The organism is Flavobacterium sp. ACN6, assembly GCF_002304005.1.
Lineage (GTDB): Bacteria > Bacteroidota > Bacteroidia > Flavobacteriales > Flavobacteriaceae > Flavobacterium.
In genome coordinates this window covers 1-343,670 of record NZ_MRCQ01000006.1, presented here as the reverse complement: position 1 = coordinate 343,670, position 343,670 = coordinate 1, and the positions used below count along the sequence as shown (strand labels likewise).

General features: G+C 33.1%; 302 protein-coding genes and 6 pseudogenes. 166 read left to right on the top strand and 142 right to left on the bottom strand.

Going from position 1 to position 343,670, the window contains the following annotated elements:
- Positions 1 to 336 precede the first annotated feature (336 nt).
- A complete protein-coding gene (locus BSF42_RS11990) occupies positions 337 to 1,245 on the bottom strand; it encodes a LamG domain-containing protein (RefSeq protein WP_095953318.1) in 909 nt (302 codons plus the stop codon).
- Positions 1,246 to 1,517: 272 nt separating this feature from the next.
- Here BSF42_RS11990 and BSF42_RS11980 point away from each other — a divergent pair, with 272 nt between their 5' ends.
- On the top strand, positions 1,518 to 1,712 hold the full coding sequence (locus BSF42_RS11980; protein ID WP_095953316.1) for a hypothetical protein: 195 nt from the start codon (positions 1,518 to 1,520) through the stop codon (positions 1,710 to 1,712).
- Between the two features lie 111 nt (positions 1,713 to 1,823).
- On the opposite strand, the gene BSF42_RS11975 is transcribed toward BSF42_RS11980, so the two are convergent.
- The 3 genes from BSF42_RS11975 to BSF42_RS11965 all read right to left on the bottom strand — a co-directional run bounded on the left by BSF42_RS11975 (position 1,824) and on the right by BSF42_RS11965 (position 6,315).
- On the bottom strand, positions 1,824 to 2,741 hold the full coding sequence (locus BSF42_RS11975; protein WP_095953315.1) for a LamG-like jellyroll fold domain-containing protein: 918 nt from the start codon (positions 2,739 to 2,741) through the stop codon (positions 1,824 to 1,826).
- A 325-nt stretch (positions 2,742 to 3,066) separates the two neighbouring features.
- Positions 3,067 to 4,107 (bottom strand): PLP-dependent cysteine synthase family protein, encoded by a 1,041-nt coding sequence (locus BSF42_RS11970; RefSeq protein WP_095953340.1) that lies wholly within the window; start codon positions 4,105 to 4,107, stop codon positions 3,067 to 3,069.
- A gap of 72 nt (positions 4,108 to 4,179) precedes the next feature.
- Entirely contained in the window at positions 4,180 to 6,315 is a 2,136-nt protein-coding gene (locus tag BSF42_RS11965; protein WP_095953314.1) for a S9 family peptidase, read from the bottom strand.
- Positions 6,316 to 6,384: 69 nt separating this feature from the next.
- On the opposite strand from BSF42_RS11965, the gene BSF42_RS11960 reads away from it, so the two are divergent.
- A complete protein-coding gene (locus BSF42_RS11960) occupies positions 6,385 to 6,705 on the top strand; it encodes a YbaB/EbfC family nucleoid-associated protein (RefSeq protein WP_095953313.1) in 321 nt (106 codons plus the stop codon).
- 182 nt (positions 6,706 to 6,887) lie between these two features.
- On the opposite strand, the gene BSF42_RS11955 is transcribed toward BSF42_RS11960, so the two are convergent.
- Entirely contained in the window at positions 6,888 to 7,907 is a 1,020-nt protein-coding gene (locus tag BSF42_RS11955) for a low specificity L-threonine aldolase (protein WP_095953312.1), read from the bottom strand.
- 152 nt (positions 7,908 to 8,059) lie between these two features.
- On the opposite strand from BSF42_RS11955, the gene prfB reads away from it, so the two are divergent.
- The 8 genes from prfB to hemN all read left to right on the top strand — a co-directional run bounded on the left by prfB (position 8,060) and on the right by hemN (position 15,914).
- Positions 8,060 to 9,158 (top strand): peptide chain release factor 2 gene (gene prfB, locus BSF42_RS11950; RefSeq protein ID WP_141248452.1). Its coding sequence is split into 2 segments (ribosomal slippage): positions 8,060 to 8,122 and positions 8,124 to 9,158, totalling 1,098 coding nucleotides; the frame shifts between segments, so codons are not numbered across the junction.
- A 79-nt stretch (positions 9,159 to 9,237) separates the two neighbouring features.
- Positions 9,238 to 9,684, top strand: coding sequence for a peptide-methionine (R)-S-oxide reductase MsrB (gene msrB, locus BSF42_RS11945; RefSeq protein ID WP_095953310.1), 447 nt, complete (start codon positions 9,238 to 9,240; stop codon positions 9,682 to 9,684).
- Positions 9,685 to 10,015: 331 nt separating this feature from the next.
- Positions 10,016 to 11,014 carry a UDP-3-O-(3-hydroxymyristoyl)glucosamine N-acyltransferase gene (gene lpxD, locus BSF42_RS11940; RefSeq protein ID WP_095953309.1) on the top strand — a complete coding sequence of 333 codons (999 nt, stop codon included), beginning with the start codon at positions 10,016 to 10,018 and terminating at the stop codon, positions 11,012 to 11,014.
- A 204-nt stretch (positions 11,015 to 11,218) separates the two neighbouring features.
- On the top strand, positions 11,219 to 12,847 hold the full coding sequence (locus tag BSF42_RS11935) for an acyl-CoA carboxylase subunit beta (protein ID WP_095953308.1): 1,629 nt from the start codon (positions 11,219 to 11,221) through the stop codon (positions 12,845 to 12,847).
- 121 nt (positions 12,848 to 12,968) lie between these two features.
- Positions 12,969 to 13,391 (top strand): DoxX family protein, encoded by a 423-nt coding sequence (locus BSF42_RS11930; protein WP_095953307.1) that lies wholly within the window; start codon positions 12,969 to 12,971, stop codon positions 13,389 to 13,391.
- A 108-nt stretch (positions 13,392 to 13,499) separates the two neighbouring features.
- Positions 13,500 to 13,847, top strand: a complete 348-nt coding sequence (locus tag BSF42_RS11925) for a hypothetical protein (protein WP_095953306.1) — start codon at positions 13,500 to 13,502, stop codon at positions 13,845 to 13,847.
- Between the two features lie 106 nt (positions 13,848 to 13,953).
- Positions 13,954 to 14,430: a hypothetical protein gene (locus BSF42_RS11920; RefSeq protein ID WP_095953305.1), complete on the top strand. Its 477-nt coding sequence runs from the start codon at positions 13,954 to 13,956 to the stop codon at positions 14,428 to 14,430.
- A gap of 119 nt (positions 14,431 to 14,549) precedes the next feature.
- Positions 14,550 to 15,914: an oxygen-independent coproporphyrinogen III oxidase gene (gene hemN / locus BSF42_RS11915; RefSeq protein WP_095953304.1), complete on the top strand. Its 1,365-nt coding sequence runs from the start codon at positions 14,550 to 14,552 to the stop codon at positions 15,912 to 15,914.
- A gap of 18 nt (positions 15,915 to 15,932) precedes the next feature.
- On the opposite strand, the gene BSF42_RS11910 is transcribed toward hemN, so the two are convergent.
- From BSF42_RS11910 to BSF42_RS11875, 8 genes are all read right to left on the bottom strand, one after another.
- Positions 15,933 to 16,634: a sulfite exporter TauE/SafE family protein gene (locus BSF42_RS11910; protein ID WP_095953303.1), complete on the bottom strand. Its 702-nt coding sequence runs from the start codon at positions 16,632 to 16,634 to the stop codon at positions 15,933 to 15,935.
- 15 nt (positions 16,635 to 16,649) lie between these two features.
- The gene (locus tag BSF42_RS11905) at positions 16,650 to 17,099 is read right to left on the bottom strand and encodes a FixH family protein (RefSeq protein ID WP_095953302.1); all 450 of its coding nucleotides are present in this window, start codon (positions 17,097 to 17,099) and stop codon (positions 16,650 to 16,652) included.
- Positions 17,100 to 17,111: 12 nt separating this feature from the next.
- On the bottom strand, positions 17,112 to 18,530 hold the full coding sequence (ccoG, locus tag BSF42_RS11900) for a cytochrome c oxidase accessory protein CcoG (RefSeq protein WP_095953301.1): 1,419 nt from the start codon (positions 18,528 to 18,530) through the stop codon (positions 17,112 to 17,114).
- 11 nt (positions 18,531 to 18,541) lie between these two features.
- Positions 18,542 to 19,477 carry a cbb3-type cytochrome c oxidase N-terminal domain-containing protein gene (locus BSF42_RS11895; RefSeq protein WP_095953300.1) on the bottom strand — a complete coding sequence of 312 codons (936 nt, stop codon included), beginning with the start codon at positions 19,475 to 19,477 and terminating at the stop codon, positions 18,542 to 18,544.
- Between the two features lie 2 nt (positions 19,478 to 19,479).
- Positions 19,480 to 19,674 (bottom strand): cytochrome c oxidase subunit IV, encoded by a 195-nt coding sequence (locus BSF42_RS11890; RefSeq protein WP_057118631.1) that lies wholly within the window; start codon positions 19,672 to 19,674, stop codon positions 19,480 to 19,482.
- A 7-nt stretch (positions 19,675 to 19,681) separates the two neighbouring features.
- Positions 19,682 to 21,868, bottom strand: a complete 2,187-nt coding sequence (gene ccoN / locus BSF42_RS11885; protein ID WP_095953299.1) for a cytochrome-c oxidase, cbb3-type subunit I — start codon at positions 21,866 to 21,868, stop codon at positions 19,682 to 19,684.
- A 2-nt stretch (positions 21,869 to 21,870) separates the two neighbouring features.
- The gene (ccoS, locus tag BSF42_RS11880; protein ID WP_095953298.1) at positions 21,871 to 22,062 is read right to left on the bottom strand and encodes a cbb3-type cytochrome oxidase assembly protein CcoS; all 192 of its coding nucleotides are present in this window, start codon (positions 22,060 to 22,062) and stop codon (positions 21,871 to 21,873) included.
- Between the two features lie 113 nt (positions 22,063 to 22,175).
- A complete protein-coding gene (locus BSF42_RS11875; RefSeq protein WP_095953297.1) occupies positions 22,176 to 24,563 on the bottom strand; it encodes a heavy metal translocating P-type ATPase metal-binding domain-containing protein in 2,388 nt (795 codons plus the stop codon).
- A gap of 198 nt (positions 24,564 to 24,761) precedes the next feature.
- Between BSF42_RS11875 and BSF42_RS11870 the strand changes: the two genes are divergently transcribed.
- Positions 24,762 to 25,445, top strand: a complete 684-nt coding sequence (locus BSF42_RS11870) for a Crp/Fnr family transcriptional regulator (protein WP_095953296.1) — start codon at positions 24,762 to 24,764, stop codon at positions 25,443 to 25,445.
- On the opposite strand, the gene mazG is transcribed toward BSF42_RS11870, so the two are convergent.
- From mazG to def, 3 genes are all read right to left on the bottom strand, one after another.
- The gene (gene mazG / locus BSF42_RS11865) at positions 25,442 to 26,212 is read right to left on the bottom strand and encodes a nucleoside triphosphate pyrophosphohydrolase (protein ID WP_095953295.1); all 771 of its coding nucleotides are present in this window, start codon (positions 26,210 to 26,212) and stop codon (positions 25,442 to 25,444) included. The two genes, BSF42_RS11870 and mazG, sit on opposite strands and share 4 nt — an antisense overlap.
- A gap of 99 nt (positions 26,213 to 26,311) precedes the next feature.
- Positions 26,312 to 26,800, bottom strand: a complete 489-nt coding sequence (locus BSF42_RS11860) for a DUF5606 domain-containing protein (RefSeq protein ID WP_095953294.1) — start codon at positions 26,798 to 26,800, stop codon at positions 26,312 to 26,314.
- Between the two features lie 58 nt (positions 26,801 to 26,858).
- Positions 26,859 to 27,449, bottom strand: a complete 591-nt coding sequence (gene def, locus BSF42_RS11855) for a peptide deformylase (protein ID WP_095953293.1) — start codon at positions 27,447 to 27,449, stop codon at positions 26,859 to 26,861.
- Between the two features lie 201 nt (positions 27,450 to 27,650).
- Here def and BSF42_RS11850 point away from each other — a divergent pair, with 201 nt between their 5' ends.
- Positions 27,651 to 29,873: an FUSC family membrane protein gene (locus BSF42_RS11850; protein WP_095953292.1), complete on the top strand. Its 2,223-nt coding sequence runs from the start codon at positions 27,651 to 27,653 to the stop codon at positions 29,871 to 29,873.
- A gap of 43 nt (positions 29,874 to 29,916) precedes the next feature.
- Here the strand turns inward: BSF42_RS11850 and BSF42_RS11845 are convergent, their stop codons facing one another.
- Together BSF42_RS11845 and ruvX are read right to left on the bottom strand one after the other, a co-directional pair.
- Positions 29,917 to 31,410, bottom strand: coding sequence for a malate:quinone oxidoreductase (locus tag BSF42_RS11845; protein WP_095953291.1), 1,494 nt, complete (start codon positions 31,408 to 31,410; stop codon positions 29,917 to 29,919).
- Between the two features lie 126 nt (positions 31,411 to 31,536).
- Positions 31,537 to 31,950, bottom strand: a complete 414-nt coding sequence (ruvX, locus tag BSF42_RS11840) for a Holliday junction resolvase RuvX (protein ID WP_095953290.1) — start codon at positions 31,948 to 31,950, stop codon at positions 31,537 to 31,539.
- Positions 31,951 to 32,188: 238 nt separating this feature from the next.
- Here ruvX and BSF42_RS11835 point away from each other — a divergent pair, with 238 nt between their 5' ends.
- Positions 32,189 to 34,057, top strand: coding sequence for an LTA synthase family protein (locus tag BSF42_RS11835; protein WP_095953289.1), 1,869 nt, complete (start codon positions 32,189 to 32,191; stop codon positions 34,055 to 34,057).
- 72 nt (positions 34,058 to 34,129) lie between these two features.
- Here the strand turns inward: BSF42_RS11835 and BSF42_RS11830 are convergent, their stop codons facing one another.
- Positions 34,130 to 34,759 (bottom strand): PAS domain-containing protein, encoded by a 630-nt coding sequence (locus BSF42_RS11830; RefSeq protein ID WP_095953288.1) that lies wholly within the window; start codon positions 34,757 to 34,759, stop codon positions 34,130 to 34,132.
- A 273-nt stretch (positions 34,760 to 35,032) separates the two neighbouring features.
- Between BSF42_RS11830 and BSF42_RS11825 the strand changes: the two genes are divergently transcribed.
- A complete protein-coding gene (locus BSF42_RS11825; protein WP_057118644.1) occupies positions 35,033 to 35,848 on the top strand; it encodes a 2,3,4,5-tetrahydropyridine-2,6-dicarboxylate N-succinyltransferase in 816 nt (271 codons plus the stop codon).
- A 65-nt stretch (positions 35,849 to 35,913) separates the two neighbouring features.
- Here the strand turns inward: BSF42_RS11825 and BSF42_RS11820 are convergent, their stop codons facing one another.
- The gene (locus BSF42_RS11820; RefSeq protein ID WP_095953287.1) at positions 35,914 to 36,666 is read right to left on the bottom strand and encodes a glycosyltransferase family 2 protein; all 753 of its coding nucleotides are present in this window, start codon (positions 36,664 to 36,666) and stop codon (positions 35,914 to 35,916) included.
- Positions 36,667 to 36,793: 127 nt separating this feature from the next.
- Here BSF42_RS11820 and BSF42_RS11815 point away from each other — a divergent pair, with 127 nt between their 5' ends.
- Positions 36,794 to 37,858 carry a glycosyltransferase family 9 protein gene (locus BSF42_RS11815; protein ID WP_095953286.1) on the top strand — a complete coding sequence of 355 codons (1,065 nt, stop codon included), beginning with the start codon at positions 36,794 to 36,796 and terminating at the stop codon, positions 37,856 to 37,858.
- Positions 37,859 to 37,875: 17 nt separating this feature from the next.
- Positions 37,876 to 38,649 carry a glycosyltransferase family 2 protein gene (locus BSF42_RS11810; protein ID WP_095953285.1) on the top strand — a complete coding sequence of 258 codons (774 nt, stop codon included), beginning with the start codon at positions 37,876 to 37,878 and terminating at the stop codon, positions 38,647 to 38,649.
- On the opposite strand, the gene BSF42_RS11805 is transcribed toward BSF42_RS11810, so the two are convergent.
- Both BSF42_RS11805 and BSF42_RS11800 read right to left on the bottom strand, forming a co-directional pair.
- Positions 38,630 to 39,394, bottom strand: coding sequence for a lipopolysaccharide kinase InaA family protein (locus tag BSF42_RS11805; RefSeq protein WP_095953284.1), 765 nt, complete (start codon positions 39,392 to 39,394; stop codon positions 38,630 to 38,632). The genes BSF42_RS11810 and BSF42_RS11805 overlap by 20 nt on opposite strands.
- Before the next feature lie 157 nt (positions 39,395 to 39,551).
- Entirely contained in the window at positions 39,552 to 40,325 is a 774-nt protein-coding gene (locus BSF42_RS11800; protein ID WP_095953283.1) for a DUF5672 family protein, read from the bottom strand.
- A 179-nt stretch (positions 40,326 to 40,504) separates the two neighbouring features.
- On the opposite strand from BSF42_RS11800, the gene BSF42_RS11795 reads away from it, so the two are divergent.
- Positions 40,505 to 41,065 (top strand): L-threonylcarbamoyladenylate synthase, encoded by a 561-nt coding sequence (locus tag BSF42_RS11795; protein ID WP_095953282.1) that lies wholly within the window; start codon positions 40,505 to 40,507, stop codon positions 41,063 to 41,065.
- A gap of 101 nt (positions 41,066 to 41,166) precedes the next feature.
- On the opposite strand, the gene BSF42_RS11790 is transcribed toward BSF42_RS11795, so the two are convergent.
- Entirely contained in the window at positions 41,167 to 42,291 is a 1,125-nt protein-coding gene (locus BSF42_RS11790; protein WP_095953281.1) for a cysteine desulfurase family protein, read from the bottom strand.
- 87 nt (positions 42,292 to 42,378) lie between these two features.
- Here BSF42_RS11790 and BSF42_RS11785 point away from each other — a divergent pair, with 87 nt between their 5' ends.
- Positions 42,379 to 43,368, top strand: coding sequence for a hypothetical protein (locus tag BSF42_RS11785; RefSeq protein ID WP_095953280.1), 990 nt, complete (start codon positions 42,379 to 42,381; stop codon positions 43,366 to 43,368).
- Positions 43,369 to 43,515: 147 nt separating this feature from the next.
- On the opposite strand, the gene BSF42_RS11780 is transcribed toward BSF42_RS11785, so the two are convergent.
- Together BSF42_RS11780 and BSF42_RS22430 are read right to left on the bottom strand one after the other, a co-directional pair.
- The gene (locus BSF42_RS11780) at positions 43,516 to 44,067 is read right to left on the bottom strand and encodes a Smr/MutS family protein (RefSeq protein ID WP_095953279.1); all 552 of its coding nucleotides are present in this window, start codon (positions 44,065 to 44,067) and stop codon (positions 43,516 to 43,518) included.
- A 1-nt stretch (position 44,068) separates the two neighbouring features.
- A complete protein-coding gene (locus BSF42_RS22430; RefSeq protein WP_172426676.1) occupies positions 44,069 to 44,242 on the bottom strand; it encodes a hypothetical protein in 174 nt (57 codons plus the stop codon).
- A 124-nt stretch (positions 44,243 to 44,366) separates the two neighbouring features.
- Between BSF42_RS22430 and BSF42_RS11775 the strand changes: the two genes are divergently transcribed.
- The gene (locus BSF42_RS11775; RefSeq protein ID WP_253251037.1) at positions 44,367 to 44,633 is read left to right on the top strand and encodes a DUF2752 domain-containing protein; all 267 of its coding nucleotides are present in this window, start codon (positions 44,367 to 44,369) and stop codon (positions 44,631 to 44,633) included.
- A 164-nt stretch (positions 44,634 to 44,797) separates the two neighbouring features.
- Here the strand turns inward: BSF42_RS11775 and BSF42_RS11770 are convergent, their stop codons facing one another.
- Positions 44,798 to 45,499: a DUF1003 domain-containing protein gene (locus BSF42_RS11770; RefSeq protein ID WP_095953278.1), complete on the bottom strand. Its 702-nt coding sequence runs from the start codon at positions 45,497 to 45,499 to the stop codon at positions 44,798 to 44,800.
- 190 nt (positions 45,500 to 45,689) lie between these two features.
- Between BSF42_RS11770 and epsC the strand changes: the two genes are divergently transcribed.
- The 3 genes from epsC to BSF42_RS11755 all read left to right on the top strand — a co-directional run bounded on the left by epsC (position 45,690) and on the right by BSF42_RS11755 (position 48,497).
- Positions 45,690 to 46,481, top strand: coding sequence for a serine O-acetyltransferase EpsC (gene epsC / locus BSF42_RS11765; protein WP_095953338.1), 792 nt, complete (start codon positions 45,690 to 45,692; stop codon positions 46,479 to 46,481).
- Positions 46,481 to 47,368, top strand: coding sequence for a cysteine synthase CysM (gene cysM, locus BSF42_RS11760; protein ID WP_095953277.1), 888 nt, complete (start codon positions 46,481 to 46,483; stop codon positions 47,366 to 47,368). Before epsC ends, cysM begins: the two co-directional genes overlap by 1 nt.
- Positions 47,369 to 47,510: 142 nt before the next feature.
- The gene (locus BSF42_RS11755) at positions 47,511 to 48,497 is read left to right on the top strand and encodes an aldo/keto reductase (protein ID WP_095953276.1); all 987 of its coding nucleotides are present in this window, start codon (positions 47,511 to 47,513) and stop codon (positions 48,495 to 48,497) included.
- A 50-nt stretch (positions 48,498 to 48,547) separates the two neighbouring features.
- Here the strand turns inward: BSF42_RS11755 and BSF42_RS11750 are convergent, their stop codons facing one another.
- Entirely contained in the window at positions 48,548 to 49,423 is an 876-nt protein-coding gene (locus BSF42_RS11750) for a sensor histidine kinase KdpD (RefSeq protein WP_253251035.1), read from the bottom strand.
- 331 nt (positions 49,424 to 49,754) lie between these two features.
- On the opposite strand from BSF42_RS11750, the gene rlmD reads away from it, so the two are divergent.
- From rlmD to BSF42_RS11735, 3 genes are read left to right on the top strand one after another with little or no spacing between them, the layout of a single operon-like run.
- A complete protein-coding gene (gene rlmD / locus BSF42_RS11745; protein WP_095953275.1) occupies positions 49,755 to 51,167 on the top strand; it encodes a 23S rRNA (uracil(1939)-C(5))-methyltransferase RlmD in 1,413 nt (470 codons plus the stop codon).
- Positions 51,168 to 51,176: 9 nt separating this feature from the next.
- Entirely contained in the window at positions 51,177 to 51,710 is a 534-nt protein-coding gene (locus tag BSF42_RS11740; RefSeq protein WP_095953274.1) for a DUF6452 family protein, read from the top strand.
- Positions 51,682 to 52,494 (top strand): DUF6048 family protein, encoded by an 813-nt coding sequence (locus tag BSF42_RS11735; RefSeq protein ID WP_095953273.1) that lies wholly within the window; start codon positions 51,682 to 51,684, stop codon positions 52,492 to 52,494. The genes BSF42_RS11740 and BSF42_RS11735 overlap by 29 nt, the downstream gene beginning before the upstream one ends.
- Positions 52,495 to 52,666: 172 nt before the next feature.
- Here BSF42_RS11735 and BSF42_RS11730 read toward each other — a convergent pair whose 3' ends face one another.
- Together BSF42_RS11730 and BSF42_RS11725 are read right to left on the bottom strand one after the other, a co-directional pair.
- Complete coding sequence (locus BSF42_RS11730; protein ID WP_095953272.1) at positions 52,667 to 52,903, bottom strand: hypothetical protein; 237 nt, start codon at positions 52,901 to 52,903, stop codon at positions 52,667 to 52,669.
- Between the two features lie 174 nt (positions 52,904 to 53,077).
- A complete protein-coding gene (locus tag BSF42_RS11725; protein WP_095953271.1) occupies positions 53,078 to 54,241 on the bottom strand; it encodes a class I SAM-dependent RNA methyltransferase in 1,164 nt (387 codons plus the stop codon).
- A gap of 151 nt (positions 54,242 to 54,392) precedes the next feature.
- Between BSF42_RS11725 and BSF42_RS11720 the strand changes: the two genes are divergently transcribed.
- Both BSF42_RS11720 and BSF42_RS11715 read left to right on the top strand, forming a co-directional pair.
- Positions 54,393 to 55,157: a bifunctional 2-polyprenyl-6-hydroxyphenol methylase/3-demethylubiquinol 3-O-methyltransferase UbiG gene (locus tag BSF42_RS11720; protein WP_095953270.1), complete on the top strand. Its 765-nt coding sequence runs from the start codon at positions 54,393 to 54,395 to the stop codon at positions 55,155 to 55,157.
- A 94-nt stretch (positions 55,158 to 55,251) separates the two neighbouring features.
- Positions 55,252 to 55,920 (top strand): ZIP family metal transporter, encoded by a 669-nt coding sequence (locus tag BSF42_RS11715; RefSeq protein WP_095953269.1) that lies wholly within the window; start codon positions 55,252 to 55,254, stop codon positions 55,918 to 55,920.
- Between the two features lie 170 nt (positions 55,921 to 56,090).
- Here BSF42_RS11715 and BSF42_RS11710 read toward each other — a convergent pair whose 3' ends face one another.
- Complete coding sequence (locus BSF42_RS11710; protein ID WP_095953268.1) at positions 56,091 to 58,475, bottom strand: outer membrane beta-barrel family protein; 2,385 nt, start codon at positions 58,473 to 58,475, stop codon at positions 56,091 to 56,093.
- A gap of 155 nt (positions 58,476 to 58,630) precedes the next feature.
- Positions 58,631 to 59,773, bottom strand: a complete 1,143-nt coding sequence (locus BSF42_RS11705) for an AraC family transcriptional regulator (RefSeq protein WP_095953267.1) — start codon at positions 59,771 to 59,773, stop codon at positions 58,631 to 58,633.
- Between the two features lie 177 nt (positions 59,774 to 59,950).
- On the opposite strand from BSF42_RS11705, the gene murQ reads away from it, so the two are divergent.
- The 12 genes and pseudogenes from murQ to BSF42_RS11640 all read left to right on the top strand — a co-directional run.
- On the top strand, positions 59,951 to 60,763 hold the full coding sequence (gene murQ, locus BSF42_RS11700; protein WP_095953336.1) for an N-acetylmuramic acid 6-phosphate etherase: 813 nt from the start codon (positions 59,951 to 59,953) through the stop codon (positions 60,761 to 60,763).
- A 189-nt stretch (positions 60,764 to 60,952) separates the two neighbouring features.
- Positions 60,953 to 61,174, top strand: coding sequence for a DUF6095 family protein (locus BSF42_RS11695; RefSeq protein ID WP_095953266.1), 222 nt, complete (start codon positions 60,953 to 60,955; stop codon positions 61,172 to 61,174).
- A 27-nt stretch (positions 61,175 to 61,201) separates the two neighbouring features.
- The gene (locus BSF42_RS11690; protein WP_095953265.1) at positions 61,202 to 61,432 is read left to right on the top strand and encodes a hypothetical protein; all 231 of its coding nucleotides are present in this window, start codon (positions 61,202 to 61,204) and stop codon (positions 61,430 to 61,432) included.
- Positions 61,417 to 61,731: a type II toxin-antitoxin system RelE/ParE family toxin gene (locus tag BSF42_RS11685; RefSeq protein ID WP_095953264.1), complete on the top strand. Its 315-nt coding sequence runs from the start codon at positions 61,417 to 61,419 to the stop codon at positions 61,729 to 61,731. Before BSF42_RS11690 ends, BSF42_RS11685 begins: the two co-directional genes overlap by 16 nt.
- The gene (locus BSF42_RS11680; protein WP_095953263.1) at positions 61,719 to 62,291 is read left to right on the top strand and encodes a pentapeptide repeat-containing protein; all 573 of its coding nucleotides are present in this window, start codon (positions 61,719 to 61,721) and stop codon (positions 62,289 to 62,291) included. Before BSF42_RS11685 ends, BSF42_RS11680 begins: the two co-directional genes overlap by 13 nt.
- Before the next feature lie 200 nt (positions 62,292 to 62,491).
- A complete protein-coding gene (locus BSF42_RS11675) occupies positions 62,492 to 63,067 on the top strand; it encodes a DUF1572 family protein (RefSeq protein WP_095953262.1) in 576 nt (191 codons plus the stop codon).
- A gap of 133 nt (positions 63,068 to 63,200) precedes the next feature.
- A complete protein-coding gene (locus BSF42_RS11670) occupies positions 63,201 to 63,572 on the top strand; it encodes a DNA topoisomerase IV (RefSeq protein ID WP_095953261.1) in 372 nt (123 codons plus the stop codon).
- A gap of 160 nt (positions 63,573 to 63,732) precedes the next feature.
- A complete protein-coding gene (locus tag BSF42_RS11665; RefSeq protein WP_095953260.1) occupies positions 63,733 to 65,652 on the top strand; it encodes a DUF294 nucleotidyltransferase-like domain-containing protein in 1,920 nt (639 codons plus the stop codon).
- Positions 65,653 to 65,654: 2 nt separating this feature from the next.
- Positions 65,655 to 66,284, top strand: a complete 630-nt coding sequence (locus BSF42_RS11660) for a PolC-type DNA polymerase III (protein WP_095953259.1) — start codon at positions 65,655 to 65,657, stop codon at positions 66,282 to 66,284.
- 164 nt (positions 66,285 to 66,448) lie between these two features.
- On the top strand, positions 66,449 to 67,927 hold the full coding sequence (locus BSF42_RS11655; protein ID WP_095953258.1) for a hypothetical protein: 1,479 nt from the start codon (positions 66,449 to 66,451) through the stop codon (positions 67,925 to 67,927).
- A 66-nt stretch (positions 67,928 to 67,993) separates the two neighbouring features.
- On the top strand, positions 67,994 to 69,778 hold the full coding sequence (locus BSF42_RS11650) for a cytochrome-c peroxidase (protein WP_095953257.1): 1,785 nt from the start codon (positions 67,994 to 67,996) through the stop codon (positions 69,776 to 69,778).
- An 859-nt stretch (positions 69,779 to 70,637) separates the two neighbouring features.
- Positions 70,638 to 71,288 (top strand): annotated as a pseudogene (locus BSF42_RS11640) (AAA family ATPase); the annotation flags it as partial.
- Between the two features lie 64 nt (positions 71,289 to 71,352).
- Here BSF42_RS11640 and BSF42_RS11635 read toward each other — a convergent pair.
- From BSF42_RS11635 to ychF, 10 genes are all read right to left on the bottom strand, one after another.
- Positions 71,353 to 74,070, bottom strand: coding sequence for a DNA gyrase/topoisomerase IV subunit A (locus BSF42_RS11635; protein ID WP_095953256.1), 2,718 nt, complete (start codon positions 74,068 to 74,070; stop codon positions 71,353 to 71,355).
- A gap of 22 nt (positions 74,071 to 74,092) precedes the next feature.
- Entirely contained in the window at positions 74,093 to 75,196 is a 1,104-nt protein-coding gene (locus tag BSF42_RS11630) for a YhcG family protein (protein WP_095953255.1), read from the bottom strand.
- A gap of 21 nt (positions 75,197 to 75,217) precedes the next feature.
- Entirely contained in the window at positions 75,218 to 77,086 is a 1,869-nt protein-coding gene (locus BSF42_RS11625; RefSeq protein ID WP_095953254.1) for a DNA topoisomerase IV subunit B, read from the bottom strand.
- A 161-nt stretch (positions 77,087 to 77,247) separates the two neighbouring features.
- Complete coding sequence (gene pncB, locus BSF42_RS11620; RefSeq protein WP_095953253.1) at positions 77,248 to 78,423, bottom strand: nicotinate phosphoribosyltransferase; 1,176 nt, start codon at positions 78,421 to 78,423, stop codon at positions 77,248 to 77,250.
- Positions 78,424 to 78,474: 51 nt separating this feature from the next.
- The gene (locus BSF42_RS11615) at positions 78,475 to 79,398 is read right to left on the bottom strand and encodes a transglutaminase domain-containing protein (RefSeq protein WP_253251033.1); all 924 of its coding nucleotides are present in this window, start codon (positions 79,396 to 79,398) and stop codon (positions 78,475 to 78,477) included.
- Positions 79,399 to 79,450: 52 nt separating this feature from the next.
- Complete coding sequence (locus tag BSF42_RS11610; RefSeq protein ID WP_095953335.1) at positions 79,451 to 79,975, bottom strand: NADPH-dependent FMN reductase; 525 nt, start codon at positions 79,973 to 79,975, stop codon at positions 79,451 to 79,453.
- A 107-nt stretch (positions 79,976 to 80,082) separates the two neighbouring features.
- Entirely contained in the window at positions 80,083 to 81,012 is a 930-nt protein-coding gene (locus tag BSF42_RS11605; RefSeq protein ID WP_095953334.1) for a YihY/virulence factor BrkB family protein, read from the bottom strand.
- A gap of 90 nt (positions 81,013 to 81,102) precedes the next feature.
- A complete protein-coding gene (locus tag BSF42_RS11600) occupies positions 81,103 to 81,783 on the bottom strand; it encodes a hypothetical protein (protein ID WP_141248451.1) in 681 nt (226 codons plus the stop codon).
- Between the two features lie 7 nt (positions 81,784 to 81,790).
- The gene (locus tag BSF42_RS11595; RefSeq protein WP_095953250.1) at positions 81,791 to 82,468 is read right to left on the bottom strand and encodes a TIGR02117 family protein; all 678 of its coding nucleotides are present in this window, start codon (positions 82,466 to 82,468) and stop codon (positions 81,791 to 81,793) included.
- A 242-nt stretch (positions 82,469 to 82,710) separates the two neighbouring features.
- On the bottom strand, positions 82,711 to 83,805 hold the full coding sequence (gene ychF, locus BSF42_RS11590; RefSeq protein WP_053473683.1) for a redox-regulated ATPase YchF: 1,095 nt from the start codon (positions 83,803 to 83,805) through the stop codon (positions 82,711 to 82,713).
- Between the two features lie 258 nt (positions 83,806 to 84,063).
- Between ychF and BSF42_RS11585 the strand changes: the two genes are divergently transcribed.
- Positions 84,064 to 86,697, top strand: coding sequence for a TonB-dependent receptor (locus tag BSF42_RS11585; RefSeq protein ID WP_095953333.1), 2,634 nt, complete (start codon positions 84,064 to 84,066; stop codon positions 86,695 to 86,697).
- A gap of 105 nt (positions 86,698 to 86,802) precedes the next feature.
- Here BSF42_RS11585 and BSF42_RS11580 read toward each other — a convergent pair whose 3' ends face one another.
- Together BSF42_RS11580 and BSF42_RS11575 are read right to left on the bottom strand one after the other, a co-directional pair.
- Positions 86,803 to 87,963 (bottom strand): hypothetical protein, encoded by a 1,161-nt coding sequence (locus BSF42_RS11580; protein ID WP_095953249.1) that lies wholly within the window; start codon positions 87,961 to 87,963, stop codon positions 86,803 to 86,805.
- 173 nt (positions 87,964 to 88,136) lie between these two features.
- Positions 88,137 to 88,487 (bottom strand): 4Fe-4S dicluster domain-containing protein, encoded by a 351-nt coding sequence (locus tag BSF42_RS11575; protein WP_095953248.1) that lies wholly within the window; start codon positions 88,485 to 88,487, stop codon positions 88,137 to 88,139.
- Between the two features lie 143 nt (positions 88,488 to 88,630).
- Here BSF42_RS11575 and BSF42_RS11570 point away from each other — a divergent pair, with 143 nt between their 5' ends.
- From BSF42_RS11570 to BSF42_RS11540, 6 genes are all read left to right on the top strand, one after another.
- Positions 88,631 to 89,704: an acyl-CoA reductase gene (locus BSF42_RS11570; protein ID WP_095953247.1), complete on the top strand. Its 1,074-nt coding sequence runs from the start codon at positions 88,631 to 88,633 to the stop codon at positions 89,702 to 89,704.
- A gap of 93 nt (positions 89,705 to 89,797) precedes the next feature.
- Positions 89,798 to 90,868 (top strand): 3-phosphoserine/phosphohydroxythreonine transaminase, encoded by a 1,071-nt coding sequence (gene serC / locus BSF42_RS11565; RefSeq protein ID WP_095953246.1) that lies wholly within the window; start codon positions 89,798 to 89,800, stop codon positions 90,866 to 90,868.
- 139 nt (positions 90,869 to 91,007) lie between these two features.
- On the top strand, positions 91,008 to 91,958 hold the full coding sequence (locus BSF42_RS11560; RefSeq protein WP_095953245.1) for a D-2-hydroxyacid dehydrogenase: 951 nt from the start codon (positions 91,008 to 91,010) through the stop codon (positions 91,956 to 91,958).
- A 578-nt stretch (positions 91,959 to 92,536) separates the two neighbouring features.
- Positions 92,537 to 93,100, top strand: a complete 564-nt coding sequence (locus BSF42_RS11550; protein ID WP_095953243.1) for a DUF937 domain-containing protein — start codon at positions 92,537 to 92,539, stop codon at positions 93,098 to 93,100.
- A 257-nt stretch (positions 93,101 to 93,357) separates the two neighbouring features.
- Positions 93,358 to 93,792, top strand: a complete 435-nt coding sequence (locus BSF42_RS11545; protein ID WP_095953242.1) for a DUF6146 family protein — start codon at positions 93,358 to 93,360, stop codon at positions 93,790 to 93,792.
- A 33-nt stretch (positions 93,793 to 93,825) separates the two neighbouring features.
- Positions 93,826 to 94,140, top strand: a complete 315-nt coding sequence (locus BSF42_RS11540) for a DUF6787 family protein (RefSeq protein ID WP_095953241.1) — start codon at positions 93,826 to 93,828, stop codon at positions 94,138 to 94,140.
- 5 nt (positions 94,141 to 94,145) lie between these two features.
- On the opposite strand, the gene BSF42_RS11535 is transcribed toward BSF42_RS11540, so the two are convergent.
- Positions 94,146 to 94,442, bottom strand: a complete 297-nt coding sequence (locus BSF42_RS11535) for a hypothetical protein (RefSeq protein WP_095953332.1) — start codon at positions 94,440 to 94,442, stop codon at positions 94,146 to 94,148.
- 271 nt (positions 94,443 to 94,713) lie between these two features.
- Here BSF42_RS11535 and BSF42_RS22800 point away from each other — a divergent pair.
- The 4 genes and pseudogenes from BSF42_RS22800 to BSF42_RS11520 form a co-directional block, all read left to right on the top strand.
- Positions 94,714 to 94,926: pseudogene (locus BSF42_RS22800) on the top strand (ATP-binding cassette domain-containing protein); the annotation flags it as partial.
- Positions 94,927 to 95,142: 216 nt separating this feature from the next.
- Positions 95,143 to 95,592, top strand: a pseudogene (locus BSF42_RS22795) (ABC transporter ATP-binding protein); the annotation flags it as partial.
- Positions 95,593 to 95,724: 132 nt separating this feature from the next.
- On the top strand, positions 95,725 to 96,489 hold the full coding sequence (locus BSF42_RS11525; protein ID WP_095953239.1) for a TIGR02757 family protein: 765 nt from the start codon (positions 95,725 to 95,727) through the stop codon (positions 96,487 to 96,489).
- Positions 96,490 to 96,690: 201 nt separating this feature from the next.
- Entirely contained in the window at positions 96,691 to 98,043 is a 1,353-nt protein-coding gene (locus tag BSF42_RS11520) for a DEAD/DEAH box helicase (RefSeq protein WP_095953238.1), read from the top strand.
- 119 nt (positions 98,044 to 98,162) lie between these two features.
- On the opposite strand, the gene BSF42_RS11515 is transcribed toward BSF42_RS11520, so the two are convergent.
- Positions 98,163 to 99,275, bottom strand: a complete 1,113-nt coding sequence (locus tag BSF42_RS11515; RefSeq protein WP_095953237.1) for a lactonase family protein — start codon at positions 99,273 to 99,275, stop codon at positions 98,163 to 98,165.
- Between the two features lie 267 nt (positions 99,276 to 99,542).
- On the opposite strand from BSF42_RS11515, the gene BSF42_RS11510 reads away from it, so the two are divergent.
- The 5 genes from BSF42_RS11510 to BSF42_RS11490 all read left to right on the top strand — a co-directional run bounded on the left by BSF42_RS11510 (position 99,543) and on the right by BSF42_RS11490 (position 104,518).
- Complete coding sequence (locus BSF42_RS11510; RefSeq protein WP_095953236.1) at positions 99,543 to 101,471, top strand: BatA and WFA domain-containing protein; 1,929 nt, start codon at positions 99,543 to 99,545, stop codon at positions 101,469 to 101,471.
- A 68-nt stretch (positions 101,472 to 101,539) separates the two neighbouring features.
- Complete coding sequence (locus tag BSF42_RS11505) at positions 101,540 to 102,790, top strand: dihydroorotase family protein (RefSeq protein ID WP_095953235.1); 1,251 nt, start codon at positions 101,540 to 101,542, stop codon at positions 102,788 to 102,790.
- A gap of 4 nt (positions 102,791 to 102,794) precedes the next feature.
- Positions 102,795 to 103,121 carry a hypothetical protein gene (locus tag BSF42_RS11500; RefSeq protein ID WP_095953234.1) on the top strand — a complete coding sequence of 109 codons (327 nt, stop codon included), beginning with the start codon at positions 102,795 to 102,797 and terminating at the stop codon, positions 103,119 to 103,121.
- 140 nt (positions 103,122 to 103,261) lie between these two features.
- A complete protein-coding gene (locus tag BSF42_RS11495) occupies positions 103,262 to 103,906 on the top strand; it encodes an alpha/beta hydrolase (RefSeq protein WP_095953233.1) in 645 nt (214 codons plus the stop codon).
- Between the two features lie 48 nt (positions 103,907 to 103,954).
- Positions 103,955 to 104,518, top strand: coding sequence for a cysteine hydrolase family protein (locus tag BSF42_RS11490; protein ID WP_095953232.1), 564 nt, complete (start codon positions 103,955 to 103,957; stop codon positions 104,516 to 104,518).
- Between the two features lie 56 nt (positions 104,519 to 104,574).
- On the opposite strand, the gene BSF42_RS11485 is transcribed toward BSF42_RS11490, so the two are convergent.
- Genes BSF42_RS11485 through BSF42_RS11475 form a run of 3 tightly spaced genes read right to left on the bottom strand, consistent with a single transcriptional unit; the run spans position 104,575 to position 106,325 of the window.
- The gene (locus BSF42_RS11485) at positions 104,575 to 105,000 is read right to left on the bottom strand and encodes a hypothetical protein (RefSeq protein ID WP_253251032.1); all 426 of its coding nucleotides are present in this window, start codon (positions 104,998 to 105,000) and stop codon (positions 104,575 to 104,577) included.
- Between the two features lie 45 nt (positions 105,001 to 105,045).
- Positions 105,046 to 105,549 carry a hypothetical protein gene (locus BSF42_RS11480; RefSeq protein ID WP_095953231.1) on the bottom strand — a complete coding sequence of 168 codons (504 nt, stop codon included), beginning with the start codon at positions 105,547 to 105,549 and terminating at the stop codon, positions 105,046 to 105,048.
- 11 nt (positions 105,550 to 105,560) lie between these two features.
- On the bottom strand, positions 105,561 to 106,325 hold the full coding sequence (locus BSF42_RS11475) for an MBL fold metallo-hydrolase (protein WP_095953230.1): 765 nt from the start codon (positions 106,323 to 106,325) through the stop codon (positions 105,561 to 105,563).
- A gap of 90 nt (positions 106,326 to 106,415) precedes the next feature.
- Here BSF42_RS11475 and BSF42_RS11470 point away from each other — a divergent pair, with 90 nt between their 5' ends.
- The gene (locus tag BSF42_RS11470; protein WP_095953229.1) at positions 106,416 to 107,876 is read left to right on the top strand and encodes a TonB-dependent receptor; all 1,461 of its coding nucleotides are present in this window, start codon (positions 106,416 to 106,418) and stop codon (positions 107,874 to 107,876) included.
- 544 nt (positions 107,877 to 108,420) lie between these two features.
- On the opposite strand, the gene bcp is transcribed toward BSF42_RS11470, so the two are convergent.
- On the bottom strand, positions 108,421 to 108,873 hold the full coding sequence (bcp, locus tag BSF42_RS11465) for a thioredoxin-dependent thiol peroxidase (RefSeq protein WP_095953228.1): 453 nt from the start codon (positions 108,871 to 108,873) through the stop codon (positions 108,421 to 108,423).
- Between the two features lie 315 nt (positions 108,874 to 109,188).
- On the opposite strand from bcp, the gene nth reads away from it, so the two are divergent.
- Positions 109,189 to 109,872: an endonuclease III gene (gene nth / locus BSF42_RS11460; RefSeq protein ID WP_095953227.1), complete on the top strand. Its 684-nt coding sequence runs from the start codon at positions 109,189 to 109,191 to the stop codon at positions 109,870 to 109,872.
- Positions 109,873 to 109,917: 45 nt separating this feature from the next.
- Here the strand turns inward: nth and BSF42_RS11455 are convergent, their stop codons facing one another.
- From BSF42_RS11455 to BSF42_RS11450, 3 genes are all read right to left on the bottom strand, one after another.
- Positions 109,918 to 110,982, bottom strand: coding sequence for a tetratricopeptide repeat protein (locus BSF42_RS11455; protein ID WP_095953226.1), 1,065 nt, complete (start codon positions 110,980 to 110,982; stop codon positions 109,918 to 109,920).
- 586 nt (positions 110,983 to 111,568) lie between these two features.
- Positions 111,569 to 111,712 (bottom strand): hypothetical protein, encoded by a 144-nt coding sequence (locus BSF42_RS22425; protein ID WP_172426675.1) that lies wholly within the window; start codon positions 111,710 to 111,712, stop codon positions 111,569 to 111,571.
- 49 nt (positions 111,713 to 111,761) lie between these two features.
- Positions 111,762 to 112,346, bottom strand: a complete 585-nt coding sequence (locus BSF42_RS11450) for an RNA polymerase sigma factor (protein WP_095953225.1) — start codon at positions 112,344 to 112,346, stop codon at positions 111,762 to 111,764.
- Between the two features lie 543 nt (positions 112,347 to 112,889).
- On the opposite strand from BSF42_RS11450, the gene uvrA reads away from it, so the two are divergent.
- Positions 112,890 to 115,685 carry an excinuclease ABC subunit UvrA gene (gene uvrA / locus BSF42_RS11445; protein ID WP_095953224.1) on the top strand — a complete coding sequence of 932 codons (2,796 nt, stop codon included), beginning with the start codon at positions 112,890 to 112,892 and terminating at the stop codon, positions 115,683 to 115,685.
- A gap of 80 nt (positions 115,686 to 115,765) precedes the next feature.
- On the opposite strand, the gene BSF42_RS11440 is transcribed toward uvrA, so the two are convergent.
- From BSF42_RS11440 to BSF42_RS11415, 6 genes are all read right to left on the bottom strand, one after another.
- Positions 115,766 to 116,068, bottom strand: a complete 303-nt coding sequence (locus BSF42_RS11440; protein WP_172426674.1) for a hypothetical protein — start codon at positions 116,066 to 116,068, stop codon at positions 115,766 to 115,768.
- A gap of 224 nt (positions 116,069 to 116,292) precedes the next feature.
- On the bottom strand, positions 116,293 to 117,948 hold the full coding sequence (locus tag BSF42_RS11435) for a mechanosensitive ion channel family protein (protein WP_095953223.1): 1,656 nt from the start codon (positions 117,946 to 117,948) through the stop codon (positions 116,293 to 116,295).
- Positions 117,949 to 118,043: 95 nt separating this feature from the next.
- The gene (locus BSF42_RS11430; RefSeq protein WP_095953222.1) at positions 118,044 to 119,513 is read right to left on the bottom strand and encodes an oligosaccharide flippase family protein; all 1,470 of its coding nucleotides are present in this window, start codon (positions 119,511 to 119,513) and stop codon (positions 118,044 to 118,046) included.
- 45 nt (positions 119,514 to 119,558) lie between these two features.
- Complete coding sequence (locus tag BSF42_RS11425; RefSeq protein ID WP_095953221.1) at positions 119,559 to 120,848, bottom strand: glycosyltransferase family 4 protein; 1,290 nt, start codon at positions 120,846 to 120,848, stop codon at positions 119,559 to 119,561.
- Between the two features lie 63 nt (positions 120,849 to 120,911).
- Positions 120,912 to 123,365: a YfhO family protein gene (locus tag BSF42_RS11420; RefSeq protein ID WP_095953220.1), complete on the bottom strand. Its 2,454-nt coding sequence runs from the start codon at positions 123,363 to 123,365 to the stop codon at positions 120,912 to 120,914.
- Positions 123,366 to 123,414: 49 nt separating this feature from the next.
- Positions 123,415 to 123,696, bottom strand: coding sequence for a DUF4834 family protein (locus BSF42_RS11415; RefSeq protein WP_095953329.1), 282 nt, complete (start codon positions 123,694 to 123,696; stop codon positions 123,415 to 123,417).
- 123 nt (positions 123,697 to 123,819) lie between these two features.
- On the opposite strand from BSF42_RS11415, the gene BSF42_RS11410 reads away from it, so the two are divergent.
- Both BSF42_RS11410 and BSF42_RS11405 read left to right on the top strand, forming a co-directional pair.
- Positions 123,820 to 124,785, top strand: a complete 966-nt coding sequence (locus BSF42_RS11410) for a transporter (RefSeq protein ID WP_095953219.1) — start codon at positions 123,820 to 123,822, stop codon at positions 124,783 to 124,785.
- A gap of 35 nt (positions 124,786 to 124,820) precedes the next feature.
- Entirely contained in the window at positions 124,821 to 125,939 is a 1,119-nt protein-coding gene (locus tag BSF42_RS11405; protein WP_095953218.1) for a GTP cyclohydrolase, read from the top strand.
- Between the two features lie 210 nt (positions 125,940 to 126,149).
- On the opposite strand, the gene BSF42_RS11400 is transcribed toward BSF42_RS11405, so the two are convergent.
- Together BSF42_RS11400 and BSF42_RS11395 are read right to left on the bottom strand one after the other, a co-directional pair.
- Entirely contained in the window at positions 126,150 to 126,635 is a 486-nt protein-coding gene (locus BSF42_RS11400; RefSeq protein ID WP_095953217.1) for a hypothetical protein, read from the bottom strand.
- Between the two features lie 121 nt (positions 126,636 to 126,756).
- A complete protein-coding gene (locus tag BSF42_RS11395) occupies positions 126,757 to 128,019 on the bottom strand; it encodes a pyridoxal phosphate-dependent aminotransferase family protein (protein WP_095953216.1) in 1,263 nt (420 codons plus the stop codon).
- A gap of 300 nt (positions 128,020 to 128,319) precedes the next feature.
- Between BSF42_RS11395 and nirK the strand changes: the two genes are divergently transcribed.
- From nirK to BSF42_RS11380, 3 genes and pseudogenes are all read left to right on the top strand, one after another.
- Positions 128,320 to 129,735 carry a copper-containing nitrite reductase gene (gene nirK, locus BSF42_RS11390; protein WP_371615635.1) on the top strand — a complete coding sequence of 472 codons (1,416 nt, stop codon included), beginning with the start codon at positions 128,320 to 128,322 and terminating at the stop codon, positions 129,733 to 129,735.
- A gap of 15 nt (positions 129,736 to 129,750) precedes the next feature.
- Positions 129,751 to 130,527, top strand: coding sequence for a formylglycine-generating enzyme family protein (locus BSF42_RS11385; protein WP_095953214.1), 777 nt, complete (start codon positions 129,751 to 129,753; stop codon positions 130,525 to 130,527).
- 14 nt (positions 130,528 to 130,541) lie between these two features.
- Positions 130,542 to 131,143, top strand: a pseudogene (locus BSF42_RS11380) (SCO family protein).
- A gap of 438 nt (positions 131,144 to 131,581) precedes the next feature.
- Here the strand turns inward: BSF42_RS11380 and ric are convergent.
- The 3 genes from ric to BSF42_RS11365 all read right to left on the bottom strand — a co-directional run bounded on the left by ric (position 131,582) and on the right by BSF42_RS11365 (position 133,432).
- Positions 131,582 to 132,313, bottom strand: coding sequence for an iron-sulfur cluster repair di-iron protein (ric, locus tag BSF42_RS11375; protein WP_095953213.1), 732 nt, complete (start codon positions 132,311 to 132,313; stop codon positions 131,582 to 131,584).
- 122 nt (positions 132,314 to 132,435) lie between these two features.
- Entirely contained in the window at positions 132,436 to 132,960 is a 525-nt protein-coding gene (azu, locus tag BSF42_RS11370) for an azurin (RefSeq protein ID WP_095953212.1), read from the bottom strand.
- 22 nt (positions 132,961 to 132,982) lie between these two features.
- Positions 132,983 to 133,432 carry an Rrf2 family transcriptional regulator gene (locus tag BSF42_RS11365; RefSeq protein ID WP_095953328.1) on the bottom strand — a complete coding sequence of 150 codons (450 nt, stop codon included), beginning with the start codon at positions 133,430 to 133,432 and terminating at the stop codon, positions 132,983 to 132,985.
- 201 nt (positions 133,433 to 133,633) lie between these two features.
- On the opposite strand from BSF42_RS11365, the gene BSF42_RS11360 reads away from it, so the two are divergent.
- Together BSF42_RS11360 and BSF42_RS11355 are read left to right on the top strand one after the other, a co-directional pair.
- A complete protein-coding gene (locus tag BSF42_RS11360; RefSeq protein ID WP_095953211.1) occupies positions 133,634 to 134,413 on the top strand; it encodes an NYN domain-containing protein in 780 nt (259 codons plus the stop codon).
- Between the two features lie 36 nt (positions 134,414 to 134,449).
- Entirely contained in the window at positions 134,450 to 135,964 is a 1,515-nt protein-coding gene (locus BSF42_RS11355; protein WP_095953210.1) for an FMN-binding glutamate synthase family protein, read from the top strand.
- Positions 135,965 to 136,021: 57 nt separating this feature from the next.
- Here the strand turns inward: BSF42_RS11355 and BSF42_RS11350 are convergent, their stop codons facing one another.
- The 4 genes from BSF42_RS11350 to BSF42_RS11335 all read right to left on the bottom strand — a co-directional run bounded on the left by BSF42_RS11350 (position 136,022) and on the right by BSF42_RS11335 (position 139,496).
- Positions 136,022 to 136,453 carry a hypothetical protein gene (locus BSF42_RS11350; RefSeq protein ID WP_095953209.1) on the bottom strand — a complete coding sequence of 144 codons (432 nt, stop codon included), beginning with the start codon at positions 136,451 to 136,453 and terminating at the stop codon, positions 136,022 to 136,024.
- A 255-nt stretch (positions 136,454 to 136,708) separates the two neighbouring features.
- Complete coding sequence (locus BSF42_RS11345; RefSeq protein ID WP_253251030.1) at positions 136,709 to 137,110, bottom strand: hypothetical protein; 402 nt, start codon at positions 137,108 to 137,110, stop codon at positions 136,709 to 136,711.
- 7 nt (positions 137,111 to 137,117) lie between these two features.
- The gene (locus BSF42_RS11340; RefSeq protein WP_095953207.1) at positions 137,118 to 138,296 is read right to left on the bottom strand and encodes a glycoside hydrolase family 88 protein; all 1,179 of its coding nucleotides are present in this window, start codon (positions 138,294 to 138,296) and stop codon (positions 137,118 to 137,120) included.
- 597 nt (positions 138,297 to 138,893) lie between these two features.
- Positions 138,894 to 139,496: a transposase gene (locus BSF42_RS11335; protein ID WP_095953206.1), complete on the bottom strand. Its 603-nt coding sequence runs from the start codon at positions 139,494 to 139,496 to the stop codon at positions 138,894 to 138,896.
- A 173-nt stretch (positions 139,497 to 139,669) separates the two neighbouring features.
- On the opposite strand from BSF42_RS11335, the gene BSF42_RS11330 reads away from it, so the two are divergent.
- A complete protein-coding gene (locus tag BSF42_RS11330; protein ID WP_216360279.1) occupies positions 139,670 to 140,044 on the top strand; it encodes a DUF2809 domain-containing protein in 375 nt (124 codons plus the stop codon).
- Between the two features lie 35 nt (positions 140,045 to 140,079).
- Here the strand turns inward: BSF42_RS11330 and BSF42_RS11325 are convergent, their stop codons facing one another.
- The gene (locus tag BSF42_RS11325; protein WP_095953205.1) at positions 140,080 to 141,858 is read right to left on the bottom strand and encodes an ABC transporter ATP-binding protein; all 1,779 of its coding nucleotides are present in this window, start codon (positions 141,856 to 141,858) and stop codon (positions 140,080 to 140,082) included.
- A gap of 75 nt (positions 141,859 to 141,933) precedes the next feature.
- On the opposite strand from BSF42_RS11325, the gene BSF42_RS11320 reads away from it, so the two are divergent.
- The 3 genes from BSF42_RS11320 (at position 141,934) to BSF42_RS11310 (ending at position 145,620) form a co-directional block, all read left to right on the top strand.
- Positions 141,934 to 142,512, top strand: a complete 579-nt coding sequence (locus BSF42_RS11320; protein ID WP_095953204.1) for a non-canonical purine NTP diphosphatase — start codon at positions 141,934 to 141,936, stop codon at positions 142,510 to 142,512.
- A 204-nt stretch (positions 142,513 to 142,716) separates the two neighbouring features.
- On the top strand, positions 142,717 to 144,639 hold the full coding sequence (locus tag BSF42_RS11315; protein WP_095953203.1) for a DEAD/DEAH box helicase: 1,923 nt from the start codon (positions 142,717 to 142,719) through the stop codon (positions 144,637 to 144,639).
- A 207-nt stretch (positions 144,640 to 144,846) separates the two neighbouring features.
- Complete coding sequence (locus tag BSF42_RS11310) at positions 144,847 to 145,620, top strand: carboxypeptidase-like regulatory domain-containing protein (protein WP_095953202.1); 774 nt, start codon at positions 144,847 to 144,849, stop codon at positions 145,618 to 145,620.
- 303 nt (positions 145,621 to 145,923) lie between these two features.
- Here BSF42_RS11310 and BSF42_RS11300 read toward each other — a convergent pair whose 3' ends face one another.
- Positions 145,924 to 147,384 (bottom strand): aminoacyl-histidine dipeptidase, encoded by a 1,461-nt coding sequence (locus BSF42_RS11300; protein ID WP_095953200.1) that lies wholly within the window; start codon positions 147,382 to 147,384, stop codon positions 145,924 to 145,926.
- 383 nt (positions 147,385 to 147,767) lie between these two features.
- Between BSF42_RS11300 and BSF42_RS11295 the strand changes: the two genes are divergently transcribed.
- From BSF42_RS11295 to BSF42_RS11285, 3 genes are read left to right on the top strand one after another with little or no spacing between them, the layout of a single operon-like run.
- The gene (locus tag BSF42_RS11295; protein WP_095953199.1) at positions 147,768 to 148,829 is read left to right on the top strand and encodes a DUF3810 domain-containing protein; all 1,062 of its coding nucleotides are present in this window, start codon (positions 147,768 to 147,770) and stop codon (positions 148,827 to 148,829) included.
- Positions 148,830 to 148,870: 41 nt separating this feature from the next.
- Entirely contained in the window at positions 148,871 to 149,365 is a 495-nt protein-coding gene (locus BSF42_RS11290; protein WP_095953198.1) for an RNA polymerase sigma factor, read from the top strand.
- Positions 149,366 to 149,373: 8 nt separating this feature from the next.
- Positions 149,374 to 150,006, top strand: coding sequence for a hypothetical protein (locus BSF42_RS11285; protein WP_095953197.1), 633 nt, complete (start codon positions 149,374 to 149,376; stop codon positions 150,004 to 150,006).
- Between the two features lie 106 nt (positions 150,007 to 150,112).
- On the opposite strand, the gene BSF42_RS11280 is transcribed toward BSF42_RS11285, so the two are convergent.
- Both BSF42_RS11280 and BSF42_RS11275 read right to left on the bottom strand, forming a co-directional pair.
- Entirely contained in the window at positions 150,113 to 150,922 is an 810-nt protein-coding gene (locus tag BSF42_RS11280) for a 1-acyl-sn-glycerol-3-phosphate acyltransferase (RefSeq protein ID WP_095953196.1), read from the bottom strand.
- A 124-nt stretch (positions 150,923 to 151,046) separates the two neighbouring features.
- Positions 151,047 to 151,697, bottom strand: a complete 651-nt coding sequence (locus BSF42_RS11275) for a CoA pyrophosphatase (RefSeq protein WP_095953195.1) — start codon at positions 151,695 to 151,697, stop codon at positions 151,047 to 151,049.
- A gap of 92 nt (positions 151,698 to 151,789) precedes the next feature.
- On the opposite strand from BSF42_RS11275, the gene BSF42_RS11270 reads away from it, so the two are divergent.
- Complete coding sequence (locus BSF42_RS11270; protein ID WP_095953194.1) at positions 151,790 to 152,230, top strand: DUF4268 domain-containing protein; 441 nt, start codon at positions 151,790 to 151,792, stop codon at positions 152,228 to 152,230.
- A gap of 55 nt (positions 152,231 to 152,285) precedes the next feature.
- Here the strand turns inward: BSF42_RS11270 and BSF42_RS11265 are convergent, their stop codons facing one another.
- Genes BSF42_RS11265 through mnmA form a run of 5 tightly spaced genes read right to left on the bottom strand, consistent with a single transcriptional unit; the run spans position 152,286 to position 156,987 of the window.
- Entirely contained in the window at positions 152,286 to 152,744 is a 459-nt protein-coding gene (locus BSF42_RS11265; protein ID WP_095953193.1) for a hypothetical protein, read from the bottom strand.
- Positions 152,745 to 152,750: 6 nt separating this feature from the next.
- Entirely contained in the window at positions 152,751 to 153,161 is a 411-nt protein-coding gene (locus BSF42_RS11260; protein WP_095953326.1) for a hypothetical protein, read from the bottom strand.
- 19 nt (positions 153,162 to 153,180) lie between these two features.
- Complete coding sequence (locus BSF42_RS11255) at positions 153,181 to 154,125, bottom strand: nitronate monooxygenase family protein (RefSeq protein ID WP_095953192.1); 945 nt, start codon at positions 154,123 to 154,125, stop codon at positions 153,181 to 153,183.
- A 9-nt stretch (positions 154,126 to 154,134) separates the two neighbouring features.
- Complete coding sequence (locus tag BSF42_RS11250; protein WP_095953191.1) at positions 154,135 to 155,742, bottom strand: S8 family serine peptidase; 1,608 nt, start codon at positions 155,740 to 155,742, stop codon at positions 154,135 to 154,137.
- 42 nt (positions 155,743 to 155,784) lie between these two features.
- Positions 155,785 to 156,987, bottom strand: a complete 1,203-nt coding sequence (gene mnmA / locus BSF42_RS11245) for a tRNA 2-thiouridine(34) synthase MnmA (RefSeq protein WP_305775235.1) — start codon at positions 156,985 to 156,987, stop codon at positions 155,785 to 155,787.
- A gap of 126 nt (positions 156,988 to 157,113) precedes the next feature.
- On the opposite strand from mnmA, the gene BSF42_RS11240 reads away from it, so the two are divergent.
- Positions 157,114 to 158,991: a PEP/pyruvate-binding domain-containing protein gene (locus BSF42_RS11240; protein ID WP_095953189.1), complete on the top strand. Its 1,878-nt coding sequence runs from the start codon at positions 157,114 to 157,116 to the stop codon at positions 158,989 to 158,991.
- Here BSF42_RS11240 and BSF42_RS11235 read toward each other — a convergent pair.
- Both BSF42_RS11235 and BSF42_RS11230 read right to left on the bottom strand, forming a co-directional pair.
- Positions 158,988 to 159,545 (bottom strand): DUF4956 domain-containing protein, encoded by a 558-nt coding sequence (locus BSF42_RS11235; protein ID WP_095953188.1) that lies wholly within the window; start codon positions 159,543 to 159,545, stop codon positions 158,988 to 158,990. The genes BSF42_RS11240 and BSF42_RS11235 overlap by 4 nt on opposite strands.
- 89 nt (positions 159,546 to 159,634) lie before the next feature.
- On the bottom strand, positions 159,635 to 160,345 hold the full coding sequence (locus BSF42_RS11230; protein ID WP_095953187.1) for a toxin-antitoxin system YwqK family antitoxin: 711 nt from the start codon (positions 160,343 to 160,345) through the stop codon (positions 159,635 to 159,637).
- Between the two features lie 312 nt (positions 160,346 to 160,657).
- Here BSF42_RS11230 and BSF42_RS11225 point away from each other — a divergent pair, with 312 nt between their 5' ends.
- Positions 160,658 to 161,635, top strand: a complete 978-nt coding sequence (locus BSF42_RS11225; RefSeq protein WP_095953186.1) for a fasciclin domain-containing protein — start codon at positions 160,658 to 160,660, stop codon at positions 161,633 to 161,635.
- A gap of 67 nt (positions 161,636 to 161,702) precedes the next feature.
- Here the strand turns inward: BSF42_RS11225 and yidC are convergent, their stop codons facing one another.
- From yidC to BSF42_RS11160, 12 genes are all read right to left on the bottom strand, one after another.
- Positions 161,703 to 163,616 carry a membrane protein insertase YidC gene (gene yidC, locus BSF42_RS11220; protein ID WP_095953185.1) on the bottom strand — a complete coding sequence of 638 codons (1,914 nt, stop codon included), beginning with the start codon at positions 163,614 to 163,616 and terminating at the stop codon, positions 161,703 to 161,705.
- A gap of 78 nt (positions 163,617 to 163,694) precedes the next feature.
- A complete protein-coding gene (locus BSF42_RS11215) occupies positions 163,695 to 165,308 on the bottom strand; it encodes a CTP synthase (RefSeq protein WP_095953184.1) in 1,614 nt (537 codons plus the stop codon).
- A 211-nt stretch (positions 165,309 to 165,519) separates the two neighbouring features.
- A complete protein-coding gene (locus BSF42_RS11210) occupies positions 165,520 to 166,776 on the bottom strand; it encodes a cysteine peptidase family C39 domain-containing protein (RefSeq protein WP_095953183.1) in 1,257 nt (418 codons plus the stop codon).
- 34 nt (positions 166,777 to 166,810) lie between these two features.
- Positions 166,811 to 167,395 (bottom strand): DUF1311 domain-containing protein, encoded by a 585-nt coding sequence (locus tag BSF42_RS11205; protein ID WP_095953182.1) that lies wholly within the window; start codon positions 167,393 to 167,395, stop codon positions 166,811 to 166,813.
- 70 nt (positions 167,396 to 167,465) lie between these two features.
- Complete coding sequence (locus tag BSF42_RS11200; protein WP_095953181.1) at positions 167,466 to 168,656, bottom strand: glycoside hydrolase family protein; 1,191 nt, start codon at positions 168,654 to 168,656, stop codon at positions 167,466 to 167,468.
- Positions 168,657 to 168,737: 81 nt separating this feature from the next.
- Positions 168,738 to 169,838 (bottom strand): DUF6734 family protein, encoded by a 1,101-nt coding sequence (locus BSF42_RS11195; protein ID WP_371615682.1) that lies wholly within the window; start codon positions 169,836 to 169,838, stop codon positions 168,738 to 168,740.
- A gap of 31 nt (positions 169,839 to 169,869) precedes the next feature.
- Positions 169,870 to 170,319, bottom strand: a complete 450-nt coding sequence (locus tag BSF42_RS11185; RefSeq protein ID WP_095953178.1) for a DUF6734 family protein — start codon at positions 170,317 to 170,319, stop codon at positions 169,870 to 169,872.
- Positions 170,320 to 170,422: 103 nt separating this feature from the next.
- Complete coding sequence (locus BSF42_RS11180) at positions 170,423 to 170,653, bottom strand: DUF3820 family protein (protein WP_095953177.1); 231 nt, start codon at positions 170,651 to 170,653, stop codon at positions 170,423 to 170,425.
- Positions 170,654 to 171,042: 389 nt separating this feature from the next.
- A complete protein-coding gene (nagB, locus tag BSF42_RS11175; RefSeq protein ID WP_095953176.1) occupies positions 171,043 to 172,971 on the bottom strand; it encodes a glucosamine-6-phosphate deaminase in 1,929 nt (642 codons plus the stop codon).
- A 24-nt stretch (positions 172,972 to 172,995) separates the two neighbouring features.
- Positions 172,996 to 174,375 (bottom strand): sugar MFS transporter, encoded by a 1,380-nt coding sequence (locus tag BSF42_RS11170; RefSeq protein WP_095953175.1) that lies wholly within the window; start codon positions 174,373 to 174,375, stop codon positions 172,996 to 172,998.
- Between the two features lie 166 nt (positions 174,376 to 174,541).
- On the bottom strand, positions 174,542 to 175,423 hold the full coding sequence (locus BSF42_RS11165) for a sugar phosphate nucleotidyltransferase (protein WP_095953174.1): 882 nt from the start codon (positions 175,421 to 175,423) through the stop codon (positions 174,542 to 174,544).
- Between the two features lies 1 nt (position 175,424).
- Positions 175,425 to 176,522, bottom strand: a complete 1,098-nt coding sequence (locus BSF42_RS11160; RefSeq protein ID WP_095953173.1) for a mevalonate kinase — start codon at positions 176,520 to 176,522, stop codon at positions 175,425 to 175,427.
- Between the two features lie 233 nt (positions 176,523 to 176,755).
- Here BSF42_RS11160 and BSF42_RS11155 point away from each other — a divergent pair, with 233 nt between their 5' ends.
- The gene (locus BSF42_RS11155; protein WP_095953325.1) at positions 176,756 to 177,796 is read left to right on the top strand and encodes a LacI family DNA-binding transcriptional regulator; all 1,041 of its coding nucleotides are present in this window, start codon (positions 176,756 to 176,758) and stop codon (positions 177,794 to 177,796) included.
- Positions 177,797 to 177,798: 2 nt separating this feature from the next.
- Here the strand turns inward: BSF42_RS11155 and BSF42_RS11150 are convergent, their stop codons facing one another.
- The gene (locus BSF42_RS11150; protein WP_095953172.1) at positions 177,799 to 178,449 is read right to left on the bottom strand and encodes a sugar-binding protein; all 651 of its coding nucleotides are present in this window, start codon (positions 178,447 to 178,449) and stop codon (positions 177,799 to 177,801) included.
- 640 nt (positions 178,450 to 179,089) lie between these two features.
- On the opposite strand from BSF42_RS11150, the gene BSF42_RS11145 reads away from it, so the two are divergent.
- From BSF42_RS11145 to BSF42_RS11130, 4 genes are all read left to right on the top strand, one after another.
- Positions 179,090 to 182,152 carry a TonB-dependent receptor gene (locus BSF42_RS11145; protein WP_095953171.1) on the top strand — a complete coding sequence of 1,021 codons (3,063 nt, stop codon included), beginning with the start codon at positions 179,090 to 179,092 and terminating at the stop codon, positions 182,150 to 182,152.
- Between the two features lie 10 nt (positions 182,153 to 182,162).
- Positions 182,163 to 183,860, top strand: coding sequence for a RagB/SusD family nutrient uptake outer membrane protein (locus BSF42_RS11140; protein ID WP_095953170.1), 1,698 nt, complete (start codon positions 182,163 to 182,165; stop codon positions 183,858 to 183,860).
- A 91-nt stretch (positions 183,861 to 183,951) separates the two neighbouring features.
- Positions 183,952 to 185,274 carry a DUF3472 domain-containing protein gene (locus BSF42_RS11135; protein ID WP_095953169.1) on the top strand — a complete coding sequence of 441 codons (1,323 nt, stop codon included), beginning with the start codon at positions 183,952 to 183,954 and terminating at the stop codon, positions 185,272 to 185,274.
- Positions 185,275 to 185,391: 117 nt separating this feature from the next.
- Positions 185,392 to 186,729, top strand: a complete 1,338-nt coding sequence (locus BSF42_RS11130) for a Gfo/Idh/MocA family protein (RefSeq protein ID WP_253251036.1) — start codon at positions 185,392 to 185,394, stop codon at positions 186,727 to 186,729.
- A gap of 74 nt (positions 186,730 to 186,803) precedes the next feature.
- Here the strand turns inward: BSF42_RS11130 and BSF42_RS11125 are convergent, their stop codons facing one another.
- The 5 genes from BSF42_RS11125 to guaA all read right to left on the bottom strand — a co-directional run bounded on the left by BSF42_RS11125 (position 186,804) and on the right by guaA (position 194,276).
- Entirely contained in the window at positions 186,804 to 188,042 is a 1,239-nt protein-coding gene (locus BSF42_RS11125; protein WP_095953167.1) for a hypothetical protein, read from the bottom strand.
- Positions 188,043 to 188,208: 166 nt separating this feature from the next.
- Positions 188,209 to 188,610 (bottom strand): OsmC family protein, encoded by a 402-nt coding sequence (locus tag BSF42_RS11120; RefSeq protein WP_095953166.1) that lies wholly within the window; start codon positions 188,608 to 188,610, stop codon positions 188,209 to 188,211.
- A complete protein-coding gene (locus tag BSF42_RS11115; protein ID WP_095953324.1) occupies positions 188,610 to 190,673 on the bottom strand; it encodes a LysM peptidoglycan-binding domain-containing protein in 2,064 nt (687 codons plus the stop codon). Before BSF42_RS11115 ends, BSF42_RS11120 begins: the two co-directional genes overlap by 1 nt.
- Positions 190,674 to 190,769: 96 nt before the next feature.
- Positions 190,770 to 192,683, bottom strand: a complete 1,914-nt coding sequence (locus BSF42_RS11110) for a LysM peptidoglycan-binding domain-containing protein (protein ID WP_095953165.1) — start codon at positions 192,681 to 192,683, stop codon at positions 190,770 to 190,772.
- A 63-nt stretch (positions 192,684 to 192,746) separates the two neighbouring features.
- Entirely contained in the window at positions 192,747 to 194,276 is a 1,530-nt protein-coding gene (gene guaA, locus BSF42_RS11105; RefSeq protein ID WP_095953164.1) for a glutamine-hydrolyzing GMP synthase, read from the bottom strand.
- A 27-nt stretch (positions 194,277 to 194,303) separates the two neighbouring features.
- Here guaA and BSF42_RS11100 point away from each other — a divergent pair, with 27 nt between their 5' ends.
- The 3 genes from BSF42_RS11100 (at position 194,304) to BSF42_RS11090 (ending at position 198,085) form a co-directional block, all read left to right on the top strand.
- A complete protein-coding gene (locus BSF42_RS11100; protein ID WP_141248449.1) occupies positions 194,304 to 194,630 on the top strand; it encodes a hypothetical protein in 327 nt (108 codons plus the stop codon).
- Between the two features lie 423 nt (positions 194,631 to 195,053).
- Positions 195,054 to 196,790: a thiamine pyrophosphate-dependent enzyme gene (locus BSF42_RS11095; protein WP_095953162.1), complete on the top strand. Its 1,737-nt coding sequence runs from the start codon at positions 195,054 to 195,056 to the stop codon at positions 196,788 to 196,790.
- A gap of 32 nt (positions 196,791 to 196,822) precedes the next feature.
- Positions 196,823 to 198,085, top strand: coding sequence for an MFS transporter (locus tag BSF42_RS11090; RefSeq protein ID WP_095953161.1), 1,263 nt, complete (start codon positions 196,823 to 196,825; stop codon positions 198,083 to 198,085).
- Positions 198,086 to 198,127: 42 nt separating this feature from the next.
- Here BSF42_RS11090 and BSF42_RS11085 read toward each other — a convergent pair whose 3' ends face one another.
- Positions 198,128 to 198,841 carry a hypothetical protein gene (locus BSF42_RS11085; protein ID WP_095953160.1) on the bottom strand — a complete coding sequence of 238 codons (714 nt, stop codon included), beginning with the start codon at positions 198,839 to 198,841 and terminating at the stop codon, positions 198,128 to 198,130.
- A 315-nt stretch (positions 198,842 to 199,156) separates the two neighbouring features.
- On the opposite strand from BSF42_RS11085, the gene BSF42_RS11080 reads away from it, so the two are divergent.
- From BSF42_RS11080 to BSF42_RS11010, 15 genes and pseudogenes are all read left to right on the top strand, one after another.
- Positions 199,157 to 200,089, top strand: a complete 933-nt coding sequence (locus BSF42_RS11080; protein WP_095953159.1) for a DnaJ C-terminal domain-containing protein — start codon at positions 199,157 to 199,159, stop codon at positions 200,087 to 200,089.
- Positions 200,079 to 200,384, top strand: a complete 306-nt coding sequence (locus BSF42_RS11075; RefSeq protein ID WP_095953158.1) for a chaperone modulator CbpM — start codon at positions 200,079 to 200,081, stop codon at positions 200,382 to 200,384. Before BSF42_RS11080 ends, BSF42_RS11075 begins: the two co-directional genes overlap by 11 nt.
- Positions 200,385 to 200,533: 149 nt before the next feature.
- Positions 200,534 to 200,917: a RidA family protein gene (locus BSF42_RS11070; RefSeq protein WP_095953157.1), complete on the top strand. Its 384-nt coding sequence runs from the start codon at positions 200,534 to 200,536 to the stop codon at positions 200,915 to 200,917.
- A 154-nt stretch (positions 200,918 to 201,071) separates the two neighbouring features.
- Complete coding sequence (locus tag BSF42_RS11065; protein WP_095953156.1) at positions 201,072 to 202,313, top strand: voltage-gated chloride channel family protein; 1,242 nt, start codon at positions 201,072 to 201,074, stop codon at positions 202,311 to 202,313.
- Between the two features lie 222 nt (positions 202,314 to 202,535).
- Positions 202,536 to 203,540: a bifunctional oligoribonuclease/PAP phosphatase NrnA gene (locus BSF42_RS11060; RefSeq protein ID WP_095953155.1), complete on the top strand. Its 1,005-nt coding sequence runs from the start codon at positions 202,536 to 202,538 to the stop codon at positions 203,538 to 203,540.
- A gap of 7 nt (positions 203,541 to 203,547) precedes the next feature.
- Positions 203,548 to 204,204 carry a gliding motility-associated peptidyl-prolyl isomerase GldI gene (gene gldI / locus BSF42_RS11055; protein ID WP_095953154.1) on the top strand — a complete coding sequence of 219 codons (657 nt, stop codon included), beginning with the start codon at positions 203,548 to 203,550 and terminating at the stop codon, positions 204,202 to 204,204.
- Positions 204,205 to 204,220: 16 nt separating this feature from the next.
- A complete protein-coding gene (locus tag BSF42_RS11050) occupies positions 204,221 to 205,291 on the top strand; it encodes a peptidylprolyl isomerase (protein WP_095953153.1) in 1,071 nt (356 codons plus the stop codon).
- 33 nt (positions 205,292 to 205,324) lie between these two features.
- A complete protein-coding gene (locus tag BSF42_RS11045; protein ID WP_095953152.1) occupies positions 205,325 to 206,473 on the top strand; it encodes a peptidylprolyl isomerase in 1,149 nt (382 codons plus the stop codon).
- Positions 206,474 to 206,692: 219 nt separating this feature from the next.
- On the top strand, positions 206,693 to 207,592 hold the full coding sequence (locus BSF42_RS11040) for a DMT family transporter (protein ID WP_095953151.1): 900 nt from the start codon (positions 206,693 to 206,695) through the stop codon (positions 207,590 to 207,592).
- 88 nt (positions 207,593 to 207,680) lie between these two features.
- Positions 207,681 to 208,037 carry a DoxX family membrane protein gene (locus BSF42_RS11035; RefSeq protein WP_095953150.1) on the top strand — a complete coding sequence of 119 codons (357 nt, stop codon included), beginning with the start codon at positions 207,681 to 207,683 and terminating at the stop codon, positions 208,035 to 208,037.
- A 25-nt stretch (positions 208,038 to 208,062) separates the two neighbouring features.
- Positions 208,063 to 208,770 carry an aquaporin Z gene (gene aqpZ, locus BSF42_RS11030; RefSeq protein WP_095953149.1) on the top strand — a complete coding sequence of 236 codons (708 nt, stop codon included), beginning with the start codon at positions 208,063 to 208,065 and terminating at the stop codon, positions 208,768 to 208,770.
- Positions 208,771 to 208,794: 24 nt separating this feature from the next.
- A complete protein-coding gene (locus BSF42_RS11025) occupies positions 208,795 to 209,034 on the top strand; it encodes a GlsB/YeaQ/YmgE family stress response membrane protein (protein WP_095953148.1) in 240 nt (79 codons plus the stop codon).
- A gap of 121 nt (positions 209,035 to 209,155) precedes the next feature.
- Positions 209,156 to 209,992 (top strand): annotated as a pseudogene (locus BSF42_RS11020) (sterol desaturase family protein).
- 112 nt (positions 209,993 to 210,104) lie between these two features.
- Positions 210,105 to 210,383: a DUF2805 domain-containing protein gene (locus BSF42_RS11015; protein ID WP_095953147.1), complete on the top strand. Its 279-nt coding sequence runs from the start codon at positions 210,105 to 210,107 to the stop codon at positions 210,381 to 210,383.
- 112 nt (positions 210,384 to 210,495) lie between these two features.
- Complete coding sequence (locus tag BSF42_RS11010) at positions 210,496 to 212,352, top strand: peptidase M61 (protein WP_095953146.1); 1,857 nt, start codon at positions 210,496 to 210,498, stop codon at positions 212,350 to 212,352.
- 289 nt (positions 212,353 to 212,641) lie between these two features.
- On the opposite strand, the gene BSF42_RS11005 is transcribed toward BSF42_RS11010, so the two are convergent.
- The 3 genes from BSF42_RS11005 to BSF42_RS10995 form a co-directional block, all read right to left on the bottom strand.
- Positions 212,642 to 213,085 (bottom strand): hypothetical protein, encoded by a 444-nt coding sequence (locus tag BSF42_RS11005; RefSeq protein WP_095953145.1) that lies wholly within the window; start codon positions 213,083 to 213,085, stop codon positions 212,642 to 212,644.
- Between the two features lie 301 nt (positions 213,086 to 213,386).
- Positions 213,387 to 215,720, bottom strand: coding sequence for a GH92 family glycosyl hydrolase (locus BSF42_RS11000; protein ID WP_095953144.1), 2,334 nt, complete (start codon positions 215,718 to 215,720; stop codon positions 213,387 to 213,389).
- Between the two features lie 14 nt (positions 215,721 to 215,734).
- Positions 215,735 to 218,020: a GH92 family glycosyl hydrolase gene (locus BSF42_RS10995; protein WP_095953143.1), complete on the bottom strand. Its 2,286-nt coding sequence runs from the start codon at positions 218,018 to 218,020 to the stop codon at positions 215,735 to 215,737.
- A 126-nt stretch (positions 218,021 to 218,146) separates the two neighbouring features.
- On the opposite strand from BSF42_RS10995, the gene BSF42_RS10990 reads away from it, so the two are divergent.
- Positions 218,147 to 218,770: a M949_RS01915 family surface polysaccharide biosynthesis protein gene (locus BSF42_RS10990; RefSeq protein WP_095953142.1), complete on the top strand. Its 624-nt coding sequence runs from the start codon at positions 218,147 to 218,149 to the stop codon at positions 218,768 to 218,770.
- Between the two features lie 29 nt (positions 218,771 to 218,799).
- Here BSF42_RS10990 and BSF42_RS10985 read toward each other — a convergent pair whose 3' ends face one another.
- The 3 genes from BSF42_RS10985 to BSF42_RS10975 form a co-directional block, all read right to left on the bottom strand.
- Positions 218,800 to 219,156 (bottom strand): hypothetical protein, encoded by a 357-nt coding sequence (locus BSF42_RS10985; RefSeq protein WP_095953141.1) that lies wholly within the window; start codon positions 219,154 to 219,156, stop codon positions 218,800 to 218,802.
- A gap of 87 nt (positions 219,157 to 219,243) precedes the next feature.
- A complete protein-coding gene (locus BSF42_RS10980; RefSeq protein ID WP_095953140.1) occupies positions 219,244 to 220,422 on the bottom strand; it encodes an AIR synthase related protein in 1,179 nt (392 codons plus the stop codon).
- Between the two features lie 551 nt (positions 220,423 to 220,973).
- On the bottom strand, positions 220,974 to 223,163 hold the full coding sequence (locus BSF42_RS10975; protein ID WP_095953139.1) for a glutamine synthetase III: 2,190 nt from the start codon (positions 223,161 to 223,163) through the stop codon (positions 220,974 to 220,976).
- Between the two features lie 428 nt (positions 223,164 to 223,591).
- On the opposite strand from BSF42_RS10975, the gene BSF42_RS10970 reads away from it, so the two are divergent.
- A complete protein-coding gene (locus tag BSF42_RS10970) occupies positions 223,592 to 224,608 on the top strand; it encodes a glutamine synthetase beta-grasp domain-containing protein (protein ID WP_095953323.1) in 1,017 nt (338 codons plus the stop codon).
- 337 nt (positions 224,609 to 224,945) lie between these two features.
- Positions 224,946 to 225,914 carry a TerC family protein gene (locus BSF42_RS10965; RefSeq protein WP_095953138.1) on the top strand — a complete coding sequence of 323 codons (969 nt, stop codon included), beginning with the start codon at positions 224,946 to 224,948 and terminating at the stop codon, positions 225,912 to 225,914.
- A gap of 83 nt (positions 225,915 to 225,997) precedes the next feature.
- Here the strand turns inward: BSF42_RS10965 and BSF42_RS10960 are convergent, their stop codons facing one another.
- The 3 genes from BSF42_RS10960 to BSF42_RS10950 form a co-directional block, all read right to left on the bottom strand.
- Positions 225,998 to 226,522 carry a hypothetical protein gene (locus tag BSF42_RS10960; RefSeq protein WP_095953137.1) on the bottom strand — a complete coding sequence of 175 codons (525 nt, stop codon included), beginning with the start codon at positions 226,520 to 226,522 and terminating at the stop codon, positions 225,998 to 226,000.
- Positions 226,523 to 226,611: 89 nt separating this feature from the next.
- Positions 226,612 to 227,481: an alpha/beta hydrolase family protein gene (locus BSF42_RS10955; protein ID WP_095953322.1), complete on the bottom strand. Its 870-nt coding sequence runs from the start codon at positions 227,479 to 227,481 to the stop codon at positions 226,612 to 226,614.
- A gap of 311 nt (positions 227,482 to 227,792) precedes the next feature.
- Positions 227,793 to 228,665: an AraC family transcriptional regulator gene (locus BSF42_RS10950; protein WP_057118937.1), complete on the bottom strand. Its 873-nt coding sequence runs from the start codon at positions 228,663 to 228,665 to the stop codon at positions 227,793 to 227,795.
- 449 nt (positions 228,666 to 229,114) lie between these two features.
- Here BSF42_RS10950 and BSF42_RS10945 point away from each other — a divergent pair, with 449 nt between their 5' ends.
- From BSF42_RS10945 to BSF42_RS10925, 5 genes are all read left to right on the top strand, one after another.
- On the top strand, positions 229,115 to 229,480 hold the full coding sequence (locus BSF42_RS10945; RefSeq protein WP_095953136.1) for a DUF3244 domain-containing protein: 366 nt from the start codon (positions 229,115 to 229,117) through the stop codon (positions 229,478 to 229,480).
- 553 nt (positions 229,481 to 230,033) lie between these two features.
- On the top strand, positions 230,034 to 230,438 hold the full coding sequence (locus BSF42_RS10940; RefSeq protein WP_095953135.1) for a T9SS type A sorting domain-containing protein: 405 nt from the start codon (positions 230,034 to 230,036) through the stop codon (positions 230,436 to 230,438).
- A 574-nt stretch (positions 230,439 to 231,012) separates the two neighbouring features.
- Positions 231,013 to 231,414: a T9SS type A sorting domain-containing protein gene (locus BSF42_RS10935; RefSeq protein ID WP_095953134.1), complete on the top strand. Its 402-nt coding sequence runs from the start codon at positions 231,013 to 231,015 to the stop codon at positions 231,412 to 231,414.
- Positions 231,415 to 231,788: 374 nt separating this feature from the next.
- A complete protein-coding gene (locus tag BSF42_RS10930) occupies positions 231,789 to 232,175 on the top strand; it encodes a secretion protein (RefSeq protein WP_095953133.1) in 387 nt (128 codons plus the stop codon).
- 270 nt (positions 232,176 to 232,445) lie between these two features.
- A complete protein-coding gene (locus BSF42_RS10925) occupies positions 232,446 to 232,937 on the top strand; it encodes a GNAT family N-acetyltransferase (protein WP_095953132.1) in 492 nt (163 codons plus the stop codon).
- A 698-nt stretch (positions 232,938 to 233,635) separates the two neighbouring features.
- On the opposite strand, the gene BSF42_RS10920 is transcribed toward BSF42_RS10925, so the two are convergent.
- Positions 233,636 to 234,043 carry a helix-turn-helix domain-containing protein gene (locus BSF42_RS10920; protein ID WP_095953131.1) on the bottom strand — a complete coding sequence of 136 codons (408 nt, stop codon included), beginning with the start codon at positions 234,041 to 234,043 and terminating at the stop codon, positions 233,636 to 233,638.
- Between the two features lie 192 nt (positions 234,044 to 234,235).
- Between BSF42_RS10920 and BSF42_RS10915 the strand changes: the two genes are divergently transcribed.
- The 3 genes from BSF42_RS10915 to BSF42_RS10905 all read left to right on the top strand — a co-directional run bounded on the left by BSF42_RS10915 (position 234,236) and on the right by BSF42_RS10905 (position 236,355).
- Positions 234,236 to 234,556, top strand: a complete 321-nt coding sequence (locus BSF42_RS10915) for a hypothetical protein (protein WP_095953130.1) — start codon at positions 234,236 to 234,238, stop codon at positions 234,554 to 234,556.
- Positions 234,557 to 234,808: 252 nt separating this feature from the next.
- On the top strand, positions 234,809 to 235,186 hold the full coding sequence (locus BSF42_RS10910; RefSeq protein WP_095953129.1) for a hypothetical protein: 378 nt from the start codon (positions 234,809 to 234,811) through the stop codon (positions 235,184 to 235,186).
- Positions 235,186 to 236,355, top strand: a complete 1,170-nt coding sequence (locus BSF42_RS10905; protein WP_095953128.1) for a hypothetical protein — start codon at positions 235,186 to 235,188, stop codon at positions 236,353 to 236,355. The genes BSF42_RS10910 and BSF42_RS10905 overlap by 1 nt, the downstream gene beginning before the upstream one ends.
- 145 nt (positions 236,356 to 236,500) lie before the next feature.
- Here BSF42_RS10905 and BSF42_RS10900 read toward each other — a convergent pair whose 3' ends face one another.
- The gene (locus BSF42_RS10900; RefSeq protein WP_095953127.1) at positions 236,501 to 239,941 is read right to left on the bottom strand and encodes a methylmalonyl-CoA mutase family protein; all 3,441 of its coding nucleotides are present in this window, start codon (positions 239,939 to 239,941) and stop codon (positions 236,501 to 236,503) included.
- Between the two features lie 292 nt (positions 239,942 to 240,233).
- On the opposite strand from BSF42_RS10900, the gene BSF42_RS10895 reads away from it, so the two are divergent.
- From BSF42_RS10895 to purU, 5 genes are all read left to right on the top strand, one after another.
- On the top strand, positions 240,234 to 241,781 hold the full coding sequence (locus BSF42_RS10895) for a L,D-transpeptidase family protein (RefSeq protein WP_095953126.1): 1,548 nt from the start codon (positions 240,234 to 240,236) through the stop codon (positions 241,779 to 241,781).
- A 193-nt stretch (positions 241,782 to 241,974) separates the two neighbouring features.
- On the top strand, positions 241,975 to 242,328 hold the full coding sequence (locus BSF42_RS10890; RefSeq protein WP_095953125.1) for a hypothetical protein: 354 nt from the start codon (positions 241,975 to 241,977) through the stop codon (positions 242,326 to 242,328).
- Positions 242,329 to 242,442: 114 nt separating this feature from the next.
- Positions 242,443 to 243,315, top strand: a complete 873-nt coding sequence (locus BSF42_RS10885; RefSeq protein ID WP_095953124.1) for a hypothetical protein — start codon at positions 242,443 to 242,445, stop codon at positions 243,313 to 243,315.
- Positions 243,316 to 243,543: 228 nt separating this feature from the next.
- The gene (locus tag BSF42_RS10880; RefSeq protein WP_095953123.1) at positions 243,544 to 244,263 is read left to right on the top strand and encodes a DUF4197 domain-containing protein; all 720 of its coding nucleotides are present in this window, start codon (positions 243,544 to 243,546) and stop codon (positions 244,261 to 244,263) included.
- A gap of 133 nt (positions 244,264 to 244,396) precedes the next feature.
- On the top strand, positions 244,397 to 245,251 hold the full coding sequence (gene purU, locus BSF42_RS10875; RefSeq protein ID WP_095953122.1) for a formyltetrahydrofolate deformylase: 855 nt from the start codon (positions 244,397 to 244,399) through the stop codon (positions 245,249 to 245,251).
- Between the two features lie 462 nt (positions 245,252 to 245,713).
- Here the strand turns inward: purU and BSF42_RS10870 are convergent, their stop codons facing one another.
- On the bottom strand, positions 245,714 to 247,207 hold the full coding sequence (locus BSF42_RS10870) for a catalase (RefSeq protein WP_095953121.1): 1,494 nt from the start codon (positions 247,205 to 247,207) through the stop codon (positions 245,714 to 245,716).
- A 649-nt stretch (positions 247,208 to 247,856) separates the two neighbouring features.
- Between BSF42_RS10870 and BSF42_RS10865 the strand changes: the two genes are divergently transcribed.
- Both BSF42_RS10865 and BSF42_RS10860 read left to right on the top strand, forming a co-directional pair.
- On the top strand, positions 247,857 to 248,864 hold the full coding sequence (locus BSF42_RS10865; protein WP_095953120.1) for an aldo/keto reductase: 1,008 nt from the start codon (positions 247,857 to 247,859) through the stop codon (positions 248,862 to 248,864).
- A gap of 75 nt (positions 248,865 to 248,939) precedes the next feature.
- Positions 248,940 to 249,860 carry an AraC family transcriptional regulator gene (locus BSF42_RS10860; RefSeq protein ID WP_095953119.1) on the top strand — a complete coding sequence of 307 codons (921 nt, stop codon included), beginning with the start codon at positions 248,940 to 248,942 and terminating at the stop codon, positions 249,858 to 249,860.
- A 576-nt stretch (positions 249,861 to 250,436) separates the two neighbouring features.
- On the opposite strand, the gene BSF42_RS10855 is transcribed toward BSF42_RS10860, so the two are convergent.
- Entirely contained in the window at positions 250,437 to 251,243 is an 807-nt protein-coding gene (locus tag BSF42_RS10855) for an ABC transporter substrate-binding protein (RefSeq protein ID WP_095953118.1), read from the bottom strand.
- A gap of 64 nt (positions 251,244 to 251,307) precedes the next feature.
- Positions 251,308 to 252,141 carry an orotidine-5'-phosphate decarboxylase gene (pyrF, locus tag BSF42_RS10850; protein ID WP_095953117.1) on the bottom strand — a complete coding sequence of 278 codons (834 nt, stop codon included), beginning with the start codon at positions 252,139 to 252,141 and terminating at the stop codon, positions 251,308 to 251,310.
- A 203-nt stretch (positions 252,142 to 252,344) separates the two neighbouring features.
- Here pyrF and BSF42_RS10845 point away from each other — a divergent pair, with 203 nt between their 5' ends.
- The 11 genes from BSF42_RS10845 (at position 252,345) to BSF42_RS10800 (ending at position 259,010) form a co-directional block, all read left to right on the top strand.
- Entirely contained in the window at positions 252,345 to 252,818 is a 474-nt protein-coding gene (locus tag BSF42_RS10845) for a Dps family protein (protein WP_095953116.1), read from the top strand.
- Between the two features lie 105 nt (positions 252,819 to 252,923).
- On the top strand, positions 252,924 to 253,109 hold the full coding sequence (locus BSF42_RS10840; RefSeq protein WP_071636919.1) for a CsbD family protein: 186 nt from the start codon (positions 252,924 to 252,926) through the stop codon (positions 253,107 to 253,109).
- Positions 253,110 to 253,266: 157 nt separating this feature from the next.
- Positions 253,267 to 253,818 (top strand): AraC family transcriptional regulator, encoded by a 552-nt coding sequence (locus BSF42_RS10835; protein WP_095953115.1) that lies wholly within the window; start codon positions 253,267 to 253,269, stop codon positions 253,816 to 253,818.
- A 24-nt stretch (positions 253,819 to 253,842) separates the two neighbouring features.
- Positions 253,843 to 254,292: a response regulator gene (locus BSF42_RS10830; protein ID WP_095953114.1), complete on the top strand. Its 450-nt coding sequence runs from the start codon at positions 253,843 to 253,845 to the stop codon at positions 254,290 to 254,292.
- Between the two features lie 10 nt (positions 254,293 to 254,302).
- Positions 254,303 to 256,087 carry a CHASE3 domain-containing protein gene (locus tag BSF42_RS10825; RefSeq protein ID WP_095953113.1) on the top strand — a complete coding sequence of 595 codons (1,785 nt, stop codon included), beginning with the start codon at positions 254,303 to 254,305 and terminating at the stop codon, positions 256,085 to 256,087.
- A 314-nt stretch (positions 256,088 to 256,401) separates the two neighbouring features.
- The gene (locus tag BSF42_RS10820) at positions 256,402 to 256,971 is read left to right on the top strand and encodes a DUF4142 domain-containing protein (protein ID WP_095953112.1); all 570 of its coding nucleotides are present in this window, start codon (positions 256,402 to 256,404) and stop codon (positions 256,969 to 256,971) included.
- A gap of 37 nt (positions 256,972 to 257,008) precedes the next feature.
- On the top strand, positions 257,009 to 257,659 hold the full coding sequence (locus BSF42_RS10815) for a porin family protein (RefSeq protein WP_095953111.1): 651 nt from the start codon (positions 257,009 to 257,011) through the stop codon (positions 257,657 to 257,659).
- 37 nt (positions 257,660 to 257,696) lie between these two features.
- The gene (locus BSF42_RS22325) at positions 257,697 to 257,849 is read left to right on the top strand and encodes a lmo0937 family membrane protein (protein WP_109192514.1); all 153 of its coding nucleotides are present in this window, start codon (positions 257,697 to 257,699) and stop codon (positions 257,847 to 257,849) included.
- 53 nt (positions 257,850 to 257,902) lie between these two features.
- Complete coding sequence (locus BSF42_RS10810) at positions 257,903 to 258,187, top strand: YtxH domain-containing protein (RefSeq protein ID WP_095953110.1); 285 nt, start codon at positions 257,903 to 257,905, stop codon at positions 258,185 to 258,187.
- Positions 258,188 to 258,235: 48 nt separating this feature from the next.
- Complete coding sequence (locus tag BSF42_RS10805; protein ID WP_095953109.1) at positions 258,236 to 258,595, top strand: hypothetical protein; 360 nt, start codon at positions 258,236 to 258,238, stop codon at positions 258,593 to 258,595.
- Between the two features lie 34 nt (positions 258,596 to 258,629).
- A complete protein-coding gene (locus BSF42_RS10800) occupies positions 258,630 to 259,010 on the top strand; it encodes a hypothetical protein (RefSeq protein WP_095953108.1) in 381 nt (126 codons plus the stop codon).
- A 397-nt stretch (positions 259,011 to 259,407) separates the two neighbouring features.
- Here the strand turns inward: BSF42_RS10800 and BSF42_RS10795 are convergent, their stop codons facing one another.
- Positions 259,408 to 260,739, bottom strand: a complete 1,332-nt coding sequence (locus BSF42_RS10795; RefSeq protein WP_095953107.1) for a DUF5723 family protein — start codon at positions 260,737 to 260,739, stop codon at positions 259,408 to 259,410.
- Positions 260,740 to 261,406: 667 nt separating this feature from the next.
- Positions 261,407 to 262,483: a peptide chain release factor 1 gene (prfA, locus tag BSF42_RS10790; RefSeq protein WP_095953106.1), complete on the bottom strand. Its 1,077-nt coding sequence runs from the start codon at positions 262,481 to 262,483 to the stop codon at positions 261,407 to 261,409.
- 334 nt (positions 262,484 to 262,817) lie between these two features.
- Here prfA and BSF42_RS10785 point away from each other — a divergent pair, with 334 nt between their 5' ends.
- From BSF42_RS10785 to BSF42_RS10765, 5 genes are read left to right on the top strand one after another with little or no spacing between them, the layout of a single operon-like run.
- Complete coding sequence (locus BSF42_RS10785) at positions 262,818 to 265,181, top strand: sensor histidine kinase (RefSeq protein ID WP_095953105.1); 2,364 nt, start codon at positions 262,818 to 262,820, stop codon at positions 265,179 to 265,181.
- Between the two features lie 3 nt (positions 265,182 to 265,184).
- Positions 265,185 to 265,829 (top strand): response regulator, encoded by a 645-nt coding sequence (locus tag BSF42_RS10780; protein WP_095953104.1) that lies wholly within the window; start codon positions 265,185 to 265,187, stop codon positions 265,827 to 265,829.
- A gap of 1 nt (position 265,830) precedes the next feature.
- Positions 265,831 to 266,439 carry an HNH endonuclease gene (locus tag BSF42_RS10775; protein ID WP_095953103.1) on the top strand — a complete coding sequence of 203 codons (609 nt, stop codon included), beginning with the start codon at positions 265,831 to 265,833 and terminating at the stop codon, positions 266,437 to 266,439.
- Positions 266,432 to 268,003 (top strand): Eco57I restriction-modification methylase domain-containing protein, encoded by a 1,572-nt coding sequence (locus tag BSF42_RS10770; protein ID WP_095953102.1) that lies wholly within the window; start codon positions 266,432 to 266,434, stop codon positions 268,001 to 268,003. The genes BSF42_RS10775 and BSF42_RS10770 overlap by 8 nt, the downstream gene beginning before the upstream one ends.
- 41 nt (positions 268,004 to 268,044) lie before the next feature.
- On the top strand, positions 268,045 to 268,653 hold the full coding sequence (locus tag BSF42_RS10765) for an HNH endonuclease (RefSeq protein WP_095953101.1): 609 nt from the start codon (positions 268,045 to 268,047) through the stop codon (positions 268,651 to 268,653).
- A gap of 31 nt (positions 268,654 to 268,684) precedes the next feature.
- Here the strand turns inward: BSF42_RS10765 and BSF42_RS10760 are convergent, their stop codons facing one another.
- Positions 268,685 to 269,020 (bottom strand): hypothetical protein, encoded by a 336-nt coding sequence (locus BSF42_RS10760; protein ID WP_095953100.1) that lies wholly within the window; start codon positions 269,018 to 269,020, stop codon positions 268,685 to 268,687.
- Positions 269,021 to 269,137: 117 nt separating this feature from the next.
- On the opposite strand from BSF42_RS10760, the gene BSF42_RS10755 reads away from it, so the two are divergent.
- The 6 genes from BSF42_RS10755 to BSF42_RS10725 all read left to right on the top strand — a co-directional run bounded on the left by BSF42_RS10755 (position 269,138) and on the right by BSF42_RS10725 (position 273,572).
- A complete protein-coding gene (locus BSF42_RS10755; protein ID WP_095953099.1) occupies positions 269,138 to 269,374 on the top strand; it encodes a helix-turn-helix domain-containing protein in 237 nt (78 codons plus the stop codon).
- Positions 269,375 to 270,013: 639 nt separating this feature from the next.
- The gene (locus BSF42_RS10745; RefSeq protein WP_095953097.1) at positions 270,014 to 270,280 is read left to right on the top strand and encodes a hypothetical protein; all 267 of its coding nucleotides are present in this window, start codon (positions 270,014 to 270,016) and stop codon (positions 270,278 to 270,280) included.
- Between the two features lie 183 nt (positions 270,281 to 270,463).
- Entirely contained in the window at positions 270,464 to 271,072 is a 609-nt protein-coding gene (locus BSF42_RS10740) for a hypothetical protein (protein ID WP_141248448.1), read from the top strand.
- A 90-nt stretch (positions 271,073 to 271,162) separates the two neighbouring features.
- Positions 271,163 to 271,402, top strand: coding sequence for a hypothetical protein (locus tag BSF42_RS10735; RefSeq protein WP_095953095.1), 240 nt, complete (start codon positions 271,163 to 271,165; stop codon positions 271,400 to 271,402).
- Between the two features lie 14 nt (positions 271,403 to 271,416).
- Positions 271,417 to 271,689, top strand: coding sequence for a hypothetical protein (locus BSF42_RS10730; protein WP_095953094.1), 273 nt, complete (start codon positions 271,417 to 271,419; stop codon positions 271,687 to 271,689).
- A gap of 176 nt (positions 271,690 to 271,865) precedes the next feature.
- Entirely contained in the window at positions 271,866 to 273,572 is a 1,707-nt protein-coding gene (locus BSF42_RS10725; RefSeq protein ID WP_095953093.1) for a T9SS type A sorting domain-containing protein, read from the top strand.
- Positions 273,573 to 273,709: 137 nt separating this feature from the next.
- On the opposite strand, the gene BSF42_RS10720 is transcribed toward BSF42_RS10725, so the two are convergent.
- A complete protein-coding gene (locus BSF42_RS10720) occupies positions 273,710 to 274,087 on the bottom strand; it encodes a GreA/GreB family elongation factor (RefSeq protein WP_095953092.1) in 378 nt (125 codons plus the stop codon).
- Between the two features lie 841 nt (positions 274,088 to 274,928).
- Between BSF42_RS10720 and BSF42_RS10710 the strand changes: the two genes are divergently transcribed.
- From BSF42_RS10710 to BSF42_RS10690, 5 genes are all read left to right on the top strand, one after another.
- Complete coding sequence (locus tag BSF42_RS10710; RefSeq protein WP_095953090.1) at positions 274,929 to 275,327, top strand: DUF3997 domain-containing protein; 399 nt, start codon at positions 274,929 to 274,931, stop codon at positions 275,325 to 275,327.
- Positions 275,328 to 275,445: 118 nt separating this feature from the next.
- Positions 275,446 to 277,749, top strand: coding sequence for a type IA DNA topoisomerase (locus tag BSF42_RS10705; RefSeq protein ID WP_095953089.1), 2,304 nt, complete (start codon positions 275,446 to 275,448; stop codon positions 277,747 to 277,749).
- A 302-nt stretch (positions 277,750 to 278,051) separates the two neighbouring features.
- The gene (locus tag BSF42_RS10700) at positions 278,052 to 278,528 is read left to right on the top strand and encodes a DUF6265 family protein (RefSeq protein ID WP_095953088.1); all 477 of its coding nucleotides are present in this window, start codon (positions 278,052 to 278,054) and stop codon (positions 278,526 to 278,528) included.
- A gap of 92 nt (positions 278,529 to 278,620) precedes the next feature.
- Entirely contained in the window at positions 278,621 to 279,037 is a 417-nt protein-coding gene (locus BSF42_RS10695; RefSeq protein ID WP_141248447.1) for a hypothetical protein, read from the top strand.
- 51 nt (positions 279,038 to 279,088) lie between these two features.
- Positions 279,089 to 279,592 (top strand): DUF6265 family protein, encoded by a 504-nt coding sequence (locus tag BSF42_RS10690; RefSeq protein ID WP_095953086.1) that lies wholly within the window; start codon positions 279,089 to 279,091, stop codon positions 279,590 to 279,592.
- Positions 279,593 to 279,704: 112 nt separating this feature from the next.
- Here the strand turns inward: BSF42_RS10690 and BSF42_RS10685 are convergent, their stop codons facing one another.
- Positions 279,705 to 280,865 carry an MFS transporter gene (locus BSF42_RS10685; protein ID WP_095953085.1) on the bottom strand — a complete coding sequence of 387 codons (1,161 nt, stop codon included), beginning with the start codon at positions 280,863 to 280,865 and terminating at the stop codon, positions 279,705 to 279,707.
- Between the two features lie 212 nt (positions 280,866 to 281,077).
- Between BSF42_RS10685 and BSF42_RS10680 the strand changes: the two genes are divergently transcribed.
- From BSF42_RS10680 to BSF42_RS10665, 4 genes are all read left to right on the top strand, one after another.
- Positions 281,078 to 283,507, top strand: a complete 2,430-nt coding sequence (locus BSF42_RS10680) for a TonB-dependent receptor (RefSeq protein ID WP_095953084.1) — start codon at positions 281,078 to 281,080, stop codon at positions 283,505 to 283,507.
- A 148-nt stretch (positions 283,508 to 283,655) separates the two neighbouring features.
- On the top strand, positions 283,656 to 284,381 hold the full coding sequence (locus BSF42_RS10675) for a DUF4198 domain-containing protein (protein WP_095953083.1): 726 nt from the start codon (positions 283,656 to 283,658) through the stop codon (positions 284,379 to 284,381).
- A 131-nt stretch (positions 284,382 to 284,512) separates the two neighbouring features.
- On the top strand, positions 284,513 to 285,829 hold the full coding sequence (locus BSF42_RS10670) for an APC family permease (RefSeq protein WP_095953082.1): 1,317 nt from the start codon (positions 284,513 to 284,515) through the stop codon (positions 285,827 to 285,829).
- Positions 285,830 to 285,999: 170 nt separating this feature from the next.
- Positions 286,000 to 286,245, top strand: a complete 246-nt coding sequence (locus BSF42_RS10665; protein WP_253251028.1) for a hypothetical protein — start codon at positions 286,000 to 286,002, stop codon at positions 286,243 to 286,245.
- A 140-nt stretch (positions 286,246 to 286,385) separates the two neighbouring features.
- On the opposite strand, the gene BSF42_RS10660 is transcribed toward BSF42_RS10665, so the two are convergent.
- Positions 286,386 to 289,019 carry a valine--tRNA ligase gene (locus tag BSF42_RS10660; RefSeq protein ID WP_095953080.1) on the bottom strand — a complete coding sequence of 878 codons (2,634 nt, stop codon included), beginning with the start codon at positions 289,017 to 289,019 and terminating at the stop codon, positions 286,386 to 286,388.
- Between the two features lie 262 nt (positions 289,020 to 289,281).
- On the opposite strand from BSF42_RS10660, the gene BSF42_RS10655 reads away from it, so the two are divergent.
- Positions 289,282 to 289,662, top strand: coding sequence for a DUF1573 domain-containing protein (locus BSF42_RS10655; protein ID WP_095953079.1), 381 nt, complete (start codon positions 289,282 to 289,284; stop codon positions 289,660 to 289,662).
- 113 nt (positions 289,663 to 289,775) lie between these two features.
- Here BSF42_RS10655 and BSF42_RS10650 read toward each other — a convergent pair whose 3' ends face one another.
- The 5 genes from BSF42_RS10650 to BSF42_RS10630 all read right to left on the bottom strand — a co-directional run bounded on the left by BSF42_RS10650 (position 289,776) and on the right by BSF42_RS10630 (position 297,536).
- Positions 289,776 to 290,258 carry a hypothetical protein gene (locus BSF42_RS10650; protein ID WP_095953078.1) on the bottom strand — a complete coding sequence of 161 codons (483 nt, stop codon included), beginning with the start codon at positions 290,256 to 290,258 and terminating at the stop codon, positions 289,776 to 289,778.
- 71 nt (positions 290,259 to 290,329) lie between these two features.
- Entirely contained in the window at positions 290,330 to 292,459 is a 2,130-nt protein-coding gene (locus BSF42_RS10645) for an OmpA family protein (protein WP_172426673.1), read from the bottom strand.
- A gap of 10 nt (positions 292,460 to 292,469) precedes the next feature.
- On the bottom strand, positions 292,470 to 293,396 hold the full coding sequence (locus BSF42_RS10640) for a type IX secretion system membrane protein PorP/SprF (RefSeq protein ID WP_095953076.1): 927 nt from the start codon (positions 293,394 to 293,396) through the stop codon (positions 292,470 to 292,472).
- A gap of 32 nt (positions 293,397 to 293,428) precedes the next feature.
- Entirely contained in the window at positions 293,429 to 296,065 is a 2,637-nt protein-coding gene (locus tag BSF42_RS10635; RefSeq protein WP_095953075.1) for a gliding motility-associated C-terminal domain-containing protein, read from the bottom strand.
- Positions 296,066 to 296,210: 145 nt separating this feature from the next.
- Entirely contained in the window at positions 296,211 to 297,536 is a 1,326-nt protein-coding gene (locus BSF42_RS10630; protein WP_095953074.1) for a PDZ domain-containing protein, read from the bottom strand.
- 123 nt (positions 297,537 to 297,659) lie between these two features.
- On the opposite strand from BSF42_RS10630, the gene BSF42_RS10625 reads away from it, so the two are divergent.
- From BSF42_RS10625 to lgt, 6 genes are all read left to right on the top strand, one after another.
- Positions 297,660 to 298,856, top strand: coding sequence for a pyridoxal phosphate-dependent aminotransferase (locus tag BSF42_RS10625; RefSeq protein WP_095953073.1), 1,197 nt, complete (start codon positions 297,660 to 297,662; stop codon positions 298,854 to 298,856).
- Positions 298,857 to 299,059: 203 nt separating this feature from the next.
- The gene (gene folE, locus BSF42_RS10620; RefSeq protein ID WP_095953072.1) at positions 299,060 to 299,731 is read left to right on the top strand and encodes a GTP cyclohydrolase I FolE; all 672 of its coding nucleotides are present in this window, start codon (positions 299,060 to 299,062) and stop codon (positions 299,729 to 299,731) included.
- 95 nt (positions 299,732 to 299,826) lie between these two features.
- Positions 299,827 to 300,192, top strand: coding sequence for a four helix bundle protein (locus BSF42_RS10615; RefSeq protein ID WP_095953071.1), 366 nt, complete (start codon positions 299,827 to 299,829; stop codon positions 300,190 to 300,192).
- Between the two features lie 78 nt (positions 300,193 to 300,270).
- Positions 300,271 to 301,749 (top strand): cysteine--tRNA ligase, encoded by a 1,479-nt coding sequence (gene cysS / locus BSF42_RS10610; protein WP_095953070.1) that lies wholly within the window; start codon positions 300,271 to 300,273, stop codon positions 301,747 to 301,749.
- A 99-nt stretch (positions 301,750 to 301,848) separates the two neighbouring features.
- Entirely contained in the window at positions 301,849 to 302,097 is a 249-nt protein-coding gene (gene yidD, locus BSF42_RS10605; protein ID WP_095953069.1) for a membrane protein insertion efficiency factor YidD, read from the top strand.
- A gap of 59 nt (positions 302,098 to 302,156) precedes the next feature.
- On the top strand, positions 302,157 to 303,089 hold the full coding sequence (gene lgt / locus BSF42_RS10600) for a prolipoprotein diacylglyceryl transferase (RefSeq protein ID WP_095953068.1): 933 nt from the start codon (positions 302,157 to 302,159) through the stop codon (positions 303,087 to 303,089).
- Between the two features lie 55 nt (positions 303,090 to 303,144).
- Here lgt and BSF42_RS10595 read toward each other — a convergent pair whose 3' ends face one another.
- The 11 genes from BSF42_RS10595 to BSF42_RS10545 all read right to left on the bottom strand — a co-directional run bounded on the left by BSF42_RS10595 (position 303,145) and on the right by BSF42_RS10545 (position 322,694).
- Positions 303,145 to 303,759: an acyloxyacyl hydrolase gene (locus BSF42_RS10595; RefSeq protein WP_095953067.1), complete on the bottom strand. Its 615-nt coding sequence runs from the start codon at positions 303,757 to 303,759 to the stop codon at positions 303,145 to 303,147.
- Between the two features lie 83 nt (positions 303,760 to 303,842).
- Positions 303,843 to 306,833: a protein translocase subunit SecDF gene (gene secDF / locus BSF42_RS10590; RefSeq protein ID WP_095953066.1), complete on the bottom strand. Its 2,991-nt coding sequence runs from the start codon at positions 306,831 to 306,833 to the stop codon at positions 303,843 to 303,845.
- Between the two features lie 225 nt (positions 306,834 to 307,058).
- The gene (gene mdh, locus BSF42_RS10585) at positions 307,059 to 307,994 is read right to left on the bottom strand and encodes a malate dehydrogenase (protein WP_095953065.1); all 936 of its coding nucleotides are present in this window, start codon (positions 307,992 to 307,994) and stop codon (positions 307,059 to 307,061) included.
- A 113-nt stretch (positions 307,995 to 308,107) separates the two neighbouring features.
- Positions 308,108 to 310,048, bottom strand: a complete 1,941-nt coding sequence (gene gyrB, locus BSF42_RS10580; RefSeq protein WP_095953064.1) for a DNA topoisomerase (ATP-hydrolyzing) subunit B — start codon at positions 310,046 to 310,048, stop codon at positions 308,108 to 308,110.
- 475 nt (positions 310,049 to 310,523) lie between these two features.
- Entirely contained in the window at positions 310,524 to 312,140 is a 1,617-nt protein-coding gene (asnB, locus tag BSF42_RS10575; RefSeq protein ID WP_095953063.1) for an asparagine synthase B, read from the bottom strand.
- Between the two features lie 308 nt (positions 312,141 to 312,448).
- The gene (gene asnB, locus BSF42_RS10570) at positions 312,449 to 314,125 is read right to left on the bottom strand and encodes an asparagine synthase B (protein WP_095953062.1); all 1,677 of its coding nucleotides are present in this window, start codon (positions 314,123 to 314,125) and stop codon (positions 312,449 to 312,451) included.
- Positions 314,126 to 314,623: 498 nt separating this feature from the next.
- Positions 314,624 to 316,192, bottom strand: coding sequence for a hypothetical protein (locus BSF42_RS10565; RefSeq protein ID WP_095953061.1), 1,569 nt, complete (start codon positions 316,190 to 316,192; stop codon positions 314,624 to 314,626).
- A gap of 21 nt (positions 316,193 to 316,213) precedes the next feature.
- A complete protein-coding gene (locus BSF42_RS10560) occupies positions 316,214 to 316,663 on the bottom strand; it encodes a hypothetical protein (protein WP_095953060.1) in 450 nt (149 codons plus the stop codon).
- A 174-nt stretch (positions 316,664 to 316,837) separates the two neighbouring features.
- Entirely contained in the window at positions 316,838 to 318,589 is a 1,752-nt protein-coding gene (locus tag BSF42_RS10555; protein ID WP_095953059.1) for a TonB-dependent receptor, read from the bottom strand.
- A 135-nt stretch (positions 318,590 to 318,724) separates the two neighbouring features.
- Positions 318,725 to 319,588: a PhzF family phenazine biosynthesis protein gene (locus BSF42_RS10550; protein WP_095953058.1), complete on the bottom strand. Its 864-nt coding sequence runs from the start codon at positions 319,586 to 319,588 to the stop codon at positions 318,725 to 318,727.
- A 91-nt stretch (positions 319,589 to 319,679) separates the two neighbouring features.
- Entirely contained in the window at positions 319,680 to 322,694 is a 3,015-nt protein-coding gene (locus BSF42_RS10545) for a tetratricopeptide repeat protein (RefSeq protein WP_095953057.1), read from the bottom strand.
- Positions 322,695 to 323,026: 332 nt separating this feature from the next.
- On the opposite strand from BSF42_RS10545, the gene BSF42_RS10535 reads away from it, so the two are divergent.
- From BSF42_RS10535 to BSF42_RS10525, 3 genes are read left to right on the top strand one after another with little or no spacing between them, the layout of a single operon-like run.
- Positions 323,027 to 323,710, top strand: a complete 684-nt coding sequence (locus BSF42_RS10535; RefSeq protein WP_095953321.1) for a cell division ATP-binding protein FtsE — start codon at positions 323,027 to 323,029, stop codon at positions 323,708 to 323,710.
- Complete coding sequence (locus tag BSF42_RS10530) at positions 323,710 to 324,597, top strand: glycosyltransferase family A protein (RefSeq protein ID WP_095953055.1); 888 nt, start codon at positions 323,710 to 323,712, stop codon at positions 324,595 to 324,597. The genes BSF42_RS10535 and BSF42_RS10530 overlap by 1 nt, the downstream gene beginning before the upstream one ends.
- Positions 324,598 to 325,527 (top strand): glycosyltransferase family 2 protein, encoded by a 930-nt coding sequence (locus tag BSF42_RS10525; RefSeq protein WP_095953054.1) that lies wholly within the window; start codon positions 324,598 to 324,600, stop codon positions 325,525 to 325,527.
- Here the strand turns inward: BSF42_RS10525 and BSF42_RS10520 are convergent.
- Together BSF42_RS10520 and BSF42_RS10515 are read right to left on the bottom strand one after the other, a co-directional pair.
- On the bottom strand, positions 325,510 to 325,917 hold the full coding sequence (locus BSF42_RS10520) for an FdtA/QdtA family cupin domain-containing protein (RefSeq protein ID WP_095953320.1): 408 nt from the start codon (positions 325,915 to 325,917) through the stop codon (positions 325,510 to 325,512). The two genes, BSF42_RS10525 and BSF42_RS10520, sit on opposite strands and share 18 nt — an antisense overlap.
- Positions 325,914 to 327,002, bottom strand: a complete 1,089-nt coding sequence (locus BSF42_RS10515; RefSeq protein WP_095953053.1) for a glycosyltransferase — start codon at positions 327,000 to 327,002, stop codon at positions 325,914 to 325,916. Before BSF42_RS10515 ends, BSF42_RS10520 begins: the two co-directional genes overlap by 4 nt.
- Before the next feature lie 579 nt (positions 327,003 to 327,581).
- Here BSF42_RS10515 and BSF42_RS10510 point away from each other — a divergent pair.
- Positions 327,582 to 328,718: a glycosyltransferase gene (locus BSF42_RS10510; protein WP_095953052.1), complete on the top strand. Its 1,137-nt coding sequence runs from the start codon at positions 327,582 to 327,584 to the stop codon at positions 328,716 to 328,718.
- On the opposite strand, the gene BSF42_RS10505 is transcribed toward BSF42_RS10510, so the two are convergent.
- The 7 genes from BSF42_RS10505 to BSF42_RS10475 all read right to left on the bottom strand — a co-directional run bounded on the left by BSF42_RS10505 (position 328,715) and on the right by BSF42_RS10475 (position 334,862).
- The gene (locus tag BSF42_RS10505; RefSeq protein ID WP_253251027.1) at positions 328,715 to 329,989 is read right to left on the bottom strand and encodes an O-antigen translocase; all 1,275 of its coding nucleotides are present in this window, start codon (positions 329,987 to 329,989) and stop codon (positions 328,715 to 328,717) included. The two genes, BSF42_RS10510 and BSF42_RS10505, sit on opposite strands and share 4 nt — an antisense overlap.
- Position 329,990: 1 nt before the next feature.
- Positions 329,991 to 331,133, bottom strand: a complete 1,143-nt coding sequence (locus BSF42_RS10500; protein WP_095953051.1) for a DegT/DnrJ/EryC1/StrS aminotransferase family protein — start codon at positions 331,131 to 331,133, stop codon at positions 329,991 to 329,993.
- Complete coding sequence (locus BSF42_RS10495) at positions 331,130 to 332,077, bottom strand: FemAB family protein (RefSeq protein WP_095953050.1); 948 nt, start codon at positions 332,075 to 332,077, stop codon at positions 331,130 to 331,132. The genes BSF42_RS10500 and BSF42_RS10495 overlap by 4 nt, the downstream gene beginning before the upstream one ends.
- 6 nt (positions 332,078 to 332,083) lie before the next feature.
- Positions 332,084 to 332,686: a trimeric intracellular cation channel family protein gene (locus BSF42_RS10490; RefSeq protein WP_095953049.1), complete on the bottom strand. Its 603-nt coding sequence runs from the start codon at positions 332,684 to 332,686 to the stop codon at positions 332,084 to 332,086.
- A gap of 51 nt (positions 332,687 to 332,737) precedes the next feature.
- Entirely contained in the window at positions 332,738 to 333,148 is a 411-nt protein-coding gene (locus BSF42_RS10485; protein WP_095953048.1) for a PH domain-containing protein, read from the bottom strand.
- Positions 333,149 to 333,160: 12 nt separating this feature from the next.
- Positions 333,161 to 334,012, bottom strand: coding sequence for a hypothetical protein (locus BSF42_RS10480; protein WP_095953047.1), 852 nt, complete (start codon positions 334,010 to 334,012; stop codon positions 333,161 to 333,163).
- Between the two features lie 106 nt (positions 334,013 to 334,118).
- The gene (locus tag BSF42_RS10475; protein ID WP_095953046.1) at positions 334,119 to 334,862 is read right to left on the bottom strand and encodes an RDD family protein; all 744 of its coding nucleotides are present in this window, start codon (positions 334,860 to 334,862) and stop codon (positions 334,119 to 334,121) included.
- 20 nt (positions 334,863 to 334,882) lie between these two features.
- Between BSF42_RS10475 and BSF42_RS10470 the strand changes: the two genes are divergently transcribed.
- The 8 genes and pseudogenes from BSF42_RS10470 to BSF42_RS10430 all read left to right on the top strand — a co-directional run bounded on the left by BSF42_RS10470 (position 334,883) and on the right by BSF42_RS10430 (position 343,553).
- Positions 334,883 to 335,863, top strand: a complete 981-nt coding sequence (locus BSF42_RS10470; protein WP_095953045.1) for a stage II sporulation protein M — start codon at positions 334,883 to 334,885, stop codon at positions 335,861 to 335,863.
- A gap of 9 nt (positions 335,864 to 335,872) precedes the next feature.
- On the top strand, positions 335,873 to 336,649 hold the full coding sequence (locus BSF42_RS10465; protein ID WP_095953044.1) for a DUF4129 domain-containing protein: 777 nt from the start codon (positions 335,873 to 335,875) through the stop codon (positions 336,647 to 336,649).
- On the top strand, positions 336,642 to 337,847 hold the full coding sequence (locus BSF42_RS10460) for a DUF4350 domain-containing protein (RefSeq protein ID WP_095953043.1): 1,206 nt from the start codon (positions 336,642 to 336,644) through the stop codon (positions 337,845 to 337,847). The genes BSF42_RS10465 and BSF42_RS10460 overlap by 8 nt, the downstream gene beginning before the upstream one ends.
- A 77-nt stretch (positions 337,848 to 337,924) precedes the next feature.
- Positions 337,925 to 338,938 (top strand): MoxR family ATPase, encoded by a 1,014-nt coding sequence (locus BSF42_RS10455; protein ID WP_095953042.1) that lies wholly within the window; start codon positions 337,925 to 337,927, stop codon positions 338,936 to 338,938.
- A gap of 92 nt (positions 338,939 to 339,030) precedes the next feature.
- Entirely contained in the window at positions 339,031 to 340,362 is a 1,332-nt protein-coding gene (locus BSF42_RS10450; protein ID WP_095953041.1) for a DUF58 domain-containing protein, read from the top strand.
- A gap of 167 nt (positions 340,363 to 340,529) precedes the next feature.
- Positions 340,530 to 341,609, top strand: a complete 1,080-nt coding sequence (locus BSF42_RS10445) for a phosphoglyceromutase (RefSeq protein ID WP_095953040.1) — start codon at positions 340,530 to 340,532, stop codon at positions 341,607 to 341,609.
- Between the two features lie 48 nt (positions 341,610 to 341,657).
- Positions 341,658 to 342,593, top strand: a pseudogene (locus BSF42_RS22685) (DUF2167 domain-containing protein).
- Positions 342,594 to 342,764: 171 nt separating this feature from the next.
- Positions 342,765 to 343,553 carry an RNA methyltransferase gene (locus BSF42_RS10430; RefSeq protein WP_095953037.1) on the top strand — a complete coding sequence of 263 codons (789 nt, stop codon included), beginning with the start codon at positions 342,765 to 342,767 and terminating at the stop codon, positions 343,551 to 343,553.
- Positions 343,554 to 343,670: the final 117 nt, after the last annotated feature.

The following is a 343,670-nucleotide window of genomic DNA, read 5'->3' as shown; positions in this document are numbered from 1 at the left end:
CTATTTCTTGAACAATTTGAAGTTTTAAAGACATACTGTAATCTTTCTGTGTACGCTTAACATAGCGCAATTCTTGATCTTTTTCCATAATGATACTTTTTGTGTATCGCTATTTCAGGACAAGACAAAATTTTAGCATCCTAGATTCAAATAAAAATTTATATTTGCTAATCTCAGAAATAAATTAATTTAAATATAAAGTTATGCAGGCCTCAAAAATCACAAGATTTGCTGTAATATTACTAGTAGTTCTTTTTATAGTAATCAGCGTAATCAGCTAAAAAACAGAAAGCCTTCTAAATTAGAAGGCTTTCTGATTATATAAAATTAAATCAATTATTTTTTTGGAGTTCCATTAGTAACTTTAATCAAGTACGTTCCTTCAGGTAAATCACTAATATTAGATCCATTCGAGTCCATTATTTTTTTTCCTTGCGAGAAAACCTCAATGTTTTTTCCGCCTTTATTTATGTCATTGGAAGAAGCAACAATAATTGGAGGAGTTGTTGTTTTTACGGATGCTGGTATTGTTTTCTTAACTGCATTAGAAACTGGTGCCGATTCTGTCGGAGCATCAACAGCAGGAGCCGCTTTAGAACTGTTATAAGCTTCCCTAACCTGTTCATCTGTCATAGCAACGGTATACAATCTAAGATCATCAATATCAGCATTGATACTTGTAGAAGTATTTAGTTTTCCGATATTCAAAATATAACCTTTTGCCGAACGCTGAATTCCTTCTACGGATTTTAATAATTCGCCATTACGATATATTTTGGATATATTTCCGTCATAAGTAATGCTATAAAAATACCAGGTTTCCTTTACCAATGGTACAGAAACCACAACATTATTGGTATCTCCCCAGCCTACCAAACTTAAGTCCGAACTTCCTGAAACTGCTGGCTGTTGAATTAACCCAAAATATTGTCCATTTGCAGCAGTACCATAACCTAAAATATAATTGGCGGCGTTTACAGCATTAAATTTTACCCAAATAGATATTGTTTTTGGTTTATTTTCTTGCGGAAGATCTCCCACTACGGCTTGATAAGCTTTATTAGTAAGCCTTAAAGCCTTTTTAGGTGTTCCCATTCTGTCATTTACAAAAACAGGAGCTCCCAGAAAGGAAATTGTATTATCTGCACTATTTAAATTTCCGTTGAAATTAAATTCTTGAACCGGATTTTGTGCATTAGTATTTAAAAAACTTACCAACAGTAGCGTGAGTAATATTTTTTTCATAGGTATAAAATTTATCAGAATGTTTTTGGTTTTGGGGAAAATCTTAATTGAAACATCTTGTAATAAGCTTTCTTTACAATTCAGGTTTTCGAATATTTTTTTTATAAATTTTGTTAAAACTATGATTTTAATTCAGTATCACCAAACAATTCCTACACATAAATATAGAATTCTCACAAAATTAAAAACATACATTTTACTGTTTAATATTTTAAAGGTTTTACATTAAAAATTATATTTGTACATCGTAGAAATAACTTTAATTACAAAACATGCACACAACTAATAACAAAACCATAACAATATTGATGCTTTTATTTTTAGCTTTAAATATAACGAGCTGTGGTACACATACACACTCTTCTGGAGCAGTATCTGGTAAAAAAGTACCACCTGGGCAAGCAAAGAAAATTTCGGGAAGCAAAAGTGCAAAACCGTATGCTCCTGGCCAGCAGAAAAAGAGATAAAAACAAAAGCCTTTTTAATTAAAAGGCTTCTTTTTTACTATTTCAAAAAAAAAACTCTATTGCTCGCGCAACATAAAACTAACTACATCAAAAAACTAAATAAAAAATCTATTATTTGGAGGTTATCTTTTTGGCTGGAGCACTTGTAACTTTCAGTAAATAAGTTCCTTCTGGCAGATTACTGATATCCATTGCATTGGTTCCAACTATTTTTTGACCTTGGGAGTAAATCTCTATATTTTTGGCAGTTCCGTTAACGTCACTTGATGTTATAATCGTTGCATTATTGGGTTTTGAAACAGTTTTTCCTTTAGTAGCTGCGGTTTTAGAAGTTTTCATTTCAATTGTCGGCGCTGTGGCAAGAGAAATAACTGGTTTTCCGCTTTCGTAAAGATCATTAACCTGCTCTGGAGTCAATGCAATATCATAAATCTTTAAATCGTCTATATCAGCGTTAATTCCGATTGTGGTGTTGATTTCTCCCAATCTAAAAATATTGCCATTAGTAGATCGTGTCATTCCTTCTAAAAATTTCAGTAACTTACCGTCACGATATATTCTGGAAGTTGCACCTTCATATGTAATTGTATAATTGTACCAAACATATTTTTCAAGTGGAATCGACACTATAACATCATTAGAAACTCCCCAGGCAGCTAAACTTAAGTCAGCGTTAGAAGAAGACGTTCCTTGGTGTAATAAACCACAGTATTGCGCATTATAAGCGTTTCCATAGCCCCAGATATAATTAGCATTTGAGATATCGTTGAATTTAACCCATAAACTCACTGTTCTGGCACTCTTACCTTGTGGCAGATTGTCTATTACAGCCTCTAAAGCTTTATTATTTAATCGTTGGGCTCCTTTCAAATCTCCTGCTCTATCAGCAACGAAATTATCAATTCCCATAAATGAAGTTGTGTTGGAAGTATTATTTAAAGTACTATTAAAGTTAAATTCCTGAATTGGCGTTTGCGCATTAACATTCAAATAACTTACAAACATTAATGTGAGTAGTACTTTTTTCATAATAATAGATTTTAGGGATTAAATAACTTGTGTCATTTTAACCCTGCTAAACTAGATTATTACAAATTGGAGCAAAAATATTTCCGACAACTTACATAAATACTCGTTAAAATAACAAATTATGATCATTTTTGTCGTTAAACAACATTTTTAAACTTATAATGATATTCTTAAAATACTATTCTAAATTTAGTCAACTTATTAATTTCTTACGTATAAATACGCTATTTTACTAAATATTCAAATTTGAAACCTAAATGAAATGGCATAAAAAAACTCCATTCGTAAAACGAATGGAGTTTGATATTTATAAAAGTAATTTTATTTACTTTACGAATTCAATTTTTTGAACTTCTTCTTCATTAACACTGTCAAAGAAGCCTTGTTCGTTCATCCAGTCATCGCTAAACACTTTACTCATGTATCGTGAACCGTGATCAGGGAAAATCGCAATAATATTGCTTTCTTTTGTAAACTCACCTTCTTCTGCATATTGTTTAATAGCCTGCATTACTGCTCCAGAAGTATATCCAACAAATAAACCTTCTTTACGAGTGATCTCTCTAGCAGAGTGAGCACTTTCTTCGTCGGTTACTTTCATGAATTTATCAATAATATCAAAGTCTGTTGCTGACGGAATCAAGTTTTTACCCAAACCTTCAATACGGTAAGGATAAATTTCTTTCGTATCAAATTCTTTTGTTTCGTGGTATTTTTTTAATACCGAACCAAAAGCATCAACTCCCAGTATTCTAATATTTGGATTTTTTTCTTTTAAGAATTTTGCAGTTCCTGAGATAGTTCCTCCTGTTCCGCTGCAAGCAACTAAGTGCGTGATCTGCCCTTTGGTTTGTTCCCAGATTTCTGGACCTGTAGTGTTGTAGTGGGCATCAATATTCAACTGATTAAAATATTGATTAATATAGACTGACCCTTTTGTTTCTTCGTGCAGACGTTTTGCTACATTATAATATGATCTTTCATCATCTGCAGAAACGTGAGCGGGACAGACATACACTTTGGCGCCTAAACTTCTCAGCATGTCAATTTTATCTTTGGATGATTTTGAGCTTACGGCTAATATACAATTGTAACCTTTAATAATGCTCACCATGGCTAAACTAAATCCTGTGTTACCAGAAGTTGTTTCGATAATGGTATCTCCCGGAGAAAGAATTCCTTTCTTCTCGGCTTCTTCAATAATATATAATGCTATTCTATCTTTTGAGGAATGACCTGGGTTGAAAGCTTCTACCTTTGCGTAGAAATTCCCTTCTAACTCTTCGGTGATTTTATTTAGCTTAATAAGGGGGGTATTACCTATTAACTCTAAAACATTATTATAAGCGGTTATTTCTTCTTTCATAAAAAAATAGTTAATCAAAGGCATTTTTCAAATTAACCTTGATAGGTTGCAAATTTAACAAAAAATTTCTAATTAGCTTTTAATTTTTTCTAAATCTAGTAAAAAACTAAATTCTTTTGCTAAGTCTTTTAAAGCTTCAAAACGTCCCGAAGCTCCGCCATGCCCTGCATCCATGTTGGTATCTAAGAACAAAAGTTTATTATTTGTTTTCAAATCTCTCAATTTCGCAACCCATTTAGCTGGCTCCCAATACTGTACCTGCGAATCATGCAAGCCGGTCGAAACATACATATTAGGATATTCTTGCGCTTTTACATTATCGTAAGGCGAATACGACAACATATAATCGTAATATTTTTTGTTATTTGGGTTCCCCCATTCGTCATACTCTCCAGTTGTAAGCGGTATACTATCATCCAGCATCGTGGTAATTACGTCTACAAAAGGCACCTGAGCGATGACGCCGTTATATAATTCTGGAGCTTCATTTACAATTACTCCCATTAAAAGTCCGCCGGCAGATCCTCCTTCTGCATATAAATGTTCAGGAGAAGTATACTTTTGATCTATTACAAATTTAGAGCAATCGATGAAATCTGTAAAGGTATTTTTCTTTTTTAACAGTTTTCCATCCTCATACCATTGTCTTCCTAAGTCCTCACCTCCTCTAATATGCGCAATTGCATAAACAAATCCGCGGTCTAAGAGCGACAATCTTGTTGACGAAAAATAAGTATCCATCGTAATTCCGTAAGAACCATAAGCATAAAGCAACAATGGATTTTTACCATTTTTCTCTAATCCCTTTTTGTAAACCATAGAAATAGGCACTTTTACACCATCTCTAGCCGTTGCCCATACTCTTTCTTCTACATAATTATTTTTATCAAACTTTCCGCCTAAAACCTCCTGCTCTTTTAAAATCTCTTTTGTTTTAGTCTTCATATTAAAATCAATTATAGAAGACGGCGTTGCCAGTGATTGATAACTGTAACGTAATATATCGGTATCAAAATCAACATTCGTTGTTGTGTACGCATTATAGGTTTCACTGCCGAAAGGAAGATAATAATCTGGTTCTCCGTTCCAAGGCATGATTCGGATATGACTTAATCCATTAGAACGCTCTTCTACAACTAAATAATTTTTAAAAATTTCAATATCTTCTAACAAAACATCTTCTCTGTGCGGAATTAAATCTACCCAGTTTTTCTTTCCTGTTTTGTCTTCAGGCGTTTTCATCAACTTAAAATTGGTCGCCTTATCTTTATTTGTCAAAATATAAAACGAATCCTCGTAATGTGAAATACTATATTCTAAACCGCGCACGCGTGGCTGAAAAACAGTGAATTCTCCGTCTGGAGTATTAGAGTTAAGAATTCTATATTCTGTCGTTAAAGTACTTCCAGAGCCGATAACAATATATTTTCTTGACTTTTCTTTACTGATAGAAACATTAAAAGTATCATCGACTTCATCAAAAACCAAAACATCTTTTTCAGAATCTGTATTTAATTTATGTTTAAAAACTTTATCTGCTCTCAGCGTTACTTGATCTTGTCTCACATAAAAAATAGTATTATTATCATTAGCCCAAACCGAAGCTCCTGTAACACTTTCTATTTTATCAGCTAGAATTTCTTCTGTTTCTAAGTTTTTAACTTGAATGGTGTAAATTCTTCTTCCGACAATATCCACTCCAAAACTGGCAAATTTATTATCTGGACTAATACTTAATCCGCCCAATTTAAAGTAGGTATGTCCTTTTGCCATTTCATTACAATTGAACAAAATTTCTTCCTGTGCAGACATGCTTCCTTTCTTTCTAGCAAAAATTGGATAATCCTGCCCTGTTTCAAAACGGGTAATATAATAGTAACCATTGTAGAAATAAGGAACAGAAGAATCATCTTCCTTAATTCTTGCTTTCATTTCTTCAAAGAGATTATCTTTTAAAGTCTGAGTGTGAGAGGTCATACTCTCATAATAAGAATTCTCTTGATTTAAGTAATCAATTACCTCCTGATTTTCGCGGTCATTAAGCCAGAAGTAGTTGTCAATCCTAGACTCTTTATGTTTTTTTAATGTTTTTGGAATTATGTTGGCCTTTGGAGCCGATATATCATTTTGCATTGACTGAGCATTAATTTTTAAATATGAAGACGCAAAAATAGTACAAACACAACAGAACAGAATTAATATTTTCATAAAATATTCTATTGATTTAACACAGCAATATACTAATTTTGTCTGAAATAATTTAAAAAATCAACAAAAATGGATTTAATGGGAATGATGGGCAAACTTAAAGAAACCCAGCAAAAAATTGAAGATACAAAAAAGCGTCTAGATACTGTTTTGATTGATGAACAAAGTGCTGACGGATTATTAAAAATTACAATTACAGCTAGCAGAAAGATCAAATCAATCTCTATTGACGATTCTTTACTAGAAGATAAAGAACAACTTGAAGATTATTTGATTGTTACACTAAACAAAGCAATCGAAAACGCTACAAATGTTAACGAAAGAGAATTAGATGCTGTTGCCAGAATGGATATGCCGTCTATTCCTGGAATGGATAATTTGTTTAAATAAAGGTACAAAGGTTCATAGTTGCATAGGCTCAAAGTTTTTTATACTTTGTCCTTCCATGTAATAAAAAAAGACGCATTATGCGTCTTTTTTTTAAACCTTGTCCCTCTGAACCTTTGTAACTTTGTAACTATTCTTTTTAAAACCTTTGTCCCTCTGAACCTTTGCAACTTTGCACCTCCTCCCTAAAACTTCGAAAGCGTTTCCAACACATAAGTATGCATTACTTCTCTGTAATCTAGATGCGTTACAATTCGGAGTTTGTTGTGCCCCATAGAACTTATGGAGATATTTTTTTGTTTTAATTTCTCAATTAACAACTGATCGCTGTAACCTTCGGCAAGCGAAAAAATTAAAATATTAGTTTCTACAGGTTCTATTGCCGAAACCCAAGGTTTGGTACTCAAAATTTTTGCAATTTCTTTTGCTCGGCGGTGGTCCTCTGCCAATCTTTCAATATTATGCGCTAAAGCGTATAATCCTGCAGCAGCTAAATAACCAACCTGACGCATTCCGCCCCCAAGTATCTTTCTGATTCTCAACGCCCTGTGAATATCAGCCTTACTTCCTAATAACACCGAACCTATAGGGGCGCCCAATCCTTTAGATAAACAAACTGAAATAGTATCGAAAATAGCTCCAAATTCCTTCGGATTTTGTCTTTTGGCTACTAATGCATTCCAGATTCTGGCGCCATCCATATGAAATTTCAAATTATTGGCGTCGCAGACTTTTTTTATTTCTCTTAAATCTTCTAATTCATAACAAGCACCACCGCCTTTGTTGGTTGTATTTTCAACACAAACCAAACTTGTTAACGGACTATGATAAAACTCAGGATCGTTTATCGCTGCAGCAACTTGTGATGCTGTAATCATACCGCGATTACCATCTAATAAACAGCAGGAAACACCGCTGTTAAACGAAACTCCCCCTCCTTCATAATGATAAACGTGAGCATATTTATCGGCTATTAACTGCTCGCCCGGCTGTGTATGCAGTTTAATTGCGGTTTGATTTGCCATAGTTCCAGACGGAAAAAAAAGTCCAGCTTCCATACCAAAAAACTCTGCTGTTCTATTTTCCAATTCAATCACCGTAGGGTCCTGTTTGTATACATCATCGCCAACATGAGCGTTAAACATATACTGCAGCATTTCATAAGTAGGCTTTGTTATGGTATCGCTGATTAAATTTATTTCCATATTCTAAAAACTATATCTTATTTTTGTATGCAAAATTACGTATTACAAATAGTTATTCTGAGCAAGTTTCAGTAAATTTTAACTTGCTAGTTTCTATAGACCAAATTAACGTAATAATTCTAAAAAACATATAAAAACCTATTAATTAATTTATGACAACAGCCGAACAAGTAAAAGGTATTGTGGAGCGCCTTGGTGCGTTGAGGAGGTATCTTTGACGTTGATGCCAAGCTAATCGAAATTGCAAACGAAGAAGAAAAAACGTTTGCACCAGATTTCTGGAACAATGCCAAAGAAGCAGAAATTATTGTAAAAAATCTTCGAAACAAGAAAAAATGGATTGAAGATTACAACAAAGCTATCGAACTTACCGATGAATTACAGCTTGCGTATGATTTTTACAAAGAAGGTGAACTTTCTGTAGAAGAATTGGATGAACAATACAGCAATACTCAAACGCATATTGAAAACATCGAATTTAAAAACATGCTTTCTGATGAGGGCGACAGTTTAAGTGCTGTAGTTCAAATTACTGCAGGAGCCGGCGGAACGGAAAGTTGTGACTGGGCAGGAATGCTGATGCGTATGTATATGATGTGGGGAGAAAGTTATGGCTATAAAATAAAAGAACTTAACTTTCAGGAAGGCGATGTTGCGGGTATTAAAACCGTAACTTTAGAATTTGAAGGCGATTATTCTTTTGGTTATTTAAAAGGGGAAAATGGTGTACACCGTTTGGTTCGTATTTCACCTTTTGACAGTAACGCCAAACGTCACACCTCGTTTGTTTCTGTTTATGTTTATCCGCTTGTAGATGATAGTATCGAAATTGATATTAATCCTGCCGATATCGAAATTACAACGTCTCGTTCGAGTGGTGCCGGTGGACAAAACGTAAACAAGGTTGAAACTAAAGTTCAGTTAGTGCATAAGCCAACAGGAATTCAGATTCAATGTTCTGAAACGAGATCACAGCAAGACAACAGACAGCGTGCGATGCAGATGCTTCGTTCTCAATTGTACGAAATCGAGCTAAAGAAACAACAAGCACAACGTGCCGATATTGAAGCTGGAAAAATGAAAATTGAATGGGGTTCGCAAATCCGTAATTACGTAATGCAGCCTTATAAATTAGTAAAAGACGTTCGTACAGGTTACGAAACCAGTGACGTTGACGGCGTAATGAACGGAAATATAGATGCGTTTCTTAAAGCCTATCTGATGATGATGGGACAGAAGGAGGAAGAATAAAGTTTTCAGTCGCAGTCTCAGTTTTCAGCAAACTGGGACCGAGACTGAAAACCGAGACTGAAAACTAAAAAATAAAGTTATGATAAAATGGGCAGATGTAATTCATTTTACAAATAAAGGAAATCCGACTCCTGATAAAAGAGTGGAGAAAACGGAGGAAGAATGGAAACAAATCCTGACTCCGGAAGAATTTCAGGTAACGCGTTTAAAAGGAACCGAAAGATCTTTTAGTTCTGAATTGTGCAGTTTGTTTGATCCTGGAATTTACGAATGTAAATGCTGTGGAACTGTTCTTTTTGATGCGAGTGAAAAATTCGAATCAGGTACGGGATGGCCTTCTTTTACACAGCCTGTAAAAGAAAATGCTGTTGGTTACCATGCCGATAAATCGCACGGAATGATTCGCGTTGAGGTTACCTGCAATGTATGCGACGCGCATTTAGGACATATTTTCCCCGACGGTCCGCCTCCAAGCGGATTACGATACTGTATTAATGCTGTTTCATTATCAAAAATCAAAGAATAAATTATCAAAGCGATTCCTTTACAAAAAGCGAATCGCTTTTTTTTAATAATCACGAAATGAATTCATTAACAAAACAAATGTAAGTCATCACTTAACAATTAAATTAATTATTTTCCAGCTCTTTTTTTAATAAATTAAGAGGCGAAATTGAGCTGTAACACTTTCAAACATTAAAAAACTGTTAGTAAATTAATATTTAAAGTGTTAATTTTTAAATTTTAAGCCTTATATTTTAAATTTTTATTAAGGAACGCGAAAAATTAATTAGGTAATTAAAATCTAATTCATTTTATTTGGCAAAAATTAACCCTAAGTCGATTAAAATTTGTCAATGAAATCCTATTCAATTCAAGAAATCAATGAAGTAATTAATGGCGTAATTTACGGCACTACTTCACAGAGCATTACCGCAACAGAGCAATTAGAAAAAGCTACAACTTCAGAAATTTCTTTTATAGGAAATAAAAAATACGAAAAGTACTGGTCAACATCTAATGCTTCAATTGCTGTAGTAAATGAAGACATTTCGATTGAGCCAGGCGAAAACCGTGCTTTTATTAAGGTAAAAAATGCCGATTTGGCTATGTCGCAAATTCTTGCTCTTTTTGCCCCTCCTACTCCAATCTTTCATACCAATATTCACAAAACGGCTACTATAGACGAAACTGCTATAATTGGCGAAGGTGCAAAAATTGGCGCTGGCTGCTATATTGGACCAAAAGTTGAAATTGGTGCCAATGCAACGATTTATCCAAATGTGACTATTCTGGACGAATGTACTATTGGCAAAAATACTATTATTTGGTCTGGGACCGTTGTTCGTGAGCGTTGCCATATTGGAAGCGATTGTATCATTCATCCAAATGCAACTATTGGTGCAGATGGTTTTGGATTTCGCCCTTGTTCTGAAAAAGGTTTAGTAAAAATTCCACAAATTGGAAATGTAATTATTGGAAACGGAGTCGAAATTGGAGCCAATTCTTGCGTTGACCGCGGAAAATTCAGTTCAACAGTTTTAGGAGATGGCTGTAAAATTGATAATTTAGTACAAATTGGCCATAACAGTAAACTTGGAAAGTTCTGTATTATGGCTGGAAACAGTGGTTTGGCAGGTTCTGTAACTTTAGGAAATGGCGTTATTATTGGGGGAAGTGCTTCTATAAAAGACCATACGACGATTGGCGACGGAGCTATAGTTGGTGCTGGATCTGGTGTTATTGGTGATGTTCCGGCAGGCAAAACAATGCTGGGTTATCCAGCTGTTGAAGCTCGTGATGCTTTAAAACAATGGGCAACACTAAAAAGAATGGCTTGCGCTGCTAAAAAATAATTCAAATCTAATTGATATAAAAAAACATCCGCTGATAACGGATGTTTTTTCATTTTATAGACTTTACATTAAAGTAAATCTCTTTATTAACAGAATAGATAAGAATGAAGTTTAGAAGCGACTTCTTAATTCACAAAGCAACTGGTTTATTTCAATTGATTTTGTAAATTAGCCAACACTATATTACAAAATCAATACGATATCATGGATTTAAACTTCAATAAAAACGAAGATCACAATAAACTGCTCCTTTCTGAATTAAAACAAAAATTTGCCAAAGTAAAATTGGGCGGAGGCGAAAAAAGAATTGAAAAATTACATTCTGAAGGTAAAATGACAGCTCGTGAGCGAATTGCTTACTTATTGGATGATAATGCTAAAAGTATTGAAATTGGTGGTTTTGCCGGCGAAGGAATGTATCCTGAACACGGCGGATGCCCTTCTGGAGGTGTTGTAGTAAAAATTGGCTACATTAAAGGGAAACAATGTATTGTAGTTGCAAATGATGCCACGGTTAAAGCTGGCGCCTGGTTTCCGATAACAGGAAAGAAGAATCTACGAGCGCAGGAAATTGCAATGGAAAACAGACTTCCAATTATTTATCTTGTAGACAGCGCAGGAGTCTATCTTCCGATGCAGGATGAAATTTTTCCAGATAAAGAACATTTCGGAAGAATATTTAGAAACAATGCTCAAATGAGCAGTATGGGAATTACCCAGATTGCTGCCGTTATGGGAAGCTGTGTTGCCGGCGGTGCTTATCTTCCAATTATGAGCGATGAAGCTTTGATTGTAGATAAAACCGGAAGTATTTTTCTTGCTGGAAGTTATTTGGTAAAAGCTGCAATTGGCGAAACTATTGATAATGAAACCTTAGGCGGTGCTACAACGCATTGTGAAATTTCTGGTGTAACCGATTATAAAGCTAAAGACGACAAAGATGCTTTAGACAAAATTAAAAATATAGTAGATAAAATTGGTGATTATGACAAAGCTGGCTTCAGCCGAATAAAAGCAGAAAAACCTGCTTTAGATCCAAACGATATTTACGGAATCCTTCCAAAAGCCAGATCGGAACAATATGATATGATGGAAATTATCAAACGCTTGGTTGATAATTCAGAATTTGAAGCTTATAAAGATGGTTACGGACAATCTCTTATTACCGGTTACGCCAGAATCGACGGCTGGGCTGTTGGAATTGTAGCGAATCAGCGAAAGGTCGTAAAAACCAAAAAAGGCGAAATGCAGTTTGGCGGTGTTATTTATTCTGACAGTGCAGATAAAGCAACTCGTTTTATTGCCAATTGCAATCAAAAGAAAATTCCGTTAGTTTTTCTGCAAGACGTTACAGGTTTTATGGTTGGTTCCAAATCAGAACACGGAGGAATTATCAAAGACGGTGCAAAAATGGTAAATGCGGTAAGTAATTCTGTTGTGCCTAAATTCACAGTTATTGTCGGAAATTCATACGGAGCAGGAAATTATGCAATGTGCGGAAAAGCTTATGATCCTCGATTAATATTTGCCTGGCCAAGTGCAGAACTTGCCGTTATGGGCGGCACACAGGCTGCAAAAGTATTAGCACAAATTGAAGCTTCTTCGCTTAAAGCGAAAGGAGAAATAGTAGACGAAGAAAAAGAAGCTCAATTATTTAATAAAATAAAAGCACGCTACGACGAGCAGACTTCTCCTTACTACGCGGCTTCCAGACTTTGGACAGATGCTATAATTGATCCTTTAGAAACTCGTAATTGGATTTCCTTAGGAATAGAAGCAGCAAACCATTCTCCTATCCAAAAGCCATTTAATTTAGGCGTAATTCAGGTATAACATTTAAGTATTCTCAAAACACACAGTTAAAAAAGGCAAAAAACTCAATTTCAGACTGTTAAAATTAAATATATTACTAAAATTTAGTAACTTAGTATATAATTTTTAATCACACAGCATCATGGAAAATGTAAAAAGTTTGAATAAGTGGGCCAATTCGCACACTTATTTACCGGTTGATTTAGTACGTATTGTTTTGGGTGGATTCTTATTTATGAAAGGTGTCTCATTTGTCACCAATATTCAATACCTGCATGAGTTAATTTCTCCAATAGATAGATTTGGCGGAGGTATGTTTATGCTGCATTACATTGCTCCAGCTCACATGATTGGCGGCATAATGATTATTTTCGGACTACTAACCCGTTGGGCAATTGCAGCTCAATTACCTATATTGTTTGGCGCTGTTCTCATAAATTTCATGGGGAAAATGCATTCCGAAAGTTTAATTCTAGCTCTTGTAGTTTTACTAATCTGCATCTTTTTCTTGTTTTATGGAAGTGGCAAACATTCTGCAGATTACTATTTTAAGATGCAGCAATAACTTCATAAATCCTCAGCTTTTTATAAAAATGGGCTGAGGATAGTTTTTGAGTGTTAATTAATTCTATAAAATTTCTTTAATTGTGTTTTATGACTTAAATTCGCCGACATGAATTGGATTCGTAAAACCGTTATTTTTATTGCACTTTTGATTGCAGGTTTGTTTGCTTATCAGGCAGACACAGCTTCTGTGCATATAACTGAAACGGAAAAATCAGATTCAAATTTCTGCAAAGACATAGCAGATTCGTCTGCATTTATTCAGCCTCAGGGAAGTTATCAGTTTGCAGCGAACATCAAAACAAATCCTTCTGGAATTATCAAATGTTTTGATTCTCTCTTACCTCTTATCCCTCAGCATCAAACCGTTACAAACACTACCGTTTATACTAAACTATTTACAACTCAAAGTAAAAAAGTCTTAGTCATACTCTATGCTTTCCATTTTTTCTGGTAAATAAATATTTGATTTTCATTTGAAGATTCATTCTTCAACTACCTCTAGACCGTTTTCAAATTGAAAACTGTTTTGCATATCATTTATTTATTTCATTAAAAATATTATGGAAACTACTACAACAATAATGGGTATTGTGATTTTAATTATTGTCGCAATTCCAGTATACTTCTCTGCTCGCTCAAGCGCAGCAAGCAAATCAAGAATTTTGAACATTAAAAAGAGATTCAATCCGACAAATCCAGAAAGCTTTGATTTGACTGAATCAATCAATAATAAAACATTAACGCTGGATCAGAAAAACAACAAATTCATACTAATGAATTTCAATCCAAACCAACAGGAATCTACTTTTGTCGATTTAAATACAGTTACTTCCTGCAAATTGATTCCGACAACAGATGCGCATTCTGATACCATCATTAAAATTGATTTTGAATTTCAAGATAAAGAAACATCTAAAAAAATAATAATCCCATTCTATGATTTTGACGATGACCGCATCAAACAGATAAGCGTCTACCAAGATCATCAGTTTGCAAAAAAATGGCATAAAATCATCCAAGATTCTATTTCACGTTAGTTATTTAATTCACTAAAGAGGCTCAAAATTGAGCCTCTTTTTTTTGTTGGTTATATGATATTTGTCATTTTCTGTCTCTCAATGATGTTTTAATTTTGATGTAAACTAAATCCGTCATTATGAAAATCTCTTTGACTCAAAAATACAATGTCCCAGGTCCAAGATATACTAGCTATCCAACAGTTCCTTACTGGAATGAAGCTGATTTTACAGCAGAAAAATGGATAACTTCTTTACAAAAATCATTTTCAGAAAGTAATTCAAAAAACGGAATTAGTTTATACATCCACCTTCCCTTCTGCGAAAGCATGTGTACTTTTTGCGGATGCAATAAACGTATAACAAAAAATCATTCTGTTGAAGAAATCTACATTAAAGCACTTTTAAAAGAATGGAGTTTATATTGCAGGGTACTTCCAGAAAAACCAATTATAAAAGAAATACATTTAGGCGGAGGAACGCCGACATTCTTTTCCAAAGAAAATCTCGAAAGTCTTATCAACGGAATTTTTAGTTATGCAGTAAAAGCAGAAAATCATGAATTTAGTTTTGAAGGACACCCTAATAACACCACTTATGAACAGCTTAAAAAACTGTATGATTTAGGCTTTCGCCGAGTGAGTTTTGGCGTTCAGGATTATGCTGCTAAAGTTCAAAAAGCCATCAATAGAATTCAGCCCTTTCATAATGTTGCCAAAGTAACATTTTGGGCAAAAGAAATTGGATATACTTCTATTGGCCATGATATTATCTTTGGTCTTCCCTTTCAAACTGTTGAAGATGTAATTGATACAGTTGAAAAGACAAATTCTTTAAAACCAGACCGTTTAGCATTTTATAGTTACGCTCACGTACCTTGGATAAAAGGAAATGGACAACGTGGCTTTAATGATGAAAATCTTCCAAAAGATGCGGAAAAAAGAGAACTTTACGAAACTGGCAAAAAGCTGCTGACTAAAAACGGTTACCATGAAATTGGTATGGATCATTTTGCATTAGAAAGCGATACTTTGTATAAAGCAGCTCATAATGGAAATTTACACCGAAACTTTATGGGTTACGGCGCTTCTAAAACACAGGCGATGATTGGCCTAGGAGTTTCCTCAATTAGTGACAGCTGGTACAGTTTTGCTCAAAACACTAAAAATCTGGAAGACTATTATCAATTATTAGAATGGGATAAATTACCCGTTGTAAAAGGTCATATTCTAAATGACGAGGATCTAATTATTAGAAAACACATTCTAAATTTAACTTGTGAATTAGAAACTTCCTGGAAAAATGATTCTCTTTATTTTAAAGAACTTCCGAGTGTATTAGAAGATTTAGAAGAGATCGCAAAAGATCAATTAATCGTTATTGAAGAAGGAAAACTTAAAATTACCGAAGAAGGAAGACCTTTTGTACGTAATATTTGCATGGCTTTTGACTTGCATCTAAAAAGAAAGTCACCGGAAACCAATTTGTTTTCGATGACTGTATAGCTTTTTATATTCTATTTGTTAGTGGCAGTTTGGAGTCTGCTGTACAAACAAACTCATACTTGAAGGTGAAATATAAGGGATTCCCAATCCTAGACCTCTAAGGATAAATAAAACTCCAATTACAATTGCTACATATGGAATTGCTTTTTGAATCTTATTTCTAAAAGGTAATTTTAATAAGGTGTTGACATATACCACAATCGTCATCAAAGGTATAGTTCCAATTCCGAATAAGAGCATGTAAAAAACTCCATAAGAAGCACTCTGCATAGCAATTGCACCAAACAGCGCCACGTAAACCATTCCGCATGGTAAAAATCCATTTAGAAGACCAATTGTAAAAAGAGATTTGTAACTCTTATTTCTAAATTGAGCGCCAAGATTAGTTTTGATTTTTGAAATGATTTTATAAACGGGTTTTGAAAAGTTATATTCTGCAAATTTTTTCTCTGGAATCAAGACCACAATAATCATAATTACACCGATTATTATGGACATTTTTTGCTGCAATCCAGCTAGAAAAAAACCTCTTCCCAATAATCCAAAAATCAGTCCAATTGAAGCATAAGCTGTCAACCTTCCAAAATGATAAGTCATAATCTGCGTTACCTTTTTCGCTTCATTTTGCCTGTCTACCGGTAACATCATTGCGATTGGTCCGCACATTCCAACACAATGCAGACTACTTATTAGGCCGAGAAAGAAAGCTGAGAATAACATTTTTTTGAGATTAAATTAATTCACGTAGATAACTTCTTTAGTTAAATATTTTTTGCCTTCGTACTGCCATTCCATATTGACATCCCAACGGCCTTTTATCAATTTTTTCTGTGGAATCATTAATGCTGAATTGGTTAAAGCAATTTGCGTATTAAAATCAAATTTTTTATTTGAAGGTCTGTACAACAGTATATTTCCTTTTACTTTATCACTTTCAAATCCAGCAGGAAAAGTTACAGCCACACCATTATCGGTGTATTTGATTGAAGGTTTATGCTGCAAATCATGTGCATTTTGAATTCGAGCCATTTCTTCTTGAAAATGCGTGTCGTGTTTGTAATATTCTTCCACAACCAAATCATTATCGTATTTAGAATTTGATTGTACTTCAAAAACAAAATATAAAATAAACGTCATGAACAATCCAAATGCTATGACAATTCCGGTACCCCAATTAATTTTCATGGTATAAATATTTTAATTAAAACTGCGTGGTCCTAAGAAATTTGTAGTTGTTGTTTCCAGGAGTTCAGAACCGTTATAAACTCCAATTTTTACTTTTGTTTTATCACTTTCTAATAAAACTTCTTTTATTTCTATAAATAATGTTCCTTGAGAAATTGCTTCTTTTGCAATTTTAAAATGCTGTTTTCCAACATTTTTAATTTCTCCTTTCTGATCTATTAATTCGAAATGAATGTTGCTGTAATCTTTCATGGTTTTGTTTACAATTTTATATGTGTAAACATTACTAATTTGATCACCGTCATGTTGAAAAAGCTGTCCCGGCAAACGCAGAATAACAGCTTGAACATTAGTTCTTAAAAATAACATTCCAACAAAAACACTCAATAAAATAAACAGAACTGCAGTGTAACCTTTCATTCTTGCCGTAAATTTAAAAGGTTCTTTTTTAGCAATTTCATCTTCAGAAGCATAACGAATAAGACCTTTTGGCAATCCTACCGATTCCATTATATGATCACATTCATCGATACAAGCAGTGCAGTTTGTGCATTCTAACTGTGTTCCATTTCTAATGTCAATTCCCATTGGGCAGACATGAACACATTGAAGACAGTCAATACAATCTCCTTTTCCTGTTAAAGCCCTGTCTTCTTTTTTACTAAACTTTGCACGTCCTTTTTCTTTTTCTCCACGAACAAAATCGTATGCAACATTTATCGATTTATTATCCAAAAGAACACCTTGCAATCTCCCGTACGGACAGGCAATTATACAAACCTGCTCTCGAAACCAGACAAAAACAAAATAAAAAACTCCAGTAAAAATTAGAAGTGCAACAAAATTACTTGCCTGCTGAATTGGTCCCTGCTCAATCATCAAAAACAAAGTATCACTTCCCACTAAATAAGCAAGAAAAACATTAGCTATAAGGAAAGAGATTAAAAAGAAAACGGTCCACTTTATAAGTCTTTTTCTAATTTTTTCTCCATTCCATTCCTGTCTTGCCAAACGTGATTGCGAACCACGGTCTCCATCTATCCAATATTCAATACGACGGAAAACCATTTCAAGGAAAATAGTCTGCGGGCAGATCCAGCCGCAAAATATTCGTCCAAAAACAACTGTAAATAAGAGTATGAATACAACGCCGATTAGCATTGAAATAACGAAGAGGTAAAAATCCTGAGGCCAAAAAGGGAATCCAAAAATATTAAAACGACGTTCGAGAATGTTGAACATCATAAACTGGTTCCCATTTATTTTGATAAACGGATTTATGATTAAAATTGCCAGCAAAATATAGCTGACAATTTTTCTGTAATTGTAAAATTTACCAGACGGTTTCTTCGGAAAAACAAATTTCCGTTTACCACCTTCATCTATAGTTCCGATAGTATCTCTAAAAGCTTCGTCTGGTAAATTTGACATGGTATTTTATTTTATTTTTTAACTTCTGTGGTATCTTTTTGTGTATTTGAAGCATCTGTTTTCGCGGCGCTTTCATCTACCCAAACTTCTCCTTCTGCTTCTTTCGGGTCTTTTGGATTCGATCCTTGCAGGGATAAAATGTAACTTGCTACTTTCTGAATCTCTTTTGGTTTTAAGGTTCCTTTCCAGGAAATCATTCCTTTTCCATCACGACCTCCATTTGTAATGGTGTGGAATAGGTTTTTAATTCCACCTCCTAAAATCCAATGATTATCTGTTAAGTTTGGACCAATCTGTCCTCCACCATCGGCTCTGTGACACGCCGCGCAATTCATAGTAAAGATTTCTTTTCCTGCTGCTAAACTTGGTTCATCAGTAAGTAAAACAACTGTTTTTTCGTCCATCAAATCTGGAGCTGTTTTTAAATATTCTTCAACATCAATTTTTGCCTGAGCCATTTCTTTTTTCAACTCCATCTCTTGGTTATCAGCTCCTAAGACTTCATAACGCACTACATAGATTACACCAAAAATGATACAGATGTAGAATAAATATACCCACCACGGCGGTAAATTATTATCAAGCTCTTTAATGCCGTCATAATCATGATCCATTAATAAATCGCCTTCTTTTTCGATTGGTGAAGTTTTCGTCAATTTTTGCATTAGGTTTTTAAACCATGTACTTTCTTTGAAACTTAAACTTTCTTCATGTTCTAATTTTGCCTTTTCTTCTGGTGACAATAATTGGTACATTACTTTATTTACGGCACTCAATGTAATTTCGATTGCAATCAAAATAAATAAAAAGACACACAAAAAGAGTGATACCATTGGGTATTTTATAAAAGCAGGTCTATCGCCCGAATCTATAAAATATTCCATTAAGGCAAATACGATGAAGAAAATCAACGGTACTCTAACATATACTGGGAAAAACTTTTTCATTTTTATCTGTCTTTTGTAATTACAACTAGTCCTTCATCTAAAGGTATACTACTCATTTCCTGAATTTTATCTTTTCTGTAAGAAAACACCCAAAAGCCTAATCCTACGAAAAAGAAGAAGAAAATCAAGAGAGAAAGAATCGGGTAAATTTCTATACCCGATATTGTTTCCATATTGTGTTTTATTTGTTCAAACATAATGCTGTTATTTAGAAGTTTCTTTTACTTTAATATCAGTACCAAGTCTTTGTATGTAAGCGATCAAAGCAACGATTTCTCTTTCATTCATAGGAATGAATTTTTCTCCTTTTGCAACAGCTTTTTTCTTGCTTTCTTCATAACTTTTTACAAAGTCAGGATCGTTTTCTAAGCTTTTTTCTATTTTTACAGCCTGCTCTCTTAAAGTTTTTTGTGCATTTGTAACTTCTTCAGGAGTATATGGCACACCTAATGAAATCATTGCCTGCATTTTCTTTTGTGTTAATGAAATATCCATCGGTTTATTATCAAATAACCATTTGTATCCCGGCATAATAGATCCTGCAGAGATACTCTGCGGATTCCAGAAGTGGTTAAAATGCCAATTATCATTGTACTTACCACCTACTCTTAATAAATCTGGACCTGTACGTTTTGATCCCCATAAGAATGGATGATCATACACAAATTCTCCAGCTTTAGATTGTACGCCATAACGCTCAACCTCACTTCTAAATGGACGAACTGATTGTGAGTGACAACCCACGCAACCTTCTCTAATATATAAATCACGTCCTTCAAGTTCTAACGGTGTATAAGGTTTTACACTTGAAATTGTTGGAATATTAGATTTTACCATAATAGTTGGTACAATTTGTATAATACCTCCAATTAAAATAGCGACTGTAGCCAAAATGGTTAATTGAATAGGTTTTCTTTCTAACCAAGAGTGGAATTTTTCACCTCTTACTCGACTGCTGCTGATTCTTTGTAAAGCAGGTGCTTGAGCCAATTCATCTTCTACTGGAGATCCCGCTCTAACTGTCATTATTATATTATAAACCAATGTCAGCATACCTATTAAGTACAAAGTACCACCGATAGCTCTCATCCAATACATTGGCATAATAGCTGTTACTGTTTCAAGGAAGTTACCATACGTTAAAGTCCCGTCTGGATTAAATTGTTTCCACATAGAGGCTTGCTGAAAACCAGCAACATATAAAGGAATTGTATAAACAATAATACCTAAAGTACCAATCCAGAAATGGAAGTTTGCTAATTTTTTAGAAAATAAATTTGATTTTGTCATTCGAGGGATTAACCAATAAATGATACCAAACGACATGAAACCATTCCAAGCTAAAGCACCAACGTGTACGTGAGCAACGATCCAGTCTGTATAGTGCGCGATAGCATTTACGTTTTTCAAAGAAAGCATCGGACCTTCAAAAGTTGCCATTCCGTAACCTGTAATCGCTACTACGAAGAATTTTAAAACTGGTTCTTCACGAACTTTATCCCATGCGCCTCTTAAAGTTAAAAGACCATTAATCATACCACCCCAAGATGGAGCAATTAACATTACTGAAAATGCAACTCCTAAATTCTGTGCCCAGTTTGGCAATGCAGAATATAATAAGTGGTGTGGTCCTGCCCAGATGTAAATAAAGATCAAAGACCAAAAATGTATAATAGAAAGTCTATATGAATAAACTGGTCTGTTTGCCACTTTAGGAATGAAGTAATACATTAAACCTAAGAATGGAGTTGTAAGGAAAAATGCTACCGCATTATGTCCATACCACCATTGCACAAGTGCATCCTGAACTCCGGCATAAACAGAATAACTTTTAAAAGCAGAAACTGGAATTTCAATGTTATTAAAAATATGAAGTACTGCGACTGTTACAAATGTGGCAAGATAAAACCAGATTGCAACATACAAGTGACGCTCTCTACGACGCAGCATTGTACCAATCATATTGATTCCCATTACAACCCATATTAATGCAATTGCAATATCGATAGGCCATTCTAACTCTGCATATTCTTTAGAAGAAGTGTAACCTAACGGAAGTGTAATGGCCGCCGCGACAATAATTAACTGCCAGCCCCAGAAATGAAGATTACTTAAAAAATCACTAAACATTCTGGCTTTTAGTAATCTTTGCAGTGAATAATAAAGTCCTGCAAAAAAAGCATTACCTACAAAGGCAAAAATTACTGCATTGGTGTGTAATGGTCTTAATCGGCCGTAACTCAGCCATGAAATCCCATCTGTCATGTTGGGAAAAAGGTACATTACCGCCAAGGTAAGTCCCACTAACATACCCACAACTCCAAATAGGATTGTGGCGTAAATGAATTTTTTTACAATTTTGTTGTCGTAATAAAACTGTTCCATTTCCATAATTATACTTGTTTTTCTTCGATTGGTGAATTATTATTTGGGGAAATAATTTTGGTCTCATCGTCAAAAAGAATTCTGACTGAGGGTGTATAATCGTCGTCATACTGCCCAGACTTGACAGCAATAATGAAAGCAATAAAGAAGCAAACTGCCACGAAAATACTTACTGAAATTAATAGATAAATAACACTCATACCGTAAATTTATGTTAACAAAATTACAAGGTCAGCGGCGTTTAAAATATGATAATTATCATAGTAAAGAAGAATGTTAAAAATAAAAAAAAAATCTTTTCAATTATTTAAAATCAATATAAATTTCTCTTGCTGAAGTAGTTAGACATTAAAGTAACAAAACTGACGATAGTAATTGTACTCAACGGCATAATGATCGCAGCAACAATTGGAAGAAGATTACCAGTAACCGCAAATGCAAGTCCAACCACGTTGTAGAGCAATGACAAAGCAAAGCTCATCTTGATTACCAAAATTGCTTTATGAGAGAGTTTTAAAAAGTAATTCAAACGAGAAAACTCAGAAGCATCTAAAATTGCATCACATGCAGGTGAAAAGACATTCACATTCTCTGAAATGGAAATTCCAACATTACTTTGCGCTAATGCTCCGGCATCATTTAGACCATCTCCAACCATCATGACGTTATGCCCTTTTTCTTGAAGTTTCTTAATGAATTCAAGCTTTTGTTCTGGCTTTTGATTGAATATTAGTTCCGTATTTTTTGGCAGAATAACTTCTAAATTTGCTCTTTCACCATCATTATCTCCCGAAAGCACTTTGATTTGATATTCGTTACTTAAAGTAGAAAAAAGGTTCTCTAAACCTTCTCGATATTGATTTTGGAACACAAATTTTCCGAAATAAATTCCATCAATTTTAATATGCAAAGCCGTTTTTTCAATTTCTGAACTATCTATAACTATATCATTTACAAATTGTCCCGAACCTATTTTAATTTCTTTGCCAGCAGCATTTGCCAAAATTCCTTTTCCGGTAATCTCTTGAAAGTTATCAATATTAATTCGTTTTGTTTCTGGCAGAAAATCGTAAAGCATACGGCTCAAAGGATGATTTGAAGCACGAAGTACATTCTTAATTAGTATAATATCTGAATCAGAAATACTACTTCCTTCATATACTATATTCGATTTTTTATTGGTTGTAATCGTTCCCGTTTTATCAAAAACAATTGTATCAACTTTGGCAAGCTGTTCTATTACTACGGCATTTTTGAGATAGAATTTCTTTTTACCTAAAATTCTCAAAATATTTCCAAACGTAAATGGAGCTGTAAGCGCCAATGCACAAGGGCAAGCCACAATTAAAACTGCTGTAAAAACATTAAAAGCAGTATTTGCATCTATAAATATCCAATAACCAAAACCAGCAAATGCAATCAGCAGTAAAATTGGGGTGAAATACCGGCTTATTGCATCTGTTATGGTTTTGTGTTTTTGATCTACTTTTTTCTGAAAGATTTCGTTACTCCACAATTGCGTCAAGTAACTTTGAGAAACAGAATGCAATACTTCCATTTCAATCACTTTACCAATTTGCTTACCTCCTGCAAACACTTTATCGCCAGATTTTTTAGTAATCGGCACTGCTTCGCCTGTTACGAAACTATAATCTATTTCGGCGCTTTCGCTGATTAAAATTCCATCTACGGGAATAAGTTCTTGATTTCTAATTAATAATCGATCGCCTTTTAAAACATCATAAATGGCAACATTTTCTTCTGAGGAATCTTTATTGATTTTGGTAACCGCAATTGGAAAATAGGATTTAAAATCTCTTTCGAAACTTAAAAAACTATAGGTTTTAATTTGAAACATTTTACCAAGAAGCATAAAAAATACTAAACTGGCTAAACTATCAAAAAATCCAGGTCCGTGATCCATCAACATATCATAAGAACTACGGATAAACATTACAATAATTCCCAAAGCAATTGGAATGTCGATATTGAGCATTCTGGTTCTAATACTGTGATATGCCGAAACATAATAACCACTTGCAGAATATAAAAAACTTGGAAGAGCTAAAATAAAAATCAGCAGTCTGAAAAACGGTTTATAACTATCTAACCAAAATTCTTTCATTTCGAAATATTCTGGAAATGAAAGCAGCATAATATTTCCAAAACAAAAAAATGCTACACCAAGTTTATAAGTTAAACTTCTGTCTATCTTGTTTTTTGTTGTTTCGTAATTTTCTAAACTTATATAAGGCTCGTAACCAATTGAGCATAAAAGATTAACTATTGCTTTTAATGAAACAGTTTCTGGATTAAATGTAATTCGGACTTTCTTTTCATGAAAATTAACTTGTGAAGTACTTATTCCTGACTGAAGTCGATTTAGGTTTTCTAAAATCCAAATACATGAACTGCAGTGAATATGAGGAATATTTAAAGAAACAATAGCGGTATTTCCTTCTTGAAATTCTAAAATTTTTGAAAGTATTGATTCATTTTCTAAAAAATCATATTTGCCTGCAATGTCTTGTGGAGTGGCACCAGGCGATTTTTCGAAGTCGTAATAAGAGGTTAAGTCATTAGTGCTGAAAATTTCGTAAACGGTTTTACAGCCCGTGCAACAAAACTTCTTATCATCAAAATCGATTTCTTCATTTTTTTCAATGGATAAACCACAATGAAAACAACTTTGCTCCTTCATAAATTTGTTTTTATGCCGCAAATTTCAGATTAACTATCAATTATTTAGATGACAAATATCATGTATTTTGAAATTGAGTTCTAATTTAATAAAATAAAAGAGCCAAATTACCCTCTACTATTTTTTCTGAATATTTTACCCTATATTGATACCTTAAAACCTTAAATATCCTTAATTTTGCAGCAAACAAATATTGTCATGAACAAATGTGATCAATGCATTGTACGTCAGCTAAGCTCATTAAAAGCTCTTAATAAAGAGGAAGTTATAAAATTAGCGAATAGCAAAACCACTTACAAAATTAAAAAAGGTGAAGCTCTTTTTGAAGAAGGCGAAGTAACTAATGGTGTGTTTTGTGTAAAAGATGGCGTTGGTAAACTCTCCAAATTAAGTGCAAACGGAAAAGACCAAATCGTAAAACTGGTAAAATCCGGCGAACTTCTTGGGCAGCGTTCTATGATTAGTAATGAGCCGGCAAATTTAACTGCCAAAGCCATCGCTGACATGGAGGTTTGTTTTATTCCTAAAGCTGAAATAATCAATTTCTTTAATAGCAACAATCAGTTTTCTTTAAATATGATGCAGTCTGTGTGCGAGGATTTAAAAGAATCTGAAAATGAAAAAATTGCTTTGGTTCAAAAAACCGTTAAGCAGCGATTAGCAGAAACTTTACTTCATCTTCATGATGCTTTTGGCGAAGACACTGATAAAACCCTTAAAGTTCAACTAACTAGAGAAGAACTGGCAGGAATTATTGGTACAGCAACAGAAAGCTGTATTCGTTTATTATCTGATTTTAATAAATTAGAATTGATCGGATTAGTTGGAAAAAAGATTATGCTTAAAGATGTACGAGCTTTAAAAAAATTAGCTGATAATTAGAGCTTTTTAGCTTCATTCCAAAAAACATCCATTTCTGTAAGCGTCATATCCATTAAAGGTTTTCCTAGTTCACCTGCTTTGCTTTCCAGATATTGGAAGCGTTTGATAAACTTTTTATTAGTTCTTTCTAAGGCATCTTCTGGATTTACATTTAAAAATCGAGCGTAATTAATCATAGAGAATAAAACATCTCCAAATTCGTCTTCGATTTTGTCCTGATTTCCAGCTTGTACTTCGTCTTGCAGTTCTTGTAATTCCTCTTGTACTTTATCCCAGACTTGATGCGGTTCTTCCCAATCAAATCCTACGCCTTTCACTTTATCTTGAATTCTGCTGGCCTTAACCAAAGCAGGAAGACTTCTTGGAACGCCTTCTAAAACCGATTTTTTACCTTCTTTGAGTTTTAATTTTTCCCAATTTTGTTTTACTTCTTCTTCATTTTCCACTTTTACATCTCCGTAGATATGAGGATGACGGTGAATTAGCTTTTCGCAGATTTCATTGCAGACATCTGCAATATCAAAATCGTTTGTTTCGCTTCCTATTTTAGCATAAAAAACAATATGTAAAAGCAAGTCTCCAAGTTCTTTTTTAACTTCATTTAAATCGTTATCGAGAATAGCATCACCAAGTTCGTAGGTTTCTTCAATTGTTAAATGTCTCAATGTCTGCAGGGTTTGTTTTTTATCCCACGGGCATTGCTCACGAAGTTCATCCATGATATTTAATAATCTTTCAAACGCTTTTAACTGGTTTTCTCTATTCATTTTGAAGTTCTTTTAAATTAACTCGGTCTTGTAAAATTAAAAAATCCTGTCAAGAAAACTATCTTAACAGGATATTATATATTTAAAAAAGAATATTTATTATTCTTCTTCTTTTTTAGCTTTAGCTTTTTTAGCTGCTGGAGCTTTTTTAGGCTTTTCTGCAGCAACTGGAGCTTCTTCTTTAGCTTCTTCAACTGCAGGAGCTAAATCTGTAACTAATCCTTTTGATTGAAGTGTATTGTACCAGTTTAATACTTTTTTGATATCTGAAGGGTAAACTCTTTCTTCGTCGTAATCCGGAAGAATTTGTTTAAAATATGCAGCTAAAGTAGCATTATCCTCTTTGTGAGAAATCGCTTGTCCTTTATTTTCTTTAACGGCAATTTGCTGCATTACTTCAGTTAATGGTTTTTCACCTTCATAAGTATAAATCGAAATTTCAGACAATAAACTTACATTGCTTTTTAGATTTACAGTAATCTTCTTCCCATCAATTAATGATTCCGCCACAAAACCTGTACGAGTTTGTACTTTCAATTCGTATAGACCTGGTTTACCTGAAATGGCTAAAATTTTCGTTAAATTCATTTTTATTAAAATTAGTATTAAGAATTTGATTTATTTTTTGTTTCTAACTATAGAAAACTTATCTCCCTTTTTTGGCTGCAAAAAACTTCATTCTATATTCCTGAAACGTTTTTCCCTCAGTAATATTTTTAAGTTTCTTTTGAATTAAACGTTTTTTAAGAGATGAAATTTTATCCGTAAACAAAATTCCTTCAATATGATCATATTCGTGTTGAATAACTCTTGCAATTAAACCATCGAATACTTCTGTTTTCATTACAAAATCTTCTTCGCAATATTCTATTGTCACTGTTGGTTTTCTGTATACGTCTTCGCGCACATCTGGAATACTTAAACAGCCTTCATTAAAACCCCACTCTTCACCTTCTTCCTTAACGATTTTAGCATTGATAAAAGTCTTTTTAAAACCTTTCAAATCTTTTTGTTCAGCTGAAGGAAGATCCTCATCATCACTAAAAGGCGATGTATCAATAACAAACAAACGAATTGGTAATCCAACCTGCGGTGCAGCAAGTCCAACTCCATACGCATTATACATAGTCTCGTACATATTTGCGATCGTTTCTTTTAGATTTGGATATTCTGGTGTAACGTCCTGCCCTACTTTTCTCAAAACAGGATCACCGTATCCTACAATTGGTAAAATCATTTGTTTTTATTTATGTTTTTTATGTGCTGTAAAACAGAACTAAAATTCTAATATTTCAGCTGGCAAAAATAGTAAAAAATAGTCAATGAATAATTCGAATACTATTTTATATCATATTTTTTCCAAATCGTTAAAAATCTCAGCTATAATTGTGCCAAATTCATTCGTACAATTCTTACCTTTGCTAGTAAACCTCTTTTTATGTTTGATAAAATTTCGAAATTTACTAACAGTACTTCTTTTTTTAATGCTTCCAAAGTAACCATTGCTTCTGTTGTTCCTGTTTTAGTTTTAAATTTTTTAGGTCATTTTGAAATTGGTTTTACAATTGCATTGGGAGCTTTTTATACGTATCCCAGCGATATTACAAGTTCATTGAGCCATAAAATTAAAGGACTTATTGCAGCATCTTTTATCGTTTCAGGTGTTAATCTTTTGGTTAATCTCGTTTATCCTTATCCGTTTCTGTTTTATATCTTTTTAGGTTTTCTATTGTTTCTTTGTTCTATGATTTCGGTCTATGGACAGCGTGCGACTTTAATTTCTTTCTCAGCCTTATTATCCATTTCACTTTCGTTTGGACATCTGCACGAGGGCTGGGCGGCATTTGAATATTCTGGTTTTATTTTTATTGGTGGAATTCTTTATTTAATTGTTTCTCTAGTTTTTCATTTTGTACAGCCTTATAAATATGTAGAACTGCAGATTGCCGAAGGCATAAAACTTACTGCAAAATATTTAAAATTAAGAGGCGATTTATGGAGTCCGGAAGCAAATAGAAGAGCAATTATCGAAAAACAACTGGCCGTTCAGGTTGAGCTGAATCTTATTCATGAAGATTTAAGGAAAATGCTGATTGGAAATCAGAATGCGTCGGGAATTACGAGTCAGAACCGTAAAATGCTTTTGGTTTTTATTACTTTGGTTGAAATTCAAGAATTAGCACTTTATACTTCTTTTGACCACAGCAAACTTCACATAAAATTTGCTAGACATCCAGATGTTTTAAGAACGTATCAAAATGTGGCTTACAAACTGGCTTCGACTTTAAAAAAGCTTTCAAAAAATGTCAATCACATTAGTACCTATGTGGACAAACATGATTTGAAAAACGAACTTGACGCACTTGAATTTGCCATTTTTGACTACGAAAAAACATTAGGAAAAGAAGAAGCTGCAGAAGGTGTTTTGATGCTGACCAATATGCTGAAATATGCAAAAAATCAGGTTGGAAAAATCAAAATTATTCAACGTGCCTTTTCGCTGGCAATGCAGTCTTATAAATTAAAAGACAAAGATAAAGAACTTGAAAAGTTCTTGACACCGCAATATTATCCATTGCGAACTTTAATTGAAAATTTAAGTTATTCTTCTTCTATTTTTAGGCATTCGCTAAGGCTGACAATTACGATTTTGATTGGTTTTTTCCTGGGACAAATTCTTCCTTTTCAAAATGTTTACTGGATTCTGCTTACTATCGTCGTAATCATGCGACCTGGTTATGGCTTAACCAAAGAACGTTCTTACAACAGGATGTTCGGAACCGTTTTGGGCGGTATTTTAGCTTTTGGAATTGTATCTATTATTCAAAATCACGTTGCACTGAGTATTTTCTCTATAATTTGTATGCTTTTGGGAATATCATTTACTCAAATCAATTACAAAATAAGCGCAACATTTGTGACCATGTATGTGGTTTTTATCTACGGAATTTTAACTCCAGACATAAACGAAGTGATTCAATACCGAATTTTAGATTCACTTGCAGGGGCAGTTTTAGCTTTTATTGCCAACCAATTTTTATGGCCGGCATGGGAATTTATAAATACACCTATTCATATTGAAAACGCTATTCGCGCCAACCGAAATTATCTTAAAGAGATTGCTGATTTTTATAATAAAAAGGGAGAAGTTCCAACTTCTTATAGATTAGCCCGAAAAAATGCTTTTGTTGAGATAGGGAACTTAATGACCTCTTTCCAAAGAATGATGCAGGAACCAAAATCAAAACAGAAAACAATGCCTTTGGTAAACAAATTGGTGGTTTTAAATCACTCTTTGTTGTCTGCATTGGCATCGTTATCAACTTACATTCAGTCTCATCAAACGACTTCTGCTTCTGAGTCTTTCAATTATATCATTAAAACTATTTTGGCCAATCTTGATCATTCTATTTCTATTTTAAGAAATGAAGTTATTCTAAAAGATACTTTTTTTGAAAAAGAAGATGTGACTTTACAATTTGAAGAATTAAAACGAAGAAATTTTACGCGATTAGCCGAAGATGATGATCTTGACAAAGAAACGCGCCAAGCCAAAATGCAGGAAGCCTCGATGGTAATTGAACAATTAATTTGGATGAGTAATCTGGCTGAAAAAATTCTTAAAAACACAACCGACCTAAAAGCAACAAATCCAGATTAATTCATCTGGATTTGTTTTTTTATTCTATTATAAGTAAAGAAGTTTATTTTATTTTTAAAACTTCTGCTGTATGTTGTCTAAGTTCCGCTAAAAGCTCCGGCTTATCATTTAAAGTCTGTCCGTAAGAAGGAATCATCGTTTTCATTTTAGCTTCCCATTCTGGTGTTTTAATTTGATTTCCAAAACATCTGCCAATCAAATCAATCATAATCGCTACCGCTGTAGAAGCACCTGGAGAAGCACCTAATAAAACTGCTAAAGTTCCATCGTGTGTATTAATTACCTCAGTTCCAAATTCTAAAACACCACCTTCTTTTTCATCTTTTTTAATAACCTGAACACGTTGCCCCGCTTTTTCTAATTTCCAATCTTTAGAACGTGCCGTTGGTAAATATTCACGTAAAGCTTGCATTCTGTCTTTTGGAGACTGACGAACCTGCTCTATCAAATATTTTGTAAGCGGTATATTATGATATCCTGCTGCCAGCATCGGAATTAAGTTATTACCCTTAATAGATAAAGGAAGGTCTAAATAAGAACCGTTTTTTAAGAAACGAGTCGAAAACCCAGCAAATGGTCCAAAAAGAAGCGCTTTTTCGCCATCAATTACACGAGTATCAATATGCGGAACAGACATTGGAGGAGCTCCAACACTTGCTTTTCCGTAAACTTTTGCCTGATGTTTTGCAATTACATCCGGATTAGTACATTTCAGCCATTGTCCGCTTACTGGAAAACCTCCGTACCCATTTCCTTCTGGTACGTTTGCTTTTTCTAATAAAGGCAAAGAACCTCCACCAGCCCCAATAAATACGAATTTAGTATACGCTTTACGTATTTTTCCTGTAGACAAATCTTTAATTTTTATTCTCCAAGATTTATCTTCACGCTGTCTAAGTTTTTTAACCTCGTGATTGAAAAATAAAGAAACACCATCTAGTTTTTCTAAATAATTGAACATACTTCTGGTTAGAGCACCAAAATTTACATCGGTACCAATTTCCATATGTGTCGCTGCTAATTTTTCATCAGCATTACGTCCTTCCATTACCAGCGGCATCCATTTCTGAAGCTGCTCAAAATCGGTACTGAAAGTCATTTCAGAAAAAATAGGATTACTTTGAAGAGCTTCAAATCTCTTTTTTAAATAATTTACGTTTTTATCACCCCACACAAAACTCATATGAGGCACGCTTTTAATAAAATTATCAGGAGAAGGCACTTTGTTTTCCTGCACTAAGTAAGACCAAAACTGGCGCGAAATCTCAAATGATTCTGCAATACTTATTGCTTTTTTAGGATCGATACTGCCATCTGCCTTTTCTGGAGTATAATTTAGTTCACAAAAAGCAGAATGTCCAGTTCCTGCATTATTCCAAGCATCAGAGCTTTCTGCTGCAGCAACATCTAATCTTTCGTAAATTTCAATTTTTATATCCGGTTGTAATTCTTTCAAAATTACTCCAAGAGTGGCACTCATTATTCCAGCGCCAATGAGTACTACATCACTATTTGAACGTATGGTTTCGTCAGGCATAACAGTATTTTTATTTAAAGTGCAAAGGTACTTTTTTAATTGCAAAAAAAAACTAATTTTTACATGATAAAAGTTAGGATTTTCTAAAAACCATTAAATTATAAACAAAAATTACGACGAACAACGTTATTTTTTTGAGGAAAGATAATCTTGAAGCAGAATTGTAGCAGAAATTTCGTCTATCAAACCTTTATTCTGACGCTGCTTTTTACTCAAACCACTGTCGATCATGGTTTGAAATGCCATTTTTGAAGTAAAACGCTCATCTACCCGAATTACTTTTATATCAGGAAATACGTTCGAAAAATGCGTTGCAAAACCATTAATCACAGAAGCACTTTCTGAGGGCTGGCCGTTCATTTGCTTTGGTTCTCCAATCAAAACCGCTTCTACTTTTTCTTTTGCGAAATAATCTTTCAAAAAATCGACCAAAGTATGAGTCGGAATTGTTGTTAACCCGGAAGCGATAATCTGCATTTCATCTGTAACAGCGATTCCTGTGCGTTTTTGTCCGTAATCTATAGAGAGGATTCTTGGCATGTTTTATTTATTTAAATGCAAAAATAATTAAACATATTGTAAGCATTTACAAACTTGGGTAATAAAAACAATAAATCTTGTCACCTTGTCTTCTTTATTTTATTTTTCAAATAAGTCTTATCTTATTATAAACATACCTTTTTGAGTATCTTTTTTAAGAAAAACAAAAGTTCTTTTGCCTGAAATTCTCTTACAGTTTTAAAAATCATTTACAACTTAATCAGATATAAAATTTCAGATGAATAACTATAAAAAAAGCATTGTTTTATTCTTAAAAAGATTTCTTTTACTTGTTCTAATTTATCAATTCAGCAGGCTTTTATTTTATTTTATAAATAAGAATTTATTTGATCCACTGACATTCAAAACCCTAGTTGGCGGACTTCTGTTTGATTTTGCTGCAATAAGTTATGTCAATATAATTTTCGCTATTGCTCATTTAATTCCTGGTAATTTTAAATATAAAAACAACTATCAAGTTATTTTAAAAATAACTTTTTACAGCATTAACCTTATCTTTATCGCTACCAATTTCATTGATATAATTTATTATCGTTTTACAGGCAGAAGAAGTACCTTTAATATGATTACAGCAAAAGGAATGGAACATGAAGCCATTGGTCTAATTCCTTCGTTTTTAAAAGAGTTCTGGTATATTGGAATAATTTTCTTAATTATAAGCGTCTTATTCTGGAAATTAGTACCCGATCTTGAGAAAAATTCAATGCCGCAATATTTAATCAAGAGAGATTACTTAGTAAAGTCTTTCTTTTTAATCCTTTCACTAATTACCTTATTAATTATAGCACGCGGAGGCTTTCAAAAAAAACCAATAAAAATTGTTGACGGAATAAACTACGGAGCTTTGACTAATACTTCTTTGGTTTTGAATACTCCCTTTACAATCCTAAAAACTATTACAAAAAAAGAAGATATTGATGAAGTTAATTATTATAATTCAAAGGAATTAAAATCAATTTATGATCCTTGCATTTTATTGCAGCCAGAAAAACCTGCTGTCAAGAAAAATGTCGTTATTTTGATTTTAGAAAGTTTTGGTAATGAAAACATCGGACACGGACAAACGCCTTTTTTAGATTCGCTGATTACAAAATCCTATTATTTTAAAAATGGTTTTGCAAATGGAAAAGTTTCTATAGATGCCGTTCCTTCTATACTTTCAAGTATTCCCAGTTTAATGAATAACTCTTTTATTTCCTCCAGCTATTCTTTAAATAAAATAAATGGTCTGCCACAAATATTGAAGAAAGAAGGATATAATACTTCGTTTTTTCATGGTGCTTTTAATGGAAGCCAAAATTTTGAGCAATATGCCAAAGTTGCTGGATTCGATAATTATTTTGGAAAAGACCAATACACCGGAAAAAATGCTTTTGATGGAAAATGGGGCATTTTCGACGAAGAGTTTTTAAAATTTTACGCTTCTAAATTAAGTTCTTTTAAACAGCCTTTTTTCAGTTCTTTGTTTACGATATCATCACATAATCCTTATATAATACCGGAAAAATATAAAGGAAAATTTCCAAAAGGAACTACAGTCATTCAGGAGAGCATCGCTTATACTGATTTTGCATTACGAGAATTTTTTAAAACTGCAAAAAAAGAAGATTGGTATTCCAGCACTCTTTTTGTAATTTCTGCAGATCATACTTCATCGGGAGGAGACAGAGACATTGATCAGACCAATATTGGAAAATTTAGAATTCCTATTTTATTCTTCGATCCATCCAATCCAGAACTGATTGGAAGCAGCGAAAAGAACTTTCAACAAATTGATATTATGCCCAGTATTTTAGATTATCTCAATATAAAAACCAAAATGGTTAGTTTTGGAAAAAGCTACAAGGCTCCAGAAAACTTTGTAGTATATTATCTGCAAGGAACCTATCATTATATTCAAGATGATTATTACTTAGCTTTTGCTAATAATAAAACTATTGGATTATACAATTGGAAAAAAGATATTTTATTGAAAAACAATTTAATACAACAAGAGAAATCAAGAGTAACTGAATACGAAAAATTCTTAAAAGCTTACATACAATCTTTTAACGAAAGAATCATTAATAACAAACTTACGCCTTAATTCAAAAAAAATCCGCCTCGAAAATTCAAGACGGATTCTATCCAAATATTCAAACCTAAAAAATAACTCCAATTATCTACCGAACAATCGACCAAAAAAGCCTCTCTGTTCTTCCTGTTCTCCATCCTCTTCTTCAACATAATTAGCAAATTTTGATTGTGCTTTCTCATGTTCGTAAATCAACTCCTTAATATATTCAACATAACTTCTCTTCTTTTCTTCCAAAAATCCGATCAAGTATTTTTCGCTGAATTCAACTCCGCTCGCTGCTTCGATTTGTAATAGTTTTTTATACAATGGCTCAATATGCATAGCAATTACTTCCTGAGGTACTGATTGTCTTCGTCCAAAATAATTTACAATTACATCATTTTCATCACGGGCAATTTCAAAATCGGTAATCACCCAATAGTATCTTCCCGATTTAGCTAGATTTTTTACAATCGCATGAAAGTTTTTACCGTTTTTAAGATTCTCCCAAAGCACTTTAAAAATAACTTTTGGCATATCTGGGTGACGTATAATATTATGGGGTTGTCCCATTAATTCGTAATCTTCGTAACCACAAACATCTACAAATACTTCATTGGCATATTCGATAATACCAAAAGCATTTGTTTTGCTCATAATAACTTGCGTTTTATCCCAAGTTACCTCTTTGTCAATAATTACTCTGTTCTGAAGTTGATTTTCTTGATTCATATTTTACTGCTTATATGATTAATTTTATTGAATGGAATGTTTTTTCAATGGTGCGAAATTAGAGAGAAGAAAAAATAGAAAATCTGACTTTTGTCATATTATGACATAAAAAAAACTTCTAGAGGTAGTTAGAAAAGAAATTATAAATAGCAAATTCAAAATTCTAAAAGACTTTACAAATAAGAAACAAAAAGTTAAACCTGTAACATTTTCAAGTCGTTTTGCTTTTTTGCATTTATACAAATACGTTATCTTTGCCAAAAATTTAAACGTATGAATTCTTTACAGACTATAATTGAACAAGCTTGGGAAAACAGAGCTTTACTACAAGAAACTACAACAACTGATGCTATTAGAGAAGTTATCGAATTGGTTGACGCTGGAAAATTGCGTGTTGCAGAACCAGTTGGAGACAAATGGCAGGTAAACGAATGGGTTAAGAAAGCTGTTGTTATGTATTTCCCAATTCAGAAAATGGAAACATGGGAATCTGGTATTTTTGAATATCACGATAAAATGTTACTAAAAAGAGATTATGCTGCAAAAGGAATTCGTGTAGTACCAAATGCTGTTGCTCGCTATGGAGCTTACATTTCAAGCGGCGTTATCTTAATGCCTAGTTATGTAAACATTGGTGCTTATGTTGACGAAGGAACTATGGTTGATACTTGGGCAACTGTTGGAAGCTGTGCACAAATTGGTAAAAACGTTCACTTAAGCGGTGGTGTTGGTATTGGTGGTGTTCTTGAACCATTACAAGCTGCTCCAGTAATTATCGAAGACGGTGCTTTTATCGGTTCTCGTTGTATTGTTGTTGAGGGTGTTCACGTTGGTAAAGAAGCAGTTCTTGGCGCTAACGTATGTTTGACTGCATCTACAAAAATTATTGACGTTACGGGTGATGAGCCAGTAGAAATGAAAGGTTTTGTTCCTGCTCGTTCTGTTGTTATTCCTGGAAGTTACACTAAAAAATTCGCTGCCGGAGAATTTCAAGTTCCTTGCGCTTTAATTATTGGTACTCGTAAGCCATCTACAGATTTAAAAACATCTTTAAACAATGCGTTACGTGAATATGATGTAGCGGTATAGATTTTAAAAAATCCAATATATAAAATTCCAAATTCCAATCTTATCAATTGGAATTTGGAATTTTTTTATTTGGAATTTTTCTGTTGCAGTTTTAAAAGCTTTGCATATTTCATATAAGAGAAAAATGCCTGAATCATTGCTATTGATAATCCGTCGATTCCATTAAAAATACCTTTCTTAAAAAAATAGCAGCGAATAAAAGCTACCGTTCCGTTTAAAACTGGTTTAAAAGCATTTATTCTTTTTCCCTGATCAAATAATTGTTGTGCATGCCAGCCAGAATACTGGTTTTTCTTAGCTATAATCTGGTCTAAAGAATCCCAGCCATAATGCAGAATATGCACAGCAACCTTTTTCTCGTTTTGTGTAATAATTTTTTGATGGACTTTAGAATCTGAAGGATGTGCAGTTTGTTTATTAAAGAAACGAACTTTATGATCTGGATACCATCCTGAAAAGTCGATTAATTTGTCTGCCAAAAAGTTTTTAACCCTAAAACTAAAGGCATCATTATTCCCTTCCAGATATTTTCCTTTTAGTATAAATTCTTCAGCATCTTTATCCAGAAACTCATCTGCGTCTAAATTTAAAATCCAGTCGTTTTTACAATACGGAAGACCATGCGTACGCTGCGGTCCGTCTCCTAAAAAGCTTTGCTGAATAACTATTGCGCCTTTTTCTTTGGCAATTTCAACTGTACGATCCTTGCTGAAAGAGTCTACTATAATTACTTCGTCACATACTTTTAACAAAGCATCGATACATTTTCCTATGTTTTTTTCTTCATTGAAAGTAATAACAAGACCACTAATTTCCATTACAAAATTTAATTTATGAGCCACAAAAATATAACATTTTTATTTTAGTTTATTCTTAATCTTACGATACGGTTGCACACTTCATAAAATAGTTTGTAATTTAGCCCATAAATTGAATTTTAAATAGATGAGAATATTAGTCATTCAGCAAAAAAGAATTGGAGACGTTTTAACCAGTACAATAATCTGCAACAACTTAAAAACTAAGTTCCCTGATTCGGTGATCGATTATATGTGCTATCCTAATTCGGTAGATGTACTAAAAGAAAATCCAAATATTGACAATATTATTCCGATGACCAGTAAGGTCAGAAAATCTATCCCTGCATTATTTAAATTTATTTTTGAGATTCGCAGCAAAAAATATGATGCTGTAGTAGATGTTTACAGTAAGCTCGGAACTAATTTAATTACTTTTTTTTCTGGGGCAAAATACAAAGTTTCTTATCGTAAATGGTATACAAAAATATTTTACAATTATACTTACGAACGTTTTGATGCCATAGAATCGGAACATGGATTAGCTATTGAAAATAGATTATTATTGCTTAAACCTTTTATTTCTGAAAAAATAACAGATGTAAAACCAAAGATATTTTTAAAAGAATCTGAAATTGAAGAAGCCAAAAAACTTCTGCAAAGCCATAACGTAGACAGCGAAAAGCCGTTAATTATGTTCGGGATTTTAGGAAGCGAAGTTTACAAAACTTATCCTTTGGAAGGAATGGCAAAAATTATTGATTTTACAGTGGCTAAAACTAATGCAACCATAATTTTTAACTACGTTCCGTTTCAAAAAGATTTAGCTCTGGAAGTTTATAATTACTGCACTGAAGAAACAAAAAAGAATATTGTTTTCGATTTATATTGTACCGAACTACGTCCGTTTTTGGCTGTTCTTTCGCAATGTGAAATGCTGATTGGAAATGAAGGTGGCGCTGTAAATATGGCAAAAGCACTTGAAATTCCGACTTTCTCTATCTTTACTCCTTCTGTTAGAAAAGAAACTTGGCAATTGTTTGAAAACGAAGCTAAAAATGCTTCCATTCATCTAAAAGATTTAAAACCTGAGATCTACGAACAGCATACAGAGCAATATATTAAAGAACATACTTTTGAATTCTACGCTGAGTATCCTTTACCCTTAATGCTGGAAAAATTAGAAGCTTATTTTCAAGAATACAAAAATTGAAAAAGTAAAAGCATCAGATGAATAGTTTTGAAAAACAAAAGTTATCGGTTTTAATTATTACTCTTAACGAGGAACGTTATATAAAATCTTTACTTGAAGATGTTGACTTTGCTGATGAAATAATTGTAGTTGATTCTTTTAGTTCAGATGCTACAGCCGAAATAGTAAAGTCCTTTACAAATGTCCTATTCATTGAAAACCAATTTAAAGATTACACTTCGCAAAGAAATTTTGCTTTAGATCAGGCAAAAAACGAATGGATATTATTTATTGATGCTGATGAAAAGTTGACTCCTCAACTTAAAGAGGAAATTATTTCGACTATAAACAATAAAAATTCTGTAAGTGCTTATTTGATGTATAGAACTTTTATGTTCAAAAACAGCAAATTACATTTTAGCGGCTGGCAGACTGATAAAATATTCAGGCTTTTTAAAAAAGCCGATTGCAGCTACACTGAAGACAGAATGGTTCATGAAAAACTAATCGTGAACGGCGAAATTGGTGTTTTAAAAAATAAACTAATTCACTTTTCTTATACATCTTATGAAGATTATAAACTAAAGATGAAAAAGTATGGCATTCTAAAAGCCAGCGAAAAAAAAATAAAAGGACAGAAACCATCTGATTTTTTAATGGTTTTCCATCCTATTTATACTTTTTTATATCAATACCTAATCAGACTTGGATTTTTAGATGGCATCAAAGGCATTATAATATGCTATTTAAATGCTTATAGTATTTATATACGTTACAAAGAGCTCAAAAGAATTACTTCTTCCAAAATTTAAGTTTCTTTTTTAAGCGTTTTTTTCTGTAAAACTGCTCTTGAAAATCGGCTGTGTATTTCCATAAAGTATCAAAAATCTTTTGCTCCGATTCTTCATAAAATTTAGCATATTCATTACTCATTACTGCTACCATTTCTTTTAACGGAGTCAAACGACGAAGATTATGCATACGCTGTTCAAAAGTCAATTTTGAATGAAATTCCATTCTGTTCAAATCAACGAGAAAAAAATCATAAGTTCCTTCGCTATTCTTTTTAATTAAAGTATTTCCAGGCGAATGATCTATAAATTCAATTCCTTTTTCGTGCAGTTCAAAACTGAATTTGGTAAATTGTCTTAAAATATTTTCGCGATCCGGATAATCCGGAATTTCTACAAGTTCTCTATAAGTCAAATCAGCATTTAAGTGTTCGCTGACATAATAACTGTCTTTTAATCCAATGATATTAAAATTTTCGAGAAATGCAATTGGTTCTGGTGTTCCAATTCCTTTTTCTAACAATATAGTTGCGTATTCGAATGAACGTCTTGCTTTTGATTTCCTAAAATATCTATAAGCAACTTTATTAATTAAGTTCGGAATTTTAAATGATTTGATGTTGATCGCTTTACCGTTTAAATCAAATAATTTTATCTTATTACGATCTCCATTTCCAAAGAGTTCGCCACTAGAACTAAACATTTTGATTTTTTCAAATATTAACTCTGTACTATTTGCGAAAATTGGATTTATTTTAAAATTCATCTACTATATTTTAACAACAAAAATACGCATAGAATTTAATACTTCAAATTAATATTTCTGTTTCTTAAATTAATACATTTTGCTCAATTCACTCAAGTCAAAAAAACTTCTTGAATCTCAAACATCTAATATAAATTAGCGCAATAAACTTATAAATTTAGTATTGATCCAATATTGGTTTCCAAAACTCAATTACTTTTGGTTTATTTATTGCGTGACAGCCAAAAGGAAGTTCGTTATTTGTTAATTTCATAGCCAGTTCCGGCTTTCTGTCAATAGCAAAATAAACCGCTTCTTTATAATCTGGAATCTTAAAATTAGGATCAAATTCTATTGCTTTCAAAGACCAAAAAACATCTTCTGTAGCATAAATTTTCTTTTCTTTTTCAGTTAAGAAATCAGAAATAAATTGTTTTTGTTCTTTTGAAATTGCATAATGCGAAGCCACTTTACGAAGTGATAAACCTCCGTTACCCACTTTAAAGAAAATCTGCTGGCGCTCTCTTTTCTTTTTGGACCAAAATAAACTCGAAATTTTATGACCCAAAGAATCTGGAGAAGTTGCGATCCATGGTGCTCCAATATAATCGTAGCCTTTATTGCACCATTTTATTAAATCATCTTTAAAAACAAAAGCATCTAATTGATAGATCAAAATGTATTCTGAATCTAAAAAACTTTCATAAAACACAGATGATAATAATAATTCATTATAACCGTCTATAGTAGCAAAATACGATTTCGGAAAACTTTTAAAAGTTAAATCGCTGGAGATCTCTGAAAGATAAGAATGATTTAACCCTTCTGGATGTACAATTACAATTTCATAATCTTTTAGGACTTTGCAGCATTGCACAAATGATTTTTCTTCAAGTTCTCCAAAATATTCCTTATAAACTGGAATAACAATTTTTACTGTATTTTTAGACATGTGGTATTTTAAGATTAATCTTGTTTTTAAGATTTAGGCGAAAATTTCCTTCGAAAATCTGAACTTCAGGACAAAAATAATCTTATAAATTACAAAAACTAATTATTGTAAATTAAATTTAAACTTTTTACCAATTAGAAAGATTATTTTTGTGCTTCAATTACTTATTACTTTTTACAATGAACGAAGAAATAATCAACGCTTACGAAGTTATTAAAGAAGGCGGTATCATTCTTTATCCAACAGATACTGTTTGGGGTATTGGCTGTGATGCAACTAATCCTGAAGCGGTTGCTAAAATCTACAAACTCAAAAAACGTGCAGAGACGCAAAGCATGATTGTTTTGATGAATGGCGAAAAGATGATGTACAATGTGTTTAAAAACATTCCAGAAGTTGCCTGGCAGATCTGGGATTTATCAGACAAGCCAACAACTTTAATCCTTGATGATGCGAGAAATGTTGCCCAAAATATTATTGCCGCCGACAAATCGCTTGGAGTTCGATTGGTAAAAGAACCTTTCTGCTTCAAATTGATGGAAAGAATGAAAAAACCTTTGGTTTCAACTTCGGCAAATATCTCTGGACAACCGACACCTATTGCTTTTAAAGATATAAGCCCAGAAATTATAAATGGAGTGGATTATGTCGTCAAATTAAACCAAGATAAAATCAACGGAAAATCGTCTACAATAATCAAATTAACGAACGATTCTCAGGTAAAAGTAATTCGTAAATAAATGGCTTCGACTTCGCTCAGCCTGACAATTCCTTAATGTCATTCTGAGTGAAGCCGAGGAATATTTTCATAAAAAACTTAGAATCTCAGCCTCTTAGAACCTTAGATTGTCTCTAAACTCTCAATCAGCCAGTCGATATCTTCTTTTGTGTTGTAATGACTAAAGGAAATTCGGAGATTGGGTAATTTCAAATCTTCTTCTGAAAGCATTTCTTTTAAAACGTGTGAAGGTTTTATACTTCCAGATTGACAGGCGCTTCCTCTTGAAACCGCAATTCCTTTCATATCTAAACTAAAAAGCAGCATCGAAGTTTTATCTGATGAAAAAGGCAGAATGATATTGATGATATTATAAAAACCCTCTTTTTTGCCGTTAATTCTAAAATCTGGGAAATGAATTTCAAGCTGCGAAATAAGATATTTTTTCAGGTCTAAAATGTAAGCTCTTTCTTCCTCCAATTTTTCATACGAAATTGACAAAGCTTTTGCCATTCCGGCGATTTGATGTACAGCTTCTGTTCCTGCGCGAAGCCCTTTTTCCTGTTCGCCTCCAAAAAGCAATGGCTGTAATCCCGAATTTTTTCGGATAAAAGCAAAACCAATTCCTTTTGGTCCGTGAAATTTATGTGCACTGGCCAAAATAAAGTCAACTGAAGTCTTTTGCAGGTCGATTTCCGTTTTGCCAATAGACTGAACCGTATCAGAATGAAATAAGGTATTATACTGCTTACAAATAACACTTACTCTGTCTAAATCTAAAATAGTTCCAGTTTCGTTATTAACGTGCATCAAACTTACCAATGTCTTTTTTTCATCAGATAATAAATTTGATAAATGTGTTAAATCTATACTGCCGTCAGGATTTATATTTACATAATCAATTTGAATATTGTATTCTTCCTGAAGTGCCAATACGGGATACAAAACAGCATGATGTTCAATTTTAGAAGTAATAATTCGCTCGATCTTTAAATCTTCAACAGCAGATCTCAGAATCCAGTTATCAGCTTCTGTGCCGCCAGAAGTAAAAATGATTTCCTGAGCGGTACAATTTAAATGTTTAGCAATACTTTTTCTGGAAAGTTCCAAAATCGTTTTGCCATTTCGTCCAAAACTATGAGTAGACGACGGATTGCCAAAATCCTCAGCCATTATTTTTGTCATTTCCTGAATTACTTCGGGACGTATTGCTGTTGTTGAGGCATTATCTAGATATACTTTTTTCATCGGCACAAAGTTAAGAAATATCAATTGTCAAATCTTAAATATCATTTGCCATTTTTTTCACTATTTTTGACCCAAATAAATTTTACGATGAAAAAATATGCAGCTCTTTTATTATTCGCCTTTTTATTGAATGGATGCGATGATGGAGATTTAATAGTAGAAACAATAGATTTTGAAAGCGTTACTGATTCTCAAGCCTGTGATCCATTAACGAATACATTAATTTACAAATTAAAAGCGCAAGAAGCCCTTTTACTGCAATTGCCACAAGATAAAATAATTAATGATAATGGATATTACGAATATCCAATTGATGCAAAAGGTAACGGACTATATCGTGTAGTTTACAGAGCCTATGATGGAACAGTTACCGCAGCCAATATTTGCGGGGCAATTCCGCCAAGTACTCCAAAGGTAATGGAAGAATGGATTGCTACTGACGGAATAATCACAATTCAAAGTACCCAAATTGACAAAAAAAATGCCAACGATGACGGTACAAGAATTACAGGTTATGAGCATAGTATTATAATTAATAATGTGACATTTGCAAAACCATCTGGAGATCAAACTCAGGCTAAATATGTTTTCGGAACTTATAACACTACTGTAACTCCAGCTACTCTGACTTTTAGAACCAATACAAGTGGCTTGGCTTATTCTTGTTCCAACGTAAAAAGGATATTTAATTACAATACTTCCTTTTATTTGTCAATTGAAGATATTGATCCGGCCTTACTTGTAAATACAGTTACACCTTCTAACGAGCCAAGAAGAAGTGCAATAACCACTACAATGAACAAGGTTTTTTATAAAACAGCAAAAGCAGAAACAGGGATATTTACAGAAGATAATATCTGTACTCCAACATCATCATCTCCAGTTGTAGAGCAAACTTGGACTGGGCAAATTGGTGCAGGAGATAAAGGAATTATTGAGGTAACAACAACATTAGTTGGAACTACTTACACACACACTATTGTTCTTAAAAGTGTAGCTTTAGAAAGAGGCAACAGCAGTTTTCAACTAGGAAGCAGTTTTCTTCTTGGAAAAATTGAAGTTAATACCGCTAATTAAAACTATAGATTATTCAGTATAATCTTAAAAAAATAATTCTTACAAAAAACGTCTGTTTTTCGAAACTGATTTTAAACTAAATCAGATAGAAATACAGACGTTTTTTTATGCCTTAAAATAAGATATTCTAAGCGTTTAAAACCAACCTTATTTATTGTTTTGTCTAAAATAAACTTCGGTTGCACCAAGACCATATTTTTGATAATTGGCATCTTGAAAATCAATTCCGTCGTAACGGCCTAATAAAAAATCCAATTCGGCTTTTAAAATTCCTTCACCAACACCATGAATAAAAACAATTTTCGGAATGCGGTTTCGAATCGCAAATTCGATATGTCTTTTTGCTGTTTCGGTCTGCAGTGTCAAAATATCATAGTTTGACATACCGCGTTTATTTGGAACCAATTTTTCGATGTGTAAATCAAATTCTGGAACGCCGACATCGCGCTTTTCTTTCTTTTCTTTGACAAAACTTCTTGGTTTTGGCTCTGTTTTTTCCTTTGAAACTTGTTCTAAATCTATTCTTTTAATAGAATTCATTAAATTACTGGAATCCTGAATTTTAAGCAATTCATTGACAAAAAATGTCATCATAAATCCATCCTCAGTTTCAATTAAAACTTCATTGTTTTTAACTGAAACTACTGTTCCGTTTATGGCTTCGTCAAGTACAGAAACCTTGTCTCCTTTTACCAGCATCCTACTCTTCTTTATCGTTATTTTTACTTGGTGTTTTTGCGCTCAGCTGCATCATTCCAAACATGAAAACTACAATGGCAATTATCATGATATAGATATTTTTTTCTTCTGAAACCTGCTCATAGAACGCAACCGAAATCGCAAGAATCATTATTATAATTTTAAAAGCTTTCATCAAATCAAAGTTTAAGATTTCAAAAGTATAAAACTTTCAAGTAGTACTTCTATTCTACTTCAAACGTTTGTCATATTTTTTTAGTAAAATTGCAAAAAGATCTGCTGTGAGTTTAGAAAAATATATGATCCCCTGCCTGTTCAAAACCATCTTCGGATTTGAGTGTCTGGGCTGTGGTTTTCAGCGCTCTCTATTCTTACTTTTTCAGGGCGAGTTTTTAGCCGCTTTTAAAATGTATCCAGCGATATTTACCTGCCTCTTACTTTTCGTTTTTATAGCATTTCATTTTTTAGACAAATCTAAAAATTACAAAAAATTAGTTTGGAAAATGGCTGTTGTAAACCTTATTTTTATGCTTGGAGGTTATTACTTCAAACACTTTTATTTTTAGATTTTAGTCCCGAAGCCTCGGGATAGATTTTAGTCCCGAAGCCTCGGGATAGATTTTAGTCCCGAAGCCTCGGGATAGATTTTAGATTTTCTAAAAATCGCTCCGCTCTTTTTTGGAATTTGGAATTTATCCCGAGACTTCGGGATTGGAATTTTAACTAACTTTCACTTCTTAATCTGATCCAAAATATCGTTCATCATCTCGATTTGCACTTTCTGAATTTCGATTAATTCTTGCTGCTGATGCATAATCAAGTGATCAATTTTATCGTGAATCATTCTAATTTCCAATTCCGATTTTAGATTAATCATATAATCTTTTTTAGCTCGATTTCTGTCTTTTTCTTCCTGACGATTTTGGCTCATCATAATTACCGGCGCCTGCAAGGCTGCAACGCAGGAAAGAATTAAATTTAAAAGAATAAACGGATACGGATCAAAACCTTTATTCAAAAAAAGAAAAACATTTGAAGCAATCCAGATCGAAATAAACACAACAAATGAAATAATAAAAGTCCAGCTTCCTCCAAAATCGGCTACTTTATCGGCAATTCTCTGTCCAAAATTTCTATTTTCTTCTTCATCTTCCACAATGCTGACAATCGATTTATCTTGTTTCAATGACGAAATTACATTCTTTTCCATTGCCGAAAGCGCTCCAATTTCTGTAGAAAGATAATTTGAAATATACTTCTGGCGGTACACATTTAATTCATTTACAGCAATACAGTCTTCATCATTAAAGTTAGGAAACTCTTGTTTGATTAAACCCAAAATAGGATCATGAATTGATTTTCCGCTTATTTTCTCATTTTCAGAAAAAGAAAGCCCCGAAATTGCACTCTTAAATGTTTGATTATTTTTCATTTTTTTATGTTTTGAAGGCTAATTTACGCAATAAACTTCTTAAGAATTGCATAAATAAGAACGTTCTGGCTGTGGTTTTTTATCACAAATAGAGCATTCTACAGAAAATTTCTTTAGTTAAATCGTGACTTTATTTCCAAAAAACGCCTTACTTTTAACGTTCCAAAATTATTCATTCATTTTTACCATTGTGACAAAAGACACTATCATACAAAACATAAAGGCTCTAAAGAGCCATTCGCACATAAACTACGGCATTAAAACCAAAACAGAAGACTTTACAGAAAAGCTTTTTTATACCCTTTTTGATTCTAATGCGGCATTAGATGAAAGCATTGATGAACTCGAAAAATGTTTTAAAGAAATCGCTGTTTTAGCCTGCAAAAAACCAGAAAATTTATGCGAATCGATTTGGGATAAGTTTCTAGAAAAACTGCCGAGTGTTTTAGAAAAACTAAATCAAGATGCCGCGTATATTTTAGAAAATGATCCCGCTTCAAACAGTATTGACGAAGTTTATTTGGCCTATCCTGGTTTTTATGCCATTGCTATTTACAGATTAAGCCACGAGCTGTATTCATTAGATCTATTATTATTTTCTCGTTTAATGAGCGAATATGCACATAGAATTACAGGAACAGATATTCATGCCGGAGCGGATATTGCTTCGCCATTTTTTATCGACCATGCAACTGGAATTGTAATTGGAGAAACAACGGTAATTAAAAAACACGTTAAAATTTATCAAGGTGTTACGCTGGGCGCACTTAGCGTAAGCAAAGAAATGAAAAACGCTAAGAGACATCCTACCGTTGAAGCAAATGTCTGTATTTATGCCAATGCCACAATTTTGGGCGGAGGCACAATAATAGGCAAAAACAGTGTTATTGGAGGAAATTCATGGGTGACAAAATCGATCCCTGAAGATTCGATAGTATTAAACACCACTACAACAGAAGTTAAAATAAAAGAAAAAAGATAATGGGTCCACAGAAATTATTAAACCTAATTGGGAATACTCCTTTGATGGAAACCGTCAATTTGGTTCAAAATAAAAATGTAAAGCTTTTACTGAAACTGGAAGGTAACAATCCCGGCGGAAGCGTAAAAGACAGAGCAGCATATAATATGATCGCAGCCGCTTTAGAGAGAGGCGAGATCAAAAAAGGAGATAAATTAATTGAAGCAACCAGCGGTAATACTGGAATTGCCCTTGCAATGATTGCCCAGTTATTTGGTATAGAAATAGAATTGGTTTTACCAGAAGATTCTACAAAAGAACGTACACAAACTATGCGTGCTTATGGCGCCACAGTTATTTTAACGCCTGCCAGCGAAGGAATTATTGGTTCACGTGATTATGCAGATAAAAAAGTAGAACAAGGTGGTTATTTGATGTTAAATCAGTTTGCGAATGACGACAACTGGAAAGCACATTACAAAACAACCGGCCCTGAAATATGGAACGACACCGAAGGAACTGTAACGCATTTTGTTTCGGCTATGGGAACTACGGGAACTATTATTGGTACTTCGACTTATTTAAAAGAAAAAAATCCAAACGTTCAGATTATCGGTGCGCAGCCAAGCGACGGTTCTCAAATTCCCGGAATTCGTAAATGGCCGGAAGAATATCTTCCTAAAATTTTTGATGCTTCGAAAGTGGACACCGTTGTTGACGTAAGTGAAGAAGAAGCACGCGAAATGACAAAAAGACTAGCTCTTGAAGAAGGCGTATTCGCTGGAATGAGCAGCGGCGGTTCTGTTGCGGTTGCCCTCAAAATTGCCGAACAATTAGAATCTGGAGTTGTGGTTGCCATTATCTGCGATAGAGGCGATCGTTATTTATCTTCGGATTTATTTGATTAAAAATAAGGTTCAAAGTTGCAAAGCTTCAAAGGTGCAAAGGTTTTACAGAAGTCCAAAAACTTTGTGCCTTTGAACCTTTGAGCTTCAAAAAAAACCTTTGCCACTTTGCACCTCTGAGCCTTTGAACCTTTAAAAAAAAGAAATGAACTACAGAAAACTAGGAAAAACAAACTTTACTATCTCTGAAATCTCACTTGGCACTTGGCAGGTTGGAGGGAAATGGGGATCGGGTTTTGATGATAAAACTGCCGATGAACTTTTGAATACCGCTATTGACAATGGCGTTAATTTTATTGATACTGCCGATGTTTATGAAAATGGTTTAAGCGAAACTGCTGTCGGCAGAGTAGTTCGATCCCGATCGGAACGAATTTATGTTGCTACAAAATGCGGACGTCAGATAAATCCGCATGTAAATGAAGGGTATACCCCAAAAGTGCTTCAGAAATTTGTGGAAGACAGTTTAAAAAGAACTGGACTAGAAACATTAGACCTTATTCAGCTGCACTGCCCGCCGACAGAAGTATATTATCGTCCTGAAATCTTTGAACTTTTTGACCGATTAAAAGAACAAGGAAAAATACTTAATCTGGGCGTAAGTGTAGAAAAAGTCGAAGAAGCCTTAAAAGCAATAGAATATTCTAATGTAACGACTGTTCAGATTATTTTCAATTTGTTTCGCCAGCGTCCATCTGAATTATTTTTCTCTGAAGCTAAAAAGAAAGATATTGGAATTATAGCAAGAGTTCCATTGGCAAGCGGACTTTTAACGGGTACATTTAGCGAAAAAACAACTTTTGATCCTCAGGATCATCGTAACTTTAATCGTAACGGAGAAGCATTTGATAAAGGAGAAACATTCTCTGGAATTGATTATGAATTGGGCTTACAAGCGGTTGAAGCATTAAAAGCCTTATTTCCAGAAACACCAAACCTTGCTCCTATTGCTTTGCAGTGGATTTTAAGTTTTAATGAAATCAGCTGTATTATTCCTGGTGCATCAAAAGTCGATCATGTTGTATCGAATTTATCGGTTTATGATACTCCTAAATTAACTTCGGAACAAATTTCAGAAATGAATAAAATATATAATGAATACATTAAACCGTCTGTTCACCAGCTTTGGTAATATTTCACTCAAAAAAAGGTTATTAAGATTTACATTCTTAATAACCTTTTTTATATATCAAACTCAATTCTAAATTCGGCTCCTTTATTTTTACCTTCGCTAGTAGCACTCAATCGGCCTTTGTTTCGTTCTATGATTTTTTTGCATAAATACAACCCTATTCCTGTAGAACCTTCGCTGGCAGTTCCAAGTCTGCTCATTTTGGTAAACTTTTTAAATAGTTCTTCAATCTGATTTTTATCGAAGCCTATTCCAGAATCTTGAACGGTTAAAATTAATTTTGAATCTTCAGAAAAAATTCTGACCTTGATTTCACTGTCAAAATAAGAAAACTTAACCGCATTGCTGATCAAGTTAACCAAAACCTGAATCAGAAGACCTTCGTCAATTTTTAGTTTTGCTTCAACACATTCTAAAACCAAATTCAATTTTATATTTTTATCGAATAAACGCTGTTCTACCTGCTGATTTATAAAAGGAAAAATATTAGGAAATAAAACTGTTTTTATCTCTGGATTAACTTTTACGACTTCATCCTGCTCTTTTAACAGTTTAATAAAATTTTCTATATATCGAAACTGTAGATCAGTTGATTCACAGATTAATTCTGCCAGATTTTTTACGGAGTCTGAAGGATTTTCGCTTATAATTAATTTGGCCAAACCCTGCGGATTTCCAGCAAAATTTTTCAAATCATGCGAAAGCATATATACTAAATCCTGTTTCTCATTAATAAAGTTTTCAGCTTCATAAATAGACTCTTGTATATTACACATAAGCAATCCTGCTTCATCTGAATATTCTGTTGGTAAAACAGATAATTTTCTGGTACTGCGATAATCATCTAAAGCTTTTGAAGCAGTTGCAATAGGTTTTATAAGCTTATTTAAAACCCAAAGTGTTATCGCCGTGGCAAGCAAAGTCATTATTAACGAAAAAACCAGTATTGAGGTTGGCGAAATACTGTATTCAAAGTATAAAACAAAAAATAATATTCCGATTAAAGGAATGTGAATCCCAATAAAAGCAACAAATAAAAATTTAAATGCATAACTTTTTTTCAGAAAGCTGATTTGGGAGAGCTTGTGGTACAACTTCATAAAAAGCAACAATATTGTAGGTTAATTCTAGTTTTAATGGGCAAATTTGGGTAAACAAAATTAACTTTTAAAGCTTAGCAAACTAATTTTTTGAAGAATTTCTAAAATATTTTTAAAATAAAATTTGTAAAAGTTTTCAAAGGCTTATTTTTGCGCTATGGGAAGAAAAAATACAGACAAAGTTGTCTTTCATCAAATTCAAGTTCTTGATGCTGGTGCAAAAGGAGTTTCAGTTGCCAAAGCACCGGACGGAAAAGTAATCTTTATTCCGAATGTGGTACCTGGAGATGTGGTTGACGTGCAGACATTTAAAAAAAGAAAAGCTTATTACGAAGGTAAAGCTGTAAAATTTCATGAATTATCTGATTACAGAGTAGAGCCGGTATGCGAACATTTTGGAGTTTGCGGAGGTTGCAAATGGCAGAATATGAAATACAGCCAGCAGCTTGCATTCAAACAAAATGAAGTTAAAAATCACTTACAAAGAATAGGAAAAATTGAACTTCCGGAATTTGAAACCATTTTAGGTTCTGAAAAACAGTTTTTCTATAGAAATAAAATGGAATTTTCTTTTTCTAACAGCAGATGGCTTACAGAAAAAGAAATTGAAAGCACAGAGGATTTAGGGAATAGAAATGCTCTGGGATTTCATATTCCTAAAATGTGGGACAAAATTCTGGACATCAATAAATGTCACTTACAAGAAGATCCTTCGAATGCAATTCGTAACGAAATCCGTGCCTTTGCAAACGAACATAATTTAGCTTTTTTTAATCCGAGAGAACATTCCGGATTATTGAGAACTGTAATGATCCGTACTGTTTCGACTGGAGAAATCATGGTTTTAATTCAGTTTTTTGAAGAAGACAAAATAAACAGAGAATTAATCTTAGATCACTTATACGAGAAATTCCCTCAAATTACTTCATTGCAATACGTTGTAAACGGAAAAGCAAATGATACCATTTACGACCAAGATGTTGTTCTTTATAAAGGAAGAAATTATATTCTGGAAGAAATGGAAGGATTGAAATTTAGCATTAATGCAAAATCTTTCTATCAAACCAATTCAGACCAAGCTTACGAATTGTATAAAATCACCCGCGATTTTGCAGATCTAACTGGAAACGAAGTCGTATATGATTTATATACAGGAACAGGTACAATTGCTCAATTCGTTTCTAAAAAAGCAAAAAAAGTAATTGGAGTAGAAAGTGTTCCAGAAGCAATTATTGATGCAAAAGCAAATGCAGAACGCAATAATATTACCAATTGCGAGTTTTTTGTTGGAGACATGAAAGTTGTATTTAATGAAGCTTTTATAGCGCAGCATGGCAAACCTGATGTAATTATCACAGATCCGCCTCGCGACGGAATGCATAAAGATGTAGTAGAACAAATCTTGAAAATCGCTCCTAAAAGAGTCGTTTATGTAAGCTGTAATTCTGCAACTCAGGCTCGTGATTTGGCTTTAATGGATGAAAAATACAAAGTTACACGTGTTAGACCTGTAGATATGTTTCCGCAGACGCATCATGTTGAAAATGTTGTACTTTTAGAACTTCGATAGAAAATATACATGAAAAAAATAATCTCTATTTTGCTTCTCTTTACTTTTGGCTTGTCAAGCTGTGAGAAAGATGATATCTGTGATGGAAGTACTCCAACTACACCAAGATTGGTAATTACATTTTACGATAGCGCCAACCCTACAAGAACTAAAAATGTCAGCAATTTAAAAGTAATTGGTGAAGGCATGGACGAGGGAATTGTTTTCAACGAAAATGCTGCAGAAGATGATGAAACAAGATATTTGACCAACGGTTCAACAGTATCAATTCCTCTAAAAGTTAATGACAGTACGGTTACTTATAAATTTATTTATAACGCAGCCAGCACAAATCTAAATACGGATGTGCTAACCATTAACTATACTGGCCAAAATGTATATGTATCTAGAGCCTGTGGTTTTAAAACTATTTTTGATTTAAAACCTGGCAGCGAATTTCTACGCACAGATCCAGATGGAGATAGTGTTTGGATGACTGATGTACAATTAAAAAACCCTAATATTGAATCTGAAGATGAAACACACATTGAAGTTTATTTCTAGTTTTTGTTTATTGTTTTCAGTGCTTTTAGGACAGGCTCAAGAAATTCCTGAGACTACAGTAAAAAAGGAAACCACAACGGCAAAACCTAAAACGGTAGCTGCCAAACCACAAATTCAGGAAGTTAAAAAAGACAGCGTTATAAAAACAGATCGTTACGGTCTTCGTGTTGGTGTTGATTTATACAAACTTACTCGCGGTCTTTATGATAAAGATTATAAAGGTGTGGAATTTGTCGGCGACTGGAGATTAACAAAAAAATATTATCTGGCGGCAGAATTGGGTTATGAAAATAAAACAACAGATGACGACCGATTAAATTCGTCGGCTTCTGGAACATATATTAAAGCAGGTTTTGATTATAATTTTTATGAAAACTGGCTCGACATGGAAAACTTAATCACAATTGGTCTTCGTGGTGGTTTTAGCTCTTTCAGCCAAGATCTAAACAGCTATAAAATTTATAATCCTAATCCGTATTGGGGAGAATTGCCTGCTGTAGATGTAAATCAAAAATACAGCGGACTTTCTGCTAGCTGGCTTGAGGTTGCTTTGGGATTAAAAGCGGAGGTTTTTGACAATATTTTTGTTGGTTTTGGCGTACAGCTAAAACTTCTGGCAACTAATAAAAAACCCAGCGGTTTTGACAATCTTTATATTCCAGGTTTCAATAGAACATATGACGGAAGTTTTGGTGTTGGTTTTAATTATACTGTTTCTTATTTCATTCCAATTTACAAGAAAAAAATAAAAATACCACAGATCCAAGAGATTGAGAAAAAATAAGGTACTTAGAGTTTAAGGTACTGAGGCACTAAGGTGCTGAGGTGCTGAGATTGAAAAAGCCGCCAATTTAAGAATTGGCGGCTTTTTTATTTCAGTCAAAAACTTAAAATCTCAAAGTATCAAAACCTTAGAGCCTCAGTACCTTAGTATCTTAGAACCTTCGTTCTTTAACCTACCCTATTTCCTTAATTCCTTTTACAAAAATCCATTTCATAAAAAGTTTCTCTCCGTCTTTGGTTTTTACCGCCTGAAATTTTGGGCCAATAATCGTAGCCACCACAAAAGCAGTCAGCGGAATCCAAAATCCAGTTAATCCTGTATATGCAGCAACTATAAATCGTACTAAAATAAATAGAATTGCGAAAGTTCCTAATTGATATAAAAAAGCTCTTACTTGTAGTTTTGACATTTTTTTCTTTTTTGAGGTACAAAGTTACAAAGGCTCAAAGGTGCAAAGGTTGTTCGCCTCTTTAATTTTGTTGTATTTGTTCCATATTTTTAATATTCTTATCGAGTGAAAGTTTTAAGTTGGAAAGATGCAAAGTAATTCCCTTTGCCTCTTTGTACCTCTGATCCTTTGCACCTATTCAGAGACCTGAAATTTCGTTCTCTTACTTCCTTCGTACATTTCGTATTTCACCAAACGCGCTTCTAAACTAGCGTTGAAAAGTTTAATTTTTCTTGAAGGTTTTAGTCCAACGAATTTTAAAGCTTCTAGATTTGCTGTAATAAACCAAGCATTTGTTCCTGGATAGTTTTTCTTTAGTGTATCTCCAATACTGGTGTAGAATTTCTCCATCTGAATATCCAAACGCTCATCATACGGCGGGTTGAACACAATATGAAGTTTTCCTTCTGTTTCTTTTTCCGTATCAAAAAAGTTATCCTCACGGATTGTTACATAATCCTCCAGATTTGCATTTCTAATATTGTCTTTTGCTTTGCTTACTGCACTTGGCGCTTTATCGTAACCTTTAATAGTATAATGAAACTCTTTTGTTTTTTTCATCAAACTATTTATAATTTCATCGAACAAATCATTGTCCCAATCTTTCCATTTTTCAAAAGCAAATTCTTTTCTGTTGATATTTGCTGGAATATTGCAGGCAATCATTGCCGCTTCTGCCAAAAAAGTTCCAGAACCACACATCGGGTCCAAAAAGTGACTTTGACCTTCCCAGCCTGACAACAATAAAATTCCCGCTGCCAAAACCTCGTTAATAGGCGCAATATTCGTAGCAGTTCTGTAACCACGCTGATGCAGTGAGTTTCCAGAAGTATCTAAAGCAACCGAAACCTGATCTTTATCAATATGAACGTTAATACGTAAATCTGGATATTGTTTATCAATACTTGGGCGTTGTCCTGTTCTCTCTCTAAACTGATCTACAATGGCATCTTTACATTTTTGAGAAACAAACTCAGAATGATTGAAATACGTAGAATGCACTGTTGCATCAATTACAAAAGTCTGGTTAGCATTTAAAAATTTCGACCAGTTTACACCCGAAATTCCTTTATACAATGCCTGCTCATTATTAGCTCTAAAAGAGTAAATTGGTTTTAAGACTTTAAGAGCCGTACGCAAAGACAAATTGGCTTTATACATAAAACCTTTATCTCCCTTAAAACTTACCATTCTCACTCCCTTTTCAACATCCTGAGCTCCAAGTGCGCGTAATTCTTGTTCTAATATTTCTTCAAAGCCAAAAAAACACTTGGCGATCATTTTAAAATTTTCTTCCATCTTATCTATTGATTTAAAAAAAACTAAAATTTAAAAAAGATGCATTACAGCGCATCTCTAGATAATGCAACAATGTATCGTTGCTAAATAGTTATTTTTCGGCAAAAATACACTAAATTTGCCGGACTTTGAATTAATTGAAATAGAATAAATGTCTGAAAAGCATAACGCATCAAACCCAAATCAAGAAGATGACAACCAAAATTGGTATACTTCGTGGTTTGACACTCCTTATTATCACATACTTTATAAGGACCGCAATTATCGTGAAGCTCAGGTTTTCATGGACAATTTAACGCACTATCTTAATTTGCCGGAAAAAGCAAAAGTGCTTGATTTGGCTTGCGGAAAAGGCCGTCATTCTATTTATTTAAATCAGCTGGGGTACGATGTTCTTGGTGCAGATTTATCTGAAAACAGCATTGCAGAAGCCAGCAAAAACAGCAATGAAACACTTCATTTTAAAGTGCATGACATGCGCGAACCCTTTGAAGAAAAGTTCGATGCTATTTTTAATTTGTTTACAAGCTTTGGTTATTTTGAAAATGACGATGACAATCTCACTACGCTGAAGGCAGTTAAAGAAAGTTTATCTGAATATGGTTTTGCCGTAATCGACTTTATGAACGTAACTCAGGTTATTGAAACTTTAGTTCCTGAAGAAACTAAAACGGTAGACGAAATTGATTTCCACATCAAACGATATGTTGAAGACGGACATATTTTTAAAGAAATTGATTTTGAAGACCAAGGACGAAAATATCATTTTACCGAAAAAGTAAAAGCGCTAAGCTTAAAAGATTTTCAGGATTTAATGGACGAAGCTGGTATTTACCTTTTAGATATTTTTGGAGATTATAAACTCAAAAAATTCCACAAAACCGAAAGCGAAAGATTAATCATGATTTTTAAGTAAGTTTATTCGTTTTAACTGTTAATTTGTTTAATCACTTAATCAAATTGACAAAAAAACCGATTAAACGATTAAATAAAAAACCGATTAAACATAAATGAATTATCTACTACCCTTATTTTCTGTACTTTTAGGATATAGCGTGGCTTTGTTTATTAAACCAAATAACAAAAGCAATCTAAAACTGCTGCTTGCTTTCAGCGGTTCATTTTTGTTGTCATTAACCGTAATGCATTTGCTGCCGGAGGTTTACAAATCTCACAATCATAATATTGGTATATTTATAATGGTCGGGATTTTATTCCAGATTGTTTTGGAATTTTTCTCCAAAGGAGCAGAACACGGCCACGTTCACGGACACGCAAAAATGTCTCAAATTCCGTGGTTGTTATTTATAAGTCTTTGTATTCATGCCTTTTTAGAAGGTTTTCCGGTAAGTCATCATCACGATTTAGCTCTTGGAATTGCCATTCATCATTTGCCGATTGCGGTAATTTTAACGACATTTTTCATCAATGCCGATTTAAACAAAAAAGCCATTTTTGCTTTTATGCTGACTTTTGCCATTATGACACCGCTTGGAACTGTCGCATCTGAATATTTACCATTTCTAAACGATTATTACACCGAAATTACAGCAATTGTAATTGGTATTTTATTCCATATTTCGTCAACAATTATATTTGAAAGCAGCGAAGGACATAAATTTAATATTGCCAAAGTTTCCATGATTGTTCTAGGAATTTTACTGGCATTCTTTTTATAGATTTCCTAACAGGTTTTAAAAACCTGTTAGGTATAAATTGATAAGTCTTATAATCTGTTGAATTGAAAAAAACCTGTTAAGTATAAATAGATATAATTTGTTGTATTAAAAAATACCTAACAGGTTGAAAAAACCTGTTAGGATAGTACATTAAATTTCAATTATCTAATTTAATTACCTGTTCTCTTTTTCTCTTCCTGATTTCCAAAAGCACGCTCTTTTACATTTATCTTTTTGTTTCCGAAATTATAAACTACAGATAAACGTACAAACCTGTTGCTCTCTTTTTGATCATACACCTGTTTTACGCCATTTACAACCGAAGTAAAATCTTTTAAATAAGATGTATTAAAAATATCATTTGCTAAAAACGCAACCTGCATCGTTTTATTAAACAAATCCTGTTTAAAACCAATATCAAAACTAGAGGTATACCCTACTTCATACAAACCACTTTTAAAAGGCGAACTATAACTAAAATCAATTTGCAGTTTTGTTGTTTTTCCTACTATAAAAGTATTGTTTGTAGAAAAATCAATTTGTAAACTATTTGACGGCGATGCATTTATATCTTTTATAAACTCTGTTTTTGCTCCCAAAAAGTACAACGAATTTTCACTTGACCACCATTCTGCAAAACTTGCCGAATAACTTTCACCGATTCCATAATTTACGTTTTTAAAATAGTTTTCGCGCGTTACAATCTGAGTATTCGTTTCTGGGTTTGCAGTAAACAAAACGCCATAACTGTTGGTAACCACATTTACAAAAACACTTGTTCTCAATATTTCTTTATAAGAATGTGCAAACTCAAAATTATCGCTGAATGAAGGCCTTAAAAACGGATTTCCTTCTGAATAACTATTGCTGTTAATGTAAATTCTAAACGGATTTAATAAATCAAAACGAGGTCTGTTGATTCTTTTTCCATAATTCAAACTAAAAGTGTTATTTTCATTTTTCTTGTACGAAGCATAAAACGTTGGAAATAATTTCAAATAATTATTTTCTGTTTCCTGATTCATGGTTTCAGAAAATCCGTTTGTCTGTGTGTTTTCCAATCTTAATCCCATTTGGAAATTCCATTTTGAACCGAATTTTTTATCTCCTTTAATATAAACCGCCTGATTGTTTTCGGTGTATTTGAATCGGTTTGACTGCGCAGAATCTAATTCAGGAGTTTCTGTAATAGTATTGTAATACAGCACATCGCTTATACTATTTGTAAAACTCATTTTTGCACCATACGATAAGTTTAAAGCTTGAAACGGATGTTCTATATCGGCCTTAAAACTCCAGTTATCAATATCCTGATTCGAAATATTCCTCCCCGACTGATTTACATCTACAAATACCATTTCTGGCGTATAATTATTGGCAGTAAAATTTCTATCGAATTTCGAGTTGTAATCAAAATAATCCACATCAACTGATAATTTTCTGTTTAAAGAATCCAATTTGGTTACCAAATGTGCATTGTAGGTTTGATTTTTAGATCCCTTATCTGTAAAACTATTATTCAGCGTAACATTATCCAATTTGTTTTGAATCGTATAATTATCAATTCGAATATCCGATTTAAAATCAGGGTTATTTCTGTCATTTAAATATTGAAAACCAATTGAAGTACGCTCAGAAAGATCATAATCTAAAGCCAGTTTTCCAGAAAGGTTTTCCGTTTTTACTTTCGTTACGCTTTTCATATGCGAAAGTCCGTCAGGAAAATACATTTTCAAATCATCAGTAGCATTCAAATAACCTGTTTTTGCATTTACGCTGGCAGAAAATCTAAATTTATTCTTGTTGTAAAAAAAGTTATCCCTTAAAGTGTAAATTCCGAATTTATTTTGATCGTAAGAAACTGTCGTTGCATTTTTCCAAGAATCACGTACCCCTTTTTTCATAATAATATTTATCAATCCGCCAGTTCCTTCTGCATCATATTTTGCCGGCGGATTACTAATGATTTCAATATTCTTAATATCGGCTGCCGAAATAGATTTCAAAAAGTTGTTCAGTTCCTCGCCTGCCAATTCAATTATTCTTCCGTCAATCATAACGCGGGAAGTCCCTTTTCCTAATATCGTGATCATATCGTTTTTTACCACAACGCCCGGCGCTGTATTAATAGCACTTAAAGCATCTCCGCCAACTGTAGTCACATTGTTTTCTAAATTGTAAACCAAACGATCTGTTTTCTGTTCGACTGTTTTCTTTTTAGATTGAATAACAACTTCTACTAAATTGGTTGTGCTTTCTTTCAAAACAATTATTCCTAAATCTGTATCCTTTTCAATTGTAATATCTTTTTCATAATCATCAAATCCTAACAGGCTTATTCCAATCTTATAAGAGCCTTTTTTGAGGTTAATTTCAAAAGTGCCATTTTGTTTTGTTGTGGTTCCGTTAATGATTTTTCCTTCAGAATTTGATATCGAGATATCTGCCCATTCTAATGGAGTTGTTTCGCTGGCAATTTTCCCTTTTAATTGAAATGATTGTGCTAAACAAAATAAAGGCAGTACTAAAAAGATAAGAAGGTTTAATTTTTTCATGATTTCTAATTTTAAAACTTGTTCGATTAATTTGAAGCAAAGTTGCCTTAGAAATTTTCAGATATCGACCGACAAAAAAAAGTCGAACCAATTTCTGCAGTAGAAATCAGTTCGACTTTATAGGGTATGAAGTACGACTTTTTACAAACCTTTTATTATGAAGCGTTTCGGTAGGCGGTCGGCGTTAAATTCGTATATTTTTTGAAAGAAGTATTAAAGGACGATTTGGAGTTAAAACCAACTTCATATAAAATTTCCAGAACAGTAAGCTGGCTTTTGGACTCATCTTTTAAAATATTCATTGCTTTTTGAATGCGGTATTCATTCACAAAATCAAAAAAATGCTGATCCATTTTATGATTAATCAAAACAGATAAATCCCGAACCGGAATATCAATTTGGTTGGCCAGTTCTTGAATCGTAAGTGATGGATCTAGAAAAGGTTCTTTCTCTGCCATATATTGTTTCAATGTCGAAATTTGAGCGTCGACAACTTCATCTTGATGTTCTTTTACTTCAATTGTATTTTCATTCTTTTTCGGCAGAATATCTTTGGTTAATTTCAATTTGGAATTAACACCTCTAAAAAGTTCTGGATGTTTTAACGCCTTCATTATAAACCAACACGTTATAAACAAAGCTATACTTCCAACGAGTACATTTGCCCATAAGAAAACTTCTCGAAAACCGCTGTAACGGATTATGTTTTTTAACGCTACTATAAAATGTGCCGCAAGAAATACACAAGTAATCTGAAAAAGCCATTTATAGGTAGAAGTGCTTGCATTGGCATAATTTTCCATATAGATTTCTCGATATTTCTTCAAAATCAAGAAAACACTCACGATATAAAATGCGTATTGAAATTCGATCAAAATCTGAATAAAATAAATTTCCGCCATTTGATTAAGCGATGGTAAAAAAGTCTCTAAATCTGTATCGTTTAAATAAATTCTTGGTAGAAAAGATAAATTGACCACCACAAAAGGAATTGCATGCACTAAATGTTTCCATTTTAATCTAAAATCTGAATAACAAACGGCTAAAACAAAAAGATAAAACAAGGGCATACCAAACAAACAAGCTGTAGCTCTAAAAATCTCTAGATTTAATTCTATCCGCGTACTGGTATCAATAAAAAAACCGCTGAGATCAATAGCAGAGAAAATAAAAAACCAAGCAAATAATCGGTTAGCTAATTTATTTTCCGTTTTTACGGTTAACAAAAAAAATGCTAATAATAAAGAAACGAAAACTGATATTCGAGCTATTCCTTGTAATAAATCTAATTTGTCCATTTATCTTTTAATATTAAACAAATATAATATTTTAGTTCATTTAATGAAGATGTAAGAAAGCATTCGCAACATCATAAATAAAACATAAAAAGATCTTTAATTCTTTGTGACTTTGCTCACATAATTTCGCGATTGATAGAAAAAAGATTAATTTTGACCAGTCTAAATAACGATAAAATGACATTTACGAAAACTACTGAGCAAGCATCAAAGTATGAACATTTAGAAAAAATGTCTGTTCATGAATTGTTATCCAATATTAATCAAGAAGACAAAACTGTTCCTTACGCAGTCGAAAAAGCGCTGCCGCAAATAGAAGCTTTGATTCCGCAAATCGTCGCTAAATTAAAATTAGGAGGCAGATTATTTTATATCGGAGCAGGAACTTCTGGTCGACTTGGTGTTGTTGATGCTTCTGAGTGTCCGCCAACGTTTGGCGTTCCTTTTGATTTGGTAAATGGCATAATTGCCGGCGGTGATACAGCTATAAGACGTGCTGTAGAAAACGCTGAAGACAGCACTACAAACGCTTGGATTGATCTTCAAAATCATAATATCGATTCTAATGATGTCGTTATTGGAATTGCTGCTTCTGGTACAACTCCTTATGTTATAAGCGGTTTAGAAGCTTGTAATCAAAATAATATTATTACGGGCTGTATTACTTGTAATGAAGGAAGTCCTCTGGCATTGACGGCTCAATTTCCTATTGAAGTAGTTGTTGGACCAGAATTTATTACCGGAAGTTCGAGAATGAAAGCCGGAACTGCACAAAAATTGGTTTTGAATATGATTTCTACCGCAGCGATGATTCAGCTTGGAAAAGTTAGAGGCAACAAAATGGTAGATATGCAGTTAAGTAATATAAAACTGGTTGATCGCGGCGTTAAAATGATTATGGACGAAATTCCCGTTTCATACGAAGAAGGTTCAGAATTACTAAAAAAATATGGCAGCGTGAGAAATGCTGTTGATAATTATAATAGGTAAAAAGGTTTTCTTTAATTTAATCGCAAAGCACGCAAAGTTTTTTGTTTGTAATGCTTTGTATAAAACACAAAGTCCGCTAAGCTTTATCAAAAAAACTTTCCGTCTCGAGGCTTCGGGATTGCGTAAATCTTAGGGCACTTTGCGGTTAAATGTAAGTCCAACAACCTGAAACAAAAAATTATAAAAATAATGTCTACAAATAAAGAATTACTGAGAAAAGGAGTAAAATATCTAACAGGCGCTCTGCCTTTGATGTTTTTGGGGCCATCGTTGATTTATAATGCTTTTATGAATCAGCATACCGATTGGCACTATCTTGTTCTGGGAATTGGAATTGTGGCTTGTTTGTGCTCTATGTTTTTGATCTTTTTAGGATTGAAAATCATTATGAAAGGTTTATTTAATGACTAATTTGTATCTTTACTAAAATTCTTTATTATGGATATACAAGCAGAAATAAACTGGATTCATCAAGAAATTGATAAGGTAAAAGACCCCTCTTTTGTTGAAAAACTAAAACATCTTTTACAATCAATAAATAATACCGCAATTGACTCCGATACAGCTTATAATTTGGATATTGAAAATGCCTTAGATAGTATCAAAAAAGGTGATTTTTATACTGAAGATGAAGCTAAAGAAATTGCGAAAAAATGGGGAAGAAAATAATTTGGTCAAAGGATGCTTTGTGCCATTTAGAAGATATTCACTTTTATATTTTCTTTGAAAGTAAATCAATTACAATTGCTGATAAAGTAGTTAATACCATTTTTGACAGTACTGAAATTCTTAAAACACAGCCCGAAATTTACAAGATTGACAAACAAAAAGTCAATAATGATGGTAACTTTAGGGTTTATTCTGTTTATGAATATAGCATTTCTTACCAAATAACTATCGATTCAATTTATATTCTGCGGGTACGTCATAATGCTCGAAAATCAAAAAAACATTCATGGAAAGTTTAATTCACATTCAGAAAACATTCGAAAAAGTTGTTTACATCGACAAAAAAATAAACAATCGAGAGTTTGAAGATTGTGTTTTTAAAAATTGTGATTTTTCAAACAGCAACTTTGCGTATAATACCTTTTTAGACTGCGAATTTATTGACTGCAATCTTTCTATGACCAGTTTAGCCGGAACGAGTTTAAAAAATGTCACTTTTAAAAACTGTAAACTTCTCGGAATCGCTTTTAACGAATGTGATGACTTTTTGTTCCAAGTTTATTTTGAAGAATGTACTTTGGATTATGCTTTATTTTCGAATAAAAAAATGCCAAAAACAAAATTCATCAATTCTTCTGTGCGTGAAGTAACTTTTATAGGAACCAATTTAACGAGTTCAGTTTTTGATAATTGTAATCTTGATGGCGCCATTTTTAACGAAACGCAGCTGGCTTCAGTCGATTTTAGAACAGCCTATAATTATAAAATTGATCCTGAATTTAATCCGATGCGAAAAGCGCAATTTTCTAATGATGGAATTATAGGATTATTGGATAAATATGATATTAAGATTGTATGATAATTATACTTCTAATGATATCGCCTCTATGAGGCTTAAAAACTAATTCAATTTTTTTTTCTATAAAGATGTTCTCCTAATGGAGTTTACATTAGATTTAAAAAAATTCAAGCGCTATAAGAGCGCTTATATTTATAGAAAATTGATTTTTGTTAAGTAAGAGCTCCTTCGGAGCGGTATAACAACATAACTTTATAATCATGAAATCTGATCAGCATTATTTAGAAAGTGTCAAAAAGCAATTTTTATATTATAAAATGCTTGGACAAAAATCTATCGATCAATTACAGCCAGAACAACTTTTTGCAGCGGTAAATGAAGATACAAACAGTATTGCCACAATTGTAAAACACATTTCTGGCAATATGCTTTCGCGCTGGACTGACTTTTTAACTTCTGATGGAGAAAAAGACCGGCGAAACCGCGATGCTGAATTTGAGAATGATTTACAGTCAAAAGAAGAAGTTCTGGAAGTTTGGAACAAAGGCTGGAATTGTCTCGAAAATGCTTTGGAAGGCTTAAAGCCAGAACAGCTTTCAGACATTATTTATATTCGAAATGAAGGCCATACTGTTATAGAGGCAATAAACCGTCAATTGGCGCATTATCCGTATCATGTGGGGCAAATTGTTTTTTACGCCAAACAATTGAAAAACAGTGAATGGGAAAGTTTATCGATTCCGAAAAATAAATCGGGAAATTACAATGCTGAAAAGTTTGCCAAAGAAAAAGAAATTAAGAACTTTACGGATGATGAATTAAAGAGATTGAAATAACCCATCGACTGCGCTCACGATGACACAAAGTATATCACTAGCCCTGATGGAAGCGGCATCCTTTTGTGCTGGGGTTCAGCACAAAAGATAGAGCGGACAGCAGGATTAGCTTCTAACAAAACAACTTATTTAAATGAAAAAATTTATATTCTTATTTCCTTTTCTGGCTTTGGTTTCGTGCTATAATACAGAACACAATTGTAAAGATTTCAAAACTGGAAAATTCAAATTTGAGTTTGAAGTTAACGGCGTAAAAAAAACAACTTATTTTGAACGTAAAGACGATATCGAAATCGAAACTTTTGACGGGAAAACTGATACTGCGACAATACGCTGGGTAAGTGACTGTGAATATGTACTGCAAAAAAAACATCCGAAAAATATGGCAGAGGAAAAAGCGATCAGTATGAAGATTTTGAACACTTCTAAAGATTCGTACACTTTTGAATTCGGAATGGTTGGTTCTGAAGAAAAACAACGAGGCAAGGTTTACAAAGTTGACTAATATATTAAAGTTCCGTTTCGGGACTTTTTTTATGGCGCACAAAATGCAAAACCTCTGTCCCTCTGCGTCTTTGTACCTTTGCTCCTTAATAAAAAAATAAAAACGTGTTTCTTTTACATTTCTATTTAAAATAGTATTTTTAGAACTCTAATCTAACCCAATGAAAAATACCATTTCGCAAAGAGTTGCCGACTTTTTAAAAAGTTATCCGCCGTTTAATTTTTTACACCAGAAAGACTTAGAAAAACTCTCTGAACAGATTTCTATTATTTATAAAGATAAAGATGCTGTAATTTTTGCTGAAAATGACAAAACACATGATTCTTTTTATGTGGTTCATAAAGGTGCAGTTGCTTTGAAAAAAAGTACTAAAAATACAGTTTTAGATATGTGTGATGAAGGTGATATTTTTGGCCTTCGCCCGCTTTTGGCACAGGAAAATTATATTATGGAAGCTGTGGCTCATGAAGAAAGTATTTTATACGCCATTCCAATTGCGGTTTTCAAACCTTATGCGCTTGAGAATAGAAATGTCGGTAATTTTTTGATTGAAAGTTACGCTTCCAACACACGAAATCCGTACTCTGATATTCATAAAGACAAATTATATGGTGATGATCTGCTCAATGAAAATCTAAATTCAAGCAATCATTCTTTTGATTTAGCGCCAATTAAATATTCCAAAAAAATTGTAACCTGCAGTCCGTCAACTACGGTAAAGGATATTGCTAAAATCATGGGGAAAAAGAAAGTTGGTGCAATTTTGATTGTGGACGAAATGCTTCCAATTGGTATTTTAACTGATAAGGATCTTCGAAATAAAATTGTTACGGGAGATTTTCCGATAACAACGACTGCCGAAACGATAATGACAAAACCAGTTATTACGTATTCCAAAAAAATGACGGTTACAGAGGCGCAGATGGCAATGATGAAGAGCAATATCAGTCATTTGTGTTTAACGAAAGATGGTACAGTCAATACCAAAGCGGTCGGTATTTTATCGAAACATGACGTTATGGTGGCGCTTGGAAATAATCCAGCGGTTTTGATCAAAGCGTTGAAACGTACCAAAAAAATTAAGGAAATAAAACCTATCCGCAACCAAATAATGCAATTACTTCAAGGTTATCTGGATCAAAATATTCCAATGACTTTGATTACCAAAATCATAACCGAACTTAATGAGGCTTGTACCACTCGTGTAATCGAAATTTGTATCGAAAAAATGAGCAGTCCGCCGCCGGTAAAATTTGCCTGGCTGGCACTGGGAAGTCAGGGTCGCGGCGAACAAATGCTGCATACCGATCAGGATAATGCCATTGTGTACGAAAATGTAAATGAAGTTTTTAGGGATGAAACTAAAATCTATTTCCAAAAATTTGCCAGTCTTGTTAATAAAGGTCTTTTTGAAATTGGCTACGATTACTGCCCTGCAGAAATGATGGCGTCAAACCCGAAATGGTGTATGAGTCTGGATGAATGGAAAAGTCAAGTCCACCATTGGATCACCAATCCTGGTAAAAATGAAGTTTTGTTATCGTTTATTTTCTTTGATTACAGCATGACGTACGGCGATGCCGAAATTGTAAATCAATTGTCTGATTCTATTTTTGAAAATGTAAAAGCCAATCCTATTTTTTATATGCATTTGGTAAGTGGTGCTTTGCAAAGCCCTTCGCCTACTGGTTTCTTTAGACAATTTTTGGTTGAACAAGACGGTGCAAACAAAGATAATTTTGATATTAAGAGACGAGCTTTAATGCCATTGACAGATGCCGCACGTGTTTTAATTTTATCTCATTCTGTAAAATCAATCAGCAATACAGCCGAACGTTTTGAAAAATTGGCTGAATTAGAACCAAATAATAGCGAATTGTATTTGTCATGTTCGTATTCGTTTAAAGCTTTGTTGAAATTTAGAACTAAACAAGGATTATTGCATCATGATTCTGGCCAATTTATCGAATTGGAATCTTTAACTAAAATGGAAAAAATTAAACTGAAACGTACTTTTAAAACCATAAAAGAACTTCAGGAACTTATTTCGGTACGTTTTAATATTTCAAATCTGGTATAGCAATGAGTTTATTTAATTTTTGGAAGAAAGAAGAAAACAATCTCTTTGATGAAAATATCACCATTGAAGAAACTCGCTTTGTTGTTTTAGATACTGAAACAACTGGTTTTGACTATGAAAATGACCGAATGTTATGCATTGGTGCGTTGGTGCTTCAAAATGGAATTATTTCTGTTCAAGACAGTTTTGAGATTTATCTTGAACAGGATCATTATGATAAATCGACCGCTCAGATTCATGGTATTTTAAGGGATTTACTAGTTAGACGTCCAACTGAATTAGAAGCTTTACAGCAGTTTTTAGATTTTTTGGGAGATTCAATTATCATTGCACATCACACCATTTTTGATGTTACGATGATTAACAAAGCCTTGGAAAGAAATGGGCTTCCGCATTTGACTAATAAAACGTTAGATACCGCATACTTGTATAAAAAGACTTTAATTCAATCGCATTTATTTGAACGTAAAGATCATTATACTTTAGACGATCTTGCCGATAAATTTGATATTTCTAAAAAAGACCGTCACACTGCTTTGGGAGACGCATATATTACTGCCATTGCTTTTCTTAAAATTGTAAAAAAACTGAGAGAGAAAAAGGCGGTTAACTTAAATCAGCTTTTTAAATGAATTTAAGATTTTTTTAGGAGTCTTAAATTTACATTCAAATCCTATTTTTTACGATTTAATAATATAAGACTTATAAAAATTAGCAATAAGAAAAAATAGCCTTAACCTATATTTTGTTTTTGTGAGATAGCTTTGTTCTGATCAAAAAAAACAAAAAAACAATTATGAAAGCTAACTTTTTAAAATCTATTACCTTGCTTGGACTTGCGGGTTTTTCTGCAATCAGTTGTCAGGATGATGACAAAAAATCTTCTAACGATGTAAATACCAGCATCGATTTTACTTCACATTCAAAAGTACCTGCTTTTGTTTATCCAATGACTGGATTCGAAAACCTAAAAATCAGCACTTTAATTGCAAGTTCAGACGTACTTCCAGAATCTCCTACATTCGTTTATGGTGCACAGCCAGATGGTGCCGGATTAATGAAAGACCCAAATGGAGACGGATATATCATGATTACGAATCACGAAATTCTTCAATCGGTTTCTAGAGTTTATTTAGACAAAACTTTCAAACCTGTAAAAGGAGATTATTTAGTTGATGGTGTTGGAGGCTTAACTCGTTTGTGTTCAGCAACTTTGGCTACACCAGAAATTCACGGATTTGGTCCAATCTTTTTAACTGCTGGAGAAAGCGGTCAGGAAAGTATGGTTCACGGAATTAATCCGTTAGGATTATCTTCAGATAAAGGCAGAACTGACAGAGTTTTACCCGCTTTAGGAAAAGCAAGTATGGAAAACGCTGTGCCGCTTCCAAAAGAAGCTTATCCAGGAAAAACGGTTATCCTTATTGGAGAAGATCAATCGTATGCAACTTCTCACGTAAGTGCTGGACAATTAATTATGTACATGAGTACGGTTGGCGATTTATCAAACGGAAAATTATATGCTTTAAAAAGAACAGACGGAAATCAGGTTGAAACGTCTATGACATTAAACAATTCATATCCTGTTCAATTTGTTGAAATTCCGAATGCTAAAAACTTAACTGGAGCGGTAATCAATACCACTGTAAATGATTTAAAAGCAATTCGTTTTTCGAGAGTTGAAGATGTAGATTACAGAAAAGGAAGCGCAAGCAACAATAGAGAGGTTTATTTTACTGCAACAGGTCAGGCAACTAATAATGCTCCAGTTGATGGATACACGATGTGGGGAAGAGTTTATAAATTGAAAATGGATGCTGCAGATCCGCTTAAAGGAACTTTAGAATTAGCTGTTGAAGGCGACAGTACTCCTGGAACTGGAATCATTAATCCTGATAACTTATGTGTAACAGAAAACTTCGTATACATTCAGGAAGATGGTGATAGTTATTATGCTGATGCTAAACATGACTCTTACATCTGGCAGTACAATATTGCTTCAAAACAAAATAAAGCGTGGTTAAACATGAACCACAAAAGAACTGATGTTGCTTGGAATACTTTATACAACCAATCTGGTGAAATGAGATTTGGAAGCTGGGAATTTGGTGCAATGGAAGATATATCTGATATCATTGGTGTTCCAGATACTTTTACCGTAAATATTCACCCTCACACTTGGCAGAGCGATGCATTTAAAAATGCTGACGGTTCTGGAACTCAAACTAACAAAGAAGGCGGACAAACTGTAATTATCAGAAACGTACAACGATAATAATTTGTTCCAACTATAAAGCAACCCTTATTTTTCGATAAGGGTTGTTTCTATTACAATACTATTATGAAATTTAAATACCTTACATTTCTATTTTTAACAATTTGTTTGTTTTTTTCATGCAAAGAAAGTGATACTTCAAAAGCAACAATCAAACAAGATTTATTGATTGATTTAACGAAATTAAATAACGAAATTGTTGATTTTCAAAAACTGGTAACCAATAATTCTTCCCAAAAAGAAATAGTCGAACAATTCAAAAAATCGCGTTTGGTTTATAAAAAAGTCGAATGGGCAATTGAATATTTTATTCCAGAAACAGCCCGATTTATGAATGGTCCTGCTTTAGACGAAATGGAATTAGAAGAAAACAGATCTTTTGAACCACACGGTTTTCAGGTGATGGAAGAAATGATTTATCCACAATATAATCCAGAAAGCAAAGAAGATTTAATGCGGGAACTAAATATTTTTAAGTCGAATATTGAACAGCTGAAAAGGACTTTTGAAGTTATTACAATCAGCGATGATTATGTTTTAGATGCAATTCAGCAAAATGTATTTAGAGTTATAGCTTTAGGAATTACAGGCTTTGACAGCCCTATTTTGCAGTCTTCAATTCCAGAAACTGGACAAAGTTTGGTTGTGATTCCAACATCACTTGAAAAAATCAATGCCAGTAATAAATCATTAGAAGTATTAAAAAAATTAACTTCTAAAGCACAAAAATACTGTCAAGAAAATAGCAATTTCAATGCTTTTAACCGTGCTGTTTTTATCACCGAATATCTGAATCCGATTTCGAAAAACTTAAAAGCTTTTCAAAAAGAAGAGCATATTAAGAATGTAAAAAAAAGCAGTCCACTAAAACCAACTATTGAAACTTTATTCGACCAAGATGCTTTTGATGTAAACGCTTTTGTACTTTCAGAAGAGTATAATTATACAAAAGAAAAAGCCCTTTTGGGAGAAAAATTGTTTTACGACAAAAGCCTTTCTAAAAACAATGACCGCAGCTGTGCGACTTGTCATAATCCAGAAAAAGCTTTTACAGACGGCTTAAAAACAAACGTTTCGTTAACTGGTTCTAACTTAGCCCGAAACACTCCTACTCTAACTTACGCTTCACTGCAAAATGCACAATTTTGGGATATGCGTCAATTAGATTTAGAAAAACAAAGTGTCGATGTGATCCAGAATAAAGATGAAATGCATGGTTCTATGGAAAATATTCATGCTAAAATTTTATTAGATCAGGATTATATAAAACTATTTAAAAAGGCTTATCCTAAAACCTCTAAAGCTGAAGCATGGCAGATTCAAAATGCTATTGCCAGTTATGTACGCTCTTTAAATTCTTTTGATTCCAGATTTGATGACTATATGCGTGGAAATAAAAATGCCTTAAACAATCAGGAAATTGAAGGAATGAATCTTTTTATGGGAAAAGCAAAATGTGCTACTTGTCATTTTACACCTTTATTTAACGGAACGGTTCCGCCAAGTTATTCTAAAACGGAACATGAAGTTATTGGAACTCCAAATGAAGCTTCTGGAAAATCATTGAGTCCAGATCAAGGTCGTTATTTATACAATAAAATGCCGCAATTAGTAGGTGCTTTTAAAACACCAACTGTTAGAAATGCTGCAGTTACTGCGCCCTATATGCACAACGGGGTTTTTAAAACTCTAGAAGAAGTGGTTTCTTTCTATAACAAAGGCGGTGGTCAAGGTTTAGGTTATGAAGTAGAAAATCAGACTTTACCTTTTGACAAACTGAACTTAACAGTGAAAGAAGAACAAAATCTTGTTGCTTTTATGAAAACACTTACGGATAAAAAATACCAATAAAAAACCAGTAATAACTTCCAATTGCAAAAACGCCAGAAAGTATTTTTTTTTCTGGCGTTTGTTATTTCTTAGTCTATAATTAATCGATACGGAAATACGTTTGATGATCTATTTTTAAGATGTTTCATAAAGCTGTCACACAAATATTCCCATTCTGAATTTGATAAATGTTGTTTTTCTTCCTGATTTGTTTTTATGAATATATCTACAGTACGGCTAAAACCAGCTTTTACCGAAATTTCTTTTCGCGTTCCCTTTTCAATTTTAATATCGGTTATTGAACTTTTAAAATGATTAAATCCAAAAGCTTTAATGTCTGCAAAAGTTACAATTCTGCCACGAGTCAGCAAGGCATTTCTATAGGCCAGAATTCTGTCTTTATTGTTTTGTTTGTTTAAACCTCCTACTGTATTGGTCATTAGAGTTGCTTCTTTACTTATAAAAGATAAATCTTTGCATTCTAAAACAGTTCCAGCTTTTATATCATTGCCTTCTTCTGCACATGTTGACCAATAGTTTATCTTAAATGTATTATCAGTATTTTGATTGAATTTGGGTTTAATCATTACATAAGGATCATTATTTTTTAAGAAGCTGCTTTCTTTCGCCTGCTGTTCTACAGAAGCCAAAAGCTGGTTAATCTGCGCTAATGCACTGTTCATAAAGTCTTTTCCAAGACCAGAGAATGAGGAGGTTTCATCTTTTAATAAATCAAGTATATTTTGCAGTAATTCTGAGGCACTTCTCGAGTCAAACCTAGAAACGCCGCCCATTCTCAAAACTGCATTTCCTTCTTCCACAACTCCTTCTTTAAACTGTTTTATTTCGTAGTGGTTATTTAAAGGATCAACAACAGAATCTATGTCCTGGAGCGCCTCCAGGGTATGTCGGGTATGAGTCTGGCGGCTTACTAGTAAATAAAATTCGCCAAAAACCATATTCAATAGTTTTATTTGATGAAATTGAAAAAGCACATCCATCTGTTTTTGATGTTTTCCTGCAGATTATGGATGAAGGAAAACTGCATGACCGATTAGGTAAAGAAGGTGACTTCTCAAATGCCATAATTCTTTTTACCTCGAATATTGGAGCAGATCATATTGTCAGCACTTTCACTAATGGAGAAATTCCAACTTCAACTTCCTTAATGGAGATTATGGCAAATTATTTTAGACCTGAGTTTTTAGGACGTTTGACAGAAATTGTACCTTTTGCGCCTATCAGTAAAGAAAATGCTCTAAAAATATTCGAGATTCACCTTAAAAAAGAGTTTACTGATTTATTGAAAAATATCAATATTATAGTCGATATTCCGATGGAATCTAAAGTTTATCTTGCAGAAAATGGATACAATGCTAAATACGGGGCAAGACCAATAAAAAGTATTATTAGAAGCCATTTAAGAAGACCATTAGCTAAAAAAATAATTTCAGGTGAAGTAAAAGATGGCGATACTATTTCGGTTAGTATTGAAAATAATGAAGTAAAATGGACTAAAAAGAAGTTCTAAATTAAACTAGATTCAATCAAAAATAAAAAACGCTAAGAAAATCTATTCTTAGCGTTTATATTTTTTAATCTAAAACGAGTCCTATTTGTCCGTCGTCATCTAATTCTGTTTCTACCGGATCATCATCTGATAATCCTGGTTTCTCAGGAATTTCTTCAACTGGTTCTTCATAAGGCAATGGATCTAATAAATTAACTTGTTTTAATTTATCTGTAGTTAATTGATTTCCTAAAGCTTTAAAACCTTTTACGGCTATGAAGTCTTCTACATCAATATGTAAATCTTCTTTTTGAACACCTTTTACTTTCGCAAATACCAATTGTGCAACCGGACGATAATCTGTCGATACAATTTCTAATTGAGAATTTGGATGGTCTGTTATAAAGCTTTCTTCTTTCCCTTCATTTTCAACAAGGAAACGTTTTAAGAAATAACGCTCTTTTTCTCCATCAAAATAAATAGCGGAAATCGGTTTTTTAGGCTTCCATTTTTCCAAAACAATCATATCTTCCTCAAAATGAGTTGATAATTCTGGAATAATTACTTTCAATTTACCAGTCTGACTTATTACTAAGATTTTATCACTTGGTTTAAACTCTCCTAGCAATTCTCCCCTTCCGTCAACATTCAAACGTTTTACGGTATCATCAAACCAAACTTTTCTTGGCAGCAAAGTTGAAATTCCTTTTTCTTTTAATTCGATTTTCTTGATTGGGTATTTGGTTACCAAATTACCTTTAGAAGCACGGCCTTTAATTGCCAGCTTAGCAAAATCAATATCGAATTTTAGTTTTTTGATTGTTCCTATTTGACGTAATAAAATCGTAACAACCTCAGCTTCTCCATTGGGGTTATGCGAAAAATAAACCACTTGCGAGCCATTTGTTCCGTTTGTCAAATCGTAAGCTTTATCACGCGTTACTCCCGAAACATTAAAACGTTTGATATAAGAAGGTCCTGATTTACCATCACGATACATCATATTATAAATCGTGCGTTTATCGCTCTTATCAAAAACGGCCACATGTATAATATCTTTTCCAATAAACGTTTTAGAATCGACTTTTGTAATCATCATCGTTCCATCGCGTAAAAACACAATTACATCGTCAATGTCAGAACAATCAGCTACGTATTCGTCTTTCTTTAAGCTCGTTCCTACGAAACCTTCGTCACGATTTACAAAAAGTTTTGTATTACGTAAAACTACTTTTGTAGCCTCAACGTTATCAAAAACACGAAGCTCTGTCTGGCGTTCGCGTCCTTTTCCGTATTTCTCTTTTAATTTGGTAAAATAAGCAATTGCAAAATCGGTTAAGTGCTCCAGATTATGCTCTACTTCTTTCATTTCGTCTTCTAACCTTGCAATCAAATCATCGGCTTTATCAGAATCGAAACGCGTAATACGAATCATCGGGATTTGAGTCAAACGCTGTAAATCGTCGTCATTGATTTCTCTAACGAATGATTTTTTGAAAGGCTCAAAACGGTCGTATAAATATTTGTAAAGTGATTCTCTGTCTCCATACAATTTGAAATCAATATACATTTCTTCACGAATGAATATTTTTTCTAAAGTAGAGAAATGCCACTTATTTTTTAATTCTTCTAATTGAATTTCTAATTCCTGACGAAGTAAATCAACTGTTCTGTGAGTCGAAATTTTCAACATTTCAGAAACTCCAATAAACAACGGTTTATTATCTTCAATAACACATCCTAAAGGTGCAACAGAAGTTTCGCAAGCCGTAAAAGCAAACAAGGCATCAATTGTTTTGTCTGGAGAAACACCTGGGAAAAGATGAATTAAAATCTCAACATCGGCCGCAGTATTATCTTCAATTTTCTTGATTTTGATTTTACCTTTATCATTGGCTTTCAAAATACTGTCAATTAAACTTGATGTATTGGTAGAAAACGGAATCTGCGTAATCACCAATGTATTTTTATCTAATTGCGAAATTTTAGCACGCACACGCACACGTCCGCCGCGAAGTCCGTCATGATAATTCGACACATCGGCGATACCTTGCGTCATGAAATCAGGGTATAATGTGAAAGGTTTTCCTTTTAAAATCTTGATCGAAGCATCAATTAATTCATTGAAATTATGAGGAAGTACTTTAGTTGAAAGTCCAACTGCAATACCTTCTGCCCCTTGCGCTAAAAGCAATGGAAATTTTACTGGAAGGTTGTTTGGTTCTGCACGACGACCGTCATAGGAAACACCCCAATCTGTAATTTTTGGAGAATACAAAACCTCTAAAGCAAATTTAGATAAACGCGCCTCAATATAACGCGAAGCTGCAGCTCCGTCACCCGTTAAAATATTTCCCCAGTTTCCCTGACAGTCAATTAGTAAATCTTTCTGGCCAATCTGCACCATAGCATCTCCAATACTCGCATCTCCGTGTGGGTGATACTGCATCGTGTGACCAACAACATTGGCAACTTTATTATAACGACCATCATCCAGCTCTTTTAAAGAGTGCATAATACGACGCTGAACCGGTTTAAATCCGTCCTCGATAGCAGGAACTGCACGTTCCAGAATTACATACGAAGCATAATCCAAAAACCAGTCTTTGTACATGCCCGTTACTTTGGTAATAACGTCCTCTCCTTCTTCTTCCTGATTTTCGTAAAAATGCTGTCCTTCGAAATTCTTTGCATCTACATTTATAATTTCATCTGAATCATCTTGATTTTCATCAAATTGATTTTCATCTGAATTATTCTCGTCGTCGTTTGGAATTATGTTATCGTCTTCTTCGTCTTTCATTTAATTATCTCTAATTATAATTTTATTTGTTTTCGAGCAGTTCTTTTAAAGCTTCAACGCTTGGTAAAACGGTTTTATATTTACTGGCAAATATTTGCTCGTTGTTTTCTGGTAAAGTATATTTTACTACGGCTTCGCTTTTAGTTTGGCAAAGTACAATTCCGATAGTTTTATTTTCATCTTCCAAACGCATTTCTCTGTCATAATAATTCACATACATTTGCATTTGACCTAAATCCTGATGTTTTAATTCGCCAATTTTCAAATCAATAAGAACAAAACATCGTAAGATTCTATTGTAAAAAACTAAGTCAATTCTAAAGTGTTTATCATCAAAAGTAATTCTTTCCTGTCTTGCTACAAAAGTAAAACCATGACCTAATTCTAATAAGAAATGTTCTAGTTTACTAATGATTTCTTCTTCTAACTGAGATTCTGAATATTGATGCAATTCTGGTAATCCTAAAAATTCAAGAATATAAGGATCTTTAATAATGTCTTTCGGTTTCTCGATAATCTGGCCTTTCTCTGAAAGCTTTAAGATTCCTTCTTTATCTCTGCTTAAAGCCAATCGTGTATAAAGTGCCTTATCATATTGACGTTTTAATTCCCGAACACTCCAATTATGTTTTTCAGATTCAATTTTATAGAAACGTCTTTCTTTTTCATCTTCAATTCGCATTAAAAAGACATAATGAGTAAATGTCAATTTAAAAAAGGAAGACAAAGTTTGATAATCTACTTTATTAAATTCCGCAGTCACTGACTGTTTTTTTTGAGATTTGAATTCCGCTGACCCTGTGTGCGCTTTTTGAATTTGTAAAATCCGAGTCAGTGACTCGGAAATTGAGAAAGTCAAATAAAACTTTCTCATATTACTTAAATTATCAACTGAAAATCCTTTACCAAACTCTTTTGTCAACTGCTGAGAAAGACTTTGTAAAAGCTGTTTTCCATATTCAGCTCTATCTTTTCCATTTTGTTCTTCTTCAACAATTATTCTTCCTATTTCAAAATAAGTAATTGTCATGGTTGAATTTACGGTACGTAAAACCTGTTGTCGGGCATTTTGCAATAGCTCGGCAACTTGTTGGAAAATAACTTTATTTTGAAGACCGTCTGACACTATTTATTGTTCTAAAAATTCTTAAACCTCCTCCAATTCATCAATCTCCACTTTCAAATTCTTGATAATAAACTCTTGTCTATCCGGTGTGTTTTTCCCCATGTAGAAAGATAATAATTGCTCAATAGAAGTGCTTTTATCCATCATAACCGGATCAAGGCGAATAGTTTCTCCAATAAAGTTCTTGAACTCATCTGGCGAAATCTCTCCCAAACCTTTAAATCGGGTGATTTCTGGTTTTGGTTTTAATTTTTCGATGGCATCTTTTCTTTCTTCTTCAGAATAACAATAAATCGTTTCTTTCTTGTTCCTAACCCTGAAAAGCGGTGTCTGCAAAATATACAAATGCCCTTCTTTGATTAATTCAGGGAAAAACTGCAAAAAGAAAGTAATCAAAAGCAAACGAATGTGCATTCCGTCGACATCGGCATCGGTTGCGATTACGATATTGTTGTAACGCAGTTTTTCCAATCCGTCTTCAATATCTAATGCGGCTTGCAGTAAATTAAATTCCTCATTTTCATACACGATTTTTTTAGTCATTCCGTATGAATTCAAAGGCTTACCACGCAAACTGAAAACAGCCTGAGTATTTACGTCACGCGACTTGGTAATTGATCCAGAAGCCGAATCTCCCTCGGTAATAAAAAGCGTACTTTCTAAGTTTCTTGGGTTTTTTGTATCTGGAAGATGCGCTCTGCAGTCTCTTAATTTTTTATTGTGAAGATTGGCTTTTTTAGCACGATCTGTCGCCAGTTTTCTAATTCCCGATAATTCTTTACGCTCGCGTTCTGCCTGCAAAATTTTACGCAATAAAGCCTCAGCGGTTGCTGGATTTTTGTGCAGGTAATTATCTAGCTTGGTTTTAATAAAATCGTTTACAAAAGTACGAACAGAAACCGCTGGCGTTCCGTCATCAGAACCCATATCTGTAGAACCTAATTTTGTTTTGGTCTGAGACTCAAAAACTGGTTCCATAACTTTAATACTTATCGCACTCACAATCGATTTACGAACATCTGATGCTTCGAAATTCTTATTGTAAAACTCACGAATCGTTTTAACAACCGCTTCACGATAGGCCGCTAAGTGCGTTCCTCCCTGCGTTGTATTTTGACCGTTGACAAAAGAGTGATATTCTTCGCTGTACTGCGTTTTACTGTGCGTTAACGCAACCTCGATATCATGTTCTTTTAAGTGGATAATTGGATATTCTAAATCTTCTTCGCTTATTGTTTCTTCTAATAAATCACGAAGTCCGTTTTCTGAAAGGTATTTTTCGCCGTTGAAAAGAATAGTCAAACCATTGTTTAGGTAACAATAGTTTTTGACCATTTTAATAACATATTCTAAACGAAATTTATAATTTTTGAAAATTGTTTCATCTGGCGTAAAAGTTACTTTTGTTCCTTTACGTTTTGTAGTATCAATTACATCTTCTTCTGAAACTAAATTTCCCGCAGAAAACTCTGCTGCTTTTTGTTTATCATCACGAACAGATTCTACTCTGAAATAATTCGAAAGCGCATTTACCGCTTTTGTTCCGACACCATTCAAACCAACTGACTTCTGGAAAGCTTTAGAATCGTATTTTCCACCCGTATTCATTTTCGAAACTACATCGACTACTTTCCCTAACGGAATTCCACGTCCGTAATCACGAACCGAAACCGTTTTATCTTTAATAGTTACCTCAATAGTTTTTCCAGAGCCCATTACGAACTCATCGATACAGTTGTCTAAAACCTCTTTTAATAGAATGTAAATACCATCATCAGGAGAAGAACCGTCTCCTAATTTTCCGATGTACATTCCTGGACGCATACGGATATGCTCTTTCCAATCGAGTGATCGAATATTATCTTCGGTATATTGATTTTGCTCTAGCATAAGGTGAATTGGATTTTTGGCTAATGTACCATTTATCGGTAAAAAATGAAAGCGTATTTTTTTTTTGTTATGAATAATAACAGTTTAAATTCTATTTAAATTGATTTTAAAATAAAACGAGCGGTAAAATTATAAAAAAACTGCTTTTTCATCAAAAAATACTATTTGATTGCGAGTACTTGTTTTGCCAAAGCAATCATTTCTGGAGTTCCTGTATTTTTGTTTTTTTCGTCAGAAAGTTTTACAACGCCCTGCCAATGCAGATTATCGGGTTTTGTATCGGTTAATTTAATAACCATATTCATTGCTGGAAGCCCTACATCGTTGGTGAAATTTGTACCAATTCCGAAAGACATTTTTATTTTATCCTGACAAAAATCAACTATCGTTTTTACTTTATCATAATTGAGCGAATCAGAAAAAACAATGGCTTTTGATTTTGGATCGATTCCCATTTTTACGTAATGCGAAATTACCTTTTTCGCAAACTCAATTGGGTCACCGCTGTCATGTCGAACGCCGTCAAAAAGTTTGGAATATTTTTTATCAAATTGATTGAAAAAGATTTCTGTAGTGTAAGTATCGGTTAAGGCAATTCCGAGATCTCCGCCATACACTTGGGTCCAGTGTTCTAAACTTATGGAATTTGCCATTTTAAATCCGTACTGCGCCGCATGAAACATAAACCATTCATGTGCATGCGTACCCAAAGGTCTTCTGTTATTAACCATTGCAAAATGCAAATTACTAGTTCCTATAAAACTTTCCCCGCCGTAGGTTTTCAAAGTTTCATTTACCAATTCGTGTACCTCATAAGAATGACGGCGTCTTGTACCGAATTCTAAAACAGAAACTCCTAATTTATTGTAATTATCAATTTTATCTTTGGTCAGATTTTTTACATCTTCATCATTTAAACGAATTAAGTGATTTGATTTATAAAAAAGTTCCGAAATCAGGGCCATTAATGGCACTTCCCACAAAATGGTTCTGTACCAAAATCCCTCCACTATAACTTTAATTTCTGAACCTTCCTGACTAATATATACTTCGGACGGATCAAAACTATACCCTTGCAGAAAATCTAAATAAGTCGGATCAAGATAAGGACAATAGTGTGCTAGATAATTTTTCTCTTCTTTTGTTAAACGAAGATCAGCCAAAGCGTCTACTGAATTTCTAAGTAATGCTGCAAAACCAGCTGGAAAGATATGTTTGCCGCGGTTTATAAATCCGTAACGAACTTTCGCCTTTGGAAAAAGCTTTATTACGGCATGCTGCATTGTAAATTTGTAGAAATCATTGTCTAAAATAGATTTCAAAAAGGTTGTCTCCATAGCATTATAATTCGATCATTACATGCTAAGATACGGCAATTAAATCTATTTTTAAATTATTTTGAATGAGACAACACTATTTGTATCCACAAAAATAGTTATGTACTCTCCTACATTATTATCTGCCAGAATTTGAAATTCTAAACCGCCACGTTTCTCTTTTGGATTTTGAACTTTAACGGGCTGATTTTTTTTATTGAGATAAAAAACCTGATTGGATTTTGAAACATTTTTGATTTCAAAATCAATTTTATCGCCTCTTTTTATTTCAATGATTCCAGAATCTGGACTTTTGATTTTATAATCTTTCTCGATTGTTGTATTGTAAATTAATGGTCCGTTTAAGAAATCTTCCTTGCTTAATTTATTTCCCAAAAAGGAACCTGAATCTGGAAAGTGTTTAGCAAAAAAATATTCAGGATCTGTATCGAAATAAATGGGTGCAAAATCATTAACCATTCTGCCTTTACTGCTGTCATAATACCCCTGCCCCCAAGTAACATCGATTAAACGCCATTTTTTATCAATTAAAACCATATTCCATGCATGGTTAGAGGAAGTATTTTTACGTCCGATATCTCGTAAGGAAGTTTTAGAATCCCCTCTAACTATTTCTGATTTTAATCCTACCAATCCAGCAAGATGCTGATACAAAGCTGTAAAACCTTCACAAACTGCTTTTTTAGAATTAAAAGCTTTCTGAATCAGGTCATCATTTAGCTGTTTTATTTTTCGCTGTTTTTCGGCTTCCGAAGAATAACTGAAACCTCGCATCTTAGGCGGATTTAAAAATGCATTGTAATCGTATTTTATATTGAGTGCAATCCAGCTGAACACAGCACGTGCGCGTTCGGAATCAGAGTCAAAATCTTTCTCGATTTTATTCGCTAATTTTTCGGTCGTACTAAAGTTTTTAGGATATTTTGCAACAATTTGATCTACTTCGCTAAACTTTTGAGCAAAAGTAAAATTCATAAAAAAGAGATGCAGGAAAAGAAATATAAAAGCAGTTTGGGGTATTCTCATTTTAGAAACAATCTTTAATAATATCTTTTAGTTCTTTGTCTAATTCAGCATTTGAAATTTGATTTTTCTCTAAATCAAAATTTGCATTAAAAGCTGGCAGCGAAAACGAAGCTTTAATTTCGGCTCCATATCTTGGTAAAGCATTGCGCGCAATCTCTAAAACAGACGCTCCTCCTCTTGTTCCCGGCGAAGTCGCCATTAACAGCATTGGCTTTTTCTGAAAAACTTCTTTATTAATTCTAGAACTCCAGTCGAATATATTTTTGAAAGCTGTTGAATAATTGTTATTATTTTCGGCCAAAGAAACTACCAATACATCTGCACTGCCTAATTTATCAAGAAACGCTTTTGCTAGTTCGTGCTGACCGATTTCTTTCTCAGTATCAACACTAAATAAAGGCATTTCAAAATCATTTAAGTCTAAAACCTCAACAGCTGCATTTTCGAATAAACTTGACGCGTAAGTCGCTAAACGTTTATTGATCGAATGCTGGCTGTTACTTCCTCCAAAGGCTACTATTTTCATATTGTGGTATTTTATTGGTTTTTTAACCATTTAAGCTATATAAGAACATAAACTACGTTATCAAAATTCGTTCCGTTCTGATAAGATTAAATTATCTTACATTACTTCTATGGTTTATGCTCATTATTATCGATTTCGTAAATCTCCTTTTGAATCTCAACTGAGTATTCATTAGGATAAATTTTGCCTCCGTAAGATTTTGCATATACTTTAGTAAATTCTGCTCCAAAATACAGAATAATTGCCGAATAATACACCCAAACCAAAATAATTATCACAGATCCCGCAGCACCGTAAACTGAGGCCACAGTAGAACTTCCGAGATAAAAACCGATTGCAAATTTACCAATCATAAAAAGCACGGCTGTAACGCCAGATCCTATAAAAGCATCTTTCCATCTAATTTTTCCGTCTGGAAGCGTTCTAAAAATTATGGCAAAAAGAAGGGTAATACTAGCCAGAACAATTACAACATTGACGATGTAAAATAAATAAACGGTACTCTCTGGAAAATATATTTTTAAGCGCGAGCTCACTAAATCTAAAGTAGTATTAACCAAAAGACTCACCAGCATTAAAAAACCTACAGAAGCAATCATTGAAAAAGACATTAAACGATTCTGGATAAATTTCTTAACGCCTTTATCTGGTTTGGCACGCAATCCCCAAATAAAATTAATTGAACTTTGTATTTCGGCAAAAACTCCCGACGCTCCTATTAAAAGCATTACGATTCCAAATACGGTTGCAAACATATTATCTCCAGACAATTGCACATTTTTTATAGCTTCCTGAATTTGACCCGCAGCACTATTACCAACCATTCCGTTTATTTGTCCGTACAATTGACCTGTTACCGCATCTTCTCCAAAAAAGAATCCGCAGATAGTAATGATTATAATTAACAAAGGAGGCAATGCAAATATCGTATAATAAGATAATGCTGCACTAAGTTTAATCGCATTGTCCTCGTTGAATTCTAAGAAAGTATTCTTTAATAGAAACCATGTTTTTGAGAAGATATTTTTGATTTTCATTTGCTGTTTTTTTGAGATAGTCTCAAATTTACGCATAAATCAAAATCTTAAATTCTTGTTTTTTAACCGAATCTTATATTTTTTCCATGTTTATTTTGTAACCTTTTTATATTCCCGATCGTATCCTAAATCTTTAATTTTAAATATCTTTTTGAACTCGTTTCTTGCTGGTTTTATCAGATAAGAAACAGAATCGAGATTTTTTGCTTTTATTTTGGTTACAGAATCAAGCTTTTTTAAATCTTTGATATCATACAGATCTTTAAACTTCAACACATTTTTATCAATGGAAACAAATTGAATATTCCAAAATATAGAATCTTTTCTACTCAAAATTAATTGTCCGTCGATGCGTTTTGCTTTTTCATAAAATGAAAACCTAAATAAAGTATCAATGTGTTTTTGAATTAACTGTACCGAATCTCCTTTATACAGCATATCATATTTATCCTTCGTGTCTTTTGATATTAATTTTCCGTCAACAATATCACATGCAGCTTTTAATGAATCTAATGTGAGCTTATGAATTGTGAATTTTATAAAGTATTCTCGTAAAATTCTATCTTCTTCAATTCTAATATAAGTCGAATCATTACTTACATAAAATCCTCTGAATTTATTTGGAAAACGATCTATTTCAGAATCATTTTCAGGCTGTGGATTTTCAAAATAAAAACTTGCGCATCCTTGTACACATTCTACGTTCGCTTCTGCTTTTTTACAAGAAATACTGAATACAATTATCGCTATAATTAAAATTGTCTTTTTCATAACAAGATTATTTATAATGACAAAAAATCCCTTTATCATAAACTGTCCATAAACTTGCTTTTTGGTTTGCCGCTTTTAAGGCGCTGTTTGCCCAGGTATTGCAGGTATAAAAAAGACTGTAACTACCTTTTGCTTCATAAAAAGCATCTTTTTTTCCGTAGCTGTGACCTTCAATCCATTGTGGGTGAACGGAATCGCTGAAACTTTCTGAAATATAATTGACTAATTTTTGATAGTTTTCTTTTGAAATCCAAATAAGCTTACAATCCTCACCTTCTTTTAATTGTTTAAAGAATGTAGTATGCATCGCTGATGAACTTACTCCGAACGCAGCCTTTAAAGCTGTGCTGGCTTTTAAATCTGACCATTCTGGCGTATCAAGATAAAAGCCTTTGTCGCCCCAGCCGAAAGCTATAAAATTCATTAGCGAATCTTTGGATTGGGTTTGACTGAATTGAATTTCATTTCGCCAGTCTTTAATCTCATTTTTAACAGGAACGACTATATCGGTGTGAACGCCATTCGAAAGAATGTAGATTGGAATCGTCTTTTGCTCTTTTGCAAAATTGATGTTTGAATTAACAGTGATTTTTGAAATCAAAAAAACAGATACTACATAAAGAGCAAGAAAACCGAAGATTCCGAAAAATGTCCAGCCTAGAAATTTGAAAGTTTTTTTCAGCATTTTAATTGGTTGATTTTAGATTAGTAATTGGTTATTTTTCTGTAACCAATTTTTGAGCCAAACTTTTTTCTTATTACAAATACCACATGTTTTTTTGTCATTTCGACTGAAAGGAGAAATAACAAAAAATACTTGGAAAATTTAAAGAAATCCCCTTTTTAACATAAAAAAAAACTGCTGAATTACTCCAGCAGTTTAAATCTATTATCTTGTTTCTTTCTTCTATCTTCTCAGAGAAAAAACTAAACGTTGAAACGGAAATGCATTACATCACCATCTTTTACAACATATTCTTTTCCTTCTACTTTAAATTTTCCTGCTTCTTTTGCTTTTGCCTCAGAACCGTATTGAACGTAATCTTCGTATGAAATAACTTCTGCACGGATAAATCCTTTTTCGAAATCTGTATGAATAACTCCAGCCGCTTGTGGCGCAGTTGCTCCAATATTGATCGTCCACGCACGAACTTCTTTTACACCTGCGGTAAAATACGTTTGTTGTTTTAATAATTTATAAGCAGCACGAATTAAAACAGACGCTCCCGGCTCAGTTAATCCCATATCTTCAAGGAAAACCTGACGCTCTTCGTAGCTTTCTAATTCTGTAATATCTGCCTCTGCTCCTACTGAAAGTATAATTACTTCAGCATCTTCATCTTTTACTAATTCACGAACTTGATCAACATATTTATTTCCGTTTACTGCAGAATTTTCATCAACATTACAAACATATAAAACTGGTTTTGCCGTAATTAATTGAAAAGATTCCATTAAAACTTCTTCATCATTACCTTGAGGAGTAATCGTACGAGCCGATTTCGCCTGCAATAATGCTTCTCTAATTCTATCTAAAAGCGCTTTTTCAGTCTGCGCTTCTTTATTTCCCGTTTTAGCAGCACGATTTACTTTTTCCAAACGTTTTTCAACAGTTTCTAAATCTTTTAGCTGTAACTCGATATCAATCGTTTCTTTATCACGAATTGGGTTTACATTTCCGTCAACGTGAACAATATTGTCATTATCAAAACAACGTAAAACGTGAATAATAGCATTACACTCTCTAATGTTTCCTAAAAACTGGTTTCCAAGACCTTCCCCTTTACTTGCTCCTTTTACTAAACCTGCAATATCTACAATATCTACAGTAGCCATTTGAACGCGTTCTGGTTTTACCAATTCTTCCAATTTGTTGATTCTTGGATCTGGAACGTTTACAACACCAATATTAGGTTCGATTGTACAAAATGGAAAGTTGGCACTTTGCGCTTTTGCATTAGATAAACAATTAAATAATGTTGATTTTCCAACATTTGGTAATCCTACAATTCCTGCTTTCATCTGTTTGTTTCTATATTACTATACACTAAACCTTGTAATTTAATGTATTATGATTTACTGTTTCTGCCAAAATGATATTTTTTGGCTTTAAAATTTTGCAAATATAAGATTTAATAGCTCTTGCGCGAACTAAAATTGTCCATTAATATAATTTTAAAGCTATTCTTGAAAATTTTTAAACATTTTATTAAAATTTTGTTAAAATGCATTACTTTTATAAAACTAATCAATAAAAAACAAATCAATAAACCAATTACCATGAAAAAGATTGCATTATTTTTATTTCTGCTGAATTCAGCATTCCTCTTTGCGCAAAAAGAGGTCTCGGGTGTTGTAAAAGACAAATCTGGCGCACCGCTTCCTCGTGTAAATATTGTTGAAAAAGGAACATCGAATGGAGTTTCTACTGATTTTGAAGGTAGTTTTAAAATAAATGTAAAAGAAGGAGCAACATTAATTTTTAGTTATGTTGGATTCTCAACGGTTGAAAGAACAGCTTCTAACGGCAAAATAGAAGTGGTTTTAGGAGAAAGCGACGGTCAGGTTTTAAATGATGTTGTAGTCGTGGGATCTAGAAATGCAAAAAGAACGGTTGTAAATTCGGCTGTTCCTATTGATGTAATTAACGTAAAAGATGTTACAACACAAAGTGGAAAAATTGAAATTAATCAGTTACTGCAATATGTAGCGCCTTCTTTTAATGCCAATAAACAATCTGGTTCTGATGGTGCCGATCACGTTGATCCTGCTTCTTTAAGAGGTATGGGACCAGATCAGACTTTGGTTTTGATTAACGGAAAAAGAAGACATCAATCTTCGTTAATAAATTTATTTGGAACACGTGGCCGCGGTAATACTGGAACCGATTTGAATGCTATTCCTGCCGCTTCTATTAAAAGAATTGAAATTCTTCGTGACGGTGCTTCCGCACAATATGGATCTGATGCCATTGCGGGAGTTATTAATATTGTAACCAATGACAATGTAGACGAATTAACAGGATCTATAACGTATGGTGTGTTTAACACACACGCAAAAGGTGATTTTCTTGAAGGAACTCCAAATACAAAAGGCTATCGATTGGATAAAAATGGAAATGGAAATTCATACGGAAAAGATCAGGATTTTGACGGAGGCTCTGTAAGAGTTGCTGCAAACTACGGGACTAAAATTGGAAGCAAAGGTGGTTACGTAAATATTACAGGAGAATTTTTAAACAAAAACAAAACGCTAAGACCTTCATATGATTTTAGAAAAGGTTTTGGCGATGCTGAAATGCAAGGCGTAAATTTATTTGCAAATCTTGCGATTCCAATTTCAGACAAAACAGAATTTTATGCTTTTGGAGGAAGTAATTTTAGAGATACAGATGCTTATGCTTTTACCCGAAATGATGGCGAAAGAGTTGTAGAATCTGTTTACCCAGGCGGTTATACGCCAAGAATTACTTCTAAAATTAATGATAATTCAGTTGCTGCGGGAATTAGAACAGAAACTTCTGGCGGATGGAAATTTGACTTGAGTAATACTTTTGGTAAAAATAAATTTCAATACGATATTAAAGGAACTATAAATGCTTCTCTTGAAGAAAATTCTCCACTTGAGTTTGATGCAGGAGGGCACAGCTTACTTCAAAACACAACCAATTTTGACATTTCAAAAAACTATGGAGATGTTTTAAGCGGTTTAAACATTGCTTTTGGAACGGAATTTAGAGTAGAAAAATTCGAAATTTTTGCTGGAGAAGAAGGTTCATATACAACTTATGACACAAATGGACAACCAATAACTGATCCTACTACACAAAGCGCTCCTATTGATCCTATTTCTGGAGAACCAAGACCTGGAAGTTCTCAAGGTTTCCCAGGATACAGTCCGCTAAATGAAGTTAATAAAGATCGCACCAACTTCTCTCTTTATGCTGATGCCGAAATAGATGTTACAGACGCTTTAATGTTCAGCGGTGCAGTTCGTTTTGAAAATTATAGTGACTTTGGAAGTACTGTAAACGGAAAATTAGCTTCAAGACTTAAAATTACAGATCATATTAATGCAAGAGGATCTGTTAGTACAGGTTTCCGTGCTCCATCTTTAGCTCAGATTTATTATAATTTACGTTTTACCAATTTTAATGCAAGCGGTGCAACAGAAGTTTTATTGGCTCCAAACGACAGTCCTGTTACAAGAGCTTTTGGAATTGATAAATTGAATGAGGAAAAAGCCGTAAATGCTTCTTTGGGTTTCACAGCATCTTTTGGTGATTTCACTGCCACAATTGACGGATATTATATTCAGGTAAAAGATCGTATCGTTCTTACGGGATATTTTGATGCGAGCGCATTAAACCTTGGTGTTTCTGAAGCACAATTTTTCGCCAATGGTGTTGACACCAGTACGCACGGTTTAGATATTGTTTTCTCTTGGAAGAAAAAATTTGATTTTGGTCAATTTGGCGCTACTTTGGTTGGAAACATCAACGACATGAAAATTGACAAGGTTAAAAATGGTACTCTGGATGAAGCCACTTTCTTCGGAAAACGCGAGAAAGCTTTCTTATTGGCTTCTGCCCCAGATAATAAATTTGGTTTAAACCTTACTTACAATAAAAATAAATTTGATGCTGGATTGGCTTTTACACGTTTTAGCAAAGTGGTTTTAGTTGACTACGCAGACGAAGACGATGTTTACAATCCGAGATTGATTACCGACTTAACAATTGGATATCAATTTACTAAAAGTTTAAAATTGACTGTAGGAAGCAACAATTTATTTAATGTTTACCCAACGAAACAAGACGAGCAAGGAAATACTGAAGCAGGAGGTTATTGGGATGCTGTACAAATGGGTTTCAGCGGTGCTTATTACTACGCAAGACTTGGGTTTAATTTTTAATATACAAAAGCTTCGACTTCGCTTAGCCTGACAATGCATTATCAATAGTTTATAAACGAAAAATCCTGAACAATTAAGTTCAGGATTTTTTTTCTGCTTATATAATTACAATTTAAATTCTAACGAGGCAATAATCGCTTTTTCTTCATCGGTAGCGGTAAAACCAGAAATATCCCAATAATTCGTCAGGATTTTATTTCTCTTATTAAAAAGCGATTTTTCTTTAAAAACATCACTTTCGCTATAAGTGAAATTTTGTTTATTGAATTCCGTAGTGACAAAACTATTTCGGACTTGAATATTTTTAGGTTTATCTTTTAAAACAACCCTATAACCTATTTCTTCGTTAGAACTTAGCAGATAATAATCGGTTCCGTCACAGCGATAATTTACTTTTACAAATGATTTAGTGATATTTTTATCGCCTGTACCTGTTTTATCTTCAATTTTATCGAGACTCGCCGGAGTAACTGAAATCGTAAATTCTAAAATTATTTTCTTTATCGGATCATAAATTATTTCAAAATTATCTATCGCTTCTTTAGCCTTATCCAACGGACTAACCGACATCACATAATACTCTTTATTCTTAGAATGTCCTTTAACCGTAAAATCATATTCTTTCTTTGACTTAGAATCCAACAGCGGATCAAAATATTTAAAACTTGAATAATTCTCCATGATATTATTCAAATTATATCCCATCAAATCAGCGCTGACATCTGTAGTATCCAATAATCCGTACGAACGGTTTTGCTCTACCAGCAAAGTAGTTGAATTATTTTTATTGAATTGAAAATTAACCAATCCGTCATTATAATACGAATACTGGTTATCGAGCATAAAAAACTCTCTAACATATACTTTTAAACGGTGAGAGACGCTTATTTTTTGTTTTGAATTTGCAACTATTTTCTGAAGTGTTTTTTGAAGATTTTCATTTGAAACGACAACTTCGTCTAAGTTTTCTTTTTTGTTTTTTAGATAAACTACAAACTCATTTTCTTTTAATGAAGCCCAGCGTATTGTCAGATCTTCATAATTCATTTCTGAAACCTCTACATTCGAACCGCCGCTCAAAACAAAAGTAACCTTACCATCTTCGTTAGTCATTAAAACTTGTTTTGTTTTTAAGATAACGACAGTTGCATTTTCGATAGGCTCCAATGTTTCGATATCTCTAACAAGTATGGAATACTCTTCGCTTTGTGCAAAAACGCTTACAGTACTGAGTAAAACGACAAATAAAAGTAGCAATCTATTCATAGGCGTTATTAATTTTTCAACTAAAGTATTAATTTTTTAACAATTACGCAACACATGAAAAATAAAACATTAGTTATCAATACACTAACTTTTAAAAATACCTGATATCAGGGTAAAAAAAAATCCTGAGTTTTATGGACTCAGGATTACTATTTGTTTATTTTTTTGAATACTTATTCTCCGTGTAAAAACGCTTGTCTTTCTAATAAAGTTTCTTCGTCTTCTACGTGATCGTCATCTGGCACACAACAGTCAACTGGGCAAACAGCAGCACATTGAGGCTCATCGTGGAAACCTTTACATTCTGTACATTTTCCTGGCACGATATAATAAACCTCGTCAGAGATTGGAGTTTGTGCATCTTCTGCATCAACTTCAGTTCCATCAGGTAAAACTATTTTCCCCTTAAGGCTTGTTCCATCTTTATATCTCCAGTCATCTGCTCCTTCATATATTGCTGTATTTGGGCACTCAGGTTCACAAGCCCCGCAATTAATACATTCGTCAGTTATAATTATTGCCATTTGTTTTAGTCTTAAAGTTAAAAGTCTTAAAGTTATAAAGTCAAACAAACAAAAAGACATTTTCCTTTGACTTGATGACTTTCGACTTAATTATGCTTATTTTTGTGCAAAATTACAATCAAAACAATTCATAAACAAACATTATGACATTAGAAACAAAAAAAAGTGTTTTTGTTGAATTAGGAAAATTTTTAAGTCAGTTTTCTGAAGGTCAATCCATGAAAAAATCTGACGTTTTATATAATGACATCTTTTTTGATGATTTTGAAAAACTTATACATTTATCACAATCGCATAATGGATGGTATACGCCTGAACAGGTTTATTTTGCTATTCAATCCTGGGCAGAAGCTTTAACAGAAGAAAACCTTGAAAAATGGCTTTCTCAATACGAAGCGGAATTTGGCCAAAGCGAGAAAAAAGAAAAAACTGTTGCTTTAATATTAGCTGGAAATATTCCGATGGTAGGTTTCCATGATTTTTTGTCTGTTTTAATTACTGGCAACAAAGCTTTAATTAAAACATCATCCAATGATCAGCATTTATTGCCATTTTTAGCCAAATATTTAATTGCTGTTGATGAAAATTTAAAAGATAAGATCACTTTCGTGGAAGGAAAACTGGAAAATTTCGATACCGTAATTGCCACAGGAAGCAATAATACAGCTCGTTATTTCGAATATTATTTTAAAGACAAACCTTCAATCATTCGTAAAAACCGAAATTCTGCAGCAATTTTAACTGGAAACGAAACCCATGAAGAATTGGAAGAATTAGGCGAAGACATTTTTAGATATTTTGGTTTAGGATGCCGAAATGTTTCTAAGCTTTTTGTCCCAAAAGGCTATTCATTTGATGCTTTTTTTCAAGCTATTTTTAAATATCAGGATGTTATTCACTATGAAAAATATGCTAATAATTACGATTACAACAAAGCCGTTTTTTTAATGAGTAATTTCAAATTATTAGACAACGGATTTTTAACACTGAAAGAAGATTCAAGCTATGCCTCTCCTATTTCGAGCGTTTTTTATGAATATTATGAAAGCCTTGAGGATCTTCAAAAACGTCTTACAACCGATTCAGAGCAAATTCAATGCATTGTCAGCAGCAATTTAAGTCCAGAAAGTATAACATTCGGAGAAACGCAAAAACCGCAATTGTGGGATTACGCAGATAATGTCGATACTATAACGTTTTTGTTAACAACAAAGTAATAAAATGTTTAATTATTTCGAATATTTTAACGCTTTTTCGTCTCTTATTACCGAAATTTGCGTCTTTAAAATTTTCGACTATTAACAACAACCATGAAAAAACACAACTACAGCGCAGGACCAAGTATTTTACCTCAGGAAGTTTTTGAGAAAGCATCAAAAGCAATTTTAAATTTTAATGATTCAGGATTATCTATTCTTGAAATTTCGCACCGAAGCAAAGATTTTGTTGCAGTAATGGAAGAAGCTCGCTCCCTTGCTTTAGAATTATTAGGACTTCAAGGAAAAGGTTATCAAGCTTTATTTTTACAAGGTGGTGCAAGTACAGCATTCTTAATGGCTCCATATAATTTATTAAAAGAAAATGGAAAAGCTGCTTATTTAGACTCAGGAACTTGGGCTACTGCAGCAATCAAAGAAGCTAAACTTTTTGGAGAAACGGTTATCGTAGGTTCTTCAAAAGACAACAATTATACACATATCCCAAAAGGTTACGAAATACCAGCTGATGCAGATTATTTTCACTGTACAAGTAACAATACCATTTTTGGAACTCAAATGAAAGATTTCCCAGCAACAAATATTCCTGTTGTATGTGATATGAGTTCTGATATTTTTTCACGCGAATTAGATTTCTCTAAATTTGATTTGATCTATGCTGGAGCTCAAAAAAACATGGGACCTGCAGGAACTACTCTTGTTGTAGTTAAAGAAGAAATCTTAGGCAAAAACGGAAGAACAATTCCTAGTATGTTAGATTACGCTAAACACATCAAGGCAGAAAGTATGTACAATACGCCTCCTGTTTTTTCTGTTTACGTTTCTCTTTTAACTTTACAATGGATTAAAGAAAAAGGCGGTATTGCTGCTGTTGAAAAATTAAACAACGCAAAAGCTGACTTACTTTATAATGAGATTGACAGAAACCCTTTATTCAAAGGTGCTGCTGCAGTGGAAGATCGTTCTAACATGAACGTTACTTTCTTACTAAACAATCCAGATCATACAGAAACTTTTGATGCTTTATGGAAAGCGGCAAACATTTCTGGATTACCAGGACACCGTTCTGTTGGAGGTTACAGAGCTTCTATTTATAATGCTATGCCTATCGAAAGTGTTCAGGTTTTAGTTGATGTAATGAAAGCATTGGAGTCTAAAGTTTAGTTTTTTTCGGTTAATCGTTAATTTGTTTAACTGTTTAATCGTCAAAAAATACTTCCTTTAAAATATCAAAAAAGAAAAATCAAATAGCTGGTTTATCGATTAAACAATTAAACGATTAACCAAATAAACAATAAATACAATGAAAGTATTAGCAAATGATGGAATTTCTAAAAGTGGAATTCTAGCCTTAGAAAAAGGCGGATTTGAAGTTATAACTACAAAAGTAGCTCAAGAACAAGTAGCTAACTATATAAATGAAAACAACATAGACGTAATTTTAGTTCGTAGTGCAACTAAAGTTCGTAAAGATATTATCGACGCTTGTCCTGGCATCAAAATCATCGGACGTGGTGGTGTTGGTATGGATAACATTGATGTTGACTATGCTAAGAGCAAAGGAATTCATGTAATCAATACTCCTGCTTCATCTTCAGAATCTGTTGCTGAATTGGTATTTGGACACTTATTTAATGGTGTACGTTTTTTACATGATTCTAACAGAAATATGCCTCTTGAAGGAGATACCAATTTTGAAGGTTTGAAAAAAGCATATGCTAACGGAACTGAATTAAGAGGTAAAACTCTAGGTATTGTTGGTATTGGCCGTATTGGTCAAGCTACTGCAAAAATGGCTCTTGGTTTAGGAATGAAAGTTATCGCTGCAGACAGCTTCATCCCTCAGGTTGATATAAAAGTTGAGTTTTTCGACGGACAATCAATTACAACTACAGTTGTTTCTCAATCTTTAGAGTCTTTATTTAAAGAAGCTGATTTCATTACATTACACGTTCCTGCTCAAAATGGTTATATCGTTGGAGAGAAAGAATTTGAAATCATGAAAGACGGAGTTGGAATTGTAAACTGTGCTCGTGGTGGCGTTATTGATGAGGTTGCTTTAGTTAAAGCTTTAGATTCAGGAAAAGTTGCTTTTGCTGGATTAGACGTTTTCGAAAGTGAACCAAAACCAGAAATGGCAATTTTAATGCACACTAAAATTTCATTGACTCCACACATTGGAGCTGCAACTGGAGAGGCACAAGATAGAATTGGTACTGAATTAGCCTCACAAATTATTTCTTTGTTGAGCTAAACAGAAAATAAAAATTACTTTAAAGGGATTTACTATGTTAAGTAGTAAATCCCTTTGTTTTTTTTAGTAGTTTGCACGTAAATTAAACGATATGAAGATTAATAAGAAAAAAATAATACGCAGGTGGATATTTCGTTTAATCTTGCTTACATTTCTAATCGTCTTATTTTGTACCTCTGTCTTTGGAAATATATTTTCACTTGTTATCGAAAAAGCATATTTTATTCCAAAACAGTCTTCTATTTTTACATTTACCGAGACTGTTCATAATAACGGCTCTAGTGATGTTTGGAGATATGGCGAAGATTTCACGAATTATTATTTCAACTTGAGTTCCTTTAATAATGATGTGCTCCTTTTTCCGAAAAAGGACATCCACACTTGTCCAGGGTTTAATCCTGAGGACGTAACTACCTGGTGCAAAGCAAAAAACTCAAAAAAGTAGCCTCACAAATTATTACTTTGTTAAGCTAGTAATAAAAAAATAGATTATCTTTAAAGGTATTTATTATAGAATTGTAGTAAATATCTTTCTTTTTTTTATTATTTTTGGCGTATAATTTAAACTCATATATATCATGTTTGAACAATTAACCCAATTAGTACAACAATATGGAGGTGACGCTGTTGTCAACAATACCGCTGTCCCAAACGAGTACAATCAAGCTGTAATTAGCGAAACTAGCAGCTCTATTTTTGAAAGCTTAAAAAAAATTGTTTCTGAAGGCGGAACCGATCAAATTGCCGGATTATTTAGCGGAAATTCAAGTATCGACAGTTCTAATCCTGTAGTACAGCAAATTCAACAACAATTAAGCGGTAATCTTGGTCAGAAATTTGGACTTAGCAGTGCAGATTCAAGTGGAGTTGCATCCAATTTAATTCCACAGATTTTGGGTTCTTTGGTTAATAAAGCAAAAGATCCTAATGATAATAGTTTTCAAATATCAGATATTATCAGTGCTATATCAGGAAACAGCGGTCAGGCTTCTGGAATAATGGATACCATCTCTAAATACGGAATGCAGTTTGGCCTAGACCAAAACAACGATGGAAAAGTTGATGTTGCCGATGTTCTAGTAGTTACCAAAACAAAAGGCGGTATAGCTGGATTTATTGGGAAATTGTTTGGAAGTAAGTAAAGAAAGGTTCAAAGAGGTAAAGGTTTAAAGGAACAAAGGTTTAAAAAAGCACTTAAAAATGTTTACATCGTAATGTAAACATTTTTTTTGTACAGCTTTGAAACTCTGCATCTTTGAACCTTTGCCTCTTTGCACCTTTGAACCTCTGAACCTTTGAGCCTCTGAACCTTTGAGCCTCTGCACCTTTGCACCTCTAAAAAAACCTAAATTCTGTTAAAACGCTCCTGCCTCTCGTGATTTATTTGTAAATTTAATTCATGAAAAAATGCATTTCCATATTAATTGTTTTATTTGCAATAATTGCTTGTTCTACAACATCGCAAAATATTGCCAGCAATGATAATGCATCAAACAAAAAAGAAAAAGACACAGTCAGAATTGCGAATGATTCTTTAGAATATGAAGTTATTATTATTGATAATGGTTTCAACAGTTGGCTAAACTCTCGTGCGCTTCCTAGAAATCATTACACCTTGAGTTATCTCGAAAATAAAAACTATCAGTATGTTTTGGAATGGAACATTCGAGCTACACAACCCAATCGTTATGATCCGAATTTATACGAAATGACAATAGATTACCAGCCACAGATTCATTATGGATATGAAGTAAATTATTTGATTTATAACTATATGATTTATTTTCAAAATACTTACAAACAAAAGCTCGCGGGATATGTGCCGCAAAGATAATGTTAGTATATTTGTAATGGTTATAAGTAAATAATGGACAAACTTAAAAAACGCTGGGGAATTACATCCAACCTACAAGCCATCATCATATTTATTGTTTTTGCTATCACTGGATCGGCATCTGCATGGATTTCTAGACCTTTTTGCGATTGGGTAGGAATACACAAAGAAGATTTAGGAGTTGTTTGGTTTACTTTAATCCGTCTTCTAATTATCCTTCCTGTTTACCAAGTTTTATTACTTGCTATTGGAACCATTTTTGGGCAATTCCGTTTCTTTTGGAATTTCGAAAAGAAAATGCTAAAAAGAATGGGGCTGGGATTTTTATTTAAAGATAAGTCAGCCTAAATTATTTAGATGTTTTCGTTATTTTTTTGAAAAAAGTAAGTATAAATCCAAGTCAGCGTAAAAGACGGAATAACATCTGTAAAAGGAAGTAATTCCTCTAAAAACGTTAATACACCAGCCACTTTCCCTACTCGTCCTCTATACATTCGAGTCATAATAACACCCGCAATAGGCGCCCAAATTACATCTGAAAACTCACCAAGAAGCGGAATGGAAAATGAGATCATACCAATTCCGTCCAAAATTAAACCAATTATTAATTTTGACATTCTATTATCTTCAACAACATTTAAATCTTGCATTTTCATCGATTTTTGAAGTTTATTCGAAATTAGAAATAAACTATTAATTTCTATTATTTCTTTTTCATGTTTTATTTCTAAAATTCCCATATCAATAAACATTCCATTTTAGATTTTAGTCGCGAAACGGCGGGATAGATTTTAGTCCCGAAGCCTCGGGATTAGATTTTCTAAAAAAATCACTTCGCTCTTTTTTTGGAATTTGGAATTTTAAATATTGTAATTTGTTTCTACACATAATCTTCGTTTCTTTGTAAAAAGAGTTTTCTAAATGATACACGCAAAAAACCTACATAAATTCTACGACAAACTTGAAGTTTTAAAAGGAGTTGATTTACATATTAAAAAAGGCGAAATTGTTTCGATCGTTGGCGCTTCGGGCGCTGGTAAAACAACGTTACTGCAGATTTTAGGAACCTTAGACAAACCAGATCATTACCCAGATTCTTCCTTAACTATTAATGGTAAAAATGTTCTGGAACTACAAGATCTCAAAAACAACAATTCAAAACAAGAAAAGACTTTTAAAATCGTTACTTGGGCAGGGTCTCTTTATATAATAATCCTTGCTGTTTATTTATTATTTTTTAGAAAAGCAGTATTTGACGACACCCTCAGAGTAGTAGTTGTTGGTATTTTATTTTTACCAATTGTTTCAATGTTAGTTTATTATCAGAGATATTTCAAAAAGAAAAGTAAGCAAGATAAAATACTATCTGATTTCAGAAATTTAAATTTAGGATTTATATTTCAATTTCATCAGCTTTTACCGGAGTTTACCGCTCTTGAAAATGTTTGTATTCCTGCACATATAGCTGGTAAAAAAACATCAAAAACAGAAGAAGAAGCCAAAAAACTTTTGACTTATTTAGGGCTTTCACACAGAATCAATCACAAACCCAGCGAACTTTCGGGCGGAGAACAACAGCGTGTGGCAGTTGCAAGAGCTTTAATAAATAAACCTGACGTTATTTTTGCAGATGAGCCTTCTGGAAATCTAGACACACATTCTGCCGAAAATCTGCATCAATTATTTTTCCAGCTTCGAGACGAATTCGGACAGACTTTTGTTATCGTAACCCACAACGAAGAATTAGCGAATATGGCTGATAGAAAATTAGTTATGGTTGATGGCCAGATTAGTAATTAGAAGATGTTTCCTGCTGTCCGCTATACTCCCGATAAACAAAACTACGGTTAATAAACCTTGTTTTTCTAAATCTGGAGGCGACACTCCCTAAGCGTTGTGACACTTCAATAAACAAGAACATTTTATTTCAAAATGAATAAAAAAGAACTTAAAGAATTTCTAGACGAAAAAGTCATTCAATATAATAATCAGGATTTTATAGAAAGTGATCCTGTGCAGATTCCGCATCTTTTCACTCAAAAAGAAGATATCGAAATTGCTGGTTTTTTAAGCGCATCCATTGCATGGGGAAACCGAAAAATGATTATTAAAAATTCACACAAAATGATGGAATTAATGGGCAATACGCCTTATGATTTCGTCATGTCACATTCTGACGAAGATTTGGCTCGGCTTGAAACCTTTGTCCACAGAACATTCAACGGAAATGATTTTGCAGGTTTCATAAAAGGATTACAGCACATTTACAAAAACCACAACGGACTAGAAGCTGTATTTGCCAAAAATCAGCAAGAAAATAGTCTTCAAAAAAGCATTCACGAGTTTAAAAAAATATTTTTTGAAACAGATCATTTGGCAAGAACTCAAAAACACATTTCAGATCCTTTAAACAATTCGGCAGCAAAAAGAATCAACATGTACCTGCGCTGGATGGTGCGTCAAGATAGCAAAGGTGTCGATTTAGGAATCTGGAAAAGCATTTCTCCATCAGCATTATCTTGTCCGCTCGACGTTCATTCGGGAAACGTTGCCCGCAAACTTGAAATTCTTTCGCGAAAGCAAAACGACGCCAAAGCTTTATTGGAATTAGACACAAAACTAAGAGAAATGGATCCGCAGGATCCTGTAAAATATGATTTTGCTTTATTTGGTTTAGGAGTTTTTGAAGGTTTTTAGCATCAAAAAATAAAATATCCTAGTTAAACTAGTGTTCGTTTTTGTATTGTCAAGCCGAGCGTCTCGGGACTTCGGGAGAGGCCTCGAAATGCTCTTCGACTTCGGTCAGAGTGGCAATCAGTACAACAATACTGCATCTAAAATTACAAATTCAACAAAAAACCATCAATTTAACGTACATTTGCACAAAATTTAAAGCAAATGAGCACGTTCGAAAAATTTAATCTTCCAAAATCAGTACAAAAAGCAATCGACGATTTAGGGTTTGTTACGCCAACTCCTATTCAGGAAAAATCTTTTTCAGTGATTACTTCTGGGCGAGATATGATGGGAATTGCGCAAACCGGAACTGGTAAAACATTTGCTTATTTACTGCCTCTTTTAAAATTATATAAATTTACAAATACCAATACACCAAAAATTGTAGTTCTAGTTCCAACACGTGAATTAGTTGTTCAGGTTGTTGATGAAGTGGAAAAACTGACTAAATACATGTCGGTTAAAACATTAGGAATTTACGGTGGTGTAAACATTAATACGCAAAAAAAAGCTGTTTATGAGGGTGTTGATATTTTAGTTGGTACTCCCGGACGAACAATGGATTTAGCTTTAGATGCTGTAGTTCGCTTTGACGAAACTCAAAAACTGGTTATTGATGAATTTGACGAAATGTTGAATTTAGGTTTCCGTACACAGTTGACAGCGCTTTTGGCAATGATGAAAACGAAACGTCAAAACATTTTATTCTCTGCAACAATGACTGACGAAGTTGATGCAATTTTAAATGATTATTTTGATTTTCCTGAGGAAGTTACTTTGTCAGCTTCTGGAACTCCGTTAGAAAAAATTACACAGCTTACTTATAATGTTCCTAACTTCAACACGAAAGTAAATCTTCTTAAGCATTTACTGGAAACAGACGAAAGCATGGAACGTATTCTTATTTTCGTTAATAATAAAAAGATTTCAGACATGCTTCATACAAGAATTGAAGAAATGTTTGAAGGTCAATTTGGAGTTATTCACTCTAATAAATCACAGAATTATCGTCTAAGCACGATGGCAGAATTTCAAGAAGGAAATCTGCGTGGTCTTATCACGACTGATATTATGGCAAGAGGTTTGGATATTTCTAATATTTCGCATGTTATTAATTTCGAACTTCCAGAATTACCAGAACTTTATATGCACAGAATTGGGCGTACCGGTCGTGCCGATGCAACGGGAACTGCTATTAGTTTTGTAACGCCTCGTGAAGTAGAATTTAAAATTGAAGCTGAGGTTTTAATGAATCAGGAACTTAAAATTGCTGATTTTCCTGAAGAAGTTGAAATTTCATCTAAATTAATCGAACCTGAAAAAGACAGACAGCCGATAAAATTCTTAATGAAAAAACAGAAACTAGATGGTGACGGTGCTTTTCATGAAAAAACTAAAAAGAATAAAAAAGTCAACCTTGGAGGTCCTTCAAAAACCAAAAAGAAAACGCATGGTTCTGTTAATAGAAATATGCTGAAAACTAGGGATAAGAAGAGAAAAGATAAGGATAAATAGGTCTCTTTTAGGCGCAAAGGTTCAAAGGAACAAAGCGACAGAGTACAAAAAAGGCTCAAAAGTACAGATTATAAAACCTCTGTACCTTTGAGCCTTTGTTGCTCTGAACCTTTACAAAACTATATCTTCGTAAAAACCAATCCTACCGGCGAACACAATTCGATTCTTTTTCCTGTATCTGTGATTTTTCCTGTTGTTTTATCTCTTTTAAAAATAACTATATCATTTGTATATTGGTGTCCTACTAAAAGGTAATTTCCTGTTGGATCGATGGCGAAATCTCTTGGACCTTTTCCTAAAGTACTTTGCTGTTCTACTAATTGTAAAGCACCCGTTTTAAGAATTTTATAAACTGAAATAGAGTTCGCATCTACGCGATCAGACACATACAAGAAGTTCCCGTCTGGCGAAATTTTGATCGCTGCTGCTCCTGTTCCGCCTGTAAATCCTTTTGGCAGAATACTGGTTTCAGCAACTACTTTCAAACTTCCTGCTTTATCGTAGCTTAAAGTGGTCAAAGTTCCGTCCAATTCCTGCACTAGGTAAACAAATTTGCCATCTTTACTAAAAGTCAAATGTCTCGGGCCGCTTCCCGCTTTTACATCAACACTTCCTTTTAAAGTCAGCATTTCGTTTTTAGAAGCTGGATTGTATTTATAGATAAATATCTTATCCAAACCTAAATCGTTCGACAAAACAAATTTCCTGTCTGGCGAAAAGGCAACCATGTGTACGTGCGCTTTCTCCTGACGTGCGGCATTTGGTCCTTTTCCTTCATGCTGAATTATCTGCTGTACCGCAGTAATACTTCCGTCTGGTTTTTTCGTGTAAACCACAATACTTCCGCCAGAATAATTGGCGACAATTACATTTTTATAGTCATTAATTAAATGACATGGATCTGCACCCAAAGAAGGATTTGTATTTAAAAACTTTAATTTTCCTGAGGCCGAATCATATCCAAAAGCACTTACAGCACTTTGTGTTCCGTTTTCGTTTACAGCATAAACAAATTTATTATCGTTCGAAACCGAAAGATAACTCGGACTGATAACATTTTCTGAAGAATTCTTCAATTTAAAATCGCCTTTAGCCACATCAAATTCATAAACATAAATTCCGTTGCTTTGGCAAGTATTTGTATAAGTTCCAACCAATAAGTTGAATTTACTTTGAGCCTTAACCGTGGTCAGTGATAAAGCTGAAAATAAAAATAAATATATTCTTTTCATAGTTTGTTTTTTTGAATCAGCTAAAATAAGGAATAATATCGTTTTGAAATACTTTCTTTATTACAAATGAAATTTCAAAAGTTACATTTTGTCAACGTGGTTTCCATCGCATAAGTTCATTTTAAACTTTTCCTCAGTAAATCTTAATTGTGAAACATTACTTATAATTTCTAAAATAAACTTATATGGTTTAAATAATTTTTAATTCGTATTTTTGACCAGCATCTTCGCGAAAAACAAAACGTAGTGAAGTAAATCGAAGCCAGAATGCATTTTAAACATCCCGAAATTCTATACTTTCTGTTTTTATTGATCGTTCCAATTTTGGTTCACTTATTTCAATTAAGACGTTTTAAAACCTCCTATTTCACGAATGTTCGATTCTTAAAAGAACTTGCCATTCAGACCCGTAAAAGTTCAAAAATAAAAAAACGCCTTTTATTAGCGACGCGTTTATTATTACTTACCTGCATTATTTTAGCTTTTGCACAGCCTTTTTTTGAAGCCAAAGACAGCAAAAATGCTTCAAACGAAATGTATATCGTTTTGGATAATTCATTTAGTATGCAGGCAAAAGGCAAAAAGGGCGAACTGCTAAAAAGAGCTGTTCAGGAATTACTAGAAAACACGCCAGAAAACACTCAATTTTCGCTATTAACAAACACGGAAAATTTTTGGAACACCGATATTAAATCTTCTAAAAGTGCTTTACAAAACCTAAAATACAGTGCATCATCTTTTGATCTTTCGGCAATTACAGCAAAAATCAAAGCCCACAAATCGGCTCATAAAAAAGATATTGTAATTATTACCGATGCTGTAGGTTTGAAACAAAAAGATATTGCAACTATAGATTTCGACGAAAAACCCTATTTCATTGTTCCAGAAGCTGAACAAAAAAATAACGTTTCAATTGACAGCGTTTACATCAATCAAACCCTAGAAAACTTTTATGAAATCGGAATTAATTTATCGGCTTATGGCGAAGATTTTAAACCCGTTTCGACTGCATTATACAATCAAAACAAACTGATCGCTAAGACGATTATTAATTTTGATACCAAGAAAAAGAAAATCAATTTTACGATTCCAAAAGAAGCTTTTCACGGCTACGTAACAATTGAAGACAATGGTTTGACGTATGATAACAAACTGTTTTTTAGTATTTCTAAAAACAAAAAAACGAACGTAATAAGTATTGGTGAACCAGAGAAAAGTAATTTCTTGTCTCGAATTTATACGCCGGCAGAATTTAATTATCATAATTATTCTATTAGTTCTTTAGATTACAATAGTTTAGAAAAACAGAATACGATTATTTTAAATGAATTGATCGAAATTCCGCAGGCTTTGCAGACTACTCTAAAAGCTTTTGTTTCTAAGGGCGGTAATTTGGTTGTAATTCCTGCTGAGAAAAGTTCAGTTTCTAATTTGAATGCACTTCTTAGTAATTTTGGAAAAGTTCAATTCAATACCTTAGAAAACAACAGCAAATTAATCACAAAAATCAACTTTGATCATCCGCTATTTTCTGGCGTTTTTGAAAACAAAATATCTAATTTTCAATATCCAAAAGTCAACAGTTCATTTACTGTTTCAAGTTCCTATCCTTCTGTTCTTTCATTCGAAGACCAGACACCTTTTGTAACTGCCGTTCAAAATCAGGTTTCAGCAATAACGGTTTTTACAGCGCCGATTAATAGTTCCAATTCTAATTTTCAACAGTCGCCTTTAATTGTGCCTTTATTTTATAAAATAGCGCATAACAACCAAAAAACGGGTGTAAATGCATTAACAATAGGAAACAATCAGCCTTATTTTGTGGATGTTTTATTGACGAAAGATGCTATCTTAGAAGTGAAAGGAAATGAAGATTCTTTTATTCCGATTCAACAGATTTTAAATAATAAAGTAAAATTAACCTTTAATGATTTTCCAGAAACTGCTGGCAATTACAGTGTTTTTGACAAAAAAGAATGGGTTGAAAATATCAGTTTTAATTACAAAAGAACCGAAAGCGATTTGAGTCAGGTAAATACAAATGTAGTTTCTGATTTTAAAACCGCTGATACGATTTCAACCATTTTTAATACCTTACAAACTGAGCGAACCGACAGCCAAATTTGGAAATGGTTTGTTATCTTTGCACTGTTATTTTTAGCATTAGAAATGGCAATTATAAAATTTGTGAAGTAGCTTTTACGTTTATTTTTTAAACCAATTACTTTTTACAAAAATCATTTTACGACAAAAAATATCTACATATGAAAATAATCATCAAAAGCGCCAAAATTATTGATTCAAAAAGTCCGTTTCACAATATGACCGTTGATCTTTTAATTGCAGATGGTTTAATAGAAAAAATAGGCCCTTCACTTCCAAACGACGATGCAGAAATTGTAAGATTCGAAGATCTTCACGTTTCTCAAGGATGGTTTGACAGCAGTGTTTCATTAGGCGAACCAGGTTACGAAGACAGAGAAACCATCGCAAACGGATTGAATGTTGCAGCAAAAAGCGGTTTTACAGCAATTGCTTTACAACCTAACTCCTTCCCTATTATTGACAATCAGTCTCAAGTAAATTTTGTAAAAAATAAAGCGAATGGATTTGCAACAGAAATTTTTCCAATTGGAGCTTTAACAAAAGCGAGCGAAGGAAAAGATATGGCAGAACTTTACGATATGAAAAAAGCCGGCGCTGTTGCTTTTGGCGATTATAATAAAAGTATCGATAATGCCAATCTGCTTAAAATTGCTTTGCAATATGTGCAGGATTTTGACGGCTTAGTGATTGCTTATTCACAAGATCCAAATATCAAAGGAAATGGAGTTGCTAATGAAGGAATTGTTTCTACGCGTTTAGGTTTAAAAGGAATCCCGAATTTAGCCGAAGAACTGCAGATTTCGAGAAACTTATTTTTATTAGAATATACTGGCGGAAAACTTCATATCCCGACTGTTTCTACTGCAAAATCAGTTGAATTAATTAGAGAGGCAAAAGCTAAAGGTTTACATGTGACGGCGAGCGCTTCTGTACATCATTTGGTTTTAACGGATGAAAAATTAGACGGATTTGATACTCGATTTAAAGTTACACCGCCATTGCGAACTGAAGTAGACAGACAAGCTTTATTAAACGCAATTGCCGATGGAACGATCGATATGATTACATCAGATCATAATCCAATTGATGTTGAATTCAAAAAAATGGAATTTGATACCGCTAAAAATGGAACTATTGGTTTAGAAAGTGCTTTTGGCGCATTATTAACCGTTTTACCTTTGGAAACTGTAGTTGCAAAACTAACTTCAGGAAGAACCGTTTTTGGTCTTGAAAACAATACGATTGAAGAAGGCGCAAAAGCAAATTTCACCTTGTTTACTCCAGAAGGTCATTCTGCTTTTACGAAAGAAAACATTCTTTCAAAATCAAAAAATTCTGCATTTTTAGGAACTGAAATCAAAGGTTCTGTGTATGGAATTTTAAATCAAAATCAACTTGTTACAAAATAATATAATGAATAATTCAGTCGAAGAAGGAAAACCAATCGCTATTACCAGTTACATTCTAATCATTGGTGTTTTAATCGCCATGAGCATGAATTCTGAAAACAAGAATAGTTTTGCTTCTTTTCATATACGTCAGGCATTAGGATTGTCTTTAACCTTTATTTCTTTGGGTGCCATTATTAGTAATTTCGATAGCTTTTTCATCACTTTTCCAATGTGGATCTGTATTTCAATTTTGTGGACTTTCGGAATTTTTACTGCCATTCAAGGACAAACGAGACCTATTCCGCTAGTTGGGGAATTGTTTCAAAAATGGTTTAAAAAAATTGGTTAATTTTTAAAATCCCAAGTTTTAAAAATCCAAATTCCAAAACTGGAATCTGAAATTTGAAACCTTAAAAACTTTGTCAAAGTTTGAAACTTTGACAAAGATCAAGCTGAACACTAAAAATCTGAACACTGAACACTGAAAAAATGAATCTATCTTTAGAATATCAAATAAGAGAACCAAAAGTAATTTTAGACAAAAATCCGTTATTGCTTTTATTACACGGATACGGAAGCAATGAAGCCGATTTATTTTCGTTTGCGTCTGAACTTCCAGATAATTATTATGTCATTTCAGCCAGAGCGCCTTACGATTTACAATACGGAAGCTACGCTTGGTACGCCATTAATTTTGATGCCGATCAGAATAAATTTTCAGATAATGAACAAGCTAAAACGTCACGCGATGCAATTACTTCTTTTATTGACGAATTAGTTGCTAATTATCCGATTGATGCCAATAACGTTACTTTGATTGGATTTAGCCAAGGATCCATTTTAAGTTATGCAACAGCACTTTCTTATCCAGAAAAGATTCAAAGAGTTGTAGCAATGAGCGGTTATTTTAATGAAGAAATTATCAAAGAAGGTTTTGAGAAAAATGACTTTAAAAACCTAAAAATATTTACTTCACACGGCACTGTAGATCAAGTTATTCCTATTGACTGGGCTAGAAAAACACCTGCAATTTTAGAAAAATTAAATATTCCGGTTACTTATAAAGAATATCCTGTTGGTCACGGCGTGGCACCGCAGAATTTCTTCGATTTTAAGAATTGGCTGAATTCATAGTTTTACAGTAATCAGTCGCAGTTTTCAGTCCGTCAAAATCTTTACAAAATGAACACAAAACTTGACAATCCAGCATTAATTTTAATTGATATTCAAAAAGGATTTCACGACACATCTTACTGGGGAAATCGAAATAATTTGGATGCAGAGCAAAAGGCTGGGGAACTTCTTGAAATTTGGAGAACAAAAAATTTACCCATTTTTCACATTCAGCATTGTTCTTCAAATCCAAGTTCAATTTTGAACGAGTCAAATCCTGGAAATGAATTTCAAGATATTGTAAAACCACTTGAGAGCGAAACTATTATAAAGAAGAATGTTAATAGTGCTTTTATCGGAACAAATTTAAAAGAGCTTCTTGATGATGCAGAAATAAGCAATCTTGTGATTGTGGGCTTAACCACAGATCATTGTGTTTCTACGACCACAAGAATGGCTGGGAATTTTGGGTATACTACCTATTTAGTTTCAGATGCAACGGCAACATTTAATAAAAAAGGCATAAACGGTGAAGAATTTACCGCAGAAATTATACATCAAACAGCCTTAGCGAGTCTTAATGAAGAATTTGCTCAAGTTGTAACTTCAGATTATATTAAAAAGATCGTTTAAATACTTAATCGCAGTTTTCAATCTGCTAATTGAGACTGAAACTGCGACTATTAGCTTTATTCTCCAGTATAAATAATCTTCCCGTCTTTTTTCAAAACATAACCTTTCCAAGGAATTAACTGCAAATCGCCTTTAACCCACGAATCCCCTTCAGATTTTCTTTCTAGAATAATCGATTCTTTTTGGGTGTCAAGAAAAAGCTCTGCTTTATTGCCGTCAAAAATTACGTAAGCTGCAGTGGTATATGTTTTTCCATCATCATAATGAGATAATCTGGTTCCTTCAAAAGTTCTAATACATTCTTTTTTGAGGGTTGACCAAATATAACCCGCAGAAGCTTTACATCCGTGTGCATCAGCGTCTGCTCCTACTACAGTTTCTTTTTGAGGCTCTTTTGGAGCAGCATTTACATTTTCTTGAGAAACCTTTTTGGCGCAAGAAAAAGCACCCGCAATAACTAAAAACAAAAACATCTTTTTCATAATCCTATCTTATTTAAAGGTCAAAAAAAATAGGATCATAAAATCCTATTTTTGATATAACCAAGTTTGATTTACTTCAAAAGTAATACTATCATCGTTATCAACAAAATATTTTAACAAGACTTCTCCCCATAATTCTCCATTACTGTAATCTGCAATGATCCATCTGTGGTTTAAAATTTTCACTTTATTGATGATAAATTTATTCGGACCAATCTGATCCTGACCTGTATACGGATTCCCTTTTGGGTTTGCGTTATAGTCTAATAATTTTTCAGTTACAACTGGAATCAGTTTTTCGTACAAAATGACTTTTCCGCCAGAAGCACTGTTATCAAAGTAATTTTGAGCATTTTCGTTGTGTTCTAACGAAAAGTAATCAGCATCGGCTAATTGAGTTTTCACTAGATTAATACTATCTCTTAATTTCTTAGTTGTTTTATCATATCTATTCTCTGCAAATTTTACTTCACTGTTGTAGAACGCATAAGTAAAAATATTCATTAAAATAGCAAGAATAAAAAGATAAAGCAGTAAGGATTTTTTCATTTTGTGGTATATTAAATTGTAATTTCTAAATTGTCGTAAGCCAGAAAAACATTTTCCGGAAGCATTTTCTGTACTTCTTCATGAAAACCTAAAACGTGGCTGATATGTGTTAAATAAGCCTTTTCCGGCTTAACAAGATTAATAAAATCAAGCGCTTCCTGAAGATTAAAATGAGTATCGTGAGGCTCAACTCGTAAGGCATTTACAACCAAAACTTTTAAACCTTTCAGTTTATCAATTTCGGCTTGTTCGATAGTTTTTACATCTGTTAAATAGGCAAAATCGTCTACTCTATACCCAAAAACCTGTAAATCGCCGTGCATAGCGCTAATTGGAATTGCCGTTTTATCTCCAACCGCAAATGGAGCATTATTTTTTACCTCGATAGTTTTTACACTTGGCGCTCCTGGATATTTGTTTACGGTTTCGAAAACATAATCGAAACGACGTCTTAGATTGTCCAAAACACGCTGATGTCCATAAATAGGAATTTCTCCCTGCCTAAAATTAAAAGGACGAATATCATCTAAACCTGCAGTGTGATCTGCATGTTCGTGCGTAAATAAAATTGCATCTAGTTTTGTGCATCCGCAAGAAAGCATCTGCTGTCTAAAATCGGGGCCGCAATCGATAACATAAGAATGTTCGTCCCATGTAATCCATATGGATACACGAAGCCTTTTGTCCTTAGCATCAGTGCTTTTACAAACTGGATGATCGATCCCGATAATCGGAATACCTTGAGAAGTACCTGTACCTAAAAAATAAACCTTCAATTGAACTTAATTTTTTTACAAAAATAGGATTATTTCTCTTTCATTAGAAGCCTAATTTGCTAACTTTGTAACAAATCTATTTAAAATAAAATGGGTACAGAAATAAAACTCAAGGGTGACAAGGTCATCGAACAGATTCCTTCTATAAAAGACAAAGCTTTACGCATTAATTTAAACGAGAATATTTACGGAACGTTTGCTGAAATTGGCGCTGGACAAGAGACTGTTAGGCACTTTTTTAGATCTGGAGGTTCATCGGGAACAATTGCAAAAGCAATGTCTGCCTATGATAAAGATTTTAGTGATGCGGTTTATGGAGTGGAAAGCGATGGAAGATATGTTACCGAAGAGCGTTTAAAAAAAATGCTGACTCACGAAGGTCAGATCATCGAAGAGCGTTTAAGCAGAGAGAAACATCCAACAAAACTTTTCTTTAGTTACGCTAACACTGTAGCCACAATAGATTTTGCCAAACAATTTAAAGGTCACGGCTGGGTTGGAATTCGATACCAAATTGAACCAGACGAAGCTTATAACGAAATTATTCTGCACATTCGTTTTAAAGAAACTGACGCCAGACTACAACAGGAAACACTTGGAATTTTAGGTGTAAACTTAATTTACGGTGCTTTTTATAAATACAATGACCCAAAAAGATTACTTCGTTATTTATACGATCACTTGGATAAAGACCAATTAGAGATTGATACAATCAACTTTTCTGGACCTCGTTTTGCCGATGTTGATAATCGTTTGATGAGTTTGCAATTGGTTAAAAACGGAATGACAGATGCGGTAATGTTTAATCCAGAAGGAAAAAACATTTTGCCAGCTGCGATTTTATACAAAAAGAACCTTTTAGCCTTAAGGGGAAGTTTCCGTCCGGTTACGAAAGTAAATATGGATATGTATGAGAAATCATTAAAAATGTTTCTCGAGGAAAATAAAGTTGAAAAAAATAACACGCTTGTAGTTTTTGAAATTACACTTTCGAATTTACGATCGGATGGTGAAATTGACGAACGCGACTTTATGGACAGAGCCGAATTGCTTTGTTCACTAGGTCAAACGGTTATGATTTCAAATTTCCAGGAATATTATAAAGTGGTTGAATATTTTGCAAATTATACCAAAGCCCGTATGGGATTGGCAATGGGTGTAAATAACCTTGTTGATATTTTTGATGAGAAATACTACCGTCATTTAAGTGGCGGGATTCTTGAAGCATTTGGAAAATTATTCTACCGCGATATGAAGGTTTTCTTATATCCAATGCTTGATGAAGATGGTACTTTAATGGATTCTAACAACTTAAAAGTTCACCCAAGAATGAAGGAATTGTACAAATTCTTTAAATTCAACGGAAAAGTAGTTGATATTGCAGATTACGATCCGAATAACTTGGAAGTTTTCTCTCGTGAAGTATTAAAAATGATTAATCAAGGTAAACCTGGCTGGGAACCAATGCTTCCTCCTGGAATTCCAGAAATCATTAAGGAACATCATCTTTTTGGATATCATCCACAGAAAGAATTAGAACAAAATACATAATCAAAAAGTCCCGATTTTTTCGGGACTTTTTATTAGTTCTCAGTCTCAGTTTTGAGTCTCAGTTTCAACTTTGTCAGGTTGAGCGAAGTCGGAACCAGACTGCATATTTACGCTCTTATTTCTAGTTTTGGATTGAGTAAAATTTTACCGCAAAGCACACTAAGGTTTTTTTTAGAAGCGATATTTTATAAAAACGAAAAGTTCGCAAAGACTTTAAAGCGTATTAGATGCAAATGTTAGTCACTAAATTAAGCAGTCTCAACTACGAAGAAATCTATATTTTTTTCATTCATCATCTTAAAACATAGTCTGTGGTTTCAACCACAGGAAACGTATTCATATATTGCGCCTCTGCGGTTAAAACTACGGGCTATTTTTGATAAAGACCCTGTGGTTGAAACCACAGACTATGTTTGATTAAACTTTGCGAACTTTGCTCAATATTACACCAAGTATATATAAAAAATTAGCGTGCTTTGCGGTAAAAAATCTACGTCAAGATTACAACATGAAACCTTAAAACTTGAAACTTGAAACAAAAAATTTACTTCAAAATCTGCGAAGCGTGTTCTTTCGTTTTTACTTTTTCGATTACTTCCTCGATAATTCCTTTTTCATCGATTACAAAAGTTGTTCTATGGATTCCGTCGTATTCTTTACCCATAAATTTCTTTGGTCCCCAAACTCCAAATGCATTGATAACCGATTTATCTTCATCGGCAATTAATGGAAAAGGAAATTCGTATTTATCTTTAAATTTCAATTGCGCTTTTTGACTGTCGGCGCTTACACCTAAAAGCTCATAATTATTGGCTTTAAAGCGTTCAAAATTATCTCTTAAATCGCAAGCCTCTGCTGTACAGCCTGGCGTACTTGCTTTTGGATAAAAGAAAACTACTAATTTTTTTCCAGCATAATCTGCTAGTTTATGTGCTTTTCCATCTTGATCTACTCCTGAAAAGTTTGGCGCTTTATCGCCTGCTTTTAATGTTGTCATATATTTTATTTTAGATTTTAGATTGTTGATTTTAGAGTTTTAGATGCAAGATACGAGATGTAAGATATTAGAAGCTAGATTATAGCTTTACTCTTTACTCTTTACTCTTTACTCTTTACTCTTTTTCTCATGCCCCAGATTGAAGTGAAAACCCCGCAGTTGTGGTAGTTTACATTTTTAGGATTAAGAAAGCGACCAAAGGAAGCTCTTGTTAATCCTAAAAAATGTTACTAACACAGCGAGGAGTTGAAACGGAAAGCTGGATTAGGCACATCATTAAAATTATACTATTTTTACGGGATTAAAATTACGGAAATGAATAAAGAAGCTCGCGTACAATTTGTTATAAATACGTTAAAAGACCTCTATCCTACTATACCTATTCCGCTTGATCACAAAGACCCTTACACGCTTTTGATTGCGGTTTTATTATCTGCTCAATGCACAGATGTACGTGTAAATCAGATTACCCCGTTGTTGTTTGCAAAAGCTGATAATCCGTATGATATGGTTAAAATGTCTGTGGAAGAAATTAAGGAAATTATTCGTCCGTGTGGTTTATCGCCAATGAAGTCGAAAGGAATTCATGGTTTATCGGAAATTTTGATTGAAAAATATAACGGAGAAGTACCGCAGAGTTTTGAAGCACTTGAAGCTTTGCCGGCTGTTGGTCATAAAACGGCAAGTGTGGTAATGTCTCAGGCGTTTGGAGTTCCTGCTTTTCCAGTTGATACTCACATTCACAGATTAATGTACCGATGGAATTTATCAAACGGAAAAAATGTTGCTCAGACTGAAAAAGATGCTAAAAGATTATTTCCGAGAGAATTGTGGAATGATTTACATCTTCAAATTATTTGGTACGGACGTGAATACTCACCTGCAAGAGGCTGGAGTTTAGAAAAGGATATTATTACAAAAACGGTTGGAAAGAAATCTATTATTGAAGAAATGGAAAAAACGCCGGTGTCATTAAAAAAACAAGGCACAAAGATTTAAACCTTTGTGCCTGCACATATTTTCTTGTTCTCTAAATTTATAATATTACATTTTTGCTTTTAAGGCATTATATTCTGCTGTCATATCCAGAGAGCGATAAACACCTAATAATATTTTTGCAGCATCTTGATTTTTAGGTTCAAGTGTAAGTGCCTTTTGTAAATACGGAATAGCACTTCTCGTTAAATCGTCTTTTCTGGCATTTAATTTATCGTATTTCTGCATTTCTGCGGCGCTGGTTCCTAATGATGAAATTTCATCTGCCAAATCCTTTTTCATCTGTAACTTTAAGTAAGCCAGATTGATATAAGCCTCAGTATTATTAGGATCTAATTCTAAAACATAATTATATGTTGTTTCCGATTTTGGATAATCTTTTTTCTCCAGATAAGAATACGCTAAGTTAGTATTGACTTCTATTTGTTTAGACGGAATCGATTCTGTTCTTGGTTTCTCATACAATCCCTGCTGAATAGCTGATTCTCTCGCTTTTGGAGAAATAAAAGCGTCCTCTTCTTTTGTTTTCTTATTTGTCGCATAATACATAACTCCTTTTCCAGAAAAATTAATCTTTTTCAGGAGTTCGTAATACGTAACTGCAGCATTATAATCTTTTGCATTTAATGCTGAGGAAGCGGCGTTAAATAAGTTAAGCGTATCCTTCTTATCGAACAAATACACTTTATAACTTTTTTCTGAGCTTTCTTTGAATTTTTCAGCTTTGAAATCGGCAGCCGCGCCGTTTACAAGACTGGCTTTCATATCTTTTAAAGCCATATTTGCCTTAACGGTAGATTTGAATTTACCTGATTCATTCTCATATAAAAACACATCTTGATAGGCTTGTGATGCTAATGTAAAATTATTAGCCGCATCAATATTTTTTACAGCTAAATCTTTTAAGACATTTCCTTTTAAGAAGTAAAAATCAGATTTATCTTCATCTGGAGCATTCAGAATAAGGTATTCTGTTTTGGATAAAATTGCTAAAGATTCTTCGCTTTTTCCTTTATCATACAAAGACTGCGCTTCCTTAATTTTATCTTTTTGGGCAAATGCACCAATCGTTACCATAAACAGACATGATAACATTGTTATTTTCTCTTTCATTTTGCGGTTAAGTTTTGGTTGGTTAAATGATTTTCTTGTTTATTATGAGGCGTAGTTCAGCAGATAATTAAATTGATTTAAATTATCTCCATTGACTACTTTAGCAGGTAAAAAATATTTTCTGGTCCAAATATTTTTCTGCAATAAAATCAAATGAGCATTAACTTAACAAAATAAAGCAGGGTAGTTTTTCTTCATAAACTTTTTAATTTTGGGTTAAGTATTTAATTATTAATTCATTATTATTTTCGATTGATATTTCAACCAAATATCTCTCTAAGAAAAATTCGGCGTGAAAGCATTTTTAATGAATAAAAAATTACTTTTTAACTAAAATAAAATTAAAAACTAAATAAACACACAAAATCCAATCAAAATATTAAATTTTAACAAAACTTACGAGAAAATGATATAAAAAACTTATAAAAAATTGAGCGCTAAAAAATATCAAACATTAAAAGACAAACGGATAATTTTTGGCATAAAAAAACTCACTATCTCTAAGTACATACAAATAGTGAGCATTTAAACCAAAACGACCATTTGGTTTTATTTTTATAAACATCCGACAGGAGCAGTGGGGTGTTTAGTTAGCTATAATCTCAAAACTTTTTTCTTCAATCTTAACAACAGTTAAGGCTTGAGAATAATTTAATAAGAAAGAAACGATTTCTTTATCTGGTTTTAGATTTTTAGAAGCTAATGCTTTTTTTGAGTAAATTTTCGCCATATTGTAAAAATGATTATACCAATATAACGAGCTAATTATCAAAATAGTATTAGTTGGTTAAAATAATTTGATGTTTTTCAATTATTTTTCTCAAATTCATTAATGCATAACGCATTCTGCCTAGCGCTGTATTGATGCTCACGCCAGTAATTTCAGATATTTCTTTGAAACTCATATCTTGATACATACGCATTACTAACACTTCTTTTTGATCTTCAGGAAGTTCTTCTATAAGCTTCTTTAAATCAATTTCAACTTGATCCACAATCATTTTACCTTCAATGGTCAGAGCATCGTCTGACATGATAGAGAAAATAGAAAACTCTTCTGTCTCTCTGTACATTGGCATTTTTTTGGTTTTACGAAAATGATCCACAATTAAGTTGTGAGAAATACGCATTACCCAAGGCAGGAATTTCCCCTCTTCGTTATAAGAATTACTTTTTAAAGTTTTAATTACTTTAATAAATGTATCTTGAAAAATATCATTTGAAATATCTCTATCAGCAATCTTAGAATATATAAAACCATATATCTTAGATTCATGCCTTTTTATCAATGTTGCCAGAGCAGCTTCACTGCCTTCAACATAGTTTTTAACTAATAGAGCGTCTGGAATATGCAGATCAGCCATAATACTACTTTTTTAGTTCTTGTTTTTAAAATTTGGAGTAATTTTTTCTAAAAAGTAGTTTTGTAATATAGGCGAATCTTTTTTTTGAGTTGTGTTAATATTGTGGCCAAATTTAACAAATTATTCTTTTAAAAAGCAAATAAAACGATTAATAATTATTAGTAAAAAAATTATTAAAGTAAAACAAACTTAAAGTTCACATTGTAAGCATGATATATCTGTAAAATAAAACATTTTACGATGCTTTAAAAACAGCTGTAAATACCTTACAATAAACCATGTAAAATTGTATAATGTATCAAATCTGGACTTAAATTACAATTTTTTTCCTGATTAAATCGATCCCAATATATAAATATTTTTTGATAAGCCTTTATTTTTATTTGTAATCTAAGAAAAACCTAGCATGTTTAGTCTAAATATTTCTTCTTAGAAGTTCATTAACAGTACATTTAAATTATGGTAAAATAGTTAAAATTTGGAACTATATCCTTAACAAAATCCAATTCAAAATTGATTACTTTTGTAAAAATTGACTTTTTTATGCAAATTGATCTTTCTAAAATAGACCCAAAATCAAATATTATAATAAAAGGAGCACAAGTACATAATCTAAAAAATGTAGATGTGGTCATTCCGCGAAATAAGCTTGTTGTTATTACAGGACTTTCTGGATCAGGAAAATCGAGCTTAGCTTTTGATACTTTATATGCCGAAGGACAAAGACGTTACGTAGAAAGTTTATCCTCTTACGCACGTCAGTTTTTAGGACGTTTAGACAAACCAAAAGTGGAATACATTAAAGGAATCGCACCTGCAATTGCTATTGAACAGAAGGTAAATACGACAAACGCACGTTCGACTGTTGGAACATCTACAGAAATTTATGACTACGTTAAACTTTTGTTTGCCAGAATTGGGCGTACATATTCTCCTGTTTCTGGACAAGAGGTTAAAAAAAATACGGTTACGGATGTTATTTCAGACGTTAAAACCCTTCCTATTGACAGTAAATGGCTTTTGCTTTCTCCTATTCATCTTGAAGAAGGAAGACAGCTGGAAGACAAACTAAAAGTATTACTGCAGCAAGGTTTTGCACGTATTTTGGTAGACAACGAAATGGTTCGTTTGGATGAGTTCACTCCTTCAGATCTTCATAAATTTGATAATAAAGATATACTACTTATTATTGACCGTATCGTTGTTAAAGAAGAAGAGGAATTTTATAACCGACTTGCGGATGCTGTACAAACTGCTTTTTTTGAAGGAAAAGGAATTTGCTATCTCCAGGAATTAAATGCTGCTAAAAGATTTTCTTATTCGAATAAATTTGAACTGGACGGCATTACATTTTTAGAACCAAATGTTCATTTATTCAGTTTTAACAATCCTTATGGAGCTTGTCCAGTTTGTGAAGGATATGGAAATATTATTGGTATTGATGCTGATTTAGTCGTTCCGAATACTTCTTTGTCGATTTTTGAAAGTGCCATTTATCCTTGGCGCGGTGACAGCATGAGCTGGTACAAAGATGAATTGGTTAAGCATGCTTATAAATTTGATTTCCCTATTCACAAACCTTATTTCCAACTTAGTGATCAACAGAAAGATTTAATCTGGACTGGAAATCAGTATTTTCAGGGACTTAATGATTTCTTTAGAGAATTAGAAGAAAAAAATTACAAGATCCAGAACCGTGTAATGTTGTCTCGATATCGTGGCAAAACCAAATGTCATGTGTGTAAAGGCAAGCGCTTACGCGAAGAAGCATCTTACGTAAAAATCAACGGTAAAACAGTTTCTGATTTAGTTGATTTACCAATAAAGCATTTGGTTACTTTCTTTAAAAATATCGAATTAAACGTATACGAACAGCAGATTGCAAAACGTTTAATGCTCGAAATCAATAATCGTTTATCGTTTTTAACCGAAGTAGGATTAGATTATCTTACTTTAAACAGAAATTCGGCAACACTTTCCGGAGGTGAATCACAACGAATTAACCTTGCGACTTCTCTTGGAAGCAGTTTAGTAGGTTCGATGTATATTTTAGATGAACCAAGTATTGGTTTGCATCCAAAAGATTCTGAACGACTTATAAAAGTTTTGCTTTCGCTTCGCGATTTAGGAAATACTGTAATTGTGGTAGAACACGACGAAGACATCATGAAAGCCGCTGATATGATTATTGATATTGGCCCTGAAGCTGGAACTTTTGGAGGAAACCTTGTTGCGCAGGGAACTTATGATGAAATCCTGAAATCTGATTCTTTGACTGCTCAATACCTTAATGGGGATTTAGAAATCTCTGTTCCAAAGAAAAGAAGAAAATTTAAAAATCATATCGATATTGTAGGCGCACGCGAAAACAATTTAAAAAACATCAACGTTACTTTTCCTTTGGATGTTTTAACGGTTGTAACAGGAGTTTCTGGAAGTGGAAAAAGTACTTTGATTAAAAAGATTTTGTTTCCGGCAATGCAGAAAAAACTAGAAAGCGCGGCTGAAAAAGCAGGTCAGTTTAGCGAACTGAAAGGTTCTTTTTCTCAGATTAAACATATCGAATATGTAGACCAGAATCCAATTGGAAGAAGCTCGCGATCCAACCCTGTAACGTATATCAAAGCTTACGATGATATTCGTGATTTGTATGCCAAAGAAAAATTATCTAAAATAAGAGGCTATCAGGCTAAACATTTTTCTTTTAATGTTGATGGCGGCCGCTGCGAAACTTGTAAAGGAGAAGGCTCTATAAACGTCGAAATGGTGTTTATGGCCGATGTTTCTTTACCATGTGAAACTTGTGGAGGAAAAAGATTCAAAAAAGAAATTTTAGAAGTTACTTTCGATAACCAGAATATCAATGATATTCTAACCATGACCATTGATGATGCCATTGCTTTTTTTGAAAAGAACAAACAATCGAAAATCACGCAAAAATTACAGCCTTTACAAGATGTTGGATTGGGATATGTACAATTAGGTCAATCCTCTTCTACTCTTTCCGGTGGTGAAGCACAGCGTATAAAATTAGCTTCTTTTCTGGTAAAGGGCGCTACAAAAGACAAAGCTTTATTTGTATTTGACGAACCTACAACGGGTCTTCATTTTCATGACATCAAGAAACTTTTAGCTTCATTTGATGCATTAATAGAGAAAGGTCATTCTATTATTGTAATTGAACATAATCTGGATTTAATAAAATGTGCCGATTGGATTTTGGATTTAGGTCCCGAAGGTGGAGAAAACGGAGGACATTTACTAGCTTCAGGAACTCCAGAAGACATTGTAAAAGTAAAAGAATCAGTGACTGGTGTCTATTTAAAAGATAAATTGTAAAGTATTTTATAAAAAAATGAGCCCTAAATACATTTGATTAGAATGTATTTAGGGCTTTTAGTTTGTTTCTTACTAAATCGTTAAGCTACTAAACATCTTTCCTCAAAGGGAACTCCATCTTCGTCGATAGCTACTAAAACCTTTTTTTGTTTTGATGCCTCAAAAGTTAAATACAGCCAAGCAAATGACCATAAACCTAAAGTTAAACAAAAAATCATGAAATTTAAACTGTGATTCACGACTTTTCCTCCTTTTGACAATACCGCAAAAAGAAATTCATCGTTTCGTTCTTCCAAAGTAAATCCATTATGAACTTTATTCGATATCATATTAGAAAATACTTGCATGCTTTGTTCCTGGCTGAGATGATTGTTGTCTTTCATAATTATTCTAGTCTACATTAATCATAAACTTTTTCTTGCACATTTTATCGCAAAAATAGTAAAAGAAAAAAAACAAGACAATACCTACAATAAGTGATTTTGTTACAAATAATTCTGTAATTTCTTCAAAGCGGTATTGAATTTTCAGTATAAAGTTAATTTTTATTAAATTAAATACAAAATAAATACGTGTTAAAATTTATTATTTAATTACTAATTTTCAATTACTTAACCTTATTTTTCAAAATAAAACTCGGCGCTTCGTAATCTTCTTTTAAATAATTAGGAGGAATTGTGGTTGTATTGCCATCTCTCAGAGCGGCATAATGTGGAGACATAATCTCTATTCCAGCCTGATTAAATGAATCTTGAATATTTTGATGAAGCGAAGAATAAATCCTAGGCTGCTTAGTTGGTTCTTTTGTATAAACGTTAATTTGATAGGAAACATAAAAATCATCCAGACTTGTCTGCAGTACAAATGGCTTAGGTTCTTTTTCTGTCATTTCGGTTTTCAATGCTGCATCGATCAAAGCGTCGTGAATTGCAGACCAAGGTACATCATACCCAATTGTAACTGTTGTATGAATTAATAGTCCGTTGGTTGATTGTTTTGTATTTGCAGAATAGTTTGTAGATGTACTCGACAAAACTGTTGCATTAGGAATCGTAATATCTTCAAATTTCGGAGTTCTTATTCGGGTTACCAAAGCTGTCTTTTCAATTACCTCGCCGCTTACGTCTCCAATTTTTATATAATCACCAATTTTAAACGGACGCATATAGGTAATTACTAATCCTGCAACCATATTGGCAATTGCATTTGAAGAACCGAGCGAAAATAAAACCCCAATAAATACCGAAACTCCTTTAAAAATAGGAGAATCTGAACCGGGCAGATACGGAAAAATAATCACCAGCATAAAAGCATACATCAATAAGCGGATTACATTAAATGTTGGAATTGCCCAATCGCTGTAGAATCCGTCAATTTGTATGTTTTCTGATTTAATTTCATAAAAGAAAAATTTAATTACTTTCAATGAATATTTGAAAATGATAATAATTACGAGTATCGTAAACAGACTTGGCAGGAAACTTAGAAATCCCATTAAGGCAGATTTTGCAGGTGTCAAAATCCATCGAAGAAGTGTTGTTGTGTATTCTTTTGTTGCAGGAAAAATACTAAACAAAACGGGAAGCGATAAATAAACGATCAAAATAAGAGTAACGATTTTTATAAAACCAAACAACCGCATTAATAGAAACTGCTGCTTTTGTGGTGACAATATTTTAATATTGTTGTAATTGAAACCTTTAAAATATTTGTCGCTATTCTTTAAAATATAATATTTAATCCAATTAAAAATTTTACCCACTAAATACAAAATCAATCCTATTATAAAAATCAACAAGAAAGTATATCCAAGTCTTTTTGGAAGCTGTGAATAATTTTCGTTCTGATAAATTATTGCATTTTTAATTGCTTTTAAATTACGATTGGCAATATAAGATACGGTCTGATTTTCTACTTTTGCATCGGCATTGAGAATAGACATTATTACTAAATCATCTTTGTAAATAATATCAAACGAAACATCGGAAGGAGTAATTTTAAGGGAATCTTTCTCAAAAAATGATTCGTTATAAAGTTTCTTAATTTTATTTGAAATATACCCTGCTCTTTCTTTTGCAGAAAAAGATCCAACATTTGTATAGACATAAAAAAGCGTGTCTTTAAAAGGCGTTACAGGATAACCGACTAATTTTCCTGGTACTATCGCTTTTTCTGAAGTCTGCTTATTTGCAACTTGGCCAAACACCGAAAAAGAAATCAAAAGTAGAAAGAAAGCTAAAAACCTAAGTAATTCTTTTTTCATATTCAGCTAGAAATAAATTAGTTATCCTTTCTAACAAATATAAAAACAAAAAAGTTACGATTTTAAATTACTTTCATTTTTCCTACAACTTCCTATTATATCTTAAAACCAATTCTCTTAAAAATGGAATCAATAACATTATTAATATCCGAAGAGATTTTAAACTTATAATTCAAATACACATATAAAATCGTCACTAAAATCGATTTTAAAGCAATACTGATTAATTGGAAAAATGGAAATTCCCAGAAATAAAACAATAAAAACAATGCAAATGTGAGTACAATCGAATAGATCGTTTCTTTGGTAAATGGATATAAATGAAGTTTCTTAACTACAAAAAGCAATTTTGCTAAACTATATAAAGTAATAGATAAAAGCGTCGCAAAGGCCGAACCGAAAATTCCAAAAATCGGAATAAAGATCATATTTAAAACTACAGTCAAAACGACTAACATTAATCCTAAATATAGTACCATTCTATAATATTTTGTATTGAAAATAATGGCATTGTTATTTCCTAAAATTAAGTCGAAGTATTTAGAAATCCCGATCATAAATACAACAGAAATTCCGCCGCTGTATTCCTTTGGAACTAATTCATATAACTGATTGATGTTCACAAAAATACAAAGCATTACAAATCCTCCCACCATCTGCAGGTTGATAGATGTTTTTTTGTACAATTTATTCAGTTCATCATGTTTATTTTCATGCATCAATTTAGCTGTAATTGGATATACAATTTGATGCATTGCACGGCTTGGAACGGAAATTACCAAAGCAATGTATGTCGCTACAGAATAAAAGGCAATATTTTCAATAACCATATATTGATTTAATATCATTTTATCGCCATCCAAAAGTAAATTAGCAACACTTCCAGATAAAATAATATAAAAAGTATACACTAATATATCTTTGGTATTTTTAGGTATTGTAATCTGAAAAGTTGGTTTCTGAATACTAAATGCATATAACATCGTTACCAGGAATGCTAAAAAATATAAACCAGCTGTAGCGTAAACAAACCCTTCTACACTAAGCCAATCGTAGTAAACACCTATTAAGAGGAATAATGAAAATAATCGTAAAGCTACTTCTTTAATGAAATTGCCAAAAACAGAATGCATATTTACCCGCAGCCAAGCATAAAAAATTTCAAAATATGCCATACACAATCCTATAAACGGTATCAACCAGATATAACTTTTGACAATAGCATTTTTCTTTGACAAAAAGAATAAAATCTCGTCATAAAAAACAAGCCCAATCAATAAAAGCGGAATTATTAATAGGAACGGGAATAAAACTGTAAAAGATAAAAAACGGGATTTTTCTTCTTCAGTTTGATATTGTGAATAAAATTTAACCAACGTGTTTTGCATTCCAATAGCAAACAACGGCATAATCACATTAGCACATGAGGTAACATAATTAGTCAAACCATAATAGGTTGCTCCCAAATAAATGGGATATAGATACAACGTATTTATAGCTCCGATACCAAAACCAATATAGGTAATTATAGTATTTTTAAAAGACTGATTTAAGACAATACCCATGTTTGGATTTCTGAATTTAGATTTTAGGTTTTAGATTTTTACAATCTATGATTTACTAATCAGCTGCGCTAACTGTTTGGTCAAATTTTTTCTGGAATATTGCTGCAGACCAATTCCGTGTGCTTGTAATTTTCCTTCTAAAAACTGATTAAAAAAGTCCAAAATTACACTTTTTAACTTCGTTTTTTCAGAATAGTCAAAAAATACTCCTGTATTAGTTTGTGTTACAATATCTGCAAAATCAGAACCTTGTGGTCCAATTGCGATTATCGGACGGTTTGAGACCATGTATTCGAACAATTTCCCCGGAATAATACTTTTAGTGTCTTCAGAATTAATCTCTATTAAAAGTAATACTTGTGATTTCCTTTGGTGCGCAACTGCTTCTTGATGCGAAACGTACCCTAGCAAATTCAAATAATCGTTTAATTGATGTTCTTGTATTGCATCTAAAACTTCCTGACTCACAGCACCAATAAGTTTGATTTCTAAGTGAGATTTAAATTCAGGAATTTCTTTTAACAGTTCAACTAAAATCTCCCAGAAAAATGGCGGGTTTCTGTCTGATAAAAAAGAGCCGATATGGGCTAAAGTAAATTTACTGTCTAATTTCTGTTTTTCTACAGTCTCAACATCATAACCGTTTGTAATAACCGTAATAGGCTTGTTTGTAATTGCCTCAAATTCGGTTTTTGTGGTTTTACTGGTTACGATAATTTCATCGGCAGTATTAAGAACTTTGTGTTCTAAATTTTTATGTTTTTTTTCCGCGTAAGATGATAAACGAAGCGCTTTGTGATAGCCAATCGTTGTCCAAGGATCGCGAAAATCGGCAAACCATTTTACTTTTAATTTTTGTTGTAATTCCAAACCAATTAAATGCAGACTATGCGGCGGTCCAGAAGTTACGATAGTATCGATATTATTTTCTTGAATGTATTTTTCCAGATACGAAACAGATGGTTTTACCCAAAAAACGCGAGCGTCTGGAATAAAAAGATTGCCTCGAACCCAAAGAAAAGTTTTATCTAAAAAAGTCTGCTTTTTCTTTTGAGGAAAAATGCCTGAACTGATTTTTTTGGTTTTATTTTTCGAAAAAACAGAAGCCAGCTGATAAGGCTCCCAAATTTTATTTTTTAGAACAATGACTTTGTCTGATATCTGGTTCACTAAACCTTCATCTACAATTGGATAAGTTGGATTTTCTGGAACATATACAATTGGCTGTACATCAAATTCTGGCAGGTATTTTACAAATTTCAACCAGCGTTGCACACCCGGACCACCAGCAGGCGGAAAGTAATACGTAATTATTAAGAGCTTTTTTTGTTCCATTAGAATTTATTCAGTTCCACAGAGATTCACAAAGTATTCGCTAAGTGTCACAAAGATTTTAAATTATTTTTGAGTATCTCCGTTATTTTTTTGCGAGTCTTTGCGAAATTTTTCAAAATAAATTCCTCCAGCCAAAAGTAACAACATTCCAATTGAACTAATCAAAGTAATGGTTCCTCCTGTTTTTATAACCTGAGGTTCAAATTTAAACTCGATTGTATGTTTTCCGCCAGGAATTTCCATTGCTCTTAGAACATAGTCAACTGGGAAATGATCTGTTAATTTACCGTCTATGTAAGCGTTCCATCCATTTTTATAATACATTTCAGAGAAAACCGCTAAACCATCTTTCTCGTTTTCAGATTTGTATTTAATGTAATTTGGTTTGTACGTAACAACTTTGATTGTTCCATTTGTATCCCAAGGTTTCTTTAAACGAGCATTCGGGAATTTACCTTCATGTTCGTGAACATTAAACACCGCTACTTTTTTAGTATCTATAGTATTCAAGGCTTTCATAACATCATCTGCCTTGTTTACCAATTTTGCAGAGCTTACAAACCAAGCATTTCCGTTAGCATCTGGATTTTGAGTCGGAATCTGATTTCCTTCTTTATCTACTTGGATAACGTACTTAACATTAAGCATATTAAGAATTTCCAAATTATTTTTAGCAATTTGATAATCGTATAACTGCTGCATTCTTCTAGGTCTTACAGCACTGTATCCTCCAATTGTTTTATGGAAATAAGAAGATCTTCCCTGCAGCTGACCTTGAAGATCAAAAACACGGTAAACTGATGTATCTTTTAAAATCTGAGAATCGGCGGGCGTTTCTTGAAAAGGTGCCGCAATCTGAACTGGGCTTACAAAATCTTTAGCAGAAACGTATTTTTTGTCCACAAAAAACAAATCAAAAATCATTATGATTCCGACTACAATTAAAGTTGTAGTCTGAGAAAATTTATTTTTAATAAACATCCAAAGAATCCCGAAAGTAAGAACAATTAAAAATCCAGATCGTAAAAGATCTGCATAATACATTGTCATTCTATCTTCTTTTAATGCATCAACAAATTCTGGTCCGTAACTTTCCATGAAATATTGATCGCTTGTTCCTGTAAAATGGAAGAAACTTTTAGCGATTAATAAAATAAGAAGGATTCCCAATCCAAAAACTCCTGTTTGTACTAAAGCTTTTTGCTGTAATTTTGGTTCGTCTTTCGCTTTAAAGAAAGATTGTAATCCCATAACGGCTAAAACAGGAAAACATAGTTCTAGAATAACCTGAATAGACGAGACAGCTCTAAACTTATCGTACATTGGGACATATTCGATGAAAAAGTCTGTCAGCAAAGAGAAATTTTTTCCCCAAGAAAGTACCAGTGTAAATAAAGCTCCTGTTAGAAATACGTATTTAATTTTTCTCTCGTCTATAAACAACGCTAAAACGGCCAAAAAGAAAACTACTGCCCCAATATATGCCGGCGCAGAAACGATTGGCTGATCGCCCCAATAAGTTGGCATTCCAGAAACAAAATCTTGCGCTTGACTATCTGGAACTCCTTTTTCCAGCATGAACTCGTACATACGGCTGTCTTTCCCTACATTTTCATGACTTGAACCTCCAAAAATTCTTGGAGCAATTAAATTTAAACTTTCTGCAATACCATAACTATATTCTGTAATATAATCTGTTGTCATAGATGCAGTGGTCTCATTTTTAGATCCGTCTGGATTAAAAGTCAGCTCACTTTTATCTCTAATACTGTATTTAGCATATTCGCTTGTCGCTAATAAATTTCCTGCATTAGCTCCTATCGCAAAAATTCCTGCAACAACCAAAGTGCCAATTGAAATTAAAAGCGGTTTATATTCTTTATTTTTAATAAAATCGGAAGCAAAATAACCTGAAAGTATCAATAAGAAAATCAATAAATAATACGTCATTTGAAAGTGGTTCGCATTGATCTCTAATGCGACTGCAAACATGGTGAGCAAGCCTCCCCAAACATATTTTTTCTGAAAAACGAGTATAAATCCGGCTATTACCAGAGGCATATAGGCAATTGCATGCGCCTTAGCATTGTGACCAACCCCTAAAATGATAATTAAATAAGTTGAAAAACCAAACGCAATAGCGCCAATAAAAGCCTTTAAGGGATCAGTTTTTAGAACTAATAACAAACCGTAAAAACCAAGAAAATATAAAAATAAATAATCTGCAGGACGAGGCAGAAAACGCAGTACATCATCTATTTTACCCACAAAATCATTTGGATAATTGGCTCCAAGCTGATAGGTTGGCATACCTCCAAAAGCTGAATTTGTCCAATAAGGTTCAGCTTTTTCCATGGCTCTGAAGTCATTTTGCTCTTTTGCCATTCCGGTGTATTGCGCAATATCAGACTGGAAAATTTGTTTTCCTTGTAGAACTGGATAAAAATAAATTAATGAAACAAGGATAAAGCCCAGTACAACAAGGGCGTGCGGATAGAACTTATTTATTATTTTCAATTTTGGCTGGTTTGGGTTAAAATGAATCCTGATTTTTCAGGACACAAATCTAATCTATTTCTTCGTAATCAACATACTCTCCCACTTTTTTGGTTTCGCGCGGGTTTTTAGCGTTTGCAGTATTAATAATTATTTCATCTTTACTATTGGTATTATTATTCTGCCAAGTATTACTTTGATATTGCTGTTGTCTCTGAAAATTTTGACCTGCGTTTTCAACAGCTTTTTTTACCAATACTGGTAAAAAGATTCGAGCTAGAAATTTAAAAATATAATAAAAGGCAATAATCCCAATAATTAATCTTAAACCTGAAAATGATGCTTCTTGCATAACTGTAAAATTTTTTCCAAAATTAATAAATCCGTCGTTTAAAAATAAAATATGAATCTTAAATAAATAATAAAATATGTACATTTGATACGCGTTATTATATTTTAATCCAAAAAAAATTATATGTTCAAAATTAAAAACTTACTTGCCCCAGTACTTTTTTTTATTCCACAACTGTTTTTTGCACAATATACTGATGTCATAAATTCAAATCGTCCAGGCGAAACTATGTCGGCCTATGGAGTTGGAAAATCGGTAATTCAAGCCGAATTAGGAGTTTACGGCATCAAAGAAAAACACGATTTATTAAATTATGATGCCAGTGGTTTCGGTACCGACTTTACGCTGCGATACGGTGCTTTCTTCGAACAATTAGAGTTTGTGCTTGATGTGCAGTATCAAATGGAAAATTTTGACACTCCGTACACCAGCTACAAAAAAAATAACTTCAGACAAACTGTTTTAGGAGCTAAATATTTGATTTATGATCCTTACAAAAACAAAAAAGACGTAAACATCTACAGCTATAAAGCAAATCACAGCTTTAAATGGAGTGAATTAATTCCAGCAGTTTCTATATTTGCAGGAGCAAATTTTGTTGGAGCTGATAATCCGTATTATTTTTCTCCAGACGGAGCAATTTCTCCCAAAGTGTCTTTGATTACGCAGAATTCATTTGGAGGCGGAAAATGGGTTTTTGTAACCAATATTATTGCCGATTATATAGGAACAGATTATCCGAGTTATGGTTATGTATTAACTTTAACGCATGGATTTAACGACAGATGGTCTGGATTTGTAGAAAATCAAGGTTATAAAAGTGATTTTTACAGCGACGCGATCGTGCGTGGAGGAGCTGCTTATCTTCTTTCTGCAAATATGCAGGTTGATGCATCTATAAGTACAAACTTTAAAAATACACCATCTGTTTTATACGGAGGAGTTGGAGTATCATGGCGTTATGATGGCTGGTATAAAGAAAAACAGGCCAACAATAAAGCTCAGGAAAAAGCTAAAAAGAATCCAGAAAACGAGAAAAACGTTGACTATCAAGAAAAAGAAAGAAAACGTAAAGCCAAATACGAATAAATTAATAAACAAACGCTCTGCAAAATACCATCTTAATGATTACAATTAAAGAAGCCAAAAGCAAAAAAGAATTAACCGAGTACATCAAATTTCCTTTTTCAATATACAAGGACAGTCCGTATTGGGTACCGCCGATTATATCGGACGAATTGGAATCTTTTGACAAAACCAAAAATCCCGCTTTTGACAATGCTGAAGCTTACTTTTATTTAGCCTACAAAGACAATCAAATTGTTGGTCGTATTACAGCTATTATTAATTGGTCTGAAGTAAATAATCAGCATAAGAGAAAAGTACGTTTTGGATGGTTTGATGTTATTGATGATGTTGAAGTAACGAAAGCTTTGCTGGATAAAGTATTTGAATTAGGCCGAAAACATAATCTTGAGCATGCTGAAGGTCCAATGGGATTTTCAAATTTAGATAAAGTGGGACTTTTGACAGAAGGTTACGATCAAGTCGGAACAATGATTACTTGGTACAATCATCCGTATTATGTTACACATTTAGAGCAATTAGGGTTTCAAGTTGAAAAGCAATATATTGAAAGTATATTTCCTTTTTCTAACGTAAAACCTGAATTTTTCTTAAAAGCGCAGGCTTTAATTAAAAAACGTTACGAACTTAGAGCATTAAATTTCACTAAAACAAAAGACATTATGCCGCACGTGGACAAAATGTTTGATTTGTTTAACGAAAGTTATGCTAAACTGGCTTCGTTTGTAGCCATTTCTGATGTTCAAAAAGAATATTTTAAAAAGAAATACATCAGCTTTATTAATCCTGAATACATCAAGTTCGTGGTTGATAAAGATGATAATTTAGTAGCTTTTAGTATTGTAATGCCAAGTTTTACAGAAGCGCTGCAAAAAATAAGAGGTAAATTATTTCCATTTGGATTTCTGCAATTATTAAAAGCAAGAAAACACAGTAAAGATGTTGTTTTTTACCTCATCGGAGTTCATCCTGATTACCAAAACAAAGGTGTAACGGCTATTATTTTTGATGAATATTACAAAACTTTCTCAGAAAAAGGAATTATAAATTGCATTAGAACCCCAGAATTATTGGAAAATAATGCGATTCACTTGCTTTGGAAAAACTTTAATCCAACTATTCACTGCCAGAGAAAGACTTATTTGAAGAATCTTTAGGAGTGCCTAGTAATTAGTCCTTAGTGATTAGTAATTAGTTCTTAGTGATTAGTCCTTAGTGATTAGTAATTAGTAATTAGTAATTAGTTCTTAATTTTTAGTTATTAGTGCTTAGTTTTTAGCGATTATTCCCTATCCATAATATAAGAAATAAAAAAAATCCATTCGCCCCCAAAACGAATGGATTTTTCACATTTTAAGCATTCTTATTTACTCTACTTTACAATCTACTTTTGTCAATGTATTTTTTGCGTCAAATTTTAGTTTTGTTTTATCTTTAAAAGAAACTTTATCATTTGCTGTTACTACATCGCCATATCCTTCAATAAAAGTTCCGTCTTTTTGTAAAAAAGCAACTTCTCTAATAGAAGAAACTCCTTCAGAATTAAAGGTATAATCGGCAATTAAAGTATCTCCTTTCATGTTACCAATCAAGGTTCCTTCGTTTTTATCTTTTCCTACTAAATTGTAGCTTAGTTTTCCGTTTACTTCTTGATGTGAATTTACATTGAAACTCATTTCAATAATACTGCCGCCTGCTTTCCAAGAATAACATTGATCTCCAGCTGGTTCTACAATTTCTGCTTCTTTGGGCGGACTTGGTGTTATTTGTACCGGCTCTGTTGTAGTTGTTTCTTTTTTACAAGACACAAGAACCGTTAAAATAAGGGTCGTTAGTGTTAATACTCTTCTCATAATTGTTATTTTTATTTTGTGATTATGATATAAAGTTACCTTAAATAAAAAAAAATCCATTCGCATAACGAATGGATTTTTTACATAATTCCCACCTAAGGGAATTGATATTGTTTAGAAATTAAGCGTCTAAATCAACTTTAGTTCTACTTGCAATTTCTTTGTAAGTTCCGTTTTCTAACTTTTCACGGATAGCTTCAAATGCAACTAACGTTTCATCGATATCAGCTAATGTATGTGAGGTTGTTGGAATCATTCTTAACAAAATAATACCTTTAGGAATTACTGGATAAATAACGATTGAAAGGAAAATACCGTAGTTTTCTCTTAAATCATTTACCATTACCATCGCCTCAGGTACACTTCCTTCTAAATATACTGGTGTTACACAAGTATTTGTATCTCCAATATTAAAGTTTCTTGAACGTAAACCGTTTTGTAATGCATTTACGTTTTCCCAAAGTTTATCTTTTAATTCTGGATGATTACGTAATAATTCTAAACGTTTCAAAGAACCAATTGTCTGAATCATTGGCAATGCTTTTGCAAACATTTGTGAACGTAAATTATATTTTAAGTAATCAATAATATCTTTATCTGCAGCTACAAAAGCTCCAATATTTGCCATTGATTTTGCAAAAGTAGAAAAGTAAACATCAATACCATCCTGAACTCCCTGCTCTTCACCTGCTCCAGCTCCTGTTTTACCAAGAGTTCCAAAACCGTGTGCATCATCTACTAATAAACGGAAATTATATTTTTCTTTTAATGCAACAATTTCTTTTAATTTTCCCTGTTGTCCGCGCATTCCAAAAACACCTTCGGTAATAAATAAAATACCTCCACCAGTTTCCTGAGCCATTTTTGTAGCACGCTGCAGGTTTTTTTCCATACTTTCAAGATCATTGTGTTTGTATGTAAAACGTTTACCCATATGCAAACGAACACCATCAATAATACAAGCATGTGAATCTACATCATAAACGATAATATCATTTTTAGTTACTAAGGCATCAATTGTAGATACCATTCCCTGATAACCAAAATTCAATAAATATGCTGCAGGCTTCATTACAAATTCAGCCAATTCATTTTCTAATTGTTCGTGATATTTAGTATGTCCAGACATCATACGCGCTCCCATTGGGTAAGCCGCTCCAAATTGAGTTGCAGCATCAATATCTGCTTGACGAACCTCTGGATGATTTGCTAATCCTAAATAATCATTCAAACTCCAGTTTAAAATATTTTTTCCGCCAAACTGCATTCTTGGGCCCAATTCACCTTCTAGTTTAGGAAATACAAAATAACCCTCTGCTTGCGAAGCCCATTTACCTAATGGCCCTTTGTTGTTCTGAATTCTTTCGAATAAATCTTTTACCATAATATATGTAGTAATATTTTTTTAACTTAATCAGCGAGCAAAAATAATCATTATTATTCTAAAATTCAGAGTGTCATTTATTTTTATTGAAAAATATTCTACACATTTTTTTTAACAAGATTTATCTTTAATATATCTTAAATATACTTTTAGTAAATTTTATAAAATCATTCTTCCTATTCTCTGTAAACATGATTTTTATCATAATAAAAGATAAAGCAGTCTTTTATTTTTGATTCATATTTTAACGAAAAACAAAACCAAATTATTATGAAAAGGAATCACAAAAGTTGGATTAAAATGAACATTGTTTTTTGTTCGTTTTTTACGCTGCTTTTATTAGGAAGCTGCAAAAAAGAGGAAGCTCATAATTATACCGATATTATGACTGAAGGTGAAATGGAGGCTGAACTTACAGCACCTCCAATGGTTCCGAAACCAGTCGGAAACAGAACAGCCATGAAACTTAAATTAAACATGGAAATTAAGGAGCAGGAAGGTACAATGACAGACGGTGTAAAATATACCTACTGGACTTTTGGAGGTTCTGTTCCTGGAAGTTTCATTAGAACACGTGTTGGTGATGAAGTAGAATTTCACTTAAAAAACCATCCTGATAACAAGTTACCGCACAATATTGACTTACACGCTGTAACAGGACCTGGTGGTGGTGCAACTTCTTCTCTTGTAGCGCCGGGACACGAAAAAGTATTTAGTTTTAAAGTAATTAATCCGGGATTATATGTCTATCACTGTGCAACGGCTCCTGTTGGAATGCACATCGCAAATGGTATGTACGGATTAATTTTGGTTGAGCCAGAAGGCGGACTTCCTCCTGTTGACAAAGAATATTATGTAATGCAAGGTGATTTTTACACTCAAGGTGAATATGGCGCAAAAGGGCTACAGCCCTTTGACATGAATAAAGCGGTTAAAGAAACTCCTGATTATGTTGTATTTAATGGAAAAGTGGGATCTTTAACGAACGGAAATGAATTGACTGCAAAAGTAGGAGAAACGGTTCGTTTATTTGTTGGAAACGGCGGGCCAAACTTAGTTTCTTCTTTCCACGTTATTGGTGAAATATTTGATAATGTTCATGTTGAAGGCGGAACTATAATCAATAAAAATGTACAGACTACTCTTATTCCTGCCGGCGGCGCTGCAATTGTAGATTTTAAAGTAGAAACTCCTGGAACTTTTATTTTAGTCGACCATTCTATTTTCAGGGCATTTAATAAAGGTGCGCTGGGAATGTTGAAAGTCGAAGGAAAAGATAATAAGAACATTTATTCGGGAACAATTCAAGAAGGTATTTATCTGCCTGAAGGCGGAACAATTCAGAAAATGCCTGAAAGTACAGCAGCTAAAACTGCAGTTCCAAAACGTACTGCTGAAGAAAAAGTCAAAATTGGTAAAGAAATTTTCAGCACAACTTGTTTCGCCTGTCATCAATCTGAAGGACAGGGAATTCCGAGCACCTTCCCTCCTTTGGCAAAATCAGATTACTTAAATGCCGATTCTAAACGTGCAATTAAGACCATACTGCATGGTTTAACTGGAGAAATAAATGTAAACGGAAAGAAATACAACAATGTAATGCCAGCTCAGAATCTATCTGATGATGAAATCGCAAATGTACTAACCTACATTTATAGCAGCTGGGGAAATAATAAAACCGAAGTTACGCCAGAAATGGTAAAGGCATTACGATAATAGCAAACAGTCTGAATGAAAAAATACATTTTCATACTAACTATCTTTTTCTCTGTACTTAGTGTCATGAAAGCGCAGGAAAAAGGAATGGTTCTCATAAAAGAGGGATCTTTTGTCCCTCTTTATGGAGCCGTTTCCAAAAATCCTGTTGTAGTAAAATCATTCTATTTGGATATTTATCCTGTAACAAACAATGCGTTTTTAGAATTTGTCAAAAAAAATCCATCTTATCAAAAATCAAAAATAAAAGGAATTTTTGCAGACAAAAGCTATCTCTCTTACTGGAAAAATGATCTTGATTTTGGAACAGTGAATCCGAAATCTCCTGTTACCAGTGTTTCATGGTTTGCTGCAAAAAAATATTGTGAGTGTCAGGGAAAACGCTTGGCCACAATGGACGAATGGGAATATACCGCAATGGCCGACACTAAGAAAATCGATGCCAGAACCAAAAAAGAATTCAATGAATACATTTTATCGTGGTATGAAAAATCAAGAACGTATGATAATGAAATTGGAAAAACATTCAAAAATTACTGGGGAGTTTACGACATGCATGGATTGGTTTGGGAATGGACTTCTGACTTTAACAGCATTTTTTTATCGGGAGAATCCAGAAAAGATAAAAGCAGTGATCAAAATTTATTCTGCGGCAGCGCATCAGTAAACGCAGCTGATCTGATGGATTATGCCGCTTTTATGCGCTACGCATTTAGAGGAAGTCTTAAAGCTCAATATTCAACCCGAAATCTTGGTTTTAGATGTGCCAGTACAATAAAGCCCAAAATATAATTAAAGTAGTTAAGATGAAAAAAATAACAATCGCTTTCCTCGCTCTTACATTGTCTTTTTACAGTTGTAAAAAGACTGAAATAAAATCGGAAAGCAAAGCAGAAACAAAAAAAGAAATCAGCGATTTATCTATTTACAATCTGCCTTCTAAATGGACAACGCAAAACGGAAAAGATATTGAGTTAAAATCGCTTAGGGGAAATGTTTTGGTCATGGTAATGATTTATACAACCTGTAAAGCGGCGTGTCCAAGACTGGTAGCAGATATGCGTGATATTGAATCGAAACTAGATAGAAAGACGAAACAAAATGTAAAACTTATTTTAGTCAGTATTGATCCAAAAACGGATACTCCGGAAAAATTAAAATCATTTGCTATTTCCAATAAAATGAATCAAGATCCTTGGATTTTCCTTCGTTCTTCTGAAGAAAATACGCGCGAATTTGCCGCAGTTTTAGCAGTCAATTATAAAAAATATCTCCAATAGATTTTTCACATTCTAACATTATAAGCGTTTTTAATTCCGAAGGTGAATTAGTTTTTCAGCAGGAAGGTTTAGGTGTAAATAATGAGAAAACGATCGAAACAATAAATAGAGAAGCTTCAAAAATATAAAAATTTAAATAGGTTGATTAGTAAGAAACAAGAGTACGATTCTCAGCAGAAATCGGCTCTTGTTTTTTTTATATAAATGAAATGAATTCCAGGCTTCGGAAAAACGAAATATTTATAGAAATCTTGTAGATTTATTGACTCAAAGCTCCAGCGGAGCGGTATTTATAGCAAATTAAAAAGGTTTTGTTTAAAGCTCCAGCGGAGCGAAATCCCCATTTTGGCCTAATTCCAAAATGTGGTGTCCTCACAGGGCTTCTATCTGCAACGATGCTATTTTATAAAAATATTGTTACTCTGTACTTACCTATCTTTTCTTTCTTCTGTTTTAAAACGTTGTAACTTATATGTAGTGTTCATTAATTTAATCAAAAAAAAAAACACCAATAATTATCATTTAAAGACATTTATCGGTGCTTTTCAAACTATAATAAATTAAACTTACTCTACTTCAACAAAGTCTTTTTCTAGAGCAACTGCTTTCGGAAATAAGATATTATTCTCCAAATGAATATGTTTGTGTAAGTCTGCTTCAAATTCCTTCAGCATAGAATACGTCACTCTGTAAGTTGTACATGCATCTGCTGGCGGCGTATAATTATTTGTCAATTCGGCAATTTCTCTAAAACGCTCGCCTTCATTATCATGTTCTTGCATCATCATCGCAATTGGATTTGAAACGGTTCCGAAAGAAGGATGCGACAAAATACCGTCAGATTCCTTAGTTTTCACCATTCTTTTTACAAATGGAAACAAAACCAATTCTTCTTTTTTCATGTGCTGTGATAGTTCTCCTGCGCAGCCAGTAAACAATTCATTAATTTTAAATAATTCAGGATGACTTGCGCCATGAACTTTACACAATTTATCTAAAAACGGAAGCAGTACATTCGTTTTTTCTTCTACATAACGGTGATGTGTTTTTTCAATATAATCGGCCAATAAATCTAAAGGCCAGGAATTAAAATCTACATTTCCCTGATTTTCTGATTGCAAAACCTGCACAACATTATCCAATAAAGCATCTGCATCAATATTTTGTTTTTCGCAGACCTCGGTTAAAGTTCTATTTCCTTTACAGCAAAAATCAATTCTATATTTAGAAAAAACCGCAGCTGTTCTAAAATCTTGAGCGACAAATGATCCTATTGTTTTGTTTTTTAAATTCTCCATGATAATCAATTTTAATTAGTTACTTTTTTAATGTCAATTCTAATAACAAATAAAAGACAGTCTTATCTTTTATTGACATTTAAAAAAACTCCAAACCCAATAAGGATTTGAAGTCTTTGTATTTACTCTACAATTAATACACCTTTCATCATAGCGACATGGCCAGGGAAAGAGCATATAAATTTGTATGTTCCTTTTTTATCAACTGTAAATTCGATTGTATCTTCTTCTCCGCCGCCCAATAATTTGGTATGAGCAATAATAGACGCTTTTTCAGATTCTGGAATATAATCGGCAGCTTTTGCTTCATTCGCTTTAAGCGCAAAAGCAGCTTCATCTGTTCCTTCTTTTAAAATCACTAAATTGTGTCCCATCGCTTCTTTAGGAATTTGACCAACATGTTTTAAAGTCAATGTAATTGGTTTTCCAGCAACAGCGTGCAATTCATTTGTATTAAACTGCATTTGATCATTTCCTTCAATAACTAATACATTTTCAGCAGTAGACGTTACTGGCGCTGCTTCTCCCTCTGTAGATGTTTCATTTACTTCTGTAGATTCAGCCGGAGCCGTTTCTTTTTTACCGCAAGAAGTCACTGCTAAAAATCCCATAAGGATCATTATTGAAATTTTAGTTTTTGTATTCATTTTTAAAATTATTTATAAAATATTAATCGTTTATATTTAATGTTTTTAGGAAGAAATCACCCGATTTTACATCTGAAGCCAGTTGCTCTAAAGTCGTTTTGGTAAGCATTTCTAAAAGCAGTCCTCTAATTTTCTTAAATTCATTGTGTACAGGACAGGGATATTCTTCAGAACATTCTTTAAGTCCAATCCCGCAGCCGCTGTAAATCTTATTTCCGTCAATTGCGTCAACAATTTGAATTAGTTTTATAGTTTTTACTGCTTCATTAGAAACCTCAAAACCGCCTCCTACTCCTTTTGCCGAATGAATAATTCCGTTCTTGGTAAGAATCTGCATAATCTTGGCCGTAAAGGGTTCTGGAGAATCAATTTCTTTGGCAACATCTTTTATTCCAACTCTAATCCCTTTTGAAGATTTGGTCGCAATAAATATTGAAGCTCTAATTCCGTATTCACAGGCTTTTGAAAACATAGATTTCTTAATTAATTCCATACAAATATAAAAAGATTGAAAATAAAAGACAAACTTATCTTTAATTAATTTTAAAGTAATAAAGCATTATTTATAATGAAAATAATTAGTGCTGTTAAAAACACTTATTCATCATTGAATTCTTATAAAAACCAATTTTAATTTTAACTTTGAGACACTTAATTTTCTAATATTGAAATAATGCCTTTAAGCAACTCAAAAGATTTAAAACTAGCTGTTCTTATTGATGCAGACAATGTGCCTTACAGCAATGTAAAAGGCATGATGGAAGAAATCGCAAAACTGGGAACTCCAACTACTAAAAGGATTTATGCCGATTGGACAAAACCTAATGCAAACGGATGGAAAGGCGTTTTACTAGAACACGCCATTACCCCTATTCAGCAATACAGTTATACGGTTGGAAAAAACTCTTCAGATTCGGCTTTGATTATTGATGCCATGGATCTTTTATATTCTGGAAAATTAGATGGTTTCTGCATCGTTTCGAGTGACAGCGATTTTACGCGTCTGGCAATTCGTTTAAGAGAATCTGGAATGAAAGTAATTGGCATTGGAGAAAAGAAAACTCCAAGTTCTTTCATTGTGGCCTGCGATAGATTTATTTATATAGAAGTTCTTGACGGCGCCATACAGAAGAAAAAACCAAAAGCAACTGCTGCTGATACCAAAAAACCTGTTGAAAAACCAGCTGAAAAAGCACTTCATAAAGTAGACAAACAAACTATTGAACTTATAGAAGCTACAATAGAAGATCTTGAAGACGATGACGGTTGGGCATTCTTGGGCGATGTTGGCAATTTGGTTGTCAAGAAAAAACCAGAATTTGACCCCCGAAATTATGGTTATTCGAAATTAACGCCAATGTTAAAATCACTAACTGATATCCTAGAGATTGATGAAAGAGAGTCAGACAAAAAAGGAATCAAACACGTTTATGTGCGTTTAAGATTCAACTAATTACCATTATTTATTACTATTTAATTTTTTAAAAACATGAGAAAGAAATTCTTTATTTACGGATTCTTATTGTTTCTAATTGTTGTTACAATTTATTATTACACAGAACGTGGTTTTTTACTCGTTATAATTCTTCCAATTTTATTAGTTGTCGGACTTTATAATACTTTACAAAAAAAACACGCTATTTTAAGAAACTTCCCTGTTCTGGGCTATTTCAGATATTTATTTGAAACGATTGCGCCAGAAATTCAACAGTATTTTATTGAAAAATCTACAGACGGAAAACCTTTCTCTAGAAATCAGCGTTCATTGGTTTACCAAAGAGCCAAAAATATTGATTCGAGTACTCCTTTCGGTACACAATTAAACTTAAATACGGATAATTACGAAGGAATTAAACATTCTATTTTTCCCGCAAAAGTAAACGAGGAATTACCTCGCGTGTTAGTAGGCGGAAAAGATTGCAAACAGCCTTATTCTGCTTCGTTATTTAATGTTTCTGCGATGAGTTTTGGTTCGTTAAGCGAACATGCCGTTCGTGCCATAAATATTGGAGCGAAAAAGGGAAAATTTTATCAAAATACTGGTGAGGGCGGATTAACCGAATTTCATCTTGCCGGCGGAGGCGATATTACATGGCAGATTGGAACAGGATATTTTGGCTGCCGCGATGCTGAAGGAAATTTTAGTCCTGAAAAATTCTCAGAAAAAGCGAATCTTCCAAATGTAAAAATGATCGAAATAAAACTTTCGCAAGGTGCAAAACCGGGTCATGGCGGTGTACTTCCAGCTGCGAAAAATACGGAACAGATTGCAAAGATCAGAGGTGTTGAACCGCATACTATGATTCTTTCTCCTCCTGGTCATCATGCTTTTTCTGATGCAAAAGGATTAATCCATTTCATCAAACAGCTTCGTGATTTATCTAACGGAAAGCCAATCGGATTTAAATTGTGTATTGGAAACACAGCCGAATTTGAGGCAATCTGCCAAGAAATGATCGCAGAAGATACATATCCAGATTTCATAACAGTTGACGGCGCAGAAGGCGGAACTGGAGCTGCGCCGCTTGAATTTGCTGATGGTGTTGGAATGCCATTTGAACCTGCATTGATTTTCGTAAATAAAACGCTAGTTCGTTTAGGAATTCGCGAAAAAATGCGCATTATTGGAAGCGGAAAAATAATTTCGGGCTATTCTATTTTACATGCCGTAGCACTTGGTGCTGATATGTGTAACAGTGCAAGAGGATTTATGTTTTCTCTAGGCTGCATTCAAGCTTTGCGCTGTCATAATAATGAATGCCCAACTGGAGTTGCCACACAAGACAAAATGTTAATGAAAGGTTTGGTTGTAACTGATAAGTCTGAAAGGGTATATCATTTTCATAAAAATACACTTCACGCTGCAAATGAACTTTTGGCAGCAGCCGGAAAAAACAGTTTTGCCGATGTAGACATTAATATATTTATGCGCGGTGATGAATTTGCCAATTTATCGGATATGTATTTTCCAGATAACTTGAAAAACGTAACGCAGTTCTCATAAAAAAACAGCCTCTTTAAAATAGTAAAGAGGCTGTTTTTTTTAATCTATTTTATTCAATTACAATTTTGCAGTTTCTTTATTTGGTTCTGCAGCTCCTTCTAAAACGGCTAATCCTTCTTTATTTACCACTTGCTGCGCTAAAATAGCATTATTGTAGGCTAGAAAGTACACATCAAAAGAAACTCCTTCGTTAACTAATTCTGCAGAAATTTGATCGTTTTTAATCATTTCTTTCAATAAATCAGGAAATGATTCTTTGTAGGCAATTCTGTTTGCTTCGGTTTCTTCTAAATTCGTTTCGATTCTAATCTCGATTTTATTGTCTTTTAGAAAAGCTTTTGCACTTGTACTCGTAATTCCACTCCCTTTTATACTCGAAGAGTTGTTATAAGTGCTTACATGTTCCTGGATTTTCTGTTTGGTGTTTTTACAGCTCACTAAAAATAATGCAAAAGCAAACACTAATGCGATTTGGGTAATTTTTTTCATAAATTATTGGTTTTATAGTTATTTTTTAACTCAAACATAATTAATTTACAACATAAAAACAATGTTTTGTCGATAAAATACAACAGATAATCGACTGAATACAAATTGGTTACCCATTAAAAACAAAGAAAAATGTAAGAAATCAAAAAGTTATTTCCTGCTTTATTTGAACTATAATCATAAAAAAGTCTCTCTAAATAATAAATTAAAGAGACTTCCATATGTAGGAATTTAAACTTCTTAAAATACTGCTTTTTACTTTAAAAAATATTTAAGAGATTCTCCAGTTAAGATTTCTTTTCCGAGAACGGTGTTATCATTAGCTAAAAAATAGACATCAAACTGAACTCCTTCTTCAATCAATTGTCTCGGAATCTGATCATTGGCAATAAGTTTCTTTATTAGTTTTGCAAAAGCGATTCCTGTAGCTAATTTGTTTGCTTCATTTTGTTCTAAATCGGTTTCAAAACGCAATTCAATTTTATTATCGTTTATGTAACCTCTGGCCGTTGTTAATGTTACATGGTCGGCTCTAAAACTTGGAGCAGTCTTATTATATTCCGTAACATATTCCTGAAGTTTTTGTTTGGTATTTTTACAGCTCGCAAGCATGAATACCGTCATTATTGCAAATACAATTTGGCTTATTTTCTTCATGATAATTTTATTTTAGTTTTTCAAGTCTTAATAATGCCTCAAGATAGTAATAATCTGCGTAATTTATAGAACAATCTATTTCACTTCCTGCGGGTTTATGTCCGGTAGAATGCAGTAAAAATGCCGAATTAACATCGTGGCTTTGATAATGATCTGAAAGCGAAACGATCATCTTTTTAGCTTTTGCTAAATATTCTGTTTTCAAATTTTTATCTTTTGTATAAGAACTCAATTCCAAAAGTGCCGACGAAACAATTGCAGCTGCCGATGCATCTCTCGGCTCATTAGGAATATTTGGCGCATTAAAATCCCAATACGGAACTAAATCTTCTGTTGTTAATTTATCCAGATAAACCCTTGCCAGTTTATGTGCAAAATCTAAAAATTTAGAATCTTTGGTTTCTCTATACGTCATCGTAAAACCATAAATTGCCCACGCCTGACCGCGCGCCCACGTACTGTCATCGCTATACCCCTGAGCCGTTCTTCCTTTTATCTTTTTTCCCGTTTCGTAATCGTAAATTATAACATGGTAGGAAGTATTATTTGGCCTAAAATGATTTGCCATTGTGGTTTCGGCATGCTTTACCGCAATATCATATAGTTTTTTGTTTCCGCCATTTTTAGAAGCCCAAAACAGCAGTTCTAGATTCATCATATTGTCAATAATCGTATTGTGCCCACCCATTTTATTGTGAGGCCAAGATTGAATTGTGCCCACTTTCGGATTAAAAAGTGTGGCTAAGGTATCGGCAGTTTTTAAGACAATTTCTTTGTATTCTTTGTTTTTGGTTAAACGATATCCGTTTCCAAAACTATTAAAAACCTGAAAACCTAAATCATGGTCTGCAGCTTTACTAACAGACAAAGGCGTTAAAAAGCGCGTAAATTTATCTGCCTCTTTTTCCCATTTTCTATCTTTTGCAGCTTCATATAAAAACCACAATTCTCCAGGCCAGAAGCCGCTGGTCCAGTCTTTATAATCTACAAATTTCCAATCTTTACTTCCGTTCGGAACTGTTCTTGGAGAAGTCCCGTCATTAGGAATCACTTTTAAGGTTTTTGAAGCTTGATCAGCGCAATAATCCAGCTGTTTTTTGATATTAAACGAATTTTCTTTTTGAGAATAACCTTGACTTCCCAAAAGAAACAAAGCAATAATTACGATATAAAATTTTGAATTCATGTGGTTGTTTTGATAGATAGTTTATGAACTGCTAAATTTATGAAATAAAGTAAATCAATTCGGGTTTTGTATTTTTGATTACCTGAAAATGTACTTTAAGTTACCATCTTCTCTCTACTCTCTTTGTCAAAGTTCAAAACTTTGACAAAGATTGCTTAGAACCTAAAAAACAAAATCTTAAAATTAAACTATCCACTTTTTCTCTTTGTCAAAGTTCAAAATTTTGATACATATTACTTAGAACCCAAAAAACAAAGTCTTAAAATTAAACTATCAATTTTTTCTCTTTGTCAAAGTTCAAAACTTTGACAAAGATTTCTTAGAACCAAAAAAACAAAGTCTTAAAATTAAACTATCTATTTTTTCTCTTTGTCAAAGTTCAAAACTTTGACAAAGATTTCTTAGAACCCAAAAAACAAAGTCTTAAAATTAAACTATCTTTTTTTTTCTCTTTGTCAAAGTTCAAAACTTTGACAAAGATTTCTTAGAACCAAAAAAACACAGTCTTAAAATTAAACTATCTTTTTTTTTTCTCTTTGTCAAAGTTCAAAACTTTGACAAAGATTTCTTAGAACCAAAAAAAAAAAAAGTAACACCTTAAAACTTAAGATCGATTATATTACTATGACAAAATTTAAAATTCTCAATATCATCAAAACACTCAATTACTTCACTCCTTCTCAAATTCGTTTCCAAAGATGACAAAACCGTTTTATATGAAGAAAATTTATAAGTTTTAAAATCTTTCTTAATATCTATCGGGTTTTGATGAACGTATATAATTACATTCTTTAAATATTTTTCAGAATCAATTTTCTTCCTTTTAAAAGGAGATTCAAATAAAGGTCCATGTCTATCAAAAACTTTATTGTATGCTTGAGTGTATGAACTTATAAATTTACTTAATTGCTTACTCGCAAGACTTTCTATTGAATGCAATCCTTTATTATTTGATCTTTTGTTTTTCTCTTCAAAAAAATCAGACAACTCTTTTTGCGATTTAATTTTGATTACAAAATGAAAATGATTTGGCATTAAACAATAAGCATATAAATCGCACACATCAACTAGATATTTTAGAAATTGTGCCATAAAAAACATGTAGTTGTCATCGCTTTCAAAAACTTTATCACCATTTATTCCGCGATTATAGATGTGATAAAAACAGTCTGGCTCTAAATTTTGATTTCTAATATTCACCTATTATCTTATTATTTTTCAGAGCATAAATATAAATAAAATAAGATTTTTCTTAACGTCACGTTTGAGAAATAAAGAATCTTTGTCAAAGTTTTGAACTTTGACAAAGAGAAGTCACCAGTATGGTCAAGAAAAAATAATATAAATTTGCCTTTGTCTAAAATGATTTAAACTTGAAATCCAGAATCTATTACTTCATAATTTTCATCACTACAATTTTACTGGGAATCCTTTCCAGAAAAATCCCATTTGTTCCATTATTGATCGGTGATTTTCTATATGCCTTTATGATTTATTTTTTGGTTCGAGTTTTTCTTCCATATAAAAAAGCCCTTTTAATAGCTTTTCTTTCTCTTGCAATTTGTTATTGTATTGAGTTTTTGCAATTGTACCAAGCAGATTGGATTGTAGAACTTAGAAAAACGCTGTTTGGAAGATACGTTTTAGGACAGGGATTTTTATGGTCGGATATTGCTGCTTATACTTTGGGAGTTTGTACAGCATTTTTTCTTGAGAATATTTTTAAAAAATATTTGTCAAAGTTTTGAACTTTGACAAAGACGAAACGAAATAAAATCATGGCTTAATCAAATGTCTGCGTGATTTTATCAATATTTAAACTGTTCGCCATTGCCATAAATATTTGGTAATACGTTCCTTTATTATCGTATAATTCATCGTGTGTTCCTTTTTCGACACATCTTCCTTTTTCCAAAACAATAATATTGGAGGCATCAATAATTTGAGAAATACTGTGCGAAATTATAATTACTGTTCTGTCTTTTTTGATGGCGTCTAGGGATTTTTTAATTTGCTCTGTAGCAATCGCATCTAAACTGGCTGTTGGTTCGTCTAGAAAAATTATTGGTGGATTTTTTAGAAAAAGTCTCGCGATAGCAATTCGCTGCTGCTGTCCGCCAGAAAGCAAATGAGCATCTGAATCGTAACCTTTTGGAAGATTAATAACCTGTTCGTGAATGTAAGCTTGTTTTGCCGCTTCAATAACTTCTGAATGGGATGCTTCTGGATTTCCGTATAAAATATTTTCTGCAATTGTACCTTTAAAAATATGGTTTTTCTGAAGTACCAATCCGATATTTTTTCGCAGAAAGTCTGTATTATAGTCTGCCAAATCAACTCCATCCAAAAAAATATGACCACCTGAAGGCTGATAAAATTTATCCAATAAATTAATCACAGTACTTTTCCCAGCACCGCTGAGTCCGACTAAAGCAGAGGTTTCATTTGGTTTTACCGTAAAATTAATATCGTAAAGCGCTTGTGTTCCGTTTGGATACACAAAATCTACATTTTTAACTTCTATTAAACCAATAATCTTTTCTGGTATAAAATCTCCTGTTGTTTCTTTTTCCTGTTCCGATTCTAAAATATCGAAAAAGCCTTCCGAATAAATTAAGGCATCATTTACTTCATCATAAATACGGTGCAACTGCCTAATTGGCGACGAAACATTATTAAACAACATAATATGAAACATGATTGCCCCAATTGTCATTTGATTATTCAGCACAAAATAAGCGGTTAAAATAATGATAATCACCACTCCTATCTGTTCGACAAAACTTTTAATACTTTCAAAAATAAAACTGGTCTTCCTGGTTGCCAGTTGATTTTCTGTCATTTCAAACTGAATTTTTTCGTGGCGGTCTGCTTCTGTTGATTCCCGTACGAAGGATTTAATGACCGTTATCGATTCAATCAAACTGATAATTCCGTTGTTTTTAGTTTCACGGTAATTACGCATTCTTCTTCTAAAGCCGCTTAGTTTAGCTGCCTGCAATTGACTGATATAAAAATAAATGGGAATAATGCATAAACTTACCAAACCCACATATACATTGGCATAAAACATAATCACTAAAGCCACAAAAGCATTGGCAAATAAAGGCAGAATATCAATGAAAAAATTCTGTACTAATCTAGTCAAACTGCTAATTCCGAGATCAATTCTGGTTTGCAGTTTACCGCTTTCATTTTCATCAGAAGTATAAAATTCCATTCTATAACTCAGGATTTTTTCGACTATAGTTTGAGAAATATCACGGGTTATAAAGATACGCAGTTTTTCTCCGTAGAATTTTTGTCCAAACTGCACAACAGAATTAACCAATTCCTTCGTTAAAAGCACAATACTTATAATTCCTAGTAAATGAAAACCTTTAGATAACGGCTCGTGCGCGACCATCAAATTATTTATGGTATCAACAGTATATTTTAAGATCAAAGCATTTACCTGCGCGGCAAATGAACCTACAAATGTGAGCAGTAAAGTAGCAATTACCATTTTTTTGTACGGCTTTACAAAAGGCATTATTTTTTTATAAAGAACTGATAACTGCATTTATTTTATTTTTAGGTAACATATCAAATATAAGAATTCTAAATTTGTGTTGAAATCATTTAAACAGATAATTCTATGAAACTCGTTTTCGCCTCAAACAACAAAAATAAAATTGCAGAAATACAAAGTATGCTTCCAGAAAGCATTAAAATTTTAAGTTTAGAAGATATTAACTGCTTCGAAGAAATTCCTGAAACAGCTGATACTATTGAAGGAAATGCGATTTTAAAAGCCGATTATGTCACTCAAAAATATGGTTATGATTGTTTTGCAGATGATACAGGACTAGAAGTTAATGCTTTAAATGGCGAACCAGGTGTTTATTCTGCACGATATGCAGGCGAGCAAAAAAATGCAGATGATAACATGAATAAGCTTTTAGGAGAACTAAGAGACAAAGAAAATCGCAGCGCCCAGTTCAAGACCGTTATTACTTTAAATCTTGAAGGAAAACAATATTTATTTACCGGAATTGCAAAAGGAAATATCACTGATGAAAAAATGGGAACGAATGGTTTTGGATATGATCCGATTTTTAAACCAGAAAATTTCGACGAGACCTTTGCCCAATTGCCATTAGAAGTAAAAAATAAAATAGGCCACCGCGGAAAAGCAGTTCAGCAACTAATTGATTTCCTGAGTGCCGCAAAATAATTGTTTCAAATACAACATTTTAATAGTTAAATTTTACATTTTAAGACGTGTTTTTTAGTGATTTCAGCCAATTTTAAAAAGGAAGGTTTTTAATAAAACTGTAACTTTTTGATAATCAAATCATAACAAATACATAATTCTTGAAATACCATTAGTTTATCTGAATAATTAACAGTAATTTTGCACCCTATTTTAAAAACACATATGAATAAATTTGAACAATTAGGATTAAATGAATCGTTACTGAAGGCGATTTTAGATCTAGGATTTGAAAATCCGTCAGAGGTACAGGAAAAGGCGATTCCCCTATTATTGGAAAAAGACACGGATATGGTTGCGTTGGCTCAGACAGGGACAGGGAAAACGGCAGCTTTCGGTTTTCCGCTAATTCAAAAAATTGATGCTGACAACAGAAATACACAAGCATTAGTTTTATCGCCAACACGAGAACTTTGTTTACAGATTACCAACGAACTTAAAAACTACTCAAAATACGAGAAAGGTATTAATGTGGTAGCAGTTTACGGCGGGGCTAGTATTACAGAGCAAGCTAGAGACATTAAAAGAGGAGCACAAATTATTGTGGCTACTCCAGGGAGAATGCAAGACATGATCAACAGAGGTTTGGTTAACATTAAAAATATAGATTACTGTATTCTTGATGAGGCTGACGAAATGTTGAACATGGGATTTTATGAAGATATCGTATCTATATTATCTGACACTCCAGACGAAAAAAACACATGGTTGTTCTCTGCAACAATGCCGCAAGAGGTTGCCAGAATTGCAAAGCAATTCATGAGCGAACCAGTTGAAATTACTGTTGGAGCTAAGAACTCAGGTTCTGCAACAGTTTCTCACGAATTTTACTTAGTAAATGCTCGTGATCGTTATGAAGCACTAAAACGTTTAGCAGATGCTAACCCAGATATTTTCTCTGTAGTTTTCTGTCGTACAAAAAGAGACACACAAGCTATTGCTGAAAAATTAATCGAAGACGGATACAGTGCTGCTGCATTACACGGAGATTTATCTCAGGCACAGCGTGACGGGGTAATGAAATCTTTCCGCGGAAGACAAATTCAGATGCTTGTTGCTACTGACGTTGCTGCGCGTGGTATTGACGTTGACAACATTACTCACGTTGTTAATTATCAATTACCTGATGAAATTGAAACTTACAACCACCGTTCTGGACGTACTGGTAGAGCTGGAAAATTAGGAACTTCTATTGTAATTGTTACAAAAAGTGAGTTACGTAAAATTTCTTCTATCGAAAGAATCATCAAACAAAAGTTTGAAGAAAAAACTATTCCATCTGGAATTGAAATCTGCGAAATTCAATTATTGCACTTAGCAAATAAAATTAAAGATACTGAAGTTGATCACGAAATTGACAACTATTTACCAGCTATTAACAATGTTCTTGAAGATTTAACTAAAGAAGAATTGATCAAGAAAATGGTTTCAGTAGAATTTAACCGTTTCATTACGTACTACAAAAAGAACAGAGATATCTCTGCTCAATCTGGAGAAAGACGTGAAAGAAGCGATTCTGAACCAAGAGAATTCAATAATAACGGAGCTGTTCGTTATTTTGTAAACATCGGTTCTAGAGATAATTTCGACTGGATGTCATTAAAAGATTACTTAAAAGAAACATTAGACTTAGGTCGCGATGATATCTTTAAAGTTGATGTAAAAGAAGGATTCTCTTTCTTTAACACTGATCCTCAATTTACAGACAAAGTAATGGATGTTTTAAACAACGTTCAATTAGAAGGTCGTCGTATTAATGTTGAGATCTCTAAAAATGACGGAGGCGGAAGACGTGACCACAACAATCGTGGAGGTGGCGGCGGACGCAGCTCTGGACCAAGAAGAGAAGGAAGCTTTGCTCCAAGACGTGAAGGTTCTGGAGGCGGATTTAGAAGCGATAGAAATTCTTCAAGAGACGGAGGTTCACGCGAAGGAGGATTTAGAAGCGACAGAAATTCATCTGCTCCAAAAAGAGAAGGTGGTTTTAGAAGTTCTGCTCCAAGAAGCGAAGGTGGTTCTGACAGAGCTCCAAGGCGTTCAGAAAACTTTGGCGACAGCCCAAGACCAAGAAGAACTAGAAGAGATTAATAATTTAAGATCTTAAAATACAAAATCCCAAATTCCAGACATAATTGGAATTTGGGATTTTTTTATATAAAGAATCTTACGCTCTAGCAATGAGTTTTGTAATTAGTAAAGCGAGACAGCTTCCTTTGTTAATTTTCTTATAATTAAATTCCAAGACTGCGAAATATTTAATCCCGATTTACTACTTTTAGAGCTTTAAATCAGGATATGAAATATTTCGCAGTTTTCTTTTTTATTCTTCTAGCTAACATTGGTTTCGCGCAAGAAACGCAGCCGAGTGTTCCTCAAAGAGTTTCAGGTTACATTATTAACGACAACAGCAAACAACCGCTTGCCGGCGTAAACGTTATCAACACTAATAAAGTGCGTGGTGCAAAATCTGATGAAAAAGGGTATTTTGAAATTGATGTTCAAGTCAATGATACGCTTCATTTTTCTATTCTAGGTTTTCAATCCCTAAGAATCAGGGTAACAAATGACTGGATAAAAAATAAAGTAACCCGCATTCAGCTTACTGAAAAGGCAATTGCTTTGGAAGAAGTTATTATTGCTCCTTTTACTTTAACAGGATATCTTGAAATTGATTCTAAATTGATTCCTACAAAAGAAAACTATCGTTACAGTATTTCTGGTCTTACACAAGGTTATGAGGCTGGAGAATACGCTCCAAATGCATTTGGTAAAGTTTTAGGGTCGATTTTTAACCCCGCAGATATGCTTTATAATTTCTTCGGAAAAAATGGTAAAGAACTCAAGAAACTAAAAGAAATGAAGAAAGATGACACAGTTAGAACTCTTCTAGAATCGAAATACGACCGTGAAACAGTTGCTGTGCTATTAGGCATAAGTAAAGATGAAATTCCTGAAATTATGCATCGATGCAACTATTCTGATTCCTTTATTCAATCAGCAAACGATCTTCAAATTATGGATGCCATCAGCGCCTGTTACGAACAATATAAAGTATTAAAACGTAACTAAGAATGTCCTTCATAAGGAAAATATTTAAATCCTCAATTTTAAAATTGGGGATTTTTTTTGACGTTTAAATTTTTAAAAGCTTTACATTTACTGAAACATCATCAAAATCAATAAATTATGGCAAAGGGTCAAGATGCTAAAAAAACAGCAAAAAAAGAACCGTTAAAAACGGCTAAGGAAAAGAAAGAAGAAAAAAGAGAGAAGAAAAATACTCCTAAGAGAGATTAATTTCAGTCTCAGTTTACAGTCTCAGTTTACAGTTCTTTGAAACTGAATACTGAGACTACGACTGAAAACTAAAAACTATTTAACTGGAATATTCGAAAGAATTTCTAATACAAATTTCCAATATTTCTGAGCTGAAGAAATACTTGCTCTTTCATCTGGTGAATGCGCGCCGTGAATAGTTGGACCGAAAGAAATCATATCCATTTCTGGGTAATTTGTTCCTAAAATTCCACATTCTAAACCAGCGTGACAAGCCACTACTTTTGGCTTTTCTCCATTTTGTTTTTCGTAGATTTCTTTTAAAACTTCTAATATTTCAGAGTTTACATTTGGTGTCCATCCTGGATAAGAACCAGAAAGCTCAACTTCACATCCAACCAATTCAAATGCAGAACGCAGCGAATTAGCCAAATCAAATTTTGAAGATTCTACAGAAGAACGTGTCAAACATCCAACCAAAATTTCACCATCTTTAATGATTACTCTTGCTATATTATTCGAAGTTTCAACCAAATCAGCCATATCAGCACTCATTCTGTAAACACCATTTTGCGCTGCGTAAATTGCTCTGATAATTCCTTCCTGAACACCTAAATCCATTACTTTTTCAGGTAAATCGCCTTTTACGATTTCAATAGTTAAGTTTGGTTCAGTTGTTTTATATTCTGCTTTGATATCAGCAATAATTTCCTGCATATCATACACATATGCTTCATCAAACATTTGAGAAATTATTACTTTAGCAACGCTTTCTCTCGGAATTGCATTTCGAAGACTTCCTCCATTTACTTCCACGATTTGTAAACCAAAGTTTTCAAATGCGTCAAACAATAAACGGTTCATTATTTTATTGGCGTTTCCTAAACCTTTATGAATATCCATTCCTGAATGTCCACCATTTAAGCCTTTTACCGTAATGGTGTAACCTACTGAACTTTCTGGAACTTCTTCTTCATGATAGGTTCTTGTAGCTGTAACGTCAATTCCGCCCGCACATCCAATATCAATTTCATCATCTTCCTCAGTATCCAAATTCAACAAAATCTGACCTTGTAAAATGCCTCCTTTTAGGTTTAAAGCACCTGTCATTCCTGTTTCTTCATCAATTGTAAACAAAGCTTCGATTGCTGGATGCGGAATATCTTTGCTTTCTAAAATTGCCATAATAGTTGCTACTCCTAATCCGTTGTCAGCACCAAGAGTTGTACCACGAGCGCGAACCCAGTCACCATCAATATACATGTCAATTCCCTGTGTATCGAAATCAAAGACTGTATCTGCATTTTTTTGGTGCACCATATCCAAATGCCCCTGCATTACAATAGCTTTACGATTTTCCATTCCTGGAGTAGCTGGTTTTCTGATAATTACATTTCGAATTTCATCTTCAAAAGTTTCTAGACCTAAGCTGTTTCCAAAGTTTTTCATAAACTCAATTACACGCTCTTCTTTTTTTGAAGGACGAGGAACAGCATTTAAATCTGCGAATTTATTCCAAAGTGCTTTTGGCTCCAGATTTCTTACTTCTTGACTCATTATATTTTGTTTGATGTTTAACAATTAAGAGCTTCAAAGTTACAAAGTTTAAATGCTTTTTTCGTTACAATTTTTACGAATTAGCACTTATTAAAACAGCTAAAAAAAAAGTATATTAATTATTAAGAACTTATCGTCGTTCATGCCACATAGTGGCATCTCGTTGGTAATGTTATAAACCAAAACAAATCAGCCGTTCCCATCGCAACGCTTGAATTCAATTTGCATAAATTTTCTACCAATCAATTGTACCTAACGACACATGTTTAAAAAAAAAAACATTTAAAGTTATTTTTTGCTTTTATGCTTGTGGAAATAATAATTTCTAATAAAAACAAACTCAATTTCTATTTAATTATTATTTTTATACAAAACGTAAAACTGTGAAACGAAAATATATTTTACCTCTATTTCTTTTAATTCAAATTATCTTTTTAAGAATCCTTCCATTCTTTCCAGACTATATAGAAGGCTTTTACAGCAACAATTTATTTGTTAGAATTTCACACTTTTCAAGAATACTTTTAGGTAAAATTCCCTTTTCAGTGGGCGATTGTATTTATGCAGTTTTAATTTTGTCCGCAATAATCTGGTTTTGGAAAATTAGAAAAACATGGAGAACAGATTGGAAAGATCACCTTTTAACGATTTTGGGCAAAATCTCTGTTTTTTACTTTTTCTTTCACCTATTGTGGGCATTCAATTATTATCGTGAACCTTTATTTCAGAAAATGAATATTGAACGGGAATATAGCGATGCAGAGTTTTTAGCTTTTACAAAAAAATTAGTAACAAAAACTAACGAAATTCAGTTTGCGATTACTAAAAGTGATACGGCGAAAATTGTTTTCCCCTACTCTCAAAAAGAATCTTTCCCGATGATTTTAAATGGTTATGACAATTTAGCAAAAGAACATCCTTATTTTAAATATGAAATTCTAAGCGTTAAGAAATCATTATTCAGCACGCCTTTGACTTATATGGGTTTCGGCGGCTATTTAAATCCGTTTACTAACGAGGCTCAGATAAACTATTTACTGCCAATGTATACTTTTCCGCAGACTACGGCTCACGAAATGGCTCATCAAATTGGTTATGCCAGTGAAAATGAATGTAATTTTATTGGTTTTCTAGCTTCTGTTAAAAATGATAATCTTTACTATCAATATGCAGGATATAGTTTCGCATTGCATTATTGCCTGTCAATTTGGAAGTTTAAAGATGAAAAAGTTTTTAATCAATTAAAGAAATCGGTTAATGTCGGCATCTTAAAAAACTATAAGGAAACTCAGGATTTCCATAAAAAATATGATACTTTTCTGGATGAAGGATTTTATTTTCTGTATGATAATTTCTTAAAATCAAACAACCAAAAAGACGGTATGGATAGTTACAGTAAATTTATTGACTTGGCGATTAATTATTATAAAACCAGAAAACTTTGATTCAACTGTAACAAAATTGCTTTCAATACTACTAATCAATTATGACCGAAAACCTAGAACAATCATTTGTTGCGCAATTGCAGGAAAATCAGAATATAATCCACAAGATTTGTAGATTATATACTGCCGGCGAAGACGCTCATAAGGATTTGTTTCAGGAAATTACCATTCAGCTTTGGAAGGCTTATCCAAAATTTAGAGGCGACAGTAAATTCTCAACTTGGACGTATCGTGTGGCTTTAAACACGGCAATTACCTTATACCGCAAAACCAAAAGAACTATTTCTACCGTAGATTATGAAAACCACCAGCATTTTGTAAAAGATGTTGACTACAATTACGAAGAAGAAGAACAAATAAAATTGATGTACAAAGCGGTTTATCAGCTTAATGACATCGAAAAAGCATTAGTTTTTATGTATTTAGAAGACAAAGATTATCAAGAAATAGCTGAAACCTTAGGGATCAGCGAAGTGAATGCGCGCGTGAAAATGAACAGAATTAAAGGGAAACTTAAAAAAATACTAAATCCTTAAAAATAATTATGAAAGAACTGGATTTATTAAAAAAAGACTGGCAGAAGAACTCGGGTTCTTTTCAACAAATTTCTGAAACTGAAATCTATAAGATGATTCACAAAAAATCGTCTTCAATTGTAAAATGGATTTTGATTATCAGTATTTTGGAAATTTCGTTTTGGACTTTTTCAAACTTATTTATTAATACGGATGAAGTTTTAAGAAAAATTAATCATCCTGAAATTGTTATGGCTTTAGAGTTTTTAACATACTTTAATTATGTTGTAGTTCTAATTTTTGTGTACATTTTCTATAAAAATTACAAAACAATATCTACAACTGTAGCCACAAAATCATTAATGAGCGCTATTTTAAAGACAAGAAAAACAGTTCAGTATTATGTGTGGTATAATTTAGGAATGATTGTAATAACCGCTATTTTAAGCTTCTTTATTGCTTTTGTTTACAATCCAGACATGGAATTCCTGAGAGATAAATTAGCCTTAAACGGAAAAGCAATGTTTGTTACTATCGGTATTTTGTTTCTGGTAATTCTGGGCTTCTTCGGTTTATTCTGGTGCTTCTACAGAATCATCTACGGAACTCTTCTAAGAAGGTTATATGCGAATTATAAGGAATTGAAGAAGATTGATTTTTAAGTTTCTAAGCTTCTAAGGTTTCTTTGCTCAACCTGAAACCTGAAACAAAATCACAAATCTAAAATCACAAATCACAAATCTAAAATCTAAAATCAGAAATCTAAAATTAATACTCCCATTGTCTTAATTTATTAAGTTCTTCCTGCGCTTTGATTTCTTCAGCAGGAATAACTTTTAAGAATGATGGATGCTGTTCGATTGCGTATTCTACTTTTTCTACGATTTGTTCGATGGTATCATTTTCATAATCAATATCAAGAGGTTCTTTGATAATAAAAGACTGCAGAATTCCTTTTTTCTTCATTCGAAGACCTTTTTTATCAAACGAACGGCGAAAACCATCAATAACAATTGGAATTACGATTGGTTTATGCTGTTTAATGATATGTGCAGTACCTTTACGAACGGGTTTGAAAGATTTTGTAGTTCCTTGTGGAAAAGTAATTACCCAGCCATCTTCAAGGGCTATTCTAATATTTTCGGTGTCATTCGGGTTTACATCACGTTTTTCTGCAACATCAACGCCTTTTGCACGCCAGGTTCTTTCTACGGTAATTGCTCCAACATAAGCCAAAATTCTTGGCAGTAAACCAGCCTGCATTGTCTCCTTTGCGGCCACATAATACAAATTCATTTTAGGCTGCCACAAATATCCAATATTCTTAATAGTATCTTGACGTCCGCTTAAACTTGCGTTAAACACATGAAACATTGCTACAACGTCTGCAAAATACGTTTGATGATTGGATATAAATAAAACATTAGAATCTGGGAGTGTTTTAATAATTTCAGATCCTTCAATCTGCAAATCGTTAAAACCTCTATATCTTCTATGCGTCATGGCTCCCAAAATTCGGATTAACCATTTCTTGATGAATAATATATGTCCAAAAGGATTTCGTTTAAACAATCCCATAACTAATTTGTATTATTTTTTGTTCGGTCGCAAACATACAAAAATTATTCTTTTAGCAATACTTTAAAACAATTTCTACAATTACATCTATTAAAATGAATATCAAATTGTTAAATAAATATTTTTAAATTTCCTGTTCGAAACTTATTTTCAAAACGTCTCTCAATTCGCTCAAAATCATTGCGGTCGCACCCCAAACTACATGATTTTGAATATTAAAGGCGGGTACTAAAATATTGGCACCGTAAGAAGTTGATAATCTGGCTTCGATAATTATTTCGTCATTTAAAAAAACAGACAAAGGCAGCTCAATAATACTGGCAACTTCTCTTATATCTGGATAAAATGAAAGTTCTTCTTTTGCGATTCCTAAAAACGGATGTACCAAAAAATTACTTGGCGGAATGTACATTGGAGTAAAATGCTTAATTACTTCAATCTTTTCGCTGGTTACTCCAACTTCTTCCTGTGTTTCTCGAAGTGCAGTAGTTTCGAAATCCAAATCTTCCTTTTCGTATTTTCCTCCTGGAAATGCAATCTGAGCAGAATGAACGCCGTCGTAAGCATTTCGTACAATTAAAACTAAATGTGTTTTTTCGTCTTTTGGATAAAAAAGCATCATTACTCCTGCCATTCTAGCATTTAAAGCATCAATATCAAGATTCTTTAATCCCTCTATGCGTTCTTTCGGCGCCATTTTTAAATGTGATTCTACTGCTGGCAGTTTAACTGGAATAATATTGGGAACATATTTCAAAAAGTCTTGAAAATTCATAATCAAAGCTTATTTTTGTACTTTTAAATAAAAACATAAATATACTCTAGAAAACGCAGTGTTACAAGTTTTCTAAAATTAAAGCCTAAAAAATGTACAGCAGAGAAGAATCACAACGAATTAAAAGAGAATTTTGGGTAGCTTTTGCCGAAAAATATCCGCGTAAATGGGTACTTTATGACACGAAGATCAAAGATTTTTCTTTTAAATTTTTTGTTGACAATAAAAAAGCTCAGGTTTTAATTGACATTGAACACAGAAGCGATGAAAAACGTACTGCTTATTTTGAAAAAATTGAAGCTTTAAAAAATATTCTGGAAGAAGAATTTATTAAAGATTTGGTTTTTGAAAAAGATTATACTCTAGAAAGCGGTAAAACCATCAGCAGAATCTGGGTTGAAAAATTAGGAGTAGGTTTTAGCAACCGAAATAACTGGGATGTTATTTTTGATTTCTTTAATGAAAAAATGCATGCGCTGGAAATGTTCTATTTAGAATATGATGAGTTTATTAAGGATATAGATGTTTTGTAGAAAATGTTCTGAGGAGCTAAGATTCTGAGATTCTTATAATGATTAAAAAGTCATTTTATATTTTCCTAAATTCAACTCTATAAACATGAACGACTTTTTTTTGTTTTTCTAATTCTCTAAGAAATAACAAAGTATCGTCAAATGGTTTTTCAAAATATTCAGTTAAATAGCAAAGATGTTTTGTTGTTTCAAGAAACTTATAAAAAAAGTAAGGATCAATATTTCCAACACTTTTTATATCACCTAAACTAACCTCTAAAATTTGTCCTGTTATCCTATTTTCAAACATACAATGCTCGCCATGCACATCAAAAAACCAATTATCAGTAAGATATTGGTTTCCGTTTAATAAATCTGCATTTTCAATTTCATAGTAATTTCCCTCTGCTATTTTTTCTTTTTCAGGCTGATCAGTTTCAGTTATTAACTTATCAATTAATTTTTCGGCAATGCTTTTATAAGTATCCATTGCTTCCAATAATTTACTTATTACATCTTTGTCCAGTTTTTTCATCTCAGATTACACCGTAAAAATATTATAAACGATAATATGATCGTCATAATTAATATAAAGCTGTTTACGAAAATCTTGTTTTTTGCGTGTTATAATCGAGAGTTTACATTCTCGACCATCATTGTCTTTGCAAAGAAAAGAATACACAATATCAGTATCATTTTCTTCGCGTTCGATATAATCTAAAATACTAAAAAGCTGAATTTCCTGCGAATACACAACAATTCTATGTTTATTAGTATCTAAAACCACCGAAAGGTTTACTAAATCCAAGTTAGACCACTGCCCCCATTTCCCTCTTTCGTTTTTTTGTAAAACACTAAAACCAGACGTCTTAAATTGATAAGACTGACTTTGTGCCTGTTGAAAACCAAAAGCTAAAAAAAGGAAAAATATAAAGGTGCGTAACGAATTCATAAATATTTCTTGCGGATAATTAAAACTCAAATGTAGTCTTTTCTTTGCAGGCGATTTCAAATTCTGAAATCATTTGTTGAATAATTTCTTGAACTGGCAGAATTTCATGTATAAGTCCTGCAACTTGTCCAATCTCTAATTCCCCTTCTTCTAAATCTCCTTCAAACATGCCTTTTTTCGCTCTTGCGCGCCCTAAAAGCTGAACTAATTCTTCTTTAGAAGGACCTTTTTGATATAGTTCCTGAATGTCTTGATAAAATTTATTTTTCATCAATCGAACTGGAGCTAATTCTTTCAAAGTCAATTGTGTATCACCTTCTTTAGTATTAACTATCGTTTGTTTAAAATTATTGTGTGCAGAAGATTCTACAGAAGCAGCAAAACGGCTTCCAACTTGAACACCGTCAGCACCTAAAATCATCGCTGCAAGCATTCCTCTTCCAGTTGCAATACCGCCGGCAGCAATTAATGGAATTTTGATTTTTTCTTTCACCATCGGAACCAAAGTCAACGTAGTGGTTTCTTCCCTCCCGTTGTGTCCGCCAGCTTCAAAACCCTCAGCTACAATGGCATCTACACCAGCTTCTTGTGCTTTTAAGGCAAAAACACTGCTGCTCACAACATGTACAACCGTTATTCCTTTTTCTTTTAAAAACGAAGTCCAGGTTTTAGGATTTCCCGCAGAAGTAAAAACGATTTTCACGCCTTCTTCTACAACAATATTCATGATTTCTTCAATGTTAGGATATAACATCGGAATATTGACACCAAAAGGTTTATCTGTAGCTTTTTTACATTTCTGAATATGTTCTCTTAAAACTTCCGGATACATCGAGCCGGCGCCAATAAGTCCTAAACCTCCAGCATTACTTACCGCAGATGCTAGTTTATAACCGCTGTTCCAAATCATTCCGCCTTGAACAATTGGATATTTTATATTAAAAAGTTGTGTGATTTTATTCATTAAGAAAAATTATTGCTTGATTAGCTTTCCTGTTTTATGCAGATTAGCAGCATCAAAACTATAAAAATAGAGTCCGCTTTGTAAAGACTGCAAAGAAAGAACCGGGATTGAATTATTGATTTTTTCCTCTATTAATTTCTGACCCAAAACAGAATAAATGGTTACTAAAGCGGTATTGCTTTCATTTAAAAATGAGAAAACAACTTCGTTTTTAACAGGATTTGGATATACAGCAAAAGAAGCTTCTGCAATAAAATTATCCACGCTTAAAGTCGCGCCGAAATTGGGAATTCCATAACCGTAATTATTATCTGGATTTGTAAATCTGTCAGAAGAAGCCAAAATCATCTGCCTGATTTCTTTGTTGGTTTTAGATGGAAAAGCCTGCCATAAAGATGCTGCCATTCCTGCCATTATTGGACAAGAAAAAGAAGTTCCATTTGCGGTTCCGATATTTCCGTTTGCATCAGAAACCACAGAAGCCGTTCCCTGTGCCATAATATCTGGTTTTATTCTCCCATCGAAACTTGGTCCAATTGAACTAAAAATAGATCTTGATTTAGCAGCTGTAACCGAGCCAATTGCTAAAACAGAAACCGCATCTGCTGGAGAACCAATATGTTTTTCAACCCTAGTTCCTTCATTTCCTGCGGAAGCTAAAACTAAAATTCCTTTAGCAAAAGCTATTTCTGCACCACGTGATATAAAATTGGTAACCCCATTCATATCGCTGTAAGTATGATTATACCTAGGTTCGGTACGTTCACCAAAATATCCTAAAGAAGTCGTTATAATATCTACTCCTAAAGCATCTGCTTTCTCCGCAGCTTCTACCCAAAGTGATTCTTCCAGGGGATTTTCAAAAGCATCAATTTCTGTAATAAAAAGATAATAAGAAGCATTTGGAGCTGTTCCAACCAAAGAATTTTCTTTGTAACCGCCCATTGTTGAGAGCACTAAAGTTCCGTGATCATCTCCTGTATAAAAATTAGCATTTCGAGCAGTATAATCGTAACCTCCTAGAATTCGGTTGTTATTTCTAAGATTTTCAAAAGGCTGTGCTGTGTTTACACCTGGAAACCCTGCATCAAAAACGGCTATAATTTTTCCTTCTCCAGTAAAATTCTGCTGATGCAAAACCTGCCCATTCAGCATCTGAATCTGATTGGCCGAATTCCCATAAGAATAGTCAATCGTAGTTTTTAACTTATCAGCAGTTTTGCTGGTCTTAGCTTCGGAAACTTTTTTTGCTGCAGTATTTAAAGTTCTATCTGCGAATTCTATTTTTTGTACAAAAGCCAATGCTTTTAATGCAGTAATATTTGCTTGGGTTCCTTGAATATGAAGTGCATTGAGCCATTTGGACTGTGCCATAACTGTTATTCCGGTACTCGCTTTAATTTGGTTTACATACGAAGTTTCCAAAGGAGCATCACTTATATTTAAAGCGATATTTTGATTGGTTCTTCGATCTAAAGCTTTCTGAGAAAGTTCCGTCAAAGGATTAGCTAAGAATGTCTGCGAATTTGGCTTTCCATTAAAATAAACCCAAGCATCCTCTTGTGCAAAAACTGCAAACGAAAAAAGTAATAAAAGAAAAGTAAAGTTATATTTCATTAGTATACCTTTTGAGGAATTCCTCCCAAATAAGGTATAAAGCTAAGAAATTACTCCCGAACCAACTAATTCATTTTCTAAATACCAAGCAGCAAACTGTCCTTCAGTAATAGCAGACTGCGGTTCTTCAAATTCCACATACATTCCGTCTTCAAATTGATGCAAAACTGCTTTTTGCAAAGGCTGGCGGTAACGAATCCTGGCCATCACTTCCATTTTTTCGCCAACTTTTAATGTCATATCCTCTCTAATCCAGTGTACTTCGGATTTTTCAACGAAAAGAGCTTTTTTAAATAAACCTGGATGCTGACTTGATAAACCTGTATAAATCGTGTTCGTTTCAACATCTGTAGCGATTACAAACAAAGGATCAGTCGTTCCTCCTACATTCAGGCCTTTTCTTTGCCCAACTGTGAAATAATGCGCCCCTTGATGTTTCCCAACTACTTTTCCCATTATTGGAAGATAATGCAGCTTTTGAGATTCTAACTTCAATTCTTCTTCTAAAGAAATTCCAGCTGGTTTTTCAGTAACATAAATCGGATCATTTTTATCGATCTGAACAATTTTACCATCTTTTGGCTGTAACTTTTGCTGTAAAAATTCTGGAAGTCTCACTTTTCCAATAAAACATAATCCTTGAGAATCTTTCTTTTCTGCTGTAACCAATTCCATTTCAGAAGCTATTTCACGAACTTCTGGTTTGGTCAACGCTCCAATAGGAAATAAAGCTTTTGACAACTGTTCTTGAGACAATTGGCATAAAAAATAAGATTGATCTTTGTTATTATCGGCTCCAGCAATTAATTGATAAACTGGTTTTCCGTCAACTTCGATTTCATTTTTTTGGCAGTAATGTCCCGTTGCTACATAATCAGCACCAAGACTTAAAGCGATTTTCATAAAAACATCAAATTTGATTTCGCGGTTGCAAAGCACGTCAGGATTTGGAGTTCTTCCTTTTTCGTATTCGTTAAACATATAGTCAACGATTTTTTCTTTGTATTCTTCGCTTAAATCAACAGTTTGAAACGGTATTCCGAGTTTCTCAGCAACAAGCAAAGCATCGTTACTGTCCTCCAGCCATGGGCATTCATTAGAAATAGTAACCGAATCATCGTGCCAGTTTTTCATAAAAAGACCAATAACTTCGTACCCTTGCTGCTGCAGTAAATAAGCCGCAACACTAGAATCTACTCCACCTGAAAGTCCAACAACTACTCGTTTCATTTTGAAATGTTTAATTTTTTAAGGTTGCAAAGGTACGCCAAATAATAGAAAATCACACAAAGGTTTTCATTACTTTAAGCAATCCCGCAGTAGATAAAACTTATTACTTTTTTAGGTACTTTTAATCTCTAATTGAATAACATGAAAAAATACATTTACAGCTTATTTTTCTTGTTCGCCATAACCACTTTAAGTGCGCAGCGATTTGTTTCGTCTCTTCCTAACTATGAAGCTTACAAAGCATTTCGAGGAAAACCTTTGTCTGATAAATTTTCGAATATCGAGTCAGTTAAAGTGATTTATGACCTGAGAAAACAAAAAATGTATTATTTCAACAGCACTTTGATTCCGCTGCATTATGATTTTGTAACGGGTTATTTGGGCTATAGCCAAGATCTTGATGTTTTTAATAATGAAAACTACAGCGATACCGACAAGAACAGGGATTTTCTTCTAGGAAATTTAAATCATATTAAAGGAACGGAGAAATGGATTTTTGAACTCGCCGCTTCAGACCACATGCCGATTGTATTAATTGAACGCTTTTTTAATTTAGTCAAAAACTCCACTTTTATTGGACAGAATTTAAAATTTTACCTGAATAATCCAGAAATGATGGAAGGATTTCAACAGCAGAAATTTTCAATTCCTTGTGTAAAATCAGATTATATTTTTAATGAAATAAAATATCAGGAAGTTGTTCACGGCAGTACTATCGGGATTTTAAAAAAATACAAAATCAAAGAATTAGAAACCGTAAAACCAAATGCTGATGAGATTATTATTTTGGACGGAACGCCAGATATACTTCCTAATGTTCGAGGAATTATTGTAAATGAACTACAGACTCCTTTAAGTCATTTGGTTCTTTTGGGAAAAAACAGAAAGATTCCGATTATGGCGTATACCGATATTGAAAAGGATGCCAATATTAAAAGACTACTTTCTAAAAAAGTAGAATTTAAAATAGAAATTGATACTTTTTACATCAAAGAAACAACTAAAAAACTTACTGCAAAATCAACTGGAAAAAATAAAAAACTAGTCATTGACAATAGCGTCACTGAATTGGTTAATTTATCTGAAATTCCTAAAAAGGGTGTAAACTTCATCGGTTCAAAAGCACAAAATATGGCATATTTAATTGCGATTTCCAAAGAAATTCCGTTTAAAACTCCAGAAGATGCGCATGCGATTCCGTTTTACTTTTATACCAAACACATTCAGAAAGCTTCAATTTCGCCATTAATTACAGAACTTTTAGCATATCCACATAAAGATTCGACTGTTTGGATTAATAAGCAATTGAAAAAAATTAGAGATGCTATTAAAAAAGAGCCAGTAGATCCTGAATTACTTTCAAAACTAAATGCCGCTTTTAAAGATGCACATTTCAAAAATTTCAGATTTAGATCTTCTACAAATGCAGAAGATTTGGATGATTTTAACGGCGCTGGATTATACGATTCTAAAACCGGAATTTTAGGAGATAGTATCAAAACATTCGAAAAAGCCATTAAACAAGTCTGGGCAAGTGTTTGGAATGAAGCTTCTTACAACGAAAGAGAACTTTTTGGAATCGATCAGCAGAATATTGCTATGGGCGTTTTAGTGCATCGTTCTTTTCCCGACGAATTGGCAAATGGCGTCATTATTACTAAAAATATTTTCAGAAAAAATTTCCCAGGAATTACGGTTAACATTCAAAAAGGCGAAAACTCTGTGGTGAAACCAGAAAAAGGAGAAATCTGTGAACAATTTGTTGCGTATCATTTTAATGACGGAAAAGACGAAACCGATTTTGATATCGATTATACTTCCAACTCCAACCTTAATAATAATGAGCCTTTATTGAATCGAAAAGAAATGAGCATTCTATATACTGTCAGTAAAAAAATCGAAACTAAAATGTATCGTTATTGGCGAAAAAACCAATTTCATCCAGTCGATATTGAGTTTAAAATTGTTGGCGAAAGAAGAGAATTATATATAAAACAGGTTCGTCCGTTTAATGATTAATAGAAAACCAAAACATCTATTTCGTTTGCAGCGGTATTGATTAAAACAATTCTAAAATCAAATTCTTCAATTCTAATTTTTTCCTGAATTGATTTTCTAATAAATTCCTGATTTAAAGAAAACTTCTCGTCAAGCGGAATTTTGACATCAACTGTATTTAGATATTTTGAAGCTTTTTTATTGACGATAATCGAAGCTATAATATAAAATCCGATGATGATTATTTGAAAAAACAGTAAAAGTTCGATCTTTTCAAACGGATACATAATATCTAAAATTGACAGCGTAATCGTCGCAAAAAGAAAGATTATAGCATTTACCGTAAAGGATTGTGTTCTAAATCGAAGTATGGAAAAAATGGCAAATAAACCAAATCCGATTCCAACGCCAATTTCAATTTTAGTAAAAAGGTAGCAGAGCGAAAAAGTACAAAGTCCGACAATTACCATTAATGGATTTATGGTTGCATTATCTTTTCTGTTGGAGAAAAAATACAAAACCAAAATTGAGAAAAACAACAGCAGAAATCTTCCTAAAAGTTCATTTAAATCCATTGGTCAGAATAAATTGGTTACTCAAAAGTAAACAATTTATTCTTTGCCTATTTTATTTTTAATGAAGTACATACGAATTCTTTATATGCTTATTTTTTAGGCGCTGGACCTTTTTCAGAAGCTTTATTGGTGTTTTTTGGATCGCTCATGTTTATTTCTTTTACCAATTTTCCTTTTTGATAAAACTGCCACATTCCCGCTTTTTTTCCATTTACGAATTTGCCTTTAGAAGCAACAGATTTATCTGAATCGTAAAAAACCGCATCACCGTTATATTCGTTATTTTTAAAATTAGATTCTTCCAGCAGCGTTCCGTCTACACCTATTTTTTTATATGGCCCTTCTTTTAAACCATTTTTATACATCATCTCTTCTGCCACTTTTTCATTAGCATAATAAATGGTTCTTAAACCTTCCAGTTTTCCGTTTTTATAATTTTCGACAGTCATCAAAACTTTAGAAGCTTTGTGGTAGTATTTCCATTCGCCTTCACGAGACTTTCCAACTTCTTTTCCTTCGCTGACTTTGTTTTTACTCTGATCATAAAAAATAGTGTACGAACTTCCGTCATTGGCACTAAAATCTCTGGTAGCCACTACATCTCCTTTTTTAGTATCATCAAAAAATTTAAAAATACCAGTTTCTTTTCCGTGATCAAAAGTTCCTTCGTAACGAGGTCGCTTAGATTCGGCGTAAGTACCTTTCCATAATCCGTCTTTTTTTCCATTAGCATCTAGCTTATTAAAATCTTGAGAATAAGCAACAATACTAACCAAAAATAAAATCCAAAAATTTTTCATAAGTAATTTTTCTATATAACAACTAAAATTGAGTTTTAGTATTGCAAAAATAAAACCATTTTGACATAAACAGATTCTTTTTAGACAAAAAATATATTTTATATGTTGTTTAAGCTTTAGAACTAAACAAAAAGAAAGCAATTCGATCTTTCGCCTTACGAGAGACTCAATTAATTAATAATCAAAGAGATAAAACAAATAAAACAAAAGTTAAATCTTTGCTCTTTTTTAATAATTGTTTATTGTTTTAAGAATTTTCTTAAACAAAATTAACTAACTTAGTAGGTAACAAACAAAAAAAAACTTTATATCATGAAAACAATCAAATTTAAATTAATTGCTTTATTAGCATTAATTGCTTTCGTCGGAATTTCATGCAACAATGACGATGATGATGATACTCAACAAGAACAAACCATCACGTCTATTGCAAAAGCAAATCCAAATCTTAGCTCGCTGGTTGCTGCCCTTGAAAAAGCAGATTTAGCCGCTACATTGAACGCTTCCGGTTCTTATACCGTCTTTGCACCCAGCAATACCGCTTTTAGTGCTTTCCTCGCTGCAAACGGCTACGCTAATCTTAATGAAGTTCCCGTACCTGCCTTAAAAGAAATATTACTCAACCACGTTTTAAGCACAAAGGTAAAATCTAGCGAAATTACCACTGGATATGTAAAAACTTTAGCTAAAGGAAGTGCCTCAACTTCAAATACGATTAGTATGTATCTTGAAAAAAGCACTGGAGTTGATATTAATGGGGGAAAAACAAATGGCGGTGCAACAGTAACAACTGCAGATATTGAAGCCTCAAATGGTATTATACATTTGGTTGATGGCGTGATCGGACTTCCAACTATTGTTAACCATGCTGTGGCAAATAAAAATTTCTCCACTCTTGTTGCTGCTTTGACCTATAATCCTTCATCTGGTTTTGCTGGAATATTATCTGGAACTGCAAATTCACCTTTCACGGTTTTTGCGCCAACAAATACAGCTTTTACAAGTTTCTTAACGGAAGCTGGATTCTCAGGTCTGCCGGCAATCCCTGCAAATGTTTTAGAAACTACTTTGAAATATCATGTTGTTGCCGGCGCAAATGTACAGTCGACTGCTTTGACAAACGGACAGGTAGTTAACACCTTTGCAAATCAAAATTTCACAATTGGTCTTACTGGCGGTGCAAAAATTACTGACGCAAGTAACAGAGTCAGCAATATAACAGCAACAGATGTACAATGTTCTAATGGTATAATCCACGTAATTGATAAGGTGCTGCTGCCAAAATTTTAAACAAAAAAAAACCGTCTCGTTTTTTAACGAGACGGTTTTTTAATATTCTATGTCTTCTTATGTCTTCTTATTTCTTTTTATTCTGAGCTTTTGCTGCTTCTTGTTGTTCCATTACATCTTGAAGACGCTGTTGAAACTTACTTGGCTTTTTAGGCTCTCTTTGTTTGTTTTCTTGAATCTGAGCGTGAATTTTATTACTATCAACAATGTAATTTTTAATTACGAACATAATTCCGATTGTAATTAAGTTTGAAATAAAGTTATACAAACTCAATCCAGCACCATAACTATTGAAGAAAATCAACATCATTAATGGCGAAACATAAATCATGATTTTCATCATTTTAGCCATATCCGGCATACCTTCTTGCTGAGGCGCAGCCATTTGCTGATCTCCTGATGTCATTTTCATGTAGAAGAAAATTGCAATTGCTGCCAAAATTGGGAACAAACTGATATGATCTCCATACATTGGAATTGTGAATGGTAATTTAACTACCGAGTCAAAAGAAGACAAATCGTCTGCCCAAAGGAAACTTTTTTGTCTTAATTCAAAAGCTGCAGGGAAAAACTGGAACGAGGCATACATAAAAGGAAGCTGAATCAATGCCGGGATACATCCTGCCATTGGGTTTACCCCTGCTTTATTGTACAGTTTCATTGTTTCCTGTTGTTTCTTCATTGGGTCTTTCTTGAATTTTTCTCCCAACTCTGCAATATCAGGTCTTAAAACTTTCATTTTAGCCTGAGACAAGAATGACTTATACGTAATTGGCGACATTGCCAATTTGATCAAAATTGTAAAAATGATAATTGCAATTCCTAATGACAATCCGATTGTTGAACTTAAAAATCCGAATAACGGAATAAAGATAAATTTGTTAATCCATCCAAAAATTCCCCATCCTAATGGAATTATTTTTTCGAAATTTTTATCGTATGCTTTTAATGTTTTATAATCTGCAGGACCAAAATACAAACTCATTTTATAATCAATCTCACCATTTGAGAATGCTAAAGGCAAATCTGCTTTGAACTGTTTTGTAAAAACAGTATCAATTTTTTCGTCTTTAACTAAATCGTCAGATTGTAATTTTGAAGTTTCAAATGGTTTTTCTGTAGCTAAGATCGTTGCAAAGAAATGCTGTTTAAAAGCAACATAACTAACTTTTTCAGGAGTTTCTTCTTTCCCTTGCCCGTGCGCACTTACGTTACTGTATTTTGATTCGTTGTATTTGTAATCAATTTGAGCAAAACGATTTTCGTAAGAAATACTTTTTTCGTTTCTATACGTTTTTAAATCCCAGTGTAAATCTACTGGTTTAGCAGAATTTAAAACTCTATTTAATCCTTGAGAACGAATATCAAAACCAACTAAGTAATCGTTTGGTTTCAAAATATATTTATATTCTAAAAATTCATTTGCACCTGCTTTCAAACGCATAGATAAAACTTGGTCTGCACCAATTTTTTCTAATGTTGGTTCAAAAAATAAATCTTTAGAATTTAAAGTTCTATTATCTGTAGTAAGAAGCTGTAAATTTAAGTTTGAATTGTTGTTTTTGATTAACTCAACTAACTGTCCTGAACCTTTTTTAAATTTTTCGAATTCTTTTAAAGTAGCTTCAACAATATAACCACCTTTATTAGCGATTTTAAGTTTAATCTTCTCATTTTCAATTGTAGTAAAAGCTTCTTTTGCAGAAGGAAGTGTTGCAGAATAAGCAAATCCTCCTAAAGTTTTTTGCAATTGCGCCAATTGTAATGTATCGCCTGGAGTTACCGCAGCCGCTGGTAGTGATGCTGTTTTAGCTTTATCAGCTTTTGCTTGTGCTTCTTGTTTCGCAACTAATTCTTTCTTGGCTTTTTCAGCAGCAATTTCTTTATCAGAAGGCTGATTTTGGTACATAATCCAAATCAAAATTCCGAATATCAATACAAAACCAATGATCGAATTTAGGTCAAATTTTTTTTCTTCCATTATATTTAAAAAAGTTATTCTTTGAAGTTATTAGTAATGAGTTTAACTCAAAAGTTACACCTTCTGGAATATTAATTATTATTTTTTATGCGCATTTACCGCAGCTGCCACAAAGTTTACAAATATTGGGTGCGGATTTGCAACTGTACTTTTGTATTCTGGGTGATATTGTACACCAATAAAAAATGGGTGGTTTTCAAGCTCAACGATCTCAACTAAACCTGTATCAGGATTTACTCCAGAAGCTTTTAAGCCCGCTTTCTGCAATTCATCTGCATATTTATTATTGTACTCATAACGGTGGCGGTGACGCTCCGAAATAGTTTTTTCTCCGTAAATTCTATGTGCTAAAGTATTTGGTTTAATATCACATTTCCAAGCACCTAAACGCATTGTTCCTCCTTTATCGGTAATCGTTTTTTGTTCTTCCATTAAATTCACAACAGGATGAGGCGTTTTATCATTCATCTCTGTAGAATTTGCATCAGCATAACCTAAAATATTTCTAGAATATTCGATAACAGACATCTGCATTCCTAAACAAATTCCGAAGAAAGGAATATTATTTTCACGTGCAAAACGAACAGCTTCAATTTTTCCTTCTATACCTCTTTCTCCAAATCCTGGAGCTACTAAAACCCCGTCAAGCGGTCCTAATTTCTCCTCAACATTATCAATATTAATGTGTTCTGAGTGAATCGAAATTACATTTACTTTAGTTTCGTTTGCAGCACCTGCGTGAATGAACGCCTCTAAAATAGATTTGTAACAATCCTGCATTTCTACGTATTTACCAATCAAACCAATATTTACAGTTTGCTTTGGATTTTTTAATCTTTTTAAGAAAGTATTCCAGTTTTTAAGGTCTGGAGATGCTTTTTTAGGTAAATCTAATTTCTTTAAAGCCACAACATCTAATCCTTCTTCAAGCATTAAATTTGGAACTTCATATATAGTAGAAGCATCAATTGACTGAATAACTGCTTCTTTTTTCACATTACAGAACAAAGCTAATTTCTGGCGTAATTCCTGAGACAATTCGTGCTCCGTTCTACAAACCAAAATATCTGCTTTTATACCACTTTCCATTAACGTTTTAACAGAATGCTGTGTAGGTTTTGTTTTTAACTCACCTGCTGCAGCCAAATAAGGAACTAACGTTAAGTGAATAACAATTCCGTTATTTTCACCTAATTCCCAAACCAATTGACGAACAGATTCTATATAAGGTAAAGATTCAATATCTCCGACAGTTCCACCAATTTCAGTAATTACAATATCATAATCGCCAGATTTACCCAGCAACTGCATTCTGTCTTTGATTTCGTTTGTGATGTGAGGTACAACTTGAACTGTTTTTCCTAAAAACTCTCCTCTTCTTTCTTTTTCTATAACCGAAAGATAAACTCTTCCTGTAGTAACGTTATTAGCCTGAGAAGTAGGAACGTTCAAGAAACGCTCGTAATGTCCTAAGTCTAAGTCCGTTTCTGCCCCATCATCTGTCACATAACATTCTCCGTGCTCATAAGGATTTAGTGTTCCTGGATCAACATTAATGTATGGATCAAATTTTTGAATAGTTGTACGGTATCCTCTTCCTTGTAACAATTTTGCCAAAGATGCCGCGATAATCCCTTTTCCTAACGAAGAGGTCACACCTCCTGTAACAAAAATATATTTTGTTTGATTCATTCTGTTGTTGTTTGTAAGTAGTTGTGTAAAAAACTTGGCAAAAGTACAAATTTAATTAGACAATTTATCAATTACAGAATGAGATAATTTACAAATTTTTAAACAGAACGATTACTTGGTTTTGTAATCGATAATTTTAAGGATTTATTAGGATTTTTTTTTGAGGAATGTATTTAAATTGAGGGTAATTACTGTTTTCTTATTTTAAATATTATTTTACACTATGTCTCAAATTATCAAAAAATCTCTCAATCAACCTTCTATCTGCTGTGATAATTTCTGCATTTCCTTTTGCTTCTGCATAAAAATTTAATTCTACGCCGTAATTTGTTTTTAAACCAAATGGTAAATCTATATCTACCAGATAAGAATTAACTTTTTTCTGATTGTCTGAAAGCGTTTGTTGATTTGTTACCAATGAAATTCTTCTTACTTTGCCTTTTATAGATCCATATTCATTGAAAGGATAATTATTAAGCTTTATAATAACATTTTGCCCAACTTTCACTTTTCCTGAACCATTTTCGGGAAGATTAACCTGACCAATTATTTGATTGTTCATGGGTATAATTTTAAATAATTCTTGTCCAGATTGAATAAAATCATTGCTTTTAATGAAACTTAAAAAATCAACTTTGCCATTAATCGGAGCAATAAAAACGTAATTTCGTTCCCATTTTTTTATCACATCGATTAAGTCATAATAATTATTGAACATATTAATTATAAGTTCTCTTTCTTTTGAAGCTTTTTCAATTGCAATAACCTGAGCTTTATTTTGAGCTTCTTTTATTTGATAACTAGTATTACTAATTTCTTTATCGATAGCATTATAATCCAATTCGCTATTAGCTTTTGCAATAATAGAATGTTCAATATCAGCTTTAGAAGTTACATTTTTTGTATAAAGAGTAGAATCATTTTTAAAAAGACCCTTAGATGTTTTATATTTTATATCTTGATTTTGAAAGTCATTTTTTAATTGATTAAACTTTTTTGTTTGCAGCTCCAACAACTGTAGATTTATTTGTTTTTGAACTTCGTACGGCTGTTGAATGGTATAATCAAGATATTGATACAAGGCATTTAAAAAATTAAAATACTTATTATTGATTTCTCCTAAAGATAAATTTTCAGGAAATAAACCTTTTGCAGGATCGAAGACAAATACTTGTTTATTCGTTATTTTATAAACAACAATAAAATGACCATTTTGCCAATGTACTATACATGGCAATGGAATAGCCTTAAAAGTTTCAAAATCTATTTTAATACTTTTAGTACGCAAACTTATTTTTTCGCAGGCATCACTAATATCTAAAAAACTTACACCTTCTCTTGTAATACCACATAAATCACGTAAAAAAGGCAGGCTATAAAACCTGCCGTAATATTTAGCAATTATTTTAATACAAGCTGGACCACAGTCTTTTGCATCGAGTTGAAATTCGTGAGGAAAATTGAACATTACATTTTATTTTTAATCTAAAAGACTTAAAATACTAATTATATCCATTGATATTTTTGATTTCTTCTATTCGTTTTAAAACATAGTTTGTTTCCGCTCGACTTACAAAGCCAGAACACCCAGTCCCCCCATCACAGGCCAATTCAACATCTTTAGAGTTTAATACCCTCATCTGATCCCATAATTTTTGAGATTTTATAAGATTTTCTTTTTGTGCAGTATTAAGCCTTAAAGCTTTTACAAAAAAAGTATTATCCTTTGTTTTTGAGATTACTTCCTTATCCATCTTAACATACTTATCTAATAATAAGATCTTATTTTTAAAAACTTCTGTTAACAGGCTGTCTGCAAATTCTAACTTCTCACCAAAACATAAATTAGTTTCATAACTTGAACTGCCTCCTGAATCACATGCGAATTTTTTAGAGTTAAAAATAAAAATTGGGTCATTTTTATCCATTTCAATATGATTTTCTTTTTTCTCCTTCTCATGAACTTTCTTCCCTTTTTGAAAAGAAAATAATTCCTTCTCCAATCCAATTTCTTTCTGATAAAGAAAAAAACATAAAACAATTAGAATTAAATTAAGTACAATTGAAAAATAAAATCCTCTTTTCATAATCTTTATTTTTTATAGCCTAATGCAATTAGTTCTGAATTGGCTTGTTCAGGTGTTATTGCTCGATTATTTACAAAAATTTCAGCATCAAAATATCTTTTCTCATGGCATCTAAGACATTATCAACTAAATTTCCTCCATTAAAAGTCATGTCAACTAAAGCCAAGTATTGATTTCTACTAAACTGTCCAGTTAGATCTCTATTTTCAATCTTTTGATTCAATGCATTTTCAGCAGATATAATATCCTGTGCTAAAAAAGATATCGACTGATAAAAAGTTACCGATTTAAGATCTGTTGATTTAATCGCTCCATCATGCAATTTATGCCCAAAACCAACTGTAGTATGTTTAGACTTATTACTATCTTTATCATATGTCGTCAATGACAACTTTTCATATAAAGCAATAGAATAAACTCCGTCAGCATTTACTTTCATCGTTGACTGAAATTTAATCCCTTGATTAAAATCTTTTTTTATAGGATCCCAATCTATAATATCTTTAAGAGCCATTTCCGAAAAATTAATTTTATTTAAACCATCGACAACTTGGGATTTTGAAAAAATTGTCAATACTGGTGAGGTTCCATTAATAACTCCTCCTTGTCCACTGTTTGTTGGATTAATATGAAGTATTCCATTATCATAAACCACCCCTTGAGGAATTGTACTTGGCCCTTTGTAATTATTAACAACAGGAACTTCATTTAAAACTATGCCTGGCAAATAACTACTATTTATTTCTCTTCCCCCAGCACTAGCTTCTCTATTTAAAAAGTCATACATCTGGTTGCTTGTAACATTACCATTATTAGCATTTAAAAAACCCAAATAACGACTTATTACTGTTGGATCATTAGTTGTTCTACTACCGTCACCATTAAATATCCAACCACCAGTACTGCTATAATTATCACTAGAAGTTGATGAATTTAAATTATTTGTTCCTGCAGAACCACTATAATATGGTGATCCTGGATATGTACTTTCACCTGCTCCAGTTACAGAACCACTTCCATAAACACCTCCTCCAGAAACATTACTTCCACCAAATCCACCATAATTACTGCCCGTAAAACTTGTATCAAATGGATTACTGCTTAAAGCTGTACCTCCTCCTCCTCCGCCAAAACCATAATTTCCCTGACCTCCGGAACCAATAGTACCACCACCACCAGAGCCGCCTATAATTTCCCTCATTCCATCTCTTTTCAACATTCCTTTAATGTCACTAAATTTAATCTTCTTAATTGTTTTCATAATAAAGGGTTTTAATAGTAAGTAAAAACATCAAATAATAATTTAATTAACATTATTTAATTTGTTAAATTTAAAATTTAATTATAACTTTATATATTTTATGGATTTAGCATAAAGACCTAATCGTATTCTTCCAAAAATCAGCTCTTCAAATTCTTTAAAATTATTTTTTAATTCTTTTGTGTCGAAATAATTTTTAAGTTCTTCCATTAGTTCCCCAATCGTTTTCTTCCTTTTTAAAATATCCAGAATAAGCATATCGAGTGAATCAACATACACTAATGAAAATCTGTCTTGATCGCATTCGGGAATAATAAGGGTAGAAAAACTTGTTTCAGATTCTTCTAAAATAACTATTTCATTTTCATCTTTGACCTTTTGTTTTTCAATAAAAGAGCTCCAATTATATTTGCTTTCAATTATACGATAATCTTTATCGCTCATTAAAACTTTAGAGTAAATCTCAATATTATTTTCAAACAAACTTTGAAAATAAGAGTTCGCTTTACAATCTCTCGGATACAAATAATCTTTAGAAAAAAGCATGAAATCTTTTTTTACTATGGCATCAATTTTTGAACTAAAAATTTCAAAATCTATAAACTGACCTTTATTTAACTTAAAACCTCCTAATTCTTTTATGAGATTTCTTTTAAAATCAAAATTCAATGACTTAGCAGATGATTCTTTTTTATTTTTCAAATCATTATCTAATAGTTTTCTATATCTATGTAACAGATAATTTTCAGTCGTAGTTCCTAATTTATAATAGTCTTTATAAAGAGATAATTTATTTCTTTTAAATAAATCTATTATTCGATAATAGTATTCTGGATAATCCTGCCGAAGTCTATTAGCCATCTGCTTACAAACAAAATCATTACGCTTATAGCTTCCTAATAGATGTATATAATCATTATTATATGGAACTCTCTCAAAATCACCAAAACCTCTATATTGGTTGTCACCAATTATCTTTGATATTAATACCCTCACTTTTTTCTTATACTTCTTTGCTAAACAATAAAAAAGATATTGTTCAAAAAATATATTGAAGTTTGAAACATTTATTTTGGAAAGATTTAATGTGTTTTTCCCAACAAAATCAAAGGATTTTTCAGTATATTCTTTAAAAAAGGAAATATCACTTCCTCCAAATATTCCAGCATTATATGCTAAAATCTGTTCTTTTGACTTTCTTTCTTTTAGAATTTCATCTGGAAAAAAAATTCAATTCAGACTCTAGTGAAATCATTATTTTTTCATAATAATCTGTAGCTGCTTCTATATTTTGAGCTATCAAATTTCCTTTCACTAATGAATCATTGAATTTTTTCCAAATAAAGACATCTCCATCAACATGTAGAAATGGTTTTTCTTGCTGAGAATATGCTGATATCTTTGGAAGTGCCCAAAGCTGAGGATGGTAAATATTTAATGAATCGAGATTACATATTACTTCACTGTACGGAAGCTTTAACGTATCAACCAGCATTTTAGCGGAAACACTATCACTATATAGAATTAATTCTGGATAATATTTTTTTAATTGTAAACAGCTCAACGTCCAAGCCATTAAGTTATATTCAGGAGAGAGCCAACCTAGACTTGTAGTTAACAAACTTGGCTTATTACATGTCCACGCACTTTGAATTACCCTCATTCTTCTGCTAATTATATACCCACAATACTATAAATATATTATTTAGCAAAAAGCCACAATAAGACAAAAGAATAACAAAATAAGGTTTATTGTCTTAACATATTTATGGTTTCGGATACTGCTTCTTAATATTTCGAATCAATTCCTCCAATCCATTCAGTTTTAATTCATAAATCAATTGCAGCTGCTGTCCGAGTTCTCCTTTTGGAAATCCTTTATTATGATACCAAACCACATAATATTCCGGAAGATCAATTAAAAATTTACCTTCGTATTTACCGAAAGGCATTTTGGTATGTGCTAACTTTATGAGAAGTTTTTTGTCTTGTTCCATAGTTTTTTTTTTTAAGAAGAAAGAGGTAGAAGCAAGATGAAAGACTTTTTTTTCTTCTTTCCTGACTCAATTGTTTGCAAAACTATCACTTATTTTTTCTTTTGCCACAGATTAAAAAAATAGTTTTCAGTCGCAGTCGCAGTTTACAGTTAAAACAAAACCGAAGACAGAAATTAAAAACTTAGAACCTCATAATCTTAGTCCCGAAGTGTCGGGATAGCATCTTAAAAAAAAGAAGCAAGAAAAAAGAACCTTTTTCGATTCTCTCTTCCTGCTTCAAATTATTATGTAAACAAAGTTTTCAGTCGCAGTTTTTAGTTGCAGTTTTCAGTCGCAGATCACACCGACTGATAACTGACACTGTTAACTGAGACTGTTAACTAAGACTGTTAATAATGCCATCTCACGAAAGCTTCCATCGCTGCATAAGTCGCTAAACCTAATTGGTGATATAAAGCTGCTGTTTCGCGGTTTCTGTCTTCTGCTCTCTGCCAGAACTCTCTTGCATCTGTTCCTTGAAAAACAACTCCGTCTTTTTGTGATTGGTGTTTGAAGATTCCGTGACGTTTTTCTAAAACTTGGTCTGGACTCATCGGAACTGCCATTTCAACTTCGTCAATTCCCCATTCTTGCCAAGCACCTCTGTACAACCATAACCAGCAGTCATCCATAAATGATTTTGGTTTTAAAATTTTTACAGCTTCAAAAATAGCATCCAAACAAACTTTATGTGTTCCGTGTGGATCTGCTAAATCTCCAGCAGCATAAATTTGGTGCGGTTTAATTTTTTCAATTAAATCAACTGTCAGCTGAATATCTTCTGCACCAATTGGTTTTTTCTCAATTGTTCCAGTTTCGTAGAAAGGCAATTCCATAAAATGAATCTGACTGTCAGGAAGACCCACAAAATGACTCGTCGCTCTCGCCTCTCCTTTTCTAATTAAACCTTTAATGTAACGAACTTCAGGAATGTCAATTTCACTGTTGTTTTTATTCTCTAAAAATGAATGTGCTTTTTTGTAAATATTATCTGCTTCTTCACTTTTGATTCCGAATTTTTCGTTGTAATCAATTACGAATCTTGCAAAACGCAATGCTTCATCATCTGCAACAGCAATATTTCCAGAAGTTTGGTACGCCACATGCACTTCATGTCCTTGATTTTGCAAACGCATAAAAGTTCCTCCCATACTGATAATATCATCATCTGGATGCGGACTGAAAATTAATACACGTTTTTTAGCAGGCTCAGCTCTTTCTGGACGGTTAGAATCGTCTGCATCTGGTTTTCCACCTGGCCATCCTGTAATGGTGTTCTGTAATTTATTAAAAATATTAATATTGATATCGTAAGCTGGACCAGAATCTGCCAGCAAATCGCTCATACCATTTTCGATATAATCAGCATCTGTAAGCATTAAAATTGGTTTTTTAAGATCTAATGCCAATCCTAAAACTGCTTTACGAGTTAATTTATCTGTCCAAACGATTTTTTCTACCAGCCAAGGTTTATTAACTCTCGTTAATTTTGAAGAAGCTTCTTTATCTAAAATAAAAACTGCATTATTATGCTCTTGCAAAAATGAAGCAGGAACTCTGTTTGTAACTTCGTCTTCAACAGATTTTTTGACAACATTTGCTTTTCCTTCACCCCAAGCCAATAAGATTACTCTTTTAGCTTCCATGATTTTTTTCACTCCAAGTGTAATCGCAGTTCTTGGCGTATTATTTAAACCGAAGAAATCTTTACTTGCCGCAACTCTCGTAATATGATCTAACGCAACCAAACGAGTTTTAGAGTTCTGAAGTGAACCAGACTCGTTAAAACCGATATGTCCGTTTCCTCCAATTCCAAGAATCTGCAAATCGATTCCGCCTAAAGCTTCGATTTTAGCTTCATATTCATGACAATAATCTGCAATTTGTTCTTTTGTTAAAAGTCCATCTGGAACGTGAGCGTTTTCAGGTAGAATATCGACATGATCAAACAACAGTTCTTTCATAAAACGAACATAACTGTTGATAGAATTTGGCTCCATTGGATAGTATTCATCCAAATTAAAACTAATTACGTTTTTAAAACTCAAGTCTTCTTCTTTATGAAGACGAACCAATTCTGCATATAATCCTTTTGGAGAAGAACCTGTAGCCAATCCTAAAATACAAGGTTTGCCTTCTTTCTGTTTTTCTTTGATTAAAGCTGCAATTTCCTGCGCTACTTCTTTTGAAGCTTCTGTTGAGTTCTCAAAAACAACTGTATTAATGTTTTCGAATCTTTTTTCGAAACCTGTTGCTTTGTCAATTTTACTTTTTAACATGATATATTATTTTTATTTTCTTATTCAACTACTCCATTTCCTGTATTTATGCCCTTTTACAGCATAAAATAAAATCATTGCATAGGACGGAAGCAACATTAAATACGCTACCTGATTACCGCTTCTAGAAACATTTTGCATATTTTTTGCAACAATTGAAGCATTTATGCTTTCCGTAATCATTCCGTAAAACAATGGAAAAACTGCACCGCCAATAATTCCCATTATCAAAATCGCGCTTCCTATTTTTGTATAACCGCCTAAATCCTGCAAAGCCATTGGCCATATTGCAGGCCAGCACAAAGCATTTGCTAATCCTAAAAGTGCTACAAAAAAAATTACCAACGGTATATTTGGAATTCCCGGCAATGCAATCATAATTTTTGGCGAAACCAAAACAATTGCAAAAACCAGCAGTATACCTAATATTCCTGAAATTTTTAAAGCGGAGACCTGCGAAACATATTTAGGTATTAAAACTATTCCCAATATATACCCAATAACCATTGCAGACATGGTAAACGAAGTTAATTTTAGATAGAAATTCCCATTATTACCATACACTCCCAATTGTTTACCGAAACCTCCGATAGAATCTCCTGCTAAAACTTCGGCAGACAAATACAACATTAATGTAATAACTCCTAAAACCAGCTGCGGATGCCTGAATGCATTTTTGATTTGTTTAAAAATACTTAAATGAGCAACATTTCCTTCTTCATCCAAATCAATTTCCGGTAAAGGAGAAAATTTTACCAATAAAGCTAAAACAGTAATTATCAAACCCATATAAAGATACGGTCTTTGTAATTGCAATGCAAGAGAATTTAGGGCGTTTGTTTTTGCAGCTTCATCCATCAAGGCTATTTTGTCTGCTGTAAAATCCTGCATATTTGACAATACCAAAACCGTAAGCACAATTGGCGCTACAAATCCTGCAAGTTTATTTGCAATACCCAAAACGCTGATTCTTGCCGCAGCACTTTCTCTTGGGCCAATTACCACAACGTACGGATTGGATGCTGTTTGTAAAACTGCCAAGCCTGTCCCCATTACAAACAAAGCCAGTAAAAATAAAATAAATGTTCGGCTTGCAGCTGCAGGATAAAACATAAAAGCTCCAGCAGCTATTATTAAAAGTCCTAAAGAAATTCCGTTTTTATATCCCACTTTTTCAATAATATAGGAAGACGGAATTGCCATTACAAAATAAGCTATATAAAAGGCGAATGTTACAAAGTAAGCTTGAGAAGAAGACAATTCGCAAGCCAATTCAAAAAACGGAATTAGTGGTCCGTTAAGCCAGGTTACAAACCCTAAGATAAAAAACAACAAGGTTAAAATAACCATTGGAACAATGGTATTCTTTTTCTCTAACTGTATTGCACTCTGAATGTTTGTCATAATTTTTGGGTTGATTGGTTAGTAGATTTAATTTTTTCAAAATCTAAATTAGAATCAACGCTTTAATTACCTGATGCGTAATTTATGCAAATATCTGCATTTTTTTTGCAAAACAAAAGTAGTACATTAATTTTCCTTAATCTCTAATTTAGATATGAATATTTTGTTAATTTTTATTGTCCCAATTTAAATAAGGGTAATATTTTGCCAAATATGCTTTTACATCGGCAATATCTTCTTTGGCAGTTAAGTCGGGAACATGCTCTGAGAACGGAATTCCAACTGTAGTATTCGGATTTTCCTTTACGGAGTTTAAAAGAACAGTTGGTAATTCTTTCTCATCACGCTCCGGATGAACCGGACAATTTTTAAGATGTATAAATAATGTCTTACCGTTAAACTTAAAAGCATTCATACTTACTCTTATTTTTCCTTCGCTGTCTTTATAGTGTTCCAAAACGTCTTCTGAAGGCTTTTCCAGAATATCCAGTAACTGCTTATTCTGATCTAATTTTGCAATTGCAAAACGTGAAATACGTTCTTGCGGAAATTCCATTGCATCGCGGTCATAACTAATAAAAGCGTTCGGACTTTCTGTTTCTCTTAATGCGCGCAGTGCTTCTGCAGAATACAAATTATCGCTGTTGCAAACCGAATAAAATTGAGAATTCAATTCCGGATATTGTTCTACAGCCTGAAACAAAGCATCTGCAGTTCCAAAAGGCTTCACTCTTCCCTCAGGAATATATTGAACTGCAAAAGAAATATTGAGACCGTGAAAATCATTATTTTTCATTTTGGTTCCGTAAAACTCTTTAAACAATTCTCCTTGTTCACCTATAATAATGTAGATATTTTTGTAACCTGCTTTTTTTGCATTCCACAAAAGATAATCTAAAAGAGGTCTTCCACTTGCGCCGACACCAATTAAACCTTTGCTTCTTTCGTTAGCCTGCGCTATTTCTTCTGGAGATAAATTATCTAAAACTGCTTCTTTTTTCATGCGCGAAGAAGCGCCGCCTGCTAAAATCACTAAATTGTCGTGCATCTTATTTTAAAATTTCAATATTATCAATAATTCGTACTCCGGGATCCACATTCACCACATAGGCCTCTTCTGCTCCCGCATTTAAAATTGCTCTTATTACTGCATCTTCATTTTTAGGATCGGCAATCACAACAATACTTCCTCCTCCGCCAGAACCCACAATTTTTGCTCCGTATGCTCCCGCTTTTAAGGCTGCATTAATCATGGCATCAATTCTAGGAACGGTTATTTTGAGAAGATCACGCAATACTTCATGGTGACCATTCATTAAAGCACCAATTTTTTCAAGGTCTAAAACTGGTTTTTCAAATTCTTTTAAGGCTTCCTTCGTATAATGATAGTTTTTAATCGCTGCTTCAAAATAGGGAATCAAACGATCTGGAAGACAATTTCGATATTGATCTAAATCTTCAATTTCTGAAGCATTTAGATCAAAATGGAGATGATTTTGTTTTACAACATCAATTGCCATCAGCGCATTTCCTTTTAACTCGCCAATTAATCCAATTGTCTCTTTAGGAACTCCCGAAACTCCAGTTATTAAACCTTTTAACTCTGTTCCGATCACATCAAAAGAGAAAGGTTTTTTGGTGTTAATATAAACGATATTCCCTACTCCAATACTAAAATGATCCATCATGCCGCCAGGTTCTGCATGTTCCAAAACTTCAGATTCGTATCCTAATTTCGAAAGGAATTCTGGTGTAACTTCATGATCGATTCCAAAAGCTTCAATCAGAAATCGGATCCAAGCCATTAATAAAGCCGACGAACTCGATGTTCCAGAATTAATTGGAATGTCTCCAGTAATGGTAATCGTGTAGCCTGTGCTAGGTTTACAGCCGTATCTTCGTAAAACGCGAAGGGAAGAAGCAAAATAATCTCGTGGTTCTAATTTTTCAAAAGATGCATGAATGTCTATAACTCGAATTTCGTCAATATCAATCATATTTAGAACAAACGATTCGGTCTTATTTTCCTCAGCAATTAATTTTATATTTCTATCTATGGCGCAGGCTATTACAGGAAGTCCTAAATAATCTTGATGATCTCCAAAAAGACAGGTTCTACCCGGCGCTGAAGCTGTAATTTTCCTCATTTAAAAAGAAGCTATTAAAATACTAAAAAACAATGTTTTAAAGTATATTTTGATTAGTAAATTTACTTTGATTTTGGGTTTTGATTGTACGAAACTATAGATTATATTTTGATAAAACAAATAAATTCATAAAAATGTGCTCGAACACACTTTTAAATGTTCTCGAGCACATTTTTAAAATTCAGAAAAAACTATATTCCGAAAAATTAAATGTAATTTATATATTTGCTTCTATGGATAAAAAATATACTATTAAAGACATTGCGCAAATGGCCGGAGTTTCTAAAGGAACTGTCGACAGGGTTTTGCATAATAGAGGAAAGGTTTCTCCTGCCGCGCTGGAAAAAATTAATGAGGTCTTAAATGTTATTGATTATGAACCGAATTTAATTGCCCGAAATCTAAAGAATACCAAGATTTATAAAATCTGTGTTCTTCTTCCAGATCCGGAAATAGATTCTTATTGGCTTCCTTGTGTTAATGGAATTCAAGATGCCGTAAAGGAATTCAAGCCTTACAGTGTCAATATTAGTATTCATTATTTTAATCCAGAAAATAAAAAGTCGTTTGTAAACACCAATAATACGGTTTTAAATCTTGAACCTGACGCGGTATTAATTGCACCAGTATTTCATAAAGAAACTCTGGAAGTAGTAAAAGTTTATGAAGAGGCAAATGTTATTGTAAACACTTTCAACAATCAAGTACAGTCAAGTTCTGTAAAATGCTTTGTGGGTCAGGATCTTTACAAAAGCGGCCGGGTTGCCGCCAGCTTAATGAACTTAATTTTATCTAAAGGACAAATTGCAATTGTACATATTGACGAAAGCTTGAAGAACGCTGTTCACATGCAGGAAAAGGAAAAAGGTTTTAGAAGTTATTTTGAAGAAAAAAAACTGTATTCTTTTTCACTGACCACTTTAAAACTCAAACACCCAAATGTTGAAAGTAAATTTTTAAATTTTTTAGAAGAAAATCCAGATCTAAGCGGTGTGTTTGTGACTACATCCAAAGCGTATCAGATTGCCACAACTATTGCTGCTCAAAAAAACAAAAAAATAGCTTTGATTGGGTATGATTTAATAGCTAAAAATTTGGATTATTTAAATGAAGGATTACTCCACTTCTTAATTCATCAAAATCAAAAAAGACAGGCTTATTTAGGCGTTAGCACATTGGCAGAACATTTCTTGTACAGTAAAGAAATACCTGAAACGATTTTACTGCCTATTGATATTATTAATGTTGAAAATGCCGACTTTTATATCTATTAATTTTAATCTTCGAGAATAAATTTCCCAAATGAAGAAGCGGTATGGAAATTAGGTTTTTCTGTTTTAGGATTAACCCAGGAAATCCATGTGGGTTCATATTCTAGATTTTCATTCTGCGAAAATTTCGCGCGATAGACGCCTATTTGTATAACATTATCTTGAATTAAATCTAATTCTTTTAATGATGTCATGCTTATCTTTCCCTGTACAGTAAATGATTTTTGGTCTTGAAACGAATATATTTCCAAATGTCCTTTTGGCCAGTTCCAGTTATAATCAAAATTCCACTCCGGATAAGCTTCAAAGTCTAAAACGCGAGTATCTACATCCATCTCCAGACAATAATACGGACTTAGTTTTTCATCTTTTCTAAAAAAAAGCTCCACTCTATCTGAATTGCAAATACTGTCTGTAGAATCATCTGTTCTATCTGTATAAATTTCCGAATCAAAAACCTGAAAATTAAAATACAGATAATCTAAATTCCATCTCGCTCTAAATTCAATTTTAGAAAATGAATCTGTTTTCCAAGGCGAACAAAAATCTGTTAGACAATTTGCTTTTTCCCAAAAATCAGGATCTAAATTTTCAATGTTTATCTTTTCATTTTGTTTAACGAGATTGACTTTGTAGGCTTTTAAATCTGAATTCATTTTTTCGGTTTTATTTTAATTTTTCAAAATAAGAAATGACATTTTAAGATTGTGTTTTTAACTTTCAAAAAAACACCATTTCTATTTCTTTTAAAAATGCTAATATAAGGCAAACTTTTTCAGAAAATCTAATCGCCTTTTTTTACTTCTGCAATAAAAATTTTTACAGAAAGAAAAAACTCACATATCCAAATTCTAAAAATACTTAATTAATTCTTAGCATTAGAAAATAACTATTGCGAAATTCTTAGTAAAAAACTGATGCGCTTTATATTCTTTAAAAAACAAAACTACCCGCTAAGAATCCGATTAAATCTGACAACTGTCGTTTGTACAATTTATTTTAGAATATCAACAGCTTTTTATCTTAAAAAAAATCACTAACACAATTTTATGTGCTCGAGAACATAAATTTTGTGTGTTCGAGCACATTTTTTGTGTTTTTTCTTGTTTTATAATTTTTTAATCTATAGTTTCGTCGAACAATTAGAATTTAGACCTTAAAATTCGTATTCATTTTTAACCTTTTTTAGTTAAAAAAACGAATTCAAAAACGTCAACAAAACCAAAATTTTTATAGTAGAAAAGAAAAAATCAACTAAACAAAAAACTCAATTATTAACCAAAACCTAACCAGAGTATGAAAAAAGTATTCGCTAAAAAGTCCAGCACTTTTAGAATGCATTCTGTACTTGAAAAAAGCTTAAAAACTGCTTTGTTTTCATTGTTGTCTTTAAGTATTCAAGCAGCGCCTGCAGCACCAATTAGTGAAATTGCTTCAAACAAAACCAGTTTATTGGCATTTCAAAAAATTGTAAAAGGGAAAGTAGTCGACGAAAAAGGATCTCCAATTCCTGGAGTTAATGTTGTGATTAAAGGAAGTAAAACCGGTGTTCAAACCGATATGGACGGAAGTTTTGCTATCGAAGTTCCAAGCGCCTCAACCGTATTAGTATTTTCATTTCTTGGAATGCAGGAACAAGAAGCTCCTGCTGGAAATTCTTCTTTAAAAATTACAATGAAAGAATTGGGCCAGCAAATGGATGAAGTTGTTGTGGTAGGATACAGTAAAGTAAAAAAAGAGAGTTTAACTGGATCGCTGCAAACGTTGGACAACAAGAAAATTCTTGACATTACTACTCCTGCTGTCGAAAATATGCTGGCAGGAAAAGCTACTGGTGTTTTTGTAAACACAGGCGGAGGCCAGCCAGGATCTGTTGGAAAAATTATTATACGTGGTAGAACCACCGTAAACGGAAGCACAGATCCGCTTTGGGTGATTGATGGGGTAATTGTTGGAAGCAGTTCTGGAAATATGAATCCGGCAGATATTGAAACACTTACTGTTCTTAAAGATGCCGCTTCGACTGCAGTTTACGGTTCTCAAGGTGCCAATGGAGTTATTGTAGTAACCACTAAAAGCGGTAAGAAAGGAAAACCATCTATCAATTTTTCTGCTAGAACGGCAATGACTACAATCAATAACGGAAATTTTGATATTATGAACGGTGCAGAATTATATGATTTATATGATTCTTTTGCTAATAAAGAAGATTTTGAAAATGTTTGGTGGTGGACTCCTGAATTAAGAAACCAAAATTACGATTGGTGGAAAAATGGTTCTCAAACAGGAATAGCAAACGATTACAACTTATCTATCAGCGGAGGCGGCGACAACTTTAAAAGTTATGTTTCGCTTGGATATTATGATGAAACTGGCGCTGTAAAAGGCTACGAATATAAAAAATACAATGGTTTAATGAAATTTGAGTACAAACCAAATACGTGGTTTACATTACGTCCTCAAATAAACTTAACCAAAGAAACTACTTTTGACCAACAGCATTCTGTAGGTGCTTTGTACGGAAATATGCCTTGGGATAGTCCGTATTTAGAAGATGGAACTTTGGTTGGAAATGCACCAAATCCAACTTGGGTAAACACAACTGGCTCTAATTATTTATATGATTTACAATGGAATTATGGTGAATCTGAGAGCTATACCGTTCGTGCTAACCTAGATTTTGATATCAAATTTACAAGCTGGCTTACTTATGCTTCTGTAAACAATTATATTTTAGGAAACTACAATTCATCCTACTACTCAGATCCTAGATCTTCATCAGGAGAAGCGGTTAAAGGTAGAATCGAAGATTATTTTAGCACCTATAATAGAGTTTACAGCAATCAGCTTTTGCGATTTAATAAGACTTTTGACAAACATAGTTTCAACGCTGTTGCGGGTTATGAATGGAACGAATACAATTCTAAATACAGCAACGGAATAGCAACTGGAATTCCGCCGGGAATTGTTGTTGCCGATGCTGCTGCGGTTCCAGAAAAAGTAGCGGGAGGAAGATCACAATGGGCTGTACAATCTTTGCTATCAAACTTGAATTATTCTTATGACGATCGTTATTTAGGGCAAGTTTCTTTCCGCCGAGATGGAGCTTCAAATTTTGGAAAAAATGCACAATACGGAAATTTCTTTTCTGTGAGCGGTGGATGGAATATTCATAAAGAAAGCTTTTTCCATGCCGAGTTTATTAATAATCTAAAATTGAAAGCCAGTTATGGTTCTGTCGGAAACAGACCCAACAGCTTATATCCTCACCTTCCATTATATTCTTTTTCACAAAGTTATAATGAAAACCCAGGGGCTTTAATTTCACAATTGGCAAATCCAGATTTAAGCTGGGAAAAAACATATACCGGCGATATCGGTTTGGATATCGGATTGTTTAATCGTGTAAACATTACTTTGGATTATTACAATAAAAATACTTCTGATCTTTTATACAGAGTGCCTCTTCCTGGTGTAATTGGAGTAACCAGCATCTGGAGAAACGTTGGCGCGGTAAACAACAGAGGTTTTGAAGCATCGATTAATGTAGACATTATTAAAAATGATAATTTAAAATGGTCTGTTGATGCCAACATCGGTACAAACAAAAATAAAGTTACAAGCCTTTACGGCGGTAAAACTCAGATTATTGTTGGAGACGGAAGCGGTATTGCAGGTTCTGCTTCTAAACTTCTTAGTCCGGGAAGAGATGTAGACAGCTGGTATTTAACAGAATGGGCTGGCGTTGATCCCGAAAACGGAAAACCGCAATGGATGACAACAGATGCAAACGGAGCTCGTGTTAAAACGTACGATTATGGAGATGCATCTAAAAACCAAAAAGTAATTGGAGCCTATACGCCTGATTTTTTTGGAGGTTTTTCAACTAATTTAAACTATAAAAATTTCGATTTCGCAGCTATCTTCAGTTATTCTGTAGGCGGAGAAATTTACAATTATGCAAGAGCAGAGTTTGATTCAGACGGCGCTTACACAGATCGTAATCAAATGAATTTGCACAGCGGCTGGAGCCGTTGGGAAAAACCTGGAGATATTGCAACGCATCCGCAGGCTATTTACAACAATCCAAGTAACTCCAACAAAGCTTCTTCTCGTTTCTTAGAAACTGGAACGTACCTTAAAATGAGAAGTGTGACTTTGGGTTATAACATGCCGATTGAAAGCCTTTACATTTCAAATTTAAGATTGTACATCGCTGGAGAGAATTTATTTACTATCACACATTATTCTGGAGTTGATCCTGAAATCCCGCCAATTAATGGTGCAATTTCTGGTGTTGCGACACAGGTTTATCCTTCAACAAGAAAAGTGGTATTAGGACTTAACTTAACTCTTTAAAAACAAAATCATGAAAAAGATATTTCTATTATTTACAGCAATTAGTTTCCTGTCTTCATGTGAGTTAGACAGAGAACCTTTTGATTCCTACACACAAGACAAAATTCAGGAAGATAAAGAAGCTTCTATTGAAGTTTTATTAAACGGATGTTATGCGCAGCTTAAAGGCTGGTCAGACGTTATGCACAGGGTTGGCGAATATCCTGGTGATAACATTATGATTAGAGGAACATCTACTGATTCATTTTATTCTTTTATCTCGTATCAGCATGTTACTAATAATGATCGTTTATCTGTTTTTTGGAACAATAGTTACAAGATTATTTCGCAGTCCAGTGATTTAATTAAAATTATTAAAGAAGGAGAAAGTCAAGCTGTAGACCAGCAGTTAGGAGAAGCTTATTATTTAAGAGGCATGATTTACTTCTACTTATGCAAAACTTACGGAAGACCTTATGCACAATCTCCTGAAAGCAATTTGGGTGTTCCAATTGTAAATGGTCTGCCGGATGATTTAAACAATTTGACTTTACCGGATCGTTCAACTGTTCAAGACACTTACGCACAGGCAATAAATGATTTGAAAAAAGCTGAATCTTTAATGAATGCAGATAAAACTGCTGCTTACGCAACGAAAGAAGCAGCTCAGGCAATGCTTTCTAGAATTTATTTGTACATGAGCGGTACGTATGAAACGCCAAATCAAGAGTATGCAACGCAGTCTATAGAATATTCTAATAAAGTAATTGCGAGCGGCCGTTACAATTTATTAAGCCGTTCAAGCTTCATGAAATATAATACTTATGCACCTGACGCTCCAGAACAAACGGAAACCATTTTTGCCGTAAAACAAGTTGCTTCTGAGTTTTCTGGTTACGATCACTATTACGGAATTGGAGGTATGTATGCCAATATTCAAGGTCAAGGCTGGGGAGAAATGTATGCCAGTGCCAAATATTTAGATTTACTTCATAAAGCTGGAGGAAAAAATGATGCGCGCTGGGCATTTATTGATCCGCAATATGCAACTGACGCCGCAGGTAATAAAACAGAAGCTTTTCGTTTTATCTACGATGTTTTTAACGCGGGAGGAACTCAAACAGGTTACAACTACATGCAGCAACCTTTAAAACGTAATACTGATGGTTCGTTTTATATTACTATCGGAAGTACAAATTACAATCTGACAACCATAAATGCGGCAGAAAATCAATATTCTATTGTATATGAAGGAAAAACATATACGGGCGAAAAAGATTATATGATGCTTCTCAATCGTGTTTATCCAATGTATTATATCACAAAATGCTCACTTCAAGACAATGACTCTCACTTGCACTCTCCTATCATTTCGAGATTGGCAGAAATGTATTTGAATCTTGCTGAAGCGTATGCAAAAAAAGGAGATTATACTAATGCCTTGACCAATTTGAATATTGTGAGAGAAAGAGCCATTATTGGCGGCGGTTATACCTCTCTTAGCAGCTCAAATGCAATACAGCGAATAGATGAAGAACGTCAATTAGAGCTTGCTTTTGAAGCGCATCGTGGTTATGATGTTTACAGAAACGGACAGACAATGACCCGCCGTTATCCAGGTCCGCATCTGCCAATGAATGATGTTCCTGCAACGAGTTTACGTGTAGTACAATACATTCCACAATCAGAAATTAATGCATATCCGGGAACTTTAACCCAAAACCCATAATCGTTTTAGAGTTGTTTATTGTTTTTAACAGCCTCTTTAGTTGTAAAAAATTAGAGAGGCTTTAAAAAAGTTAATCATTCAATACTTACTAATGAGAAATTTATTAAACCTGATTTTAGCTTTTTCACTTGTATCTTTTTCCTGTGCAGATCACAATGAAATTAATACAGAAAATAATGTTCTAGAAAACCCAAAAACGGAGATTTCTTTACCATTGGCAGGAAATGCATACAGTTCTAAACATTTAGAAGAAAACAATACCATTACTGATAATGGCATCGAGAATTGGAAAAATGCTGATGAAACATTTACGGTTTATTTCAGAATTTTTAAACCGGGAACTTTCCAGATTTCTGTTGAGGAATCTGTTGAAGTTTATGGGAAATCGGAGCTTGAATTTTCAATTTATAATGAAGTAAAAAAAGTAACTTTTAATACTTCAAAAAAAGAGATTTTAGTCGGAAACTGGAAAATCAATCAGGAAGGCTATGTAGCACTGAAAATAAAAGGAATTAGTAAAAGTGGCGATCGTTTTCCATCCATCAATAGATTAAAAATTTCCAGCGTTGATTACGACGGAAAAATCTCTTTTGTCCCAAATAATGAAGGAAATTTTTATCACTGGGGACGCCGCGGTCCATCTGTTCACTTAAATTATGGTGTTCCAGAAAACATAAATGCCGAATGGTTTTATAACGAAATTACCGTTCCTGAAAATGAAGATAAAATAGGCTCTTATTTTATGGCAAATGGTTTTGGTGAAGGATATTTCGGAATTCAGGTAAACGCAGCGACCGAAAGAAGAATTTTATTCTCAGTTTGGAGTCCTTTTAATACGGATGATCCTCAGAGTATTCCAGAATCACACAAGATCAAAATGCTTAAAAAAGGAGAAAATGTTCATACAGGTGAATTTGGAAATGAAGGTTCTGGCGGACAAAGTTATCTGAAGTATAATTGGAAAGCAGGTACAACATACAAATTCTTGCTCAAAGGATCTCCAAACGGAGACAATACCACAACGTATACCGCTTATTTTTATGCCCCTGAAACAAATAAATGGATGCTTATTGCAAGTTTTAACCGTCCAAAAACCAATACTTATTTAAAAAGATTTCACTCTTTTTTAGAAAATTTTATTCCAGAGCAAGGCGATTATTCCCGTAAAGTTTTATTCAATAATCAATGGATTTGCGATGAAAAAGGGAATTGGACAGAAATTAATACTGCCCGATTTACCAATGACAATACTGGTGCAAAAGAGTATCGTATGGATTTTTCCGGAGGCACAGAAAACGATTCTTTCTATTTAAAAAATGGAGGCTTTTTTAATAATTATACAACACCAAAAACTAACTTTACAAGACCGATGACCAATAAAAAACCTGAAATAAATTTTAATTCTTTACCGTAAGCAATTTCTAAAAATAAAAAAATCTCAATATTTCCGATAATCAAAAATTATCAAAACATTTAAAACAAATTAATTATGAAAACCAGTAATTTAAAATTCATTTTGGCCGTTTGCATTATGTTGTGGGGAACATTTGCAACGGCTCAAATGATAAAAACAAAAACTCCATCGCGCGCAAAAGGTCAAACAGATGTTTTACGTTTAGCTGCGCCGTCAATTCCAACTGTTCGTGTGGCTTTTATAGGCCTTGGAATGCGTGGTCCTGGAGCTGTAGAACGCATGACGCATATTCCGGGTGTAGAAATCGTAGCATTATGCGATATGACTCAAGAAAATACAACGAAAGCTAATGAAATTTTAACGAAAGCCGGCTTTCCAAAAGCACAGGAATTTTATGGCGACGAAAATGTCTGGAGAAAAGTTACGGCACTGCCAAATGTAGATTTGGTTTACGTAGCAACAGACTGGCTTCATCACGCTGTTATTGGGGTTCAAGCAATGAAAGACGGAAAACACGTTGCTATTGAAGTTCCAGGCGCTTTGACTATGAAAGAAATTTGGGAGCTTATTGATACTTCAGAAAAAACTCGTAAACACTGTATGCAGTTAGAAAATTGCGTGTACGATTTCTTCGAATTGACAACTTTAAACATGGCACAGCAAGGTTTATTTGGAGAAATTCTTCATGCTGAAGGTTCTTATATTCATGGTTTACAGCCATTCTGGGGAGAATATTGGAACAACTGGAGAATGGACTATAACATCAAACATCGAGGTGATGTTTATGCCACTCACGGAATGGGGCCAGCTTGTCAGGCTTTAAATATTCACCGTGGAGACAAAATGAATTTCTTGGTTTCTATGGATACAAAAGCGGTTGGAAATCCTGCTTATATCAAAGAAAAATCTGGAAAAGAAATTAAAGATTTTAGAAACGGAGATCACACCATGACGATGATTCGTACGGAAAATGGAAAAACAATTCAGATTCAGCATGATGTAACTTCTCCTCGTCCGTACAGCAGAATGTACCAATTAAGCGGTACAAAAGGTTTTGCTAATAAATATCCGTTAGAAGGTTATGCTTTAGATGGAAAAGAATTAGGCGATGACGTTAAGCCAAATCATGAAAAATTAAGCGCACACTCATTTGTTCCTGCTGATGTTAAAAAAGCTCTGATGGAAAAATACAAACATCCAATTGCTAAAGGCATTGAAGAACAGGCTAAAAAAGTTGGAGGTCACGGCGGAATGGATTTCATTATGGACTACAGATTAATTTACTGTTTACAAAAAGGACTTCCATTAGATATGGATGTATACGATTTAGCAGAATGGTCTTGTCTTGGTCCATTAACTGAAATTTCATTGGATAATAATTCTGCTCCTGTTGAAATACCCGATTTCACTCGAGGCGGATGGAATAAATTGAAAAAATTAGAATTTTCAGAATAATAAATATTTTGGTTGTTAGTTAATGAGAAAAGGGTATCTTTTATTATAAGATACCCTTTTCTATTTTCTATTTTTTATTTTCTATAATATAACTCATTCAATATTGTCGATACTATTTCATTTTTAAATTTACTCAAGCCCATTTCAATCATTTCATAATCATTAGGGACATCCAGAGGAGCATTTTCTAATAATGGCAGGTATTCAGGATCAATTGCGAGTACGTCTCCATCTTGAAGTGCATAGGAATAGACAAATTGAGAAGGAACTTCAAGGAGGCTGGTATTCATTTTTTTAGTATAATTATTTATTGCTTTTATTGTTCCTCTTATTAATATATCTTTATGTAAGTCGATAATCTCTAATCTGCTTTTAATAAATCTATCTCTTGAGGAGGCAGATCTTCGATCTCTGTCTGTTTGATTATTCTCAACTATTATTCGTTTTTCTTTTTCAAAAACCGTTCTTCGCACATCTCCTTTACTTATATCAGATTTCTCGATAGTAATTGCAAAATTAAAATCGTATTTCCCTCTGCCGTCTTTTCCTATTGTAATCCATCTCCCCAAATCTAAACTATTAACAAGATCTTTTTCTGTACGTTTATATTCTTTAGGCAAATTATTTATTGTAACAGAGATATAACTTTGTCCTTTTTTAAATGCTTCATCTTTGAGTACTGTAACTTCTGCCCTCTTATAAGTAATATCAAATTCCTGCATCCTCACATAAATATCATAAGCCTGCCTATAAGCGCTTTTATCATCATGAGATAACGAATTTACTAAACCTTCTGTATGGCTTTTAGCAGCTCTAAATAAAAAATCACTATACTTGTCTCTCGCTTTTGTAACAATCTCTGAATAATTTTTTATAGGGAAAGTAAGTTCTCTTCCTCCATAATAAAGAGGACCGATAAGTTCAATACTGGATCGCCATAAATTATAAGTTTCCTGGAGGAAGGCACAATCTTTATAGAGACGTTTCGTATCATTATCCGTTTCTAAATTTACACGATCATAATTGATATCTTCCTTTAATGTTCTTAAATTAAGCTCTAGCTTTTTTTCTTGATTATCCAAATATTTTAAATAGGAATCTTCTATAACAGAAAGAGCTTCATTTTTATTTTCTACTGTGGATTTTATTTTTAAAATCTCCACTGCGCTGCGAAATGAATTATAATAATCCCCATTCGAATAGTATTGTGAAATAGTAAGAGACTTAGAAGTGCCATAATATTTTTTTTTGCGCCCAAGACAAGAAGTAAACAATAAAACAGTAAGTACACTAAATATTACCAGCTTTTTCATTTTTGAACAATTAAGAATATAACTTGGAGCAAGTTAAGCATTACATTTAATAATTAAGAATATTCTTACCTATTTAACAACTGCCATTTAGTTAAATTTCGCAATACATAAAGAAACAAAAAAGCCATCAAAATAATCGATGGCTTATATACTGAGTTTAGAAAAACTACTTCCAGTTAAAAGTAATTTTCTTTTCAATTTCACTGCTTAAACTTAGAAATACAGGACAAGTCATTGCTGCGCGTTCTAAGATCGTTTTGTTTTTTTCGTCTGCTACACCTTGCATTTCGAATACAATTTCAATTGTACCGATTCTTCGTGGCTCTGCATTCATGATTTTTGTTACTTCGGCTGTAGAGCCAACAAAATCAACTTCTAAATCACGGGCTTTAATTCCCATAATTGTCATCATGCAGCTTGCCAAAGCATTTGCAACTGTATCTGTTGGAGAGAACGCCTCTCCTTTTCCGTTATTATCTAATGGTGCATCAGAAATAATTTCGCTTCCCGACTGCACATGAATTGATTTTGTTCTTAAATCGCCTAAATAGGTTACTTTTGATGTCATTAATTTGCTACTTTTAAAGTTAAGTCACTATCGTAATACAAGATGTAAACACCTTTATTAGCGTGTCCGCCATCTTCTTTTCTATAATATTGAAATTTATTGTCTACTTGCTGCGTAGTCATTAAATCTGCTGTTTCCTGAAATGTTTTTCCCTGCACCAAACGCATCATCGTATCAAACGTAACGTCAAATCCTCTGGTTGCATATGTATTTGGATTCACTTTGTTTTTCAGACGGTATTGTTTTTCAAAAATTAAAACGTTCTGTTCGTCACTTTCGCGGGTAACAGACGGATACATTAATTTTAGTTTTACTAAATTATCGAAACTAATTTCATCGGTGTCCAATGTACTGTTTGGTTCTAAAATTACTAACTGAACCTGACATGTCTTTTGAGAATCAATTAAGGCTTTAATAGTCGTTTTAATCATTGCAGTATTAGCCGTTTCCATAACCACATAATTCATACGGTTTGGCATTAGCAGACTTTTTAAATTAGCAACGTCTATACCTCCAGTTTCTGTCAAAGAAGCAAACGCAACACCTCTCTGATTTTGTTTGATATAATTGATAATTGACTCTTTTTTCTTGTCAACTACTGCCACAATATTTCCATTTTTAGAACGCATATAATCAAAAATTGAATTTTTAATTACATCACCAGCAGGTATTGATTGATACAAATTCTCAATCGGATTTGCGCTGTCTTTTGACAATGGCGAAATAACCGGCACATTATATAAACGAAGTGTATTAGCTGTTGATTCGGCATTATTTTGGTAAAACGGTCCAATAACAGCATCAGCATCCTGAAGTTTATTCGTTAAATTAGATACATTGGAAGTCGTTTTAGTTTCTTGCGAATCGTAAATGGCAACATCAATTGGCAGTTTTAATGTTTTTGCAGAGTCAATTGCCATCATTGCACCAGAATAAAAATCTAAAGTCATGTTTAAGAACTTATCACTTTTAATTCTGTTAGCTGTTCCAGAAGTATCACTTTGAACTTTAGCCAAATTAAAAGGCAGTAATAAAACTACTTTTTTACGCTCATTCGCACCTCTTTTTTTAGTTAATTCAACAACTTCTACATTATCATTTTCAGTTGATTTTACTTTATCAATAATCTTAATACCGCCTCCATTACTGTTAACTGAAGACTCAGCCGTTTTTTCAGTCGGCACCTGCGCTGCTACAATTGGAGCTGGAGCAATATATCCTGCAGGAACTTTTAAAACCATTCCTTCTTTTACTCCTTCAGAAAGTGACGGATTTAACGCAACTAATTCTTCTTGCGATAAATGAAAAACTCTTCCTAAACTATAAAAAGTTTCTTTTGGTTTTACTTGATATTCCATGTAAGAAACTGCTTTTTTAGATTCAGCAGCTTTTTTAGGTTCTTCCGTTTTTGCTGGAACTGCAGAAGCTGAAGTTTCAGTTTTTGGAGCCGTTCCTTTTATCGTTACTCTGTATCCAACTGGTAAACTCGAAACGATTTCAGGATTTCTTTTCTCTAAATCCTCAACTGTTGTATTGTATTGTTTAGCAATCGAATACTTAGTTTCTTTTGCTTGAACATCATGATACACATATTTTTCAGAACCTTTTTCTTTTGCAGGTTTCGTTGCGGCTTTTGGAACAGTTCCTTTTGCTGGAATCACCAATTTTTGCCCAATCTGAACTCCATTTTTTTCCAAAAACGGATTTGCAGCTTTTAATGCTTCGTCTGAAATTCCGTATTTCTTCTCAATACTGTAAAACGTTTCTTTTGGCTGCACTTCATGAATTATTTCTTTTCCAGAAACGGCAGCAGTTTTAGTTTCAGAAACTTCTTTTTTAGCATCACCGTTTTTAGTTGGAATCAATAATACAGAATTCGGAACCAAACCTGTTCTCGCATCTGGATTCAGCTGGTAAATATCGAAAGGTGTTACCTTAAATTTTTGTGCAATCTGATTAATAGTTTCTCCGCTGGATACCTTATACTTGACCACCTTTTCCTGAGAAAAAGCACTTGTAGAGATAAAAAATACGAAGGACAATAATGTTAAATAATATTTCATAATAAGGCTTAAAAACAATTTAATTTCTAATTCTAAAAGCAAGTTACAAATTTTCCTGAAAGCAAAATTCGCGCCGTTTCTTCATTTTGTCAAAAATTACCTCAGATCGATTTCTACTTTGGCAATAATGATTTCTTTATATAACTCATCTTCTTCTTTTTTCTTGCATTGATAAAGCACTTCTTCCATGTTTTCGAATTTATCGCCGTAAACATAGTACGAGAGGCTGTTAATATTAAAGAAGAAACTAGCATTAAAATCGCCAGAATCAATGAGTTTCATAATAAACTTATCGCGCTCAACTGCGTCTGTAAATATACCCAAAACTAAGTAATACCCATTGGAAACTTCTTTAAGATTATCATAAACTTCCACTTTTACTGTTTTATCATGTCTTAATGGATTGTCTTTCAACTCTTGTTTCATTTCTTCCAATGAAATAGTTTTGGAACTTTCGGCTGTATTATTTTTTTGCTGTTTTTTAACGGCTTCATCCTGATACTTTTTCAATTTTACCAAAGCCAGTTTATCATCAAATTTTCTGGCTTCCATACTATAATAAGAAGCTTTGCTGATATGCCTTTTTACTTCGATCTTCTTTTGAGTATCTAACGAATCGATTTTTGCAATCAAAAGTTGATTTTGCGCATCGCCCTGCTCCTGCTCTATTTTGTAACGTTTGATTTCTTCTAATGACAAACGCTGTTGCAAAGAAGTGGAATTATTATTCTTTCCGCTTTCGCGGATTTTCTTCTTATACTCTTGATTTTCCTCAACTGCAATTCGCTCTACTTTATTCATTAAACCCGCATACGCTTTTCTGTTTTCTGCCAGTTCTTTCTTTAATTGAGACGATAATTCATTTGTTTTATTAATTCCGTCAAATGACTGTTTTTCCAGTCTTTTCGATTCATCAACATTTAAAATATCCATTCTTTTTAATTCTTTCAAATCATTATTCATCGAGTTTACCAACGAATCTAATTTGGCCATTAAAATATCCTGAACATTTTTATTGGCTTCTAAAACCAAACGCAGTTTTTCAACTGAATTTTCTTTGGAACCATTCATATCATTCAGATTCACTTTCAAATCATTAATCTTTATAATTTTCTGATTCATTTCTTTTTGAACAACAAGACGGTCTTTCAAATCATCAATTTCAACCGTTTTGGCTTTTGTTTTTTCAACAACAACTTGTTTTTCGGCTAAAGCCAGCATCAATTCTTCGCTTTCGTTTGCAGGTTTAATTTCTTTGATGTTGATGGCTAATTTGTTGCCAACAATTAATCCGTTTACAATTTCAGGATTTTGAGATTCTAATTGGTCAATCGAAATTCCGTATTTCTTTGCAATAGAAAACTTTGTCTCTTTTGGTTCAACCACATGAAAAACAGTTTCGTGATTGATAACACGCACTCTTCCGTCTAAGGTTTTTCTTTTATTTGGAATAATAATCGTCTGACCAATCTGTAATCCGTTTTGAAGAATGTCTTTGTTTAAATTTTCTAAATCCTGAACCGAAACATTATATTCTCTGGCAATACTGAATAAAGATTCTTTAGCCAAAACTTGATGTACTGCTTTAGAAGAAACAGCATTTTCTTGTTTAGTTGATTGATCTGAATTTTGAGGAATTATTAATTCTTGACCGATTTGAAGTCCGCTGGCAAGAATTTCTTGATTGGCATTCTGAATAGCTTCTACAGAAATATGATATTGTTTGGATAAGCCAAAAAGTGTTTCTTTGGGTGCAACAACATGAGTCTTTTGCTTCGTTTCATTTTTTTGGGAGTTGTGAACTGGAACCTTTATAATCTGATTATCCTTGATTCCGTTTTGCGATTCGGGGTTGAGTTTGTAAATCTCATCTATAGAAACCTTATACTTTTGGGCAATAAAATAAGCAGTTTCTCCTTTTTGAATCTTGTGCTCAATAATTGACTCTTGTGCAGCTATTTTGTTAAAAGACAAAACAAACACAAGAGAAATCGTTAAAAGTTCTCTCATAAATAGTAGGTTATAAAAAATTAAGGCCTTACAAATGTAAGACCTTAATTTTAAAAACTGGTACTATTCCCACTCAATTGTTGCTGGTGGTTTTGAACTAATATCGTAAACTACACGATTCACGCCTTTTACCTTGTTGATAATATCGTTTGATATTTTCATCAAGAAATCATAAGGTAAGTGAACCCAGTCAGCAGTCATACCATCTGTTGATTCTACTGCTCTAAGCGCAACTACTTTTTCGTACGTACGCTCGTCGCCCATAACTCCAACACTGTTTACCGGAAGTAAAATCGCTCCAGCCTGCCAAACTTTATCGTATAATCCCCAAGATTTTAATCCGTCGATAAAGACAGCGTCAACATCTTGTAAAATTTGTACTTTTTCTGGAGTAATATCTCCTAAAATCCTAATTGATAATCCTGGACCTGGGAAAGGGTGTCTTCCTAATAATTCAGGATCTATTCCTAAAGTAGCTCCAACTCGTCGCACTTCATCTTTGAAAAGCATTCTAAGTGGTTCTACAATTTTTAATTTCATATAATCTGGCAATCCACCAACATTATGGTGTGATTTAATAGTTGCCGATGGTCCTTTTACAGAAACCGATTCGATAACGTCTGGGTAAATAGTTCCCTGCGCTAACCATTTTACGTCTTCGATTAAATGTGATTCATCATCAAAAACTTCGATAAATACACGTCCAATTGTTTTACGTTTGGTTTCAGGATCGCTGATTCCAGCTAATTCAGAAAGAAAACGATCTCCAGAATCTACACCTTTTACGTTTAATCCCATTCCTTTGTATTGGTCTAATACATTTTGGAATTCGTTTTTACGAAGCAAACCGTTATTAACGAAAATACAGTAAAGGTTTTTACCAATTGCCTGATTCAATAAAACCGCAGCAACAGTTGAATCTACACCACCTGATAATCCTAAAACAACCTTGTCATTTCCAAGTTTCTCTTTTAATTCTGCCACCATTTCTTCTACGAAAGCGTTTGGTGTAAAGTTTTGAGGAACTTCGGCAATTTTTACTAAAAAGTTCTCCAGCATTTTTGATCCATCTGTAGAATGGAAAACTTCTGGATGATATTGAATTGCATAAGTAGTTTCGCCTTCAATTTTATAGGCTGCATATTCTACATCATGCGTGCTTGCTAATTTTACAGCATTCGTTGGAAGCGCTTTGATACTATCGCTGTGGCTCATCCAAACCTGGCTGTTTTCTGAAACTCCTTCAAAGAAAGTTTCATTATCCTTAATATAAGATAAATTTGCTCTACCGTATTCTCTGGTATTTGAAGCTGCTACTTCTCCGCCGCTAAAATGAGCTAGGTACTGCGCTCCATAACAAACGGCCAGCATTGGCATTTTACCTCTAATTTGCGATAAATCAGGATGAGGCGCATCTTCTCCTCGAACAGAAAAAGGGCTTCCTCCTAAAATTACGGCTTTATAACTTGATAAATCACTTGGAATGTGATTGTAAGGAAAAATTTCGCAGAATATATTTAATTCGCGAACTCTACGCGCAATAAGCTGAGTATATTGCGATCCGAAATCTAAAATAAGTACGTTGTGTTGCATGCGCAAAAATACTTTTTATATTCGAAATTGAAAAATCCGCAGGTTGAAAAAATAAATATTTTTTCAACGTTCCGTTTTTTAGGTGCAAAGGTTCAGAGTTACAAAGGGTCAGAGGCTTCTTTTTTTACTTTGAACCTTTGCTCCTTTGCTTCTTTAATCCTCAAAACTATTTTTTCAACGTTCCGTTTTTTAGGCGCAAAGGTTCACAGCTACAAAGGCTCAGAGGCTTCTTTTTTTACTTTGAACCTTTGCGCCTTTGCATCTTTGAACCTCAAAACTATTTTTTCAACGTTCCGTTTTTTAGGCGCAAAGGTTCAGAGTTACAAAGGCTCAGAGGCTTCTTTTTTACTTTGAACCTTTGCGCCTTTGCATCTTTGAAATAAGAACGCAGGTAACCTTAAAAGAAACACTGACAAAAGATGTGACTGTAAAAGCAGATATGAAGTTTAGAGTTACTGCGGATCCATTTTAAGGTTCTGAGGTACAAAGTGGCAAAGGTTCAGAGGTAAAGAAGTGTAAGTACTTCGTTACTCTGAGCCTTTTTTAATTTTATCTAAAAAGCATAACCTTTGTTGCTTTGTCTCTTTGAACCTTTGAACCAAAAAAACTTTGCATCTTCGAACCTTAGTATCTCAGAACCTTACCCAAAAAACCAATTCTTTTCCTTAATTTTATAGAAGCCCTATATCTACCAAGTGATATTAAAATACGATTGAGTAAGAAGTAAACCATAACCAATGTTGTACTGCTTAAATATTAATTTTAAAAACATAACACATGAGTAAAATAGTTGCTGAACAATTAGTCGACATGTTGGTTGAAGCCGGAGTAAAACGCGTTTATGCCGTTACAGGAGATAGTTTAAATCATTTTAATGATGCGATACGCAGAAACGGAAAAATAAAATGGATTCATGTACGACATGAAGAAGTCGGCGCTTATGCAGCAGCTGCTGAAGCCGAACTAGATGGTTTTGCTGTTTGTGCGGGAAGCTGCGGGCCTGGGCACGTTCACTTAATTAACGGATTGTATGATGCGCATCGCTCACACGTTCCTTTATTAGCAATCGCTTCCACAATAAATACCCCTGAAATGGGAATGGATTATTTTCAGGAAACTAATACCATAAAACTCTTTGACGATTGCAGCTGCTATAATCAAATGATTATGACGGCCGAGCAGGCGCCTCGTATTATTCAAACCGCAATACAGCATGCTTTAGGTAAAAAAGGTGTTGCCGTTATTGGTTTACCTGGAGATGTATCTGAATTAAAAGCGGTTGAAAGTAATATATCGACTCAGTATTTTCATTGTAATCCTGTCATCAGACCTTCTGATACTGAATTACAGCAATTAGCAAAAGTCATTAATGAAAGTACCAAAATAACTTTATTCTGCGGTATTGGAGCTGAAAAAGCACACGATCAGGTGGTACAATTATCGCATCATATTAAAGCTCCTGTTGGATATTCTTTTAGAGGAAAAATGAGCATTCAGCCTAATAATCCAAACGAAATAGGAATGACAGGATTATTAGGACAGCCTTCTGCCTATCATAGTATGCACGAGTCGCATTTGGTTTTATTATTAGGAACTGATTTTCCTTATGATAAATTCATGCCCGCTGATAATAAAATTATTCAAATCGATACCAGTACCGAACGTTTAGGAAGAAGAGCCAATCTTCATATGGGATTGTGTGGTGATGTTGCCGATACTATAGAAGCACTGCTCCCGCTTCTGGAAAACAAAACCGACGATAGTTTTTTAGAAGCACAGCTGAAATTCTACAAAAGCGTCAAAGAAAACATGAATACTTATATTAATGATAATGGCGGAGAAGACACTATTCAACCCGAATATGTTGCACATATTATTGATAAATTAGCTGCTAATAACGCCATTTTTACTGTCGATACTGGAATGACCTGCGTTTGGGGAGCACGTTTTATTAAAGGAACAGGCGAACGAAAAATGCTGGGTTCTTTTAACCACGGATCTATGGCAAATGCAATGCCAATGGCAATTGGCGCCGCCTTGGCACATCCAGAAAAACAAGTTATCGCCATGTGCGGCGACGGCGGTTTATCTATGCTATTGGGCGATTTGGCAACCATTCATCAATATAATATCCCCGTTAAAATTATTGTATTCAACAATCGTGCTTTGGGAATGGTAAAACTAGAAATGGAAGTTGGCGGTTTACCCGATAACGAAACTGACATGGTGAACCCAGACTTTGGATTAATTGCACAGGCAATGGGGTTTCAAGGCATTAATGTGCACAAACCGGAAGATGTTGAAGGAGCAATAGAAAATGCATTTCGACATAATGGTCCCGTTTTATTGAATATCTTTACAAACCCAAATGCTTTGGCAATGCCTCCTAAAGTAGAATGGGAACAAGTTGTAGGTATGGCAAAATCAATGACGAAATTAATGCTTGGAGGTAAAATGGATGAAGTTTTTGACACTATTAAATCCAATTACAAACACTTAAAAGAAGGCTTGTAAAAAATACATGCCCAATTTAAAAGAATAACTTTATGAATATAAACAGTACAAAATCGTATACCAAATATTACATCATTGCGTGGGTATTTGGTCTAGTTTTTTATTTCTTAGACTACGTAATACGCTCTGCTCCTGCGGTAATGCTTCCGGAACTTTCACACAATTTTTCGGTAAATGAGATTGGATTAGTAACAATTATTGGAACCTATTATTACACCTATTCTACCTGCAGTTTAATTGCGGGAATAGCGCTGGATAGATTTGGAGCCAAATATTCACTTTTTGCTGGAGCGCTTATTTTAGGAATTGGCTGTTTATTGTTTATGATTTCAAGTCAGTTTAGCGGCGTTGTCGGCAGATTATTTCAAGGTGCCGGATGCGCTTTTGCTTTTCCAGGCTGTGTTTATTTGGCGAGTAAAGGATTCTCGGCAAAATCTCTTGCAACGGCAATTGGCTTTACCCAATGTCTCGGAATGCTTGGTGGTTCTGCAGGACAATTTGTTGTTGGTCCTTGGATTGAAGAAGGAATGAATATCAATACTTTTTGGCTCTTAATTGGAATTTTTACTATTATTGTTGCCTTCGGATTATGGTTTGTAACTCCAGCAAATGTTGCAGATAAAAATGCCGAAAGCACAGAAAAGAAACAAAGTCTGCTAAATCCTTACAAGATCGTTTTTAGTAATCCGCAATCATGGTACTGCGGGATCATTTCAGGATTATTGTTTGCACCGACAACTATATTTGCGATGACTTGGGCAGTTGCCTTTTTTCAAAAAGACCGTGCATTCGACTTTCATACGGCAACAATATCAAGCGCTATGGTCGCTTTTGGCTGGGTATTCGGCTGTCCGCTTTTAGGATATATTACAGATAAAATAAATAAGCGCAAACCTGTTTTAATATTTGGTGCCGTCTTTATGATTCTAGCTTTAATTCAGCTGTTGTATTTTCCAGATTTATTTCCAGCGAAATACAGCATGTTTGCATTAGGAGTAGCTTCAGGCGCTGCCATGATTCCTTACTCTATCATTAAAGAAGCTAATCCTGATAATGTAAAAGGAAGTGCCACAGGAGCCATTAACTTCATCACTTTTGGAGTAACAACACTTTTAAGCCCTTTATTTAGTCGTTTATTTGGACAGACTCTCGAAGATACACTTGATAAAACAAATCATTTTCAACAAGCCGGTCTATTTTGGATTATCGGAATTGTGATAGCCATTTTAGTAAGTTTTCTGCTGAAAGAAACAGGCGAAGGAAAAAAATCAGAGCCTGAAAGAATTAGTATATAAAAAACATGGATTAAGATAGGATCACGAAATAGTGGTCTTATCTTATTCTTTTGTTACAACAATTGAAGCTTTAAAACCTGCTGCAAGATTATCCCAGTAATCGCTGGTTACCATTACACCTTTATCATCATAAACTTGGATTTCAGCTGTGTTTCCACCAAGAGTTCCAATATTTAAAGCTTCGAAATCTAATTTATTAAAACCTGGGTTAAGATTAATTTTTACTTGTTGGAAATTCGAATCTAATAAAAGTCGGTCTCGAACCACAACTTCATTGGAAGATACTCTTACTAAATCGCCATCAATTGCACCAAAATCACGAAACTTAACAATAAAATATTCTGATTTGGTTTTAAAATCTCCAAGCGAAATATTTTTCTTTACCAAAACACCGCGTCCTTCTTTTAACCCGGCATCTTTTAAAGCTTTATCTAAATCCTTTTCCATTTTTGCTACATAACGATCGCCTGGGTTAGCAAAATCAGTTTCGGTAGACATGGTGAATTTGCTTTTTTCCTCTCCAATCTGAAATTTAGATTTTTGAGTTATTGTAGTATTTTCAAAAACATTTGGCGTTTTTATATTTGGAATATCATTTAATTCTGCCTGTGGATCTTTTGTCTCAGGAGCAGGAATTTTTTTAGGTTTTGCGCTAAACTTTGGTGCAGGAATAGGCTTGAATTTTGTACCAAATTCCGTTTGCGCTGAAACACTTACAGCGGTAAAAAATAATATAAAAATTAAAATGTGCTTCATTGAGAAAGTATTATCTAATCGGCTTTTATAATTAATCTTAAAAATTGTCCAGCATCACAAAAATAGCATAATTTAATTAGGCACTGCAACTTTAGGACTTTTATAACAATATATTAAGCTAATTTTTGGAATCAAAAAACCTGCCAGAATTTCTTTTGTTTAAACTTAATTTAAATTCTAAATTTAAAAATTCAAAATTCCAATCTTGCCTTTTTATAGAATAAAATCAAATACAAACCCAATATATCATTTTGATAATTAACAACTTATTCTTAACTTCAAGACTTTATTTTACGATTTAAAAATCTCAACAAAATGGATTATATCGATTATTACAAAGTATTAGATGTTACAAAAGCTGCGACCGAAGCAGAGATCAAAAAGGCATATCGAAAACTGGCGAGAAAGTACCATCCCGATTTGAATCCGAATGATAAAGAAGCTGAAAAAAAATTCAAAGAAATTAATGAAGCGAATGAAGTTTTAAGCAATCCTGAAAACCGAAAAAAATACGACAAATACGGTAAAGACTGGAAACATGCTGATGAATTTGAAAAAGCAGGTTACGATCCGAATCAGCAGCAAAGCAGACAACAAAGCGGTTCTCAATATTCTGGAGGCGATTTCTCTGGTTTTGGAGGCGGTGATTTTTCTGGAAACGATTTTTCAGATTTTTTCAATTCTATGTACGGTTCTTCAGGAAGAAGTTCAAGAGGTCAGGCAAAATACCGCGGACAGGATTTTAATGCTGAATTGCAACTTGAATTAGCTTCTGCTTATACTACGCACAAACAAAATCTAACGGTAAACGGAAAAAATATCCGAATTACAATTCCGGCTGGAGTTGAAAACGGGCAGATTATTAAAATTCCAAATCATGGCGGACCCGGTGTAAATGACGGTCCAAACGGTGATTTATTTATTACTTTTTCTATTGCTAATAATTCAGAATTTAAACGTGAAGGCAATAATTTGTATGCCGATGCGCCGCTTGATTTATACACAGCAATTTTAGGAGGAGAAACCTATGTGGATACTTTTGATGGAAAAGTAAAAATTAAAGTGCCGGCAGAAACACAGCCTGGAACTAAAGTAAAACTGAAAGGCAAAGGTTTTCCTGTTTACAAAAAGGAAAATCAGTTTGGTGATTTATATATAACTTATACGATACAAGTTCCAACAAAATTGTCGGATAAAGAAAAAGAATTATTTGAAGAATTAGCAAAACTAAGAAATCATGAAAAGTAAAAATTTAATCCAGATAAAACAGTTTTGTTTGTACCACGAAATTGAAAATACGTTTATAACCGAACTTCACAATTATGGTTTAATCCATATTATTATAGAAGAAAACGATGAATTTCTGGAGCCGGAACAACTTCCAACGGTAGAAAAAATGATTCGAATGCATTACGATCTGAAGATTAATCTGGAAGGAATTGATGCGATTGCACATTTGTTGAATAAGATTGAAACCTTGCAGCAAAATTTAAATACAGCACATAATAAGCTTCGACTTTACGAAGAAAAACATATCGAATAACAATTTAATATCACAAAAAAGCTTGATTTCCGATTTGATTTCAAGCTTTTTTTAATGAATGCCAAAAGCATAATTCTTAAATTGCGGCATCTTAATTAACCTGAATTTGCTTTTTAAAACCCTGTAAACAAATTCGCAAAATATAAAAAATGAAAAGAGAAAACATCTTAACTGGATCTCCGTGGGAAGACAAAATGGGATATTGCCGCGCAGTTAGAATTGGTAATATTGTTGAAGTTTCTGGAACTGTCGCTATTGTTGACGGTGAAAAAGTAAAAGCAGATGATGCTTATGCTCAGACGTATAATATTTTAGAGCGAGTTGAAAAAGTGTTAGAAGATTTAAATGTAGGTATGAAAGATGTAATTAGAACACGAATTTTTACTACAGATGTTTCTACTTTTGAAGAAGTTGCAAGAGCTCATTCTTCTTTTTTTAAAGATATAAAACCAACTACAGGATTTTATGAAATCAGTAAACTAGTTGCTCCAGAATATTTGGTAGAAATAGAATTTACTGCTGTTGTGCAGTAATATTTTTTGACGCGAATTTCACTAATTTACACTAATTATTTTTGCCACAGATTAGAGAATTTAGAGATTCATCTTTATTTTCCTCAATTAAAAACTGATTAATTCGTGAAAATTCGTGAAATTCGTGGCTAAAATATATTTCACATAATCATTCATGACTCTAAACCTAAAAGAAACACTATTTTCTATTCCAAAATGGATTTTAATCTGTGCTTTAATAGGTATACTTTCAGGATCTGCATCTGCTTTTTTCTTAGTTTCTTTAGAATGGGTTACAAAATATAGAATGCAGCACGAATGGATTATCTGGCTTTTGCCTTTCGGCGGATTTCTTGTTGGATTGAGTTATTATTACTGGGGAGAATCTGTAGTAAAAGGAAATAATTTACTGCTGGAAGAATATGAAAATCCCAAAAAAGTGATTCCGTTTAAAATGGCTCCTTTGGTACTTTTTGGAACACTGATTACACATTTATTTGGCGGATCTGCAGGACGCGAAGGAACTGCAGTACAAATGGGAGGCGCCATTGCCGATCAATTTACCAAAATCTTTAATCTCGATAATTCTGAACGTAAAATTTTAATTATTCTCGGAATCAGCGCTGGTTTTGCTTCAGTTTTTGGAACACCGCTGGCGGGAGCTGTTTTTGCTTTGGAAGTTCTATATTTCAGTAAAATAAATTTCAAAAGTATCATTCTGTCATTTTTAGTCGCTTATGCAGCTTATTTTACTGTAGAATTTTGGCAGGTAAAACATACTCATTACAGCATTCCTGTTATTCCAGATCTTAGCATAAACAATATTATTTTTACACTAATTGTTGGAATTCTATCTGGATTCGCCGCTTTATTATTTTCAAGAAGTACGCATTTCTGGGGTTCGCTTTTTTCAAAAAACATTAAATATCCGCCACTTCGCCCCGTAATTGGCGGAGTAGTTTTAGCCATTGCATTTGCAGGTTTTGGTTTTACAAAATTCTCTGGATTGGGAGTTCCTGTAATTGTCGATTCTTTTTCAAATACAAATCAATGGTATGATTTTCTGCTTAAAATTCTCTTTACAGGATTTACACTTGGAGCTGGTTTTAAAGGCGGAGAAGTAACTCCATTATTCTTCGTTGGTGCCACTTTAGGAAGTGCATTATCAGCAGTTATTCCAATGCCGATTGCTCTTTTAGCTGGAATTGGATTTGTTGCCGTTTTCTCTGGCGCTACTCACACGCCTATCGCCTGCACTATTATGGGAATGGAATTATTTGGAATTGCGCCAGGAATATTTATTGCTATTGCCTGCACAATTGCTTATTTTTCTTCGGGTTCTGTTGGAATTTATAAATCACAGATTGTCAAAGGAGCGAAATATAAATTATACAAAAAAATAAATTCCAATTTTTAAGTTCTAAATTTTAAATTCCAAATTCCAACTCTTATTAGAAACTTTCAGATTTACTCACAATAATAAATCCGCTTAAAAATGCGTTTTTGTCTGCAGACTCTTTGCATGTGTCTACCAATTTCAAACACTTAAAATAGATTCTAAAAATAACTGAAAACTGAAACTGAAAACTGCGACTAAATATTTTCAGCATTACATTAAAAAAATGTAAATTCGCACACTATGAAAATACAAGACATTCAAGCGATTCAATTATTACTCGCTGCCCCAAAGAAAATTGTCATCATTCCGCATAGAGGACCAGATGGCGATGCAATGGGCTCTACATTAGCATTATATCATTTTTTAATTAAAAATAATCATCAGGCAACAGTAATTGCGCCCAATGATTTCCCTAATTTTTTAGCTTGGCTTCCAGGATCAGAAACTGTAAAAATATTCGAAAAGGATACGGAAAACTGCACCAAGATTTTAGAAGAAGCTGAAATCATATTTACACTCGACTTTAATGCTTTTCATCGTACAGGCGAAATGGAACATACTTTGGCTAAGCTAAAAGCTATTTTCATTATGATCGATCATCATCAAAAACCTGATGATTATGCCGCTTATACTTATTCTGACACAGCATTCGGATCAACTTGTGAAATGGTTTACAACTTCATCACTTTCTTAAACAAAAAAGAAGATATTGATAAAAACATTGCAACTTGTATTTATACTGGAATCTTAACCGATTCAGGTTCGTTTCGTTTTCCAGGAACAACAGGAAATACACATAGAATTATAGCCGAATTAATTGATTTGGGAGTTGAAAACACACAAATTCCAGTCTTATTATTTGATAATAGTTCATTCAGCAGACTGCAATTATTAGGACTTGCTTTGCAGAACATGAAAATTTTCGAAGCACACAAAACCTCTTATATGACCCTTACACAAGCAGAATTGGATTCTTTTAATTATGTGAAAGGCGATACTGAGGGAATTGTTAATTATGGTTTAAGCATAAAAGATATTGTTTTTACTGCTATTTTTATCGAAAATAAAGACGAAGGCATTATCAAAATTTCATTTCGTTCGCAAGGAGGTTTTGATGTAAACCAGTTTGCAAGAGACCATTTTAATGGCGGCGGACACAGTAATGCAGCCGGTGGAAGATCTGAAGTTTCGATGGAAGAAACGGTAAAGAAATTTGAAGATTTAGTACAAAAACTAACATTATAACCGAATCATGAACAACCTAAAACTTAGCATTTATAGCTTGCTTTTTGCTGTTTTGTTAATCAGCTGTAAGCATCATGAAGAAGCCAGAAGACCTATTTCCACCGCTTCGGGAACATTCATGAAAAAATCTGCCGATCGTAACAAAAAATTAGTGGCAAACGAAGAGGATGTCATTAAAAAGATCATCAAAAGCAATCCGAAGGTTAAATACTATGCCACTCCAAAAGGCTATTGGTTTAATTATGAAGAAAAAAACGCAGCAGAAATAGCATCACCAAGAAAAGGCGATATTGCTTATTTCAATTTGGAAGTAAAAGATATTAAAGGCAGTGTAATTTATTCAGAATCTGATCTTGGCCCGCAGACCTATTATGTGGACAAACAGGATATCATGATGGGATTGCGCGACGGAATCAAGAGAATGCATAAAAATGAAACTGTAACTTTCTTATTTCCATCGCATATGGCTTATGGCTATCATGGAGATAACAAAAAAATTGGTCCAAACGAATCTTTAATCGTTACGGTTACACTTAGAAATTTTGTTGCAGACCCAACTGCTCAAACTGCCGCTTCTGCAGTCCAAGCTCCAAAGAAAGCAACTCCAAAACCTGCAGCGTCAAAACCTGCAGCACCAGTAAAAAAAGATACATTAACTCCATAAAAAACAATCTCTTAAGATGAAAAAGATTATTTTATTATTATTAATAGCCGTTAGCTCATTTTATTCTTGTAAAGACGACCACAGTAATCTGCCTGATGGTTTATATGCCGATATCGAAACAAACAAAGGTCATATTATTGTTGAGCTTGACTACAAAAAAGCACCAATAACTGTTGCGAACTTTGTGACTTTGGCTGAAGGTAAAAACGAATTTGTTACACATGAAAACTTAAAAAACAAACCTTTTTTTGATGGTTTAAAATTCCATAGAGTTATTGAAAGCTTCATGATTCAAACTGGTGATCCTTTAGGAACTGGTTCTGGAGATACTGGATATAAATTTAAAGATGAGTTTTCAGATTTAAAATTTGATAAAGCTGGTGTTTTAGCAATGGCCAACAATGGACCTGGAACAAACAGCAGCCAATTTTTTATTACACATGTTGAAACTCCTTGGTTAGATAACAAACACACGATTTTTGGTCATGTAGTTGATGTAAAAGATCAGGAAGTGGTAAATAAAGTAATTCAAGGCGATAATATCGTTTCTGTAAAAATTATCAGAAATGGCGAAGCAGCTAAAAAGTTTGATGCTGTAAAAGTATTTCATGATTATTTTTCTGAAATCGCAAAAGAACAAAGCAAATATGCAGCAGTTCAAAAAGAAAAAGTTGCTTATTACGCTTCTATTAAACCAAAAGCAACTAAAACAACAAGCGGACTAGAATTTGTAATTACTGAAAAAGGAAGTGGTAAAAAACCTGCAGCAGGAACTCAAATACACATTCAATATGCAGGTTTTCTTGAAGATGGAACTCTGTTTGACACAAGCTTAGAAGACGTTGCAACACAATTTGGAAAATTTGATCCTGCGAGAGCTGCAGCAAAAGCATATAGTCCAATTGATTTTAAAGCGGGCAGTAAAGGTGGTTTAATTCCAGGTTTTATTGAAGGAGTTGAACAGCTTTCTATTGGAGATAAAGCAGTTCTTTTTATTCCGTCTCACTTAGCGTATGGAGAAACTGGTGCTGGTGCTGTCATTCCGCCAAATGCAAATATTATATTTGAAATTCAAATCACAGAATAACCGTAAAACTTTTATAACCATAAATTTAAAGTAATGAAGTTTAAATTTTTATTTTTATTTTGCTTAGCAATAGTAAATATTCAGGCTCAAACTAAAAAACCTGCGGCTAAACCTGCAGCGAAGGCAAAAACAACTACAGCTGCGAAACCTGCCGCTAAACCAAATACAAATCCTAACGAAGGAATTTTTGCAACAATTTCAACTACTAAGGGCGATATTGTTGTTACTTTAGAATATGTAAAAGCTCCAGTAACTGTAGCTAATTTCATTTCTTTGGCAGAAGGAAAAAATCCGAATTTAAAAGTCGAAAAATTAAAAGGAAAACCATTTTACGATGGCTTGAAATTCCATAGAGTTATTAATGATTTTATGATTCAAGGTGGAGATCCCGACGGAAATGGTTCTGGAGGTCCTGGATATTCATTTAAAGATGAATTTAGAGAAGAACTAAAATTTGACAAAGGCGGAATTCTGGCAATGGCAAACTCTGGCCCGGCAACAAACGGAAGTCAATTTTTTATTACACACAAAGATACTCCTTGGTTAAATGGAAAACATACTATTTTTGGACATGTTGTTTCTGGAATGGACAATGTAAATAAAATTGCTCAGGACGATATTATGACAAAAATCACTATTACACGAAAAGGTGCAGCAGCTAAAAAATTTGATGCTGTAAAAGTGTTAACTGATGAAGCAAAAAAAGAAGAAGTAAAAAAATTAGAAGCTGAAAAAGTGATTAAAGACAAAGCTGCTTATTTTGCTGCAACAAAAGCAAAAGCAACTGCCACTGCCTCTGGTTTAAAATATGTTATTACTAAAAAAGGAACTGGTGTAAAAGGTGCTGAAGGTTCAACAATCTATTTCCATTACGCTGGATATTTTGAAGATGGTAAATTGTTTGACAGCAGTATTCCCGCAGTAGCAAAAGCGTACGGAACATATGATGCAAATAGAGATGCACAAGGAGGTTACAAAGCTTTTCCTTTTACTGTTGGTAAAAAAGAAGGCATGATCCCAGGTTTTATAGAAGCTCTTGATATGATGACAGACGGAGATAAGGCAATTTTCTTTCTTCCTTCTAATTTAGCTTATGGTGAAAAAGGAGCTGGAAGCGTGATTCCACCAAACTCTACTTTGGTTTTTGAAATTGAAACTTATCAAAATCAGCCAGCAAAATAATTAAAAGAGAATTCTATTTTCTTATATACAAAAAACATCAAAATATATTTTTGGTGTTTTTTTGTTTTACAATTATTCTAATCATTAACATATTAATAATTTAAGGGTTTAAAATCAATATTGACCAATAGTAAAATCAGTATTTAAGTATTCTTTCTGCTGAATCCTAAACAAAATAACTTACCTTTGCCGGCTTTAATTTTTTAAAACAAGTAAATTATGACGTCTCAAAACAATGTATTAAAAGGTGTTTTTCTGGTAGCTTTAGGAGCAACTACATACGGAATGCTCGCTACTTTTGTAAAAATGGCTTATACTGAAGGATACACGACTGCAGAAGTTACGACATCACAATTTATTTTCGGAATTACAGGTATTTTACTGATTAACCTTTTTCAAAGAATAAAAAATAAAAATACAGCTGTAAAAGCAACTCCAAAAAATATATTCAGTTTAATGCTTGCCGGAACTTCATTAGGAATGACAAGTTTGTTTTACTATCTGGCTGTAAAATATATTCCTGTTTCTATTGGAATCGTTTTATTAATGCAGACTGTTTGGATGGGTGTTTTACTTGAAATGATTTTAGAAAAAAAACTACCTTCTAAACAAAAAGTCATTGCGGTACTTATCGTGCTTTTTGGAACTGTTTTAGCCACAAATATCATTCATAACGACATTTCATTAGATTGGCGTGGTTTGCTTTGGGGAATTTTAGCTGCAGCATCTTTTACTACCACTATGTTTACAGCAAATCGTGTAGCAACCGAAATTTCATCGGCACAAAGAAGTCTATATATGCTTTTGGGCGGTTCAATTATTGTTTTTTCATTTGCGTTTGCTACTCAGGTAACTCCTTTTAATCTTGAAATTTTCTTAAAATGGGGAATTGTATTGTCTTTGTTTGGGACTATAATTCCACCAATGTTGATGAATATTGGTTTTCCTTTAACTGGTATCGGACTTGGAAGTATTGTTTCTGCTCTAGAGTTACCTGTTTCTGTTATGATGGCGTATGTTTTATTAAACGAAACGGTAATCTTCTCTCAATGGGTTGGAATTGTTTTAATTATACTTGCGATAATTATTATGAATGTAAATTTCAAGTCCAAAAAATAAATCAATTTAATCATTATTTAAAAAACATTTCTTGTAATGTAATAATTGTTAATTTTTTTTATAAATTCGTGATAAATAATTATATATCATGACATTACCTTGGCATTTATATTTGATGGCTTTATTATATATAGGTGCTGGAATTAATCATTTTAGAAAGCCCGGAATGTACATAAGAATCATTCCGCCAGTATTTAAAAACCCCAAATTACTAAATATTTTAAGTGGTGCTGCCGAAATTATTTTAGGTCTCCTTCTCACCCTGCCTTTTACTACACACTTCGCTGCCTGGGGAATCATAGCGCTGTTAATTGCTATTTTTCCTGCAAATTTATATATGTTTCAAAATAAAAAAGCAGGTTTTGGTTTACCATTATGGATTTTATTTGTACGTTTGCCCTTACAAATTGTTTTGATTTATTGGGCATCCCAATATATATTCTAACATTAACCATTAAATTATTTTTATTATGAAAAAATTATTTGCTGAGTTCTTCGGAACTTACTGGCTAGTTTTTGGAGGCTGTGGAAGTGCCATTTTTGCCGCTGCATATCCCGAGTTAGGGATTGGATTTGCAGGTGTCGCCTTAGCGTTTGGTTTAACAGTTTTGACAATGGCATATGCCGTTGGGCATATTTCTGGAGGCCATTTTAATCCTGCCGTTTCCTTGGGTTTATGGGCTGGCGGAAGATTTCCTGCCAAAGATCTTATTCCTTACATTATTGCACAATGTATTGGAGCGATTGCTGCAGCAGGAACTTTGTACACAATCGCTTCAGGAAAAGCTGGTTTTGTAATTGACAGCACTAAAGCCGGTGCTTTTGCTTCAAACGGTTTTGGGGCATTTTCTCCTGATGGATATTCTTTCCAAGCTGCTTTTATAGCGGAGTTTATCCTTGCATTATTTTTCTTATTAATTATTTTAGGAAGCAGCGATAAATGTGCAAATACAAATTTCTGCGGCATTGCAATTGGGTTAGGCTTAACTTTAATTCATTTAATAAGCATTCCAATTACAAATACTTCTGTAAATCCTGCGAGATCTTTATCTCAGGCAATTTTTGTAGGCGGAGAACCATTATCACAGGTTTGGCTGTTTTGGGCCGCTCCAATTCTAGGAGCAATTGTAGGTGGATTTATCTACAAGACCCTTTTACAAAAAAACGAAGAAGCTTAAAATAAAATCTTTAAAATTTAAAACATGGAATTTTTATATTTCTTAATTATTGGTGCAATTTCTGGATGGCTTGCGGGTCAAATTTGGAAAGGTGCAGGTTTTGGGATAATTGGTAACATCATCGTTGGAATCATTGGCGGTTTTATTGGCGGCTGGCTTGCTGGTAAACTTGGAATCGGTGGCGGCGGACTTCTTTGGCAGATCTTAATTGCTGTTGGAGGTGCCTGGATTTTATTATTCCTAATCAGCCTTATCAAAAAATAGCATTTATAAGCTTATAATTAGTATTTTTAAAGAGAAAATCAGATACATTTCTATTTGGTTTTCTCTTTTTAGTTGGATAAAACCGAAAAGAAAACTGTTTCAACTCAAATATTGATGTATTATGAACGAAATTATTTCTTACTTCAGTACAATTCCATCTTCGCATAGAAGCTTGATTCTGGTTGGCGGTATTACATTATTCTGGCTGATATAAAATTCTTTTCCATTGTTCCGAATGCAGTATAAAAAATGGCCGCATGCAGGAATCAATTTCTTTTTCACATTTACTACTATTGTTGTCAATTTTATTTTGGCATTTATTCTAATTAGAACCGCTACCTGGACTATAGAAAATCATTTTGGTCTTTTACAATGGCTGCCGCAAATTCCTCTTTGGCTTTATACCATAATGGGATTATTACTTCTCGATTTAATTGGAGCTTACTTGGCTCATTTAGTAGAACATAAAGTAAAGTTTCTATGGCAGTTTCACTTGGTGCATCATACAGACACTTGGATCGACACTACCACTGCTAACAGGCATCATCCCGGCGAAAGTGTTATTCGTTTTATATTTACCACTTTGGGAGTTTTGATTGTTGGAACTCCAATGTGGATGGTTTTTCTTTATCAATCCTTATCCGTTATCGCTTCTCAGTTTAATCATGCCAATATTTCGCTTCCTAAAAAATTAGATCTATTCCTGAGTTACTTTATAGTTTCTCCCAATATGCACAAAGTACATCATCATTATGTATTACCTTACACTGATAGTAATTATGGAAATATTTTTTCTGTGTGGGATAGGATTTTTGGAACTTTTACCTATTTATCAAAAGATCAGCTGGTTTATGGTGTAGACACGCATATGAGGCCTGAAGAAAACAATGAATTGAAGAATCTGCTAAAAATACCATTTCAAAAATCACGATCTTTCAAAAACAATGAAAATCACTAAAAAAAGTGTACTTTACTGAAACAACTTATTATTATTTTTTTTAATATTGATACAGAAATTGAAAATCAATCTATTAATCATTAACACCCTATTTTGAATTAATTTTCACGAGATGAAAAAGAGTAACCGTAAAGAATTGACTTGGGAACAAACTGAAAAACTTGTTTCGTTAGCTTTAGAAGAAAGGAATCCATTTGAAATTATAAAAAAAGAATTTGGATTCGCAGAAAAAGAAGTCTTGGATATCATGAAAAAGAAGATGCCTCTTGAAAAATTTGAGATGTGGAAAAAGAAGGCAATTGCAAACAAACCAAAACCAAAACCAGTAAAAATAGATGATTTTGATGAAGATTTGGATGGAAAATATTATATAAAAAATAAACTAGACTAAATTTGAAGCTCCTGTTTTTCAGGAGTTTTTTTTTATTTTTTATTTTAATGTAATTTTTTAGTAACTTTTCTATGTTTTTTGTGACAAATACAAAATAACTAAACATATACAAATGAAAAAAATACTTTACACCTTAGCTCTAGCGGTAACTTTTTGGAGCTGTAAAACAGGTAGCACTGGAGCCGCGAAAAGCAATACAGTAGAGGTTAACATCAATTTGACTGACGTAAAAGACGACAAAGTTTTGGTAACTGTTACGCCGCCAGCTATAAAAACAGACGAAATTGTTTATAGTATTCCTAAAACCGTACCTGGAACTTATTCTACAGATAATTACGGAAAATATGCGGAAGATTTCAAAGCATTTGATGCTAAAGGAACTGCATTAACTGTAAAAAGAATAGATGACAATTCTTGGTCTATTTCTAATGCGAAAACATTAAAAACAATCACTTACCTCGTTAACGATACCTTTGATACTGAAAAAGGTACTGGATTTGGTAATGATGATGTTTTCTCTCCTGCAGGAACCAACATTGACGCAGGGAAAAACTTCATGTTGAATACACATGGTTTTGTAGGGTATTTTAAAGACAAATTAGATGTTCCTTACAAAGTTACTGTTACACACCCAGAAACACTTTGGGGTGCAACTTCTATGACAGATGAAGATGCAAGCAATACAGCTGATGTATTTACAACTCCTCGTTACGCTGTTTTAGTAGAAAATCCGATTATGTATTCTAAACCAGATTACACTACATTTAATGTAAACGGAATGGATATTTTAATCGCTGTGTACTCTCCTACTGGAAAATTTACTGCAGAAAGCATTACGCCAGAAATGAAAACGATGATGACTGCTCAGAAAAACTTTTTAGGAAAAGTAAATGCTACTAAAAAATATACTGTTTTATTGTATTTATCCAGCATGGCAAAAGACGATGCACATGGTTTTGGAGCATTAGAGCACCCAACAGCAACAACTGTAGTTTTACCAGAATCAATGCCAAAAGAAAAATTGGTAGAATCTATGAAAGACGTTGTTTCTCATGAGTTTTTCCATATTGTAACGCCATTAACTGTTCACTCAAAAGAAATTCAGTATTTTGATTATAATGACCCGAAAATGTCTGAGCATTTATGGATGTATGAAGGTGTAACAGAATATTTTGCAAATCTTTTCCAGATCAACCAAGGTTTGATTGACGAAGCTGAATTTTATTCTCGTATCGCTGATAAAATCGAACAAGCAAAAGGTTTAAACGATACAATGTCGTTTACTGTAATGAGTAAAAACGTACTTGAACAACCTTATAAAGATCAATACTTAAATGTATATCAAAAAGGAGCTTTAATCGGAATGTGTATTGACATTATCATTAGAGAGAAAAGCAACGGAGAAAGAGGTATTCTTGATTTAATGCATAAATTATCTAACGAATATGGTGTTGAAAAACCATTTAATGATGATGAACTTTTTGCAAAAATAACTTCATTGACGTATCCTGAAGTGGGCGAATTCCTAAACAAATATGTAGCAGGAACTACTCCAATTCCTTACGATTTTTACTTAGCTAAAGTGGGGGTAACAAAAGCATCTGAGAAAAAACCTGGAAATGTTTTCATCAAAGGACAAAGTCCATATATTACTATTGACAAAGCAACAAAAGAAATTGCTGTTCGTGGTGATATCGAGCCAAATGCTTTCTTCAAAAACCTGAATTTAAAAGGCGGCGATAAAATCTTAGCTGTTAACAACAAACCATATTCTCTAGATAACATCTATGATTTGATTACTGAAAGTGAAAACTGGAAAGAAAATGATCCAATCACTTTAAAAGTAAAAAAAGGTACAAAAGAAGAAACAATTAAAGGAACTGTAAAGTTACCATACGAAGAGTCTGAAACTTTTAAAGCAACTGATGCTTCAAAAGACAAACTTAAAAATGCATGGTTAAAAGGATAATTTCTTTTAAAACAAAAAAATAACCGACAAGTGATTGTCGGTTATTTTTTTGTTTACTAAACTGTTGTTTAGTTCTTAGGCTGTTATTACGTTTGTCAGGCTGAAGAAACAAAGGATCACACTAGTATTTCCTCACTGTCATTCTGCCAATCTTTGTCGAGTTTCGAGTGTGATCCTTCGTTCCGCAGGATTGACAAGATTGTCTGCATAAGTATACCTTTGTCAAAGTTTAAAACTTTGACAAAGGTTTTTTGTTTTGTCATTCTAACAAAGAATGACAAAATTATGTTTATTTCTTCACCGGAAACTTCCAGTCAAATTCGTCTTTACTATTAATGATCGCTCCTATTTCTAATTTTACAACCTCATCGTATTCTGTCTGAAGAATAAACCAATTGTCTTCATTAAAGTAATTTTCGAAAGTATCAAAAGTTTCCTGATTGTATTTTGTAATTCCTTTTGCAGCAAAATCTTTCTTTACCTCTTCAATTTTTCTTCCGATTATTTTGAATCCAAAAACTTCTAAATCAGCGCTTGAAGCAACTAGGTAACCTAATTTTAAATCTTCTTCCTCATAAAATGTCAATCTGATTTTTTGTGCATTGTAAACAAAAATCACATTATCATCTTCGTCTTTATAGTTTTTATCAGGTTTTCCTAAAACAGCCGTTACATCGTTCTGCTTCATCCCGAAAAGCAATTTATCAATTCCTGATTTTAAGTTTATTTTCATCTTTTGTTTTCTTTATTTGAAATGCAAATTTCGTGAAGTTTTTTGTTCTTCTGCCACGAATTGCACAAATTTTATCGAATTTTAATAATCTTATTAATTGACTATACAGCCTTGCAATCTTTGGTTTATCCTGCAAGGTTTACAAAACCTTGTAGGTATTTATATGCATCACGAAAATACACCTACAAGGTTTTGTAAACCTTGCAGAAGCTTGGAATCAAAACCTAGCAGGTTTATCTCTCAATTAAATACTAAAACCTTAAATACTTAGTACCTTAATCTTAGAACCTCAGCACCTTATCTAATACTTATTCGGTTTACTACTCATGTAAAACGTAATTTTCCCTCCATTTAAGACATCATTATGTTTTAAAAATGGCTTATCTAATTGTTTTCCATTCAACAGCACTTTGCTTACAAAAACATTTTTATCCGATTGGTTTACTGTTTCCACTTCAAAGTTTTTTCCGTTTTCTAAATTAAAAACTGCTTTTTTAACCAGCGGACTTCCTAAAGCATATTCGTCAGAACCTGGAGCGACAGGATAAAATCCTAAACTGCTGAAAATATACCAGGCACTCATTTGCCCGAAATCGTCATTACCGCCCAATCCATCAGCTCCATTTCGGTACATTTTTTTCAAGATCATTCTGATTTTATCTTGGGCTTTCCAAGGAGAATCTGTCCAGTTGTATAAATACACTACGTGATGCGAAGGTTCGTTTCCGTGCACGTAATTTCCAATAATTCCGTCTCTGGTAATATCTTCTGTATTTTCAAAATACTTGTCTGGCAAATGCATATTAAATAGAGAATCTAAACGAACTTTAAATTTGTCACTTCCTCCCATCATTTTAATCATATCCGCTGGATCTTGAGGTACGTATAAACTATAATTCCATGAATTCCCTTCTATAAAACCTTGACCGTGCGTATCTAGCGGATCAAATTCTTTTTTAAAAGTTCCGTCATTCAGTTTAGGGCGCATAAAACCTGTTTTCTCGTCATAAACGTTTTTATAGTTTTTAGACCTTTCGATAAACTCATTATAGATTTCCGTTTTTCCTAATTTCTTTGCGGCCTGAGCAATTGCCCAGTCATCATAAGCATATTCTAAAGTTTTAGAAACCGATGCACCATTTTTATCTTCTGGAACATAACCTTTTTTCATGTAATAATCCAGTCCGTCGTAATACGGAACTTTTGCTGTATTCACGCATGCCTGAAGTGCTTTTTCTGCATCAAAAGTAATATTGCCTTTTACAATCGCATCGGCAACAACAGATACGGAATGATAACCAATCATACACCAGTTTTCATTGGCATAATGCGACCAGATTGGAAGCATTTTATGAACGCTTTGATCCGAATGTGCCAGCATTGAACTCACCATATCAGCATTTCGTTTTGGCTGTACAATATTGAACAATGGATGCAAAGCTCGATAGGTGTCCCAAAGGGAATAACTGGTATAATTCGTGAAATTTTCGGCTTTATGAACATTCATATCCAAACCTTTGTAATTTCGGTCTAAATCCATGTATTCTGTTGGACCAAGAAAAGCGTGGTACATTGCGGTATAAAAGTTAACTAAATCTTCTTTCTGAATGGTTTCAACCTGAATTTTATTCAATTCTTTGTTCCAAACTTCCTGACTTTGTTTTTTTACTTTTTCGAAATCCCAGTCTGGAGCTTCTTTTTTCATGTTTTCTAGTGCCCCGGCAGAACTAACGGGAGATAAAGCCATTTTAATTTTGATTTTCTCTCCTTCATTCGTATCAAAATCAAAAAACAGTTTTAAGTTTTGACCTGCCATTTCTGGAAAATTTTTGGTTTGATCGAATCTTCCCCAAAAACCTCTATAAACACTTTTTTCCTGCGCTGCTTGTCCGTAGCTCTTAATTGGCTTACTAAACGACATTGCAAAATATACGGTCCTTGTTCTTGCCCAGCCATTTGTCTGGCGGTAACCGGTAATTAAAGTGTCGTTTTCTACTCTGACAAACGTCCAAACATTCTTTTTATCATAATTGTAAATTCCTGAAGTTAAATCCAGAATAATATGCGCTTCATCTGACTTTGGGAAAGTATATTGATGCATTCCAACGCGAGTTGTTGCCGTGAGTTCTGCTTTTATTTTATGGTCCTCTATAAAAACGCTGTAATACGCAGGTTCTGCTTTTTCTGTCGAATGAGAAAATGCCGATCTATATCCGGACAAAGGTTTTGAAGCAACTCCGGGATTTAATTGTAGTTTTCCCGTTGTCGGCATGATTAAGAAATCACCTAAATCCGAATGGCCTGTTCCGCTGAAATGCGTGTGGCTGAAACCTACAATTGTTTTATCTTCATATTGATATCCTGCACAATATTTGTATACTTCGCCATTATATTTTCCGTTTAAACTATAGGCAATTGTATCTGTCTCGGGGCTTAACTGCACGCTCCCAAAAGGAACTGTTGCACCTGGATAAGTATGACCCATTTTTGCAGTTCCAATCATTGGATCTACGTATTGAATTAGATTTTTTAAGTTATCCTGTTTTTTTTGAGCATGAATTTCATTATAACAGTTTATTGCCAGTAACAATAAAAAAATGCTTTTAAAAAACTTTAGAAGATTAATTTGATTCATATTTTAGGTTTAATTTATTTTTCTTTAGAAAGTGAAAATGGAGCTGTTTTTGGTTTTCCACTTTTATTTTGGGTATCATTCATTTCAAAATCGATTACTGCACCGTTCATTAAATCTTGATGCGAGAAATAGCTTTTATTATATTCTGCACCGTTTAAAAATGTATTTTGAATATATTTATTTTGATCGCTGTTATTTTTGGCATTGATTATAATTTGTTTTCCGTTTTCGAGATTAATTGTGACTTTCTTAAACAACGGAGCACCAATAACATATTCACTGCAAGTTGGACAGACAGGATAAAATCCTAAGGCAGAAAATACATACCACGCAGAAGTCTGCCCATTATCTTCATCCCCGCAATAACCATCTGGTGTGGGTTTGTACATTCTATTCATGGTTTCTCGAACCCAATATTGTGTTTTCCAAGGTTCATCTGCGTAAGCATATAAATAAATCATATGCTGAATTGGCTGATTTCCATGCGCATACTGTCCCATGTTGGCAATCTGCATTTCGCGAATTTCGTGAATTACTTCTTTATAATACGCTTCATCGAAAATAGGTTCTAATGAAAAAACTTCATCCAGTTTTGCTGCAAATTTTGCTTTTCCGCCCATCAGGTTTATCAAACCATCGACATCATGAAAGACAGACCAGGTGTAATGCCAGCTGTTTCCTTCTGTAAAGGCATCTCCCCATTTAAAGGGATTGAACGGACTCATAAATTTTCCATCGGCTAATTTACCGCGCATTAATTTGGTTTCAGGATCGAATAGATTTTTATAATTCAAACTTCTTTTTCTGTATAATTCTATTTCTTTTTTAGGTTTTCCTAATGCCTTTCCGAGCTGATAAATCGAAAAATCATCATAAGCATATTCTAAGGTTCGTGCCGCACTTTCGTTAATAGAAACGTCGTATGGAACATAACCAAGTTCATTATAATAATTAACTCCAAATCTCCCAACAGCGTTTAACGGTCCTTCGTTAGTTGCTCCATGAATCAAAGCCTGATATAAACTTTCTATATCATATTTATAGGCGCTTTTATTTTTCAAATAAGCTTCTGCTACAACCGATGCTGAATTGTTTCCAACCATAACGTTGCGCAGTCCCGGACTTCCCCATTCTGGAAGCCAGCCGCTTTCTTTATACGCATTCAAAAGTCCTTCCTGAATATTGGAGTTTAACTCTGGTTCCAGAATGTTCAAGAGAGGAAACAACGCCCTGAAAGTATCCCAAAATCCAGTATCGGTAAACATATATCCTGGAGCTACTTCTCCATTGTACGGACTATAATGAACTATATTTCCGTTTTTATCGTATTCGAAAAATTTTCTTGGAAAAAGCATTGTTCGGTACAAACAAGAATAAAAAACCTGATTTTGTTCTTTTGTTCCTCCTTCGGTAATAATAGTCCCCAGTTTCTTATTCCAAAGTGCTCTGCCTTTTTCTTTGATATTTTCAAAATCATTAGAACCAATCTCTTTTAAGTTTAATTCGGCCTGCTCAAAACTTATAAATGAAGACGCTACTTTTGCAGTGATAATTTGTCCTTTTTTAGTTTTAAAGCCAACCACAGCGCCAGTATGATCTGAAGTAACTTCTTGTTCCTTTTTTAAAGTTTTATCACTAAAAGTGTTTATTTCTTCAAAAGGCTGATCAAACTGAATGACAAAATAGTTTTTGAAATTAGATGGAACTCCTCTGCTGTTTTTGGTCGAATATCCTATTATTTTGTTTTCACTGGGAATGATCTTAATATAAGATCCTTTATTAAATGCATCAACAACTATATATGATTTATCATTTTCTGGGAAAGTAAATTTAAAATAAGCGGCTCTTTCCGTCGGACTTATTTCTGTTGTTACATCATAATCTGCCAAATAAACGCTGTAATAATATGGTTTTACAATTTCAGATTTATGCGAAAACCAGCTTGCTCTTTCGTCTTCGTTAAAAACAGGTTTTCCTGTAACGGGCATTATCGAAAACTGTCCGTAATCGTTCATCCACGGAGAAGGTGCGTGCGTTTGTTTGAAACCGCGGATTTTATCTGCAGAATAAGTATAAATCCAGCCATCGCCCATTTTTCCCGTTTGCGGAGTCCAAAAGTTCATTCCCCAAGGTAATGCTATTGCCGGATAAGTATTTCCGTTTGAAAGATCTGGTTTAGAATCACTTCCCATTAACGGATTTACAAAATCTACTGGCTCGTAAATTTCTGTTGTCGTTATTTTTTGTGCATTAATAAACTGATTGTAAAAGAACAACGAGAAAAGTATTAATAACCTCATAGTTGGATTAGTTTTAGGAATTTAAAAATGTAACTTCTGGTTAGAAAATTACAATAAAATAGAGTTTTTAAAAAATTTTAAACTAAAATCTATTTAAATATCTTTGAACATCTAAAGTAAATCTCAATGAAAAAAATATTATTGTTCCTGATTTTAATTAATTCAACTCTTGGTTTCTCTCAGAAAACGGAAAGTTATAAATTAACGAAAGAGCAGATTGCACAAAGAGAACTTAATGAGATTACAGATTTTCCCATCTACAAAGCAATTGAATATAGTGATAAAGGAGGTATTTATGATTTGGTTTTCACCGAAAATCGGAAGACAATTTCTAAAAAAGATACGCTGAATACCAAAATTCAGGCAATTTGTGTCATGAATGATCACGGCGGATTTTTGGAAAAATGGCGAATTAATGATTTGCTGGCAGATTATATCCCGAAAGAAACTACAATATGGTTTTGGACAAAGTACTGCAGTACAAAAGATCTTGACGGCGATGGTTATATTGATCCTGTAATTGTGTACGGAACTAAAACAGAATATGATTTAATAAGACGTGTAAAAATCATTACGGTTTACAATAATAAAAAGTACGTGATTAGAGCCGTAGAATGCGATTTGGATGATTGTAGAAGTTTTAAAAAAGATGCCAATTGGAATTTACTTCCACAGAAAATAAAAACTTATGTTGATCAATTAGTGGTAAAACTTAGAAAAGAACAGGATCTGCTTTTGAAAGATGGATAGTGTTAATTGTTAATTGTCAATTAACAATTTTATTCACTCATTTCATCATAACGTTCGGGAACTTGAGGGTCGTAAAGCGGGCATTTGAATTCTTCCATGACATCAACTAATTTGTTCATGGTTTTTCCTTCTGTGCCGTAGCAGTCAATTTTTATGCTTTGCGGAGTTGTAACAACCTGAAATGCACCTTTTCCTTTAGGATTTTTCCAGCTGTTTTCGTCTACTCTTTCCCAGTCAGAAAAAACAGAATTGATTCTATTTACGATTACCTCAATTTGAAGAACAGCTAAACCTTCTACTTCTTCTTTTTCAAGTAGCGCTTCATAAACTTCTTGATTGTTCAAGTAGATTTCGTCTATATATTTCCAAAAAAGTAATTCGTACATATACCTCGTTTTATAAGTTGTAGAGACGCACAGCAGTGCGTCTAAAATGCCGAAAGACGCACTGCTGTGCGTCTCTACAGAAAAAAATTAATATTCAAATTTGCCGTATTCGCTTGTAATGGTAAGTTTCTTCTCTTCAGAAGCTTCTACTCTACCCACGATTTGAGCGTCTACATTGAATGATTTTGAAATTTCAATAATATCTTGTGCAATATTTTCTGGAACATAAATTTCCATACGGTGGCCACAGTTGAAAACCTGATACATTTCTTTCCAATCTGTTTTTGATTGCTCCTGAATTAACTTGAACAATGGCGGTACTGGAAATAAATTATCTTTTATAACGTGTAAATTCTGCACGAAATGAAGGATTTTTGTCTGTGCTCCTCCACTGCAATGCACCATTCCGTGTATATCTTTTGGTGTATATTTATCTAAAATTTTCTTGATAATTGGCGCATAAGTTCTTGTTGGAGAAAGCACTAATTGACCTGCATTAATCGGACTATTTTCAACTTCGTCGGTTAAATTTACCTGACCAGAATAGATTAATTCTTCTGGAACGGCAGCATCAAAACTTTCTGGGTATTTTTTAGCCAAGTATTTTCCGAAAACATCATGACGCGCAGATGTAAGTCCGTTACTTCCCATTCCGCCATTATAGCCTTTTTCATAAGAAGCCTGGCCGAAAGAAGCTAAACCTACAATTACGTCTCCTGCTTTTATATTAGCATTATCTACAACATCGCTGCGTTTCATACGAGCTGTTACTGTAGAATCTACAATAATAGTACGAACTACGTCTCCAACGTCTGCGGTTTCTCCGCCTGTTGAATGAATAGTAACGCCAAACGACTTCAACTCGTTGATTAATTCTTCTGTTCCGTTGATAATTGCCGAAATAACTTCAGCTGGAATTAGGTTTTTATTTCTTCCAATAGTAGAAGAAAGTAAAATATTATCTGTTGCGCCAACACATAATAAGTCATCAATATTCATAATTAATGCATCCTGAGCAATTCCTTTCCATACCGAAAGATCTCCGGTTTCTTTCCAATACATGTAGGCTAAAGATGATTTTGTTCCTGCTCCATCGGCGTGCATAATAAGGCAGTGCTCTTCGTCCTGCGTTAAATAATCTGGAACAATTTTACAAAATGCCTGTGAAAATAAACCTTTGTCAATATTTTTGATGGCGTTGTGTACGTCTTCTTTTGATGCCGAAACACCTCTTTGTGCGTACCTTTTGCTAGAATCTGAACTCATGAAAATTAGTTTGTGTTGATGTGGTGCAAAGATAATCCCTTTTTTTAATTCTTTGGTTTATTTGAATATTTGATTAATAAAAAAAATCGGCTGAAGATGATCTTCTGCCGATTTTCCTAAATAAAATTGGTTATGAAGCTTTTGGCTTGCTATTTTCTACTTTTAATACCTTTCAGTAATTAGTCCTCAAAAATTAATCTCTACATCCTAATATCTGACCAAAATTAGAAAACTTATCCCAATAACAATCACATACAAACATCTATTTTACAACAACTTACAATCTTTCCGACGAACTGTAAGACTAACCCGATGAACTTCATAATTTCTAAAAAAAAAAAGGAAATTACTTTGTATTTAAATTAATACTCTATAAAAAATAGCTGCAAAACCCCATAGGCGTAAAACATTTATAGAATTTTAATAAGAGAAATAAAAAAAGCTCCATTAGAGCGACATATCATCTTGAAAAATATGTCACTCCTCTGGAGCTTTATATTGAAAATACTTAATTACTATAAATATCTCGCTTCTCTGAAGCTTACAAAAGACTATTTTGTAAACAGTAACTCTCTATATTTCGTTAATGTCCAGCTTTCGTCATCAACTAATAGTTCCAATTTATCGCAGTGATTACGAATATCCTCAAAATAAGGTTTCACTTTATTGCAATATGCTTCAGCCATTTTTTGAGCATCTGTCAATTGATTTGCTTTTTTTCTTTCGTTTGTCATTGCCAGTACTTTAGAATTTATACCTTCTATATGACCCGAAATTTCTTTAATCAGCACAATTTGTTCGCTAGCAATGGTTTCAAACTCTTTTCCGAAGATTTCTTTTAATCCTTTTACGTTTTCAATTAATGTATTTTGGTAACGAATCGCAGTCGGAATTACATGGTTTCTTGCAATATCACCCAAAACTCTTCCCTCAATCTGGATTTTTTTAGTGTATTCTTCCAGTTCAATTTCGTAGCGAGCTTCGGCTTCAACGTGATTTAGAATTCCTAATTCATCAAATAAATCAAGAGCTTGTTTAGAAATTTTCGCTTTTATTGCTTCTGGAGTTGTTTTAAAATTGCTCAATCCTCTTTTTGCTGCTTCTTTTTCCCATGCATCGCTGTAACCGTCGCCTTCAAAAAGAATCTTCTTAGATTGTTTGATATATTCTCTAAGTACATTAAAAATAGCATCATCTTTTTTCATGTCTTTCGACTCGATCAAATTTTCTACCTCATTTTTAAAGTCTTTTAATTGTTTTGCTACAATTGCATTCAAAGTTGTCATTGCGTTTGAACAGTTTGAATTTGAACCAACGGCTCTAAATTCAAATTTATTTCCTGTAAAAGCAAAAGGCGAAGTTCTATTACGGTCTGTATTATCTAATAATACGTCTGGAATTTTACCAACAACATTTAGTTTTAAATCTGTTTTTTCTTCTGGAGATAATTTTCCAGTTGTTACACTTTCTAATTCAGACAATACTTTTGATAATTGTGCTCCAATAAAAACCGAAATAATTGCCGGCGGTGCCTCATTAGCTCCTAATCTATGATCGTTACTTGCTGTTGCAATAGAAGCTCTTAACAAAGTTTCGTAATCGTTTACCGCTTTTATTGTATTTATAAAGAAAGTCAAAAACTGTAAATTGCTCATTGGCGTTTTACTCGGACTTAATAAATTAACTCCAGTATCTGTTGCCAATGACCAGTTGTTGTGTTTTCCTGAACCGTTTACTCCTTTAAATGGTTTTTCGTGAAATAACACTTTAAAGTCATGGCGTTCTGCAACGCGCTGCATAACATCCATTAATAAAGAGTTATGATCTACGGCTAGATTTGTCTCTTCAAAAATAGGCGCCAGCTCAAACTGATTTGGTGCTACTTCGTTGTGACGTGTTTTAACTGGTATACCTAATAACATACATTCCTGCTCCAAGTCTCTCATATAAGTAAGAGCACGAGTTGGAATTGATCCAAAATAATGATCGTCTAACTGCTGTCCTTTTGCAGAGGTATGTCCTAATAACGTTCTTCCTGTCATCATTAAGTCGGGACGCGAATTTGCCAATGCTTTGTCGATCAAGAAATATTCCTGCTCCCAGCCTAAAGTTGCAGTTACTTTTTTTACGTTTTTGTCAAAATATTTACAAACCTCTGTAGCCGCTTCATCGATCGCAGATAATGCTCTTAATAAAGGTATTTTATTATCTAAAGCTTCACCAGTGTACGCGATGAAAACTGTCGGAATACATAATGTTGTACCATATATAAAGGCTGGCGAAGTGGGGTCCCAAGCGGTATAACCTCTTGCCTCAAAAGTATTTCTAATTCCGCCATTGGGAAAACTAGAAGCATCTGGTTCTTGTTGTACCAATTGCGCTCCGCCAAATTTTTCTACAGGATCGCTTCCATCATAAGATATATCAAAAAAAGCATCGTGTTTTTCCGCCGTTGTTCCAGTTAAAGGCTGAAACCAGTGTGTATAATGTGTAACCCCTTTTGCAAGTGCCCATTCTTTCATACCCATTGCAATATAATCGGCCAGCTTTCTGTCAATCTTCGTTCCATGCTGAATGGCATCTCTTACTCCTTTTAAAGCATCAGAAGTTAAATATTGCTTCATTGCTTTTTCATTAAACACATTTGAACCAAAAAGATTTGATTTTCTATCAATCTCTTCAAAATGTACCGGCTTTCTTGTAGAAGCTTCTTTTAAAGCTTGAAAACGTAATGTTGACATGTATGTAAATTTTAAAATTCGTACTAATTTTCATTAAAAAAGGATCGACAAATATAAACAATAAAAAGACCTGTTTTAAACATAAATTAGAGAATTTTAGCCAATGATTTTTCAACAGAAGAACCGTATTTTAAAGAATAATTAATTGAAACGAAAGAAATATAACAAAACTGTGCGGTAATATTGATTAAATAAACATTTTTTCATAATTTCTTAACTCAGAAATTCAAAAAAGGGCCGTAATTATTACGAATTTATTTTTTTAAGGTAATTAAAATTGCTTTTTTAAAAATATACCCCCAACAAAATTGCGCTTATCCAAAAAATTATAGTTCGTTAAACAAAATAGCCCCCTAATTTTTAGGACTAAAAAAATAAATCTATATTTGACCCAACGAAAAAAAACAAAAAAATTAATTTATATTATTATGGCTAAAATTAAGTTAGAGTACATTTGGTTAGATGGATATGAACCAACTCAAAATCTTAGAAGTAAAACTAAAGTTGAAGAACATGAAAATTTCAAAGGAACGTTAGAAGAACTTGGAAATTGGTCATTTGATGGTTCATCAACAAAACAAGCTGAAGGTGGTTCTTCTGACTGTCTTTTGGTTCCTGTTGCAATCTATCCAGATCCAACTCGTATTAACGGATATTTAGTAATGTCTGAAGTTATGTATGCTGATGGAACACCACACCCTTCTAACGGTAGAGCTACAATTGATGATGATAATGATGATTTTTGGTTTGGTTTCGAACAAGAGTATTTCATCATGGATACTAAAACTTTATTGCCATTAGGTTTCCCTGTTGGAGGTTATCCTGCTCCACAAGGTATGTACTACTGTTCTGTAGGTGGAAAAAACACTCACGGAAGAAAATTAGTAGAAGAGCATGCTGACTTATGTATTGCTGCTGGAATCAACTTTGAAGGTATTAACCAAGAGGTTGCCTGCGGACAATGGGAATTCCAATTATTCGCTAAAGGTGCTAAAAAAGCTGGAGACGAAATCTGGGTTGCTCGTTACTTATTAGATCGTTTGACTGAGAAATATGGTTACTATATTGAATATCACCCAAAACCTCTAGGAGATACAGACTGGAATGGTTCTGGAATGCACGCTAACTTCTCTAACGAAGTGTTAAGAACGTGTGGAGACCAAGCTACTTACGAAAGAATTTGTGAGGCTTTCCGTCCTGTAACTGCTGAGCACATCGCGGTTTACGGAGCTTACAATGACCAACGTTTAACTGGTAAACACGAGACTGCTTCTATCCACGATTTCTCTTATGGAGTTTCAGACAGAGGATGTTCTATCAGAATTCCTTTAATGACTGTTCAAAAAGGATGGAAAGGATGGTTGGAAGACAGAAGACCAGCTTCAAACGGAGATCCATACAAAATTGCTGCAAGAATTATCAAAACTGTTAAATCAGCGCTATAATTCAAAGCTTAAATTATATTTTAAAAGTGCCATCGTAATTGTTGGCACTTTTTTTTATTTATAAAAAACAAGTATTTCGACTTCGCTCAATGTGACAAACTTGTGACGACAATTAACGATCTTAGTTGCTATCAGCTTTGTCAAAGTTTAAACTTTGATAAAGTTCTCTCTAAAATAATTTCACAAAATGTCAGTTCGAGCGAAGTCGAAAACCTTATCCCATTTTAACTTTAAGATTTAAGAAAATTTACGTAATTTAAACCTAAGTTTCTTATAAAATTAATTTTTAAGTTAAACATCATAACTTATCTTTGTAGATCAATTAAAAAAAATTATCATGATAGTCTGGACTCTCTTTTTACTTGCTGTAGTTTTTATTCTTGCTTTAGACTTAGGTGTCTTCAACAAAACGCCACATATTATTAGTACTAAAGAAGCCAGCAAATGGACCCTTGTCTGGGTTACTTTGTCTTTCCTGTTTTCAGGAGTAATTTATTGGCTTTACACTACAGATTATATTGCCAATCCAGATGGTTTAAAGCCCTCGGTTGCTGCTATGAAGTTTATTACGGGTTATTTGATAGAACTTTCGTTAAGTGTAGACAATATTTTTGTGATTGCCATTATTTTTGCTTCCTTTAAAATTCCGCAAAAATACCAGCACCGCGTTTTATTCTGGGGAATTCTAGGCGCTATTGTTTTCCGTGGTTTAATGATTTTCTTTGGAGTAATGCTGATCAATAAATTTACTTGGACAACTTATGTCTTTGGAATCTTCTTGGTATTTACGGCTTTAAAAATGTTATTTTCTGGAGAAGAAGAAGATTTTCATCCAAAAGATTCATTCGTATACAAAGCTTTAGGAAAAATTATTCCGATTACTTCGCACATGGAGAATGAGAAATTTTTCATTTTAACCGAAAAAGGAAAAAAAGCCGCTACCCCGCTTTTCGTTGCTTTAATTGTAATTGAAGTTATGGACGTTCTTTTTGCGGTAGACAGTGTTCCTGCAATTTTAGCAATTACATCAGATCCGTTTTTAGTATTCAGTTCTAATATTTTTGCTATTCTTGGATTGCGTTCTATGTATTTCTTCTTGGCAAATATGCTGGCAAAATTCAGTTATTTGGAATACAGCTTAGTTGCGATTTTAGCTTTTGTGGGATTAAAAATGCTGCTTCATGATTTCTTCCACGTTCCAGAATGGGCGTCTTTAGGATTTATCGCTTTATCGCTTTTAGTTGGGATTTTAGTTTCGTTAAAATTTGGAGAAGAAAAAGTACTTACAGATTCTGAAAAAGAATAATATCTTTTGAAACATATATTCATAAAAAAAAAAAAAAGGAAATCTTGCGATTTCCTTTTTTATTTTAAAATATTTAAAACTTGTTACAGTTTAATTTTCTTTATGTTTGAGTCATCAATATTATATTTTTTGATAACCTCATTATAGTTTGAATAATCAGCCTTGTTAACTGATTTTCCAGTAGTCACGTAACCAGGAATAATTACAATTCTAAGTACTTGATTTAATCTAAAAGAATTCGCAACACCTGCTAAATCATTACCTATCATATAAACACTCACATCATTTTTTGTAAAATCGTAATCGAATCCAAAATCTAACGTCCCATCAGCTAAAAAATAATTCTCTGGAGCTAATTTCCAAACATCATTCCCATTATTAACTTCTGCCAATCTATAGACTAAAACCATATCTGACTCAAAAATTGCTGGATTCAATGCAATAACAGGGTTATAATTATTTGCACTATTAAAATTCACATTAGTAACTTCATAAACTTCAGCAATTACTCCATCTTCACCAGGAGGCCCCATTGGCCCTTCTGGCCCTTCACAACTCGAAAACGCTATTAAACCAACAACAGCGAATAAGGTAAGTATCTTTTTCATAATTATTTTTTTTTAAGGATTATATATAAAGGTATTCCAAAAATTAAACCAAAAAAAGTGATTTGGCTTATTTTACCATAAAAATGTCCTTATTTTTTCACAGTCACCTGATTTCTAGCTAGTATTTTATTAAAAAATAATACGTGATAAGGCAATGAGTTTTCCCAATAATCCCAAGTATGTGCTCCTGGACGTTCTGTATAGTCATGATCTACCTTTGTATAAACCAATCTTCTATGCAATTCTCTATTGGGTTCAATTAAAAAATCATCAACACCACAATCTATAATCAGCGGCAATTTGTTAGCTTTTAATTTATCTGCCATTCTTAAAACAGAATTTTGTTCGTATAATTCTGTGTTACCGCTTTTATCTCCAAAAACAGGCTGCATTAATTTAACTACCTGAGCAGAAGAATCTCTGTTCAGCATTGTACTCATATCTACAGCGCCGCTCATACTCCCTGCTGCACAAAACAAATCAGGATGTTTAGCCGATAAATACAAAGCACCGTGTCCGCCCATAGACAAACCTGTAATAACGCGTCCGTTTCTATTGCTAATAGTTCGGTAGGTTTTATCTACTTTCTGAATAACTTCCTGCGTAATAAAAGTCTCAAACTGACTCTCTTTATTCACAGGACTATCTAGATAAAAACTAAACGTCTCCCCTTCTGGCATTACAATAATCATATTGTATTGGTCGGCAAGACTGTGAACTAATTTTTTGTTTGGAGTATTTTTAAGCCAGTCGCTAAAATGTCCGTATGCTCCATGCAGTAAATACATGACAGGATAAGTCGTTTTACTTTTAGCATAAGAATTGGGTAAAACTACCGCAGCTTTATAGGTTTTCCCCATAGCGGTGCTGGCAACTTGTAAAGTGTCTACTTTTGCTGCGTATGTCATGGTGGTAAGACAAAGCGAAATTGCAGACAAAAGCAATTTAAATTTCTTCATTTTGATATATTTTTTCTGATTAGGGTTTGTAAATATACCTTTTTTCAGAATAAAATATATGAAAAATCCGACTACGTGTTTTTTTTTGTTTGTCACGAACTTCACAAACTAGCACGAATTGTTTGCCTTAGATTAAATCTGCTCGATCTGCTTAATCTGCGGGAAAATTTACTCTCACAGATTTAGCAGATTAGGGAAATAAAATCATTTTAATCTGTGAAATCTGCGTCAAAAAAAAAATCCGATTGAAATTATATCAATCGGATATATATATTTTTATCGATTCGCGCTATTATAAGCTAAATCAAAAACTAGCTGATTATAATTTTATGTTCGTGACGGTATTGCGATGCGCTTTTACCCGTATACTGTTTAAACGACTTACTAAAGTGGCTGAAGTTGTTAAAACCGCTTTCGTAACAAACCTCATTAATACTCATTGGCTGTTCTGCCAAAAGTTTAGAAGCATGCACCAAACGATATTCATTTACAAACTCCGTAAATGTCTTATTGGATATCTTTTTAAAATAACGGCAGAAAGAAGGCGTTGTCATACTAACCAAACTCGAAACCTCGTCTATTGAAATAGATTCTTGAAAATGGTCTTTCACAAAATTAAAGACCACATTAATACGGTCGTTATCCTGAGTCTGTAATTCTAATGAAAATCCGTCGGCATTCAATATGGTGTAATCCTCAGCCGATTCCAATTCGTCCAAAACACTTAAAAGCGTGATCAAACGTTGAAACGGAGGTTCATTCTCCATCATTTCAATTTTCTTTCCTATTCTCTTTTTTGTTTCACCGCCAAAAGCGATACCGCCTTTAGCCTGATTCAAAATATTTTGAACTTTTTTCATTTCGGGCGCAACAAAAAAATCGCTTCCTAAAAATTCAGGTTTTATATGAATTACAGTTTCGTTTGTATTACCTGTATTTTCATTTGTAAAACCGCAATGGGGCAAATTGGCTCCTATTAAAAGTAAACTACCATTCGTGTAATAAGAAACGTGGCTTCCTATTTGTCTTTTTCCTGCCCCGCCATTTATATAAACCAACTCAATCTCTGGATGATAATGCCATAAATGAGCTTTGCTATTGGTCTTTTCGGCGTGTTTAGTGTAGGTAAAAGAACTTCCGTATGAGTTAGTTATCACTTCAAGAGCTGGGGCAATTGTCTTCATGATAATTTCTTTAAAAAATAATAGCAAATTTAACAAATATACCTAAAATAATTTAAATTTTAACCTATAACGGTTTCGCAAATGCGAATTTTACATTAAAATCACATTTTCTTAACTGTGAATTTAATACCAAAATCGGCTTTTTTTTGGGGTCTGATTTTTTTTTCCACTATTTTTTTTATTAATCTCATTTAAAACGTGATTTTATACAAATATGTTAAATTTTGTAAGAAATACGGTAATTTTAGGATGTATTCGGTTTTTACAAAAAATTGAAAAATAACAATCAAATTAACAAAAACACCTAATTAAAATCAAATTTTAACCTATAACGGTTTCGTAAATGAGAATATAGCACATAAATTGGAAAATATAGATGTTAAAATAACACACATGCTGCTATAATTTTGCATCAGAGAATTGAACTAAAAATTTAAACACCTAGGAATATGAAAAAGATTATGAAATTAAGTTTAGTATGTGCGGTACTTTTAACTGGAATGAGTACTTATGCAATTGATGGAAATGAAGCTTTAAATCTTCATGTATTAAAAGGAAATGGCAAGGTAATTGCTTTTGGTATTAACCAACTTCAGAAAGCAGTTATTAGTATATATGATACAAATGGTAATTTAATCTATACTGAGAATGCTTCTGGTAAAGCAGGAATTTTAAGAACTTTCAGCTTAGAAGAATTTCCTCAAGGAAAATATATTTTAGAAGTTGCTGATACTTTCAAAAAAGTAAAATACGATATTAATGTAAATGCAAATAGTTCTGTTTTGTCTTCAAAAGGAACTACTTCATTATACTAAGAAGATATTAACGTTAAGTGCATTACTTCACAGCACTTAAAATTTTATACTCTAATACAGTATAAAAAGTGAGGTTAGATAGTTAGTAAGTTAAAAACTTTCAAAAGTTTTAAAAACAGCTCTTTGTGGTTACTGAGCTGTTTTTTTTTGCTCCTTACTTTCGGATCGCATAGTTTTAACCGCGAAGCACGCAAAGTTTTACGCAATCCCGAAGCCTCGGGACGCAAAGTTTTATTTACAAAGCTTTGCGTCCCGAGGCTTCGGGATTGCGTTTTATAAAAATCTTTGCGTGCCTTGCGGTTAAACCTATTTAATCAATTCCTACATTTATAAAGAAATTATTAAATCAATGTAAATTAAAAATCAAGAAAAACGTTGAAAAATAATAACTGAATTAACGAAAACGTTAAAAATAATTCAAATTTTAACCTATAACGGTTTCGTAAATGAGAATACAGCATATAAATAGGAAAATATAGTTGTGCTTTTTTACTTACAACAGAAGTAATTTAGCATCAGAGAATTAGAACTATTAATTTAAAAACTAAGTACCATGAAAACGATTATCAAATTGAGTTTAGTAGCAGCGTTGTTTTTTACTGGAATTAACACTTACGCAATTGATGGAACTGAAGACTTTAATCTTCACGTTATAAAAGCTAATGGAAAAACGATCACTTTCGGTTTGAATCAGACTCAGAAAGCGAACTTAGCAATTTATGATAAAGACGGATCTCTTATATATTCTGAAAGCGCTTCTGGCAAAGAAGGAATCTTAAGAACTTTTAGCCTGGAAGAATTCCCAGAAGGAACTTATTTCTTGGAAATTGAAGACAACATGAAAAAATCAAAATATGAAATTAAAGTAACTGATACTGTTTCTGTATTATCTCAAAATGCAGTTTCTTCAGTTTACAAATCAGGTTTTGGTAAAAATACAAGTGTGGCAACACGCTAGAAAAGTTTATACTCTCATAAAGTATAAAAGTGAGGTTAGATAGTTAGTAAAGTTTAAAAACTTTTTAAGTTTTAAAAACAGCTCTTTGTGGTTATAGAGCTGTTTTTTTTTGCTTTATAGTTACTGACCGCAAAGATCGTAAGATTACGCAATCCCGAAGCCTCGGGAGGCAAAGATATTTATCGCAAAGGACCACAAAGTTTTTTGTTTAAGATTTCGCAATCTCAAAGTTCACAAGGCCTTATCCAAATAGCTTTGCGAACTTTTTTATTTAAAACTTAATCAAAAAAACTTAGCGTGCTTTGCGTAGATCTTAGTGCTCTTTGAGGTTAAAAACTCACCTAGTTTTTATAAATAATTCCTCATTCAATTGCCAACTTAAAATCAAGCAAAACATTGAATAATAATAACTGAATTAACAAAAACGTTAAAAATAATTCACTTTTTAACCTATAACGGTTTCGTAAATGAGAATATAGCATAGAAATAAGAAAACACAGTTGCGCTTTTTCATGTAATTCATAAGTAATTTAGCATCAGAGAATTAGAACTATTAATTTAAAAACTAAGTACCATGAAAAAGATTGCAAAATTGAGTTTAGTAGCAGCGTTGCTATTCACTGGAATAAGCACTTACGCAATTGACGGAAATGGAGAATTTAATCTTCACGTATTAAAAGCTAATGGAAAAACGATCACTTTCGCACTTAATAAAGTACAGAAAGTCAATTTAGCTATTTATGACAAGGACGGAACACTTATTTATTCTGAAAGCGCTTCGGGTAAAGAAGGAATTTTAAGAACTTTCAGCTTAGAAGAATTCCCAGAAGGAACTTACTTTTTAGAAGTTGAAGACAACGTAAAAAAAGCAAAATATGAAATCACAATCAATGATAATGCTTCATTATCTAGAACTGCGTTTTCTTCAGTTTACAAAGCTGGTTTTGCTAAAAATTCAAACGTTGCTGCACGCTAAAATTTTATACTTTCAAAAGGTATAAAATAAGGTTAGAAAAAATTAAAATATTTTATTGTTGAAGAAAAGAAAACAGCTCGCGGTTGGTTACGGAGCTGTTTTTTTTTGCTCAAAATTAAATGTGTTTTTTACACTAAATCTCTTTCTGAAAAAATATTCTTATAAATTCAAATCTTTGATTTTTAAACGTTAAAAAATAATTAAAACTTAACAAACCACGAGCCCAGTAATTACGTACATAGTTCAAACAAAATACTGATATGATTACAATTCAGCAACTTAAGTGTCGAAAAATGCTAAAATTTTGCTAAAAATTAAATTTGTATTTGTAGTTTTACGCGTTCCACATTTAGTAATTAACAATTAAAAAAAACATGACAAAATTTACCAAAGCCGGTTTAGTTGCTGCCTTTTTTTTAGCGACTGTGTTTACCTATGCCATTGATGGAAAAGGTGATTATATTTTAAATATAAAAACAGGAAACGGAAAAGTAGTTAGCTTTACTTTAGACACTGTTGAGAATTCATCTTTCTCTATCTACGACGAGAATCACAATTTACTTTATGCAGGAGACGCTGCAGCAAACAAATTGGAGGTTTCAAAAACAATTAGTTTAGAAAGTTTTCCTGCTGGAACTTATGTTCTTGAATTGAAAGCAAACGACAAAGTTGCGAAACACGAAATTAAAGTTGCTGCAAAAAAGGTAAAAGCAGTGAAATTAGACGAATCTGTGAACGTAAGTCCAGGATTTCGCCGTTAACCCACTCTTTTTGCCCAAAAAGTTAGAAAGCATCAGTCATTTGGCTGGTGCTTTTTTATTTATAACTTTTAATAAAAATTAACCAAAATCTTGTCATTTCGATCCCGAGACTTCGGGAGTGAAATCTCCAAAAATAGCTCCGCAAAGATTGGCGATTTACAATGTCGACTTTCTACTGCGCTTTCTCCCTTCGGTCAGAAATGACAAAGTGGAGAGGGTAAAATTTGCGTTCCACGAGCAAGAAAAATTTATTTTCAATATATTTGAAATATGAATGAAAATAAAGACATATTGATCAGGCCAGCGGTGAATAATGATTTACCTAAACTTGCCGAATTTTTACAATTTTTAGTACGTGCAGAAAGACCCTTCGACGTTACCTTAAAGGAAGGAGAAATTTTTTATTATGATATACAGGAACTTATTTTAGACAGCAACTCAGAAGTTTTGGTTATAGACATAAACAATCAAATTGTTGGTTGTGGATATGCTCAAATCCGATCAGCTCAACCCTATCAAAAAAATGAATTTTTCGGTTATCTGGGTTTTATGTATGTAGATCCCCAGTTTAGAGGACGAGGTCTTATTAATCTTTTAATTAACCATCTTAAAAAATGGGTTTTATCTCAAGGAATAACCGAGGTTAGATTAGACGTATATTATGACAATGAGGCAGCAGTCAACGCTTATAAAAAAGCAGGTTTTAAACCAATAATCACAACCATGCGTTGCGATATAAGCCAAATGGATGATACTATTTAACCGCAACATTTAGATTCAATACTTGTCATTTCGATCCCAAGACTTCGGGAGAGAAGTCTCACACGTAATTGCGCAAAGATTGGTGACGCCGCTATATTCCGTTCCACAATTATTTTCATATTCTTTATGGATTATTGGAACGGGTACGAAGTCAGGAGACTTCACACAGCAATCAGCGAATTTTATAAAATGAAGACTTTGGAGAGTTGGGGGAAATTGTTGGGAATGATTTCTATTTTGAGATGCAAAGATTAAAGCTAAATACTAAAAAATCTCGCAAAGACGCTAAGTCGCAAAGTTTTTGCACAATCTTGTCATTTCGACCGAAGGAGAATCTCCACAAGTAACTATATAAAGATTGGTGACTTGCATTTGTCGAGCTTCGAGTATGATTTCTTTCCCGAAGTCTCGGGATCAAAATGACAAACTAGAGACGATAAATTTTGCTTTATAAAGCGGAATGCTCGCGCTAGCAGGGTATAACATAGCCCGTGGTTTCAACCACGGGAACGTAATATCGTCTTTCTCCTATTGTGAACCCGTGGTTGAAACCACGGGCTATATTTGACGATTGGATTTGTTGTTTTGCTGCCGCAATTTCTAATACAACTTTCAATAATTAAATAGTTTTTTCTCTAAATAAGAAAAGCATTCGGCCCAGCGAATGCTTTTCTTGTAAATCTATTTTTGAAAAAAAATTACTTTTCTTTCAGCAATTTTTCTAAATACTCAATTTTATCTTTTTCTGACTGAAGCAAACGCTCGTAAAGCTTTTTATTTTCTTCTACCGTTTCCATTAATTTATCTAATGGATTGAAAGTGCAATTATTAAGTCCGAAATAATTATTAGGACTTTCATTAAAAGTATTGAAATAATTAATTGCCGCTTCGTCTGAAAAATTCTTAATCGCTTCAACCGTAACGCCAAGCGCTTTTGCCACCTCAACAAGTTTTTCGTCATCAATAGTTTCGCTATTTTCCATAGCCGAAATCGCCTGCTGATTTGTTCCTAAAGCCTGCGCCAAAGCTTCCTGCTTCATATCACGAAGTTCACGAATACGGCTTATTTTTCGCCCTATATGATTTGGTTTTGTTAGTGTGCTCATAATTCAAAGATAATAATAAAGTGTCAAAATCGGTAAAATGTAAAAAACAGATTTTATGCCGTGCGATACAGTAAAAAATGATTTCGTACAGCAAAATCTATTTCTTACTTCGCCGAATCAAACAAAAGTACAATTTTTCTTATAATAAATTTATAAAAGTCAAATTGTAAACCATATAAAAATATACGCCTTATGGAAACAAACGAAACAGAAAAGCTGCAAAAACTTCAAAAATTAACTGCTCAGTATTTTACAACGCTAAAACCAACCAATGAAGCCAATTCTTATACCGCACAATTTAAAGTGGTCAATTATTTAGAACTCGGCTGCCTTATTACCGATTTGCTGAAATTATGTATTCTGGCGCTTGATAACGACATGCATAATTTTTCTAAAAAAGATAAAAGTGCGACTATTAATGTGAGTCTTATTTTAGAAACGGTTCTGCATCTGTTTCCTATGGATGAAATGGAGTTTTTGGGGTTTGTGGGGGAGGTTCGTTCCGAAAATTGATTTTTATTTATAGTTTTCAAAATCAAGAGATAAGAACAAAATAAAGACAACTTACAACTTTAATAAAAATCATTAACTTTGACGCCCTAATAAAAACCTATATTTGCAATAATAAACTTTTATATATGAAATCATAATCTTAACAACAATGTGATCCTTTAATCTTTAAATAATTACAGAATTTGAAATAAAGTAGGAAAATATTTTATTAATTCATTTTTTATATATCTTTGAGATTATATTCTTTTTTATATGTGGAAAAATGAATTACCTTCTGGATGTCCTCCAAAAAATGCAATTGAGCAAAAAGTAGAAGTTTATAGAGTGTTAAATAATAGCGAGCCTGAAGAGACAGATTTTCAAAACTATTATCAGCTTTATCCAGAAAATATAAGATATAAATCTCTATGTAAAGCTTATGCTTTGTCATTTTATGACTCTATAGAAAATGCAATTTCTGCAGTAGAACGGTCTACAACTCTCCAAAAATGTACCCATATTGGTAAATATATTATTGATAACTCACATGGAGTTTGTGAATTTAAAGAATCAAACGGTCATTATAGTGTGTGGCTTTATGACTCTTGGAATTATAATAATTTCCCACCCGTAACCATAACTCCAATTTGATGGAAATTAATCAAAAATATAGTATTGATGGACTAAACTTCGATTTCGAGGTTATTGATTCATTGGAGTTTACAGATGTACCATATTTATTGCTGGAACGTGACAAGATAGGCAATAGGTATTTGAGCTATTTAATCGAAAGTGATGACGAAAGTGAATTTAGAGCTTACGTTCAAATTTCAGAGTCAAAATTTAAATCTTTAGTATCAAAATCATTATTTATTAAAGACGTATTTGAAGAACCTGAAAATAATTGCTTAATAATAATAAAATTTTCTCTTTATAGTGGAATGTCATTAGAATCTTTTCTGATACCTTCGACAGAATCGCAATATAAATTCTCTGCTTTAAATTATTTTTTAGATTATGATGATGAAGAAATTATTAGTGAATATGAGATTATAGATTACTCTATTAAAAGACAAAAACTTGTATTTGATTTTTATTTACATAGTCAAAACTTAATTCAAAGCATAAAACCTTATGCTTTATATAAAGTTTTTACCCCTTTAGTTGAAATTATTAAAAATTTAGTGGGCTTTGACAATAGGAATGCTGATGAAATTCTTGCATTTTCCAACCTAAGACATAGTTCTCTTGGCATAACAATTGAACTTAACTATAGTAAAGATCTTTTTCTAGAAAAAGAAAACGAGGCCATGTTAATTTTAATCGACTTGTTAAATGCAGAAAAAACAGAGGACTTTGAAAGTATTGTAGGAAGAACCAAAGATACAAAATATATAAAGCATTATAAATCAATAATAAAAGCAATCATAGAAAATAATGCTGATTTGAATACAGTTTTTGCACATCCTTTGACACACGAATTAAAAAGAAGCTCATTAGATAAGGAAAAAGCTTTAAAAGCAAAGGCTGTTGTTGAGGAATCATTTGATATTATTGAAGATGTAGAAGAAATAACTGGAAGATTTTTAGAGATCGATATAGATGCACAAGAACCTTCATTTAAGATTATTCCCAATGATGATGAAAGCCCGCTTAAAGGAAAATTTGAAACTTCACTTCTAGAAAAATTAAAAACAGATTTAGTAAATTTAGGAAGTGAAGAATATTTATTTATAATTAAGACACTTTATCACCCTGAAACTATAGTCAAATCCGAAGAAATTAAAAGATATATGGTTGATTATAAAAAGAAAAATTAAGCTTCGACTAAGAAGCTTTTTTTATTAAAACCTCTCGAATACAGTAACTCTTTCATTATATTTTTCGTCACTATAATTTAAAATATTATAAAAAAACCTCTCATATAATGAGAGGTTTTTATCTATAGATATAAAATAGTAAAATCTACATATTCCTTCTATACTGCCCCCCCACTTCAAACAACGCCGAAGTAATCTGACCCAAAGAACAAACCTTTGTAGCTTCCATTAAATGATCGAATAAGTTTTCGTTTTTAATAGCGGCTTGCTGTAACGTATTTAAATGTTCGTTTACTTTTGCTTCGTGGAAATTATGCAGGTTATCCAACATCGTAATTTGATATTGTTTTTCTTCTTCTGTGGCGCGAATTACCTCAGCCGGAATTACCGTTGGCGAACCTTTTGAACTCAAGAAAGTATTTACACCCACAATTGGGAAATCTCCGTTGTGTTTTAAAGTTTCGTAATACAAACTCTCTTCCTGAATTTTAGATCTCTGGTACATCGTTTCCATTGCACCTAGAACGCCGCCTCTTTCTGTAATTCTGTCGAATTCTTGTAAAACCGCAGCTTCAACTAAATCAGTTAATTCTTCGATGATGAACGAACCTTGAATTGGGTTTTCGTTTTTCGCTAAACCTAATTCTTTATTAATAATCAACTGAATTGCCATTGCACGACGCACCGATTCTTCTGTTGGCGTTGTAATCGCTTCGTCGTAAGCATTGGTGTGCAATGAATTACAGTTGTCATAAATGGCGTATAAAGCCTGTAAAGTCGTTCTAATATCATTAAAATCAATTTCCTGCGCGTGTAACGAACGTCCAGAAGTCTGAATATGGTATTTTAGCATTTGTGCTCTTTCGTTGGCTCCGTATTTGTTTTTCATGGCTTTTGCCCAAATTTTACGAGCCACACGTCCAATAACTGAATATTCTGGATCTACTCCATTCGAGAAGAAAAATGATAAATTCGGACCAAAATCGTTGATGTTCATTCCGCGGCTCAAATAATATTCCACGTAAGTGAAACCATTTGAAAGCGTAAACGCCAATTGCGTAATTGGGTTTGCTCCCGCCTCGGCAATATGATATCCAGAAATCGAAACCGAATAGAAATTACGAACGTTTTTGGTAATAAAATATTCCTGAACATCACCCATTAATCGCAAAGCAAATTCAGTTGAGAAAATACAAGTATTCTGCGCCTGATCTTCTTTTAAAATATCGGCCTGAACCGTTCCGCGAACTTGCGATAACGTTTTTACTTTTATTTCGTTATAAATGTCCAAAGGTAAAACCTGATCTCCAATTACGCCCAAAAGCATTAATCCTAAACCGTTGTTTCCTTCTGGTAAATCGCCTTGGTATTTTGGTCTTTCGATTCCTTTGTCTTTATATATTTTGTTGATTTTTGCCTCAACTTCTTTTTCTAATTCATTTGCTTTGATGTAAATCTCACATTGCTGATCGATTGCGGCATTCATAAAGAAACCTAATAACATTGGCGCAGGCCCGTTAATGGTCATACTTACCGAAGTTAAGGCATGAACCAAATCGAAACCTGAGTATAGTTTTTTAGCATCGTCTAAACAGCAGATTGAAACTCCTGCATTTCCAATTTTTCCGTAAATATCGGGACGCAAATCTGGATCGTTTCCGTATAAAGTAACACTGTCAAAAGCAGTCGAAAGTCGTTTGGCAGGCATTCCCGCGCTTACGTAATGAAAACGCTTGTTGGTTCTTTCTGGTCCGCCCTCGCCTGCAAACATTCGCGACGGATCTTCACCTTCACGCTTAAACGGATATAATCCCGAAGCAAATGGAAATTCGCCAGGAACATTTTCCTGTAAATTCCAACGCAAGATATCGCCCCAGCCTTCATATTTAGGTAAAGCAATTTTCGGAATCTGTAAATGCGATAAACTTTCAGAGTGCGTTGCAATCTTGATTTCTTTATCGCGAACTTTAAAAGAGTAAACTGGATTTTTGTATTTCGCTGCTTTTTCATCCCAATTCAGGATAATTTCCCAATTGTATGGGTCTAAGTCCATTTTTACTTTATCAAATTGATTCAGCAATAGATTTAAAAAGATTCTGTTTTCGTCGTGTTCAGCGATTCCGCTTGGTAAAACTGTAGCATCATCAATTCCTGCTTTATTAATTTGCGGAACTTTCCCAGAAACCGATTCAATGGTTTTGAAAATTCCATATAATTTCTGTGCTACTTTTTGCTGCGAAAGTGCAATTTCGTCATAAGATCTGTTATTCTCTGCAATTTCAGATAAATAACGTGTTCTGTGTGGTGGAATTACGAAGATTTTCTCGCTCATTTCTTTGGTGATTTCAAAAGTCGATTTCAAATCAGAATCGGTTTTTTCAACCACTTTATCCATAATCGCTTTGTAAAGCGTGTTCATTCCGGGATCGTTAAACTGCGAAGCAATCGTTCCAAAAACCGGCATTTCATCTGGATTCTTATCCCAAAGATTATGGTTTCTTTGATATTGTTTTTTTACATCGCGTAAAGCATCCAGCGCGCCTCTTTTATCAAATTTATTTAATGCCACTAAATCGGCAAAATCAAGCATATCAATTTTTTCCAATTGTGTAGCCGCTCCAAATTCTGGTGTCATTACATATAAGGATACATCAGAATGATCCATGATTTCGGTATCAGACTGACCAATTCCTGAAGTTTCCAGAATAATCAAATCGTATTTTGCTGCTTTTAGAACCTGAATCGCTTCGGCTACATATTTAGACAAAGCCAGATTCGACTGACGTGTTGCCAGCGAACGCATATAAACTCTTGGATTATTAATAGCATTCATCCTAATTCTGTCTCCTAAAAGTGCTCCTCCCGTTTTTCTTTTTGAAGGATCAACAGAAACCAATCCTATCGTTTTTTCTGGAAAATCAATTAAAAAACGACGGACTAATTCGTCAACCAATGAAGATTTTCCGGCACCACCCGTTCCTGTAATTCCCAAAACTGGAATTTTAGAATTGGCATTACTTTCATGAATTTTATCAAAAACAGGTTTTGCAATTTCTGGGAAATTTTCTGCCGATGAAATCAAACGTGCAATTGCTGTGGGTATTTTATTTTCGATATAATCAATTTCTCCGTTTAATTGATCTCCTATAGGAAAATCAGAACGTTCTACCAAATCATTAATCATTCCCTGCAGGCCTAAAGAACGGCCGTCGTCTGGAGAATAAATTCTGGTAATACCATATTCATGTAATTCTGAAATCTCGCTTGGCAGAATTACACCGCCGCCGCCGCCAAATATCTTAATATGTCCCGCTCCTTTTTCGTGAAGCAGATCATACATATATTTAAAGTATTCATTGTGTCCTCCTTGGTAAGACGTCATTGCAATCGCATTAGCATCTTCCTGAATAGCGGTATTCACCACTTCTTCAACACTTCTGTCATGACCGAGATGAATTACCTCAACTCCTGTTGACTGGATAATACGGCGCATAATGTTTATCGCGGCATCGTGACCGTCAAAAAGTGAAGCAGCTGTTACAATTCTTACTTTATTTTTAGGAATATATGGTTTTTGTTGTTCCATTTTATGAATATGATAATTTTATGGAGGCAATTTACAAATTATTTTAATATTCGGTCATCACTATTAGCTTATCTTAACAAAAATAAATCGATTTCGTAAACCCAACGGGCAATTTTTTACGTAACTAATTGATATAGTTAACGAAAGCTTAAAGACATGGCAATTTCGCAACATTTAAATAAAATCAGGAAACATGTCTGAGGGCACTGTAGCGTAATTTAGCATTGTAGAAAAGCCCCAATTTTTACCCAACCACTTACATAAAAAAAGTACTAACGTAAAAATTTAAAAAATGAAAACATTTTATTCATTCACCCTAATTTTAGGTTTGAGTTTCTTTATATTTTCTTTCAAAGGAATTGAAAATAATACTCCTCAAAATAAAAGAACTTTAACCAATGCAGCAGTTTACAATTCAGATGTAAACGAAATTTCAAACGACTTCTTTAAGAGATATTCCGATTTGAAAAAATATAAATCTGATGTCATGTCATTATACAAAAACAGAAGCCTGGGATCTATTTGGTTTGATGAAAATGATATCAATGAGTTTGGAACTGTTTTATATGAAAAAGCAAAAAAAACAAACGATCTAATTATTCCCTACCAAAAAGAGATTGATCAATTATTTGATAACTCATCAGAAACAAAGCTTTCAAAAACCGACGCTGACATGCTTTTAAGTTCCTTATACGTATTGTACACTAAAAAAAGTAATGCAGACAAGAAAAAATTGTCTTATAACGAAACGCTGAAAGACTTCTTAAACTACAGCACAATTGAAGAAGCAACTGCGGTTGCCTCAACAGATGAAAAAGTGCAATTTGAACAGTACTATAAACTACAGGATGTATTGACAAAATATAAAAGAATAGAAAAAACGCATAAATGGAAACCTATTGTTACGGAAACTCCATATAAGGAATTGCGTCCAGATGCAGTTTCAAACACAATTGCGCAGGTAAGAACGAGATTGTATTTAATGGGTGATTTAAAACATGATTCTAAAAGCGATTTTTATGACCGTGAACTAATGGATGCTGTTATGAAATATAAAGTTCGTAACGGATTTAAACCTAATTATATCCTTGCAGAAGAACATATTAATGAAATGAATATTCCGCTTTCTGATAAAATGGAAACTTTATCGCTGAATATGGAAAGATGCCGTGCGATTTCTGCTCAAATTGCTGCAAGCGATGAATATGTTTTGGTAAATGTTCCTTCTTATGAATTGGTTTATGTGAAAAACGGAAAAGTACAATTAACTTCAAGTGTTTTTGTTGGAGCTCCTTTGACTAAAACAACGATATTTAACAGTGAAATTGACAGAATCGTTTTCAGCCCTTATTGGACAGTTCCTCAAAGTATTGTTCAAAACGAATTAAAATCTAAAATTGCTTCAGATCCAAATTATCTTGCAGAAAAAAATATGGAAATGGTCAAAGGACAAGTTCGACAAAAACCAGGTCCAGATAATTCGTTAGGTTTGGTAAAATTTATGTTTCCAAATCCAGACGATATTTATATGCATGATACACCTTCTAAAACTTTATTCGATTTTGAAAAGAGAACTTTCAGCCACGGTTGTATTAATGTAAAATTAGCTAAAGAATTGGCCGTTGCAATGTTACAAGATTATCCAGAATGGACTGCCGCTAAAATCGACAAAGCTATGGATGGTAAAGCTGAAAACAGTTTTAAATTATCTAAAAAAGTTCCTATCTATATTACCTATTTTACATCATTGGTAAATGAAAATGGAGAAATTGGTTTTTTCCAAGATGTATATGAAAAAGATAAAGAGTTCACTCCTGAAAGTTCAGTAGCCGCTCAATAATATAATTTTATTCATTTTTAGAGAGAAATTACCATTCTATGGTAATTTCTCTCTTTTTTATTCAATTTCAGAAATAAAAAAAAACTTAACTTATTACTTTAAAACCTTTTACAGGCAAAAAGCACCTTGTCAGGCATATTAATTTTGCCCTATCATTATACTGCTAATTTTATAATATTTAAAACTAATTATTATGAAAACGAACAACATCGAAGGTCTTACAATGTTTGAAATAAATGTATTAGTACAACAAGGAGGAAGATTTATAATTTTTCCGAATACCATTTCAAAACTTATGAAAAAATTTAAAGCTTCTAATGTTTATTTTATTCGCCCAGAAGAAAATACATTTAAATATGCTTTAAAACATTTCTTTAGAAATTTATCTGCTGGGTGGCGTATATTTCCTTACGGACCAATATATGTGGTAAAATCTTTTTACTATTTAATTAAAGGAGGAAGAGATTATACACAGATTATATTGTCTGAGCTGAATAAAAATAATCCTGTTTATAATCCTGACACTAAGTATTTAAAATATACTTAGAGCTCTTTCTTTTTGTCTTAAACTATCATTTTAAAACCTTATTGAAGCTTACATTGTGCGTAATTAAAGAGAAATTTGCCAAAATTTAAAAATCTCTTTTTAATTAAATTCATAATGAAAAAGCACATTTTATTTTTGAGTATTACAGCAATTCTTTTTTCTGCCTGCAATAAAACAGCAAAAATATCTGAAAGTTCAATTGATTCAATAAAAGTCAATAGACCTCAAGCACCAAAAGCGCTTGGTCCTACTCGCATATTATTTGTAGGAAACAGCCAAATCGAATACTTCGTTAGTGCTCCAACATTATTTCAAGAGCTTTGCAATGCTAATAACAAACGTGTCTATGTACAGCAGTTAGTAACAATGGGTGTACCGCTTGATAAAGTTTACGCTACCAATAAAACTGAAGCGAATCAGAATTTTTCTAATAGAGATAAAGACGGAAATTATTACGATTATATTGTAATTCAGGAAGCAACACCAATTGCATTAAATGAACTCGAAAAGTACAGGAATAATTTAAAATTCATAATAGAAAAAATACATAAAAATAGTCCCGATGCAGCGGTATATATTTATCAGGCAATGTCCCCAGTAGCATACACGAATTCAGAATACAATACTTATTACAAAGAATTACGTAAAAATGCTGTAATGGCGTCAGTATTTATCAAAAATGCTGGTGTTTTGCGAGTCGGCGATGCTGTCAAAGATGCTTATGATGGTAAAAATGGGTACAATTATCTTAAAAACAACACCGATCTCCTTCGCTACGGAAAAAACACTCTTCACTTTTTAAATGATGGTGGATTCTTACAAGCAGTTTTATTATATGCCTCTATTTTCGATGAAAAACCAATTATTCCCAAAAAACTGCTGTTAAGTACAGGAACTGGAGATAATGACAATATGCGCAAACAAGAGGTTGTTAAAGCAGTTAGTAATCCTGAGGCCTTAACAGAAATTGCATTTAATAATCGTTAAAATTTGATACAAAAAACTAAAAGTCATCTTATAAAACTATAAGGTGATTTTTTTTGTAAATACAATGCTTAATTTAAAGCAGTGCAAAAAATTAGCTGGAAATGTTCATTTGAACCAATTAAAAAAAACAAGTGTTATTAATTAAACAAATTGTTTGAACTCGTAGAATATTTTTATGGCTTTATTTTTGAATAAGTAGTATTTTTGAAACTTAATAATCCCCAACAAATGAAAAAGATTTTATTATTAGCCGTTACATTTTCTCTTACGTCTTGTGCACAGGTGCAGCAGACATTAAATCAATTGCCTCAAATCTCATCACAGATTCCGGGAGTTGGCGGTGTTGACATTGCTTCAGGTTTAAAAGAAGCTTTAAATAAAGGAATTACTGAACAAGTAAGTAAATTAACCGCGGTTGATGGTTTTTATAAAAATACAGCCGTAAAAATTTTAATGCCGGAAGAATTACAAAAAGTAGATGCTACTTTAAGAAAAGTAGGTTTAAGTTCTCTTGCCGATGAAGGAATAAAAATGCTAAATCGTGCGGCAGAAGATGCAGTAAAAGAAGCAACTCCTATTTTTGTTTCTGCGGTGAAAAACATGACTTTTTCAGATGCTAAAAATATTCTTCTAGGAAATGACAGTGCAGCAACAACTTACCTGCAAGGAAGCACAACAACAGCTTTATACGGAAAATTTAATCCTGTAATTAAAAACTCTTTTGAAAAAGTTGGCGCCGATGCAGTTTGGACGAAAATTATCAATAAATACAATACTATTCCTTTAGTAAAAAAAGTAAATCCAGATTTGACTGATTATACAACTACTCAAGCCTTGGCTGGTGTATTTAAAATGATTGCTGTTGAAGAAAAAGAAATTCGAAATGATATCTCTGCAAGAACAACTCCTTTATTAAAGAGTGTATTTGCACTGCAGGATGGAAAGTAAATTTTTATTGTATAATCGTTTAGATGTGTAATCGGTTAATCGTTTAATTACAAACTTCGAAACTTCGATTAAACAAATCAACAATTAACCGATTAAACAACAAAAAAATTAACTGCTTAAACCAAAAGAAACAATGCAAAAAATAACCATTCTAATTCACTGTAAAGATCAAAAAAATATTATCGCCTCGGTGACTACTTTTATTGCGCAGGTAGAGGGAAATATTACCTATATCGACCAGCATGTTGATGTAGAGCAAAATGTTTTTTTTATGCGATTAGAATGTGAATTTACCAATCCGCAAATTACGGTTGAAGGTTTAAAGGAAGATTTTGACAAAGCGCTTGCTGCGAAATTTAATATGTCTTGGGATTTGTACAGTCAAGAACAAAAACCTAAAATGGCTTTATTTGTTTCTAAATACGATCATTGTCTATTTGATATTTTGGGACGTTACAGTGCCGGCGAATTGAATGTGGAGATTCCGTTAATTATCAGTAATCACAATGATTTAAGATCAATTGCAGAGCGATTTGATATTCCGTTTCATTATGTTCCTTTTACAAAAGACAATAAAGAAGAAGGCGAAGCAAGACAAATTGAATTATTAAAAAGATATGAAATCAATTTTATCGTTTTAGCGCGTTATATGCAGATCATAACGCCACAATTGATTTCGCTTTATGAAAATAAAATCATCAATATCCACCATTCGTTTTTACCTGCTTTTCCAGGAGCAAAACCATACCATTCGGCATTTAAACGCGGTGTAAAAATTATTGGAGCTACCAGTCATTATGTTACTGAAGAACTAGACGAAGGCCCGATTATCGAACAGGATATTGCCCGAGTTTCGCACATTCATTCTATTGAAGATTTCATTATGAAAGGACGTGATTTGGAACGCATCGTTTTGGCAAGAGCCATAAAATTACATGCCGAAAGAAAAACAATGGTTTATAGTAATAAGACGGTGGTTTTTTCATAGTTTTTTTTTAAGGTTCAAAGGGGCAAAGGTTCAAAGAGACAAAGGCTTTTCTATCTTATAAAAAGCAAACCCGACAAGTTTAAAACTTGTCGGGTTTGTTATTTTTGAATACAACTGTCATCTTGAGCGTAGTCGAAGACTGGCTTTACTTAAAAGGACTTCGACTTCGCTCAGTCTGACACCTCTGCACTAACTAAATAATAAATTAACCCGACAAGTTTAAAACTTGTCGGGTTTGTTGTTTTTGAATACAACTGTCATCCTGAGCGTAGTCGAAGGCTTGCTTTACTTAAAAGGACTTCGACTTCGCTCAGTCCGACACCTCTGCTTATACACAAGCAAACCCCGACAGGTTTTGGAAACCTGTCGGGTTTACTATTGAAAACTCAAAACCTTTGAACCTTTGAACCTTTGAACCTTTGAGCCTCTGAACCTTTGAACCTCTGAACCTTTGAACCTTCCTTAACGAACCACAATCGCCAATCTCGGATCATCAAAAGCATTTACTTCTTCCATTGTCATTCCTAAGGCATTTGCAACACCTTCTCCGTATGCCGGATCCGCTTTAAAGCAGTTTCTTATGTGACGAATTTGAATGAATTTCTGTGCTCCGCCCACTTGTGCAGCGGTATTTTTAAACAACAGTTGTTTTTTCTCGTCTGTGAGTAATCTGAATAATAATCCTGGCTGTGTGAAATAATCATTATCATCATCTCTAAAATTATGCGCCCAAGCATCTCCATGAAGTTTTAATGGCGGTTCTTTAAATTCTGGCTGTTCCTGCCATTCTCCAAAGCTGTTTGGTTCATAATGTTTACGTCCTCCATTATTTCCGTCTACACGCATTGCGCCGTCTCTGTGAAAAGTATTATAGGGACATCTGGGTGAGTTTACAGGAATTTGAAAATTGTTTACGCCTAAACGGTATCTATGCGCATCTCCGTAAGAGAACAAACGTGCCTGCAGCATTTTGTCTGGAGAAAAACTAATGCCAGGAACCACATGCGCTGGATTAAAAGCGGCTTGTTCTACTTCTGCAAAATAATTTTCTGGGTTTTTATTTAATTCGAATTCTCCAACTGGAATCAATGGAAAATCTCCTTTTAACCAAACTTTGGTCAAATCAAAAGGATGAAAACGATAATTTTCCGCTTGTTCTTCTGACATGATCTGAACAAACAATTTCCATTTTGGAAAGTTTCCTTCTTCAATAGCATCAAATAAATCACGCTGATGGCTTTCTCTATCTCCTCCAACCAATACAGCAGCTTCTTCGTCAGAAAGATTATCGATTCCCTGCTGTGAAACAAAATGAAACTTCACATAATGTCTTTCATTTTGAGCGTTTAAAAAACTAAAAGTATGACTGCCAAATCCATGCATTTGTCTGTATGATCTCGGAATTCCTCTATCACTCATTACAATGGTTACTTGGTGTAAAGCTTCAGGTAATAATGTCCAAAAATCCCAATTATTATCAGCACTTCTTAAATTGGTTTTCGGATCACGTTTTACGGCGTGGTTCAAGTCAGGAAATTTCATTGGATCACGAAAGAAAAATACCGGAGTATTATTTCCTACCAAATCCCAGTTACCTTCATTAGTATAAAATTTCAAGGCAAAACCGCGAATATCTCTTTCAGCATCAGCAGCACCTCTTTCTCCTGCAACAGTAGAGAAACGAGCAAACATTTCTGTCTTTTTTCCAATTTCCGAAAACAAGTCGGCTCTCGTATATTTTGTAATATCGTGAGTTACGGTAAAAGTTCCGTAAGCTCCAGATCCTTTGGCGTGCATTCTTCTCTCTGGAATTACTTCTCGGTCAAAATGAGCCATTTTTTCTAAAAACCAAAAGTCCTGTAATAAAACAGGTCCGCGAGGACCAGCAGTTTGTATATTTTGGTTGTCTGGAACGGGAGTTCCTGTAGCAGTTGTTAATTTTTTGTTTTCTTCCATATTGCTGATTTTTAATGTTTTATCAAATATACAAACAAAAAACAATCAATTTAATAAACAAAATTGATTGTTATTATATTTTAATAAACAAAAATTATTTAATACTGCAGAATGCTCAAAACGCGTATTTTACAAATCTTAACTTATGATCAACAAAGTAATAACAAAACCTTAACAGCATAAGATTGATATATGTCGGACATTTGTAATGTAATAAACTGGTTATTTATTATTTTGGTTTTGGTTAGTTAAATGATGCCGGCGTCTTCGAGATGCCGGCATTCTTTTTTATATTAAGTTTTGGTTTTCTTGTTTCAGGTTTAAAGTTTCAGGTTAATTTGCTTTGAGCTTAATTTTTATTGTAAAGAGCACAAAGTTTTTCTGTTTGGGGTTATGTATAAAATAGAAAGTTCGCAAAGCTTGATCAACACAAAACTTGTAAACTTGTTTTCTCATAAAATAAAAGAAATAGCAAACTTTTTGGATCTCAGTGAAAACTCTGTGAAACTCTGCGGTAAAATTAAACTCAAAACAATTATACCCTTTTCTTCATTTTGGATACAACTACACGAGATTTAGATACTTTATAAAACTATTACTCATAGATCTTTGCTTTATAATTTTCAAACTAAAATTTAAGACAAAAGTTATGAGTGTAAAAAAAATAAATTTAGGAAGTCAAGGACTTGTTGTGCCTAACATTGGTTTAGGATGTATGGGAATGACACAGATTGCCGGAATGGATATTTATGGCAAAGCCGATGAAAAAGAAGCTATTGCAACCATTCACCGTTCGCTTGAATTGGGTGGAAACTTTTTGGACACCGCAGATTTGTACGGACCTTTGCATAACGAACGATTAATTGCAAAAGCGATTAAAGGCAATCGTAATGCTTATAATATTGCTACAAAATTTGGCTACGAAATTGATGATAACGAAAAGTTAACTTGGAATTTTAACGGTACAAAAGAGTATGTAAAGAAAGCTGTCGAACGTTCCCTAAAAAACTTAGGAACAGATTACATTGATCTTTATTATTTACATCGCCTTGATCCAAATACTCCGATTGAAGAAACAATTGAAGCAATGGCTGAATTGGTAAAAGAAGGAAAAGTAGGTTATATCGGCTTATCTGAAGTTTCGTCTGAAACGATTCGGAAAGCTCATAAAATTCACGCACTGACTGCTGTTCAAACAGAATATTCTTTGTTTGAAAGAACGGTTGAAGAAGCTGGAATCTTAGACACCTTAAACGAATTAGGAATTGGATTTGTAGCTTATTCACCGCTTGGAAGAGGATTCATTTCAGGAGATATAAAAAGTCCAGACGATTTTGATGATACTGATTTCAGAAAATCAATTCCACGTTTTCAGGGAGAGCAATTTTATAAAAATATAGAGTTGGTTAATGAAATTCAGAAGATGGCAAGCGAAAAACAAATTACTGCTTCTCAATTGGCACTTTCGTGGATTGCATCAAAAAACATTCTATCAATTCCGGGAACAAAACGCGTCAAATATGTAGAACAAAATATTGCTGCAGCACAAATGGTTTTAACTCCAGAAGAAATGAATCATTTAGAAACTATTATTCCGCTTGGTACTCAAACGGGTGCGCGATATGATGATGCTAATATGGCGGGAATCGATAAATAATAACTTAACTAATTACTTTGGAAAAGTTATCTTTACGATAGCTTTTCCTCTTTTATATTCTTTAATTATTTCGTCATGAAAAAAGAAATTTATATTCCGTATCCGATCCAATCTATTTCAGAATTACATTCTTTGCTTAAAATTCCAAAACCGGAACATCCCTTGGTGAGTTTTGTTGATTTAAGTAAAATAACCTGTCATTTTGATGATAACCTGAAAAGTGTCGTTTATTCTTTTTACACCGTTTGCATCAAAAAAGGTTTTACGGGAAAAATGAAATACGGACAAAACACTTATGATTTTGATGAAGGTGTTATGACTTTTATGTCGCCGGGACAAGTAATCTCAACAGAAGTTAGTGTTGACACAGCCGTTTATGGAGCTATGTTAGTAATTCATCCAGATTTTATGCAAAATTATGCTTTAGCCAAAAACATAAAAGATTATGGCTATTTTTCGTACGCTGTGAGCGAAGCTTTGCATCTTTCTGATAAAGAACAAGCAATGATTACAGGAATTATGAAAAACATCGAACAAGAATATTGCTCTTCGATCGATGCTTTTAGTCAGGATGTGATGATTTCGCATATCGAATTGCTTCTGAATTATTGCAACCGTTTTTACAACCGACAATTTATTACGCGTAAAAGTGCCAATAATACGCTTTTAACGAAGTTAGAAACTTTATTGTCCAATTATTTTGAAGGCGATAAAGTACAAAAATTCGGATTGCCAACGGTGGCTTATATTTCAGATGAACTGAATGTTTCTCCTAATTATCTGAGTGATATGTTACGTTCTTTAACGGGTCAAAGTACGCAGCATCACATTCATAATAAAATTATCGAAAAAGCAAAAGAATTACTGACAACTACCTCGTTGAGTGTAAGCGAAACGGCATATCAATTGGGTTTTGAATATCCGCAGTCGTTTAATAAATTATTTAAGAGTAAGACCAACGTTTCTCCTTTAGAATTTAGAAGTTCTTTTAATTAATTTTTAAATAAAAGCGAAATATTTTACCGCAAAGTTCGCAAAGATTTTTCGCAAAGATTCGCAAAGTTTATTTTATATAATAAGCAGGCAAAGTTCGTAAAGTCAAATCAATACAAAGCTTTGCGAACTTTACTTTAAAAAAAAAACTTAATACTAAAAAAAACTTTGCGGACTTTGCGGTAAAATTATGTTCACAGTTTGGCAACTTGGAATTTTGGCTCGAGCGAATGCGAACAGGCGAAGCAATTTAAAAATTGGAATTTAGTTTTTCAGTCTTTTGTATAGTCGTTTCGCCTATAGAATTTAGAAGTTCGCTTAATTAATTTTTAAATAAAAAAGCGAGATATTTTACCGCAAAGTTCACAAAGATTTTTCGCAAAGATTCGCAAAGGTTTATTTTATATAATAAGCAGGCAAAGTTCGCAAAGTTAAATCAATACAAAGCTTTGCGAACTTTACTTTTTTTTATAAAAACTTAATACTTAAAAAAAACTTTGCGGACTTTGCGGTAAAATTATGTTCACAGTTTGGTAACTTGGAATTTGGGCTCGAGCGAATGCGAACAGGCGAAGCAATTTAAAAATTGGAATTTAGTCTCTCATGTAGTATTTTAAAGTACGGAAAAGCCTTTAATAATCGGCTGCCATGCCAAGAGAACATTTCGCCGTCAACGAAAACAGTTTTGGCGTGATGCGTAAATCTGCCTATCTCAAAAGCATCTTCTTCTTTAAAAGGATATGGTTCCGAAGAAAGGAAAACAATATCAGGATCGCCTTCTAAACGCATTTTTTTTAGTTCGATTTCAGGATAACGCCCTTTATCCTCGTAGATGTTTTTAAAATGATTGAGATTTAATAATTCATTTATATAAGTATCATTTCCCGCAGCCATATACGGGTTTTTCCAAATAAAATACGCTGCTTTTTTTGACGGAATGTCTTTGATGTAATTGTTGAAATCGCTCAAGGCGAAAGCCAATTTGTCATTCCACCTTTGAGCTTCGGTTCTGCAATTGAATAATTGTCCGAAGTCTGAAATCATCTGAAAATTATCTTCAACAGAAATAATGTTCGTAACCCAAACTGGACAAATTTCCTGTAATTGTTTTACGATTTCTTCTGTATTTTCTTCTTTATTACAAATGATAATATCGGGCTGTAAAAGCTTTATTTTTTCGAAATGAATTTTCTTCGTTCCGCCGACAATCTTTTTAGTTGATTTAAAATGAAACGGATGCACACAAAACTTCGTAATTCCGATGATTTTCTCTTCCAAACCTAAATCATATAACAATTCAGTTTGCGAAGGCACTAAAGAAATTATGCGTTTTGGAGCATTTTCAAAAGAATGGACGGTTCCTATTTGATCTGTTAACTGTTTCATAGTATTCAGTCCCAGTCTCAGTATTCAGTCTTCAATTGGGACTGAATACTGAAACTGAAAACTTTTATTTATTAGCAATAATAAAAGCCATTTCTTTTTGCACAGATAAAGCTTCTTCCCTAGCCTTTTCAGCGAAGTCGGTTCCTTTTGAAGCGTAGATAATTGCTCTTGCAGAATTTACCAAAAGACCAATTTTATCATTCATTCCGTATTTACAAACTTCGGATAAACTGCCGCCTTGAGCGCCGATTCCTGGAACTAGTAAGAAACTATCTGGAACAATTTTTCTGATTTCAGCAAAATATTCAGCTTTTGTAGCGCCTACAACGTACATTAAATTTTCGCTGTTTTTCCATGTTTTAGAAGTTTCCAAAACCTGTTTGTATAATTCTTTTGCTTCGCCTTGGGTTCCGTTAGTCGTTAAAGTCTGAAAATCAAAAGCACCTTCATTTGAAGTTAATGCTAACATTATAGTATGTTTATTTTCGAAAGCCAAAAACGGCTCAACAGAATCTTTTCCCATGTATGGGGCAACGGTTACACTATCAAAATTTAAGTCTTCAAAAAATGCTTTTGCATACATACTTGAAGTATTTCCAATATCACCTCGTTTTGCATCGGCGATGGTGAATATTTCAGGATACTTTTCATTGATGTAATTAATAGTTTTCTGCAGCGACATCCATCCTTTGATTCCGTATGCTTCAAAAAAAGCGGTATTGGGCTTATAACCAACGGTTAAATCGTGAGTTGCATCTATAATTGCTTTATTAAATTCAAAAATTGGATCTTCTGTTTCTAATAAATGTTGCGGCATTTTATCTAGATCCGGATCTAAACCAACGCATAAGAATGATTTTTTTTGAAGAATTTGTTCGTGTAGTTGTTGTGTTGTCATGTTGTATTTTGCTAGTGTGCCAAAATTACAAATTATAATTGTAAATGTTATTAATGGTTGATTATGAATTCTGAATGATAAAAATGAATTAATTATCTTAATTTCCAATAAACATTGAATTCCTGTAACAACTCTGAAAAATTGTGTAATGAAAAAATCTAAAATGAGATTATCTTTGTAAAAATCTTAAAATTAAGACAATTATGAGCCCAAATATCGGAATCTCTCCAAAAAACTTAAAGAAGAGCGCCACTATACTAGCCACGATTTTATCTAACGAAATGACATTATATGTAAAAACAAGAAAATTTCACTGGAACATTTCAGGAAATAGCTTCATGGAATTACATAAATTATTTGAAGATCAATACAGAATTCTTGAAGCTAATATTGATGAAGTTGCAGAACGCATCAGCCAGCTTGGAGAAAAAACAATTGGAACAATGAAAGAGTTTATAGACAATTCGACTCTTAAAGAATCTCCAAAAGAATATGCTTCGCAAAAACATATGTTATCGGAACTTTTAGAAAACCATGAGCAATTGGTAACTGAATTTAGAGATTACATTCCTGTTTTTGAAAATGAAACAAATGATGCAGGATCTGCAGATTTCGTAACAGGACTATTGCAGGAGCACGAAAAAATGGCTTGGATCTTAAGAAGATATCAAGTTTAAAAAATGTAAAATGAAAATTATGCAGCAGTAGATGAAATTAATGTAACAGAAGCTGTTTGATAATTTGGAACTTTACATTATTAATAACAACAAACAAAAAATATCATGAATACTACAGAGATAAAAGGAAACTGGAATGAGTTAAAAGGAAAATTAAAACAAAAATATGCTGAATTAACAGATGATGATTTAATGTTTGCTGAAGGAAAAGAAGACGAAATGTACGGAAAACTGCAGCAAAAATTAGGTAAAACTAAAGAAGAATTTCATCAGATCCTGTCAGATTTGTAAATCCTTGCAACTCAATCAGGAAATACCGTCTAGTAAAAAATATTAGACGGTATTTTTTTGATAATTTTGTTTTAAAATGCATTTATCTTGTAATTCTAATCTTTTTTTAAGCAAAAACACCAAATAAAATAAGTATCTTTAACCAAATTTCTATAAAATGAAACTATTTATAAAGTTCGACATTAACACGATCTGCTCTCTATATTTAAAACAAAACCTAGAACAAAATAATATAAATTTTACAACATTAGGGTTTGGAGAAATTGAGATTGAAGACAACATTGATGCTGAAGCGCTGGAGAAATTAAAACAAAAATTAACTCCGTGCGGCTTTGAAGTAGTTGAAAATCAAAAAAGTGTATTAGTCCAAAAAATAAAAGATGCCATCATCGAACTTGTTTTTATGGATGACAGTAATAATTATAAAAGTTCTGTGTTTTTAGCTGAAAAGTTAAACCACAGTTACGGCTATTTATCAAATGTTTTCTCAGAAGTAACTTATTCTTCTATAGAAAACTTTATTATTTTACAGAAAATCGAAAGAGCAAAACAATTGATTATTATCAATGAAATGAGTTTGACCGAAATAGCTTTTTTACTAAATTACTCCAGTGTAGCCCATTTGAGTACGCAGTTTAAAAACACAACCGGAATTACTCCGTCTGCTTTTCAGAGAATTATTAAAAAAAGAAGAGAAAATTTAAAATAAAAAAAACCTAAATACCGCAATCAAATGCAGAAAAACGCATTACACATTTTACTAGCTGATGATGATGAAGATGATCGTCTTTTCTTCAAGGACGCTTTTGAAGAAATAAAAATCCAAACAAATGTAAATTTCGTACATGATGGGATGCAGCTAATGGAGCATTTAATGAACACAGATAATAAACTTCCGGATATTTTGTTTCTCGATTTAAATATGCCTAAAAAAACAGGTAAAGAATGTTTAATCGAAATCAAAAAAACGGATCATCTTAAAGATATAATCATTGCGATCTACTCTACTTCTTCTTCTGAGGAAGATATCGAAGATACCTTCATTCAAGGTGCTAATATTTACATCAAGAAACCAAGTGATTTTAACACATTAAAAAAAATAATTAATGAAGTCGTGACCGTAAACTGGCATTATCATACTTCAGGTTTAAACCGTGATAATTTCTTGCTGCGACTAAAATAAGAGCATACCAATGAAGTGGATCCCAAATTTTAATTCTTCAAACTCTTTGAGAGTTATTTTTGTAATCGCAGTTTTCATTCTGTTATTTCTTTCTTCTATCGCTTATAAACATAATCAGGACTTGAACGAATCAAGCAAACTGGTTATGCATACATACGAAATCAACATCCAGCTCGAACGATTAATGTCGGCTATTAAAGATGCAGAAACGGGCCAGCGAGGATATATTATCACTCGCAATGCCCGTTTTTTAACGCCTTACATTTATTCCCGAGATAAAGTAAATACTTCTTTTATTACTTTAAAAAAGCTCACTGCCGATAATCCGCAGCAACAGCACAATCTTCAAAAACTTTTCAAACTCATTACCCAGCGTTTTGTGTCTTTCGAAAACTGTTTAAAATACAGCGATCCGAAAACGTACGACAAAAGAAAATTAGACAATCATATGTTTGGCGGTCGAATTTTAATGGAGAACATTCGTTTTAAAGTCGATGAAATGAATGATATTGAAAAAACTTTTCTAAAAAAAAGACTTAAGATTTATGATTCTGAAATCTCATTAAGTCCGCTTTTTTCGATTTCTTTATTCTTAGTGGCATTACTCTTTATTTTATTGGCATATAGACAAATCAGCCGTGATTTTCAACGACTAAAAGTTTTCAATAAAAGACTTTTAATTTCAAACGGATTAATCGCCGAATCTGAAAACATTGGTAATTTTAGTACTTGGCAATGGGATTTGGATTCTGATAAAATTGATTATTCTGATAATCAATATCGTCTGCTGGGCTGCGAACCAAAATCTTTTGTACCAAACAAAGCAACACTTCTAAAATTTGTTCATCCAGATGATAAGGAAAGATTTGCTGAATATATGGACGGAATCGTCGATAAAAAGAAGCTAACATTTGTGTATTATAAAATTGTTCGAGCAGATTATGAAGTTCGCTATTTTAAAACAACAGGAAAAATTGTAACCGACCAGCAGGGAAGCAAAATTTTACTTGGAATTAATTTTGACATCACAGATGAGCATTTATTAAATATCGAACTTCAAGAACGAAATAAAGAACTAGAGAAAAGCAATAAAGAACTGGCTTCTTTCAATCACGTTGCAAGTCACGATTTGCAGGAACCGCTGCGAAAAATCCAGACTTTTATTTCGAGAGTTTCAGATGACGATAAAGATGTTATGTCTGAAAGTGCAAAAAATTATATTTATAAAATTGAAAGCTCGGCAAAAAGAATGCGTGTTTTAATTGATGACCTTCTATTATTCTCCAGAACCAATACAACGAAGAAGGAATTTATTAAAATGAATTTAAATGAACTGCTTGACAATGCAGAATCTGAACTTGCTGAAATTATAGAAGAGAAAAAAGCCGTTATTAGAAGTGAAAAACTTCCGAAACTGGCCGTAATTCCATATCAGATTGAGCAGTTGTTTATCAATTTAATTGGAAACTCATTAAAATACAGCCGTCCCGATGTTGAACCTGAAATTACTATTTCGAGCGAAAAAGTAAATTCTTCTGATTATCCTGAGATCTTAGAGCAATCGGTAAAGAAATTTCATAAAATAACTTTCACAGATAACGGAATGGGATTTGACCCGCAGTTTAAAGAAACTATTTTTATTCTTTTTCAGCGCCTTCATTCTAAAACGGATTATCCAGGAACTGGAATTGGACTAGCGATTTGTAAGAAGATCGTAGAAAATCATAAAGGACATATTACTGCCGATAGTACGATTGGAAAAGGATCTTCGTTTACAGTTTTTCTTCCCGATTAAAAGTTTTAAATTATAGTTTTATACTTATCTATATATGAACTAATAATTATATAGTAAAACTGAACCTCCGATTTATACAATTGTAAGAAAAAAAATTAGTCTGCAATACTACTATAAAAAGAGAACTCTTAGAAAATTCTAAGATTTCTCTTTTTTTTTGCACCTTTTAAAAATCAATTAAAACCTTGATTTTTAAAGGGTAAACAAGCAAAATAATTCTATTATGGGAATTATATAACGTTTCATTTTTATGCTGTAAAGTAAAATCTTTCATTCGTTAGCATCTTTGTATTGTAATACTTTAGGAAGTAATAATGAATGCAATTTTCCAATTAAAAGCTTCAATTTTCAAAGTGTTTTTCTTTTTGATATTTGTTTTATGTTTGACGTCATGCAAAAAAATTAATCCGATTGAAAACTCTTTAAGAAACCAAGCTTTAGCAATAACAGAAAGAGAAGAAACAGAAGCCTTCTTTTTTATTTCGACGGCAAATGCGAGTAAGTCAATTATTTCAAAAAGTCAAATTGCACAACAAAAAAGTTCAGACGCCATAGTTCAGGAATTGAGTAAAAGAATTGAAATTCAAGAAAATCAAGTTCTAGACGAAATAACAAAAATGGCCACTTTAAAGCTCATTGTCATTACTGAAATTAATGCCACGCACAAAAGAGACTTGTACAACCTTATTGATGCAAATGGCACCGAATTCAATGATGTTTATTTAAACACAATGAAAGATGCTTTAAACAGCCAGATTGAGTTATTTGAAACTATTTCTAGGGAAACAAACGATAAAGCAATTCTAGAATTAGTACTAAGGTATTTGCCTGAACAATATAAACTCTTAAGAGAGACAGAAAGAATAAAAAGACAAAATGTTTAAAAGCCTATTATCTATCAATTAACTAAAATTTTTAACTATGAAAATGCAAACAAATTTTTTATGCGCCTTAACACTTTTTTTAACAGCTTCATTTGGAATGCTACACGCTCAAGACAATAATGTAAATACCGAGTTTGGTGTAAAAGGAGGATTCAACATGTCTAACCTATACGGCAGCGGAGATGATGTAGATGACAACAATGTTTTATACGGTTTTAACGCCGGAGTTTATGCTACACTTCCTATTTCAGATATTGTAGCCATTCAGCCAGAGATTTTGTTTACTACAAAAGGTGCTGAATTTGAATACAACAATGCTCTTGCAAGCGGGAGTACAAAATTCAAATTAAACTATATCGAAGTTCCTTTATTAGTAAGAGTAAATGTTACTAAAAACTTTAATATTCATGCCGGTGGATACGCTTCTTACTTAGTAAGTTCTAAAATAACAGGTGAAGGAAGCGTTGATTTTGATCAAGAAATTGACAGAGACGATTTAGCAAAATTTGATGCAGGTATCGCTGCAGGTGTAGGAGTTGATTTTGACCCTATCAGTATTGGAGTTCGTTACAACTACGGTTTAACAACAGTTGGAAAAGAAAGAAATGATGGCTTTGGAGGTACATACACTATTCCAGATGCAAAAAACAGCAATTTGACTCTATACCTTTCGTATAAGTTAAACTAATAAGAAAATTAATTATAAACCACTAAAATAAAAAACCATGTCAAACTTATTATATACAATCGCAGTGATTCTGGTAATTCTTTGGGCTTTAGGGTTCTTTGTTTACAGTTTCGGAAGTATTATTCACATTCTGTTAGTAATTGCCATTATCGCAGTATTGCTTAGACTTATTAAAGGTCGAGAAATTTAAATTAAATTATTAAATCAACAAATTTTAAATATTAATCCATTAAATCAATTATTATGAAAACTAGTAGCACAATTTTAGGAATTTTAGGAGCCGCAGCGGCGGGAGCGTTTATAGGAGTATTGTTTGCACCAGACAAAGGTTCAAATACAAGAAAAAAAATCAAAGATAAATCGAAAGATTACGGAGATAACATTAAAACAAAATTTGACGGTATTGTAAGCACAATTTCTTCAAACGGTAAAGACATTATCGAAGAAGGAAAATCTAAACTTAACCAAGTTAAAGATGATTTCAATGCAATCAAAGATGAAGCTAAAACTGTAAAAACAAACTATTAATAAACAACTATTAATAAGTGAATTTTTCAAACCATAAAACCCTATATCATGGAACCAAATGCAACAACAAACGAGAACTTAAATCTTTATGAAAAAGCTGAAAACTATGCTAAAACAAGTTTAGAATTACTAAAACTAAAAACAGTATGTTCAGTTGCTGACGGTGTTTCATCATTAGCATCAAAGATAGCAATCGGAATTGTTGTTGCATTTTTTACTTTGTTCCTTAATATAGGGATTAGCTTATGGGTGGGCAAGCTGCTTGGAGAATATTATTACGGATTTTTTATCATGGCACTTTTCTATTTGATAGTTGCTGTTGTAATTGTAAAATCACACCATAAACTGATAAAAACACCAATTGGAAATACTATTATTTCAAGTATTTTAAAAGAAACAAAGAACTAAGATTTAATTATTAATAGATATAAAAGACTAATTTATGGAGGCTATATTAAATATTGATCAATTAAATCAAAAAATTCAAGAATTAGAAGTTCGTCAGGATACAGAATGGTGCGCTATCAAAGACCATGTCGATGATATTAAGGAGAATTTAAAGCCAATCAATTTAATTCGAAATACTGTTGAAGAAATTAATGAAACAGTAGGTTTTAAAAGTCACATCGCACAATCTGCTATCAGCATCGGAATTGGATATTTAGCAAAAAGATTTATAGTCGGAAAAGGTGACTCTATGTTTAAAGGCATCTTAGGCTCAGTTGTACAGCTAATTGTTACCAATCTGGTTTCTAAACCACACGAAACTTCAAATGAACCTTCGGAAGAAGAATCATCACAATACGAACCATCTAGAGAGTAATTGTCAAACTGATAAAATTTTATATTATGGAAAAGTTAAGCGAAATAGTATTAAAAAATGGTGTATACGTTTACTCGAATCTATATAAATGTTTTGAATATACGAGAGTATTTCTAGGTATCTAACTTTCATTATACGCTTTTGGGGAAGCGGTTAATGAAGATAAGACCTTCACTATATTTTTAAGGTTCTGAGGCGCTAAGATTCTAAGATACTAAGTTTATTTATTTTCGATGAATTGAAAATCTAAAACACTTTCTAATCATAAATAGAACTTAAATCTCAACCTTAAACAAAAGAGACTGTTTACAATAGTAAAACAGTCTCTTTTTTATTTATAAAAGTTCGAAGAACTAAAAAAACCTCAGGACCTCAGCCTCTCAGCACCTTAGAACCTTTAATTATAATTTTGATAAATCGGCAGTTTTAAACCTACATAAACGTTGGCTGCTTTTGAATTGTTGGAGAACAAATTTGAAACAAGTGATCCCGAACCAATAAATATTGGACCGGCTCTAAAACCAGTTCCAATTTGAGTGCCGCTATATTCCATCCAGGTTACAGGAATGTAGAAACTAAATTGTCTGGTTTCGTATCTCGGCGTAAAAGTAACCGAATTAGCAATGGCAGTTCCGTTGATTTTATTGGCATTAACCAATCCGAAATCGCCGCTTAAATTCAGGTAAAATTTGTTGTCGATATTCCAGTCAAAGTTGGTATGCAAAGCTGTTGGCAGACTTGCTTCTACTGCTTTTCTTGAAGAAGTTTTGGTATAATTGGCATCAAAAAATTCAAAGATATCTTCTGCATCTTCAATATCTTCTTGTGTAACCCTTCCTGTTAGATTATAAGTGTTTTCGGTAACTTTTTTATAATTCAAACTTCCAATATCAGTTACAGAAGCTGCAGCTTTAAATTTATAACGGTTTCCAACGCAAGTATGGCAATTGGTACGGTATTCATACGTGAAACCTAAATCTACGCCCACGCCTGCCGAAGTCGGATCGAACTTTTGTTTGTCTCCATTTTCATAATCGTAACTCGCGGCCGTTCTTAAGGTTCCAGTCGAATAATATTCGCTCAATGCCGGGTTTACAGCATTTCTATTAAAAGCCACACTCAAATCACTTCCGTTGATGTAGCTGTTTGCTCCTGCCATTAAATACTTTAATGTGATTCCGCCTTTAACAAAGTGATCGTCGCGGTCTAATAAGACCGTTCCGTAAGATGCGCCAATCTCTGCCCACGAATTCGTAACGCCATTCGGATTTCCGCCGCTAATCATAAAACTATTCGAAACATCCAAATCTTTATTCACCTCATCGACTAGTTCACCGTTTATACCCACAAGATTAGTTACACTGCGCACACGCGTAAAAAGCGCAATACTATGCACAGGTGTAATATTCAGCATAAACGAAGGACCGAGAATATCTACGTTTAAATTTCCTCTGTTATTCGATTTGAAATTTTTGCTGGCATCAACATCTAGATCATAATCGCCGTCTAAGGCATCTAAAACGTTGATTCCGTATAAATCGTTTTGTCCCGTTGCACTTATCGAACCAATTGTAACATCGGCTTTGTACTTAGAATCGACAACCGCAGACGGATTAAATAATACACTGTGAATTCCAGCATAATTATCATCTCGAAATCCGAAATACGATTGAGAGCGTGCATAAAAAAAGCTTCCAAAGAAGCAAAATAAGAGTAAAGTTTTCTTCATAAATTAATTGGTTTGGTTATGTATTGTCATGTTTAATAGTTGCAAATATTTAATAAAAATGCCGAAAAAAAAAGGTTTTTTTCGAGGTACTAAGGAACTAAAGGGCTTTCCCGAGGCTTCGATGCAAAGAATTATGAAAAGCGCTTATAAATCTTACTTAGCATTTAATAATGGGCAGTTTTTTTAAGGTGCTGAGGGACTAAGATGCTATCCCGAGGCTTCGGGACTAAGATTTTTATGACAATACATAAAAAAAATGGTTCAAAAAAAAGCATTATCAAAATCAAAACATAGCCCGCGGTTTCAACCGTGGGAGCGCAATATATTGACACAAGATTTTTAAGCCAATAGAAAACAATTCCCATAAAAAAATGGTTCAAAAAATATTCTTAGAATCAAAACATAGCCGCGGTTTTAACCGTGGGAGCGCAATATCTTAACAAAATACAACATAATATTTTTTCAATACATTCAATAGCAGGCAAATATCAAATGCGTAATCCTAATTCGTCTCCCGCGGTTGAAACCGCGGGCTATATTTGATTATAGAAATTAAAAAAAGCAAAAAAAAAGCCGAACGTAAGTTCGGCTTTAATATATTTAAGTTCAAAGAAAAAAACCTCTGACCCTTTGCTCCTATGTCCCTTTGAACCTCAAAAAGTTTACGTTAGTACACTTCAGAAGCCTCTTTCAATTTCTCCATATTGTTAACCAATTGAAGCTCCGCAACAATTTTCTGAATGTCACCATTCATGATATTTCCCAGATCATAAAGCGTTAAACCAACTCTATGATCAGTTACACGACCTTGCGCATAGTTGTACGTACGAATCTTAGCCGAACGGTCACCAGAACTAACCTGAGAAGTACGTTTTGTAGCATCTTCAGCTTCTTTCTTAGCCAATTCCATTTCGTATAAACGAGAACGTAAAACCGTTAACGCCTTATCTTTATTTTTATGCTGCGATTTCTGATCCTGACATTGCGCCACCAATCCTGTTGGAACGTGCGTTAAACGTACAGCCGATTTCGTAGTATTTACAGATTGTCCTCCAGGTCCAGACGAACAGAAGAAATCTACACGAACATCGTTCATATCGATCTGTACATCAAACTCTTCTGCTTCTGGCAAAACCATAACAGTAGCAGCCGATGTATGCACACGACCTTGAGTTTCTGTCTGTGGCACACGTTGTACACGGTGAACACCCGCTTCAAACTTCAAAGTACCGTAAACATCCTCTCCCGAAACCTCAAAAATAACCTCTTTGAAACCTCCAGAAGTACCCTCGTTCATATCCACAACAGATGTTCTCCATCCTTGTGCTTCACAATATTTGGTATACATTCTAAATAAATCACCTGCAAAAATACTCGCTTCGTCCCCACCTGTTCCGGCGCGAATCTCCACCATTACATTTTTAGCATCTTCAGGATCTTTAGGAATCAACATAAATTTGATTTCCTCCTCTAGTTGAGGCAAGCGTTCTTTTGCTTCATCCAATTGCATTTTGGCCATTTCGGTCATATCTGCATCGCTTCCGTCAGCAATAATTTCGTTTGCTTCGTCAATATTTGCTAAAACAAGAATGTATTCTTCTCTCTTTTCAACCAAAGCTTTTATGCTTTTATATTCTTGGTTGAGCTGCACATAACGTTTTTGATCAGCAATAACATCCGGCTGAATAATCAAATCCGAAATCTCATCAAAACGCTGCTTTACATATTGAAGTCTATCTAACATTTTCTAATTCCTTTTAATGGATTGCAAAATTACGAAATATTTATTGATTATTCTAGTGTTGAGTTATTGTGTTTTTTAGCTGGAAATTTTAGTGGAATTATGATGATTTTTAGGAGCTGTTTCCTGCTCCCGAAGCTTCGGGACGTTACAATCTTTTGTTCCGCTAAAGCTTCCAAAAGTATTTCCTCTTCTATCAGGGCTATTACTACATAATTCAAAACAGTTTTTTACGATTTTCCGGGGGCAATAAAAACTGATTTGACTAAAATTCTTTTTTAATTCTTTACTACTCCAAGATTTAATATATTTGTTTCTTTTAATCTAAACTAATACAATGGGTCAAATACCTTTTTCTGTATCTGCAAGAACAGCCAGACTAATCGGACGAGAAAATGTTGCAAATGCTGAAGGGGCATTAATTGAATTAGTCAAAAATTGCTATGATGCAGATTCTAAAATTTCAATAATTTTAATTGATAAACCAAAAAATCAAATTATTATAATAGATAGTGGTATTGGCATGACTGACAAAGTTATTTCTGAACAATGGATGACGATTGGAACTGATGATAAATTGAATAATGCCATAACAAAAACTGGAAGAATAAAATCTGGAGCAAAAGGTATTGGTCGTTTTGCATTAGATAGATTGGGAGAATCTTGCACTATGATTACCTTTCCTGCCTTAAGTAACATTGGATATAAATGGAATGTAAATTGGGGAGACTTTGAGGAAAAAGTTGACGGTAGGAATGTAAATATTAATGAGGTCTATGCAACACTTGATCCAATTGCTAATTCTAATTATATAAATGAATTATTTAATGAAATCTCAAATAGGGAAGTAATTGAAAAATTAAATAATATTCAAAAAAATGCTAAACTTGACGAAGACAAAATCAAAAATGGAACAGCACTAATTATAAAAAACCTTAGAGACTCTTGGGATGATAATTATATAAATCGAGTATTTCAAACATTAGAGCTACTAAATCCTCCAGAAGGATTAAATAAAATAAATATTTGGTTGTTTAGTGGCGAACATGCCGATAAATATGGCTTAGTAGATAATGATGAGTTTAGAGATTATGATTACAAACTTGTCGCTAAATATAAAAAAGACTCTGTTAATAATTTGGATTATAATGTTAACATAGATATTCATAGAAATGAATTTGATTTCAATTTAATTGACAAACGATTATTTGAATATAGTGAAATGAAAAATTTTCCTTTTGATTCTAAAACTTTTGAAGATGAAGAATTTAAATTAAAAAGGAAATTTAGTGAACTCTTAAAAGGATATACAGACGAAAGAAATATTTTTAAAAATATTGGAGATTTTGAATTTACTTTTTACTTTTTAAAAAATACAATTTCAGGAGATGAAAATAGAGAAAAATATCACTATAAAGAATTTTTAGGCAATAGAAATAAATGGATTGAAAAGTTTGGAGGAATAAAGCTTTATAGGGATGATTTTAGAGTAAGACCATACGGGGAATTTGGAACTCAAGCATATGATTGGTTAATGTTAGGTGAGAGATTTGGTCAAAATCCAGCCGGTTTAGCTAGAAGAGGAAGCCGAGTAAGACCAAATCAAGTTGCTGGCGCAATAAAATTTTCAAGAATCGATAATCCTCATTTGGATGATCAATCAAATCGAGAAGGAATACCTGAAAGTGAAACGTTTGAAGTTTTCAAAAATTTATTACTAGGAATTATAAAAGTTCAAGAAGATGATAGAAGCACTATTGGATTTAACCTTAATAAATTATATGATGAAATTAATGAAACTGACAAGGTAATTACTGATAGCGAAACAATTGCCGATGAAACAGATGATGAAAATGAATCTGAGGGAGATATAAAAAAGAAAAATAAAACTTTAAAAAAAGGCGTAAAAGCCATATCAAAAAAACTTGAGGAAAAAGAAGATGAATTGGCAACTTCTAGAGCAATGGCTAGTGCTGGAATTATGATAGCAAGCTTTTCACATGAGTTTCACGGAATAAAAAACAATTTAAATGCCAGAACGCATAAGCTTGAAACTTTTCTAAAAGCAGTCGTTGACGAAACAAAGCTAAAAAACACTCCAATAAATAGAAATCCATTTACAGAAATAGATAATTTTTATAAGCAAGATTTAAAGTTAAAACAGTGGATAGAGTTCGCAATTGGTTTAACAAAAAAAGATAGGAGAAAAAATAAAAAGGTAGATTTAAAAGAATATTTTGAATCTTTTATTTTAGGTTGGGATATATTATTAAAAGAAAGAGAGATCGAATTAAACTTGGATTTAAATCCTGATGAAAATAAAAAATTTAACACAAAAATATCTGAATTAGATTTAGATTCAATATTTAATAATTTACTAACAAACTCCATTGAAGCATTCAATAGAAAAGGTTTTGTCGGTATTAAAAAAATAAATATTTTTTTAAATTCCGATGACCAAAATATAACCATTGTTTATAAAGATAGTGGGCCAGGAATTATAGAAGAATATAAAAATGTGAATGAACTTTTTAGACCTTTTGAAACATCTAAAAAAGACGATCTTGGAAACGATGTAGGAACTGGACTTGGAATGTGGATCATAAAGTCCTCAGTAGATTCTAATAAAGGTAAAATTTTATTAAAAAAACCTCCGATTGGATTTGAAATTCAGTTTACATTTAAAAACTTAAATAGTTAATATATGAAATATACAATAGCAATAATTGATGAAGAATCTGAACAAAGAGATCAATTTGAATTTGTCTTTGAGAAAGAATTCAATGTGTTTAAAATTGATACATTTGATACGACTGAAAATCTTATTAATATAATTAAATCTGAGAATATTGACGCAGTTGCAATTGATTATAGATTAACAGAGCATAATTCCTCTTTTCATGATAATGGGGACTTTTTTTTTAAAGAAATTCGTAAAAAACTATTAGAATTTCCTGTATTCATATTAACTCGGAGTTCGGATGAAGTAAAAAAAATCTGTAAAACTGTTGATCCAAGTTTCATTATGGATAAAGAAAATATTAATTACGGAAAAGGTGAACTTGAGAAGGAAAAAGCTTTTTTAGAGAGTATAAAAACAAAAATAACTGTATATAAAAGCGATCTTAAAGAGAAGATAGATAGACTTAATGATTTAGAACAAATAAGGAAAACAAATCCGAAAGAATTTAATGAAGTTGAAAGTGAATATATAAACTTGAACTTTGAATTAAGTAAATACATTTCAGGCGCTAATCTCCCGTTTACGTACTTTACACAAGCCTCAAACGAAAGATTAGATTCATTAATTTCGAAAACAGAAGATATATTAAAAAAACTCGACAATTAATATGAGTACTAATCCATTTAGAGAGCAACCTTATCCAATGCACAGAGAGGACAGATCCGAATGTGAACATTATAGTTCTTATCTAGGCACACTTATTGTAGATTTTAAAAAGCGATGTGGTTATTGTAATGATATTCATTCTTATAAAATAAGAAGTTTTGCCATAGATCATTTTGTACCAAGAAATCCAAGTGATTTTACACACCCTATTCTTCCAAATTTTTACAAAAATTTGGTTTACTCTTGTAATTATTGTAATAGTGCTAAATCCAATAAGTTTCCAACAAAAAATCATGAAATACATAATGATGGAAAAATTGGTTTCGTAATGCCGACGAATAACGCTTACAATGATTTATTTTGTAGAGATAATGAAGGAGCAATTATAGCAAAAAATGATAGCGAATTGGCAAAATATATAATTGAAGAATTAAATCTTAAGAATCCTATTCATTCATTAATGTGGAGAATAGAAAGATTATATAAATTAATTGAAGAGGTTAATGAAAAAATCAAAGAAACTAATAATCAGGAATTAATTTCTTTACAAAACACTTTAAACGCTGAATGTGCAGAGATTACAAGAAGCATCTTTTTAACTAATGATTAACAAAAAACAAACAGGCTCATATTATACACCAGAATATTTAGCTGGATTTATTTCAAAAAAAGTCTTGTCCTTTTTTGAACGCAAACTTTCTATATCAATTCTTGAACCCAGTGTTGGAGATGGTTCTTTTATTACTGAATTTAATAAAAATGAGTTACTAATAAAACTTACAGCTCTTGATATTAATAAAGACGAACTAAAAAAAGCATCAACAAAATGGTCTAAAAAAAATGCGGATTTTCAAGAAGTAGATTTTTTAAATTTTACTTCAAAAACAAAATTTTCAGCTGTAATTGGAAACCCTCCATATATAAAAAAAACATTACTTTCAGAAAAACAAATTATAGCATGTAAAGAAATTCATAAAAATGAAAATTTATCTGAGAAGTCAGTTAAAAACATTTGGACAACATTCTTAATAAAATCAACAACTCTACTGAAAAAAGATGGAGTATTAGCTTTTGTATTACCCTCAGAATTACTTCAAGTAAAGTTTGCTGAAGAAATTAGAGAATATTTAAAAAATCAATTTGAAAGAATTGAAATATATACTTTTAATGATCTATTGTTTGAGTGTAAAGGTCAAGATACGATTGTTTTGATTGCTTATAAAAAACATGACAAAAAAGGTGAATTTTTCACCAATATCGAAGTTATAGAAGAATTAGAAAATAATTCATTCATTTTAAAAAACAACAATTTATTAGTTGACTCAAATGTAAAATGGACACACCATTTTCTATCTTCAGAAGAACTAACTTTTTTAGATAAAATCAAAAAGGAGTTAAATACAGTCGATTTTTATAGCGAATCCAAGCCTGGAATTGTTACAGCTGCAAATAATTTTTTTATAATAGATAAAAAAACTGAAAATAAATATAATCTCTCAAGATTTACTAAACCAATAATTCAAAAAGGAATTTTAGTAAATGGTAGTGTAGTTTTTGATGAAAAAGATTTTTTCAAAATAGAAGAATTAAATCATCCAACTAGATTATTACAATTAAATGATAATGATAGAATAAGTAAAAAATTATCAGAATATTTATCTATTGGCATAGATCAAAAAATTCAGGAACGATATAAATGTAGAATAAGAAATAATTGGTATGTAATACCAAATATTTCGACTATTCCAGATGCAGTATTCTTTAAAAGATGTCATAACTATCCTAAATTATTAAAAAATAGTTCAAGTGCTTTAGTTACAGATTCTGCTTACAAAGTAAAAATGAGAAATAGCTTTGATTTAAATAGTTTCATTTTTTCGTTTTATAATTCTCTAACACTTGTCTTTGCTGAAACTGATGGAAGATATTATGGAGGCGGAGTTTTAGAATTAACTCCTAATGAATTTAAGAAGTTACCAATTCCATATATTATAAAATCTCAAAATGAATTTGAAAATTTTACGAATGAATTTGAAAGAAAAAAAAATATTGAAGAAATTTTAACTAGATATGATAGCGAAATATTAAACTTTTCGTTAAACTTAAATTCTGAAGAAATAACAAAAATTCAAAAAATACGTCAAAAATTAATTAATAAAAGAATGCGTAAATAATTTTTATTTTAGTAATCATAATTATAAATTAAGCTAATAATATGTGGATAGAGGATATTATTAAGGCAATCAAAAATCTTAATGGATATGGCCATTATTCCGAAATAAATTTAGAAATAGAAAAAATACGACAAAATTTAAAAGGCGAATGGAAAGCTGTTGTACGACGAATTATACAACAACATTCATCTGATTCAAAATCATGGCTTGAAAAAAAAGACGTATTTTACTCTGTTGATGGAATTGGTAAAGGAGTTTGGGGTTTGAGAAATTATTCTTTAGTTCAGGATATATTTGAAGATGATATCATATTAAGTACAAATAGAGTAAACTATAATATTAGCAGAATAGTCAGAGATACCGCATTATCCAGAAGATTAAAAATATTACACGGCAATATTTGTCAAATTTGCAATTTAAAACTAGAAATAGGTAATAATGTGTTCTATTCTGAAGGCCACCATATAAGGCCACTAGGAAAACCACATGATGGTCCTGATTCAGAAGATAACATTCTTATTCTATGTCCAAACTGTCACGTCTTATGTGATAATTTTAAAATCAAATTAGACTCAGAAAAATTAAATAAATCAGGAAGAGTTCTTAATATTCAGTTTATAAATTATCATAACGAAAGAGTACCTTACTAAACATAAAATGCTTTATACATCAGTGATAACTTTATTTAATTTCTTTAAAATTAATACTCAACTTACACAAATCATCCAGCAATTCCATTTCGTCTTCTGGTAATAATTGCAGGGCGATTTCGATCAGCGTCATTACATTAATATCACTGTTGTTTGTAAAACTCGACAAACCTTTTGCATCAGGATTAAGCAGAATAATACTGGCTTTTAGCAAATCTGAAACCATCATATTTAATTCGTTATAAGAAGATATTTGCAACGGTATAATAAATGTATTTCCCATTTTATTTTGTTGTTTTAGCTTGGTAAAATACTTTCCTCTTTTAATTAATTCTAATAATCCTTCTATTCTATCTTCTACTTTCATTTTAATTATATATAAGATTTAATTTACAATTTCAAACAAATATACAAATAATCGGTTGAAAACAATCGATTATTAACAATCATATCAAAACAATCTATTACTTGTAATTTCATTTCTATGAAACGAAAGAGAAAAAGTGAAATTCCAGAAGTTGTAAAAGAACTGGGAATCAAGATAAAAGATGTGATTGATAGCAACCAAATGAAACAAAGAGAAGTTGCTCACGATGCTGGATTAGATGTAGAAAATTTACGAAAATACCTTAAAGGCTCACAGGAAATGAAAATTGGAACTTTGTTTAAAATTGCACAAGCTCTAAAAATTCATCCAAGCGAATTAATTAAGGATTTGTAACAACAAAAAGAAATGAATGAGAATATCTAAAGTTTTACTAGAAACCATTGCGCCCATTGCAATTACAACTTTCATTATTATTGGATATTTTTTCGTCGAGCAAACTTTTTTTACTGAGCCAGGGTTAATTTGTGAAACTTATCATCTTAGCAATATAACCTATTTGACATACGCCTTAATTCTTATCGTATTTTCTAGTTTTTATCAAATACTAATTGGCAATTTTATTCTTCAATTAAATAAAAACGTTTTTGTAACAATCTTGTTGAACAGCCTTGCATTTTCTATATTTTTTATTGGAATTTTAATTTTAATAAATCTATATCATAGAAAAATCGAATGGGATTTTTATATCATAATCTTTTTGATACTCTTTATATTGGGATTATTGTTTACAGTAGTAATCAAACTTTGGCGAAAATTATTTTTTCCCGATAGCACACATTTATAATCCGTGCCCTCAACAGTGAGTTTCAACATAATTATCAAAATAAAAGCTAGAAAAATATTTTAGCTTTTTGTTTATATTTACAACAAAGAACAAACCAATATTACGGGCAAAGTTTACAAATCCGATCTATGGGAGTTTATAAAAAATAACCTTTTGTAATAAAATTCAAAACTTAAAACTTTCAAGAAATGGAAAATAAGGATTACAAACAATTGATTAATAATATTGGTACTCCAAATGAGTATTCGGATAGTTTATATCTGGTTTACATCGAACTTTATAAAGCTGATGCCGAATTAGGCAAAGTAATTTCAGAACATTCTAAGATCGTTTCAGAGTTAGAATTTGGCTATATCTGTGAAGCCAACATGCAAGATATTCCAGAAATTGCGCGTTCTTTATCTTTAAAAAATCATGCTATTTATCAAATTGTAAGATTAGAAAAGCTTTCTTAAAATATATAAGATATTTTGAAGCTGCACCAAGTCGTTAAACGTCAACTGCTAATAAACCATTCCTAATTTTTATCCTAATACAAGCCTATGCTGATTTTCGCCGGATTTATAGTTTTAGTCCTTTTTGTTGTACATCAGTTTACAAAAAAATCACCTGAATTTTTGCAAAAGGAAAAATTGCAAATGCAGGAAAAAGTAAATGTTTTAAAAAAAGATATTATAGACTGGAAACACGATTCATTAAAAAATGTCACAAACGGCATGGATTATTCTTTCGTAAAAAGCATGTCAAGTGTATTAACTGGCGTTATTAATACTAATGATGGTTTGCCAATTATTGCGTTTCAAAGGATAGACAGAGGTCTTTTTGTAAACAGCAGAATATTGGCAAACACTACAGATTTTAAAGTCTATTGCGAATTTAAAAATGAAGAAAAACTTTTCTTTTTTAATGATGTCTATTTAGGAAAAATAACGAAGCATTTTGAAATACTAGATGGCGCTAACAAACAAATTGGAAGGTGTAATCGAAATAATGCACAAAATAGTTTTAAAGTAGAATTCAGATCAGGAGAAGCCGCCGTGATTCGGAAAAACTCAGATAGAAAAAACATGGGTAAAAAAATGCGTCGTGTGCGAGGCGAGTTGAGATCTACAATGGTTTTTCGCGATGTTCCACCTCCTACTACTCTAATACTATCTCTTAACACAACCGACGAAGAGGAATTAAAATGGATTATTTCATTGACGATATTTGAAGCTGTTTATTATGGTTTTAGTTTCGTTTCGTAAAAATAGTTTAAAAACCGATAGCGCGGCTTTACGCAATAGGAATGAGAATTGAATACAATGATTAATAATTAAGCTAAATACTATTTCAAAATGGATTTTGAACAAATTATATCAGGTCGCATTATTCTGGAATTTTTGGGAGCTACAGCGCGATTTCTTTATTTCAATTTAACCACGCTGCTAAACGACAATGATTTTAGAACATTTTCAAGTTTCTGGTCACCAAGCGGAAGTAACAAAAAAAGAGATGATAACAGTAATCGAAATCATATGATTGGCGTTTTATTTTTAGGAGCTTTTATAATGACACTAATCATATTTAATGTTTAATTATTATAGTTAAAATGGGATATAATTTTTATAATGCAGAAACCGAGATTTTGTATCTCAATAACTCATCAGAATATGATACTTTGTCTCCTTTTAAATTCTGCGCAAATAATCTTCATCGAATAAACGACAGAATAAAAAATGGAGAAACAATCAAAATCATAAAAAATCTGAATAAAGAAAGTTCCAAAACGTATATAATTGAAAACACCGCAGATTTTAAAATTTGGGTCGAAAAAATATATAACGGAGGTTTTGAAAATTATCTTGAAACTGGAATAAAATGATAATGTACGCTGGCACAAGAACAAAAAAAAAATCTGTATTAGCACTGCAAATGAAACCTATAGAAACAATTCCAGTATTTCTATTTTTCTTTTAACATAAAGTATGGATCAAATTAAAGTATGCTTATCATTCTGAATTGTATATATTTGAAGAACTCTAAATCCAAAAAACAAATATGATTAAAAAACTACCTATTCTATCTTTTACTTTTTTTCTCTTACTATTTTTTGTCACTCAAAATACTTTGAATGCTAAAACTATTCGTTTTTTTGCTGGTCCAACACCAGATGCAAAAGGTATTTTGTATGTAAAAAAAGGAAGCAATGGCGATGGCTCTTCTTGGAATAATGCATTAGGAGAATTGATAACTGCCATAGAAAGTACTAATCCCGCTATTGTTCAAATATGGGTGTCTTCGGGAAGTTATACTCCAATGTTCGGTGCTTCTTTTATCTTAAAAAGAGATGTGAAAATTTACGGAGGATTTGCAGGAACCGAAAATGACCTTAGCCAGCGTGATTTAAAAACTAATATTAGTATTTTAAGAGGGCTGAGAAACTCTGTTATTAAAACTACCTATTTAACGTCGGCATCTATTTTAGATGGTTTTACTATTACGGAAGGATATGCCGTTGTTGACAAAAGCGATAATAGCGGCAGTGGAGGCGGAATAAACAACTTGGGCTCTGATCTTACTATATCCAATTGCATTTTTACCGCCAATGAAGCTACAGCCGGCGGAGGGGGTGGAATTTATAATTATTCTGGTTATCCAAAAATAGTAAACTGTACTTTCAACAATAATAAAAGCGGTGCTATAAGCAACTCTGAAAGTTCGCCAACCATAACAAATTGTACTTTTGAAAAAAATATTTCGCTTATTAGTACACTATCAAATCGCCGTTCTACAACTATTATTACTAATTCTAATTTTATTGAAAACAGCGGTCAAGATGGCGGTGCAGTTTATAATGAGCTTTCGACCGTAACTTTTACAAATTGTAATTTCCTAAAAAACATTTCGACCCGCGGCTCAACTGGAAATAATGGAGGTGCCGCAATTTATAGTGTTCTTAATTGCACGATTAAAATATACAATTGTAATTTTCTAAAAAATGCTGCTGCTCGTTATGGCGGCGCTTTAACAATTAATAACAAGTGTAATGTTTTAATTGCAAATAGTCTTTTTGCAAATAATACTGCACAAACCGAAGGAAACGAAATATACAGTACTGTAGATAATACTGTGAATATCATCAATAGTACTTTTGTAAATAGTGGTGTAAATGCTCTTACTTTTGACGACAAAGCTGTAAACTTTACCAATTCTATTGTTTGGGCTCAATTGCTTGTACCACTTTATTTTGGAACTCCATTTACTTTTAAAAATTCGCTTCTTTTAGGTCTAAAAGATACTTCTAATGGTAATATTGATGCTACAGGAATTACAGATACTCAAATTTTTAAAAGTCCTTCGACAGAAGATTATACTCTTCTAGAAGGAGGAATTGCTGTAAATAAAGGTAATAATACATTGTACGATACTGCTCTTTTGGGGAGTTTGGACTTATCAGGCAAAAGCAGAATTAACGAAATAATTATCGATTTAGGTGCTTATGAATCACGTAATGGTTCGCTGGGAATCGCTGAGCCTAATAAACAGCATTTTACAGCTTATCCTAATCCTGTAAAAGAGGGCGTTTTTTATATCGAAAACTCCAGCATTGACGGAAATGCATTATTATATGACATCAGCGGAAACGAAGTGAAATCTGTAAAAATAGAAAACGGAAAAGCAAATATCAATGTAAACAATTTACCTAAAGGAATCTATTTGCTTAAGACTTCAGGAAGTAAAGCTTTTAAAATTATGGTAGAGTAAAATATATAAAGGAGGCTTTGCATAACACTTCATATTCATACAAAATCTAAATTCTCAAATTTTATTCTAAAAAAACATCCCAAAAAGAAAAACCTTTTTGGGATGCTTACTAACTTAAAGCGAAAGACGAAACAATACTAAGCCACCTCTTCTACTTTTAAAATTTCTAATTTTAAATTTCCTTTTTTAGCTGGCCATTCTATTAGATCTCCAACTTTGTAACCCACTAGGGCAATACCTTCATCAGAAAGAACAGAAATTTTATTTTTACTTGCTTTTGCCTTCTCAGGACCAACTAGAAGAATTGTTTTCTCTTCATTATTCATGTGGTCTTTGTAGGTTACTTTTCGGTTTATCGAAACGATATCTTCAGGCAGATTTTTTCTCAATACCTGAGTGGCATGTTTCAATTGGTTCAGCAGCAATTCTTCTTCTTGTATTGTTACTTTTTTTCTTCTTAAGTGATCTTTAATTAAATCGTATGTTCCTGTTGTTAATATAATATTTTGTGACATAACTTTCTTGTTTCCTCCATTTTATATTGGTTACGACATACAACTCTTCACTGAATAGCGTATTGCTTTCAATGCTGTCATATCTGCAATAAAAATTGAAGATTTAATAAATAAACTATAAAAATAATGAAGGATCCCTGCCTAGAGTTGTGACAGGGCACAAGGAATAAACTCCTTTGAGTTTTTTAAGAAAGTATCATCATGCAAATACAGCAATGTGCACATCAAGCACATTAAACAGCTGTTTACTAAATAAAAATTTGCAGTTACCATGATAAGAATAATCTGAGCGCAAGATACAAATTTTTTCTTACAAAAAAGCAAGAAGTAAACTGTTATGCTTTTGATAAATTATTGCATTATTTTTTTATACAATTTATATATAAAGTAAATCACTGCCACAAAAAGTGCGACAAGAAATAACTGCCATAATAAAAGTCCAATTTCAAAACCTCCAATTAATTTTTCCATGTTTTTGATTTACTGGCGAAGTTAAAAATTACAAAGCAAAAAAGAGAGAAAAATTACACAAATATTCTGTTTAGAATAAAATAGCAAAGCACATAATATTTAAATCTTAATGAAAATTTGATGATTACGTCTTTCCGTAAGGAAATTGATTTTAAAGGAGTTACTTTTGAAAAAAAGCATTTAATACGTTTTCAAACAATTTCTAAACCACAATCAATGAAGCTATTAATTACCGCATTCCTTTTAATTTTCAACTTTATTTTAGCTGCACAATCCACTCAGTTTGCAGGCGATTATACGCGATCTCTTTAGCTTAATCTTTCCTAATCTTAGAATATAAAATTCGAAACTTTACTTTGTAATTAAACGGATGAAAAAATTCATTTACGCCATTTTATTATCAATTTCACTTACTTCCTGTTTCAGTTTATACGACAACGGAAGCGATACTATTGTTGATGGTTACGAAGTTATCTGGGTTGATCTACACGAATCCAGATCTATAAAAAAAGGCGAAATATTAATTCCTGCGTATATATTTGCTGTTGGTTATAATTCAAAATATATTTATTCGAAACAGCACCCTCTTTTAGAAAACTCCACAGAAAAAATAAATCTAAAAGTTACCAATTATTACATCATCGAAAGAACCTTAAACTTTCTTCAAGACAAACCTGTATTTGGTCCTTTTGACAAAACTGATTTTGAAAAGAAATGCCAAGAACTTTCCATTAAAAAACCAACATTTGACTTAACTTTTCCTAATTAAAATGTATTTTGATTTCGATTACAGATTCTATTTTAAGTTTAAAAACCTTAGCGTCCCCGCGCCTTTGTGGCAAACCAAAAAAAAATCCTAACTTCGCTCTTCAATAAGAAAAGAAAGAATGAAGGTCTGTATTGCTGAGAAACCAAGTGTAGCACGCGAAATCGCATCCGTTTTGGGCGCCAATACCAAACATGACGGATATTATGAAGGAAACGGTTATGCCGTAACCTACACTTTTGGGCATTTATGTACTTTAAAAGAACCTAACGATTACAAACCGCACTGGAAAAGCTGGGATTTGAACAATCTGCCCATGCTTCCCGATAAATTCGAAACCAAAGTTGTTCAGAATTCTGGAATTCAAAAACAGTTTAAAATCATCAAAACTCTTTTTGACAAAGCCGAATTGGTTATAAACTGCGGGGATGCCGGGCAGGAAGGAGAATTGATCCAGCGCTGGGTAATGAATGAAGCGCACTACAAAGGCGAAATAAAACGCTTATGGATTTCATCACTTACAACTGAAGCTATAAAAGAAGGTTTTGACAATCTAAAACCCTCTGAAAACTACGATAATTTATTTTATGCGGGATTTTCAAGAGCGATTGGCGACTGGTTACTGGGAATGAATGCTACGCGTTTGTATACCGTAAAACATGGCGGTTACAAACAAGTTTTGTCAATCGGCCGCGTGCAGACGCCGACATTGGCGATGGTTGTAGATCGTTTTAAAGAAATCGAAAACTTCAAACCGCAGCCGTATTGGGAATTGCAGACTTTGTATAGAGAAACACTTTTTAGCTATGAAGAAGGCCGTTTCTTGAAAAAAGAAGACGGAGAACTTTTGGCAGAAAAAGTCAAAGAAAGTGATTTCGAAATTGTTTCTGTTGACAAAAAAAACGGAAACGAATATGCGCCAAAACTATTTGATTTAACGGGTTTACAAGTTTACTGCAATCAGAAATTTGGATTTTCGGCAGAAGAAACGCTTAAAATTGCACAGACTTTGTACGAGCAGAAAGCGATTACTTATCCCAGAGTTGATACGACTTTTCTGCCGGGAGATATATATCCGAAAGTACCAGGCATCTTGCAAAAACTAACGCATTATGCTCATTTAGCAGAACCGCTTTTGGGAAAAAAAATAAAAAAATCACCAAAGGTTTTTAACGATAAAAAAGTAACCGATCACCACGCGATTATTCCGACGGGAATAGAAATTAATCTGCCGTACAATCAACAGCAGGTGTATGATATTATCGTAAAACGTTTTATTGCGGTCTTTTACGACGATTGTCTGGTTGCCAATACGACAATTATAGGAAAAGCAGCCGATGTGACTTTTAAAGCCACAGGAAAAGAAATTATAAAAAAAGGATTTCGTGTCGTTTTTGAAGATCCGAATGCTAAAGAAAAAGAACCCGATTTACTGCCAAGTTTTGTCGTGGGCGAAAAAGGCCCGCACGAACCATCTTTCCTTCAAAAAGAAACCAAACCGCCCAATTATTTTACAGAAGCAACTTTACTGCGCGCCATGGAAACCGCAGGAAAACAGGTTGACGACGAAGATTTACGCGAGCTGATGAAAGAAAACGGAATCGGGCGTCCGTCAACGCGTGCGAATATTATCGAAACACTTTTTAAGCGACAATATATTGTTCGAAACAAAAAACAGGTTTTGCCTACTCCAACAGGTATTCAGCTGATTGATACGATTCAGAACGAATTGATAAAATCAGCAGAGCTTACAGGCTCTTGGGAAAAGCAGTTGAAAGATATTGAAAAAGGTACTTTTACGGCTGCTGCTTTTATCAAAAACATGAAGCGAATGGTTGAAGCTTTGGTTTATGAAGTAAGAAGTGAAACAAAACACGCCAATATTTCGCATGCTGCAACGGTTCAAAAACCAGTTGTAAAACCAGAAAAAAAGAAAGCTGCAGGAATTTTGGCAGAAACTTGTCCGAAATGCCAAAAAGGGAATTTTATAAAAGGAAAATCGGCTTTTGGATGCAGCGAATATAAATCGGGTTGTGACTTCGTACTGCCGTATGTTTTTGCCGATAAAAAAATCACTGAAAGTCAATATTTGCGATTGATTCAAAAGGGTTCAACCGTAAATATAAAAGGCTTTAAAACCGATTCTGGAAATGTTGAAGGTTTAATTCGTTTTGAAGAAAATTACAAACTGAAATTAGAACCAAAGAAAACAGTTGCGAAATCAACAGCAAAAGAAACATCAGATTCTTTACTGTGTCCTAAATGCAAAAAAGGAACAATACTAAAAGGGAAAACCGCCTATGGCTGTTCTGAATATAAATCGGGCTGTGATTTTAAAGTTACTTTTGATGAAGTGAGAGCAAAATTAAAAGATCAAAAACCAACTAAGGAATTGGTTTACTCCATTTTAGGGGGAAGTGTTTAGTTTTTTTAGCCGCAGATTAAGTGATTAAAATGATTTTTTTACTGTGTTTCTTAAACGCTAATTACACTAATTTTTACTATTTTTTTTCACGCAGATTTATAAAAGATTTAAGCAGATATTCGCAGATTTATATAATCCAAATCATAATTAAATCTGTCTAAATCTGCAGAATCTGCGTGAAAAAAAATCCTTTTTATTTGTGGCCAATATCGACAATATATATAAAAATAATTCATGTAAATTAGTGTAATTAGCAGCAACAAAATTTTTCATACTTTAGTACTATCAAAACCTTATAAATTATGTCTCAGAAAATTACTCTTATTGCACTTATAATAGCTTTTGTTTCCTGCCAGAAAAAAGAAACCGTTGAAAAAGATAAAATTAAAATCGCCGACTGGCTTATCGGAAACTGGGAAAATACTTCGACTGAAGGTATCCTAGCAGAAAATTGGCAAAAGTTAAATGATAGTACTTTCAGCGCTTCTTCTTACTTTATTAAAGGAAAAGACACTTTACATTTTGAAAATATTGTTTTGGCTCAAAAAGGCGAAACCCTAACTTATTTTGCTACCGTAAAAGGACAAAATGAAGATAAAGCCATTGATTTCCCTTCGACTGCAGAATCTGACAAACAATTGGTTTTTGAAAACGCTAAACACGATTATCCTCAAAAAATCACTTATACGAAAGGTGCCAATAATACTTTGACAGCTGAAATTTCTGGAAAATTGAATGGAAAATTGAGTTCGGAGAAGTTTGTGATGGTGAAGAAATAGTTTTTAGATAATTAATGACTAACTTCATTTACATTGAAAAAGTTTCTTCAATCAGAAATATAATTGGAAACTTATTATTTATTCCAAGTATTTTGGCTTTAATTTTAATTAATAAGGATAATGGTCCAATTCTATTTTTAGTTTATCTACTTATAGCTTATTGGGGAGTTTTTTTAATTTCAACAGAAGGTTTAGAAATAGATTTTGAAAGAAGAAAATATAGAAAATTATTTTCTGTTTATGGAATGAAGATAGGAAGATCATGGAATCATTTACCTGAAATAAAATATATTGCCTTAGTTGAAACAAGAGTAAAGCAAACTTTTGGAGTAAGAGGCTACAGCGCTGGCGCAAGCACAACAATAACGGAAAGAACAGTTAAAATAAATTTATTTGATTATAACGAAAAATACCTGACTTTGTATTTTGTAAATGATAGGAATGAAGCTTTAAAAATTGCTGCAAAAATAAAAGAAGCTTTAAAAATTGAAATCCTAACAAACTTCTAATCAAATAATTATTTTATATTTGATTAAATCTCTATTTCTAATAAAAGAATCATGAAATTAAAAAGCTTTTTATTTTCCGTTGTAATGGTTTTAGTTTTAAGTTCTTGTAAAAAAGAAACCAAAACAGAAGCTCCTGTAAAAACCTACCCTAATCTTGCAAAAGCCGAATGGTTTATTGGCGAATGGGGAAATAAATCGGCAGATGGTGAATTAACAGAAAGATGGAAAAAAGAAAATGATTCGGTTTATTTAGGTGAATCTTATTTTGTTGTGGGCGAAAAAGATACCGTTTTTGCAGAACAGGTTCGTTTGGAAGAAGCAAATGGAAAACTAGCTTACACTGTAAGCGTTCCGGGACAGAATAAAGAATTACCCGTACGTTTTGAAATGACCTCAGCCACAGCTGACCAAATTGTGTTTGAGAATCCAAAACACGATTTTCCAAACAAAATCATTTATAATCTAATCGAAAAAGATTCGCTGATTGCAGAAATTTCAGGTTTAAAAAAAGGAAAACCTTATACCGAGAAATTTGTCATGAAAAAACGATACTAGTCTTTCATCCAAAACAACTTCACAACAACAAATCTTCATCTTTACGACAAACAAAAAAGCAGAAAAAAACTTAGAACCTCAGTACCTCAGCATCTCAGCACCTCAAAAAAACTCACTCATTCTCCCCGATCTTATTCACCATAAAAATCATCAGAATACCTAAAAGCGCCATAATTAGAAAGGCCCATTTCATACTTAGATATTCGGAAATAAAACCAACCATTGGCGGCACTAGTAAAAATCCGAGATAACCAATTGTAGAAATAGAAGTTAAAGCAGAACCGCTGCTCATTTTTGATGATCTTCCCGCAATACTAAATACCAGCGGAACAACGCAGGATACCCCAAATCCGATTAAAACATAACCGAAAATAGTGGGATAAGCATAAGGCAGGACAAAACAAATACCAAATCCTAAAGTGATCAAAATACCACTGTAAAGCAGGATTTTTTTAGTTCCGAATTTCATTACCCCGTAATCTCCAAACAAACGTCCTAAAGTTACCGCTGATGCAAAAAATACAAATGCTGCACTAGTTAATTTTGGAGAAGCCTTCAATATGTTTTCAAAATAAATACCGCTCCAATCGTACATCGTATTTTCGCATGCCATTGACACAAAACAGATTAAAGAAAACTTAATCAGATTTTTTTCAGGCATTGAGAAAAACTTCTTTTTAACTGGTACAGGTTCATTATGAATACTCATAGGATAAAAACAAGCCGTAAGCGCCAGCATAAAAACACTAACTCCTAATAAATGATGTGATGGTGCAATTTTTTGTGTTACCATTACATAACCCAAACCAGCTCCTGCGAAAACGGCAATACTCCACACCGCATGAAAACGTGTTATAATAGATTTCGGATATAATTTCTGCACTTCAAGGGATTGTGCATTAATCGATAAATTGAAAATGTTACGCGAAGCTCCAAAGATCAAAAGTACAATTACCAGCTGCCATACGAACGCAGCCAAACCAGGCAGCGAAAGCACAATATTAAACATAATTGCACCTAATAACATGATGTAACGACTGCTGTATTTATTCAGTAATTTTCCTGTAAACGGCATTGTAAGCATTAATCCAATTGGGAATGCAAATAAAACGGCTCCAAATTGTGCTTCAGACAATTGTAATTGTGCTTGTATGTGCGGAATTCGCGAAACCCAAGAAGAATATCCAAATCCTGATAGGAAGAAAAACACCGTATTTGCAATACGATATCCTCTGGGTGTGTCTTTAATTTTTTTGAAGAAAGGTAAAATCATGAAGTCATTTTTCAGACTGCAAAATTAAGCCTTTTAAAACTTTATTTAACCACAACTCTTCCCTAGATTAGAAATAAAATCCAGATTTAACAATTTCATACCCAAATCATAAAAAATAAAAATTGTTAAAATAATAATAATTTCTACTTTTGCCTTGTTTTTACTTATTCTAAATAACAAAACTATTTAATTCAAAAAAAAAAGACATTACCATGAATTATTCAAAATCCGGCATCAAGCAGATTAGTACCACAATCTGTATGCTGTTCCTATTTAGCTGTACTATTTTTGCCCAGCAAAATTTAGGAAAAATTAAAGGCTTTATTACTACATCTGACGGCGAGTCTGCTGTTGGAGTTAATATCATTCTTAAAAATTCAAAATACGGCACAATCAGCAATGAAGAAGGTGCTTTTGAATTTAATCGAGTAAAACCAAATAACTACATCGTTCAAGTTTCCTTAACTGGTTACGAGACATTAGAACAAGAGGTAATTGTTACGGCAAATGAAACTGCCTCACTTAATTTACGATTAACGGTTTCTAATAAACAATTGCAAGAAGTTATTATAACGAATAACCGAGGAAAAGCTTTTCCTAAACAAAGTACATACGTTTCGAGAATGCCTCTTAAAAACGTTGAAAATCCACAAGTTTATAATATCGTTTCAGCTGAATTGATGAAAGAACAAGCGATTACCAATTATGAAGATGCTTTGAAAAATGTTCCCGGAATTCAGAAATTATGGGAATCTACAGGCCGAGGAGGTGACGGAGGTTCTTATTATTCCTTGCGTGGTTTTGAAGTTCAGGCGAATATTGTAAACGGTTTGCCCGGCGTTACAAGCGGCACATTGGATCCTGTAAATATTGAGCGAATTGAGGTTATTAAAGGCCCATCTGGAACTTTGTTTGGAAGCAGTTTGGTCAGCTACGGCGGACTTATTAATACGGTTACTAAAAAGCCTTACAGCGGTTTTGGCGGTGAGGTTTCTTATCTGGCCGGAAGCTTTGGTTTAAACAGAGTTACGGCAGATATCAATACACCATTGGACGATAATAATGATGTTCTTTTCAGAATCAATGCAGCATATCAAACTGAAAATAGTTTTCAGGATGCGGGATTCCGTACTTCAATTTTTGTGGCACCTTCCCTATCTTACAAAGTAAACGAAAAATTGTCTTTCTTGATTAATACTGAATTTATGTCGGAAGAAAAAACAACGCCTTCAATGTTGTTTTTAGGAAGAGATGCTCCGCTGCAATTCACCGATTTAGCCGATTTAAATTACAATACCGATTTGTCTTTTTACAGCAACGATCTCCCGATGAAAAATCCGAGATTCAATTTACAAGGACAAATGACTTATAAAATCTCTGAGCAATGGACATCGCAAACGGTTCTTTCTAGAACTTCATCTAAATCAAAAGGCTATTACTCTTATATTTATGATAATGAAGACGGAAACCGTGATTTTGCTTTATGGATCACAAAAGAAAATTCTCAAACCGCAACAACTGATATTCAGCAGAATTTTATTGGCGATTTTAAAATCGGAAATATGAGAAATCGTCTTGTTGTCGGCGTAGATTATTTTGACCGTAATCTTATGTTTGGAGGTTCTGGTTATGGCAAATTGTACAATGTTACCGCTCAAGGCGAAGTAAGACAACTGGATGATCAAAATCCGTACAATCTAACTCAAACTTCAGTAGATAAATTATTAGCAGGAGAACCTGGCCCAAATTACAATTCTAAAGATGCTACTTACAGTGCTTACGCATCAGATGTATTAAATATCACTCCTACTTTATTGGCAATGGCTAGTTTAAGAGTTGATTATTTTGATACAGAAGGAAACATCAAAACAGATACTGATAATTATACCCAAACAGCATTATCTCCAAAATTTGGAGTTGTTTACCAGCCAATTAAAGATCAATTGTCTGTATTTGCTAATTACATGAACGGTTTCAGAAATATTGCTCCATCAGCAATTTATGATACCGATGGAAATTTTGTTGGATCTCAAACTTTTGAACCAGAACATGCTAATCAATTAGAAGCTGGAATTAAAGCAGATTTGTTTTCAAATAAATTAACGGCAACAATAAGTTATTATGACATTAATGTCGCTAATTTAGTAACAAGCAACCCAATGTACAGCTCTCAGGGCGGTGAAGCAAACAGTAAAGGTTTTGAATTTGATTTGAATGCTGCACCAATAAAAGGTTTAAGTATTATCGCTGGATACAGTTATAATGAAAGCAAAATTACAAAAGGAGACGAAAATAACGTTTGGCTGGATCAAGGAAAAAGACCTTTTTGGGCTGGCCCTAAAAACTTAGTAAATCTTTGGGCAACTTATAAATTTGAAGAAGGCGCTTTAGAAAATTTCGGTCTTGGTTTTGGAGGAAATTATGCCAGCGACAATGCTATCTTGGACAGCAATGTTACCGGAAAATTTATTCTTCCTGAATATACTGTGATTAATGGTTCTGTTTTCTATAACACATCTAAATTTCGTGTGAGTTTAAATGTAAATAATATTACGAATAAAGATTATTTCAACGGAGGATGGTCAACCGTAAACCCGCAAAAACCTAGAAATGTTGCGGCAAGTTTTGCTTATAAATTCTAGATAACCTTTAAATCTCAAAAAAAGCCTCGATAACCATAAAATAATTAAATGGAATCGAGGTTTTTTTTTTTGAGATTTTATTTTTAATTATTCTAAATAAGAGCTATGTTTGTAAAAAATATCATCTAATAATTTTAAACTTGATCTTATGAAGTCAAATACTTTAAAAACAATAACTTTTTTATTCCTAATGCTTTTTGCTGCACCGCAAATTTTTGCTCACGCACTTTGGATCGAAACAAAAGCAACTGGAACAAAAGGAAAAGCTCAGGAAATCTCAGTTTACTTTGGAGAGTTCTCTGATAACGATATTACAAAAGCCGACAAATGGTTTTCTGATTTAAAAGATTTTACTTTAGTGGTAATTTCTCCATCAAAAAAAGAGACTACACTTACTTCAAAAGCTTTAGACAATAAATTTCAAGCTTTCTTTACACCAGATCAAGACGGAGTATATACTATCGTGATGCACCACAAAGTAAAAGATGTTTACGGAACTATGGTTTTAGACTATAACTCAAGCGCAACTGTGGTAGTTGGAAACAAAGCTTCTGGAAACTATGCAACAGCAAATAAAAACCAAATTGGTTTATTTTCTGAAAATGCAGATGTTGCTAAAAAGAATGAAAAAATAACTGGATTTGCTATCTACGACGGTGCATCTGCTAAGGAAACAAAAATCAAAGTAATTGCTCCAAACGGATGGGAAAAAGAATTATGGACAAACGATAAAGGAGAATTCTCTTTTACACCAATCTGGTCTGGAAACTACATGGTAGAATATGCTCATACTGAAAAAGCTTCAGGAGATCATAACGGAAAAAAATATGACGAAATCTGGAAAATGGCTACTTACCAAATTGCAGTAAAATAATTTAGAAAAATTCATTCTTATATTTAATTTCAATTTAAAAAACCTCGCTTAACGGCGAGGTTTTTTTGTGTTATGAAAGCTCTATTTTTTACTTACTTTTACATCCAAATTAATTCAAACAAATTCCACCAATGTCAGATTCCACCAAAAACCAATTAAAGAAAAGTCTAGGCCTAAGTTTTAATATTGCCGTATTAATTGGAGGAACAATCGGAGTTGGAATTTTAAGAACGCCTGGAACAATCGCAGAAATGCTTAATAATTACTGGCTCATAATTGCTTCATGGCTTTTTGGCGGTTTTTATGTTTTGCTCGGTGCTAATTCGTACGCAGAACTGGCTACAATGTTACCAAAAGCGGGAGGATCTTACAATTACATTAAAAGAGCTTTTGGCGAATACGCCGGCTTTCTTTCTGGCTGGTTTGATTATATTGTAAATGCTATTCCGCCTGCATTCTACTGCATCGTAATCAGCGAATATATTATTATTTTATTTCCATCTTTGGCTAATTATTCAACCGTAATGGCGATTTCGCTTTTAGCTGCCTTTGTTTTACTGCATTTAAGCGGCGTTAAAAACGGAAGTGCGATTCAGCAAATTACCAGTTTCCTAAAAGTGATTTGCTTCGTCTCTTTGGTTGTGGCGTGTTTTATGTATACTGGTGTTGAAGTTCCAGCAATTAAAACAGATAGCTCCGTTTTTCAAATTGGATTATTATTCGGATTTTTCAAGTCGTTACAATTAATAATCGGAACTTATAATGGCTGGAACAGCGTTTGCTTTTTTGCTGAAGAGAATGAAAATCCAAATAAAAATATCCCGAAATCTTTATACAGCGGTGTTCTATTAGTTGTAGCAATTTATGTTTTGGTAAATGCTGCTTTTTTTCATGTTTTACCAATCGAAACTTTAGCCAAATCAAATCTTGCCGCTGCAGATGTTGCTAAAATTATTTTTGGAAAAAATGGCGCTGTAATCGTTACGGCAATTTCGATTTTCTCTTTAATTAGTATTTTAAACGCTTTTATGATGATTCCGCCAAGAATTCTTTATGGACTAAGCCGTGACGGATTTTTTATCGAAAAAGGAACACAAATTAATAGAGGCGGTACACCAATTATAGCACTTTTAGTTTCCTCACTTTTCAGCTTGTTTTTGATTTGCATTGGTTCTTTTGAAATGCTGTTTACTTTCGCTGCCTTTATTTCCATTATCGTTTGGGGACTGGCCTATTTTGCACTTTTAAAACTAAGAACTTCAGAACCAGATTTACCAAGACCTTATCGTTGTTTTTGGTATCCGTGGACAACTATAATTGCTATAATAATGTCTATTGCTTTGTTATTGGGTTTTATTTACAGCGATCCCAAAAGTTTCCTAGTCATTTTAGGAATTACGGCAGTTTCTTATCCTTTGTTTTGGGTTTTGAGGAAGAGAAAATTATAATACAAAGATTACAAACCAACTCCGTATTTGATATTATAAATAACATATAATACTTTTGCATTTTATTATATGAATTACAACTTATCATTTCAGGAAAGAGCGAAGTTAAGCATGGAACAATTATCCAAGCAGCTGCCAGTTACCTTAAAAGAAGCCAAAGCTCAAGTTCAATGGCTGAAGGATTCAAGCATTTCAAAAAACAAGAAAAAGAGACTTTAGAACAATTTATTGATTTAAATAATCTTTGGATTTTAGATATTAACCTTGATAATTATACTAAGAATAATGATTATTACAATCCTGACTTAGGAATTATTCTTGAAGATCTTCACGACGAAAATGTATTAACCGAAAATGGTATACTTCAATTTATAGATACAGTTTTTTATATCAAAGATAATTTCTACGAAAATTAAAAATACAGCAATTTGTATTTATTAAACTTATTTAAAAACAAACCCGACAAGATTTTTGAATCTGTCGGGCTTTCTACCTTTATACCTAACAGGTTTTAAAAACCTGTTAGGATAATAATCTATTTTAATTTGATAATTTCCTACTTCAAACCAGCCAAACTCTGCTCAATTGTAGCGATTTTTGCTAAAGCATCGGCTTGTTTTTGTTTTTCTATGTTTAGGACTTTTTCTGGAGCTCCGTTTACGAATTTCTCGTTTGAAAGTTTTGCTTCTACAGATTTCAAGAATCCTTTAGTATAGTTTAATTCTTCTGTCAGTTTTGCAATTTCAGCTTCAACGTCGATATTTCCTATAATCGGAATGAAATATTCATTTGATTTTACACGGAAAGATAATGCGCCGTCAACTTTTTCAGAAACATATTCGAATGCAGAAACGTTTCCTAATTTCGTTACCACTGAATCAAAATATGTAGAAACATTTTCGCTGTTAATACCTTTTAATTCGATGCTGTCTTTAAAAGGAATATTTTTGTCTTTACGAATTGTTCTAATTCCAGAAATCACTTCAATTGAATTTTCAAAATCAGCAATTAATTTAGCATCAAATGATTTCAATTCTGGCCAAGTTGAAACTATTAAAGCTTCTTCTGGTGTTCTTTCTGCAATTAACTGCCAGATTTCTTCTGTCAAGAAAGGCATAAATGGGTGCAATAACTTCAAGTTGCTTTCTAACATTTCGATCGCTTTCGCGAAAGTCACGCTGTCAATTGGCTGTTGGTATGCTGGTTTGATCATTTCTAAGAACCAAGAACAGAAATCATCCCAAACCAATTTATAGATTGCCATTAATGAATCTGAAATTCTGTATTTCTCAAAATTATCTTCAATGTCAACTAAAGTCTGCTGTAGTTTAGCTTCGTACCATTCGATTGCCACTTTTGATGATTCTGGCTGTGCGATAGTTTCTGAAACTTCCCAGCCTTTAATCAATTTAAATGCATTCCAAATCTTATTTGTAAATGATTTTCCCTGAAGACATAATTCTTCATCAAACATAATATCGTTTCCTGCAGAAGCACTTAAAAGCAATCCTACACGAACTCCGTCTGCCCCGAATTTTTCGATCAAATCTAAAGGATCAGGAGAATTTCCTAATGATTTAGACATTTTGCGACGTTGCTTGTCACGAACTAAACCGGTTAAATACACATTTGTAAATGGTTTTTCGCCTGCATATTCGTAACCTGCAATAATCATTCTCGCAACCCAGAAAAATAAAATATCCGGACCTGTTACCAAGTCATTTGTTGGATAGTAATATTTAAAATCTTCACTTTCTGGATCCATTATTCCACCAAAAACTGACATTGGCCATAACCAAGAAGAAAACCAAGTATCCAGCGCATCAACATCTTGTTTTAAGTCAGATGTTGTAAGTGAGTTGTTAGATGTTTTTTCCTGAGCTAATTTTAGCGCCTCTTCGATGTTTTCTGCCACTACGAAATCTTCTTTTCCGTCTCCGTAATAGTAAGCTGGAATTTGTTGTCCCCACCATAATTGACGAGAGATATTCCAATCGCGAATATTGTTTAACCAATGCGCGTAAGTATTTTCGAAACGTTTTGGGTGTAATTTAATATCTCCATCAACTAAAACTGATTTAATTGCCGGTTTTACTAAATCTTCCATTTTTAAAAACCATTGGTCAGATAATCTTGGTTCGATTACCGCTTTGGTTCTTTCAGATGTTCCCACTTTATTCAAATGGATTTCGGTCTTCGCCAAAGCGCCGATCTCTTCCAATTCTTTTGCAATTTCAGTACGAACCACAAAACGATCTTTTCCCTGATAATGTAATCCGAAACTGTTTAATGTTGCATCTTCATTAAAAATATCAACGATTTCAAGATGGTGTTTTTCTCCAAGCGTTTTATCGTTCATATCGTGCGCAGGAGTTACTTTTAAACATCCTGTTCCGAATTCTACATCCACATATTCGTCTTCGATAATTGGAATTACACGACCACAAATAGGAACGATGGCACTTTTACCTTTTAAATGTGTAAAACGTTCATCATTCGGATTGATACAGATTGCAGTATCTCCAAAGATAGTCTCAGGACGTGTCGTAGCAATCGTCAAGAAATCTTCTGAACCTTCGATTTTATATTTTAAGAAAAATAGCTTTCCTTGTTGTTCTTCATAAATTACTTCTTCGTCAGATAAAGTGGTTTTGGCTTCTGGATCCCAGTTCACCATACGGTAACCTCTGTAGATTAATCCTTTGTTATACAAATCAACAAATGATTTAATTACAGATGCAGACATATCTGGATCCATTGTAAATTTGGTACGTTCCCAATCACATGAAGCACCTAATTTTTTAAGCTGTTCAAGGATTGTTCCTCCGTATTTATCTGTCCATTCCCAAGCGTGCTTTAAGAATTCTTCGCGTGTTAAATCGTTTTTATTGATTCCTTCCGCTTTCAATTTTGCTACAACTTTTGCTTCAGTAGCAATAGAGGCGTGATCCGTTCCCGGAACCCAGCAGGCATTGAAACCTTTAAGTCGCGCTCTACGAATTAAAACATCCTGAATAGTATTATTCAACATATGTCCCATGTGAAGGACTCCAGTGACGTTTGGCGGCGGAATTACAATTGTATAAGGTGTTCTATGATCTGGTTCTGAATGAAAATAATTGTTTTTCATCCAATACTCATACCATTTGTTCTCGATCGTCTTAGCGTCAAATTGTGCTGGAATTGTCATTTATTAGGTTGTTTATTCGTTTAACTGTTTAATCGTTTATTTGGTTAACTGTTTAATTGTTAATGGTCTTCCAACTATTTTTTAATCCTCATCCGATTAAACGAATTAACGATTAAACAATTAAACACCAAAATTGGTTCAATTTTTGTAATTATAACTGACAACAAAAGTAAATAATTAAGTACACTATAAAAAGAGAAATAATAATTTGTGTGTTAATTAAAAGAATGTATATTTACTTACAATTAAAAACTAATTTCATATGAAAAATGCAGCCTCTTTTATTGCAGTCTTATTGTTTAGCGCAGTAAGTTATGCACAAAATGGCCCAAAAATTGAATTTGCAGCCCCAGACAATACAATTGATTATGGAAAAATTTCTAAAAGTGATAATGGTTTACGCTCGTTTGAATTTACAAACACTGGAGACGCTCCATTATTAATCACAGGCGCAGAATCAACTGTTAGTTCTATAGTCGTAACAAAACCTGCATCTGCAATTATGCCGGGCAAAAAAGGAAAAATCGATGTAAAATACAATATGGCTTCTGGACCAATTCGTAAAACAATTACTGTTGAAACAAATGCAGTGAATTATCCTGACGGAAGAGTAGCCCTTAAAATTAAAGGTGAAGTTTTATAAAAAAAATAAAATCTAAAAATAGTAAAAGCCGTTTCTTTAATTAGAAACGGCTTTTTTTATGAGATCATTCTAAACTAAACCCGAGATGTTTTGAAACTCTCGGGTTTGTTGGACTATTTTTTCTCCGCACATTGTGCGCTGTCAAATTTATATTTTACATTTTCAAAATCAATTGGTATATCCTTAACCAAATAAGTAACTCCCATTGTTGTCTGCATGGTTCCGTTTCCTAGAATAAGTTTTTCTCCCTTTTTTAAAATTGCCAGCGGATTTTTGAACTTCGTCGCATTGCCTGGATTTATAAAAGTATAGTCTGCAAATAAAGTATCGCCGCGAAATTCACCTGTAATTTCACCTCTTTTTTCAGGTGCAGCAGCGGCTTTCATAACCAAATTCCCAGTTATTTTTCCATTTTTCAGCGTATTCAATTTCAAATCGACTGTATCTTTTTCATAAATTGCTCTGTAGCATTCAGTACCTACGATCTTTTCTCCCTCAGCTTTTGCGGTATCAAATTCTTTACGTTTTTCATCATTTTTACAACTTTGGAATCCGAGACAGATTACAAGAAGACAAGGCAAAACTAGATTTTTCATATTTTAATATTTCAGGGTTATTCTATAAAATTAAATAAAAAAGAAATCAATAGAAAGCGTTTTATAAAAATCTACAAATTCTTAATTACAAATTCTGATCTTCTGTTTAATTCGTGTTCTTCTTCCGAACAAGATTCGTCGGTTTTACATTTTATAATTGGAACCGATTCGCCGTAACCTTTCGCAGCAACTCTTTTCGCATCAATTCCAGATTGAATGATAAACTCCCTTGTGGAATTGGCTCTTTTTTGAGATAAATCTTCGTTGAATTTAGCATTTCCACGAGAATCTGTGTGCGATCCAATTTCGATTACCATTCCCGGATATTTCTTCATCAAATCGACTACTCTTCCTAAAACAACTTTGGATTCTTTACGAATGTACCACATATTGTAATCAAAATAAATAGGATCGGTTTTAATGATTAACCTGTCTTTATCTTTTACAACATCTTTTTCCTGTGCTAAAATTTCTTTTACTTTTTCTTGCTTTTTAACTTCGGCAGCAACAATTTCTTGCTCTTTGGCTTTCTTCTCTTTTTGTTTTAATTCAATCGCAGCAAGTTCAGCCTTTTTCTTATTTTCTTCTTCAATAATAATTTCCTGCTTTCTTTTATTTTCTGCAATCAGCTTTTCTTCCTGCTTGATCGCTTCTAAAGATTTTAAAGCTAAAGATACATCGTTTACGGCATCTCTGGTTTTATCCAAAATCAGCGTTTTCGATTCGTTTGTATATTTTTCCTTGAAAGCCGAAACTTTATACGAAGCTTCACAGGCAACTGTAAAACTAAATTTTCCATCTGCAGCGGTTGTAATCGTATTTAAGGTTTTGTTTTCTGAATCCTGTAAAATTACCATTGCATTTTCTAAAGCGAGTTTTGTATCAACATCTGTAATTATTCCCGCAATAAACTGTTTACAATCTTCTACAATTAAATCTTTGATTTCTTTGAATTGATAAATATCGTCACTTCCTTTTCCTCCATCTCTATTTGAAGCAAAAAAACCTTCTTTGGTATTAGAATCAATGTTAAAAGCAAAATCATCCAGATTTGAGTTTAAAGGCAATCCGATATTAACTGGTTTTGAATATTCATTTCCGTTAATATCAGACACAAAAACATCTAAAGATCCGTAACCTAAATGTCCATCAGAAGAGAAATACAGTTTATTATCTGCAGATGCAAATGGAAATTGTTCTCTTTTATCTGTATTGATTTCTGGACCAAGATTTTTTGGAGTATCAAATGCACCTTTATTAACGTTCACTGAATAAATATCAAATGAACCAAGCGAACCCGGCATATCAGACGCAAAATACAATACTTTTTCATCTGCACTTAAAGCTGGATGTTCTACAGAATAGTTTGGACTATTAAACGGAAGCGATGAAACATTTGTCCATTTTCCTTCTACTAATTCTGCTTTAAAGATTTGAAGATTAGAAATTTTCTTGTCATCTTTTTTCTTCTTTCCATTTTTGGAATTGTTTCTAGTGAAGTACATCGTCTTACCATCTTTTGTAAAAACAGCATTCGACTCGTGCATTCCTGTTTTTAATTCTTTGGCAAAATAATGAACAATAGAATCTCCCGAATTAATGTTTTTCAGCGGAATCGTAACTAAGTTTAAATAGGTTTCGTTGTCCCATTTGTATTTTTTATCAAACCAGCCCGGCTTTAATTTAACACCGGCAAAAACTAGATCTTCTTTGTATTTCACTGCACCAAATTCAGAATTTGGTGTATTAACTGCTAAATTTTTAATCTCAAAACGTTTTCCTATTGCAGTTACATTTTCTAATGTTTTAACCTCTTTTTCGAAATTAATAACATCATCTGTATTTGCTGATTTGGTATAATATTCTTTTAAAACAGCGTTAGCATCGTCATAACTATTTGTAGCTTTTAATGTCTGTGCATATCTGAAATAATAGGCTCTGTCTAAGTTATTGCTATAGTTTTTTACCAAAAGACGGTAATAGCGTTGTGCCTTAACTAAATCGTTTGTATAGAAATAAGAATCGGCTAAGTTTTTTATAACTTCTTGCGAAGGTTTTTCGTCAGCTAATTTTTGGTATAAAACAATGGCTTCGCTGTAATACGTTTTATCAAAAAATCGTTTTGCTCTTGCCAATTCCTGATCTTGGGCATTTATAAACTGTATTGAAAATACGAATATAATAACGAGTAATCTTTTCATATTTTTCATTTTAAAAGAATCTTGGTGATTTATCAAATCCTTTTCCTAATAAATCTAAATCAAACAACAACATAATTTCGTGCGTACCTGAATTAAACTGTCCAAAGTTTGTAAGCGTGTAATCATAGGAATAACCTACTCTTAGTGTCGGTGTAATATTGATATTAAACAACGCACTTACTGAATCATCAATTCTATATGCTGCACCAAATTCAAACTTTTCGTTGTACAACACATTTGCAGTGACATCGAATGTTATAGGGGCACCTTTGACAAATTTGGACATAAATGCCGGTTTTAATTTCAACATATCATTGAGCTGAAAAACATAACCTGCGGTTAAAAAAGTATGTATTTCCTCAGAACCAAAAGCATTAACACCTGATTTTTCTTCGATGTATTTCGATTTCAGCAAGTTTGGAACAGATAATCCAACATAAAGATTATCTCTAAAGTAATAAGCTCCAACTCCAATATTAGGTTTTGTAGCATTTATATTTTCAGAAAAAGCAAAATCAGTCTGAGGATCTGTAAAACGGAAACCGTTGAAGTTGCTCTGCATGGATGAAAATCCTGCTTTTAATCCTAGTGAAAGTTTATTTTGTCCGCCTAATTTTAAAACATAGGCAAAATCTGCATAAACATTATTTTCTTTTTTGGCGCCATCTCCAATATCATCTGATATAAATGATAGTCCCGCCTCTATTTTGTCTGTAATAGCGGTATGCCCGAAAAAGGTAAATGTTTTTGGAGCTCCAACTGCTCCTACCCATTGTGTTCTGTACAGGCCTCCAAAATTCATCATCGCCGGAACGCCAGTCGCATAGGCTGGATTTACGACACTCATATTGTACATATAATGTGTATATTCTGGATCCTGCTGTGCAGAAGCTGCTATATAAAAGAGGAAATTTATAAGGAGTATTATTTTTTTCATTTGAAAAATATATTAAAAATATAAAAAGAGATTTATCGATTTAAATAAAGACGGCCTTGTTGCGGCGGTTTATTATCTTTATTAAAATGAAGCACATAAAAATAAACTCCGTTTGGCGCGACTCCGCCAGCGAGACCGCTCTTTTCATAATTCATTCCGTCCCAAGCTGGTTTATTTTTATCTCCTTTATACATTCCATTTCCGTATCTGTTATAGATTTCAAGTGTATAATTTGGGTATAAAAACTCAATATCTTTTATCACAAATGAATCGTTTACACCGTCTCCATTTGGAGAAAAACCATCGGGAACAAAAAAGTTATTAGGTATATTATCACAATTTGTTAATGTAACAGTGACTTCAATATATTCTGTAGAGAAACAATCTGTACTTGGAAAATTAAACCCGTAATATCTGCCTTGTTCCATTAAAGGAGTTGTGGCAGATAATAAATTCCCATTTTCAGGAGCATCGTACCAAGCTACTGCTTGAGGAATATTTGTATTATTTGACAAATCTGCAATAGTTGGGTTATTTAGTCCACAGAAATTCTGTCCATCTGAGTTTAATACAGGAGCTGGTGAATCATTTATTGTCACTACAACCGTCGCAGCTTCTGAAGTACAGCCTTCAGAAGAGGTCTCCTTGACATAGTAATTACCTGATTCCAAAATTAAAGCACTTGCTAGAGGTGTAGTTGATGTTGGTGAACTATACCATTTATATTGATTTCCATTTGGAACTAAATTAGCAACTGCTGCTTCATCAACTTTACAAAATTCCTGATTAAGAACAGCTGGGGCTGCCGGAATAGGATAAATTATAAAATCATCTGCGATATTAATTAAATCAACATCACAATTGGTTAGAATGTTTGTCAAATTCAACAGCGTAATCTTTGTTGTTCCAGCGTTTAAAAGTAATTCTGCCGGAATAACAAAATCCAATTTTCCGTCTGCAACGTCCTGAGTTATGGTTTGCATTGTAGAGGAATTACCTTCTGAAAGAATATAAGAAATCTTTGCATTTGTTAAATTTCCTAATCCAGAAATAGAAACAGGAAATGGTTCGTTCAAGCAAAAATTATTAACCGCAACACTAACCGTTGTCGCATTTGGCAAAGGATTAATGGTTAAATTTACTGATTTAAAGGCACTATTTGTACAGCCTGTAGCTGTATTGGTAATATTCGTAATTGTAATAGTTACAGCACCGCTTTTTGCACTTAAAATTGCAGGAATATCAAAACTTGCATTTCCGCCAGACATTGTAAAATTTGCAGATTGTCCTGTAGCGACATTATCTCCCGTTATATTATATTGAATATCATAGTTTCCGTCTGCCAGCTGTGTTCCGTTAGTAATCTGAACTGTTGCAATCTCATTTTGGCAAACGGGATTAGCCAGCAATTCAACTGTGTTTAAATCTGGCAACGGGTAAACATGCAAAACATCAGACAAGTCATTAATAATATTGATACAGGCACCTCTAGTTGATGATAAATAAATATACTCTATGGTAACTGTGTAATCTCCAACTTGTTTAAAATATTCTCGCGAAATGGGAAAGATAGCTATACCGTTTACAAAATATGAAACAACTGTTTCTGTTCCGCTATCTGGACCAGAAACATTAAATCTAACTCTATATTGTCCATCTGGAATTGCTTGCGTTCCTTGTGTTATTCTAGCAGTGTAAAATGCTCTGGGTATTTCTGGAGCACAAATATCATTTTCAATCTTAACTTTTGCGCCAGTAAAATCAAGCTTTTTTTCAATCGAAATAACAAGACTTTCTTCATCATCTGGACATACAACTCCATTATTATTATTAGAAGGCACAAAAAATGCCTTATAAGTATATGTGAAAGTTCTGGGGCCGTTTTTATTGTATAAATCTTGAATATCAACAATATGGTCTGTTGGAGAACTTAATCCCATACCTGTCCATTGTCCCTCAGGATCTTGTCCCGAAATTAAAGTGTTTAAATCAAAATTGGTATAATTTGCTACATCAGTTTCACAAATAAAAGCGTCATTTGTTTCTCCTGCCTCTGGTGCTTTATTAATTGTAACAATTACAGTTACCGATGGAGATACTGGAGAACATAACAGAACGGCTGGAACGGTATAATTAAAAGTAAATGTACCGCTTAATCCCTCAATAGGAATTGTTGAATCAACTGTTTCTCCATCACTATCAGTCCAGATTCCATTTAAGTGAGGTCCCATCACTGTTCCATTGAAAGCAGTAAATAGATTAAAAGTTTTTTTATTACTGCATTCGCTGGCATAAGGGGCCGCAACTCCCGCGTAAGCACCAATTGTAAGGGTAACAGTAGCTTTATTATCTGTACAACCTGCCGTGACTGGTGCTGTATAAGTATAGTGATAAGTACCGCCGCTTCGAATTATCTGTGCACTTAAAATACCTGTAGCCGTATCTAATCCTCTTGAGCCATCATCATCTGACCATGTTCCTCCAGGAACTGGATTTCCTCCTAACAGCGAAAACAAAGAAATAGACCGATTAGCTGGATCAGAAATATTACAAATTAATTCATTTGTATTATCGTTTCCAGCACATTGGGCATGTATCTTTGAAGAAAGAAAGGTTAAAAAAATAAAAGTCGTTACAAATTGTAAGAAATTAATGTAATTTTTGACCATGAATTAAATTTTTGTTAAACATAATAAAATATATAAGCAAAAAACTAATTTTTAACAGACTTATTTTCACAAAAAGCAAATCATCTGAAATATTAAATGAAAAAGAAAATTTTAATTACAATAAAAATTAGGTAATTATTTTTATTTAAAGCTCATCTTCAAGTTTAAATCTGAATTTCAGCACAACGCTGTTTCGCTCAACATCCAGAGTTATCCAAACATCTTCTTCAGATTTTAAAAGATTATTTATCTGCTGTAATGTATATCTGTATGGTTGTGTTCTGTTAATGCTTACAATGATATCGCCTTTCATAAGACCGCTTTTTTCTGCTGCAGAATTTTTGCGGACATTCACAATTTCGTAAACTGGTTTTAGAGCAAATTTATACTTAAAATTATTATTGTTTTTATCCTTATCCTGCAGATCTTCAACTGTAGTAGAAACTCGTACCATTTCTAAACGAACTGTTTCCTGTACCCATTGAAGGCCATGATGCTGCACGGTAATACCACTTTTATTATAGGTAAAAGGTTCTGAAAATTTACTGTTTTTCTTCAAATACATTTTTTTATCGGTATAATCAAAAACTACGGTAAATCGTTTCAGAATTTCACCTCCAATAGAGCCAATACGCCCTGGTACCATCTTCACGTTGCGAATAGAAATTGAATCTGGAAAAGAAACAATAGGTTTTTTAAATTCAAATTCATCAATGGCAAACTTGTCTATTTTAGCTCGATGTCCTTCAATATCACCGCTAAACCCTTTTCCAAGAAAATCGGGAAAATTTTTAGTTGGAAGTTTGATATTATTATTTTCGAATATCCAAAAGGCATCACTGTTCCCAACATCTATTAGTAGTTTTGCTGGAATTTCAACATTATTTACAGTCGCAGTAGTTACCAAATATGGTTTTGATCTTTCAATAGTTATTGGGATCATTTTATATTTGGAATCCATTTTTTGCTGAAACTTATTGGATCTCGAATGAACTATGATTTTCTTTTTTTGATAATTAATTTCAACAAAATTATTTTTAAAGAATTTATGCCCAATAATTCCATTTACGGGAATTCCGATATGAGAAGACAAATTAAAACTTTGATCTAAAATAATAAATACCAAATGATCATTAGACTTTAATCCATGAGTTTCTAAGACATTTTTTGTCGATTTTAGTCCTTCGATCTCTTCTTCGCTTCCGAGTCCTCTAAGTTTTATTTTTTCGATATTGTTAAAACTAACTTCCTGTTTGTCTTCCATACTAAACAAAATAGTCTCTTCAACCCCTGAGTCGAGCAGAAAGTTAAGTTCGATTCCGTTTACTTTTATCGGAATAAAGACCAGATTGTTAATTAGTTTAAAAGGTATTACAGCCTTAGAAGAATTGTTTTGTAAAAAAAAACCGCCCTGTCCAAAAAGTAAAAAAGGTAAGAATAACCCAAAAAACAATACTATATATTTTTTCATTGACAATTTTTTATTATAAAATTAGTAAATATATCTATAATTGTTACATTTCTCGAACTACCTGTATTGTTTACGTTAAATTCGAAAAAAAAATGCAAATTTGCACTTCAATAATTTATACTCATGCCAACAATTTCACACAAAGGCAGAAACATGCCTGAATCACCGATACGAAAGCTGGCTCCTTTTGCAGATTTAGCAAAGCAAAAGGGACACAAGGTGTATCATTTAAACATTGGTCAACCGGATATCAAGACACCCGAAGTGGCCATCGAGGCGGTAAAAAATATTGATTTAACTCTTATAGAATACAGTCCGTCTGCCGGATATGAAAGCTATAGAAAAAAATTAGCTCAATTTTACCAGCGCCAAAATGTAAACGTTAACACAGAAGACATCATTGTAACTACTGGTGGTTCTGAAGCCTTACTTTTTGCACTGGCCACAATTACAGATCCTGGAGATGAAATTATCATTCCAGAACCTTTTTATGCTAATTATCATGCGTTTGCATCATCAACTAGTGCAACTGTAGTGCCTCTTGTTTCGACAATCGAAACGGCATTTGCTCTGCCAAGTATCGAAGAGGTAGAAAAATTAATTACTCCAAAAACAAAAGCCATTCTGATTTGCAACCCTGGAAATCCGACTGGATATTTATATTCTGAAGAAGAAATTAAACAATTGGCTGGTTTGATCAAAAAACATGATCTATACCTAATTGCCGATGAAGTATATCGTGAATTTTTATACGATGGAGATGAAACACATTTTTCTGTAATGAATCTTGAAGATGTGCAGCAAAATGTAATAATGGTCGATTCTGTTTCTAAACGCTACAGTATGTGCGGTGCAAGAATTGGCTGTCTGGTTACAAAAAATAAAGATGTTTTGGCAACGGTAATGAAATTTGCTCAGGCACGTTTAAGTCCGCCAACAATTGAACAAATTGCCTGCGAAGCTGCAATTGACACGCCTCAAAGTTATTTTGATGAAGTAATTTCAGAATACAAAGAGCGTCGCGACACGCTGATTGCCGAATTAAATAAAATTGACGGTGTTATTGTAACCAAACCAAAAGGTGCTTTTTATTGTATTGCCCAGCTCCCAATAAAAGATTCTGATGATTTTGCACAATGGCTTTTAGAAAGTTATAATCTAAATGGCGAAACGGTAATGATCGCTCCTGCCAAAGGTTTTTATTCAACTCCTGGTATGGGATTAAATCAGGTTCGTATTGCGTATGTTTTAAATAAGAAAGATTTAATTACAGCTGTTACTATTTTAAAGGAGGCTTTAGTGGTTTATAACAATAGATAATCAAGTCATTATAAATAGAATTTCAAAAGACAATAACACTTTCGTTATTGTCTTTTGTGTTTTAAATTAGAACTATTTCACCGCTAATTTAAATTATATCCAAAAAGCAACAATTAAATCGTAAAAACGATAGAAAAGGTTTCCTATTTATTAATTATCTTTACCGCCTTAAAAAGATATACCCATTATAATAGTAGTTTTTAATGACAAATAACGAAGATTTTTTAGACGAAATAGGTGACAGTCACTTCAGCAGTAATGCTCAAAACCCTTTAAGAGCGGACGCTTTTGACATAACTGATGAAGAAAAAATAGAAAAAATAAAAAAAGATGTTGAAAGCATTCTGCAGACTCTTGGAATGGATTTAACAGATGACAGCATAAAAGGTACTCCAAACCGAGTAGCAAAAATGTTTGTAAAAGAGATTTTTGGTGGTCTTAATCCTGCAAAACAGCCAAAAGCTTCAACTTTCGACAACAATTACAAATATGGCGAAATGCTTGTAGAAAAAAACATTACTGTTTATTCTACTTGCGAACACCATTTACTACCAATTATCGGGCGCGCTCACGTGGCTTATATTTCAAGCGGAAGAGTTATTGGTTTATCAAAAATGAACCGTATTGTTGAATATTATGCTAAAAGGCCTCAGGTTCAAGAGCGTTTAACTATGCAAATTGTTCAGGAACTTCAAAAAGCTTTAGGAACAGAAGATGTTGCCTGCGTTATCGATGCTAAACACCTTTGTGTAAATTCTCGTGGAATTAAAGATATCGAAAGCAGTACTGTAACTTCTGAATTCGGCGGAAAATTTAAAGATCCTCAAACGAAAAGAGAATTTCTTGATTACATTAAACTAGAAACGCAGTTTTAGGTTAATCGGTAAATCGTTAATTTGTTTAATCGCTTTGTCAAAAGTATAATTTCCGATTAAACGATTAAACAAATCAACAGTTAAAACAGAAAAGAATGTATGTTTTTTCATTTGAAAAGTTAGAAGTCTGGCAAAATGCACGAATGTTTATTTTGGATATTTATAAATTAACTACTAAATTCCCATCAAATGAGCTGTTCGGAATAACTTCTCAAATAAAAAGAAGTTCATCGTCTATTGCTACTAATATTGCCGAAGGAACTTCGAGAAATACGAATAAAGACAAAGCGCATTTTTTAACGATATCGTATTCATCAGCAATGGAAACTCTGAATCATTTGATTATTTCTAAAGATTTAAATTATGTTTCTGAAACAGAGTATGTAGAATCTCGTGAAAAAATTGAAAAAATATGCAATCAGATAAACAGTTTAAAAAAATACTATCTTTCTAAAGAATAATAGAAATTAATTAAAACGATCAAACGTTTACAGCGATTAAACAAATCAACAGTTAAACGATTAAACATTAAAAACAATATGCCACTATACAGCAGTCAACCCTTAAAAATATACAATTCACTTTCGGGTGAAAAAGAAGATTTCAAACCAATCCATGATGGAAATGTTGGAATGTATGTTTGCGGACCTACCGTATATAGTAATGTTCACTTAGGAAATGTCAGAACTTTTATGTCTTTTGACGTTATTTTCAGGTATTTTCTTCATTTGGACTACAAAGTGCGCTATGTTCGAAATATTACCGATGTAGGACATATTGTAGATGATGTTGATGAAGGTGAAGATAAAATTGCTAAAAAAGCTCGATTGGAACAATTAGAGCCAATGGAAGTTGTACAGCGTTATACTGTTGATTTCCATACCATTCTAAAAGCATTCAACTTTTTACCGCCAAGCATTGAACCAACGGCAACTGGACATATTATTGAACAAATTGAAATTATCAAAAAAATTATTGATACCGGAATTGGTTATGTTGCCAACGGATCTGTATATTTTGATGTTGTAAAATATAACGAAACTAATAATTACGGTATTTTAAGCGGTCGAAATATCGACGATATGCTGGCTAATACTCGTGATTTAGACGGTCAGTCTGATAAAAGAAATCCTCAGGATTTTGCACTCTGGAAAAAAGCAGAACCAGAACATATCATGAGATGGCCTTCACCCTGGAGCGATGGTTTCCCTGGATGGCATCTTGAATGTACTGCAATGAGTACAAAATACTTAGGAAATCATTTTGATATTCACGGAGGCGGAATGGATTTAAAATTCCCGCACCACGAATGCGAAATAGCACAAAATGAAGCTTGTACAGGCCAGTCTCCAGTAAATTACTGGATGCATGCCAACATGCTGACTTTAAACGGAAAGAAAATGGCTAAGTCGACTGGAAATAATATTTTACCAGGCGAAATTCTTAGCGGAGAAAATACTATTTTAAGTAAACCATTTTCAGCTTCGGTGACTCGTTTCTTTATGCTGCAGGCACATTACAGAAGTATTTTAGATTTCTCTGATGATGCAATTGTTGCTGCCGAAAAGGGATACAAAAGATTGATGGAAGCGGTAGACGCTTTACCAAACATTTCAACTGGAAGCACAAGTTCTATAGATTTTGCATCTTGGAAACAGCTTTGCTACGATGCAATGAATGATGACTTTAACACACCTATTTTAATTGCTCAGCTATTTGAAGCTGTTCGCTATATTAATTTATTAAAAGACGGTAAAGAAACTATTTCAGCAGCTGATTTAGCAGATTTTACTGCAGCTGTAAATGCTTTTATATTTGATGTTTTAGGACTTGTTGACGAAAAAAGCGCAGACGGTGATGATAAATTAGAAGGAGTTGTGAATATGCTTATCGGAATGAGAAATCAAGCGCGAGCAGATAAAAACTTTGCACTTTCAGATCAGATTCGAGACCAATTAATTGCTTTAGGAATACAACTTAAGGATGGTAAAGAAGGAACATCATTTAGTATTCAATAAAAAAAGAGTTCATGATTCCTTTTTTAGTGTTTCGTTACGCCAAAGTTTAAATAGGAATACTGAAAACTAAAAAACTGAACACTGAACACTAAAAAAAATATGTTATCCAAAATTCTAATATATCCGTTTGTACTACTGGTGCGTTTTTATCAAACGGCAATTTCTCCGTTTACTCCGGCATCTTGCAGATTTGAACCAACTTGTTCCAGTTATATGATTCAGGCATTGCAGACTCACGGATTATTTTACGGCGGTTTTTTAGGAACAAAGCGTATTTTAAGCTGTCATCCTTGGGGACGAAGCGGTTACGATCCTGTACCAGAAAAGAAATGTGATCATAAACATTAACCTTTTATAAAGCGGTACTTTACATTAAATATTTATTTTTACAATATAAAACAATTTACATGACACACGCCTTAAATTTTGTTTGGAATCCTTCAGAGGGAATCAATTTAGGATTTTTTATAATTCGTTATTACAGCTTAATGTTTGTAATTGCTTTTCTTTTAGGATGGTTTCTAATGAAGAAGATCTTTGAAAGAGAAAATGAATCACTAGAAAAATTAGATTCTTTGTTTGTTTGGACAGTTCTTGCAACTTTGATTGGCGCGCGTTTAGGCCATGTTTTATTTTACGATTGGGAATATTTCAGAAATCACTTACTTGAGATTTTCCTTCCTTTTAGATTTGAACCAAAATTTGAATTTACAGGTTTTCAAGGATTAGCAAGTCACGGTGCGGCAATTTCTATTATTGTAGCGATGTATTTTTACAGCAAAAAAATCTTAAAACGATCGCTTTTATGGATTTTAGACCGAATTGTAATTCCTGTTGCCAGCGGTGCTATTTTTGTTCGTTTGGGAAATTTCTTCAATTCTGAAATCATTGGTAACGAAACCACATCTGCATTTGGAATTCGTTTTTTACACGATAAATTCAGCAAAAACGAAGCAGTACAAAAAACTGGAATTGCAGATCCAATTGAGGCTTATAATGCAATTGCGACAAACCCAAAATTTGCAAATTTATTAGCCGAAGTTCCTGCAAGACATCCAGCACAATTATACGAGGGATTCTCTTATATTTTTGTATTTGCTATTTTATATTTCTTATACTGGAAAACAAATACAAGACTTAAATCTGGTTTCTTATTCGGATTGTTTTTAGTTCTTTTATTCGTAGTTCGTTTTATTGTGGAATTTGTAAAACAAAGCCAAGGCGGAATAGAAGAAGATTTAGGTTATTTCTCTACAGGTCAATGGTTAAGTATTCCATTTATTATTATTGGTCTTTTCTTTATCATAAGAGCACAAAGAAATCCTCTTGCAGCGTCATAAATTATATTACTTTATAACAAACGCCCAATATCTGAGATATTGGGCGTTTTCTTTTTTAGAGCTGATACGAAATACCAAATTCGATATTCTTTGTATTATAGCCCGCATTAGAGCTTCCTAAACCCGCATTAGACACATGCCTGACACTTGGGCGCACATCAAACTGAAATTGGTTGTAATCGACCGAAAAACCTATCGCCAAAACATCTGCGAAAGCAAAACCTTTAGACATACGTTCTGTTTCTGTATCTGTAATCATTGGTCCTATACTTCCTAAGAGATAACAGGAAAACATATTACCAATTGGTTTACTGACTATAAAACCAATATTCAGCACATATTCATGAACGTTTTTCAATTTCATGTATTCAATTCGCTTCTGCTCAAAATCCGGTGTTTCAGGCTTTACGAAATACAAATTCAACAATTGATGTTTTCCAAAGTTGATCTCGGGCTGTATTAAAATCTCATATCTAAAATTTCGAGTTTCTTTTAATCTATAATACAACTGGGCTTTATAGAAATTATTAGTAAAAGTATAATCCGTATTATTGAACTCGCTTCCAAAACCATAACTCACTCCTACCCTATAATTATTGTATTTCTGTTGCGCATGAAGTTGCAGCAATACAAAGAAAGAAACGATAAAGAATATGCTTTTCTTGGCCATAATAGTTTTTGAATCTCACATACAAACATAAAAAAAAGATCCAGCTTTCACTGGATCTTTCTACTATTAAAAACAAAGTTTAATTATGCTTTGTTGTGTTTGTCTTCGATTGTATGTTTCTCATCATTTGAAATCGTATCAACCAATACTGGCGTAGCGATAAACAATGAAGAGTAAGTACCTACGATAATACCAATTAACATTGCAAAGATAAATCCTCTAATTGATTCTCCACCAAAAATAAACATTGTTAATAATACAATGATCATCATTAATGAAGTATTCAACGTTCTTGATAAAGTAGTATTAATAGAAGCGTTTACGATATCTTCGAAACTACCTTTACGGTTTCCGATGATAAATTCTCTAACCCTGTCAAATACAATTACAGTATCGTTCATAGAGTAACCAATTACAGTCAAAATCGCAGCGATAAAGTGCTGATCCATTTCCATGTGGAATGGCATGAATTTGTAGCATAATGAGTAAATTCCTAATACAAAGATAACGTCATGCGCAACAGCTGCAATCGCACCTAATGAATACTGCCATTTACGGAAAGATACCATTAAGTATAAGAAAATAACTGCCATCGCACCAAGAACCGCCCAGTATGAGTTAGTTTTAATATCCTCAGAGATAGAAGCTCCAACTTTAGAAGCTTGTAATACACCGACTTTTTTACCGTCAAAAGAGTTAATGAATTTCTCGTAAGAAGTATTTGGGAAATATTTCTGTAAAGAAGCATATAATTTTTGATTCACTTCTTCATCAATAGCTACACCGTCTTCTTTAATTTTATATTTAGTAGTGATTTTCAATTGATCATCATCACCTAAAATTTTAGCTTCAACAGGAGTTCCAAAAGCTGCAGATAATTCATCTGAAACAGCAGTTGCATCAACTGGTTTTTCAAATTTAACTTGGAAAGTTCTACCTCCAACAAAATCAACACCTTCATCTAAACCATTAATAAAGAAAATAGAAGTTAAACTTACTACTGTTACAATGGAAGAGAAGATATAAGTGAATTTTTTTACTTTAATGAAATCAAAGTGGAAATTAGTAAACCAGTTTTTAGTAATATTTGTAGAGAAAGTTAAATCAGCTTTTCCAATAATATTTCTATCAATAAAGATTCTAGCAATAAAGATTGATGTAAACAATGAAGTTACGATACCAATTAATAATGTTAAAGCGAAACCTTTAATAGGACCTGTTCCAAAGATAAATAAGATAGCTCCAGTTAAAACGTGAGTAACGTTAGCATCAATAATAGAACGCATTGCACCGTGCCATCCGTAAGAAGCAGCAACCGCCTCAGAAAGAGATTTTCCTTCACGCAATTCCTCTTTTGCTCTTTCGTAGATAATAATGTTCGCATCTACCGCTGTACCTAATGTTAATACGATACCTGCAATACCTGGTAATGTTAATACAAAACCAAAACTTGCCATAATTCCGAATAAGAAAAGTAAGTTTAATAATAAAGCAAGGTTTGCATACCATCCCGCTTTACCATAATAGAATACCATCCAAACGCAAACTAATAAAAACCCTAATACAGAAGAAATTGTACCTGCATCAATAGCCGCTTGTCCTAAAGATGGACCAACAACAGTTGATTGAATAATATCTGCAGAAGCTGGTAATTTACCTGCGTTTAATACGTTAGCTAAATCTTTAGTTTCAGCAACATCAAAAGAACCTGTAATTTCGGATCTTCCTCCAGCGATAGGACCACTTGTAACACCTGGAGCAGAATAAACGATATCATCTAAAACGATAGCGATATAACTTTTTTGAGCAAACGCTCTTCCTGTTAATTCTTCCCAAACTTTAGCACCTTGGCTGTTCATCTGCATAGAAACTGCAGGTTTACCCATTTGGTCAAAAGTATCTTTTGCATCAGTAACAACACCACCGCTCATTGCTGGGTTATTGTCTCTGTTTCCTTTTAAAGCGTATAATTCAACAACTTCAATATCTTTTGCACTTGCTAAATCTTTTGCTTTTTGATCTTTTATAGTAGTTGGTTTACTCCAAACAAATTTTGCATAATGTTGGTCAGCAGCCAATAAAACTCTAATTTCTGGTCTTTTAAAATAACTGTTAATTGCAGCAGTATCTTTTGTAGCGAAGTAACCTAAAACTGGTCCGCCGCCTTGACCTAAAATTTTATCAAATAAAGGATTGTTTCCTTTTTTAGTATCTGTAGAATCTTTAGCATCTGTCAATAAAGCATTCAACGAATCTTTAGCAACAGTTTTAGTTTCTGGTTTCTTAACTTCAGTTTTCTTTAAAGCTTCGTTAGCAGCAACTAAGAAATTACCAATTTCTTCAATTTTATAAGTTTCCCAAAACTCTAATTGAGCTTTTCCACCTAATAATTTTTTAATTCTATCAACATCCTTAGCACCTGGAAGCTCTACTAAGATCCTTCCTGTTTCTCCTAATTTTTGAATGTTTGGCTGTGTAACACCAAATTTGTCGATACGCTCTCTTAATACTTTAAAAGCACTTTCTACAGACTCATCAACTTTTCTTTTTACAACTTTTTGAACCTGTGCGTCAGACATTTGAAAATCTACACCACCTTCACCTTGAAGACTTCTGTTTGCAAAAATATCTGGAGATGCTAATTTTACACTTCCTTTTGAGTTTGCTTCAAAAGCTTCAAAAAACTTATTTAAATATGTTTTGTTTCCTTCTAAATTTGCAGATGCATCAGCTAATGATTTATTAAAAACTGGATTTTTAGAATTATTAGCTAAACCTTTTAAAACATCTTTAATAGAAATTTGAAGAATAACGTTGATTCCTCCTTCTAAGTCAAGACCTTTATTAAGCTGCTTGTTTTTCACTTCGTTGTAAGTGAAATCAGTAAAACCAAGATTTAATACTTTCTCTTTACCAATCGAATCTAAATATTTCAGCTCTTTATCAGGATTATCTCCTGCAAAAGCTTTAGCCTCACTTTTGACACCACTTGCCACAAAAGTGAATGATAGTTGGTAAATACTCACCAATGCAAATAGAATTGCGAAAAATTTAATAAGTCCTTTATTCTGCATTATTACTAAAAATTAATTATGTTTTATTTTTGTTTTTGTTTTAAAGTCCCATAAAATAAGCCCTGACATGATTTTTTAAAACAAAAATACGAGATCACGAATTACCAATTTTTTTTTAAACCGAGCAAATATATAATTAACGAAAATATTAACCAATTTATTTATTGATTAATCTCAAAAAAAAAGCTGCAAAAGTGCAGCCTTTTCTCTTTTTTGCCGTTTTTATTATACTAAAATCGTTTTTAGAGCATCATTCATACTACGAACTGCATCTGCACTTTTCGCAAATAATGCCTTTTCCTGATCATTTAAGTTAATATCTAAAATCTCTTCTACTCCATTTTTACCAATTATACACGGTACTCCAATACAGATATCGTTTTGACCATATTCTCCTTCTACAAAAACAGAACATGCAATCATTTTCTTTTGATCGTTCAAAATACTATCTACTAAATAGGCCACAGAAGCCCCTGGCGCATACCAAGCTGAAGTTCCAAGCAAGCCTGTAAGAGTTGCTCCTCCAACCATTGTATCTGCCGCTACTTTTTGCAGTACGTCTTCTGAAAGAAATTCCGATACCGGAATTCCGTTGTAAGATGCTAAACGTGTTAACGGAATCATAGTTGTATCACCATGTCCTCCAATTACCATCGCAGAAATATCATTTGCAGGTTTATCTAATGCTAATGAAAGATACGTTCTAAAACGAGAGCTGTCTAACGCACCTCCCATACCAATAATTCTGTTTTTTGGTAAACCTGTAGCTTTTAAAGCCAAATACGTCATAGTATCCATTGGATTAGAAACTACAACAATTATAGTGTCAGGAGAATATTTCAGCACATTTTCGGCAACTGTTTTTACAATTCCTGCATTTATACCTATTAATTCTTCCCTTGTCATTCCTGGTTTTCTTGGAATTCCTGATGTAATTACGACTACATCACTTCCAGCAGTTTTAGAATAATCGTTGGTAACGCCAGACACTTTAGTATTAAAACCAGTATTTGTCGCGCATTGTGTAATATCCAATGCTTTACCTTCGGCAAAACCTTCTTTAATATCCAACAATACTACTTCGCTTGCAATTCCTCTATAAGAAATAACGTCTGCACATGTAGCTCCAACATTTCCTGCTCCTACAATGGTAACTTTCATATTTTATACTTTATCGGTTATTAATTTATTTGTCTATTCCTTAAAAAGACAATTCGTTTAATTGTCTAGTAAATTTAAACAATTAAACGAATTGAAATTATTAATTTTTGATTTTATGCGTCGATATTTGCGTAAACTGCATTTTTCTCGATAAATTCTCTACGAGGCGGCACTTCATCACCCATTAACATCGAGAAAACTCTATCAGCTTCTGCCAAACTATCAATTGTTACCTGACGTAAAGTTCTGAAACTTGGATCCATTGTAGTTTCCCACAATTGCTCCGCGTTCATCTCTCCAAGACCTTTATAACGCTGAATAGCGGCACTTCCACCCATTCTTTCGTTAGCTTGATCACGCTGCACATCATTCCAAGCATATTCTTTCTTTTGTCCTTTTTTAACCAAATACAACGGCGGCGCTGCAATGTATACGTGGCCTTCTTCGATTAATTCTTTCATAAAACGAAAGAAGAACGTTAATATTAAGGTAGAAATGTGACTACCATCGACATCGGCATCACACATGATGATTACCTTATGATATCTTAGTTTTTCAAGATTTAATGCTTTACTGTCTTCTGCAGTTCCAACTGTAACTCCTAAAGCTGTAAAAATGTTACGAATCTCTTCGTTTTCAAATACTTTATGATGCATTGCTTTTTCAACGTTCAAGATCTTACCACGTAATGGCAGAATTGCTTGAAAGTTACGGTCACGACCTTGCTTTGCTGTTCCACCAGCCGAATCTCCCTCGACAAGGTAAACCTCACATCTAGCAGGATCTTGTTCTGAACAGTCAGACAATTTCCCTGGCAATCCGCCGCCACCCATAACGGTTTTACGCTGTACCATTTCACGCGCTTTTTTCGCTGCGTGACGTGCTTGTGCTGCTAAGATTACTTTTTGGATAATCAGTTTTGCATCATTTGGATTTTCTTCCAAATAATTCTCTAACATTTCTCCAACTGCCTGCGAAACTGGAGAAACAACTTCTCTATTTCCAAGTTTAGTTTTAGTCTGCCCTTCGAATTGAGGTTCAGAAACTTTTACCGAAATAATCGCTGTTAATCCTTCACGGAAGTCATCTCCTGCAATTTCGAATTTTAATTTATCCAACAAACCAGAAGCATCGGCATATTTTTTAAGTGTTCTTGTCAAACCACTTCTAAAACCTTGTAAATGCGTTCCTCCTTCGTGAGTATTAATATTATTTACGTATGAGAAAATATTCTCTGTATAACTTGTATTATAAATTAAGGCAACTTCTACAGGAATTTCGCCTTTGTCATGATCCATGCTGATTACATGCGAAACAATTGGCTCACGATTACCGTCTAAGTAACGGATATACTCTTTTAAACCTTCTGTAGAATGAAAAACTTCACTTTTAAATTCACCTTTTTCATCAACTTCTCTCTTATCTGTAAACGTGATGGTAATTCCTTTATTTAAGAAAGAAAGTTCACGCATACGAGCTGAAAGTGTATCGTATGAGAACTCAGTAGTCTGAGTAAAAATCGTGTCATCTGGATAAAAAGTCTGACGTGTACCTCTTTTATCTGTTTCTCCAATTTGTTTTACTGGATATAAAGATTTTCCTCTTTCGTATTCCTGCTCATAGATTTTACCTTCTCTAAATACAGTAGATTTCATGTGAACAGAAAGGGCGTTTACAACCGAAACCCCAACACCGTGCAAACCTCCAGAAACTTTATACGAATCTTTGTCGAATTTACCTCCGGCTCCAATTTTTGTCATTACAACCTCAAGTGCAGAAACACCTTCTTTTTTATGCAAATCAACTGGAATACCACGTCCGTTATCTTCAACTGTAACAGAACCATCTTCGTTAATTGCGACACCAATAGTATCACAATGTCCGCCCATGGCCTCATCAATAGAGTTATCAACAACCTCATAAACTAAATGATGCAGTCCTCGAACTCCTACATCTCCAATATACATCGATGGACGCATTCTTACGTGCTCCATTCCTTCTAATGCCTGAATACTATCTGCTGAATAATTGTTCTTCTTGATTTCTTCGCTCATATAATTTATTCTAAAAAATGTATTTACTGTCTAACACGCAAATATATAAAAACGCGGGCTATATACCCATTAAAATACGACTTAAAGCACTTAAGTTATTAACACAATTGTCTGAAAAACCAAAAAATAAAACAAAAGCTAACTTTAAAATTCCAATTTTGAAATTCCAAATTCCAAAAATGGGAATAACTTAAAAATTGTGCTTGTTTTAAATTCTAATCTTTATATTTAAAATTCCAATTTTGAAATTCCAAATTCCAAAAATGGGAATAACTTTAAAATATTGCTTGTTTTAAATTCCAATCCTTATATTTAAAATTCCAATTTTGAAATTCCAAATTCCAAAATTTCGTTTTTTACTAATAAAAAAAAAAGCCAAAACAACATCTGAATGCATTTTGACTTTTATTTTTAAGTCCAAATTGGAATTTTGAATTTATTTATTGGGATTTTAAAAAAATTTGGAATTTAATTCTTAAACAACTACACCAGATTTTGTACTTTCAAAGCTTCCTTTCAAGTGAGCTGCGTTTGCTCTTCCGCTTGGATCTAGGTTTTCCTGCCATTTTGGAATCCATTTACGGACTGTTTGAGCAGCGCTTACCTGTGGATAGTATTTATGAAAAATAGAACGGTACAAGTACGCTTCTTTCGTTGTTGGTGAATTGTATGGAAATTCAGCACTTGCCCCAGCTAATTGCTCATCTGTAATTTGAGAAGCACAATATTCAATTAACTCATCAACCCAGTTGTACCCTACTCCATCTGAAAACTGCTCTTTCTGACGCCATAAAATATCTGCCGGCAAATAAGGATCTTCTGGCGTATCAAAGGCTTTTCTTAAAATGTATTTTTCAACTCCATCATAAGTTTTTGGCTGTTTTTCTTCTGTTTTAATTCGGATATTAACATCTAGGAATTCTGTATCCAAAAATGGGAATCTCACTTCTAATCCGTGTGCCATTGTTGTTTTATCTGCACGAAGTAAATCTGCAGTAAATAACTTCTGAACTCTTTCTATTGTTTCATCTTGAAATTCTTCTGCCGATGGTGCATTTCTAAAATACAAATGTCCTCCAAAAACTTCATCTGCACCTTCTCCTGACAAAATCACTTTTACTCCTTGATCAGCGATAGCTTTAGACAACAAATACATTGGAACTCCAGATCTTACCGAAATAATATCATAGGTTTCAATATGATAGATCACTTTTTCTAAAATCTGAACTCCTTCTTCAACAGAAAAATGAATTTCGTGATGTTCTGTTCCTAAAAATTCCGCGGCTTTTCTAGCTGCGATATTATCTGGTGAATCAGCATCTAATCCAATAGAAAACGAATGTAATTTTTCGCCGTTTCCTTTCAATAATCTAGAAGCAATTGAAGACGTTAAAGAGGAATCTAATCCTCCTGAAAGTATCACTCCGACAGGAACATTCGCCAATAATCGCTTGCTTGTAGCATCAATTAAACTTTGACGCACAGAATTTAAATCTAAAGACTGATCTGCATTTTTATGATCTTCGTATTCTGGGTGATAATATTTTACAAAACCAGTTTTTGCTGTATAATAGTGTCCTGGAGGAAAAGTTGAAAATGATTTACATTGATCTGCAATTGATTTCATTTCTGAAGAAAAATAAATTCGTCCTCTTTCATCTAATCCATAATACAGTGGTTTAACTCCAATTGGGTCACGACCTGCAATATATTTATCCCCATCTATAACTACAAAAGCAAAATCACCATCGAGTTTGTTACAGAAATCATAACCAAACTCTTCGTAAAGATGCACAATAACTTCAGAATCTGATGCTGTTCTAAAGGTATGATTTTTTAAAACCGTGTCCTTTAATTCTTGATAATTGTAAATTTCACCATCATGAACCATCCAGGCTTTATCAGTTCCTTGAATTGGCTGTTTACCGGAATTCAAATCAATTATTGACAGGCTTTCATGACAAAGTACACTGCCATTTTCCATGATATGAATATCACTTTCATCAGGACCGCGATGCGACATACGTTCAGAAAGTTCTTTTACAAGCTTGGGGTCTTTTCCTTTACCAATAACGGCCAATAATCCAGACATACTATTCTATTTTTTTATTTTATTCTTCTGTACTTTAAGTAAAGCGTACATTAAAAAATCATTAAAATTTTCTGTTGAAAGCAAATCTAAATATTATTTTTTGCTTTCCTACTTTTTCAAATTAAAATTTCAGGGTTTTAACTTTATTTCGGCGAATGCCAAATATAAAAAAGTTAAGTTAAATAATTGCTGAAAAATATTTACAAAGAACTGAAATAGAGAATTTAACAATTTTAGACAAGAAAGACGTTCTCGATAAAGAACGTCTTTCTGCAATATATATACTAATTCTAAAAATTAAACTCGCATTATGCTTTAGCGTAAGCATCATCATGAACACTCGCTACAGCTCTACCAGAAGGATCATTCATATTTTTGAATGCTTCATCCCACTCCAAAGCGATTTTTGTACTACAAGCCACACTTGCTTCTTGCGGCACACATAGCGCTGCTGCATCACTTGGGAAATGCTCCGTAAAAATTGAACGATAGTAATATTCTTCTTTAGAAGTTGGAGTTTGTAATGGAAACTTAAATCTAGCGTTTGCCAATTGTTCATCCGAAACTTCTCTTCCTACTACTTCTTTCAAAGTATCAATCCAGCTGTATCCAACTCCGTCCGAAAACTGCTCTTTTTGTCTCCAAGCTACACTTTCTGGAAGCATATCTTCGAAAGCTTTACGAACTACCCATTTTTCCATCGGGTGTTCCTTGTTGATCATTTTATCTTGTGGGTTGATGCGCATGGCAACATCCATAAATTCTTTATCCAAGAAAGGAACACGTCCTTCAATTCCCCATGCAGCCAAACTTTTGTTTGCACGCAAGCAGTCATACATATGAAGTTTTCCTAACTTACGAACGTTTTCTTCGTGAAATTCTCTAGCGTTTGGCGCTTTGTGAAAATATAAATATCCTCCAAATAACTCATCTGCACCTTCACCAGACAATACCATTTTGATTCCCATTGATTTGATAACTCTTGCCATTAACCACATTGGAGTTGAAGCTCTTACGGTAGTTACATCATAAGTTTCCAAGTTGTAAATTACATCACGAACAGCATCTAAACCTTCTTGAATAGTGAATTTAATTTCGTGGTGAATTGTTCCAATATGATCTGCCACTTTTCTAGCAGCGGCTAAATCTGGCGAACCTTCTAAACCAACAGAAAAAGAGTGCAGCTGCGGATACCAAGCATCTGTAGTATCATCTGACTCAATTCTTTTTTGAGCAAATTTTTTGGCTACAGCCGAAGTAATAGATGAATCTAAACCTCCAGAAAGTAAAACTCCGTAAGGAACATCACTCATTAATTGTCTGTGAACCGCTGCTTCTAATGCTTTTTTGATTTCAGGAATACTTGTTTCGTTGTCTTTTACAGCATCAAAATCAACCCAGTCTCTTTTGTACCATTGTACAAATTCACCGTCTTTACTTGATAAATAATGTCCTGGAGGAAACAATTCAATTTTTGTGCAATATCCTTCTAATGCTTTCAATTCCGAAGCTACATAAAAAGTTCCGTGTTGATCCCATCCAATATACAACGGAATAATTCCCATATGGTCACGAGCAACAAAATACTCATCTTTATCTACATCATAAATTGCAAATCCGAAGATTCCGTTCAATTCATCAACAAAACTTACTCCTTTTTCTTTGTATAAAGCCAAAATAACTTCGCAGTCACTTTCTGTTTGAAAGTTATATTTTCCTTCGAATTGTTTGCGCAGTTCTCTGTGATTGTAAATTTCACCATTTGCAGCCAAAACCAATTTTTTATCTTCTGTAAATAAAGGTTGTTTTCCTGAAGCTGGATCTACAATCGCCAAACGCTCGTGAGATAGAATTGCTTTATCATTACTGTAGATTCCGCTCCAGTCTGGTCCGCGGTGACGAATGATTTTAGACATTTCTAATACTTGAGGTCTTAACGCTTCGGCTTTTTGCTTAAGATCAAAGGCACATACAATTCCACACATAATTTTATATTTTAATTCTTTAAATTTTAATTTGATAGGGCAAAGATGCGGTATTGGTTACAATTGAAAAACACAAATCGTTATTTCAATTACAATTTAAAACCATAATTGTGTTTTTACATATAAAATGTAAAATTTAGAAGTAAAAACAAGCTCAAAACTTGAAAATTTTAATTTGGAACCAAAAAATGGTTTAAAATTGAAAGTTTGATGTAATTCTTTGAATTAAATTTTAAGATATTTTATAATCAATGAAAAATTCCTAAAGAGATAACCAAAAGATGTTTGGTAATTATTTTTTAAGCAGCAATTTATATTTAGTAAAAAAAATCCACAGCCGTTTAGTTTACTGTTCGATATTTTTAGAAAGTTTTCTAAAATAAAAAAGGCTTTAGCCAAATTAAGTAATTTTTGGCTAAAGCCTCCTAAGAAGCATTTTAAGTCCTTCACTAAAACTGGAGGAAATTAATATTTTTATTCAAATCTAATTTGCCTTACTTACTTTTCAAAAGTAATTCTTGACGAAATATAATCTGGCATACTGGCAACAGCTAACTTTAGTTTCGATTCATTACTTTCTTTTACCTTTTCATCTTTCAGATTATAATTGTAATTGTCAAATAAGTAATAAATTAAAATCCTGTTATAATCATCTAGATCGTTATCTTTTATCATATCCAACAAACTCGTTTCAACTAATTCTGGATTTGAACTTTCTGAAAGGGCGCGTCCAACTCTATTGATACTTGAATAATAATGATTTTTTGATGGATTATCTATGCGGAGGGAAATTCCTAAAATCAAATCCAAAACATTAATATCCAAAACTTCTATTTCTTTAATATAAGTTAATCTTGCTCCCTTTGCATAACTTCCGTCACTGGCTCTGTCAAAACGATCGTTCATGATATTAAGATGGGAACGAAGAAAAATTTCCCATTTTATTGTCTCCGCAGAAAGCATTGCAATATTAAGCGCATGTACTCTCGGGCTATCATCCATGCTACATCCACCCACAACGTGCCTATTTCTTTTTAATTCCAAAGCTTCTTCTTTGCCAATGTATCGAGCAACATATTCTTCAAACGTATCACTAGAAGCTTTTGTTATTTTAGCTTGCGCAAATGCATCACGAAGCATTATATCAAAATTTTTATCTGCTTTTTGTAAAGAGTCAATTCGAATAAGCCGTTCTGATTGCCATTTTTCCATTTTTTTGCTGAAATTCTGATATTCTTTTTCAAGAGCCTCTCTTACAACAACATCTTCTTTCTTCTTTTTTTTCTCTTTCCCTTGTGGATCTACATCACTAAAGTCAAAAAGAGCAGAGAATTTTTGATAACTAAAATCTGGCCTTTTTAAAACTTTTTCAACATATACTTCAAAATTTGATGCTTTTGTCGGAACCGTATCCATATATCTTACGCCAGAATCTTTTGCATTAGCATAAAAAATTTGAGCCGTAGTATCTACCAGACAATCTGAATATTGAATTAATCTAGCATATTTTTCAGAAATCGGTTTTGTTTTAAAGTCATCAACAAAATAAAAAGCCTTTAGCGATTCTTTTGAATAAGAAGTTTTTTCTTCATAGTGAAAAATCCACTTTCCTTTAAAATCATTATGATAAGAATCAGACTCTTTTTTATCGATTATGATATTCTGCCCATCTCTTACTCCAAAAGACACGCTTGAGATCTCTACTTTTTCGTTTTCTTCATAATCCGTGTACTTGGATTTTAAAACGATGCGATTCTCATCAAAATGTCCCTTACTATACTTAGCTTTAAAATCTGCATATGAAATACCTTTCTCTAAATCTTTCTTCGCTTTTATAGCATCTGATTTTTCGACTTCGACGAAGTTTGCTTTCGCTTGTCCGTAAGATTTAAAGGTTTTATTAAATTCACAAACTTTAAATTTTAGATTTAATGAATCAACAATGTGTTTAAGTTTAGAAACAGAATGTTCTGAGTAAATCAGACCATTATCATACACTTTAAATTCAGTCTCTTGAGCAGTCATTTTCAAGCAGAACAAAACCATAAAAGCAAAAAGTTTTTTCATAATTTTTCGTTTTTAAATTACCTATTCAACACTTTCAATCGTATAATGCGTTTTATTAATCTCAAACTGAAACCCTGTTTTATTTCCCATTAAATGCGCTCCTAGCGGAGATTGTGGAGAAAGCGCAATCACATTTATGCCGTCAATGGCAATTTTAGGAAGTGCAACGCTCACGTATAAATAGATTCCGTTTGCTTTTACTAAACTTCCTAAAACAATATTTTCGGTTATTTTAAGCGGATCAATTTTATCTAAAATTGCTTTTTGAGCAATAGCTTCTTTCAATTTATTCGTTAGCTTTTCCTGTTCTATGTGCATCATTGATAGTGCCGTCTCGTGTTTATCGCCAGCAGAACCTTTAGCATCATTTTTAGAATCTTCGGTTAAGTTAGAAATCATGTCTCTAAAAACATCCATTCGGTCTTGAACCATTTGCTGATAATGGGAATATATTTTTTCTTTGAAATTCATTTTTTTTAAGTAGTGAGGTTCAGAGGTGCAAAGATGCAAAGGTTTTCTGTATGCAGAAAAAAAATAGCCACGAATTCACGAATTTACTCCAAAAAATTCACGAACTCATGGCTAAAAAAAAGGCACATTTATATTTATATAATCTTTGTGCCTTAGTGTCTTTTTGGCATACGCCTAAAAATCAAATTTATAATTTGCGCCTCCTAAAACTTGGAATCCCTGCACAGGATAATTCAGCCATTTTTCGTAAGCTTGATTTCCAATATTATTTAGTTTTAAGAAAAATGTTAAACGGTCACTGAATTTATAACCAACATGAGCGTTTGCATCAAAATAACTTTTAAGAATTATTGGAGCATAATTAGCCATAATTCCAGAATTTACCTGCATATCTTTTCTTTCACCCACATAAAAAACGTTCAAACCAGCATATATTTTTTTTGTAATATTGACGTCCAATGTCGAACTTAATTTCATTGTCGGCAAATTCCATGCTTCAACCGCGTTGTCTGTATTGTAACTATTAAAAGTTCCGTTGATTCCGAAAGTTACGTTCTGCGAAAAATCAGCTTTTAATTCTCCATAAAAACTGAAAGTTCTAATATCTTCATACACTACTCCAAACGAGTTTCCAAAAGCATAATCTTCATTCGTAATTACTTCTGTGTAATCATTTGCTTTAAACAGCGCTTTGTCTTTTTCATTCCTATACGAACCTGATAAGTTGTAATTAACATTGTTTGCCAATTTTCCTTTCAACCCAGCAAAAACATTGTATTGAGTACTAGAAGGGCGCATATTTAAAGTTGGAGACAAAAACGGATTTTCTGTCACAAAATCTGCATACGAATTTTGATTTAAACCTCCGTTTACTCCCGTATAGAAAATCATTAAATCGCCAACCAATTTATAAGAAGCATTTACTTTTGGATAAATAAAGAATCTATTGCTGCTCTTTTCAGAATCACCGCTGTAGAAAACTCCAGCACCTAATTCTAACGTCCAGTCGTTTTCATTAATTACAAAACTTGGTTCAATACCTACATTTGTAATACCGTATTTTACAGCTTCTACATTATCTTGAAGATAATTATTTTTGAAAGAACCGCTTACATGATCTACAATTACGTTTGTTTTAATTGCCTGATCCATTACATCAACTGTGAAAGTCGGCTTTACATAAAATCTGTTTTCTGATGAAGAATAACTATCTGAAAAGTGCGTGAATTTCGCCGCAAGATTACTAAAAATACTTTCTGTAAATTCGGCATTTCCGCCCACCCAAATCGTATTATAAGAGTGATCCGGATTGATACTGTTTACTAAGTCATAACGCTGATCTGGAATTGTCGAGCCAAAATCTGACGGAAGTCCGTACCAATTGTAAATTTGATTTTGATAACCTAAATCAACATTCCACGAATTGTCTCTGTTATTCTGACCGTAACCTACATTAATTGCCGTGTCGTAAAACTCATCATTTAATTCTACATCTTTAATCCCGCCTTGAGAAGAATGATGACGGAACATTCCAGCCACATAATCATTATTCCCTAAATCTTGATTTACAAATAATTCTGCATTTAAAGTACTGTAATTTCCAAGTCCTAAAGTCGCATAATTATTAAACAATCTTTCTTTTTTTGCTTTTTCAACACCTTCTGCTTTTCCTTTAGACGGCGTAAAAGTTGACGCTACGGGCACAGATAAGATACTGTACTTAATAACTTCTTTCTGTTGATTGCCGCTGTCGTCAAGCGAAGGAGTTTCTTTCACTTTAAAAGCATCTGAAATAGTCGGCGAATAAGGTTTTACTACGTTTACCGTTTCCGTTCCGATACTTTCATTTTTCTTCTGCGCAAACGAAAGCTGGCAAATCACTAACAATAGCAAAACGATGATTTTATTTCGGCAATTTAATTTCATATTTATTTCTTTTTTAGAGAATAGAATTAAGAAGAAAGAATATAGACTTCTCTTCTTTTCCCAGTTTCTCCTATACTGTTTCTTATTTCTTTATACTAAAATCTTTCTTCTTGATTCTTTCTTCTTTCCTACAACCTAAGCTTCCCATTCTCCTTTGGCAACAAATTGAGCTTTCCCGCCTATATTAATATCGTATTGGTCATCAGCTAATTTTCCTTTAAAATAAATCTGAGAAGGTCTGCCAATATAATCTCCCTGGTAATTGATCAATTCGATTTCTTTGGTATTATATTTTAGCAAAGAAGCTTGTAAACATGTACTAGCGCTTCCCGTTGCGGCATCTTCTAATAACTGATTGTGTTCTATATATAATAACCTGCTCATTACCTTTGAACCTTCAAAATAGTAGAAATACAACCCTCTATGATCGGTTTTACAATGCTGCTTCATCCATTTATCTGCTTTGTCTTTATCCAGAACCAAATTTTCTAAAGCTCTTTGGCTGCTTAACGGGACCACTACAAAAGCACTTCCGGTTGTTACTTCCTGAATTGGAAATTGATTTTCAAAATCGCTCACTTCCAAATTGCTGAAAAGCGTAAAATCTTCTTTTGAAAAAACATCCCAAAATTTTGGCTGCGCTGCTTTTAACCAAATTAAATCTTCAGTTTGGTGAATTGGAATTTCTCCAATCGGAACTTTCAATTTAATTTCACTTGGCGAATTTTCAAACACCTTATTCATCAAAACCCATGAAGTTCCAATTATCGGATGCCCTGCAAATTGCATTTCATAAGCTGGAGTAAAAATTTTAATCTCTGCTTTATTATTTTCCTTGTCCAGTTTGGTTACAAATGTGCTTTCTGCAAAATTAATCTCGCGAGCAATTTGCTGCATTTCTTCCGAACTTAGATTTTCTGCATCCATAAAAACTGCCAGCTGATTTCCAGCATATTTTTTATCAGCAAAAACATCAACTATATAAAAAGGTAAACTCATTGTTTTTTTCTTTTTTCTTTAGAAGCAAGAGAAAAGACTTTATTTCTTTATAAAAATCTTGTTTCTTGTCTCTTTCTTCTATTTTTTACTTTTATTTATTAATCGACGAATTTGTTTTAGACTCTTCTACTTTTATCGCGCCCAATTCTTTTTTAGCTTCTTCAACAACATCTGGATAATCTGTAAAATTGTTAATTACGTTATCTAAAATGTAAGTTGCCTGATAGCTGTCTTTTAGTCCGTAGAAGTTTTTAGCCATTAAAACCAAACCTTTTGCTCCGTAATATTTATAAGCAGAATAGCTTTTTGCTAATTTTTGAACCGCAGTGTTTGAAGCATCGAATTTTCCTTCTTTCGTTTTAAAATAAGCATCATAATACAACGCTTCTGCTGCTAATTCTCCTTTAGACGTTGCTAAAAGTTTTGCGTAAGCAGTTTTTGCTTTGTCTTCGTTTCCGGTTTGAATTGCTGCTCTGGCAACAATAATCTGTGCATCTGCTTTTACGCCCGCATCTGCTTTTGGATTTTCTAATACTTTATCAGCAGAAATAACCGAGTTATCATAATCTTTTTTATCATAATAACATTTCATCAAATTTGCCTGAGCAAAGTTTTTGTTTTGAGGAAAATCTGCTTCACTATCTAAACGCACTAATACTGGAATCGCTTTATCGCAATCTTTAGTTTTCAAATAAATTTGAGCCAATCTGTTTAATGCCTGCTCTGTAAATTCATTTCTTGGCTGATCAATTACATATTGGTAATTAGCAACCGATTTAGTTTCAGAACCTTCAGCATAATAAAGTTGTCCTAAATAGAAATTAGCTTCTAGTGCGTGCATTCCTTTTGGAAATTTACTCACATAACCAGTAAAACCTGTAATAGCATTTTTAGCATTGTTTTGACTGTATTGTTTAAAAGCTGCATCGTAAGTATCATTATCCAATTCAGCATCTGAAACTTCTACGAAATCTAAAGTTCTAACCCAAGTTGCATATTCATCTACTTTTCCTGAATCAACATAAATTAATCTTGCTGTAGAAACTGCTTCCAAAGCTTCTGGAGTTTTCGGGAATTCTGCCGCAACTTTTTTGAATTTTGTCAAAGCCTGTTCGTCACGATCAGAATTGTAGTAAATCAAACCTTGTTTTAAAATGGCTTTTGAAGTAAAGGAACCGTTCTTAAATTCAGAAATCAATTGATCGTACGCTTTTAGAGCCTGATCGTTTTTCTTTTCTGCCACATATGTATTTCCTAATTCATACAAAGCATCATCTCGGTACGATGATTTATTATACATCTTAACAAAGTTGTTCAGTTCGTCAATTTTCTTGGCATTATTTGACATGAATCCGTGAGAAAGTGCTTTTTGAAACTGTGCATAATCGGCATCAACGCCTTTTGCGGCGATTGCTTTCGCGTAGGCCTCATTTGCTGCACTGTATTTTGAAGTTACAAAACGACAATCTCCTAAACGCAGATAAGAATCGTTTAAACGAACTTTATCTGATGGCGAATTATCAATCTGCGCCTGAAAAGAATTGGCCGCCTGATCGTATTCTTTCAATTTAAAATACGTGTAACCAATATTATAGTTGATGTTTTTATATTCGTCTGTAGATTTTGCTGCTGCCATTCCTGCAAACTGTTTGTAAGTCAATAATGCATTTTGCATATCATCATTAAGATATTCTGTTTCTGCTTTCCAGAAAGTAGCTCTAGCTGTAAATTCAGGTGTTTTTTGTTCGCTTACAGCGCTTTTAAACATCTTGCCCGCTTCTTGATAATTTGATTCATTATACAATTCTAATCCGCGGTAAAACAATACTTTTTGGTAAGCAGCTTTATTTTCTGCCGTTCTGTTTTTCTCTAATAAAGTCAAAGCTTCTTTGTAGTTTTTAGAAGAAATATAAGAATCAACCAAAAGTTTTTCTACTTCTGAACGGCTTGAATTATTTGGGTATTTCTTTAAGAAATCTAACAAAATCCCAGGAACCGCTTGATACGCATTTCCAATCTCGTAACTCAATTTGGCATAATTTAAAGCGGCATCTTCTTGAATCTGCGCATTGAAATCCATTTCAGAAGCATTTTTAAAAGCGTTTAAAGCTTCTTGTTTTTTGCCAATATTCAAATAACTTAAACCTAAATGGTAATACGCATTCTGGGCTACGAAATCTTTTCCTTCAATAATTTTATTGAATTGAGAAATCGCTTTTTCGTAGTTTTTCTGCTCGTAATACGCATAACCTAATTGGTAAAAATCGGTATTATTCCATTTTCCTTTTTTACCTGCGTATTTTTCCAAATATGGAATTGCTTTATCGTATTGTTTTAAATTGAAATAACTTTCACCGATAATTTTATTCAATTCAGATTGTTCCAGCGCATTTGATTTGGCCATTGCAGTTTGTCCTAATTCAATTGCTTTCTGAAAATTCCCTAATTTGAAATTCATATCAGCTTGATAATAAGACAGCTTTTCTTTGTATTTTTCTTCGCCCGAAACTTCGTCAAAGTATTTTGTTGCTTCTTTGTAATCGTCGCCTTCATAAGCCATAAATCCTAAATAATACTTGGCTTGAGAACCATATTCTTTAGAGTTTACCACTTTATTAAAATAGTTGGTAGCTTCTTTTTTCTTTTTAGCATTAAAATAGCTGTAGCCTTTCATGAAGTTGAACTTATCCGACTCGGTTTTGCTCATGTAACTTTCGTCTACTTTATCAAACCACATCAATGCTTTAGGGTAATTTCCCTGTTCAAAAAAGTACTGCGCAGCTTCAATGTAAGCCTGATTTTGTTTGGTGCTTGTTGGATAATCGCTGACAAACTTTTCTACCAAAGCATCAGCATTTGCCTGATTGGTTCTTATGGCACAATTGGCAATGTAAAACGCACAATCTGACTGAACTTCCTCGGTTACTGCATTGTTCTTTACGTGTTCAAAAATAAGTTGCGCCGAAGCATATTGTTTGTCATTATATAAAGCCAGTGCTTTGTCAAAATCCTTTAAGTCGTAAGTATATATAGCTGATTTTTGTGCCGAAACTGTGGTCGAAATAAGGATAATTTGGAGTAAAAAGAACCAGGAAAGTTTACGCATTTTAATAATATTTAGTATTCAAATGTATCATTTTATACCGTTTATAACGAAACGTTTCGAGGTTTTATTATGAACAAATTATTAAACAGCTGTGATTTTATGCGATCTTAAACTTCAAAATATTGGTTCTCAAACTTTCAAAATCAAATTAATCAAAAACAAGATCAGTAATTTAAGTTATTCTAAGCTTGTAAATTTTACTTCCTCATTTATCAAAATGAACTTAGATTGCATGGGGTTTATTTTTTTAAACTTTTTCTTAAGAAATGATTCAAATTTATTTTGAATACAAGCGTTATCTTATTACTTTTACAATTCAAATCAACATTATTATGTCACAAACCGTACTATCTCTTAAAGAAGTCACTATATATCAAGAAGGAAGAAAAATTATATCTCATATTAATTTAGATGTTAACCACGGTGAATTTATCTATATCATCGGGAAAACAGGTTCTGGAAAAAGTAGTTTTTTAAAAACTTTATATGCTGATTTACCACTAGTTGAGGGAGAAGGACATATCGTTGAATTTGATTTGGCAGGAATAAAAGAAAATGATATTCCGTTTTTGAGACGTAAAATCGGGATTGTATTTCAAGACTTTAAATTACTTCCAGATCGTTCTATAAAAGACAATATGCTTTTTGTTTTAAGAGCAACAGGCTGGCATGAAAAAGATGCGATGTATCATAAAATTGATGAAGTTCTGGATAAAGTAGGCATGAAAGATTTCGTAAATAAAATGCCTCACCAGCTTTCGGGCGGGGAACAACAGCGTGTTGCAATTGCAAGAGCACTTCTTAATGATCCAGAATTTATTTTGGCCGATGAACCTACAGGAAATCTTGATCCGCAGACTAGTTCTGAAGTTTTAGAAGTTTTAAAAGCTATTAATGCTACTGGAAAAACCATTATTATGGCTACGCACGATTATGCATTATTGATGAAATTCCCTTCTAAAACATTAAAATGTGAAGATGAAAGAATCTTCGAAGTGGTGCAAAGAAGCGTGTAATGCTTTCGATAGTAATTCCGGTTTACAATTACAACATTTTTTCTCTTGTAGAAACACTGTATAAACAAGCATTGGAATGTACTATTCCTTTTGAAATTATTTGTTTAGATGATGCTTCGCACGATTTCACCATTGAAAACCAAAGAATTAAGCAATTTAAAAACGTTTCTTTTACTGTTTTAGAACAGAATATTGGACGAAGCGCCATTCGGAACTTACTAGCCAAAAAAGCGGTTTATGACTATTTACTTTTTTTGGATGCCGATGTATTTCCAACTAACAATCAGTTTATTTCTAATTATGTTTCTGAAATAAAAAGGAACCAAAAAGTGGTTTTCGGAGGAATTTTATACGAAAGTAAAAAACCTGAAAAAGAACTGCTTTTACGTTGGATTTATGGCCGAGAAAGAGAAGCTTTACCGTTATCGGAACGAAGCAAAAATCCATCTGATTTCGCATTGGTTTCCAATTTATTAATCAAAAAAGAAATCCTACTTCAATTTCCTTTTGATAAAACATTGACAAAATACGGCTATGAAGATTTACTTTTTTTCTCCGTTTTAAGATCAAATCATATTCCAATAACTCATATTGAAAATCCAGTTTTTCATTTAAATTTAGAGACTTCTGCCCTATTTTTAAACAAGACACGAACAGCATTAGAAAATTTGGCGTTTTTGAATAATGCTAATAAAATTTCAATTAATGAAAGCCGCATTATTGCATCATTTGAACTTTTAAAAACAGTAAAAATGCTTTACGTTTTCTCTTTTATTTTTAAGCTATTAAAATCGAAAATTGAACGAAATCTAGTTTCAGAAAAACCATCCCTTTTTCTATTTGATATTTATAAATTAGGTCATTACAGCATTTTAAAATCAAAATAAATGGCTTTCTTTTCTATCATAATTCCGCTATACAACAAAGAAAATTTTATCGAAAATACGATACAAAGCATCTTGAATCAAACTTTTCAGGATTATGAAATTATTGTAATTAATGACGGATCTACAGATAAAAGCGAAGAAAAATTACTGCAGTTTAAAGATTCACGAATTACTTATTACAGCAAAAAAAATGAAGGTGCTTCGAGTGCCAGAAATTACGGAATTGAAAAAGCAAATGCCGATTTTATAACTTTTCTAGATGCAGATGATTATTGGTATCCGACGTTTTTAGAAACTATGTTTACTCTAATTTCAAAAGTGCCAGATCAAAAAGTTTTTGCGGGCGCAATTGAATTTGATACCTCCAAAAAAATAATTCCTGTACAATATTCGATTCCTAGATCAGACAGCGAATTTGAAATTGTAAATTACTTTCAAGCGAGCTTAAAAGAAACGGTTCTTTGTACTTCATGCGCCGTTTTTCATAAAACTGTTTTTGCCGAAGCTGGAAATTTTGATACCAAAATAAAAAGCGGTCAAGACACGGATTTATGGATTAGAATTGGACTTATATTTCCAATTGTATTCTCCTGGAAAATTTTAGCGAGATATGTTTATGATCCTGAAAGTCTTTCGAAAAACAGTAAATTGTTACATGAAAAAATGGATTTTTCTAAATTCGAAGAGGCAGAAAGAACCAATTCGGACTTAAAAAAATTTCTGGATTTAAATCGGTTTTCACTGGCGATAAAAAGCAAAATAGCTGGCGAAAAAATACTTTTTGCCAAATATTCACAGCCAATTGATTTAAAGAATTTAGGCTTTAAGAAAAGAATTTTATTAAATCTTCCCTCTTTTGCTTTAGTATTTTTAATCCAAGTAAAAACAGTATTAGCCAATTTAGGCTTGGGATCATCTGTCTTTAAATAACTTGAATTTTTTATAGTCTCGAATATAATCTTCTTCATTAAATTCGGCAGAGGAAAAAACTAAACAAACGCTTCCAGAAGAGAAATTCTGCAGCTCTCTCCAAATCCCCGAAACGATAAGCAAACCCACATTTGGCTTATTAAGTGTAATGGTTTCTTTATTCTTTCCATCTTTTAAAATCACATCAAAACTGCCGCTTAATGCAATTAAAAATTCCTGCTGTTCGATATGCGCATGGCCGCCTCTTTTGCTTCCGCTTGGCACATCGTATAAATAATACACTCTTTTGGAAACAAAAGGAATTGTATCTCCTTCAACCACAGAAAGATTTCCTCTTCTATCCTGAATTTTAGGAATTTCAATTAATTGAATATCTGAAATACTTGTCATTTTTGATTGGTGTGAATTAGATTTTTCCATTGTTTCGAAATAGTTTTTAGAGACAAATGTTTAACACTATCTACAGTGTTTTTTTTGCAAAAATTATACAATTCGTAATCATCTGCAAACCGATTTATCGCTTCGGCTAAAGCTTGAGAATTATTATTTTCAACCAGTAAACCATTAAATTCACTTTTAATAATTTCTCTCGGCCCAGAATTACAATCAACAGAAACAACTGGCGTTCCCAAAGCTAATGATTCTATTATGGAAAGCGGAAAACCTTCATAATGACTTGTCAATATGGTAAATTTTGCTGCGCGAACTTCATTAAAAGGGTTTTCTTTAAAAGGAAATAATTGAACATGCCCGCTCAAATTCAACTGATTAATTTTCTGCTGAATAAATTCCAAATCATTTCCGTCGCCCATAATATGCAATTGATATCCTTTTAGGAAAACTTTAGAAAGTGAAAAAGCTTCGAGCATCAAAGTGAAATTTTTTACTTTTTCATCCAATCTGCCAAAAAACAAAATCACCTTTCCGGCTGCATCAACTTCTTTTACAACCTCTTCATCAGCAATAAAAAAAGGATTATAAATCGTAATTGTATTATTCAATTTATAAAGTTGCTTTACTTTTTCTTCAATTGCTTTTGACACACAAATTACAGCCTCGACATTTTTATAAAGTACTCTCGACCAGAATACGGATGAAGGAAAATAATTTTTAAAGTTATAACTGTGAACGATATAATAGATTTTTGCATTACGATAAATGAATCGGGTAATTAATTCTCGCAGCAATACATTTCTGGTTCTGCTGTCGATGACAATTTCTATTTTGTTTTGAATTAAATAACGGCGTAATAAAACTCCTTTTTGCCACTTTCTAAAAAGAGAGGAAGAACTCGAACTTTCTTTTTCTAAGTTGAACAAAGTTCCTGTGTATGAATAATCGACAACATCATTTACAATAATCGAATGCACTTCGAAACCAGATTCTTCTAACATAAAAGTCAATAAAGCTGCAAAACGTTCTGCCCCTCCTTTTCCTAAAGAATTTGAAACAATAGCAACTTTCTTTTTATTCATGTTTTTAACCGAAAAAGTAAATATATTTGTCAAATATACACATATAGTAACCTGCTTGAAAAATTCTGATTTAAAAACTTGTTATATCTGATAAAAAACAATCTTAAATGAATCTTTGAAATGATCAAACGTTCCTACGGAACGTAAATGAGCATCCAATCAATTTTTGCTACCAATGAAACGTTCCTACGGAACGAAAACAAATGTTAAATAATAAAAATGATGCGTCTAAATTTATTGCTCCTTAGACATTTTACTTGGTACAATGAAACGTTCCTACGGAACTAAAACAAATGTTCAAATAATAAATGATGCGTCTCCGTTATTGTTCCTGAGAAATATTTGGCCGGCAACTAAAAAAGAATCTTTCCTACGAACGAAAATATATTTGCAAAATAATGCTGCGTCAACATTTATTGTTCCGTAGGAACATCTGATCGTTAGAAATTTAAAAGGTATGTCACATCGCGTCTTGTAAGGACGCTTGATAAATATTGAAATTTTTAATATATTTTTGGTGGATTCAAAATAAATTATTTAAAATAACAGATTCGAAATTTATATTAAAACAACTTATAAATGAAAGTTTTACTGGTAGGAGAATATAGTCATTTGCACAATTCTTTAAAAGATGGTTTGCAGCAATTAGGACACGATGTTTTTATTATTGGTCAAAAAGACGGTTTTAAAAATTTTCCTGTCGACTATCCTATTCAGAAAAAATGGGAAACTGGTTTGCTTAAAAAAGTAAAAATTGCAGTTTATAGACTTTCTGGATTTGATATCAGTTCTTATTTAACCTATCGCCAGTTTTTAAAATTTGAAAAACACTGTTCTGGTTTTGATGTCGTACAATTGATTAACGAAAACAGCTTTCAATGTACTTATTATTTCGAAAAAAAGATCATTTCGAGTCTTTTACAAAACAACAAGAAATTATATTTATTAAGTTCGGGTTACGATTATTTAAATGTCAAATATTGTTTTGAAAACCCTGATTTTAAATCTGTAATTCCGTTATATCAAAATCATAAAATTGATAAAAAGAGTTTTGCTAATGTGTTGAAATTCACTAAAAAAGAATTTTTCAAACTGCATCAATTTATTTATAAAAATTGTAACGGCATAATTGCTTCCGATTTAGATTACCATCTTCCGTTGATAGGAAATCCTAAATATCTCGGAATGATTCCGAATCCTATAAATATTGACAAGCTGAAATTTGAACCTCTTGTAATCAATGAAAAAATTGTCATTTTTCACGGAATTAATAATGATAATTATTTAAAAAAAGGAAATGATTATTTTGAAAAAGCTTTAGAAATAATAGAAAAAAAATATGGTTCGAAAGTTGAAATAATCACGGCTCGAAGTGTTCCCTATTCTGAGTATATTAATTTGTATAATCGTTCTCATATTTTATTAGATCAAATTTACGGATACGATCAGGGTTATAATGCGCTGGAATCGATGGCAAAAGGAAAAGTGGTTTTTACCAACGCCGAAACGGAGTTTATGGACTATTATAATCTTACAGAAAAAGTGTGTATAAATGCCATTCCTGATGTAAATTACTTAGTAAATGAATTGTCTTTTTTAATTGAAAATCCCGAAGAAATTACCGCAATAGGAAAACGTGCCAGAGCTTTTATAGAAAAAGAGCATCACTATGTAAAAATCACGCAGGATTACGTTCAGAAATGGAGCGAGAACTAAAACAAACTTTTTCTAAAATATATCGCGAGAAGAATAAAATAAGTTAAATTCTGAAAAGCATAAGCCAATACAACGCCTTCGATTTGGAATATCTGGGTATAATATACACTGGCTGCGTAGAAAACAAATAACGAGTACAATTCTGCAAGTATAAAGGCTAATGTCATTTTTTTAGCAAAAAACTGATAACCCAAAATCAGTGCACAAACTTTAAAAATATCTCCTAAAAACTGCCAGAAAAATAAATCGGTCACAGGCAGAAATTCTTTGGTAAAAAGAAGTTCAACAACAAAAAAACGGATAAAATAAAGTACAATTAAACCCAAAATAAAAACTGGCACAATGAACTTATAAAACTGCCAAAAAATACTTTTAGTTTCCTTATTTGTAGATGCTTTTGACAATTTTGGCAAAAAATACACCGTCAAAATGGTACTGATAAACAAGAGATAATAAGACGAAATTCTCGTCATGGTTTCCCAATATCCTGCTTGTTCAATTCCTAAATTTTGAATTAAATGATTTCGAACCGCTAAGAATACAAAAGGCCCGAGAACCGAAGAAACCAAAGCCATTATAGAATATGAGGAGAGGTTTTTTAAAATTTTGAAATCAAAACAATTTAATTTTATGATTTGAAAAAAAGGAATCTCTTTTTGAACCAAGTAAAACGTCACAAAAAACAATAAAGCAGGCGCAATTACGATTGCCAATAAAGCTCCAATTGTTTGGTATTGCAAAATCATAAAAAGTGAAACCAGCAAACCAATTGTGTTTCCGATAATGTTGATCCAGATTACTTTTTTAAATTTTCCTAAACCATTTATCAAGGCGACGAAAAAAATGGAAACTGCATAACAAGGCAAAGCCAAAGCCAAAACTTTGAAAACCAACAAATATTCTGTATTGCTTCCAAAAATTCTAGTGTTCCAATAGGAAGCGGTAAAAAATAAAATAATTCCTAAAAGAACTGCTGTGGCTGCTAAGGTTATAAAAACAGTGGTGATTATTTTTTGAAGCTCGGGTTGCTTTTTTTCATTTTCGGCCGCATATTTTACAATACCGTTTTGAAAACCTAAGGTAGAAATACTTTCTAATGAAGTTAAAAAATTACGCAGATTTCCGATCAGCGCCATTCCGCTTGGACCGACGAAAATAGCTATTATTTTTGAGGTAATTAATCCAATTCCAATTTTTAAAACAACGCTTAAACTGTTTAAAGAAGTAATCTTAAACAAACTGGTCTGCATTATTTTGCTGTAGAAATTCAAATTAATATTGATTTAAAATTTCAATAATAAAATCAATTTCAGAATCTGTTAAAACAGGACTCATTGGCAGGCTTAAAACTTCATTATGAATCTTTTCCGTTACTGGAAACGATAATCTATTCCACTCTAAAAATGCTTTTTGTTTGTGAGGCGGAATAGGATAATGAATTAAGGTCTGAATATTATTCTGGGTTAAATAACCCTGTAAATCGTCTCTATTTTTGCTGCGAACGACAAATAAATGAAAAACGTGATTGTTTGACAAATCCCAAAACGGCAGTATTATTTTATCGTTTTTGATTTCGGATAAATAACGTTTCGCGATGTTTCTTCTCTTTTTATTATCGGCGTCTAAATTGGGTAATTTCAGGTTTAAAAACCCAGCCTGTAGTTCGTCTAATCTAGAGTTTACGCCAACATATTCGTTATGGTATTTTTTCTCTGAACCATAATTACGAAGTGAAAAAAGTATTTCTGCTAATTCTGCATCGTTTGTTATAATCGCTCCACCATCACCTAAACAACCCAAATTTTTTCCAGGATAAAAGCTATAAGCGGATGCAGTTTGCGGCTCTTCGACTTCGCTCAGAGTGACATTTTGAAATTGGAATTTGGAATTTAGACTTTGAAATTTATTTATTTTTGCACCGTGGGATTGTGCAACATCTTCTACAACAATAAGATTATGTTTTTCTGCAATTTCATTTATTTTATCCATCTCAGATAATTGTCCGTATAAATGAACCGCTAAAATTGCTTTGGTTTTTGATGTAATTTTTTCCTGAATTAAATTTGGATTTATGTTGTACGTTTCTAATTTTGGTTCAACCAAAACCGGCACTAAATCGGCTTGCAAAATGGCTAAAATACTTGCGATGTAAGTATTGGCTGGAACGATTACTTCATCTCCTTTTTTGAGTTTTCCGAGTTGGATATAAGCTTTAAAAATGAGAACTAAAGCGTCAAAACCATTTCCAACTCCAATACAATATTTGGACTGTGTATATTCGGCGAAAGCCTTTTCAAACGTTTCCACTTCTTTTCCTAAAATATACCAGCCGTTGTCTAAAACCGTTTTCAATTTTTCCTGAAAAGCAGTTTCATACGGTTCGTTGATTTTTTTTAGATCTAGAAATGGTATCAATTTATTTCAATTTTATAGAAATCCTGACTGTAAACAGAACAGCCTAATTCTTCTTTTTGTTTCAAAAGTCCAATATGATAATCTTCGGTATCTGAATTTACAATTCCCATATCGAAAAAATGTTTTCCTTTTCGCTTGTATTTATGCATCAGATTTATGAACAAAAAATCGAGTGCACGAAATTCTTCTCCCTTTTTTGAAATGGCGCCATATTGCGATTTAACCACATTCTTGGACTCAAAAATCGTGATTCCAGCAATAATCTCATCATTTTTATAAGCCGAAAATTGTTTGATGTTTTGAGGAAATTTCGATTTTAAAAGTGTTATTTCTTCTTTGGAATGAACAGGTTTCGTATTGAATTTTTCCAGTAATCTTGGTTCTAAAACTTTTTCCCAAAACGGATTAAATTCTTGTTCTTCGACAATATCCAAATCCAAGTTTTCAATTCTTCTAAAGTGTTTTAATTTACTTTTCGAAATATTTAACGGCACAGATAAGTTTACCGCTAGATTCATTTCTTTTCGTTCTAAAACTGCTTTTCTTTTTAATAAAAAAAACTCAATTTCTTTATTTCCTTCTGTTAAATAAAAATCTGGAAGTGGTTTATAATAAAAGGTTTCTATTTGATTTTCTTTCAAAAAAAGCAAAATTTCATCTAAAATAGATTCCACTTTTTCTGCTTTCAATTTAGACAAATATACCAAACCGCCGTATGTAAGTCCTTGATGAGAGTAAACAGCATTTCCGTTTATATTGGCCGGAAGAATGGCGCGTAATTTATCCTGTTCAAAAACTAAAAGCGAGAAATCTTCAAAACGATCCTTATGATATTCCATGAAATCACGGTGAAATAAAAATGTGGCATTTTTTGCCTGAGCGACAAAATCGTTCCAAAGTGCAAAATCGTTGTGATTGTATTTTTTTACGGTATAATCTGCCACTTTAATTTATTTATGATCAAATGCTTTTAAATGCCATTTGTATTTCACTGCCAGCAATCTAATAACTATAATTACCAATGATGTAACTAAATATAAAACATCGACGTTTAAATTTAGTGTTCTTAAACCAAAAAATACGAATCCGCCCAAAATACAGATTGTGGCGTATATTTCTTCTCTAAAGACGTTCGGAATTTCGTTGCACAAAATATCTCTTATTACGCCTCCAAAACAAGCCGTCATTGTTCCCAAAGCAATACAAATTCCAGGATGAAGTCCGATCATGATTCCTTTTTCTAGTCCAATCAGCGTAAAAACCCCTAAACCAATTGTATCGAATAGAAATAGTGAAGTTCTAAGTTTATCAAACTTTTTCCTGAAAATAATAGCCAGAAAAAAACCTAAAATAATAACGTATACGTACTGCATATCGCGCATCCAGCCTACTGGCGTACGCCCGATTAAAACATCACGAAGTGTTCCTCCTCCTACCGCGGTAACAAATGCAATAATAAAAACCCCAAACGGATCCAATTTTTTATGCATGGCTGTCAAAGCGCCAGACATAGCAAACGCCATTGTCCCAATAATATCAAGTAAGTGAAACATTTCTTCTTAAGTTAAAAAGATGCAAAGATGCAGAGATTTTAGTAATTGTCCTTATTTTTTTAATACTATTTTTATGTCAGGATTTACTCTCTTTAGCTCTTTTAAAAATCTATTTTTATCTTTTGGTGAGATTAACAGCGTATTAAATTTATTATATAAAATTTCTAATCGGTTAAAAGAAAGCGCCGGCGAACTTATAATATTAAAAGTCTCCGACACTTTTTGTACGTCTTTAATTTCAATTAAAAAATTAAAGAAATAACCACATTTTATTTTCAGTTTATCGCCTTCAATGACATAAAAAGTTGTTAAAAAAGAGTAGACAACATAACTGACTACAATTAGTATAAAAATAAAACCAACCCAATTTTGATCATAAGCTAATCTTATTAGTATCAGCGTAAATAATATGCCAACAAGAATTGTAAACCATAAATCAATTTTAGATTTGAATTTTTGCATTACTATATTCTGTTATTTTTTAACGTAAATCGGACTTCTTTTTAAAAGGTAAGTAACAGAATCCATCCAGCTGTCTTTTACTGCCAAGAAAGGTTTACGGGTTTGAGAATATATTTTGTCTTTATTTTTATACATGTCAAAATACACTGTATAATAGTAATACGCCTGATTGTTTGCGGTAGTTGTCGAAACATCATTTGTTTTTAGCTTTTTATTATTGTCGCTTACTTTTGCACTTCCGCTGTTATAAGTGGTTGCAGTTGTACTAGTACCAATAGTATACGAAACTTTTGCTGCAACAATATTATCAACGCCGAGAATTTTTTCGAGATCTTCAATTGGCGTTTCGTCAATGTTATTGTGGTCAATTCCCGCTTTGTGCAGTAAACTGTTTGTTGTTCTTAAATCCTGAACAGTTAACGGAAAAATATTAGACGATTTATCGAGAAGTTTGTTGTAAAGATCATTTTGAGCAAATTTTGCCATGTCTTCGGAACTTTCCTGAGTATCTGAATTTACATACGGTACCGGAAGTACAGCAATTGTATTAGGCTTCATTTCGGAAGAAACTATTGCTGATGAACCGGAAGATGACGGCGCGCTGTTTCCTGCACTAACATCAAAAGTTTGTGATCTTCCGCTGGCAAAATCAATTCTGGCAATTTGTGAAACGTCAAGCGAAATCTGCAGTGTTTCTCCTGGAAGTGAATATTCTACTGTTCTATCAGATATTTTTGAAATGGTTCCTTCAATAATCTGATAATCTCTTTTTATTATTTTATCTAATTTTTTTCCGCCTTGAGCGAAACTAAAAACGACAGCAAACAACATTAATACAATAAGGAATGGTTTTTTATTTTTCATATCAGGAAGTTTTAATTTAAAAATGTAAGAGATAATAAATCAGTTAAATATAAAAAATTAAAACGTAAACCTGAAAAACAATTCGCAATAATATTAAAGAAAAAAATTACATATGCTGGGTATAGAAATTGTAATCTTTCAAAATTACTCGGATAAAATCGCTGTTATTTCCAGATTGGTTTTTAATGCCGGTTACATTTTCAATTTTTGCTACTAATTTATAAATGATTTCGTGATCATTTTTGGCTTCGGCTTTTTGATATGTTTCTTTAATGATGCGCATATCATTGTCTGAAAGTTTAATGACCAAAGGATAAGTCGGCACATAAGAATCGCCAATTTCTTCTAAAATAGTATGGCTGATATTAATTTTATTCTTTAAAGTAATAACCGCCGTTCCCGCTGCCATATCGCCCAATCGCTGTGACTTTTGACTTGTAATTACCGCTATAATCCCTGGAAGACCAAAAAGGCTGAAAAAATCGATTACCCTAAAAAACCATCGCACTAAATAATCGCCAAAACCAGCTTGATAACCGTCAATTTTAACCACTTTAATTTTGACTAATTTTTTTCCCATTGATTGTCCTTCAAAAACACTTTCGAGAACTAAAGAGTACACTATAATGGGCGAATAGATAAATAAATAAATGGCTCCTTTAGACCAGCCGTCTATGTTTGCCATTATGCGTTCGACTTGAAGCCAGTCAAAAATAACCAGCGAAACCGTTAGCCAATAGCAAAATATAATAGCCAAATCGATAAAAAAAGCACCCAATCGCTCGCCTACAGAAGCGGCAATAAAATTTATTTTGACATTTTGCGTCGTATTAATAGATAATTCTGACATATTTTATATTTTAGCCAACAATGAGAGAAATCGCTTTTATAAAACAAAATAAAGAAAAATGGCTCGAATTCGAGCTGGCAATTTTCGGTAAAGCTAAAAAAAATCCTGATGAATTAGCTAATTTATACATTCAAATGATGAATGATTTGGCGTATGCCCAAACGTATTACCCTAAAAGTAAAACGGTTGTCTACTTAAATCATCTTGCATCTCAGATTTATCAAAAAATTTATAAAACCAAACGAACAGACAGCAATCAAATTATAGATTTTTTTAAAATTGATGTGCCGCTGCTGGTTTACGAATACAAAAGGTATTTGTATTATGCTTTTATATTGTTTTTTGTCACCGTTTCGATCGGAGTGCTTTCTGCCCGTTTCGATCCCGATTTTGTTCGCTTGATTTTAGGTGACGAATATGTAAATATGACTTTGGCAAACATCAAAAAAGGCAATCCAATGGCTGTATATGGTTCTGGCAGTAATTGGGGTAGTTTTATTGGTATTACGGTAAACAATCTTTTTGTTGGCGCTAAATGTTATTTCTACGGAATTTTTGCCGGTATAGGAACTTTTAGCATTTTTCTTCAAAACTGTATTATGCTCGGTTCGTTTCAATATTTCTTTTACGAACATGGTGTTTTCTGGAAAAGCGTTCGAGGAATTTGGATTCATGGTTCTATGGAAATTTTTGCCATAGTGATAGAAACTACTGCTGGATTTATTTTAGGTGCTTCTATTCTGTTTCCTAAAACTTTCTCGAGAATAAATTCTTTTAAAATCGGATTTAAAAACAGTTTTAAAATATTTTTAAGTACTTTTCCTTTCACAATAAGTGCCGGTTTTTTAGAAGGTTTTATTACCCGATATTCTATCGATATGCCAAATTGGTTAAGCAGTTTAATTATTTTAGTTACGCTTGCGATTATTTCATTTTATTACTTGATTTATCCTTTTATTGTGCACAAAAAAATTCATTCTTTAACCGCCAAAAATCTTTAAGACCAAGTAATGACAAGATTATTATTTATTTTATCTTTTCTTTTTTGCTGCGGCGTTTCTAAGGCTCAGGATTCAATTGTTATTCCTGAAGAACCACCAAAAATTGCTGGAATTAAATATACCGAAAAGGATATTCAAGTTGATTCGAATACTGTCGAAGCCAAGCATTTTGAGAAAAACTTCAAAAAAAAATATACTGATCCCGAATTTATCTACGAATATAAAGAACCTGAAAAAAGCTGGTGGGATCATTTTATTCATTGGCTGGCGGGAATCTTTGCAAGTCTTTTCAAATTTAAAAGTGTCAAGACATCACTGAATTTTGTTGCTATTTTATTTAGGGTTATTGCTGTTTTAGTAGTCATTGTATTGATTTACTTTATTGCTAGAGCTTTGACGAAACAAGAGGGTAAATGGATTTTTGGAAAAAATGCCAATAAAAAATCCATCTTTTATTCTGATGCCGAAAAAAATATTCACCTTTTAGATTTCGAAAAACTAATAAAAGAAAGTATTGAAACAGGTGAAAGAAGAATCGCTGTTCGATATTATTATCTCTGGCTTTTAAAAGTTATGGCACAGCATAATTATATTGAATGGGATATCGAAAAAACAAATTCAGATTATTTATACGAATTAAGGCAGCCTTCTCATAAAGAAGAATTTACCTATTTGTCTTATTTGTACAATTATATCTGGTACGGCGAATTTGAGATTGATGATGCCATATTTAGAAAAACGGAAAACAGATTTAAAAAAGCTTTAAAAACCTTTGGTAATGGATAAAAATGTAAAAATATACATTGCTGTACTGGTTTTACTTTTCGGTATAGTACTTTTAACAGACAAGGGAAAACCAAAACCTATTGACTGGACTCCCACCTATTCTGTAAATGATAAAATTCCGTTCGGATTGTACATTTTCGATCAGGAATTTAATAACTTTTTTAAGAATCAAAAAGTCAAAAAAATTTCTAGTGAAACACCTTATGAATATTTGGATTCGCAATACGACGATAATGATGATGTAGAGAATTATAAAATTAAAGGTACTTTCATTGCTATTTCTGAAGCCAACAATATTGACGACCAATCTATGAAAGAGATTTTATATTTTGTTTCGCATGGAAATAAGGCTTTTTTGAGTATGAAAGCATTTCCGAAACTATTACTCGATTCTTTAAAAGTCGAATTAAAGACTGATTTTATGCCATCGGAAAATGTTTCAATCTGGATGGCGAATAAAAAAGTAAGCTCAAAAAAATATACTTTTAATACGGGTTTAAGCGATTACTTTTCGAAAATAGATACTCTTAATACAAAAGTTTTAGGCTATCAAAACAGTAATAAAAATAAGAGACAAGTTAATTTTATTGAAGTTCCGTATAAAAATGGTTATGTGTATTTACACACACAGCCGGTAGCTTTTACCAATTACAACCTGCTGAAAAAAGATCATTATCAATATGCAGAAAATGTATTGTCTTATTTTACAAAAGGAAATGTATTTTGGTACAATAAGAGCGTCAATGATAAAAGAATTTCCAATTCTCCACTGCGTTATATTTTATCGCAGCCTGCCTTAAAATGGGCTTGGTATTTAGGTTTAATTGGTATTTTGATTTTTATGATTTTTAATGCGAAACGCAAACAGCGCGTTGTGCCAATTGTAAAACCATTGCAGAATCTAACAGTCGATTTTACCAAAACAATCGGGAATTTATATTATCAAGAAGGCGATCATACCAATATTATTGATAAAAAGATTATCTATTTTCTAGAAAAAATCAGAACAGATTATTTGATTGATACGACAAATTTAGATGATGATTTTGTGCAGAAACTGCATTACAAAACTGGTAAAGACCAAAAAGACATTCAAGAATTGGTCGATTTAATAAATAATCATAGAAAGAGTTATCACGGAAGTCTTGAGGAAGATTTGATCCGAATAAATACAGCAATAGAAAAGATTTTACATTAATAGAAATAGTGCCACAGCTTAAAAGATTAATAAAGACAATCATTTTAATCTGTGGCAAAAAATAAAACATACCAATTATGGACGATATCAATACAACATCAAACGAAATCACGAATGATAATGTGAATTTTGAAACCAGAATCAATTTAGGTCCTCTTTTAGAGCACGTAAATACGATTAAAAAAGAAATTGAAACTGTAATTGTTGGGCAGCACAAAATGGTTGACCAGCTTTTGGTTGCTATTTTATCAAATGGACATGTCCTTTTAGAAGGCGTTCCTGGAGTTGCTAAAACTATTACAGCCAAATTATTATCCAAAACGTTGAATATTGGTTTCAGCAGAATTCAGTTTACGCCAGATTTAATGCCGTCGGATATTTTAGGAACTTCTATTTTTAATTTGAAAAATTCAGAATTTGAATTTAAAAAAGGACCTATTTTCTCCAATTTAATTTTAATTGATGAGATTAACCGTGCGCCAGCCAAAACGCAAGCTGCACTTTTTGAAGTTATGGAAGAACGCCAGATTACAATTGACGGATCTGCTTATCAACTAGAAGCCCCATTTTTGGTTATCGCAACGCAAAATCCAATTGAGCAAGAAGGAACTTATCGTCTTCCTGAAGCGCAGTTAGACCGTTTTCTTTTCAAAATCACTATCGATTATCCAAAATTAAATGAAGAGATTTTGATCATTCAAAGAGAACATTCTTTGCAAGATCACGGAAAATTAGATGCTATAAAAACCATTCTTTCTGCCGAAGAAATCAAAGAATACCAAGGTTTGGTTAAACAAATTAGAGTGGAGCAAAACTTATTGGAATATATTGCTCGTATTGTAGTAAATACGCGTGAAAATGCCTTTTTATATTTAGGAGCTTCTCCTCGTGCATCGATTGCAATATTAAATGCTGCGAAAGGTTTTGCTGCGATCCGCGGACGTGATTTTGTTACGCCGGAAGATATTAAAGAAGCTGCAATTCCTGTTTTACAGCATCGTGTAATTGTTACGCCAGAGCGTGAAATGGAAGGTATTACAAGTTCAGAAATCATTAAACAAATTATTGAAACAGTTGAGATTCCGAGATAGTTTTCAGTCGCAGTCGCAGTTTTCAGTTATTCTGATTCCTGAAAACCGAGACTGAAAACCGAGACTGAAAACTGAGACTGAAAACTAAAAAAATGAAATTCATAAAAAGTCTATACCTGAATAATTTCTTTTTCTATGTGCTTTTAGGCATTATAGGAATGTTTATCTGTGCTTTTATTTTTCCGAATCTTTATAATGCGGTTTGGCTTATTGTTTTGGCAATGGTGACTTTTGTATGCCTTGACGTTTTAATTCTATATATAGCAAGAACTGGCCTTGAAGCAGAGAGAATTACGCCAGAAAAATTATCAAATGGAGATTTAAATCCGATACGAATCAATTTAAAAAATCACTATAATTTTCCTATTTCAGTTAAGATAATTGACGAAATTCCGTTTCAGTTTCAAGTGCGCGATTTCAAAATTATAAAAACGATAAAAGCTTCGACACAAAAAGAAATCGGTTATGACCTTCGCCCGACAGAACGCGGTGAATATCATTTTGGCGCTTTAAACGTTTATGTTTCTTCCCCTTTACGATTGATTTCAAGAAGATTTTCTTTTGATAAAGATCAAATGGTTCCAACATATCCCTCTTATATTCAGTTAAGAAAATACGATTTAATAGCTTTTTCCAATAATTTATTTCAATACGGAATCAAGAAAATCCGCCGAATTGGTCATACAATGGAATTCGAGCAGATTAAAGAATATGTGCAAGGCGACGATTTAAGAACATTAAACTGGAAAGCTACTGCCAAAAGAAATTCTTTAATGGTCAATCAGTTTCAGGATGAAAAATCGCAAACCGTTTATATGGCAATTGACAAAGGCCGCGTGATGCAGATGCCTTTTGACGGATTGAGTTTATTAGATTATGCAATTAACTCGGCTTTGGTTTTATCGAATGTTATTTTGAAAAAACAAGATAAAGCGGGACTTTTTTCTTTTTCTAAAAAGGTAGAAAACAGAGTTTTTGCCGAAAGAAGAGGTTCTCAAATGCAGAAAATACTCGAAACATTATACAACGTAAAAACCGATTTTTTCGAAAGTGACTACAGCAGATTGTATGTTGATATTAAGAAAAACATCAATCAAAGAAGTTTGATTATTCTGTACACGAATTTTGAAACAATGGACGGTTTAAATCGTCAATTACCTTATTTAAAAGGAATTGCCAAAAGTCATTTATTGGTCGTTGTGTTTTTTCAAAATACAGAATTAAATGGCATCATCAATAAAAAAACAACCACCATTCAGGAAGTTTATGATAAAGTGATTGCCGAAAAATTCATGTTCGAAAAACGATTAATTGTCAACGAACTAAAGAAATATGGAATCCACTCTGTTTTAACACAGCCTGAAAATCTTACGCTTGACGCTATTAATAAATATTTGGAAATTAAGTCGAGAGGAATTTTGTAAAGGTTGTAAAGGTTGTGAAATGCTTGTTGTGAAATGTGAAATGGTGAATTCATTTATCTTTTATTAATTTATGGTTACATTACGTTATCACGTAAGAATTGATTAATTAAATTAAGTAGTTTTGAAAAAATTTAAATTCAATCAATGTAATTTCAAACTAATAAAAAATGAAAAATTCGATTCTAATTCTGTTCATTTTATTAAGCTGGAAATCTTTTGCGCAAAAAACAGAAAACATAATCATCATTACTACAGATGGTTTTAGATGGCAGGAAGTTTTTAAAGGAATGGATGCTGCAATTGCCAATGATAAAAAATTCAATCAGGGAGACAGCGCTTACATTTATAAAAAATATGCCGATGCCGACATCAAAGAAGCACGCAAAAAACTAATGCCTTTTTTCTGGTCTGAAATTGCATCAAAAGGACAGATTTACGGCAATAGGGATTTAGGAAATAAAGTCGATGTTGCCAACCCGTATTGGTTTAGTTATCCGGGGTACAGCGAAATCATGACTGGAAATGTTGATTTAAAAGTAAACTCAAACGGCTACAAAGCTAATCCGAATGTCAATGTTTTGGAATTCTTAAATCAGCAGTCCAAACTAAAAGGAAGAGTAGCGGCTTTTGGCGCTTGGGATGCTTTTGATAGAATTCTAAACGAAGAAAGAAGTGGTTTCCCCGTAATCTCTGCTTTTGATAAAGTGGGTGGAAACAAACCAACTTCTGCTCAAAATTTATTAAATGAAATGCGTGATAATTCGTTTAAGCCTTTTCATCAAGACGAATGTCTGGACGTTTTTACGCATTATCAGGCAATGGACGAACTGAAAACAAAAAAGCCAAAAGTATTGTATATCGCTTACGGGGAAACCGATGAATGGGCACATCACGGGCAATATCGTTCGTATTTAGATGCTGCAAATCAAGTTGATAAATGGATTCAGGAAATTTGGACTTTTATTCAAAATGATCCACAGTACAAAAATAAAACTACTCTTTTTATAACCGTTGATCACGGCCGCGGTGACAAAGTAAAAGCACAATGGACGGATCATGGTTCTGATGTTCCTGGTGCATCTGAAATTTGGTTTGCAGCAATGGGGCCAGAAATTGCTCCAAAAGGAGAGATTAAAACCAACTCACAATTCTATCAAAAGCAATTTGCCCAAACTTTAGCCAAATTTATGGGATATGATTTTAAAACCTCGCATCCTGTCGAAAAGGAAATTTCAGAATTATTTTAACGAAACCAAAAAAACCTAAATAATTAATTAACCGTTTAAATCAACCCAATGAAAAAAACACTACTACTTGTTTTGTTATGGACGATCTCAATCTCCAAAATGACGGCGCAGCAATCCACTGATACGTTAAAAGCGTATTACGACAAAATTGAAAAATCGTTCAATTACGAATCAGGAAAAATTACACTTCCTGAAGGCGACGGAACTTTAAATGTGCCTAAAGGATTCAAATTTTTAAATGCCGAACAAACCCAAAACGTTTTAACCAGTCTATGGGGAAATCCAGAAGATAAATCTATTCTGGGATCAATTGTTCCAGACGGAAAAGGTGTTACGCACATGGACAGCTGGATGTTTGTAATCAGTTATCAAGGTGATGGTTACGTGAAAGATGATGACGCAGATGATATTGATTATGATGATCTTCTTAAAACAATGAAAGAAGATGTTGCTGCAGCAAATGTGGAACGTAAAACGGCTGGTTATCCTGAAGTACAGCTAATTGGCTGGGCATCTAAACCATTTTATGACAAATAGTTAAAAGTATTGCACTGGGCAAAAGAATTGCAGTTTGGCGCAGATAAAGACCATACTTTAAATTATGATTTAAGAGTTTTAGGGAGAAAAGGAATGTATAATATTTCTGCCGTTGCTGGTGTAAATCAGTTAGAAGAAGTAAAAGCTAGTATTCCTGGAATCATCAAAAGTGTTGAATTTAATGACGGAAACAAATACTTAGATTTTGATGCCGATACCGACACGGTTGCCGCTTGGACAATTGGCGGATTAGTGGCTGGAAAAGTATTAGCAAAAGTGGGATTCTTTGCCATCTTGGCAAAATTTGGAAAAATCATCGTAATCGGAATTATAGCGGCTTTTGCAGCAATCAAAAAATTCCTTTTTGGCAGTAAAGACCAAGTAGTTTCAAAACCTGCTGAAGAAGAAACGGCACTTTTAGAGGAACATAATTCTACAGAGGAATAGCTTTTTTGCCGCGAATTTCAAGAATTTACACCAATTCATTTTGTTTCATTACGAGAAGAATTAGTGTAAATTATTGAAATTTGCGACAACCTTTTTATAGGTTTTAAAAATCTTGCCGTAAGAAAAAATCTCTGTACCTTTGCCACTTTGCAACTTTGAGCCTTTAAAAAAATGAAACAAATCACTTCAATTCAAAATCCGTTTATAAAATCTTTGGTTCTACTTCAAGAAAAAGCCAAAGCCAGAAAACAAACCGGAACATTTTTGATCGAAGGTTTGAGAGAAATTTCATTAGCGATAAAAGGCGGTTACGAAATTGAAACTGTTTTATTTTTACCAGAATTAGTTACTGAAACAGAAATCAACAAACTGATTCAGAATTCATTTCAAATTATCGAAATCAACAAAGAAGTTTATCAAAAATTGGCTTATCGAGATACAACCGAAGGAATTTTGGCTGTAGCCAAAAGCAAATCCTTAAAACTATCCGACTTAAAATTATCAGACAATCCGTTGATTTTAGTTGCCGAAGCACCTGAAAAACCAGGAAATATTGGTGCAATTTTAAGAACCGCAGATGCTGCAAATCTGGATGCTGTTTTAATAGCCAATCCAAAAAGTGATTTATACAATCCGAATATTGTGCGTTCTAGTGTCGGCTGTTTGTTTACCAACCAAATTGCGACTGGAAGTACAGACGAAATCATTACTTTTTTGAAAGAAAATAAAATCGATTTTTACTGCGCGACACTACAAAATTCAACTTCTTATCATACCCAAGATTTTACAACTCCAACCGCTTTGGTTGTGGGAACAGAAGCGACTGGCTTAACACAAGAATGGCGCGACGCCGCAACTCAAAATATCATTATTCCAATGCAGGGCGAAATTGACAGCATGAATGTTTCTGTCGCAGCCGCAATTCTTATTTTTGAAGCAAAAAGACAAAGAGGTTTCTAGAGGTTCTGAGGTTCTGAGGTTCTGAGGTTCTGAGGTTCTGAGGTTCTGAGGTTCTGAGGTTCTGAGGTTCTGAGGTTCTGAGGTTCTGAGGTTTTGAGGTTCTGAGGTTCTGAGGTT

Excerpts from the sequence above, each read along its gene's own strand:
- BSF42_RS11815 (WP_095953286.1), top strand. The coding sequence starts at position 36,794 with ATGAGAATATTAGTCATTCAGCAAAAAAGAATTGGAGACGTTTTAACC.
- mazG (WP_095953295.1), bottom strand. The coding sequence starts at position 26,212 with ATGAATAGAGAAAACCAGTTAAAAGCGTTTGAAAGATTATTAAATATC.
- BSF42_RS10630 (WP_095953074.1), bottom strand. The coding sequence starts at position 297,536 with ATGAAAAAATATATAGTATTGTTTTTTGGGTTATTCTTACCTTTTTTA.
- BSF42_RS11600 (WP_141248451.1), bottom strand. The coding sequence starts at position 81,783 with ATGAAAAAGACAATTTTAATTATAGCGATAATTGTATTCAGTATTTCT.
- BSF42_RS10720 (WP_095953092.1), bottom strand. The coding sequence starts at position 274,087 with ATGTCACAAAATATTATATTAACAACAGGAACATACGATTTAATTAAA.
- BSF42_RS10490 (WP_095953049.1), bottom strand. The coding sequence starts at position 332,686 with ATGTTTCACTTACTTGATATTATTGGGACAATGGCGTTTGCTATGTCT.
- BSF42_RS11435 (WP_095953223.1), bottom strand. The coding sequence starts at position 117,948 with ATGAAAAAAGAATTACTTAGGTTTTTAGCTTTCTTTCTACTTTTGATT.
- BSF42_RS10930 (WP_095953133.1), top strand. The coding sequence starts at position 231,789 with ATGACAAAATTTACCAAAGCCGGTTTAGTTGCTGCCTTTTTTTTAGCG.
- bcp (WP_095953228.1), bottom strand. The coding sequence starts at position 108,873 with ATGACAACATTAAAAGCAGGCGATAAAGCGCCAAACTTTTCAGGAGTA.
- yidC (WP_095953185.1), bottom strand. The coding sequence starts at position 163,616 with ATGGAAGAAAAAAAATTTGACCTAAATTCGATCATTGGTTTTGTATTG.
- BSF42_RS11400 (WP_095953217.1), bottom strand. The coding sequence starts at position 126,635 with ATGAGAAGAGTATTAACACTAACGACCCTTATTTTAACGGTTCTTGTG.
- serC (WP_095953246.1), top strand. The coding sequence starts at position 89,798 with ATGAAAAAACACAACTACAGCGCAGGACCAAGTATTTTACCTCAGGAA.
- BSF42_RS11185 (WP_095953178.1), bottom strand. The coding sequence starts at position 170,319 with ATGAGGGTAATTCAAAGTGCGTGGACATGTAATAAGCCAAGTTTGTTA.
- BSF42_RS11980 (WP_095953316.1), top strand. The coding sequence starts at position 1,518 with ATGCACACAACTAATAACAAAACCATAACAATATTGATGCTTTTATTT.
- BSF42_RS11290 (WP_095953198.1), top strand. The coding sequence starts at position 148,871 with ATGACCGAAAACCTAGAACAATCATTTGTTGCGCAATTGCAGGAAAAT.
- BSF42_RS10465 (WP_095953044.1), top strand. The coding sequence starts at position 335,873 with ATGACAAGATTATTATTTATTTTATCTTTTCTTTTTTGCTGCGGCGTT.
- BSF42_RS11050 (WP_095953153.1), top strand. The coding sequence starts at position 204,221 with ATGAAAAAGATTATTTTATTATTATTAATAGCCGTTAGCTCATTTTAT.
- BSF42_RS10955 (WP_095953322.1), bottom strand. The coding sequence starts at position 227,481 with ATGAAGAAATTTAAATTGCTTTTGTCTGCAATTTCGCTTTGTCTTACC.
- BSF42_RS11725 (WP_095953271.1), bottom strand. The coding sequence starts at position 54,241 with ATGGAAGAAAATTTTAAAATGATCGCCAAGTGTTTTTTTGGCTTTGAA.
- BSF42_RS10615 (WP_095953071.1), top strand. The coding sequence starts at position 299,827 with ATGTATGTTTTTTCATTTGAAAAGTTAGAAGTCTGGCAAAATGCACGA.
- ccoN (WP_095953299.1), bottom strand. The coding sequence starts at position 21,868 with ATGGAAATGGAACAGTTTTATTACGACAACAAAATTGTAAAAAAATTC.
- BSF42_RS10965 (WP_095953138.1), top strand. The coding sequence starts at position 224,946 with ATGATAGTCTGGACTCTCTTTTTACTTGCTGTAGTTTTTATTCTTGCT.
- BSF42_RS10555 (WP_095953059.1), bottom strand. The coding sequence starts at position 318,589 with ATGAAATTAAATTGCCGAAATAAAATCATCGTTTTGCTATTGTTAGTG.
- BSF42_RS11240 (WP_095953189.1), top strand. The coding sequence starts at position 157,114 with ATGAAAAAATACATTTACAGCTTATTTTTCTTGTTCGCCATAACCACT.
- BSF42_RS11075 (WP_095953158.1), top strand. The coding sequence starts at position 200,079 with ATGAAAAGTAAAAATTTAATCCAGATAAAACAGTTTTGTTTGTACCAC.
- BSF42_RS11340 (WP_095953207.1), bottom strand. The coding sequence starts at position 138,296 with ATGAATTCAAAATTTTATATCGTAATTATTGCTTTGTTTCTTTTGGGA.
- BSF42_RS11395 (WP_095953216.1), bottom strand. The coding sequence starts at position 128,019 with ATGGTAAAAGATTTATTCGAAAGAATTCAGAACAACAAAGGGCCATTA.
- BSF42_RS10530 (WP_095953055.1), top strand. The coding sequence starts at position 323,710 with ATGCTTTCGATAGTAATTCCGGTTTACAATTACAACATTTTTTCTCTT.
- BSF42_RS11705 (WP_095953267.1), bottom strand. The coding sequence starts at position 59,773 with ATGGACAAATTAGATTTATTACAAGGAATAGCTCGAATATCAGTTTTC.
- BSF42_RS11165 (WP_095953174.1), bottom strand. The coding sequence starts at position 175,423 with ATGCACGACAATTTAGTGATTTTAGCAGGCGGCGCTTCTTCGCGCATG.
- BSF42_RS11970 (WP_095953340.1), bottom strand. The coding sequence starts at position 4,107 with ATGAAAGAAGAAATAACCGCTTATAATAATGTTTTAGAGTTAATAGGT.
- BSF42_RS11315 (WP_095953203.1), top strand. The coding sequence starts at position 142,717 with ATGAATAAATTTGAACAATTAGGATTAAATGAATCGTTACTGAAGGCG.
- guaA (WP_095953164.1), bottom strand. The coding sequence starts at position 194,276 with ATGCAACACAACGTACTTATTTTAGATTTCGGATCGCAATATACTCAG.
- BSF42_RS11015 (WP_095953147.1), top strand. The coding sequence starts at position 210,105 with ATGAAAAAGAGTAACCGTAAAGAATTGACTTGGGAACAAACTGAAAAA.
- BSF42_RS11040 (WP_095953151.1), top strand. The coding sequence starts at position 206,693 with ATGACGTCTCAAAACAATGTATTAAAAGGTGTTTTTCTGGTAGCTTTA.
- BSF42_RS11125 (WP_095953167.1), bottom strand. The coding sequence starts at position 188,042 with ATGAAAAAGCTGGTAATATTTAGTGTACTTACTGTTTTATTGTTTACT.
- pncB (WP_095953253.1), bottom strand. The coding sequence starts at position 78,423 with ATGGAGACAACCTTTTTGAAATCTATTTTAGACAATGATTTCTACAAA.
- BSF42_RS10795 (WP_095953107.1), bottom strand. The coding sequence starts at position 260,739 with ATGAAGAAAACTTTACTCTTATTTTGCTTCTTTGGAAGCTTTTTTTAT.
- BSF42_RS10960 (WP_095953137.1), bottom strand. The coding sequence starts at position 226,522 with ATGAAAAAGATACTTACCTTATTCGCTGTTGTTGGTTTAATAGCGTTT.
- ccoS (WP_095953298.1), bottom strand. The coding sequence starts at position 22,062 with ATGAGTGTTATTTATCTATTAATTTCAGTAAGTATTTTCGTGGCAGTT.
- def (WP_095953293.1), bottom strand. The coding sequence starts at position 27,449 with ATGATTTTACCAATTGTAGGATACGGTGATCCTGTTTTGAGAAAAGTA.
- ccoG (WP_095953301.1), bottom strand. The coding sequence starts at position 18,530 with ATGTCAAATTTACCAGACGAAGCTTTTAGAGATACTATCGGAACTATA.
- BSF42_RS11360 (WP_095953211.1), top strand. The coding sequence starts at position 133,634 with ATGCCTTTAAGCAACTCAAAAGATTTAAAACTAGCTGTTCTTATTGAT.
- BSF42_RS11795 (WP_095953282.1), top strand. The coding sequence starts at position 40,505 with ATGAACGAAGAAATAATCAACGCTTACGAAGTTATTAAAGAAGGCGGT.
- BSF42_RS10520 (WP_095953320.1), bottom strand. The coding sequence starts at position 325,917 with ATGACAAGTATTTCAGATATTCAATTAATTGAAATTCCTAAAATTCAG.
- BSF42_RS11215 (WP_095953184.1), bottom strand. The coding sequence starts at position 165,308 with ATGAATCAAACAAAATATATTTTTGTTACAGGAGGTGTGACCTCTTCG.
- BSF42_RS11550 (WP_095953243.1), top strand. The coding sequence starts at position 92,537 with ATGTTTGAACAATTAACCCAATTAGTACAACAATATGGAGGTGACGCT.
- BSF42_RS10595 (WP_095953067.1), bottom strand. The coding sequence starts at position 303,759 with ATGGCCAAGAAAAGCATATTCTTTATCGTTTCTTTCTTTGTATTGCTG.
- BSF42_RS11825 (WP_057118644.1), top strand. The coding sequence starts at position 35,033 with ATGAATTCTTTACAGACTATAATTGAACAAGCTTGGGAAAACAGAGCT.
- BSF42_RS11500 (WP_095953234.1), top strand. The coding sequence starts at position 102,795 with ATGAATAATTCAGTCGAAGAAGGAAAACCAATCGCTATTACCAGTTAC.
- BSF42_RS11320 (WP_095953204.1), top strand. The coding sequence starts at position 141,934 with ATGAAACTCGTTTTCGCCTCAAACAACAAAAATAAAATTGCAGAAATA.
- BSF42_RS10985 (WP_095953141.1), bottom strand. The coding sequence starts at position 219,156 with ATGTACGAATTACTTTTTTGGAAATATATAGACGAAATCTACTTGAAC.
- BSF42_RS10805 (WP_095953109.1), top strand. The coding sequence starts at position 258,236 with ATGGAACCAAATGCAACAACAAACGAGAACTTAAATCTTTATGAAAAA.
- BSF42_RS11270 (WP_095953194.1), top strand. The coding sequence starts at position 151,790 with ATGTACAGCAGAGAAGAATCACAACGAATTAAAAGAGAATTTTGGGTA.
- BSF42_RS11135 (WP_095953169.1), top strand. The coding sequence starts at position 183,952 with ATGAGAAATTTATTAAACCTGATTTTAGCTTTTTCACTTGTATCTTTT.
- gyrB (WP_095953064.1), bottom strand. The coding sequence starts at position 310,048 with ATGAGCGAAGAAATCAAGAAGAACAATTATTCAGCAGATAGTATTCAG.
- BSF42_RS22325 (WP_109192514.1), top strand. The coding sequence starts at position 257,697 with ATGTCAAACTTATTATATACAATCGCAGTGATTCTGGTAATTCTTTGG.
- BSF42_RS11670 (WP_095953261.1), top strand. The coding sequence starts at position 63,201 with ATGAAAAAATTTATATTCTTATTTCCTTTTCTGGCTTTGGTTTCGTGC.
- BSF42_RS10755 (WP_095953099.1), top strand. The coding sequence starts at position 269,138 with ATGAAACGAAAGAGAAAAAGTGAAATTCCAGAAGTTGTAAAAGAACTG.
- secDF (WP_095953066.1), bottom strand. The coding sequence starts at position 306,833 with ATGCAGAATAAAGGACTTATTAAATTTTTCGCAATTCTATTTGCATTG.
- BSF42_RS11025 (WP_095953148.1), top strand. The coding sequence starts at position 208,795 with ATGGAATTTTTATATTTCTTAATTATTGGTGCAATTTCTGGATGGCTT.
- aqpZ (WP_095953149.1), top strand. The coding sequence starts at position 208,063 with ATGAAAAAATTATTTGCTGAGTTCTTCGGAACTTACTGGCTAGTTTTT.
- BSF42_RS11535 (WP_095953332.1), bottom strand. The coding sequence starts at position 94,442 with ATGCAAGATTTAAATGTTGTTGAAGATAATAGAATGTCAAAATTAATA.
- BSF42_RS11145 (WP_095953171.1), top strand. The coding sequence starts at position 179,090 with ATGAAAAAAGTATTCGCTAAAAAGTCCAGCACTTTTAGAATGCATTCT.
- BSF42_RS11090 (WP_095953161.1), top strand. The coding sequence starts at position 196,823 with ATGAATATAAACAGTACAAAATCGTATACCAAATATTACATCATTGCG.
- BSF42_RS11155 (WP_095953325.1), top strand. The coding sequence starts at position 176,756 with ATGGATAAAAAATATACTATTAAAGACATTGCGCAAATGGCCGGAGTT.
- BSF42_RS11200 (WP_095953181.1), bottom strand. The coding sequence starts at position 168,656 with ATGAAAACAATTAAGAAGATTAAATTTAGTGACATTAAAGGAATGTTG.
- BSF42_RS10650 (WP_095953078.1), bottom strand. The coding sequence starts at position 290,258 with ATGAAAAATCTAGTTTTGCCTTGTCTTCTTGTAATCTGTCTCGGATTC.
- BSF42_RS11495 (WP_095953233.1), top strand. The coding sequence starts at position 103,262 with ATGAATCTATCTTTAGAATATCAAATAAGAGAACCAAAAGTAATTTTA.
- BSF42_RS10815 (WP_095953111.1), top strand. The coding sequence starts at position 257,009 with ATGAAAATGCAAACAAATTTTTTATGCGCCTTAACACTTTTTTTAACA.
- BSF42_RS10840 (WP_071636919.1), top strand. The coding sequence starts at position 252,924 with ATGAATACTACAGAGATAAAAGGAAACTGGAATGAGTTAAAAGGAAAA.
- BSF42_RS10665 (WP_253251028.1), top strand. The coding sequence starts at position 286,000 with ATGGCTGAAGGATTCAAGCATTTCAAAAAACAAGAAAAAGAGACTTTA.
- BSF42_RS11755 (WP_095953276.1), top strand. The coding sequence starts at position 47,511 with ATGAACTACAGAAAACTAGGAAAAACAAACTTTACTATCTCTGAAATC.
- BSF42_RS11120 (WP_095953166.1), bottom strand. The coding sequence starts at position 188,610 with ATGACATCAAAAGTAACCTATTTAGGCGATTTAAGAACAAAATCAATT.
- BSF42_RS11510 (WP_095953236.1), top strand. The coding sequence starts at position 99,543 with ATGCATTTTAAACATCCCGAAATTCTATACTTTCTGTTTTTATTGATC.
- BSF42_RS11935 (WP_095953308.1), top strand. The coding sequence starts at position 11,219 with ATGGATTTAAACTTCAATAAAAACGAAGATCACAATAAACTGCTCCTT.
- BSF42_RS10845 (WP_095953116.1), top strand. The coding sequence starts at position 252,345 with ATGAGCCCAAATATCGGAATCTCTCCAAAAAACTTAAAGAAGAGCGCC.
- BSF42_RS11520 (WP_095953238.1), top strand. The coding sequence starts at position 96,691 with ATGAGCACGTTCGAAAAATTTAATCTTCCAAAATCAGTACAAAAAGCA.
- BSF42_RS10970 (WP_095953323.1), top strand. The coding sequence starts at position 223,592 with ATGGCTAAAATTAAGTTAGAGTACATTTGGTTAGATGGATATGAACCA.
- BSF42_RS11110 (WP_095953165.1), bottom strand. The coding sequence starts at position 192,683 with ATGAGAGAACTTTTAACGATTTCTCTTGTGTTTGTTTTGTCTTTTAAC.
- BSF42_RS11115 (WP_095953324.1), bottom strand. The coding sequence starts at position 190,673 with ATGAAATATTATTTAACATTATTGTCCTTCGTATTTTTTATCTCTACA.
- BSF42_RS10560 (WP_095953060.1), bottom strand. The coding sequence starts at position 316,663 with ATGAATTTCAAAGAAAAAATATATTCCCATTATCAGCAAATGGTTCAA.
- lgt (WP_095953068.1), top strand. The coding sequence starts at position 302,157 with ATGACACACGCCTTAAATTTTGTTTGGAATCCTTCAGAGGGAATCAAT.
- BSF42_RS11160 (WP_095953173.1), bottom strand. The coding sequence starts at position 176,522 with ATGAGGAAAATTACAGCTTCAGCGCCGGGTAGAACCTGTCTTTTTGGA.
- BSF42_RS11610 (WP_095953335.1), bottom strand. The coding sequence starts at position 79,975 with ATGAAAATAGTAGCCTTTGGAGGAAGTAACAGCCAGCATTCGATCAAT.
- BSF42_RS10710 (WP_095953090.1), top strand. The coding sequence starts at position 274,929 with ATGAAAAAATTCATTTACGCCATTTTATTATCAATTTCACTTACTTCC.
- BSF42_RS10865 (WP_095953120.1), top strand. The coding sequence starts at position 247,857 with ATGAGTGTAAAAAAAATAAATTTAGGAAGTCAAGGACTTGTTGTGCCT.
- BSF42_RS10920 (WP_095953131.1), bottom strand. The coding sequence starts at position 234,043 with ATGAGCACACTAACAAAACCAAATCATATAGGGCGAAAAATAAGCCGT.
- BSF42_RS11820 (WP_095953287.1), bottom strand. The coding sequence starts at position 36,666 with ATGGAAATTAGTGGTCTTGTTATTACTTTCAATGAAGAAAAAAACATA.
- BSF42_RS10825 (WP_095953113.1), top strand. The coding sequence starts at position 254,303 with ATGAAGTGGATCCCAAATTTTAATTCTTCAAACTCTTTGAGAGTTATT.
- BSF42_RS11365 (WP_095953328.1), bottom strand. The coding sequence starts at position 133,432 with ATGTTTTCAAAAGCCTGTGAATACGGAATTAGAGCTTCAATATTTATT.
- BSF42_RS11350 (WP_095953209.1), bottom strand. The coding sequence starts at position 136,453 with ATGAAAAAAATTACCCAAATCGCATTAGTGTTTGCTTTTGCATTATTT.
- BSF42_RS11560 (WP_095953245.1), top strand. The coding sequence starts at position 91,008 with ATGAAAGTATTAGCAAATGATGGAATTTCTAAAAGTGGAATTCTAGCC.
- BSF42_RS11385 (WP_095953214.1), top strand. The coding sequence starts at position 129,751 with ATGAAAAAATACATTTTCATACTAACTATCTTTTTCTCTGTACTTAGT.
- BSF42_RS10935 (WP_095953134.1), top strand. The coding sequence starts at position 231,013 with ATGAAAAAGATTGCAAAATTGAGTTTAGTAGCAGCGTTGCTATTCACT.
- ruvX (WP_095953290.1), bottom strand. The coding sequence starts at position 31,950 with ATGCCAAGAATCCTCTCTATAGATTACGGACAAAAACGCACAGGAATC.
- BSF42_RS11780 (WP_095953279.1), bottom strand. The coding sequence starts at position 44,067 with ATGCTGGTAAAAGGAGACAAGGTTTCTGTACTTGACGAAGCCATAAAC.
- pyrF (WP_095953117.1), bottom strand. The coding sequence starts at position 252,141 with ATGACAACACAACAACTACACGAACAAATTCTTCAAAAAAAATCATTC.
- ychF (WP_053473683.1), bottom strand. The coding sequence starts at position 83,805 with ATGAAAGCAGGAATTGTAGGATTACCAAATGTTGGAAAATCAACATTA.
- azu (WP_095953212.1), bottom strand. The coding sequence starts at position 132,960 with ATGAATACAAAAACTAAAATTTCAATAATGATCCTTATGGGATTTTTA.
- nth (WP_095953227.1), top strand. The coding sequence starts at position 109,189 with ATGAATAAAGAAGCTCGCGTACAATTTGTTATAAATACGTTAAAAGAC.
- BSF42_RS11690 (WP_095953265.1), top strand. The coding sequence starts at position 61,202 with ATGGATATACAAGCAGAAATAAACTGGATTCATCAAGAAATTGATAAG.
- ric (WP_095953213.1), bottom strand. The coding sequence starts at position 132,313 with ATGGAGAATTTAAAAAACAAAACAATAGGATCATTTGTCGCTCAAGAT.
- BSF42_RS11720 (WP_095953270.1), top strand. The coding sequence starts at position 54,393 with ATGTCTGAAAAGCATAACGCATCAAACCCAAATCAAGAAGATGACAAC.
- uvrA (WP_095953224.1), top strand. The coding sequence starts at position 112,890 with ATGCAAATTGATCTTTCTAAAATAGACCCAAAATCAAATATTATAATA.
- BSF42_RS11710 (WP_095953268.1), bottom strand. The coding sequence starts at position 58,475 with ATGAAAAAATTAAACCTTCTTATCTTTTTAGTACTGCCTTTATTTTGT.
- BSF42_RS11960 (WP_095953313.1), top strand. The coding sequence starts at position 6,385 with ATGGATTTAATGGGAATGATGGGCAAACTTAAAGAAACCCAGCAAAAA.
- BSF42_RS10740 (WP_141248448.1), top strand. The coding sequence starts at position 270,464 with ATGCAGGAAAAAGTAAATGTTTTAAAAAAAGATATTATAGACTGGAAA.
- BSF42_RS11750 (WP_253251035.1), bottom strand. The coding sequence starts at position 49,423 with ATGACTTTGCTTGCCACGGCGATAACACTTTGGGTTTTAAATAAGCTT.
- BSF42_RS10800 (WP_095953108.1), top strand. The coding sequence starts at position 258,630 with ATGGAGGCTATATTAAATATTGATCAATTAAATCAAAAAATTCAAGAA.
- BSF42_RS10510 (WP_095953052.1), top strand. The coding sequence starts at position 327,582 with ATGAAAGTTTTACTGGTAGGAGAATATAGTCATTTGCACAATTCTTTA.
- BSF42_RS11005 (WP_095953145.1), bottom strand. The coding sequence starts at position 213,085 with ATGAAAATAAACTTAAAATCAGGAATTGATAAATTGCTTTTCGGGATG.
- BSF42_RS11415 (WP_095953329.1), bottom strand. The coding sequence starts at position 123,696 with ATGCAAGAAGCATCATTTTCAGGTTTAAGATTAATTATTGGGATTATT.
- BSF42_RS11310 (WP_095953202.1), top strand. The coding sequence starts at position 144,847 with ATGAAATATTTCGCAGTTTTCTTTTTTATTCTTCTAGCTAACATTGGT.
- BSF42_RS11680 (WP_095953263.1), top strand. The coding sequence starts at position 61,719 with ATGGAAAGTTTAATTCACATTCAGAAAACATTCGAAAAAGTTGTTTAC.
- murQ (WP_095953336.1), top strand. The coding sequence starts at position 59,951 with ATGACATTTACGAAAACTACTGAGCAAGCATCAAAGTATGAACATTTA.
- BSF42_RS10625 (WP_095953073.1), top strand. The coding sequence starts at position 297,660 with ATGCCAACAATTTCACACAAAGGCAGAAACATGCCTGAATCACCGATA.
- BSF42_RS11835 (WP_095953289.1), top strand. The coding sequence starts at position 32,189 with ATGAATAACTATAAAAAAAGCATTGTTTTATTCTTAAAAAGATTTCTT.
- BSF42_RS10830 (WP_095953114.1), top strand. The coding sequence starts at position 253,843 with ATGCAGAAAAACGCATTACACATTTTACTAGCTGATGATGATGAAGAT.
- BSF42_RS11790 (WP_095953281.1), bottom strand. The coding sequence starts at position 42,291 with ATGAAAAAAGTATATCTAGATAATGCCTCAACAACAGCAATACGTCCC.
- BSF42_RS11035 (WP_095953150.1), top strand. The coding sequence starts at position 207,681 with ATGACATTACCTTGGCATTTATATTTGATGGCTTTATTATATATAGGT.
- BSF42_RS10690 (WP_095953086.1), top strand. The coding sequence starts at position 279,089 with ATGAAATTAAAAAGCTTTTTATTTTCCGTTGTAATGGTTTTAGTTTTA.
- BSF42_RS10725 (WP_095953093.1), top strand. The coding sequence starts at position 271,866 with ATGATTAAAAAACTACCTATTCTATCTTTTACTTTTTTTCTCTTACTA.
- BSF42_RS11225 (WP_095953186.1), top strand. The coding sequence starts at position 160,658 with ATGAAAACAATCAAATTTAAATTAATTGCTTTATTAGCATTAATTGCT.
- BSF42_RS10660 (WP_095953080.1), bottom strand. The coding sequence starts at position 289,019 with ATGACAATTCCAGCACAATTTGACGCTAAGACGATCGAGAACAAATGG.
- BSF42_RS11660 (WP_095953259.1), top strand. The coding sequence starts at position 65,655 with ATGAGTTTATTTAATTTTTGGAAGAAAGAAGAAAACAATCTCTTTGAT.
- BSF42_RS10940 (WP_095953135.1), top strand. The coding sequence starts at position 230,034 with ATGAAAACGATTATCAAATTGAGTTTAGTAGCAGCGTTGTTTTTTACT.
- BSF42_RS22430 (WP_172426676.1), bottom strand. The coding sequence starts at position 44,242 with ATGAAAGCTTTTAAAATTATAATAATGATTCTTGCGATTTCGGTTGCG.
- BSF42_RS10820 (WP_095953112.1), top strand. The coding sequence starts at position 256,402 with ATGAATGCAATTTTCCAATTAAAAGCTTCAATTTTCAAAGTGTTTTTC.
- BSF42_RS10945 (WP_095953136.1), top strand. The coding sequence starts at position 229,115 with ATGAAAAAGATTATGAAATTAAGTTTAGTATGTGCGGTACTTTTAACT.
- BSF42_RS10915 (WP_095953130.1), top strand. The coding sequence starts at position 234,236 with ATGGAAACAAACGAAACAGAAAAGCTGCAAAAACTTCAAAAATTAACT.
- BSF42_RS11525 (WP_095953239.1), top strand. The coding sequence starts at position 95,725 with ATGAATAAAAAAGAACTTAAAGAATTTCTAGACGAAAAAGTCATTCAA.
- BSF42_RS11045 (WP_095953152.1), top strand. The coding sequence starts at position 205,325 with ATGAAGTTTAAATTTTTATTTTTATTTTGCTTAGCAATAGTAAATATT.
- BSF42_RS11140 (WP_095953170.1), top strand. The coding sequence starts at position 182,163 with ATGAAAAAGATATTTCTATTATTTACAGCAATTAGTTTCCTGTCTTCA.
- BSF42_RS11920 (WP_095953305.1), top strand. The coding sequence starts at position 13,954 with ATGGAAACTACTACAACAATAATGGGTATTGTGATTTTAATTATTGTC.
- BSF42_RS11280 (WP_095953196.1), bottom strand. The coding sequence starts at position 150,922 with ATGGGATTGTTTAAACGAAATCCTTTTGGACATATATTATTCATCAAG.
- BSF42_RS11255 (WP_095953192.1), bottom strand. The coding sequence starts at position 154,125 with ATGAATAAAATCACACAACTTTTTAATATAAAATATCCAATTGTTCAA.
- BSF42_RS11625 (WP_095953254.1), bottom strand. The coding sequence starts at position 77,086 with ATGCTAGAGCAAAATCAATATACCGAAGATAATATTCGATCACTCGAT.
- BSF42_RS10730 (WP_095953094.1), top strand. The coding sequence starts at position 271,417 with ATGGGATATAATTTTTATAATGCAGAAACCGAGATTTTGTATCTCAAT.
- BSF42_RS11345 (WP_253251030.1), bottom strand. The coding sequence starts at position 137,110 with ATGAAGAAAATAAGCCAAATTGTATTTGCAATAATGACGGTATTCATG.
- BSF42_RS10680 (WP_095953084.1), top strand. The coding sequence starts at position 281,078 with ATGAATTATTCAAAATCCGGCATCAAGCAGATTAGTACCACAATCTGT.
- BSF42_RS11910 (WP_095953303.1), bottom strand. The coding sequence starts at position 16,634 with ATGTTATTCTCAGCTTTCTTTCTCGGCCTAATAAGTAGTCTGCATTGT.
- gldI (WP_095953154.1), top strand. The coding sequence starts at position 203,548 with ATGAACAACCTAAAACTTAGCATTTATAGCTTGCTTTTTGCTGTTTTG.
- BSF42_RS11080 (WP_095953159.1), top strand. The coding sequence starts at position 199,157 with ATGGATTATATCGATTATTACAAAGTATTAGATGTTACAAAAGCTGCG.
- BSF42_RS11665 (WP_095953260.1), top strand. The coding sequence starts at position 63,733 with ATGAAAAATACCATTTCGCAAAGAGTTGCCGACTTTTTAAAAAGTTAT.
- BSF42_RS10705 (WP_095953089.1), top strand. The coding sequence starts at position 275,446 with ATGAAGGTCTGTATTGCTGAGAAACCAAGTGTAGCACGCGAAATCGCA.
- BSF42_RS22425 (WP_172426675.1), bottom strand. The coding sequence starts at position 111,712 with ATGGCGAAAATTTACTCAAAAAAAGCATTAGCTTCTAAAAATCTAAAA.
- BSF42_RS10670 (WP_095953082.1), top strand. The coding sequence starts at position 284,513 with ATGTCAGATTCCACCAAAAACCAATTAAAGAAAAGTCTAGGCCTAAGT.
- BSF42_RS10855 (WP_095953118.1), bottom strand. The coding sequence starts at position 251,243 with ATGAAACAGTTAACAGATCAAATAGGAACCGTCCATTCTTTTGAAAAT.
- BSF42_RS10565 (WP_095953061.1), bottom strand. The coding sequence starts at position 316,192 with ATGAAAAAACTTTTTGCTTTTATGGTTTTGTTCTGCTTGAAAATGACT.
- BSF42_RS10810 (WP_095953110.1), top strand. The coding sequence starts at position 257,903 with ATGAAAACTAGTAGCACAATTTTAGGAATTTTAGGAGCCGCAGCGGCG.
- BSF42_RS11605 (WP_095953334.1), bottom strand. The coding sequence starts at position 81,012 with ATGAAAATCAAAAATATCTTCTCAAAAACATGGTTTCTATTAAAGAAT.
- BSF42_RS11775 (WP_253251037.1), top strand. The coding sequence starts at position 44,367 with ATGATCCCCTGCCTGTTCAAAACCATCTTCGGATTTGAGTGTCTGGGC.
- BSF42_RS11000 (WP_095953144.1), bottom strand. The coding sequence starts at position 215,720 with ATGAATCAAATTAATCTTCTAAAGTTTTTTAAAAGCATTTTTTTATTG.
- BSF42_RS10745 (WP_095953097.1), top strand. The coding sequence starts at position 270,014 with ATGGAAAATAAGGATTACAAACAATTGATTAATAATATTGGTACTCCA.
- BSF42_RS10760 (WP_095953100.1), bottom strand. The coding sequence starts at position 269,020 with ATGAAAGTAGAAGATAGAATAGAAGGATTATTAGAATTAATTAAAAGA.
- BSF42_RS11130 (WP_253251036.1), top strand. The coding sequence starts at position 185,392 with ATGTTGTGGGGAACATTTGCAACGGCTCAAATGATAAAAACAAAAACT.
- BSF42_RS11715 (WP_095953269.1), top strand. The coding sequence starts at position 55,252 with ATGAATTATCTACTACCCTTATTTTCTGTACTTTTAGGATATAGCGTG.
- BSF42_RS11070 (WP_095953157.1), top strand. The coding sequence starts at position 200,534 with ATGAAAAGAGAAAACATCTTAACTGGATCTCCGTGGGAAGACAAAATG.
- BSF42_RS10950 (WP_057118937.1), bottom strand. The coding sequence starts at position 228,665 with ATGAAGACAATTGCCCCAGCTCTTGAAGTGATAACTAACTCATACGGA.
- BSF42_RS10900 (WP_095953127.1), bottom strand. The coding sequence starts at position 239,941 with ATGGAACAACAAAAACCATATATTCCTAAAAATAAAGTAAGAATTGTA.
- BSF42_RS10445 (WP_095953040.1), top strand. The coding sequence starts at position 340,530 with ATGAAAAATTCGATTCTAATTCTGTTCATTTTATTAAGCTGGAAATCT.
- BSF42_RS11545 (WP_095953242.1), top strand. The coding sequence starts at position 93,358 with ATGAAAAAATGCATTTCCATATTAATTGTTTTATTTGCAATAATTGCT.
- BSF42_RS11930 (WP_095953307.1), top strand. The coding sequence starts at position 12,969 with ATGGAAAATGTAAAAAGTTTGAATAAGTGGGCCAATTCGCACACTTAT.
- BSF42_RS11860 (WP_095953294.1), bottom strand. The coding sequence starts at position 26,800 with ATGAATTTAACGAAAATTTTAGCCATTTCAGGTAAACCAGGTCTATAC.
- BSF42_RS11805 (WP_095953284.1), bottom strand. The coding sequence starts at position 39,394 with ATGAATTTTAAAATAAATCCAATTTTCGCAAATAGTACAGAGTTAATA.
- BSF42_RS11595 (WP_095953250.1), bottom strand. The coding sequence starts at position 82,468 with ATGCTGAAAAAAACTTTCAAATTTCTAGGCTGGACATTTTTCGGAATC.
- BSF42_RS11430 (WP_095953222.1), bottom strand. The coding sequence starts at position 119,513 with ATGGGTATTGTCTTAAATCAGTCTTTTAAAAATACTATAATTACCTAT.
- BSF42_RS11830 (WP_095953288.1), bottom strand. The coding sequence starts at position 34,759 with ATGAATCAAGAAAATCAACTTCAGAACAGAGTAATTATTGACAAAGAG.
- BSF42_RS11585 (WP_095953333.1), top strand. The coding sequence starts at position 84,064 with ATGAAAAAGATTGCATTATTTTTATTTCTGCTGAATTCAGCATTCCTC.
- BSF42_RS10995 (WP_095953143.1), bottom strand. The coding sequence starts at position 218,020 with ATGAGGTTATTAATACTTTTCTCGTTGTTCTTTTACAATCAGTTTATT.
- BSF42_RS11405 (WP_095953218.1), top strand. The coding sequence starts at position 124,821 with ATGATTACAATTAAAGAAGCCAAAAGCAAAAAAGAATTAACCGAGTAC.
- BSF42_RS11615 (WP_253251033.1), bottom strand. The coding sequence starts at position 79,398 with ATGAATTTTACTTTTGCTCAAAAGTTTAGCGAAGTAGATCAAATTGTT.
- BSF42_RS11450 (WP_095953225.1), bottom strand. The coding sequence starts at position 112,346 with ATGGCTGATCTGCATATTCCAGACGCTCTATTAGTTAAAAACTATGTT.
- BSF42_RS10515 (WP_095953053.1), bottom strand. The coding sequence starts at position 327,002 with ATGAATAAAAAGAAAGTTGCTATTGTTTCAAATTCTTTAGGAAAAGGA.
- yidD (WP_095953069.1), top strand. The coding sequence starts at position 301,849 with ATGTTATCCAAAATTCTAATATATCCGTTTGTACTACTGGTGCGTTTT.
- BSF42_RS10685 (WP_095953085.1), bottom strand. The coding sequence starts at position 280,865 with ATGATTTTACCTTTCTTCAAAAAAATTAAAGACACACCCAGAGGATAT.
- BSF42_RS10675 (WP_095953083.1), top strand. The coding sequence starts at position 283,656 with ATGAAGTCAAATACTTTAAAAACAATAACTTTTTTATTCCTAATGCTT.
- BSF42_RS10655 (WP_095953079.1), top strand. The coding sequence starts at position 289,282 with ATGAAAAATGCAGCCTCTTTTATTGCAGTCTTATTGTTTAGCGCAGTA.
- BSF42_RS11170 (WP_095953175.1), bottom strand. The coding sequence starts at position 174,375 with ATGACAAACATTCAGAGTGCAATACAGTTAGAGAAAAAGAATACCATT.
- BSF42_RS11785 (WP_095953280.1), top strand. The coding sequence starts at position 42,379 with ATGAAAAAATATGCAGCTCTTTTATTATTCGCCTTTTTATTGAATGGA.
- BSF42_RS10535 (WP_095953321.1), top strand. The coding sequence starts at position 323,027 with ATGTCACAAACCGTACTATCTCTTAAAGAAGTCACTATATATCAAGAA.
- BSF42_RS11470 (WP_095953229.1), top strand. The coding sequence starts at position 106,416 with ATGGGTACAGAAATAAAACTCAAGGGTGACAAGGTCATCGAACAGATT.
- BSF42_RS11635 (WP_095953256.1), bottom strand. The coding sequence starts at position 74,070 with ATGAAAGACGAAGAAGACGATAACATAATTCCAAACGACGACGAGAAT.
- BSF42_RS10910 (WP_095953129.1), top strand. The coding sequence starts at position 234,809 with ATGTGGAAAAATGAATTACCTTCTGGATGTCCTCCAAAAAATGCAATT.
- BSF42_RS10640 (WP_095953076.1), bottom strand. The coding sequence starts at position 293,396 with ATGAAAAAAATAATACTCCTTATAAATTTCCTCTTTTATATAGCAGCT.
- BSF42_RS11410 (WP_095953219.1), top strand. The coding sequence starts at position 123,820 with ATGTTCAAAATTAAAAACTTACTTGCCCCAGTACTTTTTTTTATTCCA.
- BSF42_RS11675 (WP_095953262.1), top strand. The coding sequence starts at position 62,492 with ATGAAATCTGATCAGCATTATTTAGAAAGTGTCAAAAAGCAATTTTTA.
- BSF42_RS11010 (WP_095953146.1), top strand. The coding sequence starts at position 210,496 with ATGAAAAAAATACTTTACACCTTAGCTCTAGCGGTAACTTTTTGGAGC.
- BSF42_RS11650 (WP_095953257.1), top strand. The coding sequence starts at position 67,994 with ATGAAATTTAAATACCTTACATTTCTATTTTTAACAATTTGTTTGTTT.
- BSF42_RS11505 (WP_095953235.1), top strand. The coding sequence starts at position 101,540 with ATGAAAATAATCATCAAAAGCGCCAAAATTATTGATTCAAAAAGTCCG.
- nagB (WP_095953176.1), bottom strand. The coding sequence starts at position 172,971 with ATGTTAAAAAGTAAAATTGACAAAGCAACAGGTTTCGAAAAAAGATTC.
- BSF42_RS11570 (WP_095953247.1), top strand. The coding sequence starts at position 88,631 with ATGACATTAGAAACAAAAAAAAGTGTTTTTGTTGAATTAGGAAAATTT.
- BSF42_RS10775 (WP_095953103.1), top strand. The coding sequence starts at position 265,831 with ATGAGTACTAATCCATTTAGAGAGCAACCTTATCCAATGCACAGAGAG.
- BSF42_RS10700 (WP_095953088.1), top strand. The coding sequence starts at position 278,052 with ATGTCTCAGAAAATTACTCTTATTGCACTTATAATAGCTTTTGTTTCC.
- BSF42_RS11235 (WP_095953188.1), bottom strand. The coding sequence starts at position 159,545 with ATGGATTTAAATGAACTTTTAGGAAGATTTCTGCTGTTGTTTTTCTCA.
- BSF42_RS10475 (WP_095953046.1), bottom strand. The coding sequence starts at position 334,862 with ATGTCAGAATTATCTATTAATACGACGCAAAATGTCAAAATAAATTTT.
- BSF42_RS11770 (WP_095953278.1), bottom strand. The coding sequence starts at position 45,499 with ATGAAAAATAATCAAACATTTAAGAGTGCAATTTCGGGGCTTTCTTTT.
- BSF42_RS11730 (WP_095953272.1), bottom strand. The coding sequence starts at position 52,903 with ATGTCAAAACTACAAGTAAGAGCTTTTTTATATCAATTAGGAACTTTC.
- prfA (WP_095953106.1), bottom strand. The coding sequence starts at position 262,483 with ATGTTAGATAGACTTCAATATGTAAAGCAGCGTTTTGATGAGATTTCG.
- BSF42_RS11955 (WP_095953312.1), bottom strand. The coding sequence starts at position 7,907 with ATGGAAATAAATTTAATCAGCGATACCATAACAAAGCCTACTTATGAA.
- BSF42_RS11230 (WP_095953187.1), bottom strand. The coding sequence starts at position 160,345 with ATGAAAAATTTTTGGATTTTATTTTTGGTTAGTATTGTTGCTTATTCT.
- BSF42_RS10545 (WP_095953057.1), bottom strand. The coding sequence starts at position 322,694 with ATGCGTAAACTTTCCTGGTTCTTTTTACTCCAAATTATCCTTATTTCG.
- BSF42_RS11440 (WP_172426674.1), bottom strand. The coding sequence starts at position 116,068 with ATGAAAGACAACAATCATCTCAGCCAGGAACAAAGCATGCAAGTATTT.
- BSF42_RS11875 (WP_095953297.1), bottom strand. The coding sequence starts at position 24,563 with ATGAAGGAGCAAAGTTGTTTTCATTGTGGTTTATCCATTGAAAAAAAT.
- BSF42_RS11735 (WP_095953273.1), top strand. The coding sequence starts at position 51,682 with ATGAAACACACATTGAAGTTTATTTCTAGTTTTTGTTTATTGTTTTCA.
- BSF42_RS10905 (WP_095953128.1), top strand. The coding sequence starts at position 235,186 with ATGGAAATTAATCAAAAATATAGTATTGATGGACTAAACTTCGATTTC.
- BSF42_RS11355 (WP_095953210.1), top strand. The coding sequence starts at position 134,450 with ATGAGAAAGAAATTCTTTATTTACGGATTCTTATTGTTTCTAATTGTT.
- BSF42_RS10835 (WP_095953115.1), top strand. The coding sequence starts at position 253,267 with ATGAAACTATTTATAAAGTTCGACATTAACACGATCTGCTCTCTATAT.
- BSF42_RS11265 (WP_095953193.1), bottom strand. The coding sequence starts at position 152,744 with ATGAAAAAACTGGACAAAGATGTAATAAGTAAATTATTGGAAGCAATG.
- BSF42_RS10880 (WP_095953123.1), top strand. The coding sequence starts at position 243,544 with ATGAAAAAGATTTTATTATTAGCCGTTACATTTTCTCTTACGTCTTGT.
- hemN (WP_095953304.1), top strand. The coding sequence starts at position 14,550 with ATGAAAATCTCTTTGACTCAAAAATACAATGTCCCAGGTCCAAGATAT.
- BSF42_RS10485 (WP_095953048.1), bottom strand. The coding sequence starts at position 333,148 with ATGCAAAAATTCAAATCTAAAATTGATTTATGGTTTACAATTCTTGTT.
- BSF42_RS11490 (WP_095953232.1), top strand. The coding sequence starts at position 103,955 with ATGAACACAAAACTTGACAATCCAGCATTAATTTTAATTGATATTCAA.
- BSF42_RS11905 (WP_095953302.1), bottom strand. The coding sequence starts at position 17,099 with ATGAAAATTAATTGGGGTACCGGAATTGTCATAGCATTTGGATTGTTC.
- BSF42_RS11485 (WP_253251032.1), bottom strand. The coding sequence starts at position 105,000 with ATGAAAAAGATGTTTTTGTTTTTAGTTATTGCGGGTGCTTTTTCTTGC.
- BSF42_RS11210 (WP_095953183.1), bottom strand. The coding sequence starts at position 166,776 with ATGTTCAATTTTCCTCACGAATTTCAACTCGATGCAAAAGACTGTGGT.
- BSF42_RS11250 (WP_095953191.1), bottom strand. The coding sequence starts at position 155,742 with ATGAAATATAACTTTACTTTTCTTTTATTACTTTTTTCGTTTGCAGTT.
- BSF42_RS11575 (WP_095953248.1), bottom strand. The coding sequence starts at position 88,487 with ATGGCAATAATTATAACTGACGAATGTATTAATTGCGGGGCTTGTGAA.
- BSF42_RS11925 (WP_095953306.1), top strand. The coding sequence starts at position 13,500 with ATGAATTGGATTCGTAAAACCGTTATTTTTATTGCACTTTTGATTGCA.
- BSF42_RS11095 (WP_095953162.1), top strand. The coding sequence starts at position 195,054 with ATGAGTAAAATAGTTGCTGAACAATTAGTCGACATGTTGGTTGAAGCC.
- BSF42_RS11425 (WP_095953221.1), bottom strand. The coding sequence starts at position 120,848 with ATGGAACAAAAAAAGCTCTTAATAATTACGTATTACTTTCCGCCTGCT.
- BSF42_RS11695 (WP_095953266.1), top strand. The coding sequence starts at position 60,953 with ATGTCTACAAATAAAGAATTACTGAGAAAAGGAGTAAAATATCTAACA.
- cysS (WP_095953070.1), top strand. The coding sequence starts at position 300,271 with ATGCCACTATACAGCAGTCAACCCTTAAAAATATACAATTCACTTTCG.
- BSF42_RS11975 (WP_095953315.1), bottom strand. The coding sequence starts at position 2,741 with ATGAAAAAAGTACTACTCACATTAATGTTTGTAAGTTATTTGAATGTT.
- BSF42_RS11205 (WP_095953182.1), bottom strand. The coding sequence starts at position 167,395 with ATGAAAAGAGGATTTTATTTTTCAATTGTACTTAATTTAATTCTAATT.
- BSF42_RS10890 (WP_095953125.1), top strand. The coding sequence starts at position 241,975 with ATGAAAACGAACAACATCGAAGGTCTTACAATGTTTGAAATAAATGTA.
- BSF42_RS11850 (WP_095953292.1), top strand. The coding sequence starts at position 27,651 with ATGTTTGATAAAATTTCGAAATTTACTAACAGTACTTCTTTTTTTAAT.
- BSF42_RS10480 (WP_095953047.1), bottom strand. The coding sequence starts at position 334,012 with ATGAAAAATAAAAAACCATTCCTTATTGTATTAATGTTGTTTGCTGTC.
- BSF42_RS10785 (WP_095953105.1), top strand. The coding sequence starts at position 262,818 with ATGGGTCAAATACCTTTTTCTGTATCTGCAAGAACAGCCAGACTAATC.
- BSF42_RS10870 (WP_095953121.1), bottom strand. The coding sequence starts at position 247,207 with ATGGAAGAAAACAAAAAATTAACAACTGCTACAGGAACTCCCGTTCCA.
- BSF42_RS11085 (WP_095953160.1), bottom strand. The coding sequence starts at position 198,841 with ATGAAGCACATTTTAATTTTTATATTATTTTTTACCGCTGTAAGTGTT.
- BSF42_RS11060 (WP_095953155.1), top strand. The coding sequence starts at position 202,536 with ATGAAAATACAAGACATTCAAGCGATTCAATTATTACTCGCTGCCCCA.
- BSF42_RS10470 (WP_095953045.1), top strand. The coding sequence starts at position 334,883 with ATGAGAGAAATCGCTTTTATAAAACAAAATAAAGAAAAATGGCTCGAA.
- rlmD (WP_095953275.1), top strand. The coding sequence starts at position 49,755 with ATGGGAAGAAAAAATACAGACAAAGTTGTCTTTCATCAAATTCAAGTT.
- BSF42_RS10780 (WP_095953104.1), top strand. The coding sequence starts at position 265,185 with ATGAAATATACAATAGCAATAATTGATGAAGAATCTGAACAAAGAGAT.
- BSF42_RS10525 (WP_095953054.1), top strand. The coding sequence starts at position 324,598 with ATGGCTTTCTTTTCTATCATAATTCCGCTATACAACAAAGAAAATTTT.
- BSF42_RS10645 (WP_172426673.1), bottom strand. The coding sequence starts at position 292,459 with ATGAAAAGATTACTCGTTATTATATTCGTATTTTCAATACAGTTTATA.
- BSF42_RS10460 (WP_095953043.1), top strand. The coding sequence starts at position 336,642 with ATGGATAAAAATGTAAAAATATACATTGCTGTACTGGTTTTACTTTTC.
- asnB (WP_095953063.1), bottom strand. The coding sequence starts at position 312,140 with ATGTCTGGATTATTGGCCGTTATTGGTAAAGGAAAAGACCCCAAGCTT.
- BSF42_RS11740 (WP_095953274.1), top strand. The coding sequence starts at position 51,177 with ATGAAAAAAATAATCTCTATTTTGCTTCTCTTTACTTTTGGCTTGTCA.
- mdh (WP_095953065.1), bottom strand. The coding sequence starts at position 307,994 with ATGAAAGTTACCATTGTAGGAGCAGGAAATGTTGGAGCTACATGTGCA.
- BSF42_RS10455 (WP_095953042.1), top strand. The coding sequence starts at position 337,925 with ATGGACGATATCAATACAACATCAAACGAAATCACGAATGATAATGTG.
- BSF42_RS11580 (WP_095953249.1), bottom strand. The coding sequence starts at position 87,963 with ATGAATAGATTGCTACTTTTATTTGTCGTTTTACTCAGTACTGTAAGC.
- BSF42_RS11455 (WP_095953226.1), bottom strand. The coding sequence starts at position 110,982 with ATGAAAGAGAAAATAACAATGTTATCATGTCTGTTTATGGTAACGATT.
- BSF42_RS10975 (WP_095953139.1), bottom strand. The coding sequence starts at position 223,163 with ATGTCAACATTACGTTTTCAAGCTTTAAAAGAAGCTTCTACAAGAAAG.
- BSF42_RS11150 (WP_095953172.1), bottom strand. The coding sequence starts at position 178,449 with ATGAATTCAGATTTAAAAGCCTACAAAGTCAATCTCGTTAAACAAAAT.
- asnB (WP_095953062.1), bottom strand. The coding sequence starts at position 314,125 with ATGTGTGGAATTGTATGTGCCTTTGATCTTAAGCAAAAAGCCGAAGCG.
- BSF42_RS11480 (WP_095953231.1), bottom strand. The coding sequence starts at position 105,549 with ATGAAAAAATCCTTACTGCTTTATCTTTTTATTCTTGCTATTTTAATG.
- msrB (WP_095953310.1), top strand. The coding sequence starts at position 9,238 with ATGATAAAATGGGCAGATGTAATTCATTTTACAAATAAAGGAAATCCG.
- BSF42_RS11685 (WP_095953264.1), top strand. The coding sequence starts at position 61,417 with ATGGGGAAGAAAATAATTTGGTCAAAGGATGCTTTGTGCCATTTAGAA.
- BSF42_RS11515 (WP_095953237.1), bottom strand. The coding sequence starts at position 99,275 with ATGAAAAGAATATATTTATTTTTATTTTCAGCTTTATCACTGACCACG.
- BSF42_RS11890 (WP_057118631.1), bottom strand. The coding sequence starts at position 19,674 with ATGTTTGAACAAATAAAACACAATATGGAAACAATATCGGGTATAGAA.
- BSF42_RS11655 (WP_095953258.1), top strand. The coding sequence starts at position 66,449 with ATGAAAGCTAACTTTTTAAAATCTATTACCTTGCTTGGACTTGCGGGT.
- lpxD (WP_095953309.1), top strand. The coding sequence starts at position 10,016 with ATGAAATCCTATTCAATTCAAGAAATCAATGAAGTAATTAATGGCGTA.
- BSF42_RS10430 (WP_095953037.1), top strand. The coding sequence starts at position 342,765 with ATGAAACAAATCACTTCAATTCAAAATCCGTTTATAAAATCTTTGGTT.
- BSF42_RS10735 (WP_095953095.1), top strand. The coding sequence starts at position 271,163 with ATGGATTTTGAACAAATTATATCAGGTCGCATTATTCTGGAATTTTTG.
- BSF42_RS10450 (WP_095953041.1), top strand. The coding sequence starts at position 339,031 with ATGAAATTCATAAAAAGTCTATACCTGAATAATTTCTTTTTCTATGTG.
- BSF42_RS11260 (WP_095953326.1), bottom strand. The coding sequence starts at position 153,161 with ATGAATTCGTTACGCACCTTTATATTTTTCCTTTTTTTAGCTTTTGGT.
- BSF42_RS11845 (WP_095953291.1), bottom strand. The coding sequence starts at position 31,410 with ATGCCTGACGAAACCATACGTTCAAATAGTGATGTAGTACTCATTGGC.
- BSF42_RS11275 (WP_095953195.1), bottom strand. The coding sequence starts at position 151,697 with ATGAATTTTCAAGACTTTTTGAAATATGTTCCCAATATTATTCCAGTT.
- BSF42_RS11300 (WP_095953200.1), bottom strand. The coding sequence starts at position 147,384 with ATGAGTCAAGAAGTAAGAAATCTGGAGCCAAAAGCACTTTGGAATAAA.
- purU (WP_095953122.1), top strand. The coding sequence starts at position 244,397 with ATGCAAAAAATAACCATTCTAATTCACTGTAAAGATCAAAAAAATATT.
- BSF42_RS11965 (WP_095953314.1), bottom strand. The coding sequence starts at position 6,315 with ATGAAAATATTAATTCTGTTCTGTTGTGTTTGTACTATTTTTGCGTCT.
- cysM (WP_095953277.1), top strand. The coding sequence starts at position 46,481 with ATGGGTCCACAGAAATTATTAAACCTAATTGGGAATACTCCTTTGATG.
- BSF42_RS10980 (WP_095953140.1), bottom strand. The coding sequence starts at position 220,422 with ATGAGTTCAGATTCTAGCAAAAGGTACGCACAAAGAGGTGTTTCGGCA.
- BSF42_RS11540 (WP_095953241.1), top strand. The coding sequence starts at position 93,826 with ATGGACAAACTTAAAAAACGCTGGGGAATTACATCCAACCTACAAGCC.
- BSF42_RS11285 (WP_095953197.1), top strand. The coding sequence starts at position 149,374 with ATGAAAGAACTGGATTTATTAAAAAAAGACTGGCAGAAGAACTCGGGT.
- BSF42_RS10765 (WP_095953101.1), top strand. The coding sequence starts at position 268,045 with ATGTGGATAGAGGATATTATTAAGGCAATCAAAAATCTTAATGGATAT.
- BSF42_RS10635 (WP_095953075.1), bottom strand. The coding sequence starts at position 296,065 with ATGGTCAAAAATTACATTAATTTCTTACAATTTGTAACGACTTTTATT.
- BSF42_RS10860 (WP_095953119.1), top strand. The coding sequence starts at position 248,940 with ATGAAAAAAGAAATTTATATTCCGTATCCGATCCAATCTATTTCAGAA.
- BSF42_RS10925 (WP_095953132.1), top strand. The coding sequence starts at position 232,446 with ATGAATGAAAATAAAGACATATTGATCAGGCCAGCGGTGAATAATGAT.
- BSF42_RS10550 (WP_095953058.1), bottom strand. The coding sequence starts at position 319,588 with ATGAGTTTACCTTTTTATATAGTTGATGTTTTTGCTGATAAAAAATAT.
- BSF42_RS10885 (WP_095953124.1), top strand. The coding sequence starts at position 242,443 with ATGAAAAAGCACATTTTATTTTTGAGTATTACAGCAATTCTTTTTTCT.
- BSF42_RS11895 (WP_095953300.1), bottom strand. The coding sequence starts at position 19,477 with ATGAAAAAGTTTTTCCCAGTATATGTTAGAGTACCGTTGATTTTCTTC.
- BSF42_RS11325 (WP_095953205.1), bottom strand. The coding sequence starts at position 141,858 with ATGCAGTTATCAGTTCTTTATAAAAAAATAATGCCTTTTGTAAAGCCG.
- BSF42_RS11810 (WP_095953285.1), top strand. The coding sequence starts at position 37,876 with ATGAATAGTTTTGAAAAACAAAAGTTATCGGTTTTAATTATTACTCTT.
- BSF42_RS11800 (WP_095953283.1), bottom strand. The coding sequence starts at position 40,325 with ATGTCTAAAAATACAGTAAAAATTGTTATTCCAGTTTATAAGGAATAT.
- BSF42_RS10990 (WP_095953142.1), top strand. The coding sequence starts at position 218,147 with ATGAAAAAAATATTATTGTTCCTGATTTTAATTAATTCAACTCTTGGT.
- folE (WP_095953072.1), top strand. The coding sequence starts at position 299,060 with ATGACAAATAACGAAGATTTTTTAGACGAAATAGGTGACAGTCACTTC.
- nirK (WP_371615635.1), top strand. The coding sequence starts at position 128,320 with ATGAACATTGTTTTTTGTTCGTTTTTTACGCTGCTTTTATTAGGAAGC.
- BSF42_RS10895 (WP_095953126.1), top strand. The coding sequence starts at position 240,234 with ATGAAAACATTTTATTCATTCACCCTAATTTTAGGTTTGAGTTTCTTT.
- BSF42_RS11990 (WP_095953318.1), bottom strand. The coding sequence starts at position 1,245 with ATGAAAAAAATATTACTCACGCTACTGTTGGTAAGTTTTTTAAATACT.
- BSF42_RS11870 (WP_095953296.1), top strand. The coding sequence starts at position 24,762 with ATGAACAAATGTGATCAATGCATTGTACGTCAGCTAAGCTCATTAAAA.
- BSF42_RS11065 (WP_095953156.1), top strand. The coding sequence starts at position 201,072 with ATGACTCTAAACCTAAAAGAAACACTATTTTCTATTCCAAAATGGATT.
- BSF42_RS10770 (WP_095953102.1), top strand. The coding sequence starts at position 266,432 with ATGATTAACAAAAAACAAACAGGCTCATATTATACACCAGAATATTTA.
- BSF42_RS11180 (WP_095953177.1), bottom strand. The coding sequence starts at position 170,653 with ATGGAACAAGACAAAAAACTTCTCATAAAGTTAGCACATACCAAAATG.